404 protein-coding genes, 1 tRNA gene, 1 other RNA gene, 12 pseudogenes and 1 riboswitch (1 of these 419 only partly in view) are annotated in these 461,373 nt (G+C 72.9%); of the genes and pseudogenes, 171 read left to right on the top strand and 247 right to left on the bottom strand.

Going from position 1 to position 461,373, the window contains the following annotated elements; all coding sequences use genetic code 11:
- Positions 1-27: 27 nt before the first annotated feature.
- Positions 28-732 (top strand): LON peptidase substrate-binding domain-containing protein, encoded by a 705-nt coding sequence (locus PVK37_RS28385; RefSeq protein ID WP_275030888.1) that lies wholly within the window; start codon positions 28-30, stop codon positions 730-732.
- On the opposite strand, the gene PVK37_RS31755 is transcribed toward PVK37_RS28385, so the two are convergent.
- The 25 genes and pseudogenes from PVK37_RS31755 to mraZ form a co-directional block, all read right to left on the bottom strand.
- A complete protein-coding gene (locus PVK37_RS31755; RefSeq protein WP_341483401.1) occupies positions 647-1,543 on the bottom strand; it encodes a DUF2567 domain-containing protein in 897 nt (298 codons plus the stop codon). The genes PVK37_RS28385 and PVK37_RS31755 overlap by 86 nt on opposite strands.
- Positions 1,544-1,628: 85 nt before the next feature.
- Positions 1,629-3,428 carry a MinD/ParA family ATP-binding protein gene (locus PVK37_RS28395; protein ID WP_275030889.1) on the bottom strand — a complete coding sequence of 600 codons (1,800 nt, stop codon included), beginning with the start codon at positions 3,426-3,428 and terminating at the stop codon, positions 1,629-1,631.
- Between the two features lie 95 nt (positions 3,429-3,523).
- Entirely contained in the window at positions 3,524-4,570 is a 1,047-nt protein-coding gene (locus PVK37_RS28400; RefSeq protein WP_275030890.1) for a hypothetical protein, read from the bottom strand.
- A gap of 59 nt (positions 4,571-4,629) precedes the next feature.
- Entirely contained in the window at positions 4,630-5,556 is a 927-nt protein-coding gene (locus PVK37_RS28405; protein WP_275030891.1) for an RluA family pseudouridine synthase, read from the bottom strand.
- A gap of 125 nt (positions 5,557-5,681) precedes the next feature.
- Positions 5,682-6,275, bottom strand: a pseudogene (gene lspA, locus PVK37_RS28410) (signal peptidase II); the annotation flags it as partial.
- A gap of 68 nt (positions 6,276-6,343) precedes the next feature.
- Entirely contained in the window at positions 6,344-6,763 is a 420-nt protein-coding gene (locus PVK37_RS28415; RefSeq protein ID WP_275030892.1) for a TraR/DksA family transcriptional regulator, read from the bottom strand.
- A gap of 222 nt (positions 6,764-6,985) precedes the next feature.
- The gene (locus tag PVK37_RS28420; RefSeq protein WP_275030893.1) at positions 6,986-8,488 is read right to left on the bottom strand and encodes a potassium/proton antiporter; all 1,503 of its coding nucleotides are present in this window, start codon (positions 8,486-8,488) and stop codon (positions 6,986-6,988) included.
- 22 nt (positions 8,489-8,510) lie between these two features.
- Positions 8,511-8,816: a DUF167 domain-containing protein gene (locus PVK37_RS28425; protein WP_275030894.1), complete on the bottom strand. Its 306-nt coding sequence runs from the start codon at positions 8,814-8,816 to the stop codon at positions 8,511-8,513.
- 10 nt (positions 8,817-8,826) lie between these two features.
- Complete coding sequence (locus PVK37_RS28430; RefSeq protein WP_275030895.1) at positions 8,827-9,534, bottom strand: hypothetical protein; 708 nt, start codon at positions 9,532-9,534, stop codon at positions 8,827-8,829.
- A gap of 50 nt (positions 9,535-9,584) precedes the next feature.
- Positions 9,585-10,388, bottom strand: coding sequence for a DivIVA domain-containing protein (locus tag PVK37_RS28435; RefSeq protein WP_275030896.1), 804 nt, complete (start codon positions 10,386-10,388; stop codon positions 9,585-9,587).
- A 52-nt stretch (positions 10,389-10,440) separates the two neighbouring features.
- Entirely contained in the window at positions 10,441-10,740 is a 300-nt protein-coding gene (locus tag PVK37_RS28440) for a YggT family protein (RefSeq protein ID WP_275030897.1), read from the bottom strand.
- Between the two features lie 29 nt (positions 10,741-10,769).
- Positions 10,770-11,483 carry a cell division protein SepF gene (locus tag PVK37_RS28445; protein ID WP_275030898.1) on the bottom strand — a complete coding sequence of 238 codons (714 nt, stop codon included), beginning with the start codon at positions 11,481-11,483 and terminating at the stop codon, positions 10,770-10,772.
- A gap of 191 nt (positions 11,484-11,674) precedes the next feature.
- Entirely contained in the window at positions 11,675-12,421 is a 747-nt protein-coding gene (locus PVK37_RS28450; protein WP_275030899.1) for a YggS family pyridoxal phosphate-dependent enzyme, read from the bottom strand.
- Between the two features lie 42 nt (positions 12,422-12,463).
- Entirely contained in the window at positions 12,464-13,576 is a 1,113-nt protein-coding gene (ftsZ, locus tag PVK37_RS28455; protein ID WP_275030900.1) for a cell division protein FtsZ, read from the bottom strand.
- Between the two features lie 239 nt (positions 13,577-13,815).
- On the bottom strand, positions 13,816-14,715 hold the full coding sequence (locus tag PVK37_RS28460; RefSeq protein WP_341483402.1) for a cell division protein FtsQ/DivIB: 900 nt from the start codon (positions 14,713-14,715) through the stop codon (positions 13,816-13,818).
- A complete protein-coding gene (gene murC / locus PVK37_RS28465; RefSeq protein ID WP_275030901.1) occupies positions 14,712-16,325 on the bottom strand; it encodes a UDP-N-acetylmuramate--L-alanine ligase in 1,614 nt (537 codons plus the stop codon). The genes PVK37_RS28460 and murC overlap by 4 nt, the downstream gene beginning before the upstream one ends.
- A gap of 112 nt (positions 16,326-16,437) precedes the next feature.
- A complete protein-coding gene (gene murG / locus PVK37_RS28470) occupies positions 16,438-17,544 on the bottom strand; it encodes an undecaprenyldiphospho-muramoylpentapeptide beta-N-acetylglucosaminyltransferase (protein WP_275030902.1) in 1,107 nt (368 codons plus the stop codon).
- Positions 17,544-18,950 carry an FtsW/RodA/SpoVE family cell cycle protein gene (locus PVK37_RS28475; protein WP_275035258.1) on the bottom strand — a complete coding sequence of 469 codons (1,407 nt, stop codon included), beginning with the start codon at positions 18,948-18,950 and terminating at the stop codon, positions 17,544-17,546. Before PVK37_RS28475 ends, murG begins: the two co-directional genes overlap by 1 nt.
- Positions 18,951-19,260: 310 nt before the next feature.
- Positions 19,261-20,385: a phospho-N-acetylmuramoyl-pentapeptide-transferase gene (gene mraY, locus PVK37_RS28480; protein WP_275030903.1), complete on the bottom strand. Its 1,125-nt coding sequence runs from the start codon at positions 20,383-20,385 to the stop codon at positions 19,261-19,263.
- On the bottom strand, positions 20,382-21,797 hold the full coding sequence (locus PVK37_RS28485; RefSeq protein ID WP_275030904.1) for a UDP-N-acetylmuramoyl-tripeptide--D-alanyl-D-alanine ligase: 1,416 nt from the start codon (positions 21,795-21,797) through the stop codon (positions 20,382-20,384). Before PVK37_RS28485 ends, mraY begins: the two co-directional genes overlap by 4 nt.
- The gene (locus PVK37_RS28490) at positions 21,794-23,374 is read right to left on the bottom strand and encodes a UDP-N-acetylmuramoyl-L-alanyl-D-glutamate--2,6-diaminopimelate ligase (protein WP_275030905.1); all 1,581 of its coding nucleotides are present in this window, start codon (positions 23,372-23,374) and stop codon (positions 21,794-21,796) included. The genes PVK37_RS28485 and PVK37_RS28490 overlap by 4 nt, the downstream gene beginning before the upstream one ends.
- A gap of 52 nt (positions 23,375-23,426) precedes the next feature.
- Entirely contained in the window at positions 23,427-25,685 is a 2,259-nt protein-coding gene (locus PVK37_RS28495) for a peptidoglycan D,D-transpeptidase FtsI family protein (RefSeq protein WP_275030906.1), read from the bottom strand.
- 3 nt (positions 25,686-25,688) lie between these two features.
- Positions 25,689-26,297 carry a cell division protein FtsL gene (gene ftsL / locus PVK37_RS28500; protein ID WP_275030907.1) on the bottom strand — a complete coding sequence of 203 codons (609 nt, stop codon included), beginning with the start codon at positions 26,295-26,297 and terminating at the stop codon, positions 25,689-25,691.
- A pseudogene (rsmH, locus tag PVK37_RS28505) lies at positions 26,294-27,404 on the bottom strand (16S rRNA (cytosine(1402)-N(4))-methyltransferase RsmH). Before rsmH ends, ftsL begins: the two are co-directional and overlap by 4 nt.
- Positions 27,405-27,606: 202 nt before the next feature.
- On the bottom strand, positions 27,607-28,038 hold the full coding sequence (gene mraZ, locus PVK37_RS28510; RefSeq protein WP_275030908.1) for a division/cell wall cluster transcriptional repressor MraZ: 432 nt from the start codon (positions 28,036-28,038) through the stop codon (positions 27,607-27,609).
- Positions 28,039-28,437: 399 nt separating this feature from the next.
- Here mraZ and PVK37_RS28515 point away from each other — a divergent pair, with 399 nt between their 5' ends.
- Genes PVK37_RS28515 through PVK37_RS28530 form a run of 4 tightly spaced genes read left to right on the top strand, consistent with a single transcriptional unit; the run spans position 28,438 to position 31,889 of the window.
- A complete protein-coding gene (locus PVK37_RS28515; RefSeq protein WP_275035259.1) occupies positions 28,438-29,685 on the top strand; it encodes a MurT ligase domain-containing protein in 1,248 nt (415 codons plus the stop codon).
- Positions 29,675-30,394 (top strand): type 1 glutamine amidotransferase, encoded by a 720-nt coding sequence (locus PVK37_RS28520; protein WP_275030909.1) that lies wholly within the window; start codon positions 29,675-29,677, stop codon positions 30,392-30,394. The genes PVK37_RS28515 and PVK37_RS28520 overlap by 11 nt, the downstream gene beginning before the upstream one ends.
- Positions 30,391-31,101, top strand: coding sequence for a TVP38/TMEM64 family protein (locus tag PVK37_RS28525; protein WP_275030910.1), 711 nt, complete (start codon positions 30,391-30,393; stop codon positions 31,099-31,101). The genes PVK37_RS28520 and PVK37_RS28525 overlap by 4 nt, the downstream gene beginning before the upstream one ends.
- Complete coding sequence (locus PVK37_RS28530) at positions 31,098-31,889, top strand: phosphotransferase (protein ID WP_275030911.1); 792 nt, start codon at positions 31,098-31,100, stop codon at positions 31,887-31,889. The genes PVK37_RS28525 and PVK37_RS28530 overlap by 4 nt, the downstream gene beginning before the upstream one ends.
- Before the next feature lie 47 nt (positions 31,890-31,936).
- Here PVK37_RS28530 and leuS read toward each other — a convergent pair whose 3' ends face one another.
- Positions 31,937-34,771: a leucine--tRNA ligase gene (gene leuS, locus PVK37_RS28535; protein WP_275030912.1), complete on the bottom strand. Its 2,835-nt coding sequence runs from the start codon at positions 34,769-34,771 to the stop codon at positions 31,937-31,939.
- A 558-nt stretch (positions 34,772-35,329) separates the two neighbouring features.
- On the opposite strand from leuS, the gene PVK37_RS28540 reads away from it, so the two are divergent.
- The 3 genes from PVK37_RS28540 to PVK37_RS28550 are packed head-to-tail and all read left to right on the top strand — an operon-like array spanning position 35,330 to position 40,166.
- Positions 35,330-36,379, top strand: coding sequence for an AAA family ATPase (locus tag PVK37_RS28540; protein WP_275030913.1), 1,050 nt, complete (start codon positions 35,330-35,332; stop codon positions 36,377-36,379).
- A 3-nt stretch (positions 36,380-36,382) separates the two neighbouring features.
- A complete protein-coding gene (locus tag PVK37_RS28545; protein ID WP_275030914.1) occupies positions 36,383-37,681 on the top strand; it encodes a DUF58 domain-containing protein in 1,299 nt (432 codons plus the stop codon).
- Positions 37,682-37,691: 10 nt separating this feature from the next.
- Positions 37,692-40,166, top strand: a complete 2,475-nt coding sequence (locus PVK37_RS28550) for a transglutaminase TgpA family protein (RefSeq protein ID WP_275030915.1) — start codon at positions 37,692-37,694, stop codon at positions 40,164-40,166.
- 339 nt (positions 40,167-40,505) lie between these two features.
- On the opposite strand, the gene PVK37_RS28555 is transcribed toward PVK37_RS28550, so the two are convergent.
- The 4 genes from PVK37_RS28555 to PVK37_RS28570 all read right to left on the bottom strand — a co-directional run bounded on the left by PVK37_RS28555 (position 40,506) and on the right by PVK37_RS28570 (position 44,284).
- A complete protein-coding gene (locus tag PVK37_RS28555; RefSeq protein ID WP_275030916.1) occupies positions 40,506-40,928 on the bottom strand; it encodes a DUF3040 domain-containing protein in 423 nt (140 codons plus the stop codon).
- 115 nt (positions 40,929-41,043) lie between these two features.
- Positions 41,044-42,303 carry a DNA polymerase IV gene (locus PVK37_RS28560; RefSeq protein ID WP_275030917.1) on the bottom strand — a complete coding sequence of 420 codons (1,260 nt, stop codon included), beginning with the start codon at positions 42,301-42,303 and terminating at the stop codon, positions 41,044-41,046.
- Positions 42,304-42,332: 29 nt separating this feature from the next.
- Complete coding sequence (locus tag PVK37_RS28565) at positions 42,333-43,484, bottom strand: alkaline phosphatase family protein (protein WP_275030918.1); 1,152 nt, start codon at positions 43,482-43,484, stop codon at positions 42,333-42,335.
- On the bottom strand, positions 43,481-44,284 hold the full coding sequence (locus PVK37_RS28570; protein ID WP_275035260.1) for a methyltransferase domain-containing protein: 804 nt from the start codon (positions 44,282-44,284) through the stop codon (positions 43,481-43,483). Before PVK37_RS28570 ends, PVK37_RS28565 begins: the two co-directional genes overlap by 4 nt.
- 411 nt (positions 44,285-44,695) lie before the next feature.
- Between PVK37_RS28570 and PVK37_RS28575 the strand changes: the two genes are divergently transcribed.
- Positions 44,696-45,415 (top strand): sulfite exporter TauE/SafE family protein, encoded by a 720-nt coding sequence (locus PVK37_RS28575; RefSeq protein ID WP_275030919.1) that lies wholly within the window; start codon positions 44,696-44,698, stop codon positions 45,413-45,415.
- A gap of 100 nt (positions 45,416-45,515) precedes the next feature.
- Here PVK37_RS28575 and PVK37_RS28580 read toward each other — a convergent pair whose 3' ends face one another.
- Positions 45,516-45,890 (bottom strand): DoxX family protein, encoded by a 375-nt coding sequence (locus PVK37_RS28580; protein WP_275030920.1) that lies wholly within the window; start codon positions 45,888-45,890, stop codon positions 45,516-45,518.
- 116 nt (positions 45,891-46,006) lie between these two features.
- Between PVK37_RS28580 and PVK37_RS28585 the strand changes: the two genes are divergently transcribed.
- Positions 46,007-46,501, top strand: coding sequence for a MarR family winged helix-turn-helix transcriptional regulator (locus tag PVK37_RS28585; protein ID WP_275030921.1), 495 nt, complete (start codon positions 46,007-46,009; stop codon positions 46,499-46,501).
- Between the two features lie 74 nt (positions 46,502-46,575).
- Here PVK37_RS28585 and PVK37_RS28590 read toward each other — a convergent pair whose 3' ends face one another.
- The 5 genes from PVK37_RS28590 to PVK37_RS28610 all read right to left on the bottom strand — a co-directional run bounded on the left by PVK37_RS28590 (position 46,576) and on the right by PVK37_RS28610 (position 54,112).
- On the bottom strand, positions 46,576-46,974 hold the full coding sequence (locus tag PVK37_RS28590) for an NUDIX hydrolase (RefSeq protein ID WP_275030922.1): 399 nt from the start codon (positions 46,972-46,974) through the stop codon (positions 46,576-46,578).
- A gap of 121 nt (positions 46,975-47,095) precedes the next feature.
- On the bottom strand, positions 47,096-50,521 hold the full coding sequence (locus tag PVK37_RS28595) for an error-prone DNA polymerase (RefSeq protein WP_275030923.1): 3,426 nt from the start codon (positions 50,519-50,521) through the stop codon (positions 47,096-47,098).
- A gap of 90 nt (positions 50,522-50,611) precedes the next feature.
- Positions 50,612-52,549 carry a Y-family DNA polymerase gene (locus tag PVK37_RS28600; protein WP_275035261.1) on the bottom strand — a complete coding sequence of 646 codons (1,938 nt, stop codon included), beginning with the start codon at positions 52,547-52,549 and terminating at the stop codon, positions 50,612-50,614.
- Between the two features lie 116 nt (positions 52,550-52,665).
- A complete protein-coding gene (locus PVK37_RS28605) occupies positions 52,666-53,400 on the bottom strand; it encodes a hypothetical protein (RefSeq protein WP_275030924.1) in 735 nt (244 codons plus the stop codon).
- A 259-nt stretch (positions 53,401-53,659) separates the two neighbouring features.
- Positions 53,660-54,112: an SAV_6107 family HEPN domain-containing protein gene (locus tag PVK37_RS28610; RefSeq protein WP_275030925.1), complete on the bottom strand. Its 453-nt coding sequence runs from the start codon at positions 54,110-54,112 to the stop codon at positions 53,660-53,662.
- A gap of 417 nt (positions 54,113-54,529) precedes the next feature.
- On the opposite strand from PVK37_RS28610, the gene PVK37_RS28615 reads away from it, so the two are divergent.
- From PVK37_RS28615 to PVK37_RS28645, 7 genes and pseudogenes are all read left to right on the top strand, one after another.
- Positions 54,530-55,588 carry an EamA family transporter gene (locus PVK37_RS28615; RefSeq protein ID WP_275030926.1) on the top strand — a complete coding sequence of 353 codons (1,059 nt, stop codon included), beginning with the start codon at positions 54,530-54,532 and terminating at the stop codon, positions 55,586-55,588.
- Positions 55,589-55,649: 61 nt separating this feature from the next.
- Entirely contained in the window at positions 55,650-56,138 is a 489-nt protein-coding gene (locus PVK37_RS28620; RefSeq protein WP_275030927.1) for a YbaK/EbsC family protein, read from the top strand.
- Complete coding sequence (locus PVK37_RS28625; protein ID WP_275030928.1) at positions 56,135-56,893, top strand: monooxygenase; 759 nt, start codon at positions 56,135-56,137, stop codon at positions 56,891-56,893. Before PVK37_RS28620 ends, PVK37_RS28625 begins: the two co-directional genes overlap by 4 nt.
- Positions 56,890-57,435 (top strand): annotated as a pseudogene (locus PVK37_RS28630) (GNAT family N-acetyltransferase); the annotation flags it as partial. The gene PVK37_RS28625 and the pseudogene PVK37_RS28630, both read left to right, overlap by 4 nt.
- Before the next feature lie 215 nt (positions 57,436-57,650).
- On the top strand, positions 57,651-58,556 hold the full coding sequence (locus tag PVK37_RS28635; protein ID WP_423791118.1) for a carotenoid biosynthesis protein: 906 nt from the start codon (positions 57,651-57,653) through the stop codon (positions 58,554-58,556).
- Positions 58,553-59,695 (top strand): glycosyltransferase family 2 protein, encoded by a 1,143-nt coding sequence (locus tag PVK37_RS28640; protein ID WP_275030929.1) that lies wholly within the window; start codon positions 58,553-58,555, stop codon positions 59,693-59,695. The genes PVK37_RS28635 and PVK37_RS28640 overlap by 4 nt, the downstream gene beginning before the upstream one ends.
- Positions 59,696-59,708: 13 nt before the next feature.
- Positions 59,709-61,214: a phytoene desaturase family protein gene (locus tag PVK37_RS28645; protein ID WP_275030930.1), complete on the top strand. Its 1,506-nt coding sequence runs from the start codon at positions 59,709-59,711 to the stop codon at positions 61,212-61,214.
- 158 nt (positions 61,215-61,372) lie between these two features.
- Here the strand turns inward: PVK37_RS28645 and PVK37_RS28650 are convergent, their stop codons facing one another.
- Together PVK37_RS28650 and metF are read right to left on the bottom strand one after the other, a co-directional pair.
- On the bottom strand, positions 61,373-62,062 hold the full coding sequence (locus PVK37_RS28650) for a CDP-alcohol phosphatidyltransferase family protein (RefSeq protein WP_275030931.1): 690 nt from the start codon (positions 62,060-62,062) through the stop codon (positions 61,373-61,375).
- Positions 62,063-62,106: 44 nt separating this feature from the next.
- Positions 62,107-63,024, bottom strand: a complete 918-nt coding sequence (gene metF, locus PVK37_RS28655; RefSeq protein ID WP_275030932.1) for a methylenetetrahydrofolate reductase [NAD(P)H] — start codon at positions 63,022-63,024, stop codon at positions 62,107-62,109.
- A 264-nt stretch (positions 63,025-63,288) separates the two neighbouring features.
- Here metF and PVK37_RS28660 point away from each other — a divergent pair, with 264 nt between their 5' ends.
- Together PVK37_RS28660 and PVK37_RS28665 are read left to right on the top strand one after the other, a co-directional pair.
- Positions 63,289-64,824, top strand: a complete 1,536-nt coding sequence (locus tag PVK37_RS28660; protein ID WP_275030933.1) for a helix-turn-helix domain-containing protein — start codon at positions 63,289-63,291, stop codon at positions 64,822-64,824.
- The gene (locus PVK37_RS28665; RefSeq protein ID WP_275030934.1) at positions 64,821-65,903 is read left to right on the top strand and encodes a polyprenyl synthetase family protein; all 1,083 of its coding nucleotides are present in this window, start codon (positions 64,821-64,823) and stop codon (positions 65,901-65,903) included. The genes PVK37_RS28660 and PVK37_RS28665 overlap by 4 nt, the downstream gene beginning before the upstream one ends.
- 216 nt (positions 65,904-66,119) lie before the next feature.
- On the opposite strand, the gene PVK37_RS28670 is transcribed toward PVK37_RS28665, so the two are convergent.
- From PVK37_RS28670 to PVK37_RS28680, 3 genes are read right to left on the bottom strand one after another with little or no spacing between them, the layout of a single operon-like run.
- Complete coding sequence (locus PVK37_RS28670) at positions 66,120-66,491, bottom strand: lycopene cyclase domain-containing protein (RefSeq protein WP_275030935.1); 372 nt, start codon at positions 66,489-66,491, stop codon at positions 66,120-66,122.
- Complete coding sequence (locus PVK37_RS28675) at positions 66,488-67,126, bottom strand: lycopene cyclase domain-containing protein (RefSeq protein WP_275030936.1); 639 nt, start codon at positions 67,124-67,126, stop codon at positions 66,488-66,490. Before PVK37_RS28675 ends, PVK37_RS28670 begins: the two co-directional genes overlap by 4 nt.
- Before the next feature lie 2 nt (positions 67,127-67,128).
- On the bottom strand, positions 67,129-67,509 hold the full coding sequence (locus tag PVK37_RS28680) for an Rv2175c family DNA-binding protein (RefSeq protein WP_341483403.1): 381 nt from the start codon (positions 67,507-67,509) through the stop codon (positions 67,129-67,131).
- A gap of 269 nt (positions 67,510-67,778) precedes the next feature.
- Here PVK37_RS28680 and pknB point away from each other — a divergent pair, with 269 nt between their 5' ends.
- Entirely contained in the window at positions 67,779-69,779 is a 2,001-nt protein-coding gene (gene pknB, locus PVK37_RS28685) for a Stk1 family PASTA domain-containing Ser/Thr kinase (protein ID WP_275030937.1), read from the top strand.
- The gene (locus PVK37_RS28690) at positions 69,779-70,657 is read left to right on the top strand and encodes a deoxyribonuclease IV (protein ID WP_275035263.1); all 879 of its coding nucleotides are present in this window, start codon (positions 69,779-69,781) and stop codon (positions 70,655-70,657) included. Before pknB ends, PVK37_RS28690 begins: the two co-directional genes overlap by 1 nt.
- 141 nt (positions 70,658-70,798) lie before the next feature.
- Here PVK37_RS28690 and PVK37_RS28695 read toward each other — a convergent pair whose 3' ends face one another.
- The 5 genes from PVK37_RS28695 to PVK37_RS28715 all read right to left on the bottom strand — a co-directional run bounded on the left by PVK37_RS28695 (position 70,799) and on the right by PVK37_RS28715 (position 76,821).
- Positions 70,799-71,692: a hypothetical protein gene (locus PVK37_RS28695; RefSeq protein ID WP_275030938.1), complete on the bottom strand. Its 894-nt coding sequence runs from the start codon at positions 71,690-71,692 to the stop codon at positions 70,799-70,801.
- A gap of 116 nt (positions 71,693-71,808) precedes the next feature.
- A complete protein-coding gene (locus PVK37_RS28700; RefSeq protein WP_275035264.1) occupies positions 71,809-72,828 on the bottom strand; it encodes a threonine aldolase family protein in 1,020 nt (339 codons plus the stop codon).
- Between the two features lie 158 nt (positions 72,829-72,986).
- Positions 72,987-74,393, bottom strand: coding sequence for a class II 3-deoxy-7-phosphoheptulonate synthase (locus tag PVK37_RS28705; protein ID WP_275030939.1), 1,407 nt, complete (start codon positions 74,391-74,393; stop codon positions 72,987-72,989).
- A 93-nt stretch (positions 74,394-74,486) separates the two neighbouring features.
- Positions 74,487-74,987 carry a hypothetical protein gene (locus PVK37_RS28710; RefSeq protein WP_275030940.1) on the bottom strand — a complete coding sequence of 167 codons (501 nt, stop codon included), beginning with the start codon at positions 74,985-74,987 and terminating at the stop codon, positions 74,487-74,489.
- A gap of 214 nt (positions 74,988-75,201) precedes the next feature.
- Complete coding sequence (locus tag PVK37_RS28715) at positions 75,202-76,821, bottom strand: glycosyl hydrolase family 18 protein (protein ID WP_275030941.1); 1,620 nt, start codon at positions 76,819-76,821, stop codon at positions 75,202-75,204.
- 217 nt (positions 76,822-77,038) lie between these two features.
- On the opposite strand from PVK37_RS28715, the gene PVK37_RS28720 reads away from it, so the two are divergent.
- Positions 77,039-77,533: a glutathione peroxidase gene (locus PVK37_RS28720; RefSeq protein ID WP_275030942.1), complete on the top strand. Its 495-nt coding sequence runs from the start codon at positions 77,039-77,041 to the stop codon at positions 77,531-77,533.
- Positions 77,534-77,707: 174 nt separating this feature from the next.
- Here PVK37_RS28720 and PVK37_RS28725 read toward each other — a convergent pair whose 3' ends face one another.
- Positions 77,708-80,029: a glycoside hydrolase family 44 protein gene (locus tag PVK37_RS28725; protein WP_275030943.1), complete on the bottom strand. Its 2,322-nt coding sequence runs from the start codon at positions 80,027-80,029 to the stop codon at positions 77,708-77,710.
- A 276-nt stretch (positions 80,030-80,305) separates the two neighbouring features.
- On the opposite strand from PVK37_RS28725, the gene PVK37_RS28730 reads away from it, so the two are divergent.
- Positions 80,306-80,725 carry a MarR family winged helix-turn-helix transcriptional regulator gene (locus PVK37_RS28730; protein ID WP_275030944.1) on the top strand — a complete coding sequence of 140 codons (420 nt, stop codon included), beginning with the start codon at positions 80,306-80,308 and terminating at the stop codon, positions 80,723-80,725.
- A gap of 115 nt (positions 80,726-80,840) precedes the next feature.
- Here PVK37_RS28730 and PVK37_RS28735 read toward each other — a convergent pair whose 3' ends face one another.
- Complete coding sequence (locus tag PVK37_RS28735; RefSeq protein WP_275030945.1) at positions 80,841-81,644, bottom strand: SGNH/GDSL hydrolase family protein; 804 nt, start codon at positions 81,642-81,644, stop codon at positions 80,841-80,843.
- A 194-nt stretch (positions 81,645-81,838) separates the two neighbouring features.
- On the opposite strand from PVK37_RS28735, the gene PVK37_RS28740 reads away from it, so the two are divergent.
- The gene (locus PVK37_RS28740; RefSeq protein WP_275030946.1) at positions 81,839-82,525 is read left to right on the top strand and encodes an NADPH-dependent F420 reductase; all 687 of its coding nucleotides are present in this window, start codon (positions 81,839-81,841) and stop codon (positions 82,523-82,525) included.
- A 61-nt stretch (positions 82,526-82,586) separates the two neighbouring features.
- Here PVK37_RS28740 and PVK37_RS28745 read toward each other — a convergent pair whose 3' ends face one another.
- From PVK37_RS28745 to PVK37_RS28785, 9 genes are all read right to left on the bottom strand, one after another.
- The gene (locus tag PVK37_RS28745; protein WP_275030947.1) at positions 82,587-83,093 is read right to left on the bottom strand and encodes a flavin reductase family protein; all 507 of its coding nucleotides are present in this window, start codon (positions 83,091-83,093) and stop codon (positions 82,587-82,589) included.
- Positions 83,090-83,557 carry an OsmC family protein gene (locus tag PVK37_RS28750; RefSeq protein ID WP_275030948.1) on the bottom strand — a complete coding sequence of 156 codons (468 nt, stop codon included), beginning with the start codon at positions 83,555-83,557 and terminating at the stop codon, positions 83,090-83,092. The genes PVK37_RS28745 and PVK37_RS28750 overlap by 4 nt, the downstream gene beginning before the upstream one ends.
- Positions 83,554-84,945, bottom strand: coding sequence for an NtaA/DmoA family FMN-dependent monooxygenase (locus tag PVK37_RS28755; RefSeq protein ID WP_275030949.1), 1,392 nt, complete (start codon positions 84,943-84,945; stop codon positions 83,554-83,556). The genes PVK37_RS28750 and PVK37_RS28755 overlap by 4 nt, the downstream gene beginning before the upstream one ends.
- A 105-nt stretch (positions 84,946-85,050) precedes the next feature.
- A complete protein-coding gene (locus PVK37_RS28760) occupies positions 85,051-85,797 on the bottom strand; it encodes an ABC transporter ATP-binding protein (protein ID WP_275030950.1) in 747 nt (248 codons plus the stop codon).
- A gap of 1 nt (position 85,798) precedes the next feature.
- Entirely contained in the window at positions 85,799-86,824 is a 1,026-nt protein-coding gene (locus tag PVK37_RS28765) for an NrtA/SsuA/CpmA family ABC transporter substrate-binding protein (RefSeq protein WP_275030951.1), read from the bottom strand.
- 96 nt (positions 86,825-86,920) lie between these two features.
- Positions 86,921-87,721, bottom strand: a complete 801-nt coding sequence (locus PVK37_RS28770) for an ABC transporter permease subunit (RefSeq protein ID WP_275030952.1) — start codon at positions 87,719-87,721, stop codon at positions 86,921-86,923.
- A 336-nt stretch (positions 87,722-88,057) separates the two neighbouring features.
- Positions 88,058-89,593, bottom strand: a complete 1,536-nt coding sequence (locus tag PVK37_RS28775) for a fibronectin type III domain-containing protein (RefSeq protein ID WP_275030953.1) — start codon at positions 89,591-89,593, stop codon at positions 88,058-88,060.
- Positions 89,594-89,755: 162 nt separating this feature from the next.
- Positions 89,756-93,235 (bottom strand): hypothetical protein, encoded by a 3,480-nt coding sequence (locus PVK37_RS28780; protein WP_275030954.1) that lies wholly within the window; start codon positions 93,233-93,235, stop codon positions 89,756-89,758.
- Between the two features lie 334 nt (positions 93,236-93,569).
- The gene (locus tag PVK37_RS28785; RefSeq protein ID WP_275030955.1) at positions 93,570-94,664 is read right to left on the bottom strand and encodes an FAD-binding oxidoreductase; all 1,095 of its coding nucleotides are present in this window, start codon (positions 94,662-94,664) and stop codon (positions 93,570-93,572) included.
- A gap of 334 nt (positions 94,665-94,998) precedes the next feature.
- Here PVK37_RS28785 and PVK37_RS28790 point away from each other — a divergent pair, with 334 nt between their 5' ends.
- Positions 94,999-96,489: an NsdA family TPR-like regulatory protein gene (locus PVK37_RS28790; protein ID WP_275030956.1), complete on the top strand. Its 1,491-nt coding sequence runs from the start codon at positions 94,999-95,001 to the stop codon at positions 96,487-96,489.
- Positions 96,486-97,019 (top strand): GNAT family N-acetyltransferase, encoded by a 534-nt coding sequence (locus PVK37_RS28795; RefSeq protein ID WP_275030957.1) that lies wholly within the window; start codon positions 96,486-96,488, stop codon positions 97,017-97,019. Before PVK37_RS28790 ends, PVK37_RS28795 begins: the two co-directional genes overlap by 4 nt.
- 93 nt (positions 97,020-97,112) lie before the next feature.
- Here PVK37_RS28795 and PVK37_RS28800 read toward each other — a convergent pair whose 3' ends face one another.
- From PVK37_RS28800 to PVK37_RS28825, 6 genes are all read right to left on the bottom strand, one after another.
- Positions 97,113-97,364, bottom strand: a complete 252-nt coding sequence (locus PVK37_RS28800; protein ID WP_275030958.1) for a hypothetical protein — start codon at positions 97,362-97,364, stop codon at positions 97,113-97,115.
- A 104-nt stretch (positions 97,365-97,468) separates the two neighbouring features.
- Positions 97,469-97,906, bottom strand: a complete 438-nt coding sequence (locus PVK37_RS28805; RefSeq protein WP_423790965.1) for a DoxX family protein — start codon at positions 97,904-97,906, stop codon at positions 97,469-97,471.
- Positions 97,907-98,275: 369 nt separating this feature from the next.
- Positions 98,276-99,094 (bottom strand): pyrroline-5-carboxylate reductase, encoded by an 819-nt coding sequence (gene proC / locus PVK37_RS28810; RefSeq protein WP_275030960.1) that lies wholly within the window; start codon positions 99,092-99,094, stop codon positions 98,276-98,278.
- Positions 99,095-99,169: 75 nt separating this feature from the next.
- Positions 99,170-100,198, bottom strand: a complete 1,029-nt coding sequence (locus PVK37_RS28815) for a 6-phosphofructokinase (protein ID WP_275030961.1) — start codon at positions 100,196-100,198, stop codon at positions 99,170-99,172.
- A gap of 155 nt (positions 100,199-100,353) precedes the next feature.
- Positions 100,354-100,875: a pyridoxamine 5'-phosphate oxidase family protein gene (locus PVK37_RS28820; protein ID WP_275030962.1), complete on the bottom strand. Its 522-nt coding sequence runs from the start codon at positions 100,873-100,875 to the stop codon at positions 100,354-100,356.
- Between the two features lie 128 nt (positions 100,876-101,003).
- Positions 101,004-101,501, bottom strand: a complete 498-nt coding sequence (locus tag PVK37_RS28825; protein WP_275035265.1) for a polyadenylate-specific 3'-exoribonuclease AS — start codon at positions 101,499-101,501, stop codon at positions 101,004-101,006.
- Positions 101,502-101,806: 305 nt separating this feature from the next.
- Between PVK37_RS28825 and PVK37_RS28830 the strand changes: the two genes are divergently transcribed.
- Entirely contained in the window at positions 101,807-102,499 is a 693-nt protein-coding gene (locus PVK37_RS28830; protein ID WP_091459794.1) for a Crp/Fnr family transcriptional regulator, read from the top strand.
- A gap of 122 nt (positions 102,500-102,621) precedes the next feature.
- On the opposite strand, the gene PVK37_RS28835 is transcribed toward PVK37_RS28830, so the two are convergent.
- Positions 102,622-102,804: a hypothetical protein gene (locus PVK37_RS28835; protein ID WP_275030963.1), complete on the bottom strand. Its 183-nt coding sequence runs from the start codon at positions 102,802-102,804 to the stop codon at positions 102,622-102,624.
- 223 nt (positions 102,805-103,027) lie between these two features.
- Here PVK37_RS28835 and PVK37_RS28840 point away from each other — a divergent pair, with 223 nt between their 5' ends.
- Positions 103,028-106,636: an adenylate/guanylate cyclase domain-containing protein gene (locus PVK37_RS28840; protein ID WP_275035266.1), complete on the top strand. Its 3,609-nt coding sequence runs from the start codon at positions 103,028-103,030 to the stop codon at positions 106,634-106,636.
- Between the two features lie 92 nt (positions 106,637-106,728).
- Here PVK37_RS28840 and PVK37_RS28845 read toward each other — a convergent pair whose 3' ends face one another.
- The gene (locus PVK37_RS28845; protein WP_275030964.1) at positions 106,729-107,421 is read right to left on the bottom strand and encodes a lysophospholipid acyltransferase family protein; all 693 of its coding nucleotides are present in this window, start codon (positions 107,419-107,421) and stop codon (positions 106,729-106,731) included.
- A 482-nt stretch (positions 107,422-107,903) separates the two neighbouring features.
- Between PVK37_RS28845 and PVK37_RS28850 the strand changes: the two genes are divergently transcribed.
- The gene (locus PVK37_RS28850) at positions 107,904-108,734 is read left to right on the top strand and encodes a DUF308 domain-containing protein (protein WP_275030965.1); all 831 of its coding nucleotides are present in this window, start codon (positions 107,904-107,906) and stop codon (positions 108,732-108,734) included.
- A 223-nt stretch (positions 108,735-108,957) separates the two neighbouring features.
- Entirely contained in the window at positions 108,958-110,373 is a 1,416-nt protein-coding gene (locus PVK37_RS28855; protein ID WP_275030966.1) for an alpha,alpha-trehalose-phosphate synthase (UDP-forming), read from the top strand.
- 36 nt (positions 110,374-110,409) lie between these two features.
- Here PVK37_RS28855 and PVK37_RS28860 read toward each other — a convergent pair whose 3' ends face one another.
- The 6 genes from PVK37_RS28860 to PVK37_RS28885 all read right to left on the bottom strand — a co-directional run bounded on the left by PVK37_RS28860 (position 110,410) and on the right by PVK37_RS28885 (position 115,736).
- On the bottom strand, positions 110,410-111,246 hold the full coding sequence (locus tag PVK37_RS28860; protein WP_275030967.1) for an alpha/beta hydrolase: 837 nt from the start codon (positions 111,244-111,246) through the stop codon (positions 110,410-110,412).
- Positions 111,243-112,652, bottom strand: a complete 1,410-nt coding sequence (locus PVK37_RS28865) for a flavin-containing monooxygenase (RefSeq protein ID WP_275030968.1) — start codon at positions 112,650-112,652, stop codon at positions 111,243-111,245. The genes PVK37_RS28860 and PVK37_RS28865 overlap by 4 nt, the downstream gene beginning before the upstream one ends.
- A gap of 99 nt (positions 112,653-112,751) precedes the next feature.
- Positions 112,752-113,453: an endonuclease/exonuclease/phosphatase family protein gene (locus PVK37_RS28870; RefSeq protein ID WP_275030969.1), complete on the bottom strand. Its 702-nt coding sequence runs from the start codon at positions 113,451-113,453 to the stop codon at positions 112,752-112,754.
- Positions 113,454-113,573: 120 nt separating this feature from the next.
- Positions 113,574-114,530 (bottom strand): ROK family glucokinase, encoded by a 957-nt coding sequence (locus tag PVK37_RS28875; RefSeq protein WP_275030970.1) that lies wholly within the window; start codon positions 114,528-114,530, stop codon positions 113,574-113,576.
- Between the two features lie 65 nt (positions 114,531-114,595).
- Positions 114,596-115,240: a hypothetical protein gene (locus PVK37_RS28880; protein ID WP_275030971.1), complete on the bottom strand. Its 645-nt coding sequence runs from the start codon at positions 115,238-115,240 to the stop codon at positions 114,596-114,598.
- Between the two features lie 40 nt (positions 115,241-115,280).
- A complete protein-coding gene (locus PVK37_RS28885; protein WP_275030972.1) occupies positions 115,281-115,736 on the bottom strand; it encodes an SRPBCC family protein in 456 nt (151 codons plus the stop codon).
- 154 nt (positions 115,737-115,890) lie between these two features.
- Here PVK37_RS28885 and PVK37_RS28890 point away from each other — a divergent pair, with 154 nt between their 5' ends.
- From PVK37_RS28890 to PVK37_RS28910, 5 genes are all read left to right on the top strand, one after another.
- Positions 115,891-117,702, top strand: coding sequence for an AMP-dependent synthetase/ligase (locus tag PVK37_RS28890; RefSeq protein ID WP_275030973.1), 1,812 nt, complete (start codon positions 115,891-115,893; stop codon positions 117,700-117,702).
- A 14-nt stretch (positions 117,703-117,716) separates the two neighbouring features.
- Entirely contained in the window at positions 117,717-119,405 is a 1,689-nt protein-coding gene (locus PVK37_RS28895; RefSeq protein ID WP_275030974.1) for a sensor histidine kinase, read from the top strand.
- Positions 119,406-119,412: 7 nt separating this feature from the next.
- Positions 119,413-120,081, top strand: coding sequence for a response regulator transcription factor (locus tag PVK37_RS28900; protein ID WP_030337723.1), 669 nt, complete (start codon positions 119,413-119,415; stop codon positions 120,079-120,081).
- A gap of 214 nt (positions 120,082-120,295) precedes the next feature.
- Complete coding sequence (locus PVK37_RS28905; RefSeq protein WP_275030975.1) at positions 120,296-121,105, top strand: SAM-dependent methyltransferase; 810 nt, start codon at positions 120,296-120,298, stop codon at positions 121,103-121,105.
- Positions 121,098-122,900: a putative bifunctional diguanylate cyclase/phosphodiesterase gene (locus PVK37_RS28910; RefSeq protein WP_275030976.1), complete on the top strand. Its 1,803-nt coding sequence runs from the start codon at positions 121,098-121,100 to the stop codon at positions 122,898-122,900. The genes PVK37_RS28905 and PVK37_RS28910 overlap by 8 nt, the downstream gene beginning before the upstream one ends.
- 31 nt (positions 122,901-122,931) lie before the next feature.
- Here the strand turns inward: PVK37_RS28910 and PVK37_RS28915 are convergent, their stop codons facing one another.
- Both PVK37_RS28915 and PVK37_RS28920 read right to left on the bottom strand, forming a co-directional pair.
- Positions 122,932-124,059, bottom strand: coding sequence for a glycosyltransferase family 4 protein (locus PVK37_RS28915; protein ID WP_275030977.1), 1,128 nt, complete (start codon positions 124,057-124,059; stop codon positions 122,932-122,934).
- Positions 124,056-125,315 (bottom strand): M48 family metallopeptidase, encoded by a 1,260-nt coding sequence (locus PVK37_RS28920; protein ID WP_275030978.1) that lies wholly within the window; start codon positions 125,313-125,315, stop codon positions 124,056-124,058. The genes PVK37_RS28915 and PVK37_RS28920 overlap by 4 nt, the downstream gene beginning before the upstream one ends.
- 164 nt (positions 125,316-125,479) lie before the next feature.
- Between PVK37_RS28920 and PVK37_RS28925 the strand changes: the two genes are divergently transcribed.
- Both PVK37_RS28925 and PVK37_RS28930 read left to right on the top strand, forming a co-directional pair.
- The gene (locus PVK37_RS28925) at positions 125,480-125,974 is read left to right on the top strand and encodes a toxin-antitoxin system HicB family antitoxin (RefSeq protein WP_275030979.1); all 495 of its coding nucleotides are present in this window, start codon (positions 125,480-125,482) and stop codon (positions 125,972-125,974) included.
- A gap of 101 nt (positions 125,975-126,075) precedes the next feature.
- Positions 126,076-126,921: a DUF4097 family beta strand repeat-containing protein gene (locus PVK37_RS28930; RefSeq protein ID WP_275030980.1), complete on the top strand. Its 846-nt coding sequence runs from the start codon at positions 126,076-126,078 to the stop codon at positions 126,919-126,921.
- Between the two features lie 72 nt (positions 126,922-126,993).
- Here PVK37_RS28930 and PVK37_RS28935 read toward each other — a convergent pair whose 3' ends face one another.
- Both PVK37_RS28935 and PVK37_RS28940 read right to left on the bottom strand, forming a co-directional pair.
- Positions 126,994-127,206 carry a hypothetical protein gene (locus tag PVK37_RS28935; protein WP_275030981.1) on the bottom strand — a complete coding sequence of 71 codons (213 nt, stop codon included), beginning with the start codon at positions 127,204-127,206 and terminating at the stop codon, positions 126,994-126,996.
- A 138-nt stretch (positions 127,207-127,344) separates the two neighbouring features.
- A complete protein-coding gene (locus PVK37_RS28940; RefSeq protein WP_275030982.1) occupies positions 127,345-128,916 on the bottom strand; it encodes an NYN domain-containing protein in 1,572 nt (523 codons plus the stop codon).
- Positions 128,917-129,051: 135 nt separating this feature from the next.
- Here PVK37_RS28940 and PVK37_RS28945 point away from each other — a divergent pair, with 135 nt between their 5' ends.
- The 5 genes from PVK37_RS28945 to PVK37_RS28965 all read left to right on the top strand — a co-directional run bounded on the left by PVK37_RS28945 (position 129,052) and on the right by PVK37_RS28965 (position 134,551).
- Positions 129,052-130,806 (top strand): DEDD exonuclease domain-containing protein, encoded by a 1,755-nt coding sequence (locus PVK37_RS28945; RefSeq protein ID WP_275030983.1) that lies wholly within the window; start codon positions 129,052-129,054, stop codon positions 130,804-130,806.
- 128 nt (positions 130,807-130,934) lie between these two features.
- Positions 130,935-132,719 carry a RelA/SpoT family protein gene (locus PVK37_RS28950; RefSeq protein ID WP_275035267.1) on the top strand — a complete coding sequence of 595 codons (1,785 nt, stop codon included), beginning with the start codon at positions 130,935-130,937 and terminating at the stop codon, positions 132,717-132,719.
- 55 nt (positions 132,720-132,774) lie between these two features.
- A complete protein-coding gene (locus PVK37_RS28955; protein ID WP_275030984.1) occupies positions 132,775-133,296 on the top strand; it encodes an NUDIX hydrolase in 522 nt (173 codons plus the stop codon).
- The gene (locus tag PVK37_RS28960) at positions 133,293-134,138 is read left to right on the top strand and encodes a nucleotidyltransferase family protein (RefSeq protein ID WP_275030985.1); all 846 of its coding nucleotides are present in this window, start codon (positions 133,293-133,295) and stop codon (positions 134,136-134,138) included. The genes PVK37_RS28955 and PVK37_RS28960 overlap by 4 nt, the downstream gene beginning before the upstream one ends.
- Before the next feature lie 125 nt (positions 134,139-134,263).
- Positions 134,264-134,551, top strand: coding sequence for an Lrp/AsnC family transcriptional regulator (locus PVK37_RS28965; protein WP_275030986.1), 288 nt, complete (start codon positions 134,264-134,266; stop codon positions 134,549-134,551).
- 106 nt (positions 134,552-134,657) lie between these two features.
- On the opposite strand, the gene PVK37_RS28970 is transcribed toward PVK37_RS28965, so the two are convergent.
- The 5 genes from PVK37_RS28970 to ctaE all read right to left on the bottom strand — a co-directional run bounded on the left by PVK37_RS28970 (position 134,658) and on the right by ctaE (position 139,908).
- Complete coding sequence (locus tag PVK37_RS28970; RefSeq protein ID WP_275030987.1) at positions 134,658-135,359, bottom strand: DUF4142 domain-containing protein; 702 nt, start codon at positions 135,357-135,359, stop codon at positions 134,658-134,660.
- A gap of 277 nt (positions 135,360-135,636) precedes the next feature.
- On the bottom strand, positions 135,637-137,265 hold the full coding sequence (qcrB, locus tag PVK37_RS28975; RefSeq protein ID WP_275030988.1) for a cytochrome bc1 complex cytochrome b subunit: 1,629 nt from the start codon (positions 137,263-137,265) through the stop codon (positions 135,637-135,639).
- Entirely contained in the window at positions 137,262-138,341 is a 1,080-nt protein-coding gene (gene qcrA / locus PVK37_RS28980; RefSeq protein ID WP_275030989.1) for a cytochrome bc1 complex Rieske iron-sulfur subunit, read from the bottom strand. Before qcrA ends, qcrB begins: the two co-directional genes overlap by 4 nt.
- Positions 138,342-138,408: 67 nt before the next feature.
- On the bottom strand, positions 138,409-139,245 hold the full coding sequence (gene qcrC / locus PVK37_RS28985) for a cytochrome bc1 complex diheme cytochrome c subunit (protein ID WP_275030990.1): 837 nt from the start codon (positions 139,243-139,245) through the stop codon (positions 138,409-138,411).
- A 63-nt stretch (positions 139,246-139,308) separates the two neighbouring features.
- The gene (ctaE, locus tag PVK37_RS28990; RefSeq protein ID WP_275030991.1) at positions 139,309-139,908 is read right to left on the bottom strand and encodes an aa3-type cytochrome oxidase subunit III; all 600 of its coding nucleotides are present in this window, start codon (positions 139,906-139,908) and stop codon (positions 139,309-139,311) included.
- 108 nt (positions 139,909-140,016) lie between these two features.
- On the opposite strand from ctaE, the gene PVK37_RS28995 reads away from it, so the two are divergent.
- The 4 genes from PVK37_RS28995 to PVK37_RS29010 all read left to right on the top strand — a co-directional run bounded on the left by PVK37_RS28995 (position 140,017) and on the right by PVK37_RS29010 (position 143,090).
- Positions 140,017-140,976, top strand: a complete 960-nt coding sequence (locus PVK37_RS28995) for a cytochrome c oxidase assembly protein (protein WP_275030992.1) — start codon at positions 140,017-140,019, stop codon at positions 140,974-140,976.
- Positions 140,977-141,083: 107 nt separating this feature from the next.
- Positions 141,084-141,488 carry a hypothetical protein gene (locus PVK37_RS29000; RefSeq protein WP_275030993.1) on the top strand — a complete coding sequence of 135 codons (405 nt, stop codon included), beginning with the start codon at positions 141,084-141,086 and terminating at the stop codon, positions 141,486-141,488.
- 116 nt (positions 141,489-141,604) lie between these two features.
- Positions 141,605-142,651 carry an anthranilate phosphoribosyltransferase gene (gene trpD / locus PVK37_RS29005; RefSeq protein WP_275030994.1) on the top strand — a complete coding sequence of 349 codons (1,047 nt, stop codon included), beginning with the start codon at positions 141,605-141,607 and terminating at the stop codon, positions 142,649-142,651.
- Between the two features lie 226 nt (positions 142,652-142,877).
- Positions 142,878-143,090, top strand: coding sequence for a hypothetical protein (locus PVK37_RS29010; RefSeq protein WP_275030995.1), 213 nt, complete (start codon positions 142,878-142,880; stop codon positions 143,088-143,090).
- Between the two features lie 177 nt (positions 143,091-143,267).
- Here the strand turns inward: PVK37_RS29010 and PVK37_RS29015 are convergent, their stop codons facing one another.
- Positions 143,268-143,693: a cytochrome c oxidase subunit 4 gene (locus PVK37_RS29015; RefSeq protein WP_275030996.1), complete on the bottom strand. Its 426-nt coding sequence runs from the start codon at positions 143,691-143,693 to the stop codon at positions 143,268-143,270.
- 10 nt (positions 143,694-143,703) lie between these two features.
- The gene (gene ctaC, locus PVK37_RS29020) at positions 143,704-144,678 is read right to left on the bottom strand and encodes an aa3-type cytochrome oxidase subunit II (RefSeq protein WP_275030997.1); all 975 of its coding nucleotides are present in this window, start codon (positions 144,676-144,678) and stop codon (positions 143,704-143,706) included.
- 193 nt (positions 144,679-144,871) lie between these two features.
- Between ctaC and PVK37_RS29025 the strand changes: the two genes are divergently transcribed.
- Both PVK37_RS29025 and PVK37_RS29030 read left to right on the top strand, forming a co-directional pair.
- Positions 144,872-146,023, top strand: coding sequence for a cysteine desulfurase family protein (locus tag PVK37_RS29025; protein WP_275030998.1), 1,152 nt, complete (start codon positions 144,872-144,874; stop codon positions 146,021-146,023).
- A gap of 188 nt (positions 146,024-146,211) precedes the next feature.
- Positions 146,212-146,418 carry a sulfurtransferase TusA family protein gene (locus PVK37_RS29030; protein WP_275035268.1) on the top strand — a complete coding sequence of 69 codons (207 nt, stop codon included), beginning with the start codon at positions 146,212-146,214 and terminating at the stop codon, positions 146,416-146,418.
- Between the two features lie 175 nt (positions 146,419-146,593).
- Here PVK37_RS29030 and PVK37_RS29035 read toward each other — a convergent pair whose 3' ends face one another.
- Positions 146,594-146,893, bottom strand: coding sequence for a hypothetical protein (locus PVK37_RS29035; RefSeq protein ID WP_275030999.1), 300 nt, complete (start codon positions 146,891-146,893; stop codon positions 146,594-146,596).
- A 110-nt stretch (positions 146,894-147,003) separates the two neighbouring features.
- On the opposite strand from PVK37_RS29035, the gene PVK37_RS29040 reads away from it, so the two are divergent.
- On the top strand, positions 147,004-147,852 hold the full coding sequence (locus PVK37_RS29040; protein ID WP_275031000.1) for a helix-turn-helix domain-containing protein: 849 nt from the start codon (positions 147,004-147,006) through the stop codon (positions 147,850-147,852).
- A gap of 14 nt (positions 147,853-147,866) precedes the next feature.
- The gene (locus PVK37_RS29045; RefSeq protein ID WP_275031001.1) at positions 147,867-148,064 is read left to right on the top strand and encodes a DUF397 domain-containing protein; all 198 of its coding nucleotides are present in this window, start codon (positions 147,867-147,869) and stop codon (positions 148,062-148,064) included.
- A gap of 149 nt (positions 148,065-148,213) precedes the next feature.
- Here the strand turns inward: PVK37_RS29045 and PVK37_RS29050 are convergent, their stop codons facing one another.
- From PVK37_RS29050 to PVK37_RS29060, 3 genes are all read right to left on the bottom strand, one after another.
- Positions 148,214-149,194 (bottom strand): carbohydrate kinase family protein, encoded by a 981-nt coding sequence (locus tag PVK37_RS29050; RefSeq protein WP_275031002.1) that lies wholly within the window; start codon positions 149,192-149,194, stop codon positions 148,214-148,216.
- A gap of 250 nt (positions 149,195-149,444) precedes the next feature.
- Entirely contained in the window at positions 149,445-149,813 is a 369-nt protein-coding gene (gene erpA / locus PVK37_RS29055; protein ID WP_275031003.1) for an iron-sulfur cluster insertion protein ErpA, read from the bottom strand.
- Positions 149,814-150,094: 281 nt separating this feature from the next.
- Positions 150,095-151,255, bottom strand: a complete 1,161-nt coding sequence (locus tag PVK37_RS29060) for a glycerate kinase family protein (protein WP_275031004.1) — start codon at positions 151,253-151,255, stop codon at positions 150,095-150,097.
- A gap of 44 nt (positions 151,256-151,299) precedes the next feature.
- Here PVK37_RS29060 and nadA point away from each other — a divergent pair, with 44 nt between their 5' ends.
- The 3 genes from nadA to PVK37_RS29075 all read left to right on the top strand — a co-directional run bounded on the left by nadA (position 151,300) and on the right by PVK37_RS29075 (position 154,821).
- Positions 151,300-152,475 (top strand): quinolinate synthase NadA, encoded by a 1,176-nt coding sequence (nadA, locus tag PVK37_RS29065; RefSeq protein ID WP_275031005.1) that lies wholly within the window; start codon positions 151,300-151,302, stop codon positions 152,473-152,475.
- Between the two features lie 224 nt (positions 152,476-152,699).
- Positions 152,700-154,055: a UDP-N-acetylglucosamine 1-carboxyvinyltransferase gene (murA, locus tag PVK37_RS29070; RefSeq protein WP_341483404.1), complete on the top strand. Its 1,356-nt coding sequence runs from the start codon at positions 152,700-152,702 to the stop codon at positions 154,053-154,055.
- A 133-nt stretch (positions 154,056-154,188) separates the two neighbouring features.
- Entirely contained in the window at positions 154,189-154,821 is a 633-nt protein-coding gene (locus tag PVK37_RS29075) for a DUF3043 domain-containing protein (protein ID WP_275031006.1), read from the top strand.
- Positions 154,822-154,831: 10 nt separating this feature from the next.
- Here PVK37_RS29075 and PVK37_RS29080 read toward each other — a convergent pair whose 3' ends face one another.
- From PVK37_RS29080 to PVK37_RS29090, 3 genes are read right to left on the bottom strand one after another with little or no spacing between them, the layout of a single operon-like run.
- Complete coding sequence (locus PVK37_RS29080; RefSeq protein WP_275031007.1) at positions 154,832-155,842, bottom strand: ABC transporter ATP-binding protein; 1,011 nt, start codon at positions 155,840-155,842, stop codon at positions 154,832-154,834.
- A complete protein-coding gene (locus tag PVK37_RS29085; protein ID WP_275031008.1) occupies positions 155,839-156,654 on the bottom strand; it encodes an ABC transporter permease in 816 nt (271 codons plus the stop codon). Before PVK37_RS29085 ends, PVK37_RS29080 begins: the two co-directional genes overlap by 4 nt.
- Positions 156,647-157,498, bottom strand: a complete 852-nt coding sequence (locus PVK37_RS29090; RefSeq protein ID WP_423790966.1) for an ABC transporter permease — start codon at positions 157,496-157,498, stop codon at positions 156,647-156,649. Before PVK37_RS29090 ends, PVK37_RS29085 begins: the two co-directional genes overlap by 8 nt.
- Before the next feature lie 161 nt (positions 157,499-157,659).
- Here PVK37_RS29090 and PVK37_RS29095 point away from each other — a divergent pair, with 161 nt between their 5' ends.
- Complete coding sequence (locus PVK37_RS29095; RefSeq protein WP_275031010.1) at positions 157,660-162,960, top strand: WG repeat-containing protein; 5,301 nt, start codon at positions 157,660-157,662, stop codon at positions 162,958-162,960.
- Between the two features lie 110 nt (positions 162,961-163,070).
- The gene (locus PVK37_RS29100) at positions 163,071-164,069 is read left to right on the top strand and encodes an aldo/keto reductase family protein (protein ID WP_275031011.1); all 999 of its coding nucleotides are present in this window, start codon (positions 163,071-163,073) and stop codon (positions 164,067-164,069) included.
- A gap of 58 nt (positions 164,070-164,127) precedes the next feature.
- Here the strand turns inward: PVK37_RS29100 and PVK37_RS29105 are convergent, their stop codons facing one another.
- Both PVK37_RS29105 and PVK37_RS29110 read right to left on the bottom strand, forming a co-directional pair.
- Positions 164,128-164,919: a site-2 protease family protein gene (locus PVK37_RS29105; RefSeq protein WP_275031012.1), complete on the bottom strand. Its 792-nt coding sequence runs from the start codon at positions 164,917-164,919 to the stop codon at positions 164,128-164,130.
- Entirely contained in the window at positions 164,919-165,119 is a 201-nt protein-coding gene (locus PVK37_RS29110; protein ID WP_275031013.1) for a hypothetical protein, read from the bottom strand. Before PVK37_RS29110 ends, PVK37_RS29105 begins: the two co-directional genes overlap by 1 nt.
- 369 nt (positions 165,120-165,488) lie before the next feature.
- Here PVK37_RS29110 and PVK37_RS29115 point away from each other — a divergent pair, with 369 nt between their 5' ends.
- From PVK37_RS29115 to PVK37_RS29130, 4 genes are all read left to right on the top strand, one after another.
- On the top strand, positions 165,489-167,324 hold the full coding sequence (locus PVK37_RS29115) for an AMP-dependent synthetase/ligase (protein ID WP_275035270.1): 1,836 nt from the start codon (positions 165,489-165,491) through the stop codon (positions 167,322-167,324).
- An 89-nt stretch (positions 167,325-167,413) separates the two neighbouring features.
- A complete protein-coding gene (cobU, locus tag PVK37_RS29120; protein ID WP_275031014.1) occupies positions 167,414-169,498 on the top strand; it encodes a bifunctional adenosylcobinamide kinase/adenosylcobinamide-phosphate guanylyltransferase in 2,085 nt (694 codons plus the stop codon).
- Positions 169,488-170,261, top strand: coding sequence for an adenosylcobinamide-GDP ribazoletransferase (locus tag PVK37_RS29125; RefSeq protein ID WP_275031015.1), 774 nt, complete (start codon positions 169,488-169,490; stop codon positions 170,259-170,261). Before cobU ends, PVK37_RS29125 begins: the two co-directional genes overlap by 11 nt.
- Before the next feature lie 88 nt (positions 170,262-170,349).
- Entirely contained in the window at positions 170,350-171,648 is a 1,299-nt protein-coding gene (locus PVK37_RS29130; protein ID WP_275031016.1) for a DUF2314 domain-containing protein, read from the top strand.
- A 171-nt stretch (positions 171,649-171,819) separates the two neighbouring features.
- Here the strand turns inward: PVK37_RS29130 and gcvT are convergent, their stop codons facing one another.
- Entirely contained in the window at positions 171,820-172,944 is a 1,125-nt protein-coding gene (gene gcvT / locus PVK37_RS29135) for a glycine cleavage system aminomethyltransferase GcvT (RefSeq protein WP_275031017.1), read from the bottom strand.
- Positions 172,945-173,110: 166 nt separating this feature from the next.
- Between gcvT and PVK37_RS29140 the strand changes: the two genes are divergently transcribed.
- On the top strand, positions 173,111-174,304 hold the full coding sequence (locus PVK37_RS29140; protein WP_275031018.1) for an RNA-guided endonuclease InsQ/TnpB family protein: 1,194 nt from the start codon (positions 173,111-173,113) through the stop codon (positions 174,302-174,304).
- Positions 174,305-174,482: 178 nt separating this feature from the next.
- Positions 174,483-176,054, top strand: a complete 1,572-nt coding sequence (locus tag PVK37_RS29145; RefSeq protein ID WP_275031019.1) for a leucyl aminopeptidase — start codon at positions 174,483-174,485, stop codon at positions 176,052-176,054.
- Between the two features lie 85 nt (positions 176,055-176,139).
- Here PVK37_RS29145 and PVK37_RS29150 read toward each other — a convergent pair whose 3' ends face one another.
- The gene (locus PVK37_RS29150; protein WP_275031020.1) at positions 176,140-176,469 is read right to left on the bottom strand and encodes a hypothetical protein; all 330 of its coding nucleotides are present in this window, start codon (positions 176,467-176,469) and stop codon (positions 176,140-176,142) included.
- 121 nt (positions 176,470-176,590) lie between these two features.
- Between PVK37_RS29150 and lpdA the strand changes: the two genes are divergently transcribed.
- The 3 genes from lpdA to PVK37_RS29165 all read left to right on the top strand — a co-directional run bounded on the left by lpdA (position 176,591) and on the right by PVK37_RS29165 (position 180,650).
- Positions 176,591-178,036 (top strand): dihydrolipoyl dehydrogenase, encoded by a 1,446-nt coding sequence (gene lpdA, locus PVK37_RS29155; RefSeq protein ID WP_275035271.1) that lies wholly within the window; start codon positions 176,591-176,593, stop codon positions 178,034-178,036.
- Between the two features lie 72 nt (positions 178,037-178,108).
- Complete coding sequence (gene sucB, locus PVK37_RS29160) at positions 178,109-179,971, top strand: 2-oxoglutarate dehydrogenase, E2 component, dihydrolipoamide succinyltransferase (RefSeq protein ID WP_275031021.1); 1,863 nt, start codon at positions 178,109-178,111, stop codon at positions 179,969-179,971.
- Positions 179,972-180,305: 334 nt separating this feature from the next.
- Positions 180,306-180,650, top strand: coding sequence for an antibiotic biosynthesis monooxygenase family protein (locus tag PVK37_RS29165; RefSeq protein WP_275031022.1), 345 nt, complete (start codon positions 180,306-180,308; stop codon positions 180,648-180,650).
- 3 nt (positions 180,651-180,653) lie between these two features.
- Here PVK37_RS29165 and PVK37_RS29170 read toward each other — a convergent pair whose 3' ends face one another.
- Positions 180,654-180,890: a GntR family transcriptional regulator gene (locus PVK37_RS29170; RefSeq protein ID WP_275031023.1), complete on the bottom strand. Its 237-nt coding sequence runs from the start codon at positions 180,888-180,890 to the stop codon at positions 180,654-180,656.
- 400 nt (positions 180,891-181,290) lie between these two features.
- Between PVK37_RS29170 and PVK37_RS29175 the strand changes: the two genes are divergently transcribed.
- Entirely contained in the window at positions 181,291-181,572 is a 282-nt protein-coding gene (locus tag PVK37_RS29175; RefSeq protein WP_423790967.1) for a hypothetical protein, read from the top strand.
- Positions 181,573-181,610: 38 nt separating this feature from the next.
- Entirely contained in the window at positions 181,611-182,510 is a 900-nt protein-coding gene (locus PVK37_RS29180; RefSeq protein WP_275031024.1) for a TIGR01777 family oxidoreductase, read from the top strand.
- 58 nt (positions 182,511-182,568) lie between these two features.
- On the opposite strand, the gene PVK37_RS29185 is transcribed toward PVK37_RS29180, so the two are convergent.
- On the bottom strand, positions 182,569-183,798 hold the full coding sequence (locus PVK37_RS29185) for an extracellular catalytic domain type 1 short-chain-length polyhydroxyalkanoate depolymerase (RefSeq protein ID WP_275031025.1): 1,230 nt from the start codon (positions 183,796-183,798) through the stop codon (positions 182,569-182,571).
- 226 nt (positions 183,799-184,024) lie between these two features.
- Here PVK37_RS29185 and PVK37_RS29190 point away from each other — a divergent pair, with 226 nt between their 5' ends.
- Both PVK37_RS29190 and lipB read left to right on the top strand, forming a co-directional pair.
- Positions 184,025-185,836, top strand: coding sequence for a DUF6311 domain-containing protein (locus PVK37_RS29190; RefSeq protein ID WP_275031026.1), 1,812 nt, complete (start codon positions 184,025-184,027; stop codon positions 185,834-185,836).
- Between the two features lie 151 nt (positions 185,837-185,987).
- Positions 185,988-186,626, top strand: a complete 639-nt coding sequence (lipB, locus tag PVK37_RS29195; protein WP_275031027.1) for a lipoyl(octanoyl) transferase LipB — start codon at positions 185,988-185,990, stop codon at positions 186,624-186,626.
- 9 nt (positions 186,627-186,635) lie between these two features.
- Here lipB and aspS read toward each other — a convergent pair whose 3' ends face one another.
- Entirely contained in the window at positions 186,636-187,922 is a 1,287-nt protein-coding gene (gene aspS / locus PVK37_RS29200; RefSeq protein WP_275031028.1) for an aspartate--tRNA(Asn) ligase, read from the bottom strand.
- 460 nt (positions 187,923-188,382) lie between these two features.
- Between aspS and lipA the strand changes: the two genes are divergently transcribed.
- The 3 genes from lipA (at position 188,383) to PVK37_RS29215 (ending at position 191,866) form a co-directional block, all read left to right on the top strand.
- Entirely contained in the window at positions 188,383-189,369 is a 987-nt protein-coding gene (gene lipA / locus PVK37_RS29205; protein WP_275031029.1) for a lipoyl synthase, read from the top strand.
- A gap of 274 nt (positions 189,370-189,643) precedes the next feature.
- The gene (locus PVK37_RS29210; protein WP_275031030.1) at positions 189,644-191,110 is read left to right on the top strand and encodes an NAD(P)/FAD-dependent oxidoreductase; all 1,467 of its coding nucleotides are present in this window, start codon (positions 189,644-189,646) and stop codon (positions 191,108-191,110) included.
- Positions 191,111-191,176: 66 nt separating this feature from the next.
- Positions 191,177-191,866, top strand: a complete 690-nt coding sequence (locus PVK37_RS29215; RefSeq protein ID WP_275031031.1) for a DUF4191 domain-containing protein — start codon at positions 191,177-191,179, stop codon at positions 191,864-191,866.
- Positions 191,867-191,989: 123 nt separating this feature from the next.
- On the opposite strand, the gene PVK37_RS29220 is transcribed toward PVK37_RS29215, so the two are convergent.
- The gene (locus tag PVK37_RS29220; protein WP_275035273.1) at positions 191,990-192,382 is read right to left on the bottom strand and encodes an RDD family protein; all 393 of its coding nucleotides are present in this window, start codon (positions 192,380-192,382) and stop codon (positions 191,990-191,992) included.
- 335 nt (positions 192,383-192,717) lie between these two features.
- On the opposite strand from PVK37_RS29220, the gene glnA (PVK37_RS29225) reads away from it, so the two are divergent.
- Positions 192,718-194,142: a type I glutamate--ammonia ligase gene (gene glnA / locus PVK37_RS29225; protein ID WP_275031032.1), complete on the top strand. Its 1,425-nt coding sequence runs from the start codon at positions 192,718-192,720 to the stop codon at positions 194,140-194,142.
- A 225-nt stretch (positions 194,143-194,367) separates the two neighbouring features.
- On the opposite strand, the gene PVK37_RS29230 is transcribed toward glnA (PVK37_RS29225), so the two are convergent.
- The 3 genes from PVK37_RS29230 to mptB (PVK37_RS29240) form a co-directional block, all read right to left on the bottom strand.
- Complete coding sequence (locus PVK37_RS29230) at positions 194,368-194,523, bottom strand: hypothetical protein (RefSeq protein ID WP_275031033.1); 156 nt, start codon at positions 194,521-194,523, stop codon at positions 194,368-194,370.
- Positions 194,524-194,789: 266 nt separating this feature from the next.
- Positions 194,790-196,280, bottom strand: a complete 1,491-nt coding sequence (gene mptB, locus PVK37_RS29235; RefSeq protein WP_275031034.1) for a polyprenol phosphomannose-dependent alpha 1,6 mannosyltransferase MptB — start codon at positions 196,278-196,280, stop codon at positions 194,790-194,792.
- Between the two features lie 27 nt (positions 196,281-196,307).
- Positions 196,308-197,726, bottom strand: coding sequence for a polyprenol phosphomannose-dependent alpha 1,6 mannosyltransferase MptB (mptB, locus tag PVK37_RS29240; RefSeq protein ID WP_275031035.1), 1,419 nt, complete (start codon positions 197,724-197,726; stop codon positions 196,308-196,310).
- A 44-nt stretch (positions 197,727-197,770) separates the two neighbouring features.
- Here mptB (PVK37_RS29240) and PVK37_RS29245 point away from each other — a divergent pair, with 44 nt between their 5' ends.
- Positions 197,771-199,504, top strand: coding sequence for a hypothetical protein (locus tag PVK37_RS29245; RefSeq protein ID WP_275031036.1), 1,734 nt, complete (start codon positions 197,771-197,773; stop codon positions 199,502-199,504).
- Positions 199,505-199,552: 48 nt separating this feature from the next.
- Here the strand turns inward: PVK37_RS29245 and PVK37_RS29250 are convergent, their stop codons facing one another.
- On the bottom strand, positions 199,553-202,534 hold the full coding sequence (locus tag PVK37_RS29250; protein WP_275031037.1) for a bifunctional [glutamine synthetase] adenylyltransferase/[glutamine synthetase]-adenylyl-L-tyrosine phosphorylase: 2,982 nt from the start codon (positions 202,532-202,534) through the stop codon (positions 199,553-199,555).
- Positions 202,535-202,539: 5 nt separating this feature from the next.
- Entirely contained in the window at positions 202,540-203,310 is a 771-nt protein-coding gene (locus PVK37_RS29255; RefSeq protein ID WP_275031038.1) for a type 1 glutamine amidotransferase, read from the bottom strand.
- Positions 203,311-203,586: 276 nt separating this feature from the next.
- On the opposite strand from PVK37_RS29255, the gene PVK37_RS29260 reads away from it, so the two are divergent.
- Entirely contained in the window at positions 203,587-204,462 is an 876-nt protein-coding gene (locus PVK37_RS29260) for a S66 peptidase family protein (RefSeq protein ID WP_275035274.1), read from the top strand.
- A gap of 208 nt (positions 204,463-204,670) precedes the next feature.
- Positions 204,671-205,102 carry a hypothetical protein gene (locus tag PVK37_RS29265; RefSeq protein ID WP_275031039.1) on the top strand — a complete coding sequence of 144 codons (432 nt, stop codon included), beginning with the start codon at positions 204,671-204,673 and terminating at the stop codon, positions 205,100-205,102.
- A 40-nt stretch (positions 205,103-205,142) separates the two neighbouring features.
- Here the strand turns inward: PVK37_RS29265 and PVK37_RS29270 are convergent, their stop codons facing one another.
- The 3 genes from PVK37_RS29270 to glnA (PVK37_RS29280) form a co-directional block, all read right to left on the bottom strand.
- Positions 205,143-208,460, bottom strand: a complete 3,318-nt coding sequence (locus PVK37_RS29270) for an NACHT domain-containing protein (RefSeq protein WP_275031040.1) — start codon at positions 208,458-208,460, stop codon at positions 205,143-205,145.
- Positions 208,461-208,612: 152 nt separating this feature from the next.
- On the bottom strand, positions 208,613-209,038 hold the full coding sequence (locus tag PVK37_RS29275; RefSeq protein WP_275031041.1) for a DUF350 domain-containing protein: 426 nt from the start codon (positions 209,036-209,038) through the stop codon (positions 208,613-208,615).
- A gap of 81 nt (positions 209,039-209,119) precedes the next feature.
- A complete protein-coding gene (glnA, locus tag PVK37_RS29280) occupies positions 209,120-210,469 on the bottom strand; it encodes a type I glutamate--ammonia ligase (RefSeq protein ID WP_275035275.1) in 1,350 nt (449 codons plus the stop codon).
- Between the two features lie 347 nt (positions 210,470-210,816).
- Here glnA (PVK37_RS29280) and PVK37_RS29285 point away from each other — a divergent pair, with 347 nt between their 5' ends.
- From PVK37_RS29285 to PVK37_RS29295, 3 genes are all read left to right on the top strand, one after another.
- The gene (locus tag PVK37_RS29285) at positions 210,817-212,577 is read left to right on the top strand and encodes an NAD+ synthase (protein ID WP_275031042.1); all 1,761 of its coding nucleotides are present in this window, start codon (positions 210,817-210,819) and stop codon (positions 212,575-212,577) included.
- A gap of 121 nt (positions 212,578-212,698) precedes the next feature.
- The gene (gene panB, locus PVK37_RS29290) at positions 212,699-213,592 is read left to right on the top strand and encodes a 3-methyl-2-oxobutanoate hydroxymethyltransferase (protein ID WP_275031043.1); all 894 of its coding nucleotides are present in this window, start codon (positions 212,699-212,701) and stop codon (positions 213,590-213,592) included.
- A gap of 63 nt (positions 213,593-213,655) precedes the next feature.
- Positions 213,656-214,045 carry a hypothetical protein gene (locus tag PVK37_RS29295; RefSeq protein ID WP_275031044.1) on the top strand — a complete coding sequence of 130 codons (390 nt, stop codon included), beginning with the start codon at positions 213,656-213,658 and terminating at the stop codon, positions 214,043-214,045.
- Positions 214,046-214,081: 36 nt separating this feature from the next.
- On the opposite strand, the gene npdG is transcribed toward PVK37_RS29295, so the two are convergent.
- From npdG to PVK37_RS29315, 4 genes are all read right to left on the bottom strand, one after another.
- On the bottom strand, positions 214,082-214,780 hold the full coding sequence (npdG, locus tag PVK37_RS29300) for an NADPH-dependent F420 reductase (protein WP_275031045.1): 699 nt from the start codon (positions 214,778-214,780) through the stop codon (positions 214,082-214,084).
- Between the two features lie 44 nt (positions 214,781-214,824).
- Positions 214,825-216,249 (bottom strand): RNB domain-containing ribonuclease, encoded by a 1,425-nt coding sequence (locus PVK37_RS29305; protein WP_275031046.1) that lies wholly within the window; start codon positions 216,247-216,249, stop codon positions 214,825-214,827.
- 228 nt (positions 216,250-216,477) lie between these two features.
- Positions 216,478-217,656: a hypothetical protein gene (locus PVK37_RS29310; RefSeq protein WP_275031047.1), complete on the bottom strand. Its 1,179-nt coding sequence runs from the start codon at positions 217,654-217,656 to the stop codon at positions 216,478-216,480.
- Positions 217,657-217,739: 83 nt separating this feature from the next.
- Positions 217,740-217,943: a hypothetical protein gene (locus PVK37_RS29315; RefSeq protein ID WP_275031048.1), complete on the bottom strand. Its 204-nt coding sequence runs from the start codon at positions 217,941-217,943 to the stop codon at positions 217,740-217,742.
- 391 nt (positions 217,944-218,334) lie between these two features.
- Between PVK37_RS29315 and PVK37_RS29320 the strand changes: the two genes are divergently transcribed.
- The 4 genes from PVK37_RS29320 (at position 218,335) to PVK37_RS29335 (ending at position 220,835) form a co-directional block, all read left to right on the top strand.
- Complete coding sequence (locus PVK37_RS29320; protein ID WP_423790968.1) at positions 218,335-218,712, top strand: hypothetical protein; 378 nt, start codon at positions 218,335-218,337, stop codon at positions 218,710-218,712.
- Entirely contained in the window at positions 218,709-219,191 is a 483-nt protein-coding gene (locus tag PVK37_RS29325; protein ID WP_275031050.1) for a roadblock/LC7 domain-containing protein, read from the top strand. The genes PVK37_RS29320 and PVK37_RS29325 overlap by 4 nt, the downstream gene beginning before the upstream one ends.
- Before the next feature lie 202 nt (positions 219,192-219,393).
- Positions 219,394-220,344: a TauD/TfdA family dioxygenase gene (locus PVK37_RS29330; protein ID WP_275031051.1), complete on the top strand. Its 951-nt coding sequence runs from the start codon at positions 219,394-219,396 to the stop codon at positions 220,342-220,344.
- On the top strand, positions 220,341-220,835 hold the full coding sequence (locus PVK37_RS29335) for an OsmC family protein (RefSeq protein WP_275031052.1): 495 nt from the start codon (positions 220,341-220,343) through the stop codon (positions 220,833-220,835). The genes PVK37_RS29330 and PVK37_RS29335 overlap by 4 nt, the downstream gene beginning before the upstream one ends.
- A 35-nt stretch (positions 220,836-220,870) precedes the next feature.
- Here the strand turns inward: PVK37_RS29335 and PVK37_RS29340 are convergent, their stop codons facing one another.
- The 5 genes from PVK37_RS29340 to PVK37_RS29360 all read right to left on the bottom strand — a co-directional run bounded on the left by PVK37_RS29340 (position 220,871) and on the right by PVK37_RS29360 (position 224,201).
- Positions 220,871-221,407, bottom strand: coding sequence for a hypothetical protein (locus PVK37_RS29340; protein WP_275031053.1), 537 nt, complete (start codon positions 221,405-221,407; stop codon positions 220,871-220,873).
- A gap of 197 nt (positions 221,408-221,604) precedes the next feature.
- Positions 221,605-222,669 carry a LacI family DNA-binding transcriptional regulator gene (locus PVK37_RS29345; protein WP_275031054.1) on the bottom strand — a complete coding sequence of 355 codons (1,065 nt, stop codon included), beginning with the start codon at positions 222,667-222,669 and terminating at the stop codon, positions 221,605-221,607.
- Positions 222,670-222,805: 136 nt separating this feature from the next.
- The gene (locus PVK37_RS29350) at positions 222,806-222,994 is read right to left on the bottom strand and encodes a hypothetical protein (protein WP_275031055.1); all 189 of its coding nucleotides are present in this window, start codon (positions 222,992-222,994) and stop codon (positions 222,806-222,808) included.
- A 157-nt stretch (positions 222,995-223,151) separates the two neighbouring features.
- Positions 223,152-223,790, bottom strand: a complete 639-nt coding sequence (locus PVK37_RS29355) for an SRPBCC family protein (protein WP_275031056.1) — start codon at positions 223,788-223,790, stop codon at positions 223,152-223,154.
- A 3-nt stretch (positions 223,791-223,793) separates the two neighbouring features.
- Positions 223,794-224,201 (bottom strand): ArsR/SmtB family transcription factor, encoded by a 408-nt coding sequence (locus tag PVK37_RS29360; protein ID WP_275031057.1) that lies wholly within the window; start codon positions 224,199-224,201, stop codon positions 223,794-223,796.
- A 234-nt stretch (positions 224,202-224,435) separates the two neighbouring features.
- On the opposite strand from PVK37_RS29360, the gene PVK37_RS29365 reads away from it, so the two are divergent.
- From PVK37_RS29365 to PVK37_RS29400, 8 genes are all read left to right on the top strand, one after another.
- On the top strand, positions 224,436-225,623 hold the full coding sequence (locus PVK37_RS29365) for an ROK family transcriptional regulator (RefSeq protein WP_275031058.1): 1,188 nt from the start codon (positions 224,436-224,438) through the stop codon (positions 225,621-225,623).
- 82 nt (positions 225,624-225,705) lie between these two features.
- Complete coding sequence (locus PVK37_RS29370) at positions 225,706-227,226, top strand: ABC transporter substrate-binding protein (protein WP_275031059.1); 1,521 nt, start codon at positions 225,706-225,708, stop codon at positions 227,224-227,226.
- 75 nt (positions 227,227-227,301) lie between these two features.
- Complete coding sequence (locus PVK37_RS29375) at positions 227,302-228,243, top strand: ABC transporter permease (protein ID WP_275031060.1); 942 nt, start codon at positions 227,302-227,304, stop codon at positions 228,241-228,243.
- Positions 228,240-230,126 (top strand): dipeptide/oligopeptide/nickel ABC transporter permease/ATP-binding protein, encoded by a 1,887-nt coding sequence (locus PVK37_RS29380; protein WP_275031061.1) that lies wholly within the window; start codon positions 228,240-228,242, stop codon positions 230,124-230,126. The genes PVK37_RS29375 and PVK37_RS29380 overlap by 4 nt, the downstream gene beginning before the upstream one ends.
- Positions 230,123-231,016 (top strand): ATP-binding cassette domain-containing protein, encoded by an 894-nt coding sequence (locus tag PVK37_RS29385; protein WP_275031062.1) that lies wholly within the window; start codon positions 230,123-230,125, stop codon positions 231,014-231,016. The genes PVK37_RS29380 and PVK37_RS29385 overlap by 4 nt, the downstream gene beginning before the upstream one ends.
- Before the next feature lie 29 nt (positions 231,017-231,045).
- Positions 231,046-232,011, top strand: a complete 966-nt coding sequence (locus PVK37_RS29390; RefSeq protein WP_275031063.1) for a sugar phosphate isomerase/epimerase family protein — start codon at positions 231,046-231,048, stop codon at positions 232,009-232,011.
- Complete coding sequence (locus PVK37_RS29395) at positions 232,008-233,069, top strand: Gfo/Idh/MocA family protein (RefSeq protein WP_275031064.1); 1,062 nt, start codon at positions 232,008-232,010, stop codon at positions 233,067-233,069. The genes PVK37_RS29390 and PVK37_RS29395 overlap by 4 nt, the downstream gene beginning before the upstream one ends.
- Position 233,070: 1 nt before the next feature.
- On the top strand, positions 233,071-234,210 hold the full coding sequence (locus tag PVK37_RS29400) for a Gfo/Idh/MocA family protein (RefSeq protein ID WP_275031065.1): 1,140 nt from the start codon (positions 233,071-233,073) through the stop codon (positions 234,208-234,210).
- A 50-nt stretch (positions 234,211-234,260) separates the two neighbouring features.
- Here PVK37_RS29400 and PVK37_RS29405 read toward each other — a convergent pair whose 3' ends face one another.
- The 3 genes from PVK37_RS29405 to PVK37_RS29415 form a co-directional block, all read right to left on the bottom strand.
- Positions 234,261-235,532 (bottom strand): MFS transporter, encoded by a 1,272-nt coding sequence (locus PVK37_RS29405; protein ID WP_275031066.1) that lies wholly within the window; start codon positions 235,530-235,532, stop codon positions 234,261-234,263.
- 217 nt (positions 235,533-235,749) lie between these two features.
- Positions 235,750-236,376, bottom strand: a complete 627-nt coding sequence (locus PVK37_RS29410) for a class I SAM-dependent methyltransferase (protein ID WP_275031067.1) — start codon at positions 236,374-236,376, stop codon at positions 235,750-235,752.
- Between the two features lie 52 nt (positions 236,377-236,428).
- On the bottom strand, positions 236,429-236,977 hold the full coding sequence (locus PVK37_RS29415; protein ID WP_275031068.1) for a TetR/AcrR family transcriptional regulator: 549 nt from the start codon (positions 236,975-236,977) through the stop codon (positions 236,429-236,431).
- A 108-nt stretch (positions 236,978-237,085) separates the two neighbouring features.
- Here PVK37_RS29415 and PVK37_RS29420 point away from each other — a divergent pair, with 108 nt between their 5' ends.
- Positions 237,086-237,502: a nuclear transport factor 2 family protein gene (locus PVK37_RS29420; RefSeq protein WP_275031069.1), complete on the top strand. Its 417-nt coding sequence runs from the start codon at positions 237,086-237,088 to the stop codon at positions 237,500-237,502.
- A gap of 620 nt (positions 237,503-238,122) precedes the next feature.
- Positions 238,123-238,233: pseudogene (locus tag PVK37_RS31945) on the top strand (ergot alkaloid biosynthesis protein); the annotation flags it as partial.
- Positions 238,234-238,449: 216 nt separating this feature from the next.
- Here the strand turns inward: PVK37_RS31945 and PVK37_RS29430 are convergent.
- Positions 238,450-239,742, bottom strand: coding sequence for a serpin family protein (locus PVK37_RS29430; protein ID WP_275031071.1), 1,293 nt, complete (start codon positions 239,740-239,742; stop codon positions 238,450-238,452).
- A gap of 161 nt (positions 239,743-239,903) precedes the next feature.
- Between PVK37_RS29430 and PVK37_RS29435 the strand changes: the two genes are divergently transcribed.
- The 5 genes from PVK37_RS29435 (at position 239,904) to PVK37_RS29455 (ending at position 244,399) form a co-directional block, all read left to right on the top strand.
- On the top strand, positions 239,904-240,647 hold the full coding sequence (locus PVK37_RS29435; RefSeq protein ID WP_275031073.1) for an SHOCT domain-containing protein: 744 nt from the start codon (positions 239,904-239,906) through the stop codon (positions 240,645-240,647).
- A 64-nt stretch (positions 240,648-240,711) separates the two neighbouring features.
- Positions 240,712-241,209 (top strand): YcxB family protein, encoded by a 498-nt coding sequence (locus PVK37_RS29440; RefSeq protein WP_275031074.1) that lies wholly within the window; start codon positions 240,712-240,714, stop codon positions 241,207-241,209.
- A gap of 160 nt (positions 241,210-241,369) precedes the next feature.
- The gene (locus PVK37_RS29445; protein ID WP_275031076.1) at positions 241,370-241,909 is read left to right on the top strand and encodes a PadR family transcriptional regulator; all 540 of its coding nucleotides are present in this window, start codon (positions 241,370-241,372) and stop codon (positions 241,907-241,909) included.
- Entirely contained in the window at positions 241,906-242,634 is a 729-nt protein-coding gene (locus PVK37_RS29450) for an ABC transporter ATP-binding protein (RefSeq protein WP_275031077.1), read from the top strand. Before PVK37_RS29445 ends, PVK37_RS29450 begins: the two co-directional genes overlap by 4 nt.
- Position 242,635: 1 nt before the next feature.
- Positions 242,636-244,399 (top strand): ABC transporter permease, encoded by a 1,764-nt coding sequence (locus PVK37_RS29455; protein ID WP_275031078.1) that lies wholly within the window; start codon positions 242,636-242,638, stop codon positions 244,397-244,399.
- 74 nt (positions 244,400-244,473) lie between these two features.
- Here the strand turns inward: PVK37_RS29455 and PVK37_RS29460 are convergent, their stop codons facing one another.
- A complete protein-coding gene (locus PVK37_RS29460) occupies positions 244,474-244,845 on the bottom strand; it encodes a hypothetical protein (RefSeq protein WP_275031079.1) in 372 nt (123 codons plus the stop codon).
- 90 nt (positions 244,846-244,935) lie between these two features.
- Here PVK37_RS29460 and PVK37_RS29465 point away from each other — a divergent pair, with 90 nt between their 5' ends.
- A complete protein-coding gene (locus tag PVK37_RS29465; protein WP_275031080.1) occupies positions 244,936-245,280 on the top strand; it encodes a hypothetical protein in 345 nt (114 codons plus the stop codon).
- 173 nt (positions 245,281-245,453) lie between these two features.
- Here the strand turns inward: PVK37_RS29465 and PVK37_RS29470 are convergent, their stop codons facing one another.
- From PVK37_RS29470 to PVK37_RS29480, 3 genes are all read right to left on the bottom strand, one after another.
- Entirely contained in the window at positions 245,454-245,861 is a 408-nt protein-coding gene (locus PVK37_RS29470; protein WP_275031081.1) for a PIN domain-containing protein, read from the bottom strand.
- Positions 245,858-246,148: a hypothetical protein gene (locus tag PVK37_RS29475; protein ID WP_275031082.1), complete on the bottom strand. Its 291-nt coding sequence runs from the start codon at positions 246,146-246,148 to the stop codon at positions 245,858-245,860. Before PVK37_RS29475 ends, PVK37_RS29470 begins: the two co-directional genes overlap by 4 nt.
- 83 nt (positions 246,149-246,231) lie before the next feature.
- Positions 246,232-246,618, bottom strand: a complete 387-nt coding sequence (locus PVK37_RS29480; RefSeq protein WP_275031083.1) for a type II toxin-antitoxin system Phd/YefM family antitoxin — start codon at positions 246,616-246,618, stop codon at positions 246,232-246,234.
- 370 nt (positions 246,619-246,988) lie between these two features.
- Here PVK37_RS29480 and PVK37_RS29485 point away from each other — a divergent pair, with 370 nt between their 5' ends.
- Positions 246,989-247,342 carry a hypothetical protein gene (locus PVK37_RS29485; RefSeq protein WP_275031084.1) on the top strand — a complete coding sequence of 118 codons (354 nt, stop codon included), beginning with the start codon at positions 246,989-246,991 and terminating at the stop codon, positions 247,340-247,342.
- A gap of 102 nt (positions 247,343-247,444) precedes the next feature.
- Here the strand turns inward: PVK37_RS29485 and PVK37_RS29490 are convergent, their stop codons facing one another.
- Complete coding sequence (locus PVK37_RS29490) at positions 247,445-248,686, bottom strand: helix-turn-helix domain-containing protein (protein ID WP_275031085.1); 1,242 nt, start codon at positions 248,684-248,686, stop codon at positions 247,445-247,447.
- Positions 248,683-248,835, bottom strand: coding sequence for a hypothetical protein (locus PVK37_RS29495; protein WP_275031086.1), 153 nt, complete (start codon positions 248,833-248,835; stop codon positions 248,683-248,685). Before PVK37_RS29495 ends, PVK37_RS29490 begins: the two co-directional genes overlap by 4 nt.
- Positions 248,836-249,229: 394 nt before the next feature.
- Between PVK37_RS29495 and PVK37_RS29500 the strand changes: the two genes are divergently transcribed.
- A complete protein-coding gene (locus tag PVK37_RS29500; protein ID WP_275031087.1) occupies positions 249,230-249,412 on the top strand; it encodes a hypothetical protein in 183 nt (60 codons plus the stop codon).
- A gap of 478 nt (positions 249,413-249,890) precedes the next feature.
- On the opposite strand, the gene PVK37_RS29505 is transcribed toward PVK37_RS29500, so the two are convergent.
- The 9 genes from PVK37_RS29505 to PVK37_RS29545 all read right to left on the bottom strand — a co-directional run bounded on the left by PVK37_RS29505 (position 249,891) and on the right by PVK37_RS29545 (position 257,283).
- Positions 249,891-250,697 carry an RNA-binding protein gene (locus PVK37_RS29505; RefSeq protein ID WP_275031088.1) on the bottom strand — a complete coding sequence of 269 codons (807 nt, stop codon included), beginning with the start codon at positions 250,695-250,697 and terminating at the stop codon, positions 249,891-249,893.
- 130 nt (positions 250,698-250,827) lie between these two features.
- On the bottom strand, positions 250,828-252,030 hold the full coding sequence (locus PVK37_RS29510; protein ID WP_275031090.1) for a tyrosine-type recombinase/integrase: 1,203 nt from the start codon (positions 252,028-252,030) through the stop codon (positions 250,828-250,830).
- The gene (locus PVK37_RS29515) at positions 252,030-252,212 is read right to left on the bottom strand and encodes a helix-turn-helix domain-containing protein (RefSeq protein ID WP_275031091.1); all 183 of its coding nucleotides are present in this window, start codon (positions 252,210-252,212) and stop codon (positions 252,030-252,032) included. The genes PVK37_RS29510 and PVK37_RS29515 overlap by 1 nt, the downstream gene beginning before the upstream one ends.
- Complete coding sequence (locus PVK37_RS29520; RefSeq protein ID WP_275031092.1) at positions 252,212-253,963, bottom strand: replication initiator; 1,752 nt, start codon at positions 253,961-253,963, stop codon at positions 252,212-252,214. Before PVK37_RS29520 ends, PVK37_RS29515 begins: the two co-directional genes overlap by 1 nt.
- On the bottom strand, positions 253,960-254,490 hold the full coding sequence (locus tag PVK37_RS29525) for a DUF2637 domain-containing protein (RefSeq protein WP_423791119.1): 531 nt from the start codon (positions 254,488-254,490) through the stop codon (positions 253,960-253,962). The genes PVK37_RS29520 and PVK37_RS29525 overlap by 4 nt, the downstream gene beginning before the upstream one ends.
- A gap of 53 nt (positions 254,491-254,543) precedes the next feature.
- The gene (locus tag PVK37_RS29530; protein ID WP_275035276.1) at positions 254,544-254,723 is read right to left on the bottom strand and encodes a hypothetical protein; all 180 of its coding nucleotides are present in this window, start codon (positions 254,721-254,723) and stop codon (positions 254,544-254,546) included.
- Positions 254,724-254,736: 13 nt separating this feature from the next.
- A complete protein-coding gene (locus PVK37_RS29535) occupies positions 254,737-254,991 on the bottom strand; it encodes a hypothetical protein (protein ID WP_275031094.1) in 255 nt (84 codons plus the stop codon).
- The gene (locus tag PVK37_RS29540) at positions 254,988-256,580 is read right to left on the bottom strand and encodes an FtsK/SpoIIIE domain-containing protein (RefSeq protein ID WP_275031095.1); all 1,593 of its coding nucleotides are present in this window, start codon (positions 256,578-256,580) and stop codon (positions 254,988-254,990) included. The genes PVK37_RS29535 and PVK37_RS29540 overlap by 4 nt, the downstream gene beginning before the upstream one ends.
- A gap of 301 nt (positions 256,581-256,881) precedes the next feature.
- Positions 256,882-257,283, bottom strand: coding sequence for a transcriptional regulator (locus PVK37_RS29545; protein WP_275031096.1), 402 nt, complete (start codon positions 257,281-257,283; stop codon positions 256,882-256,884).
- 136 nt (positions 257,284-257,419) lie between these two features.
- Between PVK37_RS29545 and PVK37_RS29550 the strand changes: the two genes are divergently transcribed.
- The gene (locus PVK37_RS29550) at positions 257,420-258,262 is read left to right on the top strand and encodes a GntR family transcriptional regulator (protein WP_275031097.1); all 843 of its coding nucleotides are present in this window, start codon (positions 257,420-257,422) and stop codon (positions 258,260-258,262) included.
- Complete coding sequence (locus tag PVK37_RS29555; RefSeq protein ID WP_275031099.1) at positions 258,259-258,948, top strand: HAD family hydrolase; 690 nt, start codon at positions 258,259-258,261, stop codon at positions 258,946-258,948. The genes PVK37_RS29550 and PVK37_RS29555 overlap by 4 nt, the downstream gene beginning before the upstream one ends.
- Positions 258,949-259,006: 58 nt before the next feature.
- Here PVK37_RS29555 and PVK37_RS29560 read toward each other — a convergent pair whose 3' ends face one another.
- The 3 genes from PVK37_RS29560 to PVK37_RS29570 form a co-directional block, all read right to left on the bottom strand.
- Positions 259,007-259,465 (bottom strand): NUDIX domain-containing protein, encoded by a 459-nt coding sequence (locus tag PVK37_RS29560; RefSeq protein WP_275031100.1) that lies wholly within the window; start codon positions 259,463-259,465, stop codon positions 259,007-259,009.
- A gap of 11 nt (positions 259,466-259,476) precedes the next feature.
- Positions 259,477-260,232 carry an XRE family transcriptional regulator gene (locus tag PVK37_RS29565; RefSeq protein WP_275031101.1) on the bottom strand — a complete coding sequence of 252 codons (756 nt, stop codon included), beginning with the start codon at positions 260,230-260,232 and terminating at the stop codon, positions 259,477-259,479.
- A 575-nt stretch (positions 260,233-260,807) separates the two neighbouring features.
- Positions 260,808-262,580, bottom strand: coding sequence for an ATP-dependent nuclease (locus PVK37_RS29570; protein ID WP_275031102.1), 1,773 nt, complete (start codon positions 262,578-262,580; stop codon positions 260,808-260,810).
- Between the two features lie 183 nt (positions 262,581-262,763).
- Between PVK37_RS29570 and PVK37_RS29575 the strand changes: the two genes are divergently transcribed.
- Positions 262,764-263,573 (top strand): hypothetical protein, encoded by an 810-nt coding sequence (locus tag PVK37_RS29575; RefSeq protein ID WP_275031103.1) that lies wholly within the window; start codon positions 262,764-262,766, stop codon positions 263,571-263,573.
- On the opposite strand, the gene PVK37_RS29580 is transcribed toward PVK37_RS29575, so the two are convergent.
- A complete protein-coding gene (locus PVK37_RS29580; RefSeq protein WP_275031104.1) occupies positions 263,555-264,757 on the bottom strand; it encodes a DNA cytosine methyltransferase in 1,203 nt (400 codons plus the stop codon). The two genes, PVK37_RS29575 and PVK37_RS29580, sit on opposite strands and share 19 nt — an antisense overlap.
- Positions 264,758-265,411: 654 nt before the next feature.
- On the opposite strand from PVK37_RS29580, the gene PVK37_RS29585 reads away from it, so the two are divergent.
- Complete coding sequence (locus PVK37_RS29585) at positions 265,412-265,795, top strand: very short patch repair endonuclease (protein WP_275031105.1); 384 nt, start codon at positions 265,412-265,414, stop codon at positions 265,793-265,795.
- Between the two features lie 605 nt (positions 265,796-266,400).
- Here PVK37_RS29585 and rnpB read toward each other — a convergent pair.
- An RNA gene (gene rnpB, locus PVK37_RS29590) (RNase P RNA component class A) lies at positions 266,401-266,821 on the bottom strand.
- Between the two features lie 408 nt (positions 266,822-267,229).
- Between rnpB and PVK37_RS29595 the strand changes: the two genes are divergently transcribed.
- Positions 267,230-267,454 (top strand): hypothetical protein, encoded by a 225-nt coding sequence (locus tag PVK37_RS29595; protein ID WP_275031106.1) that lies wholly within the window; start codon positions 267,230-267,232, stop codon positions 267,452-267,454.
- Between the two features lie 381 nt (positions 267,455-267,835).
- Complete coding sequence (locus PVK37_RS29600) at positions 267,836-270,292, top strand: glycoside hydrolase family 9 protein (RefSeq protein WP_275031107.1); 2,457 nt, start codon at positions 267,836-267,838, stop codon at positions 270,290-270,292.
- 6 nt (positions 270,293-270,298) lie between these two features.
- Here the strand turns inward: PVK37_RS29600 and PVK37_RS29605 are convergent, their stop codons facing one another.
- Together PVK37_RS29605 and PVK37_RS29610 are read right to left on the bottom strand one after the other, a co-directional pair.
- A complete protein-coding gene (locus tag PVK37_RS29605; RefSeq protein WP_275031108.1) occupies positions 270,299-271,417 on the bottom strand; it encodes a LacI family DNA-binding transcriptional regulator in 1,119 nt (372 codons plus the stop codon).
- A 154-nt stretch (positions 271,418-271,571) separates the two neighbouring features.
- The gene (locus PVK37_RS29610) at positions 271,572-271,949 is read right to left on the bottom strand and encodes a hypothetical protein (RefSeq protein WP_275031109.1); all 378 of its coding nucleotides are present in this window, start codon (positions 271,947-271,949) and stop codon (positions 271,572-271,574) included.
- 188 nt (positions 271,950-272,137) lie between these two features.
- Between PVK37_RS29610 and PVK37_RS29615 the strand changes: the two genes are divergently transcribed.
- On the top strand, positions 272,138-272,899 hold the full coding sequence (locus PVK37_RS29615; RefSeq protein WP_275031110.1) for a sulfite exporter TauE/SafE family protein: 762 nt from the start codon (positions 272,138-272,140) through the stop codon (positions 272,897-272,899).
- Positions 272,900-272,954: 55 nt separating this feature from the next.
- Here the strand turns inward: PVK37_RS29615 and mctP are convergent, their stop codons facing one another.
- The 9 genes from mctP to PVK37_RS29655 all read right to left on the bottom strand — a co-directional run bounded on the left by mctP (position 272,955) and on the right by PVK37_RS29655 (position 282,824).
- Positions 272,955-274,610: a monocarboxylate uptake permease MctP gene (mctP, locus tag PVK37_RS29620; RefSeq protein ID WP_275031112.1), complete on the bottom strand. Its 1,656-nt coding sequence runs from the start codon at positions 274,608-274,610 to the stop codon at positions 272,955-272,957.
- 58 nt (positions 274,611-274,668) lie between these two features.
- On the bottom strand, positions 274,669-274,974 hold the full coding sequence (locus PVK37_RS31950) for a DUF3311 domain-containing protein (RefSeq protein WP_423790969.1): 306 nt from the start codon (positions 274,972-274,974) through the stop codon (positions 274,669-274,671).
- 193 nt (positions 274,975-275,167) lie between these two features.
- The gene (locus tag PVK37_RS29630; protein WP_275031114.1) at positions 275,168-277,624 is read right to left on the bottom strand and encodes a M14 family zinc carboxypeptidase; all 2,457 of its coding nucleotides are present in this window, start codon (positions 277,622-277,624) and stop codon (positions 275,168-275,170) included.
- A 121-nt stretch (positions 277,625-277,745) separates the two neighbouring features.
- Positions 277,746-277,826 (bottom strand): putative leader peptide, encoded by an 81-nt coding sequence (locus tag PVK37_RS31955; RefSeq protein ID WP_423791120.1) that lies wholly within the window; start codon positions 277,824-277,826, stop codon positions 277,746-277,748.
- A 91-nt stretch (positions 277,827-277,917) separates the two neighbouring features.
- Positions 277,918-279,255: a bifunctional RNase H/acid phosphatase gene (locus PVK37_RS29635; protein WP_275031115.1), complete on the bottom strand. Its 1,338-nt coding sequence runs from the start codon at positions 279,253-279,255 to the stop codon at positions 277,918-277,920.
- Positions 279,252-279,989 carry a zinc ribbon domain-containing protein gene (locus tag PVK37_RS29640; RefSeq protein ID WP_275031116.1) on the bottom strand — a complete coding sequence of 246 codons (738 nt, stop codon included), beginning with the start codon at positions 279,987-279,989 and terminating at the stop codon, positions 279,252-279,254. Before PVK37_RS29640 ends, PVK37_RS29635 begins: the two co-directional genes overlap by 4 nt.
- On the bottom strand, positions 279,986-280,888 hold the full coding sequence (locus PVK37_RS29645; protein ID WP_275031117.1) for a Nif3-like dinuclear metal center hexameric protein: 903 nt from the start codon (positions 280,886-280,888) through the stop codon (positions 279,986-279,988). Before PVK37_RS29645 ends, PVK37_RS29640 begins: the two co-directional genes overlap by 4 nt.
- Before the next feature lie 140 nt (positions 280,889-281,028).
- Positions 281,029-281,598 (bottom strand): flavoprotein, encoded by a 570-nt coding sequence (locus tag PVK37_RS29650; RefSeq protein ID WP_275031118.1) that lies wholly within the window; start codon positions 281,596-281,598, stop codon positions 281,029-281,031.
- Positions 281,595-282,824 (bottom strand): helix-turn-helix domain-containing protein, encoded by a 1,230-nt coding sequence (locus tag PVK37_RS29655; RefSeq protein WP_275031120.1) that lies wholly within the window; start codon positions 282,822-282,824, stop codon positions 281,595-281,597. Before PVK37_RS29655 ends, PVK37_RS29650 begins: the two co-directional genes overlap by 4 nt.
- Before the next feature lie 230 nt (positions 282,825-283,054).
- On the opposite strand from PVK37_RS29655, the gene PVK37_RS29660 reads away from it, so the two are divergent.
- Positions 283,055-283,723: a bifunctional DNA primase/polymerase gene (locus tag PVK37_RS29660; RefSeq protein ID WP_275031121.1), complete on the top strand. Its 669-nt coding sequence runs from the start codon at positions 283,055-283,057 to the stop codon at positions 283,721-283,723.
- A 505-nt stretch (positions 283,724-284,228) separates the two neighbouring features.
- Here the strand turns inward: PVK37_RS29660 and PVK37_RS29665 are convergent.
- From PVK37_RS29665 to PVK37_RS29685, 5 genes are read right to left on the bottom strand one after another with little or no spacing between them, the layout of a single operon-like run.
- Positions 284,229-284,948, bottom strand: coding sequence for an FAD:protein FMN transferase (locus PVK37_RS29665; RefSeq protein WP_275035278.1), 720 nt, complete (start codon positions 284,946-284,948; stop codon positions 284,229-284,231).
- A 43-nt stretch (positions 284,949-284,991) separates the two neighbouring features.
- Positions 284,992-285,588 carry an FMN-binding protein gene (locus PVK37_RS29670; RefSeq protein WP_275031122.1) on the bottom strand — a complete coding sequence of 199 codons (597 nt, stop codon included), beginning with the start codon at positions 285,586-285,588 and terminating at the stop codon, positions 284,992-284,994.
- Between the two features lie 13 nt (positions 285,589-285,601).
- Positions 285,602-287,020 carry a ferredoxin reductase family protein gene (locus PVK37_RS29675; RefSeq protein ID WP_275031123.1) on the bottom strand — a complete coding sequence of 473 codons (1,419 nt, stop codon included), beginning with the start codon at positions 287,018-287,020 and terminating at the stop codon, positions 285,602-285,604.
- Positions 287,017-288,384, bottom strand: coding sequence for a DUF1501 domain-containing protein (locus tag PVK37_RS29680; protein WP_275031125.1), 1,368 nt, complete (start codon positions 288,382-288,384; stop codon positions 287,017-287,019). Before PVK37_RS29680 ends, PVK37_RS29675 begins: the two co-directional genes overlap by 4 nt.
- Positions 288,385-288,404: 20 nt before the next feature.
- The gene (locus PVK37_RS29685; protein ID WP_275031127.1) at positions 288,405-290,636 is read right to left on the bottom strand and encodes a DUF1800 domain-containing protein; all 2,232 of its coding nucleotides are present in this window, start codon (positions 290,634-290,636) and stop codon (positions 288,405-288,407) included.
- Positions 290,637-291,110: 474 nt separating this feature from the next.
- On the opposite strand from PVK37_RS29685, the gene PVK37_RS29690 reads away from it, so the two are divergent.
- A complete protein-coding gene (locus tag PVK37_RS29690) occupies positions 291,111-291,368 on the top strand; it encodes a DUF3040 domain-containing protein (protein ID WP_275031130.1) in 258 nt (85 codons plus the stop codon).
- An 83-nt stretch (positions 291,369-291,451) separates the two neighbouring features.
- Here PVK37_RS29690 and PVK37_RS29695 read toward each other — a convergent pair whose 3' ends face one another.
- Positions 291,452-292,528: an SWIM zinc finger family protein gene (locus tag PVK37_RS29695; protein ID WP_275031133.1), complete on the bottom strand. Its 1,077-nt coding sequence runs from the start codon at positions 292,526-292,528 to the stop codon at positions 291,452-291,454.
- On the bottom strand, positions 292,525-295,596 hold the full coding sequence (locus tag PVK37_RS29700; RefSeq protein ID WP_275031134.1) for a DEAD/DEAH box helicase: 3,072 nt from the start codon (positions 295,594-295,596) through the stop codon (positions 292,525-292,527). The genes PVK37_RS29695 and PVK37_RS29700 overlap by 4 nt, the downstream gene beginning before the upstream one ends.
- A 64-nt stretch (positions 295,597-295,660) precedes the next feature.
- Here PVK37_RS29700 and PVK37_RS29705 point away from each other — a divergent pair, with 64 nt between their 5' ends.
- A complete protein-coding gene (locus tag PVK37_RS29705; protein ID WP_275031135.1) occupies positions 295,661-296,536 on the top strand; it encodes a carbohydrate kinase family protein in 876 nt (291 codons plus the stop codon).
- An 89-nt stretch (positions 296,537-296,625) separates the two neighbouring features.
- Here the strand turns inward: PVK37_RS29705 and PVK37_RS29710 are convergent, their stop codons facing one another.
- Positions 296,626-297,111 carry a DinB family protein gene (locus PVK37_RS29710; protein ID WP_275035279.1) on the bottom strand — a complete coding sequence of 162 codons (486 nt, stop codon included), beginning with the start codon at positions 297,109-297,111 and terminating at the stop codon, positions 296,626-296,628.
- Between the two features lie 227 nt (positions 297,112-297,338).
- Between PVK37_RS29710 and PVK37_RS29715 the strand changes: the two genes are divergently transcribed.
- Positions 297,339-297,542, top strand: a complete 204-nt coding sequence (locus tag PVK37_RS29715) for a hypothetical protein (RefSeq protein ID WP_275031137.1) — start codon at positions 297,339-297,341, stop codon at positions 297,540-297,542.
- Between the two features lie 45 nt (positions 297,543-297,587).
- Here the strand turns inward: PVK37_RS29715 and PVK37_RS29720 are convergent, their stop codons facing one another.
- Entirely contained in the window at positions 297,588-298,727 is a 1,140-nt protein-coding gene (locus PVK37_RS29720) for a polysaccharide pyruvyl transferase family protein (RefSeq protein ID WP_275031138.1), read from the bottom strand.
- A gap of 97 nt (positions 298,728-298,824) precedes the next feature.
- Between PVK37_RS29720 and PVK37_RS29725 the strand changes: the two genes are divergently transcribed.
- A complete protein-coding gene (locus tag PVK37_RS29725) occupies positions 298,825-299,394 on the top strand; it encodes a dihydrofolate reductase family protein (protein WP_275031140.1) in 570 nt (189 codons plus the stop codon).
- A gap of 261 nt (positions 299,395-299,655) precedes the next feature.
- Here PVK37_RS29725 and PVK37_RS29730 read toward each other — a convergent pair whose 3' ends face one another.
- A complete protein-coding gene (locus PVK37_RS29730) occupies positions 299,656-300,093 on the bottom strand; it encodes a hypothetical protein (RefSeq protein WP_275031142.1) in 438 nt (145 codons plus the stop codon).
- Between the two features lie 255 nt (positions 300,094-300,348).
- Here PVK37_RS29730 and PVK37_RS29735 point away from each other — a divergent pair, with 255 nt between their 5' ends.
- Complete coding sequence (locus tag PVK37_RS29735; RefSeq protein WP_275031143.1) at positions 300,349-301,284, top strand: phosphotransferase family protein; 936 nt, start codon at positions 300,349-300,351, stop codon at positions 301,282-301,284.
- A gap of 31 nt (positions 301,285-301,315) precedes the next feature.
- Here PVK37_RS29735 and PVK37_RS29740 read toward each other — a convergent pair whose 3' ends face one another.
- From PVK37_RS29740 to PVK37_RS29750, 3 genes are all read right to left on the bottom strand, one after another.
- On the bottom strand, positions 301,316-302,113 hold the full coding sequence (locus tag PVK37_RS29740; protein ID WP_275031144.1) for an alpha/beta fold hydrolase: 798 nt from the start codon (positions 302,111-302,113) through the stop codon (positions 301,316-301,318).
- Between the two features lie 248 nt (positions 302,114-302,361).
- Positions 302,362-303,597 carry an RCC1 domain-containing protein gene (locus tag PVK37_RS29745; protein ID WP_275031145.1) on the bottom strand — a complete coding sequence of 412 codons (1,236 nt, stop codon included), beginning with the start codon at positions 303,595-303,597 and terminating at the stop codon, positions 302,362-302,364.
- Between the two features lie 762 nt (positions 303,598-304,359).
- Positions 304,360-305,307, bottom strand: coding sequence for an acyltransferase domain-containing protein (locus PVK37_RS29750; RefSeq protein WP_275031146.1), 948 nt, complete (start codon positions 305,305-305,307; stop codon positions 304,360-304,362).
- 114 nt (positions 305,308-305,421) lie between these two features.
- Between PVK37_RS29750 and PVK37_RS29755 the strand changes: the two genes are divergently transcribed.
- Positions 305,422-305,982 (top strand): sugar O-acetyltransferase, encoded by a 561-nt coding sequence (locus PVK37_RS29755; RefSeq protein WP_275031147.1) that lies wholly within the window; start codon positions 305,422-305,424, stop codon positions 305,980-305,982.
- Positions 305,983-306,080: 98 nt separating this feature from the next.
- Here the strand turns inward: PVK37_RS29755 and PVK37_RS29760 are convergent, their stop codons facing one another.
- Both PVK37_RS29760 and PVK37_RS29765 read right to left on the bottom strand, forming a co-directional pair.
- A complete protein-coding gene (locus tag PVK37_RS29760; protein ID WP_275031148.1) occupies positions 306,081-306,599 on the bottom strand; it encodes an NUDIX domain-containing protein in 519 nt (172 codons plus the stop codon).
- Positions 306,600-306,637: 38 nt separating this feature from the next.
- Positions 306,638-307,969, bottom strand: a complete 1,332-nt coding sequence (locus tag PVK37_RS29765) for a helix-turn-helix domain-containing protein (RefSeq protein WP_275031149.1) — start codon at positions 307,967-307,969, stop codon at positions 306,638-306,640.
- A gap of 319 nt (positions 307,970-308,288) precedes the next feature.
- Here PVK37_RS29765 and PVK37_RS29770 point away from each other — a divergent pair, with 319 nt between their 5' ends.
- Together PVK37_RS29770 and PVK37_RS29775 are read left to right on the top strand one after the other, a co-directional pair.
- Positions 308,289-308,579 carry a hypothetical protein gene (locus PVK37_RS29770; RefSeq protein ID WP_275031150.1) on the top strand — a complete coding sequence of 97 codons (291 nt, stop codon included), beginning with the start codon at positions 308,289-308,291 and terminating at the stop codon, positions 308,577-308,579.
- Positions 308,572-309,801 carry a helix-turn-helix domain-containing protein gene (locus PVK37_RS29775; RefSeq protein ID WP_275031151.1) on the top strand — a complete coding sequence of 410 codons (1,230 nt, stop codon included), beginning with the start codon at positions 308,572-308,574 and terminating at the stop codon, positions 309,799-309,801. Before PVK37_RS29770 ends, PVK37_RS29775 begins: the two co-directional genes overlap by 8 nt.
- Before the next feature lie 110 nt (positions 309,802-309,911).
- Here the strand turns inward: PVK37_RS29775 and PVK37_RS29780 are convergent, their stop codons facing one another.
- The 3 genes from PVK37_RS29780 to PVK37_RS29790 form a co-directional block, all read right to left on the bottom strand.
- A complete protein-coding gene (locus tag PVK37_RS29780) occupies positions 309,912-310,652 on the bottom strand; it encodes a hypothetical protein (RefSeq protein WP_275031152.1) in 741 nt (246 codons plus the stop codon).
- Positions 310,653-310,824: 172 nt separating this feature from the next.
- Entirely contained in the window at positions 310,825-311,367 is a 543-nt protein-coding gene (locus tag PVK37_RS29785; RefSeq protein WP_275031153.1) for an AAA family ATPase, read from the bottom strand.
- 61 nt (positions 311,368-311,428) lie between these two features.
- Positions 311,429-311,665, bottom strand: coding sequence for a hypothetical protein (locus tag PVK37_RS29790; protein ID WP_275031154.1), 237 nt, complete (start codon positions 311,663-311,665; stop codon positions 311,429-311,431).
- A 196-nt stretch (positions 311,666-311,861) separates the two neighbouring features.
- Between PVK37_RS29790 and PVK37_RS29795 the strand changes: the two genes are divergently transcribed.
- The gene (locus PVK37_RS29795; protein ID WP_275031155.1) at positions 311,862-312,356 is read left to right on the top strand and encodes a hypothetical protein; all 495 of its coding nucleotides are present in this window, start codon (positions 311,862-311,864) and stop codon (positions 312,354-312,356) included.
- Between the two features lie 215 nt (positions 312,357-312,571).
- Positions 312,572-313,009, top strand: coding sequence for a hypothetical protein (locus PVK37_RS29800; protein WP_275031156.1), 438 nt, complete (start codon positions 312,572-312,574; stop codon positions 313,007-313,009).
- A 282-nt stretch (positions 313,010-313,291) separates the two neighbouring features.
- Here the strand turns inward: PVK37_RS29800 and PVK37_RS29805 are convergent.
- The 5 genes from PVK37_RS29805 to PVK37_RS29825 all read right to left on the bottom strand — a co-directional run bounded on the left by PVK37_RS29805 (position 313,292) and on the right by PVK37_RS29825 (position 317,540).
- Positions 313,292-313,366: transfer RNA gene (locus PVK37_RS29805), tRNA-Val, on the bottom strand.
- Positions 313,367-313,448: 82 nt separating this feature from the next.
- On the bottom strand, positions 313,449-313,916 hold the full coding sequence (locus PVK37_RS29810) for a peroxiredoxin (RefSeq protein ID WP_275031157.1): 468 nt from the start codon (positions 313,914-313,916) through the stop codon (positions 313,449-313,451).
- Between the two features lie 62 nt (positions 313,917-313,978).
- Positions 313,979-314,416 (bottom strand): DUF3052 domain-containing protein, encoded by a 438-nt coding sequence (locus tag PVK37_RS29815; RefSeq protein WP_275031158.1) that lies wholly within the window; start codon positions 314,414-314,416, stop codon positions 313,979-313,981.
- Between the two features lie 115 nt (positions 314,417-314,531).
- Positions 314,532-316,928 (bottom strand): thiamine pyrophosphate-dependent enzyme, encoded by a 2,397-nt coding sequence (locus tag PVK37_RS29820; RefSeq protein ID WP_423791121.1) that lies wholly within the window; start codon positions 316,926-316,928, stop codon positions 314,532-314,534.
- Between the two features lie 147 nt (positions 316,929-317,075).
- Positions 317,076-317,540: a MarR family winged helix-turn-helix transcriptional regulator gene (locus tag PVK37_RS29825; RefSeq protein ID WP_275031160.1), complete on the bottom strand. Its 465-nt coding sequence runs from the start codon at positions 317,538-317,540 to the stop codon at positions 317,076-317,078.
- Positions 317,541-317,638: 98 nt separating this feature from the next.
- On the opposite strand from PVK37_RS29825, the gene PVK37_RS29830 reads away from it, so the two are divergent.
- From PVK37_RS29830 to PVK37_RS29840, 3 genes are read left to right on the top strand one after another with little or no spacing between them, the layout of a single operon-like run.
- The gene (locus PVK37_RS29830; RefSeq protein ID WP_275031161.1) at positions 317,639-318,157 is read left to right on the top strand and encodes a GbsR/MarR family transcriptional regulator; all 519 of its coding nucleotides are present in this window, start codon (positions 317,639-317,641) and stop codon (positions 318,155-318,157) included.
- On the top strand, positions 318,150-319,064 hold the full coding sequence (locus PVK37_RS29835; protein ID WP_275031162.1) for an ABC transporter ATP-binding protein: 915 nt from the start codon (positions 318,150-318,152) through the stop codon (positions 319,062-319,064). Before PVK37_RS29830 ends, PVK37_RS29835 begins: the two co-directional genes overlap by 8 nt.
- Positions 319,051-319,848 carry an ABC transporter permease subunit gene (locus PVK37_RS29840; RefSeq protein ID WP_275031163.1) on the top strand — a complete coding sequence of 266 codons (798 nt, stop codon included), beginning with the start codon at positions 319,051-319,053 and terminating at the stop codon, positions 319,846-319,848. The genes PVK37_RS29835 and PVK37_RS29840 overlap by 14 nt, the downstream gene beginning before the upstream one ends.
- A 54-nt stretch (positions 319,849-319,902) precedes the next feature.
- On the opposite strand, the gene PVK37_RS29845 is transcribed toward PVK37_RS29840, so the two are convergent.
- The 3 genes from PVK37_RS29845 to PVK37_RS29855 all read right to left on the bottom strand — a co-directional run bounded on the left by PVK37_RS29845 (position 319,903) and on the right by PVK37_RS29855 (position 322,634).
- Positions 319,903-321,564 (bottom strand): DUF4139 domain-containing protein, encoded by a 1,662-nt coding sequence (locus PVK37_RS29845; protein WP_341483405.1) that lies wholly within the window; start codon positions 321,562-321,564, stop codon positions 319,903-319,905.
- A gap of 63 nt (positions 321,565-321,627) precedes the next feature.
- Positions 321,628-322,032: a secondary thiamine-phosphate synthase enzyme YjbQ gene (locus tag PVK37_RS29850; RefSeq protein ID WP_275031164.1), complete on the bottom strand. Its 405-nt coding sequence runs from the start codon at positions 322,030-322,032 to the stop codon at positions 321,628-321,630.
- A gap of 140 nt (positions 322,033-322,172) precedes the next feature.
- Positions 322,173-322,634 (bottom strand): hypothetical protein, encoded by a 462-nt coding sequence (locus tag PVK37_RS29855; RefSeq protein WP_275031165.1) that lies wholly within the window; start codon positions 322,632-322,634, stop codon positions 322,173-322,175.
- 200 nt (positions 322,635-322,834) lie between these two features.
- On the opposite strand from PVK37_RS29855, the gene aceE reads away from it, so the two are divergent.
- Positions 322,835-325,585 (top strand): pyruvate dehydrogenase (acetyl-transferring), homodimeric type, encoded by a 2,751-nt coding sequence (aceE, locus tag PVK37_RS29860; RefSeq protein ID WP_341483406.1) that lies wholly within the window; start codon positions 322,835-322,837, stop codon positions 325,583-325,585.
- Between the two features lie 144 nt (positions 325,586-325,729).
- On the opposite strand, the gene PVK37_RS29865 is transcribed toward aceE, so the two are convergent.
- The 5 genes from PVK37_RS29865 to PVK37_RS29885 form a co-directional block, all read right to left on the bottom strand.
- A complete protein-coding gene (locus PVK37_RS29865) occupies positions 325,730-326,182 on the bottom strand; it encodes a lasso peptide biosynthesis B2 protein (RefSeq protein WP_275031166.1) in 453 nt (150 codons plus the stop codon).
- Positions 326,169-326,429 carry a PqqD family protein gene (locus PVK37_RS29870; RefSeq protein WP_275031167.1) on the bottom strand — a complete coding sequence of 87 codons (261 nt, stop codon included), beginning with the start codon at positions 326,427-326,429 and terminating at the stop codon, positions 326,169-326,171. The genes PVK37_RS29865 and PVK37_RS29870 overlap by 14 nt, the downstream gene beginning before the upstream one ends.
- Positions 326,408-328,285, bottom strand: a complete 1,878-nt coding sequence (locus PVK37_RS29875; protein ID WP_275031168.1) for an asparagine synthase-related protein — start codon at positions 328,283-328,285, stop codon at positions 326,408-326,410. The genes PVK37_RS29870 and PVK37_RS29875 overlap by 22 nt, the downstream gene beginning before the upstream one ends.
- An 86-nt stretch (positions 328,286-328,371) precedes the next feature.
- A complete protein-coding gene (locus PVK37_RS29880) occupies positions 328,372-328,512 on the bottom strand; it encodes a hypothetical protein (protein ID WP_275031169.1) in 141 nt (46 codons plus the stop codon).
- Between the two features lie 302 nt (positions 328,513-328,814).
- A complete protein-coding gene (locus PVK37_RS29885; protein WP_275031170.1) occupies positions 328,815-329,267 on the bottom strand; it encodes an SRPBCC family protein in 453 nt (150 codons plus the stop codon).
- 194 nt (positions 329,268-329,461) lie between these two features.
- Here PVK37_RS29885 and PVK37_RS29890 point away from each other — a divergent pair, with 194 nt between their 5' ends.
- From PVK37_RS29890 to gltX, 3 genes are read left to right on the top strand one after another with little or no spacing between them, the layout of a single operon-like run.
- Positions 329,462-330,790 (top strand): GH1 family beta-glucosidase, encoded by a 1,329-nt coding sequence (locus PVK37_RS29890; protein WP_275031171.1) that lies wholly within the window; start codon positions 329,462-329,464, stop codon positions 330,788-330,790.
- Positions 330,787-332,064 carry an MFS transporter gene (locus PVK37_RS29895; RefSeq protein ID WP_275031172.1) on the top strand — a complete coding sequence of 426 codons (1,278 nt, stop codon included), beginning with the start codon at positions 330,787-330,789 and terminating at the stop codon, positions 332,062-332,064. The genes PVK37_RS29890 and PVK37_RS29895 overlap by 4 nt, the downstream gene beginning before the upstream one ends.
- A gap of 49 nt (positions 332,065-332,113) precedes the next feature.
- Positions 332,114-333,523 carry a glutamate--tRNA ligase gene (gene gltX / locus PVK37_RS29900; RefSeq protein WP_275031173.1) on the top strand — a complete coding sequence of 470 codons (1,410 nt, stop codon included), beginning with the start codon at positions 332,114-332,116 and terminating at the stop codon, positions 333,521-333,523.
- A 138-nt stretch (positions 333,524-333,661) separates the two neighbouring features.
- On the opposite strand, the gene PVK37_RS29905 is transcribed toward gltX, so the two are convergent.
- The gene (locus tag PVK37_RS29905) at positions 333,662-334,279 is read right to left on the bottom strand and encodes a copper resistance CopC family protein (protein WP_275031175.1); all 618 of its coding nucleotides are present in this window, start codon (positions 334,277-334,279) and stop codon (positions 333,662-333,664) included.
- 225 nt (positions 334,280-334,504) lie between these two features.
- Between PVK37_RS29905 and PVK37_RS29910 the strand changes: the two genes are divergently transcribed.
- On the top strand, positions 334,505-335,146 hold the full coding sequence (locus tag PVK37_RS29910; RefSeq protein WP_423790970.1) for a hypothetical protein: 642 nt from the start codon (positions 334,505-334,507) through the stop codon (positions 335,144-335,146).
- 53 nt (positions 335,147-335,199) lie between these two features.
- On the opposite strand, the gene PVK37_RS29915 is transcribed toward PVK37_RS29910, so the two are convergent.
- Together PVK37_RS29915 and PVK37_RS29920 are read right to left on the bottom strand one after the other, a co-directional pair.
- Positions 335,200-335,526 carry a hypothetical protein gene (locus PVK37_RS29915; RefSeq protein ID WP_275031177.1) on the bottom strand — a complete coding sequence of 109 codons (327 nt, stop codon included), beginning with the start codon at positions 335,524-335,526 and terminating at the stop codon, positions 335,200-335,202.
- A 264-nt stretch (positions 335,527-335,790) separates the two neighbouring features.
- Entirely contained in the window at positions 335,791-336,450 is a 660-nt protein-coding gene (locus PVK37_RS29920) for a phosphatase PAP2 family protein (protein ID WP_275031179.1), read from the bottom strand.
- A 26-nt stretch (positions 336,451-336,476) separates the two neighbouring features.
- Between PVK37_RS29920 and PVK37_RS29925 the strand changes: the two genes are divergently transcribed.
- The 6 genes and pseudogenes from PVK37_RS29925 (at position 336,477) to PVK37_RS29950 (ending at position 343,017) form a co-directional block, all read left to right on the top strand.
- Positions 336,477-337,742, top strand: coding sequence for a PucR family transcriptional regulator (locus PVK37_RS29925; protein ID WP_423791122.1), 1,266 nt, complete (start codon positions 336,477-336,479; stop codon positions 337,740-337,742).
- Between the two features lie 97 nt (positions 337,743-337,839).
- A pseudogene (locus PVK37_RS29930) lies at positions 337,840-338,760 on the top strand (ACP S-malonyltransferase); the annotation flags it as partial.
- Between the two features lie 8 nt (positions 338,761-338,768).
- Positions 338,769-339,713 carry a beta-ketoacyl-ACP synthase III gene (locus PVK37_RS29935; protein ID WP_275031180.1) on the top strand — a complete coding sequence of 315 codons (945 nt, stop codon included), beginning with the start codon at positions 338,769-338,771 and terminating at the stop codon, positions 339,711-339,713.
- 88 nt (positions 339,714-339,801) lie between these two features.
- Entirely contained in the window at positions 339,802-340,041 is a 240-nt protein-coding gene (locus tag PVK37_RS29940; RefSeq protein WP_275031181.1) for an acyl carrier protein, read from the top strand.
- A gap of 2 nt (positions 340,042-340,043) precedes the next feature.
- Positions 340,044-341,270 carry a beta-ketoacyl-ACP synthase II gene (gene fabF, locus PVK37_RS29945; protein ID WP_275031182.1) on the top strand — a complete coding sequence of 409 codons (1,227 nt, stop codon included), beginning with the start codon at positions 340,044-340,046 and terminating at the stop codon, positions 341,268-341,270.
- 181 nt (positions 341,271-341,451) lie between these two features.
- Complete coding sequence (locus tag PVK37_RS29950) at positions 341,452-343,017, top strand: amidohydrolase family protein (RefSeq protein WP_275031183.1); 1,566 nt, start codon at positions 341,452-341,454, stop codon at positions 343,015-343,017.
- A 130-nt stretch (positions 343,018-343,147) separates the two neighbouring features.
- Here PVK37_RS29950 and PVK37_RS29955 read toward each other — a convergent pair whose 3' ends face one another.
- Positions 343,148-343,336, bottom strand: coding sequence for a DUF397 domain-containing protein (locus PVK37_RS29955; RefSeq protein WP_275031184.1), 189 nt, complete (start codon positions 343,334-343,336; stop codon positions 343,148-343,150).
- A complete protein-coding gene (locus PVK37_RS29960; RefSeq protein ID WP_275031185.1) occupies positions 343,333-344,106 on the bottom strand; it encodes a helix-turn-helix domain-containing protein in 774 nt (257 codons plus the stop codon). The genes PVK37_RS29955 and PVK37_RS29960 overlap by 4 nt, the downstream gene beginning before the upstream one ends.
- A gap of 345 nt (positions 344,107-344,451) precedes the next feature.
- Between PVK37_RS29960 and PVK37_RS29965 the strand changes: the two genes are divergently transcribed.
- Together PVK37_RS29965 and PVK37_RS29970 are read left to right on the top strand one after the other, a co-directional pair.
- Positions 344,452-344,721, top strand: coding sequence for a hypothetical protein (locus PVK37_RS29965; protein ID WP_275031186.1), 270 nt, complete (start codon positions 344,452-344,454; stop codon positions 344,719-344,721).
- A gap of 52 nt (positions 344,722-344,773) precedes the next feature.
- Positions 344,774-345,484: a class I SAM-dependent methyltransferase gene (locus PVK37_RS29970; RefSeq protein ID WP_275031187.1), complete on the top strand. Its 711-nt coding sequence runs from the start codon at positions 344,774-344,776 to the stop codon at positions 345,482-345,484.
- A gap of 109 nt (positions 345,485-345,593) precedes the next feature.
- Here the strand turns inward: PVK37_RS29970 and PVK37_RS29975 are convergent, their stop codons facing one another.
- Positions 345,594-346,259, bottom strand: coding sequence for an NAD(P)-dependent oxidoreductase (locus PVK37_RS29975; protein WP_275031188.1), 666 nt, complete (start codon positions 346,257-346,259; stop codon positions 345,594-345,596).
- 90 nt (positions 346,260-346,349) lie between these two features.
- Between PVK37_RS29975 and PVK37_RS29980 the strand changes: the two genes are divergently transcribed.
- Together PVK37_RS29980 and PVK37_RS29985 are read left to right on the top strand one after the other, a co-directional pair.
- Positions 346,350-346,715, top strand: coding sequence for a winged helix-turn-helix transcriptional regulator (locus PVK37_RS29980; RefSeq protein WP_275031189.1), 366 nt, complete (start codon positions 346,350-346,352; stop codon positions 346,713-346,715).
- Positions 346,716-346,756: 41 nt separating this feature from the next.
- A complete protein-coding gene (locus tag PVK37_RS29985; RefSeq protein WP_275031191.1) occupies positions 346,757-347,689 on the top strand; it encodes a MerR family transcriptional regulator in 933 nt (310 codons plus the stop codon).
- 164 nt (positions 347,690-347,853) lie between these two features.
- Here PVK37_RS29985 and PVK37_RS29990 read toward each other — a convergent pair whose 3' ends face one another.
- The 8 genes from PVK37_RS29990 to PVK37_RS30025 all read right to left on the bottom strand — a co-directional run bounded on the left by PVK37_RS29990 (position 347,854) and on the right by PVK37_RS30025 (position 357,649).
- Entirely contained in the window at positions 347,854-348,861 is a 1,008-nt protein-coding gene (locus PVK37_RS29990; protein WP_275031193.1) for an ROK family protein, read from the bottom strand.
- A 119-nt stretch (positions 348,862-348,980) separates the two neighbouring features.
- Positions 348,981-350,495 (bottom strand): argininosuccinate lyase, encoded by a 1,515-nt coding sequence (locus PVK37_RS29995; RefSeq protein ID WP_275031195.1) that lies wholly within the window; start codon positions 350,493-350,495, stop codon positions 348,981-348,983.
- A 67-nt stretch (positions 350,496-350,562) separates the two neighbouring features.
- Positions 350,563-351,516: an amidohydrolase family protein gene (locus tag PVK37_RS30000; RefSeq protein WP_275031196.1), complete on the bottom strand. Its 954-nt coding sequence runs from the start codon at positions 351,514-351,516 to the stop codon at positions 350,563-350,565.
- Entirely contained in the window at positions 351,513-352,463 is a 951-nt protein-coding gene (locus PVK37_RS30005; protein ID WP_275031198.1) for a creatininase family protein, read from the bottom strand. Before PVK37_RS30005 ends, PVK37_RS30000 begins: the two co-directional genes overlap by 4 nt.
- A complete protein-coding gene (locus PVK37_RS30010; protein WP_275031199.1) occupies positions 352,460-354,253 on the bottom strand; it encodes an ABC transporter permease in 1,794 nt (597 codons plus the stop codon). The genes PVK37_RS30005 and PVK37_RS30010 overlap by 4 nt, the downstream gene beginning before the upstream one ends.
- Positions 354,250-355,323: an ABC transporter ATP-binding protein gene (locus PVK37_RS30015; protein WP_275031201.1), complete on the bottom strand. Its 1,074-nt coding sequence runs from the start codon at positions 355,321-355,323 to the stop codon at positions 354,250-354,252. The genes PVK37_RS30010 and PVK37_RS30015 overlap by 4 nt, the downstream gene beginning before the upstream one ends.
- Before the next feature lie 74 nt (positions 355,324-355,397).
- Positions 355,398-356,453 (bottom strand): extracellular solute-binding protein, encoded by a 1,056-nt coding sequence (locus PVK37_RS30020; RefSeq protein WP_275031202.1) that lies wholly within the window; start codon positions 356,451-356,453, stop codon positions 355,398-355,400.
- 32 nt (positions 356,454-356,485) lie between these two features.
- Positions 356,486-357,649 (bottom strand): ROK family protein, encoded by a 1,164-nt coding sequence (locus PVK37_RS30025; protein WP_275031203.1) that lies wholly within the window; start codon positions 357,647-357,649, stop codon positions 356,486-356,488.
- A 399-nt stretch (positions 357,650-358,048) separates the two neighbouring features.
- Between PVK37_RS30025 and PVK37_RS30030 the strand changes: the two genes are divergently transcribed.
- Positions 358,049-360,772 (top strand): sugar-binding protein, encoded by a 2,724-nt coding sequence (locus PVK37_RS30030; protein WP_275031204.1) that lies wholly within the window; start codon positions 358,049-358,051, stop codon positions 360,770-360,772.
- Between the two features lie 55 nt (positions 360,773-360,827).
- On the opposite strand, the gene PVK37_RS30035 is transcribed toward PVK37_RS30030, so the two are convergent.
- The 4 genes from PVK37_RS30035 to PVK37_RS30050 form a co-directional block, all read right to left on the bottom strand.
- Complete coding sequence (locus PVK37_RS30035; RefSeq protein WP_275031205.1) at positions 360,828-363,257, bottom strand: hypothetical protein; 2,430 nt, start codon at positions 363,255-363,257, stop codon at positions 360,828-360,830.
- Positions 363,254-364,294: a glycosyltransferase family 2 protein gene (locus PVK37_RS30040; RefSeq protein ID WP_275031206.1), complete on the bottom strand. Its 1,041-nt coding sequence runs from the start codon at positions 364,292-364,294 to the stop codon at positions 363,254-363,256. Before PVK37_RS30040 ends, PVK37_RS30035 begins: the two co-directional genes overlap by 4 nt.
- 225 nt (positions 364,295-364,519) lie before the next feature.
- Positions 364,520-366,256: a glycoside hydrolase family 3 protein gene (locus PVK37_RS30045; RefSeq protein ID WP_275031207.1), complete on the bottom strand. Its 1,737-nt coding sequence runs from the start codon at positions 366,254-366,256 to the stop codon at positions 364,520-364,522.
- Between the two features lie 252 nt (positions 366,257-366,508).
- The gene (locus tag PVK37_RS30050; protein ID WP_275031208.1) at positions 366,509-367,000 is read right to left on the bottom strand and encodes a DUF3145 domain-containing protein; all 492 of its coding nucleotides are present in this window, start codon (positions 366,998-367,000) and stop codon (positions 366,509-366,511) included.
- 462 nt (positions 367,001-367,462) lie between these two features.
- On the opposite strand from PVK37_RS30050, the gene PVK37_RS30055 reads away from it, so the two are divergent.
- From PVK37_RS30055 to surE, 6 genes are all read left to right on the top strand, one after another.
- Positions 367,463-367,792, top strand: coding sequence for a hypothetical protein (locus PVK37_RS30055; protein ID WP_121655853.1), 330 nt, complete (start codon positions 367,463-367,465; stop codon positions 367,790-367,792).
- A gap of 238 nt (positions 367,793-368,030) precedes the next feature.
- Complete coding sequence (locus tag PVK37_RS30060; RefSeq protein ID WP_275031209.1) at positions 368,031-368,954, top strand: alpha/beta fold hydrolase; 924 nt, start codon at positions 368,031-368,033, stop codon at positions 368,952-368,954.
- Positions 368,955-369,225: 271 nt separating this feature from the next.
- Positions 369,226-371,343 (top strand): HelD family protein, encoded by a 2,118-nt coding sequence (locus PVK37_RS30065; RefSeq protein ID WP_275031210.1) that lies wholly within the window; start codon positions 369,226-369,228, stop codon positions 371,341-371,343.
- Positions 371,344-371,510: 167 nt separating this feature from the next.
- A complete protein-coding gene (locus PVK37_RS30070; protein WP_423790971.1) occupies positions 371,511-372,431 on the top strand; it encodes a cation diffusion facilitator family transporter in 921 nt (306 codons plus the stop codon).
- Positions 372,432-372,584: 153 nt separating this feature from the next.
- Positions 372,585-372,718: riboswitch (cyclic di-AMP (ydaO/yuaA leader) on the top strand.
- Positions 372,719-372,722: 4 nt separating this feature from the next.
- A complete protein-coding gene (locus tag PVK37_RS30075; RefSeq protein ID WP_275031212.1) occupies positions 372,723-373,814 on the top strand; it encodes a coiled-coil domain-containing protein in 1,092 nt (363 codons plus the stop codon).
- Between the two features lie 225 nt (positions 373,815-374,039).
- On the top strand, positions 374,040-374,999 hold the full coding sequence (gene surE, locus PVK37_RS30080; protein ID WP_275031213.1) for a 5'/3'-nucleotidase SurE: 960 nt from the start codon (positions 374,040-374,042) through the stop codon (positions 374,997-374,999).
- Between the two features lie 74 nt (positions 375,000-375,073).
- Here surE and PVK37_RS30085 read toward each other — a convergent pair whose 3' ends face one another.
- Positions 375,074-375,445, bottom strand: a complete 372-nt coding sequence (locus PVK37_RS30085; protein WP_275031214.1) for an STAS domain-containing protein — start codon at positions 375,443-375,445, stop codon at positions 375,074-375,076.
- A gap of 386 nt (positions 375,446-375,831) precedes the next feature.
- On the opposite strand from PVK37_RS30085, the gene PVK37_RS30090 reads away from it, so the two are divergent.
- Complete coding sequence (locus PVK37_RS30090) at positions 375,832-375,975, top strand: hypothetical protein (protein ID WP_275031215.1); 144 nt, start codon at positions 375,832-375,834, stop codon at positions 375,973-375,975.
- Positions 375,976-376,166: 191 nt separating this feature from the next.
- Positions 376,167-376,574: a hypothetical protein gene (locus tag PVK37_RS30095; protein WP_275031216.1), complete on the top strand. Its 408-nt coding sequence runs from the start codon at positions 376,167-376,169 to the stop codon at positions 376,572-376,574.
- 157 nt (positions 376,575-376,731) lie between these two features.
- Here the strand turns inward: PVK37_RS30095 and PVK37_RS30100 are convergent, their stop codons facing one another.
- The 3 genes from PVK37_RS30100 to PVK37_RS30110 all read right to left on the bottom strand — a co-directional run bounded on the left by PVK37_RS30100 (position 376,732) and on the right by PVK37_RS30110 (position 382,440).
- Positions 376,732-377,367 carry a maleylpyruvate isomerase N-terminal domain-containing protein gene (locus PVK37_RS30100; RefSeq protein WP_275031217.1) on the bottom strand — a complete coding sequence of 212 codons (636 nt, stop codon included), beginning with the start codon at positions 377,365-377,367 and terminating at the stop codon, positions 376,732-376,734.
- Positions 377,368-377,460: 93 nt separating this feature from the next.
- A complete protein-coding gene (locus PVK37_RS30105) occupies positions 377,461-380,220 on the bottom strand; it encodes a cellulose binding domain-containing protein (protein WP_275031218.1) in 2,760 nt (919 codons plus the stop codon).
- 219 nt (positions 380,221-380,439) lie between these two features.
- Complete coding sequence (locus PVK37_RS30110) at positions 380,440-382,440, bottom strand: hypothetical protein (RefSeq protein ID WP_275031219.1); 2,001 nt, start codon at positions 382,438-382,440, stop codon at positions 380,440-380,442.
- Between the two features lie 307 nt (positions 382,441-382,747).
- Between PVK37_RS30110 and PVK37_RS30115 the strand changes: the two are divergent.
- Positions 382,748-383,236, top strand: a pseudogene (locus PVK37_RS30115) (BON domain-containing protein); the annotation flags it as partial.
- Positions 383,237-383,453: 217 nt separating this feature from the next.
- Complete coding sequence (locus PVK37_RS30120) at positions 383,454-384,005, top strand: DsbA family protein (RefSeq protein WP_275031221.1); 552 nt, start codon at positions 383,454-383,456, stop codon at positions 384,003-384,005.
- Positions 384,006-384,034: 29 nt separating this feature from the next.
- On the opposite strand, the gene PVK37_RS30125 is transcribed toward PVK37_RS30120, so the two are convergent.
- Positions 384,035-386,971 (bottom strand): winged helix-turn-helix domain-containing protein, encoded by a 2,937-nt coding sequence (locus PVK37_RS30125; RefSeq protein ID WP_275031222.1) that lies wholly within the window; start codon positions 386,969-386,971, stop codon positions 384,035-384,037.
- A gap of 282 nt (positions 386,972-387,253) precedes the next feature.
- Here PVK37_RS30125 and PVK37_RS30130 point away from each other — a divergent pair.
- From PVK37_RS30130 to serS, 5 genes and pseudogenes are all read left to right on the top strand, one after another.
- Positions 387,254-387,586: pseudogene (locus PVK37_RS30130) on the top strand (hypothetical protein); the annotation flags it as partial.
- Between the two features lie 155 nt (positions 387,587-387,741).
- A complete protein-coding gene (locus tag PVK37_RS30135) occupies positions 387,742-388,899 on the top strand; it encodes an alcohol dehydrogenase catalytic domain-containing protein (RefSeq protein WP_275031223.1) in 1,158 nt (385 codons plus the stop codon).
- Between the two features lie 150 nt (positions 388,900-389,049).
- Positions 389,050-390,306 (top strand): saccharopine dehydrogenase family protein, encoded by a 1,257-nt coding sequence (locus PVK37_RS30140; RefSeq protein WP_275031224.1) that lies wholly within the window; start codon positions 389,050-389,052, stop codon positions 390,304-390,306.
- 35 nt (positions 390,307-390,341) lie between these two features.
- On the top strand, positions 390,342-391,403 hold the full coding sequence (locus PVK37_RS30145; RefSeq protein WP_275031225.1) for a DNA polymerase III subunit beta family protein: 1,062 nt from the start codon (positions 390,342-390,344) through the stop codon (positions 391,401-391,403).
- Positions 391,404-391,552: 149 nt separating this feature from the next.
- Positions 391,553-392,842 (top strand): serine--tRNA ligase, encoded by a 1,290-nt coding sequence (gene serS, locus PVK37_RS30150; RefSeq protein ID WP_275031226.1) that lies wholly within the window; start codon positions 391,553-391,555, stop codon positions 392,840-392,842.
- Between the two features lie 267 nt (positions 392,843-393,109).
- Here serS and PVK37_RS30155 read toward each other — a convergent pair whose 3' ends face one another.
- A complete protein-coding gene (locus PVK37_RS30155) occupies positions 393,110-394,570 on the bottom strand; it encodes an NADH-quinone oxidoreductase subunit NuoF family protein (protein WP_275031227.1) in 1,461 nt (486 codons plus the stop codon).
- A complete protein-coding gene (locus PVK37_RS30160; RefSeq protein WP_275031228.1) occupies positions 394,567-396,261 on the bottom strand; it encodes a hypothetical protein in 1,695 nt (564 codons plus the stop codon). Before PVK37_RS30160 ends, PVK37_RS30155 begins: the two co-directional genes overlap by 4 nt.
- A 350-nt stretch (positions 396,262-396,611) precedes the next feature.
- Between PVK37_RS30160 and PVK37_RS30165 the strand changes: the two genes are divergently transcribed.
- The 5 genes from PVK37_RS30165 to PVK37_RS30185 all read left to right on the top strand — a co-directional run bounded on the left by PVK37_RS30165 (position 396,612) and on the right by PVK37_RS30185 (position 402,119).
- Positions 396,612-398,057, top strand: coding sequence for an alpha-amylase (locus tag PVK37_RS30165; protein ID WP_275031229.1), 1,446 nt, complete (start codon positions 396,612-396,614; stop codon positions 398,055-398,057).
- A 77-nt stretch (positions 398,058-398,134) separates the two neighbouring features.
- Positions 398,135-399,175: a L,D-transpeptidase gene (locus PVK37_RS30170; protein WP_275031230.1), complete on the top strand. Its 1,041-nt coding sequence runs from the start codon at positions 398,135-398,137 to the stop codon at positions 399,173-399,175.
- A gap of 81 nt (positions 399,176-399,256) precedes the next feature.
- On the top strand, positions 399,257-400,111 hold the full coding sequence (locus tag PVK37_RS30175) for an alpha/beta hydrolase (RefSeq protein ID WP_275031231.1): 855 nt from the start codon (positions 399,257-399,259) through the stop codon (positions 400,109-400,111).
- 98 nt (positions 400,112-400,209) lie between these two features.
- Positions 400,210-400,905: a proteasome protein gene (locus PVK37_RS30180; protein ID WP_275031232.1), complete on the top strand. Its 696-nt coding sequence runs from the start codon at positions 400,210-400,212 to the stop codon at positions 400,903-400,905.
- A gap of 74 nt (positions 400,906-400,979) precedes the next feature.
- On the top strand, positions 400,980-402,119 hold the full coding sequence (locus PVK37_RS30185; RefSeq protein WP_275031233.1) for a site-2 protease family protein: 1,140 nt from the start codon (positions 400,980-400,982) through the stop codon (positions 402,117-402,119).
- Here PVK37_RS30185 and PVK37_RS30190 read toward each other — a convergent pair.
- From PVK37_RS30190 to PVK37_RS30260, 15 genes are all read right to left on the bottom strand, one after another.
- On the bottom strand, positions 402,103-402,852 hold the full coding sequence (locus PVK37_RS30190; RefSeq protein WP_275031234.1) for a DUF2306 domain-containing protein: 750 nt from the start codon (positions 402,850-402,852) through the stop codon (positions 402,103-402,105). The genes PVK37_RS30185 and PVK37_RS30190 overlap by 17 nt on opposite strands.
- A 139-nt stretch (positions 402,853-402,991) precedes the next feature.
- A complete protein-coding gene (locus PVK37_RS30195) occupies positions 402,992-406,405 on the bottom strand; it encodes an AfsR/SARP family transcriptional regulator (protein WP_275031235.1) in 3,414 nt (1,137 codons plus the stop codon).
- Between the two features lie 70 nt (positions 406,406-406,475).
- Complete coding sequence (locus tag PVK37_RS30200; protein ID WP_275031236.1) at positions 406,476-407,726, bottom strand: FAD-binding protein; 1,251 nt, start codon at positions 407,724-407,726, stop codon at positions 406,476-406,478.
- A 67-nt stretch (positions 407,727-407,793) separates the two neighbouring features.
- Positions 407,794-408,723, bottom strand: coding sequence for an LLM class F420-dependent oxidoreductase (locus PVK37_RS30205; protein ID WP_275031237.1), 930 nt, complete (start codon positions 408,721-408,723; stop codon positions 407,794-407,796).
- 100 nt (positions 408,724-408,823) lie between these two features.
- Positions 408,824-409,717: a methyltransferase domain-containing protein gene (locus PVK37_RS30210; protein WP_275031238.1), complete on the bottom strand. Its 894-nt coding sequence runs from the start codon at positions 409,715-409,717 to the stop codon at positions 408,824-408,826.
- A 30-nt stretch (positions 409,718-409,747) separates the two neighbouring features.
- On the bottom strand, positions 409,748-410,332 hold the full coding sequence (locus PVK37_RS30215) for an NADPH-dependent FMN reductase (RefSeq protein ID WP_275031239.1): 585 nt from the start codon (positions 410,330-410,332) through the stop codon (positions 409,748-409,750).
- A gap of 5 nt (positions 410,333-410,337) precedes the next feature.
- On the bottom strand, positions 410,338-412,095 hold the full coding sequence (locus tag PVK37_RS30220; protein WP_275031240.1) for an AMP-binding protein: 1,758 nt from the start codon (positions 412,093-412,095) through the stop codon (positions 410,338-410,340).
- 12 nt (positions 412,096-412,107) lie between these two features.
- Positions 412,108-413,586, bottom strand: coding sequence for an aminotransferase class III-fold pyridoxal phosphate-dependent enzyme (locus PVK37_RS30225; protein ID WP_275031241.1), 1,479 nt, complete (start codon positions 413,584-413,586; stop codon positions 412,108-412,110).
- Between the two features lie 37 nt (positions 413,587-413,623).
- Entirely contained in the window at positions 413,624-415,093 is a 1,470-nt protein-coding gene (locus PVK37_RS30230; protein WP_275031242.1) for an aminotransferase class III-fold pyridoxal phosphate-dependent enzyme, read from the bottom strand.
- A gap of 118 nt (positions 415,094-415,211) precedes the next feature.
- Positions 415,212-416,285 (bottom strand): type III polyketide synthase, encoded by a 1,074-nt coding sequence (locus tag PVK37_RS30235; RefSeq protein WP_275031243.1) that lies wholly within the window; start codon positions 416,283-416,285, stop codon positions 415,212-415,214.
- Entirely contained in the window at positions 416,282-416,758 is a 477-nt protein-coding gene (locus PVK37_RS30240; RefSeq protein WP_275031244.1) for a hypothetical protein, read from the bottom strand. Before PVK37_RS30240 ends, PVK37_RS30235 begins: the two co-directional genes overlap by 4 nt.
- Before the next feature lie 3 nt (positions 416,759-416,761).
- Entirely contained in the window at positions 416,762-417,550 is a 789-nt protein-coding gene (gene ubiG, locus PVK37_RS30245) for a bifunctional 2-polyprenyl-6-hydroxyphenol methylase/3-demethylubiquinol 3-O-methyltransferase UbiG (RefSeq protein WP_275031245.1), read from the bottom strand.
- Complete coding sequence (locus tag PVK37_RS30250) at positions 417,550-418,407, bottom strand: hypothetical protein (RefSeq protein WP_275031246.1); 858 nt, start codon at positions 418,405-418,407, stop codon at positions 417,550-417,552. The genes ubiG and PVK37_RS30250 overlap by 1 nt, the downstream gene beginning before the upstream one ends.
- 5 nt (positions 418,408-418,412) lie before the next feature.
- On the bottom strand, positions 418,413-419,585 hold the full coding sequence (locus tag PVK37_RS30255; RefSeq protein WP_275031247.1) for an acyl-CoA dehydrogenase family protein: 1,173 nt from the start codon (positions 419,583-419,585) through the stop codon (positions 418,413-418,415).
- A complete protein-coding gene (locus PVK37_RS30260) occupies positions 419,582-419,863 on the bottom strand; it encodes an acyl carrier protein (protein ID WP_275031248.1) in 282 nt (93 codons plus the stop codon). The genes PVK37_RS30255 and PVK37_RS30260 overlap by 4 nt, the downstream gene beginning before the upstream one ends.
- A 420-nt stretch (positions 419,864-420,283) precedes the next feature.
- Here PVK37_RS30260 and PVK37_RS30265 point away from each other — a divergent pair, with 420 nt between their 5' ends.
- Together PVK37_RS30265 and PVK37_RS30270 are read left to right on the top strand one after the other, a co-directional pair.
- Positions 420,284-422,494, top strand: a complete 2,211-nt coding sequence (locus tag PVK37_RS30265) for an MMPL family transporter (RefSeq protein WP_275031249.1) — start codon at positions 420,284-420,286, stop codon at positions 422,492-422,494.
- A gap of 298 nt (positions 422,495-422,792) precedes the next feature.
- Positions 422,793-423,725 (top strand): hypothetical protein, encoded by a 933-nt coding sequence (locus tag PVK37_RS30270; protein WP_275031250.1) that lies wholly within the window; start codon positions 422,793-422,795, stop codon positions 423,723-423,725.
- Positions 423,726-423,799: 74 nt separating this feature from the next.
- Here PVK37_RS30270 and PVK37_RS30275 read toward each other — a convergent pair whose 3' ends face one another.
- Positions 423,800-426,337 (bottom strand): FtsX-like permease family protein, encoded by a 2,538-nt coding sequence (locus PVK37_RS30275; RefSeq protein ID WP_275031251.1) that lies wholly within the window; start codon positions 426,335-426,337, stop codon positions 423,800-423,802.
- Positions 426,334-427,083 (bottom strand): ABC transporter ATP-binding protein, encoded by a 750-nt coding sequence (locus PVK37_RS30280; protein WP_275031252.1) that lies wholly within the window; start codon positions 427,081-427,083, stop codon positions 426,334-426,336. Before PVK37_RS30280 ends, PVK37_RS30275 begins: the two co-directional genes overlap by 4 nt.
- 142 nt (positions 427,084-427,225) lie before the next feature.
- On the opposite strand from PVK37_RS30280, the gene PVK37_RS30285 reads away from it, so the two are divergent.
- On the top strand, positions 427,226-428,452 hold the full coding sequence (locus PVK37_RS30285) for a sensor histidine kinase (RefSeq protein WP_275031253.1): 1,227 nt from the start codon (positions 427,226-427,228) through the stop codon (positions 428,450-428,452).
- A 64-nt stretch (positions 428,453-428,516) separates the two neighbouring features.
- On the top strand, positions 428,517-429,158 hold the full coding sequence (locus tag PVK37_RS30290; protein WP_275031254.1) for a response regulator: 642 nt from the start codon (positions 428,517-428,519) through the stop codon (positions 429,156-429,158).
- A gap of 473 nt (positions 429,159-429,631) precedes the next feature.
- On the opposite strand, the gene PVK37_RS30295 is transcribed toward PVK37_RS30290, so the two are convergent.
- From PVK37_RS30295 to PVK37_RS30320, 6 genes are all read right to left on the bottom strand, one after another.
- The gene (locus tag PVK37_RS30295; RefSeq protein WP_275031255.1) at positions 429,632-430,363 is read right to left on the bottom strand and encodes a DUF7873 family protein; all 732 of its coding nucleotides are present in this window, start codon (positions 430,361-430,363) and stop codon (positions 429,632-429,634) included.
- 340 nt (positions 430,364-430,703) lie between these two features.
- Positions 430,704-431,882 (bottom strand): acyl-CoA dehydrogenase family protein, encoded by a 1,179-nt coding sequence (locus tag PVK37_RS30300; RefSeq protein WP_275031256.1) that lies wholly within the window; start codon positions 431,880-431,882, stop codon positions 430,704-430,706.
- The gene (locus PVK37_RS30305) at positions 431,879-432,832 is read right to left on the bottom strand and encodes an NAD(P)-dependent oxidoreductase (protein WP_275031257.1); all 954 of its coding nucleotides are present in this window, start codon (positions 432,830-432,832) and stop codon (positions 431,879-431,881) included. Before PVK37_RS30305 ends, PVK37_RS30300 begins: the two co-directional genes overlap by 4 nt.
- A gap of 5 nt (positions 432,833-432,837) precedes the next feature.
- Complete coding sequence (locus PVK37_RS30310; protein ID WP_275031258.1) at positions 432,838-434,280, bottom strand: aldehyde dehydrogenase family protein; 1,443 nt, start codon at positions 434,278-434,280, stop codon at positions 432,838-432,840.
- Positions 434,277-435,308, bottom strand: coding sequence for an ABC transporter ATP-binding protein (locus PVK37_RS30315; RefSeq protein ID WP_275031259.1), 1,032 nt, complete (start codon positions 435,306-435,308; stop codon positions 434,277-434,279). The genes PVK37_RS30310 and PVK37_RS30315 overlap by 4 nt, the downstream gene beginning before the upstream one ends.
- Positions 435,305-436,351 carry an ABC transporter ATP-binding protein gene (locus PVK37_RS30320; RefSeq protein WP_275031260.1) on the bottom strand — a complete coding sequence of 349 codons (1,047 nt, stop codon included), beginning with the start codon at positions 436,349-436,351 and terminating at the stop codon, positions 435,305-435,307. The genes PVK37_RS30315 and PVK37_RS30320 overlap by 4 nt, the downstream gene beginning before the upstream one ends.
- A gap of 122 nt (positions 436,352-436,473) precedes the next feature.
- Between PVK37_RS30320 and PVK37_RS30325 the strand changes: the two genes are divergently transcribed.
- The 4 genes from PVK37_RS30325 to PVK37_RS30340 all read left to right on the top strand — a co-directional run bounded on the left by PVK37_RS30325 (position 436,474) and on the right by PVK37_RS30340 (position 441,204).
- A complete protein-coding gene (locus PVK37_RS30325) occupies positions 436,474-436,998 on the top strand; it encodes an Lrp/AsnC family transcriptional regulator (RefSeq protein ID WP_275031261.1) in 525 nt (174 codons plus the stop codon).
- Positions 436,999-437,019: 21 nt separating this feature from the next.
- The gene (gene nikB / locus PVK37_RS30330) at positions 437,020-437,967 is read left to right on the top strand and encodes a nickel ABC transporter permease (RefSeq protein ID WP_275031262.1); all 948 of its coding nucleotides are present in this window, start codon (positions 437,020-437,022) and stop codon (positions 437,965-437,967) included.
- Entirely contained in the window at positions 437,957-438,859 is a 903-nt protein-coding gene (locus PVK37_RS30335) for an ABC transporter permease (RefSeq protein WP_275031263.1), read from the top strand. The genes nikB and PVK37_RS30335 overlap by 11 nt, the downstream gene beginning before the upstream one ends.
- 152 nt (positions 438,860-439,011) lie before the next feature.
- Positions 439,012-441,204, top strand: coding sequence for a thiamine pyrophosphate-dependent enzyme (locus PVK37_RS30340; RefSeq protein WP_275031264.1), 2,193 nt, complete (start codon positions 439,012-439,014; stop codon positions 441,202-441,204).
- Between the two features lie 63 nt (positions 441,205-441,267).
- Here PVK37_RS30340 and PVK37_RS30345 read toward each other — a convergent pair whose 3' ends face one another.
- From PVK37_RS30345 to PVK37_RS30365, 5 genes are all read right to left on the bottom strand, one after another.
- Entirely contained in the window at positions 441,268-442,248 is a 981-nt protein-coding gene (locus PVK37_RS30345; protein WP_275031265.1) for a D-2-hydroxyacid dehydrogenase, read from the bottom strand.
- Complete coding sequence (locus tag PVK37_RS30350; protein WP_275031266.1) at positions 442,245-442,445, bottom strand: tautomerase family protein; 201 nt, start codon at positions 442,443-442,445, stop codon at positions 442,245-442,247. Before PVK37_RS30350 ends, PVK37_RS30345 begins: the two co-directional genes overlap by 4 nt.
- A gap of 43 nt (positions 442,446-442,488) precedes the next feature.
- Positions 442,489-443,355: a tetratricopeptide repeat protein gene (locus tag PVK37_RS30355; protein ID WP_275031267.1), complete on the bottom strand. Its 867-nt coding sequence runs from the start codon at positions 443,353-443,355 to the stop codon at positions 442,489-442,491.
- A 122-nt stretch (positions 443,356-443,477) separates the two neighbouring features.
- Entirely contained in the window at positions 443,478-445,088 is a 1,611-nt protein-coding gene (locus PVK37_RS30360) for an ABC transporter substrate-binding protein (protein ID WP_275031268.1), read from the bottom strand.
- A 31-nt stretch (positions 445,089-445,119) separates the two neighbouring features.
- A complete protein-coding gene (locus tag PVK37_RS30365) occupies positions 445,120-446,157 on the bottom strand; it encodes a dipeptidase (protein ID WP_275031269.1) in 1,038 nt (345 codons plus the stop codon).
- A gap of 381 nt (positions 446,158-446,538) precedes the next feature.
- On the opposite strand from PVK37_RS30365, the gene PVK37_RS30370 reads away from it, so the two are divergent.
- Entirely contained in the window at positions 446,539-447,195 is a 657-nt protein-coding gene (locus PVK37_RS30370; RefSeq protein ID WP_275031270.1) for a fasciclin domain-containing protein, read from the top strand.
- A gap of 176 nt (positions 447,196-447,371) precedes the next feature.
- Here the strand turns inward: PVK37_RS30370 and PVK37_RS30375 are convergent, their stop codons facing one another.
- Positions 447,372-448,268 carry a Vgb family protein gene (locus tag PVK37_RS30375; RefSeq protein WP_275031271.1) on the bottom strand — a complete coding sequence of 299 codons (897 nt, stop codon included), beginning with the start codon at positions 448,266-448,268 and terminating at the stop codon, positions 447,372-447,374.
- 215 nt (positions 448,269-448,483) lie between these two features.
- Between PVK37_RS30375 and PVK37_RS30380 the strand changes: the two genes are divergently transcribed.
- The gene (locus PVK37_RS30380) at positions 448,484-449,020 is read left to right on the top strand and encodes a TetR/AcrR family transcriptional regulator (RefSeq protein WP_275035283.1); all 537 of its coding nucleotides are present in this window, start codon (positions 448,484-448,486) and stop codon (positions 449,018-449,020) included.
- Between the two features lie 19 nt (positions 449,021-449,039).
- On the opposite strand, the gene PVK37_RS30385 is transcribed toward PVK37_RS30380, so the two are convergent.
- From PVK37_RS30385 to PVK37_RS30415, 7 genes are all read right to left on the bottom strand, one after another.
- Positions 449,040-449,630 (bottom strand): hypothetical protein, encoded by a 591-nt coding sequence (locus PVK37_RS30385; RefSeq protein WP_275031272.1) that lies wholly within the window; start codon positions 449,628-449,630, stop codon positions 449,040-449,042.
- Entirely contained in the window at positions 449,627-450,964 is a 1,338-nt protein-coding gene (locus tag PVK37_RS30390) for a hypothetical protein (RefSeq protein ID WP_275031273.1), read from the bottom strand. Before PVK37_RS30390 ends, PVK37_RS30385 begins: the two co-directional genes overlap by 4 nt.
- Before the next feature lie 83 nt (positions 450,965-451,047).
- A complete protein-coding gene (locus tag PVK37_RS30395; RefSeq protein WP_275031274.1) occupies positions 451,048-451,851 on the bottom strand; it encodes an ABC transporter ATP-binding protein in 804 nt (267 codons plus the stop codon).
- Positions 451,852-451,914: 63 nt separating this feature from the next.
- Complete coding sequence (locus tag PVK37_RS30400) at positions 451,915-452,718, bottom strand: cupin domain-containing protein (RefSeq protein ID WP_275031275.1); 804 nt, start codon at positions 452,716-452,718, stop codon at positions 451,915-451,917.
- Positions 452,715-453,284, bottom strand: coding sequence for an RNA polymerase sigma factor (locus tag PVK37_RS30405; RefSeq protein ID WP_275031276.1), 570 nt, complete (start codon positions 453,282-453,284; stop codon positions 452,715-452,717). Before PVK37_RS30405 ends, PVK37_RS30400 begins: the two co-directional genes overlap by 4 nt.
- A gap of 141 nt (positions 453,285-453,425) precedes the next feature.
- Positions 453,426-454,340 carry a hypothetical protein gene (locus PVK37_RS30410; protein ID WP_275031277.1) on the bottom strand — a complete coding sequence of 305 codons (915 nt, stop codon included), beginning with the start codon at positions 454,338-454,340 and terminating at the stop codon, positions 453,426-453,428.
- Positions 454,341-454,466: 126 nt separating this feature from the next.
- The gene (locus PVK37_RS30415) at positions 454,467-455,306 is read right to left on the bottom strand and encodes a helix-turn-helix transcriptional regulator (RefSeq protein WP_275031278.1); all 840 of its coding nucleotides are present in this window, start codon (positions 455,304-455,306) and stop codon (positions 454,467-454,469) included.
- Positions 455,307-455,504: 198 nt separating this feature from the next.
- On the opposite strand from PVK37_RS30415, the gene PVK37_RS30420 reads away from it, so the two are divergent.
- Together PVK37_RS30420 and PVK37_RS30425 are read left to right on the top strand one after the other, a co-directional pair.
- Entirely contained in the window at positions 455,505-456,203 is a 699-nt protein-coding gene (locus PVK37_RS30420; RefSeq protein ID WP_275031279.1) for an SDR family oxidoreductase, read from the top strand.
- An 8-nt stretch (positions 456,204-456,211) separates the two neighbouring features.
- Entirely contained in the window at positions 456,212-456,448 is a 237-nt protein-coding gene (locus PVK37_RS30425; protein WP_275031280.1) for a Rossmann-fold NAD(P)-binding domain-containing protein, read from the top strand.
- Positions 456,449-456,637: 189 nt separating this feature from the next.
- On the opposite strand, the pseudogene PVK37_RS30430 reads toward PVK37_RS30425, so the two are convergent.
- Positions 456,638-457,072: pseudogene (locus PVK37_RS30430) on the bottom strand (transposase); the annotation flags it as partial.
- A gap of 51 nt (positions 457,073-457,123) precedes the next feature.
- On the opposite strand from PVK37_RS30430, the pseudogene PVK37_RS30435 reads away from it, so the two are divergent.
- Positions 457,124-457,901 (top strand): annotated as a pseudogene (locus PVK37_RS30435) (transposase family protein).
- Between the two features lie 54 nt (positions 457,902-457,955).
- Here the strand turns inward: PVK37_RS30435 and PVK37_RS30440 are convergent.
- The 3 pseudogenes from PVK37_RS30440 to PVK37_RS30450 all read right to left on the bottom strand — a co-directional run.
- Positions 457,956-458,138, bottom strand: a pseudogene (locus tag PVK37_RS30440) (IS110 family transposase); the annotation flags it as partial.
- A 22-nt stretch (positions 458,139-458,160) separates the two neighbouring features.
- Positions 458,161-458,873 (bottom strand): annotated as a pseudogene (locus tag PVK37_RS30445) (transposase).
- A 114-nt stretch (positions 458,874-458,987) separates the two neighbouring features.
- A pseudogene (locus PVK37_RS30450) lies at positions 458,988-459,449 on the bottom strand (IS110 family transposase); the annotation flags it as partial.
- Here PVK37_RS30450 and PVK37_RS30455 point away from each other — a divergent pair.
- Positions 459,396-459,593 carry a hypothetical protein gene (locus PVK37_RS30455; RefSeq protein WP_275031281.1) on the top strand — a complete coding sequence of 66 codons (198 nt, stop codon included), beginning with the start codon at positions 459,396-459,398 and terminating at the stop codon, positions 459,591-459,593. The pseudogene PVK37_RS30450 and the gene PVK37_RS30455 sit on opposite strands and share 54 nt — an antisense overlap.
- Before the next feature lie 125 nt (positions 459,594-459,718).
- On the opposite strand, the gene dbpB is transcribed toward PVK37_RS30455, so the two are convergent.
- On the bottom strand, positions 459,719-460,870 hold the full coding sequence (gene dbpB / locus PVK37_RS30460; protein ID WP_275031282.1) for a DGQHR domain-containing protein DpdB: 1,152 nt from the start codon (positions 460,868-460,870) through the stop codon (positions 459,719-459,721).
- Positions 460,867-461,373, bottom strand: partial view of a tRNA-guanine transglycosylase DpdA gene (gene dpdA / locus PVK37_RS30465; protein ID WP_275031283.1) — the end only. It continues 735 nt past the right edge of the window; the window shows 507 of its 1,242 coding nt (coding positions 736-1,242); its start codon lies beyond the right edge, outside the window — the gene reads right to left on this strand; the stop codon is at positions 460,867-460,869. Before dpdA ends, dbpB begins: the two co-directional genes overlap by 4 nt.

Genomic DNA, 461,373 nt, shown 5'->3' on the forward strand with positions numbered 1-461,373 from the left:
GGGCCCGATCGGGCTACCCTCGACGGCGTGACTGCGCGGCTGCCGGTGTTTCCGCTCGGAACAGTCCTCTTCCCCGGGTTGGTGCTGCCCCTGCACATCTTCGAGGAGCGCTACCGGGCGCTGGTCCGGCACCTGGTCGGGCTGCCCGAGGGTGCCCCCCGGGAGTTCGGGGTGGTGGCGATCCGGCGGGGCTCGGAGGTGTCCCCGCCCGCTCCGGCCGACGGGTCACCGGTCGGCCTGGCCGGGGTGACCCTGTACGAGGTGGGCTGCACGGCGGAGCTCCGGCAGGTCACCGAGCTGGCCGACGGCGGCTTCGACGTGGTGACGGTGGGTCGACGCCGGTTCCGGCTCACCGGGGTCGACGAGCGGTCCGCGCCGTACCTGACCGCCGAGGTGGAGTGGCTGCCCGAACCGGACGAGCCGGACGAGATCACCGGCCTGCTCGCCGCCCGGGTGATCGCGGTGTTCCGGCAGTACCTGGGCCTGATCCGGCCCGACCCGGAGGCGATCGCCGAGCAGTTGCCGGAGGACCCGACCGTGCTGTCGCACCTGGTCGCGGCGACCGCCGCGCTGACCGTCGCCGACCGGCAGCGGCTGCTCGCCGTGGACGACACCGCCGGTCGGCTCCGCGCCGAGCTGCGGCTGCTCAACCGCGAGGCGGCGCTGCTGCGTCAGGTCCGGGCGGTTCCGGTGCCGTTGCGGGAGCTGACGGGACCGCCGGCACCCAACTGACCTCGACCGGCTCGGGCCGCAGCGACGGCCAGCGGGACCAGCCGGCCAGCAGGGTGTACGTGACGGCGGCGGCGAACGCCGGCAGGAGCAGGTCGCCGTACGGCACGGGCAACAGACCGAAGTACACGTCCACGCCGCCGGCGCGCAGGTCGACCGGCTTGTCGAACCGCTCCCCGACGGGGGCGCTGGTCAGCAGCCGCTCGTACGTGCCCAGGCCGATGGTGCGGCCCAGCCGCCACGCCACCACCGCCGCGCCGAGGCAGCCGACGGTGGCGGCGAACAGGCCGAGCGGCCCCCGGTGCCGGCGGAGCAGGAACCACAGCCCGAGCGCGGCCAGTGCCCCGAAGCCGAGCCCGAGCAGGCTGAACCAGCCGTCGGCGGCGATCGGCTGTTCGGGTTGCGGCTCGGCGTAGACCGCCCCGTCGGCGGTCCGGACCACCGGGGTACCGGGGGCCAGCGCCACCCAGAGCAGCCCGAGCAGGATCCCCGACGCGGTCAGGGTGAGCACCACACCGGCGGCCAGGGCCATCCGACGGCGTACCGGCCCGGCCGGTTCGTCGTCCGGGGACGTGGTGAGCGCGCTGGGGTCGACGGATGCCGGGTCCTGGTCGGCGGGGTACGCCGGCCCGGCCGCCGGGTCCGCCGCCGCACCCGCCGGGTCCGGGTCGCCGGGTCCCGGGTCCACCGGTACGGCCGCCGGTACGTCGGTGGGGTGACCGGGGCGCGCCGCCGGCCGGGGGCCGGGGAGCGGCGGACCGGGCCGGTCAGCGGGACGGTCGGCGCGGTCGGGATCGGGGATTGCCGGGCTCACCGGGTGATCCTCTCAGGCGGCACGTCGACGCGGGCCGGCGGTGGCCCGCAGCCGCACGGGTGGCGGAGTGGTCGCCGACCGCCGGTCAGCGACCGAACGGTTCCAGCATCACCCCGGCGGCCCGCAGCCACGCCTGCCGGGTCTCCGGTTGAAGCTGGTGGTACTCGATGGACGAGCCGGTCTCCAGGGCCGGGTCGTAGGGCACCACGGTGACCGCCCGGGTCCGGGTGGCGAAGTGCCGTTGGAAGTCGTCCAGCAGCGACGAGCGCTCCGGATTGGGGCAGGACAGCAGGGTGACCGCGTTGTCGGCCAGCTCACCCATGCCGACCTCGTGCAGCCAGTCGAGCATCCAGTCCGCGCTGAACGCCGCGTCCTCCCGGGGCACGGTGGTGAGCACGAGCTGGTCGGCGGCCTGCATGACGGTCCGCCAGTTGGCGCTCTCCACGTTGTTGCCGGTGTCCACGCAGATCACGTCGTGGGTGCGGCGGAGCAGGTCGAGCACCCGCTGGACGGTGTACTTGTCGAGCTTCTGGGCGAAGCGGGGGCTCTCCTCGCCGGCCAGCACGTCGTACGAGCCGTCCGAGGCGTGCCGCAGGTAGTCGTCGAGCACCTCGGTCAGGTCGGCGCCCTGGGCGATCTCGATGGTGGCCAGGTCGTTGATCAGGTGCCGGATGGTCCGGGCGTGCCGGGCGCTGCCCGCCCGCAACCCGAGGGTGCCGCGCAGCTCGTTGTCGTCCCAGGCCAGCACGCCCCGCCCCCGGACGCTGCCGACGGTCGCGGCAGCCAGCACGGTGGCGGTGGTCTTGTGCACCCCGCCCTTGGGGTTGGCGAAGGCCAGCACCCGGGGGGTGCCGAAGTCGCGGCGCAGGATCGCCGCCGCCCGGTCCTGCTCGGACTCGGCGGCGGCCTGCGGACGCCACTCCAACCGGGCCGGGTAGCTCCGGTCGACGACGGCCGGCACCGCCGCCCGCGCCGCCACCGGTGGCGGCGGCGGATAGTTCTGCTCCGGGCGGTAGCCCTCCTCCACCGCCGGGTAGCGGCCCTCGGCGGGGTAGCCACCGGCCGGGTTGTGCCGGTACTGCTCCAGCAGCGCGTACCGGGACGGCACCGGCGGCGGGTCCGGCTCGGTCCGGTACGCCGGCTCGACCTGGTACGCCCGCTCGGGCTGGTAGCTGGGCTCGGGCTGGTAGGCCCGCTCGACCTGGTAGCCCGGCTCGGGCTGGTAGGCCGGCTCAGGCTGATAGCTCGGCTCAGGCTGGTACGCCCGCTCCGGCTGGTAGCTCGGCTCGGGCTGGTACGCCCGCTCCGGCTGGTAGCTCGGCTCGGGTTGGTACGCCGGGTCGGGTTGGTACGCGGGCTCGCGCGGGTAGCCGGGTTCCGACCGGTACCCGGCTCCGGCACCGGCCCGGTAGCCGGGCTCGGCGCGGTAGGCCGGCTCCGCCGGATAGGTGTCCCCGCTCGGGTAGGCCGGGTCCGCGCGATAACCGGATTCCTCTGCCCGGTAGCCGGTGTCACCCCGGTAACCCGGGTCGGCGCGGTAACCGGCGTCCGACCGGTGCACCGGTTCGGCCGGATAACCGGGCTCAGCCGGATAGCCGGGCTCAGCCGGATAGCCGGGCTCAGCCGGATACCCCGGCTCCGTCCGGTAACCGGAATCCGCGCCGTACGCCGGCTCGATCGCCCGCGCCCGCCCGGCGTACCCGTTGCCACCGCCCCGTCGGGGCAGCGGGTCCGGGGCCACCGGCAGGAACGGTTCGTCCCCCCGCCGGTCGGCCTCCAGCTGCTCCCCGCCGCCGCGGCCACCGAGCCGGGCCCGGTCGAGCAGCGCACGCCAACGCGGTGCTGGTTCGGCCGACCGACCCCAACCGGTCTCGGTGCCGTCCAAGGCTCGCCCTCCCAGCGCCATCGATCTCCGCCCGACAGGCTACGAAGTCAACCCTATTCGGAGCACACCGGTACGCGCACCTCCCGCCGCCGGTCTCACGGCGACGGTTCGGACTCGCTTCCCTCGATCGGCGCGGACGAGGCCGCGCCGGTCGGAGGTGGTGGGGCCGTCGACGCGTCCCCGGGACCGGTGGTGGCCGACGGCACGGGGGCCGGGGTCGACGGCGTGGCAGGTGGCGTGGTGCTCGTCACGGGAGCGCTCGGCGAGCCGGTCACCGTCGGGGCCGAGCTGGGCCGGGCCGGGGCCGACGTGCCCGGTGTGCTCGACGGGCTCGGCGGCTCCTCGTCGGCCGGCGGACGGACGGTGTCCCGCTGCTCCGGCAGCGGTGGGGTGAAGACCGTCCGGTCCAACCGGTCGACCTCGGGTGCCGGGTCCACCGCCCGGACCCCGGGCCGGTTCGCCACCGTCCGCAGGGTGGCCGGTTCGGCCCGGACCACCGCCGCGTACACGCAGGAACACCCGGACCGGTACGCCGCCGCCTCGGCCGCGGCCACCTGGGCGCTGCTGTCGTACCACTGGCGCAGTTCCCGCTGCTGGGGGTCGCCGCCGGACAGTTCCGCGGCGCGGGCCCGGTAGTCGGCCGCCTCGCGGTCCTTCCGGTCGGCCAGGCCGGCCATGCCGGCGAGCACGTCGTCCGGCACGCGCAACGCCGGGATCCGGACGATCTCGGTCTGCCGGCCGGGCAGCGGCACCCGGCCGAAGACCGCGGACACCCCGACGTCGCCCAGCACCGGCGCGAGCCGGGCCGGTGGCAGGTACTCGGTCAGCGAGACCAGGGCCCAGGTCGACCCGCCGGACGCGGCCGGGTCGGGCAGGGCCGCGAGTTCGTCGTCGGCGGAGCGGAGGTAGCCGGGGATGGAGTCACCCTCGGCCACCCCGACCCGGGTGACCTCGCCCACGGTCCGGTCGCCGGCGGGCGGTCGACCGGTGGCCCAGACGGCGGTGAGCAGGACCGCGCCCACCGAGGCGAGCGCGACCCAGGCCAGCAGGCCGGGCCGGGGATCGGACCGCCCGGCCAGGGCGCGGACCAGCGGCGGCAGGAGCCGCTGGTCCAGCCGGCGCAACAGTTCACCGGTACGCACGCGACCGTCTCCCTTGCGTCGGTTCGGTGATCGGTGGATCGCCGCCGGCGGTCGTCGGTTCAGTCACGCAGGCGTTGCAGCGCGCGATCCAGGTCGTCAGGGTAGTCGCTGACGAAGCGGACCTCGTCCCCCGTTCGGGGGTGCAGGAAGCTCAACGCGCGGGCGTGCAGCCACTGTCTGGACAGGCCGAGCCGGGCCGACAGGGTGGGGTCGGCACCGTAGGTGAGGTCACCGACGCACGGGTGGCGCAGCGTGGAGAAGTGCACCCGGATCTGGTGGGTCCGGCCGGTCTCCAGCCGGACGTCGACCAGGCTCGCCGCCGGGAACGCCTCCAGGGTGTCGTAGTGGGTGATGCTCGGCTTCCCGCCGGAGACCACCGCCCAGCGGTAGTCGTGGTTGGGGTGCCGGTCGATCGGGGCGTCGACGGTGCCGCGCAGCGGATCCAGGTGCCCCTGGACGACGGCGTGGTACTGCTTGTCGACCTCCCGGTACTTGAACGCCCGCTTCAGCGCGGTGTACGCCTGCTCGCTCTTGGCGACCGCCATGATCCCGGTGGTGCCGACGTCGAGCCGGTGCACCACCCCCTGCCGCTCGGCGGCGCCGCTGGTGGAGATCCGGTGCCCGATCGCGGCCAGCCCACCGATCACGGTGGGGCCGGTCCAGCCGGGGCTGGGGTGGGCCGCCACCCCGACCGGCTTGTCCACCACCACGATGTCGTCGTCGGCGTAGACGACCCGCAGCCCGGGTACCGCCTGCGGCACCACGGTGGGCGGGGCGGCCGGCGCGGGCAGGGTGACCTCCAGCCACGAGCCGGCCTTCACCTTGTACGAGTTGGCCCGGACCACCCCGTCGACCAGCGCGTCACCTGCGTCGACCAGGGCCGCGGCGGTGGTGCGGGAGAGCCCGAAGAGCCGGGCCACGGCCTGGTCGAGCCGCATCCCGTCGAGGCCGTCGGGGACCGGTAGGGACCGGTTGTCGCCGCTCATGCCCGCTCCTTCTGCTCGGTCCCGGCCGGGGCGTCAGCCTGACCGGTACCGACGTCGCTCTGCCCGGTCCCGGCGTCGGACCGCCCGGCGTCGGCCGGCCCGGCGTCGGACCGCCCGGTCCCGGCGTCGGTCGGCTGCCGGTCCCCGGTCGGCTCCCGGTCGGCGGACCGGAGCCGGCTGCCGTCGCGCTGCCGGCCGGTGAGTTCCAGGACGATGGCCAGGGTCACCCCGGAGACCAGGGCGCTGTCGGCGAGGTTGAACACCGGCCAGACCCGGCCGTACGCGTCGAACAGGCTGACCATGTCGACCACGTGCCCGACGAAGTGCCCGGGGGCCCGGAAGATCCGGTCCGCGAGGTTGCCCAGCGCGCCCCCGAGCACCAGCCCGAGCGAGACCCCCCAGGGCACCGAGCGCAGCCGCAGCGCCATCCAGCCGATCCACCCGATCACCCCGAAGGTGATCACCGAGAAGACCCAGGTGTGGTCGGAGCCGAGGCTGAAGGCGGCCCCGCTGTTGCGGGTCAGGGTGAGGTAGACCGCCCCACCGAGCAGCCGGACCGGCTCGCGGTCGTCGAGCGTGGCCAGCGCGAGATGCTTGGTGGAGAGGTCGGCCAGGAAGGCGAGCGCGCCGGTGAGGGCGAGGACCACGATCGCGCGGCGCCGGGGCTTGACGCCGCCCGGCTCAGCGGTTCCGGGCCCGGTCGGCCCTGCTGCCGTCATGTGCTCCCCATCGACGCTCCGCGGTGATCACTCACCGGCCTCCGATCCCGGAGCGGGGGAGCGACTCCTCAGCGTCGCTCCTCCAACTGCTTGCAGGTCACGCAGAGGGTGGCCGACGGGAAGGCGGCGAGCCGCTCCACCGGGATGGGGTTGCCGCACCGCTCGCACCAGCCGTAGCCACCCTCGTCGAGCCGTTCCAGGGCCCGCTCGACCTGCGTGATCCGCTCCAGGATGCTGTTGGCGAGGGAGATCTCCTGCTCCCGCTCGAAGGTCCGGGAACCGGTGTCGGCCGGGTCGTCGCCGGCCGAGTCGGTCAACCGGTCGCGCTGAAGCTCGGTGATCTCGCTCAGGGTCTGATCGTACTCGGCACGCAACTCGTCCCGCCGCGCCGCCAGGGCGGCCCGGATCTTGTCGGTCTCCGCGGTGCTGCGGGTGGCCTTCGCCGCCGGCTTGCGGCCGGCGGTCCTGGTCTCGGCTGGCTTCGCCATGGTGCCTCCCTCAACCGCGGCACCCGCGCCGGTCGCCGGTGCCTGGACGGGGTCCGCCCGGCAGGGCGTCCCCCCACGAACAAAAGGGGCGCGCGGCAGCCGCCGCGCACTCCGGAGAATCGCAAGAATACGGAACGTACAGGCGTCCGACAACGTGCCGCACCGGGATCCCGTATTTCAGCCCCGAACAATGACCAATCGGAGTAAAGGGACAATAGCCTGTCAACCGCCGCTATCGCCGCCGTTTTCCCCGAACCAGCGGGCCAGCCGACCACGCCGGCTGACCGCCCGCAGGCGACGCTCAGCCTCGTCCCGCACCTCGGCCGTCGCCACGATCAACAGGCTGTCCCCGACCTTCAGCCGGGTGTCCGGCCCCGGCACGAAACCGCTGCCGTCCCGCAGCACCAGGGTCACCGACGCGCCCAGCGGCAGGCGCAACTCATCGACGTGCACCCCGGCCAGCCGCGATCCCGCCGGCACCTCCAGTTGCAGCAGGTCCGCCCGCATCCGGTCCAGCGGCGCGGTCTCCACCCGGATCTCCGCCGCCTCCGCCGGCGCGGTCACCCGCAGCCAGCGGGCCGCCGGCGCCAACGTCCCGGCCTGCACCACCGTGAAGATCACCACCAGCACGAAGACCGAGTCGAAGAGCCGGTCCGCGCCGGGCACCCGTTCGGAGAGCGGGATGGTGGCGAGCACGATCGGCACCGCGCCGCGCAGCCCCGCCCAGGACAGGAACGCCTGCTCCCGCAGGCCGAACCGGAACGGCAGCGCCGACGCGGCCACGCTCACCGGCCGAGCCAGGAAGAGCAGCGCCGACCCCGCCACCAGGGCCGGCAGGATCGCCTCGCCCAGCCGGGCCGGGGTGACCAGCAGGCCGAGCAGCACGAACAGCCCGATCTGGGCCAGCCAGGCCAGCCCGTCGGCGAAACCCAGGATGGCCTGGCGGTGCGGCAGCCGGGCGTTACCGAGCAGCACCCCGGTCACGTACACGGCCAGGAACCCGGAGGCGTGCACGACCGCCCCGGCCGCGTACGCCAGCACGGTGAACCCGACCACCGCGATCGGGTACAGCCCCGCCGACGGCAACGCGGCCCGGCGCAACGCCAACCGCCCGAGGTACCCGGCGGCGAAACCCACCAGGGCCCCGACCACCAGTTCGTACCCGACCAGCAGCAGCTCGTACCACCACGGGTGCGGCAGCGGGAAGCCACGGGACAGCAGCACCACCAGCAGCACCACCGGGGCGTCGTTCATCCCCGACTCGGCCTCCAGGGTCGCCACCAGCCGGGGTGGCAGCCGCAGCCGGCGCAGGGTGGCGAAGACCGCGGCGGCGTCGGTGGAGGAGAGCACCGCGCCGTACAGCAGGGCCAGCCGCCAGTCCAACCCGAGCAGCAGGTGCACCGCCAGCCCGACCACCAGGATGCTCACCAGCACACCCGCCGTGGACAGCGCGGTGGCCAGGCCGAGCACCGGCCGCAGCGTGCTCCACCGGGCGGTCAGCCCGCCCTCCGCGATGATCACGATGAGCGCGCAGAAGCCGAGGGTACGGGTCAGCTCGGCGTCGTCGAAGTCGATGCCCAGACCGGACCGGCCGATCGCCATGCCCAGCGCCAGGTAGACCAGCAGGCTCGGCAGCCCCAGCCGGCTGGAGAACCGGACCGCGCCGACCGCCACCAGCAGCACCGCCGCCCCGACCAGCAGCGCCACGTCCAGTTCGGGCGTCACGGACGCCGCCCGTGCGCGTCGGTCACCCGGCCGGTCCGTCGCGCAGCCGGGACAGCAGCGCGACCACCGCCGGTTCGGCCCGCGCCACCAGGAACAACTTGTCGCGGCTGGCCGCTCCGGCCCGCAGCGACACCACGGCCGGGCGTACCCCGAGCGCCTGGGCCAGCGCCCGGCGGGCCGCCTCGGTGGCCCGCCCGTCCACCGCGGGCGCGTTCACCGCGATGACCAGGGCCGGCCCGTGCGGACCGTCGAACCGGCCGCCGACCCGGGCCCGGGACGCCCCCGGTTTGACCCGGACCGCGACGGTCAGCGTGTCGTCCCCGGCCACGGCGCCGCGGTCAGTACGACGGACGCGCGTCGGCGAGCAGGGCGGTGTCGGGCGCGCAGTCCGCGCAGGGGGTGAAGCCGAGTTCCACCGCCTCCGACACGGGCAGTGGCTCGGGGTTCCGGCCGAGCAGGTGGACGCAGTCGGCGAGGTGGTAGCGGGGGCGGCCGTCGATCACCAGCACCTCGCTGCCGAGCCGGGCCACCCGGGCGGCGTCGTCCGGGGCGACGTGCTGCACGCCCGGCTCGTCGTCCACCGGCCCGGCGTCAGCGCCCGGCGACCCACCCGGGGAGGTCGCCGCCCCCGGGGTGGACGGGGTCGTCCCGGCGTTGGGGGTGGCCGGCGGATCGGGCACGGTCGCCGACGGCCCGGATGGTTGCCGCCATCCGCTGTCGTCGGCGTCGACCGTCGTGGGAACGAACTGGACCGGGATGGTCGGCTCGGCCGGCTCCGGACCTTCCGGTCCGACCGGCTGCCGGTCCCGGGTCACCCGGGTGCCGGTCGCCGGCGCCCGGTCGCGGGCACGCCACCCCGCCGGACCGGTGGTCTGGTCCGCCGCCGCCCGGGCGGTGGCTGCCTGGCGGGCACCCACCACGAGGGCCACGGCGGCCAGCAGACTGGCCGCGATGGAGGCGATCAGCAGGAAGCTGGAACCGCCGACCAGACCGGCCACCAGAAGCACAACGGCGACGAGGATGAGCAGCAGACTTCCGACTATCACGGCTCACCCCCGACGCGTCGTTGACGGACCGGTTCCAGTGCTGACCGGACTCAGTGCCCGGCTTCCAGGGCGTTGGAGCGACCGGCCCCACCGAACGAGCCACCGAGGCCCGCGGTGGCCAGGCCACCACTGCCCACGCTGCGCCCGCCCTCGCCGCGGCTGGTGTCGGCCTCGATCTCCTGACCCCGGGCACCGAGGTCACGGAGCTGGCTCTCCAGGTACGCCTTGAGGCGGGTACGGTACTCCCGCTCGAACTGCTTCAGCTCCTCGATGTGCTTCGAGAGCGCGGTGCGCTTGGCGTCCAGGCCGCCCATGGCCTCCTGGTGCCGCTGGCGGGCGTCCCGCTCCAGCGCGTCCGCCTTGGCGCGGGCCTCGCGGGTGACCTCCTCGGCCTTCGAACGGGCCTCGGAGAGCAGCTGGTCGGCCTCGCGACGGGCGTCGGAGAGGTGGTCGTCGGCGGTCCGCTGCGCCATCATCAGCACCCGCAGCGCCTGCTGCTCACCGTCACCGGCGGCGGCCGGGCCGCCCTGCGAACGGACCTGCTCCAGCTCGGCCTGCATCGCGCGGGCGGCCTGCTCGGCGGCGGCCTTGTCGCGCTGCACCCGGTCGAGCTGGGCTTTGACGTCGTTCAGCTCGGCGGCGAGGCGGGCGTCGCCGCCGGGGCCGGCCGGAGCGCCGCCGCGGCCGCCACGCTCCACCTGGGCGCGGAGCTCGTTGTTCTCCTCTATCAGACGGGCCAGCTCGCGCTCGACCTCGTCCAGGAAGGCGTCAACCTCCTCCTCGTCATACCCCCGCTTGCCGATCGGCGGCTTTTTGAAGGCGACGTTGTGGACGTCGGCCGGGGTCAGCGGCATCGAAACTCCTCGGGTCAGTTGCGGCCGCGTAGCGGGCTGGGTCACCGGGTTCTCACCCGAGGATCAGCCGCCTTAACACGAACTCCATCAGCACGAACAGGATAACCAGGAGCACAAGGGAAGCCAGGTCGATGCTCACGGTACCAATTCGCAGCGGAGGGATCACTCGCCTCAACGCCTTGAGAGGCGGATCAGTGACGCTCCACACGGACTCCAGTCCCACCGACGCCCCCCGTCCCGGCTGCCAGCGACGACCGTACTGGAGGACGGCGCTGAGCACGAACCTGGACAGCAGGAGGAGCAGGAAGACGTAGAGGATCAGGTACAGCACTTGCAGCAGGATCGACAACACGACAGGCGACGTCCCTCGGTCCGGGGGTGTTAACCCAGGCTGAAAAAGCCGCCCTCGGCGATCTTGGCCTTGTCCTCCGCGGTGACCTGGACATTGGCCGGCGAGAGCAGGAACACCCGGTTGGTCACGCGCTCGATCGTACCCCGCAGCCCGAACGCCAGTCCGGCGGCGAAGTCGACCAGACGGCGGGCGTCCGCCTCGTCCATCTCGGTGAGGTTGATGATCACCGGCACGCCGTCGCGGAAGTGCTCGCCGATCGTCCGGGCCTCCCGGTAGGTGGTCGGGTGCAGCGTGGTGATCTGGTACCGCTGCTCCTCCTCGGCGACCACGGCCCGCTCCCGCTCCCGGGGCTGCGCCTGCGGTGCGAGGGCGAGATTGTCCCGGGTGTGGTAGCTCAACGCGCCGGAGCCGTCCCCGCCGGACCGGGTGATGGACCGGACGCTGGCCCGCTCCACCCGCTCCGCCCGGTCGGCACGCTCCGGACGGTCGGTGTCGGCCCGGTCGCTCTCCGCCCGCGAGGTGGCCCGCTCGGAGAGCCGGCTCCGCTCCGAGGCGCGGGGCCGAGGTGCCGGCGGCTCGTCGTCCTCGTCGTCGGAGTCGTCGGCGAACTCCTCGGCGTACCGGCTCTGCCGGTACCGCGACTCGCGGTAGCCGCCCTTGTCGTAGCCACCGTCGTCGTAGCCCCGCTCGTCGTCCTCCTCGACGAGACCGAGCCAGACCCCCGCCTTGCGCAGTGCACCCATCGCCGCGCCCTTCCCGTCCGCCGTGCGGCACGCGCCCCCGTGCCCGTGTCGCGTGTCGCGGGTGGGACATTCCGTGCCCACCGGACCGGACCGGCAACCCCGGCGCGCGATTCGCGGTCGCCCGCCCGACCCCCGACGTGGGGACGCCGGCCCAAACAACACTGATGTAATTTGCTCTTTCCCGGGCCAGGCTACCGCAGCGTGGGACGCATTCCGAGCAACGCGCTGCCGACACGGACATGTGTCGCGCCGTACGCGATGGCGGCTTCCAGGTCGCCACTCATCCCGGCGGAGAGCGCGACGGCCTGCGGGTGGGCCGCCCGGAAGCCCTCCGCCACCCCGGCGAGGGTGGCGAAGGCGCGCTCCGGCTCCCAGCCCAGCGGGGCCACCGCCATCAGGCCGGCCAGCCGGAGCGGACCGGCGGCGGCGACCGCCTCGGCCACCCGGTCCAGCCCTCGCTCCGGGTCGGCCGAACCCGGCAGCGCCCCACCCCGGGCCGGGTCGCCGTCGATGCTGACCTGGACCAGCACCTCCAACGGACGGTCCCGGCCCCGTTCCGCCGCCACGCCGAGCGCCCCGGCCAGCCGGACACTGTCCACCGAGTGGACCACGTCGGCGTAACGGACCACCGACCGGCACTTGTTGCGCTGGAGCTGGCCGATGAAGTGCCACCGGGGGTGCGCCCCGGCCGCGGCCACCTCGGCGGCCTTGGGGGCGGCCTCCTGGTCGCGGTTCTCCCCCATGTCGGGTACGCCGAGACCGGCCAGCGCGACCACGTCGCTGGCCGGGTACGTCTTGGTCACCGCGATCATGGTCACCTCGGTGTGGTCCCGCCCGGCGGCGGCGCACGCGTCGGCGATCCTGGCCCGCACCCGGGCCAGCCCGGCGGCGAGTTCGGCACGGCGGTCGGGTGGTACCGGGGTGGCTCGGTCGGTCATCGGCGCGGCTCAGGACCCGTTCGTGCGGACGTCGGGCACGGCTCAGGACCCGTTCTTGAGGAAGTCGGGCACGTCCACGTCGTCGAAGAGGACGCGGCGCGGCGACTGGGTGGGCGGGGGCATGGTCTGCGGGGGCGCCGGAGCCGGCGGGGTGGTCGGCTGGTTCTGGTTGCTCTTGCGCGCCGGCTCGACCGACTTGTACGCCGGGGTGCCCCCGTCGAACCCGGCGGCGATCACGGTGACCCGCACCTCGTCGCCGAGCGCGTCGTCGATGACCGCGCCGAAGATGATGTTGGCGTCCGGGTGGGCCGCGTCGGTGACCAGCTGGGCCGCGTCGTTGATCTCGAACAGGCCCAGGTCGGAGCCGCCGGCGATGGAGAGCAGCACGCCCCGCGCGCCGTCCATGCTCTGCTCCAGCAGCGGGCTGGAGATGGCCGCCTCGGCCGCCTCGACCGCGCGGTTCTCGCCCCGGGCGCTGCCGATGCCCATCAGCGCGCTGCCCGCGCCGCTCATCACGCTCTTGACGTCGGCGAAGTCCAGGTTGATCAGACCCGGGGTGGTGATCAGGTCGGTGATGCCCTGCACACCGGAGAGCAGCACCTGGTCGGCGGTACGGAACGCGTCCATCATGCTGATGCCCCGGTCGCCGAGGGCCAGCAGCCGGTCGTTCGGGATGACGATGAGCGTGTCGCACTGGTTGCGCAGCTCGTCTATCCCGGCCTCGGCCTGCACCTGGCGGCGCTTGCCCTCGAAGGAGAACGGCCGGGTGACCACACCGATGGTCAGCGCGCCGAGCTTGCGGGCGATGTTGGCCACCACGGGCGCGCCGCCGGTGCCGGTGCCGCCGCCCTCGCCGCAGGTCACGAAGACCATGTCGGCGCCCTTGAGCACCTCCTCGATCTCGTCGCGGTGGTCCTCGGCGGCGTTCTTGCCCACGTCCGGGTTGGCGCCCGCGCCGAGACCCCGGGTCAGCTCGCGGCCGACGTCGAGCTTGACGTCGGCGTCGCTCATCAGCAACGCCTGCGCATCGGTGTTGATCGCGATGAACTCGACGCCCTTGAGCCCAACCTCGATCATGCGGTTGACGGCGTTGACGCCGCCGCCACCGATGCCGACGACCTTGATGACCGCCAGGTAGTTGTGCGGAGGTGTCATCTCCGGTCCTTTCCCTTCGAGATTGGCCACGTCGACCGGCGGCCGCCCCGGATCGCCGCCGACGTCAACTATCACCCGCGAGGAGAAGGGCTAACCCTTACCCTCTACTAGAGGCTTACAGTTATGTCAACTATTGATCCTCTTCGGGGCAAGGTAAGCGCCACCGCGCGATGAGCCAAGGACCTGGCCGGCGTGTCGTCCCGGAGAGGGGAATGCCTCACCTCTCCCCCCCGTCCCGGTCACCGGAAGGTGACCACGTCGGGCGCGCTCACGTCGATGGTGTCGACATCCCGACCGAGCAGACTGGTCGCCACCCGGGCCTTGTCCGCCCCCCGGGTCGCGTCCCCCCAGACGACGGTCCGCTCCCCGGTCAGCCGCACCTTGATCCGGGCCAGCCCCTCCACGGTCACGTCCACCAGGGCCGCCCGCAACTGCGGGGTCAACGCGGCCAGCACCTGCAACGCGGCCCGGGTCTCCGGATCGGCCGGGCCGGGCCGGGCCACCCGGGCCAGCGGCAGGTCCGCCGGCCGGCTGGGTTCGGTCCGGAACGCCACCCCGGACCGGTCCACCACCACGAACCGGTCGCCCTGCGGGACCACCGCCACCGGCGTCCGCTCCACCAGGGTCACCACCAGGGTGTCCGGCCAGTCCCGGGTCACCGTCACCCGCTCCACCGGGGGCAGCTTCCCGATCCGGCGGGCGGTGGCGGCCAGGTCCACCCGGGCCAGCGGCACCCCGTCCGGGACCGCCGCCGCCTCGCGTACCTGCACCGGGGTGACCAGCTCGGCCCCGGTCACCCGGACCTCGCGGACGCCGAACAGGCCGGTGCCGAGCAGTGTCCAGGCGACCAGACCGGCCAGCGCCAGCATCCCGCCGGCGACCGCCCACGGCAGGGCCGCCCGCATCCGCCGCTGCCGGGCCCGCTGCATGAACCGGCGGGTCGACGGCGGCACCGCGTCGCTGCCCGCCCGGACCAGTTGCCACCGCCGGGCCGGGCCGCGCCGGCCGGCACCGCCGTCCGGACCACGCCGGGCGGCACCGGCGTCCGGGCCCCGCCGGGCGGTACCGGTACCGGAGCCCCGCCGACCGCCACCGGCGTCCGGGCCGGTCGTCCGGCCACGCGTCCGGCCGGAACTCATCCGGCCGTGGGTGCCGCGCCGTCCGTACCGCCGGGGCTGCCGGCGGTCGGCACGGTGCCGGCGGCCTCGGTGACCGGCGCGACCGTCGTGCCCACCGGGCCGATCGGGGCGGCGGTGGCCGCTGTGCCGTCCGGGGCCGGCGTGCCGGCAACGCCATCGAGGGCCGGCGTGCCGGCCGCGCCCGGGTCGCCGGTCCGGGCCAGCAGGGCGTCGAGGAGCTGGTCACCCATCAGCGAGATCGGCGGCGCGCCCATGGTCACCACCACGTCGCCGGGACGGGCCCGGCGGGCCACCTCCACCGGCGCGGCCTCCCAGGAGTCCACGAAGACCTTCCGCCCGGCGGGCAGGTCGATCGCCTCGATCAACGCCGCCGAGCCCTCCCCCGGCTGGCGCAGCTCACCCGGACCGAAGACCTCCAGCAGCACCACCTCGTCGGCGATCGCCAGCCCCTCGGCGATCTCGGCCTGCAGGTCCCGGGTCCGGTAGAGCCGGTACGGCTGGAACACCACGATCAGCCGGCCGTCCCCGGCCACCTCGCGCAGCGTCCGCAGCGCCAGCGTGATCGAGGTCGGGTGGTACGCGTACTCGTCGTAGACCAGCACCCCGTCGGCGACGCCCTTGCGCTCGAACCGCCGCCGTACCCCGGGGAAGGCCGCCAGCGCGTCCGTCGTCGCCGTCAGCGGCAGGTCCAGCAGGTACGCGGTGAGCACCGCGGCGGCGGTGTTCAGTCCCATGTGCCGCCCCGGCACCGGCAACCGGATCTCGCCGAGCGACCGGCCGTCCACCTCGGCCAGGTAGTGCACGCCCCGGGCCGAGGAGGCCATCTCGGACAGTCGCAGGTCGGCGTCGGACGACTCGCCGTACGTGTACACCCGCCGGCCCTCGGCACGCAGGATCGCGGCCAGTTCCCGGGTACCCGGGTCGTCGGCGCAGGTGACGATGAAGCCGTCCGGGTCGGTCAGCCGGGCGAAGTCGGCGAACGCCGCCTTCAGGTTGGCCAGGTCGCCGTAGGTGTTGAGGTGGTCCGGCTCGATGTTGGTGATCACCGACACGAACGGGCGGTAGATGAGGAAGGACCGGTCGCTCTCGTCCGCCTCGACTACGAAGTACTGCCCGGTGCCGTGGTGCGCGCCCGAACCGACCTCGGAGATCTCCCCGCCGATCACGAAGGACGGATCCTCGCCGGCCCGCTGCAACACCATGGTGACCATCGAGGTGGTGGTGGTCTTGCCGTGGGTGCCGGCGACCGCGATCGCCCGCCGGCCGGTCATCGCCGCCGCCAGGGCCTCGGAGCGGTGCAGCACCCGCAGGCCGCGCCGCCGGGCCTCGACCAGCTCCAGGTGGTCCCGGGGGATCGCCGTGGAGTAGACGACCGTGTCGACCCCGTCCAGGTTGGCCGCCTCGTGGGTCATGTGGATGGTCCCGCCGAGCGCCCGCAGACCGGCCAGCGAGGGCCACTCCCGCAGCTCGCTGCCGGTGGTGCGGATACCCCGGGTGAGCAGCAGCCGGGCCAGGCCGACCATGCCGACCCCGCCCACCCCGATCAGGTGGACGGTGCCCAGGTCCTCGGCGGTCAGCGTGCCGGCCGGAGAGAACTGCGCGGTGTTCATGTCGAAGACCTTCCCGTCGTACTCGCCCGGGTCACCGGGCCGGTGGTACTCGCCCGGATCAGCGGGCCGGCGCTGTCCACCCGGGTCACCGGGCCCATGCCGCCCGCCCGGGTCACCGGGTCACCGCCTCGTAGACGAAGCGCAGCAGCGCCTCGTCGCCGTCGCGCCGGCCGTAGTTGGCGGCGGCGGCGCCCATCGCGGCGAGTCGCTGCGGATCCCGGATCAGCGGGATCACCGTACGCTCCAGCCAGGCCGGGGTGAGTTCGGCGTCGTCGACGAGCAGCCCGCCGCCGGCCTCCACCACGGGCAGCGCGTTGCGCTTCTGCTCCTGGTTGCTGTGCGGGTACGGCACGTAGATGGTGGGCAGCCCGATCGCGGCCACCTCGGCGCAGGTCATCGCGCCACCCCGGCCCAGCATCAGGTCGGCGGCCGCGTACCCCAGCTCCATCTCGGACAGGTAGGGCAGGGTGACGTACGGCACCGGCAGGTCGGACGGGACCGGCACCGGCTCGTTGCGCGCGCCGATCACGTGCAGGACCTGGATGCCGTGCCGGGCCAGTTCCTTGGCCGCCCCGGAGACCGCCAGGTTGATCGAACGGGCGCCCTGCGAGCCACCGGCGACGAACAGCACCGGCAGGTCGGGGCGGAGTCCGAGCCGGGCCCGCGCGGCGTGCCGGTGGGCGGCCCGGTCCAGCCCGGCGATGCCCCGGCGCAGCGGCACCCCGACGACGCGGGCGTCCCGCAGCACCTCGGACTGCACCGGCTGGTGCGGGAAGCCGGCCGCCACGTGCCGGGTGAACTTCATGCCCAGCCGGTTCGCCACCCCCGGCGGCACGTTCACCTCGTGGATCACGATGGGCAGTTCCCGCCGCCAGGCGGCCAGGTAGCCGGGGACGGAGACGTACCCGCCGAAGCCGACGACCACGTCGGCGCGGACCTCGTCGATCACCTTGCCGGCGGCGCGGGCCGCCGTCCACATCCGGGTCGGGGTCTTCACCAGGTTCAGGTTGACCGAGCGCGGCAGCTGGTAGGCGGGGATGGTCCGCAGGTCGTAGCCGTGCGGCGGGATCAGCTCGTTCTCCAGGCCCTTCGGTGTGCCCAGGCAGGTGATCCGGACGCCCGGGTCGTGCCGGCGCAGGCAGTCGGCGAAGGCGAGCAGCGGGTAGATGTGTCCTCCCGTGCCACCTCCGCAGAGCACCACCGAACGCAGCGGACCCATCAGCGTCTCCTCTCACTCGCCGTCCCGGCGCGGCCCCGGTCGGCCCGGGTGCCGCGCGGCGCGGTCTCGTCGTCGTCCTCCCGCCGCGCACGCGACCGGGGTACGGACCCACGGGCAGCCGGGGGCGTCGCCGGCCGGCGACGCCGGCCGGGAAGCGGCGGCAACGGGGCCCAGACTAGTCGGACCCATCGGGCCGGCGGACGGGCGTGCAGGGCCCGGGCCGCGTCCGGTTCGGCCCGGGCGAACGAGGCGAGCATCCCGATCGCGGCGAGCGTGACCACCAGCGCGCTGCCGCCGTCGGAGATGAACGGCAGCGGCAGGCCGGTGATGGGCAGCAGCCCGACCACCCCACCGATGTTGATCACGGCCTGGCTGACCAGCCAGGTGGTGACGGCGGCGGCGGCCAGCCGGCGGAACGGGTCCTCGACCCGGCGGGCGATCCGCAGCCCGGTGTAGGCGAGCACCGCGAACAGCGCCAGCACCACCGCGCAGCCGACCACCCCGAGTTCCTCGGCGATGACCGCGAAGATGAAGTCGTTGTTGGCGGCGGGGAGCCAGTCCCACTTGAGTTTGCCCTGGCCCAGCCCGGCCCCGAACCAGCCGCCGTAGTCGATCGCGGTCCGCGCCTGGTCGGCCTGGTAGCAGTCCTTCAGGTCGCAGTCCTCGGGCCGGCTGATGAACATGGTCAGCCGGGCCAGCCGGTAGTTCTGCTCGCCCTTCTCGCCGGAACCGGCCCCCAGCGAGGCGACCGCGACCAGCAGGCCGACCCCGATCAGGCCGAGCACCGACAGCGCGGCGAAGACCCGCATCCGTACCCCGGCCGCCCAGAGCAGCCCGACCACCAGGGCCAGCAGGCAGAGCATGGTGCCCAGGTCGTTGTAGCCGACCAGGACGAACAGCAGGCCGACCGCCGGGAACAGCGGGGTGGCCAGTTCCCGCCACCAGCCCAGCTTCGCGCCCTTGCGGGCGATCACGTCGGCTCCCCAGAGCACCAGGCCGAACTTCGCCAGCTCGGAGGGCTGCACCTGGATCGGGCCGAGGTAGAGCCAGAGCAGGTTCGCCTCCAGCGGCCCGATCTTCGACGCGGTGTTCGCCAGCGACCCGTACGCCAGCAGCAGGTTCAGCAGCAACAGCAGCACCACCGACAGGCCGAGCACCGGCAGGCCGAGCACCCGGAAGGTCCGGGCCGGCAGCCGCTGGCAGGCCCAGAACGCGACGATGCCGATGACGGCGAAGATGGCCTGCTTGGTGAGCGCGGCGAAGGCGTTGCCCTCCCGGGCGTACGCCTGGACGCTGGTCGCGGAGAAGACCATCGTCAGGCCGATGACCAGCAGCAGCCCGGCGCTGGAGATCAGCAGGTAGTAGGAGGCCAGCGGGCGGGCGAGCAGTCCGCGTAGCGCGGCCAGACCGCCCACCGCGTCCAGGCCGCGCAGCGGCGCCGGCGGGTCGGCGGTACGCCCCGCGCCGGTGGCCCGCTGGGCCGCGGCCGGGCCCGGGGTACGCGGTGACGCGCCCGTGGCACGCTGCGGCCCGTCGGTCGACTTGCTGGTTCCTCGGTCCTCCCCCACCCGCTCATCATGGCCGCTGGCCCGGCCCGGTTCGCGCCGAACCCCCGACTCTCGGCGTGTCGGGGGTGCGGAAGGGCTTCCTGCGGGGCACCTCGTGGTACCAGGAAGCCCTTCCGCACCCGGGCGACGGGCGCGCAGCGCGGCCGGATCAGCCGACGTTGGCGAGGAACTCGCTGTAGAACAGGCCGAGGGCGATGGCGACGCCGATCCCGGCGATGATCCAGAACCGGACCACGATGTTGACCTCGCTCCAGCCGGCCAGCTCGAAGTGGTGCTGCAACGGGGACATCCGGAACACCCGCTTGCCGGTGGTCTTGAAGGAGATGATCTGGATGACCACCGACATCGTGATGATCACGAAGAGCCCGCCGATGATCGGCAGCAGCAGCACGGTACGGGTGGACATCGCCATGCCGGCGATCAGCCCGCCCAGACCGAGCGCGCCGGTGTCACCCATGAAGATCCGGGCCGGCGAGGTGTTCCACCAGAGGAACCCGACACAGGCCCCGGCCGCCGCGCCCGCGATCAGCGCGATCTCCAGCGGGTCCCGGACGGTGTAGCAGTACTCCTCGGTGTAGTTCGGGTCGGCGCACCAGTGCCGGTACTGCCAGAACGCGATCAGCGCGTACGCGGCCAGCACCATCACCGACGCGCCGGTGGCCAGGCCGTCCAGACCGTCGGTGAGGTTCACGCCGTTGGTGGCCGCCATCACCACGAAGATGAAGATGACCACCGAGGCGACCTTGCCGACCTCCAGCGCCGGGATGTCCCGGATGAAGCTCAGCGTGGTGCTGCCCACCGTCTCCACGTTGGTGGCCGCCCCGGAGACGTCCGTCATGGTGCTCGGGAACCAGAGCGCCACCACGCCGAAGACCGCGCCGACCAGGATCTGGCCGATCAGCTTTGCCCGCGCGCTGATGCCGCCGCTGTTGCGCTTGCGGACCTTGACGAAGTCGTCGATGAAGCCGACCGCGCCGGAGAAGACCATCAGCCCCAGCAGCACCAGCGCCGTGATGGTCGGCTCGACCTGGGCGATCTGCGCGTCGGGCAGGGTGGTCAGGGCGAGGTGCCCGGCCACGTACGCGATGACCGTGGCGATGATGAACACCACCCCGCCCATGGTGGGGGTGCCCTTCTTGCCCTGGTTGCTGGCGAGGCCGATGGACCGGATCGGCTGACCGGCCTTGAGCCGGGTGAACACCTTGATCGCGATCGGGGTGGTGAGCAGCGAGATCAGGAAGGCCACCCCGATGGCCACGATGACCGCCCTCACCGGGCGGCCTCCCCCGCCGGGGCTGACCCGCCCGAGGCGTCGACGCGCAGCGCGTCGGCGACCTCCCAGGTGCGGTACCGGGAGCCCTTCACCAGGACCACGTCCCCTGGCCGTAGCTCACTTCGCAGCACCTCGACGGCCGCCGCCTGATCGGTGAGCAGCACCGATTCTCCTCCCCAGTTGCCTACCGCTGTCGCGCCTGCACAGATCGGGGCCGCCGCCTCGCCCACCACGAGCAGGCGGTCGACACCCAGTTCGGCGGCCAGTTGGCCGACCTCCCGGTGTCCGTCGACCTCGAAGGGCCCCAGCTCGGCCATGTAGCCGAGCACCGCGATCGTCCGCCCGTCCCGGCGCAGGCCGGCCAGGGCGCGCAGGGCGACCGCCATCGACGCCGGGTTGGCGTTGTACGAGTCGTCGATCACCGTGACCCCGTCGGGCCGGTCGAAGACGTCCATCCGCCGGGTGGAGACCAGCCCCAGCCCACCGAGCGCCTCGGCCAGCTCGGCCAGCGGCATGCCCAGCTCACGGGCCACCGCGGCGGCGGCGAGGGTGTTCGAGACCTGGTGGCGGCCGGTCAGGCCGAGCCGTACCGGGGCGCTCCCCTCCGGCGTCACCAGCGTGTACGACGGACGGCCCCGGTCGTCCAGGGTCACCTCGGCGGCCCGCACGTCGGCGTCGACCGCCTCGCCGAAGCGGACCACCCGGCCCCGGGTCCGGGTCGCCATCGCGGCCACCAGCGGGTCGTCGGCGTTGAGCACGGCCAGCCCGTCGGTCGGCAGCGACTCGACCAGCTCGCCCTTGGCCAGGGCGATCGCCTCGCGGGAGCCGAACTCGCCCAGGTGGGCCACCCCGACGTTGAGCACCACGGAGATCCGGGGCGGCACCACCTCGCACAGGTACCGCACGTGTCCCACCCCCCGGGCGCCCTTCTCCAGCACCAGGAACCGGGTCTCCGGCCCGGCCTGCAACGCCGTGTACGGGTGCCCCAGCTCGTTGTTGAACGACCCGGGCGGGGCCACCGTCGGGCCGAGCCGGGCGGTGAGCTGGGCGATCAGGTCCTTGGTGCTGGTCTTGCCGGAGGAGCCGGTGATCCCGACGACGGTCAGCTCGGGCAGCCGGTCCACCACCGCGCGGGCCAGCCGCCCCAGCGCGGTGAGCGCGTCGTCGACCAGCACCATCGGCACCCCGGACAGTTCCCGGGTACCGAGCACGGCGACCGCGCCGTCGGTCACCGCGCCGGCCGCGTAGTCGTGCCCGTCGACCTGCTCACCGGGGAACGCCACGAACAGCCCGCCGGGGCGTACCTTGCGGGAGTCGAACTCGACCGGGCCGGTCACGGTGGCCTGCGGGTCGGCCCCGACCAGCCGCCCGTCGACGGCGGCGGCCAGCTCGGCCAGGGTCAGCGCGATCACGGCTGACCCACCCGGTGTCCGAAGCGGGCCCGCAGCGCGGCGGCCAGCTCGGTCCGGTCGTCGAACGGGAGCACCGCGCCGCCGACCTCCTGCCCGCGTTCGTGCCCCTTGCCGAGCACGGCGATCACGTCTCCCGGCCCGGCCAGCCGGACCGCCTCGTCGATGGCGGCCCGCCGGCCGGCCACGTCCAGCACCGTCACCGGCGTACCGGCACGCCGCACCGCGGTCTCCGCGCCGGACCGGACCTCGGCCCGGATCGCGGCCGGGTCCTCCGTCCGGGGGTTGTCGTCGGTCACCAGCACCACGTCGGCTCCCTCCGCGGCGGCGGCCCCCATCACCGGGCGTTTACCCCGGTCGCGGTCGCCGCCGGCACCGATCACACAGATCAGCCGGCCGCCGTCGACGGTCAGGTCACGCAGCGCGGCCAGCGCCGCCACGATCGCGTCCGGCTTGTGCGCGTAGTCGACCACGCCCCGCACCGGGCCGGGCGCGCCGACCAGTTCCAGCCGCCCCGGCACGCCGGCGCAGTCGGCCACCCCGGCGGCGGCGGTACCGGCGTCCACCCCGACGGCGACCAGGCTGGCGATGGCCAGCAGGGCGTTGGCGACGTTGTGCCGCCCGGGCAGCGCCACCCCGGCGGCCACGGTGAGCCCGTCCGGGCCGTGCGCGGTGAACCGCTGGGCGTACCCGGCGTCGTCGACGTCGGAGGCCCACCAGGTGGCGGTGGGGTTCCCGGCGGCCGAGTAGCTGACCGTGGCCGGCTTGAACAGCGGGCGCAGCGCCGGGTCGTCGAGGTTGAGCACCTCGGTGGCGCACCGCCCGTCGAACAGCTTCGCCTTGGCCGCGAAGTACTCGGCGCTGTCGGCGTGGAAGTCGAGGTGGTCGGAGCCGAAGTTGGTGTAGCCGCCGACGGCGAACCGGACGCCACCCACCCGGCCCATCGCCAGCGCGTGGCTGGAGACCTCCATGACCACCGCGGTCACCCCGCGTTCCTTGGCGGCGGCGAGCATGGCGTGCAGGTCGGTGGCCTCCGGGGTGGTCCGCACGCTGTCGATCACCAGGTCACCGAGGCGGGTCTCCACCGTGCCGATCAGGCCGGTGACGTGACCGGCGGCCCGCAGACCGGACTCGACCAGGTACGCGGTGGAGGTCTTGCCGGCGGTGCCGGTCACCCCGATCACGGTCAGGCCCTCGGTGGGGTCGCCGTACACGGCGGAGGCGAGCGGGCCGAGCGCGGCCCGCGGGTCGGCGACCACCAGGGCGGGCAGCCCGGTCGCGGCCACCGCCGGCAGGCCGGCGGAATCGGTCAGCACGGCCACCGCGCCGGCCTCGGCGGCGGCGGCGGCGAACTCCGCGCCGTGCCGGCGCGCGCCGGGCAGCGCGGCGTACAGGTCGCCGGGGCGGACCTCCTGGCTGGCGTGGGTCACCCCGCTCACCGGTACGTCCATGGCGTCGGCCGGGGGCGCGACGCCGAGCCGGGCGGCGAGGTCGCCGAGCCGGATTTCGGTCACCGTCTCAGGGCGTGGATTGCCGGGCACGGCGTCAGACCCTACCCGGTCGGTCGCTTCGGGCCGCACAGCCGCCCCGGTGGTTCGTCCCCACCAACCGATGATGTCGCGGTACCGCTGGTCAGCGGGGATAGACGACGAAGTCCGGGGCCTTGGTGCTGCTCGGAGGCACCTTGTAGTGGCTCAGCGTGAACCCCATCATGTCGCGGAAGGCCGGGCCGGCGATCGCCCCGCCGCCCCCGCCGGGGGTGTCCGCGAAGACGGCGATCACGTAGCGCGGGTTCTCCGCCGGGGCCATCCCGATGAACGAGGCCACCTCACCGGGCTGCACCTTCCCGTTGACCAGCCGCGAGCCGGTGCCGGTCTTGCCGGCGATCCGGTACCCGTCGACCCGGGCGGTGGTCCCGGTGGCCCCCTCGACCGTGGTGACCGCCTCCAGGATGGTGCGCAGCGCCTTGGCGTTCTCCGGGCTGAGCACCGACCGGGTGACCGGTGGCTTGGCCGGGGTGCGCTTGCCCTCCGGGTCGATGGTCTCCTTGATCAGGCGGGGCTGGACCCAGGTGCCGTTGTTGGCGATGGCGGCGTACACGGCGGCCATCTGCAACGGGGTGGCGTCCACGCTGTGCCCGATCGGCACCGACCCGGCCGACGACCCGCTCCACTCCGACGGCGGCAGCAGCCGGCCGGACGCCTCGCCGTCCATCCCCACGTCGGTACGTTTACCCAGGCCGAAGCGGCGCTGGTAGTCGTAGAGCCGCTCCTTGCCGAGCTGGTCGGCGATCTTGATGGTGCCCACGTTCGACGAGTACGCCATCATCCCGGCCAGGCTCATCCGCTGCCCGTTCGCCTTGTGCGTGTCGGAGAACGGGGTGTCGCCCTTGACGATGGTGTTCTCCACCGGGAAGGACGTGTCCGGGGTGATCACGCCCTCCTGGAGCGCCGCGCCGAAGGTGATCGCCTTGTGCACCGAGCCGGGGTCGACCACGAAACTGGTGGCGGCGTCCTCCCGGTCGGTGGGTTTGCTCTTGCGCGGGTCGGCGGCGTTGTAGGTGGGGTGGCTGGCCTGGGCGAGGATCTCGCCGGTCCCGACCTCGATGATGACCGCCGCGCCGGTGGTGCCGCCGACCTGGGCCATCCGGTCGGAGAGGATCTCCTGGCACCGGTACTGCAGGTCCCGGTCGATGGTGAGCTTCAGCGAGCTGCCCGGCTGCGCCGGGGTGGTCTCGCTGCGGCCACCGGGGATGGGGGCGTTCAGCGTGCCCGCGCCGACCTCGAAGGTACGCCGGCCGTCCTCGCCGTCGAGCAGGTCGTTGTAGCGGGCCTCCAGCCCCTCCACGCCGGCCATGTCCGGGCTGGTGAAGCCGATCAGGTTGGCGGCCAGGTCACCGCCGGGCACCTCGCGCCGCTCGTCGCGGTGCGCGCCGATGCCGGGCAGGTCCAACGCCATGATCTTCCGCGCGGTGCCGATGTCGACGCCCCGGGCCAGGTACTCGAACTGGGACGCCACTCCGTCCTCGCGGATCCGGGGCTTCATCTTCTGGGCCAGTTCGGAGGAGGGGATGCCGAGCAGCCCGGAGAGGGCCTGCGCGGTGGCCGGGGCGTCCTGGATCCGGGTCGGGTCGGCGAAGATGTACCGGGCCTCGACGCTGCGGGCCAGCGGGTTGCCGTCGCGGTCGTAGATCGCCCCCCGGGGGGCGGGCAGGTCCACCGTGGCGATGCCGGTGCCGGCGTACGCGGGTGCCTCGACGGCCTGGAGGACGACCAGCCGGATGCCGATGACCGTGAACAGGGTGAGGGTGAGCAGGGTGCCGAGCCGTAGCCGGCGGCCCGGGTCGGCGAGCTTCGGCGGACGGCGCGGTTTACGGCCGGGTCGCCGGGCGGGACGGCCGGCCGCCGGCCGGGCCGGACGACGCCGGGGCGGGGGTGTCTCCTCCGCCCACTCGTCGGCGGCGCGCGGGTCGACGGTGCGGATCACCGCGGACCGGCCGGCCGCCGGGGCGGACCGGCGACCGGTGCGCTCGGCGGCGGTACGGCCACCGTCGAGCACCTGCAACGCGGGGCGGAACGGGTCGGTGGACCGGGTGCCGCGCGGAGTACGCCGCTGGTCGCCGCCGGCGGTGCGGCGGGCGGCGGCGGTCCGTTCCTCGCGTTCGGTCCGGCCGGTACCCGGCTCGCGTGCGCCGGCCCGTTCGTCCCGGCCGGCGGTGTGTTCGCCCCGGGTCTCCCGGATCGTGCGGCCCCGGGGCGTGTACGCGCGGGCGTCGGAGATCCGCCCGACGCCCGGCTCACGCGGCTCGGCGCCCCGTTCGGCGGCGCCACGCGACGAGCCGCGCCGGGAGCCTGTGGCGTCCCGGCGCGGTTCCTCCGACCTCGGGGCCACGGGTCAGCCGCCCGCGCCCTGCTGGCTGGTGATCGCCGGCTGCCCGTCCGCCGGACGGGGCACCCCGATCACCTTGCCGTCGGGCAGCTGGATGAAGGCCGGCTGGTCCGACTCGACCAGGCCCAGCTTGCGGGCGTTGGCGGTGAGGTTGCCCGGCGCCTCGTGCTCGGCGATCCGCTTCTCGAGCTGCTGCTGGTCGACGTCGAGCTTGGCCTGCTGCTGCTGGAGCTTCTCCAGCCGGAAGGAGTTCTCGTTGATCTTGGTGTTGACCAGCAGGATGCCGAGCACCCCACCGACCACCAGGACCAGGATCAGGCCGACGAACGGCGCGCGGGGCACCGAGACCGGCGGCGGCGGGGCCACCCGCAGCCGCGGCCCGGCCGGGCGGGCGTCGGTGGCGGGCCGCTGCGCCGGCCGCAGCGCGGCGCTGCCCTGGGTCGGGAACTCACGCGCCCCCCGGGCCCGGGTGTCACCCTGCCGCTGGGCCCGGTCCGGCCCGGTGCTGCCGGCCCCGACCGTCGTGGTGCGCGCCGCCGCGGTCCGGCCCCCCGACCGCGGTGTACGCTGCCCCGCGCCGGCGAAGTCCCGGCGGTCGCGCTTGTTGACGTTCATGATCCCTCCCCCTCTTCGTCGTCCGTCGCCGTGCCGTCGTCCGGGGTCGGCCGGGGTCCACTGTGGAACCCCCGGTCAACCCCACCCCCTGGTGCGTCGCCCTCACCGGCGGCGGTACCGTTCGCGTCCGGCCCGCCCCGGCTGTTCCGCGTCCGGGTCGATCCGCTCCGCGGCACGTAGCCGCACCGACGCGGCCCGTGGGTTCGCCGTGACCTCCGCCTCCCCGGGCAGCTCCGCGCCCCGGCTGAGCAGCCGGAACGTCGGGCCGGTACCGGGCAGTTCGACCGGGAGGTCGATCGGGCCCCTACTGCGGACCCGGTCGGCGAGCGCCGCCTTGGTCAGCCTGTCCTCCAGCGAGTGGTAGGACAGGACGACCATGCGGCCACCCACGGTGAGCTTGTCGAGCGCGGCCGGCAGCGCTGTCTCCAGCACTGCCAGTTCCCTGTTTACCTCGATCCGTAAAGCCTGAAACGTTCTCTTTGCCGGGTGTCCGCCCGTTCGTCGGGCCGGGGCCGGGATCGCCTCCCGGACCAGCTCGGCGAGCCGGGCCGACGAGGTGATCCGGACCCGCTCCCGCTCCCGGATGATCGCCGAGGCGACCCGGCCGGCGAACTTCTCCTCGCCGTACACCCGCAACAGCCGGGTGAGGTCCGGATGGGGGTAGGTGTTGACCACCTCCTCGGCGGTCACCCCCCGGGTCTGGTCCATCCGCATGTCCAGCGGGGCGTCCTGCGCGTAGGCGAACCCGCGGTCGGGTTCGTCCAGTTGCAGCGAGGAGACCCCCAGGTCGAACAGGACCCCGTCGACCGCCGGATAGCCCAGCCGCGCCAGCACCTCGGGCAGTTCGTCGTAGACGGCGTGCTCGAGGTGGATCCGGTCGGCGAACCGGGCCAGCCGGACCCGGGCGTGCGCCAGGGCCTCGGTGTCCCGGTCGAGGCCGATCAGGACGGTGCGCGGATGTGTCTCGAGGACCGCCTCGGCGTGCCCGCCCAGCCCCAGCGTGGCGTCGACGTGGACCGTGCGTTCCCCCCGGCCCAGCGCGGGGGCCAGCAACTCGAGACACCGCTCGAGCAGCACCGGCACGTGCGTGCCGCGTAGCTCCCCCATGTCGACCCCCACTGGATGAACCTTCTCTCTCATGTTGTCTGTCGCCGCACGACGCCCCGTCGTACCGCCAGATCCCCATCCGCTCCCGCCCGCTCCCCGACCGCGGCTCGGAGAGACCGGATCGTGCCCCTGGCACCGGGGAAGGGGTGCCAGGAACGCGAAGCGGCTGGAGATCTCGCAGTACGTCGGGCGTCGGCACGCCCTACAGACCGCCGGGCAGCACCCCCTCGGAGATGTCCGCGAACTCCTCCTCGCTCTCCGCGAGGTAGGCGTCCCAGGCCGTCCGGTCCCAGATCTCCACCCGGGTGCTCGCGCCGATCACCACGAGATCGCGGTCGAGCGCGGCGTAGGCACGCAGGTGGGCCGGGATGGTGACGCGGCCCTGCTTGTCGGGGACCTCGTCGTGGGCACTGGCGAAGAAGACCCGGCTGTACGCCCGCGCGGCCTTGTGCGTCATCGGTTGCTGACGCAGCTGGTCGGCGATCCGCTCGAACTCCGGCGTCGGGAAGACGTACAGGCAGCGCTCCTGCCCTTTGGTGATCACGACACCCCCCGCCAGTCCGTCCCGGAACTTCGCCGGAAGGATCAACCGGCCTTTGTCGTCCAGGCGTGGGGTGTGGGTGCCGAGGAACACGGCCCAACCCCCTCGCCCTTGAGCGGCGTTCGCGGCACCGCTGACCCCCCGGGCCGGTGGGGCCCTCCCGGCCTCACCATTGGGCCCCACTCTACTCCACTTCCCTCCACCTGCAACCAGAATCGCCCGCGCGGCGCGCCATTCTGGACAGCAAAACCGCACGTCAGACGGGGTGGAGCGAAGTGGAGGGCGACAGCGACCCGCCACCCGCGTCCGTTTTCCGACATAGATCGACTCCATCCGGGTGATCATGAATCGACCGCCCGGCGCGGCATCCCACGCCGGGCGGCGGCCGGCCCGCCGCCGGCCGGCGGACGCACCCGCCCGAACGGTTCGCCGTCGGCGGCGGTCTGACCGACCGACCGGTCCGGTAACCTCGCTCGCGTGACGGACGCGAAGATGCCCTTACGGGCAAAGGTGGCCAGCTCCGTGTCCCGTACGGCCGCGGCACTGTCGCGGGCCGCGGGCCGCGGGGACGGTTCGGTGATCGGCGGATGGATCGGCCTGAAGATCGACCCGGACCTGCTGGCCCACCTCTCGGCCGGGCGCGCCATCGCCCTGATCTCCGGCACCAACGGCAAGACCACCACCACCCGGCTCGCCGCCGCGGCGGTCGGCGTGCTCGGCACCGTCGCCACCAACTCGTTCGGCGCGAACATGCCGACCGGCCACACCTCGGCGCTGGCCAAGGCCGGCAGCACCCCGTACGCGGTGCTGGAGGTCGACGAGCACTACCTGGCCCAGGTCATGGAGGCCACCGACCCGCACGTGGTGGCGCTGCTCAACCTCTCCCGCGACCAGCTCGACCGGGCCAAGGAGGTCGCCATGATGGCCCAGCTCTGGCGGGCCGCCCTGGTGCGGCACCCGGAGCTGCGGGTGGTCGCCAACGCCGACGACCCGATGGTGGTCTGGGCGGCCACCCCACCCGCCTCGCACGACCACCGGATCACCCCGCCCCACGTGACCTGGTTCAGCGCCGGGCAGCGGTGGCACGACGACTCCTGGGTCTGCCCGGAGTGCGGCTCGGCGATCCAGCGCTCCGGTGAGCAGTGGTGGTGCTCCGGCTGCCCGCTGCGCCGGCCGCAGCCGCACTGGGTGGTCGAGGACGACGGCGTGGTGGACCCGACCGGCGCCTGGCACAAGATCGTGCTCCAGCTGCCCGGCAAGGTGAACATCGGCAACGCCGCCACCGCCCTGGCGGTGGCCGCCGAGTTCGGCGTCCGCCCGGTCGACGCGGTGTCCCGGCTCGGCTCGGTCACCTCGGTCGCCGGCCGGTACGCCCAGGTCGACCGGGAGGGCCGCAACATCCGGCTGCTGCTGGCGAAGAACCCCGCCAGCTGGCTGGAGGCGTTCGACATGGCCGACCTGGCCCCCACACTGCTCTCCATCAACGCCCGCGACCCCGACGGGCTGGACACCTCCTGGCTGTTCGACGTCGACTTCGCCCCGCTGCGCGGCCGGCAGGTGCTGATCACCGGCGACCGGGCCTACGACCTGGCCGTCCGGCTCGACGTCAACGACGTGCCGTTCCAGCACGTCCGGTCGTTCGGCGAGGCGGTCCGCAACGTGCCCCCGGGCCGGCTGGAGGTCATCGCCAATTACACCGCCTTCCAGGACATCCGAGCGGAGTTGGACCGTGTCAACTGAGAGCCTGCGTATCGTCTGGATCTACCCCGACCTGCTCTCCACCTACGGCGACCGGGGCAACCTGCTGATCCTGGCCCGCCGGGCGATGCAGCGCGGGATGCCGGTCGAGGTGCTCGAGGTCCGCTCCGACCAGCGGCTGCCCACCGCCGCCGACATCTACCTCATCGGCGGCGGCGAGGACGGCCCGCAGGCGCTCGGCGCGCAGCGGCTGCTCGCCGACGGCGGCCTGCACCGCGCGGTCGCCCAGGGCTCGGTGGTCTTCGGCGTCTGCGCCGGATACCAGCTGCTCGGCCGGTCGTTCTTCGCCAAGGGCACCATGTGCCAGGGCCTCGAACTGCTCGACCTGCACTCCGACCGGGGGCCGTCCCGGGCCGTCGGCGAGCTGGCCGGGGACATCGACCCGCGGCTGGGGGTGCCGGCGCTGAGCGGGTTCGAGAACCACGGCGGCCGTACCCACCTGGGGCCGGGCGTCGCGCCGCTGGCCCGGGTCACCGCCGGGGTCGGCAACGACGGGCAGACCGAGGGGGCCTGGCGGGGCAAGCTGCTCGGCACGTACTCGCACGGCCCGGCGCTGGCCCGCAACCCGGCCCTGGCCGACCTGCTGCTGCGGTGGGCGACCGGGGCGCACCAGCTTCCCCCGCTGGACGACACCTGGCCGGACCGGCTGCGCGCCGAACGCCGGGCCGCGGTGGCCGCCGCCCGGGCATGATCGCGGCGGTCCGGCGGCTGCTCGCGCAGCGGTCGGCCGTCCGCTTCGCGTCCCTGCTGCTCCTGCTCGGCGGGCTCAGCCTGGTGGTGCTCCTGGTGCCCCGCCCGGAGCTGGCCGAGCTGCCGCAGCGGGCCGACCGGCTCGGCGCGCTGGCCCCGGTGGCCGGTGTCGTCGGCGGGGCGGTGCTGCTGGTCGCCCTGGTGCCCCGAACCTTCGTCACCCTCGCCTCGGGCGCGCTGTTCGGCGCGCTCGAAGGGGCCGCGTACGCGCTCGGCGCGGCCCTGCTCGCGGCGGCGCTCGGCTTCGCCGTCGGGCGGGTGCTGGGCCGGGAGTTCGTCGCCGAACGGACCCGGGGGCGGCTGGCCCGGCTGGACAGCTGGTTCGCCCGGCAGAGCGTGTTCGGGGTGATGACCGTCCGGCTGCTGCCGATCGCCGGGTTCGGCCTGGTCAGCTACGGCTACGGCACCACCGGCGCGCGGCTGCTGCCGTTCCTGACCGGCAGCCTGCTCGCCTCCGCCCCCACCGCGTTCGGCTACGCGGCGGTCGGCGCGGCGGCCAGCAGCCCCGGCGAGGTGAACTGGCTCGCCACCGCCCCGGCCGCGCTCGGGCTGATCGCCAGCGCGGTGCTGATCCGGTCCTGGTGGCGGGCCGAACGGCAACGACGCCGGGACCGGCGTACCGGCCCCGGCGAGCAGGCGGCCGGATGACCGACGGGCCGGGTGGCGGCAGCGGCACCGGGGAGGGCCGGATGACCGACGGGGAACGGCTCGACGGCGGGTTCGTCACCGAGGTGCGCCGGGTCGGTGACACCGTCCGCCGGGTCCGACCGCCCCGGGCGGCGTACGTCGAGGCGCTGCTGGAACACCTCGAGCGGGTCGGGTACCCGGGCGCGCCCCGGTTCCTCGGCACCGACGGGCGGGGCCGGCAGGTGCTGGGCTTCCTCGCCGGGCACGTGCCGTGGCGGGAACCGGCCGACCCGGCGACCCGCGCGGACCCGGCGCTGACCGCGTTGGCCCGGCTGCTGCGCGGGCTGCACGACGCCTGCGCCGGCACCGGGCTGGCCGGCGACGCGGAGACCGTCTGCCACCGCGACCTGTCCCCGAAGAACACCGTCTACCGGGACACCGGTACCGGCCTGCTTCCGGTGGCGTTCCTGGACTGGGACCTCGCCGGTCCGGGCCGCCGGATCGAGGACGTCGCCTTCGCCGCCTGGCACTGGGCCGACCTGGGTGCCGGAGCCGACCCGGCGGAACTGGGCCGACGGGCCCGGGTGCTCTGCGACGGGTACGCGGCACCACTGCCCCGTACCGAACTGGTCGACGTGATGCTGGCGCAGCTCGACGGCACCTGGCGGGGCATCGACGCCGGGGCGGACCGGGGCGAGCCGGCGATGCTGCGGCTGCGCGCCCTCGGCGTGGTCGACACCGTCCGGGCCTGGCACGCCTGGCTGGGCACCCACCGCCACGCCACCGAAACCGCCCTGCTCGGCGGCTGACGGCGGTACACCGGGGCACCCGGCCAGCGGGTGCCCCGGCGTACCGGTCAGGCGACGACGGAGACCATCCGTCCCTTCACCACGATCACCTTGCGCGGCTCCTTGCCGGCCAGTACGCCGGCGACCGCCTCCAGCGCGGCGGCGCGTACGGTCTCCTCGGCGGCGTCGGCGGGCACCTCGATCCGGCCCTTCACCTTGCCGTTGACCTGCACCGGGTAGGTGACCGTCTCGGCGACCAGCAGGGCCGGGTCGGCGACCGGGAAGTCCGCGTACGCCAGCGAGCCGGGGTGGCCCAGCCGCTGCCACAGTTCCTCGGCGACGTGCGGGGCGAACGGGGCCAGCATCAGCACCAGCGGCTCGGCCACCTCACGTGGGGTGGCGGCCAGCCGGGTCAGCCCGTTGGTCAGCTCGATCAGCTTGGCGATGGCGGTGTTGAACCGGATCGCCTCCATGTCGGCGCGGACCCCGTCGATCACCTTGTGCAGCAGCCGGCGGGTGGCCTCGTCGGCCGGGTCGTCGGTGACCCGCAGCGCGCCGGTGGTCTCGTCGACCACGGTGCGCCAGACCCGTTGCAGGAAGCGGTACGAGCCGACGACCGCCCGGGTCTCCCAGGGGCGGGACACCTCCAGCGGGCCCATCGACATCTCGTACACCCGGAAGGTGTCCGCGCCGTACGTCGCGCACATCTCGTCCGGGGTGACCACGTTCTTGAGCGACTTGCCCATCTTGCCGTACTCGCGGCGCACCTCGGCCTCGCCGTGGAAGTACCGGCCGTCGCGCTCGACGACCTCCTCCGCCGGCACCGGCGTGCCCCGGGAGTCGCGGTAGGCGTACGCCTGGATGTAGCCCTGGTTGAACAGCTTCCGGAACGGCTCGAACGACGACACGTGCCCCAGGTCGTACAGCACCTTGTGCCAGAACCGGGCGTACAGCAGGTGCAGCACGGCGTGCTCGGCGCCGCCGACGTACAGGTCGGTGCCGCCGCAGTCGCCCTCGCCGCGCGGCCCCATCCAGTACGCCTCGTTGGCCGGGTCGACGAACCGGTCGGTGTTGGTCGGGTCCAGGTAGCGCAGCTCGTACCAGCAGGAGCCGGCCCACTGCGGCATCACGTTGGTCTCCCGGGTGTACCGCTTGGGGCCGTCACCCAGGTCCAGTTCGACCTCCACCCAGTCCCGGCGGCGCGACAGCGGGGTCTCCGGGTTGCTGTCGGCGTCGTCCGGGTCGAACGTCTTCGGGGCGAAGTCGGCCACCTCGGGCAGTTCGACCGGCAGCATCGACTCGGGCAGCGCGATCGCGGTCCCGTGCTCGTCGTAGACGATCGGGAACGGCTCGCCCCAGTACCGCTGCCGGCTGAACAGCCAGTCCCGCAGCCGGTAGGTGGTCGCGCCGGTGCCGTGGCCGTTGGCCTCCAGCCAGGCGATGATCGCCGCCTTGGCGTCGGCGACCCCCAGGCCGTCCAGGTCCAGGCCGCGGTCGGGCGCGGCGCTGTTGATCGCCGGGCCGTCCCCGGTGTACGCCTTCCCGTCGAAGCCGTCGGCCGGCTGCACGGTGCGGACGATGGGCAGGTCGAACGCCTCGGCGAAGGCCCAGTCCCGCTCGTCCTGGGCCGGCACCGCCATGATCGCGCCGGTGCCGTAGCCGGCCAGCACGTAGTCGGCGATGAAGATCGGGATCTGCGCGTCGGTGACCGGGTTGGTGGCGTACGCGCCGACGAAGACGCCGGTCTTCTCCTTCGCGTCGGCCTGCCGTTCCACGTCGGTCTTGGCCGCCGCCGCCTTCCGGTACGCCTCGACGGCGGCGCGCGGGCTGGCGTGCCCGCCGGTCCAGGCGTCCTTCGTGCCGGCCGGCCAGGCGGCCGGGACCAGCGCGTCGACCAGCTCGTGCTCGGGGGCCAGCACCATGTAGGTGGCGCCGAAGATGGTGTCCGGTCGGGTGGTGAAGACCCGGATCGGTTCCCGGTCGGTGGCGAAGTCGATGTGCGCCCCGGTGGACCGGCCGATCCAGTTGCGCTGCATCAGCTTGATCGGCTCGGGCCAGTCCAGGGTGTCCAGGTCGTCGACCAGCCGGTCGGCGTACGCGGTGATCCGCATCATCCACTGCTTCAGGTTGCGCTTGAAGACCGGGAAGTTGCCGCGCTCGGAGCGGCCGTCGGCGGTGACCTCCTCGTTCGCCAGCACGGTGCCCAGGCCGGGGCACCAGTTCACCGGGGCCTGCGAGACGTACGCCAGCCGCTGGTCGTCGACGGCGGCGCGCTGCTCGGCAGCGGTCAGCTCGGCCCAGGGGCGGCCGTCCGGGGTGGGCCGGGTGCCGGCGGCGTACTCGGCGACCAGCTCGGCGACCGGCCGGGCCCTACCCGCCTGCGGGTCGTACCAGGAGTTGAAGACCTGCAGGAAGATCCACTGGGTCCAGCGGTAGAAGTCGGTGTCGATGGTCGCCACCGAGCGGCGGTCGTCGTGGGCCAGCCCCAGCCGGCTCAGCTGGGCCTTGTACCGCTCGATGTTCGCCTCGGTGGTGGTACGCGGGTGGGTGCCGGTCTGCACCGCGTACTGCTCGGCGGGCAGGCCGAACGCGTCGAAGCCCATCGCGTGCAGCACGTTGCGCCCGGCCATCCGCTGGTACCGGGCGAAGCAGTCGGTGCCGATGTAGCCCAGCGGGTGCCCGACGTGCAGGCCCGCCCCGGACGGGTACGGGAACATGTCCAGCACGTACAGCTTCTCCGCGCCCGAGCGCGGGTGCGTCGGGTCGGCCAGCGGCCCGGTCGGGTTGGGCGCGTGGAAGGTGCCCTCCCGGGCCCAGGTGTCCTGCCAGCGTTGTTCGATCTCGCCGGCCAGGGCCGCGGTGTACCGGTACGGGGGGATGTCGCTGGCGGCTGCCTCAGTCATGGCGTCTCCTCGCTTCGCTCGTGGCCGCCGTGGTCCCGGCGGGCGGCGCCAGGCGCGCCGGGTGGGCCGACGCCTCGGCCGTGCTGGTGACGTCGCCCGCGGTGGGCGCGTCAGGTCCGGAAAACAGCTGTGGTCCTGCTCAGGGCACAAAAAAGCCCCTCGCGCAGGAGGGGCCGCCGTGCTGTCGCGCGTCAGCGCATCAGCACGGCCCGGTAAGGAGCAGGAAGAATCCGGCCATGACCGGCAGTGTACCGCCTCGGGCCGGGCCCGGCGCTCGCAGTATTGCCGCCCCGGGCCCCACGGCCCCCGGCCGGCATCCGGGCACGGCCCGGGGGTGGCCGGGAGTCGCGCCGGGCCGAACCCCCCAGATCACCCAGCAGACGGTTATTCGGTGCGTAACCGACCGTCTACCTGCGGCGTTCGGCGTTGCCGGGAAACATGGTTAGCCTGAGATACCAGTTATTTCCTGCGGCATACGAGGCTCGACGTCGCGAACCCAACGGCGGGTCCAGGTGCTCTTCTACAGAGCTGCCGTCCAGGCGACGAGGAGGAGGCCCGTTGACACAACAGACCTGGGACGAGGTGGGCGGCGTGCTGCCGCACGACGAGTTCCGCGCCGCCAGCGAGGCCATCGTGGCCAACATCGAGCAGGTCATCGAGGGCAAGAAGGCCACCGTACGGCTGGCCCTGGCGGTCCTGCTCGCCGAGGGGCACCTGCTCATCGAGGACGTCCCCGGGGTCGGCAAGACCAAGCTCGCCAAGGCCATGGCCCGCTCGATCGACTGCTCGGTACGCCGCATCCAGTTCACTCCTGACCTGCTGCCCAGTGACGTGACCGGGGTCAGCGTCTACAACCAGGAGACCCACGACTTCGAGTTCCGGCCGGGCGCGGTCTTCGCCAACCTGGTCGTCGGTGACGAGATCAACCGGGCCTCGCCGAAGACCCAGTCCGCGCTGCTGGAGTGCATGGAGGAGCGGCAGGTCACCGTCGACGGCGTCACGTACCAGCTCCAGACGCCGTTCATGGTGATCGCCACCCAGAACCCGATCGAGATGGAGGGGACGTACCCCCTGCCGGAGGCGCAGCGCGACCGGTTCACCGCGCGGATCGCGATGGGCTACCCCGGCCCGGAGGCCGAGCTGGCCATGCTGGACGGACACGGCGCCGTCGACCCGCTGCACGAGCTGCGGCCGGTCTCCGACGCGGCGATCGTCCGGCAGCTCATCGCCACGGTCCGCGAGGTGCACGTCGCCGACGCCGTCAAGCAGTACGCGATCGACCTGGTCACCGCCACCCGCGAGGCCCCCGACCTGCGGCTGGGCGCGTCCCCCCGGGCCACCCTGCAACTGCTGCGCACCGCCCGCGCGGTGGCCGCCCTGGAGGGCCGGGACTACGTCCTCCCCGACGACCTCCAGGCGCTCGCGGTGCCGGTGCTCGCGCACCGGATCATCCCGACCGCCGACGCGCAGCTGGCCCGGCGGACCACCGACGCGATCGTCTCCGACCTGGTGCACCGGCTCCCGGTGCCGAACGAACGCAAACGCTCCCCCTACGACACCCGCCCGACCGGCGAGAACGGCCGCTCCGCGTACGAGCCCCGGCGGTGAGGCGTGCGTGACGGGCTGCGCGGGCTGACCACCCGGGGCCGGTCGTTCCTGGCCGCCGCGGTGGCCGCGGCGATCTCGGCCCTGATCCTCGGCGAGCGGGACCTGCTCCGGGTGGCGGTGCTGCTGGCCGTGCTGCCGCTGCTCGCCGCCGCCTACGTCGGCCGCAGCCGCTACAAGCTGGCCTGCGTACGCTCGCTGGACCCGCACCGCGCGCCGGTCGGGGCCAGTTCCCGGGTGGTGCTGCGGTTGCAGAACATGTCCCGGCTGCCCACCGGCACGCTGCTGCTGGAGGACCGGCTGCCGTACGCGCTGGGCAGCCGACCCCGGGTGGTGCTGGAACGCCTCGGCGGGTACCAGGCCAGTTCGGTGGCGTACACGGTCCGCGCCGACGTGCGCGGCCGGTACGACGTGGGCCCGCTCGGGGTGCGGATGACCGACCCGTTCGGGCTCTGCGAGCTGAGCCGGGCCTTCCCCAGCACCGACCGGCTCACCGTCATCCCGCAGGTCACGCCGCTGCCGTCGATCCGGCTCCCCGGCGAGTACGCCGGCAGCGGCGACAGCCGGGCCCGCTCGGTGGCGGTGCACGGCGAGGACGACGCGGCGACCCGGGAGTACCGGATGGGTGACGACCTGCGCCGGGTGCACTGGAAGTCCACCGCCCGCACCGGGGAGCTGATGGTGCGCCGGGAGGAGCAGCCGTGGGAGAGCCGGGCCACGGTGGTGCTGGACACCCGCGCGTACGGGCACCGGGGTGACGGGCCGACGGCGAGCTTCGAGTGGGCGGTGTCGGCCGCCGCGAGCATCACCGTGCACCTGCGGCAGGCCGGCTACAAGCTGCGCCTGGTCACCGGCTCCGGGGCGGACGTGGACGCGGCCGAGGCCGCCGGGGACGGCGTGGTCCTCGACCATCTCGCCGAGGTCCGGCTGGAGCAGCGGGGCGAGCTGGCCTCGCTGGTGGAGCGGGTACGCCAGCGCGCCGACGGCGGTCTGATCATCGCGCTGCTCGGCTCGTTGAGCACCGCCGAGGCCGAGTTGCTGGCCGCGCTGCGTGGCAACGGGGCCACCTGTGTGGCCTTCCTGCTGGACAGTTCGACCTGGTTGAGCCTGCCCGACCGGGCGCGGGCCGAGGCGGAGCAGGCGCACGCCGCCGCCGCGCTCGCCCTGTTGCAGGGCGGCTGGCGGGTGATCGGGGTCGACCACGGCAGCCAGCTTCCGGCGCTCTGGCCGCAGGCGGCCCGGGGTTCGCAGGGCTTCGCCATGCGGGCCGCGTTGGCCGAGACGGTGGCCGGTGGCGTGAAGTGAGGGGGGACGAGTGATCGCGAACCGGGGTCTCGGCCTGGTGGCGGCGGTGGCCACGCTGCTCGCCGCCGCGCCGCTGTCGGCCATCTTCCAACGCTGGACGTGGCTGGTGCAGGCGACCATCGCGGTGGCGGTGGTGGCCGGGGTGGCCGCGCTGCTGCGGATGGTGCGGGCCCCGCTGTGGGGTCAGGTGCTCGGCATGGTGGCCGGGCTGCTGCTCGCGTTGACCTGGATGTTCCCCAGCGGCGGCGAACTGGCCGCCGTCCTGCCCACCCCGGCCACCATCGCGCACTTCGGCGAGCTGACCAGCGGCTCGGTGCAGGACATGCGGTCGTACGGGGTGAAGGTGCCCGACACCGACCCGCTGCTGTTCATCACGGTGCTGGGCGTCGGCTCGGTGGCGGTGGTGGTCGACGTGCTCGCGGTGGGGCTGCGCCGGCCGGCCCTGGCCGGGCTGCCGATGCTCGCCATCTACTCGGTCCCGGTGGCCGTCTACGTCGACAGCGTCCCCCCGGTGCCGTTCGTGATCGGCGCGGCCGGTTACCTCTGGCTGCTGGTCAGCGACAACATCGACCGGGTACGCCGGTTCGGCCGCCGGTTCACCGGTGACGGCCGCGACGTCGACGTGTGGGAGTCGTCCCCGCTGGCCAGCGCCGGCCGCCGGCTGGCGGTGGTCGGGGTGGTGGCCGCGGTACTGCTGCCGTTGGCCGTGCCCGGCATGACCGGTGGCCTGCTGGACCGGCTGCAATCGTCGGGTGGCACCGGCAGCGGAGGCAACGGCATCGGTGGCGGTCCCGGCCGGGTGGACCTGTTCGCCGGGCTGAAGGGCCAGCTCAACCAGAACGAGGTGGCCGACCTGGTCAAGGTGACCACCAACGAGCCGGACCCGTTCTACCTGCGCTTCGGGGTCGCCGACGTCCTGCGGGAGAACGGCTTCGGGGTACGCGGCCCGGCCGGCCGGTCGGTCACCCGGGACCTGCCCGACCCGACCGAGGGGATCCCCGCCGGCGTCCGGCAGCAGCAGTACCGGGCCACCGTGGAGGTCACCCGCACCCTCGACATGCCGCTGATGCCGGTCTACGCCGATCCGGTCCGCATCCAGGGGTTGGGTGGCGGCTGGCTCTACGACTCGAACCAGCAGGTCGTCTTCTCCAACCGGGACAACTCGCGGGGCAAGCGCTACGAGTTCGACTACGTGCGGTCCCTCTACACCCCGGAGCTGCTGCGCCGGGCCGACCCGCTGTCCGCCACCGACCCGATGGTGCAGCAGTTCACCGACACCCCGGCGGCCCCCGAGGTGGACGCGTTGGTCGAGGAGCTGATCAGCGGCCGGGACACCGACTACGACCGGGTCCGGGCGATCTACGAGCACTTCTCGGTGAAGAACGGGTTCAGCTACTCGCTGCGGACCGAGGGCGGCACCAGCGGCAAGGACATCGTCGACTTCCTCACCAACAAGGTCGGCTTCTGCCAGCAGTACGCCGCCGCGATGGCCTGGCTGGTCCGGGCGGCCGGCATCCCGGCCCGGGTGGCGTTCGGCTTCACCAACGGCACCAGCCAGGACGAGGGCAGCTACGTGCTGACCAACCGGAACCTGCACGCCTGGACCGAGGTGTACTTCGACGACATCGGCTGGGTGCCCTTCGACGCCACCCCGGCGTACGGGGTGCCGGGCAACGCCCGCCCGGACTGGGCGCCGGACAACGACGCGCCGGACCCGGTCACCCCGGTGCCCGGCACCAGCACGGCACCGGACGCGACCGACCCGTCGGCCGGGCCGGCCGGGCCGGACGACCCGAACCGCAACATCGACGAGGGCGTGCTCCCGCAGACCGGTGGCCCGGTGGAGCAGGCTCCGGTCTGGCCGTGGTGGACGGTGGGCGGGCTGGCCCTGCTGGTACTGCTCGCGGTGCCGGCGCTGCGCCGGTTGGCGCTGCGCCGCCGGCGGGGCACCCCGGTGGCCGCCGCACCGGTCACCCCGGCGGTGGTCGGTCCGGCCGGTCCGGCCGGGGCGGCCGGCCGGATGACGGTGGTCGGCGCGGACGCCGACCGGGCCCGCGCGCAGGCGCACGCCGCCTGGGACGAGCTGCTCGACACCCTGCTGGACTACCGGGTACGGGTGGACCGGACGGAAACCCCCCGGGCGACCGCGGACCGGCTGGTCCGGGAGACCCTGACCGGGGACGATCCGGCCGCCACGGCGGTCCGGCTGCTCGGCCGGGCGGAGGAGCGGGCCCGGTACGCCCGGGACCCGATGGCCGGCGGGGAGCTGTATCCGGCGCTCGGGGCCATCCGACGGGCCCTGGGGGCGCGGGCCGACCGGCGGACCCGGATCATCGCGGCCACGCTGCCACCGTCGGTCCTGCTGCGGTGGCGGAACACCGTCACCGACACCTCGACCCGACTGGTGACGGCCACCGGCCGGGTCCGGAGCCGGCTGCTGCGCTGGAACCCCCGACGGTTGCTGGCGGGTCGCCCGGCCCGCTGATCCGTACGCCCGGGACGACGCCCGGTCGATCCACCCGCCTGGACGGGTCGGTCGGCCGGGCGTCCTCGCTTCTCGGCTGCCCCGGGACTGGTGCCGCGCCGGGAGGCGGGGCCGGCCGGAGCGGCGAACCGGCGGCGTCAGATCACGGACAGCACCCGGCCCGGCGGCCGCTGAACGGTACCCGCAGGGCGCAGGCGCGCGCCGACGCGGGACGTCGGGCAGCGGGCAGCGGGCAGCGGGCAGCGGGCAGCGGGCAGCGGGAAAACGCGACCGGCCGCCGGTCCCCGCCCGAGGGCCGGGACCGGCGGCACCGGGCGCGTCGCCCGCGTCAGTGGCTGGTCAGCGGTGCCCTTCCGGGCGTTGCCGCCAGCGGTCCTCCAGCCGGTCGAACAGCGACGACTTCCGGCCGCTGCGCCCCCCACCACCACGGGGACGACGGCGACCGCCGCCGCCACCACTGGCGGTGGTGCCACCGACCACGTGCAGGTCGGGTGACTGCGCCCGGCGGTGCGACTGCACCGCGAAGGCCGCCGAGGCCAGCATCACGACGAAACCCGCCACCGCGAGCGGCGGAGTCTTGATCACCGCACCGTAGACCAACAGGGCCAGGCCAGCGATGATCACGCCGGCAGCGACGAGCAGACGACGCCGCGCATGGAAACGCGGGTCGCTGGCGCGCACGGCCGAGGCGAATTTGGGGTCCTCGGCAAGCGACCGCTCGATCTGCTCGAACAGCCGCTGCTCGTGCTCCGAGAGCGGCACGGCACTCCTCCCCGGTCACGTTGGTCGGCCCGCTCGGACCGACAGACCGTGGCAGCCAACCGGCTGCTTACCCGCCAGTCTACGAGGGGCCTCGCGCGTCGGAAAGCGGGACGACCTATGGCCGGGGTGGATTTTCGGGTCGACGGCCGTCACGGCACTCCAGAAGACTTGCCGGACCTATGACGGACCGCCCGAATCGGGCAGCCGCGGCGTCCGCGGCGGCCTCCGCCTCCCGCCAACCGTGCTCCGGCGCGCCCAGGGCCAACTGCCGGGGTGTCGCGCCGGCGTCGCTGAGCCCCTCGGCGCGTACCCCGACCAGACGGACGGGTTGCCCGGGGGCGAGCGCGGCGTAGAGCGCCCAGACGGTGTCGAACATCTCCCGGGCCACGTCGGTGGGGTTACCCAGGGTGCGGGACCGGCTGAGCGTGGTGAAGTCGGCCAGCCGGACCTTCAGCGACACCGTACGGCCGACCTGACCGGCCCGGCGCAACCGGACGCCGACCTTGTCGGCCAGGGCGAGCAGGGCCCGGCGGATCTGCTGCGGGTCGGCGACGTCGGTGTCGAAGGTGACCTCCGCCCCGATCGACTTCTCCACCTGCTCGGGGCTGACCCGGCGGGGGTCCCGCCCGTGGGCCAGTTCGCGCAGGTGCGCGGCGGCGGCCTCGCCCACCGCCCGGCGGAGCATGCCCGGCGGCGCCTCGGCGAGGTCACCGATGGTGGTCAGGCCCAGCCGGCGCAGGGTCTCGGCGGAGCGCTCGCCGACCCCCCACAGGGCGTCCACCGGCAGCGGGTGCAGGAACTCCAGCACCCGGGTGGCGGGGACCACCAGCAGGCCGTCCGGTTTGGCCCGGGTGGAGCCCAGCTTCGCCACGAACTTGGTCGGGGCCACCCCCACCGAGCAGGTCAGCTGCTGTTCCCGCACGATCCGCTCGCGGATCGTGCGGGCGATCTCGGCGGGCCGGCCGAACAGCCGCCGGGCCCCCGCCACGTCGAGGAACGCCTCGTCCAGCGAGAGCGGCTCGACCAGCGGAGTGACGTCCCGGAAGATCCGCATCACCGCCTCGGACGCGGCCCGGTAGGCGGCCGGGTCCGGGGGAAGGAAGACCGCGTGCGGGCACAGGGCGCGGGCCCGTGCCGTCGGCATCGCGCTGCGGACGCCGTACCGGCGGGCGGGGTAGCTGGCCGAGGAGACCACCCCGCGCGGCCCGACGCCGCCGACCACCACCGGCCTGCCGCGCAGCTCGGGCCGGCGGCGCACCTCGACGGAGGCGTAGAACGCGTCCATGTCGACGTGCAGGATCGGGCAGTCGGTGTCGTCGGCGTCGGGGCCGAAGCGCGGGTCACCGCCGCGCGGCAACGACTGGCTGCGTCCCACCCCGGCAGGCTATCCCCCGGGTACGACGGTCAGCCCCGCACCACCAGCAGTGGGATGGTCATCTCGGTGGCGGTGTCCGCACCGTGGTAGGCCACCAGCCGCGACTCGATGGGCCGCTCCGATCGGGTCGCCACCACCGCCCAGTCGGCCCGGCAGACCACCACCACGTCCCCGATGCGGGCCAGGTGGTCCTCGGGCACCGGCCCGAACCAGCCGGTCGCCACCGCCTCCTCCCGGGTGAGCACCCGGGCCGCGTCGCCGAGCACCGCCGACCAGGCCGCCACCACGTCGTCGCGGGCACCCGGCGCGACGTGCAGGTACCGGACCCGGGGTTCGCCGGCCACCACCCGTACCCCGGCCCGCAGCCGCGCGTCGGCGTCCAGGTCGATGCGGTGGTCGTCGGGGACGTTGAGCTGCCCGTGGTCGGCGGTGACCAGCAGGGCGGCGTCGCCGGGCAGCCCGTCGACCAGGCGGGCCAGCAGCCCGTCCACCTCGGTCGCGGCGACCCGCCACGGGTCCGAGTCGACCCCGTGCAGGTGGCCCTGCCGGTCCAGGTCGGGGTGGTACCCGGAGACCAGGGTGGGGCCGTCCCCGGCGGCGAGCGCGGCGAGCAGCTCGGTGGCGACCGCGTCGCCGCTGGCCGCGCCCCGGTAGTCGCCGCCCCGGTTCGCGGCCACGGTCAGGCCGCTGCCGGCGTACTCGGGCCGGCTCACCACGGTCACCGTCACGCCGGCCGCGCGGGCCCGTTCGAGCTGGGTGGGGACCGGCTGCCAGCGCAGCGGCTCCGGGTCGGCGGACCACTCGATGTGGCTGAGCACCCGGTCGGTCTCCGGCACCCGCACCTTGAAGCCGAGCACCCCGTGCGCGCCCGGCGCGACCCCGGTGCCCAGACTGACCAGGCTGGTCGGGGTGGTGGACGGGAAACCGGCGGTGAGCCGCCGGCCGAGCAGGCTGGTCAGCCCGAACAGCGTCGGCGCGTACGGCCGGGCGGTGGGGATCTGATACCAGCCGAGGCCGTCGACGAGCAGCACCGCGACCCGGCGGATCCCGTCCAGCTCGGCGGTGAGACCGAGCGGGTCGGGGCTGCCGGGCACCCCGAGCACGGCCAGCGCGCTGGGCAGCACGTCGGCCAGGCTGCCGCCGCCGTACCGGGGGGCGACCGGTTCCAGCGGGCCGGTCATACCGACGGCGGGACGGGTCCGGCCCCCTGGTTCCCCGTCGGGCGGCGGGCGAACAGGTGCAGTTGGGCGGCGAGGTCCCGGTACGGCGGCTGGGCGGCGAGGGCCCGTTCCAGCTCCAGCAGGGCGGCCGGTGCCCCGTCGGCGACGGCCGCCGGGAGCAGGTCGGCGAGGACGCGTACCCCGTGGATCTCCTCGACGGTGAGCCCGGCGGCGCGCAGCAGCGTGGCGGCGCGCTCGGCGTCGTACCGGCGGCGCAGGGTGTCCCGGGGGCCGGTGCTGCCGGCCGGGTCGGCGGCGAGGGTGGCGGCGGAGCCGAGGTTGCCGTTCATCGCCCGGCCGAGCACGGCGGCGGCCCGCCCGGCGACCAGCACGCTCGCCGCACCGCCGGGACGCAGCGCGGTGACCAGGGCCTCGACCACCGGCGTGGGGTCGTCCACCACCTCCAGTACGGCGTGGCAGAGCACCAGGTCGACGCTGCCCGGCTCGACCAGGCCGGCGAGCGCGTCCCCGTCGCCCTGCACCGCGTGCACCCGGTCGCCGACCCCGGCCTCGGCGGCGCGGCGGGTCAGCGCGGCGAGCGCGTCCGGGCTGGCGTCGACCACGGTCACCCGGTGCCCGGCCTGCGCGAGCGGTACGGCGAACCCGCCGGTGCCGCCGCCGACGTCCAGTACGGTCAGCTCCGCGTCGCCGCGGCGGTCCAGCTCGGCGCGGAGCACCGACCAGATCACGGCGGTACGGGGGGTCAGCGGCGGCCCGGTGAACCGGCTTCGTGTCTGCTCCACCCGGTCGAGCCTAGTCACGCCCACGCCGCCGGTGGTGTGAGGAGGGCCCCTTCCGGTATCCCTGGCGTCAGGAAGCCCGCCGCCTCGCACGCGGACGGGGCGGCGGGGGTCACGAATCCCCGGCCGCCGGTCCTTCCTCCTCCACCTGCGCCCGTCGCGCGTTAGCCACCGACCCCTCGGTGACCTGGTATTCGCGCGGTTCGACGTGGTGGCTCGGCACCCAGCCGGCACCCAGCCGGGTCCGTCGGTCGTTCGCGAGCCCGCCATGGCGGATCGTCACTGGTCCCCCTCGTGGTAGCCGAAACGGTTCTGAATCTCTCCGGTCCTGCCGGATTTCAAACTCTTCGGTCGGATGCTATCCCTACCTTTTCGGCTGACTTTTCCCACAAGGCATTGCTCGATCACTGTCGATGCCGTCAGGCTCGGCGGGTGCTGTTGACGATCGTCGCGTTCGGCATCGTGCTGCTCGGCGCGTTCGCCCAGACGGTGAGCGGGTTCGGGTACGCGCTGGTCACCGTCCCGCTGTTCACCATGGCGACGGACCCCCGGACGGCGGTCGTGGTGACGGCGCTGACCGACATCGGGCTGACCGTGACCGCCGCCCTCCGGGACCGCGCCCACGTCCGGTGGCGGGTGGCCGGCTCACTGACCGGCACCGCCCTGCTCGGCCTCCCGGTCGGCCTGCTCGTCCTCGCCACCGTCGCGGAGGACGTGCTCAGCGTGCTGATCGCGGTCGTGGTGCTGGGCTGTGTCGCGCTGGTGGCGTCCGGGGCGCGGCTGCGTACCGGGCCGCTCGGCATCGGCGCGGTCGGGGTGCTGGTCGGCGTGCTCACCGCCGCCACCGGCACCAACGGTCCGCCGCTGGTCGCCGCCTTCCACTCCCTCGGGTACGACCCGCGCACCTTCCGGGCCACCCTGGCGGCGATCTTCAGCGGGATCGGCCTGGTCGGGCTGGCCGGCTTCGCCGCCATCGGCCGGATCGACGCCGAGGTGCTGTGGCTGAGCCTGGTGGCGCTGCCGGCCGTACCGCTCGGCTGGTGGCTGGGGAACCTGGTCTTCGACCGGATCCGTCCGCTGGTGTTCCGGCGGATCGTGCTGGTCGGGCTGATCGGCAGCGCCGGCGTCGCCCTGGCCGCCGCCGCCGGCTGACCCGGTCCGGGGCAGCCCGCCGGGACCTACGGCGCGGCCCGGTCCGGGGCGTCCCGCCGGACCTCCGGCGCGGCGCGGTCCGGACCGGGTGCCGGGACGGTCAGAAGGCGTACGGGCCGAACCTGCCCCAGGCCACGACGGCCGCGAGGAGCAGCAGGACGACGTTGATGCCGATGGCCTGGGTCTCCCGGCGGCGGGCGTGCACCACGATCGCGCCGATCATGACGAGGACCAGGCCGAGCGCGGCGAGCGGGACCAGCACCGGCACGATGTCCAGCACGGCGGGCAGGACGAGCCCGATCGCGGCGAGCACCTCCAGCGCGCCGATCAGCTTGATCGTGCCCGCGCCGAAGTCCTCGGTCCAGGCCATCCCGGAGGCGGCCAGCTTCTCCTTGGACTGCGACAGCTTCATGATCCCGGCACCGAGGAAGGCGAGTGCCAGCAGAGCAGCGATGATCCACAAAACGATGTCCACAGGGCCCTCCGGCCACTAGATGACTTCAAGCGTTGAGTGAAGCTAGCTCGGTTTTACTTCAAGACGCAAGTAAAACGAGAACGGCGTCACTTCATCGGTGAAGTTATGCTCGACGGATGGAGGACACCCGGGAGCCGCACTGGCTGGACGAGGAACAGCAACAGACCTGGATAGCCCTGGTCGGCGTGATGATCCGGCTGCCCGGCGCGCTCGACGCCCAACTGCGGGGCGACGCGGGAATCAGCCACTTCGAGTACCAGGTGCTGTCCGGGCTGTCGATGGCCCCCGAGCGGACACTGCGGATGAGCCGGCTGGCCGCCTTCACCGAGGGCTCGCTGTCCCGGCTGTCGCAGGTCGTCGCCAAGCTGGAGAAGCGCGACTACGTACGGCGCACACCCGATCCCGCCGACGGGCGCTACACCCTCGCCACCCTCACCGACGCCGGCTGGGACAAGGTCGTCGCCACCGCACCCGGCCACGTCGCCGAGGTCCGCCGCCTGGTCTTCGACCCGCTCACCAAGGCCCAGCAGCGACAACTGCGCGACATCGGCCAGCGGATCATGGGAGCCGTCGACCCGGGCGGCCGCTGCCCCGGCGACCACACCCGCTGACCACCGGACGGTAACCGGCTCCGGTGCGCGGCGGTCGCCGTCGGCCAGCGGGCCTGCTCCACCGTTGACGTTTCTCAGCGCATGCGCGCGGTCTCGTGTAGGTGATCGAAGATGATCTGGTCGACCGGGGAGACCCGGTGGCGGTCGGCGTGGGTGAGCCAGGCCATCTCCTCGATCTCGCTGCTGGGCTGCAGGACGCCTTGGTAGTCGGCGGTGTAGCAGGTCATGCGAACCATCGTCCCGTTGGGGTGACCATGGGCTTGGGCGTGGAAGGTTCCGACGTGCTCGACGGTGTCGGGAGCGATGGCCACGCTGAGTTCTTCCTGGATCTCGCGGACGAGGGTGTCGAGGTCGCCTTCGCCTGGTTCGCGCTTGCCGCCCGGGATGTAGTAGACGTCCTTGCCGCGCGACCGGGAGCTGAGGATCGCGCCGTTCTCCAGGTGGATCCACGCGATCTTGTCGATGATGGTCATGCTTGACGCTCCCTGGGGCTTGTCGGGGTGGCTACCGGCCACACCGGCTGGACGCTCGACCAGTTGGCCGTTGATGAAGGTAGCGCCAGGGCGGGGCCTGGGTCGATGGACGCACCAGCGGTCAGCGGAAGTCCCGGGAGGCCGGGGTGACCGGCGGGGTGATCGCGTCCAACCGGTCGGCGGTCAGGCTGGTCACCCCCTCGTGCCGGTGCAGGATGCCCCGCACCACCAGGGCACTGCTGGTCCGCGCCACCCGCCGGTAGCGCTGCCACAACCCCGGTGAACAGGTCACGTTGAGCATGCCGGTCTCGTCCTCCAGGTTCAGGAAGGTCACCCCGCCGGCCGTCGCCGGTCGCTGCCGGTGGGTGACGATCCCGCCGACCCGGACCCGCTGCCCCGGCTCGACCCGCCCCAGCCGGGCGATCGGTACCGCGCCGAACGCGTCCAACCGGTCCCGCAGGAACCGGGCCGGGTGGCTCTCCGGGGACAGCCCGGTGGCCCACACGTCGGCGACCAGGCGGTCCACCGCGTCCATCCCGGGCAGGGTGGGGGCGGACGCGCCGGTCACCGTGCCGGGCAGCCGGCCGGGCCGGTCCTGGGCCGCCGCGCCGGCCGCCCACAGCGCCTGCCGCCGGCTCAGCCCGAAACAGGCGAAGGCGTCCGCGGTGGCCAGCGCCTCGAGCTGGGCGGCGGTCAGACCGACCCGCCGGGCCAGGTCCGACATGTCCCGGTACGCCCCGTGGGCCACCCGCTCGGCCTCGATCCGCTCGGCCAGCCCGTCGCCGAGGGTACGCACCCCCGACAGTCCGAGCCGAACCGCCGGACCGCCCAGCCCCCAGGCGTGCGGCGGCTCCCCCGGCGCGCTCCCCCACCGGGTGGCCGGGGTGGACTCCAGGGTGGCCTTCGCGCCGCTGGCGTTGACGTCCGGCCGGCGCACCTCGACCCCGTGCCGGCGGGCGTCCTCGACCAGGGTCTGCGGCGAGTAGAACCCCATCGGCTGGGCGTTGAGCAGGGCGGCCAGGAACGGGCCGGGGTGGTAACGCTTCAACCAGGAACTGGCGTACACCAGGTAGGCGAAGCTCATCGCGTGGCTCTCCGGGAAGCCGTAGCTGGCGAACGCGGAGAGCTTGCGGTAGACGTCGTCGGCCAGCTCACCGGTGATGCCCCGTTCGGCCATCCCGGCGTACAGCCGCTCGGCGATCCGGGCCATCCGCTCCGCCGACCGTTTCGCCCCCATCGCCCGGCGCAACTGGTCCGCCCCGGCCGCGTCGAACCCGGCCAGGTCGATGGCGAGCTGCATCAACTGCTCCTGGAACAGCGGCACGCCGAGGGTCTTCTCCAACGCGTTACGCATCAACGGGTGCGGGTACGTCACCGGCTCCTGGCCGTTGCGCCGCCGGATGTACGGGTGCACCGAGCCGCCCTGGATCGGGCCGGGCCGGATCAGCGCCACCTCCACCACCAGGTCGTAGAACTCGCGGGGCTTCAGCCTCGGCAGGGTGGCCATCTGGGCGCGGCTCTCCACCTGGAACACCCCCACCGAGTCGGCCCGGCAGAGCATGTCGTACACCTCGGGGTCGTCCAGCGACATGTCGCCCAGGTCCAGGCTCTCCCCGATCAGGTCGTACCCGTAGTGCAGGGCCGACAGCATGCCCAGCCCGAGCAGGTCGAACTTGACCAGACCGACCGCGGCGCAGTCGTCCTTGTCCCACTGGAGCACGCTGCGGCCGGGCATCCGGCCCCACTCCACCGGGCACACCTCGATCACCGGGCGGTCGCAGATCACCATGCCACCGGAGTGGATGCCCAGGTGCCGGGGGAAGGTCTGGAGTTCGTTGGCGTACGCCACCACCTGCTCGGGGATGCCCTCGACGTCCACCGTGGCGACCGTGCCCCAGCGGTCGATCTGCTTGCTCCAGGCGTCCTGCTGACCGGGTGAGAAACCGAACGCCTTCGCCACGTCCCGCACCGCCGACCGGGGCCGGTACGAGATGACGTTGGCGACCTGGGCGGTGTGCTCCCGGCCGTACCGGGCGTAGACGTGCTGGATGACCTCCTCGCGCCGGTCCGACTCGATGTCCACGTCGATGTCGGGTGGGCCGTCGCGTTCCGGGGCGAGGAACCGTTCGAACAGCAGCCGGTGCCGGACGGCGTCCACGTTGGTGATCCGCAGCGCGTAGCAGACCGCCGAGTTGGCCGCCGAACCCCGCCCCTGGCAGTAGATGTCCTGCTGGCGGCAGAACGTGACGATGTCGTAGACCACCAGGAAGTAGCCGGGGAACCCGAGCGTCTCGATCATGTCCAGCTCGTGGTCGAGCTGCGCGTACGCCTCGGGATGCGCCTCGGGCGGGCCGTAGCGGTCCCGCGCGCCCTGCGCGGTCAGGTGCCGCAGCCAGCTCATCTCGGTGTGCCCGGCCGGCACCGGGTACGCCGGCAGTCGCGGCGCGACCAGTTGCAGGTCGAACGCCAGTTCCCGGCCGAACTCGGCGGCCCGCGCCACCGCGCCCGGGTAGGCGGCGAACCGGGCGGCCATCTCCGCCCCGCTGCGCAGGTGCGCGGTGCCGGCGGCGGGCAGCCAGCCGTCGATCTCGTCCAGGCTGCGCCGGGCCCGGACGGCGGCCAGCGCGGTCGCCAGTCGACGCCGCCCCGGCGTGGCGTAGTGCACGTTGTTGGTGGCGACGGTGGGCAGGCCGGCGGCGGCGGCCAGCTCGGTCAGGGCGTCGTTGCGGTCGGCGTCGACCGGATGGCCGTGGTCGGTCAGTTCCACCGCCACCGTCTCCGCCCCGAACAGGGCGGTCAACCGGTCCAGCTCCCGGGCGGCGGCGTCCACCCCATCGGTGAGCAGCGCCGCCGGCACGTGCCCCTTGCGGCAGCCGGTGAGCACCAGCACGTGGTCACGCAGTTCCTCGGCGACCTGTTCCAGCTCGCCGTAGACCGGGCGGCCCTTCTCGCCGCCGCGCAACTGGGCGCGGGAGATGGTGGTGGCGAGCCGGGCGTACCCCTCGGGGCCGTGCGCGAGCAGCAGCAGGTGCCGCCCGTACGGGTCCGGTTCGCCGTTCTGCGGGCCGGGCAGGTCGAGGGAGAGTTCCGCGCCGACCACGGTGGGCAGCCGCAGGGCGCGGGCCGCCTCGGCGAACCGGACCACCCCGTAGAAGCCGTCGTGGTCGGTGACGGCGAGCGCGGTGAGCCCGAGCCGGGCCGCCTCCTCGGCCAACTCCTCGGGGTGGCTGGCCCCGTCGAGGAAACTGAAGTTGCTGTGCGCGTGCAACTCGGCGTAGGGCACCACGTCGTCGGGGCGGGGCAGGTCGGGGGCGGTGTAGTGCTGACGGCTGCGGCTCCACGCCGGGGAGTCACCGCCGTCGGCGTCGACCGCCAGGGGATCCACCACGTACGGATCCCCCGTGGACGGCTCCACCACGTGCAGGTGCCGCCGCTCCCCCGCCCGTCCGTCGTCGGTCCGGCCGTCCCCCGGCCGACCGTTCGCCGGCCGGCCGGAGAGCACCCGTTCCAGCTCCCCCCAGGGCACCCCCGGATTGTGGAAACTCACCGGGCCATCCCGCCACCCATGACGATCGTGGTGGGCTCGTGCCCCGGGAGGGGCCGGAATCCACCACGGTCCGTCCGACGGTCCCGGGGCTCAGTCATAGATCGCCTCCACCAGCCAGCAGCCGGACTCGACGGCCAGCAGTACGGCGGTACCGTCGGCCAGCCGCATCTGGAACCGGGCCCGCCGACGGGCCTCGGCCGGCGCCCACCAGCGCTCGTCGACCGGCCACGGCCCGGCCCAGCCGACGATCTCCACCGGCCGGGCGGTGTCGACGGTCAACCGGGCCGGTGGCGCGGTGAGCTGGAGCCGGGCGCTCACCCCGACCGGCTCACCGGCCGCGTCGTGCACGGTCGCCGCCAAGGGCTCCGGCAGCACCACGGCCGGCGCGGGCGGCGGCAGCCGCCCGGGCCACGGCGGCACCACCGACGCCCCCGCCCGCCCGCCGGCACCGACCCGCGTCGACCGACCGGAACCCGTCCGTACCGGACCACCGGGCCCTGCCCCGGACCACGCCGGACCGCCGGCCCCGGCCCGCGCCGGACCGCCGTCCCCGGCCACCGCCGGACCGCCGGCCCCGGCCCGCGCCGGACCGCCGTCCCGCGCCACCGCTGGACCGGACGCGGACCACGCCGGACCGCCGGATCCGGAGCCGGCCACCGCCGGACCGCCAGACCCGGGCAACGCCGGACCACCGGAGCCGGCCACCGCCGGACCGCCCGGGCCGGACCGCAGCCGGTCGTCCGGGTGGGATGCGGCGGTGCCCTGCGGAGCCGTCTCGGCAGGCGGCGGGACGGCGGCGGGCCAGTGCGGGTCGCCGGGACGGTCGGGGGTGCGCTCGTCACCCCACGGCACCAGGCGTACCTGGTCGGCGGGGGACCGGCCGCCACCGAGCACCGCGGTCACCACCGACTCCGGCCCGAGGATGCCCTGCACCCGGCTCAACGCCCGGTGCGCCCGTTCCCGCTCCTCCCCGGTGGCCCCCCAGAGCCCGGGTTGCAGGCCGACCTGGGCGAGCACCCCGTCCGGGACCAGCCGTAGCCGGACGATGCCGGCGGTCGGCCGGCTCGGCCAGGCGCGCCCACCGGGACGGCCGGTGCCACCGGTGAGCCAACCGTCGAGCTGCCAGCGGAGCCGGTCGGCGATGGCGGTGGCGGTGAGCAACCCGTCGTGCCGCCAGACCCGGTGCAGTTCCTGGCCGTGCGCGGTGACCGCCTCGATCCCGAGCCGGGTGCAGGCCAGGCCGTACCCGGTCAGCCGGTCGTGCAGCCGCCCGGCCAGCGTGCGGGCGGCGAACGCGGCGGCGTCGACACGGTCGATCGGCTCGTCGTAGTCGGCGGTGACGGTCAGGTCGGCCGGGGGTCGGCGGACGGCGAGCGGCCGATGGTCCCGTCCGGCGGCCAACCGGTGGGCCAGGGCCGCGTCGAACCCGAAGCGGGCCAGTACGTCCCCGGCGGGGAGCGCGGCGAAGTCGCCCAGCGTACGGATGCCGAGCCGACGTAGCAGGTCGGCCAGGGCGGGCCGGCCGAGCGCCTCGACCGGCAGGTCGGCGAGGAATCCCGGCGTGCCACCCGGGGCCACCACCTGACCGGTGCGGGCGGCGAGCCCGGCGGCGAACACGCCGTCCGCGATGCCGACCTGGCTCTCCACCGCGCACGCCTGGGCGACGTGTTCGATGATCTGCTCGGCTGCCGCCTCCTCGCCGCCCAGGTACCGGGCCGGCCCCCGGGCGGCCATCGCGCAGGCCCCGGGCCGGACCACCTCCACCCCGGCGACGAGCTGCTCGACCGCGGCGACCACCGGCTCGAAGGCCCGGGTGTCCCGGGCGGGGTCGTACTCGACCACGGTCAACCGGGGGCAGCGTCCCTGCGCCTCCCGTTTGCGCAGACCCCGGCGGATCCCGTCGGCCCGGGCTCGTTCCGAGCAGGCGACCACCCGGTTGGCGTGCAGGACGGCGACCGGCCCGGTGGCGGGCACCCCGTCGACGATCTCGGCGGCGATCACCGGCCAGTCCGGGCACCAGAGCAGCAGGGTCCGGGTGGCGCGGGACGGACCGGTCGGCCCCGCACCGGCACCGGCGTCCGCCCCCGGGCCGGGACGCCGGGGGGACGGCCCTGCCGGGGTGGCGGGGGTGTCGGCGGCTGGTGTCACGCCGAACCCACCAGGGTCAACACCCGCCCCGGGGACGCCCCGGACGTGACCGGGCGATGCGCCGTCCGGGGGATGACCCGGGTGAGGTCGTCACCGGGGAGCCATACCTTGATCTCCTTCGGTCGGCTGGCCGCGCCGCGTCCCCGCGCGGAGACGGTGACCTCGCGTCGGCGGAGCCGCCCCCGCCCCGGCCCGAGCCCCTCCCATCCGCCCCGGACCACCTGCAACGTGACGTCGGCCCCATCCCAGCGGCCGTACGGGACGAGCACGCAGCCACGCTGCCGGGCCCGGGCGGCCAACCGGCTGGCGACCGAGGCGGTGACCGCGGCCGGAACCGCGGTGACCACCACGTCCACCCCGTCGATCAGGGCGGCGACGACGGTCGCCCATTCCGGGCCGGGTCGGGGCACCAGGGCGAGCCGGTCCAGTGCGATACCGGCCTCGGCAGCCGCGACCGCGCCGAAGGCCGGCACCCCGACCACGGCGCACCACGAACCGGCCCGGGACGCCTCGGCGAGCAGCGCCAGCAGCAGGGACGTCCCACCGCTGCGCCGGGGCTGACCGGTGCTGACCGAGATCGTGCTGCCCCGACGCAGCCCCCGGTCAGGTAGCAGGCCGGTGAGTTCGGGCCGCAGCGGCAGCACCCGGTGGGCACCCGCCGGATCGGGTGCGCTGGCCGGCCGGACCAGGTCGGCCAGCGCGGCGGAACCGACCACCATTCGGCCCGCCATGGACAAGCCCCCCCGTCGTGTCGTGTCGTACCGGATCAAGCGCGGTGTGCAGTCGGCCGACCCGGCCGTGGCGTGGCCGGGTCGGTGGGTGGTGTGGCCAGGCCGACGTGGCCGGAGCCGGCATGGTCGGGCCGGGTGGACGGAGTGGCCACGCCGGGTCGTCGCGGCTGGCGTACGGGTGGGAGGGCCCGGCCCGGCCGGTCAGCGCGCCGGCATGGCCGGCGGGGTCGACGGGCTGACCGGTCAGCTGGTGGGTCGGTCAGGCGGCGGCGAGTCCGTCGAGGACCGGTTGGTGTGCCACACCGAGCGTCACCTCCACCACCGCCACGAACTGTTCGGCGGCACGGAGCAGATCGTCGGCCTCACGGGCGGTCACCACCCGGGGGATGCCCGCCTCGGCGGCAGCCCGCTTGCTGGCCCCGACGGCGAAGAAGCTGGCCCACTCGCCCAGCTCGGGGGCGACCCCGGCGAGCAGGACCCAGACGCTGGTGATCCGGTTGCGCCGGGTGGGCGCGGGGCGGGCGCGGGCGGCCAGCAGAGCCGCCGCCGCACGCAGCGCCGCGAGGTGCGCGGCGGCGTAGCGCAGGCCGTCGGGACGGGTCTGCGCGGCTTCGGCCAGCCCGCGTCGGGCCACGGCGAGCAGCTGGGCCGGGGTGCGGTGCGGCAGCACGTGCGCGGGCACCGTGGGTGCCGGTGCCGGATGGGACGGCATGGACTGTCTCCTCCGCGTCGCCGGGACGGCCGGGCCACCGACGGCGGACGTGGAGCCCGCCCGGCGGCACGGCCGGGGTCGAGGTGGTGCGGAGGAAGACGCACCCGGTGCGGCCGGCCGGGTGTGGACGCTTCCCCACACCACACCCGGCCGGCTTGACCGGCGGGTTCGTCGTCCGCCGCCCGGGGGTCGTGGGCGGCGGACGACGATCCTGCCTGACGGGACCGGGCTCGCGACTGCCCGGTGCCCGGTGCGGTCCGCGGAACCGCACCTCCCCGGGAGTGGAGCCGCGAAACACCCCTCCCGGGCCGGTGGGAACCGGCGCCCGACTCAATCGAACACCCGTTCTAACCACTGCTGACAGTACACCCTGCCGCCGGCGAAAACGCAACGTGTGACACGACGTAGCCTCGCAGGGTGATCCCGCCCCGCCCTGCCCTCGGTGTCGTCATGGTGCTCGCCTCCGGAGCACTGTTCGCGGTCAACGGCACCGTCTCCAAACTGGTGCTCCGCGCCGGCATCGACGCGCCGCAACTGACCCTGCTGCGCGCGGCCGGCGCGTTCACCGCGCTGCTGGTGCTGAGCGCGCTGCTACGGCCCGGACCGCGTCGGCTGCGGGCCACCGCCGGGCAGATTCCGCTGCTGGTCGGGTACGGACTGACCGGGTTCTTCCTGGTCCCGATGCTCTACTTCGTCGCCATCTCGCGGCTGCCGGTCGGCATCGGCCTGCTGTTCGAGTACTCCGCCCCGCTGCTGGTCGCCCTCTGGGCCCGGTTCGGCCAGCGGCAGCCGGTCCGGTCCCGGCTCTGGGCCGGCCTGGCGCTGAGCCTCGCCGGGCTGGCCTGCGTCGCCGAGGTCTGGGGCGAGCCGAAGCTCGACGGCCTGGGGGTGCTGGCCGGGCTCGGGGCCGCCTTCTTCCTCGCCTGCTACTACGTGCTCGGCGCGCGCGGGGTCGAGGGACGGGACACCATCTCGCTCTGCACCTGGGCGTTCGGCGCCGCCGCCGTGGCCGGCCTGCTCACCCGGGCGTTCATCGGGGTCGGTGACTGGACGCCGCTGGCCGGTACCAGCCAGGGCGTGCCGGTCGCGCTGCTGCTCGGGTACGTGGTGCTGCTCGGCTCGGTCGTGCCGTACCTGCTGGTGGCCGGGGCGATGCGGCACCTGCCGGCGACCAGCGTCGGGATCGTCGGCATGGTGGAGCCGGTGCTCGCCTCGGCGGTCGCCTGGGTGGTCATCGGCGCGGGCGAGGCACTCAACGTCGCCCAGCTCGGCGGGGGTGCGCTGGTACTGCTCGGGGTCGCGCTGGCCGAGACGGCCCGGGTCGCCCCCACCCGGCCCTCCCCGGACGGGCCCGGCGGCTCACCGGACGGGCCCGACGGCCGGTCCGGCCCCGCCACCGTCGGGCAGCCCGGTCCGCCCGACGCGATCGCCGTGATCCCCACCGGACGACCCGACGCCGCCGGGCCGCTCCCCTGACCGACCTGCGGCGGTACGGCCGGCTGAACGGGGTCGGCGCGGACCGGGGAGAATGGTCCGCATGCAGCCACACCCCAACGTGCAGGCGGTACAGGACGCGCTCGACGCCGCCAAGGCCCGGGACGGTTCCGGTGGGCCGTCCGGTGTCCATCTGCTCCCGGACGCGGTGCACACCGCCGCGGCGGCGGCCGAGGCGCTCGGCGTGCCGGTGGGAGCGATCGCCAACTCGCTGGTCTTCGACGCCGACGGCGCGCCGCTGCTGGTGCTCACCTCCGGCGCGCACCGGGTGGACACCGCCGGGCTGGCCGCCACGCTCGGTGTCACCCGGCTACGCCGGGCCAGCCCGGAGTTCGTCCGCACCCACACCGGCCAGGTGATCGGCGGGGTCGCCCCGCTCGGCCACCCCACGCCGCTGCGCACCCTGGTGGACACCGCGCTGGCCGGGTACGCCGAGGTCTGGGCGGCCGGCGGGGTGCCCCGGGCGGTCTTCCCGAGCACGTACGCGGAGCTGCTGCGGATCACCGCCGGCACCCCGGCCGAGGTGGCGTGACCGGCCCGACCGCCGGCTCGGCGCCCGTACCCGAGCTGGTCACCCTGCACGTGTGGCGGGTCGGCCGGGCCGACCTGCCCCGGGTGCTGCCCCGGATGGCGGTCGGCCCACGTCGGCTGCGGGCCACCGCCGGGGTGCGCTTCGCCAAGCTGCTCGGCACCGGTACCGGCACCGGATTCGGCCCGGACGACGTCGACGTGACCCGCTGGGCGGCGCTGACCGTGTGGGATTCCGCCGACGCGGCGGCCGGGTTCGACGGCTCCCCGGTCGGCCGGTCCTGGGCCCGGATCGCCCGGTCCACCTGCCGGCTGGACCTGCGGCCGGTGACCAGCCGGGGCGAATGGTCCGGCCGACGGCCGTTCGGCGACCCGACCGGCGGCCGGGTGGACGGTCCGGTGCTGGCGTTGACCCGGGCCCGGTTGCGGACCCGCCGGGCGGTCACCTTCTGGCGGGCGGTCCCCCCGGTGGCCGCCGCGCTGCACGACGCGCCCGGCCTGCTCGCCCGGTTCGGGGTGGGCGAGGCCCCGCTCGGCTGGCAGGGCACGGTCAGTGTGTGGCGCGACCCGGCGAGCCTGGTCGGGTTCGCGTACCGTCACCCGGAGCACCGGGCCGCGATCGCCCGTACCCCCACCGAGGGCTGGTACGCGGAGGAGCTGTTCGCCCGGTTCGAGGTGCGCGCCGTGGTCGGCGACCGAACGGTGCTGGGCTGGACCGGTGACCACGACACGGAGACGGTGGAGGGCGGACGCGCATGAGGTTGGTGCGATGGACCCCGGACGATCTGGTCCGGCGGCTGGACGACGTGGTCGCCGTCTACGGCGAGGCGATGGGGTACCGTCCGGACCTGCTGGAGTCCCGGCGCGGCTACATCGCCACCCACGTCCGCCGGCCGGGGTTCCGGGCGGTCGCCAGCCTGACCAGCGAGGGTCACCTGGCCGGCTTCGGGTACGGCTACCTGGGCGCGCCCGGCCAGTGGTGGCACGACCAGGTCAACCGGGCGCTGGATGCGGCCCAGCGGCGGATCTGGCTGACCCACTGCTTCGAGGTGGTGGAGCTGCACGTCCGGCCGACCGCCCAGGGGCACGGTCTCGGCGCGGGGCAGCTGCGGGTGCTGCTCGCCATGGCCGAGGGGAGCACCACCCTGCTGTCCACGCCGGAGGCCGACGAGCAGCGGTCCCGGGCCTGGCGGCTGTACCGCCGGTTCGGCTTCGTCGACATCCTGCGCGACTTCCACTTTCCCGGTGACGAACGCGCGTTCGGGGTGCTCGGTCGGAGCCTTCCGCTGCCGCCGCCCGCTGGCCCCACCGGCCCGGCCGCCTCCTCCCCGACAGCGTCCACCGGGCCAGCCGTGTCCGCCGGCCCGGCCGCCTCCTCCGGGTCAGCGGCGGCCACCAGACCGGCGGCGTCCACCGGCCCGGCCGTCTCCGGCCCGCAACCGTCGTGACCGGCGCACCGTACGCCCCGGCCGGCACCGCCACGCGTCGCCCCGCCGGGGGAACGCTCGTCCGCCGGCTGCCCTGGGCACTGCTCGGGGTGCTGGTGCTGGCGCAGATCGGCTACCCGCTGACCGGCGGGAGCACCCGGGCCGGGCTGACCGTGGCGACGGTCGTCCTCGGGTACCTGCTCTCGGTGTGCCATGCCCTGCTCACCCGGGGTCCCCGGACGGCGGCGGCGCTGGTCGCGGTCGCCACCGGCGGCGGTTTCGCCATCGAGGCGCTCGGCGTCGCCACCGGTTTCCCGTTCGGCAGCTACGACTACTCCGGCGAACTCGGGCCGAAGCTCGCCGGGGTACCACTGATCATCCCGCTGGCCTGGACCTGGATGGCCTGGCCGGCGTGGCTCGCCGCGGTCCGGCTCGTCCGGCCCGGAGTCGGGCGGATCGCGTTGGCCGCCGTCGGCCTGGCCGCCTGGGATCTCTTCCTCGACCCGCAGATGGTGGCCGAGGGGTACTGGCTCTGGCGGGACGCCGAACCGGCGCTGCCGGGGCTGCCCGGCATCCCGGTCACCAACTACCTCGGTTGGCTGCTGTTCGGGGTGCTGATGATGACCCTGCTGCGCCCGCTGGCCGGGCCGGCCGCCGCCGGGACGGGGCCCGCCGACCACCCCATGTACGCGCTCTACCTGTGGACGTACTTCTCCAGCGTGCTCGCCCACGCGGTCTTCCTCGACCTGCCCGCCTCGGCGGTGTGGGGCGCGGTCGGCATGTCGGTGGCGGCGGTGCCGCTGGCGGTCACCCTCGGCCGGTCCCGCCGGACCCACCGGCCCCACCAACGGTCCGACGGCCGTGACCACCCGGCCGGCCCGGACGACGGCCCGGACGAGGACCGTGACAAGCCGGCCGGTACGGGCGACGGTCGTGACCACCGGGCCGGTACGGGCGACGGCCCCGACCATCGCCCGGTGGACGCCCCCGCATGACGGCGGCGGTCGCCGGCACGGTGGGGGTGCTCGTCGTCCTGGCCGCGCTGGGCGGGCACACCCTGGTCAACGCCGGCCGGTGGCTGCGTCGACCGGACGACCGGCCGGCCGAGGTCACCGAGACGGTGGCGGTGCTGCTGCCACTGCGCGACGAGGCCACCCGGGTCACCCCGTGCCTGCGGTCGCTGCTCGCCCAGCGGGGTGTGCCGGGCCTGCGGATCGTGGTGCTCGACGACGGTTCCACCGACGGTACCGCCGACGTGGTACGCGCGGTGGCCGGCGACGACCCCCGGGTCACCCTGCTGACCGGGGCGGGGCTGCCACCGGGCTGGCTGGGCAAGCCGCACGCCTGCCACCAGCTCGCCCGGCGGGCCGACCCGGCGGCCACCGTGCTGGCCTTCGTCGACGCCGACGTGGTGCTCACCACCCCGTACGCGCTGGCCGCGGCCGTCGGTGAACTGCGCGCCGCTCGGGTGACGCTGCTGTCGCCGTACCCGAGGATCCTGGTGGCGACGGCGGCCGACCGGCTGGTGCAGCCGCTGTTGCAGTGGTTGTGGCTGACCTTCCTGCCGCTGCGGGCGATGGAACGCTCGGCGCGGCCGTCGCTGGCCGCGGCGGGCGGGCAGTTCCTGGTGGTGGACCGGGCCGGCTACGACGCGGCCGGCGGGCACGCGACGGTCCGCGACAAGGTCCTGGAGGACGTCGAACTGGCCCGTACGGTCAAGCGGGCCGGCGGCCGGATCGCCCTGGCCGACGGTTCCCGGCTGGCCGCCTGCCGGATGTACGACACCTGGCCGGAACTGCGCGACGGCTACACCAAGTCGCTGTGGTCGACGTTCGGTCATCCGGGCGCGGCGGCGGTCGTGCTGGCGCTGCTCGGTCTGCTCTACGTCGCGCCGCCGCTGGTGGCGGTGATCGCCCTGGCCGCCGGCGCGCCGACGGTCGCCGCCCTGGCCGGGACCGGTTACCTGCTGGGCGTGGCCGGTCGGGTGGTCAGCGCCCGGGCGACCGGCGGCCGGTGGTGGCCCGACGCGCTGGCCCACCCCGTGTCGGTCGTGGTCCTCGGTTGGCTGACCGTCCGGTCGTACCATCTGCGGAAGCGGCACCGCCTGTCCTGGCGGGGTCGTCCGGTCGGCTAGGAGGGCGCGACACATGGCGCGGGTTGTGGTCGTCGGGGCCGGGGTGGGCGGGCTGGCCGCCGCCGCCCGGCTGGCTGTCGCGGGACACGAGGTCACCGTCTTCGAACGGGCCGAGACGGTCGGCGGCAAGCTCGGCCGGTACGTGCACGACACCCCGGCCGGGCCGTTCCACTTCGACACCGGCCCCAGCCTGCTGACCCTCCCCGAGGTGTTCACCGAGCTGTTCGAGGCGACCGGGGCGAAACTCGACGAGTACCTGGACCTGGTTCCGCTGGACCCGATCGTCCGGCACGTCTTCCCGGACGGCGTCGCGGGCGGAACCGGTGGCGCGGCGGCCCTGGACTCCTGCGCCGACCCGGTGGTGTTCACCGAGCGGATCGGCGCGGCGTTCGGGGAACGCGCGGCGGCGGACTGGCGGGGGCTGTGGCGGCGGGCCGGGCGGGTCTGGGACGCGTCCTGGCGGGACATCCTGCGCCGCCCGATCGACTCGCCCCGGGACCTGGCGTCGCTGGCCTGGCGGCTCGGCGACCTGGCCGCGATCGCCCCCGGCCGGACCCTGCGCGGGCTGGGCCGCCGGCACCTGGGCGACCCCCGGATGCGGATGCTGCTCGACCGGTACGCCACGTACACCGGAGCCGACCCGCGGCGCGCGCCGGCCGCGCTGGTCGCCGTCCCGTACGCGGAACTGGCCTTCGGCGGCTGGTACCTGCGCGGCGGGCTGGGCACCCTCGCCGACGCGCTGCTGTCCCGCTGCCTGGACCTGGGCGTGGTGGTGCAGACCGGCACCACGGTCACCCGGATCGACGCGACCGGCGGCCGGGTGCACGGGGTACGCCTGCACGGGGCCGGCGCGCCGGTCCCCGCCGACGTGGTGGTGGCCAACGTCGACGCGCTGACCGTCTACCGGGAGCTGCTGCCCAGCCCGGCCCGGCTGGCCGGGCTCGCCGACCGCAGCCTCGCCGGGTTCGTGCTGCTGCTCGGGGTACGCGGCCCGACCGGCCTGGCCCACCACAACGTGTTCTTCCCGCGCGACTACGACGCCGAGTTCGACGCGGTCTTCGGCGACCCGGGACGGGGGGTACGGGCCCGGCCGGCGACCGACCCGACGGTCTTCGTCACGGTGGCCGACGACCCGAGGGTCCGCCCGGCCGACCACGAGGCTTGGTTCGTGCTGGTCAACGCGGCCCGCCACGGCACCGCCACGACGGCGGTGGACTGGCGGCGGCCGGGGCTCGCCGAGGCGTACGCGGACCGGATCCTGGACGTGCTCGCCGAGCGGGGCGTGGACGTACGGGACCGGCTGCTGTTCCGCGAGATCCGTACCCCGGCCGACCTGGACGCCGCCACCGGCGCTCCGGGCGGCGCGATCTACGGCACCGCGGGCGGGCTGCTCCGGCCGGCGAACCGCGCCCCGGCGCACGGGGTGCACCTGGTCGGCGGCTCCACCCACCCGGGCGGCGGCCTGCCCATGGTCACCCTCTCCGCCCGGATCGTCGCCGACCGGATCGGCCCGGCCTGACCCTCCCGCCGGCAGCGGGCCCGACCGCCCGGCCCGGTGTGCCGGGCCCGGGGCGCCGTCCCGGCCGACCCGACCTGAGCGGCCCGGCCAGCCGGCGCGACCAGCCAGCCCGGCCAGGCCGACGTCTCGGCCCGGCCCGGCCAGGTCGGAGGCGCGGCTCAGTCGGCGTGCAGCAGGCCCCGGCGGACGGCGGAGAGGAGCTGACCCAGGCCGAAGCCGGCCAGCAGCACCCACACGGCGGTGGCCAGGGTGATGGTGCCGGCGGCCAGTTCGGGCCGGATCAGGCCGGCCAGCCCGGCCACCAGCAGCCCGACCAGCGCCACACTCACCCGGGTCGGCCGCTCCCCCACCGTCACCGCGCCGATCTCCCGCATCCCGGCGGAGACCGCCCGGGCCCGCACGTACTCGTGCAACCAGGACAGTGCCCCGCCGGCCACCACCAGCGCCCCCGGGGCTCCCAGCAGCCAGAACGCCAGCAGCCACGCGATCTCACCGAGCCGGTCGGCCACCGAGTCGTAGACGTAGCCGAGCCGGGTGGTCCGCCCGGTGGCGACCGCCACCGCGCCGTCCACGCTGTCGGCCACCGAGGCGAGCAGGACGAACAGCGCGCCGAGGAACGGGCCGTCGGCGGGACGTACCGCGAGCAGCGGCACGCAGAAGCAGAGCAGCACCCCGACGACGGTCACCGCCGTCGGGCCGACGCGTAGCCGCCCCAGCAGGAAACCCACGTGGTACGCGAACCGCAGCCAGCCGCGCACCACCGGGGCGGCTGCCCGGGGATCGAAGCCACCGTGCAGCCGGGCCCAGGCGGTCGCGTAGTCGTCCCAGTTCAGCTGTGTGCCCACCACGGATCAACCGTAGGAGGCCGGCTCGGGTGTCGCCCCACGCACCCCTACACCCGCGCGCCGACCTGGAGGTTCTGCCAGACCTCCCGGGTGGCGGTGGACCGGTTGAGGGTGATGAAGTGGATCCCCGGCACCCCCTCGTCGAGCAGTCGACGGCACATCTCACTGGCCTGCTCGATGCCGAGTTGGCGGACCGCCTCCGGATCGTCGGCGACCCGCTCGAACCGCTCGGCCAGCGCCGACGGGAAGGGCGCGCCGGAGAGCTGCTCCGACCGGGCGATGGTGGCGAGCTGGGTCACCGGCATCACCCCGGGCAGGATCGGGGTGTCGCAGCCCACGGCGGCCACCCGGTCCCGCAGGCGAAGGTACTCGTCGGCGTCGAAGAACATCTGGGTGATCGCGAAGTCGGCCCCGGCCCGGCACTTCCGGACGAAGTACTCGGTGTCGGAGGCGACGTCCGGCGAACGGGGGTGCCGGTACGGGAAGGCGGCCACCCCCACGCTGAAGTCGCCGGCCTCGCGGATCAACCGGACCAGTTCCTCGGCGTACCGGACGCCCTCCGGGTGCGGAATCCACTCGCCGGTGGGGTCGCCGGGCGGGTCGCCCCGCACCGCGAGGACGTTACGCACCCCCGCGCCGGCCAGCCGGCCGATCACCTGCCGCAGCTCGGCGACGGAGTGGTTGACCGCGGTGAGGTGCGCCATCGGCAGCAGGGTGGTCTCGGTGGCGACCCGCTCGGTGACCGCCACGGTGGTGTCCCGGGTGGTGCCACCGGCCCCGTAGGTGATCGACACGAACGAGGGCCGCAGCGACTCCAGCTCGCGGATCGCCTGCCAGAGCAGGGTCTCGCCCTGGGGTGTCTTGGGCGGGAAGAACTCGAACGAGAAGGTCGGCCGGGAGTCACGGATCAGCTCCCCGATCGCCGGCCGCGGATCGGGGAGGACCGAGGGAAGACCGAGCGCCACGCCTCGACTCTACCGGTCCGGCCCCGGCCCACCAGCCCGCTGTCGTGCGCATGCTGGAATCCCGCTGGAGGCCCGGACGAGCCGGGAACGACCCGACTGCGGCCAGAATCGTCGTACCTCTCCGGTAGGCAGGGGGTCAGCGCGGCACGCCGGTGGGGGTCGGCTCAGGGCCGCGCGGGGGTCACGCGGTTCCGACCGCGGCGCACCGGCGACGGGCACGCCCGGCCACCGGTTCGCGTCGCGCCGACCTTCCGGAGGCCCCCTGTGATCCCGTACCCCCCACCGCCCGACCCGGAGCCCCTCGCCCCACCGCCCGACCCGCTCGGTCCCCGCCCGGAGCCCCTCAAACCCGCCCCGGAGCCCCTCGGACCCGACCCCGAACTGTTCGACCACACCCCCGAACTGCTCGGACCACTGCTCGCCCGGCTGCGACTGGCCCGTGGCTGGAGTCAGCAGCACCTCGCCGACCGGCTCTGCGCCGCCGCCGGGGTGCCGACCCTGAGCCGGCACGAGGTGTCCCGCTGGGAGCGGCAGGCACGTGTCCCGGGGGATTTCTGGCTCACCTGGCTCGCCGTCGTGCTGGCGGTACCCCGGCGACGGTTGGTCGAGGCGGCCGGGGCGAGCCGCCGTACGGCCGGCTACCCGCTGGTGGAGGCGTCCCGGCCCCGGCGCGCGCTGCTGGCCCTGGCGCAACGGTGGCTGGCCGACCCGCACGCGTCCCTGCTGCCACCCGGCGGCCCGCCACTGACCGGCACCACGCCCCCGAACACCGACGCCGACCTCGGCGGCGGACCTCCAGTGTCCGCCCCCGGCCTCCCGGCTCCCGGTGCCGGCACCGGCCTGCCCGTACCCGGCACCGGCCGCGGGCTCCAGGACACCGGATGGCTGGACGGACTACGCCGGCTCGACGACCTGACCGGCGGCGCGGACCTGACCGGGCTGGGGGCGTACCGGCTGCGCCGGGTGGCCGCCGCGGTCTCGCTGGCCGGCCCGGCCCGGCGGCGTGGACTGCTGCCGGTGCTGGCCGAGGCGGCCCAGCTCGCCGGCTGGCTCGCCGCCGACGCGGGTGACGCGGCGGGCGCGCTGACGGCGTACCGCCTGGGGTTGCGGGCCGCGTCGGCGGCCGGCGACCGGGCCCTCGCCGGGCACGTGCTCGGTTCGGCGAGCCACCTGCTGGCCGGGGCCGGTGACCCGCACGGGGCGGCGCTGCTGGCCCGGACGGCGTACGCCGGGGCGGGCCCGGTCGCCTCGGCCGGCCTGCGCGCGTTGCTGCTGCACCGGACGGCGTTCGCCGCCGCGTCCGGCGGTCAGCACCGGGCGGCCCGGGCTGCGCTCACCGCCGCCGGGCGCGCGGCCGGACGGCACGACCCGCTCCGCGAACCACCCTGGCTCTACTGGCTGGACGGGGCGGAGTTCGCCGCGATGACCGGCCGGACGCTGACCGCGCTGGGCCGGCCGTTGCCCGCCGTACCGCTGCTGGCTGCCGGTTGCCGGCCCGGCCAACCCCGCAGCGTGGCCCTCTACGGGGCCTGGCTGGCCCGCGCCTGGCTCCAGCTCGGCGAGGTGGAACGGGCCGGTGAACTGGCCGGCGAGGCCCTGCTGGCCGCCGTCCGGGCCGGCTCACCCCGGGCGGCCGGTGCGCTGGCGGAGGTGGGTCGCCGGCTGGCCGCGCATCCGACAGAACCGGCGGTACGCCGACACGCCGTGCTGGTCGCGGCCGTCCGCGGGTACCTTCCCCGGCGCGTCACACCCCCGGCGGTGCGACACCGTCGACGGCGACCGGCTAGCGTCGTGGCGTGACCCACGCAGCTCCCGTCTCCCCCGTCGACCGCGCCGGCCTGCGGCAACGCGTCGACAAGGCCCTCACCGGATTCCTCGCCCAGCAGCGCGGCTGGTTGACCGGGGTCGACGAAGCGCTGACGCCGGTCGCCGATGCGCTGGAGGCGTTCGTGCTGCGGGGCGGCAAACGGCTACGGCCGGCGTTCGCGTACTGGGGTTACCGGGGGGCCGGCGGGGCCGACTCCGATCCCCTGGTCGCCACCCTGGCGGCGTTGGAGTTCGTGCAGGCCAGCGCCCTGATCCACGACGACCTGATGGACCGTTCGGACACCCGGCGCGGCGAGCCGGCGGTGCACCGGCGGTTCGCCACCCGGCACCGGGCCGCCGGGTGGGCCGGCAACGCGGAGGGCTTCGGGGACGCCGCGGCGATCCTCCTCGGTGACCTCTGCCTGGTCTGGTCCGACGAGTTGCTGCACGGCGCGGGGCTGGACGCCCGGACGATCGCCCGGGCCCGGCCGGTCTTCGACGAGATGCGCACCGAGGTCACCGTCGGCCAGTACCTGGACGTGCTGACCCAGGCCACCGGGGACACCTCGCTGGAGCGGGCCGGCAAGGTGGCCCGCTACAAGTCGGCCAAGTACACCGTCGAGCGCCCGCTGCTGCTCGGGGCGGCGCTGGCCGACGCCCCGGCGGAGATCCGGGCGGCCTACTCGGCGTACGGGTTGCCGCTGGGCGAGGCGTTCCAGCTCCGCGACGACGTGCTGGGGGTGTTCGGGGACCCGGCGCAGACCGGCAAGCCGGCCGGGGACGACCTGCGGGAGGGCAAGCGGACGTACCTGGTGGCCGCGGCCGTGGCCGGCACCGACGAGGCGGGCCGGGAGCTGGTCACCCGGCTGCTCGGCGATCCCGACCTGGACGGGGACGGGGTGACCCGGCTCCGTGAGGTGATCACCTCGAGCGGGGCGCTGGCCCGGACCGAGCAGCGGATCGCCGCCCTCACCGACACCGCGCTGGCCGCGCTCGGCACCGTGGACCTGGAGACCGAGGCCCGCCAGGCCCTGGTCGACCTGGCCATAGCCGCCACCCGCCGCACCGACTAACCCCCCTCCCCACCCCCTCGCTCCCCCCACCCTCCGCGCCCTCGCCCCCGCGCACCCGCCCACCCGCGCACCCGCGCACCCGCCCACCGGCGGTTGATCATGAAGTTACTACCCGCGACACGCCGAGCGGACGACAACAACTTCATGATCAACGCGGAGTCGGGGTGGGTGGGAGGGAGGGAGGGAACGGAGGGAGGGGAGAGTGGGTGGGGTGGGTTAGGGGTGGGGGGTGCGGGTGCGGCGGCGGAGGAGGCGGAGGAGAAGGCTGTTCTCGCCGGCGCGGGGGGTGGGTTGGACGCCCCGGCGGCCCAGCCAGACCCACACCGACAGGGTCAGCAGCACCAGCGCGAAACCGAAGACCAGATCCTCCACCGGTGCGTACACCAGCCGTACGCCGATGATCGCCGCCGGGTCGTACCGGACGATGTCCCGACCGGTGAGGATCCCGTTGGAGATCAACTGGAAGAAGACGATGATCGGGTAGGTGGCCCAGAAGACCGGGCGGAGCAGCAGCCGGGTACGCAGCACGAACAGGTCGATTCCGGCCACGCAGACGACGCCGAGCAGCGCGGCGGCGGTGTAGGTCATGCCCGGTCCCCCGCCCGGTCGGCTCCGTCGGCCGTCCCCCCGGCCACCCGTGGCGGTTCCGGCGGACCGGCGATCCGTGGCGGTTCCGGCGGACCGGCGGCCACCCGTGGCGGTTCCGGCGGACCGGCGGCCAGCGGCGTGGACCGCTCGGCCGGACCGACGAGAGACCCGTCAGCGCGGCCAGCAGCAGCCTCACCCGGCAGGCCAGCGGCAGACCCGGCAGCCGGAGCGGCGGCGGGTTCGTCAGGCCGACCAGCGGGAGATTCACCAGTCGGACCGACGGTCAGTCGGTCGACGGATGCGGCGGCGGGTTCGTCCCCCGCCGGCCAGCGGTTGACCGCGCGGACCGCCTCGAAGCCGAGGATCGTGCAGACCGGTACGACGACGAAGAAGAGCAGTTCGTCCACGGGCAGGTTTCCGGGGAGGAGTACGCCGGTGGTCTGCTCCGGGTCGAAGGTCCAGTGCCCGGCGGCGATCGCCGCGATGTCCCAGAGCACGAAGACCACCAGCACCGGCAGCAGGGTCAGCAGCAGGCGACGCCAGCGGCGCAGCACGTTGACCCGCAGTACCGGCTCCAGCCAGAGCGCGCAGACCAGGCAACCGAGCAGCACCCCGAGGTAGGCGAACTGCCGCACGGTCAGAACCCCAACGCCTGGGCGCGACGTTTGACCTCCCGGGCCCGGTCGCCGCCGAGGGCGACGGCCGGGGTGCCGGGCAGGCTGTCGTCCGGTTCGTACAGCCAGCGCAGCGCCGCGTCGTCGTCGTAACCGGCGTCGGCGAGCAGGGTGAGCACGCCCGGTAGGTGCTTGAGCACCGTCTTGTTGGCGACCAGGTCGGTCGGGATCCGGCGGACGCCGTTGCGGCGGACCGCGATCAGCTCCCGGTCGCGGATCATCTGGTGGACCTTGCTGATCGACAGGTCGAGACGCTCGGCGACGTCGGGGAGGGTCAGCCAGGCCTCGTCGTCGGCGGGCCCTGGGCCGGGAACGGCCCGGTCGGCGGGTACGGAATCGCTCACCCGATCACCCTGCCACGTTCCGCCCGGTCACGGCCAACGGGAGGTGCCGCACGGGCCGGCCGGTCACGACCGACGGAAGGTGCCGCACGGCCACCCGCCGACGGAACATGCCGCACGAGCCGCACGGCCACCCGCCGACGGAAGGTGCCGCACGGGCCGGCCGGTCACCACCGACGGAAGGTGCCGTACGGGCCGCTCGGAGTGAGGTTCCGGCCCGGCTGTGGCATCCTGTTCTGCCGCCGGCCCCGGGAGACATAGACTGCCCCCCGATGGACACACAGGTCGCCGACACGTTGCTGGGCTCGCTGATCGACGGGCGCTACCGCATTCGCGGTCGCGTGGCCCGGGGCGGCATGGCGACCGTGTACACCGCCACGGACGAGCGCCTCGAACGCACCGTCGCCGTGAAGATCATTCATCCCACCCAGGCGCCGGACCTGCGGGCCCGGGTCGCCGGCTTCGTCGAGCGGTTCACCGACGAGGCCAAGACCATCGCCCGGCTCACCCACCCCAACGTGGTCGCGGTCTACGACCAGGGCACCCACCAGGGTCTGCCGTACCTGGTCATGGAGTACGTGCGCGGTCGCACCCTCCGGGACGTGCTGGCCGAGCGACGGCGGCTCAACCCGGACGAGGCGCTGGCCATCGCCGAGCAGATGCTCGCCGCGATCGGTGCCGCGCACCGGGCCGGCCTGGTGCACCGGGACGTCAAACCGGAGAACGTACTGGTCGCCGAGGCACCCACCGGCGGCGCGGCGAACCTGGTCGACAGCGTGGTGAAGGTGGCTGACTTCGGTCTGGCCCGCGCGGTCGAGGCCGCCGAGGAGGACCAGGGCAACCAGCTCATGGCGACGGTCGCGTACGTCGCCCCGGAGCTGGTCACCGACGGGCACGCCGACCCGCGCACCGACGTCTACTCGGCCGGGATCGTGCTGTTCGAGATGCTCACCGGCCGGGTGCCGTACGACGGGAACCGGCCGATCGACGTCGCCTGGCAGCACGTCGACCGGGACGTGCCGGCCCCGTCCACGCTGGTGCCGGGGCTGCCGAAGGCGCTGGACGAGCTGGTCGCCCGGGCCACCCGACGTGACCCGGGTGCCCGCCCCACCGACGCCGGCGCGCTACTGGCCGAGGTGCAGGTCGCCCGGGAGGACCTGGGCAACAACGCGCACACCGCCGTGCTGCGCCGGATCACCGACGCTCCCGCCCCGGCCGTCGCCGGGCCGACCATGGCCGTCGCGGCGGTACGCCCCGCCGAGCGTCCCGCCTGGGCCCGGCTGCCCGAGCCCAAGGGCCGGGACCGGTCACGGGGTACCGAACCGAACCGGCCGCACCGGCGTCGGGCCGTACCCGAGGGCAACGGCCTGGTGGCCCGGTGGCGCCGGCAGTTGTCGGAGGCCCCGCCGGGTCGGTTGGCGGTGGTGGCCGGCGTGCTGGTGGTGGCCCTGCTGCTCGTCGGCGGCGGCTGGTGGTTCGGGGTGGGCCGGTACACGGTGGCCCCGGAGCTGGTCAGCCTGACCAAGGCGGAGGCCGAGTCGCAGGCGTCGCGGGCCGGCCTCACCCTGGTCTACGCCGAGCCTCGGTACGACCAGAAGGTGCCCCGGGACAGCGTCCTGGCCCAGGATCCCGGCTCCGCCGACCGGATCGTCAAGGGCGGCACGATCACCCTGACCCTCTCCCTCGGCCCGGAGCAGTTCCCGGTGCCGGACGTGGTCGGCAAGGAGTACGAGCTGGCCGAGGCGGACCTGCGGGCCGCCAACCTGGAGGCGGTCAAGGGCAAGGCCCGCTACGACGACAACCTGCCGGCCGGGGTGGTGCTGGACACCGACCCGAAGCCGGGTGCCGAGGTGAAGCCGGGTACGAAGGTCAACGTGATCGTCAGCCGGGGCCGCGCCCCGATCACCGTGCCGAACCTGGTCGGCAAGAACGTCAACGAGGCGCGGGGCGCCCTCCAGCAGCTCGGGCTGGTACCGACGGAGACGTACCGGGACTCGGACAAGCCGAAGGACGAGGTGATCGGGCAGTCCCCCGCCGACGGCTCCGGCGTGGAGAAGGGCGCCGAGGTCAAACTGGAGGTCAGCAAGGGTCCGGCTCCGGTGACCGTACCCCGGGTGGTCGACCTGCCCTGCCCGCAGGGCAAGCAGGTGCTGGAGAGCCAGGGCTTCCCGGTGGTGGTGCAGTTCAACCCGAACGGGGTGGTCCGCTTCCAGAACCCGGGCGAGAACTCGCAGGTGGCTCCGGGCACCCCGGTCACCATCGGATGCTTCTAGTGACGGCCGTGGACCGGCCGGTCGGCTCGCACACCCCGACCGCGGGCGGGCTGGCGAAGGCGGCCCTGCCGTACCTGGACGCGACCGGTTCCGAGGTGGCGCAGGTGTACGTCTCCAACTCGCGGGGCTGGGCGCTGCCGCCCGGCGACCCGGCCCAGGACGCCCTGTTCCGGGACGGCTGCGCGGCCCGCGGGATCGCGGTGTACATCCACGCGGCGCTGCTGGTGAACCTCGGTTCGCCCACCCCGGAGACGGTGACCCGGTCGGCGCAGACCCTGGAGCACGCGCTGCGCCGGGGCCGGGCGATCGGCGCGCGCGGGGTGGTGTTCCACGCCGGCAGCTCGGTGGACGCGGCACACGACGGGGCCGCGCTGCGGCAGGTACGCGAGGCGCTGCTGCCGCTGCTGGACGCGACGGCGGCGGACGACGGGCCGATGCTGCTGGTCGAGCCGACCGCCGGGGGCGGGCGGTCGCTGGCGTCCCGGGTGGAGCAGCTCGGGCCGTACCTGGACGCGGTGGACCGGCATCCCGGGCTCGGGGTCTGCTTCGACACCTGTCACGCCTGGGCGGCCGGGCACGACCTGGCCGTCGAGGGTGGGATGACCGCGACGTTGGACACGCTGGTCGCGACGATCGGGGCGGACCGGCTGCGGCTGGTGCACGCCAACGACTCGAAGGACCTCTGCGGATCGACGCGGGACCGGCACGAGAACATCGGCAAGGGCACCATCGGCGAGCCGGCGTTCGCGGAGCTGATGACCCATCCGGCCACCGTCGGCGTTCCGGTGGTGGTGGAGACCCCGACCGAGCGGCACGTCGGGCACGACGCCGACATCGCCGTCCTCAAGCGGTTGCGTCAGCCGGGGGAAGCGGGATAGCCCGGGCTGCGGCGACCGTCCGGCCCCCGGACACACCGCAACAGCCTCAGCGGCGAGAGGCCTCGCTCCTCCGGCCGAAGCGCGACGTTCCTGGCCGAGATCGGCCTGCTGGCCGAAGCGCGACCGCCTCGGCCGAGAGCGTCAGCCTGCCGGCTGGTCACCACAGGCGGGGCAGCCGCAGCCGACACCGGGGCCGCCGGGCAGCTCCCAGAGGAGTTCGGCCTCGCCCAGTTCCAGCGCGGTCAGCGCGACACCCGCCTCGGTCGCGGTCCGGCAGCCCGGGTACCGGCGCGCGAACCCGGCCACCCGGTCGCGTACCGCCGGGGAGCAGAGCCAGCCGGTGGCCAGCCCGACCGGGTCGCCGGGCGGGTCGTACCAGTGCGGCGGGGTGCCGTCGAGCAGCTCGACCGCCCAGTGGGCGACCAGCCGCACCAGACCGGCCTCGACCACCGGACCAGCACCGGCGGCCACGCCGACCTTGACGACCGAACCGGTGCCGGGGGCCGGGGTGGTCGGCGGGTCGCCGGCCAGCGGGTCGATCCTGGCGAACCAGGCGGCGATGTCGTCGAGCCGGACCAGCGGGCCGAGCAGCTCGACCACGTCCCCGGACGGCCAGTCGACCAGAGCGACGGCCAGCAGCGCCGCGTACGCCCCGGTCACCGCGTCCCGGTGCGCCGGCGGCCACCGGCCGAACCCGGCCGACGGGGAACCCGGACCACGCAGCGCCCACGGCACGACCAGCTCGTCCCGGTGGTACGCGACGGTCCGCAGGACGCGTGGGGCGAAGCGACGCCAGAGCAGTCCGTACTGGTCGGCGGACCAGTGGTCGGCGCCCTCGTGGGCGAAGCTGCGCAGCAGGTCGTCGGGGACCTCGTCCGGGTCCCCACCGAGTCGGACCAGGTCGTCGGCGGAGTAGCACCAGGTGCACCCGTCCACCGGCCCGGGTCGGGGCAGACCGGCGAAGACCCGGTCCACCTCGGCGAGGGCGGCGGCGAGCCGGCGGTCGGGTCGGTCGGGGTCGGCTCCGGCGGGCATGGCCCGGAAGCGTACGCGACGCCCCGCACCGGGGCAGCCGGGTTCCGACCGCCCGACACTCCGGGGCCGGGCGGCGGTCCCGGCCGCTCCGGAGCGAGGGTCCCGGGGGACGGAACCTAGCCGCGCAGTACCCGGGGCAGCACCTCGACGGCCCGGTCGATGTCGGCGTCGGTGAGATCCAGGTGGGTGACCAGCCTGGCCAACCGGGGACCGAGCACCGAGACCAGCACCCCGTCGGCCCGGGCGGCGGCGGCCAGCGCGTGCGCGTCGAACGGGCACTTGGTCAGGTCCAGCGGGACGATGTTGGTGCGGACCGGACCGGCGAGCACCCCGTACGGGGCGACCGCCTCGGCGAGCCGGGCGGCGCGGGCGTGGTCGGTGGCGAGCCGGTCGAGGTGGTGGCGCAGCGCGTACCGGCCGGCGGCGGCGAGCACGCCGGCCTGCCGCATCCCGCCGCCCATCCGCTTGCGGACCACCCGAGCCTGGGCGATCTTCTCGGCGCTGCCCACCACCAGCGAGCCGACCGGCGCGCCGAGGCCCTTGGAGAGACAGACCGACAGGGTGTCGAACAGCGCGCCGTACTCGGCCAGCGGCACCCCGTCGGCGACGTACGCGTGCCAGATCCGGGCTCCGTCGCAGTGCAGCGCCACGCCCGCCTCGTCGGCGATCCGCCGTAGCTCCCGCAGGACGGGCAGCGGGATCACCCCACCCCCACCCCGGTTGTGGGTCTGCTCGACGGCGATCGCCCTGGTGGGCACCGCGTGGTAGCCCGCCGGACGGATCATCGCCGCCACGACCTCCGGGTCGAGATCGGCGCCGACCGGGGACCAGGTCCGGGTGGAGATACCGCCGTACGCCCCGGCTGCGCCCACCTCGTACGTGACCACGTGCGCGTCGGCGTCGCAGAGCAGTTCCTCGCCCGGCGGCACCAGCAGTTGCAGGGCGATCTGGTTGGTCATCGAGCCGGTCGGGGCGAACAGTGCCGCCTCGTGCCCGAACAGCGCGGCGACCTCCCGCTCCAGCGCGTTGATCGTCGGGTCCTCGCCGTACACGTCGTCGCCGACCTCGGCCTCGGCCATCGCCTGACGCATCCCGGCGCCGGGGCGGGTGACGGTGTCCGACCGCAGGTCGACCAGCCGCTCAGCGTCGACCAGCCGCTCAGCCACGACGGTCCCTCCGGCCGCCGACCGCGGGGCTCGCAAGCTCACTCCTCGCGTCAGCCATCGTGCCCACCTTCCGGCCGCCGACTGCGGGGCTCGCAAGCTCACTCCTCGCGTCGGCCATCGTGCCCACCTCAGCCACGGAGCATCTCGGCGACGAGGAAGGCCAACTCCAGCGACTGCTGGGTGTTGAGCCGGGGGTCGCAGGCGGTCTCGTACCGGCCGGGCAGGTCGAGGTCGGCGATGTTCTGCGCGCCACCGAGGCACTCGGTGACGTCCTCACCGGTCAGTTCGACGTGCAGGCCGCCGGGGTGGGTACCCAGGCCCCGGTGCACCTCGAAGTAGCCGAGCACCTCGTCGACGATCCGGTCGAAGTGCCGGGTCTTGTAGCCGTTGGAGGACTCGTGGGTGTTGCCGTGCATGGGGTCGCACTGCCAGACCACCTTCGCCCCGGCCGCGTCGACCTTCGCGACCAGCGGCGGGAGGGCGTCCCGGACCTTGTGGTTGCCCATCCGGCTGATCAACGTGAGTCGACCGGGGATGTTGTCCGGGTTGAGCTTCTCGCAGAGTTCGAGGGCCTGGTCCGGGGTGGTGGTCGGGCCGAGTTTCACGCCGATCGGGTTGGCGATGCGGGAGATGAAGTCGATGTGTGCGCCGTCGATCTGCCGGGTCCGCTCGCCGATCCAGAGGAAGTGCCCGGACAGGCCGTACGCCTGGTTGCCGGAGACCCGGGTCAGCGCGCGGTCGTACTCCAGCGCGAGCGCCTCGTGCGAGCAGTAGAGCGTGACGGTGCGGAGCGCTTCCTCGTCGGTCATCCCGCAGGCGCGGATGAAGGCCAACGCCCGGTCGATCTCCCGGGCGATGGCTTCGTACCGTTCGCCGGCCGGGGAGTGCTTGACGAAGTCCTTGTTCCAGTCGTGCACCGCGTGCAGGTCGGCCAGTCCGCCGGCCAGGTACGCGCGGAGCATGTTCATCGCGGCGGCGGAGTTGGCGTACGCCCGGATCATGCGCTGCGGGTCGGCGATCCGGGCCTCCGGGGTGGCCTCCAGCGAATTGATCATGTCGCCGCGGTAGGCGGGCAGGCCCCGCGCGTCGGTCGGCAGCGAGCGGGGTTTGGTGTACTGCCCGGCGACCCGGGCCACCTTGACCACCGGCAGCGACGCCCCGTACGTCAGCACGATGGCCATCTGGAGCAGCGTGCGGGCGTTGGCGAGCAGGTGGTGCTCGGTGTTGTCGACGAAGGTCTCCGCGCAGTCACCGCCCTGGAGCAGGAAGGCCCGCCCCTCGCAGACCAGCGCCAGCCGCCGCCGGAGCTGGTCGACCTCGTACGGGGCGACGATCGAGGGGGCGGTGTCGAGCACCTGACAGACCTCGGCGACGGCGGCCGGGTCCGGCCACGGCGGGGTCTGGGTGCGCGGCAGGTTCCGCCAGTTGTCCAGGCCGAGCGCGGCGTCCTCGGCGGAGTCGACGGTCGGGCGGCTGGTCTGCAGGGCGGGGCTGCCCACACTGGGGTAGCTCAACTGATGCCACTCTTGGCGCATGTCCAGCAGCCTACGGCGGCCGGGTGGACCGGACATCGCCGAGGGTGCCGGGTTCCGGTAGCTGGGAGGTTACCGAGAGGTCGGGTGCCGGGTTCAGGGGGTGATCGCCGGGGCGGGTGAGCCGCTCGCCGGGGCCGGGGTGTTGCCGCCCGGGGCCTCGCTGGCGATGCACCAGTCCGCACCGCTGCGAGTCACCGTGAACAGCAGGCCGCGGGTCACGTTCTGCTTACCCGCGGTCACCGTGACCGAGGTGCTCACCTCCTGGCCGGCAGGGCCGGGGCGGACGTCGGTGATGGTGGCCGTGGGCACGGTGAAGTGGTCGGCGAAGTCGCCGTTCGGGCCGGTCGCGGCGGCGTCGAAGGCGGCGTGCGCGGCGGCGCAGAACTGGGCGCGGCCGGTGGCGACGTCCTTGGCGACCATCGCGTCCAGGTACGCCTGCACCCGCTCGCGCGCCTTGCCGGCGGCCTCCTCGGCGGGGGCCGTGTCCGGCTCCCGGGCCGGCTCGTCGTCCCCGCCGAACCCGCAGCCGGCCAGCGGGAACGCCAGCGCCGCCAATGCCACGACCAGGGCGGCCTTCCCCTGGTTCACACCCATCGGAGCCTCCACACGCGGATGTCGGGCCGGTGCCGGAGACGGCACCCTGCGGTCGCCTCGTGTATAGCAGGGTGTGCCCGGCAGCCGTCGGGCCGGGCGTCCGACGCGACCGGGCGGGGAGGGATACGCTCCCCTCCCCGCCCGGTGGCGGTGGTGCGACGGACGGTGCTCAGCCGCGCCCGACGGCACCGCCCGGATCAGGCCGGCGGCACGGTCAGCCGAGGCCGCCCTTGATCGCGCCGATCAGCTCGCCGTTGCTGGTGTCACCGGAGAGCTCCCAGAAGAACGCGCCGCCGAGGCCCTGGTTCTTCGCGTACGTCATCTTGCCACCGATGGTGGCCGGGGTGTCGTAGCTCCACCAGTTGCTGCCGCACTTGGCGTACGCGGTGCCGGCGACGGTGCCGGTGGCCGGGCAGGTGTTCTTGAGCACCTTGTAGTCCTCGATGCCCTGCTCGTAGGTGCCCGGGGCGGGGCCGGTGGCGGTACCGCCCGGAGCCGTCTGGGTCACGCCGGTCCAGCCCCGGCCGTAGAAGCCGATGCCGAGCAGCAGCTTGTTGGCCGGGATGCCCTTGCTCTTGAGCTTCTGGATCGCCGCGTCGGACCAGAAGCCCTGCTGCGGGATGCCGGTGTACGAGTACAGCGGCGAGTGCGGGGCGGTGGGGCCCTGGGCGTTGAACGCGCCGAAGTAGTCGTAGGTCATCGGCATGATCCAGTTGAGGTGGGTGGCCGCCCCGGCGTAGTCGGTGGCGTCGATCTTGCCGCCGTTGCTGCCGTCGGCGGTGATCGCGGCGGTGACCAGCGCCGACGAGCCGAACTTGGTGCGCAGCGCGCTCACCACGTTCTTGAACGCGTTCGGGCCGCTGCTGTCGCAGGTCAGGCCGCAGGCGTTCGGGTACTCCCAGTCGACGTCGATGCCGTCGAAGACGTCCGCCCAGCGCGGGTCCTCGACCATGTTGTAGCAGCTCTCGGCGAAGGCGGTCGGGTTCTGCGCGGCCTGGGTGAAGCCGCCGGACCAGGTCCAGCCGCCGATGGAGTAGATGACCTTGAGGTGCGGGTACATCTTCTTCAGCTTGCGGAGCTGGTTGAAGCTGCCGCGCAGCGGCTGGTCCCAGGTGTCGGCGACGCCGTCCACGCTGTCCGCCGCGGTGTACGCCTTCTCGTAGTCGGCGTAGCTGTCACCGATGCTGCACCGGCCGCCGGTGGTGTTGCCGAAGGCGTACAGGATGTGGGTGAGCTTGGCGGCCGAGCCGCTGGTGTGGATGTTCTTGACGTGGTAGTTCCGGCCGTAGACGCCCCACTCGGCGAAGTATCCGACGACCTTCTTGTCCCCGCTGGGCGGCGGGGTGGTCGGCGGGGGTGTGGTGGGCGGCGGCGTGGTCGGCGGGGGTGTGGTGGCCGGCGGGGTGGTGGTCGGCGGCGTGGTCGGGGTGGTGCCGCCGCCGCACGGCGCGCCGTTGACGGTGCAGTTCAGCGGGGCCTTGTACGCGCCGGTGCCGTTGTAGCCCCAGCTGAACGCCGCTCCCGGCGCGAGCCCGCCGGCCCAGCTCTTCTTGACCGCCACGTAGTGGTTGCCGCTGCTGGTGACGTCGGCGTCCCAGGAGCTGCTGATGGTGGTACCGGCCGGGAGGTCGAACTCGATACGCCAGGTGGAGACGGTGGCGTCCGAGCCGTTGGTGATGGTCACCCGGGTCTCGTGACCGGTCCCCCAGTCCTGGGCCTTGGTGAAGGTGGTGGTCACGCTGCCGGCGCCGAAGGCCGAGGTCATCGGGACCGCGGCGACGGTCACGGCGACCACGGCGCTGGCCCAGAGGGCCCGGCGGAGTGATCTTCTCATGCGGCGTCTCCCTAAACAGTTAGGAAACTTTCCAGAAGGTGGTTGAGACGCTACTCACGCTGTCGTTACTTCGTCAAGATGGGCATGTGTCGATTTCTTGAACACGCCCGCGCCGGTCAGCGCGGTGCGACCGGACCGGAACGCCCGGTGACCGACGCGCCCCGCCACGGCGGTCGCACGCACCGGATCGTCGGCGGGCGGCGGTAATCTCGCCGGCATGAGCGTCTTCGACATCGGGATCAACGCCCTCGCGGGCGGTCCGCTCGACCTCGCCGCCCACCGGGGGCGCGCGCTCCTCGTGGTGAACGTGGCCTCCCGCTGCGGCCTCACCCCGCAGTACGCCGGCCTGCAGAAGCTGTACGACGCGTACGCCGGACGCGGTCTGGTCGTGCTCGGCGTGCCGTGCAACCAGTTCGCCGGCCAGGAGCCCGGCACAGCCGACGAGATCGGCGAGTTCTGCCGGGTCGACTACGGGGTGACCTTCCCGCTGACGGAGAAGGTGGAGGTCAACGGGCCGGGCCGGCATCCGCTCTACGCGGCGCTGACCCCGGCGGCGGACGCCACCGGACACACCGGCGACGTCCGGTGGAACTTCGAGAAGTTCCTCGTCGCGCCGGACGGCACGGTGGCCGCCCGGTTCGCCCCGACCGTCGAGCCGGACGCGCCGGAGCTGCACGCGGCGATCCAGCGGGTGCTGCCACCGGTCGCCTGACCCCCGGGCCGCGCCGGACGTCGACGCACCGGCCGGCGCACCGGAACGGCCGGCGGGTGCTCGAAGTAGCCGGCGGGTGCCCGGAGCAGCCGGACGGACGCGAACGGGCGGTGCCATCCGCTGGCACCGCCCGCCTCCCGGTCGTGCCGGTGGCCCGGCCCGGGTCGTCGTGGCTCAGTTACCGCACGCCTGGCCGTTGAGGGTGAAGCGCTCGGGCGACGGGTTCTGGCCGGTCTGCACGCCGTTGAAGCCGATGCTGGTGGAGGTGCCGGGTGCCAGCCTGCCGTTCCAGCTCAGGTTCCGGGCGGTCACCGTCGCGCCGCTCTGCGACCAGGTGGCCGACCAGCCCTGGCCGACCCGCTGCCCGGCGGCCGGGAAGTCGAACGCCAGCGTCCAGCCGTCGATCGGGACGGCGCTGCCGTTGGTGATGGTGACGGTCGCGGTGAAGCCGCCGGGCCAGCTGTTCGCCACCGTGTAGGCCACCCGGCAGCCGCCGTCGGGCCGCACCGCCGTCCGCACGGTCAGCGCCGGAGAGGCCGCCGAGACGTTGCCCGCCGCGTCGCGGGCGGTCACCTGGAAGGTGTACGAGGTGTCCGGGGTCAGCCCGGTCACCGTGTACGACGTACCGGTGGCGCTGCCCACCTGCACCGTCGTGTCGCCGTTCACCCGGTGCACGTCGTACCCGGTCACGCCGGTGTCGTCGGTGGAGGCCGCCCAGCTCAGCGCGATGCTGTCGCCGGTGACCCCGCCGGCGACCGGCTTGCCCGGCGCGGTCGGGGCCTCGGTGTCGGCCGGCGGTTCGCCGTCGCCCTTCGGCAGCACCAGGTGGGTGATCGAGTTGGCCGGGAAGGTGGCGGTGAAGCCGGTCGCCGAGACGGGCTGGTCGGCCGCCCGGACGATGCCGGCGAGGTTCGCCGCGCTGTAGCGGTAGACCTGGGCGGTGCCGGCCGACGCCCCGGTGAGGGCGACCGGGCTGGTCAGCTCGCTGCCGGTCTTGTTCACCACGACCAGGGTGAGTGCCTCGTCGCTGCTCCGCTCGGCCGCGTAGATCGCCAGTTTGCCCTGGTCGGCGCTGGTGGCCTTGACCGAGGTCTCGCCGAACGCCCCACCCTGTCCATCGTAGTTGCGGTAGATCCGGAAGGCGTGTGCCACCGGCTGGTCGGCCGTCGGCGCGGTCCAGAGGTTGGCCAGGTCCAGCCCTTCCCGGCCGAAGATGCCGAGGATGTCGGCCTGGGCCAGCGCCCCGTTGATGTGGCCGTACGCGCCCCAGTTGTACTCGGTGATGGCGAGTTTCGTGCCCGGGTAGTGCTGGTCGACCAGGCCCCGCATCCGGGGGATCATCTGGACCGGCTTGTCGATCCAGCTCTCGTCCACATAGGTCGGGTCCCAGAGCTGCCGGGTGGACCGCAGCCGCCGCTCCTGGGTGGCCGCGTCGCCGGGCTCGGAGTTGTGCACGCCGGACTGCTGCGGGTAGATGTGGATGTCGAAGTAGTCCAGGATGCGCTTGCCGTGCTGCTGCTCGTAGGCGCGCATCTGGTCGAGGTACCACGGGCCGAGTTCCTGGCCGCCGTGCGCGGCCCGGTCCGGCGGGTTCGACCAGCACCCGGTACGCGAGCAGACGTCCTGGTCGAGACCGGAGTAGTGGATGGAGTTCAGGCCCCAGCCGACCGGCCCGAGGGTCTTCGCTCCGGGGTCGGCCGCCTTGACCGCCGCCCCGTACGCGTACGTGCGGTCGCGCAGTTCGTCGTAGCCGAGCCCGGCCGGCCGGACGTCGCGGTGGGTGGAGTGCCACAGGTCCGGCTCGTTGTCCAGGTTGTAGAACCGCACGCCCCCGTCGGCCGCGCCGCCGAACTCGGTCTTCAGGTGGGTGACGAAGTCGGCGGCGTACTCCGGGCCGACGGCGACGCTGGTGTCGGTCGGGTCGTTGCCGGTGATCAGGGTGCCGTCCGGCTTCTTGCCGTTGCCGCAGTCCGGGGCCCACTGGTCGGTGGACTCCTGCGGGCCGTACTTGGCGACGCTGAACCCGCAGGCGCGGGCGCGTTCCTTGGCGACCCAGCCGATCATCGGCAGGGTCATCACCGTGTCGGTGCCGGTGGCCTCGTTGGCCGCGACGAACCGGTCGCTCTCGGAGCCCTTCGGCAGGCTGCCCGGGTCCGGGTTGTCGTTCGGGATGTTCTCGAAGTACCAGTCCGAGGCCCGGTTGGTGGTGTCGTTACGGAAGTTGTAGCGGGTGGTGGCGTTGCCGCCGTACCGGTTCAGCGGCAGCCGGATGTCGCGGGCCAGCGCCTCGTCGGCGAAGTTCATCCCGTAGACGTACGGGCTGATCGCGTGCCGGCCGCTGGTGGTGTCGACGGCCAGCGCCGGACCGGCGACGGCCGGGGCCGGTCCGAGGGCAGCCGGGGCCGGGCCGGCGGCGACCCCGGGCGGTGGCGGCAGGGCGAGGCCGCCCAGGGCCACGGCCAGCGTGACGGGAAGTAACGCGGTGGTGGGACGCACGAGATTCCTCTCCATAAAGGGAGCGAGATTCATCGATGGGAGCGCTTCCACAGGATTGCGCTTTCCGGCACCCTGGTCAATCCCGTGCGGCCAGTTGCGGATCTTGTCGATCCGCTTCGATTCACCCTGTTCAGGGCATCAGTGCCCGAAAAAAGTTGGCGCCCGGGACCGACCGTCGGCCGTCGGCCGCCAGGGGCGGGCTCGAGCGGGGCAAGGCCGGCACGGACCAGACTGTCCATCGTCCGCCACGCACCGACACCGACCCCCGGGAGCGTCATGAAACCGACCAGCCGCCCGATCGGCTACTGGCTACGCCATCTGCACAACCTGATCGAAGCCCGGTTCGAGGCGGCGCTCGCCGAGGACCGGCTGGGCCGGCGGCACTGGCAGACGCTCACCCTGCTGCACGAGGAGCCACGCACCGACGCGCAGGTACGCGAGGCGCTGCTCCCGTTCGGCGCGGACCAGGGGGCCACCCTGGACGATCTCACCGGACGCGGCTGGGTGGCCCGCGACGCCGACGGTCGGCTCGCCCTGACCGGGGCGGGGCGCGACGCGTACCCCCGGGTCGCCGCCCGGGTCCAGGCCGCCCGTGACCTGCTGATGACCGGCCTCACCACCGAGCAGTACGTGTCCACCGTCGAGGTGCTGGCGACGATGGCCGGCAACCTCGAGGCACGCCCACCCAACGAGTGACCCGGCCGGCGGCACCGGCCGGCGGGTCCGACACACGCACCCGCCGGCCGGTCGGCACGCGCGCCGGACCCGCCGCGGGTCAGCCGCGGCGGGTCCGGGCGCAGGAGCGTACGGTTCAGCCCGCGACCGAGCGGAACACCGGGTAGTAGCCGCCGGACTGACCGGCCGCCGTCGGGTGGTACGAGACACCGATGTCGAGGACGTTCAACGCGTGCAGCCACTTCTCGCCGTAGCTGCACAGCTGGTGGCCGACGAAGGCCGAACGCACGTCGGCGAACCGGAAGCCGTACGAGGTGGCCTGGCTCCGGATGATGTCGTTCACCAGGCTGATACCCTCGTTGATCTTGGCCCGCGAGGTGTCGCTGAGCCCGGCGCAGAGCGTGTCGATCTGGTAGAAGACCGGGTAGCCGACGACCACCACCCGGGCCGAGGCGGCCCGGCTCTTGATGCCGCTGTAGACGGTGCCGAGCAGCCGGGGCAGGTCGTTGCGGGCCTTGACCATCGCGCCGTCCACCGCGGACACACACTGCGACGTGCCGTAGAGCACGCAGGTGGTCATGATGCTGGCGAAGCCGACGTCGTTGCCGCCGACAGTGACGCTGACCAGCGAGGTGGTCGAGCTGAGCGCGGAGAGCTGGGTGTTGACCACGCTCGTGGTGGTGGCCCCGGAGCAGGCGACCGACGTGTACGAGGCCGGCCTGACGTTGGCGGCGTACAGCGCGGGGTAGGCGTTGGTGCTGCGCTTGCAGGAGCCGCTCTCGCTGGTGTAGCTGCCGGCGCCGACACCGGAGGCGTACGAGTCACCGAGGGCGACGTACCGGTCGGTGGCCGCCGCCTGGGCGGGTACGGCTGTCGCGAGGGTGGCGCCGAGAGCCGCTGTCAGGCTCAGGGCGAGGGTCATCAGGCGGGATCTCCGCACGTCGCACACTCCCGGGGGCTAGGAGAAAGATCAGTAGGAGATAGATATCACTAAATATGCCCATGGGGAAGTAGCGTCGGCGATCGATGCAGGATTTGTGCACATCCTGTCACCCTGATGAAGGTCCCTGTCAACCGTCGCGCTCCCCCGCCGACGGCGGGAATGCCGCACCGGTGACCGTGGTTCGTGCCGACATGACGACACTCGGACTGATCGGCAGCGGCAACATCGGCGGTACGCTGGCCCGGCTCGCGGTGGCCGCCGGCCACGACGTGGTCCTGAGCAACTCGCGGGGACCGGAGACCCTCAAGGACCTGGTCGACGAGTTGGGGCCGAACGCCCGCGCGGCGACCGCGCAGGAGGCCGCGGAAGCCGGCGAGATCGTGGTGGTCACGATCCCGCTGCGGGTCTACCGCGAGGTGCCGGTGGAGCCGCTGGCCGGCAAGGTCGTGATCGACACCAACAACTACTACCCGGAGCGGGACGGCCGCTTCCCGGAGCTGGACGACGAGTCGACCACCACCAGTGAGCTGCTCCAGCGGCATCTGCCGGCGGCCAAGGTGGTCAAGGCGTTCAACAACATCTACTTCCAGCACCTGCTCGACCTGGCCCGCCCGGCCGGCGCGGCGGACCGCAGCGCACTGGCCATCGCCGGGGACGACACCGGAGCCAAGGCGGCGGTCACCGACCTGCTCGACACGCTCGGCTACGACACCGTCGACGCCGGTCCGCTCGCCGAGGGTTGGCGCTTCCAGCGGGACACCGCCGCGTACGGCCTGCCGTACCTGGCCGCCCCGCCGAGCTGGGAGGCATCCAAGCCGGCCGACGCCGCCACGGTACGCGCCGCCCTGGCCGCCGCCCGCCGGTACGCCGACGCCTGACACGTAAACGGCGCAGCCTCAGGTACCCGGCCCGCCGAGCCGGGTACCGGGGGCCGCCCGGTCAGGACACGGCAGTCACCCTGTCCCCGGCGTCCTCCTGCCCCGGGGACAGGGCGGCGTACCCACCCATGTGGTACAGCAGGGGTGCGCCCTCCCCGTGCCGGCCGAGCAGCGGCTCGGCCAGCACGATCGCATGGTCCCCGGCGGACACCCGCCCGGTGACCCGGCACAGCAGCCAGGCGACCGGCCCGTGCAGCAGCGGCACCCCGTACGGGCCGTACCGCCATCCCGGGTACGCGGCGAACCGGTCGATGCCGCTGGTGGCGAACGTTCGCGCCGCGTCCTGCTGGTCGGCGCCGAGCAGGTGCACCGCCACATGCCCCGCCACGGCCACGGTCGGCCAACTCGACGACGACCGGGCCAGACAGAACGACACCAGCGGCGGACGCAGCGACACCGACGTGAACGAGGTGGCGGTGAACCCGACCGGCGGGCTGCCCGGGGCGGTGACCACCGCGACCGACGCGGCCTGCCGGCGCAGCAGGGAACGGAACGTGTCCGGGGTCAACTGTCCACCTGGACCTCGATGGTGATCGGTGTACCGCCGCGCACGAGGGTGTTGTAGATCGGGCAGCGGGCGGTGAAGTCGTCCACGTACCGCCGGCTCTGCTCGGCCGGGGTGGCGGTGAACCGGAAGCGCAGCCCGATCCGCTCGAACCGGGTGCTGTCGTCCGCGTCGACCAGATAGGACGCGTCCAGCTCCAGCCGTGGGTACGGCAGCTCCCACTCCACCGACCGGGCCGCGATGATGTTCAGCGCACAGCCCGCGAGGCTCGCCAGGAAGTACTCCGCCGTTCCCGGGTGTTCGGGTTTCTCCAGCAGCTTGCTGTTGTCGATGGTGAACGTCGTGTCGGCACCGGTCGCCGTAAAGCGCCCCACCACCTCGGTGGTCCGCAGCGCCAGCACGTACGGCTTCCGCTCGGTGCCGGAGTCGGGCGTGTTCCGCGCGGTGCCGGAGTCGGGGGTGGTCATGCCGCACCGCCCTGCCCGGCGAGCGCGGCCCGCTCGGCCAACCCGTTCGGCGCGGGCTTGATCCCGAGGTGGTCCCGCAGCGTCGACGTGGTGTACTCGGTACGGAAGACGCCCCGACGCTGGAGTTCCGGCACCACCAGGTCGACGAACGCGGCGGCCGGTCCGGGCCAGTAGGGCTGGCAGATGGCCAGCCCGTCGAAGGCGTTCTCCCGGAAGTTGGACTCCACGAAGTCGGCGAGCTGCTTCGCGTCCCCCACGACCGCGGGCTGCGACATGGGGTTGTTGCCCAGGTAGTGGGTCAGGTCCTCGAGGGTGATGTCCTCGTCGTCGAAGCTCGCGATCGCGTTGTCCACGATCCACGCCTTCTCCGGGATGAGCGTACGGTCGATCGCGGCCAGCACCCGGTCCGTGCCGGTACGGCCGGTCAGGTCGATGCCGAACTGCTCGGAGAGCACCTCCGGGACGAAGACGTTGGTGTTCAGGTCCTGCACCTGACGGAACTTGGCGTGCGCGTCCCGCGCGTTCTCCGCCACGTACGGGGTGATCCCCGCGATGAGCAGGTGGTCCTCGGGCGGCCGTCCGTGCCGGACGACCCGGGACTTGATGTCGGCGTAGTACGCCTTGTTCCACTCGGCGTGCCGCCACTGGATGAACCGCATCTCGGCGTACTTCGCGGCGAACTCCAGCGAGCGTTCCGAGTAGCCGGGGTGCATGAACGGCACGTGCCCCTGCGGCGGCCGGGGGAAGTTCAGCGGGCCACGGATCGAGAAGTGCTTGCCGGTGTGGTCGACCCGCCGCGCCTTGCTGACGTCGTGGTAGATCCCCCGCTCCTTGTCGGCGACCAGCCAGCCGTCCTCCCAGCTGTCCCACAGGTCGCGCAGCACCTGGACGAACTCCTCGACCCGGTCGTACCGGTCGGCGTTGTCCAGGTGGCGTTCCCGACCGAAGTTGTGGGCGGCGGAGAGGTCCGAGCCGGTCACGATGTTGAGGCCGAGCCGACCGCCGGAGAGGTGGTCGAGGGTCGCGGTGACGCGGGCGATGTGGAAGGGGTCGTGGTACGTCGCGTTGAAGGTCACCACCAGGCCGACCTTCTGGCTGAACGCCGCCGCGTAGGCCATCAGGGTGAAGCCCTCGATGGCGAAGAGGTGGTCGTGCGAGGCCTGGACGTTCCTACCGGTGTACGCGAAGTTTCCCCGGTGGGCGGAGCTGGTCAGCGAGTTGCCGACGAAGAAGAAGTCGAACAGGCCCCGCTCGGCGATCTTGACACCCTCGGAGACCAGGGTCGGGTCGGTGTATCCGTCCGCGTCGGCCTCGGGCAGTCGCCAGGCGCTGGAGTGGCGGCCGATGCCACTGTAGACAAGGCCGAGTTTGACGTGCTGTCGGGTCATGTCGCGAACCTTTCGGGGCGGGGGCGGGGCGGGGGCGGAGGCGGGGCGAGGACGGGGCGGCGGCGAGACGAGGGTGGAGCCGGTGGCGGTGGCGGAGGTACGGCGTCAGACGGTGGTGGCGGTGTCGACGGACCGGGCGGCCCGGGGCGTTCGGCGTAGGGTGCCGTGCTGCTCGACCCCGAGCAGGGTCAGGAGATCGGCCCGCCGGGCGAGCAGTTCGGGGCCCGGGACAGCGCCGTCGGCGTCCCGGGTGATCTCGATGGCGTGCGCGATCCGTCCGGCGTCGAGCACGAGCACCCGGTCCGCCAGCAGCACCGCCTCGTCGACGTCGTGTGTGACCAGCACCACGGTCGCCGCGTGCCGTTCCCAGAGCCGGACGACGAGTTGGTGCATGGCGATGCGGGTGAGGGCGTCGAGCGCGCCGAACGGCTCGTCGAAAAGCATCAGCCGGGGCTGCCGGACCAGCGCGCGGGCCAGCGCGACCCGCTGCGCCTCCCCGCCGGAGAGGGTCAGCGGCCAGGCGTGGCTCTTGTCAGCGAGCCCGACCTCGGCGAGCGCGTCGAGGCCCGCCGCGCTCGACGTGTCGGGCAGGCCGATCGTGACGTTGTCGAGGACGCTGAGCCAGGGGAACAGCCGCGGTTCCTGGAAGACGACCGCGACCGCGTCCGGCACGGCGACCCGGCCGGCGTCCGGCTCGTCCAGTTTGGCGAGCAGGCGCAGGAGGGTGGACTTCCCGGAGCCGGACCGGCCGAGGAGGGCGACGACCTCGCCCTCCCCGACGGTCAGGTCCAGTCCGTCGAGTACCCGCTGGTCGCCGAAGCGGCGGGAGACGTTGCTGGCCAGTTCGAGCATGTCAGCTGCCCAGGGTGGTGACGTCCACGTAGTTCTTGGACAGGTCGGGGACGCTGGCGCGGAAACCGAAGCGCACGGTCTGCTCGCCGACCTCCCGGATCTGCGCCAGGACCTCGTCGTTGATCGCGACCACCTCGCCCGGGTCGAAACCGACCACCAGGTCGACCAGGTTGGCCGGCTGCCCGTCGGCCAGACGCGCCTTCTTCTCCACGTCGCGGTCGGTGCGGATCCGGTTCGCCTGGTCGACCAGCCCGTCGAACACCGCCCTGACGGTGGCGGGGTGCTCGTCGAGGAAGCTCCGGGTGACCACGAACAGGCTCCAGTTGCGTGCCCCGGTCTGCGCGTTGGTGGTCAACACCGAGGTGTCCTTGACCAGTTGCGCGGACGCGAAGAAGTTGTCCCAGGTGGCGAGGGCGTCGACATCGCCGCTGGCCAGCGCGGAGACCCCGTCGGCCGGATTGGCGATGTACACGATCTTGACGGCGTCTGCCTTCAGGCCGGCCGACTCCAGTGCGGCGAGCAGCACGTACTCACCGGTCGAACCCTTCGTGCTCACCGCGACCCGCTTGCCGGCCAGGTCGGCGACGGACCCGATGCCGGCCTGGTCACGGACCACGATGCCCTGGTTGTCACCGGAGTTGCGGATCAGCGCGAAGGCCACCAGGCTGGACGCGGAGTCCGCCTCGTTGAAGAAGGTCGCCACCGAGTTCGACGTGAAGTCGATCCGGCCGGCCTTGGCCGCCTCGGACGCCTCGACCGGCGCGAGCGGCCCGTTCCACTGGACGGATCCGCCGATCTTCTTGAGGGCGTCCGACACGGCGTTGCTGTCCTCGGCGAGGGTCCACAGGTTGGTGCCGCCGAAGTACCCGACCCGGGCGACGGCCGGGTCGTCCTGGCCGGTCGGGGCGGCGGCCTCGACCGGGGAGGTGGCCGGGTCACCGCCGCAGGCACTCAGCACGAGGGCCGCGGCGAGCACGAGGGCGCTGATTCCGCGACGTCGACGGTGGTGGTGGGGCAGGGTACTCATTGCGGTTGTCCTTTGGTTGTCACGTTGTTCCATGGTTTGGGTGCGGTCGGTCCGGCGGGTGGCGTGCCTGGCGACGAGGAACTGCCCGGTCGGGGGTCAGACCCCGCGGTGGGCCTGTCGCCAGCGGAAGAGGCGGCGCTCCAGTAGCGCGACGAGCGCGTCGGTGACCAGGCCGAGCACCGCGTACAGAACGACGCAGAGGATGACGACGTCGCCCTGCCCGTACTGGCGGGCGTTGGTCAGGAGGAAGCCGATGCCGGTCACCGCGTTGAGGCTCTCGGCGAGGACGAGCACCGCCCAGGTGATGCCGAGCGCGTACCGGATGCCGATGAACACCGACGGCAGGGATCCGCGCAGCAGCACCCGGGTGGCGAGCTGGTACGCGGTGAGCCCGTAGACCCTGCCCGCCTCGACCAGTTTCCGGTCGACGTTGCGGATACCGCCGAAGGTGTTGAAGTACACCGGGACGGCGGTGGCCAGGGCCACCAGCAGCACCTTGGTCTGCTCGCCGATGCCGACCCAGAGGATGAGCAGCGGGAGCATCGCGGTGAACGGGACGGCCCGGATGATCTGGACCGGTTTGTCGAGCACGAACTCCGCCCAGCGGGCGAACCCGGCGAGCACCCCCAGCAGGATGCCGGCGGTGATGCCGATGGTGGCCCCGAGCAGCCCACGGGTGATCGTCACGCCGATGGAGGACCACAGCAGCCCCACCTCGACCAGTTCCGCCGCCGAGCCGACGACCTCGGTCGGGGACGGCAGGAACTGGTCCGACACCGAACCGGTCGCCGTGGTGCCGATCCAGAGCCCGACGACCGCGAGCACGCTCAGCCAGGGCGCGATCCGCAACCCCAGTCGTGCCCATGAGAAGCCGGGGCGAGCGGCGATGGAAGTCATCACTACCTCTCCGTACGGACTGCCGGCCGGCTGCCGGCGACGCCGCAGGCCATCCGTAAAGTCCTATAATTCATATCGGGTTGGTAGGGATAGTAGCCACCGGGTGGTCTCGGGCCTAGTGGTCAGCGTTGTGACCGGCACGACATCGCAGCTCAACGGGGGTGCGGAACGAGCGATACCGCTCCGCCCGCGCACGTGACGGAGCGGGGGCGTGACGGAGCGGGGGCGCACCGGGCGGGAGATGACCGGATCCGCTAACGGATCTGCCTCCATCGCCCCCGGTGCGCCCCCGCCCACCCGGCCCGGCCACCTTCCGGGTCGGGCCGCCGGTTCAGGTCAGTCCCGGGCCCGCCGGGCAGACCGGCGCCCCATCACCGCAGCCGCCATGACCAGCAGGCTGCCGCCACCGAACAGGACGGCTCCGAGTGCGCCGATGGTCGGCAGGTCGTCGGTACCGGTGACCGGGAGTTGCGAGTGTGAGTGGGTCGGTCTGGGGCCGGGCCAGTGGGTCGGCTTCGGACCGGGTCCGTGAGTCGGCTTGGGGCCGGGCGAGTGGGTCGGCTTGGGGCCGGGCGAGTGGGTCGGCTTGGGTGATTCCGTGGGTTTGACGGCCTGCGGGGTGCCCGGGGTCGGCGGTGACCAGGCACTCTGGCCGGCACCGGGAACATCCACCGCGGCCACCTCCACCTCGTACGTCACCCCGTTGGTCAAGCCGCTGATCACGGCCCGCCGGTTGGCGGCATCGACGCTGCCGGCGGGGACGACCACCCAGTCACCGGTGCTGTCGACGCGGTACCTGACCTGGTAGCCGGCCGGCGACACCCCGGCCGGCGCGTCCCAGGTCACCACCAGTTCCCGGTCGCCCGGGGTGACCCGGGGTGCCGGCATCTCCAGCGGCTGGTGGTCGACGGTCAGGAACACCGGTACCTGTCCGCCGCTCTCGCTCCCGGCGAGCGCGGTCACCGTGTAGGTGACAGCGGTTCCGTTGGGCACCGGGGCCAGGCCGGTGTCGACTATCCGCCGCGCGTCGGCCCCGACGGTCCCGACCGGCACCTCGACGCCGCCGATCGTCCTGGTGATCCGGTAGCCGGTGACGAGGTCGGCGTTCTGGTCCGGTGGCCCCCAGGTGATCACCGCCGAGTTGCCGTCGAAGCCCATCCGGGCAGCGGGGTCGGTCGGATAGCTGGGTACGCCGACGAAGACCTCCACCACCGGCTCGTTGACCCCGCCGTCGTTGCCGCCGGCGAGGCTGACCAGCCGGTAGTAGATGGTGGAGATGCCGGTCGGCAGTCCGGGGATGGTGTCGACATAGGTCCGGGCCGTGGTGCTCGGCGTGAGGACGGTGTACGGCCCGCTCGCACCGACGCGCCGCTCGACGCGGTAACCGGTCAGCAGGGCCGCGTTGATCGTCGGTGGGGTCCAGGACAGGGTGACCCGGGTACCGGCCGTCGTGATGTCGACGGTTGCCGGCCCGCTCGGCACGTCCTTGTAGATCGCTGGCGGGTAGGTGGTGATGGAGTCGACCGGTGTCGTCCCGGCGAGCGCGGTCACCTCGTAGCCGACCAGGTGCACCCCGGTCGACAGGCCGGCCAGCAGGTCCGTTGCCGAGGTCACGGTCGGCGGGGTGGTCGTGACCGTCGTCGGGGTGCCGTTCTCGATCCGGTCCACGCGGAATCCGGTGAGTTCGGGGGCGCTGCCCTCGGTGGTCCACTGGACGACGACCGGACCGGTCGCCTGCTGGACGGCGCTGGCGCTGACGAAGCCGAACGCCGGCTGGGCCTGCGCCGGCACGGCAACACCCAGCAGCGTCAGCAGACCGCCGGTCGCGATCCAACGTAACGCGCCGGCCAGGCGCGGATGGTGCCGTGACATGTCTTCCCCCGCAGGATCTCTCGTACCGTTCCTGGAGCTGATCTTTCGAATCAGCAGTGATGAGAATCCTGGCAGAGATGCGGGGGATATGTCCTGTTTTCGTAGGTTATCGCCCGGTCAGGCATCCCCGGCGGGCGGCCTGACCGGGCGTCCGCCCGCCGCTCAGGGAGTGGAGACGGCGATGGGGTTGCTGTAGGCCGAGCTGCCGGCCGTGTTGAAGGCGAGGATGCGGTAGTAGTAGATGCGGCCCCGGACCAGCCCGGTGTCGCTGTAGCTGCGCGCGCCGGCGGGCAGGGTGAAGGTGGCGACACCGGTGGTGAAGGTGGCGTTCGTGGCGCGTTGCAGGGTGAACCCGCCCAGCGCGACGGACGTGCTCGCCGCCCAGGTGAGGTTGACCGTGGCGGTGGAGCCGGTGGCCACACCGACGCCGGCCAGGTTGGTGGGTGTCGCCGGGACGGCCGTGGACACCGACGCGACGTTGGACCACGGCGACACGGCACCGAGGTACGTGGTGCGGACCCGGTAGTAGTACGTCGTACCGGCGACCACGGTCGTGTCGGTGTAACTGCTGCTCACCGGCAGGTTCAGGGTGACCAGCCCGGTGGTGAAGGCGGCGTTCGTGGCCCGTTGCAGGGTCACCCCCGTCGCGTAGGAGTGGTTCACCCAGGTCAGCGTTACCCGTAGGGGCGCGGTCGCGGTGAGGGTGGCCACCAGGTTGGTCGGTGCCGCGAGGGCGACGCTGGCCGACGCCGTGTTCGACCAGGCGGAGTAGCTGACCGCGTTCTCGGCCCGGACCCGGTAGTAGTACGTGACCCCGGGCACGACCGTGGAGTCGGTGTAGGTCCGGGCGGTGGCCGGCACGGTGAACGTGGTCAGGCCGGTCGTGAAGCCCGGGTCGGTCGCACGCTGGACGAGGTTGTTCGTCGCGGGCGGCCGGGTGGCGTTGTTGGTCCAGTTCACCACGATCGCGGGTGGCACCGTCGTCGAGCCTGGTGCCGCGGTGGCGGTGAGCGAGGTCGGCGACGCGGGGGTGAAGCGCAGCACCATCGGCCGCATCATGTCGAAGTCCTCGTGGCCGAGGAGGTGACAGTGCCAGACGTACTCCCAGTCGAAGTCGTACGGCTGGTTGGTCACCACCATCGGGTCACCGGTCTGGGGGTCGATCTGGGCGAACCCGTTCGTGGTGCCCGGCACCTGCGTCGGGTCGAGCAACCGGATGCTCTCGCCGACCTTGAACGGCAGCGGTACGGGCAGCCTCGGCCGCAGGGCGACGATGGTGTCCTCCAGCGGGTTCATCCGGACCGTCTCCTTCCAGCCCAGCTCGTTGGCGGGCGGCGGCTTGATCGCCCCGTCCCAGCCCACCCGGTTGATCAACTGCACGTTGAAGTAGTGGAAGTGGATGGCATGGGTGTCCACGCCGTTGTGGGTGACCTTCCACACCTGGGTGCCGTCGCCCGGGGAGCCCACCGGGGTCGCCAGGTCCGACGGATAGACGATCTCCGTCGGCGGGTTGATGTACGGCAGCGGGATCGTCGTCTGGGTGAAGGCGGTGGTCTTCGGCAGCTCCACCCCGAGGTTGGCGTTCATCCGTCCGTACACCTGGTCGAAGTCCTCGACGATCGCCTTCGGTTCGAGATCCAGCGTGACCGGGCGGGTTCCGCCGATCGGGGTGAAGGTGATCGTGGTGTCCTGGATCGGCACGTAGGTGTTCGTCGGGGCCGTCGTGTGGAACGCCGGGTCGTAGGCCTTCTCGGGCACGATCGGCTCCGGCTGGCTCGCCCCGTACGCCTGCGGCAGCCGGGCCTGCAACCGGGCCAGGTTGAAGGGGGCCGCCGGGGTGCCCGCGACGCGGATCTGCATCACCGTGCGGGTGTTCGGCCCGTAACCGGGCAGGGTGGTGGGCGCGCCGCCGGTGTCGGTCTGGTCCGGGTCGCCGGTGTAGTAGTCGTAGCGGGTATCGAAGCCGGGCATCGGCGCCGGGCAGTCGTTGTAGAGGATCAAATTGGTACCCGGCGGCACCGACGAGAAGTCGATGACCACGTCGGCGCGCTCCGCCGGACCGAGCAGCAGGGTGTAGTTCTTGACGTTCAGCACGGTGATGTCGCGGCGGTTGTACTCGTAGTTGATGGGCTGGTTGTGCAGCACCGCGACGCCGGGCAGCAGGCCGCCCTCGGTGCCGATCTGGTACCAGTCCGGGCCGCGGGCGTCGGGGTTGGGCACCCCGCCGGCCCGGCCGTCCGTCGGCCAGTCCGGTGGGAAGGTCGGGTTGGGGCACGCCTCCACCATCGGCACCTCGCCGGCCGCGCCGTCGCGCAGGGTGCCGTTCGGGTTCCACATCGTGCCGTTCGACGCCGCGTAGTAGAGCTGGAGGTTGAGCGAGCGGTCGCTGCACGCGTTCAGGATCCGGAACCGGTACGCCTTTGGTTCCACCTCGAGGTAGGGGTACGGGCAGCCGTTGACGATCGGGGTGTCCTGGAACGCCTCGGGCACCACCGAGGGGGTCGGGGTGCCGGGCTGGAGCGGCGGCTCCCAGGGACGCCGCACGGGGTCGTAGTACGGATTGGGCACCGGCCCCTGCTCGATGCCCGTGAACGGCGGCCAGAACCAGGGGCCGTAGTCCCAGCGGCCCATCGGGTTGGCCCCGGTCTCGTTGTACGGATTCTGGTTGGGCATGTAGACGTGCGGGAACCACAGGCTGCCCTTGCCACCCCAGTTCGCGGTGTCCCAGGTCGGATCCTCGGCGGCCAACTGGGCCGGGTCGGGGACGAACGTCTTGTCCTGCACGACGAGGGTGATCTGCTCGGCGGGAACCACCCCGTCGGTGACCAGTTGCTGCTGCACCGGGTCGTCCAGCATGTAGAGCCCCAACTGCCCGGAGTAGACGGTGAGCCGGGTGATGCCGAGCGAGTGGTCGTGCATCCACATCATCCGGCCGCTCTGCTGGTTGGGGTAGTAGAGCGTGACCGCCCCGGCACCGGGGTTGGGCATGTCCGGGACGGCGGCGTAACTCGCCCCACGGGGGTAGGAGGTCACCTCGCCCGCCGGCACGAACCACTGCAACGGGGTCCCGTCACTGATCCACGGTGTCTCCGAGCCGTGCAGGTGCAGCACCACCCGGTTCTGGGTGTACAGCTCGGTGGGGCTCAGCGGGCCGGTGCCGGCACCGCCGACGGTGGTGTCCACCGGGAGGAAGAGCTTGCCTGCGGCACCGGTCGGCAGTTGGTTGACCAGCTTCACCCGGACCGGGCGGCCCTGCCGGGCGAGGATCACCGGACCGGTGTAGAACGGCCGTGGCGGTGGCGCGACGGTGTTGTGGCCGCTGCCGTCCGTACCGTTGTTGAGCTGCTTGTAGCCCCGGAGCCGGGTGGCCGGCAGATCCGGGTGCAGCTGCTGCTGGTACTGCTGCACGCCGATCTCGTAGTAGTCCGAACCGGGGTACGTAACGGTGTCCGGCACCGCGACCGGGAGATAGTTGCCGAGTTGGTTCGCCTTGGTGGCACCCACCCCGGGCAGGCGGGTGACGAACTTCCGGACGCCGGTACCAGGCCGCACCGCACCGTTGACCACCACGGGCAGTGGACTGTTCGCGAAGTTCGGCGTGAAGCCGAAGTAGTCGGGTGGATCGTTCGGTCCGATCGCCACGACCGGGTCCCCGGCGGCTTGGCGCGGCACTACCGTCGGCGACGACGGGGCTGTCGTGGGGGCATCTTCCGGCACGGTGGTGACACCGCCCTGATCGCGCGATCGTCCTCTCTGACCAGCCATGTCCGCTCCCTCCATTGCACGGTGAAGCCGTCGGACGGGAAGACGGTGCAGTCTGATCCACCCGACCCCTTCCGTTACCTTCGGTAACCAGTCAATCGACTGAATCCCCTTCGCAAAGCCGGCCACCTCCATCGCGGTCGATGTCCGCGCCAAATACGACAAAATGCTGGTGGCCCACGTCGTAGGTGATCTGCCGCCGACCAGGAACGGGTCAACCGGCGAAGGTGTCCGCCAAATGGATCCGGTGGTCGGGCACCCCGGCGGCCCGCAACCGCAGTCGGGAACCGGCGATCATCGCGGGCGGGCCGCAGACGTACACCTCCTGGTCGTCGCGGAGGTACCGCAGGGCGACGGTGAGCGCGTCGCCGACCTCGGCCGGCTCGGCGGTCGGGTCGTGGGAGAACGCCGGCACGACGGTCAGCCACTCGTGGCCGCACTGGAGCTTGTCCAGGCTGGTGGCGTCGTACAGGTCGGTGAAGGTACGCGAGCCCACGACCAGGGTGACCCGCCGTCCGCCGGCCTCGACGAGCTGCTCGACCAGGGCGCGTAGCGGAGCCAGCCCGGTGCCCCCGGCGACCAGCAGCAGCTCCGCGTGGGTCGGCGGGTCGGGCAGCAGCAGCCCGGCCCCGGCGGGCGGGCCGAACCACAGCCGCTCCCCCGGCCTCGTCCCGTCGACCAGCAGCCCGGACAGCCTGCCCCCGGACAGACCCTCGGATACGGCGCGGACGTGCAGTTCGATCGTGCCGTCGGGGCGGGGCGCGTTGGCCGGGGAGTACCACCGCCACCGGCCGGGCAGCCGCGCCGACGACACCGGCACCGCCTGGCCGGGCCGGTACGGCAGCCGGTACTCGGGCCGTACGGTCAGGATGGCGACGCCGTCGCACGGCCGCTGGTGGCCGACCACCGTGCCCGGCACCCAGGTCATGCCCTCGCCGGCCCGGCGGACGGGCCGGACCATGGCGGTCGTCGCCCGGTCCCGGGCCGCCGACCAGGCCACCGCCACCCGCGGCGTCCACGGTTCGGCGCTGGCCCGCGCCAGCACGGCGGTCAGCGCGTCGAGCACCGGCTCCTGCCGGGCCGGAAGCAGCCCGAACCGGTGGTACGCGCGCCCGAGCACGGTCAGCAGCGCGGCCCGCCCGGCCGGATCGTCGTGACGACCACCGCAGACCAGCCAGCCGAGGGCGGCGAACAGCGGCTCCGCCTCCCGGCGCGGCACCAGCCCCGGGCAGCGTTCCTCCACCAGCGACCAGAACCGCCCGGCGGCCCGCTCCACATCGGTCGCCGCCCACACCCGTACCAGCTCCACCCGCACCTCCACACGTAACGGCCCACACTCAGGGGCACCCGACGAACAGGAACGGCACCGGGGCGGGCGGGGACGACGGGAGCGCGACAGGTCGGGGGAAGACCGTTCCCGCCGGAGCCCAGCACCCGCCCCGGGCCATGCGAGGAATCGTGCCGGCCACACTGAACAGCGAACATGACTCCGAGTAGCTGATCGGTATGCGTAGCGCAGGTCCAGAATGATCTCGACCTGCACCGAGCAGCATGATCAACATGCGTGATGCGTATACCGATGCGTCACGGAGTGCAGTTGAATGGAGTGTGGACGAGGTACCCCACGGACGGAGCCACCCCGCATGGCGAGGTCGTCGGCGCAGCGCACCCCCACCTGTCCCCGCTGCGGCGGGCGGCTGGCCCGGGACAACAGCAGCGGACGCTGCAACCCCTGCCAGGCGGCCGAACGCGACCGGCTGACCACCCCGCCGGCCCTGCCACCGTCCTTCTGGGACCACGAACCGCTCCGCCGGGCGTTCCGGGACCGGCACCTCGGCCTGGTGATCCGCGCCTACCGCAACCACCCGTACCACGGCCGCCGGCCGCTGCCGCAGCACGTGGTGGCCCGCTGGCTCGGCATCACCCAGGCCCAGCTCAGTCGGGTCGAGGGCGGCCCGCCGATGGTCCACCTCGACCGCCTCACCCACTGGGCCCAACTCCTCACCATTCCCGCCGGACACCTGTGGTTCAAGCTCCCCGACACCCCCGGAGAGCCCGCCGCCGACCGCGCAGGGGTCCAGGTCGACCCCGCCACAGGTACGGAGGGAAGCGACCCCGATTGCGAGGGTGACACCATGAAACGTCGCAGCCTGGTCATCGCCGCCGGCCTCGCCAGCCTCGGCGTCACCGAGCCGTTCGGCCCGGTGCTCGCCGCCGCCGACTCCCCACCCCGGATCGGCGCGGAACACATCGACTCGGTCCAGTCGGTCATCGACGGCTTCGAACGCGCCGACGCCGCGATGGGCGGCAACGAGCTGTGCACCTTCGCGATGACCCTGCACCAGCGGGTCAGCCGATGGGAACGCGACTGCGCGTACGACCGTCAGGTGGGTCACGCCCTGCACAGCGTCCTAGGAGAGTTGGAGTGCTGGATCGGCTGGTTCGCCCTGGACGCGGAACGCCGTCCGGAGTCCCGCCGCTACCTGCACGAGGCCATCCTCCGCGCCCGGCTCCAGGACGATCCGAGACTCGAGGTCCGCGCCATGGCGACCATGGCCCTTCTGGTACGCCCCAACCACCCCCAGGAATCCCTGCACTGCGCCGAGGCAGCACGACGGATGGCGACTGGATGGGCCACCCCGAAGCTGGCGACACTGTTGAATCTCAGGGCAGCCCGTGCCAGCGCTGCGCTGGGTGATGCCGGCGGTTTCAATCGGGAGATGGCGAACGCCCTCCGAGCCTTCGATCGCGGTACCCACGAGAACGACCCGCACTACATCAGCTTCGTCACGCCCATCGAGGTCGGCGGTACGGAGGCTCAGTCCCAGGTCGACCTCGGGCACCCCGATCGGGCAGCCAGCACCTACGAGAACCTGGCCGCCAATCCGGATGCCGCCTACCGCCGCAACCAGGTGCTCTGCTCGGTCGACCGCGCCAAGGCCCTGCTTCTGCAAGCCGATGTCGACACGTCGAGCCGACTCGCACTCGAGATCCTTCCTGCAGTGGCAACCCTGCAATCGAAGCGGACCACGACGCGCTTCGCCGCACTGCGGCAGGATCTTCAGCAGCAGACGACCCGATCCACGGCAGCCCGCGAGTTCGTCGTGGCCTACGACGAGGCGGTGCGGGCATGACGGTGCAGCTCCGGACCTACGACTCCGAGCAGGCGCAGAAGATCCTGGAGGACCTGGTCCGGGTCTACCTGGAGATCCACGCGACGCCGCCGACCCCGTTCCAGAACGAGGACCGCTACCGTCGTCAGCTCGCCGGGCACCTGACCAACCCCGGTTGGAAACTAGTCACCGCCACCGAGAACGGCGAGCTGATCGGCTACGCCTACGGCTTCCCCCTCCCACCGCACACCCGCTGGTGGGAGGGCCTGCAAACCCCTGTACCAGATGGCTTTACGGCTGAGGACGGCCGACGCACCTTCGCGATCAGCGAGATCATGGTCCGGCTCCCCTGGCGACGACAGGGGGTTGCCCGGATGCTGCACGAAGCCCTCGTATCCGATGTGGAAGGGAGGCGGATGACGCTGCTGGTCGAGCCGGACAACCTGCCTGCCCGGACCGCCTACACCCGCTGGGGCTACCGGGAGGTGGCGGACCTGCGTCCCGGCTGGGAGAACGCACCGACCTTCACAGCCCTCGTGCTGCCCAGATGAGCACTCGTGCTGCCGAGATGACGGAGCGGGTGTCGTCGGAAGACCAGGAGCAGGCGGCGAGTAGGTCCACGCGCCCGTACCGGTTGCGAGACCTCACGCCTTCCGACGGACTACCAGGGTGATGCCGCAGAAGATCGCCATGCAGCCCGACAGGACACCGACGATGATCTCCAAGGGACGGTCGAACCCCGACAGAACTTGGGAAGTGAACGTACAGAGCGTGGACACCAACAGCCACCAGTACACCCAGCGGGGCGTTCCGCGCCCACGGACATCGCTCATGTCGACGTTAGGTTGCCGGCCAGAAGCGAACTGAAACACCGTCCATGTCGTCGCGGCGGCCATCGCTGTCAGGTCCGCTCGGCGACCTCGATCCGTCCGAGGGGCCACGTCCTGGCCGAACTGGAGAACGGTACGGGGGTGGTCAGGCCGCCCCCGTACCGCGCCGGTCAGGAGGCGGTGGCCAGCGCCGGGCTACGCTCCTCTTCCCGTCGCCGGCTCATCAGCGACTCCACGGCCCACTTCCCCGGCCCCAGGATGGCGACGAGGAGGAACGACCAGCAGAACAGGGCGGCGAGTTCGCCGCCGTTCTGCTGGGGCAGCAGCGCCTCCGGCTGGTGGACGACGAAGTAGGCGTACGCCATCGAGCCGGAGCAGACGATGGCGGCGATCCGGGTGCCCAGGCCGACGAGCACCAGCAGGCCGCCGACGAGTTGGATCAGAGCGGCCCACCAGGTGGGCCAGACGGCGAACTCGACGGCCTGTCCGCTGCCCCGGTGTCCACCGAGGACACCGAAGATGGACGCGATGCCGCGTAACGTGAACAGCAGTCCGATCACGATTCGGAAGATGCTGGTCACCGGGTCGGCGAGGCGATGGAGAGCCACGATCATCCCTTTCACGGGGGTGGTTGCTGGACTGATCGGTGCCGTCGCCTCTCCATGGCACCGGGGATCCTCTCCCGCCCGGGTGAACGCCGCCTTCGTGACACCTAGTGACGAGGCCGACACGCTCAGGGAGTAAAGCTTGACTACGCAAGGAATCCGTAAGAACTATTCTATTGACCATCGGTGAAGTTAAGTCAATAGATGTCTCAGGATCTTGGTGGACCGAAAGTACCGCCGGGCCGCCCGGAGGGAACCGTCAGGCAAGCCGGGGCGCGCCGCCAGGCACGCGCCGACGCGCGTCATCGGACCGATCGGCAAGCGCCGTCGGGCAGGCCGGGAAGCAACCTCAGGCAGGCTGGGAAGCGCCGGTCAGGTGGCCTGGGCGGCCAGCTCGCGGGCCCGGTCCCGGGCCGCCTCCAGGGCCGCGAGGAGCGCCGCCCGTACGCCGTGCTTCTCCAGCTCGCGGACGGCGGAGATGGTGGTACCGGCGGGCGAGGTGACCGCCTCGCGGAGCTTGACCGGGTGCTCGCCGGAGTCACGCAGCATCACCGCCGACCCGATGGCGGTCTGCACGATCAGCTCGTGGGCCACCTGGCGGGGCAGGCCGAGCAGGATCCCCGCGTCGATCATGGCCTCGACCAGCAGGTAGAAGTAGGCCGGCCCGGAGCCGGACAGGGCGGTCACCGCGTCCTGCTGCGACTCGGGCACCCGGATCGTCGCACCCAGCGGCTTGAACATCTCCTCGGCCAGGGTGAGGTGCTCCCCGGTGGCGTGCGCGCCGGCCGAGATGGCGGTCATCGCCTGGTCGACCAGGGCCGGGGTGTTGGTCATCACCCGGACGACCGGGGTGCCCGGCGGCAGCCGCCGGCTGAAGAAACTGGTGGGCAGGCCGGCGCAGAGCGAGATCACCAGCTTGTCGGCGGGCACCTTGGGGCCGATCTCGTCCAGCAGCACGCCGGCGTCCTGCGGCTTCACCGAGACGGCCAGCACCTCCGCCTCCTGCACGGCGGTGACGTTGTCGACCACGCGCACGCCGTACCGGGTGGCGATCTCCACGGCCCGCTCCCGGCGGCGCGCGGTGGCGAGCAGCCGGTCCACCGGCCAGCCCGACCGGAGCAGCCCGGAGAGCATCAGCTCACCGATCTTGCCGGCCCCGATCACCGCGACCGTGTGCACCTCGCCCGCCATTACGCCGTACCTTTCGTTGCGGTCTGTCCGGTGGCGCGGCGGACCGGACGGGTCGCCGCGCCACCGGGCACCGGATCAGCTACCGAAGAAGACCTCGGCCTCGGCGTACCGCTCCAGCGGCACGGTCTTCAGCTCGCGGGTGGCCTCGGCCAGCGGGACGCGGACGATGTCCGTGCTCTGCATGGCGACCATCTTGCCCCAGTCGCCCTCGTGCGCGGCGTCGATCGCCTGGAGGCCGAGGCGGGTGGCGAGCACCCGGTCGAACGCGGTCGGGGTGCCGCCGCGCTGGATGTGGCCGAGGACGACGGTCCGGGCCTCCTTGCCGGTCTTCGCCTCGAGCTGCTCGGCCAGCCACTGGCCGATGCCACCGAGCCGGACGTGCCCGAAGGCGTCCAGCTCCTGGTTGTGCAGGACCATCTGGCCGTCCAGCGGCTGCGCGCCCTCGGCGACCACCACGATCGGGGCGTACTGGTGCTGGAAGCGCTTCTCGACGTAGCCGGCGACCTGCTCGACGTCGAACTGCCGCTCCGGCAGCAGGATCACGTTGGCGCCACCGGCCAGGCCGGCGTGCAGGGCGATCCAGCCGGCGTGCCGGCCCATCACCTCGACGACCAGGGTGCGGTGGTGGCTCTCCGCGGTGGTGTGCAGCCGGTCGATCGCCTCCATGGCGATGTTGACGGCGGTGTCGAAGCCGAAGGTGTAGTCGGTGGCACCCAGGTCGTTGTCGATGGTCTTCGGTACGCCGACGACCTTGACGTCCAGCTCGTGCAGCTTGGTGGCGACCCCGAGGGTGTCCTCGCCGCCGATCGCGATCAGCGCGTCCACGCCCTGGTCGGCGAGGTTCTGCTTGATCCGCTCGACGCCGTTCTCGATCTTGAACGGGTTGGTGCGGGACGAACCGAGGATGGTGCCGCCCCGGGGCAGGATGCCGCGGACCTCCGCGATGCCCAGCGGACGGGACAGGCCCTCCAGCGGGCCCTTCCAGCCGTCCCGGAAGCCCACGAACTCGTGGCCGTAGCTGGCGACGCCCTTGCGGACCACCGCCCGGATCACCGCGTTGAGACCGGGGCAGTCGCCACCGCCGGTGAGCACGCCGATACGCATGATCTGCTCATCCTCCTGGAGCCTCGGGTAGCCCAACTAAAGCCCCAGGATATGGGTCGGATCAGACCGTCGGCGCCGTTGCCGGCCCGGGGCGGGCCGTCACAGCGCACTGTAGTCGCCCACGGTCCCGCCCCGACAGCGCGCCCCGGTGCCGTTCACGTACCGGACGGCCGCTGGTAACTGACCGCCCGGTTCTCGCCGGGAGCCGGCGGACGCCCGGTCACCGCCGCCCGCGCCAACCCGATCAGGGTGACCACGGTGCTGCTGGGCGAGTCCCAGTACTCGGCCGAGCTGGCGTGCACCCGCAGCAGGGTCAGCCCGGGGGTGTCCAGCCCGTCCGGGAACCAGGTCCGCAGCAGCGGGTGCCAGAGCCGCTCGGCCCGGTCCCGGTCCCAGCCCTCCCGGGCGGTGCCGGAGACCGAGACCCAGGAGTGCCGGCGCTGGTCGCTGAAGGCGACGTTGACCTCCGGGTTGACCCGGATCTGCCGGATCTTCGCGGAGTCGGCGTAGGCGAAGAACCACAGGTCGCCGTCGAAGTCGGCCTCCTGCAGGGCCATCGGACGGCTGAGCTGACGGCCGTCGACCCCGATCGTGGTCAGCATGCAGATCCGCGCGTCGCGGACGAGGTCGGTGACCCGGCGCCGCGCGTCGGCGTCCGTGGTCGACTCACCACTCATGACGGAAACTCCCTCGCGTCGGTTGACGCCGAACCGGGAGCCCCCCACCCTGCCTCGGTCCGACGCCGAACCGGTGCCCCGGACAGAACCGGTCAAACCTCGACGTCGGCACGAGGGTCCGGGGACGGTCAGTCGCCGGTCATCGCCCGCCACCGGGCGAGATTGTGCCGGGCGTCGACCAGCGCGTCGTGCCGGGCGGCCTCGGCGGTCGGCAGCGCCGGACGGCCCCGGTCGTCCCAGAGCTGACGCAGCTCCTTGGTGAACCGGGGGATCTCCCGGGGCAGGGTGATCATCGAACCCCAGAGCTGGGCCAGCACCACGTGGTCGTAGGCGGCGTACCAGGCCCAGAGTTCGATCTGCTCGTCCGGCCGGCCCCGCACCGGCTCGACCAGGAACTCCAGCAGGTCGTCGCGGATCCGCTCCCGGGAGCGCCAGGCCCGGTCGGCGGGCGAGGGCAGCTTGTCGAGGACGTTGCGGCGTACCCAGGGCACCGCCCGGGAGTCGTCGAACTCGGTGGAGACCGCGTAGAACTCGCGGCCGTACTCGTCGACGACGCCGATCGACACCAGATCGATGGTGCGGCCGTCCTCGATGAACTCGCAGTCGTAGAAGTAGCGGTAGACCATCCCGGTCATCCTCGCCTACCACCCCGACCCGTCGACGGGCGGGGCGACGGACAACCGGTCCGACACGTACGGTGACGGGCCGGGGCCGACCGCGACACGGATCCGCACGTCAACCACGCGATCCGCCGCAGCTCAGGATTGTCACGGAAGTGTTTTCAGGGGTGTACAGCAAGCGACCGGGGCGTCATGATCTGATGTGTACCGCTACCGGACGCCGAACCGGTGTCAGTTCACCTCGCAGACCGGGGGCTGTCAGGTTCACCCGGCTGCGAGTTGTGGTCCTTGACCGGGGAGGGGTTGCGCCCGTGGAAATGCGCCTGCCGGAGCCGGGTGACGCGCTCACGGGAGTCGAGATGTTCGCCGGCCTCGAGCCGGAGGTCCGGCAACGGGTCATCGCCGCGGCGGTGCCCCGCACCTACCGCAAGGGGCAGCTGCTCTTCGTCGAGAACGACCCCGGCGAGTCCCTGATCGTGCTGCGGCGCGGCGCGGTGGCCGTCTTCCGGACCGCCCCCACCGGGGAACGCGCCGTCCTGTCGGTGATCCGACCGCCGGACGTGCTCGGCGAGGTCTCGCTGCTGGACGCCTCCACCCGGTCCGCGTCGGCCGAGGCGATCGAGGACTGCAGCGCCCTGGCGCTGTCCCGACCGGCCTTCATGGAGCTGGTGCACTCCAACCCGCGCATCCTCGACGCGGTGATGCGCTCGCTCGGCGCGTTGATCCGCCGGCTGACCGAGCAGAACGCCGACCACGTTTTTTTGGACCTGCCGGGCCGGGTGGCGAAGACGCTGGTCCGGCTGGCCGGCGAGAGCCAGGCCCCGATGATCACCATTGAGCTGAACCAGTCCCAGTTGGCGGAGATGGCCGGCGGTTCGCGGCAGAGCGTCAACCAGGCGATCGGCTCGTTCGCCAGCCGGGGCTGGCTGCGGACCGAGGGACGCCGGATCGTGGTCACCGACGTGGCGGCGCTGCGCCGCCGGGCCGGCATGGCCGACCGCTGACCCTCCGGCACCGGGCCCGGCCGACCGCCGGGCCCGCAGTCGACCGGCGCGGCCGGCCCACCACCCCGGTACGACGACGGCCCGCGCACCGGGGTGCGGTGCGCGGGACCCGGGTGCGTCGATCAGGGCTTGTCGCTGGTCGGACCCACCCACTCGGTACCGGCGTCGGACTTGGTGGGGTCGGTCACGATGCCCTGGGCCTGGAGGTCGGCCAGGGTCACCGCGTCCACGTCGACAGTGTCCCCCGCGTCGTGGACCACGCCGTCGCCGTCGGTCCACTCCGCGTTCAGCCGGACGTACACCATGGAATTCTCCCCCTGTGTGATCGAATCTGGGCTGACTGAATGTAGCGGTTACCGGCTACAAAGAGGCTGTCCGTAAGCCAACAGGCGGGTACCCGACAGCAGCCAGTTACCGGGATACTGACCGTGACGGCCCACGGGACCGTCGACGGCCACATTCGGTCACCGCCGTGCCGGCGCGCCGCCGGCCGGTTCGTCAGCTCGGAATCGTCTCCGGGAGGTTGGCATCGCCGCCCACTGTGTCCAGTGCGGCCGACCCACCGCGCCCGACGACCGCTTCTGCGGCGGCTGCGGCGCGGAACTGGCCCCCACCTGCGCACACTGCGACCGGCAGCTCGCCGCGGACGCGGCCTTCTGCACCGGCTGCGGCCGGGCCCGTGGACCGGGTACGGTCACCGCGCCCACGCCCCCGCCCCGGCAGGAGGACCGCCGCCGGGTCAGCGTGCTCTTCGTCGACCTGATCGACTTCACCCCGTACGTGGAACGGGCCGACCCGGAACTGGTCCGGGGCCTGCAGACCGGCTTCTTCTCCGCCGCCCGCCGGGTGATCGGCCAGTACGGCGGCGTGGTGGAGAAGTACATCGGGGACGCGGTGATGGCGCTGTTCGGCGCGCCGGTGGCGACCGAGACGGACGCGCTGCGCTGCGTCCGGGCCGGCCTGGAACTGCAACGGGTACTCACCCGGTTCGCCCCGGACGGCACCGACGACCTGCGCTTCCGGGTCGGGGTGGCGACCGGCGAGGCGCTGGTCGACGTGGCCGCCGCCCACCACGGCGGGCAGGCCATCGTCGCCGGGGACGTGGTCAACACCGCGTCCCGGATGCAGTCGGTGGCCCCACCGGGCGGCGTCCTGGTCTGCGGCACCACGTACGCGCTCACCCGGGGCGCGATCCGCTACGAACCGCAGCCCGCGGTCACCCTGAAGGGCCGCTCCGCCCCCAGCGAGGTGTGGTTGGCCGTCGGCACGACCCGGCAGCGCCCACCCGACCGGGAACCCGACACCACCCCGCTGATCGACCGGGAACACGAGCTGGGTCTGCTGGTCACCGCCCTCGACCGGGCCACCCGGGACCGGACGCCGCAACTGGTGACCGTCTTCGGGCGGGCCGGCATCGGCAAGAGCCGCCTGGTGCGGGAGCTGTACCGGCACACCCGCACCAGCGCCGCCACCGACGCCGCGCTGACCTGGCGTACCGGCCGGTGCCCGCCGTTCGGCGAGAACGTCACCTTCGCCGCGCTGGCGGACATCGTCAAGGGCGAGGCCGGCATCCTGGACACCGATCCGGCCACCGCCGCCGCGCCCCGGCTCCAGGCCGCCGTGGCCGACCTGGTCGGGCCGGGCGAGGCGGACCGGCTGGTCGACGCGCTGCGGCCGCTGGTGGGCCTGCCCGGGCCGACGCTGCCGGCCGAGGAGACCCAGTCGGCCTGGCGGCGGTTCCTGCTCGCCCTCGCCGTCCGCCGGCCCACCGTGCTGGTCTTCGAGGACCTGCACTGGGCCGACGAGAAGATGCTGCGGCTGATCGAACTGCTCGGCGCGTCCGCGCGGGACGTGCCGCTGCTGGTGCTCTGCACCGCCCGGCCCGAGCTGATCAACCGTGACCCCACCTGGGCGGGGACGATAGCCGGCTCGTTGACCGTCACCCTGCCCCCGTTGCGGCCCAGCGGGATCACCTCGCTGTACGCGCACCTGTTCGGCCAGTCGGCCTTCTCCCCCGACCTGCTCAACCCGCTGGTGGAGGTCGCCGACGGCAACCCGCTCTACGCCCACGAGTACGTCCGGATGCTGATCGAGCAGGGTTTCCTGCGCCAGTCCGGTCGGGGCTGGTCGTTGCAGAAGCAGGGCGCGCTACCGATCCCGGACAACGTCCACGCGGTGATCGCCAACCGGGTGGACCTGCTCGACCCGGCCGACCGGGCGGTGCTGCTCGCCGCCGCGGTGGTCGGCACCCAGTTCTGGCCGGGGGCGGTGGCCGCCGCGCTGGGGCAGCCGGTGGAGGCGGTCGAGCGGGCGCTGCGCCGGCTCGGGCAGCGGGACTTCGTCGTCGAGCAGCCCGGCTCCACCATGGCCGGTCAGGCCGAGTACCAGTTCCGGCACGTCCTGGTCCGGGACGTCTGCTACCAGCGGCTGCCCCGCACCGAACGGGTCGCCCGGCACGAGCGGACCGCCGACTGGATCGACGCGCTGTCCCGGGGTCGGGACACCGACCTGGCCGAGGTGCTCGCCAACCACCGCTGGGCGGCGCACGAGATCGCCCGGACCCTCAACCTGGACACCCGCCGGTACGCTCCGGCGGCCCGGACGGCGCTGCACCGGGCGGCCCGGCGGGCGTACGCGCTGCACGCCCTGGACGCGGCGGCCCACCACGCGGGCCGGGCGCTCGGGCTGGCCGGTGACGCCGACCCGGCGGACCGGCTCCGGTTGGAGCTGCTCGACGCGGAGATCAGGTTCTTCCGGGACGGTACGGTGTTCCTCGACGCCGGGGGCACGGCGACGCTGACCACGCTGGCCGACCGGCTCCACACCCACGGCGACGTCGGGCGCGCCGCACGGGCCTGGACGCTGCTGGGCCGGGCCGCGTGGATGCAGGCCGACCGGGACACCGCGTTGGGGCGGCTGGCGCGGGCGGTGCAACTGTTCGAAGGGTTGCCGGACAGCGAGCAGAAGGCCGACGCGTACGCCGAGCTGGGCCGGCTGCACATGCTCGCCAACGAGAGCGCCGAGGCGGTCGCGGCGGCCGGCACCGCCGCCGGGATCGCCGAACGGCTGGGGCTGGCCGAGGCCCGGGTCGGCGCGCAGATCACCGTCGCCACCGCCCGCTACCAGGCCGGGGACCGGACCGGGGTGGACGAGCTGCACGCCGCGTTCGAGGTGGCCCGCGCCGGCCGGATGCTGGCCCTGCCCCGGGCGATGCAGAACCTCGCATACGTGGTCTGCGAGGAGGGCGACTGGGTGCGGTCCCACGAGTTGCAGATTCAGTCGGCGAAGCTGTCCGGTTCCCCCGGGCTGACCACCGGCTACTCCGGGGAGGCGATGCGGGCCTACTTCGAGGGCGACTTCGGTGCCCTGCTGGCCGCCGCCGACGCGTTCGTGGACACTCCGACCGGCCGGTGGGACATCCAGGTCCGGGGGTTGCGTGCCTGCCTGCGGATCCTGCGGGACGAGCCGGTGCCGGGCGACCGGAGCGGCCGGTCACCCGGGCCGCCGCCGGTGCTGACCGCGGTGGGGGCGGGTGGCCGTGCAGAGTCCCGGTCGACCGACGACGTCAGCGACGCGTTGGACACCGCCCGGCGCAGCGGGTTCCGGCGGCTGCACTGGACCACGCTGGGCATCAGCGCGCTCTGCCGGGCCCTCCAGGGGCGTACCGGTGAGGCGGGCGAGCTGCTGGCCGAGCTGGACGAGTCGTGGTCGGCGGTGCCGGCGCTGGTCAGCGGCGAGTGGATCGCCGCGGCGGCGTACGCGGCGGTGCTCACCAGCCGGGACGCGGCCGTTCGGGTACGCGGCATCCTGGACCGCGCACCGCACCGCACCCCGTGGACCGAGGCCGCGGTGCAGACCGTCACCGCCGCGCTGGCCGCGACCGACGGCGACCATGGCCGGGCCGGGCAGCTCTACGGTGCCGCCGCCGAGCTGTACGGGCGGATCCCGGCGGTGACCGACCGGATGGTGGCGCTGGCGTTGGCCGGGCGGGAGCTGGAGCGGGCCGACGATCCGGCCGGCGCGGCGACCGTGCTGGCCGAGGTACGCGCGTTCGCCCTGCGTAACCGGGCGCCGGGGCTGCTCCGCCTCGGTGACCCGGCGCGGTCCGCCCGCTCCTGGCCCACCCTGGCCTCGTGAGGTTCTCCCCGGCCCTGACCTCGTGACGTTCTCCCCGGCCCTGACCTCGTGACGTTCTCCTCGGTCGTCTGGACCCGCCCGGCCCGGTGGGTTCAGGCGGCCAGTGGGGCCGGCTGCTGGTTCTTCACCTTCTGGGCGTAGATGTCGACGTACTCCCGGCCGGACAGCTCCATCAGCTCGTACATGATCTCGTCGGTGATGGCCCGCTCGACGAACCGGTCACCGCCCAGACCGGTGTACCGGGAGAAGTCCAGGGGCGCGCCGAAGCGGATCCGCACCTGGGCGACCCGGGGGACGAGCTTGCCCGGGGGCTGGATCTCGTCGAGGTTGAGCATCACCACCGGCACGACCGGTGCCCCGCTCTCCAGGGCCAGTCGGGCCACCCCGGTCTTGCCCCGGTAGAGCCGGCCGTCGGGCGACCGGGTGCCCTCCGGGTAGATGCCCGCCACGCCGCCGGCCCGCAGTACCGCCAGTTGCGCGTCCAGGGCCGCCTGGGCGGCCCGCCCGCCGGACCGGTCGATCGGCAGGGTGCCGGTGCCGACGAAGAACATCCGGGTCAGCCACCCCTTGATCCCCGTGCCGCTGAAGTACTCGGCCTTGGCGACGAAGGTGACCTTCCGGGGCACGATCAGCGGCAGGAAGATCGAGTCCGAGAAGGAGAGGTGGTTGCTGGCCAGGATCACCGGCCCGGTGGGGGGCAGGTGCGCGAACCCCTCGACCCGCGGTCGGAAGATCAGCCTCAGCCAGGGTCCGAGGATGACGTACTTCATCAGCCAGTACAGCACCGCTGTCCTTCCCGAGGGGTCCGCGACGGCGCCGCCGGGCGGCCGGTGCGGACGGAAGCGTCGGCCCGGTGTGGCCCACGACCTGTCGGCTGTGAGCCTACGAACCGGAAGCCACGCGTCACAACGCCCGCCCCGGTACGGACGGGGACGGTTGGGTCACACCACCGGCCGACCCGGCCGCATGCTGGCACCGGACCGCGCCGCCGGCTGACCCGACCGGGCCGCCGGCCGCACCGTCGGCACCCCGGCTGCGCCGCCGGCCGGCCCGGCCACGCCGCCGGCTGCCCCGGCCGCATGCTGGCACTTTCCGCAAGAACGGACAAACGGTCCGGGCTGCGACCTGCGGGAGCGGGGTCGACTTTGGGCAACGCGCCACAACGCACTCCCGGAACCGGGTGTGGACGTGTCACGATTCAGGACACGGCGTGCGGGCGGGGGCGCCGGAGGACCTGCACCGTCGAGGTGCGCGGAGGAGGACGCCGGTGTCAGCGGGTGGGGCACGCCGGGGACGGCGGGACAACGGGCTCGATGCGAGCGAGTACGCCGTCGCGGGCGACGTGGATCCACGCGTCGGTGAGCACCTGCTCGACGTGCTCGCCGCCGGCGGCATCGCCGCCTACCTCCAGCCGTCGGCCGACCTGAATCCGGTGACCCGGACGACCACCGTGCCGTCCCGGCCGGTCGACCGGCTCTACGTGGACCGCTCCCATCTGACCACCGCCCGGGACTACCTCACCCAGCTCTCCGACGAGGGCGTCAGTGGGCCGACCCGGCCCGGCGAGCCCGACGTCGAGGCCGAGTGGGCCCGGATCGTGGCCGGTTTCCACCGTGGCCCGACCGCCGGCCCCAACCCCTGGCCGGCCGCCGAGGAGGTCGACGACCCGCCGGAGCCGTCCGGTGCCGCGCTCGGCCGCCCGGACGAGGGCGGCGGCCCCACCGCGACCGGGGTACGCCCGCTCACCTCGGCCACCGACGTCTCGGGTGTCTCGCTCGGTCGGCGCACCGACGAGCCCTCGCTCCTGGACGGGCTGGACACCTTCGGCGCGCACCTGCCCGACGGCCCCGACGAGGAGGGCTACACCCCGCCGCCACCGCCGCCGCTGCCGCCGGTCTCCAAGTACGCCGTGGCCGGTGTGCTGGCGATCGTGGTCGGGTTCGTGCTGTTCCTCTTCCCGTCGGTGCTGCCGGTGGACCGCGCGGTGGTGACCCTGCTCGGCTTCACCGGCATCCTGGCCGGGTTCGTCACGCTGATCTGGCGGCTGCGGCCCGGCGACCCGGAGGACCACGACCCGGACGACGGCGCGGTGGTCTGAACCGGCCGGCACTCCTGGGTCGGACCGGCCCCGACCGGCTGGCCCTCCCGGGCCGGACATCGAGCCGTCCGGATGTCGGGACGCTCACCACCCCACGCGGGAGAAGTAACAGTGGTGTAACTTACTGTCAGTAGGAATACCGCTGTAACGTCACTTCCCTCGCTGACTGCCCGGTTCGTTCCTGCGCGGGGTGGTCATGCCTCTGCAGATCGGAATGACCGAGATGCGACAGAGCTCTCTCGTGGTGGTGGCCAACCGCCTGCCCATCGACGACAGCGTGGCACCCGACGGCGCATGCGAGTGGCGCCGCAGCCCCGGCGGACTGATGAGCGCCCTGCACCCGTTGCTGCAACACACCCCGGCGACCTGGGTGGGCTGGGCCGGCGGGACCGGCCCCGCCCCCGACCTGCCCGACGTCGACGGGGTACGGATGCACACCGTTCCGCTGACCCCCGAGGACTTCCGGGACCACTACGAGGGCTTCGCGAACGCGACCCTCTGGCCGCTGTACCACGACGCGGTCGAGCAACCCGAACACCACCGGCGCTGGTGGGAGGCGTACCAGCGGGTCAACCGACGGTTCGCCGAGGCCGCCGCCGAGGTGACCGACCACGGCGGCGTGGTCTGGGTGCAGGACTACCACCTGCAACTGGTACCCGCCCTGCTCCGGGAACTCCGGCCCGACCTGCGGATCGGGTTCTTCCTGCACGTGCCGTTCCCGCCGCCGGAGCTGTTCATGCAGCTCCCCCGCCGGGCCGAACTGCTGCGCGGCATGCTCGGCGCGGACCTGATCGGCTTCCAGCGGGCCCAGGCCGCGCACAACTTCGCCCAACTGGTGTCGAAGCTGTTCGGGATCCCCGCCACCGACCGGCAGGTCGAGGTGGACGGCCGGACGGTACGGGTCGGGGCGTTCCCGGTCGCCATCGACACCGCCGAGATGGCCGCGCTGGCCGCCCGGCCGGACGTGGCGGCCCGCGCCGACCGGCTCCGCCACGACCTCGGCGACCCGGACCACGTGATCCTCAGCGTGGACCGGATGGACTACACCAAGGGCATCGAGCAGCGGCTCAAGGCGTACAGCGAACTGATCGCCGACGGGCACGTGAAGGTACGCGACACGGTGCTGGTGCAGGTCGCCGTGCCCAGCCGGGAACGGGTCGGGCAGTACCAGATCCTCCGGGACCGGGTCGAACGCGAGGTCGGCCGGATCAACGGCGAGTTCGGGCGGGTCGGCGAACCCGCCATCCACTACCTCACCCAACCCTTCGACCGGGCCGAACTGGCCGCGCTGTACCGGATCGCCGACGTGATGGCGGTGACCCCGCTGCGCGACGGGATGAACCTGGTCGCCAAGGAGTACGTCGCCGCCCGGGTCGACGACACCGGGGCCCTGCTGCTCAGCGAGTTCGCCGGGGCGGCGGCCGAGCTGTCCCAGGCGTACCTGGTCAACCCGCACGACCTGGAAGGGCTCAAGCAGATGCTGCTGACCGCCCTGGAGGCCGACCCACGGGACACCACGGCCCGGATGCGGGCCATGCGTGAACACCTGCACCGCTACGACATCCGCTCCTGGGTGCGCTCCTACCTCGGCGCGCTGGACGACAGCGGATCCCTGCTCCGCAGCATGATCAGCGACTGATCGTGACGCGGCGCGGTGTGCTGCGGCGCGGCCTGATCAGCGGCTGAGTGCCGCGACGGCGGGAGCCGGTTCCTTGACCAGCCAGTCGAGCAGCGCGTCGACCGGCTCCCGCCACCGCGCGTCGAGCATCACGTCGTGCCCCATGCCGGGAAAGAGCAGCGGGGCCGAACCGTACCGCCGGGCCACCCGGGTCAGCGCCGCCGCCGGCACCACCCGGTCGTCCGGGCTGCCCAGCACCAGCACCGGCGGCCGACCCACCGCCGGCTCCAGGCCACCCGGAAAGAGCAGCCGCCACTGGGCGCGCCGCCCGGCCCGGCCGAGCCGGGCCAGATGGGCCCGCGCGGCGGCGTCCGGCAGCTCGGCGCTGAACAACTGCCGCCGGTTCAACCGCAGCCGGCCACCCCACAGCGCCGGGAGCGTGCCCACCGGGTTGCGGCGCACCGCAGCACCGAGCGCCGACCAGCCACCGAACACCGGGGCCACCAGCACCGCGGCCCGCGCCGGGTAACGGGCCAGGGCGTGCGCCACCACCAGCGCCCCCGCGCCGTGCCCCACCAGCACCGCCTGCCGGGGCAGCTCCGCCGCCACCTGGGTCACGTCGTGCACGTACGCGCGCAGCGACGCGTCCGGCGCCGGTTCGCTGCCGCCGTGCCCGCGCAGACTGACCGCGTACGCCGGGAAGCCCCGGGACGCCGCGTGTTCCAGCCAGTGCTCGGCGAACGCCCACGCCCCGTGCCCGAAGCCGGGCACGAACAGCAGCGGTGGACGCCCCTGCTCCAGCTCCGGCAGGACGCTGAGCACCTCCCGCCGGGCCGGCCGGACCGGTCGGGCCCACTCCCGCCCCCGCATGATCCGCAGCCGTCCCGCCGTCATTTGGTGGCCTCCAGGTCGTTCAGGGCGCGTTGCACAGCGCGCAGGTAGTCGACGTGCCCCACCTCGAACCAGTGCCGGCTGCTGTCCTTCACCCGCCCCGAGTAGCGTTCCCCGGCGGCCGAGGCGACCTTCGCGGCGAACGCCGCCGCCCGCTCCGGACGGTCCTGCCGCAGCGTCAGCAGCCGGGCGACCAGCACCGACTGCCAGTGCGAGATGGGGAACAGGCCCGAGTCCGGCTGGACCAGGCCGACCACCGCGAGCGTCGGGTACCCCTTCGGGAAGGCGTTCAGGTAGAGGGTGGGTCGGCCCTCCCCGGCGTCGTCGCCGACCAGTCGCGGGTCCAGGAACTCGAACCGGGGCAGGTAGCCGGTGGCGAACACCACCAGGTCTGGTTCGATCTCCCGGCCGTCGGTCAGCTCCACCCCGTACGGGTGGAAGCGTCGCACGTCCGGCACCGGGGTGATCGCGCCGTGCCCGACGTAGTAGACGAGCTGGCTGTTGGCGATCGGGTGCGTCTCGTAGACCCGGTGGTCCGGTGCCGGCAGCCCGAACCGGGTCAGGTCGCCGACGGTCAGCCGCATCGTCCGGTGGTAGAGCCACTGCCGGACCCGCCGGGGCACCCGCAGCCACAGCAGCAGGTCGTTGACCTGGTCGGCGGGGCGGCCCAGCACATACTTCGGGGCGTACCAGTAGCCACGCCGGGTGGAGTGCCAGCACGCCGCCGCCTGCTGGGCGGCCTCCACCGCGATGTCGCAGCCGGTGTTGCCGGCCCCCACCACCAGCACCCGCTTGCCGCGCAACTGCGCCGGGTCCTGGTACGCGGAGGCGTGGATGGTCTCGCCCCGGAACCCGTCCAGCCCCTCGTACCCGGGCAGCTTCGGGGACCAGTTGTGCCCGTTGGCGACGACCACCGCGGCGTACCGGGAGGTGCGTTCCGGGCCGTACCCGCCGGTGCTGCGGGTGGTGACGTCCCAGCGGTCCCCCTCGACCGGCTCGACCCGGACCACCTCGGTGCCGAACCAGATGTGCTGGCGCAGGTCGAAGTGGTCGGCGTACCGCTCGAAGTACGACAGGAGCTGGCTGTGGTGCGGGTAGTCCGGCCAGGAGTCGGGCATGGGGAAGTCCGGGAACTGGGTGAACGGCCGGGACGAGATCAGGTGGGTGCTGGCGTAGACCGGGCTGCGGTCGTGCCGCCAGTTCCACGCCCCGCCGACGCCGGTCTCCCGTTCGTAGCAGTCGACGCCGAAGCCGTGCTCCCGGAGGTTCTTCACCGCGGTCAGCCCGCTCGCCCCGGCGCCGATCACGCAGACCGTGTCACCCCGGTCGGAGACCGGGCGGCCGTCGGAGCCGAGAGCGGACGTGGCCGGCGCGTCGTCGGGGCCGCCGTGGTCGGTGGAGATGGACACCGGGTATCTCTCCTTGGGGGGGTACGCGCACGCGTGCCGGGTCGCCGCCGCATCCTCTCCACTTCGGAGAGTGTTTGTCCAGTCCGACCCGGCGTCCGGTCAGTCGGTCACCGGTAGCAGCAGGTCGACCAGGACCGGGAAGTGGTCGCTGGCCCGCCGGGTCTGCGGGGTGTCCACCACGTCGTAGTCGACCACGGTGATCCGGGGATCGACGAAGATGGCGTCGATCCGGCGGCTCGGGTTGGCGCACGAGTAGGTGAGCCGGTCGGCCCGGTCGGCGGCGACCGCGGTGTCGGTGAGCCCGTCCGCGATGGTCCGCCAGGCCGCCCCGCCCGGCCCCTCGTTGAGGTCCGCGCCGACGATCACCGGCCAGCGGGCCGACTCGATCTCCTTGCGGAGCAGCTCCGCCTGCCCGGGACGTTCGGTCGGGTCGGTGGCGAGGTGCGAGCCGGCCACCACGAACCGGGCCCCGCCGACCACGCACTCGGCGAACGCCGCGCCGCGCAGGTGCCGGCCGGGGGTGAGCGGGAACCGTTCGCAGTACGTGTCCGCCACCCGCACCCGCAGATTGGTGAGGATCAGGTTGCCCAGCGCGGGCAGCCCGCCGGCCCCGACCACCAGCCCGAACGACTCGGCCAGCGCGGCGCACCTGGCCCGCCAGCGGAACCGGCGCGGCCCTTCCTGCACGATCACCACGTCGGGGCGGGCGGCCCGGACCACCTCGGCCAGCGTGGCCGTGTCGTCCCGCTGGGCGTGGACGTTGTACGACACCACCCGCAGCGGCACACCCCCGATGCTCACAGTGTCACCTTCCGTTCGCGACTGCGGGGCTCCGCTGCGCTGCACTCCTCGCGCTTCACCACGCCACCTTCCGTTCGCGACTGCGGGGCTCCGCTGCGCTGCACTCCTCGCGCTTCACCACTAGATCCGCCGGGCCAGGTCGGCGGCACCGATGACGCCGGCGGTGTTGCCCAGTTCGGCGGGGCGTACCTCGGCCACCGGGAGCCGGCCGCGCTGGGCCAGCGCGTCGGCGAACGACCGGCGGGTGGGGCCGAGGAGCAGGTCCCCGGCCTCGATCACACCCCCGCCGACGACGAGGACCTGCGGGTCGAGGATCTGCGCCATGTCGGCGAGGCTGGTGCCGAGCCAGCGGCCGATCTGGGCGAACGCCTCGGAGGAGACCGGGTCGCCGCTCTGGGCGGCGGCGGTGACCATCGGACCGGTGATCGCCTCGGCGTCCCCGCCGGCCAGCCGGAGCAGTTCGGTGGCCCGCTGCGGCTCCTGCCGGGCCCCGGCGCGGGCGAACCGGACCAGGGCGTTGCCACTGGCGTACTGCTCGATGCAGCCGAGCCGGCCGCAGCCGCACTGGTGGCCGTCCGGGACGGTGAGCATGTGGCCGAGTTCGGCGGCGATGCCGTGCGCGCCCCGGACCAGGGCCCCGCCGAGGACGATGCCGCCGCCGACCCCGGTGCCGATGGTGAACATGACCATCGAGTCGTCGGCGTGCCGGGCCGCGCCGTAGCGGAACTCCGCCCAGGCGGCCACGTTCCCGTCGTTCTCCACGATCACCGGCAGCCCGACGGCGGCGCTGACGTACGCCCGCAGCGGCTCGTCCCGCCAGGCGAGGTTGGGGGCGAACAGCACGGTGGAGCGGGTGGCGTCGATCCAGCCGGCCGCGCCGATGCCGACCGCGTCGATCCGGTGGCCGGCGGCCAGCTCGGTGACCACCTCGATGATGACGTCCCGGGTCTTGCCCACGTCCTCGGCGGGGGTGTCCCGTCGGGCCTGCACGAGTACCTGGCCGGTGTCGTCGACCACACCGCCGGCCACCTTGGTGCCACCGACGTCGACTCCGATGGTCAGCGTCACCGCTGCCACTCCCCTCTGCTGTGCTCCCCCGGCGCCGCCGGCCCGGTGGCCGGTGGGTGTCGGGATGTCGTGGGTCAGGCCCCGTCGCCTGGCGCGTCCCCGTCCGCGCCGTCGGGCGTACGCGACGCCGGCACCACGCCACGCGCGGCCGGTGGCCGGACCGCGGCGTCCGACCCGGCCGACCCGGCGACGTCGACGGGTGGCTCGCCGACGGACGCGGTCGCCGCGTCCGCCTGCCGGGTCGCGGCGGACCAGACGTCCCGCTCGGGTACCGGCTGAGAATCATGCCCGGTACGGGTGGCCTCGCGCCACACCTGATCATCAGCGGCGGGTGGCGGGGTGGGTGTGGGGGTGGGTGCGGTGGGGGTCGTCGGGTCGGGCGCGAAGGCCCGCAGCAGGCTCGCCACCCCGGCGGCGAGGTCACCGGCGCCGGTCGCCAGCCGTTCGGCGAACTCGGGACTGGGGTCGCGTAGCGCGACCATGGCCCGGCAGATGGGGCAGACGCAGCATTCGGGCGTACCGGTGGCGAAACCGCCCCCGGCGGGTCCGGTGGCACCGCCGGACGGGGTGCTGTGACCGAGGACACCCGCGACGATCCCACCGAGCGGACCCCACGGCCCGGCCGACGGGCCGCCGGCGGCGAGCCGCGCGGTGGCCAGCACGGTGGCGACCAACCGTTCCGCCTCCTCCCGGGCCGAACCCGGATCGGTACCTCCCATGGTGGGCTCCTCTACCGTGGCGACACCGCGACCGGTCGGGTCAGCGCGCCGCACCGGGTGCTTCTACCCGGTGCTTGAGCTGCTTCAACGCGGTGTCCATGATCATCTTCTCGGCCTTGCGGCGGAACATCCCGAGCATCCCGACGGAGAGTTCCACCTCCAGGGTGTAGGTCACCGTGGAGGTGCCGTCCGGGTGGCCCACCACGTCGTACGAGCCACGCTGGGCGCGCTGCATCCGCGACGGGGCGACCAGGTGCCACTCGATCCGGGAGAGGTCCTCGGCGTAGGCGTACTCCAGCACGTACTCGTCGGCCATCACCCCGGCGTCGATGGTGAACCGGACCTGACTGGCGTAGCCGTCCTCGTACTCCTCGAGCACCTCCACCCGGCGCACCGCCTCGGTCCACTCCGGGTAACGGGGGAAGTCGCAGATGACCGCGACCACCCGCTCCGGGGGCGCGCCGACAGTGATCGACTGGGTGGAGGAGTCCGCCATGGGGGGAGGCTACCCGGCCGTGCCCCGTCCCGCCCCGCTCCACCCCCGGCCAACCCGGTCCATGTGATCAGCAGGGGATGCGGGTAGGTTTCGACGAGGCCGTCCGTCTGCGCCGACGGCCCCGGCCAGGCCAGTGCGAGCACGAGGAGTGCAGGTGCGCGAGTTCTCCGTCCCGCCTGTCGTCACCGTCGGTGACGCGGCGAACCTCACCGACCCGGTCTGGGAGAACGCCGAGAAGGCGCCCGACGCGGTGCAGTTCGCCCGCCCGGTCCCGGCTGCCGGTGACGCGGTCCGGGCCTGGACGGACGTCACCTGCGTCCAGTTCCGTGACGAGGTGGTCGCGGTGGCCCGCGGCCTGATCGCGGCCGGTGTCACCCGGGGTTCCCGGGTCGGGCTGATGAGCCGGACCCGCTACGAGTGGACCCTGTTCGACTACGCCATCTGGTCGGTCGGCGCGGTGACCGTGCCGATCTACGAGACCTCCAGCGCCGAGCAGGCCGCCTGGATCCTCTCCGACTCCGGGGCGGTCGCCTGCGTGGTGGAGACCAACGCGCACGCCACCCTGGTCGCCGGGGTCACCGACCGGCTGCCCGAGCTGGACCGGGTCTGGCAGATCGACCTCGGCGCGGTGGACGAACTCGTCGCCCTCGGCGCGCCGGTCGACCCGCGGGAGGTCGAGCGCCGCCGGCAGGAGATCCGCGCCGACGACGTCGCCACCATCATCTACACCAGCGGCACCACCGGCCGCCCCAAGGGCTGCGTGCTGACCCACCGCAACATGTACGCCGACATCGCCAACGCGGTGCCGGTGCTGCCGAACCTCTTCCGCCCCGGCGCGTCGACCCTGCTGTTCCTGCCGCTGGCGCACTCCTTCGCCCGGCTCATCCAGATCGGCGTGGTGCACGCCCGGGCCACCATGGCGCACTGCGCCGACACGAAGAACCTGGTCGCCGAGTTGCAGGAGTTCCGGCCGACCTTCGTGCTCTCCGTACCCCGGGTCTTCGAGAAGGTCTACAACGGGGCCCGGCAGAAGGCCGAGGCCGACGGCAAGGGCCGGATCTTCGACCGGGCCGAGGCGGTCGCGGTGGCCTGGAGCGAGGCCCAGGACACCCCCGGCGGGCCGGGGCTGCGGCTACGGGCGCAGCACGCGGTCTTCGACCGGCTGGTCTACCGCAAGCTGCGGGCCGCCCTCGGCGGCCGGTGCCGGGACGCGATCTCCGGCGGCGCGCCGCTGGGCGCCCGGCTCGGGCACTTCTTCCGGGGCATCGGCGTGACCATCCTGGAGGGGTACGGGCTCACCGAGACCTCCCCGGCCGCCGCCGCCAACCTGCCGGACGCGATCCGGATCGGCACGGTCGGCCGGCCGCTGCCCGGGGTGACCATCCGGATCGCCGACGACGGGGAGATCCTCATCGCCGGTGACCTGGTCTTCCAGGAGTACTGGCACAACGAGCAGGCCACCGCCGAGGTGCTGGAGGACGGCTGGTTCCGCACCGGTGACCTGGGCCGGCTGGACAGCGACGGCTTCCTGAGCATCACCGGCCGGAAGAAGGAGATCATCGTGACCGCGGGCGGCAAGAACGTCGCCCCGGCGGTGCTGGAGGACCAGGTCCGGGCGCACCCGCTGGTCAGCCAGTGCGTGGTGGTCGGCGACCGGCAGCCGTTCATCGCCGCGCTGGTCACCCTGGACGAGGAGGCCCTGCCGAAGTGGCGGGAGGCGGCCGGGCTGCCGGCCACCGCCACCCTCGACGAGCTGCGGGAGAACGAGGCGCTGCGGGCCGAGATCCAGCGTGCGGTGGACACCGCCAACCAGGCGGTGTCGAAGGCCGAGGCGATCAAGGTGTTCCGGATCCTGCCCCGCGACTTCACCGAGGCCAGCGGTGAGCTGACCCCCTCGCTCAAGGTCAAACGCAACGTGGTGCACGGCAACTACGCGGCCGAGATCGCCGCCATCTACGAGCGCTGACTACGATCCGTCACGTGTCCGCCTCCACCGCCCGGCCCCGGCCCCGCCCGCTGGCCGCCACCGCCCGCGTGGTCATGCTCGCGCTGGTCGCCGTCCTCATCCTGATCCGTACCCGGGACGTCGACCAGCTCTGCTGGGTCGCCCTGCTGGCGATGGCCGGGTTGCCGACCCTGCTCGCCCCGGCCGACCGGCTGCTCGGCCCGCTCGGCCGGACCGCCGAGGTGGTGGTCCTGGGGTTGGCCGCCAGCCAGGTCGCCGCGGCCGGCAGCAGCGCGGCGATGGCCGGGATGGGCGCGTCGGCGGTGCTGCCGTACCTGGCCGTACCGGTCACCGTGACCGCGCTGCGCCGCCGGTTCGCCGAGGGCGCGGCGCTGCTCGGGGTCACCGCGGCCACCCTGCTGGTCAGCGGGGCGCTCACCCAGGTCGACGGGGAGCGGCAGATCACCCAGCTCGGCTACCTCGTGGTCTGCGCCCAGTGGCTGATCCTGGCCGGGCTCGGGCTGTACGCGGCCAGCACCCTGCACCGGGTGATGGCGGTCCGCCCCGAGAGCAAGCCCCAGCCGTACGCCGAGGCGACCCGGCTGCTCACCCAGCTGCGCGGGGTGGCCCGGCAACTGCCCGGGGCGACCCTGGACCCGGGCGGCATCTCCGAGCACCTGCTGGAGGAGCTGCGTACGGTCACCCGCGCCGACCGGGCGGCGGTGCTGTCGGCCAGCGGCGGCGGCCGGCTGGTGGTGCTCGCCCAGGTGGGCGTGGACCGGGTCGACTGGGAGACCACCCTCGACGCCGACTCGGCGATCGCCGACGCGTGGGCCAGCCAGCAGCCGCAGACCGCGAACCGTTCGCAGGCCCGCTCGCACCGGGGCGGCGACGTCTCGGCGCTGATCGTCCCGCTGGTCGCCGGGGTCCGCACCGTCGGGCTGGTGGCCCTGGAGGCGGACGTGGCGCAGGCGTACCCGGCCCCGGTGGTGGAGCGGGTGACCGCGCTGACCCGTCCGGCGGCGCTGCGGTTGGAGGCCGCGCTGCTCTTCGACGAGGTGCGCTCGCTGGCCACCAACGAGGAACGGCAGCGGCTGGCCCGGGAGATCCACGACGGGGTGGCCCAGGAGTTGGTGATGGTCGGTTACGGCATCGACAACGCCCTGGCCACCGTGCACGACGACGCCGAGGAGACCGCCGAGAGCCTGCGCACGTTGCGCGGCGAGGTGACCCGGGTGATCCAGGAGCTGCGGCTGAGCCTGTTCGAGCTGCGCAGCGAGGTGGACCGGCACGGCGGGCTGGCCGCGGCGATCGCCGAGTACGCCCGCACCGTCGGGGCGTCCGGCGGGCTGCGGGTGCACCTGTCGCTGGACGAGTCGACCGCCCGGCTGCCGGCCGCCACCGAGGCGGAACTGCTGCGCATCGCGCAGGAGGCGGTGACCAACGCCCGCAAGCACGCCGGCGCGGCGAACCTCTGGGTCACCTGCGAGGTGGACCCCCCGTACGCCCAGATCGAAGTGTCGGATGATGGTCAGGGCATCGCTGACCAGCGGCCCGACGGTCGGTACGGCCTTGCGATCATGGCGGAGAGGGCGGAACGTATCCGGGGCCGGTTGGAGATCCGTCCGCGCCAACCGAGCGGGACGACGGTGGCCGTGGTTCTCGGCACCTCGCCCCGACGCGATAACGTGCGCGGTAGCGTGAGCGCAGGAGAAGGGGAGTAACCCGAGGATGACCACAAGTCCGATACCGGCCACCCGTACCAAGGTCCTCCTTGTGGACGATCATGACCTGATCCGTAAGGGTCTGCGGCACGCCTTCGAGCGGGACCGGCAGTTCGAGGTCGTCGGCGAGGCCGCCACCGCCGCCGAGGGGGTGCGTCAGGCCGGCGCGCTCCAGCCCGACGTGGTGATCATGGATCTGCGCCTGCCGGACGGCAGCGGCCTGGAGGCCACCCGGGCGCTGCGCAAGTCCAGCGCCTCGATGGGCATCGTCGTGCTCACCATGTACGCCGGCGACGACCAGCTGTTCGGGGCGCTGGAGGCCGGCGCGAGCGCGTTCGTGCCGAAGACCGCGCCGGCCGACGAGGTGGTGGCCGCCGCCCGGCACGCCGCCTCCTCCCCCAGCGCGTTCACCGCCGCCGACCTGGCCGAGGCGATGAAGCGCCGGCTGGCCCCGTCCGGCCCGCAGCTCTCCCCCCGCGAGGGCCAGGTGCTGCGGCTGCTCGCCGACGGGATGAGCGTGGCCGGCATCGCCAAGCAGCTCTTCGTCAGCGAGTCCACCGCCAAGACGCACATCTCGAAGCTGTACGAGAAGCTCGGCGCGGCCAACCGGGCCCAGGCCCTGATGACCGCCCTGCGGTTGGGTCTGCTGGAGGCCCCGGACGCCCCCAAGTTCTGATCCGTCCGCACCGTCGACCTGGAGGTTCGCGTCCCGCCCGGCTGCCGGCCGGGACGCGAACCTCCGGCGTTCCGTACCGCGCCGGATTTCTTCCAGACGGCGCAGCAGATGAATCCGATTTGGCGCGGTCTGGTCACTCGGGCGACCAAGGGGCAGAATACGCGGGTAGCCCACGGGGCGACCGTTCTCGCGTACTTGTCAAAGGGGTAGGGCAATGCGACCGGACTGGGCACCCGACATCATCGACGTCGAGCGCCCCAGCGTGGCCCGCATGTACGACTACTACCTCGGCGGCTCGCACAACTTCGCCGCCGACCGGGCCGCCGCCGCGGCGATGATGGCCGCCGTGCCGGAGGCCCCGCTGATGGCCCAGGCGAACCGGGCCTTCATGCGGCGGGCGGTGCACTTCCTCGCCGAGGCGGGCGTCCGGCAGTTCCTGGACATCGGCTCGGGGATTCCCACCGTCGGCAACGTGCACGAGATCGCCCGGCAGGTCGCGCCGGACTCCCGGGTGGTCTACGTGGACGTCGACCCGGTCGCGGTCGCGCACAGCCGGGAGATCCTCGCCCACCAGGACGGCGCCACCGTCCTCCAGGAGGACTTCCGCCGCCCGGAGCACATCCTGGCGCATCCCGACCTGCGTGCCCTGCTCGACCTCTCCCAGCCGGTCGCCCTGATGATCGTGGCGGTGCTGCACTTCGTCCCCGACCACGACCGTCCCGTCGAGATGCTGCGCACCCTGCGCGAGGCCCTCGCGCCCGGCAGCTACCTGGTGCTCTCCCAGGCCAGCGACGACGGCCAGTTCGGCGGCGACGCCCGGGGCGACGCCGAACGGGTCTACCGCAACACCGACAATCCGCTCGTGCTGCGCGACCGGGCCGAGTTGTCCGCGCTGTTCGCCGGCTTCGAGCTGGTCGAGCCGGGCCTGGTGTGGGTGCCGCAGTGGCGACCGGACGCGCCGGACCAGGCCGAGGACGCCGCCCGGTCGGGCTTCCTGGGCGGGGTGGGGCGGCTCGGTGGATGATCCGCCCCCGGTGACGGGGTCCCGGCCCGGCCCCGGCTCCTTCGCCCGCGCCTGGGCCAAGGCGGTCTCCGGCACCAGCTACCTGCCGGTGACCCAGGAGCAGCTGGAGATGTTCCTCCAGGGGCTCACCGAGCGGCTCGCCGCGGCGCTGCGGGCCGAGCCGTTCGACCCCCGGGTCGGGCACCAGGTGGGCATCGACCTGGTCACCGCGCACATCGCCTCGGCCGAGGGGCTCGGCCGGACCATCGAGGTCATCCAGCTCCGGCTGCTGCACGACCTCGGGCTGGTCGCCGAGGAGGTCGAGGACCGGATGGCCCGGCTGCTGGCGACGGTCGCCACCGGGTACGCCCGCGCGCTGCGGGACCGCACCCTGGACGCGCAGGAGTCGCTGCGCCGGGCCGCGATGGTGGCCCGCGCCCAGGCGGAACGCGCGCTGCGGGACAGCGAGGCCCGCTTCCGCCACCAGGCCACCCACGATCCGCTCACCGACCTGCCGAACCGCACCCTGTTCACCGAGCGGCTGGCCGCGGCGATCCACGGGCCGGGCCACGCCGACCACCGGGTCGGCCTCTGCTTCCTCGACCTGGACAGGTTCAAGGTGGTCAACGACTCGCTCGGCCACCACGTCGGCGACCTGCTGCTGGTCTCGGTCGCCCGACGGCTGCGCGAGGCCGTCGGCGGTCACCTGGTGGCCCGGCTCGGCGGCGACGAGTTCGTGATCCTGGTCGAGCGGACCCGCTGCACCGACGACGTGGTCCGGGTCGCCGAGGCGGCGCTGCGGGCGATCGACCGGCCGGCCCTGGTGGACGGGCACGAGCTGACCGTGTCGGCCAGTGTCGGCATCGTGGAACGGCCGGTCGCCGGCACCACCCCGAGCGACCTGATGCGGGCCGCCGACAGCACCCTGCACTGGGCGAAGGCCGCCGGCGGGGCCCGCTGGGAGCTGTTCGACGCCGACCGCAACCAGCAGGAACTGGCCCGGTACGCGCTCTCCGCGGCCATCCCGACGGCGTTGGAGCGGGGCGAGTTCTACCTCGACTACCAGCCGCTGACCTCGCTGCGCGACGGCACCATGGTCGGGGTGGAGGCGCTGGTCCGGTGGCGGCACCCCGAGCTGGGTGAGCTGCGGCCGGACCGGTTCATCGGCCTCGCCGAGGAGACCGGCCTGATCGTGCCGCTCGGCGGCTGGGTGCTGGCCGACGCGGCCCGGGAGGCGGAGAACTGGCCGGCCGGCGGGCGGCCGGCCGCGCCGTTCGTCAGCGTCAACCTGGCCGTCCGTCAGGTGCACCGGCCGGGCCTGGTCCGGCAGGTGCTCCAGGTGCTGGAGCGCACCGGGCTGCCGCCCGAACGGCTCCAGTTGGAGATCACCGAGAGCGCCATGATGAGCACCACCGGGGAACCGGTGCACGCGCTGCGCGCCCTGGCCGACATGGGCGTCCGGATCGCCATCGACGACTTCGGCACCGGCTACTCCAACCTGGCCTACCTGCGGGACCTGCCGGTGACCGAGCTGAAGATCGCCGGGAACTTCGTCGCCGGGCTACGGGGCTGCCCGTCCGACCCGAAGACCCGCACCGACGAGCGGATCCTCGCCTCGCTGGTCTCCCTGGCGCACGCGCTGGACCTGACCGTCACCGTCGAGGGGGTGGAGACGGCCGCCCAGGCCGACCGGCTGCGGGCGATCGGCTGTGACGCCGCGCAGGGCTGGCACTTCGGCCGGCCTGGCCCGACCGGGCAGATCCTCGACCGGCTGGACCGGGAACGGCAGGCCGCCCCACTGTTCATCCCCCGCTGAGCCGGCACGGCTGCACGCGGGGCCGCCGGCTTCACACTCCGTCGAGCAGGGCCGCCATCCGCTGGGCCTGGGTCTCCCAGCGCCACTCCCGCTCCACCCAGGCCCGACCCGCCGCGCCGAGCCGGCGGGCCAGCGCCGGCTCGGCGAGCAGGGTGCCCACCCGGTCGGCCAGCTGCGCCAGGTCCCGCCCGGACACCACGTGCCCGGTCTCGCCCTCCCGGACGGCGTCGGGCGCGCCGCCGGAGTCCCCGGCCACCACGGGCAGCCCGGTCGCGGACGCCTCCAGGTAGACGATGCCGAGCCCCTCCACGTCCAGCCCACGGTTACGGGTACGGCACGGCATCGCGTAGACGTCACCGGCGGCGTAGTGGGCGGGCAGCTCGGCGGCGGGGACGGTGCCGGTGAAGACCACGTCCCGCGCCACCCCGGTCTGCCGGGCCAGCTTCTCCAGGGTGCCCCGGTACGGTCCACCGCCGACGACCAGCAGGGCCGCGTCCGGCACCCGACGGCGGATCGCCGGCAGGGCCCGGATCAGCGCGTCCTGCCCCTTGCGGGGCACCAGCCGGGACACGCAGACCACCACCGGGCGGTCGGTCAGCCCCCACCGGGCCCGGACCGCCGTGCCGTCCACGTCCGGGTGGTACGCGTCGACGTCCACGCCGGGGGCGAGCCGGCGCAGCTCGGTCAGCCCGTGCAGCGCCCTCTCCAGGCGTACCCGGGTGTAGTCGCCGAGGTAGGTGACCACGTCGGCGCCCCGGCCGATGCGGCGCAGCGCGGTCCGGGCGGCGGGCAGCGCGGCCCAGCCGACCTCGTGCCCGTGGGTCAGGGCCACCACCCGCCGGATCCCGGCCCGGCGGCGCAGCCCGGCGGCGAGCAACCCGAGCGGGGCCGCCGCGCCGAACCAGACCGTGTCACAGTCGTACCGGCGGGCCAGCGCGGCGGCCCGGCGGGCCACCAGCGGGGTCGGCAGCAGCACCCTGGTCCGTTCCCGGACCACCTCGAACGGCTGGTCGGCGTCGAACTTGGCGTCGTCGCGCCAGCTCGACGCGTAGACCACCACGGAGCCGGTGGGCTGGCGGACCGCCAGGTTGTGCACGAACGACTGGATGCCGCCGGGGCGGGGCGGGAAGTCGTTCGTGATCAGCAGGGTGCGGCTCATCGGGGGGCCTTCCTGGCGTGTGCGCGGGCGGCGGCGACGCGTTCCACCATGGACGGATGGGTCGCCGAGTAGAGGTACTCCCAGCGGGGCGGGTCGGGGTCGGCGAGGTTGGCGGTGGCGAGCCGACGCTGCATGGCCTCGAAGGTCGCCGGGTCACCGGTGAGCGCCAGCGCGTGCGCGTCGGCCCGTGCCTCGACCAGCCGCGACACGGCCGCCTGGGCCGGCGTGGCCACCAGGCCGACCAGGGTGACCAACGCCAGCAGCAGCGGGAACGCGGTGGGTTCCCGGATCGACTCGACGCCGGCCAGGCGCAGCAGCGGCGGCCACGAGCCGACCAGGTAGAGGCCGACCACGGCCGCCGCCGCGCCCAGCGCCCCGGTGACCGTGCCGACCAGCACGTCGTGGTGTTTGGCGTGGGACAGCTCGTGGGCGACCACGCTGGTCACCTCGGCCGGCGTCGCCTCGTGCAGCAGGGTGTCGTAGACGACCACCCGGCGGGTGGGGCCGAACCCGGAGACGTAGGCGTTGACCGCGCGGGTCCGCCGGGAGGCGTCGGCGACCAGCACGTCCCGCACCGGTACGCCGTCGCGGGCGGCCAGCTCCATCACCTCGGTCCGCAGCGGCCCGTCCGCCAGCGGGGTGAACCGGTTGAAGACCGGCTCGACCAGCACCGGCAGCACGAACGAGAGCAGCACCACCAGCCCGGCCGCGCCGGCCGCGCCGAACGCCCACCACCAGCGCGGGGCGAGCCGCAGCACGGTGTAGAAGCCGAGCAGGGCGACCGCGCCGACGATCGCGCTGAGCGCGTACGACTTGACCAGGTCGAGGGTCCAGTCGCTCCAGGTGTCGGTGCGCAGCCCGTAACGGGTGAGGACGGTCCGCCGCCAGACGGCGAACGGGAGGGTGACCAGCTCGGCGACGAGGACCACGGCCAGCCCGCCGAGCAGGGCCTGGGCGATCCAGTGCCCGCCGAAGGGGCGACCGGCCAGCTCGACCAGGCGCGCGCCCAGCGGGGTGAGGCCGAGCAGCAGCGCCACCAGCAGGCCGAGCAGCAGGGCGCTCCAGCTACCGGGGCGCAGCGCGCCGCGGAACTCCCGGGCCCGGGCGACCTGCTCGGGTGGCAGGTCCCGGAGGGCGGCGAGCTGGTCGGCGCGGGGGGCGGGCGGGCGGTGCCACGGCACCAGCAGGACGAGCGTGACCAACCCGGCGACGACCAGGACGGCGAGGGTGAGCGCCGCCCAGCCGCGCGGGCTCACCCGACCACCACGCGGTGCCGTACCCGGATCATGCCCTCACTCCCCTCGCCGTGCGCGCCCATCCTATTGCCGGGGTGACCGGCACCGGACGGCACGCCACAGTGGCGCGTACGTGACACCACCAAGGGTTGTTCATGGCACCATAGTGATGCCATCATGGCACCATGAACCTCACGTCGTACGTGCAGCAGCTCCGGGACGACCTGCTCTCGGCCGCCGAACTCGGCGGCGACGAGACGCGGGCCCTGGCCGAACGGTTGACCGGGCCGCTGGAGTCGGCGTTCCGCCTGGCGCTGCTGGACGCCCTCGCCGTGGCCGCCGAGGAGATCAGCCGGGAGCTGACCCCCGGCGCGGTCGAGCTGCGGCTACGCGGACGCGAACCCGAGTTCGTGGTGACGCCACCCGCCACCGCTCCACTGCCCCCCGACGGACCGAGCGTCCCCCCGCCCGACGCCGAGGAGGGTTCGACCGCCCGGATCAACTTCCGCCTCCCCGAGCAGCTGAAGAGCCGGATCGAGCAGGCCGCCGGCCGGGAGGGGGTGTCGGTCAACGCCTGGTTGGTGCGGACCACCACCGCGGCCGTCGGCGGCACCACCCGTCCGGAAAGCCGGCGGGCCGCCCCGCCGGGCGGACAGCGCTACACCGGCTGGGCCCGCTGACCACCGTCCGCCCGCGGCCCACCCGGTCCCGTCCGTTCCCACCCGGGGCGGTCCGCCCACGCCGTCCGCTGATCGTCATCCACCCGTCAGGAGGTACCACCGTGCCCACGTTCGACACTCCCAGCCCGCTCACCGTCACCGTCGACCTGGTCGTCGGCCACGCCCGGCTCACCGCGACCGAGCGCACCGACACCGTCGTCGAGGTCCGGCCGAGCAACACCGCCGCCGAGGCCGACGTCCGTGCCGCCGAGCAGACCCGCGTCGAGTACGCCGACGGCCACCTGCTGGTCCGCGCACCCCGGTCGCGTGGACTGGGCCTGTTCAACAAGAGCGGCTCGGTCGACGTGGTGATCGCCCTGCCGTCCGGCGCGGCGCTGACGGCCACCGGCTCGGCGGCCACGTTCCACGGCACCGGCGTGTTCGGCAGTTGCCGGCTGCGCTCCGGCGCCGGCGACATCCAGCTGGACACGTCGGCCGACCTCGACCTGCACACCGCCGCCGGTGACGTCCTGGTGGAGCGGGTCGCCGGGGACGCCCGGATCAGCACCGGGTCCGGCGACGTACGCCTGGGGGACGTCACCGGTGACGCGGTGGTGAAGAACTCCAACGGCGACAGCCGGTTGGGCGCGGTCGACGGCGAGGTACGGGTCACCTCGGCCAACGGCGACATCACGGTGGACCGGGCAGCGGGCGCGGTCACCGCCACCACCAGCAACGGCGACGTACGGATCGGTCAGGTGGCCCGCAGCACGGTGTCGGTCAGGACCGCGCGCGGCGGAATCGACGTCGGCGTGTCCACCGGCGTCCCGGCCCTGCTCGACCTGCACACCGGGCACGGCACCGTGGACAACCAACTGGAGGCGTGCGACCAGCCCGAGCAGCCCGGCCAGGCGGTCCACCTCACCGCGCGTACGTCGTACGGCGACATCGTCGTCCGGCGCCGCTGACCCGCCGCACGCCAGACCGACAGCCCTCCCGTCAGGCCCGACAGCCGCACGGTCAGGCGGACAGCCCCCACGTCAGGCGGCCCGGCGGCGGGTGTCGCGGCGGCGGGTGGGCCGGGTCGGGGCGAGCACCTCCACCTCGAACCCGGCCCGGGTGAGGACCTCGATCGCGTGCTGCTCGGCACCGCCCAGCCCGGCCACCTGCGCCGGAGTGTCGAGCAGCACGGTGACCAGGCAGTCGGCACAACCCTCACCCCTGATCCGGCAACTGCTGCAGTCGATGAGCACGGCTTCCTCCCGAAGCGATGCGGCGCGGCCCCGGATCACCAGCCCGCAGCGAACCCGGCACCGTCGGTCATCACGACGGTAGGTCAGGGGTACGACAGATTCGCCCGTCCGGGGAGGATCCGGCCCCACCCGGCGTGCTCAGGACCGGGCGAGCCGCCGCAGCAGCGAGTCCGCGCCGAGCGGGTACGCGCCGTGCCGGCGTACCCCGTCCGCGACCTCACGGTCGGAGGAGATCACCACCACCGGCCGGCCCGGCGGTTCGGCCCGGACCAGGCGGCGGATCAGCTCGTCGGCGGTCTCCCCCTTGCGGGAGAAGAGCACCCGGACCCCGCGCGGGGCCGGCGGCAGCCCGTGCATCCGTTCCGCGCCGTCGAAGACCACGGTGACCTCGTCGCCGGTCTGTGCGGCGATCCCGCCGAGACCGGTGATCAGGCGCTTGCGCTGCTGCTCCAGGGACATGTCACCGAAGCCGCGCTTGGTCACGTTGTAGCCGTCCACCACCAGGTGCGCGCGGGGCAGCGCGAGCAGCTGGTCCAACCGGGCCGGATCGTCGGTGTCCCGGGCCCGGGCGGCCGGACCGGCCGGGGCCGTGGTCGGCTGGTCGGCGAAGGTGTCGGCGACGAAGTCGGCGGGCAGCCGGTCCACCGGGTCCAGGGCCAGCTCGCGGCGGAGCCCGACGGCCGCCTGGCCGATCGTCTCCAGCAGCAGCCACAGCCGGGCGTCGTCGACCGACCGGGCCTCCTTCGCGCTGGCCCGGGCCACTCCGGCGGCGGCTTCCGCCTCGGCCAGCCGGGCCCGGGCCCGACGCAGCTCGGCGTCCAGGTCGGCGGCGGCCCGGGTGGCCCGGCCCCGTTCGGTGGCGAGCAGCTCGTTGGCGCGGCGTTCCCGGGCCTGGGTCTCCCGCAGCGTCCGGGCGAGCACCCGGTGCTCCTCGCGGAGCTGCCCCAACTCGTCGCGGACCCGGGCCAGCTCGTCGCGGAGTTTCTCGGCCTCCACCCGGGCCACCGCCCGGTCGTGTTCGGCCCGGGTGGCCCGCTGCTCGGCCTCCCGGACCAGCTCGGCGACGACCGCGCTGTCCGCCTCGGCGCGTACCGCCGCGCCGCTGGCCTCGATCAGGCTCCGCCAACCGGTGGGCCGGACGAGGTACGCCAACGCGGCCACCTCGACCGGGTCGGCGGCGGCCGGCGCGGTGCCCTCGACCACCGCGGTGCCCAGGTCACCGGCGTCGGCCAGCACCCGGGCGGTGACCCGCTGCCGGAACAGCGGGTCGGCGGTCAGCTGCGTGGCGATGGCCGGCGCGCCGAGCCGGGCCCGCCGGTTGGGGGCGAACTTGGCGACCCGGCGCAGCGGCACCGGCACCTCGTCGCCGGGGAGGCCGGGCAGCACGGCGGCGGTGAGCGCCACGATCCGCTGCCGGACCGGTTCGGGCAGCACCGGCTCGGGCTCCAGCGCCTCCGTCCCGCCGGTCGCCGCCGCAGCGGGAGGCACCTCCGGGCCGGTGGTCGCCTCCGGGCCGGTCGCCGCCTCCGGAGCGGTGCTCGCCTCCGGGACGGTCGTCGCCTCCGGAACGCTGACCGTCTCCGGGACGGTGGTCGCCTCCCGACCGGTCGTCGCGTCCGGAGGGACCGTCGCCTCCGGACCGGCACCGAGCCCAGCGTCGACCGCCCCCTGGTCGGGGAGGGGGTCGTCGGACGGCGCGGTGAGGGGCATGTGGCAAGTCTCCCACCGGGACCGGGCCCACCGCCCGGTGAGTGAGCCGATCTCTCATCCTAAGCCCGTGGTAACGGCTGGGACGGTTGATACGGGAGTGCCGGAGTGTCGCACCCGGCAACTAGCGTGCCGCCCGTGACCGCAGCGGAGTACGTGCAGGAGACGCTGGCCGGGCTGGGGCCGGTCGGCTCGGGCGTGGACCCGGCGCTCCCGCTGCACGCGGTCACCTTCGTGGTGGTCGACCTGGAGACCACCGGCGGCGCGCCGGACGGCGGCGGGATCACCGAGATCGGCGCGGTCAAGGTACGCGGTGGCGAGGAGCTGGGCGTGCTGGGCACCCTGGTCAACCCCGGTCAGCCGGTCCCGCCGTTCATCACCGTGCTGACCGGCATCACCGAGGCGATGCTGCTGCCGGCGCCGCCGATCGAGCAGGTGCTGCCGAGTTTCCTGGAGTTCATCACCGACGCGGTGCTGGTGGCCCACAACGCCCCGTACGACGTGGGTTTCCTCAAGGCCGCCTGCGCGAAGCACGGCTACCGCTGGCCAAACCCGCGGGTGCTGGACACGGCGGCGCTGGCCCGCCGGGTGCTCACCGCCGACGAGGTGCCCAACCGCAAGCTCGGCACCCTCGCCGCGTACTTCCGGACCGCCACCCGGCCCACCCACCGGGCGCTGGACGACGCCCGGGCCACCGTCGACGTGCTGCACGGGTTGATCGGCCGGCTGGGCGGGCACCGGGTGCACACCCTGGGCGACGCGATCGAGTTCGCCCGGGCGGTCTCCCCCACCCAGCGTCGCAAGCGGTACCTCGCCGAGGGGCTGCCGAAGGCGCCCGGGGTGTACATCTTCCGGGCCGCCGACGACCGGCCGCTCTACGTCGGCACCTCCGGGGACATCGCGACCCGGGTCCGCAGCTACTTCACCGCCGCCGAGAAGCGGGCCCGGATCTCCGAGATGCTGGCCGCCGCCGAGCGGGTGGAGGCGGTCGAGTGCGCCCACTCCCTGGAGGCGGAGGTACGGGAGCTGCGGTTGATCGCGGCGCACGCCCCGCCGTACAACCGGCGGTCGAAGTTCCCCGAGCGGGTGGTCTGGCTGAAGCTCACCGGCGGGCCGTACCCGCGGCTGTCGGTGGTCCGGGAGGTCGGGCCGGCCGACGACGCGTACCTGGGGCCGTTCGGGTCGCGGCGGGCGGCGGAGCTGGCGGCGGCGGCGTTCCACGACGCGCTGCCGCTGCGCCAGTGCACGCACCGCCTGTCGCTGCGGGTGGTGACGCCGGCCTGCGCGCTGGCCGAGCTGGGTCGCTGCCCGGCGCCCTGCGAACACCGGATCACCCCCGAGGAGTACGACCACCGCGCGGCGCTGCCGTTCCGCACCGCCACCGTGAGCGATCCGCAGCCGGTGGTGGACGCGCTGCTGGCCCGGATCGACGCGCTCGCCGCCGACCAGCGGTACGAGGAGGCGGCGGTGGTCCGGTCCCGGCTGGCGGCGGTGCTGCGGGCCACGGTACGGATGCAACGACTGGCCGGGCTGACCCGGATCGCCGAGCTGGCCGCCGCCCGGCCGGCCGCCGGTGGCGGCTGGGAGCTGGCGCTGGTGCGGCACGGCCGGCTCGCCGGAGCCGGGGTCTCCCCACCGAGGGTCCACCCTCGACCGACGTTGCAGCTGATCCGGGCCACCGCCGAGACGGTCTCACCCGGGCACGGGCCGGTCCCGGCGGCCACCGCCGAGGAGACCGAACGGATCCTGTCCTGGTTGGAGCGACCGGAGACCCGGCTGGTCGAGATGTCGTCCGGTTGGTCCTCTCCGGTCGGCGGCGCGGCCCGGTTCCGGAGCCTGCTGGCGAAAGCGGAAGACGCGGTGTCGGCCCAACTATCGACCGAACGCTCATGAGCAACTGACCAAACGGATGACGGGACCTCACATAGGCTGTTAGAGAAGTGCAGTCCTGCCCGTTTCGTGGGCCTGCTCCCGGTTATCGGAGAAGGTGACCGTGGAGCCAGGGTGAGGAGGTGTCCCAGGTGGACGTCGACGCCGGACACGGCGCCGCCCTGGGGGGCGCCCTTCCCACACCGGCCGGCGACCTGCCGCTGGCCCGCCGCCTGCGGTCGCTGCTGTCCTGGCCGGCCGCCGACAACGACCCGGTCACCCAGCTGGTCCGCGCCCACCGGGGCATCCATCCGAGCGCCGACGCGGCGGTGCTGCGCAAGGCGTACTCCATCGCGGAGAACATGCACCGCGGCCAGTTCCGCAAGAGCGGTGAGCCGTACATCACCCACCCGTTCGCGGTCGCGCAGATCTGCGCGGACCTGGGCATGGACACCACCACCCTGGTCGCCGCGCTGCTGCACGACACGGTGGAGGACACCCGCTACACCCTCCAGGCGCTGGCCGGGGACTTCGGCCACGAGGTGGCCCACCTGGTCGACGGGGTGACCAAGTTCGACAAGGCGTTCTACGGCAAGGCCGCCGAGGCGGAGACCATCCGGAAGATGATCATCGCGGCGGGCAAGGACGTCCGGGTCCTGATCATCAAGCTGGCCGACCGGCTGCACAACATGCGGACCCTCGGCGTCCGCTCGGCGGCCTCCCGCAACCGGATCGCCACCAAGACCCTCGACGTGCTGGTGCCGCTCTGCGACCGGCTCGGCATCCAGGCCCTCAAACGCGAGCTGGACGACGTGGTGCTGCTGCACCTCCAGCCGGAGGAGTACACCCGCATCCAGCGGTTCGTGCACGACCGGCCGGGCTGGGACGCGTACCTGCGGGAGGTCACCGCCCGGACCCGGGTGGCGCTGCGCCGCAGCCGGGTGGACGCGACCGTGGACCCCCGGCCCCGGCACCTCTACTCGATCTGGAAGGACACCGTCGCCGGCAACCACGCCATGCCGTTCGACCTGCCCCGGATCGCGATCGTGGTGGACGGTCCGGCCACCGACTGTTACGCCGCCCTCGGCGCGGTGCACGGGCTGTGGCGGCCGGTGCCGGGCCGGTTCAAGGACTTCATTGCCTCCCCGAAGAACAACCTCTACCGCTCGCTGCACACCACCGTGATCGGCCCGCAGGACCGTACCGTCGAGGTGCTGATCCGCACCCAGGAGATGCACCGCAGCGCCGAGTACGGCGTCGCCGCCGACTTCCGCTTCCCCCGCCCGGAAGGCTCGGCCCGCGCCCAGCAACTCGACTGGCTGCGCCGGGTGCTGGACTGGGAGCAGGACGCCCCCGACCCGAACCAGTTCCTCCGGTCGCTGCGCTGCGACCTGTCCGAGGCGCAGATCCAGGTGTTCGCCGAGGGCCGGCAGGTCCTGCTGCCCGCCGGGGCCACCCCGGTCGACCTGGCGTACGAGCTGGGCACCGAGCGGGGCGACCGGTGCCTCGCCGCCAAGATCAACGGCCGGCTGGCGCCGCTGTCCTCGCAGCTCGACGAGGGCGACGTGGTGGAGATCTTCACCGAGACCGACACCGACAACGGCCTCGACCCGCTCGGCGTGCCCCGGGGGCCCCGCCGGGAATGGCTGGACTTCGTCAAGTCGCCGCACGCCCAGATGCAGATCAACCGGTGGTTCGCCGACCACACCGAGCCGGGCATCTCGATCGCCGACAAGGTCCGGCTGGGCCGGGCCACCATCGGCTTGGCGCTGCGCAAGCACGACCGGGGCCTGGCCAGCGACCTGCCGCTGCTGCGGCTGTCCGAGGAGCTCGGCTACCCCGACCTGGAGACCATGCTGGTGGCCGTCTTCGACCGGGCCCTCGAACCGGACACCGTGGTCACCCAGCTCATCGACCTGGTCGACCACCGGCAGTGACGGTTTCCCGCACCCGGTGGCCCGACCGGTACGCCCCGGCCACTAGCCTGAGGGCATGATCCCCCGTTCCCGCGCCACCGCTCGGGCCGTCGTCTACCGGACCTTCTACCGCCTGCCGGTGTCGATGCGCCGACGGCTGGTCCGGCTGACCGTCCCGAAGTACATCGTCGGCGCGGTGACCCTGGTCCGGGACAGCGAGGCGGCCCCACCCGGCCGGCTGCTGCTGCTGCGCCAGCCCCCCGGCCACAGCTGGAGCCTCCCCGCCGGTCTGCTGAAGCGCGGTGAGGACCCGGTGGTGGGCGCGGCCCGTGAGCTGGCCGAGGAGTCCGGCCTCCGGCTCTCCCCCGACCGGTTGCGCCCGGCCGTGCCGAACGCCGTGGTGCACGCCAAGGGCTGGGTGGACGTGGTCTTCGAGGCGGACGTGCCGGCGGCACAGGCCGAGCTGGTGGTCGACGGCGCAGAGGTCTTCGAGGCCGCCTGGCACCGGCTGGACGACCTGCCCCGGCTGAGCCGGGCCACCGCCCGGCTGCTCGCCTACTACGGCATCGGCCCGCTCGCCACCGGGACGGACGCGTGAGCGACGCGGTGCAGGTCTGCGCGGTGGTGCTCGCCGCCGGGGAGGGCACCCGGCTGCGCCCGCTGACCGAACGGCTGCCCAAGGCGCTCTGCCCGGTGGGCAACGTCCCGCTGCTGGACCTGGCCCTGGAGCGGGTCGCCGGGCTCGGCCTGACCGGCCCCGGCCAGGTCGCGGTGAACGCCTGCTACCTGGGTGACCAGGTGGTCCGGCACGTCGGCTCCCGGGCGCACCTCTCGGTCGAGCCGGGTGACCCGCTGGGTACCGCCGGCGGGATCGGCAACCTGCGGGACTGGATCGCCGGCCGGGGCGTACTGGTCGGCAACGCCGACGCCTACCTGGCCCATCCGGACGCCGCGCCCGGCCCGGACGTCGCCGCTCTGCTCGACGGTTGGGACGGGGAGACGGTACGCCTGCTCGGCCAGCCCGCGCCGGACCCGGCCGAGCCGGGCACCTTCGACGGCCACCGGTTCGTCGGCTTCTCGCTGCTGCCCTGGCGACTGGTCCGTGACCTGCCGCCGACCTTCGGTGACCTGGTACGCGCGGTCTGGCGGCCGGCGGAGGCGGCCGGGGCGCTGGAGGTGGTGCCGTTCACCGGCACCTTCTACGACACCGGTACCCCCGGCGACTACCTCGCGGCGAACCTGCACGCCGCCGGGGGCGGGTGCCTGCTCGATCCGGGTGCCACGGTGACCGGCCAGTGCCGGCAGGCGGTGGTCGGGGCGGGCGCGACGGTGGCCGGCACGGCCATCCGCGCGGTGGTCTGGCCGGGCGCGACGGTACGCCGGGACGAGTTCCTCCGCGACGCGATCCGGGCCGGCGTAGACCTCACCGTCCCTGCCTGACCCGCAGCGCGGGCACCCACCGCTCTCCGCCCGGCTCGTGCCGGCCTGGCCGGCAGCGCCTGGCCGCACCGGGACCGACCGACCCACTAGCATGGGCTCGACGTCGACGAACGGAGAACTCTCCCGTGATCACCGCCATCGTGCTGATCGACTGCGCCACCGACTCGATTCCCGAGGTGGCCGAGGCGTTGGCCGCTCTGCCCGGGGTCAGCGAGGTCTACTCGGTAGCCGGTCACGTGGATCTGATCGCCATGGTCCGGGTCCGGGAGTTCGAGCAGATCGCCCAGGTGATCGCCGGCAGCATCTCCAAGGTGCCCGGGGTGATCAACACCGAGTCGCACATCGCCTTCCGGGCGTACTCGCAGCACGACCTGGAGGAGGCGTTCGCGATCGGCCTCGCCAACGCCGACTGACCGCCGACGCCCCGCTTCCCCCAGCGCCCGACGGCCGTGGGGCCACCGCCGGACACACCCGTGCGCCGGTCCACCCCGTGGTGGACCGGCGCACCGGGTTCGGTCGTCAGCTACCCGTGGGGGCCGGCGTGACCCCGCCCTGCCCCGGAGCGCTGCGGCTCGGGGCCGGCGTGCTCGCCGGGCCACCCGAGGTGGGCGGCGACGCGGGCCGGCTCACCGACGGGGCCGGAGCGGGCGTACCGCTGGCCCCCGGGCTGGCCGTACCGCTGGCGCTGGCCTGCGGGACCGGGACGCCCAGCTCCTCCGCCAGGGCCACCAGCGAGTCGTAGTGCATCTGGAGGACCGGCAGGGCGTCCTGGGCGAGCTGTACCACGGACTGCTCGGAGCCCTGCGAGATCTCGGTCTGGGTGGCCTGGATGGCCTGGACGTGGCCGGCCAGTTCGGCGGTCACCCACTGCTTGTCGAACTGGGCGCCACTGACGTTGTTGAGCTGGTTCACCACCGCCTGCTGGTCGGCGGTGGGCTCACCCGGCAGGTTGACGTTCAGCTGCTTCGCGATCTGCTGCACCTGCTGGTCGAGCTGCGTGTGGTCGGTGACGAACTGCCCACCGAGCTGCTTGACCTGCTCGTTCTGCCCCTTCTGCTGGGCCAGCTTGCCGGTGACGATCTCGGCCAGGTTCACCTGGTGGATCGCCTGCAGGTACTGGCGGTCCTGGGTCGACGGCTGCGCCGCCTGCGCGGCGGCGGCGGGGGCCAGCCCGGCCAGCGTCAGGGCGACCAGCACCCCGAGCCGTTTCATACCCCTCATGTTTCCCTCCCCGTGGTCGTTGGACCGCACGGATACCCCACTGGCCGGGTTTAACCCCCCGCCGGTGCCGCCGCGCCGAGGGTCGGGTGACGGAGCCACCGACCCGGCACCGACGGCCGGCTACGGCCGGGCCGGAAACGGCCGCGACAGGGTCGGGACCGGCCAGGTCGGCCCGGGAACGGCCAAGGTCGGGGTCCGCGTACCCAACAGGGGCCGGAAACGACGTGACGCCCGCCGGATTCCGGCGGGCGTCACGTGCGGTGTGTCAGTCGGGTGATCAGTGCCGGCTGGGGCCGCTGCCGATCTCCTCACGCTCCGGTCGGGGCTCGACCGGGGGGTGTCCCGGCGAGACCGGGGCCTCGACCGGCTTCTCGATCGGGTAGAAGAAGCCCTTGATGGCCGGGCCGAGCGCGCCGAGCCGGTTCATCTTCTTGGGCACCACCCAGCCGACGTACTCCAGCTCACCGTGGCCGTCGTGGCCGTCACCGGCGCTGAGCGGCTGGTGCACCTCGACGAACCGGCCGTCCGGCAGCCGCCGGATGATGCCGGTCTCCACGCCGTGCGCCAGGACCTCGCGGTCGTGCTGCTGGAGCCCGAGGCAGATCCGGTGCGTGACGTAGTAGGCCAGCGGCGGCAGGATCAGCAGACCGATCCGGCCGGCCCAGGTCATCGCGTTCAGGCTGATCTGGAACTTGTCCGCGATCACGTCGTTCGCGCCGGAGAGCGTCAGGACCAGCCAGAAGGCGATGGCCATCGCGCCGAGGGCGGTCCGGTGCGGAACGTCCCGGGGACGCTGGAGCAGGTTGTGCGCCCGGTAGTCCTTCCGCTGCCGTGCCTCGATGAACGGATACAGCATCGGTAGCACGGTCAGGAAGCCCGGTAGCACCACGGTCGGCCAGAACAGCGGCGGTATGACGTACCCGTCGCCGATCGGGATGGTGACCTCCCAGGCCGGCATGAGTCGGGTCGAACCGTCGAGCATCATGACGTAGAAGTCGGGCTGGCTGGCCGCCGACACCACCCACGCCTCGTACGGGCCGAACAGCCAGATCGGGTTGATCTGGAACAGACCGCCCATCAGCGCGATGACGCCGAAGACGACCATGAAGAAGCCGCCCTGCTTGAGCACGTAGCGCGGGAACATCCGCTCGCCGACCACGTTGTCGTTGGTCCGGCCGGGGCCGGGCCACTGGGTGTGCTTCTGCTTGAAGACCAGGCCGACGTGGGCCCCGATCAGCGCCAGCAGGAGACCCGGGATGAGCAGCACGTGGGCGATGTAGAACCGGCTGATGATGATCTCGCCCGGGAACTCGCCGCCGAAGATCGACGAGGTGACCCACGAGCCGATCACCGGGATGGAGAGCATGATCGCCGAGGCGATCCGCAGGCCGGTGCCGGAGAGGCCGTCGTCCGGGAGCGAGTAGCCGGTGAAGCCGGCCAGGAAGCCGATCCAGAACAGCAGCGAACCGATGATCCAGTTGGTCTCGCGCGGCTTGCGGAACGCGCCGGTGAAGAACACCCGCATCATGTGCACCACGATGGCGGCCATGAACATCAGGGCCGACCAGTGGTGCATCTGCCGCATGATCAGGCCACCACGGACGTCGAACGAGATGTCCAGGCTGGAGGCGTACGCGGCGGACATCGGGGTGCCCCGCAGCGGGGCGTAGCTGCCGTTGTAGATGACCTCGGTCATCGTGGGCTCGAAGAAGAAGGTCAGGAAGACACCGGTCAACAGCAGGACGATGAACGAGAACAGCGCGATCTCGCCCAGCAGGAAGGACCAGTGGTCGGGGAAGACCTTGTTGAGCACCCGGCGCAGCGGGGTCGACACGGCGAACCGGTCGTCCACCCCGGCGGCGGCCTTGCCGGGGACTGCTGCTACGTCAAACTTACGGCGCTTCATGGCCGCTCCCAGAAGTCGGGCCCGACGGTCTCGGTGTAGTCGGACTTTGCCACGAAGAAGCCCTCGGCGTCCACCTCGATCGGCAGCTGCGGCAGACGCCGGCTGGCCGGACCGAAGATGGGCCGGGCGTTGTCGGTGATCAGGAACTGCGACTGGTGGCAGGGGCAGAGCAGCCGGTTGGTCTGCTGCTCGTACAGGCTGGCCGGGCAACCCGCGTGGGTGCAGATCTTCGAGTAGGCGGCGTAGTTGCCCCACATGTAGTCGCCGTGCCCGACCCGGTCGTTGGCCTCGCGGGCCGCCACCGCGTCGGACTCCCGCAGGTGGATCAGCAGCGTCACCGAGTCGGCGTGCTTGTTGCTGACGCCGTTCTCGATACCGGGGAAGACGGTGATCTGACCACCGGCGCTGACGTCGGCCGGGCGGACCGGACGACCGTCCTCGCGGACCAGCCGGATCTTCTCGCCGTTCTCGCCCGGCTTGAAGCCGGTGGTGAACATCTGGTTGTTCTCGTGCGGCTGCTTGAGCAGACCACCGACCAGCGGCGCGGCGGCCACCGCGCCGACCGGGGCCAGCCCGGCCAGCAGCGAGATGCCGAGCAGCGGACGACGCTTCACGCCCAGCTCGTCGGCGACGTACAGCATGGTCTGGCCGGTGATCCGGCGGCCCTCGGCGTCCACCTCGCCCTCGTGCCGGTCCTGGATGGCGACCTCCTTGGGCAGCAACTTCTTGCCCCAGGTGAGGATGCCGAAACCGATGCCGAGCAGGGCCACGCCGAGCGTCAGGCCGAGCAGCGGAGTGTAGTAGTTGTAGCCGCTGCTGCCCGGCTTGTACTCCCAGGGCCACCAGATGTAGACGACCAGGAAGGCGGTCGCGGCGAGGCCGGTCAGCAGGAAGAACGAGGCCACCAGCCGGGTGGTCCGCCGCTCGGCCTTGCTGCCGGGGACGAACTGCGGCTCGTAGTGGACGATCTCGATGTCGTCCCGGCGCAGACCCTCGCGGACGATGTCGAACCGGGTCAGCTCGGGGTCGTCGAAGTCGAGGGGCTCCCGGGCCGGGTTCTCGGTGTGCGTGCTCATGCCGTCACCTCGCTACGGGCGGTGCCGAGCGCGGGCACCACGGCGCTGAATCGAATGATTCGCTCGGTCACGACTTGCCCGCAATCCACAGGGCAGCGAAGACGAGCGCGACGATGCCGACCAGGAAGATGGCCAGGCCCTCGGTCGAGGGGCCGTACCGCCCCAGGTTGAACCCGCCCGGGTCCTGGTCGGTCTTCAGGGTCTCCTGGATGTAGGCGATGATGTCCGCCTTCTGCTCCGGAGTGATCTGGTTGTCGCCGAACACCGGCATGTTCTGCGGGCCGCTGAGCATCGCGGCGTAGATCTGCCGGTCGCTGGCGGGCGCGAGGCTCGGCGCGTACTTGCCGGAGGAGAGGGCGCCACCGCCACCGCCGAAGGCGTGGCACTGCGAGCAGTTGATGCGGAACAGCTCGCCGCCGGTGGAGACGTTGGCGTCCGCGCGCAGGTCACCCTCGGGGACCTGCGGGCCACCGCCGAGTTCCTGGATGTACTGGGCGAGCTGACGGGTCTGCTCGTCGGTGAAGACCGGGGTCTTCCGCTCGGCCTGCGCCTCCTGCCGGGCCATCGGCATCCGACCGGAGCTGACCTGGAACTCGACCGACGCCGCGCCGACGCCGATGAGGCTCGGCCCGCGCCCCTCGACCCCCTGCGCGTTCCGACCGTGGCAGCTCACGCAGCTCACGTCGAACAGCGCCTTGCCCTCGGCGGCGGCTCCGGTGAGCGGCGGGTTGTCCTGCGCCTGCGCGCCCGGGGCGAAGACGGCGTAGGCACCGCCGGCCAGCATGAGCGCGGCGATCAGCCGGACCGCGGCACCCAGCCGGCGGCGGCCCCTGCTGGGCACCACGGACCGCTGGCGGCGCAGCCGCGCGAGCAGGCCGCGTCGGCGGTCGTTGTCAGAAGTCATGACCTGTGTCCTTAACCGGTTGGACCTTGTGTCTCGGGACGGTGCGGCGCCGCGGCGCCAAGATCACTGGAGCCAGTAGATCATGGCGTAGAGCCCGATCCACACCACGTCGACGAAGTGCCAGTAGTAGGACACGACGATGGCCGACGTGGCCTGGGCGGGCGTGAACCGGCCCATGGTGGTGCGGATCATGAAGATGACGAAGGCGATCAGACCACCGGTCACGTGCAGGCCGTGGAACCCGGTGGTCAGGTAGAACATCGACCCGTACCCGTCCGAGTTGATCTTGATGCCCTCGTGGACCAGCTCGCGGTACTCGTTGAGCTGACCGAGAACGAAGATCAGGCCCATCACGAAGGTGATGGTGAACCAGCGCCGCAGCGCGTGCACGTCACCCTTCTCGGCGGCGAACACCCCGAGCTGGCAGGTCACCGAGGACATCACCAGGATCACCGTGAAGGTGGTCGCGTACGGGATGTTGAGTGCCTCGGTGTGCTCCGCCCACTGCTCCGGCGCCGCCGCGCGGATGGAGAAGTACATCGCGAACAGGGCCGCGAAGAACATGAGTTCGCTGGAGAGCCAGACGATCGTCCCGACGCTGACCATGTTGGGGCGCGTCAGGGAATGGATCCGGCTCTTATCAATGGCTGGGGCCGCAGTCACGGGCTCATTATTGCTGCCGATCAGGCACCGCGAGCAGCGGGGTGGCATACCCGTCGTTCAGGTGGCCCGACGGAGGGCGTCCGGTTCGCCTGGCCTAGCCTGAAAAGCGTGCTGCACGTCGATCCGATCTTGACAACCGCCACCGCGGCCGGAGCGGGGCGACCGCTCGCCGCCGAGGCGCCGCCGCCGTTCGAGATCACCCGGGTCTTCACCGAGATCCAGTTGGACTCCTGGCTGGCCGTCGGCCTGGTGCTGGCCGCCGGACTCTACCTGTACGGGGTGCACCGGCTGCGGGTACGCGGGGACCGCTGGCCGATCGCCCGGACGGTGTTCTTCCTCGGTCCCGGGCTGGGTGGCATCGCCTCGGTCACGCTCAGCGGCGTCCACGCCTACGACACCGCCCTGCTGTCGGTGCACATGGTCCAGCACATGGTGCTCTCCATGGTCGCGCCGATCTTCCTGGCGCTCGGCGCCCCGGTCACCCTGGCGCTGCGTACCCTGCCGAAGGAGCCCCGGCGGCGGCTGCTGGCCGTCGTGCACAGCCGGATCGTGCGGATCTGGACCTTCCCGCTGGTCGCCTTCACGATCTTCGTGGTCAACCCGTTCGTGCTCTACTTCACCGACCTCTACCGGTACACCCTCGAGCACGTCTGGGCGCACGAGCTGATGCACGCCCACTTCATCATGACCGGCTGCGTGTTCTTCTGGCCGCTACTCGGCCTGGACCCGCTCCCCGGGCGCTGGCCGTACCCGGCCCGGGCGCTGCTGATGGTGCTCTCCGTGCCGTTCCACACCGTGCTCGGCCTGACCGTCATGCAGAGCACCACCCTGTTCGGCGGCGACTGGTACCCGTCGCTCGACCTGTCCTGGTCCGACCCCTGGGACGACCAGGTCGTCGCCGGGGGCATCCTCTGGGCCGGCGGGGAGTTCGTCAGCATCACCATGCTGGCCGTCCTGGTGGTGCAGTGGGTCCGGCAGTCCGAGCGGGAGGCCCGGCGGGTCGACCGCGACCTGGACCGGCAGGAGGCCCAGCAGGCCCGGGAGAGCGCCGCCGGCGCCCCCGCCTGACGGCGCGCGAACGGCACGGCGGCACCGGCCGCGCCGGGCGGGACGTCGGCCGGCCCGGACCGACCGGTACGATCGGCGGCAGCTACGAGGTGGGAGCAAAGCCAGCGATGAGCGATCGTCTTTACACCGTCCTGCTCTACAGCGACGACCCGCAGGTGCGCGACCGGATGCGGCTGGCCGTGGGCACCCGTCCCGCCGCCGACCTGCACGTCGAGTTCGTCGAGGCGGCCAGCTACGCCGAGTGCATCCGGCTGGTCGACGACTACGAGATCCACCTGATGCTGCTCGACGGCGAGGCGACCCCGGCCGGGGGCATCGGCATCGCCCGGCAGATCAAGGACGACCGGGCGGACGCTCCCCCGACCTGCGTGGTGATCGCCCGGGCCGCCGACCGTTGGCTGGCCGCGTACGCCGAGGTCGACGCGACCCTGGTGCACCCGCTCGACCCGGTGACCACCGGCCGTACCATCGCCGAGCTGCTGCGCCGGCAGGCCGTCGACCGGGTCGGCTGACCGACTCCCCCCGACGCGGTCCGGGCCCGCCCGGGTTTCCGTGATCGTCCGGCCCGGCCCGTCACCGTCGACCCCGGGCCCCACCCGCATCCCACGTCTGCTCGGGAGGGCCCACCATGGGCGATCGGACCTGGCCGCACCTGCTCGCCGCGCTGCTGCGCGGCGAGGAACTCCCCACCGCCGACACCGCGTGGGCGATGGGCGAGATCATGGCGGGCGCGGCCACCCCGGTCCAGATCGCCACCTTCGCCGTCGGGCTGCGGGCCAAGGGCGAGACGCCCACCGAGCTGGCCGGCCTGGTCGAGGCGATGCTCGGCAGCGCGGTCCCGGTCACGCTGCCCGAGCAGACCAGGGCCACCGCGCTGGACGTGGTCGGCACCGGCGGTGACCTCGCCCACACGGTCAACATCTCGACCATGGCGGCCCTGGTGGTGGCCGGGGCGGGGGTCCGGGTGGTCAAGCACGGCAACCGGGCCGCCTCCTCCTCGTGCGGCACGGCCGACCTGCTCGAGTTCCTCGGCGTACCGCTGGATCTCGACCCGGACCAGGTGGCCCGGTGCGTGGCCGAGGCCGGCATCGGGTTCTGCTTCGCCGGGCGGTTCCACCCGGGCATGCGGCACGCCGGCCCGGTCCGCCGGGAGATCGGCGTACCCACGTTCTTCAACTTCCTCGGCCCGCTGAGCAACCCGGCCCGCCCCCGGGCCGGCGCGGTCGGCTGCTTCGACCTGCGGATGGCGCCGGTGATGGCCGCGGTCTTCGCCGCCCGGGGCGACTCGGTCCTGGTGATGCGGGGCGAGGACGGGCTGGACGAGTTCAGCACCGCCGCACCGACCCGCTTCTGGGTGGCCCAGTCCGGCACTGTCAGGGAGACGCTGCTGGACTCGACCGACCTCGGGGTACCCCGGGCCACCCTCGCCGACCTACGGGGCGCTGACGCCCCGTACAACGCCGACGTGGCCCGTCGGCTGCTGGCCGGTGAGCGCGGGCCGGTACGCGACGCGGTGCTCGTCAACGCCGCCGCCGCGCTCGCCACCCAGGGCCCGCTCGACGGCGACCTCGGTACCGCGGTCCGCGCCGGCCTGGACCGGGCCGCCGAGTCCATCGACTCCGGTGCGGCGGCCAAGGCCCTGGACCGCTGGGTCGAGGTGGCCCGCTCGGTCTGAGCCCCGGCCCCGTCCGCCGGTGCCCTGGCCCTCCGTCCGCTCCCTGACCCGTCGTCGGCGCCCTGACCTGCCGGCCGCCGGCCGGGTCCGGCCCCGGGCGGGGTTGTCGTACCGGCGTGCCAAACTACGCCCCGAGTAGTTTTCCGCCGCTGCCGATGCCTGCGGAACGCGCCCGGCGCAGTCGTCACCGCCGGTCCCGGCAGCCCCCTGAGGAAAGGAGACGCCCGTGTCGGAGCGCGAGCTGTACTGCGAGAGCTGCCAGGGCGTCCAGCCGTTCGAGGTCCCGCCGTGTGTCGACGGCCACGGGGCCGACTGCCCCGAGCTGGCCTGCACCGGGTGCGGGTCGGCCCTGGTGATCGCCACCTTCACCTTCCGGCCGATCCGGCTGGCCGACCGGCGGCGGGCGGCCCGACGCCCGGCGCACCGCCGGGCCGCCTGACCCTGCATACACCGAAGGCCGCCTCCCGAAGAGGGAGGCGGCCTTCGCCGTGGTCGTCCGAGGCCCGCCGGTGCGGCCGGGCCGTCCTCCAGCACCCGCTCAGTAATCGGCGGTGCGCCGGGGGCTCAGTGCTCGACGATGCGCAGGGTGCTCAATGCTCGACGATGCCGAGGATGCTCAGTGCTCGGCGGTGCGCCGGGTGCCGGTGTAGTACTCGAAGAGCAGCCCCGAGGCGGCCAGGGTGACCGCCACCAGGCCGAGGCCCAGCAGCCAGAACTGCCAGAGCACCAGGCCCATCCCGGCGGTCGCGGCGGCCAGCGCCAGACCGAACGGCCAGTAGCTGCCCGGGCTGAAGAAGCCGATCTCGCCCGCGCCGTCGGCGATCTCACCGTCGGCCCGGTCCTCCGGCCGCAGGTCGATCCGGCGGGCGACGAACCAGAAGAAGCCGCCGCACATGGCGCAGAGCAGGAACGACAGCAGCAGGGCCACCGTGCCGACCCACTCGACCCGACCGGTGTCGCCGTGCGTCCAGAAGCCGTACAGGCCGGTGGCGAAGAGCAGGAACGCCGCGATGACGGAGAAGATCTTCCACTCGGTACGCATGCCCGCCTCCTCAGCGTCCCGCGCCGGCCGACGCGTCGGACGCGTTGTTGAAGTTGCTCCCGGTCCGCCGGGTGTCGAACGGCCGGGTGGTCGTCGCGTACGGCTCCTCACCGATCGCCTCGAGCGCCTCCTGGGTCGACCGGCCGTCCCGCTTGGCGGCGAGGAACTGGTCGTACTCCTGCGGCGACACGACCCGCAGCTCGAAGTTCATGAAGGCGTGGTAGCTGCCGCACAGCTCGGCGCAGCGGCCGACGTACGCGCCCTCGGCCACCAACTCGGAGACCTCGAACTCGTTGCGCACGTTGCCGGGCATGACGTCCCGCTTGAAGAGCAGCTCCGGCACCCAGAACGAGTGGATGACGTCCTTGCTGGTCTCCTCGAACCGGATCGACCGGCCGGTCGGCAGCACCAGCACCGGGATGACCTCGCTGGTGCCGAGCACCGAGGCGACGGTGTTGGCGTCCTTGCCGAGCCCGTCCCGGTAGTTGAACTGCCAGTTCCACTTGAACGCGACGACCTCGACCACCACGTCCGGGTTCGGCGTCCGCCGCTCGACGTCGGTCTGCACGATCGCGGTGTAGTAGAACAGCACGGAGACGACCAGGATCGGCGCGATGGTGTAGAGGAACTCCATCGGCATGTTGAACCGGGTCTGCACGGGCAGCTCGTTACCGCGCTTGCGGTACCGCACGATGCACCAGAAGATCAGGCCCCAGACGAAGACCCCGACCGCGAGCGCCGCGATGCAGGACGCGATCCACAGGTCGTACATCCGCCGGGACTCGGCCGAGATGCCGCCCTCCGGCCAACCGAACCCGCCGAACGCCGCACCGACGTCACACCCCGTCAGCAGGACCAGCGTCGCCGCTGCACCGAGACCGAGCCCGGCGAGCCGACCGGCACTCCGACCCCGGCGCCCACCGGCTCCTGGGGAAGCACTGTGCCGTACGGCCGTCGACCGTACCTCCGAACTCCTTGCGACCACCTGGTCCTGCCTCCCTAGCGCGCCGCGGTGTCTGGTCGGTGACCGCCCGGCCGGGCGGAGTGACAGCACCGGCGGCAAAGGCGTCACCGACGGTCGCAGATTACTCGACCATGACGGACCGGACCGCCCTGGGGTCACGTGTCCACCACGGTAGGGGGATGTCAGCGCCGGTCCGCGCGCTACGTTGGCACCCGTGAGCGCTCCCCCGGTCTACCTGGACGCGGCCACCGCCGCACCGCTGCACCCGGTCGCGCGGCAGGCGCTGTCGGCCGCCCTGGCGGACGGCTGGGCCGACCCCGGGCGGCTCTACAGCCAGGCCCGCCGGGCCCGCCAGCTCCTCGACGCGGCGCGCGCCGCCGCCGCCGAAACCCTCGGGGTACGCCCCGACGAGCTCTCCTTCACCGCGAACGGCACCACCGCGGCGCACGCGGCGGTGCTGGGCGGGCTGGCCGGGCGACGTCGGGCCGGGGCGACCCTGGTGCACTCGGCGATCGAACACTCGGCGGTGCTGCACGCCGCCGAGCGGCACGTCGCCGCCGGCGGGTCGGCGGTGTCCGTGCCGGTGGACCGGCTGGGACGGGTCGACCTGGCCGCCTGGTCGGACGCGGTACGCGCCCCCGGAGTGGCCTGGGCCGCCCTGATCGCCGCCAGCCACGAGGTGGGCACCGTCCAGCCGGTGGCCGAGGCCGCCGCCGCATGCGCCGCCGCCGGGGTACCGCTGGCCGTGGACGCCGCCCAGGTGGTCGGCCGGCTGCCGCTGCCCGGCGGCTGGTCGGTGCTGACCGCCAGCGCGCACAAGTGGGGTGGGCCGGCGGGCGTGGGGCTGCTGGTGGTCCGCAAGGGCACCCGCTGGGAGTCGCCGTGGCCGGCCGACGACCGCGAGTCGGGGCGTACCCCGGGGTCGTTGAACCTGCCGGCGGTGGTGGCGGCAGCGGCGAGCCTGCGCGCGGCGGCAGCCGACGCGGCGGCCGAGGCGGCCCGGCTCGCGCCGCTGGTGGACCGGATCCGGGCCCGGGTGGCCGCCGAGGTGCCGGACGTGGAGGTGGTCGGCGACCCGGCCGACCGGCTCCCCCATCTGGTCACCTTCTCCTGCCTGTACGCGGACGGCGAGGCGCTGCTGCACGCGCTGGACCGGCGCGGGTTCGCGGTGTCGTCCGGGTCCTCGTGCACGTCGTCGACGCTGCAGCCGTCACACGTGCTGGCGGCGATGGGGGTGCTGACGCACGGCAACATCCGGGTCAGCCTGCACCGGGACACCACCGAGGCGGACGTCGAGCGTTTCCTGACCGAACTGCCGGGCATCGTCGCCGACCTGCGCGCCCAGGCCGGCGTGGTGGGCCTGTGACCGCCCCTGAGACAGCCGGCCCGCAGGCTGACGCCCCGCAGGCTGGCGGCCCGGGCACCGGGCCGCAGGCGGCCAGGCCGGGCCGGGACGCGGACACCTCCCCGCGAGCGGCCAGGTCGGGTCGGGCCACGGGCTCCGGCCCACGGGCGGACAACCCGGGCCGGGACCCGGACACCGGACCGGTCGCGGTGCTGGACTGTCTCGGGCAGCGCTGCCCACTGCCGGTGATCGCGCTGGCCCGACGGCTGCCGGAGTTGCCGGTCGGCGCGCTGGTCCGGGTGCTCGCCGACGATCCGGCGGCGGCGGTCGACATCCCGGCCTGGTGCCGGATGCGCGGCCAGGAGTTCGTCGGCCCGGTCGACGGCCCCGGCTACGACGTCCGCCGCACCCACTGACCGCCCCGCCCTCCCCCGGCCCCTCCCGCGCCTCCTGCCGGCCCCGGCCCCTACCGCCCCCGGCCCGTCGCGCACCGCCACCTGCCGACCCTTGCCGCGCTCGTGGCACGACCGCCGCACAGATCTTGGACAGTTACCGTCGAGTTTGGACGGTAACCGTCCAAGATCTCGCCGATCAGTCCGTCGGGTGAGTCGCGGCGTCGAGCCAGATCAGCCGGAGTCGGCGACCGACCCGACCGAAGACGCGGACGGCGCTGTCGGCGCTCGGGAACCGGCCGGTGTAGGCGTGGCCGTCGCCGCAGAGCAGGACGCCGTCCGGGAACGCCATGCCCCAGGCGAAGACGGCACCGTCGACCCGGTCGCCGTACTCCTCGCAGATAGCGAAGCGGCGAGGCGCGTACTCGGTGACAAGGTCGACCAGCATCTGGTGGAACTCCTCGGGTGTGCCCAGTGCCGGTGGGGTGCGGTTCGACATGCCCATTCCTCCGTCCGTTCGGAATCGCTATACGTATAGCTGACGCACTTGCGTAACGGAAGGCTCACGGAGAGGATGTGCCGACAGGTGCACGACGAGGAGGTACGACCATGGGTCCACGCAACGACCCGTCCGCGTTGCGGTGGCTGATCGGTGCCGAACTGGCCCGGTACCGACGCGAAGTGCCGATGTCATTGAGCGAGCTGGCCGCCGCCACCGGCATCGGCAAGCCGAAACTCGGCCACATGGAGAGCGGGCGCTACCAGCAGTTCCCCGAGGACGTGGCGGCGGTCCTGCACGCCTGCGGCGCCGACCAGCCAGCCGTCGACCGGCTCACCTCGCTGCTCGGCCGGGCCGACGCCAAGACCTGGTGGGCACCCTGGGCGAACGTCGTACCGGACTGGTTCCGCACCTATGTCGGCCTCGAAGGGCTGGCCGACACCGCGTTCGTCTTCGAGTCGATGGTGATCCCCGGCCTGTTGCAGACCGAGGAGTACGCGCAGGCGCTCACCCTGGGCACCGGTTTCGTCCGCCCGGACCACGCCGAGCGGTTCGTCTCGTTCCGGCAGACCCGGGCCCGGCGGCTCACCGACGACGAGCCGTTGACCCTGCACGCGGTGATCGGGGAAGCGGCCCTGCGGCTGCGGGTCAACGGCGACGAGACCCGTCGTGCCCAGCTCCGCCACCTCGCCGCCATGGCCGAGCTGCCGCACGTCACGGTGCAGGTGCTCCGGCCGGAGGACGGGCCGCACGCCGCAGGCGCGATCGGCAAGTTTGTGCTGCTGGACTTCCCGCACGTCCGGTCGATCGCCTACACCGAGGTGCTCGACGGCGCGATGTACGTGCAGGACCCGGACGGGGTGCGGACATATACGATGGTCGCTGACAACCTGCGCCAGGTCGCTCTCTCACCCGCCGCGTCGCACGCGTTGATCACGGAGCTGGCCGGTGCCCGATAACCCTGGAGGCAGCCGTGTCCACCCCTGACCTGTCCCGCGCCCGTTGGTTCACCAGCAGCCGGAGCACCAACAACGGCGACTGCGTGGAGTGCGCGCTGCTGCCCGACCTGGTCGCCGTACGCGACAGCAAGGACCCGGCCGGCCCGGTGTTGACGTTCACCGACGCGCAGTGGTCCGCCTTCGTCACCGCCCCACCCCGCCCCACCCCCTGACCCCCGTCCAACCGACCCCCCGCCCAACGCGCCCCCTGACCAGCGCGTTGACCATGAAGTTGTTGTCACCTCACCCGGCGTGTCGGGACAACAACTTCATGATCAACAGGGAAGCCCGGAGGGCTGGGGTAAGGCCGGGGAGGGGATGGTCAGGGGAGCAGGTGGGGGCGGACGTCGGCGGCGGCCTCGTCGCCGTACGACTCGCCGAGGCGCTTGACGAACACGGTCGGGTCGACCGTGTACTCCTGGGCGCCGTAGTTCTCCAGGACCAGCGCGGCGGACAGGCAGCCGACCTGGGCGGACCGCTCCAGGCTGAGCCCCCACGAGAAACCGGCGAAGAAACCGGCACGGAAGCCGTCCCCGACGCCGGTCGGGTCCACCGCGCGGGCGTCGGAGAGCGCCGGTACGTGGATCCGCTCGACGTCCCGGCCGACGATTTCCACGCCGTCCTTGCCGAGGGTGGTGACCCGGATGGTCACCCGGTCCAGGAGCTGGGCGTCGGTCAGCCCGGCCTTGCTCTGCAACAGCGACTTCTCGTACTCGTTGGTGAGCAGGTAGGTCGCGCCGTCGATCAGGCTGGCGACCTCCGTACCCTCCATGAACGCGAGCTGCTGGGACGGGTCGGCGGCGAACGGGTAGCCGCGCTCCCGGCACTCCGCCGAGTGGCGCTGCATCGCCTCCGGGTCGTTCGCGCCGATCAGGACCAGGTCGAGCCGGCCGCCGGCCCGCTGGGCGACCGGGGCCAGCTCGATGTTGCGGGCCTCGCTCATCGCCCCGGCGTAGAAGGAGGCGATCTGGCACATCTCGGTGTCCGTGGTGCAGACGAACCGGGCGGTGTGCGCCACCTCGCTGACGTGCACCGAGTCGCAGTCCACCCCGTGCCGCTCCAGCCAGGAGCGGTAGTCGGCGAAGTCGACACCGACCGCGCCGACCAGCAGCGGGGCCAGCCCGAGCTGCCCCATCCCGAAGGCGATGTTCGCGGCGACGCCGCCGCGCCGGACCACCAGGTCGTCGACGAGGAACGAGAGCGAGACCTTGTCCAACTGGTCGGCGATGAGCTGTTCGGAGAACCGCCCGGGGAAGCTCATCAGGTGGTCGGTCGCGATCGAGCCGGTCACGGCGATCTTCATGTCATCCCTCGCGGTCGGCAGCAGAGCGCCGGTCAGCCTACCGGCCCGGTCATCCTCCCATCGGGCCGTCGGTCGGCACATCTCCCTTCGAGCGCCCTTGGCGGTCGAAACCGGGCGATACTCGAGGACGGGACCGGGCGAGGCTCGAGGGACCCGGACCCGGACCCGGACACGGACCCGGACACGGAACGGCGCGGGTCACCCCCGTCGATCGGGGACGACCCGCGCCGGAAGACCGGGCTGGGACGGCTCAGCTGAACGAGTCGCCGCAGGCGCAGGAGCTACCCGCGTTCGGGTTGTCGATGGTGAAGCCCTGGGCGTCGATCCGGTCGGCGAAGTCGATGGTCGCCCCGGCCAGGTAGGGCGCGCTCATCCGGTCGACGACGACCTCGACACCACCGAAGTCGCTGACGACGTCACCGTCGAGCGAACGCTCGTCGAAGAAGAGCTGGTACCGCAGGCCGGAGCAGCCGCCCGGCTGCACCGCGACCCGGAGCCGCAGGTCGTCGCGGCCCTCCTGCTCGATCAGGGCCTTGACCTTCTGCGCCGCGACGTCGGTGAGGACGACGGACGTGGGGGCCTTGGCCTCGGTCGAGTCGGTCTGCGCTGGCGTGGTCACGTGGAATTCTCCCTGCGCGCGTCGGTGTGGTCGTCTCTGGCCAACTCCTCGCCGGTCCAGTTGATTCCCACTGTGGTCCAGAACCGATTGTAGGCCGCTGCGGCGGGACCGACCCGGCCGGCGGCCGGACCGACCCCGCCGGAGGCCGGGAGGCCGGGCCGAGCACCGGAAGACCGAACCCGACCGCCGGCAGGCCGGGCCGACCGCCGGGAGACCGCGCCCGACCGCCGGGAGGCCGGGCCGAGCACGGAGAGACCGGGCCAGCGGTCCGGGGACGCGGGTCAGCGGCTCCACTGGCGGGCCAGGCGGGCGCCCAGCGCGCGCAGTCCCTCCGCCGGGCGGGTCATCGCCGCCTCCAGCCCGCCGTGTTCCTCGCCACCGTAGTGCTCGACCAGGCTGTACGCGTCGGTCACGCCGGCCGAGGCGGCCTCCCGCCGGCCGGTGCTGACCCGACCGGCCAGCACCACGCACGGCACGCCCCGGTCCCGGGCCGCGCCGGCCACCCCGGCGACGACCTTGCCGCGCAGCGACTGGTGGTCGAAGGAGCCCTCCCCGGTGATCACCAGGTCGGCGGTGTCGAGCGCGGCGTCCAGCCCGATCGCCCGGGTGACCAGGCCGATCCCGGACTCGCACCGGCCGCCGAGGGCGAGGATCGCCGCGCCGAGGCCGCCGGCCGCGCCGCCGCCGGGCAGCGCGGCCAGGTCGGGCGGGCAGCCCGGCAGGTCCTTGACGAGTACGCCGGCGAAGCGCTCCAGGGCGGCGTCGAGCAGCAGCACGTCCGCCCGGCTGGCGCCCTTCTGCGGGCCGTACACGTTGCTGGCCCCGTGCAGGCCGAGCAGCGGGTTGTCCACGTCGGTGGCGGCGACCAGCACCGCGTCGCGCAGTCGGGGCGTACCGTCCAGGCCGGCGACGGCGGCCAGCGCGGCTCCCCCGTACGGCAGGGCGCGGCCGGCCTCGTCCAGCGGGGTCGCGCCGAGCGCGGCGAGCATCCCGGCGCCGGCGTCGTTGGTGCCGGAACCGCCCAGTCCGACCACCACCGTGCGCGCCCCGCTCTCCACGGCGGCGGTGACCAGCAGCCCCAGCCCGTACGAGGTGGTGGTCTTCGGGTCCCGCTCGGTGGCGTCGAGCAGGTGCAGCCCGCACGCCTGGGCGCTCTCCAGGTAGGCGGTCCCGTCGGCGGTGAGCAGGATCTCCCCGGCGGCGGGCCGGCCGAGCGGGTCGACGGTCGGTACCGGCACCCGCCGGCCGCCGAGCGCGTCGGCGAGGACGGCCACGAACCCTGGCCCGCCGTCGGCCAGGGGACGGATGAGGAGTTCGTCACCGTCGGCGACCTCGCGCCAGCCGGCGGCGACCGCGTGGGCCACCTCCTGGGCTGGGAGGGTACCGGCGAACTTGTCCGGACAGAGGAGCACACGCATGCCCAGCAGTGTGCCAGCCCACATCGGGGAAAGCGGTGTCCTGGTCAGCTTGTGGGACCATGGGGGGCGTGACTTCGACCTGGGTGGAACCCTCGAACACCGCGACGGCGCTGCTGCTGCTCGGCCGGGGCAGCGATCCTGCCACCGAGCGTGGCGTGGAGTGTCCGGGTGACCTGCCGGCCCCGAGCGACCCGGATCTGGTGGCCCGCGCGGCGGCGGCCAAGGCGGCGCTGGGCGACAGGGTGTTCGTGCTGGGGCACCACTACCAGCGCGACGAGGTGATCCAGTTCGCCGACGTGACCGGCGACTCGTTCAAGCTGGCCCGGGAAGCGGCGGCCCGCCCGGACGCGGAGTACATCGTCTTCTGCGGTGTGCACTTCATGGCCGAGAGCGCGGACATCCTCACCTCGGACGCGCAGCGGGTGATCCTGCCCGACCTGGCCGCCGGCTGCTCGATGGCCGACATGGCGGTGTTGTCGCAGGTCGAGACCGCCTGGGACGTGCTGACCGAGCTGGGCGTGGCCGCCGGCACCGTCCCGGTGACGTACATGAACTCCTCGGCCGACATCAAGGGCTTCGTCGGCCGTAACGGCGGGGTGGTCTGCACCTCGTCCAACGCCAAGCGGGCCCTGGACTGGGCGTACGAGCAGGGCGAGCGGGTGCTCTTCCTGCCCGACCAGCACCTCGGCCGGAACACGGCCGTGCTGGAGCTGGGCTTCGCGCTGGACGACTGCGTGCTCTACGACCCGCACAAGCCGAACGGCGGGCTCACCCCGGAGCAGCTGCGCGACGCGAAGATGATCCTGTGGCGCGGGCACTGCTCGGTGCACGGCCGGTTCACCCTGGACAGCGTCAACGACGTGCGGGACCGTGTCCCCGGGGTGAACGTGCTGGTGCATCCGGAGTGCCGGCACGAGGTGGTCGTCGCCGCCGACCAGGTCGGCTCCACCGAGTACATCATCAAGACCATCGAGGCGGCCCCGGCCGGGTCGGCCTGGGCGGTCGGCACCGAGCTGAACCTGGTCCGCCGGCTGGCGCTGGCCCACCCGGACAAGCAGATCATGTTCCTCGACAAGGCGGTCTGCTACTGCTCCACGATGAACCGGATCGACCTGCCGCACCTGGTCTGGGCGCTGGAGGAACTGGTCGCCGGCCGAGTGGTGAACCAGATCACGGTCGATGCGGACACCGCCCACCACGCCCGGGTGGCGCTGGACCAGATGCTGGCCCTGCCCGGGGCCTGACCACCTGCCGGTACTCACGGTGACCGATGGGGTACTGATACGTGCCCCGATCACCCTTTCATGACATCCGATCCGGTCTGCCCGGGTCGGATTCGTCACCGAGGGCTATGCTGCCGGAGCGACGACTGATCGTGCCGTCTGGCAACGGCCGCAGTCCGGGTAGCGACGAGTCGCCGGCCCCCTCAATCACCCCACACGGCAGCACCGACGCGCTGGAGGTTGCGTTGACCAACGACGTCCTGGTCGTACACGGAGGATCTCCGCTGCAAGGGCGGATCCGCGTGCGCGGCGCGAAGAACCTGGTCTCCAAGGCGATGGTCGCCGCCCTGCTCGGCGACAGCCCGAGCCGGCTCTTCGACGTTCCGAAGATCCGGGACGTCGAGGTGGTCCGCGGGCTGCTCGGCCTGCACGGCGTGAAGGTCAGCGACGGCCAGGAGAACGGCGAACTCGTCTTCGACCCGGCGAACGTGGAGAGCGCCAGCACCGACCAGATCAACGTGCACGCCGGTTCCAGCCGGATCCCGATCCTGTTCTGCGGGCCGCTGCTGCACCGGCTCGGCCACGCGTTCATCCCGGACCTGGGTGGCTGCCACATCGGTCCCCGGCCGATCGACTTCCACCTCCAGGCGCTGCGCGAGTTCGGCGCCACGGTCGACAAGACCCCGGAGGGGCTGCACCTGTCCGCGCCGAACGGGCTGCACGGCACCAAGTTCGCGCTGCCGTACCCGAGCGTGGGCGCGACCGAGCAGGTGCTGCTGACCGCGGTGATGGCCGAGGGCGTCACCGAGCTGCGCAACGCGGCCGTCGAGCCGGAGATCATCGACCTGATCTGTGTGCTCCAGAAGATGGGCGCGATCATCAAGGTGCACACCGACCGGGTGATCGAGATCCAGGGCGTGCCGAAGCTGCACGGCTACACGCACCGGCCCATCCCGGACCGGATCGAGGCGGCCAGCTGGGCGGCGGCGGCCCTGGCCACCCGGGGGCACGTCGAGGTGCTCGGTGCGCAGCAGGCCGACATGATGACCTTCCTGAACGTGTTCCGGTCGGTCGGCGGCGAGTACGAGGTCACCGACACCCGGCCGCCGCGCCTGGGTGACGCCGGCCAGGAGGGCGGCATCCGGTTCTGGCACCCGGGCGGCGAACTGCACGCCACCGCGCTGGAGACCGACGTGCACCCCGGTTTCATGACCGACTGGCAGCAGCCGCTGGTGGTCGCGTTGACCCAGGCCCGGGGCCTGTCGATCGTCCACGAGACGGTCTACGAGCAGCGGCTCGGCTACACCGAGGCGCTCAACTCGATGGGCGCGAACATCCAGGTCTACCGGGACTGCCTGGGCGGTACCCCGTGCCGGTTCGGCCGGCGGAACTTCAAGCACTCCGCGGTGATCGCCGGCCCGAGCAAGCTGCACGCCGCCGACCTGGTCATCCCGGACCTGCGCGCCGGGTTCAGCCACCTGATCGCGGCGCTCGCCGCCGAGGGCACCTCCCGGGTGTACGGCGTCGACCTGATCAACCGGGGTTACGAGGACTTCGAGGCGAAGCTCGCCGACCTGGGCGCGCACGTCGAGCGTCCCTGAAGGCGGAGGGCGGAAGGATGACGACGGACGGCGCGGGCACCCCTGACGCCGCACGCCGAGCGTCCCTGACGCCCGTCCGGTCACGCCCGTCGGCGTAACCTGGCTCACCCCGTACGGCGGCCGGTGCACCGTGATGTGCACCGGCCGCTCGCGTTTGGCTACCCTTCACCTCGTGCCTTCGCTGTTTCGCCGCAAGTCCACCGCCACCGTCGACGAGCCCGTCACCGAGGTGACGACGGACGAGACGTCCACGCGCCCCCGGGGCTACACGCCGGCCAAGGGGCGCGAGACCCCGAAGCGTCCGGTGGCCGGCCGGCGCCCACCCTCGGCGGTCAAGCCGTTGAGCAAGGAGGAGTCGAAGGAGCGGCGGCGACAGTTGCGCGCCGAGGCTGCGGCGGAGTTCCGCCGGGAGGGCGGCCCCCGGGACCGGGGGCCGGAGCGGCTGCTCGCGCGGAACGTGGTCGACTCCCGGCGTACCGTGGGCACCTGGTTCTTCGGTGGCGCGCTGATCGTGCTGATCGGCTCGTCGGCGGCGATGCCGCCCACCGTCCGGCTGGTGTCCAACCTGCTCTGGGCGGCCCTGGCGATCGGTGTGGTGATCGATTCGGTGCTGATCTCCCGGAAGATCAAGAAGCTGGTCCGGGAGCGTTACCCGAACACCGGCCAGCGGATGGGCTCGCTCTACCTGTACGCGATCATGCGGTCGATCACCTTCCGCCGGATGCGTGCCCCCGCTCCCCGGGTGAACCTGGGCGACCCGGTCTGAGCGCAGCCTTTCAGGCGGTCCGGGCCGCCGGGCCCGGCCTCCTCGGTCCGGGTACGTCCGGCTCGGCCCGGTACATCCGGGCGACCACGTCCTCGATGTCCGGTTCGACGATGGAGATGTCGCGCAGGGTGGCCAGCCCGGCCAGCCCGGCGACCACCTCGGCCGCGCTCGCCGTCTCCAACGCGTAGACCAGCCGGTGCCCGTCGGCCTCGGTGCGCAGCAACGGCGCGCCCGGCGGGGCCGGCGGCTCGGGCAGCGCCACGTCCAGTTCGGCGACGACCAGCCGGCGCGAACCGTACCGGTCGTGCAGGGCGGCGATGGTGCCGTCGTGCACCACCCGACCGTGGTCGATGACCACGAGCCGGGCGCAGAGCCGCTCGATGTCGGCCAGGTCGTGGGTGGTGAGCACCAGGGTGGTGTCGCCGGTACGCCCCAGCTCGGCGAGGAAACCCCGGACGGCCTGCCGGCTCACCACGTCCAGCCCGATGGTCGGCTCGTCCAGGAACAGCACCTGTGGGCCGTGCAGCAGGGCGGCGGTCAGCTCGCCGCGCATCCGCTGCCCGAGCGAGAGCTGGCGGACCGGGATGTCCAGGAAGGCGTCCAGATCGAGCAGGTCGCGGCAGCGGCGCAGCCGGGCCCCGTGGTCGCCGGCCGGCACCCGGTAGACGTGCCGTAGCAGGTCGAACGAGTCGCGCAGCGGAAGATCCCACCACAGTTGCGACCGCTGACCGAACACCACGCCGATGTGCCGGGCCAGCCGGGTCCGTCGGGCCACCGGCGGCAGGCCGCAGACGCGCACCTCGCCGCCGGACGGGGTGAGCACCCCGGTCAGCATCTTCAGGGTGGTGGACTTGCCGGCCCCGTTCGGGCCGATGTAGCCGAGCATCTCGCCGCGCCGCACCACCAGGTCGACGCCGTCGACGGCGGTCACCACCCGCTTGTGCCGGCGCAGCCGGCCGGCCTTCACCCGGATGGTGAACTCCTTGCGCAGCCCGTGCGCCTCGATGACGTTCCCGCTCATGATCCTGTACTCCGGTAGTGTCGGACGCCGGTCCGCCAGGCCACGGCGGCGAGCGCGGCGGCGAGCAGCGCGATGCCCGGTGAGGTCCAGCCCACCCAGGCCGGCAGGCCGAGCGGGTCGGTCCGGCCGAGCAGCGCCAGCGCCGGCTGGTAGCTGACGAAGGCGAAGCCCAGCCCGTACGCGAAGACCGCGCGGAACCAGCCGCCGAAGACCGTCACCGGGTACGAGGTGAAGTCCCGCCCGCCGTAGGTGACCGAGTTCGCCAGCTCGCCCGACTCGACCCAGTAGAACGAGACGGTGGCGGTGGCGACGAAGACCGCGCCGAAGAAGACCACCCCGGCCACCGGGGCGAGCACCACCAGCACCGCCCGGCCCGGCGTCCAGTCCAGGTCGGCGGTGCCGACCGCCACCACCAGCACGACCAGCCCGAACAGCGACCGGGACACCTTGCGCAGCGGCAGGTCCATCAGCAGCAGTTGCGGCAACGCGCCCAGCGGACGCAGCAGCACCGCGTCGAACAGGCCGGTCCGGACGTACCGGGGCAGCCGTTCGATGTTGCCGACCAGCAGGTCGGCGGTGGCGAACGAGCAGGCCGACAGGGCGACCATCACCAGCACCTCACGCAGGGTGAAACCGCCGAGTTCGCGGGTGACGCCGAACAGCACGAACACGGTGAGCACGTCGAAGACCACGGCCCCGACGTTGCCGACCAGGTCCACCACGAACGACACCCGGTACGCGGTCTGCGAGCGGGCCTGCGCGCCGAGCAGCGCCCGGTACGCGCCGAGGGCGGTGCCGGCCGGTTCAGCCACCCTGCACCACCAGCCGGCGCTCGGCGCGGCGCTGCACCACCCGGCATCCCGCCAGCACCACCGCCACCCAGCACGCCTGCCCCCCGACCAGCGCGAACTGCACCGCCGGCGGGTCCACCTCGACCAGTACGTCGAGCGGGGCCTGGAACAGACCCGGGAACGGGGTGAGAATCCACAATGCCTGGTACAGCCCCTCCGGCAGGAAACGCAGCGGGAAGTACAGGCCGGCCAGCACGCCCGAGCTGAGCGTCCACAGGATCATCGGACCACGGACGTCGTGCAGCCAGTAGGCGGTGGCGTTGACCAGGTACCGACAGCCGAAGCAGAGCACCACGGCGAGGACCACCGAGAGCGGGAAGAGCACGGCGGTGGACCAGCGGTGCGGCAGGTACACGTCGAAGAAGACCGGACCGACCAGCACCGGCGGGAGCAGCCGGGCCAGCACCGCGTACCCGGCCCGCCCCAGGTCGGCGGCGAGGTAGCTGGTCACCGGGTGGACCGGGCGGAGCAGGTCACCCACCACGTCGCCGGTGCGGACCCGGTCGGCCAGCTCGGTCCAGCCCCACAGCAGCACCACCGCGAGCAGGCCCTGCCCCATCCAGACGAAGGTGGCCAGCCGGGCCGGGTCGTAGCCGGCGACCGTCCCGGCCCCGGCGGCCACGGCGAGCAGCAGGTAGCACCTGAGGAACCCGAAGACGGTGTTGGTGACCACTCCGGCCACCGCAGCCTGCCGATATGTGGCGTACCGCCGGAAACCCGATCCGGCTATCGCGGCAAATGTCCGAAACCATAGGATAACGTTTGGGTGCGGAGCCGGTCCCACAGTGGCGGTGACGGAGCCCACGCCGTTACCCTCCTTCCGCAGCCACGCAGTGCCGGACCGGGCGACTCTACCGACGCGCCGGGCAGCCAGCGCGAGAATTTCCAACGAGGTGACACCGCCGTGAGCGACCGACGCGATCCGGCCCCCCGGGCGCGGCGCGCGGGCGGCCCAGAGGTCACCACGTGAGCGGGTACGACCGGTGGCGCGACCCCGGCGAACCGTCCTGGATGGTCGAACCGACCACCGAATGGCACCCCCAGTTCCCCGGGCAGCGCTACCCCGGCGACATCGGCATCCAGCAGGTCACGCCCCGCAGTTCCCGGGGCCGGGCCACCGCCACCGGCCGAGCCGAGGTCGTCCCGCTGGTCCCGGTCGACCCGGACGGCACCTACCGGGGCCGGCGCGGCTGGGACGACCACGGCGGCGACCCAGACGACCACGGACACCAGACGTGGTACGACCGCCACGGCGGGTCGGAACAGCAGCACCGCGGCGACGCTCGACACTCCCCCACCGACCCGTACGCCCGGCTGGCCGACCGGACGGACCGGCCACGTGACCCGCGTCCGGCCGGGCCGCCACCGCCGGCCGACCCCTGGCGCGGCGGCGCTCCCGCCCCCGCCGACACCTGGCACACCCCGCCCGGACGGCCGGTCGACCGGGACCCCGGACCGGAGTGGGAGCAGGGCGGCCGGCACGGTGGCCGTCCGCGCCCCGAGACCAGCGGACGTACGTTCCCAGAGACCGGCGGACGTACGTTCCCAGAGACCGGCGGACGTTCACACTCCGAGACCGGTGGACGGACATACCCCGAGGCCGGTGGACGGACCACCCCCGCCGGCCACGGTCGGTCGTACCCGCCGGTGTCACCCGCACCGGCCCCGGGCCGCGGCTGGATCTCCGAGCCGGAGGAGCACCGCCCGGCAGCCGGCCACCACCGGCACGGCGTACCGGAGGAGAGGCCGACCTCCCCGGCGGGCCGGTACGGCCCCCGGCCGCACGAGCCGGCACCCGGCCGCTACCGCGAGGACGACTGGGCCGGGCAGCGGCCCGGCACCGGCTGGGAGGTGCCGCGCGACCCGCACACCCCGGCGGACCGGTACGACCACCCGACCGACAGCCGGCCGCACCGGCCGCAGCAGCCACAGTCACAGTCGCCGAACCGGCCCGGGCCGCAGCCGAACCGGCCCGGGCCGCAGCCGAACCTGCCGTGGCCGGCGACCCGGGACACCGGCCCCGCCACCCAACCCTGGACCGGCCGACGCGACGACCCGCAGTCGGTGACCAGCCGGCACGACGAACCCCAGTCCTGGACCGGGCGACGCGACGAACCCCAGTCCTGGACCGGCCGGCACGACGACCCGCAGTCCTGGACCGGGCGGAGCGCCGATCCGCCCACCCAGCCGAGGCGGCCGGCCGACCCGGCACCGCCGACCCACCCGACGCCGCCGCACCAGCACGTCGACCGGGACGACCGCACCGGCACGTCGCCGTACCAGCGGTGGGCCCCCACCCCTGACAGCGTCCACCGGCAGCCGGGCCAGTGGCAGCCCCGTCCTCCCGAGAGCCAGTGGCCCGCCCAGCCTGCGGAGACCACCGGGCGGGACGCCTACCGCCCCCGGCCGCCCTCGACCCGCGACGACACCACCCACGCCGGTCCCGGCTGGTCCACAGACGCCGACGAGCACCCGCGTACCCACCCGCAGTCAGGGTGGGCCCCGGATCGGGAGGAACCAACCCGGCACGGAACGTACCGGGACCAGCACCCACCGACCGGGCGGACCGGCGTACCGCCCCGGCCGGCCACGGACTGGGAGTTCCGACCGGCGGCGCAGTACCCCGTCGGCCCGCCCCTGCCGGACGAGGACCGCCTGACGGCCGACGACTTCCGACCGGTCGACGACTTCCGACCGCGCGGACCTCGTCCGCCGGCCGAGCCAGCAACGACCGCCCCACCGGTCGAGCCCGCAGCTCCGCCGGTCGAGCCAGAGACGACCCTCGCACCGGCCGAATCCGCAGCCAAACCGGTCGCGCCGGGGACGACCGCCCCACCGGCCGAACCAGCAGCTCCACCGGTCGCGTCCGACGGAGCGGTCCCACCGGCCGTGCCAGAGACGACCGTCCCACCGGCCGCCCAGGCGACCGCCGCCGTACCTCCCGTCCCGGCCGGTCCACCACCGGTCGCCGACGATGTCACCGGGCCGGAGGGTCCCGCCGTCCCCGATGACCAGGGTGTCCACGCCGCTGTCCGCCCCCGTCCCGGGCCGGAGAACCTCGCTCCCCAGGTGCCGGACGTCACCGGCGACGACCGTGCGGGCCAGCGGCACATCTCGCCGGCAGCGGACGACACGGGGCCGGTGGTGGATCTCGACCGCCCCGGAACGGTCCGGGACGACGACCACCCGGGCCCGGGGCCGGACGCGCAGGATGCGTCGCCACCGGATGACCAGAACGCCGATCAGCCACCGGTCGCCGTACCCGTGGATCCGGTCACCGGCCGGGACACCGCGACGTCGCCAGCCCCGGCCGCGCCGGACGGCGACCCGACGGTCAGAGCGCACGGCGACCCGAACGCCGCGTCGGACGGCAACCCGACGGTGACCGTGGTCGCCGAACCGACGACGGATGACGGCCCGGTACCTGGGCCGGACGCCGAACCGACGGCGGCGGCCAGCACGCAGGTGCCGACTACCAAGGCAGACGACGGACCGGTGTCCGACGCGGACGGGTTGCCCCGCGAGAGCGAACAGGCGGCATCCGGCCCGGACGAACGACCGGCGTCCGGCGTGGAGGAACCACCAACGTTCGGCACCGACGGGCCATCGACGTCCGAGGAGCACGGTTCCCTGACGCCCGGTGCGGAGAAGAGCGAGCCGGCACCGATCGTCGCCACCTGGCACGAGGGCCTACCGGTAGCGCGGGTGTCTCCTGACGGGCCCACCCTGGCCGACCCGCCCGAGGTACCCACCCCGGCGGCTGCCAGCCCCTTCAGCGGGACGGTGACGCTCGACTGGATACCCGCCGCCGCAGCGGCGACGGAGCAGGTGCCGCAGCCGGTCACGTCGCCGACGGTTCCTGACGACACCTCGACGGAGCCCGCCGCAGAGCCTGTTCCGGTGGCGGTGTCCGACAGCCTGGACGGGGTAGGTCCCCCCACCGTCGTCGCGGCGCACGGCGAAGCCCCCGGCCCGGGGCCAGCCGCAGCGCCGCCGTCGGCCACCGCACCGTCGACCCCGGCACCTCCGGTTGCCACGCCGCCGACCGAGCAGCCGCCGCCGAGCGACGAGAAGCCCGCGACCGCACAGCCGCCGCCGAGCGACGAGAAGCCCGCGACCGCGCAGCAGCCGTCCACCGACGAGAAGTCGCAAGTCGACGGTAAGCCCTCGGCCGAGGGGGGACCGCAGGCCGACGGTAAGCCCTCGACCGAGCGGGAACCGCAGGCCGGGCAGCCCGCCGCCAGTGAGCAGCCGCCGGGCGACGCGGACGGCCCCGACGTGCCGCCGGCCGGGGAACCGACTCCCGGTGGGGAGTCGGCCGAGAACCTGGCGGTCGGTCCCGTGACGTCCGGGCCCCTGACGTCCGGAGGTGTGGAGGCCGGCCGGTCCGGTCTGGCGGGTACCCGACCGGAGCCGGCTCCGCAGCCCTCCATGGCCGTCACCGCCCAGGTCAGCCCTGCCCCGTCGAAGCCGACCCCGCCCGACCCCACGGCCGTCACCGCCCAGGTCAGCCCCGTCCCGTCGGAGCCGTCACCGCCGGCCCCCACGGCAGCCGGCCGGGTCGTCCCGACGCCCGAGCGGTCCGCCGCCCCGGTGACCATTGCGGCGGACGATCCGGCCGGGGCGGACGCCTGGTTCCGGCCGAAGCAGCGAGCCGTACCGCCCTCGTCCGAGCCGACCCCGGAACAGGACACGAGGGCCTCCGGCACCCCGTCGGAGCCGCTCGCCTCGGCCACGCCGACGCCACCGACCAGCCGGCCCGTCTCGACGCCACCGGCCCCGCCGGACTTCCGGCCCGTCTCGGCACCGCCGGCCTTCCCCGTGTCCGCACCGCCGGCCCGGCCGGTCTCCGGGCCGCCGGGCCAAGAAGCCGGCTCCCACCAGGGCGGACAGGTCCCGGGCGCACCGGTGCCCGGCGCAGACCTCCCGGTACGACCGTGGCCTGGACCCGCCGGCGCCGCGCAGCCGGACCCGGAGCAGTTGCTCACCGCGTACCGCTGGCGGTTGCACCCGCAGACGCTGCGTGAGGTGGTCGACGACCCGGACGGACTGCGGACCGTCCGGGCCGGCCTGACCGACAAGCTGGACAGCGCGGTCGACAACCGGTCCCGGGCCCGGCTGCTCAGCCTGCGGGCGGTGGTCTCCCGGCTGCTCGGTGACCTGGACGACGCTCTCGACGACGGACGGCTCGCCCTCACCTACGCCGAGGCGACGGGTGAACTGCGGCGAACCGCGCTGGTGCAGGCCAGACTGGCCCGGGTGCTCCAGTGGCGCGGCGAGTACGCCGAGGCGGACCGGTTGCTGGCTCGGGCGAACTCGCCGGAGCTACCGGACCGGCTGCGGGCCACCCTGCACGAGCACTTCGCCCGCTCGTGCCACGAGCAGGGCCGGCTCGTCGAGGCCTGCCAGCATTTCGAGCTGGCGCTGAACCTGCGTCGGGGCGAGGACCGGGAACTGATCGCCCGTACCGAGGTGGCGCTGGACGCGGTCCTCGCGAGAATCGAGCGGGACGGTTTCGGGCCGCTCCCCCGGCACCGCGACGAGATCCTCCAGACCGACCGGCCGCCGGTGCCCAGCCTCGACGAGGAAAGCGGACACTGGGGGTACGCCGACGCCGCCGGTGAGCTGGCCGTCGCCGCCCGGTACGCCGAGGTGCAGCCGTTCCGCGAGGGGGTCGCCTGGGTACGCCGCCCGGACGTCGACGGTTGGGAGCTGATCGACGCCACCGGCACGACCCTGATCGAACCGTCCTACCTGGCGGTCCGGTCGTTCTCCGACGGCCTGGCCTGGGTCTCCCGGGACGGGTCCGGTGGCTGGCTGGCGGTCGACACGGCGGACCGGGTGGTCGTCGCGGCGGCCTTCGACGACGTACGCCCGTTCCGGGGCGGTGTGGCGGCGGTGCGGGTGGCCGGCGGCTGGGGTGCGGTGGACCACTCGGGACAGTTGGTGGTGCCGCCCCGGTACGACGGGTTCACCACACCGCTGGCCGACGGCCGGTACGTCGACGGGTTCACCGAGGAGGGGCTGGCGGTGGTGGACCTCGGCGGTCGACGTGGCGTACTGGACCGGTCCGGTCGGATGCTGGTCCCGCCGACCCACTCCGCGCTGGTGATCCATCCGGTGGCGTTCCTGGTCCGGGACGGTGCGGGCCGGTGGGGCGCGTTGGACCGCCGGGGTGACCCGCTGATCGAGCCGGCGCACGGCAGCCGCGCCCGGGTGGCGGCCGAGATCGACCGGCTGCTGGCGGACGCCAACCCGCTGCTCTGACCGCCATCGGCAACACGCCCGGCACCGCCACCGGCGTGCCGCCGGGCGGAGCCGCCGGGCCGGTCGGGGCGTGCCGGGTGGCCGGTCGGCGCGCGGGCTAGGGTCGAGGAATGGAATTCCGACACCTGGGCCGCTCGGGCCTGCTGGTCAGCGAGATCTCGTACGGCAACTGGATCACCCACGGGTCGCAGGTCGAGGAGGACGCGGCGCTGGCCTGCGTCCGGGCCGCCCTCGACGTGGGCATCACCACCTTCGACACCGCCGACGTGTACGCCGGCACCCGGGCCGAGGAGGTCCTCGGCCGGGCGCTCAGCGGCGAACGCCGGGAGGGGCTGGAGATCTTCACGAAGGTCTTCTGGCCGACCGGGCCGGGCCGCAACGACCGGGGTCTGTCCCGCAAGCACATCATGGAGTCGATCAACGGTTCGCTGCGCCGGCTACGGACCGACTACGTGGACCTCTACCAGGCCCACCGGTACGACTACAGCACGCCGCTGGAGGAGACGATGGAGGCGTTCGCCGACATCGTGCACTCCGGCAAGGCGCACTACATCGGCGTCTCCGAGTGGAAGGCGTCGCAGATCCGCGAGGCCCACCAGCTCGCCCGCGAGCTGCGCATCCCGCTGGTCTCCAACCAGCCGCAGTACTCGATGCTGTGGCGGGTGATCGAGGCCGAGGTGGTCCCCACCAGCGAGGAGCTGGGCGTGGGCCAGATCGTCTGGTCGCCGATGGCGCAGGGCGTGCTGTCCGGCAAGTACCTGCCGGGGCAGCCGCCGCCGGCCGGTTCCCGGGCCACCGACGAGAAGTCGGGCGCGACGTTCATCGCCAAGTTCCTCACCGACGAGGTGCTCGGCACCGTGCAGCGGCTCAAGCCGCTCGCCGAGCAGGCCGGGCTGAGCATGGCCCAGCTCTCGATCGCCTGGGTGCTGCAGAACCCGAACGTCTCCTCGGCGATCGTCGGCGCGTCCCGCCCGGAGCAGGTGCACGACAACGTCAAGGCGGCCGGCGTGAAGCTCGAAGCCGACCTGCTCAAGGCCATCGACGAGATCGTCAACCCGATCGTCGAGCGGGACCCGGCCAAGACCGAGAGCCCGGCGCAGCGGCCGTGAGGCGTACCGGCCCGGGGTCTGTCAGCAGGCCCCGGGCCGGGTCACGTCGGAACCCGGGTCAGCCCTGCCAGAAGCGGATCAGGTCGAGGCCGTACGCGTAGAGCGGGGCCGGCAGACCGAGGGCGTCCCCGACGGTGAAGACCGCGCCGAAGAACCATCCGCTGATCCTCGGGTTCCACAGCAGCCCGAAGAGCAGGATGAACCCGAACGGGGCGAAGAGGTCGTACATCCGTCGCCACTGCGGGTTGAGCCACGGCTGGATCATGTTGCCGCCGTCCAGACCGGGCACCGGTAGCAGGTTGAGCGCGCTGGCGGTCAACTGGAGGAAGGCCAGCAACGCCAGGGCCGCCAGGAACTCCAGCGGCGCCGAGCCGATCAGCCGCAACACCACGATCAGTACCAGCGTGAACAGCACGTTGGTGGCCGGCCCGGCCAGGCTGACCAGGGTGTGTCGCAGCCGCCCGGGGATCTCGTGCCGGTCCACCCAGACCGCGCCACCGGGCAGCCCGATCCCGCCGAGGAGCACGACCACCACCGGCAGCACGATCGACAGCAGCGGGTGACTGTACTTCAGCGGGTTCAGGGTCAGGTAGCCACGGTGCGCCACCCCCCGGTCACCGGCCCGGAAGGCGACGATCGCGTGCGCGTACTCGTGCAGGCACAGCGAGACCAGCCAACCGGAGACCACGAACAGGAAGACGTCCACCCGGACGTTGCCGATCCGGTGCCAGGTGAGCACGGCGCTGGTGACGAAGACCGCGACCAGGGCCAGGAAGACCGGGCTGGGCCGGAACGCCGCCCGGGGCACGCCGAGGACCAGCCGCTCGCCGCCCGGACGGTCGTATCCCATCACTCCGCCGCGGGTGCCAGGCTCATCCGGTACTCGACCCGGTCGTCCTCGACCAGTTCGACGGAGGTGACGCCGGAGGAGGCGAGCTCCCGCCAGACCTGACCGATCCAGGATTCGGCGTCCGCCTGGCTGCTGAACGTCTCGGCCGGTCCCTCCGCCGACTCACCGTTCGCGCCCTCGTACCGCCAGCTCCACGGCATGCCGTGTCTCCCCTCGCTGTTGCGTCCCGCCCGGGACGGCCGTTGCCAGCCTAGTCGGCGACGCCCCGGTTCACGGATGCCCGTCCTGCCTCCCGTACCCGGAATCCGACCACCACCCGACGTGCCGGACCGGCGGGCGGCGCGCGACACCGGACCGGCGGGCGGCGTGCCGGGGTCCGCGTGGGACGGGCCGGACCGGCGGGCCGCGCTAGCACCCGGGCGCGCGGCGGCGCAGTGGTTTGCGCGTTCGCCCGCGCGCCGGCCCGCCGGGCGGCGACGATCGACCCGGGCCGTCCCGCCCCGACGACGGGCCGGGAACCCACCGGGCCACCTCCGGCGGGCGGCGGGGCCGGACACGGAGGTGTGGTGGTGCGGGACGAGGCGGTGGCGGCGGTGGTCACCGGCACCGGGTCGGCCGGGCTGGCCGACCCGGTGTGGGAGAACGCCCGCCGGACCCCGGAGGCGGTGCTGTTCGTCCGTCCCGACCCGGACCCCCGGGCCTGGCCGACCGACCGGTCCCCGGTGGGCGGCGCTGCCCGGCCGGTGACCTGCCGGGAGTTCCGCGACGAGGTGCTCGCGGTGGCGCGGGGCCTGGTGGCGGCAGGCGTGAACGCCGGTGACCGGGTCGCGCTGATGAGCCGTACCCGCTACGAATGGACACTGGTCGACTACGCCCTCTGGTCGATCGGCGCGGTGACCGTGCCGATCTACGACACGTCGAGCCCGGACCAGGTGGCCTGGATCCTCGCCGACTCGCAGGCGGTGGCCTGTGTGGTGGAGACGGCGGCCCACGCCGCGACGGTCACCGGCCTGCGGGCCGACCTGCCGGCGCTGCGGCACCTCTGGCAGATCGACGCCGGAGACCTGATCGGGTTGGCCGGGCGGGGCGCTGCCGTCGACCCCGAAGCGGTGGCGGCCCGGCGCTGTACGGTCGGCGGCGACGACACCGCCACCATCGTCTACACCAGCGGCACCACGGGTCGCCCCAAGGGTTGCGTGCTGACCCACCGCAACATCCTGCTCGACGTCGGTAACGCCGTCGCCGTCCTGCCGGATCTGTTCCGGCCCGGTGCGTGCACCGTGCTGTTCCTGCCCCTGGCACACGCCTTCGCCCGGTTGGTGCAGGTGGGGGTGGTGCAGGTCGGCGCGACGATGGTGCACAGCGCCGAGCTGACCGGGGCGCTCGACCAGCTCCGGCGGCACCGTCCCACGTTCGTCCTGGCCGTGCCGAGGGTCTTCGAGAAGCTGCACGACCGGGCCCGGCAACGGGCCGCCGAGCAGGGCCGGGGCAGGCTGTTCGCGCTCGCCGAGCGGGTCGCGGTCCGGTACAGCCGGGAACTGGACACCGACGCCGGCCCCGGGCCGGCGCTGCGGCTGGCCCACCGGCTGCTCGACGTGGTCGTGTACCGGCGGCTGCGGGCGGTGCTCGGTGGCCGCTGCCGGCTGGCCATCATCGGCGGCGCACCGCTCGGTGCCGAGTCGGCGCACTTCTTCCGGGGTGCCGGCATCACCGTCCTGGAGGGGTACGGGCTGACCGAGACCTCGCCCGCGCTGACCGTCAACCGGCCCACGGCGCTGCGGATCGGTACGGTGGGCCGCCCGCTGCCCGGCGTCCGGATCGCGGTCGCCGCCGACGGTGAGGTCCTGGCCCGCGGTGCGGTGGTGTTCCGCGGGTACTGGCGCAACCCGGGGGCGACCCGGGACGCGTTCACCCCGGACGGCTGGCTGCGCACCGGCGACCTGGGCAGCCTCGACGACGACGGCTTCCTGTGGATCACCGGCCGGAAGAAGGAGATCATCGTGACCGCGTCGGGCAAGAACGTGGCCCCGGCGCCGATCGAGGACCAGATCCGTGCCCACCCCCTGGTCAGCCAGTGCGTGCTGGTCGGCGACGGGCGTCCGTACGTGGCCGCGCTGATCACCGTCGACCCGCAGGAGTGGCCCCGGTGGCTGGCCCGGCGCGGACGGCCGCAGGTGCCGGTGGCGGAGCTGCGGGACGACCCCGAGCTGCGCGCCGAGATCCAGACCGCGGTCGACCGGGCCAACCGGTCGGTTTCCCGGGCGGAGGCGGTCAAGACCTTCCGGGTGCTGGCCCGGGACCTCACCGAGGCCGACGGCGAACTCACCCCGACCTTGAAGGTCCGCCGCGAGGTGGTGCTGAACCGGTACGCCGCGGACATCGAGGCCCTCTATTCGGGCCGGTGAGCCACGCCACGGCCGGCACCGGCGGGGTCCGCCGGCCGCAGGCTCCCACCTCCCCGGTCGGGGCGCGGCCGGTGGCCTAAGGTACGGGCATGTCCGTAGACGGGTGGAACACGGTCCTGGTGCTCGGCGGTATCCGGTCCGGCAAGTCCGAGTTCGCCGAATCCCTGGTGGCGGGGGCGGCCACGGTCCGCTACGTGGCCACGGCGACGGGGGCGGACCTCGACGACGCCGAGTGGGCGGCCCGGATCGAGGCGCACCGCAGCCGCCGACCGGAGACCTGGACCACCGAGGAGACCGCCGACGAGCCCCGCCGGTTGGCCGACGTGATCGCATCGGCCCAGCCGCACGAGACGCTGCTCGTCGACGACCTGGGCGGCTGGGTGACGGTACTGCTCGACCCGGTGCACCAGCCGGCGGACGACACGGCCACCATCGCCGAGCTGGCGGCGGCGGTCCGCTCCTGCCCGGCCCGGCTGGTGCTGGTGAGCCCTGAGGTGGGGCTGTCGCTGGTGCCGACCACCCCGCTCGGCCGGGCCTTCACCGACGCGCTCGGCGCGGCCAACCGGGCGGTCGCCGACGCCTGTGACGCGGTCGCGCTGGTGGTCGCCGGGCAGCCGTGCTGGCTCAAGCCCGGTGCCCCGCTGCCTGGCGTACCCGGTCCGGCCCTGGCACCGGCCGCCGAGGGGCAGACCGTTGCCGCCGCCGGCCCGGCCGGTTCCGGTCACCGACCGGCCGGTCCCGCCGACGGCCCGATCGCCCCGGGCGACGGGGTCGCGGCGTCCCACCAGGGCGCGGCGTCCCACGGGGTGGGCGCGTCCGCCGGTTCCCACGGGGCCAGCGTGCCCGCCCAGGCCGGCCCGTCGGGTCCGGACGCGCTGGTCAGCACGACTACGCCGACCACCGGCCCGGCCCGGGTCACCGCCGACATCGCGCCGGGGGCGGTGTTGCCGGACGTGCTGACCCCGTCCGCCCCGTCCGCGCCGGAGCCGGCGGTCGGGTGGGCCGCGCCGACCATGGCCCTGCCGATGGTCGCCACCGGGCTGGTCATCCAGAACGGCATGGAGCTGCCCATGCCCGACGACTACGCCGGCCCGCAGGCCGTCGACCGGCTCGCCACCCTGGACCTGCCCGGTTCGGGGCTCGGGGTGCTGGAACGGGTGGTGGGCTTCGCCGCCGCCACCCAGGCCACCCCCACCCCGAGGCCCTGGAGCCAGGTACGCGTCCTGCTGCTGCACGGCGACCACGAGGGCGGAGCCGCCGCCGGCAGCGTGCCGGGCGAATCGGCCCGTCGGGCCGCGCAGGCCAGGGCCGGAGTCGGGGTACTGGCCCGGCTGGCGGCCGAGAACGGCGCGACCCTCCAGGTGGTGGACGCCCCCACCGCCGCTCCGATGGAGGACGGCCCGACGTTGACCGCCGACCAGGTCGAGTCGGCGCTGCGCTACGGCTGGCGGCTCGCCGAGGAGGCCGCCGACGTGGGCGTACAACTGCTGGTGCTGGCCGCCTGCGGGGCGGGCACCGAGGCGGCCGCGGCGGCGGTGCTGGCCGCGACCGCCGGGGCGGAACCGCCGGCGGTGCTGGGGCGGGTGATCGTGGACGGCGCGGTCGACGACCACGCGTGGATGATCCGCTGCGCGGCGGTCCGCGACGCGCTGCACCGCACCCGGCGCTCGTCCCGGGACGCGAAGGCGGTCCTGGCCGAGCTGGGCGGCGGTGACCTGGCGGTGGCGACCGGCATCCTGCTCGGCGCGACCGCCCGCCGGATCCCGGTGCTGCTCGACGGGCCGGTCGGGGTCGCCGCCGGCATGATCAGCCGGGATCTGGCCGGGCAGGCCCGGCACTGGTGCCTGCTGCCGGACCACGGCGGCCACCCGGCCGTCCGGCTCGCCGCCGACGTGCTGGGGCTGAACCCCCTGCTGGACCTGCGCCTCGACCTCGGCGAGGGCGCGAACGCGTTGGCCGCGTTGCCGCTGTTGCGGTCGGTGCTGGCGATGGCCGCCGTACTCCCCACCCGGGACGGCGACCACACCGACCGGCCGGCGGACAACGGGTTCGGCCCGGCGGACGACGAGGTGGATTTCGCCGAGCCGCAGCCGGCCGGGCCGGGACCGACCAGCACCTCCCCGGACGACGGGGACACGTCCACCACGGATCACCCCGGGCGGCATGGCGAGTGAGTTCCGCCTCGGCGCGGGGCTGCGGCTGGCGGTCACCACCTTCACCACCCTGCCGCTGCCCGCCGGCCGGATCGACCGGGCCGTCGCCGGGACGGCGATGGCGGTCGCCCCGCTGGTGGGTGCCGGGCTCGGCGTACTGCTGGGCGGGGTGCTGCTGGGGCTGGCCCAGGTCGCGCCGCCGCTGGTCGCCGCCGCGCTGACGGTCACCGTCGGCACGCTGGTCACCCGGGGACTGCACCTCGACGGGCTGGCCGACACCGTGGACGCGCTCGGGTCGTACCGGCGGGGACCGGCCGCGCTGGAGATCATGAAGAAGCCGGACGTGGGGCCGTTCGGGGTGGCCGCGCTGGTGCTCGTACTCCTGGTGCAGGCCGCTGTGCTCGCGGAGCTGGCCGCCCGACCGGGGCCGGCGGCGTTCGCGGCCGTGGTCGCGGCCACCGCCGCCGGCCGGTTGGGGGTCACCGTGGCCTGCCGGCGGGGCGTGCCGGCGGCCCGGCCGGACGGGCTCGGTGCACTGGTCGCCGGCACCGTCGGGCCGGTCGCGGTGCTCGCCGGCACGGTCGCCGTCGCGCTGGTGGCGGTCGCCGCGGTGCCGGGCCGCCCCTGGCAGGGGCCGCTCGCCGTACTCGCCGCGCTCACCGCCGTGCTGCTGCTCCTGCGCCACCTGGTACGCCGACTCGGCGGCGTCACCGGTGACGTGCTCGGCGCGGTCGTCGAGGTGACCACCACCGGGGTGTACGTCGGCGTCGTGCTGTCCGGCTGAAGAGTCGTACTGTCCGGCTGAGCCTGCCCCGGCCGGCCGGGTAGCGTTCTCCTCCGACACACCACCGGCGCGGCGACGGGGGACGACATTGCTCATCACGGACGACTTCCTGCCCGTACCGGTGCCGGAGACACTGACCGCGACGTACCTGGTGCCGATGACCGGGTTGCCGAGGGTGGCCCCGCGCACCGCGCTGGCGGCGCTGGCCGGGCGGCTGGCCGAGCCGGTGCACGGGCTGGCCCGGCAGATGCTGGACAGTCCGTTGATGAGCGTGGACACCCGGTCGATCGACGAGTTCCCGGCGCTGCCGCCGGACCTGCTGACCGCGTTCGGGGCGTCCCGGGAGCAGCTCGACCGGCTGGCCGCCGCGACGCACGTGGTGGTGGTCCGGGCCGAGTACCGGCCGGGCTGGCCGCCGGCGCACGAGTGGGCGGCCCGGACGGTGGCCGCCGCCGTCGCCGAGTCGGCCGGCGGGGACGTGGTGGACGTCTTCGCGTTGCAGTTCCTCGACCCGGCGACCGCGCTGCGGTCGCTGCCGGACGCCCAGGGCCGGATCCGCCTGATCGACTGGGTGCTGGTCCCCTACTCCTCGGACACCGACGGGCTGTGGTTCACCACGAAGGGGCTGCGCCGGTTCGGGCTGCTGGAGTTGCAGACCCAGGGTGTGCCGGACCACCTCACCCGGGCGTGGGGCGCGGTGCTGACCGGCACCGCCCGCCGGCTGCTGCGTACCTGGACCGACGGGCTGGCCGGCGAGGAGGTGCCGGCGTTCGTCCAGCTGCCGGTGCTGACCGCGGTGACCGGCCACGACATCGCGGTCGCGTACGGCAACCCGGACCAGCACGGGGCGACCGCTCCGGTGCTGCTGCGGCTGGAACTGGACCCGGCGACGGATCCGGACGCGGACTCGTTCCTCAGCCTGCACCCGCCGGCCGGGCATCCCGGGCCGCCCGGTCGCTACTTCGCCTCGGCGTGCGGGATGCTCTTCTCCGGGATCCAGCCCGACGTGCGGTACGCCCGCCGGGGTGACGCGATGACGAAGGCGGTCGCCACCGCCCGCGAGGCGCTGCCGGACGTCCGGGCCCGGTTCCTGGCCGGCGCGCTACCTGACGAGACGCAGCTGGTGGTGAAGTACGGCATCCCCGGCGACGACGGCCCGGAGTACGTCTGGGCGGCGGTGACCTCCTGGGAGGTGGCGGACCGGATCACCGGCACCAGTTCCAGCGACGCCACCACCGACCCGGAGGTGCGGATCGGCTCCCCGGTCGTGGTGGAGAGCAGCGACGTGGTCGACTGGGCCCTGCTCGGCCCCGCCGGTGTCCTCGAGGGTGGCTGGACCCAGGCCGTCCTGGACTCCGGCGACCCCACCCACCCCCCACCCCCCTAGCTCCCGCCTCCCCCCACCCCGCCGCCCTCCTCCCTCCCGTCCCCCCGCGCTCTCGCTCGCCCTCCTCGTTGATCATGAAGTTATTGCTTCCGGCTCGGCGTGTCCGAGTACCTAACTTCATGATCAACGAGGCGAGCCACCGGGGGGCCGCCGGGGGCGGGGTGGGGTGGGTTAGCGGACGGAGGGGTGGATGAAGGGCGGGCGGGTGACGGTCATGGGTGCGCGGCGGCCCCGGACGTCGACCTCGACCTCGTCGCCGTCGGCCAGGTTCGCCGTCGTGTCGAGCAGCGCCAGGGCGATGCCCTGCTTGCGGGTCGGCGAGAAGGTGCCGCTGGTGACGGTGCCGACCGCCGTGTCGCCGACGTACACGGTCATGCCGGGACGCGGGATGCCCCGGTCCACCGCGACCAGGCCGCGCAGCGTCCGGCGCGGGCCGGCGGCCTTCTCGGCGAGCAGCGCGTCCCGGCCCCAGAAGGCCGGCTTGTCCCAGCCGACCGCCCAGCCGGCGCGGGCCTGCACCGGGGTGATCTCCAGCGACAGGTCCTGCCCGTGCAGCGGGTACCCCATCTCGGTGCGCAGGGTGTCCCGGGCGGCCAGGCCGCAGGCCCGCAGCTCGGGGTCGGCGGCGTGCAGCGCGTCCCACACGGCCACCGCGTCCGCCGCCGGCACCACCAGCTCGTACCCCAGTTCACCGGTGTAGCCGGTCCGGCAGACGGTCAGCTCGACGCCGTTCAGGGCGGCGGTGGAGAAGCTCATGTAGTCGTGGGCGGTGGGCAGGCCGAGGGCCTCGAGCAGGGCCGCCGAGCGGGGACCCTGCACGGCCAGCACCGCGTACGCCTCGTGTTCGTCGCTGACGGTGACCGACGACGGCGCGGCGGCGCGCAGCCGGCGTACCACCTCGGCGGTGTTCGCCGCGTTCGGGATGAGGAACACGTGCTCGTCGGAGTGCAGGTAGGCGATGACGTCGTCGACCACCCCGCCGGTGGCGTCGTCGCAGCACAGCGTGTACTGCGCCCGGCCGGGGCCGATCCGGCGCAGGTCGTTGCTGAGGCAGGCGTTGACGAGGTCGGCCGCGCCGGGGCCGGTCACCCGGGCCTTGCCGAGGTGGGAGACGTCGAAGACGCCGACGGCCTCGCGGACGGCGGTGTGCTCCCGGAGCACCCCGCCCCCGGCGTACTCCAGCGGCATCTCCCAGCCCCCGAAAGGGGCGAACTTCGCACCGAGAGCGGCGTGCCGCTCGTGCAGCGGGGAACGGCGCAGCCGGGGCGCGGCGGCGTCGGGGGTTACGTCGGTCATCAGTTTCCTTCCGTGGATACTGCGGCAGTCAGGCCGGAGAGGAAGCGGAACCCCTGCGCAGCGGTGCCGGCGAATCGATCCGCTGCCAAGGCGGACCGGCGTCCGCCCGCACCCCACCGCGAGGCTCACCGGCTGGCTTGCTAGCTTGTGAGGTGTGTCCAGGACGGTGAAGCGGGCGTTCAGGTACCGCTTCTACCCGAGCGATGCGCAGGCCGCCGAGCTTACCCGGACGTTCGGGTGTGTCCGGCTGGTCTACAACATGGCCTTGGCCGCCCGGACCGAGGCGTGGACGCTCCGTCAGGAACGGGTCACCTACGCCACCACATCGGCGATGCTGACCGCCTGGAAGAAGACCGAGGATCTGGCGTTCCTCAATGAGGTCTCTTCGGTTCCGTTGCAGCAAACGTTGCGACACCTGCAGGCCGCCTTCACCAACTTCTGGGCGAAACGCGCGAAGTACCCGACGTTCAAGAACAAGAAGAAGTCCCGCCGGTCGGCGGAGTACACCACAAGCGCCTTCCGCTACCGCGACGGTTACCTCACCCTCGCGAAGATGACCGAACCCCTCGACATCGTGTGGTCCCGGCCGCTGCCCCAGGATGCGACACCGTCCACGGTGACCGTGTCTCAGGACCCGGCCGGACGCTGGTTCGTGTCCCTGCTCTGCGACGACGTGATCGAACAGGTCTCCGCGTCGGGCATGGTCGGCGTGGACGCCGGACTCGACAGCCTGCTCACCCTCTCAACCGGCGAGAAGATCACCAACCCCCGGTACGAACGCCGGGACCGTGAGCGGCTGGTGCGCGCCCAGCGGAACCTGGCCCGCAAACAGGAAGGCTCCCACAACCGGACCAAAGCCCGCCTCGCGGTCGCCCGGGTGCACGCTCGCATCGTCGACCGTCGCCGTGACCATCTCCACAAACTGACCACTCGACTCGTTCGTGAGAATCAAACGATCGTGATCGAGGACCTGACCGTACGCGGCATGGTCGCCAACCACCGCCTGGCCCGCGCGATCAGCGACGCGGCGTGGCGGCAGTTCCGCACCATGCTCAAGTACAAAGCCCACTGGTACGGCCGGAACCTTGTCGTCGTGGACCGCTGGTTCCCGTCGTCCAAGCTGTGCTCGGCCTGCGGGGCTCTCGCGGAGCGGGTACCTCTACACGTGCGGACGTGGACCTGCCGATGCGGGCACACCCACGACCGCGACGTCAACGCGGCCCGCAACCTTCTCGCGGAGGGGCTCTCCGTGACCGCCTGTGGAGACGGCATAAGACCCCAACGGGCGCACGCCCGCACCGGGCAGCCGTCGACGAAGCAGGAACCCCCTGGGGTGACCCAGGGAACCCCTGTCCTTTAGGGCGGGGAGGATTGTCAAGGGTGGGAACTTACCGAAGATCGTGCTGGTGGTTAGCATCGGCGGGACCCGCCAACACGACCGGCGGGACAGCCCGGTCAGCGGCGGGTAGGTTGCCGCCGTAGACCTCCACCGCCGGTACGCGATCAGCGGCCGGCCCGGCCCGCCCGGAGTAGCTTCAGTGACATCGCCCAGCACCACCCTGAGCCTGGTCGACACCGACCCCGCCGAGCTTGCCGTCGACGCCATCGTGATCGGCGTGCACAGTCAGACCGGAGAGCAGGACGCCACCAGCGGCCCCGCCGGGTCCCTGCTCCTGGGCAGCGGTGCGGAGAGCATCGCCGCGGCGTTCGACGGCAAGCTGACCGAGACGCTCGCGCTCCTCGGCGCGACCGGCGGCGCCGGTGAGGTGATCAAGCTCGCCACGCTGGGTACGATCACCGCCCCGCTCGTCGCCGCGGTCGGGCTCGGTCCCGAACCGACCGGTGCCGCTCCCGCGCCGGAGGTGCTGCGCCGCGCCGCCGGGGCGGTCGTCCGGGCGCTGGCCGGGGCCCGGCGGGTGGCGTTGAGCCTGCCGCTGCCCGACGACGCCGACGCGCCGGCCGCCCTGCGGGCGGTCGCCGAGGGCGCGCTGCTCGGCGGCTACCGGTTCGCCGGTTACAAGACCCGGCCGCAGCCGGCCCGGCGGGAGCCGGTGGCCGAGGTGCTGGTGGCGGTGCCGGACGCCGGGGACGCCGGCGCGCAGGCCGAGATCGTCCGGGCGCAGACGGTGGCCGGGGCGGTACGGCTCAGCCGGGACTGGGTGAACACCGCACCGAACGAGCTGCGCCCGCCGGTGTTCGCCGACGCGGTGGCCGAGGCCGCGCGGGCGGCCGGGCTCGAGGTCGAGGTGCTCGACGAGGCGGCGCTGGCCGCCGGCGGGTACGGCGGCATCATCGCCGTCGGCCAGGGTTCGGAGGCCCCGCCGCGCCTGGTCAAGCTGACCTACACGCCGGAGGGCGGGGCGACCGGCAAGCGGGTCGCGCTGGTCGGCAAGGGCATCACCTTCGACACCGGCGGTATCTCCATCAAGCCGCCGCAGGGCATGTGGGAGATGAAGTCGGACATGGCCGGGGCGGCGGCGGTCGGCGCGGCGATGCTGGCCGTGGCGGCGCTCAAGCCGGCGGTGACGGTGAACGCGTACCTGCCGATGGCGGAGAACATGCCGTCGGGCACGTCGTACCGGCCGGGTGACGTGATCACCATGTTCGACGGCAAGCGGGTCGAGGTGCTCAACACCGACGCCGAGGGCCGGCTGATCCTGGCCGACGCGATGGCGCGGGCCTGCCAGGACGGCTGTGACTACCTGCTGGAGACCTCCACCCTGACCGGCGGTCAGGTGATCTCGCTGGGCAAGCGGGTCGCCGGGGTGATGGGTACGCCCGAGCTGTGCGAGCGGGTCCGGGCGGTCGGCGACAGCGTCGGCGAGCCGGCCTGGCCGATGCCGCTGCCGGACGACGTGCGCAAGGGCATGGACTCCGACGTCGCCGACATCTCGCAGGTCAACGCGGGGATGGACCGGGCCGGCCACATGCTCCAGGGCGGCACGTTCCTGCGCGAGTTCGTCGCCGACGAGGTGCCCTGGGCGCACATCGACATCGCCGGGCCGAGCTACCACTCGGGTGAGGCGACCGGCTACTGGACCAAGGGCGGCACCGGGGTCCCGGTGCGGACCCTCGTCCAGCTCGTCGAGGACATCGCCGCCGAGGGCTGAGGTGTCAGGAAGGGCCCCTGCTGACGCTGCGCGCGTCCAGCGGGGGCCCGCCCGGTACCGGCGCGGGCACCGGCAGACGTGGATCTCAGTACAGCTCGGGGCGGCGCTTGCGGCGCTCGTTGAAGTCGCGCATCCGCTGCGGGTACCCGACCAGCCGCACGTCGTAGATCGGGATGGCGAGCCGGTGGGCGAACCGGCGGGCGTTCTCCGGCGAGTCGATACGCCGGCGGGTCCACTCGCCGTCGTCGGCGATCAGGATGACCGTGGTCTCGGTGACGGTGGTCTGCGGTTCGATGAACGCCTCGACGCCCGGCCGGGTGCGGACGAAGTTCTCCAGATGCTCCAGATCGGCACGGTTGGCGGGGCGTCCGGGGGACGCGCCGCCACTGGTCTTACGTCGTCGGAACAGGGCCACCGGCCATCCCCTCCACCTGCCGTCTCGAGAAGGCACCGCCAAGAGTACGTGTCCTCGACGTGTCATTGAGCACCTCACTACGCGCTCTGATCCGGCAAGTGACAAGATGACCGAGGCGAGTATGCCCGTTTCCTGGCATGACCCTCGTAGCAGCGACGCGACCTGGGAGTTGAGTGTGAGCGAGCCGAACGACGCGACCTTCGACGTTGTCATCCTCGGAGGAGGCAGCGGCGGCTACGCGGCAGCGCTGCGCGCCGCCCAACTCGACCTGTCGGTCGCGCTGATCGAGAAGGGCAAGCTGGGCGGGACGTGCCTGCACAACGGCTGCATTCCGACCAAGGCCCTGCTGCACGCGGCGGAGATCGCCGACAACACCCGCGAGTCGGAGCAGTTCGGGGTCAAGGCCGAGCTGGTCGGCATCGACATGGCCGGGGTCAACTCGTACAAGGACGGCGTGGTCTCCCGCCTGTACAAGGGCCTCCAGGGCCTGGTGGGCGGCGCGAAGAACATCACCTTCGTCGCGGCCGCCGGCAAACTGGTCGGCCCGAACGTGGTCGAGGCCGACGGCAAGCGGTACACCGGCCGTAACGTGATCCTGGCGACCGGCTCGTACGCGCGTAGCCTGCCCGGCCTGGAGGTCGACGGCGAGCGGGTCATCACCAGCGACCACGCGCTCACCCTGGACCGGGTGCCGCAGTCGGCGATCGTGCTCGGCGGCGGCGTGATCGGCGTCGAGTTCGCCAGCGTGTGGAAGTCCTTCGGGGTGGACGTGACCATCATCGAGGCGCTGCCCCGGCTGGTCGCCGCCGAGGACGAGGAGTCGTCGAAGGCCCTGGAGCGGGCGTTCCGCAAGCGGAAGATCAACTTCAAGGTGGGCAAGCCGTTCGAGAAGGTCGAGAAGACCGAGAACGGCGTGAAGGTCACCATCGCCGGCGGCGAGACCGTCGAGGCCGAGCTGCTGCTGGTCGCCGTCGGTCGTGGCCCGGTCACCGCCGACCTCGGGTACGAGGAGCAGGGCGTCAGGCTCGACCGGGGGTACGTGCTGACCGACGAGCGGCTGCGCACCGGCGTGCCGAACCTCTACGCGGTCGGTGACATCGTGCCCGGTCTCCAGCTCGCCCACCGCGGCTTCCAGCAGGGCATCTTCGTCGCCGAGGAGATCGCCGGCCGGAACCCGGCGGTCATCGACGAGGCCGGCATCCCGCGGGTCACCTACTCCGACCCGGAGCTGGCGTCGGTCGGCCTCACCGAGGCCAAGGCCAAGGAGAAGTACGGCGCCGACAAGGTCAAGACGTACAACTACAACCTGGGTGGCAACGGCAAGAGCCAGATCCTCAAGACGACCGGCTTCGTCAAGCTGGTCCGGGTCGAGGACGGTCCGGTGGTCGGCGTGCACATGGTCGGCGCCCGGGTCGGTGAACTGATCGGCGAGGCTCAGCTCATCTACAACTGGGAGGCGTACCCGGCCGAGGTGGCGCAGCTCGTGCACGCCCACCCGACGCAGAACGAGGCGCTCGGCGAGGCGCACCTCGCCCTGGCCGGCAAGCCGCTGCACGCACACGCCTGATCACACCCAATCCGCGACGTCCGGCGGCAAGCGGGCGAGGATCCGCACCAGGCCACGAAGGAGTCTTAGAAGATGCCGGTATCGGTCACCATGCCCCGGCTCGGCGAGAGCGTCACCGAGGGCACCGTCACGCGCTGGCTCAAGCAGGAGGGCGACACCGTCGAGGTCGACGAGCCGCTGCTCGAGGTGTCGACCGACAAGGTCGACACCGAGATCCCGTCCCCGGCGGCGGGTGTGCTGAGCCGGATCGTGGTGGGCGAGGACGAGACCGCCGAGGTCGGCAGCGAGCTGGCGGTGATCGCCGGTGAGGGCGAGGAGACCGGCGGCGGCGCACCCGCGCAGCAGCAGGAGGCTCCGGCCGAGGAGGCCGAGCCCGCCGCCGAGCCGACCGCCGCCGCCGAGGGCACCGGTGCGGAGCCGGAGCAGCCGAAGGCGGAGGCCGCGCCGGCCGCCGAGGAGCCGAAGGCCGCGCCGTCGGGCGAGGGCACCCCGGTGACGCTGCCGGCACTCGGCGAGAGCGTCACCGAGGGTACGGTCACCCGCTGGCTCAAGCAGGTCGGCGACACCGTCGAGGTGGACGAGCCGCTGCTGGAGGTCTCCACCGACAAGGTCGACACCGAGATCCCGTCCCCGGTCGCCGGCACCCTGCTGGAGATCAAGGTCGCCGAGGACGAGACCGCCCCGGTCGGCGCGACCCTGGCCGTGGTCGGCGCGGCCGGTGCCGCCCCCGCCGAGGCCAAGCCGGAGCCGAAGGCCGAGGAGCCCAAGGCCGAGGCGAAGCCGGAGCCGAAGGCGGAGGAGCCGGCCGCCAAGCCGGAGCCGAAGCAGGAGGCGAAGGCCGAGGAGCCCACCCCGGGCATGTCGTACAACGAGCCGGCCGCGGAGGCCGAGACCGCCGCCCAGCCGGCGCAGGCCGAGCAGAAGTCGGCGCCGGCCGCTCCCACGCCGACCCCGCAGCGGCCGTCCGCCCCGGCGGCCGGTGGCGGCGAGGAGGCCGCCGGGTACGTCACCCCGCTGGTCCGCAAGCTCGCCAGCGAGCACGGCGTGGACCTGGCCGCGATCAAGGGCACCGGGGTCGGTGGCCGGATCCGCAAGCAGGACGTGCTGGACGCCGCCGAGAAGGCGAAGGCCGCCAAGGCCCAGCCGGCTCCGGCCGCAGCCGCCCCGGCCGCTCCCGCCGCCGAGGCCAAGCCGAAGCCGCAGCCGAGCGCCAAGCGCGGCAGCACCGAGAAGCTGCCCCGGATCCGCGCGGTCATCGCCAAGCGGATGCAGGAGTCGCTGCACGAGATGGCGCAGCTGACCACGGTGGTCGAGGTGGACGTCACCAAGGTCGCGAAGCTGCGGGCGCGGGCCAAGGACGCCTTCCTGGCCCGGCACGGCGTGAAGCTGTCCTTCCTGCCGTTCTTCGCCCTCGCGGCCGTCGAGGCGCTCCAGGCGTACCCGATCGTCAACGCCAGCATGGACCTCGACGCCGGTACGATCACGTACCCGAAGTCGGAGAACCTGGGCATCGCGGTGGACACCGAGCGGGGCCTGATGGTGCCGGTCATCCACGACGCCGGTGACCTGAACCTGGGTGGCGTCGCCAAGCGGATCGCCGACCTGGCCGAGCGGACCCGGACCAACAAGATCAACCCGGACGAGATCGCCGGGGCGACCTTCACCCTGACCAACACCGGCAGCCGGGGCGCGCTGTTCGACACCCCGATCGTGCCGTCGCCGCAGTCGGCGATGCTCGGTACCGGTGCGGTCGTCAAGCGTCCGGTCGTGGTCAACGACCCGGAGCTGGGCGAGGTGATCGCGGTCCGGTCGATGGTCTACCTGGCCCTGTCGTACGACCACCGGCTGATCGACGGCGCGGACGCGGCCCGCTTCCTGGTCGCGGTCAAGGAGCGCCTGGAGGCCGGCAACTTCGAGGCCGAGCTGGGTCTCTGACCTGTAGCGCACGTCGAAGGGGCACCCCGCCGAGCGGGGTGCCCCTCCGCTGTCCCGTCTGCTCGCACGCCGCACGCCGCACGCCACCCGCCGCCCGCCGCCCGACACAATGTGCGGCATCTTGGCGTCTCGGCACGAGATGACGGCCCGGGATGCCGCATCTCGTGTTGATCATTCGCCCCATCGGGATTCTTCCCTGCCATGAACGGCGATCCAGTGCGGCTGGAGGACGGCTGGAGACGTCGGCCAGGGCGGCAGAGCACCGGCTAGGGTGTCATCAGCGTTGCCGGGCGTCCCGGTCCGAACGACATCCCCGGCCAGACAGGACGCACCCATGTCGACCACCCCGCAGACCGTCATCGACACCGGCGCCGACCTGGTCACGTTGATCAACGTGTTCACGGTGGCCCCGGAACGCCAGGCCGCGCTGGTCGCGGCACTCGACCGTACGACCAGGGAGTTCTTCGCCACCGTGCCGGGCTTCCGGTCGGCGAACGTGCACGCCAGCCAGGACGGCACCCGGGTGGTGAACTACGCCCAGTGGGCCAGCGCCGCACACTTCCAGGCCATGCTCCGGATGCCGGAGGCCCGCCCGCACCTGGCCGCCATCGGCGCGCTGGTCGAGGCCAGCGACCCGAAGCTGTACGAGGTCACCAGCGTCCACCGCCCCGCGCGTTGACCGTTACGTCGACCCGGTCGGCGGGTTGTCGGTGACGAACACCCCGAGCCCGTGCACGCCCTCGACGAGCCCCTGGGTCTGAAGCACGAGGATGGCCTGACGCACGACACCGGCCGACACACCGTGCTCCTGCCGGAGCTGAGCGGTGGACGGCAGCTTGTCGCCGGGGGCGAGTTCTCCGGACGCGATCTGCCCACGGATAAGTTCCGCGAGCTGCGCCCACTTGGGCTTGGCGGGCATGGTGACTCCCTGGTCTGCACCGCCATTTGATCACAACAAACTTTGCGAGACAAGTACGAGGTAGTCCGTTGACTTTGTCAGTCTAGTCTGACAAAGTTCGTGGCGGCTGGCTCCCTGGTCTGCAAACCCGGAGCCGGTCGTCCTGCAGGACGCGCCCGGCCGGTCGACCTCCCCCGTGGACCGGCCGGGTGCCCCGCCGCCCCCCGTACCGGGAGGAACCGATGCCGCCGTCCCGACCACCTGAACCCGTACCGCTGGCTCCCCGGCACCGGCCGACCTGGCGTGGCTGGCGGCGCTGGTGTTCCTGCGGCCTGCGCTGGGCCACCTGCCCGGACCGCCGGCTCCCGGTCCGCACCGAGCCGCCGGCCCGCGCACCCCGGCCCCGTAACGGCGGTCACTGGTGACACCGACCCGACCGCACACTCCGGTACGCCCGATCTGGCTCTGCCGGGCCTGCGCCCGACCGTGGCCGTGCGGGACCGCCCGCCTCACCCTGAACCGCGAGTACGCCGACGACCGGATCGGCCTGTGCCTGTACCTGTCGAGTCAGCTCCACCAGGCGGTGGCCGACCTCTACCGGCTCAACCCGGACCGGGCGCCCGAGCCGCCGCAGCTCTTCGCCCGCTTCCTCGGCTGGGCCCGGCTCCGCCCGACGGTCAGCGCCGACCGGGAACCCGACTGACCTGCATCCGCCGACCCGGTTCTGGGCAAAGATAGGGCATGCGGATCCTGATGGCCGGTGCGTCCGGTTTCCTGGGTACTCGGCTGGCCGCCCGGCTCGCCGCCGACGGCCACCAGCTCACCCGGCTGGTCCGCCGGCCACCGAAGGACCCCGGCGAGGTGCGGTGGAACCCGGCCGCCGGGCAGCTCGACCCGGCGGTGCTGGCCGGGGCGGACGCGGTGGTCAACCTGGCCGGGGCCGGGGTCGGGGACAAACGCTGGAACGACGAGTACAAGGCGCTGATCCGGACCAGCCGGACGGACACCACCGGCACGCTGGCCGTCACCATGGCCGGGCTGCCCGCCGGGGACCGGCCGCAGGTGCTGCTGAACTCCTCGGCGATCGGCTGGTACGGCGACACCGGCGACCGTACGGTGACCGAGGAGGCCCCGGCCGGCGAAGGGTTCCTGGCCGACGTGGCCCGGGTGTGGGAGGCGGCGACCCGACCCGCCGAGGACGCCGGGGTACGCGTGGTCCGGCTGCGGACCGGCCTGCCGCTGCACCGCGACGGCGGGCTGCTCAAGCCGCAGCTCCTGCCGTTCCGGCTGGGTGTCGGCGGGAAGCTGGGCAGCGGCCGGCAGTGGGTGCCGTGGATCTCGATGGTGGACTGGCTGGACGCGGTGGTGTTCCTGCTCGACCGGCCCGACCTGGCCGGCCCGGTGAACCTGGTCGGTCCGAACCCGGTGACGAACGCCGAGTTCACCCGGGAGTTCGCCCGTGCCCTGCACCGCCCGGCGATCATGCCGATCCCGGCGCTGGCGTTGAAGATCGCGCTGGGTGGTTTCGCCCAGGAGGCGTTGACCAGTACCCGGGTGCTGCCGGGGGTGCTGAACCGGGCCGGTTTCGGCTACCGGCACCCCGACCTGCCGGGTGCCCTGCACGCCGCCCTGCACGATTGAGCCACGGGAGAAACGACGGTGCCCCCGCCGCAGAGCAGGGGCACCGTCCTGCCACGTCTCAGCAGCCGATCACCCAGTGGGCGGGGGCGGTCTGCTTGAGGGTGGTGCTGGCGAAGACGTTGTAGAGGCCCATCCGCTGGTTCGAGCCGACCGCGTAGGCGTACCCGCCGGACTGGTAGGCACGGCCGGCGGTGACGTGCGCGTAGTTGCTGGCGGTGACGCAGGTGGGGGCGACCGTCGGCGACGGTCCGGGCGTCGGGCTGGCGGTCGGGGTGGGCCCGGTGGTCGGGGTGGGGCCGGGGGTGGTGGAGCCGCCGTCCAGGCCGAACCAGAGCGCGTCCCGGTACGCCGAGCAGATGGTGTCCAGGAAGTACGCCGCCGCCGTGCCGCACTGGTCGGGGCCGCTGCCCGGGTCGACCGGGGTGCCGTGGCCCATGCCGGAGACCCGGTAGACCCGGACCCGGTCGTTGCCGTACGTCTCCTGGGTGGTGCCGGCGGGCAGGGTGGTGGTGCCGGTCGGGGTCTGCGACACGCCGGCCACGTTGGTCCACTGGTCGCGGGACTCGGTGGCGTTGGCCGTGGCCACCGTGTAGTCGGCGGTGCCGTGCCAGATCGCCACCTTCGGCCGGGTGCCGGCGTACCCGGGGTACGCGTTGCGGACCAGGTCACCCCAGGCGGCCGGGGACTTGTCGACGCCGGGGTTCATGCAGGAGAACGCGCTGACCATGCTGGTGGCGCAGCGGTACGGCACACCGGCGACGATCGAGCCACCGGCGAAGACGTCCGGGTACGCGGCGAGCATGGCGGCGGTCATCGCGCCGCCGGCGGAGAGGCCGCTGACGTACACCCGGGCCGGGTCGGTGCCGAAGTTGGCCCTGGCGTGGTCGACCATCTGCTTGACCGACAGCGCCTCGCCCTGGCCGCGGGCGGTGTCGCCGGTCTCGAACCAGTTGAAGCAGGAGCTGGAGTTGTTGCCGGACTTCTGCTCGGCCAGGATCAGGGTGAACTTCCACTGGTCGGCGTACTTGCGCCAGCCGGAGTTGGTGAAGTAGGCGGTGGCGTTCTGCGCGCAGCCGTGCAGCAGCACCACGGCCGGGGCGTTGCCGGGCAGGCCGTCCGGCCGGTACGCGTACATGCCCAGGTTGCCGGGGTTGGAGCCGAAGCTGGCGACGGGGGTGAGGCTGGCGGCCTGCGCGGGCGCGGCGACCGCGACGGCCGCGGTGACGGCGAGGGTGGCCCCGGCCAGCGCGGCGGCCAGCCGGGTGAGGATGGACGGGGGTCGACGCACGGCGGGCCTCCACATGTGAACTGAGTCACTGGAATTGCCGCGACGTTACGCCGAGATGTCGAAGTCGTGACATGGGCCACGTTCACATATTTGTCACCATCGACGTGTGGCTCCGGGCGGGCGACAAGCGGGCGTAGTGGTGCAGGTCGCCGGTGACGATCAGACGTACCGACCGAGGTGCGGTGTCGAGCCGGTTGCTCCCGTCCCGGTTGGTAACGTCCGCTCCGTGCCGACTTCCCCGTCCCAGGTCACCGCGCCGCCGGCCACCACCACGAACCGTCGGGCCGACGTGCTGATGGCGCTGGCATCACTCGCCCTGGCGGTCTGGGTGACCAGCGGGCTGTGGTGGGACCCGAACGGACGGGCCATCACGGTCAACTCCAGCGACCAGGCGCTGTTCGAATGGCTGCTGGCCTTCGGGGCGCACGCGCTCACCCACGGCGACAACCCGCTGTTCACGTACCTGCTCAACGTCCCCGACGGGGTCAACCTCGCGGTCAACACCTCGGTCACCGTGTACGCCGCGCTGTTCGCCCCGCTGACGTACCTGATCGGGCCGCCGGCCACCTTCGCCGTGATCCTCACCCTCAACCTGGCCGCCACCGCGCTGGCCTGGTACTGGCTGCTCTCCCGGCACCTGGTCAGCTCCCGGCTGGCGGCCGGGGTCGGCGCGCTGGTGATCGCCTTCTCCCCCGGCATGGTGTCGCACGCCAACGCCCACCTGAACTGGACCGCCGGCTGGCTGGTGCCGCTGCTGGTCTGGCGGCTGTTCGCGCTGCGCGAGCCCGGACGCTGGCTGCGCAACGGGGTGATCTTCGGGGTGCTGGTGGCGGTCGCCTTCTCGATCGCCGCCGAAGGGCTGTTCTTCACCGCGCTGGCGCTGGCCGTCTTCCTCGCCGTCTGGGCCGCCCATCCGGCGAACCGGGCGGCGGTACGGGCCGCGCTGCCGTCCTTCCTGCGCGGCGTCGCGGTGACCGCCGTGGTCGCCGGGGTCCTGCTGGCGTACCCGCTGTGGCTGCACTTCGCCGGACCGCAGCGGTTCCACGGCACCGGCTTCGACCCGGTGGTGCACTCCGAGGACCTGGCCGCGTACCTGGCGTACCCGCGCCGCTCGGTGGCCGGCGAGGCGGGACTGGGCACCTCGCTGGCCCCCAACCCGACCGAGGAGAACTCCTTCTTCGGGGTACCGCTGCTGCTGCTCGCCGTGTTCTGCTTCGGCTTCCTGTGGCGGCGGGCCGCCCCGACCCGGCGGGCCACCCTCCTCGCGCTCGGGGTGACCGCCGTGGTGTTCACCGTGCTGTCCTGGGGGCCGCAGGCGGTCGTGGACGGGGAGCGGACCGGGGTCGCCCTGCCGTTCGAGTGGATCGGCCGGCTGCCGGTGATCAACGCGGCGCTGCCGGCCCGGCTGGCGCTGGTGGTCGCCCCGGTGATCGGGCTGCTGCTGGCGTACACCGTCGACCGGTTGCGCGCCGACCCGCCCCGGCACGGCACCACCCGGCTGGCCTGGGCGGTCGGGTACGCGGTGGCGCTGCTCCCGCTGCTGCCCACCCCGCTGCTGACCATCGCCCGCGAACCGGTCCCGGAGTTCATCACCTCCGGGGCGTGGCGGGAGCACGTCTCCCCCGGCGGGGTGCTGACCCCGGTCCCGCTGACCGTGGACGTCACCCCGGACGGGCAGCGCTGGCAGGCGTACGCCCTGGCCCACCGGCAGGGTGAGTTCGCCCTGCCGGCCGGGTTCTTCCTCGGGCCGGGCGGCCCGGACGGGCGGGGCCGGATCGGCCCGGTGCCGCGTACCTTCGACTCGCTGATGGACCAGGCCGGCCGGACCGGACGGGTCCCGATCGTCACCGACGGCACCCGCGAGCTGGTCCGGGCCGACCTGGCGTACTGGCGGGTGGAGGCGGTGGTCCTGGCCGACGAGGTGCACGGCGCGAAGTACGAGATCGACGAGGCCGCCCTGCTGCGGACCGCCACCGAGCTGCTCGGCCCCCCGCAGCGGGTCCGCGACGTGTGGCTGTGGCGGATCCCGCCGGCCTGACCCGCCCGGCCCCGGCCCACCCTGCACACACCCCGGCCCCGAACCGCCCGGCCCTGACCTGCGCCGGCCGTCCCCCGGCCCGGCCCGTGCCGCCGGGTGGTGAGGCGGCTCACCGGCTTCAGGCAGCCCGAACCGGACTAGGCTGGACGGCGTGACCTCGACGACGTCCCGCCTGACCACGGTCCGCGCCGGCCGCATCGACTACCAGGCCGCCTGGGACGAGCAGCGCCGGCTGCACGAGGCGGTGGTGGCCGGCGAAAGCCCGGACACCGTACTGCTGCTGGAGCACCCGAGCGTCTACACCGCCGGCAAGCGCACCGAGCCGTGGGACCGCCCGCTGGACGGTACGCCCGTGGTCGACGTCGACCGGGGCGGCAAGATCACCTGGCACGGTCCGGGGCAGCTCGTCGGGTACCCGATCCTCCGGCTGCCCGACCCGGTGGACGTGGTCGCCTACGTCCGCCGGACCGAGCAGCTCCTGATCGACGTCTGTGCCGAGTTCGGGCTGGTCGCCGACCGGGTGGACGGGCGCAGCGGCGTCTGGGTGCCGGCGGACGACCGGGGGCCGGCCCGCAAGGTCGCCGCGATCGGCATCCGGGTCTCCCGGGGCGTCACCCAGCACGGCTTCTCGCTGAACTGCGACTGCGACCTGACGTACTTCGACCGGATCGTGCCGTGTGGCATCCGGGACGCCGGCGTCACCTCGCTCAGCGCCGAGCTGGGCCGCCCGGTCACCGTCGCCGACGCGCTCCCGGTGGTCGAGCGGCACCTGCCGACCCTGCTCGGCTGACCCCTCCCCTCAGGGGGTGAGGCGGTGCAGGTCGCGGGGGAAGGCCGTCACCTCCCGGACGTTGCTCGCCCCGGTCAGCCGGGCGACGAGGCGTTCCAGGCCGATCGCGAAGCCGCCGTGCGGGGGCAGGCCGTGCCGGAAGGCGGCCAGGTAGTCCGCGTACGGCCCGACCGGCTCGCCCCGGGCGGCCAGCGCGGCCAGGTAGTCGGCGTGCCGGTGCAGCCGCTGCCCGCCGGTGACCAGCTCGACGCCCCGGAACAGCAGGTCGAAGCCGTTGGAGTACCCCGGCCGGGCCGGGTCGGGGTGGGTGTAGAAGGGGCGTTTCGCCATCGGGTACCCGGTGACGTACACGAACTCGGAGCCGTGTTCACGGCGGGCCCACTCCCCCAGCGCGCGCTCGTGGGCCGGGGCGAGGTCAGGTTCGTCCGGCGGGGCGCCGGCGATGCCGAGCGCCTCGGGGAAGGACACGGCGGGGATCTCCGCCGGCACCCCGGGGACGGTCACGCCGAGGGTACGCAGCGCCGGCCCGGCCCGGTCCACGACCGTGCCGAGCAGGCCGGCGAGGGTGTCCCGCAGCACCGCCATCACGTCCCGGTGGTCGGTGACGAAGCCCAGTTCGGCGTCGAGCGAGGTGTACTGGGCCAGGTGGCGGGCGGTGTCGTGCGGCTCGGCCCGGAACACCGGCCCGACCTCGTAGACGCGTTCCAGCGCCCCGACCATGAGCTGCTTGTAGAACTGCGGTGACTGGGCCAGGTACGCCGGACGCCCGAAGTAGTCGAGCGCGAAGACGTTCGCCCCGCTCTCGGTGGCCGAGCCGACGATCTTCGGGGTGTGGATCTCGGTGAAGCCCCGGGCGTCCAGGGTGGCCCGGAACCCGGCGACCGCCGCCGCCGAGACCCGCAGCGCCGCCGACCGGCGCGGGTGGCGCAGCGCGAGCGGGGCATGGTCGAGCTGGGTGGGCAGGGTCGCGGTCAGCTCCGGCCGGAACAGGTCGAACGGGGACGGGACGGCGTTCGGGCCGAGCGGTCGTACCACCGGGCCGGTCAGCTCGACCCCGGCGGGGGCGGACGCGTTCGCGGTGACCGTGCCGGTGACCTCGACCACGGTCTCCTCGGTGAGCGCCTCGACGGTGGCCCGGACGGCCGGGTCGGTGACCACCACCTGCGCCAGGCCGGTGGCGTCCCGGACGACCAGGAACGCCACCGACTTGAGCAGTCGGCGGCGGTGCACCCAGCCGGCGATCCGGACGGTGCGGTCGGTACGGGTGGAAAGCTGGACGGACAGGGTGCGTTGCATGGTGGGACCTCCTCGTCGGCTCGCAACGCCTCCGCCGCCGTCAGGCGGCGAGCATCAGCTCTGCCCCGGGAGGTGTGGGCGAGCGGGTCCTCGCGGTGCCACCACACCTTCGCCCCCGCCGTCGGCGGGTGCCTCGTTCGTCGCCTGGTGACCGGGGCCAGCCGGGCGGGTTCTACTCCGGGCCCGGTCCGGTCATCCGGGGGCCCGTTTCTTCCCGCAGCTCGGGAGGGTCTTCACGCGCCGGGGTCAGACCGCCTCGCAGCAGATCGGCGGCTCTCTGCACTGACCCGGGCGGCGCGCTAATCGGCTCCGTCGTCGCTCGTGGTGGGCACGCTACCGCCGGGTCCGTCGCCCGGACAGCGCTTTTCCGGTACGAAGGTGAGTGGGCTCACGCACTTTGGGCGTGACGCCGGTCGCCTGACGTGCATCGACCGGCACCGACGGGCGTAGGCTCGGTTTCGTGACGATCGAGCAGTCCGCGCCGACCACCGCCCAGGCTCCGCGTAGCACCGCCGTCGCCCCGGAGGGGCGGCGCATGCTGCGGATCGAAGCGCGCAACGCGGAGACCCCGATCGAGCGCAAACCCCCGTGGATCAAGGTCAAGGCCAAGATGGGGCCGGAGTACACCCAGTTGCGCGGGCTGGTCTCGCGGGAGGGGCTGCACACCGTCTGCCAGGAGGCCGGCTGCCCGAACATCTACGAGTGCTGGGAGGACCGGGAGGCCACCTTCCTCATCGGCGGTGACCAGTGCACCCGGCGGTGCGACTTCTGCCAGATCGACACCGGCAAGCCGGCCGAGTTCGACGCCGACGAGCCGCGCCGGGTGGCCGAGTCGGTGGCGGCGATGGGGCTGCGGTACGCGACGATCACCGGGGTGGCCCGCGACGACCTGCCCGACGGCGGCGCGTGGCTGTACGCCGAGACGGTCCGCCAGATCCACGCCCTCCAGGCCGACTGCGGCGTGGAGCTGCTGATCCCCGACTTCAACGCGGTGCCGGAGCAGCTGGCCGAGGTGTTCGGGTCCCGGCCGGAGGTGCTCGCGCACAACGTCGAGACGGTGCCCCGGATCTTCAAGCGGATCCGGCCGGCGTTCCGGTACGACCGCTCGCTGGACGTGATCCGGCAGGCCCGCGCGGCCGGGCTGGTCACCAAGAGCAACCTGATCCTGGGCATGGGCGAGGAGCGGGCCGAGGTGTCCCAGGCGCTGCGGGACCTGCACGGGGCGGGCTGCGAGCTGATCACCATCACCCAGTACCTCCGCCCGACCCCCCGGCACCACCCGGTCGAGCGTTGGGTGAAGCCGGAGGAGTTCGTGGAGCTGCGCGAAGAGGCCGAGGAGATCGGCTTCGCCGGGGTGATGAGCGGGCCGCTGGTGCGTTCGTCGTACCGGGCGGGGCGGCTCTACCGGCAGGCGCTGGAGGCCCGCGAGGCCAGCCCGGTCGGCTGACCCCGAGCCGGCGCGGCACCCGTCGCCGGGCGGCTCGGATCGGCGGGGGTCGGCGGCGGTTCCGCCGGGCCGGGCGGCCCGGCTCGGTCTACCGACCCGCCGCACCCGGCGATCCACCGGCTCCGCCGCTCCCGGCACAGTCCCGCACGTCTGCGTGTCGGGATGCTCACGTTGCGCGACAGTGTTAGATTCCGCGCGTCCCGATCACGCCTGTGCCGTCCCACCCTTCGATTCGACGGTTGCCAGCAGATGTCGAAGGTGATGAATTTATAACATGGCCACGCCGCCGCACACCGTCGTCATCGGAGCCGGACCCGCCGGGCTCACCGCCGCCTACGAGCTGACCAGGCGAAACGCCTCGGTCGACGTGTTCGAGGCCGACGATGTCGTGGGCGGGATCAGTCGAACCGTCGAGCGGGACGGCTGGCGCTTCGACATCGGCGGTCACCGGTTCTTCACGAAGGTGCCCCGGGTCGAGGAGTTCTGGCACGAGATCCTGCCGGACAGCGACTTCCTGCTCCGGCCCCGGATGAGCCGGATCTACTACCGGGGCAAACTCTTCGACTACCCGCTGCGGGCCGGCAACGCGCTGGGCAACCTGGGTGTGGTCGAGGCGGTGCGCTGCGTCGGGTCGTACGTCTGGGGGCGGCTGCGCCCGCCGAAGGACCAGAGCCACTTCGAGGGCTGGGTCTCCGCCCGGTTCGGCACCCGGCTGTACCGGATGTTCTTCAAGACCTACACCGAGAAGGTGTGGGGCATGCCGGCCACCGAGTTGCAGGCCGACTGGGCGGCCCAGCGGATCAAGAACCTGTCGCTGGCCGGGGCGGTCCGCAACGCGCTGCTGCCGAAACGCAACCAGACCGACATCACCAGCCTGATCGAGGAGTTCCAGTACCCGAAGTACGGGCCGGGGATGATGTGGGAACGCTGCGCCGAACTGGTCGCCAAGGGCGGCGGCGTGGTCACCACGAACACCTGGGCCCGTACGGTGCACCGGGCCGACGGCCGGGCGGTGGCGGTGACCGTCGCCGACCCGGACGGCGAGCGCCGGATCGACACCGACCACGTGGTGTCCAGCATGCCGATCGGTGACCTGGTGCGGGCGATGGACCCGCCGGCCCCCGAGCACGTCCGGGCCGCCGCCGACGCGCTGCGGCACCGGGACTTCCTCACCGTGGCGCTGGTGGTGCCGGCCGAGGCCGGCTTCCCGGACAACTGGATCTACGTGCACACCCCGGGGGTACGGGTCGGCCGGATCCAGAACTTCGGCTCCTGGTCGCCGTACCTGGTCCAGGACGGCTCCACCTGCCTGGGCCTGGAGTACTTCGTCAACGTCGGCGACGACCTGTGGGAGTCGAGCGACGACGACCTGGTGGCCCTGGGCACCGCCGAGCTGGAGCGGCTCGGCCTGGTCCGGCCGGGCGCGGTCCGGGCCGGGTACGTGGTCCGGATGCCGAAGGCGTACCCGGTCTACGACGAGGGGTACGAGCAGGCCGTCGAGATCGTCCGAGGCTGGCTGGCCGAGGCGGTGCCGAACGTGCACCCGGTGGGCCGCAACGGCATGCACCGGTACAACAACCAGGACCACTCGATGCTCACCGCGATGCTCGCCGCGGAGAACATCCTCGACGGCACCGGCCACGACGTCTGGGCGGTCAACGTCGAGGAGGAATACCACGAGGAGAAGGGGTCCGGGCAGCACGGGACGGGCCGGGCCGCCCCGGTGGTACCCCGCCGATGATCCTCCGCTGGTCGGGGGCCGGGCGCGGATGATCGGTCGGCGTACCCGACCACTACACTTCGCAGCATGGCGAAGCCCCAGGAGAAGGTCTCGTTCGGCCAGCGGCTGAAGCAGATCGGGATGGTGTTCAAGTTCACCGCCAAGCAGGACCGGTGGTTCGCGCCACTGACCGCCGCGGCAGTGCTGATCCCGCTCGCGCTGACCGTGGTCGCGGTCCTCAACTGGGGTTGGCTCTGGCTGCCGCTGGGCATCCTGTTCACCCTGCTCGCCGTGCTGATCGTGCTCAACCTGCGGTCGAACCGGGCGATGATGAACGCCGCCGAGGGGCAGCCCGGCGCGGCGGCCTCGATCATGGAGAGCATGCGCGGCGACTGGCGGGTCACCCCGGCGGTCAGCTCCACCACCCAGATGGACATGGTGCACCTGGTGATCGGCCGCCCCGGCGTGATCCTGCTCGCCGAGGGCAACCCGCAGCGGGTACGCGGGCTGCTCGGCCAGGAGAAGCGCCGGCTGGCGAAGGTGATCGGCTCGGCTCCGCTCTACGACTACGTGATCGGCACCGACGAGGGTGAACTGCCGGTCCGCAAGCTGCGGATGACCCTGATGCGGCTGCCGCGCAACCTGAGCGGCAAGGACGTCAACGCGCTCGACAAGCGGCTCAAGGCGCTCACCGCCCGCCCGCAGCTGCCCAAGGGCGCCATCCCGAAGAACATGCGCCCGGCCAAGGGCCAGTTCCGCCAGACCCGGGGTCGCTGACCCCGACCCGCCCGCTCCACCGACGGCGTCCCGTCACGAGGTCGACCCTCGCCGGGACGCCGTCGGCGTCTCCGGCCACCGGACCTGGACGGGGCCCAGCGGACCTGGACAGGGACGATCCGGTCAGCGGGCCGGGGCAGGGACGATGACCGCGCCCGCGAGGCGGTCGTGCATGCCCCGGCGGTGCTCGTCCATGATCAGGGCCGGCACGACCAGCGCCAGCAGCAGGCCGCGCAGCAGAGCGCGGGGGACGCCGATCCGGCCGCCGTCGACCCAGGAGAGGCAGCGGATCCGGGTGATGTACATGCCCGGGGTCTGCGAGAACAGGCCGAGGAAGAAGCCGTACTCGATGATCAGGACCAGCACCGGGGCCCAGCCGTCGCGGACCGGGTCGGCGAAGAAGTTCGACACCAGCAGGCAGAGCACCCAGTCGACGACGAGCGCGCCGAACCGGCGGCCCAGGCTCGGCGGTACGAAGGTGGGGTCGGCGGCGGGCGGCACCGGGTCAGGCGGCATGCTCACAGCAGCCAAGGCTAGCCGGGCCTCCGATCGGGCCGGCAGAGGCGGTCGACCGGCCCCGCCCGACCCGGGACGGTACCCTCCGAACGGGCCGGCGGGCGCGGTTGATCAGCGCCGCCCGGCCCGGGGCGGTATCGTCCGAACGGAGACCAGCGGCCGGCCCAACGGCGCGTCCTGTCCGCCGGACCCGACCTGTCCGGCCGTCCTCACCGGCGTGAACAGCCAGCCAGAGCGGGTCGTAACACGGCAGAAACAGTGAGGACATGGCCGAGCAACCGCCCGGCCATAGCGTCGCCAGCAGCCAGCCACCCGTGGACGTGCCAGGAGGACGTGTGTTCGCCAATCCCGAGGAACTCCTGCGATACCTCAAGAACGAGGACGTGAAGTTCGTCGACGTACGGTTCTGTGACCTGCCCGGTGTGATGCAGCACTTCAACCTGCCGGTCGAGTCCGTGGACGACGCCTTCTTCACCGAGGGCCTCGCCTTCGACGGGTCGTCGATCCGGGGCTTCCAGGCGATCCACGAGTCGGACATGCTCCTGCTCCCGGACGTCGCCACCGCCTTCATCGACCCCTTCCGCGCCCAGAAGACCCTCGCGCTGAACTTCTTCATCCACGACCCGTTCACCCGCGAGGCGTACTCCCGGGACCCGCGCAACGTGGCGAAGAAGGCCGAGGCGTACCTGGCGGCGAGCGGCATCGCCGACACCGCCTACTTCGGCGCCGAGGCCGAGTTCTACATCTTCGACTCGATCCGCCACGAGACCTCCGCGCACCAGTCGTTCTACTACATCGACTCGATCGAGGGCGCGTGGAACACCGGGCGTGAGGAGGCCGGCGGCAACCGCGGCTACAAGACCGCCTTCAAGGGCGGCTACTTCCCGGTGCCGCCGGTGGACCACTACGCCGACCTGCGGGACTCGATCGTCCGTCGCCTGGTCGACGCCGGCTTCACCGTGGAGCGTTCGCACCACGAGGTCGGCACCGCCGGCCAGTCGGAGATCAACTACCGGTTCTCGACGCTGCTGCACGCCGCCGACCAGCTCCAGCTCTTCAAGTACATCGTGAAGAACGAGACCTGGGCGAACGGCAAGACCGCGACGTTCATGCCGAAGCCGCTCTTCGGTGACAACGGCTCCGGCATGCACACCCACCAGAGCCTCTGGCTCAACGGCGAGCCGCTGTTCTACGACGAGACCGGCTACGCCGGGCTGTCGGACACCGCCCGCTGGTACATCGGTGGTCTGCTGCACCACGCGCCGTCGCTGCTGGCCTTCACCAACCCGACGGTCAACTCGTACCGCCGGCTGGTGCCGGGCTTCGAGGCGCCGGTCAACCTGGTCTACTCGCAGCGTAACCGCTCCGCCTGCACCCGGATCCCGGTCACCGGCAGCAACCCGAAGGCCAAGCGCGTCGAGTTCCGGGTGCCGGACCCGTCGGCCAACGTCTACCTGGCCTTCTCGGCGATGATGATGGCCGGCCTGGACGGCATCAAGAGCAAGATCGAGCCGCCGGCGCCGATCGACAAGGACCTGTACGACCTGCCGCCGGAGGAGTGGGGCGACGTCAAGCAGGTGCCGGGCTCGCTGCCGGCCGTGCTCGACTCCCTCGAGGCCGACCACGACTACCTGCTCGACGGTGGGGTCTTCACGCCGGACCTGATCTCCACCTGGATCGACTGGAAGCGGGCCAACGAGGTCGACCCGGTGCGCCTGCGCCCGACCCCGCACGAGTTCGCCATGTACTTCGACTGCTGACCGTCGAACCCGACCGAGGGAGCCCCGGAAGCACCGCTTCCGGGGCTTCCCCGTGCTCTCTCCCCCACCCTCCCTCCCCGCGCCCCCGCGTTGATCATGAAGTTGTTGTCCCGACACGCCGAGCCAGGTGACAACAACTTCATGGTCAACACGGGGTAGATGCCGGGGACGGGGGCCGGGTGGGCCGGGTGGGGGTGGGGGTGCATCCCGGGCGGGCGGCGGTCGTCAGTCGGTGGGCAGGGCCGCGAGCAGTTCGCGAAGCACGTCGTGCACCGGCCGGTCGGCCAGCGACGCCAGGTAGGGCCCGGCCGTGTCGTGGACCCGGCGGAGCGCGGCGTCGGCGCTGTCGTCGTGCAACGGATCGAAAATGCAATTAGACATGCATCGCAGCCGATATCCGAACGCGTACGGTCAGCGCATGTCGAAAACTGCTGAGGTAATTGCCGAATCCGAGGGCTGCGGCTGTGGACCGAGCGGATCGGGCCGCCGTCGCCGGAGCCCGTACTGCTGGTCATGGGTACGTCGACCCAGGGCATCGGCTGGCCGGACGAACTGGTCGACGTGCTCGTGGGTGATCCTCGGTATGGGGCACGGGTTCTTCTCCCCCGGCCTGCCCCGCCGCCTCGGTGAGGTCGTCCTCGGGCACCTCAGGGCCGGACGTCGGGCGGAGCCCCCCGCGCCGCCCGGGACACCGTCCTGACCAGCAGCCAGAGGACACCGGCGGTCATCAGGAGCGCGCCGGGGGCCTTGCTGAACCGGGCCAGATTGGTGCCGTCGGGCAGGGTGAGGAACGACGCCACCGCGACGGGTACCCGGAACCAGGTGGTCCGGGTGGCGCAGGTCGCCAGCACGGCGAGGGGCCAGACCGCGTACCAGGGGTGGAAGACCGGGGCCAGGGCGACGGTGGCGGCCAACGCCAGTCCGGCCCCGGTCAGCGCCGCCCGGGGGCGGGCCCCGGCCAGCCGGGCCACCCGCTGCCGGACGCCGCTGAGCCGACGCAGCCCGGACCAGGCCCGCACCCAGAGCACCACCAGCAGGACGGCCAGCAGCAGCACCGCCACCGCCCGGGTCACCGGGACCGCGTTCGGATCCCGGCCGACCAGCCTGCCGAGGTAGTCGACGGTGAACCCGACGGCGGTCGGCGGGGAGGTCCACTGTTCGGAGTCGCCGCTGCGGGTCAGCCCGCCGATCCAGCCCAGGCCGAGCCCGGACAGCGCCGAGGTGGCCAGCAGTCCGGCCGCCGCGCCGGCCAGCACCCAGCCGGCGTCGCGCAGCAGGGCCCGTACCGTGAAGATGCCGGCCACGGCGGCGAGCGCGGCGAACGGCAGCACCACCACGGCGGTGGCCTTCACCGCCACGGCCAGCCCGAGCAGCACCCCGCCGAGCAGCAGCCGGGGGCGCTGGCCGGGGTGGCGGACCACCAGCAGCAGCCCGGCCAGCAGCAGTCCCACCATCACCGCGTCGTTGTGCGCGCCGGCGACCAGGTGCACGCCGACCAGCGGGCAGGCCAGCACCAGCCAGACCGCCCGCCGCGGGGGCACCCCGGCGGCACGGGCCAGGCCGGGCAGGCAGGCGGCGGCGACCAGCACGCCCGCCACGGCGGCCAGTCGCAGCAGCACGAGCGTGCCGACCAGGCCGCCGCCGAGCGCGGCGGCGGCCCCGGCGAGCAGCACGAACACCGGGCCGTACGGGGCGGGGGTGTCCCGCCAGATCGGCGCGACGGCGTCCAGCCACGGGCAGCCGGCCGCCGCCACCCCACCGGCGTACGGGTCGCCGCCGTCGGCGTACACCCAGCCCTGGCAGGCGTACGAGTAGACGTCCCGGCTGCCCAGCGGCACGGTGACCAGCAGCGGCAGTGCCCACAGTCCGGCGGTGAGGTACGCCCAGCGGGTCGACGGCACGGTGTGCCGCAGCGCCCACCAGCCGGCGACCAGGGCGACGGTGCCGGTCAGCCAGGCGGCCAGCAGCAGTGGGCCGTGTTCGCCGCGCCAGATGCCGGCCGGGGTGACGCCGGAGGTGGACCCGGGGAAGACGCCGCCCAACCGGCCGGCCACGGCGAGCAGTACCGCACCGGCCAGACCACCCCACCGGACCGCGCGGAGCCGGGCGACAGGGATCGGCAGGTCGGCGACGGACACGGAAGCGCCCCGGTATCGGTCGGCAGGTCAGTCGGAGCGGTCGGGCACCGCAGCCGGTGCCGGCCGGGTCGACCTGGCCGAACGTACCACGCGCACGGCCACCACGATCACCAACAGCGTCATCAGCGGGGCACCGGGCATCTTGGTGAACCGGGGCAGACCGGTGCCGTCGGGCAGCACCATGAACGCCGACACGAGGGCGACCACCAGGAACCACCGGGTCCGCTGCGCGGTGGCGGCGAGCACCACCAGCGGCCACAGCCAGTACCACGGATGGAAGACCGGGGCGAGCGCGACCGTGGCGGCCAGCGCGAGCCCGGCGTACCGGAGGGCGTCGCGGGTCCTGGCCCGCCACCACAGCCAGACGAGGAGGACGACCAGCACGGCCGCCCCGACCGCACGGGCGGCGGGAAGGGCGTCGACGTGCCAGCCGAACAACCGGGCGAGGTAGCCGATCGTCTGACCGACGGCGGTGGGCGGCGAACTCCAGGCGATCGCGTCGCCGCCCCGGGCCAGGCCACCCACCCAGCCGAAGTCCAACCCGGCGACCAGGGTGGACCCCACGATCCCGAGCAGCGATCCGGCGACCACCGGGCCGCCGTCGCGCAGCAACGCGACGAGGCGGTACCCGCCGACGATGCCGGCGAGCGCGGCGAACGGGACGACGACCAACGCGGTCACCTTGATCGCTGCGGCGAGGCCGAGGAGCAGCCCACCGGCCAGCAGCAGACCGGGTTTGCCGGGGCGGGTGGCGACCACGGCGAGCCCGCCCACCAGCAGCGCGATCATCAGTGCGTCGTTGTGCGCCCCGCTGACCAGGTGGACCGCGACCAGCGGCGAGCCGAGCGCCAACCAGACCGCCCGCCGGGCGGGCACCCCGCACCGGCGGGCCAGCACCGGCAGGCAGGCGGCGGTGGCCACCACCCCGACCACGGCGACCAGCCGGAACAGTGCCACGGTCACGGTCAGTGAGCCGCCGCCCGCCTCGACCACCAGCCCGGAGATCAGCACGAACAGCGGACCGTAGGGGGCCGGGGAGTCCCGCCAGATGTACGAGATGGTGTCCAGCCAGGGGCAGGGCAGCGCGGAGACACCGTACTCGTACGGGTTGATGCCGGCCGCGTAGCTCGCGCCCTGACACGCGTACGCGTACACGTCCCGACTGCCCAACGGCGGCGCGACCAGCAGCGGCAGCAGCCAGAGCCCGACGGTGACCAGCGCCCAACGGGTCGACGGGACGGTGTCCCGCAACCGCCACCAGGCCCACGCCATCAGGCCCGTGCCCACCAGCCAGAGGGTCAGGACCAGGGGGCCGTCGGGGCCCTGCCAGATGCTGACCGGGGTGCTGCGCAGCGGCGACGTGGGAAGGGCGCCGCCGAGCACGGCGGCGCCGGCCAGCATGGCCGCACCCGCCAACCCGGTCCAGCGCTCAAGGTGGTGAGGCACGTCCGACATGGTGCCAGTACGGTGATCGCGGACATGGAGGTGGGATGCGCGGGCTTCGGGTACCGGTCGTCAGTGCTGTCGCCGCGACCGCGCTCGGCGTACTGCTGCTGGCGCTGCCCCCGATGGGTTCGGACCTGTCGGCGCAGACGGCCCGGGCCGACTTCTTCGCCGCCCACGGTCCCGCCCTGGTCGATCTGCGCTGGTACGGGGGAATCCATCCGTTCGGCTACAGCCTGGTCTCGCCACCGGTGATGGCCCTGCTCGGGGTCGGCGTGACCGGGGTGCTCGCGCTGGTCGGGTCGGCCGCCGCGTTCAGCCTGCTGCTGGTCCGGACCGGGGTGCCCCGCCCGTGGCTGGGCAGCCTGGTCGGCGTGGTCTGCATCGCCGGCAATCTCGTCTCCGGCCGGGTGACCTACGCGCTGGGGGTGGCCTTCGGGTTGCTGGCCCTGCTCGCGCTGACCCTGCCGGCACCGCGCGGGCCGCGCACCCTGCCGGCACCGCGCGGGCCGCGCACCCTGCCAGCACCGCGCGGGCCGGGTACCCGGTGGCGGGCCGTGCTGGCGGTGGCCGCGGCGCTGCTCGCGGCGGCGACCAGCCCGGTCGCCGGACTGTTCGTCGGGCTGGTCGGGGCGGCGCTGGTGCTCACCCGCAGACACCTCGACGGCCTGCTGCTCGGGGTGCCCGCCGCGCTCGTTCTCGGGCTGACCGGGCTGCTGTTCGGTGAGGGCGGCTGGATGAACATCAGCCGCACCGACACGATCCACGCGGTGACGACGAGCCTGCTGGTGGCGGCGCTGGCCGGGTACCGGCCGGTCCGGGTGGGCGCGCTGCTGTCGGCGGCGGGGGTGCTCGCGGCGGCGCTCGTGCACACCCCGGTCGGGTTGAACGCGACCCGGCTGGTGGTCATGTTCGGTCTACCGGCGCTGGCCGCCACCGCCCGGCCGCCCCGACAGGTGCTCGGGTGGGCGGCGGCCCTGCGGTCGTCCCGTCCCGGGCGCGACACGTCGTCGCGGCGTGCCGACCGCCCGCAACCGGCGCAGCGCCGGCACCGCGAGCTGCCCCGTCCGGTCGGCGCGGTCGCCCTGGCCGGGCTGCTCGCGGTCGTCTGCTGGTGGCAGCCGCCCGTGGTGACCGCGGACCTGCGCGGGGCGGGGCATCCGACCAGCGACCCGGCCTTCTTCGCCCCGCTGCGCGCCCAGTTGACCCAGCGTGGGCTGACCGGCCGGGTGGAGGTGCCGCCGACCCGGGACTACTGGGAAGCGGCCCACCTCGGTGCGGTGCCACTGGCCCGGGGCTGGCTCCGGCAGGCCGACATCGACCGCAACCCGCTGTTCTTCACCACCGTGCCGGGGGCCACCGGGACCGGGGTACGCCTCGACGCCGACAGCTACCGGAGCTGGCTGACCGAGAACGCGGTGCAGTACGTCGCCGTCCCGGAGACCGAGCTGTCCTGGGTCGGGCGCGCCGAGGCGACCCTGGTCGGCACCGGCCTGCCGTACCTGACCGAGGTCTGGTCGGACGCGCGCTGGCGGCTCTACCAGGTCCGTGACCCGGCACCGCTGGTCGGCGCACCGGCCGAACTGCTGAGTCTCGACGCCACGACGGTCACGTTCCGGTCGGACGCGGCGGGAGACGTCCCCGTGCGGGTGCGGTACTCCCGCTGGCTCGGGGCGACCGGCGGCGCGACCGTCGCCCGGGACGGCGACTGGGCCAGGGTGACCGTCCCGGGACCGGGCCGCTACCAGCTCCGCAGCCGCGACCTGCCCCTGGTCCCGTAGTCGGAGCTTTCGACCCGGCCGGGGCCAGGGTGGTCTGGCAGCGTCGGCTCACCCCTCCATGACGTGTTCCATCGCGGTCCGCGAGTGGCGGGTGACGTGCAGGTACTCGTTGAGGAACTCGCCCGGGTCGTCCGCGCCGAGCAGCCGCACCACCCCGGCCAGCTCCACCCCGTGCCGGGGCAGCTGGTCCCCGGCGCGGCCCCGGACCAGCGTCAACGCGTTGCGGACCTGCGCGGTCAGCGTCCAGCCGGCGGCCATCGCGGCGGCGTCGGCCGGGTCGACCAGCCCGGCGTCGCGGGCCGCCGCCAGCGCGCCGAGGGTCCGGGTACCGCGCAGTTCCGGCAGGTCACCGGCGTGCCGGAGCTGGAGGAGCTGGACCGCCCACTCCACGTCGGCGAGCCCGCCCCGACCGAGTTTGGTGTGGGTGGCCGGGTCCGCGCCCCGGGGCAGCCGTTCGGTCTCCACCCGGGCCTTGATCCGCCGGATCTCGACGACCTGTTCCCGGGTCAGCCCGCCGGCCGGGTAGCGCACCGGCTCGATCATCGCCTCGAACTCGGTGCCCAGGTCGGCGTCGCCGCAGACGAACCGGGCACGCAGCAGCGCCTGCGCCTCCCACACCTTGGACCAGCGGGCGTAGTACTGGGCGTAGGCGGCGAGGCTGCGCACCAGCGGCCCCTGCCGGCCCTCCGGGCGCAGGTCGGCGTCCACCCCGAGCGCCGGGTCGGGGGCCGGCATGCCGAGCAGCCGACGGAGCTCCTCGGCGATGCCGTGCGCGGCGGCACTGGCGGTGCTCTCGTCCGTCCCCGGTGGCGGGTCGTAGACGAACAGCACGTCCGCGTCGGACAGGTAGTTCGACTCGTACCCGCCGAGCCGGCCCATGCCGATCACCGCGAACCGCAGTCCGGGCAGCTCGGGTCGGCTGGCGCGGGCGATGCGCAGCGCGGCGGTGAGGGTGGCGTCGGTGACCCCGGCGAGGGCCGCGCCGACGGTGGCGACGTCCAGCGGGGTGTCCCGGGCGGCCCGTGGGGCGAGCGAGCCGGCCCGGCTGAGCACGTCGGCGCAGGCGATCCGGACCAGTTCCCGGCGGCGCAGCGCCCGGACCGCGTGGGTGGCCTGCACCGGGTCGGTGTGCCGGGCGGCGGCGGCGGTGAAGCCCTCGCAGAGCACGTCCCGTGGCCGGGGGGCCAGCGCGCTCTCCTCGGCGAGCATCCGCAGCGCCTCCGGCTCCCGGGCCAGCAGGTCGGTGGCGTACCGGGACAGCGACAGCACCCGGGCCAGCCGGCGGGCCACCGGCCCCTCGTCCCGCAGCACCCGCAGATACCACGGGGTGCTGCCCAGCTTGTCGGAGACCTGCCGGTAGTTGAGCAGCCCCCGGTCCGGTTCCGGGGCGTCGGCGAACTCGCTGAGCAGCACCGGCAGCAGGGTGCGCTGGATGGCGGCGGTGCGGCTGACCCCGCCGGTGAGGGCCTGGAGGTGCCGCAGCGCCCCGGCCGGGTCGGCGAACCCGAGGATCTCCAGCCGGTTGCGGGCCGCCTCCGGGGTCAGCCGCAGCCCGTCGGCGGGTACCCGGGCGACCGACTCCAGCAGCGGCCGGTACAGGAGTTTGGCGTGCAGCCGGCGTACCTCGGTGGCGTGGGTGACCCACTCGGCGCGGAACGCCTCGACGGCGCTGCGGCCCGGCGTGGCGGTGTAGCCGAGCGCGGCGGCCAGCCAGCGCAGCGCGGCCGGCTCGGTCGGCACGGTGTGGGTGCGGCGCAGGCCCTGAAGCTGGAGGCGGTGCTCGACGCCGCGCAGGAAGCGGTACCCGCGCAGCAGCCCCTCGCCGTCGGCCCGGCCGACGTAGCCGCCGGCGACCAGGGCCCGCAGCGCCGGGATGGTGCCCGGTTCGCGGAGCGTCTCGTCGCCCCGGCCGTGCACCAGTTGCAGCAGCTGCACCGCGAACTCGATGTCGCGCAGCCCGCCGGGACCGCGCTTGATCTCGCGTTCCAGCTCCTTCGGCGGGATGTTCTCGATGATCTTCCGGCGCATCGAGCGGACGTCGTCGACCGCCTCCGGCCGCTCGGCGGCCCGCCACACCAGCGGGGCGAGCTGGTCGATCCACTCCTGCGCCAGCGGCAGGTCCCCGGCGGCCGGACGGGCCTTCAGCAGGGCCTGGAACTCCCAGGTACGGGCCCAGCGGCGGTAGTAGGCGAGGTGACTGGACAGGGTCCGCACCAGCGGCCCCCGGTTGCCCTCGGGGCGCAGCGCGGCGTCCACCGGCCAGGCGACCAGCCCGCAGACGTGGATCAGCCGGGTGGCGATGGTGGTGGCGACCGGCAGGTCGGCCTCGTCGTCGGCCACGAAGATCACGTCCACGTCGGAGACGTAGTTCAGCTCGCCGCCGCCGCACTTGCCCATCGCCACCACGGCCAGCCGGGGCGTCGGGGTGCCCTCGGGCAGCTCACCGACCGCGATGTCGTACGCGGCGGACAGGGTGGCGTCGGCCAGCGCGGACAGCGCGGCCATGGTCTGCTCCAGGCCGCGTCCGCCGGTCAGGTCGGCCGCCGCGATCCCCAGCAGGGCCAGCCGGTACGCGGTGCGCAGCGCCGGGATCGGCTTGCCCGGCCCGAGCGGGCCGAGCCGGCCGTCCGCGGTGGGGGCCAGCCCGTCGGGCGCGGTGGCGAGCACCCGCCAGTGGCCGGGGTTGGCGACCAGGTGGTCGCCGAGCGCCGACGACGCGCCCAGCACCGCCACCACCCGCCGCCGCAGCCCCGGGTCGGCGTGCAGGGCGGGCAGCAGGACCGGCTGCTCGGCGGTACGTCGCTCGGCCTCCACGATGCGGTGCAGTTGCCGCAGCGCCAGGTCCGGGTCGGCGGCCCGGGACAGCGCGGTCAGCAGGTCGGCGGCCGGCTCGTCGGCCGCTTCCTGGGTGTCGGTGCGCCACAGCCCGAGGCCGTCCGGGCCGAGCAGGTCGGCGGCGCGGACCCCGCCGTCGTCGGCGACGCCGAAACCGTACCGGGCCAGCCGGGGTGCCCTCGTCGATCTGGTCATGCCGGTCAGTGCCCGATCAGCGGGAGGGTCGGCCGGGTGGGGGTGGCGTCGTCCAGCTCACCGAGGGCCAGCGCGGCGAACCGGGCGGCGAACGGCTGCCAGACCTCCTCGACGTCGGCCAGTACCGCCGCGCAGGCGGCCACCACCAGCTCCGGGTCGTAGCCCAGCTCGGCCAGGAGCGTCGAGTCGGTGGCCCAGTCGGCGATCATCGCGGCGTCGCACTCGATGTGGAACTGGAGGCCCCAGGCCCGGTCGCCGAGCCGGAACGCCTGGTGCGGATAGCGGGTGGAGGCGGCCAGCAGGGTCGCCCCCCGGGGCAGCTCGGTGATCTCGTCGACGTGCCACTGGAGCACGTCCGGGATCAGCGGCACGTACCGGAACAGCGGGTCGGCGTCGGCGGCGTCCCGCTTGCCGACCACACCCGGGCCTACCTCCGGCCCGGCCGGGCTGCGCTGCACCTCACCGGCGTGCGCGGTGGCGAGGAGCTGACCGCCCAGGCAGACGCCGAGGGTCGGCACCCGGTGCCGGACCGCCTTGCGCAGCAGCCCCTCCAGCGCCGGGAACCAGGGTGCGCCGGGTGTGCCGTCCGGTGTCGGGTAGGCCCGCTGGTCGCCGCCCAGCACCACCAGGGCGGCGTACCCGTCCAGGTCGGCGGGGAGGTCGTCCCCGGCGTGCGGGCGGAGCACCCGCAGCTCCAGCCCGGCCTCGGTCAGCCACTCCCCCAGTCGGCGGGGGTCGTCGGTCGGGTCGTTCTCGATCACCAGCGCGGTTGCCACGGCATCGAGGCTATCGGGTGGCCCGACCGGCACCCGACAGGCTCCGCCCCGGGTGCGTCCCGGGTGCGTCTGCGCCACAGCGGCCCGGCGGCGGCCCGTGGCGGTCGGCAGCGGCCCGTGGCGGTCGGCAGCGGCCCGTGGCGGTCGGCAGCGGCCCGTGGCGGTCGGCAGCGGCCCGGCTCCGGGTGGCGGCCGTTCCGGCTAGGCTCTGCCGCTGTGAAGGTAGCCCCCGTCGACGTGGTCCGGCCGCCGGTGCTGCGCCCGGGTGACACGGTCATGCTGGTCTCGCCGTCCGGGCCGACCCGGCCGGAACGGGTGGCCCGGGGCGTCGATCTGCTCACCGGGTGGGGGCTGCGCCCGGTGCCGGCCCCCAACGCGTACGCCCGGCACGGCTACCTGGCCGGCGCGGACGAGCTGCGGGCCGCCGACCTGAACACCGCGTTCGCCGACCCCGGGGTACGCGGGATCATCTGCACCCGGGGCGGGTACGGCGCGCAGCGGATCGTGGACGCGATCGACCTGGCCGCCGTCCGCCGGGACCCGAAGGTGGTGGCCGGGTTCTCCGACATCACCGCTCTCCAGCTGGCGCTGTGGCGGGGTGCCCGGCTGGCCGGGGTACACGGGCCGGGCGCGGCCTGGCGGGACGACCGCACCCCGCTGCGGTCGGCGGAGTCGCTGCACGCCGCGCTGATGACCACCGAACCGGTCACCGTGATCGCCGACGAGACCGAGGAGACCTTCCCGGTACGGGTACCCGGGCGGGCCACCGGGACGCTGCTCGGCGGGAACCTCTGCCTGCTCGCCGCTTCCGTCGGCACCCCGGACCAGCCCGACCTGACCGGGGCGGTCCTGCTGGTCGAGGACGTGCAGGAACCCCCGTACAAGGTCGACCGGATGCTCACCCAGTTACGCCGGGCCGGGCTGCTCGACGGCGTGGCCGGGGTGGCCGTCGGTCAGTTCACCGACTGCGCCGACGGCTGGGACACCACGGTCGTCGACGTGCTGCTGGACCGCCTCGGTGACCTGGGCGTACCGGTGCTGGGCGGCCTGCCGGTCGGCCACGGACCGGGCCAGCTCACCGTCCCGGTCGGCACCCCCGCCACCCTGGACGCGGACACCGGCACCCTGACCGTCGCCCCCGCCGTCCGCTGACCCGACCCCCCGGCCCCCGGCCGTCGGCCGACCCGACCCTCTGGCCCCCGACCGCCGACCGACCCGACCATCTCTGTCGGCTTTTCGGCTAGTTGTCCGGTTCGGCACTGCGATTCCCAGCGGAATGACAGGCTCACCATGGGTAGCCTCCAGATTCTCCGGCCACCTTCGGTCGAGGCCACCCGCACACCGAGAAGCAGGAGGAACCATGGCCAGGAAGCATCTGATCGCCGGGCTCGTGGCAGCCGGCGTACTCGGCCTGGGGGTCGCCGCGCCGGCGGTCGCCTTCGCCGAGAACAACGACCCCACGCCCAGCCCCAGCGCCAGCAGCAGCGAGGACAGGGGCACCGAGCGGAAGCAGGCGTTCGCCGAGGAACTCGCCAAGGAACTGGGCGTCCCCACCGAGAAGGTGACCGCCGCCCTGGAGAAGGTCCGTGAGCAGCACAAGGGCGACCGGCCGGAGCGGGGCGACTGGCGCGGCGGCGACGCCACCGACCGGCAGGCCGCGCTGAAGGAGCGGCTGGCCCAGGCCGTCGAGGACGGCAAGCTCACCCAGGAGCAGGCCGACGCGATCACCGCGGCGGTCGAGGCCGGGGTCTTCCCCGGCGGCGGCCACTGGGGCGGTCGCCCCGGCCGCTGACCCGACGGTCACGCGCACCGCGCCGCCGTCCGCCCCGATGTCAACGTGGGGCGGACGGCGGTATCCGCCGCCATGGCCGACGATCGGCCAACTCGTCGTCCGGTACCGCCAGTCGCCGCAACCGCTCCACCATGTCGGGGCGGGCCGTGCCGAGCCACGCGGTGAGTCGGGCGATCTCCGAGGCCCGGTACCGGTACCGGGCGCTGTCCAGCTCGGTGAGCCGGACATGCGCCTCGGCCAGCAGAAGTTCGAACTGTGGGTTGGTGTCCACCGGCACCCGCATGGAGTGTGCGTCGAGCAGGTTGGCGAAGGTGGTGTCCACCTGCGGATCCCTGCCCAGGAAGGCGAGGCAGCAGCGGAGGAAAGCGCAAGCGCTCACCATGTCCCAGTGCTTCAGCTGGCCAAGCTCGCCGAGGACCAACGCGGCGCTCAGCGGACGGATCACCGAGTCCGTGGTGAGCCGGTCGAGCAGCAGGGTGACCAACTGGGTCCGCCTCCGGATGGTCACCGAGTCGGACATCGCGCTCTCCAGCACGGACAGATAGCGCCTGGCAACCGTCTCTCCGGCCAACGGGCCGATCCACATGCCGAGCAGGACGTGCAGTTCGGAACGCCAGCCCGCCCTTCCCACACTGATGAACCCAAGGGGCGACAGGACCGCAACTGGCTCCAGCGCGTGCAGGAGCAGGTCCTGTCCCCTTTCCCAACACTCGAAGTTCGCCGACCGGCGGAGGGTCGAGAATCCCCAATCCACCCGCGCCACGCTCCGGGTACCGTACGTCCACCGTAGGTCGACCGCCGCCGGCGGCTGCCACTCGGGGGTGGCGAGATGGAGGCGGACATCGCGGCCGGTGTGGTCGTCCACCCGGTCGAGGGCGACCGCGTTGATCAGTCCCTGGTACTCGGCGGCGAGCTGCGACTGCCAGAGCAGGGTTTGTCCCCGCCAGGGCTGCCGCGGGTCCTCGGCGTCCGGGTAAAGGTCCCGGCCCCGAATCTCGCCGGCCGCGCAGAGCAGCAGCACGAGCAGGTTCGCGCTGTACACGGCGTGCCGGGCCGGCACCGACAGCGCCCGGGGGGCGTACGCCTCGAAGCGCCGGGGCGGCCGTGGGTCGTGCACCGTCCGGAACAGCCGGAGCAGCAGGTCGGTGGCGTCCGCCCGGCGGTCGTTCGCCCACGACCGACACATCTCGGTGAGGAAGGTGACGATCGGGGCGCGATCGGTCAGCGTGGCGAACGACAGCAGCGCGGTCAGCGGGTCGTCGTTGACATCCGGCAACAGGCTGCTGGCGGTGGCCACGGCGGTCAGGTCACGTAGGACCAGGGCGGTGGTCCGGGCGATCAGGTACTCGCCGAACGTGGCGTGCAGGAATTCGTACGTGGCCAACCGCCGGTCGTCGCGGGTCGCCTGGGACCGGTACACGAAGAAGAACCGCCCGAGCACGATCTCGGCCGAACGCAGGGGATCCCGCCGGATGTCCGCACTGCCACGAGTCACCGCCGTCTCGTCGGCCAGGAAGGTCAGCCCGGCCAGGTCCGCCTCCAGATCGTCCTCCGTGATCCACTGGACACCACGGTTGAACATGCCGAACGCCACCACCGCGAGCCGACGCAGTTCGTACTCGGTGGCCCGGGTCCGCTCCCGTCCATCGATCCCCGGCCGGTGCTTCGTCACCTCGCGCTGGGCGAAGCTGAGCAGCAGTCGCTCGTACAGCTCGCTGCGGCCCAGTTCCCCGGCGGCGCGCAGGTCGTGGCCGGCGGCGGCGTAGAGCGCCAGCATCAGCAGCAGCAGTGGCTGCTCGGCCAACTCCGGGTGGGCGAGCACCGCGTCCGGATCCAGCGGGGGTACGCCGGGCCGGCTGAACGGCCCGGTGTTGGCTCGGTTCCAGGTCGCCACCCAGCGGCGTATCCGGGGCTCGTCGAACGGTTCCAGCCGCAGCGCGACCGTCTCCGGCGGCGGGGTGGCCCGGTCGGCGACGCTGGTCCGGCTGGTGACCAGCACCGCCACCGGCCGGTCCTGCTCGGCCTCACGACGCTGGAACCGGGCGACCCGTTGCAGGTAGTCGGTCTGGGTGACGCCGGTGGCCTGGAGCAACTCGTCGAAGCCGTCGAGGAGCACCACCGGCAGCGCGTCCCCGGCGGCGCGGACCAGCGCCGGCCAGTCCAGCCGTTCCCCGGTGTCGTGGCGAACCGCCTGCTCGATCTGGTCCTGGAGGTCCGCCTCGACGCTCACCTCACGCAGCGGCACCCGGACCACCAGGAAGTCAGCGGCGGGGAGCTGGGCGGCGAGCACCCGGGTCAGCACCGACTTACCCGAGCCGGGCTGGCCGAGCACCAGCAGCGGGGCCCGGGTGGCCGTCGGCGCGGTCAGAAGGCCGGCCAGCAGGTCCGCCAGGTCGTCCCGGACCTCCTGGTCGGCCCACCACTGTTCGTCGCTGGGCCGGGCACCCTGTCCGAGGACCGCCACCCGGCACCGGGACGGTACGTACGCCTCGCCGAGCAGGGGGACGAGCAGCCCGTCCGGGGCCTCGGCCGACTCGACGATCGGCCGGTCGAGCTTTATCGCGTGCGCCCGGGCCAGGGCGGCCCGCTGCCGGTCCGGTCCTCGCCCGGTGGACAGGTCGGCGAGGATCCGGTGCAGGTCACTGAGGCCGGCGGCGAGGTGGCGTACCTCGTCCCGGGTGGCCTCATGCTCGTGCAGGCCGGACCAGTAGGCCACCTCGGGGAAGTCCACGGCGAGCGCGGTGAGCAGGTCCCGATGCCGCTCGACCGCCGTGCTCGGCAGGTTGCCCACGAGGTCGCGGAACGCCTGCTGGGCCGTGCCGGGCAGCCGTTCCCAGGCCGCGAGGCCGGTCACGTGCCTGGCCAGTCTCGACCCGATTTCCCGGTAGTAGTCGGCCAGCGATGCGCGGAGCCGGGGGTAGGGCAGGTGCGCGCCGGGTGTCCGGGCGGGCAGCCGGAACATCTGCTCGACGGCCGTCCGCAGCGGGGCGGCCCCGCCGCCGGCCAGGGCGAGTTGCTCGTTCCGGCCGATCTCCAGGTCGGCGAGGGCGAACGGCAGGTCGGCCTCGGCGAGCACTTCGAAGAAGGCGGTCACCGCGATGACCGCTTGGGCCGCCTCCAACCGTTGGGTGCGGCCGTACCGGGACAGGCCGGACCGCTGCTCGGTGAGCTGGCGCAGCAGGTCCCGGCCGAGCCGGACGAACTCGGCCTTGGCGTCGAAGAGGCCGAGCAGCGCCGGTACCGGCACCGAGCCGGCGACCAGCGCCCAGCCGGCAAGCTTGTCGAACGCCTCGACGTACCGGCTGCGTTCGCCGCCGAGCAGCCGTACCGCGTCCGCGTAGCTGACCACGTCCCCCACGCCCGATCACCCCCACGCGCAATCTTGGACAGTTACCGTCCACACACGACGGTAACTGTCCAAGACTTGCCGGCGCGCGGCGCGGCGCGGTGCCGGACCGGCGCGGTGCCGGACCGGCGGGCCGGGGCAGAGCGGCGCAGGCCGGGCCGGGGTCAGGCGATGCAGGCGCAGACGATCAGCGCGGCCCCGAAGTGGGTGGCGGCGCTGACCTTGCCGGCCGGGTGCGGCTCGTCGGCGCAGATGATCTCGCCGAGCTTGCCCGGGGTGAGCAGGTCGAGCACAAGGAACGCCAAGCCCATGATCAACAGGCCGACCAGCCCGAAGACCACCGTCGAGGCGAGTCCCTTGCCGAAGTCGTCGTAGCTGGTGAAGATCGCGGTGAACACGATCCCGGCGATGCCGAGCTGGTTGGCGGCCAGCAGCAGCGCCGCGTTGCCGTTGCGGCGTACCCAGATCAGGTCACGCAGCCGGCCCGGTGTCAGCAGGTCGACCAGCACGAAACCGGCCGCCATCAACCCGACCCCGACGATCCCGAACACGACGCTCTGCCATGCTCCGGCGAACAGGTCCTCCAGCACCGACTACCTCCCACACAGGCTGTGCCGGTCAGGGGACGCCGGCAGCGTGGTCGAGACGATAGCCGCCGGCCGCAACCGGACCTACAGGGAGAGGTACCGCTGCCGCTCGTACGGGGTGACCTCGCGGCGGTACTGCTCCCACTCGGCGCGCTTGTTGCGCAGGAAGAAGTCGAAGACGTGCTCGCCGAGCACCTCGGCGACCAGCTCCGAGCCGGCCATCACGTCGATCGCCTCGGCCAGGTTCTCCGGCAGGGCTTCGTACCCCATCGCCTTGCGCTCGGCGTTGGACAGCGCCCAGACGTCGTCCTCGGCGCCCGGGGGCAGCTCGTAGCCCTCCTCGATGCCCTTCAGGCCCGCCCCGAGCATCACCGCGAAGGCGAGGTACGGGTTGGTCGCCGAGTCCAGCGAGCGGACCTCCACCCGGGCCGAGTTCGGCTTGCCGTACGCCGGGACGCGGACCAGGGCGGAACGGTTCAGGTGACCCCAGCAGACGTACGCCGGGCTCTCGGTGATCCGGTCCGGCAGCGCCTGCGGGAAGAGCCGCTTGTACGAGTTGACCCACTGGTTGGTGACCGCGGTGTACTCGCGGGCGTGCACGAGCAGCCCGGCGATGAACGACTTGGCGACCTTGGACAGCTTCATCGGGTCGTCGGAGTCGTGGAACGCGTTGCGCTCCCCCTCGAACAGCGACAGGTGGGTGTGCATGCCGCTGCCCGGCTGGTCGGTGAACGGCTTCGGCATGAAGCTGGCCTGCACGCCGGTGGAGAGCGCGACCTCCTTGACCACGTGCCGGAAGGTCATGATGTTGTCGGCGGTGGTCAGCGCGTCCGCGTACCGCAGGTCGATCTCCTGCTGGCCGGGGGCGACCTCGTGGTGGCTGAACTCCACCGAGATGCCGATCCGCTCCAGCGACAGCACCGCCTGCCGGCGGAAGTCCCGGGCGACCGCGTGGGTGGTGTGCTCGAAGTACCCGCCGGTGTCGACCGGGACGGGCACCGAGCCGTCCTGCGGGCCGTTCTCCAGCAGGAAGAACTCGATCTCCGGGTGGGTGTAGAAGGTGAAGCCCTTGTCGGCGGCCCGGGACAGCATCCGGCGCAGCACGTGCCGCGGATCGGCCCAGGACGGGGTGCCGTCGGGGAGCAGGATGTCGCAGAACATCCGGGCGCTCTCGCCGCTGACCCCACCCTCGAACGGGAAGACCTGGAAGGTGGTCGGGTCGGGCATGGCCACCATGTCGGACTCGAAGACCCGGGCGAAGCCCTCGATCGCCGAGCCGTCGAACCCGATGCCCTCCTCGAAGGCGGCCTCCAGCTCGGCCGGGGCCACCGACACGCTCTTGAGCGTGCCGAGCACGTCGGTGAACCACAGCCGGACGAAACGGATGTCCCGCTCTTCCAGCGTACGGAGGACGAACTCCTGCTGACGGTCCACTGCCACCCCTCGCACCATCTCCGCCGGTCGTCGGATTGACACCGACCCGGCCTGACCGACCAGTGTTCCCCGGCCTCGTTACGCAGACGTTACGCGACCGGTGACCCGGCCCGCCCAGGTGTCCCACTGTCGGTCCCCTGGTAGCACCGGCTCCTCCCGCAGTGTCGCGCAGCCGGTGCCCACCCCGCCCACCGGGGACCGAAACCGACCGGAACCGGCCGACCGCAACCGGCGCGCCCGGAACCGACCGACCGACCGGAACCGGCGCGCCCGGAACCGGGCCGGCGCGGGCCAGCCGGTACGCCGCCCGCCGCGCCCGCCCGCGCCGACTGCGGCAAGATGAGGACATGCCCACCCTGCGCCTCGCTCTCGCCCAGGTCAACCCGACGGTCGGCGACCTCGCCGGCAACGCCGAGCTGGTCCGCCGCTGGACCCGGCAGGCGGCCGACGCCGGGGCCCAGCTCGTCGCCTTCCCGGAGATGGTGCTGACCGGCTACCCGGTCGAGGACCTGGTCTTCCGGCGGTCCTTCGTGGCCGCGTCGCGGGCCGCCCTGGAGCGGCTCGCCGCCGACCTGGCCGCCGACGGCCTCGGTGACCTGCCGGTGGTGGTCGGCTACCTGGACGCCGACGGGCCGCCGCAGGTCAGCGCGGACGCCGAGCCGGGGCGCGGGGCCCGCAACGCCGCCGCGGTGCTGCACGGCGGGACGGTGGCGGCCCGCTACTTCAAGCACCACCTGCCCAACTACGGGGTCTTCGACGAGGACCGCTACTTCGTGCCCGGTGACACGCTGACCGTGGTGCGGATCGGCGGGGTGGACGTGGCGCTGACCATCTGCGAGGACCTCTGGCAGGCCGGTGGCCCGTTCGCGGTGGCCCGGCAGGCCGGGGTGGGCCTGGTGGTCAACATCAACGGCTCGCCGTACGAGCTGAACAAGGACGACATCCGGAGCCCGCTGGTCAGCCGGCGGGCCGTCGAGGCCGGGGCGGCCATCGCGTACGTGAACATGATCGGCGGCCAGGACGAGCTGGTCTTCGAGGGTGACTCGATGGTGGTGGCCGCCGACGGCACGCTGCTCGCCCGCGCCCCGCAGTTCGTCGAGCACCTGCTGCTGCACGACCTGGACCTGCCGGCCGCGCCGGAGCACGGGCCGGGGTCCGGTGACCTGGCCGACGGCATGCGGGTCACCCGGACCCGGGTCAGCGGCACCGGGCCGGCTCCGGACGGCGCGCCGGCGTCCGGCGGGATCATCGAGCCGGTCGCCGACGAGGCCGAGGTGTGGCAGGCGCTGGTGCTGGGGCTGCGCGACTACGTCGACAAGAACCGGTTCCCGTCGGTGGTGCTGGGGCTGTCCGGTGGCATCGACTCGGCGGTGGTGGCGGCGATCGCGGTCGACGCGCTCGGCCCGCAGCGGGTCGTCGGCGTCTCCCTGCCCAGCCAGCACTCCTCCGAGCACTCCCGGGAGGACGCCGCCGACCTGGCCAAGCGGACCGGCCTGGACTACCGGATCGAGCCGATCCAGCCGATGGTGGACACCTTCCTGGCGAACATGTCGCTGTCCGGGGTGACCGTGGAGAACCTCCAGGCCCGGGTCCGGGGCGTGATCCTGATGGCGTTGTCGAACCAGGAGGGGCACCTGGTCCTCACCACCGGCAACAAGAGCGAACTGGCGGTCGGCTACTCCACCCTCTACGGCGACTCGGTGGGCGGCTACAACCCGATCAAGGACGTGTGGAAGACGCTGGTCTGGCGGCTGGCGCGGTGGCGCAACGCCGACGCGGCCCGGCGGGGCGAGACGCCGCCGATCCCGGAGAACTCGATCGGCAAGCCGCCCAGCGCGGAGCTGAGCCCGGGGCAGCTCGACAGCGACACGCTGCCCGACTACGCGGTGCTCGACCCGGTGCTGATCGGCTACGTCGACGGTGACCTGGGGCGGGACGGTCTGGTCGAGGCGGGCCACGACGCGGCGGTCGTGGACCGGGTCCTGCGGATGGTGGACACCGCCGAGTACAAGCGCCGGCAGTCCGCCCCGGGCACGAAGATCTCCATGAAGGCGTTCGGCCGGGATCGGCGGCTGCCGATCACCAACCGGTGGCGGGAGGACTCCTGACCCACCGCGCCCACGGGCTGTGACATCCTGCACTGCGCCCTGCCCGCTCGACCCACGGCGGTGGGACGATCGCAGGTGACCCGGGGACCGCGTGGGCGGCCTCGAGGTGGAAGGAGCGGACATGTCCGATGCAGCGAGCGGCAGCGTGCCCACCGGTGGCCGCGCCACCGGGGAGACCACAGCCCAGACCGAGGTGACCGCGCTCTACGGTGGTCCGGCCACCCGCCGGGTCCGGGCCCGGGACCTGCTGGCCGCCAAGGAGCGCGGCGAGCGGTGGCCGATGCTGACCGCGTACGACCAGTACACCGCGGGGATCTTCGACCAGGCGGGCATCCCGGTGCTGCTGGTCGGCGACTCGGCGGCGAACAACGTCTTCGGGCACGAGACCACCCTGCCGATCACCGTCGACGAGCTGCTGCCGCTGGTCCGGGCGGTGGTCCGGGCCACCCGGCACGCGCTGGTCGTCGGCGACCTGCCGTTCGGCTCGTACGAGGAGGGGCCGACCCAGGCGCTGCGTACGGCGGTGCGGTTCATGAAGGAGGGCGGCTGCCACGCGGTGAAGCTGGAGGGCGGCCGGCGCTGCGCCGCCCAGATCCGGGCCATCACCGACGCGGGCATCCCGGTGATGGCGCACATCGGGTTCACCCCGCAGTCCGAGCACACCATCGGCGGGTACCGGGTGCAGGGGCGCGGCGGTGCCGCCGAGGACGTCCTCGCCGACGCGCGGGCGGTGGCCGAGGCGGGCGCGTTCGCGGTGGTGCTGGAGATGGTGCCCGGCGAGGTCGCCAAGCGGGTCACCGGTGAGCTGACCATCCCGACCGTGGGCATCGGGGCCGGCCCGGACACCGACGCGCAGGTGCTGGTCTGGCAGGACATGTCCGGCCTGCGGACCGGGAAGGCCCCCCGGTTCGTCAAGCGCTACGCCGACCTGGCCGGGGTGCTGACCGACGCGACCCGCCGGTTCGCCGACGAGGTCCGCGCCGGGGAGTTCCCGGCCGCCGAACACACCTTCTGACCGGTACGCCGGGCGGCGCGGCCCGGGGTCGCGCCGCCGGCCGTGGCGGGCCACACCCATCGGGTGGGTGACTTCGGGATCCCGGGCTACCGGGCCCGGGGGCTGACCGGCCGGACCGCCCTCGCCGGAACCCACGGGGCACGGCTGGCCGGGCTGACCGGCCGGCCGTTGACCCGGGTCTGGCTGGCCTGGGACCTGACCGACGACTCCTGGTGGTCCGACTGTCCGGTGCTGCTGGACTTCGCCGGTGAGCAGGTCGAGGTCAACCACTGGAAGTGCGACGAGGTGGCCGTCTCCTGGAACACCGTCGACCCGTCCCGTGGCGTCCGGTGGCCGGGCCTGGACGACGTCCCGATCGGCTGGCGGGCGGAGCCGCTGCCCGGACTGGCCGGCCTGGTCGGCCTGGTCGGTGACCGGGGTCGACCTGCTGGAGTGGCACGGCGACCCGGGTGACCTGGCCAACGGGACCGTGGCGCCTGCCGGCGACGGTCAGAGGTCGGTGACCCGGATGCCGGCGTGTGCCTTGTACCGCTTGTTGATGGCGATCAGGTTCGCGGTGAACGCCTCGATCTGGTGGGCGTTGCGCAGCCGGCCGGCGTAGATGCCGCGCATGCCGGGGATCCGGGCGGCCAGCGCGGCGACCACCCCGGCGACCTCGCGGTCCTCGGTGCAGATCAGCACGTCCAGGTCGATCCGGTCGATCTCCGGGTCGGCCAGCAGCGGCGCGCTGACGTGGTTGAACGCGGCGCACACCCGGGAGTCGGGCAGCAGCGCGGCGGCCTGCTGGACGGCGCTGCCCTCCTCGACCGGCAGCGCGTACGGGCCCTGCTTGTCGAAACCGAGCGGGTTCACGCAGTCCACGACGATCTTGCCGGCGAGGGGTTCGGCCAGCGCGGCGACGGTGGCGGCGTGTCCGGCCCACGGCACCGCGACGACCACCACGTCGCTGCCCCGGGCCGCTTCCTCGTTGCCGGTACCGGTGACCGTGGCCCCGGCCGCCACGCCGGGCAGGGCGGCGATCTCCCGGGCCGCCTCGTCGGCCCGTTCGGCGGACCGGGACCCGATCAGTACGGTGTGTCCGGCCCGCGCGAACCGGTAGGCGAGCCCCCGTCCCTGGTCGCCGGTGCCCCCGATGATGCCGATGGTCAGCCCGGACACGTCGGGCAGTGCGCTCGCGTCATATCCCATGGAAGCATCCTCGCAAATCCGCTGGCCGCTGCGGCAGGTGCAGGTCAGGCGCGGGTGAAGGCGACCTTCCGGGTGGCCGGGTCGGCGGTGACCAGCCGGACCCGGACCCGCTCGCCCAGCGGCAGCTCGCCGGTGCAGCGGGCCCGTACCGGTGGCTCGTCCAACGCGACGGTGCCGGCGGGTTCGCGTCCGGGACGGGTCGGCGGCGGGTCCACGTCGACCACCGCGGCCTCGAACGTCTCCCCCACCCGGTGCTCCAGCAGCACCGCCTCGGCCAGCTCGATGGCGCCCCGGGTGGCCGCCCCGGCGGTACGGTCGGTGCCCGCCATCGTCTCCGGCAGCCTCGGCAGCGCCGCGCGGGCCCACTCCGGCACCGGCCGGTCCTCGTGCAGGGCGAGGCAGACCTCGGTGGCGTACCGGTCGGCGAGCCGCCGCAGCGGCGCGGTGACGTGCGCGTACGCGGCGGCCACCCCGCCGTGGCCGGGTTCGGCCGGCACCTCGCCGTCGAAGGCGGTGTACGCGGCCCCGCGCATCAGCTCGGCGGCGGCGTCGACGAACGCCGCCGCCCGGGGCTGGGCCGGGTCGAGCCGGGCGATCACCTCGCCGACGCCCGTGCCGTCCGGCCAGTCGACGCCCAGCGGGGCGGCGGCGGCGCGGAGCCGGGCCACCGCCTCCGGCTTCGGGGCGGGCATGGTGCGCAGCAGACCGACCCGTCCGGCCAGCATCAGGTCGGCCGCCGCCATGCCGGTCAGCAGGGAGATCTGCGCGTTGTGGTCCTCCATCGGCACCGGGCCGCGCAGCACCAGCCGCCAGCCGTCGCCGTCGGGTTCGACGTCCTGCTCGGGCAGTGGCAGGTTGACCGCGCCCCGACGCAGCCCGCGCGCGGCCAGCAGGGCGCCCAGTTCGGGCAGCAGCGCGATCGGCTCGGCGAGCCGGCCGGCGTCCGCGTCGGCCTGCACGCCGACGTAGTCGAGCTTGGCGCGGCTGCGCACCACGGCCCGTTCGAGGTGGACGCCGACGGTGGCCGCGTCGGCGTCCAGGTCGATGGTCCAGAGCACGGCCGCCCGGTCGACGTCGGGCAGCAGGCTGGCCGCGCCCTCGCTGAGCGTCTCCGGGTGCAGCGGCACGTTGCCGTCGGGCAGGTAGACGGTCTGCCCGCGCCGCCAGGTCTCCGCCTCCAGCGCACCGCCGGGACGGACGTGGGTGGCGACGTCGGCGATGGCGTACCGCACCCGGTAGCCACCTCCCGCGCGCCGGGTCAGGCACATCGCCTGGTCCAGGTCGCGGGAGGTGGCCGGGTCGAGGGTGACCAGCGGGACGTCGGTACGGTCGGCGAACGCCGGCAGCGGGGTCACCGCCGCCTCGTCCGCCTCCCGCTGCGCGTCGGGCGGGAACCGGTCGGGCAGGCCCAGCTCCGTGCGGAGCGCGCCGAAGTCGATGCGGGGTGCCAGTACGCGTCGGATGACCACGCGGTCAATCTTGGCAGCGCCCCGCCCGTTCCGCCCGCTGCCGGGTGGCCGGGGGCGTCGGCGGCCCGCTCCGGCTCCCCGGACCCGGCTGACCTCGGCGGAGCACCCGGGTTCCCGGACTCGGTCGGCACCGGCGGAGCACCCGCATTCCCGGACCGGGCCGGCGTCAGCAGAGCATCCGGGTTCCGGGGCGCGGCAGGCGTCGACCTGACCGGACCGGGTGCGGACTCAGTCCCGTACCCCCGGTTTCGTGCCGGTGGCCGCGCGGCTCCGGACGGCCGGTGGGGTGACCGTCGACCGGCCGGCGGCCACCTTCCGGCCGGCGGTCTTGCGGGCCGCGGTGGTCCGTTTGGTGGTGGCGGTCGACGCGCTGGTCCGGGTCTCCCGCCGGGCACCGCCGGCCCGCGCCGACGTCGACGTGCCGGCGGACCTGGCGGTCGCCGGCCGGGTCGAGGCGGTCTTCCGGGCGGCCGGGGCCGGCTTGGCCGCGGTCGACTTCCGGGCGGTGGTCGCCTTCCGGGCGGCGGCCCGCTTCGTCGGTGCCGCCTTCTTCGCGGTCGTGGTCTTCTTCGCGGCCGTGGCCCGCTTGGCCGTCGCCGACTTCCCCGTGGTGGTCGCCGTCTTCTTCGCGGTCGTGCCCCGGGCGGTCGCCGGAGCCGTCTTCGTCGTGGTGGCCCGGCGGGTGGTGACGGTGCTCCTCGGCGTGGTGGCCGTGGTCCGCTCCGCCGCCGTGGTCCGCTTCGCGGCCGTGCCGGTCTTCCGGGCCGGGGCCCGCTTCGCCGTGCCGGCCGCCGTCGTCCGCTTCGCGGCGGTCGCCGTGCGGGTGCCGGCTGTCGCGGTCCGCTTCGCGGCGGTCGCCGTCCGGGTGGCACCGGCGGCGGCCCGGCCCGCCGTCCCCGTCGTCGCCTTCCGGGCCGTGCCGGCCTTCGCCGCCACGGTCCTCTTCGCCGCAGCGGTCTTCTTCGCCGCGGTGGTCTTCGTCGCGGTCGTCTTCTTCGCTGTCGTGGCCTTCTTCGCCGGGGCCGTCGTGGTGCGGGTCCCGGCTGCGGTGGCCTTCCGGGCGGCGGGGGCCGCCTTCGCCGTCCCGGTCGCCGCTCGGCGCGCCGCCGTCGTACCGGTCCCGCTGGTGCGGGCGGTGGTGGTGCCGGCCCGGGACGCGCCCGTGGCCGGAGCCTGGCGGGCGACCGCGCCGGTCCGACGGGCGGTGGTCGCCCTGGTCGCCGTCACCCCGCCGGCCGTGCCCGTGCGGGCCGGGCTCCGACCGGCCGGTGCGGTGGACCTGCGGGCCGGGCTGGTCCGGCTGGTGCCCGTGTTCCGCTCCGCCGCCGCGGTCTTCTTCGCGGTGCCACGGGTCGTGGCGGTACGGGCGGGGGCCGGGCGGGTGGTGGCCTGGCGTGCTTCGGCCATCTCGTTTCCCTCCTTGGGGACATGCGCTCGCGGGACTCCTCGGGGGAGCCCGGAGTTCCTCGGCGCGGGCCGTCCCGCGCCGCCTATCTGCCCTCCCCGGCCCAGCGGGCGTCCTCGGCCTCCCACGCCTCGTTCCGCTCCTGCACGGTCTGCAGGGCGTTGGCGGCGTCGGCGGCTGAGGGATAGGGACCGAGCACGAACTTGGCCGGACAGACGTCGGCCTCCGACTCGACCCGGTGGTGTCGGGTGCACCAGTAGTGGTTCGCACCACGTCCGCTGTCGCTCATGGGATCACTGTGCACCGTGTCGGGGCCGGCCGCCACCGGATCACGCAAAGCCGCCGATGCCATCCACAGTAGACGTGCTCCGGCGGGCGCGGGCCGAAACGACCAACCCCGTCGGCGGGCGTCCCGACCGGGGGTACGGGCCGAGGTCACGGGAGTCGACAACCGTCGCTTTACCTAACAGACCGGTCAGCGGGGGGTCCATCCACCGGACGGTACTTTTTTGCTGATCAGCGGTCATCTGCGGACGCTGGTCAGGCACTTGGGCAGCTTCCTGAATGCGCGCCCGCCAGCGGTGTGCAAGCCTCTTCGCAATGTTTCGCGGGTGTTGCCCAGATCGTGACGACCTACGCGCACACCGTGTCGGAGCAGGGTTGTTTCTCTGACTGGGGAGATGTTCGTGGCGAACCTGGACATCGCGCTGAAGAACGCGATGCAGATCGAGGGCACGATCGGGGTGGCGCTGGTGGACTACACCAGCGGCATGACGCTCGGGGTGGCCGGCGGCACCGCCGAGCTGGACCTGACCGTCGCCGCCGCCGGCAACACCGACGTGGTGCGCGCCAAGATGCGCACCATCGAGATGCTCAACCTGAACGACGAGATCGAGGACATGCTCATCACGCTCGGTACGCAGTACCACGTGATCCGACCGCTCACCGGCCGCAACGGCAAGGGCCTCTTCCTCTACCTGATGCTCAGCAAGAACCGGGCGAACCTGGCGCTCGCCCGGCACCAGCTGCGCGGCGTAGAGGAGACCCTGGAGTTGTGAGCGGCGGTGTCCCGAGCGAGATGATCCTGCCGCGGCGTACCCGGCAGACCGGAGCCATGCCTCCGCTGGAGCGTCTCCCGCCGTCGCTGGCCGGGAACCGTTCGTTGCCGTACCGGGCGATCGGCACCGCCCTGGCCGAGCTGCGGTTGCAGATCCCGGGCGTGACCGGCTGCGTCCTGGGCGGGGTGGACGGCCTGCTCATCACCCACACCATGCCGGAGGGGTCGCGCCCCGACGACCTGGCCGCGCTCGCCGCGAGCACCTTCGGCCTGGGCCGGCAGGTCGGCCTCAGCCTCGGCCAGGGGGCGTTCCGGCAGTCCACCGTCCGCAACGCCGACGGCTACCTGAGCGTGTACGCCGTGAACAGTCAGGCCCTGCTCGCCGTGATCGGCCAGGACACCGTCAACGTGGCCCGGCTCCACCTGCACGCCCCCGGCGTGGCCGAACGGCTCGCCGACCTGCTGGCCGGCAGCGGCTGACCCGCCCGGCTTCCCTCGCCACACCACCACCCGGCCGGCCGTCGCGGGCGACCCACCCCCGCCCGCGACGGCCGGCCACCACTGCCCGGAGACGTTCCGTTACGCCCTCGGCAGACCGGGCCCGCGTCCAGGCCAACCGCACGCCGATGATGGGTCCGGGCCCGGTACCCCCGCCGGGTCCGGACCCGGAGGTACGGCGACGATGGCGATCATCACCGAGGTACGGCATCCGGCCGACTGGCGTGGCGACGAACTGGTCCACGACGACGGATGGCGGCTGCCGCTGACCGACGTCCACCGGATGGAACTGCTCGCCGCGGTGGACGCCCTCGACGCGGCCGGTGTGCCGCCGGGAGACGTCTCCGCCGAGGTCTTCCCGCTGCCGACGCTCGGCCCGGCGTTGCGTCGGTTGTCCGCCGAGGTGGCCGACGGGCGCGGCTTCGCACTGGTCACCGGGCTACCGGTCGCCGGGCTGACCGAACGCCGGACCGAACTGTTGGCGCTCGGCGTCGCCGGTCACGTCGGCCGGACCGTGCCGCAGGGACCTGACCGGGTGCCCGTGCTGCACGTACGGGACGAGGGCGCCGATCCGGCCCGCCCGACGACCCGCAGCTACCAGCACCGGCAGGGGTTGGGCTTCCACGCCGACCCGACCGACGTGGTGGCGCTGCTCTGCGTCCGGCCGGCCCGCTCGGGTGGGCTCAGCACCATCGTCAGCGCGGTCGCGGTGCACAACGAGATCGTCCGTACCCGGCCCGACCTGGCCGAGGTGCTCTACCGGCCCTGGTGGTTCGACCGCCGTACCGGTGACGGCCCGGAGAGCTTCCACCAGCGGCCGGTGTACGCGCGTGACGAGGCGGGCGGGCTGGTCGCCCACTACGGACCGGACTACATCCGGTCGGCTCAGCGTGGCCCGCAGGTGCCGCCGCTGCGACCGGACCAGGTGGCGGCCATGGCGGCCCTCGACCGGCTCACCGGGGATCCCCGCTTCACGCTCGGCATGGACCTGCGCCCCGGGGACATGCAGTTCCTGAACAACCGGGTGGTGCTGCACAGCCGCACCGCGTACGAGGACCACGCCGACCCGGCGCTGCGCCGGGATCTGCTCCGGGTCTGGTTGGAGACCGGCCGGGCGGGCAGGATCGCGGCATGACGCGTCTGCACTCGTACGAGACCGTGGTCACCTGGACCGGCGACCGGGGCACCGGCACCAGCGGCTACCGGGAGTACGGCCGGGACCACACGGTGACCGCCGACGGCCCGGCGCCGCTCGCCGGCAGCGCCGACCCGACGTTCCGTGGCGACCCGGACCGGTGGAATCCGGAACAGTTGCTGCTCGCCGCGCTGGCCCAGTGCCACATGCTGTCGTACCTGGCGCTCTGTGCCCGGCACGGGGTGGTGGTCACCGGGTACGTCGACCGGGCCCAGGGCACCATGGCGACGCAGGGCACCGGCGGCCGGTTCACGTCGGCGGTGCTGCGGCCGGTGGTCCGGGTCGCGTCGGCCGCCATGGTGGAGAAGGCCACCGCCCTGCACCGGGATGCGCACGCGGGCTGCTTCATCGCCAGCTCGGTGAACTTCCCGGTCGAGCACGAGCCGACCGTCACCGCCGACGACCGGGCGGGGACGCCGGTGCCCGACTGATCCCCGCCCCGCCACCGAGGCCACGTCCTTTCGGATCAGGCCGGCTTGATGGTGCCCCGGGTGGTGTACCAGCAGTTCGGCTGGTACGCCTGCGCGGAGGCGAGGTACCAGCCCGGCGGGATGCCCCATTCGACGCAGACGGACATCCCGCTGTAGAGGCTGCTGGTGATGAGCAGCCGGTTCTTGCCCCCGCAGCTCGGGACCTCCTGCGCGTTGGTGGCCACCCAGCCGGTGGGCAGCGGCGCGGTGGAGCAGACCGCCATTCCGTTGGAGAGTCTGCTGGTGATGGTGTTGCGGTTGGCGTTGGCGCAGTTCGCCATGCTCTGCGCGTGGGTGACCACCCAGCCGGCCGGCACCAGGCTCTGCGCGCAGATGCTCATGCCGTCGTAGAGGTCGGTGGTGACGGTGTACTTGGCGAAGTACCCGCAGCCGGCCGGGGCCTGCTCGATGTTGGTGATGTAGAAGCCGGCGGGTACGCCCAGGTTGGCGCAGACGGTGGTGGTGGCCGCCTGGGCGGGCACGCCCACGCCGACCACCGTGCCGATCGTGGCGAGGACGACCGCCAGGAGCATGGTGCGAATCTGCCGGAAGCGCATGTACCGGACCTCCCTGCTTCGACCCACTCGTCCGCAGCGTCGGCCGCGAGCCCGGTGGACATCCGGGGTCACCGGACCGACACGGTAACAGTAAATCGATAATCACGGATACATTGGCGCCCCGGATCCGCCGCGTCGACCCGTCGGCGCCCCGGCGTCGCCGGGCCCCGGGGTCAGGCGGCCGGCGGCGGGGCGGTGCTGTCCCGGACGACCAGTTCGGTGGGGAGCAGGACGTGCTCGGCGGTGACCGGCCGCCCGGCGCGACTGTCCGCGATGGCCCGGGTCAGGGCAGCCGCCGCCACCCGACCCTTGGCCTGGACGTCCTGCCGGACCGTGGTCAGGGCGGGGCGGATCTGCGCGGCCAGCGGGTTGTCGTCGAAGCCGACCAGCGACAGTTCGTCGGGGACCCGGATGCCGAGGTCCTCGGCGGCCTGCCGGGCACCGTTGGCGACCGCGTCGGAGAAGCACAGCATCGCGGTGGGCCGGTCCGGCCGGTCCAGCAGCAGCCGGGCACCGTCCCGGGCCTGCTCCAGGGTGGCACCGGCCTGGCGGGCCAGCATCGGGGTGACGCCGGCCGCGTCGAGCGCGTCGCGCCAGCCGAGCAGGCGCTGCCGGGAGGCGTGCCCGTCGACGGTGAGGTCCTCCGGCGTGATCAGGCCGTAGCTGCCGTGCGGGCCGGACAGCAGCAGCCCGATCCGCCGGTGTCCGAGGTCGAGGAGGTGCTGGGCGGCGGCGCGCGCGCCGGACCGGTCGTCCACGTTGACCGCGGGGATCCCCGCCACCGGGTCCTGGTCGATGTAGACCAGGGGCAGCCGGCGACGGGTGAGGTACTCGACGGCGGTGGACGTCGGATCGCACGAGTAGACCAGCGCGCCGTCCATGGCGACGTCCCGGGCGGGGATGACCGCGCCGTCGTCGGACGAGGTCAGCAGGGTGAGCGCCAGCCCGGTGGGGCCGAGTTCCTCGGCGATCGCGCCGAGGAGACTGGTGGCGACCAGGTCGGTGAAGGCGAAGCGGAGCGAGGAGGTCAGCACGATCCCTACGGCACCGGTGGTGCCCTTGGCCAGGGCCCGCGCGGCGGGGTCGGGACCGACGTAGCCGACCTCCCGGGCGGCGGCGAGGATCCGTTCGCGCAGCGCCGCGGAGAGCTGGTCGGGCTTGGAGAACGCGTTCGACACCGTCATCCGACTGACGCCGACCCGGTCGGCGATCGTCTGGAGGGTCACCCGTGGTGCCACGTCACCACCAGCCGTTGGATCCGCGTCCGCCGCCGGTGACCGGGGAACGGTCGCCGACGGCGGAATGGTCTGGGCCCGGTGCGGCGTGGGCCCCGGGAACGCGGGGTCGGACGCCGCACCCGCTGATCGCAGGCTATCAAACGGCGGGTCGGGCCGGCCGGACCACGTCGGCCGCACGGACCAGGCCCCGGGCGAGCGCCTCGCGGACGACCCGGGTGCGCTGCGGCTTCGCCACGTACGGGACGACCGGGGCGTTCGGTCGGGCGCTGTTGAACTCGAAATCGACGTCGTTGACGGCGGTGACGAAGGCGGCGGGCATTTCCATGACGACCTCCTGGCGGTCCCGGTGCTGTCTTCTGTACCGATACAGTAGACCGGCCCTCTGTACCGGTCAAGAGAGTTTCTTGACCGGTACAGAGATTCCGCGAAGGTGGGCGGCCGGACCGTGGCGGCGGTGCCGTCAGCGCCCGCACCGACGGGGGTCAGCCCTGGTCCGGGACGTAGAACTTCGTGGTGGCCTCGACCGCGGCGGCGACCTGCGCCGGGTCACCGCCCGCGGCGAGGTGCGCCTCGCCCCAGGCGGCGGCGCTGCGCCGGCTGGCCTCGCGGGCCTCGGGTGACGACTCGAAGCCGCTCGGGTCACCGAGTTCGCCGCCGGCCAGGTGCACGGCCAGGCTGAACAGGCCCAGGTCCCAGCCGACGCCGGTGGCGCCCGGCCCGTACGTACCGAAGAAGACCTCGTCGACGACCGCCGCGTGGACCAGCTCGAACTCGGTGTCGCCGGCCGGACCCGGGGTCAGCCGCACCCGGACCTCGCTGGTGCCGTCCCGGGCGTCCGGGCCGAAGAGCCAGGACACCCGCAGCAGCCGGGGCGGCTCGCACTGGAGGATCTCGCCGCCCGCGTTGCCCTGCAGCTGGTACCGCCCGCCCAGCCGCAGGTCGCCGCTGACCGGCAGGAACCAGCGGCTCAGCCGCTCGGCGCTGGTGACGGCGTCCCAGACATCCTCGATCTCCGCGTCGTAGCGGCGGCGGAGCACCACCGTGTACGCCTCACCGGCCGGCAGGTCGCCCCGACCCAGTTCGCGGTGCGCGGCCGCCAGCTCCTCCAGTACGTCCTTCATGTCTCAGCCCTTCTCTGGTGGTACGGATGGTTCGTCGTCGGCCGGGCCGTCGCGGTCCGCCGGGTTCGTCGGCCGGCGGGCGGCGGCCCGGCGCGCCCGCCGGCCCCGGGCCAGCTCGGTGGCGAGGGCGTCGAGGCGCTGGGTCCAGAACCGACGGAACGGGTCCAGCCAGGCGTCGACCTCGCGCAGCGGCGCGGCCTCGATCGCGTAGAGCCGGCGGGTGCCCTCGGCCCGCACCGAGGCGAACCCGCTGTCCCGCAACACCCGCAGGTGCTGCGAGACGGCGGGCTGGGAGATCCCGAACTCGGCCCGGATGGCCTCGGTGACCGCCCCGGAGGTCTGTTCACCATCGGCGAGCAGCTCCAGGATGCGCCGCCGCACCGGGTCGCCGAGGACATCGAACGCGTGCACGGCGACGACTGTGCCACCCTCGACTTATATAAGTCAAGCCTACTACTAAGGGAACGCGCCGCCCCGTTCCCGAGGCTCACCGGAGGGCCGCCGGAACAGGCTCCGGCCACATCGACCAGCGCGTACGTCCGTCGATCTCCCGCCGTCGACGCCACTACGAAACAACGTCACGACTCCGTAACAAGCCGAGCCCGACTCTTGTTCGTGGGTTTGTTAGCCCCCTGTACTAACCGGGTGACGTGCACTGATGAGGCGGGAACCAGCCCAGTCGAGCCGCCGGCGAACCCCGATCGTGGCGGTGCTCCCGGCCGGGTCCGGTCCGGCGAGAAGGTGCGCCCGGAACAGGTCCGGGTGCACAACCGGGAACTGCTGCTGCGGACCCTGTACCGGGAGGGCCCGCACAGCCGGGCGGACCTGGCGCGCCGCACCGGGCTGACCCGGGTCTCGGTCTCCGACGTGGTCGGTGAACTCCTCGCCGACGACCTCGTGGTCGAGGTCGGCACCCGCACCGGGACCCGGCCCGGGAAACCGGCCATCATGCTCGAGTTCAACGAGCGGGCCCGGCAGACCATCGCGGTGGACCTCAGCCACTCCACCCTCTACCGCGGGGCCGTGCTCGACCTCGCCGGCACGGTGGTGGCCCGGCAGGACGTCGAGATCGACGGCAGCACCGGCACCGAGGCCCTGACGAAGGTCGTCGGCCTGGTCGCCGCGCTCCGCGACAAGGTGACCGCACCGCTGCTCGGGATCGGCATCGGCACCCCCGGCATCGTGGACGTCACCGGCGTGGTGCTCAGCGCCCCCAACCTGGGCTGGCAGGACCTCGGCCTCCAGTCGACGCTGGTGCAACGCTTCTCCTGCCCGGTGGTCGTCTCCAACGACGCCAACGCCACCGTGCTCGCCGAACGCAGCTACGGACGGAGCGCGGCCGACACCCTGCTCATCCGGGTCGGCGTCGGCGTGGGGGCCGGGCTGCTGCTCGACGGCACACCCGTACTGGGCAGCCGGTTCGCCGCCGGCGAGATCGGCCACGTGGTGGTCGACGTCGCCAGCGACCGCAAGTGCGTCTGCGGCAAGCTCGGGTGCCTGGAGACCTGGCTGTCGACCCGCCGCATCCAGGACGACCTCTCGTACGCCCACACCGACGCGGAGCGGAGCCGGGTGCTGGCCGTGGCCGGCGAGGCGCTCGGAGCCGTCCTCGCGCCGATCGTGGCCGCGCTCAACGTCTCGGAGATCGTGCTCAGCGGACCCCACCGGGTGCTGGAGGGGCCGCTGGCCGCAGCCGTGATGGAGACCATCCGGCAGCGCGCGCTGACCGAGGTGCACGGCGACATCGTCCTGCGGTTGTCCGAACTCGGCGACGACATCGTGCTGCGCGGCGCCGCCGCCATGGTGACGAGCCGGCAACTGGGACTCACCTGACCGATCGAACAGTTCTCGCTGGTTCTCGCTACCAGAGCAGCGCCGACCGGCGGTGGCTTTGCCGTAACAAGAAGGGAAAACGGTGAAACTCACCCGTACGCTGACCGCAGCGTTCGCCGCGGTCGCTCTCGCCCTCGCCGGTTGTAGCGGTGGTGGACAGACGACCGAGGCCAGTTCCTCCCAGCTCGTGCTGGGCAACAACGGTGACGTACTGACCTGGGACCCCGCCGAGATGAAGGAAGGCGCGGTCATCCACTACGCGGAGGCGGTCTACGACCCGCTGCTCCGCAAGACACCCGACTCCACGATCGAACCCAACCTGGCCACCGAGTACGAGTACAACGCCGACCTCACCGAACTCACCCTCAAACTGCGCGACGGCGTGACCTTCAGCGACGACACCGCCTTCGACGCCGACGCGGTGAGGGTCAACCTGGAGGCGCGGAAGAAGGGCGCGGGCAGCGCGTCCGAGGCGGCCCGGGTCATCGAACGCGTCGAGGTGGTGGACAAGTCCACCGTCAAGCTGCACCTCAGCGAGCCGAGCCCCGGCCTGCTCGCCGGCCTGGCCACCTACCTGGGGTACATGGCCAGCCCCAAGGCGCTCGCCGCCGGCGGGATCGCCACCACCCCGGTCGGCTCCGGCCCGTACCTGCTGGACGCCGGCAACTCGGAGAAGGGCGTGCGCTACACGTTCACCTCCCGGGAGGGCTACTGGAACCGGGACGCGTTCCCGTTCGAGACCGTGGTGATCCGGCCGTACGAGGAGTTCACCGCCCGGTACAACGCGCTCACCACCGGCCAGATCCAGTTCATGTACGGCACGCCGGACATGGTGCCGAAGGCGAAGACCGACGGGCTCACCGTCGCGACCGTGCCCGGCGAGTGGCAGGGCATCATCCTCCAGGACCGGGCCGGCAAGGTCTCCCCCGCCCTCGGTGACGTCCGGGTCCGGCAGGCGATCAACCACGCGCTGGACCGCAAGGCCATCCTGGACACCCACTACGGCGGCCTCGGTCAGGTCTCCACGCAGACCTTCAACCCGGCCAGCGAGGCGTGGGTGCCGAGCCTCAACGAGCGGTACCCGTACGACCCGGCCAAGGCGAAGGAACTGCTGACCGCGGCGGGCTACCCGGACGGCTTCACGATCAAGGTGTCGTTCAGCGAGGGCTTCATGTCCCCGCTGGTCCCGATCGTCGCGCAGTACCTCGGCGACGTCGGCATCACCGTCGAGCAGGTGCCGGTCAACGGCTTCGCCAACGGCGGCCTGGAGACCCTGAAGGGCCAGCCGGCGTTCATGCTCTCGTTCTCCACGAACATCCCCGCCTGGACGGACGTGCTGAACAAGCTCACCCCGACGTCGCTGTGGAACAACTTCCAGTACACCGACGCCACCGTCACCCGGCTGCTGAAGGAGATCCCGGCGGCCCAGGGCGACCAGCAGGCCGCGCTCTACAAGGAGCTCAACACCCACCTGGTCGAGCAGGCCTGGTTCGCGCCGATCGTCACGCAGGAGAACGTCTACCTCTCCAAGCCGGAGATCGACGTGACCATGCAGCAGGCGCAGCTCATGCCGAGCCTGCGGTTCTTCGCCCCGGCCAAGTAGCCGGCCCACCCCGGGCGGGTCGGACGCCGACCGACCCGCCCGGTGGTCAACCAGCTCATCTAGGAGGTAGCCGGCATGCTGAGCTTCGTCACTCGGCGACTGGCCATGGGCCTGCTGTTGGCGTTCACCGTCGTGACCGGGATGTTCTTCTTCCTCATGCTCACCGGGTCCGACCCCGCCCGGGGCGCGCTCGGCCTCTACGCCACCGAGGAACAGGTCGCGGTCAAGCGGGAACAGCTCGGCCTGGACCGGCCGGTCGTCGAGCAGTACCTGGACTGGCTGGGCAGCGCGCTCCGGGGTGACCTGGGCCTGTCCTCCGCGCAGAACACCCAGGTGATGGACCTGATCGTGACGCGGCTGCCGGTCACCGTCTCGCTCGCGCTGGGCGCCGTCGTGGTGGCCGCCGTGCTGGGCATCGCCCTCGGCCTGCTCGCGGCGACCCGCCCGGGGACCTTCGACCGGGTGCTCCAGGTGGTCATGGTGCTCGGGTTCAGCCTGCCGAACTTCTGGGTCGCGATCATCCTGGCCCTGGTCTTCGCGGTGAACCTGCGGTGGTTCCCGGCCACCGGGTACGTGCACCTGCAGGACTCGCCCGGCGGCTGGCTGCTCTCCATCACCCTGCCGATCGTCGCGCTGTCCATCGGGTCGATCGCCGCCATCGCCCAGCAGCTACGCAACTCCGTGATCACCGTGACCAACCAGGACTACGTCCGTACGCTGCGCAGCCGCGGCCTGTCGGGGCGGAACATCCTGCTCACCCACGTGCTGCGCAACGCGTCCCCGCCCGCGCTGACCATGTTGTCGTTGCAGTTCATCGCGGCGATGAGCGGCGCGGCCATCGTGGAACGGGTGTTCGGCCTCCAGGGTATCGGCGCGGTCGCCATCAACGCCTCGGGCAACAGCGACATCCCGGTGATCATGGGCGTGCTGCTGTTCACGGTGCTCGTCGTCGTCCTGGTCAACCTCGCGGTCGACATCCTGTACGCCGCCCTCAACCCGAAGGTTCGGAACTCATGAGCGCCGACGTGACCGCCGGGGCGGGCCTGACATTCCGGAGAGCCCGCGCCTTCCTCAGCAACCCGATGGGCGTGGTGGCCGGCGGCGTACTGCTGTCCATCGTCGTCGCGAGCGTCCTCGCGCCTCTTCTCGCTCCCCAGGACCCGAACCTGGTGGTGCTGTCGGAGGCGCTCCGGCCGCCGAGCGCCGACCATCCGCTGGGTACCGACGGCAACGGCCGCGACATCCTGAGCAGGCTGCTGTGGGGTGGCCGGGTCAGCCTCCAGGCCGGCACGATCATGGTCGTCACCGCCCTGCTGTGCGGGGTGCCGGCCGGCCTGCTCGCCGGCTACCACGGCCGGTGGTTCGACGGCCTGTCCAGCTGGTTCTCCAACATGCTGATGTCGCTGCCGGAGATCCTGATCATCATCGTGGTGATCGCCTCGCTCGGTAGCGGCCTCGCCCCGACGATGATCACCCTCGGGGTGCTGGCCTCGCCGGACATCTTCCGGCTGACCCGCAGCGCGGTGATCGGCGTACGCGAGGAGCTCTACTTCGACGCGGCCCGGGTGGCCGGGCTGTCCGACGTCCGGATCATCTTCCGGCACGTGCTGTCGGTCGTGCTGGGGCCGGTCCTGGTGCGGTCCTCGTTCATCTTCGGGATGGCCATCATCGTCCAGTCCGGCCTGGAGTTCCTCGGTTTCGGCGACCCGCAGCGGCCGAGCTGGGGCGGCGAACTCAGCAACGCCTTCCAGAACTTCCAACGCGCGCCCGAGCTGGTCGTCGCCCCCGGTGTCGCCATCGGCCTCACCGTGATGGCGCTGGTGCTCTTCGGGGCGGCGCTGGCCGACTCGCTCGGCACCGGCCGTCGGACGAAGGCCCGGCGACGGGCCGGGCTCTCCCCGGCGAAGGACGACGCCACGGTCACCCCCACCGTCAGCCCCACGGTCACCCCGCACCCCGACCCCGCCACCCCGGCGACCACCGCACCGGCCACCGCGGTCCCGGCCGCCGACCCATCGGCCGCCGACACCTACGGAACCGACGCTCCGGCGGTCGTCCCCGCCCCGCCCGACGCGCTGCTGCGCGTCGAGAACCTCGCCGTGCGGTACGTCGCCGAGGACGGCAACCCCAAGACCGTGGTCCGGGACGTCTCCCTGCACGTCGCCCGGGGCGAGGTGCTCGGCCTGGTCGGCGAGTCCGGGTCGGGCAAGTCCCAGACGTCCTTCGCGGTCCTCGGGCTCCTCCCGCCCGACGCCCACGTCTCCGCGCGGCACCTCTCCCTGGACGGTCGCTCCCTGGTCGGACTCTCCGAGCGGGAGATGCAGAAACTGCGCGGGCAGAAGATGGCCTACGTCCCGCAGGAACCGATGTCGAACCTGGACCCGTCGTTCACGGTCGGCGCGCAACTGACCAAACCGATCCGCCGCAAGCTCGGGCTGTCCCGCCGGGCGGCCACCGACCGGGCGCTGCACCTGCTCGAACGCGTCGGCATCCCCGACCCGGCCCGGACCCTCGCCGCCTACCCGCACCAGCTCAGCGGGGGCATGGCCCAGCGGGTCCTGATCGCCGGCGCGGTCTCCTGCGACCCGGAGCTGCTCATCGCGGACGAACCCACCACCGCGCTCGACGTCACCGTGCAGGCGGAGGTGCTGGAGCTGCTGCGGGACCTGCAACGGGAACGGAACATGGGGCTCGTCCTCGTCACCCACAACCTGGGCGTGGTCGCCGACATCTGCGACCGGGTGGCGGTGATGCGCGACGGCCTGGTGGTGGAACAGCGGCCCGTCGCCGACCTCTTCGCCGACCCCCGGCACGAGTACACCCGCATGCTGCTCGACTCGACCCTGGACGACGCCCCGCCCCGGCGGGCCCGCGACCACCGCCAGGAGGTGTCCTCGTGACCGACGCCGACAACCACCCCGACAGCGGCAACCGCCCCGACACCGACCGCACCGAGACCGGTGACCGCCCCGGCGCCGCGCTGCTCGACGTCCGGGACCTCAACGTCGTCTACCGCGGCTCCGGCTGGCGCAGGCCGTCGTTCCACGCGTTGCACGACGTCTCGATCCGGATCGGGGCCGGCGAGACCGTCGGCCTGGTCGGCGAGTCCGGGTCGGGCAAGACCACCCTGGGCCGGGCGCTGCTGGGCCTCGCCCCGGTCAGCAGCGGCAGCGTCACCTTCGACGGCACCGACATCACCCGGGCCGGCCGGCGCGCCCGGCGCGCGCTGAGCCGCGACATCCAGGTCGTCTTCCAGGACCCGTACTCGTCGCTGAACCCGGCGATGTCCGTCGAGAGCATTCTCGCCGAGCCGCTGCGGGCCCAGGGCACCTCCCGCGCCGAGGCGTCCGTACGCATCGGCGAGCTGCTCCGGCAGATCGGCCTGACCGCCGACGCGGGACGCCGGTACCCGCGGGAGTTCTCCGGCGGTCAACGCCAGCGCATCGCCATCGCGCGGGCGTTGGCCCTGGAGCCCCGGCTGATCGTCTGCGACGAGCCGGTCAGCGCCCTCGACCTGTCCACCCAGGCCCGCATCCTCGACCTGCTCATCGACATCCAGCAGCAGACCGGCGTGGCGTACCTGTTCATCTCGCACGACCTGTCGGTGGTCCGCTACATCTGCCACCGGGTCGCGGTCATGTTCAAGGGCCGGATCGTCGAGACCGGTGACGGCGCCGCCGTCACCTCCGACCCGCACCACCCGTACACGCGGCGGCTGCTCATGGCCTCACCCCTGCCCGATCCGGTACGCCAGGCGGAACGACGCCGCCGCTACGCCGCCCTCGCGTGACGATTCCAACCAGAGAAAAGGACGTATCCGTGCAGTTTGGCTTCAGCTCCTACTCCTTCTACCAGCACCTGCGTACCGGCAGGATGAGCCTGTTCGACGTGATCGACTGGATCGGCGCCAGCGACGCCACGCACATGGAGATCGCGACGGTGTCGCTGTCCCCGGAGATCTCCAACGACACCTCCACGCTCGACCAGGACCCGGCGTTCGTGCAGCAGGTGAAGACCCGCGCCGCCGACCAGGGGGTCACCCTGTCCAACCTGGTCGTCCCGGCCGATCTGCTCGGCGAGGACGCGCCGCGGCACCTGGCCCGGGTCAAGCGGCACCTCGACGTGGCCGCCGAACTGGGCATCACCCTGTTCCGGCACGACGTCACCCGGTGGGCGCACCGGGCGAAGGACATCGCCGAGTTCGAGGCGCTGATGCCCCGCATGGTGGAGGTCTGCCGGGACATCGCCCGGTACGCGGCCCAGTACGGCATCACCACCAGCGTGGAGAACCACGGGCTGCTGATGAACGGCGGTGAGCGGGTACGCCGGCTCATCCACCTGGTCGACGAACCGAACTTCAGGACGACCCTGGACGTCGGCAACTTCATGTCGGTCGACGACAACCCGGTGGTGGCCGTCGCCGAGAACGCCCCGTACGCGAGCATCGTGCACCTGAAGGACTTCTACGTCCGTCGGCAGTACCCGGGTGAGGGCTGGCACCACACGCCCGGCGGGGTGTACCTGCTCGGTTCCATCGTCGGCTACGGCGACCTGGACATGCGGCGGATCGTGCAGGGCATCGTCGCGGCGGATTACGACGGTTTCATCTCCATCGAGTTCGAGGGCATCGAGGAGTGCCTGATGGCGAACCCGATCGGCCTGGCCAACGCCAAGCGCCTGTTCGCCGAGGCCCAGGCCGAAGCCGCCGCCACCGCCGGAGCCGCTGCCGGGACCGGAGTCGCTGCCAGCGCCGGGGCTGTTGCCGGAGCCGGGGCCGCCAAGTGAGCCGGCTCGGCGTCGGCGTGATCGGGGTCGGCAGCATCGCCGACATGCACCTCGGCGCGTACGCCGCGAACCCCCGGGTCCAGCTCGTCGGGGTGTACGACCTCAACCAGGAGCGCAGCGCGCAGAAGGCGGAGACCTTCGGGGTGGAGCGCGTCCACCCGACCCTGGACGGTCTGCTCGCCGATCCCCAGATCGACGCGGTGAGCATCTGCACCTGGAACGACAGCCACGCCGAGATCGCCACGGCGGCCCTGGACGCGGGCAAGCACGTGCTGGTGGAGAAGCCGCTGAGCCGTACCGTCGACGAGGCCGAGGCGCTGGAGGCGGCGGTCGCCCGCAACGACCGGTACCTCCAGGTCGGCTTCGTCCGGCGGTTCGGCGCGAACGCCCGGGTGCTGAAGTCCTTCGTGGACGACGGCATGCTGGGCCACGTCTACCACGCGCGGGCCACGAACATCCGACGCCTCGGCAACCCGGGCGGCTGGTTCGCCGACAGCCGGCGCTCCGGCGGCGGGCCGCTCATCGACATCGGCGTGCACGTGCTCGACCTGTGCTGGTACTTCATGGGCACCCCGAAGGCGGTCACGGTCAGCGCGGTCACCCACTCGCCGCTGGGCAACCGGGCGAACGTGACGTCGCTGTCCCGGTACAAGGTCGCCGACTACGACCCGTCCCGCAGCGACGTCGAGGACTTCGCCGCCGCACTGATCCGGTTCGACAACGGGGCCTCGCTGTCCCTGGAGACCAGCTACTCCCTGCACGCCCTCCAGGACCGGCTCGAGGTGGCGGTGTTCGGGGAGCGGGGCGGGGCGGAACTCGAACCGGAGCTGCGGATCGCCACCGAACTGGCCGACACCGTCCTGAACCTGGCCCCGCAGATCGACCACCTGTCGTTCGACTTCGCCGAGGGGTTCGCCGCCGAGGTCGCCCACTTCGTCGCGCTCTGCCTGGGTGAGGCCGAGGAGGTGGCCCCGGTCTCGCACGGTGCGGAGGTCATGCGGATGCTCGGCGGCGTCTACGAGTCGGCCCGTACCGGCCGAGAGATCAGGCTCGGCTGACATGGGTGACGGCAGTGCCGGGTCCCGGGGTGGGTACGCCGGCCGGGGACCGGTCCGGGTAGGAGTGTTGGGCTGCGGGAACGTGAGTTCCCGGTACGTGGCGAACCTGGCCGGCCAGCCGGAGGTCGACGTCGTCGCGTGCGCCGACGCCGACCCGGTACGGGCGCGGGCGTTGGCCGCCGCCCACGCGCTGCCGGAGATACCGTCGGTGGACGACCTGCTGGCGCATCCGGGGCTCGACCTGGTGCTCAACCTGACCCCGCCGAGGGTGCACGCCGAGCTGACCCTGCGGGCGTTGGCGTACGACAAGCACGTCTACACGGAGAAGCCGCTCGCCACCTCGCTGGCCGACGCCCGGCGCATCCTCGACACCGCGCGGGCCCGGAAGCTGCGGGTGGGCACCGCGCCGGACACGTTCCTGGGGACCGGGCCGCGCACCTGCGCGGACCTGGTCACCCGGGGCGCGATCGGCACCCCGGTCTCGGTGAACGCGGCCATGATGAACGCCGGCCCGGAACGCTTCCACCCCGAACCGGAGTTCCTGTACCAGGAGGGCGCCGGCCCGCTGTTCGACATCGGGCCGTACTACCTGACGGTGCTGACCGCGCTGATGGGGTCGGTCGTCCGGGTGGGTGCCCTCGGGGCGACGGCCCGGCCGGAACGGGTGGTGCTGACCGGCCCCCGCGCCGGCTCGACCTTCCCGGTCCAGACCCCGACGCACGTCAACACCGTGCTGGAGTTCGCCACCGGCGCGCTGGGCATGCTGGTGACCAGCTTCGACGTCACCGCCACCCGCACCCCGCACCTGGAGATCCACGGCACCGGGGGCACGATCGTCGCCGCGCAGGCCAACTCGTGGGGCGGGCCGGTGCTGCTGCGGGGGGCCGGGGACACCGACTTCACCGAGGTGGTGTCCGGTCCGCAGGCGTCCGACGGTTTCATGGGGATGGGCCTGGTCGACCTGGCGCGGGCCATCCTGGCCGACCGGCCCGCGCTGGCCACGGCGGAACGCGGCTTCCACGTGCTGGAGGTGCTCACCGCGATCGCCGACTCGGCCCGGGACGGTGGCCGGTTCGTACCGATGACCTCGACGCTGGAGGATCCCGGCGGTCGACAGCCGGCGGCCCCGGCCGGCCGGTGACGACAGGGGCAGGTCACCGCGCCGGCCCGCCCCTTTTCCCGTCGAGGGGCTCAGTCGCGGCTGTCCGGGACCTCGGCCAGGGCGGCGGGCGTGACCGTACGCAGGAACGGCACGACCAGGGCCAGGGTCGCCACCGCGAACACGGCGAACGCGGCCCGGACACCGAACCACTCGGCGAGCAGGCCCATCAGGCCGGCGCCCACCGGCAGCGCACCCCAGCTGAACAGCCGGGCGGCGGCGTTGTAGCGACCCAGCATGTCCCCGGAGACCAGCCGTTGGCTGATGGTCCGCGAGTTCACCGTCCACAGGGTGCCGCCCATGCCGCCGAGGAACGCGGCCACGGCGACCACCCACATGCTGGTGCTGACCGCCGGTGCCGCCACCATCGCGGCCGTACCGAGGATGTCGGCGAACATGGCCCAGCGGCGGCCGAGCCACCGGTTGATCGGCCCGACGGTCAGCGCGCCGACCAGGCCGCCGACCCCGAGCGCGCTGAGCAGGATCCCGTAGCCCCGCGCGTCCAGATTCATGACCTTGGTCGCGACCAGCGGGATCAGCGCCAGCCAGGCACCCCAGCAGGCGGCCAGCACCGACACCACCATGGTCATCACCCGGAGCAGGCGGTGCCGCCAGAGGGTGCGCAGCCCGGCGGCGATCTGCTGGTTGACGCTGCCGGTCGGACGCTGGTCCTCGGACCGGGGCCGGAACCGGCCGACCAGCAACGCGAGAACCAGCATCGAGATGACGAACGTGACGCCGGTGGCACCGAGCGCCACGCTGACGCCGGCCGCCACCAGCAGACCGCCGACGAACGGGCCGCAGAACTCGTTGCAGACGGTTTCGGCACCGGCCACCCAGGAGTTCGTCCGTTCCCGGTCCCGGGCCGGTACCACCGCCGGCACGATCGCCGCCCCGGCGGTGAGCGCCACCACCGAGGCCACGCCCAGGGTCAGCCCGGACGCGTACAGCAGCGGCAGGCTGACCGCGTCCAGCGCGACGACGACGAACAGCCCGGCGATGGTGGCCAGCCGGACCAGTTCCGCCGCCCACAGCAGTCGACGGCGATCGAACCGGTCGACCAGCACACCGACGTGCAACGCCACCAGCAGCCAGGGCAGGGTGAGCGTGAGCGCCACGCCGGAGATCTGCGCCGGTGATTCGGTGAGCCGGGTGGCCAGCAACGGCAGGATCACCTTGGTGACACCGTCGGCCAGGTTCGTCATCGCGGTGAAGAGCACCAGCACCACCGTGTTCCGGCTGCCGGCGACGGCCGTGCCGGTGACCGGTGGGGACGCCGTCACGCTGGTGCCCCGATCGGTCACCACGCACTCCAAGTCCTCGGCCCCGGGCGGTGTGTCCACATCGTACGGCAGCGTGCGGCTCACCCCGCCCCGCTTATCCGGCGCACTGTGCGGCATGTTGGCCTTTCCGAACAGGAGGAAGCCCCGAGATGCCGCATCTTGTGTTGATCACTCCGCCGGGGCGGGTGCAGCGGCGGGCGGGTGCGGCGGCGGGCGGGTGCGACGGCGGAGGAAGCCGTCAGCGCTCCGGGCGGCGCGCCCAGAAGAGGGTGTGTCCGCTGGTGCCTTCCGGGACGAAGTCCTCGACGGTGACGGTCAGTCCCGCCCGGTGGAGCCACGACCGGTAGGTGGCGGCGTCGGCGTGGCTCCACCACATGGTGGCGGGGCCGCCGAGCCAGTTGTCGTCGGTGCCGGTCCAGGCGTCCCTGCCGACGGTGGTCAGCAGCCAGCCGCCGGGGCGCAGCCAGGTGGCGATGCGCTCGATGAGCTTCGGCTGGTCGGCCAGCGGCATGTGGATCAGGGCGTACAGGCAGACCACCGCGTCGAACGAGGCCGGCGGCAGGTCGAGCCGGGTGGCGTCGGCGCGGAGGAAGGTCGCGGTGGGCACCAGGCGGCGGGCCCGTGCGACCTGTACGTCGCTGATGTCCACGCCGGTGACCTGGTGCCCCGCGTCGGCGAGGAAACGGGCGGCCGGTACGCCACAGCCGCAGCCGAGGTCGAGGACCGCCGCCGGGGCGGGCAGGCGCTGGTGGAGGTCGGCGAGCCAGGGGGCGTACCCGCCGTCGTCGGCGTCGTCGGCCCGGTAGTGGTACGAGAGTGCGTCGTACCCGCGTCGGACCAGGTCCCGCTCGTCGTAGCCGCCCATCCGGGAGACGCTACAAGCGTCGGCGTCCGCTGCCGATCCGTTTACGACCCGGTCACGTCGCATCGCCCAGCACCGACCGGGTCAACGCGGTCAGTCCGGCGTCCCAGCGCTCATCGGACCAGTCGGCCAGATGCTCCACGAGGTCGCTACGGACGGCCGCCAGCAGGACGTGGGCGAGGTAGTCCGCCGACTCCGGGCCCCGCGCCTCGGCGACCAGACCGGCCAACAGGCTGTGCCACTGCCCGTACGACCCGGCGCGGTAGGGGCTGCCGTTGCCCGCGTTCTCCAGGGCCAGCGTCAGCACCCGGTTGTCCCGCTTGAACCGGACCAGTTCGCGGAGCAGGTGCCGGGCACGTTCCGCCGGCGGACCGGCCGGCTGGTCCGCCGCGAGTGCCGCCCGGAGGCGGTCGCCGCGTTCGGCGTGCAGGGCACGGACGAGTCCCAGCCGATCGCCGAAGTGCCGGAACAGGGTGCCCTTGCCCACTCCGGCGGCGACCGCGACGTCGTCCATCGAGACCTGGTCAGGGTCGGTCGCGGCCGCGAACAGCCGGTCCGCCGCGGCCAGCACCGCCCCCCGATTGCGTACCGCGTCGGCGCGCACATCACCCTCCCCTCGCAAACGGACCGACAGTCCGTTAAGCTCTAACCGGACCGACCGTCCGCTTATCGTAGTCCGTGGCGGACGGCCACCGACCAAGAGGGGACGCCTGTGCCGAAGACCACCGTCGACCTGTTCCACCAGGCCATCGACCTGCTGCTCGCCAAGGACATGGCGGGCTTCGTCGCGCTGTTCGCCGACGACGGCGTGCTGGAGTTCCCGTTCGCGCCACCCGGTCAGCCGAGCCGGGTGGCCGGCCGGGCCGCGTTGCACGACTACCTGATCGGCTACCCGGAGATGCTCGACGTCCGTGAGATCACCGAGGTCACCGTGCACCAGACCGTCGACCCGGCGGTGGTCGTCACCGAGTTCACCGCCGGGGGCGTCGTCGTCGCCACCGGGAAGCCGTACCAGATGCGGTACATCGCCGTCCTGACCGCCCGCGACGGGCACCTCGTGCACTACCGCGACTACTGGAATCCGCAGGCCGCGCAGGAACTGCTCGGCGGAGGGCTGGTCCGTTCATGATCCTCGTCATCGGGGGCACCGGCACGACCGGCCGCCTCGTCACCGCGAAACTCGCCGCCACCGCCCACCCGGTCCGCGTCACCAGCCGCCGGGCATCCGCCGGAGACGTCCGTTTCGACTGGTACGACCCCGGCACCCACACCGCCGCACTGGACGGCGTGACCGGCCTGTACCTGATCCCGCCCGTCGGCGACGTCGACCCGGCACCCGTCATGCTGCCCTTCCTGGACCTGGCCCGACGGGCCGGCGTACGGCGGGCCGTCCTGCTCAGCTCCTCGGCGATCGGGGCCGGCGATCCCGGGCTGGGCGAGGTGCAGGCCCGGCTCGGCGGGCTGCTCCCCGAATGGGCGGTGCTGCGACCGTCCTGGTTCATGGAGAACTTCGTGGGCGACCATCCGCACGCGGCGAGCGTCCGGGAGCGCGGCGAGATCGTCAGCGCCACCGGCGACGCAAGGGTGGCGTTCGTCGATCCGGCCGACATCGCCGAGGTGGCCGTCCGCGCCCTCACCGACCCGACGCCACACGACACCGAGCACATCGTCACCGGGCCGGAACGGTTGACTTACGCCGACGTCGCCGCGATCCTCACCGACCTCGGCGGACGCCCGGTCCGGCACCGTGCCGTCGACGAGGACGCGCTCGCGGCGTACCACGAACGGCACGGCCTTCCGCCCGACTTCGCCCGCCTCCTCGCGGGCCTGGACACGGCGGTCGCGGCCGGCGCGGAGGACCGGACCACCAGCACCGTCGCGGACGTGACCGGCCGACCGCCCCGGTCCTTCCGGGACTTCTGCCGCGACCGGCTGCCCGACGGGCTCCCGACCGGGGCCGGACAACCTGCCGCCCCGGACCGGGACCGGGCCTGACCAGCCGGTTCACCCTCCTGCCGGGATGCGTCGCGGCACGTCCGGTGATGCGGATCGACCGACGGTGTCGACCGGTTCCGGTCAGGCCGGGCCGGTGACCAACGGGTCGTGGACCCGGCCGAGGAAGAGGGGCACACCGGTGGACCGGTCGTGGATGACGTACAGGAACGGCCGGTTGACGAAGAACTGCGGCCCCTGCGGGATCGTCGGCGGCCGGACGATGACGGCCGACGCGGCGGCGGCCTCGGTACCCTTCTCGTCCACCGCGATGAACGTCTCGTGCGCCACGTTGTCGATACGCAGGGCCGGTTCGGTGCTCATCGCGGCGAAGTCGGCCCGGGTGGAGAACGCGGTGGGCATGCCGAGGCCGCTCAGCACCGCGCCCAGCTCGGCCGGCAGGCGGAACGTCCAGCGGGGCAGACGTAGCTGGACGTCGGTGGTCCGGAACCCGGTGAGCAGCTCCCCCAGCCACGTCGCGTCGACGCTCGCCTCGACCGTGGCGAGGTCGCCCCGGGTCGGCATGACGATGGCCATGGCGAGTCCGTCGCCCGCGTACGGCACGTCGACCGCACGCCACCCGTCCCCCTCCAGGTAGCCCATCCGGTCGAACGGCCCGCGCATGACCGGGACGCCGACGACGGTACCGTCGTCCCGGGTGAACGGCTCCACCGCCGTGGCCGTCGGGGTGAACGGGTACTTCCAGGCGGCCTTGAGGTAGACCGTGTTGGTCAGCACCAGGCTGGTGTCGGCACCCACCGCGTCGGACGGCAACAACTCCGGGATCTTCGCGTTGGTCCGGTCGGACACCCAGGTGTTGATCTCCTGGCGGGCCGCCTCCGGCGCGCCGCGGAAGTCGACCGGGTGCGGCACGGCACCGTAGTAGCCGGCCAGGGTGTCCCGGAATCCGGGTCGCAGGCCCAGGTCGAGGCGGCTCCACAGGGCGTTGGCCGTGGTCAGGCGGGGCAGCCTGACTCCGTCGCCGTCCTGGTACCGGCCGGCGAGCAGCTGGTCGACGGCGTTGAGCCCACTGTCGAGCGCGCCGGGGCGCGGATACGGCGCGTGGAGCACCGCGTCCATCTCGTCCGCCGAGGTCGAGCCGGCGCCCGCCCTGGTCATCGCGAGCGCGAGCCCGACCGAGTACGGCGCGCACACCACGTTGCCGCCCGCGCGGGTCGACGCCAACGCGCGGTAGAGGTCGGCGGTGAAGCCGCGTACGGCGGTCGCGGCGGGCGGCACGGTGGCCGGGTCGGCGGGTACCCGGTCCGGGTCCGTCGACGTGGACGGCGTGCCCAGCCAACGGGGACGAGCCGGGGCGGCGGTGAGGGCAGCGGCAGCAAGGGGTACCGCCCGCAGGACCGATCGACGCGAGACCATGTGGCGACGGTAGGCCGGTCCGTTGTGGACGCGCCAGGCACCGGCCGCATTTTATCGAAGTCTGACGATGTTTGCCCAGATGACCGGCACCCGCTGCGGTCGTGACGCCCCCTGGTCGACGCTTGCGATCATCAGGGCCTCGACCACTTACAGGAGCGTGGATGAAGACCGTCACACGTGAGATCGCAGGCCTCGTGATCGGCCTGATCGGCATCGTGCTGTTGGGCATCGGGCTGAACGGCGTACTCGACATCGGCAGTTGCGCCTCCGGTGGCCCGTATGCGATCACCCGGCCCTGCCCGGAGGGCTCGGATGCCCTGTTCTGGCTGTCGATGAGCGGTGCGCTCATGTGGGTACTGGGCTTCATCGTCAGCGGGCGGGGCTTCTCCGAACCGGGCACCGGGCAGGTCCTGTGGACGGCCGGCTTCGCCGGAGGCGGCACCGCCCTGCTGGTGAAGGTGCTCACCCAACCGTCGATGCCGCCGGACGCACGGCTCGGCGCGTCCATCGTGGCCGCCGTGTGCATCCCGATGGGCCTGGCCGTCGGGATCGTCGGGATCGTGCAACTCGTCCGCCGACGGGGTCGACGCGGCAGCGGACCGGGACGGACGAAGGACGGTGCCCGGACCGCTGCCGCGCCACGCCGGAGCACCCCGTGGACGCGGCTGAAGGCCCTGCACGATCTGCGGAGTACCGGAGCGCTCACCCGCGAGGAGTTCGACGTCCTCAAGGCCGGTCTGGCCGACCCCGAGCCGGCCGACCGACGGAAGCCGGCGGTCGACCGTGTCGCCCTGATCCGGCAACTGGCCGACCAGCGGGCCTCGGGAGCGTTGAGCACGGAGCAGTTCGAGGCCAGGAAGCGCAAGGTCATGCGCGGCGAGCGGGTCGACCCGGCCGGGCGGTGACGTCGCCGCCGGCCCTCCGACGGTGCCCGCTGCCCGGGGCGGCGGTGGGCACTATCGTGCTGACGTGCACATCCGTTTCGACGTCCCCGCCGATCCCGACTACCCGGGCCGGGTGGCCGCCGCGCTCAGCAGGGTCCGGCTGCGCAGGTACGGCCAGGTCGGCGCGGTGCTGGCGGCCCTCGGGGCGGTCGGGCTCGCCGCCGCGCGCGGACCCGGGTGGGGTGAACAGCTCACACCGCTGTGGATACCCATGCTCGTGGGTGGTCTGCTGGCGATGCTGTACGCGCCATGGGCGCGGTGGCGGGCCCGGCGGCGCTCCGGCCGCTACGCGGTCGAGGGCTCCTACGACATCACCGACGAGAACATCATGATGCGCAGCGGCTCGGAGTCCGGCGGGATCGCCTGGGAGGGCGTCGACCAGGTGCGGGACACCACCGAGTTCTGGATCGTGTACGTCCGCGGGAACCCGGCGACCGTGATCCCCCGCGACCTGATGTCCGCCCAGGACGCCGAGACGTTGCGTGCCTTCCTGGCCGAACGGGGACTGCTCCAGGCTCGGTGAACGCGGCTGCCGCCGAGCGGACGGCGGGGCCATCGAAGCACTGCGCGCAGAACCCTCACTCGGACCGGCAGGGACCACCTCCGTACACCTGCCGCCGGATTTGACAGCCCTATAGCTACCGGCTATCTATTAACGATCCGGAGCGAGGGAGTGTGCCGGGGTGCAGGACGTGGTTCTGGCCATGCTGGCGAAGGAGCCGGCGCACGGGTACGAGTTGCGCGGACGGATGCGGGCCGCGCTCGGTCCGCTGGGCGAGTCGATGAACGCCGGGCAGATCTACGTGGCGCTGGCCCGGCTGGGCAAGGCCGGACTGGTGACGTCGGAGCGGGCCGAGGGTCTGCCGGACCGGCCCGATCGCCGGGTCTACGCGCTGACGCCGGCCGGACAGCAGCGGGTCGCGGGGTGGTTGGCCGAGGTGAACTGGCCGAAGCCGGACCTTACGGAGTTCCACCTGAAGTTGGTGGCCGCCGCGGCCGGACGGCTGGCTGATCCGGTGGAACTGGTCGACGCGCAGCGGCGCGAGGTGCTGCGTCGACTGCGCGACACCCAGCGCGCGGCGCTGGACCGGTCGGTGGATCCGGTCGCCGGGCTGCTGCTGGAGGGCGTCGTGCTGCGGCTGCGGGCCGACCTGGAATGGCTGGAGGCATGCGAACGCATGTGGACCGGACGGGATCGGGCAGGGCGGAGGGCAAAGGCATGACCGGTTCGGTGGCGCTGCGGGCACGTGGGCTCACCAAGTGGTACGGCTCGCACAACGCGCTGGTACGCGCGGTCGACGAGGTCGACCTGGACGTGCCCGTCGGACAGACCTTGGCGATCATGGGCCCGAGCGGCTGCGGCAAGTCCACCCTGCTGCACATGCTCGGCGGGCTGCAACGCCCGACCGACGGGCAGGTGTGGCTGGCCGAGCACCGGATCGACACGATGAGCGAACGGGCCCTGGCCCGGCTGCGGCGCGACGGCGTCGGGTTCGTCTTCCAGTCGTTCCACCTCATGGAGGAACTCACCGCCGTGGAGAACGTGGAACTGGCCGCGCTGCTGGCCGGCCGGCCTCCGGGGCGGGCACGCAAGCGGGCGATGTACCTGCTGGACCGGGTCGGGCTCGCCGACCGCGCCGCACACCTGCCCTCGGCGTTGTCCGGTGGGCAGCGCCAGCGGGTCGCCATCGCCCGCGCGTTGAGCAACGAGCCGCTGGTCGTACTGGCCGACGAACCCACCGGCAACCTGGACAGCGCCGCCACCCTGGAGGTGCTGCGGCTGTTCGAGGAGTTGCACGCCACAGGACAGACCCTCGTGGTGGTCACCCATGACGCCCGCATCGCCGCGGTCGCCGACCGGGTGATCTCCATGCGCGACGGGGCGTTCGCCGACGACAGCCGGTTCGCCACCACCGCAACCGGCACCGGCCTCGGCGGGTGGCGCTGACATGTCCGGCCGTCTCCTGCTGGTCTGCCGGTTGCTGGTGCGCGACCTGCGCCGCCGCCGGACCGAGACCGTCCTGCTTCTGGTCGCCATCACCGCCGCCACCGCCACGCTGACCCTCGGCCTCACCCTCAACGAGGTCGCCGACCGGCCGTACCAGCAGACCCGGACCGCCACCGCCGGCCCGGACGTGATCGTGACACCCCGGGCCACCGGCCAGGCCGCGTTGGACGAGCTCGCATCGTTGGCCACCGCGGCCGGCGTCACCGATCACAGTGGCCCCTTCCCGATCGCCTACCTGACCATGACGACCGGCGGCGTATCCGCGCACGCCGTCGTCGAGGGCAGGGAGACCACACCGGTATCGGTCGACCGGCCCGCCGTGACCGACGGCACCTGGGTACGTCCCGGCGGCGTGGTCGTCGAGCGGGCCTTCGCCGACGCCCTCGGCATCCGCGTGAACGACACGGTCGACCTCGACGGTCATCCGTTACGCGTGGTCGGGACCGCGGTCACCGCCGCGAGAACCACATATCCGTACGCCGGGTGGCACTACCCGGGCAGCATCCTGGTCGAGCGCGGCGGCCTGGTCTGGGTCGACCGCAGCGACATCGCCACGCTGGCGGGCGGCCAGCCGCTGTCCTACACGCTGAACCTCAAGCTCGCCGACCCGGCGGCGAGCACCGCGTACCCGGTCAGCGACCAACTCACCACCTGGCAGGCCATCGACGACCTCAACGGTCGGCTGTACAGCGACGCGCAGATGACGCTGCTCGTCGGCAGCTGGCTGCTCAGCGGCCTCGCGCTGGCCGGCGTCGCCGGCATCGTCGCGGGCCGGATCATCGGCCACCGCCGCCGGGTCGGTCTCCTCAAGGCCGTCGGTGCCGGACCAGCCATGATCGCCGTCGTCCACTTCGCCGAGTACCTCGTGATCGGGCTCACCGCCGCCGCCACCGGCCTGGCCGGGGGCTGGTTCGCCGCCCCCGTACTGATCCGCCCCAGCGCCGGACTCATCGGCTCCGTCAACGCCCAGCCACCCGCGCTCCGCACGGTGGTCGCCGTCACGGTCCTCGCCCTCACGATCGCCGTGGTGGCGACGCTGGTACCCGTGGTACGCGTCGCCACCACCAGCACCGTCCACGCGCTCGCCGACGCCGCGACGCCACCGCAGCGCCGGCGGTGGCGTATCCGGCTGTCACGGCGGCTGCCCACCGCCCTGCTGATCGGGGTACGCATCAACGCCCGCCGGCAGCGCCGCGCCCGGCTGGTCACCATGAACACCCTGATCACCACGACCGCACTCGTTGCCGTACTCATGGTCAACACTCAGGTGGAGCACTTCGACCTCGGCTACACGGAACTCGCCAACCCCCGCCGGGAGCGAATGGAGCAGGCCCTGCTCGTGGTCGTCCTCGTGGTGTGCGTCCTCGCGCTCGTCAACGCCGTCGTGAGCACCTGGACCACAGTCCTCGACGCCCGCCAGCCACTGGCCGTCGCGCGGACACTCGGTGCCACCCCCGCGCAGGCTGCCGTGGGCCTGGCGGTAGCGCAACTGCTCCCCGCCGTTCCCGGCGTCGTGGCGGGGATCCCGGCCGGCATCGGGCTCCTCGCGTTCGTCAGCCGTGCCGAGGTCGAGTACCCACCCGTTCCCTGGCTGCTGGCCACCGCATTCGGAGTCCTGCTCGCCATCGCCGCGTTCACCGCCATCCCCGCCATGGTCGCCACGCGACGCCCGGTGGTGGACGCCCTCCGGTCCGCACCGGCCTGACCGGAGGGCATCCAGCAGCACACCGACAGCCGCCGGGACGCGTACGCCGGGCTGCTGGGGAACGGTCCCCACCCCTAATCCTCGTCGAGGAGACCCAAGCTCTCCGGCAACTCGTTTAGCCACTCGCGCACGACACCCGTCTCGCGAGCCGCCCGAGCCTTGACAAGTCCGATGAGCATCTCGCGCTCACCCGGCCCCAACGTGCCGAAGAGGCCGGCGACCCGGTCTTGGACGGATGCAGCTTCATTCGGATCAACGACGTCGTCATCGCTCAGCTCAAGGAACGTCAGACACTCAAGCAGGGCATCCAGAAGCACGCCGGTCAACATCTGACGATCGTAGGTGTCCGCTGCGGTACGGAAGCCCGGCGTGGCCGGCCGCCGGGCGAGGTAGGGGCTTCCGACGGGCGCGGCAGTCGGGTCGCCGGGTCGCTGCAGCAGGTCCACCGCCTGGACGTGCCCGGTTCTCTCCCCCACGTCGCCCAACACGGAGGAGGACCGGCGCGGCCCCATTGTCTCCCGCCTACCCTGACGCGCATGAGCGACAGCGTCGAGACGAGTTCGCCTGGAAGCACCGGCAGGTGGATCCTCACCGCCAACGTCCGCGCATTGATCGAGTCACTGGCAGCCCTGGTCGACTACGAGGCCGACGACTGGGACTGGGACGCCATCGAGGCAGGGCTCAGCGGTACCGACGCCGAAGACCCGCAAGGGTGGTACAGCTACCCACTCGTCGGAACCATGGCGCTCCGTCTGGAACTGGCGAACGATCCCGGCTCCATCGTCACGACGGTCCGAGTACATCATCCGCCCGACCGACTACTGGCGGCCCGCATCGAGACCGTCATGTCGATGCTCGCCCGCTACCAGGTCGTCGCTTAGCGATCCGGACACCACAAGATCAAAGCGTCAAACGCCGGCCAATGTGGACCATGAACGACCATCGACGTGATGCGCTGTATGACTGGGGCGAGCATCAGGTTTGCCGGCAGAGCGATCCCCACATGGATACAGACATGAGCAGGCGGCTCGGCGCCCAGCACACTATCGGCGCCTCAGCGCAGGTCAGGAGGAATCTGGATCGTGACCACTCCCAGCCCGGCGTAGGCCTTGGGTGACTCGGTCACCACCGGCCGCCCGGCGGGCCACTCCGGGTCGGGACGGGCAACGGTCACCGCGTGGGCAAGTTGCCAGTCCACGCCCTGCTCGACCAGGCGTCCAACCGACAGGGCACCCGCGTAGTCCAGTTCCACGGCCTCAAGGGCAGGCAACCTGCCGACATGTTCCCCGAGCGCGGGGCGGATCGAGGAGGCCGCCGCCAGGCAGACAGCGGGCACGAAGACGTGCCGGCCGGCCTCCCGGTGCGCCTGCACCACCAGGGCGGAGAGCACCGGATGCCCGACGCCGAGGGTCAGCAGGGCGCTGTGGTCGAACACGACACCGGCGGGCAGACCAGGGTTCATGCCGCTCTCGGACGCCGGTCGGGATGCGGCAGGCCCTCGAGGGCCTCCCCTGTCTCGACGGCCCGCCAGACACTTTCCGCGTCGGCGAGATCCTGGTAACTGAGGTCCGGGGCGATCCTGGTTCGCACGTACTCTTCGGCCTGGTCGCCACGGCGTTGCAGCTCGTCACGGGTCAACGTCTCCCAGGCGAGCCGGGTCACCAGCTCGCGCATGGTGATCCCCCGTTCCCGGGCCACCAGGCTGAGCCGGTCCCGGGTCGCGGCGTCCACCTTGATCGTCGTATCCACGCGACGCAGTATACCGTCGGTATACCTTAGCGCTGCGTGACGTGCCTGCGACAAGCCGCCGGATCGACGCATTGCAGAGACAGTCAGCAGCGCTCCTCGTCCCGCATGTCGGCGAGCGTGGCAACCACCTCTACCGTCTCGTCGCCGAGCTTCGGCGGAAGCGGTACGGGACCGCTGCCCGTCGGGGCGGCGGCCCGCCCTGCGACCACCAGCCTGGTCAGCGTCGACCTGTCGTCACCCGCCGGGACGAGCCTGGCGATCGGGTACCCGTGATCGGTGATCTCGACGGTCTCACCGCCGCTGACCGCGCCAGCGTCGACGTCGGCCTTCTCCGGCGCAGCCACGTGAACAACGTCATCGGGTGCATCCTGAAATCCTTCGCGATCTGCTCGACCGGTCACGCCCGCCTCACGGTCACGGGCCACCCGCATGACGTCATCGCGGAACTCTCGGGGGTAAGGCTTGGGCACAACGACATCCTTCCAGCCCATTACAAGCGCAAGCCATCTCAGATGTCACCTACACTTGCAGCAGACCCAGTCGAGGTGCCCGACCGTCGCTAGAACCAGGACACCGGACGGGGCAGCGACGACACCCAACTCGACGATTTCCACCCGAACGAGTCTGGCCTTCAGGTACAGCGCTGTCACGGGCGCGATTCCGGAACCTCAGTGGCAGGCCCAAACAGGCTATCGATGGCGTTGCGGGGCCACCGGTTCAAGACCGGGCAGCGTCGGAGCCGTCATCGGCCCGCCCCCGCACAGCGCCGAATTCAGTGGTGCCGCTGGTCAGCCCATCGGTAGCCTTCGGCCCCACCAGGATTCGGGGGGCGAGGTCGACATGAGCAGCGGTGACGGCACGACGGTGTTGTGGCGTCCCACCGGGCCGGAAGAGTTGGCCCTCGTCCGGGATTCGGGGTGGCGTCGCTGGCCCCCACGCCTGCCGGACCAGCCGATCTTCTACCCGGTCCTCAACGAGGACTACGCGGTCATGATCGCCCGGGACTGGAACGTACCGGCGTCCGGCGTTGGCTACGTCACCCGCTTCCGCGTGGCCTCGGAGTTCGTGAGCCGCTACCCGGTCCAACAGGTCGGCGGCAAGACGATCCTCGAGCTGTGGGTCCCGGCCGAGGAGCTGGACGAGTTCAACGAGCACATTGTGGGACTGATCGAGGTCGTCCACGAGTTCCACTAGCTAGTCCGTGGTCGGGGCTTCCGGCTGCGGCTACGCCTCCCTGGCCTGGGTACGCCGCCGCGCGTCGGCCGGCCGGCGGAGCGTTCCCCCGGCTGGGTCCGGTCAGCTCCGGGGCGGCCGGGTCAGGCCGATGGTGGCGGCGAGGCGGGTCAGGTCGGCGGGGGTACGGCCGGCGCGGACGAGGGTGGTGAGCAGGGCTCGGCCGACAGGTCGGAGGCGTACCTCGGCGGGGGCGGTCTGGTCGGCGGTGAGCAGGGCCCGGCCGGCGGCATGATGGTCGCCGGTGTCGAGGTGGGCGCGGGCCATGTCGATGAGGTGGGCGGCCCGGTGTTCGGCGGGCAGCCGGGGCCAGCCGGCGTCGCGGGTGGCCCGGTGGTGCAGGGCGACGGCGGTGGCGTGATCGCCGAGACGGGCGGCGGCCAGGGCGCGGGCCAGGTCGACGCTGACGGGGGCGAAGCCGTCGTCGTGGTGGTGGCCCCGGGCATCGTGGACGGCGGCGAGGTGGTGCGCGCGGTCGGCGTACTCCTTGCAGGTGGTGGTGTCGCCGCAGGTGGCGGCGGCGATGGCCGCTTCGGCGAGCAGGGTCCCGGTCAGGGCCAGGTCGTCGGCCGGCAGGTGCTCGGGCGGTGTCTGCTGGTACCGGCTCACGGCGAGTCGGCGTACGGCGGTGGTGGCGGCGAGCAGCGCGAGCCGGGGCCGGTCGAGGGCGCGTAGCGCCTGGGCGAGCGCGACGGCGGCGTGCCCGGCCCGGTCGGGGTCGTCGGCGGCGGCGGTCATGGCCCGGTCGGCGGCGAGCCAGGCCAGGTGCGGCTCACCGAGCTTGACCATGGTCTGCGCGGTGAGCCGGTGCACGCGCGCCAGGAGTGGGCCGGTGAGGGTCGGCGTGGTGTGGTGGGCGTGGCGGGTGGCGGTGAGCAGGCCGGGCAGCACCCGGAGCGTCTGCTGGTGGTGGGCGTACCGGTAGGCGGTCTCGGCGTACCGGAGCTGCCGGTCAAGCTCGGTGACGGTCGGCGGCCAGTCCCGGCCGGTGGGGGTGTCATGGTCGGCGAGGGCTTCCCGGACGGCTTCGACGGCGGCGGCGGTGCCACCGGCGGCCGGGGCGCGGCGGGTGGTGCGGCCGAGCAGCACGGCCGGGGTGACGCCGAGCGCGGCGGCCACGGCTTCGATCATCGGAAGCCGGTCGAGGCGGCGGACGCCGCGCTCGACCTTGTCGACCCAGCTCTTCGAGCGGCCGATCCGGTCGGCGAAGACCTGCTGGTTCATGCCCCGGCGGACGCGGAGCTGGGCGATCCGCCGGCCGATGGGCAGCTCGCGGCGGTTGTCACGGGGCGGCGGGACACTCACCGGCGTACCCCCCGGTGCAGGCTCTCGGTGGACTGCCCGCAACGCGGACACCACCGGGACTTGACCCGGAACGCGAGCAGCCCGAGCAGGAAGCCCGGCACCAGCCCACCGAACACGATCGACACGAGCACCTCGGAAACCACGAGCACCCTCACCTTCCGGCCGGGTCGGAGAAGTCGAGGGTGCAGATCTGCGGCGTCCGGGCCGGGGTGTGGACGAGCGTGCACTTGTCGGCGTGAGTCGTTTTCAGCCTCGACGACAGGTAGACATCCGGGCGCAGTCGGTCAGCCGAGGACTCCATGACGGGGAAGAACCGAGCCAATGGGCAGGGCAAGTTGGTCAGACACATACGAGACCGCCAGATTCGACGGATCGGAACGTGCGAGCGGAAGTCCTTGGAGCGCCTGTCCAAGTACGAGCGTTCTCCGTTGTCTGCCATACCGACATCTTGCCGGCCTCCGTAGTCAACCGTCAACGACGCTGGCCCATGTTTTTCGACATTGTCGCTCAACTAGCACACGCCCTCGCCTAGCGTCAAGGTTCATGGACCTTGTCGGCGTGGCGGAGATCCGAGACATGCTCGGTGGCGTCTCCCGCCAGCGCGCCAACGTGATCACCAACGCGAAGGGCTTCCCGGACCCAGTCGCCACCCTTCGGATGGGCAAGGTCTGGCGCCGCCAAGACGTCGAGCAGTGGATAGCCGAGCACCGATCAGCGAAGGACTGACAGCCGCCGCAGGCCGGTCCGCTCAGTAGGTTGGCCAGCGGGTCCGCCGAAGGCAAGGCTGGCCGGCAAGCGCAGGCGAGTCGGTACAGCCAGGTCAAAGCACCTCCGGCGGGGGCCTCAGGCTCCGGGATAGCCGGGGCCGTCGGGCACGTCCGATAGGGCGGTTGGCCGCAGTCACCCACCAACCACGGGACGCCCAAGATCAGGCCGTCTCCAGGGCGTCAGGCCGTCGCGAGGCCGTCAACTGTCGACCAAAGTTGCCCAAAACACCCGTCGACACCCGAACATAGAACCGGCTCAGAGCCTTGATCGAGGCTCTGAGCTGGTGGGCGACGGACGAGTCGACCTGTACGCCGGATTATGAAGGTGAAACGCCCGCTGACCTGGGGCGGAGCCCGCCGACAACCGCTGTGGGCCGTCGTCGGGCCGTCAGGCAGTCGTAAACCCGTCTGCTCGGTGACGACACGGGCAACTGTGGTCACCCGTAGCGCCGGACGTTCATATCCCTCCGATAGTCGATGTACCTCCGCGCAGCAGCCCGAGGAGTTCTCACCCACACGGGTGCACCGACGAGGATCCGATCTACGGGCTCGTCCAGGTCCCACCTCTCCTGATCAAGAACCACGTCACTGTAAATTTCTGCAAACCATTCCGAGTTGGAAGCGTCGCCGAACGTATAGCCACGCTTCCACGGCTGGTCGGGGCTCTCGCGGGACTCCTTCGTAAACCCCTGCTCGAATGCAATCTTCATGGCTTCGACCGAGATTGACTGCGGGTCATCCCACTGCGAGTTGTTCTCGGCACACCTAGTCTTAAGCCACTTGCTGATCGAGAACATGGCGGAAGAACTCCAACCTTCCGCCACAGGATCATTCGGTCCCATGAACCCTGCGACGTTGTCTTTGCTGCCGAAGAGGCAAACGAAGACGCGAGTGCCGTCCGATGCAACAGAGCGCACACCGAGGACGATCCGATCGTCCTCATAGGTTACAAAATGGGAGAACTCGACCCGCCCGACCCCTTTGGCATATTGAACCGGTGGGGGCGTGACGAAATCCTCAACAGCAAGACTCCCGATCGAGCGCTCAATCCTCTCCGCAATCTCGTTCTTGTAGAGCGAACGCGGTTCCCGTCCAAATTCCCACTCGACAGGCAGAAAGGGAAGACTAAGCACAAACTTCGAGCGCCACCGAGCGGCGATACTGATCCCTTCTTCATCCGCAATAGAGCGAACTCGTCGATTAGACCAGTACGCATATCGAGTGGACTCTCCGCGCTCACCCATTCATCAAACCTTCCCGAAGACCTCTGCGGGTAAGCCGTCTTCTGGCCGACGACGCCGCTTCAGTCGACTGTGTACCTCATGCGAGCCACACTCACGCCGCGCCACTCCGACCATGGGAGCTAGGTGATTGTCACGGATTGCCTGTCTTGCGATAGAGATCGTCGATGGCGTTACGGGTGCGTTCCTCGCTGGCCGGCATCAAGTGCGTGTAGACCCGGAGCGTGAAGCCGGGGTCAGCGTGGCCGAGGTACGACGCGAGGGCCTTGATGCTCTCCCCTGCGTCGAGCAGCGACGAGGCGTAGAAGTGGCGCAGCGCGTGCATCCCGGTCGCCCGGGTCGGCGTGATGCCGGCCGCCACGACAGCCGGTCGCCAGCTCTTGTCGTCGAAGGTACGCCGGTTGATCGCGCCGCGCCGGGTGGTGGTGAACAGCAGCGGCACTGTGACCCGTTCGTCGCTGGCCGGGTTCTCCCACGGCAGGGTGAGCGACACCGGGGCGAACTCGTCGACGTGCTGCCGCAGCACCAGGGCGACGGAGTCGGGCAAGGGCACCCGGCGGTCCCGGTCGTTCTTGGGCAGCCCGAAGACCAGCCGGGACCGGACAAGCTTGACCTGACGCGAGACGTGCACCCAGCCCGCATCGAAGTCGATATCGTCGACGCCGAGCCCAAGGATCTCCCCCTGCCGCAGTCCGCACCCCGCGCCGAGGTCGACCATCGGCCGGTACCGCTGGGCGAGGCCGCCGCGGATTGCCGAAACCTGTTCGTACCGCCACGGCACCACCCGACGCTGAACCGGTCGCGGAGGCTTGACCGACTTTGCCGAACACGGGTTCTTCGCGATCCGTTCGTCGTCAACCGCCGCGCCGAGGATCGTTCGCAGGTGCGCGAAGACAACGGCTCTGGTCGCCGGAGCCAGCTTGTCGACCATGTCGGCGTCCCACTCCCGGATGTGGCCCGGCTTGATCGCCGCCAGTTGCCGAGAGCCGAAGAACGGCAGCAGGTGCTTCCGTACCCGGAATTCCGTGCTCTCCCGGGTCGACTCGTCGAACGAGCGCGTCCGGAGCCAGGTTTCGGCGTACTCCATGAAGGTCATCCGGCCGGCAAGCGGGTCGACGTAGGAGCCCCGGAGCTTGTCCGTCTCGGTCGAGACAAGGAACGCCTCAGCGTCCCGCTTGGCTCGGTCGGGGAACGATCGGCTGCGCTCCCGTCCGTCCGGCCCGATGTAGCGGACCCGGTACCGCAGTCCCTTGCCGAACCGTTCAGACTTCACCCGCTCGGAACGGCCGCCAGGGTGCCGAACGACGTTGTACCAGCGATCTTCGACGTGGCCCATCAGGCTGCCGCCGCCTGCTCACGGAACCACTCTCGGACCGCTTCCGGCTCGTACCGCAGGTGTCGACCGACCCGAGCCGCCGGCGGACCGTACTTGACCTTGCGCCAGCGGTACAGCGTCTCCTGTGGCACCCGCAGGTACGCCGACACGTCCCGAACCGTCCAGAGCCCCTCGTTCGCCATCACTGCCCCTCCCCCGTCGTACTTGCCGGCCCGTTCGTCGTCTCGTCCGCGTGTGGTTGTGCCGCCCGGTCCTTGGCGGCGAGGAGTTCGGAGCGCCACCGGACGCGCTCGCTGATCGAGCGCAGGAGTCGGTGTGCCAGCGACGGCACGTCGGCGTCATCGGGGCGCGCCAACTCCCAGGCGTGACGGACCGGTTCGACGGTGGCGCCCTGGTGGTCGACGCCGTCGAGGCCGACCGTGGTGCCGAGCAGTGCCTTCACCCAGGCGCGTACGTCGTGTTTGTGGTCGGAGAGGGTCTTGCCGGACCAGTCGCGGGAGATGAGGATGCGCCGGCCGCCGATGCCGAGGGTGTCGCGTTGGTGGACCTTGCCCTTGCAGCGGCCCGGCTTGAGCTTCGCGTGCGCCTTCTTCGGCTGGACGCCATAGAGCAGCCAGTTCGCACACCGGTCCGTGCACGGGGTCACCTGGAGCTGTTGCCAGAGCCGGTCGAGGTGCGCCCGCTGCCGACCGCTGGTCATCTTGTGGCAGTCGCCGGTCTGCTTGGTGATGTACTTCGTGACGTACCGGATGGTCCGCTCAGCGTCGGCGGTGCCGGGCATGACGCCGCGTGCGTCGACCTGGACGCCGAAGCGAACCACGTGCACCGGTTCGGCGTCCGGGTCGTCGTCGATCTCGTCGAGCGCTTCGTTCCACGTCAACAGCGGTAGGCCGGTGTCCGGGTCGACCCACGTCCCAGCCTGGTCGTCCCACACGGGCAGGCGGTCGAGGGTGTACCGCTGAACGTCGACGGACGGCCACCAGACCTGGTGATACGTGGCCGCCGCCACGGTCCGCAGCACGTCGCGGGGGATGGTTCCTCGGATGGCGAAGTGGGCGTGTGGGGCGAGGCGGCGTTGTGGCTCGACGCAGCCGGCGTACTGGACGTTCCAGCCCTCACAGCGGCGCAGGTTCTGCCAGAACCGGTCGAGGAGCCGGGGGAAGTGGACGGCGTCCCAGGCTGCTCGCCGGTAGTCGTAGCGGTCAGGGTTGACCGGGGTGCCGTCCGGGCGGACCGGCCCGTACGAGTCGAGGGTAAGCGTGAGCCACATCGACGGCCGGTAGGTCGACCCGTCCGGCGCGGTGTACGTCTTGCCGACCGTGCGCCGCTCGACCTTGCGCTGAGGCAGCTCCGGGGCGTCCTGACGCCGCTTGGTGGACCGCTTGCGCCGCCGTCCGGTGTCCTCGTCGCCCTGGTCGTCATCCACGCTGCCGTGAGGAGGAGCTACCCGACCGCGCAGACCTTCCGCCGTGATGGCGTCTTCCACTTCCCGGATCGCCTCGTCGATGTCTTCGACCTGGTCGTACTGGCAGGCACGGGAGGCTTCGTCGCGGGCGAACTCCAGATGCCCGCGCAGCAGGATGAGCGCCTTCTGTTCCTCGGTGGCGGGTGCCGGTGGGGGTAGGGGTTCGTCGTCGCGGTGCCAGCCTTCCCGGATCTGGGCCTGCCGCAGGCGCCGGTTCTTCTTCGCACACGGCGCGCACTTGTCCTCCCGGGTCGCCCCGCACGGCAGGTCGATCACCTCGGTCAGCCCGGTTTCCAGATCGGTCCGCCGCATGGCGAGGGGACGCACGCAGACGCCGTACTCAGCGGCGATCTCCTTGAGCACGTCGACCGAACGAGGAAGCGCCATACGGGCCGCCCGCGACCCCGGCCGAGGAGCAGCAGCCGAGGCCGGGGCGGGTTCGAGACCGGGCAGGGTCGGAGCCGTCATCGGACGATCCCCACGACGGCCGGACGGGACGGGTGCACCACACGCGGCGGCAACACCACCGGAGCCACCGGTTCAGACACCGGAACCGGAGCGGGTACCGGAGCCGGCACAGGCAACGGCTCAGTCGGAGTCAAGACGGGTTCCGCGTCGGCCTGGTCGACGTGGACCGGTTCTGGTGCCGGTTCAGTCAAGGGCCGCTTGACGGCCGCCGGGGTGGCGGGAGCACCGGAGAGGACGACCTTGACCAGGGCGAGGAACGCCAACGACGGCACCGCCGCCACGATCCAGCCCCACACGGACGGCTCAGCCTCAGCGACTTGGGCAGCCAGCGACAGGAGCGCGAACGCCACCAGGAGCGAGGCGACCAGGCCCACGGGGCGACCGGCCCGACGACGGGCACGGAGTTCCAGGCCGAGGTAGATGGCCATCAGCTCGACCGCCACCGCGTTGGCCCAGCCGATCCAGTGCGGCTGACCGTGCGCGACGCTCAGGTCATGGACGTGGGTGAAGGCAGCGGCCCCGGCCATCCCGCCGATGACGAGCAGGATCACGACCCGTACCGCCGATTCGGTCCGGTGGTTCACTGGTCGCCCTCCCGCTTCTCCCGGATGGTCAGGTCGATACGGATGCGCCGGCCGTGCATGTCCCGGCGACGGCGGATCAGCTCAGCGAGCCCGCGCAGCGCGGCGGCGGTCTGGTCGGCCGGGCCGACGAGCTGCACGCGCAGCGGGAACCGGAGCCGGTTGATCAGGTACGTCATGGGGTTCACGGGGTCACCTCCGGACCGGTCGGATGTCGATGCGGATGTGGTCGGGCGGAGCGCCGAGGGAGGCGACCGCTTCGGAGAGGCAGCGCCACAGCGCCCACGCCTCGTCGGGGGTCAGGGACATCCGTCGACGACCGCTCCCGACCGCGAGATAAACCGGGTACGGGTCGGGCCGTTCGGCGTCGACGCGGACGGATACGGCCGTGACCGGTTCAGGGGTACGGAGCCGGTAGAACCGGCGACCGTTCGGGGTGTTGGTCATCGGGCCGCACCCCCGCCGTCCCCGTCGAGCAGGTTGCGCAGCGAGTCGGGCAGCAACGGCCCGAGCGGCTTGCGCGGCAGCGGAGGCCGGACCGGTTCGTCGGCGGTTTCCCGGCCGACCTGGGCGAGGATGTCGGCCGCGTCGGCCGGAGCCGGGTACTGCGCGGCCATGTCCCGGATGTCGCTGTCGCTGACGAAGGAGAACCGGACCCGAACCGGGTCGGGGGTGCCGTCGAGGATCACGTACCCGACGCCCTTCGCCCATCGGGGCATCTGGTCGGCCAGCGCGCCCCGGTTACGGGCACCGTCGCCAAGGACCATGTCCACCTGGGCCGCTTCGGTCAGCCCGAGCGCGATGCGGGTCGGGAACAGGTCCCGGAACGGCAGGACTTCCTTGCGCGGGTCCTGCAACGCCGCCACCACCAGGACGCCGACCCCGGCACCCTGCGACAGCAGCAGCCCCAGCGACGAGGCGATCCGCTTCCGGAGGTCACCGTCTTGCAGGTACGCGGTCAGCGCCGCCATCTCGTCGACGACGACCACGACCAGGGGGTCACCCTCGGTCGGCGTGTGGACGCGAACCGTGCCGGCGAGCCGAGCCTGACGCTCCCGCAACACGTCGACCGCCTCATCGAGCAGGTCAGCCATCGCCTCGAAGGACTTGCAGGCGAACCGCGCGAACATCGGCCGCCCGAGCGCGAACTCCATCCCGCCCTTGGGATCGATCACCCAGAGCCGGACCAGCCCGGAGGCGACGCCACCACTGAGCGCACGGACCAGCGACCAGAGGACGGAGCCCTTGCCGCGCCGGGTGGCCCCGCCCACCAGGACGTGAGTGGCGAGCAGGTGCAGCGACCAGGTACGCAGGTCTTCCCGCCGAGCCAACGGCAGGGCGGTGAAGTCCGGCACCGCCGGCACCGGGAACGGTGGCACGACCGTCCGCAGCGCGTCGGTACGCACCAGCGCCAGGTAGACGACGGTAGGCCGGTCCCGGAAGCGCACCCGATCGACCGCCCGGAGCAGCCAGGCAGCCCAGCCGGTACGGGTCGGCGGATCGTCGGGGCGCTCGGAGTAGACCCGGGCGTGCCGCCGGCCGAAGGCGTAGGCCAGGTTGGCGCTCACCTTCTGGAACTGTTCGGGGGTCTGGCCCCGGACCATCCGGATCGTCAACACGTCGAGCGCCTGATCCGAGCGGACCCGGAGGAGTTCCGGCAGGACCCGCCGATGGTCGTACGTCTCGGCGAGCCCGCAGAGCGTCATGGCCTCACGCCAGACCCGCCGGTACACGAACACGCGACGGACGAAGCCGAGCAGTGGACCCGCCAACCAGGCCCACCAGGACGACTCGTGCCGCCACCACCAGGCCAGCGACACCGCCGCCAGCAGCGCCAGCGGCACCACCAGGCCGGGCCAATCGAACTCGACGTACAGGGTCACCGCCAACGCCGCCGAGGCGGTGGCAACCGGGTGACGCAGGCACCACCACCCCGCCCGCCAGGACCAGCGGAGCAGCAGCCCGAGTACGACCAGCCAGGCCGGCAGCTCGAACCGCTTGGGCCGGATCACCAGGAGGTCACCGGCCGAGGTCATCACCACTTCACCGCGAGGCCGCCGGATCACTTGGCACCTCGCAGCGACACGAACCGCCCCGATGCGTCCCGCACCGGAGGGAACGGAAGGACGAGCTGACCGATGCAGCCGACGCACCGGCCGTCCTCACCGGTCGTGGAGTCGAACGGGTTGCGGCACACCGAGCACCGAGGCCGGCCACGGCCAGCCGGACGCCTACGCTTGGACACGTCACTACCTCTCTCGCCAGAGCAGGGGGAAGACAGAGAGGGGCGGGGCTGCCGTCCGCCAAGACCAGACAGCCCCGCCCTACCTGATGTGGCTACGCCGCCGCCTTCTGCTTGCCGGCCATGCCCGCCGGGGTCCGCAGCCCGGTCGCCCGCAGCGAGTACGCCATCCGGCCGTTGTTCGCCACGTACGGCGTGACGGTCATGCCGTCGAACTCCACCGCCTCGAAGGGCGTGCCCGTCGGCGGAACCGGCTGGTAGTCCGCCGAGATCTTCACCGTCGTCTCACGCGAGCGCTTGCCCAACTCCGGGTCGAGATCCATCACCCGGACCTGCCACACGCGCTGGCCCGTCACCTTGTCCTTGGCCGGCGAACGCCGACCGGTCTTTTCGTCGTAGTCCTCGACCTCACCCAGCGACTCGGGCACCAACGCGCACCCCGCCGGGAACACGTCCTCGAATCGCACGGCGAACCTCGTACCGCCACGCAGAGCCATTGCTCAACCTCCTGACTTCACCTGACTAACCTGACTAGCCAGGTGGTGTGGATCAAAGGTAGGCCGGCTTGGCTAGTCATGTCAACGACAGTGGCGGAACTTTCCTAGCTTGGCTAGTCAGCGGTACTCTCCGCGCATGGCTCTTGACCCAGATGACCCCCGCACCCCGTCGCAGCAGATCGCGGCCACACTGCGCGCCGAGATCAAGACGGGGAAGTTCTCCCCCGGCGAGAAGCTGCCGTCGCAACACGACCTCGTCGAGCGGTTCAGCGTCGCGCGGGAGACGATCAAGGCAGCGTTGCGGAAGCTGCAAGAGGAACGGCTGATCGTCACCCGGCAGGGCAGCGGCACGTTCGTCCGCGCCAACACGGAGCGCCCGGTCGGGCTACGGCCCCACGTAGAGCGCGCTTTCGAGGCCACGAACGTCACGATCGACTTCGCCGGCTTCTCCGGAGAGACGCTGTACAACGCGATCCAGGAGACGTTGGACAAGGTCCGCATCGGCCGACTCACCCCGGAGTCGATCCGGGTACGGGTCCTGATCTCCGACATGACCGCCCCGATGGCGATCCCCTGCCGCGCCGAGGACCAGGCCGACGACCCCGATGTGCGAGCCCGAGCCCGCCGCATCACCGACCGGTCGATCCACGCCGTCACCGACGCCGTACAGGAGCTTGCAGACCTGGGGTTGGTCAAGACCGCGACCACCGAGGTACGGGTTCACAAGGCCGCGCCGCTGTTCAAGCTGTTCATCATCAACGAGCAGGAAGCTTTCTTCGGCTTCTACCCGGTCGTCGAGCACACCGTGAACATCGACGGCAAGCCGGTGGCGATCTACGACGCGATGGGCAAGGACGCGATCCTGTTCCCGTTCACGCCCAGCGACGAGGACACCAGCAATGACGCCCTCTACGTCGAGCAGGCCCGCGCCTGGTTCGACAGCATGTGGGGCACCATCTCGCGGGAGTACACCTCGTGACCGCCGCTGATCTGGCCGCCGTCGTCGACCGCGCCCGCGTGATCCTGCTCGACTTCGACGGCCCGGTGTGCAGCATCTTCGCCCAGCACCCCGCGTCGGTCGTCGCCCACCGGTTACGCAAACTCCTCGTCGACCAGGCCGTGACCCTGCCGACCGAGATCCTGAACGAGCCCGACCCGCTCGCCGTGCTGCGCTTCACCGCCACGCTTGGCCGCCCGGCCGTCGTCCGACTGGTCGACGAGGCCATGACCCGCGAGGAGGTCACCGCGGCCCGCACCGCCGAGCCGACCCCGTACGGGCGGGAAGTCATCGTCGCTGCCCAGCAGACCGGCCGCTTGGTCGCCGTCGTCTCGAACAACTCAGCCCAGTCGGTCCACGCCTACCTGAACGCCCGCCGGCTCACGTCGTACGTTCACCCGGTCATCGGTCGGCCCGAGGCCGCGCCCGAGCGGATGAAGCCGGACCCGTTCCCGGTGCTGGCCGCCGTGCGGGAGCTGGGCGCCGAGCCGAAGGATTGCGTCCTGGTCGGAGACTCGGTCAGCGACATCGAGGCCGCCCAGGCCGCCGGAGTCGCCGCCATCGGGTACGCCAACAAGCCCGGCAAGCACGAACGGTTCGCCGCCGCAGAAGCCGTCATCGACAGCATGGCTGAACTGGTGGCCGCTTTCGCCGTCGACGAGCTATAGCACCACACTCCGCACACGAGCGCCCCGGGAATTCGGCACCGGGGCGTTTCTCGTGTCGTCAGTCGACGTGCGGCATACGGCCCGCAAGGTAGTCCGCGATCTGGCGCCGCATCGTCGGATGGATGTCGAGCCCCGCCAGCTCATCGGGACGGAACCAGCCGACGTGACTCGCCTCGTCGTTCGGAGCACAGGCCCCGCCCACCGGCCGCGCCAGCAACGTGACCTCGTACTCCTGACGAACCTCGCCGTCCGAGTACGCGATGATGTGGCCCGGGTCGGAGTAGACGCCGAGGAGGCCGGTCACCTCGACCTCGACCCCGGTCTCTTCCAGGGTTTCCCGAATGGCGCACTCGGTCGGAGTCTCCCCGATCTCCATCTTCCCCATCGGCAACGCCCACTGACCGGTGTCCCGCCGACGCTGGAGCAGGATCGCGCCCTGGTCGTCGACGGCCAGCACGCCGCAGGCCGGAACCAGGGTGTTCGCCTTGGGCGCATCCGGGACGTTCCAGTACTCCACACGTCCCACCGTCAGACCTCCGCTCCCTGCCACGGCACCGCCGTAGCCCACACCCGGTCGAAGCTGTTCACGTAGTGCTCGAAGAGACCGCCACCGTCGAGCCTACGGAAGTGAAACGTCGGGTTGGCGCTGGCCGCCTCGCCGTATGCGTGAGGGTTCACCAACACCTCGTCGTCGTACCGGAAGAGACTGTTGTAGAGCGTCGTCGGGTGTAGCCGGATCTCGCAGCCGTCGACGCCGGCCAACTCCCGGTAGTACGTCAACGCCGCCCGGATCTTCGCGCCCAGCGTGCCGCCGAGCTGTTCCTCCCGGTCGCGCACCGCCACGGCATCACTCGCCGGATCACCGAAGCAGAGCCGGACCTGAACGCCCACCGACAGTCGGTCGGCCAGCATCCGAGCCACCCGAGGCTGTGTCTGCGCGAAGAAGGTCCCCGAGTACACGAGCACGTCTATCCGTTCCTGCGCCTCAGACAGCAGCCGCAACCACAGCTCACGCGGCACCGACGCCCGATCCGGGTAAACCTCGATCAGCTCAGCCCGACTTGCCTCACCACGCCGGCCGTTGGCAGCCGCCACCACTTCCGGCCACAGGTACGCCTCTTCTGCCCCGAGCCGACGCGCCGCCGACCAACGATGCCGCCGATGCGGAACCCGCCCGAGGTTGATCCACCGTTCCACCGTTTTCGGGTCGACGCCGCATTCATCGGCCAGGTCCTCAACCCTAATACCGCGACGCACCATGACAGTCCGAAGACGTTCATTCATTCTTCTATTGGACCTTTTCGAGGCGGGACGTTTCAACCCCGTCCCAGGACGTTTCGCAAAAGGCGAAGGCGTCTGGCGACAGTCCGACCAGGCGGATGAATCGTGCGGGCAAAACCGGTTGACTCAACATAGCCGCAACCCGAACTCCCTGGTTTCGTGCTCGCCGCAATGGCCGCGAGACGAGGCGAGAAAGCGGCTCGGGCGGGGTGCGGGGAGCAAGCGGTCTACCCCGCACCCCGATCCGGAGAATGGAGGCCAGATGACAGAGGCATCTCTCAGCAAAGGAGTCACTCCCGGAACGCTGCCCCGATACGACCAAGGTAGGAGGTTCGTCGTCCATATTCCGTTCGAGGCTCCGGGCCTCGACGCAGCCCTAGCCTTTGCGGAGCGGCTCGCCGATGCCCTAGCCTTCCTGCCCGCCATCGACCCCGGAGGCACCACAGTAAGTTATGAAGACGACCAGAACGCGCGCCACTTCGTGAAGTGTGATCGGAAAATCCCTGGGAGAAAGCGGTGCCAGCAGCGATCCAACCACGCCGACGATTGCCGATAATTGTCCGCCGAGAAGAGCTAAACTACTGGTCCTCCTGCAGGAACTTATGCACGCGGTCACGAACCCACTGAAGCTGATCACAGTCATCGGGGACAGGCGCGAGCGCCCTTTCCTGCTCACTCAGCACATCCGAGGATGTTACAATTTCCCAATCCTCGCGCCCGAGTGCTTGGCGGGTTCGCTCTAACCACTCGCTTTTCGGGTCCGCCGCCTGAGCTAGACCCTCCATGTCCATAAGAAGCGCCTCGGGCGTACTTCCCGGCATAAAGTCAAGGTTACTGTCACACCACGACAACACCTGCCGCAACTGGCTTTCTTTCTGACCTGGGACAGATGTTCCCGAGGAACCATCCAGAGGAAGCGTAACCTTGCACTGCAGCAGCTCAAATACCGCTTTCTCGAGATCTACGTCTGGAACAGCCGAGGGCGACCCAGGAGCGGTGGCCGGCCGCTGATCGCCGTCCAGAAGAAGGAGACAACGCTTGCGCTCCGTCAAGGCAAAATTCGGAAGAAATTGGGCCTTGATCGAACCTGCGCCCCCGGGAAGAACCCTAACCTCAAGCCGCGAGTTTGCAGCCTGACCCAGCTTCCTCGCCGCTTTCCGGACGATGGCAGCAGCAAGCACGTCCTCGACATACACCGTCCATTTCTCTTTACTGTCAACGCCTAAACGAAAAAATGCTTCAGACTGCTCCGACTCCTGTGCGACCAGATCAACCTTCCCATCCGTCTCGCCCCGTTGGAAAACTTTGATGGCACAGGCAGGAAGGCCCCGAATGATCTGAGGCGAGTGAGTCGAAATGACTACTTGGAGTTTTCTCCGTTTAGCCTGATCCGAGATAAAAGCCATCAGCTTTTGCTGCGCACCCGGATGCAGCGACACCTCCGGCTCATCAAGAAGGATCAGAGAGCTAGGAGGCGCTGCGGCAATGGACTTCACCAGCATCACCACAGCGAACTCTCCGCTACCGGCAAATGCCTCCGAGTACCTCAGGTCAAGCGACCTCATGATAACTGTGGCGCCCTGCACGTCGAAATAGCTGTGCATCAGAATTTGGATCGAGTCGTATTCCCGGCCAAGGATCTCGGATATGGCAGCCGTAAGCTCGCTGTCCAGCGTAACGGCTGGCTGCACGATCCTCTCCGACTGATAAAACGTGTGGCTCTTTCGTCGGGTTAGAAGCGATCTTGCCACGTGGGATGAGCGCTTCCGAATCAATGCCTTCTTTGCTCCAAGCACTGCCGATTTTCTCCGGCTCGGGACATGGAAGAAGTACTTGTCATAGGCAGACAACTCCGACCGGAAATCGAGGTAGACCACACTTTTTGCAATGGCCTTCCATCGAGTAGCGGTTCTCTCCGGCGGCATCGGGTCACCAGGCTTCGAAGGAGGCATCCTCTGCATCCCATCCTGGAGAATCGGCCTTGCAGGTTCCCAGTAGTCCGGATCACCTTCACGGGTTATCCGGGATTTGACCACTTCTACAACCTCACCAACAGACTTCGCCAGATAACCGTAGATAAACCGATGCCTGTCAGCCGTCCGGATAGGGTCAAGATTCGTAGAGAACCAATACTGGCCAAGGTTTGCGTTCTCAGGACTACCCTGTAGCGCCCTCAAAATAGCCGTCTTGTTCGTGCCGTTGGGACCGACCAGAACCGTGACTGGATGCATGAACTCGATGCGCGTTCCATCCCTCAGTCCGCGGAAACGTGGAAATCGGATGTAACGGATGAAAGGTTCAAAGAGGCCAGCAGCGAGCATTTTGGCTAGGTCGGTGTGCACCTTGTCCATGAGCCCTCCACCTTCACCTTCCCCGCACCAGCGGGAAGCCGAGTCAGCGCCGAGCCATCGTACTGGCAGCCGGAGCCACAACCACGACAGTCCTCGGTGGACTCGCCGGCCAGTTCAACGACCGGCACTGGAGCCGATGTCCCTGGGCTCGCTACAACTCACTGTCAAGTACTATCCCCACCCATGCACCGAGCCAACGCATCTACAGCACCACAGCAAGACGTGATCAACGGCCTTAAAACGCTTACCGAGAATCAACACCGAATGGTTGCGTCAGTTGTCCGCGCACTGAGGACACCAACGGAATTTATCGCGAATTCAAGTAGCGACCTTGTCGATGATCCGTTCATCGAAACTATGGCAAATTTCCTTGTCCTGCACCATGCCCTCCATGAAGAGCCACTGAGCAAGAAGCCATTCGAGTACGTTTTCAGGCAATGCCTACTGGCACAAGGAAAGTCGGCAGAACTGAATTCAACTCCAGGAGCTTCCCCTCACGACGTCAGGGGCGGGGGGTATAACTGGTCGCTGAAGACAGAGGCCGCAAAGGGGATATCGCCCCAGCAAGTGAAGATCGAGAAGCTGATGGAAGCCCGATGGATCCGTGAGTGCCTGACGCCCGAGGATTGCGCCAATGCTGTACGCCAGAGGGTACCTCACCACCTGGCCGGATACGACCGGATCCTTGTTCTGCGCGCATTCTCCAAAATGTCCGAAACCATCTACAAGCTCATAGAGGTGCCGACCCGAGCACTTGCAGACCGCTTGTCACAGGCCGTGCCCGAAATGTTTAGCAAGACGAAAGGCTCCCCCAGCTTCGGAGCCGACTTCTATGACAGCAACAGCGGAGCAAGAGTTTTTCGTATCCTCCTCGACTCGAGCGTCGAGAAAATCCGGCTTTCGCACTCGGCCGAATGGTGCACTCATCATGGCACTTGGATCATTCCGAAAGACCAGGAGCTGTCACTTGATTATCAAACCAGCATAGGCTGAGAAGCATTACCTTGGCAGCGCCTGAGGTCTGAAGTGCGAAGGTGCGTACCGTTTAGCAAAAGTCGATCCATCTCGGGCTTATTCCCCGACAGGATCCAGCTTACAAGCCAGGCAAGCTGATAAGAGATAAGGGGCGGAACCGCGTCTCCGATTTGCCTGTAGAGATTCTTACGGCTGGCACCAACGAAGCGGTAAGACCTCGGAAAACCTTGCAGGATCGCCAGTTCACGGACCGTGCACTGGCGATCCTGCACCGGGTGCGAATAGCGACCGTTTCCTACATGAGAACATTCTCGCTTGATTGTAGGCGCAGGTCGGTCCCAAGCCATCCTTCCGTAAACATCGCGGTAAGCATTAGGGCGTCCAATGTTGACCGCCTTCCACATGGAAGGGATGAGGTAGCGTTCCGTACTCGGGTTCCCAAGCAGATCCGGCCAACTTCCTCCATCGTGAGGCATCGCCTTAATGCGTTCCAGTGACTCACCATTCAGCTTGGTGCTGCTGTGGTTCGGATCCTCATGATGAGTCTCTCCAGCCTGAATGGGTGGCAACCAGTCAATCGCTCGGCGCACTGTGACTGCAGCTTCGTCGATGCTCCAACCGTCCCATAGGTCATCGAGACTTCGGATCGGAAGGTCCTTTTCTACTGCTAGAATGAGCGCACGCTCCCGCTGCTGAGGAAGACCGAACCGCGTTAGCACATGCGACGCCGCATGCGTCCTGTAGCCGAGCGCAGCGAACTTAGCACGAAGCGCAGCAAAGTGATGACGAAAATTGCCGTTCAGTAGTTGCGGGACATTCTCCATCAGGATCACGCGCGGCCTGAACTCTGAAGCAAAGTCCGCAACTTTCGCTACGAGCGAATTGCGAGGATCATCTTCGACATAGTTCCGGGAAACCGCTCGAGAAAAGCCCGTACAAGGGGGACAAGCAAGCAAAATGTCAGTTCGGTCGAGGCCTTGAGGCAGGATCTTGACTGCGAGCTCGTCAGGCTCCACGTCGCCGAGATCCACCTGAAGAGGCGCCACTCCGATGTTCGCCTCGTAGGTGGCGTTGCAGCCGATGGCACCGTGGCCAGTGCTCGGCTTCCCGACCTCCACGTCTGCGGCTCCGACCAATCTGAAGTCCTGGTGGGCATGGAAGCCAAAGCTCATCCCCCCGCCGCCGGAGAAGAGATCAACCACAGCGCTAACTGGCAACACGTCCTCCTGGATGACCTGCTTACCGTACCCGGCTCGCGTCCGAGGCCCGGGGGGAGCCTCGCCGGCGAGGCGTCAGGGCAGCCTAGCCCGAAGCGAAAGTCAAGTCAAGTCAAGTCAAGTTCGAGGAGTTCCGTGAGGAGCCCCTGGAGACACTGGTAGGTTCAAGCGCGTGGCGAGCCCAACGGATGTCGAGGCCCTTCGAGCCCGCCTGCTAGAGGTTCGCTCCGAGATTGCTGCCGCGTCTCAGCACTTGGAACGCCTGCGGGACGAAGAGTTTGGAATCGCTCTCGCTATTGCTCGGTTGACAGACAGCCCTCTGCCCACTCGCCAGGGAAATTCGCGGCCCTCGGGTGAAGTCCGCTATCGCATCACGCCACTCGTTCGCTCCATCCTTGGTGCAGCCTCTGGGCCGCTTACCCGCCACGAGATCTGCGAAGAAGTGGCAAAACTCGGCTCTCCGGCGTCTGCAGACATCGTGAGTGCAAGTCTGTCGTACCTAAGACGGAAGGGCTTCGTACTCAATACCGGCGGCGCGTGGGTTGCTGCCCCATTGGACGCGGACAAATCGGAATGAGGTCTGAGAGCCTACCAGCAGCGCGTGTTCCTACCCCTACGTCTCTAGGCGTTTCGAGCCGGATGAAGAAGCAGCGGAGCAAGAACACCCAGTCGGAGTTGAGGGTCCGTCAAGCGCTGCACCGAGCCGGCTTTCGGTATCGGCTCCATATTCCAGTCCCAGGGAAACCACGTCGCTCCATCGATATAGCCTTCCCTAGGACCAAGATCGCGGTTTTCGTCGATGGATGCTTCTGGCACGGATGCCCTGAACATGGAGGCGAGGCACTCAATAACAAGGACTGGTGGCGCAATAAGATTGCCCAGAACAAAGCTAGAGACGAGGATACTTCCCGACATCTAGTGGCCGCGGGCTGGACCGTATTGCGGTTTTGGGAGCACGAGAATCCAGTCGAGGTAGCAGCGGCAATCGGGCGACAATTAGAGTTGGCACGCTTTCGACACTAGACCAGCCGGTTCTACTCATTCGACTTGCACGCTGGCGCCCGAGCGTGCCGCTGACAGTCCTTGCCGAATTGCTCTGTTTTGGATCAAGGCACCGCGCTCCGCGCGGTGCGGGGCGGCAAGCCCGGCCGGCGGCAAGCCGCCCCGGCCGCCTACGGCGCCGGGGCGGGAAGCCACCGACAGCCGCCGGGACACCCGCCCTCACCCCACCCAGGAACAGCCCCACCGAGGCCGTGACGGAAGCCGGCGACTCGGCCTGGTCGCTGGTCGGGGCTTCCGGCTGCCGCGCCAGTCCAACCCCGGGACTGGCTTGCCACCGGATCACCGGGTCGCGGCACCAGCTCCACCGCCAGGACGTACCCGACCTCTCCCCCACGTCGCCCGCCGCCGATGAGGACCAGGGCGCCGCAGAGCCCCACCAAGGCCACCGCAGACGAGATCAACTGATCGGGGAGTCAGCGTCTCCTGGGCCGTCTCTGGGCCGTCTCTGGGCCGTCTGGGCCGTCACCGGGCCGTCAGACGCCGCCCAACGCTGACCAATGTCAACCAGCGGCACCGAACAAAAGACCAGCTCAGAGCCTTCATCGAGGCTCTGAGCTGGTGGGCGACGGACGAGTCGACCTGTACGCCGGATTCTGTGCCCGACGCGTACCCAGGATGCGTGGGTCCGCGTCGGCGGCGGCCATCCATCTCGGCCTGCCGTCGCCGACAGGCTCATGCGGCCTACCCGCAGACTCGGGCGGGCCGCCCTCGAACGTCTGCGCAGGTCGTCGGCCTCTCGGCCGGCGGCCCTTCTTGGCCTTGCTCCGGGTGGGGTTTACCGAGCCATCCCGGTCACCCGGGATGCTGGTGGGCTCTTACCCCACCGTTTCACCCTTACCGCACCCGAGGGGCGCGGCGGTCTGTTTTCTGTGGCACTGTCCCGCGGGTCGCCCCGGGTTGCCGTTAACAACCACCCTGCCCTGTGGAGTCCGGACGTTCCTCGGCGGCGGGCACCTGTCCCGCCGACGCGACCGCCCGGTCGACTCGTCCGTCGCTCCCCCATCCTAACGACGTGATCTCCCCGGCTATTGCCGGCCCGGCCCTACCACGGGGATGCCCGTGGCATGCTGACCGACCCGGACACGGTACGTGTCCCGATCATGGTGACCGGGCGGCAGCGGAACGACCCGCACCCGGGACCGGCCGAAAGGTGTTCACGTGTCCAGGCGGTTCTTCTCCCGTTTCCTCGTCGTCGGCGCGCTGTGCGCCCTCGTGCCCGGAGGATGCACTGCGGCGGGCGACAGGTCGGGGGGCACTGCGGGTACGGCGGACAGCACTGTCGTACCGGGTTCCTCCCCCCGCCCCACGCCTCGGTCGGAGCCCGTCGTCGGGACACCGCCCGCCGAGCACGGCCCGACGCTTCTGGTCGTCGCTGCCACCAGGGGCTCACGCACGGTGGGCGAAGCCAGGGTCGCTGCGGGTGATCTGTGGCTGACCGGCCGATGCGCGCACGGAACGTTGAAGCTGCATGTCGAGCCGCTGACCGTGCTGACCGTGCCCTGTGACGATCTCGCGGGCGTGCCGTTCGCCAATCAGATCGTTGTCGATTCGTCGGGGTCGTGCCGGATCCGGGTGGAAGCCCCGCCCGGCCTGACCTGGAACCTACGGGTGGCGCAGTAGTGCCGAAGCTCGTGGGCCGGTAGGCGCCCGGCCCAGCCTCCAGCGTCCCGCCGCAGTGGTCGACGGCCTTGCGGACCGCTTCCCGGGTGGCCGGCGCGACGGAAAGGTTTCGGGCCAAGGAAAGACATATTGACGGGTATACCCGGGGCTGGCAGGATGCTCATCGGATCTGGTTCCGGGCCATAATCCGAGCACCGGGCGATTGGGCGAGGCCGGGCACCTCGCTACCGGCTGGGGCGTGCCGCCAGCTGTCCAGATCCGCCGCTGCGGGTTCCGCAGGAAACTTTCTTCCCCTTGGCTTTCAGGCTTCGGCCGCCGGCTGCTGCCGTGCCGGCCGCTCCGCGCCGTCCCGCACCCCCACCAGCCTTCTCAGGAGGAACCGTGTCCCGTCCACCCGGCAGACGCCGCGCTGCGGTCCGTACCGCAGCGGCGGCGGCCGTCGTCGCGCTCGCCGCCACGGCCGTCCTCGCTCCGGCCGCCCACGCCGCTCCCGACCCCGGGTCGATCGTGAAGGTCAACCAGGTGGCCTACGTGCCGGGGCTGCCGAAGCAGGCCACCATCGTCAGCGGTTCCGGGTCCCCGATCGCCTGGACGTTGCGGAACGCGGCGGGCAGCACGGTCGCCTCCGGGCAGACCACGGTACGCGGCGCGGACTCGCTCTCCGGCGACTCCGTGCACATCGCCGACTTCTCCGGGTACGACACGGTCGGCACCGGCTACGTCCTGTCGGCCGGTGGGGCGCAGAGCTACCCGTTCGACATCTCGGCGGCGGCGGTCCGCAAGCTGCGGTACGACGCGTTGGCGTTCTTCTACCACCAGCGCAGCGGCACGCCCATCGAGGCGCAGTACGTCGGCAACGCGTACGCCCGGCCCGCCGGTCACCTGAACGTGGCCCCGAACCGGGGCGACAACAACGTGCCCTGCCGGGTGTCCTGCGGGTACACGATGGACGTGCGCGGTGGCTGGTACGACGCCGGTGACCACGGCAAGTACGGCGTCAACACCGGGATCGCCGCCTGGCAGTTGATCAACCAGTACGAGCGTACGCTGCACGTCGCGGGCGCGGACCGGGCCGCGCTGGCGGACGGCACCCTGGCGATCCCGGAGCGCGGCAACGGCGTGCCGGACATCCTCGACGAGGCACGCTGGGGCGTCGAGTTCCTGATGAAGATGCAGATCCCCACCGGCCGCACCGACGCCGGCATGGTGCGGCACAAGGTCAGCGACGAGAACTGGACCGCCCTGCCGACCCGGCCCGAGCAGGACGCGCAGCCCCGGGTGCTGGCCGCGCCGAGCACCGCCGCCACGCTCAACCTGGCCGCGACCGCCGCGCAGGCCGCCCGGGTGTGGAAGACCATCGACCCGACGTTCGCCGACCGCGCGCTGACCGCCGCCACCCGGGCGTACACGGCGGCCAAGGCCAACCCGACCCGGTACGCCGACCCGAACGACACCAACGGCAGCGGCACGTACGCCGACAACAACGTCAGCGACGAGTTCTACTGGGCGGCGGCGGAACTGTACGCGACCACCGGGGCCAGCAACTACCGCACCGACGTGACCGGCTCCCCGCACTTCCGGGGCACCGGCTTCGCCACGCACGGCTTCGAGTGGTGGTGGACCGCCGGCCTCGGTGACGTCACCCTCGCCATGGTGCCCAACGGCCTGGCCTCCTCCGACGTCAGCGCCACCCGTAACGCGATCGCCAGCTACGCCGACCAACTGCTGACGCAGGCCAACCGGCAGGGCTACCCCGTCGCGACCCACAGCCAGCCGCTGTTCGTGTGGGGCTCCAACGGCATCGTCGCCAACGCCGGTAACGTCCTCGCCCTGGCGTACGACTTCACCGGTCAGCAGAAGTACCGGGCCGGCGTGTACCAGACGCTGGACTACCTGTTCGGCCGCAACCCGTACAACCAGTCGTACGTCGCCGGGTACGGCGAGCGGGCCACCCGCAACGTGCACCACCGGTTCTGGGCCAACCAGGTGGACGCGTCGCTGCCGACCGCGCCGGCCGGCTCGCTGGCCGGCGGCCCGAACCACGAGCTTCAGGACCCGTACGCCCAGGCGCAGCTGGCCGGCTGCCGGCCGCAGAAGTGCTACATCGACCACATCGAGGCGTACTCGGTGAACGAGGTCACGATCAACTGGAACTCGGCGCTGGCCTGGCTGGCGAACTGGGCCGCCGAGAAGGCCGGCGACGGCCCGCCGGCCACGCCCGACACCACCGCCCCGTCCACGCCGGGCACCCCCACCGCCTCGAACGTCACCAGCACCGGTGTGACCCTGACCTGGCCCGCGTCGACCGACGCGGAAAGCGGCGTCACCGGCTACGAGGTACGGCGGATCAGCGGCGGCACCGCCACCGTGGTGGCATCCCCCGGCACCGCCTCGGCGACCCTGACCGGGCTCAGCCCGGCCACCACCTACACCTTCGCGGTGGTGGCGAAGAACGGCGCCGGGCTGGTCTCCGCCCAGTCGCCGAGCGTGCAGGTGACCACCGCCAGCGGCAACCCGCCCGGCAACGCCGGCTGCACGGTCGTCTACGCCGCCAACAGCTGGAGCAACGGGTTCACCGCGAACGTCACCGTCACCAACACCGGCAGCGCCGCCTGGACGGGCTGGACCGTCGGCTTCGCGTTCGCCAACGGGCAGACCGTCGGCCAGGCGTGGTCCGGCATCGCCACCCAGTCGGGCAGCCAGGTGACCGTCCGGAACGAGAGCTACAACGGCGCGGTGGCCGCCGGGGCGTCGGTCAGTTTCGGGTTCAACGGCACCCACTCCGGTACCAACACCAACCCGACGGTGTTCACCGTGAACGGTACGACCTGCGCCTGACGCGGGTCACGCCAGCGGTCGCCCCGGCTGTTCCGCCGGGGCGACCGCCGTACCCGGCCCGGTGGTGCTGCTCCGGGGCGGGGCGGTGCTGGCCCGGGGGATCAGGACGGTGGGCAGCTCGATCCGGTCGGAGGCGGGCTCCCGGCCCGCCGCCAGGGTCAGCAGCAGGTCCATCGCGGTCGCGCCCATCCGCAGCAGCGGTTGCCGCACCGTGGTCAGCGCAGGCACCGACCACTGCGCGACCGGCAGGTCGTCGAAGCCGACCACGCTCAGGTCGGCCGGGATCCGCACCCCGGCGCCGTGGGCGGCGGCGTACACCCCGAACGCCTGGAGGTCGTTGGCGGTGAAGATCGCGGTCGGTGGGTCGGCCAGCGCCAGCAGTTCCCGGGCCACCCGTACGCCCTCGTCCGCGATCAGCTCCCCGGTGCGTACCAGGTCCGGGTCGGCCGTGACCCCGGCGGCGTCGAGCCCGGCCCGGAAGCCGTCCAGGCGGGCCCGGCAGCACAGCAGGTCCGCCGGCCCGGTGAGCACTGCGATCCGCCGGTGGCCCAGCTCCAGCAGGTGCCGGGCCGCCGCGAGGCCGCCGTTCCAGTTCATCGCCCCCACGGACGGGGCCTCGTGCTGGGGGTCGCCGGTGGGGTCCAGGGCGACCAGCGGCATCCGGCGGCTGGCCAGTTGGGCCTGCTGGCCGCCGGTGAGCCGGGCGGTGATGGCGATGACCCCGACCGGACGGCGGGCCAGCACGTCCTGCGCCCAGGTACGCGGCGGTACGGTCCGCCCCTGCATCTCGGTGACCGCGACCGCGAGGCCACGGGGGCCGGCGACCTCGGTGACGCCGCGCAGGATCTCCAGCGCCCACGGGGTGTCCAGGGACGGGAAGAGCACCTCCACCACGGGGCTCGGCCCGGCCGCCTCGGGCCGCCGGTAGCCGTTCTCCCGGATGATGTCCTCGACCCGCTGCCGGGTGCTGTCGGCGACCCCGGCCCGTCCGTTGAGGACCTTGGAGACGGTGGGCACCGACACCCCGGCGAGCTGGGCGATCCGGGTGACCGAGATGTCACCCCGCCGACGGTCACCGGCCGCCGCGCCGGAGCCAGTCATCGCACCGGAACCAGCCACCGTCACCAGGGCAGCCTACGACAGTCGATCCTGCGGCCCGGTCGGGAGCGACCGGCGGACCCGCAGTGCGCCACGACACCCGAGCATCCGGTAGCTTTCCGTCGCGCCACGACTACCGGAAAGGCGCTCGTGTCGGCCACGACCAACCAGGCCCGCACGTTCAGCGCAGGACCGGGACGGCGGCCACTGCCACGAACAGGAGTGCCGGCGCGGCGGCGACGGTGCCGAGCACGATGCCCGACGTGATCCGGCTGCTCGTCAGGAGCTTCTTGAGCAGTGTCAGGCCGACCAGCAGGGTGCCGAAAAGCACTGGCGCGCCGATGGTCACCCCGAAGATCCACATGTCTTCCTGCGGCGAGTTGCCATGGTTCACCCGCATTCCGGACTGCCGGTCGACGAGGACAAGGAAGCCGACGACCACCAGGCCGTGCCAGGCGAGCAGGACCAGGTACGCGAAGATCCGGTTCGCGGCCGATCGGCTCCCGGGTGGTGCCGCCGGGCTCCGGTCTGCGGTGTCCCGCTCGCCAGCGTTCCACACGTGGCTGCTCCTCAACCGGCGGTTCGAGCCGACGAAAACCACCCTAGTTGATTCATATCGATCATTAGCCAGAAAACAACAAGTAGCAAACTGCCCATAGACGAACGAGGTGGTTGAACGCCGTTGGTCGTATCCACCATGCGCCGGCCGACCGGGACGGTGGTGGGCGGCGGTAGTCTCGGCACGCCATGGACTTCTCCGACGTCGCGCTGCTGCTCGCGGCCGGTCTCGCCGCGGGTACGGTCAACGCGGTGGCCGGCGGCGGTTCCCTGATCACCTTTCCGGCGTTGCTCGCCGCCGGGCTGCCCCCGGTGCCGGCGAACGTATCCAACTCGATGGCGGTCTCCCCCGGCTACCTGGCGGCCGTGGCCGGCAGCTGGCGGGACCTGCCGCCCCGGCGGGCGGTGGCGACGCTGGTGCCGACCGCCGTGCTGGGCACGGTCGGCGGGACGCTGCTGCTGTTGAACACCCCGGCACGGGCCTTCGAGCTGGTCGTACCGTTCCTGGTGCTGGCGGCGACGGCGGTGCTGGCGTTCCAGGACCCGCTGCGCCGGCTGGTCGGCCACCCGCGCGACCTGGGGCCGCGTCGCGGGACGGTCACCCTCCAGGCGATGGTGCTGCTCGGTTCGGTGTACGGGGGGTACTTCGGCGCGGCGCTGGGGGTGATGCTGGTGGCCGGGCTGGCGCTGGTGCTGGACGAGACCCTGGCCCGGGTGACGGCGCTGAAGAACCTGCTGTCGGCCGTGGTCGGGGTGACCACGGTGGTGATCTTCGCGGTGTTCGGGCCGGTGAACTGGGTGGCGGTGGCGGTGGTCGCGCCGGCCACCCTGGTCGGCGGGTACGCGGGCGCGCGGCTGGTCCGCCGACTGCCGCCGGCGGTGCTGAAGTCCCTGATCGTGGTGTTCGGTACGGCGATCGGCTGTTTCCTGCTCTACCGCGCGCTGCGCTGAGCGGCGACGGGGACCCGTCCCTGACGGGTGTAGGGACGGGTCCCGTACGGGCGGCTCAGGCGACCGGCTCGCGGGCGGAGTCGGCGTCCCGGTCCGGGCCGGGGGTGACCCGGGCGTCGCCCTCGTCGGCGAAGTAGTCGTCCGGTTCGGTGCCGTCGGCGCCGTCGGCCACCTTCGCGGCCCGCAGGACGAGCGTGACGACGGCGGCGACGACCAGGTTGACCAGGACCGCGACGATCCCGACGTAGATGGTCTTCCTGGTGTCGACGCCGAACTCGGCGAGCGGGAAGGCGGAGCCGCCGAAGTGCTTCCGGCCGTTCGCGGGGTTGGGAATCTGGTAGAGCATCCACATGCCCAGCCCCATGCCGGCGGCCCAGCCGGCGATCAGCGCGCCCCGGTGGAACCAGCGGGTGTAGAGGCCGAGCGCTACCGCCGGCAGGGTCTGGAGGATGATCACACCGCCGATGAGTTGCAGGTCGATGGAGAACTGCGGGTCGAGGAAGACGATGCAGGCGACCGCGCCGACCTTCACCACCAGTGACGTGATCTTGGAGACGTTGGCCTCCTGGGCGGGGGTGGCGTCCCGCTTCAGGTACTCCTTGTAGATGTTGCGGGTGAACAGGTTCGCCGCCGCGATCGACATGATCGCCGCCGGGACGAGCGCGCCGATACCGATGGCCGCGTACGCCACCCCGGCGAACCAGTCCGGGAACTGCTGGTCGAACAGGACCGGGACCACGGTGTTGCTGTCGACCGTGCCCTCCTTCGCGCCGGGCAGCGGTGCCACGTCGGCCGCGATCGCCATGTAGCCGAGCAGCGCGATCAACCCCAACAGCAGGCTGTACGCGGGCAGCGCGGACATGTTCCGCTTGATCACGTCCCGGTTCCGGCTGGCCAGCACGCCGGTGAGGCTGTGCGGGTACAGGAACAGCGCCAACGCCGAACCGAACGCCAGGGTGACGTACTGGAGCTGGTTGTTGGCGTTCAGCAGGATGCCGTCGTTCGGGTTGGCCGAGGCGGCGAACTTGGCGTCCGCCGCGTCGAAGATCTCCCCCCAGCCGCCCAGCTTGTACGGCAGCCAGAACACCGCCACCAGGATGACGATGTAGATCAGGGTGTCCTTGACGAAGGCGATCAGCGCGGGCGCGCGCAGCCCCGACTGGTACGTGTAGGCGGCGAGGATGGCGAACGCCACGATGATCGGCAGGTGCCGGGCCAGGGCGTTCTCCCCGGTCACCCCCATGGTCTTCAGTACCGCCTCGATGCCGACCAGTTGCAGCGCGATGTACGGCATGGTGGCGACGATCCCGGTGACCGCGATGAGCAGTGCGAGCACCGGCGAGTCGAAGCGCTTGCGGACGAAGTCGGCCGGGGTGACGAAGCCGTGCCGGTGCGACACCGACCAGAGCCGGACCAGCACCAGGAACACCATCGGGTAGATGACGATGGTGTACGGCACGGCGAAGAACCCGGCCGCGCCGGCCCCGAACACCAGCGCCGGCACCGCGACGAAGGTGTACGCGGTGTAGAGGTCACCGCCGACCAGGAACCAGGTGATCCAGCCGCCGAAGCTGCGGCCGCCCAGCCCCCACTCGTCCAGGTGGGCCATGTCCTTCGGGGCGCGCCACCGGGCGGCCACGAAACCCATCCCACTGACCAGCAGGAACAGCACCGTGAAGACGACGATCTCGGTGAGGTGGTCGCGCCACATCAGCACACCACCTGCGTTCGCGACTGCGGGGCTCGCAGGCCCGGCTCGCTCCTCGCGCTCACCGGCTGCCACCCCGTTTCCTGGTCATCCGGTACACCAGCGTGGTGGTGGCGACGCCGAGCAGGATGTACGCCAACTGGAGCCAGTAGAAGCGCGGGAAGCCGAAGATCCGGGGCTGGTCGCTGTTGAACAGCACCGGGATCAGCGGCACCACGATCGGCACGAAGAGCAGCCAGTTCCACGGGCTGTGGTCCTTGGCCCGGGAACGCGGCGCACCGGGCGGTGTCGTGCCTGGTGACGGCGGGTCGGGCGGGGTCGCGCCGGGTGGTGGCGGGGTGGGTGGCTCCGGTTCGGGTGCGGCCATGGGACCACCTCCGGGGACGTCGTAGCGACCAGTGACGGACCGGAGGTTATCGATGTTGTGACCGCCGTCACCCGCTACCGCGAGTCACTGCGCCGAGCGGCGTACCGGGTGCGCCGAGCGGCATCGCCCAGCGGGACGGAAGGGCCCGGACCGGTCGGCGTCCGGGCCCTTCCGTCGGCTCAACCGGTCGGGGTCACCGCCGGGCGGCCCAGAGCACGGCCCGGCCGAGCTGCGGTTGCAGACCCTTGGGGTGCAGGCGGAACGTCGGGTCGGTGCCGAACAGCACCACCCCGTTGCCGGCCGGCGACACGGTCCGCACGATGCTGGCCTGGCCGGCAGCGGCGAGCTGCCCGTTCACGCCGCCGGTGGCCCACCAGCCGGCGAGCAGCGGATCGGCGGCGTACGTCTGCTCGACCTCGACCCCGGCACCCAGGTTGGTGAACCAGACCGGCTGGCTGACGAACGCGTGCGGGATGGCCGAGCCGGTCACCGGCCCGCCCTGGTTGACGATGTTCGCCACTCCGCTGGCCAGGCCGGGTGCGGCGGTGGCGGTCACGCTGAGCAGCCCGGACGCGTTACCGAAGGACGCCCCGGGGGTGCCGAGGCCGACCACACCGCCGCCCCGGGCGAGGAAACGGTCCAGGGCCGCCCGGTTCTCGACGGTCAGGTTCGCCAGGTTGAGGTTACCGGCGACGAGCAGCACGTCCACGTCGTCGGTCAACGTGCCGGCCAGCGTGGCGGCGGTCACCGCCCGGGTGGGGAAGCCGAGTTCGGCGAGGGTGTCCCGTTCCTCGACGGTGCCCAGGTAACCGACGACGACCCGGTCCAGCGGGGTACCCCGCCAGCCGTCCGGGGCATCGGTGAAGGTGACTCCCTGTGCCCGGACCTCGGCACGGGCCAGTTTCCGGTTGGCCGGGGTACCCGGCACCACCACCGACCCGTCCGCGAGCCGGTACACCGCGACGCCGGCGTCCAGCAGCTTGTTGACCGTACGCAGGTCGGCGGCGTCGCGCAGGTCGAGCCGCAGGTCGGCACGGCCTGCCGGCAGGTCGCCCTCGGCCTGGCCGTCCCAGGTCCGCTCCAGCTTCACGTCGGGCAGGGTGTCCCACAGGGTGTCGACGGTGGCCCCCCAGGTCAGTCCCTGGCTCCAGGCCGCCGGGCCGGCGTACAGGTCGTTCACCCGGTCGGTGATGTCGGCTCCCGGTTCGAGCAACGAGTTGACCAGGCCCCGCTTGGGTTGGTGCAGGTCGATCACGTACGAACCGGCCGGGTAGCGCTTCCCGTCAGCGGTGAACGCCTGCTTGGCCCGCCACACCCGGCCACCACTGTCGATCAACAGGTCGACCAGCCGGGCGGCGGCGGGACCGGACCGCTGGCCGGCACCGGTCGGGATCACGTACGCCCGGGGGAAGGTGGTGCGGTAGTCGTCCTCCGGTCCCCAGCCGGGCACGAAGCCGTCCGGGACGTCGCGCAGCGGTTCACCGGCCCAGCCCCGGCGGTAGACCTCGGCCTGGTCGTGCAGCACCTCGGTCCGGTGCTCCTGGATGTACCGCAGCGAGGTGCGGATGGCCACCTCGTGCACGTCCGTGTTGATGCCGGAGCGACGGACCCGCTCGGCGGGGGTGAGGTTGCCGCCGCGCGGGTTGAGCGGGGCCTCGATGGTGTACGGGATGCTGCTCTGGAGCAGCGCGAACGACGGTACGTAGATCGGCGGGAAGTCGTCCCACACACCCGGCGCGTCGTCCCGGAACGGGATCCGGGCGCGCTGGGTCTCGGCGTACCCGAGGCCGCGCAGGTCCTGCTCGATGGCCAGGGCGTTCGGCAGGGCGTGCTTGATGAACAGGTCGTACTCGTTGTTGACGTTGTGCGGTGGGGTGCTCGGGTGCAGCAGGGTCGGGCTGACGTACCCGTGCAGATCGAGAGTGATGATCGGCTTGGTGTCGACGATCAGGTCGCGGATCAGGGCGGTCTCGGGCTGCGCGACGATGGTCAGGTCCCGGTTGAGGTCGTACCCGTTGCCGTTGGCCCGGGTGCCGGCGACCCGGCCGTCCGGGTTGGCCGTCACGTTGAACACCAGCCGGTTGCGTTCCAGCAGCTCGGCGACCTCGGGGCTGGTGCTGGTGGCGAGATCCTCGATGACCCGCAGCGCCGCGTCGGTCCCCTCCCACTCGTTGCCGTGGATGTTGGCGTTGACGAACAGCGGGGTCTTGTAGTGGGCGAGCAGGTCGCGGTCCTGTCGGGCCCGGACCGGCTCGTCCTCGATGAGGCGCTTCCAGGCTTCCTGGCGGCGCGCCTCGGTCCGGGTCTCCGGGGCGGTGACGGTGACCGCGTAGAGGTCGTAGCCGCCGGCGGACTTCCCGGCCACCCGCGCCGAGACCCGGTCGCTGGCACGCTGGAGGGCGTTGAGTTTCGGTGCGATCTCGTCGTACGGAAGAACGCCGATCGGGATGGACGCGTCGGCCGGGTTGTCCGGCCAGACCGGCAGCGCGTTCTGCTGCGGCCATTCGCGTACGTGGGCGAGATCGACGGGGCGGGACGGCACCTCGGGCAGCGCGGAGGCGGCGGCCGGCCCGGCCGGGGCCAGGGTGGCGAGGAGCGCCACACTCACCACGGTGGCGGCAAGTCGAGGTAGGTGTCTTCTGGGCAGCACGGAGCGGTCTCCTGTCAGGGGAGATGGGCGCGCAGGCGGACACGCCACGGGGCCGGAGACCCGTGGCGGGGCAGAGGTGTCGGCGATGGTCGCGCGAGAGAAGGTGCGGAAGGACCCGGCGTCAGAGGGAGCGTCGACAGGCGGCGCTGGCGACGCGCAGGAGGTCGATGTGACCCCGCTTCGTCAGGTGGATGCTACGCACGAATCTGATCTTCGGCCTGGTCAGGTGCGGCTGTCAACGGTTCGGCCCGCCCCCCGCACGGAAATCCCAAATCCCTCCCGCCAGGTGGGAATTACCCGATCTTGGCGAGGTGGGCGGTGTCGTTGACCGAGCGGACGGCGACCCCACCGTCGGCCCAGACGTCGAGCACCGAGATCCCGGCCGGGTCGAGGTAGAGCCGGTGCAGGAGGGCGTCCCCGGCGGCCAGCGCGTCCCGGAGCAGAATCTTGATCGGGGAGACGTGCGAGACCACCACCACGGTCTGGCCCGGGTACCGGTCGAGCAGCCCGGCCCGGGCCCGGTCGACCCGGGCGGACACGTCGACGAAGGACTCGCCGTCCGGCGGGGCCACCGCCGTGGAGGCCAGCCAGGCGTCCAGCTCGCCCGGCCACTCCTGGCGTACCTCGGCGAACGTGCGTCCCTCCCAGGCACCGAAGTCACACTCGACCAGGTCGTCGAGAGTCCGCACCGGGACACCGCCCAGCGCGACGGCGATCGGCCGGGCGGTGGCCGTACAGCGGGACAGCGGTGAGCTGACCACGGCCGCGACCTCCGGCGCGAGGGCGGCCACCCGCGCGGCGGTGGCCCGCGCCTGCTCCCGGCCGACCACCGACAACGGCACGTCACCCCGGCCGGAGTAGCGGCGCTGCGCGGTCCACTCGGTCTGGCCGTGCCGGACCAGCACCAGCCGGGTCGCCTCGGTGGTGCCGCGCGGCTCCCAGGAGGCGGGCGCGGTCGCCGGGTCGGTACCGACAGCGGCCGGGCCGGCCTGCCCGCCGTCGGCGGGCAGGCCGGTCGTCCCGCCGCCGGCGGAGGCCGGAGCAGGAGCGGCGGCGGGACGGGTCTGGGCGCGGGCGGCGGCCTCGCGGGCGGCGGCGCGGGCCGGCGAGTCGGGGGCGGCCACCTCACGCGAAGGCTCGCCGGTACGTGAAGGCCCGGCGGTACGCGAAGGCTCGCCGGCCCGGGACGGCGCGGCGGGGGTGCCCTTCGGGGCGCGGCCGGCGGCGACGTCCATCGCGGCGTTGGCGAGCGCGTCGGCGTGCCGGTTGCGTTCCCGGGGGATCCAGGTGAACGTCACCGCGTCGAACCGGCGCACCAGCGCGGCGGCCTCGGCGGCCAGCGGACGCAGCCCCGGGTGCTTGATCTGCCACCGGCCGCACATCTGCTCGACGACCAGCTTGGAGTCCATCCGGGCCTCGACCCGGGACGCGCCCAGCTCGGCGGCGGCGGCCAGCCCGGCGATCAGACCCCGGTACTCGGCGACGTTGTTGGTGGCGGTGCCGATCGCCTCGGACCGCTCGAGCAGCACCTCGCCGCTGGCCGCCTCGCGGACCACCGCGCCGTAGCCGGCCGGGCCGGGGTTGCCCCGGGAGCCCCCGTCGGCCTCGACGACCACCTCGTCCAGGCTCACAGGCCGGATTCGTTCGTGCGGACCATGATCCGGCGGCACTCCTCGCAGCGCACCACCTCGTCCGGGGCGGCCTTGGCGATCCGGGCCCGGTCGGCCCCGGACAGGTCGAGCCGGCAGCCGCCGCAGCGTCCGCCGCGCAGCAGCGCCGCGCCCAGCCCGGTCGACTCGCGGATCTTGTCGTACAGGGTGACCAGGTCGGCCGGGAGGTCGGCGGCGAGCGGCTGCCGGCTGGTCCGCTTGAACTCCTCCTCCTTGGCGATCTCGGCCAGGGTGGCGTCGCGCCGCTGCTCGACCCCGGTACGCCGGTCGCGGGCCTCGGCCAGCCGCTGCGCGATCCCGTCGAGGACGGACTGCGCGGTCTCCCGCTGCTCCATCAGCTCCAGTTCGGCGTCCTCCAGGTCGCTCTGCCGACGGTTCAGCGAGGTCAGCTCGTGCTGGAGCGCCTCCAGCTCGCGGGCCGGGCCGCTGCCGGCGGCGAGCCGGTCCTCGTTGCGGCGCTTGCGGGTCCGGACCTGGTCGACGTCCTTCTCGATCCGGGCGATGTCGCGGTCCAGGTCGTCCACCGCCACCTGGGCGCGGACCCGCTGGTCCTCCAGGGTGGACAGCTCCCGGGCCAGGGCGTCGAGTTCGGCGTGCTCGGGCAGGGTCCGGCGGCGGTGGGCGAGCTGGGCCAGGGAGGTGTCGATGGCCTGGAGGTCGAGCAGGCGGCGTTGGACTGCCGGTTCAGCCTTCACGGTCGGGGCTCCTTGTCGTCGTCCGCGGCGGGGGGCGGGATGCTGCGGTCCACCGGCGGGGTGGGGCTGTCGGCGTGCACGGTCCACGGGTCGGTGTCCAGGTCGGAGACGTACGTCTCGACGCCCGCCGCCCGCAGGTGCCCGGCCAGGTCGTCCAGCCAGGGTCGTTCAGTGGCCCAGTGGGCGGCGTCCAGCAGGGCCGGGCCGCCCTCGGCGAGGTGCTCGCCGGCCGGGTGGTGCCGCAGGTCGGCGGTGAGGAAGGCGTCCACCCCGGCGGCCGTGGCGGCGGTGAGGAACCCGTCGCCCGAGCCACCGCTCACCGCGATGGTACGCACCTCGCGGTCCGGGTCGCCGGCGGCGCGTACCCCCCAGGCGGTCGGCGGGAGCACGGCGGCGGCGTGCCGGGTCAGCTCGGCCAGGGTCATCGGCCGGGGCAGCTCGCCGATCCGGCCGATGCCGCGCCCCTGTCCGTGGGCCGGGCTGCCCGGGGCGGCCGGGTGCAGCGGACGGAGCCCGGTCAGGCCGAGCCGGGCGGCGAGCGCGTCGGAGACCCCCGGGTTCGCCACGTCGGCGTTGGTGTGCGCCACGTACAGCGCCACGTCCCGCTTGATGAGCTGGTGCACGATGCGCCCCTTGAAGGTGGTCGGGGCGACCGAGGACACTCCGCGCAGCAGCAGCGGGTGGTGCGCGACGATCAGGTCGGCACCGACGGCGAGCGCTTCGGCGACCGTCTCCGGGACCACGTCCACCACGCAGGCGACCCGGCGGACGACGGCGGTGGGCTCGCCGAGCACCAGCCCCACCCGGTCCCACGGTTCGGCCCAGGACGGCGGGTACCGCCGCTCCAGCACGGCCACCACGTCGGCCACCGTCGGTGGCGGGGATCCGGTTGTGCTCACGGCGGGCCAGCTTACCGGCGTCGGGGCGTCGACCCGGTGCCACCCGGCGTACCGGCCGGTCGTTGCGCGCGCCGCCGCAGGAGTTGGCAGGGGTGCCCGGCCGCACGTGCAGCGGCGGCCGGGCACCCCCGTGCACCGGATCAGGGGGCGGGGCAGAGCCGGGCGCGCAGCGCGCCCACCGGCAGGTGCCAGGGGAAGGTGTGCAGGTGCCGGTCACCGGTGCCGGGCGGATGCAGCCGGTACACGTCGTCACCGAAGAGCACCGTCACCCCCCACTCGCGGAGCCGGTCGAGCGCGGCCCGGAAGGCCGGGTGGACGGCCATCGCGTCGTTGGTGAACGGCACCGCCACGATCGGCAACCCTCTGCCCTGCGCCTCGACCAGCAGGCCCAGGGCGAGCGTGTCGGTGATCCCGGCGGCCCACTTGTTGACCGAGTTGACCGTGGCCGGGCAGACCACCAGCGCGTCCGGCGGGGGCAGGACGTCCGGGTCGCCCGGGTTCTTGTAGCTGGTGCGTACCGGATGACCGGTCTGCCGGGCCAGCGCCGCCGCGTCGACGAACTTCGCCCCGTCGGGCGTGGCGACGACGCAGACCTGCCAACCGTCGCGCTGGGCCAGCTCGACCAGCCGGTCGACCCGCCCGGCCAGCGGCGAACCGCAGACGATCACGTACAGCACCTGGTGGCGGTCGTTCACTCCGACCGCGTTCATATTCCGACTCCCATGTGCTCAGCCAACTCCGCGATCGGCGCGGACGGCGCACCCCGTGTGCGACGCAGGATGTCCGACATCACCTCGTGGGCGATCGGCCGGCACCGGATCTCCGACGGGGCGAGCCGGTCGCCCCGGACGAGCATCTCCCCGGCGGCGGAGACGTCGCCGATCTGGGCGAAGCCCCGGGCGATGTCGAGCATGTGGTGGGCCCGCCGCTCCGGCAGCAGCCCGTTGAACGACGGCGGGTCGATGGCGAGGTGGGTTTCCACGGCCCGGCCGCCGTCGCCCAGCTCGACGGCGGCGGCGGCCCGGTGCAGCTTCAGGTTGGTCGGCCCGAAGCAGGTCCAGTAGTGGTTGTGGTCGCCGCCGAGCCGGTGCGCGGCCTCCTGCGCGCCGTCGAGCAGGTCGTCCACGGTGGCCGAGTCACCGGTACGGGCGGCGGCCATCGCGGCCTGGAGCAGCAGCAGCCCGTACACCGAGAGGCGCTCCGGGGACGCGTCGTTGCCGCCACCGGGCGCGAGCCGGTTGGCGATCCGCAGGTTCAGCTCCAGCGCCGAGCGGGCCCGGCCCATGGCGAGCAGCGCGTTGCCGACCCGGGTGGTGGCGATGCCGGCGAGGAGTTGGTCGTCGGCGCGCTGGGAGACCGCCATCGCCCGGTCGGCGGCGAGCCAGGCCAGCTCGGAGTCGCCGAGCTTGCGCAGCACCGAGGAGGCGATCTGGTACACCTGGCCGAGCAGGTGGGCCGCCTCCCGGCTCTGGTCGTCCGCGCCGTACGCGGCGTCGGCCGCCTGGGCGTCGCGCAGCAGCTTCGGCAGCGCCCGGGTCAGCATCCCGTACCGGCCGTACTGGTAGGTGAGCCAGGCGTGGTTCACCGCCTTGCGCATGTCGCTGAGCATCGGCGGGTACGGCGCGGCGTCGAAGTAGGCGCTGAGCGCGTCGTACCGCTCCAGGGCCGCCCGGATCTGGTCGACCTCAAGCTGGTCGATGCAGTTCAGCGCGTCGCTGCGACGGTCCGGGTCCTTGCCGAGCAGCAACTGCACGTCGAGCTGGAGGATGTCGGCGATCTCGTAGAGCACCGAGAACTTGTCGAGCCGGCGTACCCCGCGTTCGATCTTGTCGACCCAGCTCTTGGACTTGCCCAGCCGGTCGGCGAACACCTGCTGGGACATCTTCCGCCGTCCCCGCCAGTAGGCCACCCGCCGCCCGATGGGTAGTTCGTCCATGTCGCTGCTCCTCCCCTACCCGACAGCATTCCGGCAGCAGACCACAGGATCGGTTGTCCGTCAGTGTCGGGTTTTCGCTGGTCGCACAGCTAGTGCGGCCCCCTTTCGGCGGAACCTCATAGCTTTCGTGCAACTTGCATCGGTCGTGTTGTCACGAGAAACGATCGCCGATGACGGCGGTGACGGAGCCTGCGGCCCGACGTGACACACCAGACGCTGAGAGGAGCGATATGTGGGGAACCGTCGGACCGCGCGTCGTCCATCTGTCACCCCTGGAACGGGTGCGGCTACGCCGGATCGCGGTCCGGTACGCGCTGCACGGCTGGGAGGTCACCCCCGGTGCCTGCCTGGCCCGCAGCCGGTTCGTCTGCGGGCGGGCCGGCTGCCCGACCGTGGGCTGCCACCCCGCGCTGGAGAACTGGGACCTCGCGGCCACCACCGACCCGGCCCGGGTGGCCATGTGGTGGCACACCCGCCCGCACGGGGTGCTCCTCCCCACCGGTCGCGCCTTCGACGTGCTGGAGGTGCCGGCGTACCTGGGACGGCAGGTGTTCGAATCGATCCGCGCCCACCCGGCGGACCGGGCCCGCGGCCCGATCGCGGCCACCCCGACCGGGCGCTGGATGTTCCTGGTCCGCCCCGGTGACCCGCTGCGGCCGGAACTGGACCACTGCTTCCACGTCGTCCGGCATGGCGTCGGCTCGTGGATTCCCGCCCCGCCCACCCGGCTGCCGGAGGGGCCGGTGCGCTGGGCGCTCGCCCCCGAACAGGCCCGCTGGCGGCTCCCCGACTCGTACCTGGTGCAGAACGTGCTGGTCGACGCGTTGCGTGCCACCGGGATCGCGCTGCCCGCCGAGGCGCTCCCCGGCAAGCTCCCGCTGCCCCGCCGCGGCTACTGAGCTTCCCCGCCAGGTCGTCCCCTGGCCCGGCGCGGCCGCTGCGCCCCGGCCCCGCACGGCCGCTGCCACCTGGCCCGGCGCGGCCGCTGCGGCCCGGCTCCGCTGGCCCCGGCCGGCTATCGGCCACCCCGGCCGGCTACTGCCTACCGGGTCCCGGTCCGGGTCGCCACGTCCCCGCCGGTCGCGGACTCGTTGATCCGGGCGACGGCGCGGTCGGCACCGGCCCGGTGACACACCGACCGCCGCGCGCCACGATCGGGGGAACGACGCTCATGGACGATCCGGCCCGCCGCCCCGACGGGGCCGGCCCACCACCGCACCACCGGCGACCGTACCGCCGGCCGGGAAGCAGACCGACCGGTTCCCGGCCGGGCCGGCCACGCCCGCTGGGCGTCCGACCCGTCGGCAGCCGCCCGCCCCGCTGACGTAAGCCCATCTGACGTAAGCCCAGCTGACGTACGCGCAGGTCGGCGCGGACGGCGCGGCGGACCGCGCCAACGTGCCGTCAGGCCAGCGGCAGGTCGGGCGAGCAGCGGCAGCGACCGGCGTCGGTGACCACCGCGTACCCGTACCCGGCCAGCGCGTCGAGCCAGGCCGGCCCGGCCGGACCCATCGCCATCGCGGCGGTGGCGTACGCGTCGGCGACCCCCAGGTCCGGGCCGGCCACGGTCACCGACCGCAGCCCCCGGGCGGGGGTCCGCTGCCGGGGGTCGAGCACGTGGTGACCGCGTTCGTACACCCCGGAGGTGGCCACCGCCAGGTCGGTGCCGGTGACCACCAGGCAGGTGGCGGTACGGTCCCAGGGGTGCTGGACGCCGATCCGCCACGGCCGCCCGGTCGCCGAGTGCCCACGTACCCGGACGTCGCCACCGGCGTTCAGGCAGTGGTTGGCCGCGCCGGCGGCGAGCAGCCGGTCCGAGGCGACCTGGGCCGCCCAGCCCTTGACGTACCCGGACGGGTCGAGCGGCCCGGTGGCGTACACGTCGAAGAACCCGTCGGTGGCCCGCCACAGGTCGGCGCAGCGCTCCAGCACCAGCCGCAGGTCCGCAGACGCGGCGGCGAGCGGCAGCTCGCCCCGGTCGAGGCGGCACACCTCGCTGTCGGCCCGGTACGTGCTGAACCGGGCGTCGACCTCGCGCAGCCAGCCGAACACCTCGTCGGCCAGCGCGTCGAGGGTGGCCCGGGACAGGTCGTCGGCCAGGTCCAGACTGATCGGCGTACCCATGACCTGCTCGACCCGGCGCAGCCCGGGACGGGCCGACGGCATGTCAGCGACGGGCGGCGTCGATGGCGGCCTGCAACGACTGCTGGTACGCGTCGCTGGTCGCGGTGGCCCCGGAGACGGTGTCCAGGTCGGCGTCCTGCCGCTGGACCACCTCCCCGTCCGGGCCGCTGTACCGCTTGTTCACCGAGGAGCTGCGCCGGTCGGACTCGGCGGTCTCCTCGGGCAGCTCCAACGCCTTCACGTCGACGATCCGGGTGCCGACCAGGGTGATCTGCACCTGGACGTTGCCGTACTCGTTGCCGACCACCGGGCCGGTCACCGTCCGCCGGCCGGTCGACGGTGGCGCGGTACTGCGGCGGGGCGCCGGCGCGGTGGTGGTGGTACGGGCGGCGGGGGTCCGGGTGCTCCGGCTCGGCGTGGGCCGGGCCGACGCGTCGTCGTCGCTGCCGGTGGCGGTGGCCCGGGGCGCGGTGGCCGTCGGGCGCGGCACCGGCGCGGACCCGGACGGCGCGGGCACCACCGGTGGGCGCTCCGGGGCGGCCAGCCCGGCGACCGGGGTGGTCTCCGGGGCGCCCTTGAGCACGACCAGTAGGGTCGTGCCGGCCGCCAGGCCGGTGACGGCGAGCAACGCGCGACGCATGCGGGGCACCTTCCTACAGCTCGAACGTGGCGAGGTGGATCTGCCGGCGCGGCACACCGGCCCGGCGCAGCGCCCGGACCGTCGCCTCGACCAGGCCGGGCGGACCGCACAGCCAGACGTCCCGTTCGGTCAGGTCCGGCACCAGTTGGCGCAACCCCTCGGGGCTCATCATCTGCCGGGGCCCGGGGTCGTGCCGGGAACCGATCACGTACCAGACGTCGGTCTGCCGGGCCTCCGCCAGCCAGTCCAGCTCACGGTGCAGCAGCACGTCGTCGGGGGTACGGGCGCGGTAGATCAGGGCCGCGCCCGGCGGCAGTTCCTCCAGCAGCGCCCGGATCGGGGTGATGCCGCTGCCGCCGGCGATCAGCAGCGCCCGGTCGCGGGTGCGGTGCGCGGCGGTGAACGTGCCGGACGGCCCTTCCGCCCAGACCCGGGTGCCCGGGGCGAGGTTACGCAGGTCGGCGGTGTGCCGGCCGACCACCTTGACGGTCAGCCGCAGCCAGCGCCCGTTGCCGGCCGCCGACGGGGAGAACGGGTGCGCCTGCCACCAGCGGCCCGCGGTGAGGAACCGCCAGCGCAGGAACTGCCCGCCGGCCAGGTCGAGCCGGTCCAGCCGACGGCCGGTCAGGTAGATGGAGACGGTGTCCCGGCTCTCCGCCACCACGTCCGCGACCCGCAGGTCGTGCCGCAGGTTGAACCGCAGCGGCAGCACCAGCCGGCCCCACACCAGGGCGGCTGCCACCAGCAGGTACGCCACGATCCAGCCGGTGCGGACCGGGCCGGGCCGGAACAGTTGCTGGCCGTGCGCGAACTGGTGGCCGAAGCCGAGCAGCAGCACCAGGTAGCTGCTCAGGTGCAGGTGGTGCCACAGCTCGTAGGGCAGGGCGGTGCGGATCGCCCGGACGCCGGTGAAGCCGAGCAGCGCCAGGATGCCGGCGGCGACGAACGCGCCCACCATGTCCTCGTAGTCGCGCAGCAGGATGCCGGCCTCCGCCAGCACCGACTGACGCTGGAGCCGGGCGTACCCGGTGAGGGTGAACGAGACGTGCGCGAGCACCGCGACCAGCAGGGTCACCCCGATGTCGCGGTGCCAGCGGGTGATCTGCTCGGTGCCGAGCCGGCGTTCCAGCACCGGCAGCCGGCTCATCAGCAGCACCTGGACCAGCAGCAGGTAGCCGGCGACCAGGCCGGTGATCCGGCCGGCGGCGGTCAGCGTCGCGGTGGTGGTGCGCAGCGACTCGTCCGGCGTCTGCAACCACCAGGGCAGCACGGCCAGGACCAGCCCGGCCCAGAGCACCGCGAGCACCGCGCGCCGGCCGGCGGGGCCGCGCCGGGCCGGCACCCGCGGGGGTACGACGGCAGCCGACCGGCCGCCGGACCGGGACGGGGTCCCGCTGCGGCGGCCGGCGGCGTGGGTGCCGGGGTACGTCACGCGTACAGCTTGATCGGGGTGTACTTCATCCGGGGGAAGATCTTGTCCACCTCCGCGTTGGTCAGGCCGAAGCGGCCCTGCGCGACGGAACCGTACACGTTGAACATGTTGTTGTACTCGGGCACGTCCCCGCTGTCCAGGTCGTCCAGTCCGTTCCAGGTGCCGAGCAGCGAACCGGCGAGCTTGCGGCCGGACAGCACGGTGACCACGCCGCCGTGGCCGTGGTCGGTGCCGCCGCCGTTGGAGGCGACCCGCCGGCCGAACTCGCTGGACACCACGATGGTCACGTCGTCGGCCTTGTCGCCCAGGTCGGTGAAGAAGTCGGCCATCGCCTGGGCCAGCTCGTTGAGCCGCCGCCAGAGCTGGCCGCCCTCCCGGGTGCCCTGGTTCTCGTGGGTGTCGTAGCCGCCCATGCCGACGGTGGCGACCCGGACGTTCGCCCCACCCTTGATGAGCTGGGCGAGCTGCTTGAACGCGTTGCCGACGCCCCGGTACTCGATCCCCTCGGCGGCCTGGTACGGCTGCGCGGCGAGCTTCTGCGCGGTGGCGAGCGCGCCGAGCCCGTCCTGGACGGCCTCCTCGACCGGGTGGTTGATCCCGGTGAACAGCCCCTTGATCGCCTTCTCGGTGGCGGCCCGGAACTTCTCGTCGCCGTTGAGCCGCAGCGAGCCCACACTGTTCAGCGACAGCGCGCCGTTCGTGCCGACCAGCGAGCGGGGCAGCGTGCTGCCGATCCCGACGCTGCGGAACGCGGTGCCCTTGCCGAGCGCGTCCACCAGGCTGTCCAGCCAGCCCCGGCCGCCGGTCTCGCCGGGCAGGCCGCCCAGGTTGCAGGCGTCGGCGGCCTGGAAGTGGCTGCGGGACAGCCGCTCGTCGGAGACCGCCGGGACGAAACCGAGCTGCCCGGCCTTGAGCCACTTCTCCAGCGGGGAGAAGGCGCTGGTCAGTTTGAAGCCCCTGGCCAGGGCCAGGGAGTCCTCGCCGAGGGTCAGGTCGGGGCGGGCCTTGGTGAGCACCGGGTCGGACGCCGGGGCGACCAGGCTCAGCCCGTCCAGTCCGCCGTAGAGGAAGACGTGGATCAGGGTGCCGGTCTTGGTGGCGGCGAACGACGCCGAGGTGGTGACGAACTGCGCGGTGGCCAGCGCGGTGGCGGTGGCGGCGGCCCCGGCGACGAAGGTCCGCCGGGTCACCCCGCGACCGTCCTGCTGGGCCTCCTCCGCCGCCTCCAGGCGCAGGTAGCGGTCCCGCTCGGCGGCGTTCTCGGCGGCCACCACGTCGGCCTCGGCCCGCAGCAGCGCCTCCGCCGGGTCGTCCGCCAGCCGGCGCAGGTCCGGGCATTCGGGGTGCAGGGGGTACGTGTGCACAGTCTTCTCCATCGGGTGCCTCACCGGAGGTGGTGCTGGGGGGACGCGAGGATCGCCCGCGCGACGGCGGTGACGGCCCCGTTGAACGTGGCGTCGACCTTCGTACCGGCCGACACCCCGGCGACGCCGAGGATCAGCGCCTTCTCCTTCGCGGTCAGCTTCTGGTGCACCAGCCGCAGGGCGAGCGCGTCCACGTACGCCCCGGCGGTGGCCGGCGGTTTGGCGACCAGCTTCTCCGGCTTCACGTACGAGAACGCCTTGCGGTAGCCGTTGACGATGTCGCCGACCTCGTTCCAGCCGTTGACCATGGTGCCGGCCGACGTCCAGGCCAGGTAGACGTCCGGGTAGCCGTCCGGGGTGGGCTGCCCCATCGGGTACTGCCCCAGTTCGCGCAGCTTGTCGTGGATCTGCCGCAGCCCCCGGGCGTACGCGGTGCGCTTGTTGTCGTCGGCCTTGTAGTCCGGGGACGCCTCGGGCGAGACCCCGAGCACCCGGTAGCTGGCGATCAGGTACTCCATCGGGCGGCGTACCTTCTGCCCCACCGACGCCCAGAACTCCGACGAGCTGAACAGGGTCATCAGCACCGGCTTGATCAGGCCCTTGTTCGCCGTGTACGTCTTGGCGAGCCGGTCCACCAGGGTCTTCGGCGGGGTGTCCGAGACGAACCGGGTGGCCAGGCTCTGCGCGATGTACTTCGCGGTGGACGGGTGCAGCGCGATGTACCGGATGTAGGAGTCGATCACCGCGTCGGCCTGCTCCGGGTCCTTCGACGCGTTGGCGTGGCTGAAGCCGAGGATCTTCACCTTGCCGACGTAGTGCCGGTCGGCGCGGAACACGTACTCGCCGTCGGCGACGCCGCGTCCGGTCTGGAGCATCGCCGCCTGCCGGACGTCCTTCTCGGTGTAGCCGCCGTCGACCCCGACCGAGTACAGCTCCAGGTTCTCCCGGGCCAGGTTCTCGTTGACCGCGTCGGCGCGGGAGTCGTTCTGGTTCAGGTACAGCAGCAGGGCGGGGTGCTTGTTCGCGGCGACCAGCATCTCCGGGTAGCTGGCCAGCGCGTACTTGCGGACCACCTCGAGGTCGAACGAGTGCCGGTACACCTCACCGCCGTCGAAGTCGGCGGCGACGTGCAGGAAGTCGTTCCAGAAGTCGACCATCACCTCGAAGAGCTGCCGGTCCGACCAGATCTGCCGGGCGATGGTGGCGTCCACCATCTCCTTCTCCGGCTGCGCGCCCTTCTCGTTGAGCATGTCACGCTGCTCGCGCAGCTGCTTCGAGGTCATCCGCAGGGTGGGCAGCTCGCTGAGCTTCAGTTCCGCCTTGGTGGGGGCGATCTTCTCCGGGTCGAGCTGCCAGCGCAGCCAGGCGTCGATACCCATCCGCTTGATGTCGGCGAGCACCTTGGGCGTCGCGCCGAAGGTGGTCCGGGTGGCAAGGTGCCGGACCGGGTCCTTGGCGAGCACCGTCTTGACCGTCACCTCGGTCGCCTCGGCGGCGGCGGCCGGGCCGGCGAAGATCCGTCCGGTGGTCGGGGTGTTCTTCTTCAACGCCGCACCGGCCCGGGAGCCCATGTAGCTCTCGTTCTGCTCGGTGTAGGTACGCACCGTGCTGGGCTGCTGGCCGCTCGGGCGGGCCGCGTTGCCGTCGGTGACCTTCGTGCCGGTGGCGTCCCCGGCGACCGCCGCGTCCTCACCGAACAGGCCCCGGAACTGCGGGGTCATCGCCAGCGCCGCGCCTCCGGCGACCACCGCGGCGGTGCCGCCGAGCGCGGCCAACGCCTTGCGGCGGCTACCCCGCCGGCCGTGGTCGTCGTCATCGTCCAGGTTGGGCAGTCCCCGGTCGCTGCCGCCCGGGTACCCCTGCGGGCCGAGGCCCGCCGGGCCGACCCACTGCGGTCCGCGACGCGCCGGCTCGGCCACGCCCGGCCACGGGGCCTGCTGCGCCGACGGCTGCGGCTGCCCCGGCCAGGGCGCGTGGGCCGGCTGCGGTGCGGGGGCCGGCTGCTGCGGATATCCCGACTGGTACGGGTGTCCGGCCTGCTGGGGGTGGCCGGGCCAGGACGCGTACGGCGTCCGGGGATCGCCCTGCGGTCCGTCCTGTCCCCGGTGGTACGGATCGGCCGGCGGGTGACCGGCCGCGTGGTACGGCTGCGCCGGGTGCGGCTGGTGGTAGCCGTCCGAGGTGGGGTGCGGTCGCCCGTCCCAGCGGCCCTCGTCCCGAGGCCGGTGTGGAGGCACGTTCTGGTCGGCCATGTACCAATCCCGTTTTCTGCTTCAGGCGCCGCCGTGACCGGGCCCGGTCGATGGCACGGAGGTGGGCGGCTACTACCGAGTGGTTGCTCGTCGCCGAGCGGGTGCTACGGCAAGGTAACCAAGCGGTAGACACCCTTCAAGCAGGGCGGAAGGCATCCGGTGGGCCACTTAAGACACCGCTGAGCAGACCCGGCCGGGCCGGCTTTCCCGCCCTTACCGTGGCCGGCGTCCCCAGCAGGGCAGACACGCCCGTCGACGTCCCGAACGTGACGTTCGGCCGGTCCGGGGCGCTGTCCACCCCGGTCACCGGGCACAGTGAAACTTAAGGTTTCACTAAGCCGACACTGGGGCGGGCCGATCTCCCTGCTCTCCGGCCGCCCTCCACCCGGGAAAGAAGCAGCAGCAGGGGCGTGAGCCGCCACCGCAGCGGGTATGCCGCCGAACCGCTGAACCGCGTGAGGGGAAGGCACCGCCATGCTCAGCAAAGAGGATCAGCGCAGGTTCGAACAGATCACCCGACACCTGCGGGAGAGCGACCCGCAGTTCTTCGCCCGGCTCGACCAGCGGGCGCGGGCGCGTCGTGGCCGCTACCTGATGCTGTTGACGATCGTGCTGTGGGCCTCGTTGCCGGCGATGACCGTACTCGCCGGACGGGTCGCCGGGGCGGTCTGCGCCGTGGTGCTCCTGGTCAACTCCGGGCTCATGTGGCGCTACCGGCGCCGCTGGCTCTGACGCACCAGCCCCACCAGCACCAGCACCAGCACGGTTGCCGGCACCGTCGATCCCGCCCAGCACCGTCAGGACGGACCGTCGGGTCACGGACCCTCGTCGGGCCACGGGCCGTCGGCGGGCCACGGGCCGTCGGACGGGCTGTCGGCGGCGGTGCCGAGGCGACGGTAGGCGCGGCGAAGCCGCTCGGTCAGGCCGGGTCCACCGAGGGCGCTGCCGGGCGGTCCGAGTTGGCGGAGCAGCAGCTCCGGGCCGGTCGCCAGGGTCGGTGGCCGCTCGGGCAGCGGCACCGGTGGCACCCAGAACCGGTCCAGCAGGTCGGCCACCGGTACGGCGGGCAGGTCGGCCAGCACCCGGGCGGTGCCGGCGGCCCGTGGCCCTGCGCCCGGCCCACCGCCCGGGGTCGGCCCGACGGCGGCCCCCGTCCCCGCAGCGGCCGCCGTACCGGCAGCATCCGCCGGCCCGACGGACGACGACGGCCCGGCAGTGGTCGGGCCGGGGGTGGTCGACGGGCCGGGGGTGGTCGACGGGCCGGGGGTGGTCGACGGGCCAGGGGTGGTCGGGCGGGCGGCACGCAGGGCCCGGAGGCGGTCGAGCAACTCGGCCCGTTCCCGGCCGCGCCAGTGCAGCAGCCGGAACGGGTCGGCGTCGAACGCCTCGGCGAGCAGGTAGAAGGTGGCCGCCAGGTGTTTGCAGGGCACCGCGAAGTCGGGGCAGGAGCAGGTCTGGGTCAGCTCGTGCACGCCGGCCGGGAACAGCGGCGCGCCCGAGGCGGCGAAGAGTTCCTCCAGCTCACCCGGAAGGTCACCGGCGAGCAGCCGGGCGCTGAAGAACGCCTGCGCGGCCAGCGCCTCCTCCAGCCGGTCCCACAGCGGCTCCGGAAAGCAGGCCAGCTCGATCCGGACCTGGTACGGCTGCGCCCGGGACCCCTGCACCACGGCGGTCACCGTGCCGGGCGCGACCTCCAGGGTGAGCACCTGCCCGGCGCGCGCGTACGCCCGGCCCCTGGTCAGTCGGGTGCCGAGCGCGAAGGACTCCAGCACCTCCAGGAACCGGCGGGACCACCAGGACCGGCCGATCGCGCCCCGGGTGCTGCGCGCCCGCAGGCCGCCGGACACCCGACGGGGCGGCCCGTAGTCGGCGAACGGGTTGTCGCCGCTCACTCGACCACCGCCCCGGGGTCGAGGACGAACAGGTCCCGCAGCTGGTCGGTGGACAGCTCGGTGAGCCACTGCTCACCACTGCCGACCACCTTCGCGGCCAGGCCGCGCTTCTCGGTGATCATCGTGGCCACCTTCTCCTCGACCGTGCCCGCGCAGACGAACTTGCGGACCTGGACCCGCCGGCGCTGCCCGATCCGGAACGCCCGGTCGGTGGCCTGGTCCTCCACCGCCGGATTCCACCACCGGTCGACGTGCACCACGTGGTTGGCGGCGGTCAGGGTCAGCCCGGTGCCGCCGGCCTTGAGCGACAGGACGAACACCGACGGGCCGCCCGGGGCCTGGAAGCCGGTCACCATCTCGTCCCGTTCGGCCTTGCCCACCCCACCGTGCAGGAACAGCACCTCCCGGCCGAACCGGGCCGACAGGTGCCCGCGCAGCATCCCGCCGAACTCGGCGTACTGGCTGAACAGCAGGGCCTTCTCCCCCGCCGCCAGGACCTCGTCGAGGATCTCCTCCAGCCGGGCCAGCTTGCCGGAGCGGCCGGGCAGCGCCGAGCCGTCCCGCAGCAGGTGGGCGGGGTGGTTGCAGACCTGCTTGAGCTTGGTCATGGTCGCCAGCACCAGACCACGACGCTCGATCCCGTCGGCCGACTCGATCTTCGCGAGCATGTCGTCCACCACCGCCCGGTAGAGCCCGGCCTGCTCGGCGGTGAGGTTGCAGAGCACCTCCATCTCCAGCTTCTCGGGCAGGTCGGAGATGATCGAGCGGTCGGTCTTGAGCCGGCGCAGCACGAACGGACCGGTGATCCGGCGCAGCCGGGCGGCGGCGGCCTCGTCGCCGTGCCGCTCGACCGGTTCGGCGTACTTCTTGCGGAACGTGGCCGCCGGCCCGAGCAGGCCCGGATTGGCGAACTGCATGATCGACCAGAGGTCGGCGAGCCGGTTCTCCACCGGCGTGCCGGTGACCGCGATCCGGTGCCGCGCCGGCAGCAGCCGGACCGCCTCGGCCTGCCGGGTCGCCGCGTTCTTGATCGCCTGCGCCTCGTCGACCACCACCCGGTGCCAGGCCACGCCGGCCAACGCCACCGCGTCCCGGGCCGCCACCGAGTACGTGGTGATCATCAGGTCGGTGTCGTGCACCGCCTCGGCGAACCGCTCGCCCCGGGCCCGGTCCGCGCCGTGGTGCACGTGTACCCGCAGTTTCGGGGTGAACCGGGCCGCCTCCCGCTGCCAGTTGCCGACCAGCGACATCGGGCAGACCAGCAGGGTCGGCCCGGTCTCCGGCGGGTCGGCGGCGAGCAGGGCGAGCAGTTGCACGGTCTTGCCCAGCCCCATGTCGTCGGCGAGGATGCCGCCGAGCCCCAGCGACTGGAGGAACGCCAGCCAGGCCAGCCCCCGCCGCTGGTACGGCCGCAGCGTCCCGGTGAAGGTCGGCGGCGGGTCCAGTGGGGTGAGCCGCCGTTCGGCCTGGCCGGAGAGCAGGTCACCGAGGGCCCCGTCGGCGCTGATCTCCACGACCGGCAGCCCGTCCGGGGCGTCACCGTCGGCGAGACCGAGCCGCAGCAGGTCGGCGACGGTCAGCTCGCCGGAGGACCGGAGCAGCCGCAGACCGGCGGCGAGCCGTCTGGGGTCCAACTCGACCCACTGGCCACGCAGCCGGACCAGCGGGGTCTTCCGGCGCGCCAGTTCGGTCAGCTCGTCGGCGGTCAGCGGCTGGTCGCCGAGGGCCAACTCCCACCGGTAGTCGACCAGCGCGTCCAGGCCGACCCCGCCGGCGGTCGCGACGGTGCCCGGGGCGGTCCGGCTGCGGGCGGTCAGCCGCGCGCCGAGCCGGGCCGTCGGCCGCTGCCACCAGGTCGGCAGCAGTACCCCGAACCCGGCGGCGTGCAGCACCGGCGCGCCCTCCCGGAGGAACCGGTGCGCGCCCTCGATGTCCAGCGTCAACGTCTCCGGGGTGGCGGTGCGCAGCGCGTCGTCCAGGGCCGGCCAGAGCCGGCTGGCCCGGCCCAGCTCGGCCAGGAGGGTCTCCTGCGGGTCGTCGACCCGGTCCCCGAACACGGCCGCCCCGGCCGGGTCCCGCCACACCGTCGCGGCGTCGACCATCAGGTTCGGCTCGTCGGCGGCCTGTAGACCGAACTCGACCCGCCAGCTGTCCGGATCACCGCCCGGCAGGTCGGCGTCCGTGGGCAGGTCGGGGACGGGCGGCGGTGCGGCCAGGCGGAAGCTGGCCCGGACCGGGCTACCGACCGCGTCGCGCTGCCAGGCGTCCAGTTCGGCGCGGAGAGCGTCCCGCTCGGCAGGCTCGGCGCGGAAGCCACCCCGGGGGCCGATCAGCGCACGGAGCCAGCCGGCGACCGCGTCGCCCCGACCGGTCCCGGGCAGGCGCAGGTCACCCAGGGCGGCCCGGGCGGCGGCGTCGGTGAGCGCGTCCAACGCGTCGGCGACCACCTCACCCGGCCCGGCTGCCCCGTCGGCGCGGACCGACGGGGGCAGGGCCAGGGTGAGCGCCCGCGCCCAGCCGGCGTCCGCGCCGGTGAGCAGGGGATGCCAGGCGGCGACGCCGTGGTCCGGGTCGGCGCGGTCCGGGTACGCCGCCCGCTCGTCGTCCAGGACGACCGGAAGGACCCGCCCCCGGGCCACCAGGTCGGTGGCGAACCCGGCCAGCGCGGCGAGGTGCCGCAGGCCGGCCCCGGGCACCCCGGCGAGGGCGTCGATCCAGCGGAGCAGGGTGAGGGCGTCCGCCGGGGCGTACGTCAGGGTGGGCACCTGCCAGCGGGCCGGGGTGACCGCACCCCGCAGCGGGTCCACGGCGGCGGTGCGGACCAGTTCCGGCGAGTCGAGCGGTACGCCACCGCGGGTGGGCAGCACGAGCGGCGTGCTGCCGGCGGTGGCCGCCGTGGCGGCCGGCCCGAGCGCGGCGGTCAACGTGGCGTGGTCGGCGGCGAAGGGGTGCGGCCGTTCCCGGGGCGGGCGGCCGGGCCGGCGTGCTGGCCGGGCCGGCGCCGAGCTGGACTCCCCCCAGACGGCGAGCCCCACGCCCACCAGCCACGACCCGTGGACGACCAGCACCGTGCTCCCCTCGTCGACCCCTGGCGACAGGATAGTGAGGCGGCGGCCCGATATCGTCGGCGCCATGTTCGACCTGTTGGTGATCGGCGGTCTGGGCGTGGACGTCCGGGTACGCGTGCCCACGTTCCCGTTGCCGGTGGTCGACTCGCTCCTGGTCGATCCGATCGACCTGCGGATCGGCAACACCGGTGCCGGGGTGGCGCTGGCCGCCCACGCGCTCGGCCTGCGGGTGGCGCTGGTCGACGTGCTGGGTGACGACCCGCCCGCCGACGTGGTCCGGGCGGCGCTGGCGCGGACCGGCGTGCACCCGCTGCTGCGTACCGATCCGGGTGGTACCCGGCGGTCGGTGAACCTGGTCGACCCGACCGGCCGACGGATGTCGCTGCACGATCCCCGCCCGTGGCGCGGGCCGGCCCCGTTCACCGTCGACGAGCTGGCCGGGCTGGCCGGGCAGGCGGCCCACGTGCATTTGTCGATCATGGATTGGACGCGGGAGCTGCTGCCGGCCCTGCGCACCGCCCTCCCGGCCGGCATCGGGCTCTCCACCGACCTGCACGACTGGGACGGCGGGAACGACTACCACCGGCCGTTCGCCGACCTGGCCGAGCTGGTCTTCGTCAGCGGGGTCCGGCTGGGCGCGTCGGCGGGCCGGGTGGCCGCCGCGCTGGCCCCCCGTACCGTGCTGGTCACCCACGGCGCGGACGGCTCGGTGCTGCACCGGCCGGGCCACGGTCCGGCGCGGATCCCGGCCGCCGTGCCACCCGCTGCCGTGGTGGACAGCAACGGGGCCGGTGACGCCTTCGCGGCCGGGTTCGTGGCCGGGCGGCTGCGGGGGGCCGACCCGGAGTCGGCGGCCCGGTACGCGGCCGAGGTCGCGGCGGCGGCCTGCACGCACGACGGCATGGAGTACCCGCCCGGCCTGCTCCCACCACCCGGCTGACGCCGGGGCAGACCCACCCCGCTGACGCCGGGGCGGCCCAATCGGCTGAGGCCGGGGGGGGCGACGCGGAGCCGCAGGTGGCCGGCGGGTCAGACCGCCCCGGTCTGCCCGTCGGTCAGCTCGCGCAGGATGTCGGCGTGCCCGACGTGCCGGGCGGTCTCCTCGATCATGTGGACGTAGATCCACCGCAGGTTCACCTCGCCGAGCTGGGGCTGCGGCACGACGTGGTCCAGCGGGAAACGGGCGGCGACCTCGCGGGAGCGGGCGCAGGCCGCCTCGTACCCGGCGGCCAGCCGCTCGACGGTGTCCCCGGCGCGGATCGTCCAGCTCGCCCGGCCCGATTCCGCCGAGGTCAGGTGCTCGTCGCCGGGTCGGGGGGCGAGCAGCCGGGGAAACCAGTTCGCCTCGACCATGGTGAGGTGTTTGACCACCCCGGCGACGGTGGTGTCGGACGGCACCAGCCGGCGGGCCGCCTCGCTGTCGGCCAGGCCGCGCAGCTTCTTGAGCACCACGCCACGGTGCAGGTCGAGGAAAGCCTCCAGGACGGCACGTTCGTCGCCGGTGCGGGCGATCACCGGGGCGAGCGTCGGGTCGATGGGCGGGTCGATGGTGGTTTCGGCCATGCGTCGAACCGTAGTGGTGCCGGACCTCGGCGCGCTGCCCGGTTTCCGCCCGGGACGCCGGTTCGTCCCACCGCCCGGCCCACGGTCAGCGGGGTGCCGGGCCGTGCTGCGGCGGGGTGGCAGGGCCCCGCGCGGCGCATCGCCGTGCGGGTGGACCTTGGCCGGGGCAGGATGGGGCCATGGCATCCTCGGCAGAGATTCCCCTGGTGGGCGGCACCTTCGACGGCGAGACTGTCACCGTCGAGCTGGACCCGAACGGGCGGCCCCCACTGACCCACCACCATCTCGGCAGCACCGGGCTGGCGGGCGCGGAGATCTACGAGCTTGAGTCTGCCGAGGGCGAACCCGCCTGGCGCTACTGCTGGCGTGGCCCGGCCACCTGATCGCGGCGGCCACCGGTGGTGGCGTCGGGGCGAGCCGGGCGGGGCTCAGGCGCTGACCCGGGCCCGGTTGCGGGAACGGAGGCCGTCCAGCACCGCACGGGTGACCCGGGAGGTGCCCCGGGCCTGCTCGCAGAGTTCGGCCACCCGCTGCGCCACCGCCTCGGAGCGCGTGTCGCGCTCGTCCCAGAGCCGGTCCACCTCGGCCAGCAGCGGGCCCTCCACCTCCCGGGCCACCCCCTTGAGCGCCGGCACCCCCAGCCGTTGGGCCAGGTCGAAGACCTTGCCGGCGTACGGCAACGGGAGGAACGGCGTGTCCGCCATCGCCGCGAAGATCAGGAAGTGCAGCCGCATGCCGACGGCCAGGTCGAAGTGGCGCATCAGTCCGAGCACCTGCGGCGGCGAGTAGTCGCCGTGCAGGATGCGTCCCCGCTCGGCGGCGGTCATGTGGGACAGCACCCCGTGCGCGTGCCGGATGTCGTCCCGTTCCATCGGGACGAAGACCACGTCGGCGTCGATCCGGTGCACCAGGAAGTCACCGACCTGGGCGAGCAGCCGGTGGTACGCGTCGACGTCCAGCCGTTCGGCGGCCCGTCCCGGCTCCCGGACGCTCATCCCGACCAGCCGTTTGCCGTCCGGTACGCCCTCCTCGCGCAGCAGTCGCGCCGGGAACTCCTCCGGTTCGAGCAGGAACGCCGGGTCGGCGGTGACCGTGATCGGGGTGAGCAGCCCCGCCTCTTCCAGGACCACCCGGGACTCCTCGTCCCGGACGGTCACCTCGGTCGCGCCGGTCAGCGTCTCGCGGACCATGCCGCAGTCCACCGCCTCGGTGAGCGGCCCGACCCCCACGGCGTAGGTGAGCAGCGGCAGGCCGCGTTCCTGCGCGACCCGGACCACCCGCAGGTAGCGGCGGGCCTCCCGGTCGTAGAGGATGCCGCCGCCGCCGAGGATCAGCAGGTCCAGCCGGTCCAGTACGGCCGCCGAGTCGACCCGGCTGACGCCCTCCCAGGGCACCGCCTCCACGTCGGGATGGTGGGTGCGGGTGTGGTCGGGGTTACGGGAGAACACGACGATCCGGGCGTTCGGCTCCTGGGAGCGCAGGTCCGTCAGGAGGCCGGTGAGGATGGCCTCGTCCCCGAGGTTCCGGCCCCCGTACGACCCGAGCACACCGATCGTCAGCTCGCCCATTGCCACCCTCCCCTCGGCGGTCCCCCACGGCTACCCGCCGCCGGGCCGGACATTCCCGAGGATCTTGGCTGGTACGGTCCGAGCCCGGAGGTCACTCATGCGTTCGCTCGTGTACTACGTCGCCAGCACCCTCGACGGTTTCATCGCCGCGCCCGACGGGTCGTACGATTTCTTCCCCCTGGAACCGGACGTGGCGGCCCATCTGGCCGGGGCCTGGCCGCAGACGCTGCCCACCGCCGCGCACCCGGCGTTCGGGATCGACCGGCCGACGGGCCGGTTCGACGCGGTGGTGATGGGACGCGGCACCTACGAGCCGGCCCTGCGGGTCGGCATCACCAACCCGTACGCCCATCTGGCCCAGTACGTCTTCTCGCGGACCCTGCCGCCGGCCGACTACCCGGACGTCACGGTCGTCGCCGACGACCCGGTCGGCTACCTGCGGGACCTGAAGAGCCGGCCGGGCGGTGACATCTGGCTCTGCGGTGGCGGGCAGCTCGCCGGGCTGCTGCTGCCGGAGGTGGACGAGCTGGTCGTGAAGCTGCACCCGATCGTCGCCGGGGAGGGCGTACCGCTCGCCGCCCGACGGTTCGACCCGGCGCGGTTCACCCTGGTGGACACCCGGCCGTTCGACAGCGGGCTGGTCATGCTGCACTACCGACGAAGCTGAACCGGCCCGGCTCGCCGCAGCCCCGCCCCGGCCGGTCCGCCGGCGCACCCGGCCCGGCCGGCGTGGCCCGGCTGGTCCGCCGGCGTGGCCCCGAGCCGGCTAGGTTCTGTCTGGCGCGGACTCGCCACCCGATACGACAGGGTGGCCGCCAACGTCCAGGCCACCCTGGACCTGGTCGAAACCCTCGACTGGCTACGCGCCGTCCCCGGCAACCACGATCCGCGATACAGAACCCAGCCGCACCGACCCGATGGCTTCGGGTCAGGTCCGCTTGCGGCTCGCGATCTCTTCAGAGAGCTGCTGCACACGGGCGGGGTCCGCGTCCCGGGCGAGGGCGACGTAGTGGTCCATGACGGCCGGCCGGTAGCGCACGGGCAACGTCTGTCCCGGGGCGAGTCGGGTGAGCTCGGTGATCGTGAGGTCTTCGTCTGCGATACCGCGGAACGAGATGCCGTCGGCGGTCTCCACGTCGAACATCAGGACCACGCGCGGGTTGCTGTTGACCTCCCGCCAGTCGACGAGAACGCCGAGCGCAAGCGCCCCCGTACGCAGTTCCGCATTGCGCTTCCGTGCAGCACTGCTCAGGAGCGGGTTCGGGGCGACACCCGGAAAGTCGGGCCCGACGCCGAGCGATTCCCGACTCAGGTCGGGCCTGAGCTGCGCCATCAGATCGTTGAGGTTCTTCTTCCAACCGAACATCCTGCCCCCTCAGACCGGTGCCGGAATCTCGGCCTGGCGCCTCGCCCGCACCGCGACTATACGTCGCCGGCCATTCCCATCCGGCCCGGTCGTCCCGTCGGTCTCGGGAGCATTCCCTCGGTCAACGACCATTGGGCATCCGAGAGCAACCGAGAGCGCGACACGGGACCAGAGTTCCAGCCAGAACGCTCGGCCTTGGTCGGACACGCCCTAATCCGCTTGCCGCGGCCGGGGCGGGGCGGCCACCGTGGACGGATGGACGCCGCCACGAACCGCCGGATCGGCTGGGCCGACCTGCCCGCGTCGGTCCGGTCCGGGGTCGGACGGATTCTCGGGGGCGAGGTGGTCGCGGCGGTGTCCCAGCCGGGCGGTTTCTCCCCCGGTACCGCCGACCGGGTCCGCACCGCCGACGGGCGGCGGGCCTTCGTCAAGGCGGCCAGTCCCGCCGTGGACGAACGCTGTGCCCGACTGCACCGCAGGGAGGCCCGCAACGCGGCCGTCCTGCCGCCGGGCGCGCCGGTGTCCCGGCTGCTCGGCTGCCACGACGACGGTGACTGGGTGGCGCTGGTCTACGCCGACGTCGACGGCCGGCATCCGGTGACGCCGTGGCGCGCGGACGAGTTGGCCGCCGTCCAGGACACCCTGGAGACGATGGCCCGGGTGCTCACCCCCGCGCCGGCCGGCCCGGTGCGCACCGCGGCCCGCTCGCTCGGGCCGGACTTCGCCGGCTGGCACCGGATCGCCGCCGACCCGCCCGCCGACCTGGACCCGTGGGTACGGGCACACCTCGACGAGCTGCGCGCCGCCGCCGACGCGGGGCTGGCCGCGCTGACCGGCGACACCCTGTGCCACCTGGACGTACGCGCCGACAACCTGCTGATCGACGGGGCCGGCACGGTCACCGTGGTCGACTGGCCGTGGGCCTGCCGGGGGCCGGCCTGGCTGGACAGCATCCTCCTGCTGATCAACGTCCAGCTGTACGGCGGGCACGACACCGAGGCGCTGCTGCGGGCCCGACCGTGCACCGCCGGGGTGGATCCGGCGGCGGTGACCGGGGTGCTGGCCGGGATGGCCGGCTTCTTCCTCGACGGGGCCCGCCAGCCGCCCCCGCCGGCGGTGCCGACCGTGCGGGCGTTCCAGCGCGCCCAGGCGGACGCCCTGCTGCCCTGGTTGGCCCGGCGGCTGCCCTGAAGCCGGGCGCTCAGACAGCCGGGCGGGCCGGTCAGCCGGGCCGGTGGACCGGGTGGGTGAGGAAGCCGACGACGGCCGCCGCGAGGGCCGGCGAGCCGACGATGTCGTAGTGGGTCAGGCCGGGCAGCACGGCCAGCCGGGCGGTGGGCCGGCCGCTGCCGTCCCAGCCGGCGTCCCGGTGCCCGCCGCCGAGCAGCCCGAAGAACTCCACCACGTGGGCCGTGCGGACCGCGTCGGCGTCGGCGAAGACCAGCAGCGTGGGCAGGGTCAACCGGGCCACCTCGGCGGACCAGTCGTAGTCCCGCCGCAGCAGCGCGCCGAGCTTGGTCCAGAGCACCGGCCAGTCCTGTGGGCGCGGCGCGACCCGCGCGTAGTGCTCGTACGTGGGTGAGGCGCGGGTCTGTTCGGCGGTCTCCGGCCCCATCCGGGCCATCCCGTCGCGCACCTCCGGGTACCAGCCGTCGCGGCGGCACGGGACGGAGACGCAGACCAGCCGGCGCACCAGGCCCGGATGTTGGATCGCGGTACGCAGGGCCACCGCACCGCCCAGCGAGTACCCGAGCAGGTCCGCCCCGGCCAGGCCGAGGTGGCCGAGCAGGGCGGCCACGTCGTCGGCGAGCCACTCGTGGCGCAGCGGCCGGTCCACGTCCGGGGTACGACCGTGCGCCTGGAGGTCGACGGTGACCACCCGGCGGTGCGCGGTGAGCGCCGGCAGCAGCGGCGCGAACATCTCCCCGGAGCCGATACCACCGTGCAGCAGCACCAGCGGCGGGCCGGCGCCGTGGCTGGTGTGCCACAGGCGTACCCCGTTGACGTGGGCGTAGCTCACGGCCCCTCCGGTTCCGGTACGGCGGTCTCTTCCGGCGGGGGTTCCCGTTCCGCCGGGAAGCGCACCTGTCCGCCCGGCCGGCCGCCACCGCGCCGCGCGCCCCGCGACGGTGGTGACGACCGACGGGCGGGTCGGCGCGTTCCGGGCCGACCGTTGCGTGGCTGGCGCGTTCCGGGCCGGCGGTCGCGTGGCCGGCCCGGAACGGGCGCGGTGTGCGATCCGGTTTCCGTCGCGGAGGCGCGCAGGTCCTAGGTCGCGGGTGCCAGGACCTGCACCGGGGTGAGCCGGTTCTCGGTGGTGCCGTCCCCGAGCTGGCCGAAGGAGTTCCCGCCCCAGGTGGCGACGGTGTAGTTGGGCTGCAACGCCATGCTGTGGAAGGTGCCGGCCGCGATGCCCCTGATCAGGATCAGGAACCGGGTACACGGCGCGACCTCGCCCACCGCGCACACCCGTACCGGGACGGAACGTGACGTGGTGGTGCCGTCACCGAGCTGGCCCTCCGCGTTGTAGCCCCAGGTGATCACGCCGCCACTGCTCAGCTGCGCCATGCTGTGGTCGGCACCGGCGGCGATGATCCGCACCTGGTACAGGAACCGGGTACAGGGTGCGGTCTCCCCCACCGCGCAGACCCTTACCGGGGTGAGGCGTGTCGTGGTGGTGCCGTCACCGAGCTGGCCGAGGGCGTTGTAGCCCCAGCTGACGACGCTGCCGTCGCCCAGCCGGGCCAGGCTGTGGTTGGCACCGGCGGAGACGGCGTTGACGGCGGTCAGGAAGCGGCTACAGGGCGCGACCTGCCCCACCGCGCACACCCGCACCGGGGTGGAGCGTGACGTGGTGGTGCCGTCACCGAGTTCCCCCTCGCCGTTGTAACCCCAGCCGACGGCGTCGGCGTTGCCCACCACCGCCAGGCTGTGCCAGTAACCCCCGGCGAGGGTCCGGGCGGTGGTGAGGAACTGGCTACAGGGCGCGACCTGCCCCACCGCACACACCCGCACCGGGACCGGGCTCTCCGTGGTGGTGCCGTTGCCGAGCTGACCGTCGGCGTTCCAGCCCCAGGAGACGACGGCCGAACTGGCACCCAACCGGGCAAGGCTGTGCAGACCGCCGGCGGCGATGCCCGAGACCCCGCTGAGGAACTGGCCGCAGGGCGCGACCTGGCCCACCGCACACACCTGCACGGGGACGAGACGCTGGTCGAAGGTGCCGTCGCCGAGTTGCCCCTCACCGTTCCAGCCCCAGGAGACGACGGTGCCGTTGCGGAGGATGGCGAGGCTGTGGAAGCCGCCGGCGGCGATGGCGGTGACCCCGCTCAGGAACCGGCCGCAGGGCGCGACCTCCCCCACCGCACACACCTGCACCGGAACGAGGCTGGTGGTGTCGGTGCCGTCACCGAGCTGGTGGTAGGTGTTGTCGCCCCAGGCCACGACGGTGCCGTTGGAACGCAACGCGATACTGTGCCCGAAGCCGGCGGCGATGGCGATCACACTGCCGAGTTCGGCCGGGGCTTGCTGGGCCCCGGGTGCGCGGAGGGTCTCGGGTGCGCGGAGGGTCTCGGGTGCGCGGAGGGTCTCGGGTGCGCGGGAGGGCGCGGGTGCGGGTCCGGGTCTGGATGCGCGGAGGGTCGCTGGCGCGGTTGCGGGTGCAGGTGCAGGGGCGTGGAGGGTCGCCGGCGCGGGCGCGGCGGACCGGCTGTCCGGGGTGCCGTGCGCGTAGCCGACGGAGGCGTCACCGATCACCAGGACCATCGCCAGCGCCGCCAGTACGGCGCCGGCAGCCGATCGACGGAAACGACCGGCCGGTACGGCGAACACGTCGCCGGACACCTCTCGGGGCGGGCATCTGCCCATTTTTCTCTCCGATCTGTGGAAAGGTTCGACTACCGGCCGCGCGGTGACTGACCCGAACGGCCGGCCCGTAGCCGTGGACAGTCGTTGATCCGTCTCTTCTACCGAGACAGGAATCAAATTCGAGCCGAACCGGTCGCCGACGAGCGTTCAGGCATACGGCAGACAGGAGGTGAGCACCTCTTCTGTCGAGCGCCGAACGATTCTCGGCAATGGTGACGGCAGGAGCGGATGGAACGCGGCCTGATTTCTCCCCGACCCCGGACGCGCCCGACGGCAGGTTATGTCAAAAAATATAAGTCAATACAGCATGATCAATGAATAGGCGCGTCGAACGAGTTAATTCCTCGTGATTAGCCGCAGTTGCCCGGCAGGGCTCGGGGAGCGGCGACCGGCGGGTGGTCACATCGGGAAGCTGCCGCGCCGCCAGTGCCAGTGGCCGCCGGCCCGCAGGTGGTCGACGATCGCGCGCTGGAGCGCGGTACGGCGCGGCAGGCGGTCGAGCGGTGTGGTCAGGGTACGGAACACGAACCGCAGCGCCTCGACGTCGGCGTCCAGCCCTTCCTCCGGCCCCGCGTAGGGCTCCAGCTCGAACCGACGCTGGAACCGGACGATGTTGGAATCGTCGGGGAGGTACTCCCGTAGCTGCGGGTCGAGCAGCCACGAGCCGCAGGAGAACGCCGGGTAGCGCTCGTCCGGAAAGTGGCGCGGGAAGAACGCGCGGGCCGCGTCCAGCGACGCGTCGACCGCCTCCGGGGTCAGCGGCCCCGACTCGGGGATGTGCAGGGACAGGGCGCTGTCGCCGCGATGGTGCTGGAGCCGGCCCAGCTCGTAGAGGCCGCCGCGCACGTGCAGGGTCAGCCAGCTCTGCATGACCGGCCAGCCCTCCCGGTTCATCCGCCGGTCGATCGCCAGGTTGCGGCCCAGGTCCGCGAGGGTCACCCAGGACACGGCGTCGGGGATACCGTGCTCGCGGTGGTACCCCCGGGCCACGTCGACCAGGCCCAGGTACGTGTACGCGTAGAGGTGCCGCCAGGCGGGGCCCCGGTCGCGGGGCAGCGCCGGGCCGGGCGGTAGCCAGCCGTGGCCGCCGAGATCGGCGCGGACCAGGGCGATCGAGCGGTCGAGCAGCCAGCGCAGCTCCGGGGTCCACAGCGGAGAATCCGGGTCGGGCCAGCCGGCCATGATCTCGGCGGCGTCGTCCGGCCGTACCGCGAGCCGGTCGAGGATCGCGGGCGCGTCGGCCCGGTCGGGCAGCGGAGCCGACGGCAGGTCACCGGCCAGCCGGTGCACGCGGTCGACCTCCTCGACGGGCACCCCGAGCCGGGCGGCGATGTCGTCCAGATCCACGCCGACGACCCTACCGGCCGGGCGGCGTCCGCCCGGCCCCTGCCGGCATCACCTCGCCCGCCCCGGCCTTTCCCCGCATCACCTCATGCCCCGCCCCTGTGCCAGCATCGCGTGGTGCGCAACGAGCGACGCCTACCGACCCGGACGCCCGAGTCACGAGCCTTCGCGGAGCGCGTACCGCTCGTCATGGGCCTGAGCGCCCGCCTCAACGCGCTGCCGTTCGACGACCTCGACGCGCGCAGGACGCTGCTCACCGAGATCTTCGGCGGACCGGTCCCCGATTCGCTGACCGTCCTGCCCCCGTTCCACTGCGACTACGGGCTCGGCGCGTCGTTCGGCGAGCGGGTGTTCATCAACCAGGGCTGCTTCTTCCTCGACTACGGCGGTATCACCATCGGCGACCGGGTCCTGATCGGCCCCCGGGTGACGCTGAGTACGGCCGGCCACCCCGTCGAACTGGACGAACGCTACGACTTCATCACGCACGCGCCCATCGTCATCGAGGACGACGTGTGGATCGGTGCCGCGGCCACGGTCACCCCCGGGGTGACGATCGGTCGCGGATCCGTGGTCGGCGCGGGTGCCGTCGTCGCGAGGGACGTACCCCCGCTGAGCGTGGTGACGGCGACGAGCATCGTCGAGCGCAAACGCCTCAAGCCGCCGTCCGCCTCCTGACACCTGCGGCAACGCGTACGTCGTGGGCGGCCCGGTGCTGGTGCAGGTGCCGACCGCCGCTGACAGCGAGACGCTGACAGCGGGCAGGGATGCGGTATCTACTGCTTCCGACCGAACTCGGTGTAGCACGGTTGGTTCTCATCGAGCGCGTCGAGAGCCGCCCTGATCCTGCGTGCCATGGACGGGCGCAGAAGAGGCACGGCATCGTCAAAGGCCAGGAACCGTAGACCTCTGAGTTCAGGATCGGTCGGCTGGAGAGCTGCGGCCGACCGCTCATCGAGTTGTCCGCCGTCGAAGACGAACATCACACCGTCGGGCCACACACCGTGAGCTGGCACCCAGTCGACCACCAGCAAGCGTCCGATGTCCAGGTCCAGGCCGATCTCCTCCTGCACTTCCCGGCGGCATGCGGCAAGCGGCGACTCGTCGGCCTCGGCCATTCCTCCAGGGATGTCGAGGAGAGGTTTGTAACCGGGCACCACGAACAGCACCCGGCCGGCATGATCTCGGATGAGCGCCCCGCCGGCTACCCGCTTGCGGGGCAGTCGTCCGGCGATGCCCGGGTCGAACTCCCGTTCGGGCTCGCCCTCGGCGAACAGGTCCTCAGCCAACGTCACGGCCCTACGGTACTGAACCTGGCTGGGAACACCGCCAGTCAGCCGGCCAGCAGCAGATCGGCACGCTGTTGGAAGTCCCTGACAGCGGCCTGCTGTCCATGCGTCGCGAGCTGCTGACTGATTCGCACCAGATGTTCGTGAGATCGACGGGAGGCCAATCCAGCGGCGGACTCAAGCGCCCTCGTCGCAAAGGCGCAAGATTGCTCCACATCGCCCTCAAGCAGCGCCACCCGTGCCAGTTGAACCGCGCCATAGATGCGGCGGCGAGCCTGGCCCTTGGTGTCATCCCTGATCAGGGCAAACATCCGGCGGGCTTGCTGCGTTTTACCCAGATCGACCCAGCAGGTGCCCGCGTGGCTGACGAAGAGGGCTTCTCCCCAGTGCCCGCTCCAGGCTGGCCGATCCCCGCCGTCGATCTGGTGAAAAGTTCGCTCGGCTCGCAGCAGAGCGGCGGTACAACCCGCTTCGTCGCCCTGCGCGGCAAATGCGCGCGCTTCGAAAACACATGCCTCGGTGATTGCCACCGCTACGCCGGTTCGACTGCTTGCCTCGCGAGCCACCTGCGCGAGCCTGAGCGCGTGATCGGGTCGTCGCAGATGAAGCGCCTGGTCGGCCATGCTGGTCAGAACGTAGGCGGCGTAGGCACGGTCACCTGCCGCCTCAGCGAAACGCAGCGCCTGGACGAAGTACCTTTGTGCCAGGGAATGCCGCGAGGTGTCGTAAGCCATCCAGCCGACAAGCTCACACAGGATCGCCGTCGCGCTGAAAAGGTCGCGTTCGACACGGGCGGGCTTCACAGCGTAGATCTTCGGAAGGACCCGGTCCCTCAGATACCTCACAGCCATCAGTCGGCAGTGATCTCCGCCGAACTTCCGGTCCAGCCCGTCAAAGGTGCTGGTCATCGTTCGCATCTCCTCGATGTCGTGCCCGGTCACCGCTCCCCCGCGATTCGGCAGGTCGGTCACCGATGAACCGAAGAGCCAGTCGAGACAAGCCGCACTCAACGCATCAGGAATGTACCTGCCACGGGTCACGGCGGTGTGTCCCATGTCGTCGAACCGAGTCAGGTCATCAAGGGACGAGGCGGCCCGGTTCAAGGATGCCTGGTAGGCGAGGCCCGCGTCGGAGCGAACCCGGTCGACCGAACCGCTGAGCCCCAGCTCGACAGCTTCGAGCCCGTACGCCTCACAAAGCAGTGATCGGTAGGGATCAGAGGCGTCCCGCTCGCCGCTTTCCCATGCGGAGATCATTCGCAGCAGGCTCGCTCGCGTCGCCAGCGCGTGTCGCCCCTGCGCCAGGCGCTCCAGTTCGTGAGCCAGCCTGGACTTCGACCAACCCTTGTCGTTTCGCGCTTGCCGCAGTGGCGTCATAGACGTACCCCGATTGACGTTCAGGCGATAGTCGACCGGTCCACGATGCACGATTCCTTGGCGTGGACGCAAGGGACGCGTCACCCCCAGTCACTACCCCTCATCTCCCGCCCTACCGCGTCAGGCCCTCCCACTCTGCTGAATTTCGGGGCGGCAGGGTCTGCTAGAGGCAGTAAGCAACTCCAGCACCTGCCGGGAATCGATTTCTGCTCGGACAATCGTGAACATCCATCGACGCTTCAGGTGCCGTGACGGAACTACTAGGGAATGGGATTCCCGCACGACACAAGCCCGCGCATCCCTCTCGGAAGGAAAGACCATGAAGAACAAGCCAGCCGGTCTGGGCTCCCGTATCGGCTCGACGGTCCGCCGGATCTGGCGGACGGTACGCCGCGAAGCGACCCGGCAGTATGACGGTCAGGCCATCCAGGATGCGGAGTTCCGGGCCGCCCAACAGCGGATCGTGGCGGAGGCCGAACGGCAACGGGGCACCCCCGAGGGCGGACGGCACCGCTGGTACGACGGGCCGACCCGGCTCGTACCCCTCGCCCAGCGGCCCGCTCCCCTGCTCACGTACGGGCAGCGATGCGGGTACCGGTGCCGTGGATAGGCTGCCGGTGGGCCGGCGGGTGGCGTACTGGCGGGCCCGGCGTGGCATGTCCCAGCAGGCGCTCGCCGACGCGCTCGGCAAGTCGAAGAGCTGGGTGGACAAGGTCGAACGGAGCGTCCGCCGGCTCGACAAGCTCTCCAATCTCCAGGAGATCGCCCGCGCTCTCCGCATCGACGTCCAACTCCTGCTCGGCACTGAGCCGTCCCCCACCGACCCGGACGACGCGACGGACACCCGGGTGTCCGACCGGGACGTCGACGCGGTCCGGGTGGCCCTGTTCCGGTACGACGCGACCCTCCCCCGCCCCGACCACACCGGCCCCATGTCCCGCCGCGACCTGCGTCGGGCCGTCGAGCACGGCTGGCTGGCGTTCCAACACACCGACTACCGGCAACTGCTGCGCGGCCTGCCGGGCCTGTTACGCGACACCCAGCGGCTCAGGCTCGCGCACCCGGACGACCCGACGGCGTACCACCTGCTCGGGCAGGCGCACCAGCTCACCTCGGCGCTGCTCGGCAAGCTGGGCGAGACGGGCATGGCCTGGCTGACCGCCGACCGGGCCCTGACCAACTGCCAACACGCCGACGACGCGGTGCTCACCGCGTCGGCCGCCGGGCAACTGGCCCGCGTGCTGCACGCCATGGGCCGCCCCCGGCACAGCTTGGAGGTCGCCATCGCCGTCGCGCACCGGCTCGCCCCCGCCGACCCGCTCACCGCCGCACCGGCACCGCACCTTCCCGGGTGCGGCTCCCTGCTGCTCCACGCCGCACTGGGGGCCGCCGGCTGCGGCGACCGGCCCGGCGTACGCGACCTTCTCGACCAGGCCGACGAGGTTGCCGCGATCGTCGGCGAGAGCCCCGGCCGGTACGGGACGAGCTGCGCACCGGTGCTGGTGGAGCTGACCCGGGTCACCGCCGCGCTCGACCTCGGCGACCACACCGACGCGCTCAACCGGCACCGGGCACTCCTCGGCACGCCCGCCTTCCAGCGGCTGCCGGTCGAGCAGCGGGCGGCCCACCTGGTCGACGTGGCCGGCCGCTGCGTCCGCCTGGGGGACCTGGCCGAGGCGGGTCGGGCGCTGCTGCTCGCGTACCGGACCGCGCCCGCCGAGGTACGTCACCGGCCTGCCGCCCGCAACACCCTGCGCACCCTGGTCCGCCGGGCCACCCGGCCCGCCCCCGAGATCACCCACCTCGCCGAGTCCCTCCGGGTCGCCGTCTGAACCGGCCCGGACCGGATCCGAGCCACCCGGACTACGGGGGAAGCAGCGCGCCCTCCGTCGGGAGATGCGGCGATGGATCCAGCCAGCCCTCGCAGGTACTGCCGGGCCGATCAGAACAGTGCAGGGCCCAGGTCCGGGTTCGTGCCGGACGAACCGACGTTGACCTGAGAAGGACGCCAACCGGCCTGAGTCGCCAGTAGGCGCGCATCCTCCCTTGCCTGGAACAACGCCTGAAGCAGCGAATCCACCTGCGCGTCCGTGAGTGAAACCCGATAGGAGAAAGTCGGACCGTCATGACCCACGGTGGCCCCGAGGTCGAGCCGGACAACCGGATGGACCGGGGCACCGTCGTGACGAGCCGAGGCACCCTCGAACGTCAACTGCGTCCCACCCCACGGATCAATGTTCACCCGATGCGGCAGGCACCACCCCGGCTCCTCCCGCTCGCTTTCCTCGTCTGACTCTTCCTCGGCAGGGAGGGTGAGCTGATAGTCCATCAGCTCCCCGTTGCTGCGCATTGCCAACAGGCCAGCGTTCACCAACTCAAGCATCAGCTCCGACAGCGGCAGCGCCACGAGCTCGTCCCACGTCATCGGCCAATCCCACACATCAGCCTTCGTGGGCGCCGCATCCGACAATGGGCCCGCATGGAATTCGTCGCGCCGGAACTCCAGGATCAGCCCGTCGTCGTCGGCGGCGAGAGTCAGCCCCTCCAGCAGCGGTTCGAGATGCGATTGCTCGTCGGAGATGTACTCCCGTGACTCTTCCGCCCACTCGTACGGGCCGACGAAGCGGGCACCGATCAGGAAGCTCCATCCGTCGGTGCCGGTGATGATCTGGTCCGAGGTCATGGGTGAGGAGCGTAAGACCAGCGCCACGGATCCATCATGCGGCGTAGTGGTCGTCCTCCCACGACACGCCGCTCGTTGCCGGCAACCCGCCACAGCACCAGGCCAGCCAGCGATCCTCGACGATCCCGTCTCCGCTCGTGAAACCGCAGCCGCCGGGGAAACGACCCGTACACTACTCGAAGCCGGTGCGTTGCTCGATGAACGTGACGCGAGAGGCGACATCGCCGCGTGGCAGGGTGATCGGCTCGTAGCCGTGGCGAGTGTAGGCGGCAATCATGGCGTCGTGGGTACGGACGGCCTCGGCATGGTCCTGGTGCCGTTCGCTGTCGGTGGTGTAGATCTGCGGCCAGGGCGGGGCGACGAACACCCGCCGGTGGTAGCGGAACATCTGCGCCGCCGCCGTCACGTGCGCCGGCACTGGCTGACCGAGCAGGAAATGGTAGCCGACCAGATCCGGGATCCCCCGATCGAAGAAGACCAACCCGGCATGCTGGCTGGCCTGACGGTAGGAACGGATCTCCCAGCTGAGCATGACCTCGGCGAACAGTCGTGAGTCCCCGGTGTGCAGCGCCCGGCCGCCGATCGCCAGCTGGTCCTGGATGATCTGTCGTCCCGCTTCGTCGACACAGGCGTGGCCGGCATCCCGCAGCCCGTCGATCAAAGTGGTCTTGCCGGCTCCGGGTCCGCCGGTGATGACGATGTACTGGTTGCTCACTTCATCCCTCCTGACGGAGTCTCCCGGTGGGGTAAGGGCGCAGCCAGCTCGACGCGCCCGGTCACCAGGCGATCTGGATCCATTCGACGGGCTCGCCTACCTCCTGCTCCACCTGGTACGCGACCGAAGCGACGAAGCGCTCCGCCGTCTCCTGGGTCATGGGGCCCTCGAAGGAGAGCTGCCAACCGACCGGCTCCCCGGAGAAGGCCACCTCGGTCTCGTCACAGCGAACCCGGTGATCTCCCCAGCCAGCGGTGACGACGCAGTCCCAGCCGTCCGGCGTGAGCACGACCGCCATCCGGTCACGGCAGACTCCTGGCCACTCGTGGGTGGCCCTGATCCGGATCAGAAACTCCAGCACCGGAGGATCATCGCCTGTGCGCTGTGGTACATGGTGGGCGCTCTCCTCGTCCCGCCCGGTTGCTGTCGACAGCCACCCTCGGTGTGATCCGGTCGGCTGGTACGGCGTCGTGCCGTTGGTAGCCTCGGGGCTGATGACACGCTGCTTCGGCGACCGGGCCACCATCGCGGTGGAGGTGGGCGAGGTCCAGCCGCCCTCACTTCGCATTGTCGACCTGTGGGTGGCTGGGAAAAGGCTGACCATCGATGACAACTCAGTCTTTGTTCCGTTCTTCTCTCGCGCCATGCGATCGAGCGCGGCGCAGGTGCGCCGAGGCAACGTCAAGCCCTGTCCGTTCCCCGGCCACGCCCCTGAGGAGATTTTCCGGCTGCTCCAAGCCGATGAGACAGGGTACCGGGAGCAGTTCTGGTTCATGCAGTGGGGCGAGACCGTCGACAACGTGTCCGCGTACGCCTACCTCGAAGACGAACTGGTGATCCTCTTCGCGTTCTGGCGGGCAAGCCATCCCTTCCCCGAGGATCTGGGCAAGGTCTTCGTCGCCAGAATCCCGCCGAACGAGTTTGCGGCCACCATCGAGGAATCAGCCGATCTGCTGGACGCCGAGTTCGCTATCGTCGATCCCCGTTGAAACGGAATGAATTGTGCCCGGGGCGTGCCAGCACGAGGCAGACTCCTTACCCCCCCAGGCAACCACCACAGCCGCTTAACCTGCTTCCCCACCATCGGTGAGCTGCAAGAACAGTCCTGCTGTGTCCACACCCGTCCACCGAAGTCCGCCCCGATGTCTCAAGCGCTACATTTCTCGCGAAACCTTCGCTCTGCTCAGCGTGCTAGGAGCTGACCATGCCCGTCAGGAAGACCGCTGGCCCGTGGCAGGGTGACGACTTCGACGACCTCGCCACCTACATCCGGCACCACCAAGCGGGCGGCTATCCGGTCCAACACGTCAAAGACGTCGGCTGCCGGCACTGCGACGGAAAGACGTTCCACGTCACGGTCGACGACGAGGAAGGTTGCGCCCTGATCACCTGCCACGACTGCCAGACCGGAACACCCATCGCCGACAGCGCCGACTACCTCGAAGACGCGGATCTGGAGGAATGCGCCTGTCCCTGCGGAGGCGAGACCTTCACCGTCGGCGTCGGCTACGCCATGAACACCGACAACGAGGTTCGCTGGATCAGCCTCGGTCTGCGCTGCCTCACCGACGGCACCCTCGGCGTCTACACCGACTGGAAGATCGACTACGCCCCCACCGCACACCTACTTTCAAACGCCTGAACCCACCTACTTGACGGAAACAGGAGCGTCCTCATCGCCGGCTGCCGGCCTGTCGTGTCCCTGCAGATGGAGCTGGGTGTGCCGCCGCACGTCGTCCAGGCCATCGCCCGACACGCCGATGTGAAGATCACGCTCAAGGTCTACCCGCACGAGAACCTTGACGTGATGCGTCAGGCGCTCGGCAAGCTCGACGGGCGGCCTGTCGTGACCCCGGTTGCTGTCACCGTTGCTGTCAACGGCCGGGGACCGGATCTTCGGAAGCGCCTCCGCGCTGGTGGTACGTGGTGGGCGCGGCAGGTTTCGAACCTGCGACCCCTCGCTTGTAAGGCGAGTGCTCTCCCACTGAGCTACGCGCCCGGACGCCCCGTACGGCGGGCCGGTGGCTGGCAGCTTACCTGCCGGCCACCGGCCCGGTCGAACCGTATGCCCGGTGGGTGGATCAGGCGGCGGCGGTCTCCGCCAGCGCCTTGCGCCAGTCCTGCTGGTCGCGCGCCTCGCCGGGCATGTTCATCTCGGCGAAGCGGACCACGCCCGCCTTGTCGATGATGAAGGTGCCCCGGTTGGCGATGCCGGCGACGTCGTTGAAGACGCCGTACGCCTGGGCGACCGCGCCGTGCGGCCAGAAGTCCGCCAGGAGGGGGAACTGGTACCCCTCCTTCTCGGCCCAGATCTTGTGGGCGTACACCGAGTCGACGCTCACGGTGAGGACCTGGACGTCATCGTTGACGTACTCGTTGAGGTTGTCCCGCACCTCGCACAGCTCACCCTGGCAGATGCCGGTGAAGGCGAGCGGGTAGAACACGAGCAGGACAGTGCGCTTGCCGCGGAAGTCCGACAGCCGGACCTCCTGGTTGTTCTGGTCCTTGAGTACGAAGTCCGGCGCCTCGGCGCCAACCCCGATCGGCATGCAAGCTCCTTGGTTAGTCACGGTGGGGACCAGCCTGCCACACCCGGTACGGGCGCTGGCTGCTACTTCTTGCCCTTGGTCCCCCGCCGGAGGACGAGGCGGGCCCCGCTCCAGTCCCGGCCGGCGTTGACCGTGGACGTCTGCTGGAGCCCGGCGGTCGGCGCGGACTCGGCGACCTCGCTCGGCTCGACGTGCCCCTCCCGCCCGGCCTTGGGCGTCAGCAGCCAGACGACGCCGTTGTCGGCCAGCGGGCCGAGGGCGTCGACGAGCAGCTCGAAGAGGTCACCGTCGCCGTCCCGGTACCAGACCAGCACCGCGTCGACCACCTCGTCGGTGTCCTCGTCGACCAGCTCTCCACAGCGGTCGGTAAGGGCGTCGCGGAGATCCTGGTCGACGTCGTCGTCGTACCCCATCTCCATGACGACCATCCCCGGCTCGATCCCGAACCGGTCCGCCAGGCTGCGTACCCCGTCGGCGGCCTGACCAGCGGTCGCGCTCACTGTCGCGTGCCTCCTCATCTCACATCGCTGCTCCCGGCATCTCCTCCGACACCGTTAGGCAAAGTCCACACATTCCAGCCCCCCGGCGCAAGTGGCGCACCGGGTGGAACGGAATTTACCGTGCCAGCAGCGTACGGGCACCCTGGGTAATGGCATCTTCCGAGACCAGGACCTGTCGCGCCGCCGGCCCCAACGGTACAAACGAGTCGACGGCGGCCACCCGGCGGGCCGCTCCGACGTACCCGCCGTCGACCAGCGCCGCGATCACCCCTTCGCCGACGCCACCGGATCGCCTGGTCTCGTCCACGACCAGCACCCGACCGGTCGCCGACGCCTCCCGGATGATGTCGGGGACCGGCAGCGGCGCGAGCCACCGCAGGTCCACCACCCGGGTACCGACGCCCTCGGCGGCCAGGTGCGCCGCCGCGCGCAGGGACATCCGTACCCCGTTACCGAACGTGATGATGGTGATGTCCTCGGCGGAGCCGACGCCGTACACCCGGGCCCGGCCGATGGGCACGTGCGCGCCCACCCAGCCGCCCGGCCCCTGGTACGGGTCGAGCCACTCGCCGTCGCCGTCGGCGTACAGGTCACGGGTGTGGTAGAGGGCGATCGGCTCCAGGAAGACGCAGACGCTGCCGTCCACCGCCGCGCTGGCCAGGCAGGAACGCAGCATCGGCGCGGCGTCGTCGGCCCGTGCCGGCACCGCGACCACCAGGCCGGGCACGTCCCGCAGTACGGCAACCGAGTTGTCGTTGTGGAAGTGTCCGCCGAGCCCTTCCTGGTACGCCAGCCCCGGCACCCGGACCACCATCGGGTTGCGGAACGCCCCCTTGGAGAAGAACTGGGTGGTGGCCGCCTCGCCGCGCAGCTGGTCCTCGGCGTTGTGCAGGTACGCCAGGTACTGGATCTCCGGTACCGGCAGCATGCCGGCCGCTCCCGCGCCGAGCCCCAGCCCGAGCACGGACGTCTCGTCCAGCAGGGTGTCGAAGACCCGGGACACGCCGAACCGGTCGCGCAGGCCCCGGGTGACCCCGTACACCCCGCCCTTGGCCGCGACGTCCTGGCCGAAGACCACCATGCCGGGGTGGTCGAGCATCCCGTCGGCGAGCGCGGCGTTGACGCTCTCGGCGAGGGTGAGCGGGCCGGCCAGTTCGGGCAGCGTCCCGTCGAAGGCGGCGGACCGGGCCGCCGCGGCGGGGCCGCTGGCGCGGGCGGCGGCGTCGGCGACCGCGCGGGCCACCCGGACCGGCCGGCGGGGGGCGAGCGGGGCGACGATGTCGGCCACGGTGGTGAGCTTCGGCTCGGCGATCGCCTCCTCGGCGATCTTGCGGATCTCCCAGCCGACCTCGTCGTACCGGGCGAGCAGCTCGGCCGGCTCGGCGAGGCCGGCGTCGACCAGCAGCCGCGCGGTGGTCAGCAGCGGGTCCCGCTCCAGGTCGGCGGTGATCTCCTCGGCGCTGCGGTAGGTGGCCTCCGCGTCCGCCCCGGCGTGCCCCATCAGCCGTACCGTGCTGAGGTGCAGCACGGCCGGCCGCCGGTGCCGGCGCACCCAGGCCGCCGCCTCGGTCGCGCCCTGGTACGCGTCGACCAGGTCGCTGCCGTCGGCGTCGAAGTAGCGGATGCCGGGCCGGGACCGGAGCATCGCCGCCACCCAGCCCTTCGGGGAGCGGACGCTGAGGCCGAGGCCGTTGTCCTCGCAGACGAACAGCACCGGCACCCGCAGCCCGGTGTGGTCGCACCAGCCGGCGGTGTTGAGCGCGGCGGTGGCGCTGGCGTGGTTGATCGAGGCGTCGCCGAACGAGCAGACCACCACGGCGTCCGACGGCCAGGGGGTGCGGGCCGCGCCGGCCCCGCTGCCGACCCGCCCGCCGGGCCGCCGGCCGGTGCCGTCGGCGAGCCGGCGCAGCCGTTCCACCGCCAGTCCCATGCCGACCGCCCGGGGCAGGTGGGAGGCGACGGTGGAGGTGGTGGGGACGACGGCCAGGTCGGCCCGGCCGAAGACCTTGTGCCGGCCGCCGGCGATCGGGTCGTACGCCGAGGCGACCAGGCCGCGCAGGACGTCCCGGGCGGCCCCCAGGTGCGGGTCCTCCGGGCCGGTGTCGTCGTCGCCGGCCGGGTCGGTGGTGCGGCCCGGTTCACCGGTACGGCCGGTTTCGGCGGTGCGGGCGGTGGACGCCGGCTCGGTGCCCGGTCCACCGGGGGCCGCTCCCGCTGCCGGGCCGGGCGCGGCGGCCTGGGCGGCGCGGGCGCAGTAGAACGCTCCGGAGCGGTAGTGCAGCAGGGCCGGGTCGGTGGGCCGCAGGGCGGCGGCCACCGCCGCGTTGCCCTCGTGTCCGGCGGAGCCCACCGTGTGGTAGCCCTCGCCGAAGCTGCGCAGCCAGCGTGCCGCCAGGTCGAGCTGCCGGCTGGTGACCTGCGCGTCGAAGAGGTCCAGCGCCTGCGTCCCGGTCAGCGTGGCACCGTCCCGGACCGGCTGGTCCGGGTCACGTCGCTGCGCCGGTACGGCCAGGGCGGCCAGGCTCTCCCGGAACCGGTCGTCGAGATCTTGCGGGGTGGTCACGTCCGACAGCATTACCGACGCGGGCCAGACCTGCCCACTCAGACACGTCCCGGACCATCGGCCGGTGACCGGCCCGGACGGGCGGGACGGGGCCGGTCAGCCCTTGTCGCAGTCGGAGATCTTGCGGACCAACCGGCGCAGGGCGGCCAGTTCGTCGACGCCGAGCGCGGCGAGCAGTCGGGAGTCCGACAGCACCTGGTGCACCCGGGCCCGGACCTCGCGGCCCGCCTCGGTCACCACCAGGGTCTTGAGCCGCCGGTCGGCGGGGTCGACCCGGCGTTCCACCAGGCCGGCGCGTTCCAGTTTGTCGACCAGGGCGGTCACGTTGGACCGGTCGCACCGGAGCTGGTCGGCGAGGTGCCGGGCCGGCATCGGCCGGTCGGGGTCGAGTTCGTGCAGCGCCCGGGCGACCGCCGGGGTGAGACCCAGGTCGGCGATGTCGACGTCCTGGTAGTGCCGGATCGCGGCGGCGAGGTGCATGATCCGGCGCACGGTGTCCCCGGCGAGCCCCGCGCGGTCCTGCGAGCCGGGAGCGGAGGCGGTCAACGTGACCTGCGTCATGTCTTACATCCTACGTACGGATCATCTGTCGGCGTCCACTCGTCGTTACAATTCGTTCAGAAGTCTTTGAACGTTTGAAACGGATGGTTCTACCCCCGATGACCGACCTCGCACCCCACCGCCGGTACGCCGAGGACGCCGCCGTGGTCCTCAGTGGCCTGGGCCTCCCCCCGGCGTACGGGAAACTGCTCGGCTGGCTGCTCGTCTGCGACCCGCCGCAGCAGACCAGCGGGCAGCTCGCCACCGCCCTCGGGCTGTCCAAGGGATCGGTCAGCACGGGCATGCGGATGCTGGAGAGCAGCGGTTTCGCCCGCCGGGCGCCGGTGCCGGGCCACCGGGGTCACGCGTACGAGGTCACCCCGGACGCGATCATCCGGATCACCGCCGAACCCACCAAGTTCCGCCTGTTCCGCGAACTGATGGACCGCGGCCTCGAGATCGTCGGCGGCCCGGACGCGCCGGGCGCGGAGCGGCTGCGCGTCATGCGCGACTTCTACGCCTTCGTCGAGCGCGAGCTGCCCACGCTGGTCGCCCGCTTCGAGGCCGAACAGCTCCGGGCCGGCCGGCCCGGCACAGAATCCACCCCGCTCCGGAGGAAGGGAGAGGCCGATGGATGAGTCGGCCATCAGCACCGAGGCCCTGGTCAAGACGTACGGCCGCAACCGTGGCCTGACCGGGCTGGACCTGCGGGTCGAACGCGGCGAGGTGTACGGCTTCCTCGGCCCCAACGGGGCCGGCAAGTCCACCACCATCCGGCTGCTGCTCGACCTGATCCGGCCCACCAGCGGCCGGATCAGCGTGCTCGGCGTGGACCCACGACACGCCGGGGTGGCCCTGCGCCGCCGGATCGGCTACCTGGCCGGCGACTTCGTGGTCGACGGCCGGCAGACCGCCCGGGAGCTGCTGACCTACCTGGGCCGGCTGCGCGGCGGCGTGCCGACGGCCCGGATCACCGAGCTGGCCGACCGGCTCGACCTGGACCTGGACCGGCGGATCCGGGCGCTGAGCAAGGGCAACCGGCAGAAGGTGGGCGTGGTGCAGGCGTTCATGCACGCCCCCGAGCTGCTGATCCTCGACGAGCCGACCAGTGGGCTGGACCCGTTCCTCCAGCACGAGTTCCTGGCCCTGGTCCGCGAGGCGCGGGCCGCCGGGCACACCGTCTTCATGTCGTCGCACGTGATGAGCGAGGTGCAGCAGACCGCCGACCGGGTCGGCATCGTCCGGGAGGGTCGGCTGGTCACCGTCGAACGCGTCGAGGAGCTGCGGGAACGCGCGGTCCGCCGGGTCGAGGTGCAGTTCGCCGACCCGGTACGCGTCGAGGAGTTCGCCGCGCTGCCCGGGGTCAGCGCGGCCACCGTCACCGGCACCACCCTGCGCTGCCGGCTCGACGGCCGGGCCGACGCGCTGGTCAAGGCCGCCGCCGCGCACACCGTGGTGGGCCTGCTGTCCGAGGAACCGGACCTGGAGGAGCTGTTCTTCGGTTACTACGCCGACCAGGGGGAGGTCGGCCGTGTCGCCGCGTGACCCGTTCACCAAGGCGCTGTACGACGCGCGCCGCTCACTGGCCGGCTGGGCGCTGGCGATCGTCGCGGTGGGCACCCTGTACGCGTCGTTCTGGCCGACCATGCAGACCCCGGAGATGGCCCGGGCCATGCAGGCGTACCCGCAGGAACTGCTGGCCGCGTTCAACTACCGGGACCTGACCAGCGCCGCCGGCTACCTGGGCAGCGCGGTGTACGGCCTGCTGGTGCCGCTGCTGGTGGCGGTGCTGGCGATCGCCGCCGGCACCCGCGCGGTCGCCGGGGACGAGGAGGCCGGCACCCTCGACCTGGTCCTCGCCCACCCGGTCGGTCGGGTCCGCCTCGCCCTGCACCGCTTCGCCGCGGTCGCCGTCGGCGTCGTGGGGGTGGCCGTCCTGCTCGGGGCGGCGATGGTCGCGCTCGGTGGCGCGGTCGACTTCGCCGGCGTCACCGTCGGCGGGTTCGCCGCGATGACCGTCCACCTGGCGCTGTTCGGGGTGGTGTTCGCGGCGCTCGCCTTCGCGGTCGGCGCGGCCACCGGGCGGCGGGCCGCGGCCCTCGGCGCGGGGGCCGGCGTGGCGGTGCTCGGCTACCTGGCGAACTCGGTGTTCCCGCAGGTGCAGGCGCTGTCCTGGACGCGGGACGGGTCCCCGTTCCACTGGTACCTGGGCGGTGATCCGCTGGTGCACGGGGTGCAGCCAGGCGGCCTGCTCGCCCTGCTCGCCACCACCGGCGTGCTGGTCGCCGCCGGCACCTGGTGGTTCACCCGCCGGGACCTGGGCACCTGACGGCGGCCGGCGCGGCCCTGCCCGCCGAGGGCGGTGGGCAGGGCCCCGGGCCGGTCAGTCGCGCCAGCCGGCCAGGTCGACGCCCTTGGCGACCTCGACCCGGAAGCCGAGGGTGACCTCGCCGGTGGCACCCGGGGCGAGCCATAGCCGCCAGGTCAGCTCGCCCAGCTCGGTACGCTCCGCCGGGGCCGGGTCGAGCCGGGTCTCCCGGACCACCACGCCCTCGTCCCGGGACACCGGGAGCTGGTCGAGCACGGTCACCGTCGCCGCCCGGGGCGTGTGGTTGGCGACCGTGACCGCGTACTCCACCTCGCGGCGGCGGGTCGAGCCGAGGGTGGCCCGGGTGTCGCTGCGCCGGGTCAGTTTCCGCTCCACCCGGACCCGGTCGTCCAGGCCGAGCGCCAGTTCGGTCTCCTCGCCGGGGGCCCAGGTCTTCAGCCGGGTGCTGCCGACGAAGTCCGACCCGTGGAAGATCGCCGCCGGGCCGGGCAGCAGGGTGTGCGTGGAGGTGTTGCGCACGGTGGCCCGCAGGTGGGCCACCGGCTCGCGGACCGGCGCGGTCACGTGGTCCAGGCTGGCCGGCAGTTCCAGCACGGCGACGGTGGCCCGGTGCGCGGTACCGTCCGCCGGCACCGCGACCGGCCGGGCCGGGCGGTACGTGGCGGCGGCGATCCCCTGCTCCACCTCGGCGACGGTCTCCCGGACCGGGGCGGACTTGGCGGCCCGGGACCGTTCCGCACCGCCGAAGGCGGCGGCCGGGGCGACCGGCTTCGGCAGGTTGCCCGGCGCACCGGACGCCATCGCCATCGGCATCGGTGCCGGCACCGGCGGGGGCAGCGGCCGGACCCGGTCCAGGTACCACGGCGACAGTTCCGGCACCGACGCGGTGACCGCCGGCCGGGCGGTGGACAGCTCCAGCCGGCACTCCGGCCAGTCCTCCCCGGTCTGCTGGGTGACCAGCCCGAACCAGGTCAGGGTGACGGCCTCGTCGACCAGCCGCAGGTCGTACGAGGGCTCCCAGCGGGCCCCGTCCACCACGTACGTCAGTTCCAGCTCCAGCTCGCCGGTGGCCGGACCGGTCTCACCGGCGGGCGGCGCGTCCGGGGTCACCTGGACGGTCACCTCGGCGACCAGCCGGTCCGGGGCGCGCTTGCCGCCGAGTTCGTGCAGCTGCCGGTCGACGGCGGCCAACGCCTCGGTCACGTCGGTACGGCGGCGGGCCAGTTCCCGCTGCCGCTCGTGGCCGGCGGTGAGCTGGTCGGCGACCGTGTCGGCGAAGGCGGCCACGTCACCCGGGGCCGCGTCCCCGGCGGCGAGCGCCCGGGCGTACGTGCCGCCGGCACGCTGGGTCAGCAGGGTGAGGAACTCGGCCCGCTGGGCCTCGACGGCGTCCGCGCCGTCCAGCGCGGTCACCTCCTCGGCCAGCGTCCGGCGACGCTGTTCCAGCTCGGCGGCCTGCGCGTCGGTGCTGCGGGCCTGCCGCCGGGTGGCCAGGTCGACGCCGAGCACGGTGGCCGGTCCCCGACCGCCGACCCGCAGCGAGTCGCGGCGCAGGCCGAGCGGGAGCGGACCGATGCTCAGCCGGTGTTCACCGGCGGGCAGGGCGACGGTGGCGCGGCGGGTGACCCGCGCCCGGTCGGCGTAGACGGTCACCGCGACGATCGGCGCGTCGAGATCTTCCATGGTCGTCGGTGTCACCGGGTTCTCTGGGTTCACCGGCGCGAGGGTAGTGCGGTCGCGCATCCCGGAGCGCGGGCAGTCGACGGCGGCCCGGACGGGTCAGCCGGGGAGGAAGGAGAAGCGGACCTTGCGGGTGGGATTGTCCCCGTTGGTGTCGACCAGGCAGATCGACTGCCAGGTGCCCAGGGCGAGCCGGCCGGCGATCACCGGCACCGTCGCGTACGGCGGGACGAACGCCGGCAGCACATGGTCCCGCCCGTGCCCGCGCGACCCGTGCCGGTGCCGCCAGCGGTCGTCGGTGGGCAGCAGCTCGTCGAGGGCGGTGAGCAGGTCGTCGTCGGAACCCGAGCCGGTCTCGATGATCGCCAGCCCGGCGGTGGCGTGCGGCACGAACACGTGCAGCAGGCCGTCGCCCTGCCCGGAGACGAACCGCTCGGCCTCGGCGGTGATGTCCCGGACGGTGGGTCGGGAGCCGGTCTGGACGGTGATCACCTCACTGCGCATACGCGGCATTCTGCCGCACCGCCCGGTCGTCCACCGGCAACGGCGACGCGCGGACCGGCAATCCACCGGCTCCGGCGACGCGGCCCGGCCGTCCACCGGCAACGGCGACGCGCGGACCGGGTCAGTCCCGCCGCCGCGCGTCAGTCCCCGCCACCACCACCGCCACCACCGCCGCCCCCGCTGTCGCCACCGGAGGAACCGCCCCCGCTGTCCCCGCCCGACCAGCCGGACGAGCCGCCGCTGTCGGTGGACCAGCCGCTGTCCCACCCGCCGGAGGAGCCCCGGCCGGAGTCGTCGTCGTACCTCGGCGGGTCGGACGGCTGCCAGCCGCCGCCGTGGTGCTGGTGGTGGGGGTGCGGGTGGTACGTGGCACCGGCGGCCGGGACGTACCCGCCACCGCCGGGCCGGTGGGGGTGGCCGGGCCGGCGGCGGGCGGCAGCACCGGAGGCGATCAGCACGGTGCCCACGAAGAACAGCACGCAGCCGAACATCCCGAACGGCAGCAGCGCGAACGTCTCGGCCACCAGGCCGAAGAAGGCCAGCGCGACGCCGAGGCCGCCGAAAACCACCAGTACGGTTCCACCCACCTGTCGGGTTGTCATGGCGGTCACGGTAGGGGGACCGGGCAACCGGGAAAGCGTGCGTCCGGCGACGGCGGGGGACGGCTGGTGTCCGGGTCGAAAGTTACTGGTCGGTACCTGTGTTGAGCGTCGCGTCTAGGGGACGCAGAGGTGACGAGAAGTGCCACCAGAGGGCAGGATGGCGCTAGAGACCTGTCCCACACACAACCGAGGGAACGCCTGTGGCCACGGAACGCAAGCGCCCGGTGATCACCGCCGGTCTGCCGAGCCAGCTTCCGGACATCGACCCTGAAGAAACCAGCGAATGGGTCGAGTCGCTGGACGGTGTCATCGACGAGCGCGGAACCAAGCGCGCGCGTTACGTGATGCTGCGCCTGCTGGAGCGGGCCCGCGAGCGGCAGGTCGGGGTGCCGTCGCTGACCACCACCGACTACATCAACACCATCCCGCCGGAGCGCGAGCCGTGGTTCCCCGGTGACGAGCACATCGAACGGCGGATCCGGGCGTACATCCGGTGGAACGCGGCGATGCTGGTGCACCGGGCGCAGCGCCCGGAGATCGGCGTGGGTGGGCACATCTCCACGTTCGCCAGTTCGGCGTCCCTGTACGAGGTGGGCTTCAACCACTTCTTCCGGGGCAAGGACCACCCCGGCGGCGGCGACCACATCTTCTACCAGGGGCACGCCTCCCCCGGCATGTACGCGCGCGCGTACCTGGAGGGTCGGCTCAGCGAGGACCAGCTCGACGGGTTCCGGCAGGAGCTGTCGCACCCGGGCGGCGGGCTGCCGTCGTACCCGCACCCGCGGCTGATGCCGGACTTCTGGGAGTTCCCGACGGTCTCCATGGGTCTCGGCCCGCTGAACGCGATCTACCAGGCCCGGTTCAACCGGTACCTGCAGCACCGGGGCATCAAGGACACCAGCCAGCAGCACGTCTGGGCGTTCCTCGGTGACGGTGAGATGGACGAGGTCGAGTCGCTCGGCGCGATCGGGGTGGCCGCCCGCGAGGAGCTGGACAACCTCACCTTCGTGATCAACTGCAACCTCCAGCGGCTCGACGGTCCGGTGCGCGGCAACGGCAAGATCATGCAGGAGCTGGAGGCGTTCTTCCGGGGGGCCGGCTGGAACGTGATCAAGGTGGTCTGGGGCCGGGAGTGGGACCCGCTGCTCGCCGCCGACACCGACGGCGCGCTGGTCAACCTGATGAACACCACCCCGGACGGCGACTACCAGACCTACAAGGCGGAGTCCGGGGCGTACGTCCGGGAGCACTTCTTCGGCCGGGACGCGCGGACCCGCAAGATGGTCGAGCACCTCTCCGACGACGAGATCTGGAACCTCAAGCGGGGCGGCCACGACTACCGCAAGCTCTACGCGGCGTACAAGGCGGCGATGGAGCACACCGGCCAGCCGACGGTGATCCTGGCGAAGACGATCAAGGGCTGGACGCTCGGGTCGCACTTCGAGGGCCGCAACGCCACCCACCAGATGAAGAAGCTGACGCTGGACGACCTGAAGTCGTTCCGCGACCGGCTCTACCTGGACATCCCGGACAAGCAGCTGGAGGACAACCCGTACCTCCCGCCGTACTTCTCCCCCGGCGAGAAGTCCGACGAGATTGCGTACCTGCGGGAGCGGCGGCAGCAGCTCGGCGGGTACCTCCCCTCCCGGCGGACCAAGCAGCCGACGCTGGCCATCCCGGGCAGCGAGCGGTTCTCCGACGTCAAGCGCGGCTCGGGCAAGCAGAAGGTCGCCACCACGATGGCCTTCGTCCGGCTGCTCAAGGACATCATGAAGGACAAGGAGTTCGGCAAGCGCTGGGTGCCGATCATCCCGGACGAGGCCCGCACGTTCGGCATGGACTCCCTCTTCCCGACCCAGAAGATCTACTCCCCGCACGGGCAGCGGTACACCTCGGTCGACCGGGAGCTGTTCCTGTCGTACAAGGAGGCGACCACCGGGCAGATCCTGCACGAGGGGATCAACGAGGCCGGTTCGGTGGCCTCGTTCACCGCGGCCGGTTCGGCGTACGCCACGCACGGCGAGCCGATGATCCCGCTGTACATCTTCTACTCGATGTTCGGTTTCCAGCGCACCGGCGACGGGTTCTGGGCGGCGGCCGACCAGATGACCCGGGGCTTCGTGCTCGGCGCGACCGCCGGCCGGACCACGCTCAACGGTGAGGGCCTCCAGCACGAGGACGGCCACTCGCACCTGATCGCCGCCACCAACCCGGCGGTGGTCGCGTACGACCCGGCGTTCGCGTTCGAGATCGCGCACATCGTCGAGAACGGCCTGCACCGGATGTACGGCGACGCGCAGGAGAACATCTTCTACTACCTGACCGTCTACAACGAGCCGATCCTCCAGCCGGCCGAGCCGGCCGGGGTGGACGTCGAGGGGCTGCTCCGGGGGATCTACCGCTACTCCCCCGCGCCGTCGGTCAACTCGCCCGGCGACGCGCCGAAGGCGCAGATCCTGGCCTCCGGCACCGGCATGCAGTGGGCGCTGAAGGCGCAGCAGCTGCTCGCCCAGGACTGGGGGGTGGCCGCCGACGTCTGGTCGGTGACCTCCTGGACGGAGCTGCGCCGGGACGCGGTGCAGTGCGAGGAGCACAACCTGCTCAACCCGGGTGGCGAGCAGCGGGTGCCGTACATCCAGCAGAAGCTGGCCGACGCCGACGGGCCGAAGGTCGCGGTCAGCGACTGGATGCGCGCGGTACCGGACCTGATCTCCCGCTGGGTACCGGGCGACTACACCTCGCTCGGTACGGACGGTTTCGGCCTGTCGGACACCCGGCACGCGCTGCGCCGGCACTTCCACGTCGACGCCGAGTCGGTGGCGGTGGCGACGCTGCGGCAGCTCGCGCTGCGCGGGGTGGTGCCGGCCGAGGTGCCGGCCGAGGCGGCCCGCAAGTACGCCATCGAGGACGTCAACGCCGCCCCGGTCGGGGAGACCGGCGGCGACTCCTAGTCCCGACGGTACGTCCGAGGGGTCGGCGGGGGGAACGTCCCCGCCGGCCCCTCGCCGTCGGCGGGCCCGGCGGCCCGTGGCCCGCCGACGGCGTCGCACCCGCCGTCGCCGGCCGCACGGTGGACCGACGTTCCCGGCCGGCGCTCAGGTGCCGGGCCGGACGCGGTCCGGTGGTGGCCCGGGGGCGACGGTGAGCATGGTGGCGACCACGTCCGGGGAGACGACCTCGCCGACCGCCCGCCCCTGCGCCTCGCACCAGGCGTGTGCCCGGAACGGCGACTCGTGCTGGACGCCGAGGCACCAGGTGGGCATGGTCCCGTGCAGTCGGCAGGAGACCACCAGCGCCAGGGAACGCCGGAGGCAGGCGTCGGAGCGACCGACCGCGATGTTCGCGGCCAGCAGGCGGCGGTGCAGCTCGGTGGCGCGGGCGTGGTCGACCGGGCGGGCTCCCCGGGCCAGGGTGCGCAGCACCGGCAGGAGCCGGACCGGGCGCAGCCGGGCGAGCAGCTTCCCGACGAGCAGGCTCAGCAGGGCGGTGCACCGCTGGCCGACGCTGATCGCCACGTCGCTGCGGGAACGCGCGTCAACCCTGTCCATCGACGAGCAGGCCCTTCCGCTCCAGATCCCGCACGAACGCCTCGATGTCCCGCGCCGCGTCCGCCGGCGACAGCCCGTACCTGCGGGCGAGCCCGTCGGCGATGCCGGTCCGGTCCAGCCCGCTGCGGGCCAGGTCCAGGATGGCCGCGCCGGTCCGGTTGAACCGCCAGAACCGGCCCGTGCCCGGGTCCAGCAGGGTCTCGCCGCTTCCGGTCTTGGCGCCGATCAGGCCGGCTTTGAGTCGCATGGCAGCTCCGTCGGTCGCAGGAACGGGGTGGTGGGTCGGTCGTCGGACCGCAGGCGTCGCAGCCACACCTCGACGCTGACGGTGGCCGGCAGGTGGAGGGCGAGGGCACCGCGTACCGTCTGATGCTCGAACTGGGCCCGGAGGGCGCCCTCGTCGACCAGGCCGAGGCCGTGCAGGGCCGATCCGTGCAGCAGGTCGAGCAGCGCGGCCCGGTGCCGGCGGGCGGTGCCGACCCGGACGTCGCCGGGCACCACGGTCTTGGTCCTGCGGTCGAGGACGTGGTCCGGGACGATCCCGCGCATCGTCCGGCGTAGCAGCGCCTTGAACGTCCACGGGTCGAACCGCTGTGCGGGCCGGACGGCGAGCGCGGCGGCGAAGACCCGGTCGTCGGTGAACGGCGCGGCGACCCGCACCCCGGCCGCCTCGGTGACCTGGTCCATGTGCCGGATGATCCCCGTGGTCAGGTGGATGGCGTGCCGCTCGACGTGCCGGGAGCGGCTCGCCGACAGCGGTGCACAGGTGCCGGCCGCCTGCTCCAGCGCCCGTACGGCGGTCTCCCGGGTGGCCCCGCCGGCCCAGGGCGGCAACGTCGGCTGGACGCCCCAGCCGAAGTCCGGACGACCGTGGTCGTGGTCGTGGTGGTCGAGACGGCGTGCGGTGTCGGCGAGCCACGCGCCGTACGGGCGGTCGTCGCGCAGGGCGGTGGCGATGTCGGTGAGCGACCACCGTGCGGTGTGTCGCAGGGCGCGGAGGTGACCGACGGCCCGCAGCGGGTCGGTGCGGATCAGGTCGTGGCAGTAGCTGTGACCGGGGCGGGTGAGGTTGTCGCCTCCGTCACCGCACAGGTGCACGGCCGGACCCGGGTGTCCGAGCGCGGCGACGGTGTCGTGCAGCCGGCGGTGGGAGAGGAAGACCTGAGCGGGTTCCTCGGCCCAGGGCCGGCCGTCGGTCAGGTGCGCGTACTCGTCGGAGAGGTCCCGGACGTGCTGCCACACGCTGGTGACCTGGGGCAGGTCGGCCGAGGCGGCCCTGGCCAGGACGTGGTCGTCGCTGCGCTCGTCGTCGTGGACGGTGTAGGTGGTGAATCGGCGTCCCGACCCGGCGGCGAGGAAGCAGAGCGAGGTCGAGTCGACGCCGCCGGAGAGGTCGGCGGAGAGGGCCCGGCTCGAACCGGTCCGCACGCCGACGGCCCGGCGCAGCTCCGTCAGGAGTTCGACGGCGCCGTCGTCGAGGTTCCGGGTCGCCGGAGGTGGCTCCCACCAGACCCGCTCGACCGGGTGGGCCGGGTCGTGGTGCCGTACCGTGACGGCGCTGCCCGGCGGGACCGGCTCGACGTACCGCCAGACCCCACGCCGGTCGACCGGGTACGGGGCGTTCATCAGCAGCCGCAGCGCCACGCCCTCCTCGTCGATCCGGTGGTCGTGCAGCGCCGCGAGCACGTCGGCCCGGCTGGACAGGAAGGTCCGCCCGCCGCTGCGGGTACGGTGCACGCGGCGGGAGCCGGTCGCGGTCCCGGCCACCGTCACCCCGTCGGGGTCCCGGACGACGACGTGGAAGCTGCCCGCGCCGATGTCGTCCCGCAGTCGGGCGAGGTCCGGCCGGGCGGCGTACCGGGACACCGCCGTGTGCACCGCGTCGCGGCCGACGGCGAACTCACCGACGACGGCCACCCGGACGTCCCCGCACCGGACGTCGAGGAGATCGTCGTTGGTGAACCGGCCGACGATCCACGCCCGGCCGGACGGGTGGTCGAGCCGGGTGAGGGCGGCGGTCCGGATCGGGTGCAGCCGGGCCGTCACCGCGTCGTCGTCGGTGAGGACCACGAAGAACGACCGGTTCGTATCCTGTTCACGCACGTCACCACTCCCACGGGCGGGTTCGGGTGGTGCCCGCCGACCGGCAGGGACGCCGGAGGGCGGGCACCATGGTCACGTCGGCACGGTCAGAACGGCTTCCAGTCCCAGCGGTACGGGGAGCTGAGGTTGTCGCCGGCACCGTAGACGCCCCAGCCCTCGGTGTCCTCGGTGAAGGTGCCGACGAGTTCGCAGGTGGGCTTCTCGTACTGTTCCTCGACTTCTTCCACGGCGGTTCCTCGCTTTCCGGAGGTCGGCCGCGCCCCGGTGACGCGGCTGTGACCGACGGTAGCTTGATCCAACTTGATCGATCAAAGTCCGTGCTCGAGAACCACTCGAGAACCACTCGAGAAGCCGCCTCGACCTGGGGCGCAGGCGCGGAGAAAGAAGTCGGCCCGCGCGGCGGGCGCGGGCCGGACGGGCACAGAGGTTCACCGGATGTTCACCGGGGGGCGGTGGCCGGACGCCGGTGGCCCGGGGTCCCTGGCGGGAACTCCGGGCCACCGCGGGTGACGCCTGGACCGCGCGCGGCTCAGCCGACGGCGGCCAGGTCGGTCAGCCGGGCGAGCGAGTCCTCCAGGTCGGCGCCGACCCGCCGCAGGCCCAGCCGGAGCAGGGCCGCCTTGACCGGCCCGGCCGGCCAGCGTACGACGATGAGCCGCACGATGGTGCCGCCGGTCTCGTCGTCCTCGTTCGGGGTGAGCTGGACGTAGATCTCGGTGCGCGCCTCGGCCCGGGCACCGGCCCCCCTGGCCCGTTCCCGCCAGCCGATCAGGTGGGGTTCCTGGTAGGCGATCACCTCGGCCTCGTGCGCCGCGCCCCGCCCGGCCTGGACCCGTTGCCGGCGGCCGTAGCCTTCCCCGGAGAGCACTTCGGCCGCGCGTACGCCGGCCAGCCAGGCCGGCAACTGCTCGGCCCGCTGCACCACGTCCCAGACCACTTCCACCGGCGCCGCCACGTGCGCGCTGCGTTCCACGAGGATCATTTCTGTCTTTCCCCCACTGAGGACATCCCACGATATTCGGCACTCTATGCGCCAAATCGGACTTAAAGGGACGCATTCGGAAAAGACACGCCGACAACCCTTGCCAGATTCCCGCCGCCCACCTATGGCGCATCCCCCGACGCGGGGCCTAGAGTCCCGAACACCTTTCACGTTCGCCCTGGGGGAGAGAGCGCATGACCACGCCGATGCCCGCGTTCCCGGCCGGATTCCGCTGGGGAGTGTCCACCTCGGCCTACCAGATCGAGGGGGCCGCCGACGCCGACGGGCGGGGCCGGTCGGTCTGGGACACCTTCGCCCACCAGCCGGGCCGGATCGCCGACGGCAGCACCGGCGACGTCGCCTGCGACCACTACCACCGGTACGCCGAGGACGTCGCGCTGATGGCCGACCTCGGCGTCTCGGCGTACCGGTTCTCGGTCGCCTGGCCCCGGGTGCAGCCGGCCGGGTCCGGTCCGGCCGAGCCGCGCGGCCTGGACTTCTACGACCGGCTGACCGACGCGCTGCTGGCCCGGGACATCGACCCGGTCGCCACCCTGTTCCACTGGGACCTGCCGCAGCCGCTGGAGGACGCCGGCGGCTGGCTGGCCCGGGACACCGCGCACCGGTTCGCCGAGTACGCCGACCTGGTCGCCGCCCGGCTCGGCGACCGGGTGAAACTGTGGATCACGCTGAACGAGCCGTTCGTGCACATGAGCTTCGGGTACGGCATCGGCAGCCACGCCCCCGGGCGGCAGCTCCTCTTCGACGCCGTGCCGGTCGCCCACCACCAGTTGCTCGGACACGGGCTGGCCGTCGCCGCGCTGCGCGCCCGGAGCGGCAGCCCGGTCGCCATCGCCAACAACTACTCCCCGGTCCGGCTGTACGGCGACACCGACGCCGACCGGGCCGCCGGGGCGGCGTACGAGGCGCTGCACAACCGGCTCTTCACCGACCCGCTGCTCGGCCTCGGCTACCCGGCCGGCCTGGAACCCGGGCCGGACGTGCTGCGCGACGGGGACCTGGCGACCATCGCCGCGCCGCTCGACGTGCTCGGCGTCAACTACTACAACCCGAGCGGCATCCGGGCCCCCGAGGAGGGCTCCCCGCTGCCGTTCGAGCTGGTCGAGCTGGACGGCTACCCGCGTACCGCGTTCGACTGGCCGGTGGTCCCGGACGGGCTGCGCGAACTGCTGGTCGGCCTGCGCGACCGGTACGGCGACGCGCTGCCCCCGATCGAGGTCACCGAGGGCGGCTGCGCGTACGACGACACCCCGGACGCCGACGGCCGGGTCGCCGACCCGGAGCGGATCGCCTACCTGGACGGACACCTGCGGGCGGTGCGGGCCGCGATCGACGAGGGCGTGGACGTGCGCGGCTACTTCGTCTGGTCGCTGCTGGACAACTGGGAGTGGGCGGAGGGCTTCACCAAACGGTTCGGCCTGGTGCACGTGGACTTCCCCACCGGCACGCGGACCCCGAAGTCGTCGTACCACTGGTACCGGGACCTGATCGACCGGCGATGACCACCGTCGACCCCACCCCCGGCTCGCTGCCGGCCGCGCTCGCCGAGCCGACCGTACCGGTGCGGCGCGGCTGGATCGCCCTGCTCGTGGCGGCCAACCTCGGCGTGTGGATGGCCTTCTTCACCCCCATCCAGGTGCTGCTGCCGCAGCAGATCGAGCTGATCGACCCGGACCGCAAGGAGACCATGCTGGCCGTGGTGACCGGGGTCGGGGCGCTCGCCGCCGTCCTGGCGAACCCGCTGGTGGGGGCGCTGTCGGACCGTACCGTGCTGCGGGTCGGCGGCCGGGAACTCGGTCGCCGGCACCTGTGGACGGCCGGTGGCGCGCTGCTCGGCGCGGCGGCCCTGGCGCTGCTGGCCGGGCAGCGCAGCGTCCTCGGCGTGACGGTCGGCTGGGTGGCCGCGCAGGTCTGCTTCAACGCGATGCTGGCCAGCCTGACCGCGGCGGTGCCGGACCGGGTGCCGGTGGCCCAGCGCGGCGCGGTCTCCGGCTGGGTCGGTATCCCGCAGGCGCTCGGGCTGGTGCTGGGGGTGGTGCTGGTGACCGCCGTGGTCACCGGGAACGCCGCCGGCTACCTGGCGGTCGCCGCCGTGGTGCTGCTGTCGGCGCTGCCGTTCGCGCTGCTCACCCCGGACGACCCGCTGCCCCGGACACACCGGCCGGCACTGCGGTTGCGCGCCCTGCTGGCCGGGCTGTGGATCGACCCGCGCCGGTACCCGGACTTCGGCTGGGCCTGGATCACCCGGTTCCTGGTGCAGCTCGGCAACGCGCTGGGCACCCTGTACCTGCTGTACTTCCTCACCGACGAGGTACGCCACCCCGACCCGGAGGGCGGGCTGCTGGTGCTGATCGGGCTCTACACGCTGGGGCTGACGGTGACCACCGTGCTGGCCGGCTGGCTCTCCGACCGGACCGGCCGGCGGAAGGTGTTCGTGGTGGCGTCCGGGGTGGTGATGGCGGTGGCGGCGGTGCTGCTCGCGGTCGCCCCGGTCTGGTCCACCGCGGTCGGCGCGGCGCTGCTGCTGGGCGCGGGCTACGGCGTCTACCTGTCGGTGGACGCCGCGCTGATCACCCAGGTGCTGCCGGCCGCCGCCGACCGGGCCCGGGACCTCGGGGTGATCAACATTGCGAACTCGGCCCCGCAGGTGCTCGGGCCGGCGCTCTCCGCGCCGATCGTGGTCCACCTGGGCGGCTACCCGGCGCTGTATCTGGTGACCGCCGTGGTGACCCTGCTCGGCGGCGTCCTGGTGTGGAAGATCCGCGCCGTGCGCTGAGGGCCGACCCCGTCCTGACGGTCGGGCCGACCGGCCGTACCCTGGGGACGTGACGGTACGTGTGCGATTCGCCCCCTCTCCGACCGGTATGTTCCACGTCGGCGGTGCCCGCTCGGCACTCCAGAACTGGATCTACGCCAAGCAGCAGGGCGGGGTGTTCGTGCTGCGCGTCGAGGACACCGACGCCGCCCGGAACCGCCCGGAGTGGACCGAGGGCATCCTGTCCGCGCTGGACTGGATCGGCATCGAACGCGGCACCTACGAGGGGCCGTACTTCCAGTCGCAGAACGCCGGTGAGCACCGGGCCGCCGCCCAGCGGCTGCACGACTCCGGCCGGGCGTACTACTGCGACTGCACCCGCGAGGCGGTGCAGGCCCGCAGCGGCTCGCAGTACGCCGGCTACGACGGCTTCTGCCGGGACCGGGGCCTGCCGCCGGGCGAGGGACGGGCGCTGCGCTTCCGTACCCCCGACGAGGGCACCACCGTGGTGGTCGACCTGATCCGGGGCGAGCCGACCTTCGAGAACCGGCTGATCGAGGACTTCGTCATCGCCCGGGGCGACGGCTCCCCGGTGTTCCTGCTCGCCAACGTGGTCGACGACATGACCATGGGGATCACCCACGTGATCCGGGCCGAGGAGCACCTGCCCAACACCCCGAAGCAGCAGCTCCTCTGGGACGCCCTCGGCGTCAAGCCGCCGGTCTGGGCGCACGTGCCGGTGGTGGTCAACGAGAAGCGGCAGAAGCTCTCCAAGCGGCGCGACAAGGTAGCCCTGGAGGCGTACCGGGACGAGGGCTACCTCGCCGACGCGATGCGCAACTACCTGATGCTGCTCGGCTGGGCCCCGTCCGGCGACCGGGAGATCGTCCCGTGGTCGGTGATCGAGGAGGAGTTCCGGCTGGCGGAGGTCAACCCGTCCCCGGCGTTCTTCGACGAGAAGAAGCTGCGCGCGTTCAACGGCGAGTACATCCGGGCCCTGCCGGTGCCGGAGTTCGTCGCCGCCTGCCAGCCCTGGCTGACCGGCACCGCGACGATCGCCCCGCCGCCGTGGCAGCCGGAGCAGTTCGACGCGGACGCGTTCGCGGCGGTCGCCCCGCTGGCGCAGACCCGGATCGCGGTGCTCAGCGAGATCGTGCCGAACGTGGACTTCCTCTTCCTCGACTCGCCGCTGATCGACGAGGCGGCCTGGGCGAAGGCCATGAAGGAGGGCGCGGGCGAACTGCTGGACGCCGCCACCGCCGCCTACACGGCGCTGGAGTCGTGGGACGCGGAGTCGCTCAAGTCGACCCTGGAGGCGGTCGGCGCGGAGCGCGGGCTCAAGCTCGGCAAGGCGCAGGCGCCGGTCCGGGTGGCGGTCACCGGTCGCAGCGTCGGCCTGCCGCTGTTCGAGTCGCTGGAGGTGCTCGGTCGGGAGCGCACCCTGGCCCGGTTGCGCGCCGCCCGGGTCCGCCTCCCCTGATCCCGGTACGGCCCGTCGGCACCCCCGTGCCGGCGGGCCGGAGCACCGGCGGCGGGGCGGTGAGCGGGGCCGACGGGTCGGACCCGTCGATGGCACGTTATGCCCGGCGGGCCGGGGGGGCGCTGGCGGGTCGCCGCGCTACCGGGTGGTGGAGCGGCGGCGACGGAGCAGCAGCCCGAGCCCGAGCGCGGTGAGCACGGTCACCCCGCCGATCAGCCAGGCCCAGGCCGGCACCCCACTGTCGTCCGTGGAGCCGGCGGCCGGGTCGGCCGCCGGCGGGCTGGCCGCCGGTGAGGTGGGCGCGGCGCTCGGCGACGGCGGGGTGGGCGACGCCACGGTCGGCTCCGGGGACGGCGTCGGGTCGGCCGGCGTACCGGTGGTCATGGTGAACCGGACCTCGCCCTTGATCGGGTGCCCGTCGGACGAGGCGACCTGGTAGGCGACGGTGTAGAGACCCGCCGCGCCCGGAACGAACGCCACCCGCACCCGGGACCCGTCGAAGGTCGGGGTACCCCGGGACGCCGGCACATTGTCCGGTCCGGTTACTGTGATCTTCGTCGTGTTCGGATCGACCTTGGCGAGAAATCGCAGCTCGATCCGGGTCGGCGCCTGCGCCAACCGGGCGCCGTCACGCGGATCGCTGCCGGTCAGCGAGTTGTGCGCGGCGGCCGGGGTCGCCGACCACACCGACACGCCGAGCACCACGCCGATCGTGACCAACCAACCAGCCACCATCCGTAGGACCCTGCCCCCCATGCACCCCTCCGTAAAGGTACGATCCGCCCACCGGTCAACCGTCCAGACATTAGTCGGGCGGAGATCGCAGATAGTTCCAAATACTGTTCTGAAAGCTGCAACCGAGCGACGTTCAGCGGAGTCTTTGAGATGGAGGCCCGTCCCTGCGGGACATGGTCGTGCCGTCCTCAGCCAGCGCGTGACCTGCAGCAAGGCCATCCATCGAAACGGGGCGAGGAGGCGGCGATGGTCCGGAGGGTGAGGCGGCTGCTGGTCGCGACGGTCGGCGCGATGCTGGTCGCGGCGTTGTCGGGCAGCATCGCCCAGGCGGCGCCGAAGCCGGCTCCGGCCGGGGTGGAGATCACCGGGGAGGGGCTGGCCGAGGCGCTGCGGCTGCGGGCCGAGAACGACCCGGAGCACGTGACCGCCATCATCGACCAGGTCAACTGGTTCGGTGCCACCGGCGCTCCGTCCGGCCCGAAGGCCGCCGACCTCGGTCCCAAGTACACGGTCGTGGTGCTGGCCGGCGACGAGCCCCGGCAGACCTTCGACCTGTACCCGCTCGCCAAGGGCGGGCCGCGGGCCTTCCGCCCGGCGAAGCAGCCGGACGAGCGGAAGACCCGGGCCGGCTGGTTCCTCGGCCGGCTGAACATGTCCGAGACGCTGCGTACGGCCGGTGTGCCGTTGCCCCGCCAGGTCGAGACGGTCAGCGGCGGGGTCGGCGGCGGCGAGCGGATGCTCCCGGACGAGGCCCTCGACCCGGGGCGTGACCTCGACAAGGCGGTCGACGAGTTGCAGCGGCTGCTGCTGCTCAACGCCGGCGTGGTGGTCGCCATCACCCTCGGGCTGGCCGGCATCGCCCTGCTGATCCGGCGGCGCACCCGCTGACCAGCCCACCTGGTGGGCGTCCACGGTGCGCGCCGACCGGCTGGTGCCGGCGGTCAGCACCAGCGGCGTGGTGGGCGTTCCCGACGGTTGGCGCGCTGGGTCGGCCGGACCGGCCCGTGCCGGTGCGCGCCGGCCCAGCCGGGAAGTTCGCTCCGGCAGGCCGGTTGCCGCACCGGTTCCGGGTCGATGCAGTCGGCGACCCGCTGCCGGGGCACCACCGGCTCCTCCTCGACGGGACGACCCGCCGGCTCGGTCAGGTGCGGTGTGCCCAGGGGCGACCGGCGGTGGCCGTGGGGCTTGCCGGCAGCCTGCTGGTCGTGATGACCCAGCCGGCCGGGTTCCCCCTGGGCGCAGCCGTGTTCGGCCTCCCCGTGCGCCATTGCGGTCTCCTCACGTTCGCCTTCGCCCATGGGCGATCCACCTGGGGCCCGCCGTCGGATCGATCACGACGACGACGCGCGACCGCGTTCCATGGAAGTTCCACGAACCGTGCCGTGCCCTGTCACCGTACTGGCCGTCGGCGGCGCGCGGTACGTCGCATGCGTAAACTCCAGGCCACGGTCACGGCCGGGCGGGTCGCCGCCGGGACCGGGTCGGCGCGCCGGGATCGCTGCCCGACCGGGCCGCCCCGGGTCGACGCCGGCTCAGGACGCCGGGGTGCGCTCCGGCGGGCCGGAGGCGGTGACGCCGGTGCCGGGCCGGACGGCGTACGCGGCCAACGGGACGACCACCAGCGCCAGCAGCCAGCCACCGAGCACGTCGGCGGGCCAGTGGGCCAACAGGGCGACCCGGGTCAGGCTGACGAACAGCGCGAACCCGGCCGCCACCAGGACCGTCACGATCCGACCGGTCCGGGCCAGCCAGGGCCAGAGCAACAGTGCGGCGGCGAGCGCGGCGGCGGTGGCGTTGCTGGTGTGTCCGCTCGGGAACCCGTTGCTCTGCACCGTGACGAAACCGTCCACCGGGCGCGGGTGGGACAGCGCCCAGTGACCGAGGCCCCACAGCACCGGCACGACCGTGGTGACGGTGGCGCAGAACACCGCGGCCGGCCGGCGGCCCCGCAGCAGCAGGGTGAGCGCCGCGACCAGGCCGGTGACCAGGAACGGGACGGTGGCGGCCACGTCGGTGAGGATCCGCAGCGCCGAGATCAGCCCGGGGTGCCGGTCACCGTAGGCACGGAAGACCTCGCTCACCGCGCGGTCGGCGCGTTCCAGCGGCGGCCAGTCGGTCAGCACCATGATCGTCAACAGCAGGAATCCGACCAGGGCGGACAGCGGGACGAGCAGCGGCGGGCGGGCGATCACCGCCGCATGATGGCACGACCCGGGGGCTGGCGCGCGGTGACCTGCGGGGGGCGTGTCAGGCTAGGGCCGTGGTGACCGAGCCGAAGGGTGCCGGGCTGGCGGCCACGCTGCGCCGGATCGAACGCGCCGCGGGCGCGCTGGCCACGGCGAGCGTGGTCCGGATGGACGAGACCCTGCCCTGGTTCCGGGCGCTCCCGGCCGACCAGCGGTCCTGGGTGATGCTGGTCGCGCAGGCCGGCGTCCGGTCCCTGGTGCAGTGGCTGCGCGACGGCGGCGGCCGGGCGGACAGCACCCAGGAGGTCTCCGACGAGGTGTTCGCCACCGCACCGCAGGCCCTCGCCCGGTCGATCAGCCTCCAGCACACCGTCGCCCTGATCAAGGTGACCATCGACGTGGTCGAGGAGCAGGTCCCGGAGCTGGCCGCCGACGGCGAGGAGCAGCAGCTCCGCGAGGTGGTGCTGCGCTTCTCCCGGGAGATCGCCTTCGCCGCCGCCCGGGCGTACGCGCGGGCCGCCGAGACCCGGGGCGCGTGGGACGCCCGGCTCCAGGCCCTGCTGGTGGACGCGCTGCTGCGCGGCGACTCGTCGGACGTGCTGGCCAGCCGGGCCGCCGCGCTGGGCTGGGCGGACGCGCCCCCGGTGGCGGTGGCGGTGGGCCGTTCCCCGGGCGGGGAGGTGGCCGCCGTGCTGCACACCGTCTACCGGCTGGCCCGGCGGATCCGGGTCGGGGTGATCGGCGGGGTGCACGGCGACCGGCTGGTGGTGGTGCTCGGTGGGGCCGCCGATCCGCTGGCCGCCGCCGAGAAGCTGCTGCCGGCGTTCGGTGAGGGGCCGGTGGTGGTCGGGCCGTCGGTGCTCAGCCTGGACGAGGCGACCGAGTCGGCGCGCTCCGCGCTGGCCGGCTACCGGGCCGCCCCGGCGTGGCCGGCCGCGCCCCGGCCGGTGCCGGCCAGCGAGCTGCTGCCGGAGCGGGCGCTGGCCGGTGACGCGGAGGCCCGGCGGCGGCTGCGGCAGGACTTCTACGCGACCCTGGTCCGGGCCGGCGGGGAGCTGCTGGAGACCCTGGACGCGTTCTTCGCCGCCGGTGGGGTGCTGGAGAGCGCGGCCCGCGCCCTGTTCGTGCACCCGAACACGGTCCGTTACCGGTTGCGTCGGATCGCCGATGTGACCGGGTTGTCGCCGTTGGCGCCCCGGGAGGCGTTCGCGCTCCAGGTGGCGCTGACCGTGGGCCGGCTCGATCCGGTGCCGCCCACCGCGCCACCAGGGGCGGGCGGACGCGCCGAGGTACGCTGACCAGCAGGCAGCCTTGTAGGATCCCTCCAAAGGTTCTAGTGTGGTTTGGTACCTCCCGACAACGCGCGACCGGCGAGTATCAAGGAGAGTCATAGGCGTGCTCGCCGTACTCTCTCCCGGCCAGGGTTCGCAGAAACCCGGCTTCCTGACCCCATGGCTCGATCTGGCCGGTTCTGAGGCACGGTTGCGGTGGTGGTCGGCGCTCGCCGGCGTCGACCTGGTCCATCTCGGCACCGCCGCCGACGCGGAGGAGATCAAGGACACCGCCCGCACCCAGCCGCTGCTGGTCGCGGCGTCGCTGCTGGCCGCCGCGCACCTGCCGATGTCCGACGTCGGACTGGTCGCCGGCCACAGCGTCGGTGAGCTGGGCGCATCCGCGCTGGCCGGGGTGCTGTCACCCGAGGCGGCGGTCGCGTTCGCCGGGGTACGCGGCCGGGAGATGGCGGCGGCCTGCGCGCTGGAGCCGACCGGGATGGCGGCCGTGCTGGGCGGCGACGCCGACGAGGTGCTCACCGTGATCGAGAAGCACGGGCTGTACCCGGCCAACCGCAACGCCACCGGCCAGGTCGTCGCGGCCGGGTCGACGGAGGCCATCGACCGGCTCGCCGCCGAGCCGCCGACCGGGGCCCGGATCATGCGGCTGAAGGTGGCCGGCGCGTTCCACACCCCGTACATGGCCCCGGCCGAGGCGGCCCTGACCGCCCTCGCGGAGGGTGTCACCGCCGCCGATCCGGCCCGGATCCTGCTGTCGAACCTCGACGGCACCGCCGTCCCGGACGGGCGGGAGCTGGTGCGGCGGCTGGTCCGCCAGGTCACCGCCCCGGTCCGCTGGGACCTCTGCATGACGAGCCTGATCGACCTCGGGGTGACCGGGGTGATCGAGCTGCCCCCGGCCGGCACCCTCGCCGGGCTGATCAAGCGGGAGTACAAGGGCTCCGACGCGCTGCCGGAGATCGTCACCCTGAACACCCCGGACGACCTGCCGGCCGCCCGGGACCTGATCGCCCGCATCGGAGGACAGCAGCAATGAGCGGAAGCCGCATTCTCTCCATGGGGCACTACCAGCCGTCCCGGGTGGTGACCAACGACGAGCTGGCCCAGATCGTCGAGACCAACGACGAGTGGATCCGCGACCGGGTGGGCATCGTCAGCCGGCGGATCGCCGACGGCGAGACGGTGGCCGACATGGCCGCCGCCGCCGCCGACAAGGCCCTGGCGAACTCCGGGCTCACCGCCGCCGACATCGACCTGGTGGTCGTCGCCACCTGCACCTCGATCGACCGCAGCCCGAACGTCGCCTGCCGGGTCGCCGCCAAGCTGGGCATCACCGCGCCGGGCGCGTTCGACCTGAACACCGCCTGCTCCGGTTTCGCGTACGCGCTCGGCACGGTCGACCACGCCATCCGGGCCGGGGCCTCGCGTAACGCGCTGGTCATCGGCGCGGAGAAGCTCTCCGACTTCATCGACTGGACCGACCGCTCGACCTGCATCATCTTCGCCGACGGGGCGGGCGCGGCGGTGGTCACCGCCACCGCCGAGGGCGAACCGGCCGGGGTCGGCCCGGTGGTCTGGGGTTCGGTGCCGGAGCGCGGCGACGCGGTCCGGATCGAGGGTTGGCGGCCGTACGTGCAGCAGGAGGGGCAGGCCGTGTTCCGGTGGGCGACCACCGAGCTGGCCCCGATCGCCCTCCAGGCGTGCGAGCGGGCCGGGGTACGCCCCGAGGAGTTGGCCGCGTTCGTGCCGCACCAGGCCAACACCCGGATCATCGACGGCATCGCCAAGCGGCTGGGCATCCCGGACGCGGTGATCGCCAAGGACATCGTCGAGTCCGGCAACACCTCGGCGGCGAGCGTGCCGCTGGCCCTGTCCAAGCTGGTCGAGCGGCGGGAGGTGCCCTCGGGCGCACCGGTACTGCTCTTCGGCTTCGGCGGCGGGCTGACCTACGCCGGTCAGGTCGTCCGCTGCCCCTGATGTCCGGCGCGGTCTCCCACCGCGCCGTTCCCACCGGACGGCACCGCCGTCCGGTGAGTTCACACCATATGAGAGGAACCACATCGCAATGACCCGTGACGAGATCACCACCGGCCTCGCCGAGATCCTCGAAGAGGTGGCCGGGGTGAACCCGGACGAGGTGGCCGAGGGGAAGTCCTTCACCGACGACCTCGACGTCGACTCGCTCTCCATGGTGGAGGTCGTGGTGGCGGCGGAGGAGAAGTTCGGCGTCAAGATCCCGGACAACGAGGTGCAGAACCTCAAGACCGTCGGTGACGCCGTCAGCTTCATCGAGGCGCAGTCCTGATCATGAGTCGTACCGACGTCGTCGTCACCGGGCTCGGCGCGACGACCCCGTTGGGCGGGGACGTCACGTCGACCTGGGACGCCATGCTCGCCGGCCGCTCCGGGGTGAGTGCGCTCACCCAGGAGTGGGCCGAGCAGATGCCCGTCCGGATCGCCGCGCAGCTCGCGGTCGACCCGGCCGGGCTGATCGACAGGGTGAAGCTGCGCCGGCTCGACCGGTCCGAGGCGATCGCCCTGATCGCCGCGCACCAGGCCTGGGCGGACGCCGGCCTGGCCGACTCCGGGCTCGACCCGGAGCGGCTGGGCGTGAGCATCGGCTCCGGCATCGGTGGCGCGGTGACCCTGCTCAACCAGGACGACATCCTGGAGAAGTCCGGCCCGCGCCGGGTCTCCCCGCACACCGTGCCGATGCTGATGCCGAACGGCCCCGCCGCCTGGGTGGGGCTGGAGCTGGGCGCGCAGGCCGGCGTACACGCGGTGGCCAGCGCCTGCGCCACCGGCGCGGAGGCGATCTCCCTCGGCCTGGACCTGATCCGCGCCGGCCGGGCCGACGTGGTGGTGGCCGGCGGCACCGAGGCGGTCATCCACCCGCTGCCGATGGCCGGGTTCGCCTCGATGCGGGCCATGTCCACCCGCAACGACGAGCCGGAGCTGGCGTCCCGGCCGTGGGACAAGGGCCGGGACGGCTTCGTCCTCGGCGAGGGCGCCGGGATCGTGGTGCTGGAACGTGCCGACCACGCCGCCGCCCGGGGCGCGCGGGTGTACGCCCGGCTCGCCGGGGCGGGCATCACCTCCGACGGGTACGACATCGTGCAGCCGCACCCGGAGGGCGCGGGCGCGGTCCGGGCCATCGCGAAGGCCATCGCCGACGCCGGCGTGGCGAAGAGCGACATCGTGCACGTCAACGCGCACGCCACCTCCACGCCGGTCGGTGACCTGGCGGAGGTGGTGGCCCTGCACCGGGCGCTCGGTGACCACCCGGTGCTGACCGCGACCAAGTCGATGACCGGGCACCTGCTCGGTGCGGCCGGCGCGCTGGAGTCGATCGCCACGGTGCTGTCGATCCGGGACGGCGTGATCCCGCCGACGATCAACCTGGACGACCCGGACGACGCGCTCGACCTGGAGGTGGCCGCCAACAAGGCCCGCCACATGGAGATCCCGGCCGCGTTGAACAACTCCTTCGGCTTCGGCGGGCACAACGTGGCGCTGGTCTTCACCCGGCCCTGAGCCCAGCCCGCCTGCTACGGACGGCGTCCCCGTTTGTGATCAGCCGTTCGGTCGGACCTCGGCCCCGCTGTCGTGCGATACGACAGCGGGGCCTTCCCGCGATGTGGGCCTGACCTGCGGGTTAATCCGCTGTTCCTCGGCCGGTGACGAGTGGGAAATGGCCCGTTCCTAGCTTTCCCGCATGCCCCCAACCCAGTCACCGTCCCCGTCGGAGAACGACGGAATCGACGGAACAGCAATTGTCGACGACTGCGGCCGGCCCGTTCCGGCGCACACCCTCGGCCGCCGCGCGCTGCTCGCCGCGGCCGGTGCCACCGCCATCGCGCCGCTGTTCACCGGCGCACCCGCGGTCGCGGCCTCCCCCGGCCCGCACCAGCCCGGCACGAAGTCCGGCAGGAAGCCGGACCGCGGCCACTACCTGATCAAAGGGGCCGCGCTGGTCTCGGTGGACCCCACCATCGGCACCCGGGCCAGGGCCGACATCGAGGTACGCGACGGCGTCATCGTCCAGGTCGGCCCCGACCTGAAGGTACGCGGCGCGAAAACCATCGACGCGTCACGCATGATTGCGATGCCCGGTTTCGTGGAAACCCACTACCACATGTGGAGTGCGCTGGGCCGCAATTTCGTCTCCACCGGATTCGAGTACTTCGCGGCGAAGTCGGCGACCGTGGCCGCGTACCAGCCGGACGATTTCTACCACAGCGTGCTGCTCGGTCTGGTCGAGTGCGCCAGCGCCGGCATCACCACCGTCAACAACTGGTCGCACAACACCCGGGGACCCGAGTACGCCGACGCCGAGTTGCACGCGCACGCCGACGGGCTGGTCCGGGCCCGCTACTCGTACGGGCACCGGGACGGGCAGCCGGCCACCCAGCCGATCGACTTCGCCGACATCGACCGGGTCAGCAGGACCTGGTTCGGCCCGAAGTCCCCGTTCGACGGGCTGGTACACCTCGGGGTGAACCTGCGCGGGCCGGGCCAGCTGGCGAACTTCCTGGTCGAGATGGCCGAGGTGCAGAAGCGGAAGCTGCCGATCTCGGTGCACTCCGGGCAGGGCCCGACCACCGCCGTCCGGGCCGCCGCGCTGGAACAGATGGGTTTCCTCGGGCCGGACTTCCTGCTCTGCCACGCGCTGCCGTTCGACGAGGCGGACCGGCAGGCGATGGTCCGCACCGGCGCGCCGGTCAGCTTCTCCGTCCACTCGGAGCTGCGGCTCGGCACCGCCGGCGGCTTCCACGGGCAGCTGCTGCGGATGCTGGCCGCCGGGATCACCGTCTCGCTGTCGTTCGACGCCAGCTCGCTCGCGCCGATCAACATGTTCGAGTCGATGAACGTGGCCTGGAACCTGGGCATCCCGTGGCTGGGCAGCGACACCGCCGACCTGCCCGCCGTGGTGTTCAAGCAGGCCATCGAGATGGCCACCATCAACGGCGCGAAGGCCCTCGGCCTGGAGAAGGTCACCGGCTCGATCACCCCCGGCAAGCGGGCCGACATCGTCCTGATCCGGGCCGACGACCTGAACATCGCCCCGATCGGGGACCTGGAGTCGACCGTGGTCCGCTCGGCCACCCCGGCCAACATCGACACGGTGCTGATCGACGGCCGGATCGTCAAGCGGGACCGGAAGATGGTCAGCCACGACGCCGACACGGTGGTCCGCAACGCGGCGGCGGCGGCCCACGCGGTGCGTACCCGGGCCGGCGGCATCCTCACCCCGGCCAGCACGAAGCCGCCGACGTTCTGAGCCTGCCGGTGCCCGCCGGGCCGTCCGTGGTCACCCACGGGTGACACCCGGCGGGCACCTTCACGGTGACCCGGTCGGTACCCGCGCCGTGACCCCGGCGGGCATGCTCAGCGTGACCCGGCGGGCATGCTCAGGTGGTGCGGGTGGCGGTGACGAAGGCCCGCCAGGCGTGCCGGTCGAAGGCCAGGGTGCCGCCGGCCCGGTCCTTGCTGTCCCGGACCAGCACCACCCCGGGCAGGTTGTCGGCGACCTCCACGCACTCGCCGCCGTTGGTGTTGCTCCGGGTGGCCGTCCGCCAGACGGGTTCCATGCTGCTCACAGCGCGTTCACCTGCTTCAGGATCAGGTCTCTCGACTGGTCTCGGGGCAGGGCCACGGCGCGGACCGCGTCCCACGCCCGCTCCAGGGTGGCGACCTGCTTGGGGTCGGCCACCACCCGCCCCTCCAACTGGTCCTCCAGGAAGGCCAGGTGTTCGCCGCCGCCGGTCGCGGCGATGGTGAACGGCCCGGACTGCCCGACGTACGGACCGGAACCGAACGGCACCACGTGCACCAGCACCCGGGGCCGCAGCCCGATCTCCACGAGGTGCAGCAGTTGCTCCTTCAGCACGGTCGGCTCGCCCCGGCGCAGCGCCGCCTCGTCCACCACGAACGTGGTCAGCGGCGGGTCGTCCCGGTCCAGCAGCGCCTGCCGCTCCATCCGGAACGCGACGTGCTCCTCCACCTTGCCGGGCACGTGCAGGCCGCTGGCGAGCGCCGCGCGGGCGTACTCCTCGGTCTGCAGCAGGCCCGGGACGATGGCCTGCTGGTAGCAGCGCAGCGAGGTGGCCTCCCGTTCGACCTCCGCCCACGGACGGAACCAGCGGGGCTGGGCGTCCCGGCGGGCCTCGGCCGCCATCTTGGCGATCAGGTCACCGGTCCCCAGCAGGTCGTCGAGCCGCCGGGCGGTGTCCGGGTGCGGAATCCGCCGGCCCGTCTCGAACATCGCGATCAGCGAACTGGAGACGTGCACCCGCTCGGCGGTCTGCTCCTGGGTCAGCTCCCGGTTGCCCCGGGCGTGCTTCATCACCAGGGCGAGATACGTGCTCACCCCTCACCACCTCTCACTCCTGGCATCCTTCCGGTCACCGACAGCTGCGTACGTCTGGTCATCCTCCATTCCCGGGCCGCCGGAGTCCAGGGTGGAGGGCACGCGTTCGGCTGGTGGAGGCGACGCCCGGCGGCCGGACCAGCGCGGGGGCCGCCCCGACCCGGCGACCGCCCGGCCCTCCCCCGGCCGTGGCCCACCCCGGGTCTTTCCCGGGGGCGGCCCCCGACCGGACCACCGGACCACCAGACCACCGCACCACCGCACCGGGCCGGCGCACCATCGCCGGACCGCCACAACGCCGCACCGCCAGGCCGCCGCACCGCCGGAGAAGACGAGGAGTAAACCGTGGACCACGACGCCGCCCGACCGCACCCGCCGCTGCGTCCGCTCTGGCTGTGCCGGGCCTGCCTGGCCCCCTGGCCCTGCCCGGCCGCGCGGGCCGCGCTGCTGCTGGCGTACGCCGGGGACCGGATCGGCCTCTGCACGTACCTCGCTCCGCTGATGCACGACGCCGACGCCGACCTGCGGGCCCTGCACCCGGCGGACCCGCCGTCCCCGACCGAGCTGTTCCGCCGGTTCCTGCGCTGGGCGCGGACGCCGACCGTCCCCGGCTGAGACTCCTGCGCACACGCCGTCGGCAGGATGCCCTTCCTCTAGGGTGAGCAGCGTGGAAGCGACCGAGATCCGCAAGCTCGCCACGCTCGAGGACACCCACTGGTGGTACCGGGAGCGGCGGGCGCTGCTGGGTCGGGCGCTGCGCCGGCTGGCCGCCTCGGGTGAACGGCCCGGCCGGGCGCTGGACATCGGGGCGGCCGGCGGCGGCAACACCCGGGTGCTCCGGTCACACGGCTGGCGGCCGGTGGCGCTGGAGTACAGCGCGGAGGGCGCCGGGGTGGCCCGGGAACGTGGCCTGGACGTGATCCGGGCCGACGCCCGGCACCTGCCGATCGGCTCGGCCGGGCTGGACCTGGTGGTCGCCTTCGACATCCTCGAACACGTCGACGACGACCGGCTCGCCGCCGCCGAGATCCGGCGTACCCTGCGGCCGGGCGGGACCGCGCTGATCGCCGTACCGTGCGACATGCGGTTGTGGTCGGCGCACGACGTGGCGGTCGGGCACGTCCGGCGGTACGACCGGGAGTCGCTGCGGGCGGTGGTGGAGCGGTCCGGGCTGGTGGTCGACGAGCTGTGGAGCTGGAACGTGCTGCTCCGCCCGGTGGCCGCCTGGCGGCGGCGCACCTCCACCGGTAGCGACCTGGACGCCCTGCCCGGCGTGGTCAACCTGGGGCTACGGGCGATCATCACCACCGAGCGGTACCTGCCGGTCGGGCGGCTGCCCGGGGTGTCGCTGATGCTGCGCGCCCACCGCCCCGCCTGAACGGTCACCGCACGCCCGCCGCCCGGCGTGACGGACGCGACCACCGCGCCGCCCGCGCTGTCCTCGCCGACATCCGGTCGCCGCACGCCCGCCGCCCCGCCTGAGCCGGTCAGGCGTAGACGGCGACCCGCGTGCGGTGCCGGGTGGGCGACTCGATCTCGTCGAGGGTGGCGACGGCCAGGTCGGCGTAGGACAGCGGACCGGACCCGTCGGTGGGGACGGTGTCGCCCCCGACACGGTACCGCCCGGTGCGCGGGCCGGCCGGATCGAGCATGGCGGGCGGGGTGAGCACCAGCCAGTCGACCGGGGTGCGGGCGGCCCGGAGCCGGTCCAGGCCGGCGTCGTGGGCGAGGGCGAACGCCCGCAGCGACGCGGGAAAGACCGCCGGGTCGTCCAGCACCCGCCGGCCGGTGCCGTCAAGCAGGGTCGCGAAGAGGCCGATCAGCACCACCCTGGGCACGCCCGCCCCGGCGAGCAGCGCGTCGACGGCCCGGACGTAGAACCCGTCGTCGAACCGGTCGAGCGCGGCCAGCGCCCCCGGGTCGGACGCCGGCGTGACCGCCGCGACCGCGCCGAGGTGACCGGGCACGATGCGGGCGGTGGCCGCCGGATCGGTGACGTCCCCGGCGAGCAGCGTCACCCCGGGCGCGGCCAGCCCGGGGTACCGGTTCGGGTCACGGACCACGGCGGTGACCGGGTGGCCCCGCCGTACCGCCTCGCCGGTGACCGCCCGGCCGGCCCGACCACCGGCCCCGAACACCACGATGCCGTCCATGTCGTTCTCCCTCGTCTCGGCGCGTCGACCGGCGGACCGTACGGCACCGGGTGCCGGTAACCGCAACGGAACCGGCGGTACGCTCGGACGATGGCCGATCCGCTGCCGCCGGACCTGTTCCATCCCGACTGCCCCGGCGTCGCGGTGCCGCTACAGGTCGGGGACCGGTGGACCGGCATGGTGGTGCGCTGCCTGGCGTTCGGCCCGCGCCGCTTCACCGAACTGCGGGCGGCGCTGCGCGGGGTCACCGCGAAGGTCCTCGCCGAGACGCTGCGGGCGATGCGGCGCGACGGCCTGGTCACCCGGACGGCGTACCCGGAGAACCCACCCCGCGTCGAGTACGCGCTCACCCCGCTCGGCCGGACCCTGATCGACCTGCTGGACGCGGCCCGCCGGTGGACCGACGACCACCTGGCCGAGGTGCTCGCCGCCCGCCGGGCACACCTCGACGACTGACGGCTTGAGTCTCCAGTGGCTGGAGGGTGCACGCTGTGGCGGTGGACGACCGTACCGAGCTGTTCACCGACGACCGTAGCGAGCTGTTCACCATCGGGCAGCTCGCGCAGCGCACCGGCCTGACCGTACGCACCATCCGGTTCTGGTCGGACCAGGGGCTGCTGCCCCCGACCGGCCGCTCCGGCGGCGGGTACCGGCTGTACGACGCGGCGGCGGTGGCCCGGCTGGACCTGCTGCGGACGCTGCGGGACCTCGGCATCGGACTGGACGACGCGCGGCGCATCCTGGACCGGCAGTCCGGGGTCGCGGAGGTGGCGCGGGCGCACGTCCGGGCGTTGGACGCCGAGATCCGGACGCTGCGGCTGCGCCGGGCGGTGCTGCGGTCGGTCGCCCGAGGTGGCACTACGACCGAGGAGTTGAGACTCGTGCACGACCTGGCCCGGCTCTCCGCCCGTGAGCGGCAGCAGATCATCGACGACTTCGTGGCCGAGGTGTTCGCCGGCATCGACCCCGACGCCCCCGGTGCGGGGCTCGCCGGGGCGATGCGGGCGCTTCCGGCGGACCTGCCCGACGAGCCCACCGACGCGGAGGTGTCCGCCTGGGTGGAGCTGGCCGAACTGGTCGCCGATCCCGGTTTCCGGCAGCGGGCCCGGGAGATGGCGATGGCCGGTACCGCCGGGGATGCCGCACCCGCACCGATGCCCGACGTCACCCCGGCGCGGGACGCCCTCGCCGCCGGCATCCGCCCGGACTCCCCCGAAGCCCGGGAGGTGGTGGACCGGATCGTCGGCCCGGCCATGTCCGCCGGGGAGCGGGCCGCGCTGGCGGACCGGATGGCGACCTTCACCGACCGACGGGTGGAGCGGTACTGGGCGCTGGTCGGCGTGCTCAACCAGCGGCCGCCGTTCCCGCCGATGGTGCCGGCGGTGGAGTGGCTGATCGAGGCGCTGCGCGTGCCGTCACCCGCACACTGACCGGCGCGCGGGGCGCGGGGCGCGGGGCCGGGTGCGCGGGGCGCGGGGCGCGGGGCCGGGTGCGCGGGGCGCGCGTCGGAGCGCCACCCGCCGGCACGCTGACCGGTCGGTGGGGGCCCCGGGTGCCGGCCGCACCCGCGCCGGTACTCCCGGCACCCGGGGGGTCAACGGGACGCCGGCACCGCCTCGGCGGCGAGCAGCACCGCGCCGTGCAGGGCCGCGTCGTCGGCGAACCGGGACAACACGACCTCCGGCCGGTACGGCAGCACCGCGCCGAGCCGGTCGACCAGCAGTCCCCGGATCAGGTCGCTGCCGGCCACCCCGCCGACCAGCACCACCCGCTGCGGGTCGAGCAGCAGGCAGCAGGTGACCAGGTGGCGGGCCAGTTCGTCGACCCGGGCGGTGAGCGCGTCCCGGGCCGGGCCGGCGACCTCGGCGGCGGCGGCCAGCCCGGCCGCGCCGTCGGGCAGCCCCAGCTCGGCGGCGAGCCGGTCCAGCGCCCGGCCGGAGAAGTCCAGCTCCAGCATCGTGCCGGGCCAGGGCGCGCCGGCCACCGCGTACCCGATCTCGCCGGCCGCGCCCCGGTGCCCGGCCAGCACCGCGCCGCGTACCGTGACGGCCGCCGCGACGCCGGTGCCCAGCCCGACCACCAGGCCGGGGTCGGCGTCGCGCAGCGCGCCGACCCGCAGCTCGGCCAGGGCGGCGGCGTTCAGGTCGTTGTCGACCGCCACCGCCGGCTGGCCGAACCGGTCCCGGACCGCGTCGGCCAGCCGCAGCCGGTCCCAGCCCGGCACGTTCGGGGCCAGGTCGATGCCGTCCGGCCGGACCACACCGGGTGAGGCGATCCCGGCCGCCGTGACCACGCCGCCGACCTTCCCCACCAGGCTCGCGGCCAGGTCCAGGGCACGGTCCAGGGCCTGCGGGGCACCCTGTTCGGCGTGCGTGGGAACGCGTTCGCGCACCAGCAGCCGACCGTCGGCGTCGGCCACCCCGACCGCCATCTTGGTACCGCCGAAGTCGATACCGAGCAGCACCGGCCGCCCCCCGGTCACGTCGTTGAGCGCCGGGTCGGCACCGGCAGCGGCGGCGGCCGGCTGGCCGTCCGGGCCGGTACCGGTCACCGGCTGTTCGGGCGCGACGGCCTGGTCGGGCACGACAGCCTGGTCAGGCACGACGGCCTGGTCGGGCACGACAGCCTGGTCAGGCACGACAGCCTGGTCAGGCACGACGGCCTGGTCGGGCACGACGGCCGGCGGACGGTGGTCCGTGCCGCGCCGCTCACTGCGCACGCTCACCGGCCCGCCCGCTCGGCGTCAGCGACCGCGTCCGGGGTCGCGTCGGCGACCGCGTCCTGGCCCGCCCGCTCGGCGGCGACCGCGTCGAGGGCCGCGTCGGCGTCGGCGAGCCGGGACCGGACCGTACCGAGCCGCCCGGCGACCGTGTCGAAGACGGTCCGCAGCGCCGTCACCTGGGCCCGCACCGCGTCCGCGCCGGGGCCGTCGACCTGGGCCCGGTCCAGCACCCGCTCCGGGCGTACCGCGGCGGTGATCAGGTCGTCGACCGCGGCGTCGGTGAGGCCGTCGGCGACCCCGGCGGCCGCCGCGCGGACCGTCTCCGGGGTCCAGGTGTCCGGTGCGCCGCCCCGAACCAGCCGGCCCACCACCGAGTGGGCGGCCCGGAACGGCACCCCGTGCCGGGTCAGCGCGTCCGCCGCCGCGGTGGTGGTGGCCCCGGAGGCGACGATCTCCCCGGCCGACGGCGGCTCCAGCGGCTCGATCTCGGCGAGGAAGCCACCGAGCAGGGCGAAGAACCGGTCGGTCCGGTCGTTGCTCTCCCAGAGCCGGACCTGCACGTCGGTGGTGGCGTTGTTGGAGTCCTCCCACCAGGCCGCGCCGACGTTGTTCAGCACGCTGGCGGCGTCGGCGGCCGCCTGGCCGGCGTACGACACCAGGTGCTCCAGCACCACCGGGTTGCGCTTCTGCGGCATGATGCTGCTGCCCTGGGTGAAGTCGCCCGGTGTACTCACCCAGCGCCAGCTCAGCCAGTCCATCAGGGTGCGGGCCAGCCGCGCGCCGGTGGCCAGGGACTGCGCGTTGAGGGTGCCCACCCGGACCAGGTGGTCGGCGCCGGCCACCGCCTCGTACGAGTTGGTGACCAGGCCGGCGAAGCCGAGCAGTTCGGCCACCCGGGCCGGGGCGATGTCCAGGTCGGTGCCGGCGAACGCGCACGAGCCCAACGGCGAGACGTTGAGCTGGTCGATCAGGTCGGCGTACGCGACCGCCTCACCGGCCAGCGCCTCGGCGTACCCGGCGAGGGCGTGCCCGATGGTGGTCGGCTGGGCGGGCCGCCGGTGGGTGTAGCCGGTGATCACCACGTCGGCGTACCGGTGCGCGGCGTCCAGGGTGGTCGCGGCGGTGGCGAGCACCCGGTCGAGCACCCCGAGCAACTGGTCGCGCAGCAGCATCCGGAACACCCCGGCGTCGAGGTCGTTGCGACTGCGGGCCAGCTGTACGTCCAGCTCGGCGGCGGGGATGCCGCAGGCCTCCGCGAGCCGCTTCTCCAGCAGGTAGTACGTGTCCTCGAAGGTGCCGTCGAAGGCCGGCGCGGGCGCGTGGTCGGCGCGCAGCTCGGCGAGCCCGCGCAGCAACCGGGCACCCCGGTCGGCGGGGATGAGCCCCTGCTCGGTCAGCATCACCACGTGCGCCTGGCTGGCCCGCACCATCGCCGGGAAGAGGTACCCGACGTGGTGGTCGTACGTGGGCCGCAGGTGGTGCCGCTGGTAGGTGGTCAGCGGGGGTGTGCTCATGAGGGTCTCTACTTCCTTCCTGGCCGGGTACTCGGACGCACCCGACGTCGGCCGGTCGGTCGTCCGGTCAGCCGGGCAGCCCGAGCAGGCGCTCGGCGTTACCGGCGAAGATCGCGCGCAGGTGGTCGTCGGGCAGGCCCAGTTCGTGGCAGATCCGGAGCTGGTCGTCGAGGTAGCGGGTGACGTAGCCGCGCGGGAACCACGACGAGTCGCTGCCGTACACGATCCGGTGCGGGCCGATGGTCTCGTAGCAGCGGCGGAACAGGTCCTCCAGGGTGAGCCGGTACGGCATCCAGCGCACCCACTGGTTGGAGCCGGAGGTGTCCACGTGGATGTTCGGGCAGCCCCACGCGGCGAAGAGCAGGTCCTGGACGTGCTGGACGCCGAAGTGCGGCACCACCACGGCCAGCTCGGGGAAGCGGCGGGCCATCCGGGCCAGCTCGTCCGGGCCGCCGTACCGGCCGTGGGAGAGGCCGCCGGCGCTGCCGTAGTGCCCGATGTGGATCAGCACCGGCACGCCGAGCCGCTGGGCGGTGCCCCAGAGCGGGTCCAGGTCGGTGTGGTCGAGCGGGCCGCGCAGCAGCGGCGCGAACAGCTTCAGCCCGCGCAGGCCACGTTCGGTGACGGCCCGCTCCAGTTCGGCGGCGGCGTCCGGGGCGTACGGGTCGTGGTGGGCGAGACCGAGCAGCAGGTCCGGGTGACGGTCGACCACGTCGGCGAGGGTGTCGTTGCCGCCGCCGGTGACGAAGACCGCCCGCCGGACGTGCACCCGACGCAGCTCCTCGGCCCACCGGTCCGCCTCGTCCTGCCAGCGGGGCGCGGACGGTTCCGGGTCGGGGAACGCCCAGGCCCGCCGCCACCGCTGCGCGTACGGTGCGGAGCCGGCGGCCCGGACGGCCCGTTCGTGTTCCCCGCCGGGGTGCATGCCGGCGGCGTCCTCGCAGGCCCGGATGGTCTCGTCGGCCCCGATCCGGAAGTGCAGGTGGAAGTCGACGACGTCGAGTCCCCGGTCGACGGTCACGAGTCGTCCCCCACCAGCGGGTCGGCGGTGGGTGGGGCCGGCGGGTCGGCGGCCACCCAGGCGGCTACCAGATCGCGCAGCCGCGTCCCGGCCAGCTCCCGGACCCGTCGACCGATCGGCTCGTCGGCCAGCGAGATGTGCCCGGACCAGCCCTGCCACGGGTCGGGGCGGGATTCCACCAGCACGTACGGGTGGGTCACCGGCAGTTTCGGCTTCGGCGGCAGGTCGTCGACCGCGTCCAGCCGGACCGCGTCCGGGTCGAAGCCGAGCACCCCGGAGGTCTCGTACGCGCCGCCGTGGCCCCGGGACGGCAGCGGCCCGTACAGCTCGGTGGTCTCCGCCGGGGTGACCAGTTGGAACCAGTTGACCAGCAGCAGGCTGGCGGTGCGCCGGCCGGAGACCCACTCCATCGCGGCCCGGACGGTGGACATGTTGGCGTCGTGCCCGTTGACGATCAGCAGCCGGGGGAAGCCGGCAGCCACGATGCCCTCGATCACGTCGGCGAGGTACCCGACCGCGATCTCCGGCCGGATCGCCACCGTGCCCGGCCACGGCCGGGTCTGCCCCGGACAGGCCGCGTACGGCACCGCCGGGAACACCACCCCGCGCGGCCCGGGTTCCGGCGCGTCCACCGCGCTCTCGGCCGCGAAGCCCTCGGCGAGGATGAGGTCGGTGCCGAGCGGCAGGTGCGGGCCGTGCCACTCCACCGCGCCGACCGGCAGCACCGCGAAGTCGGCGGCCCCGGCCACGGCGGCCAGTTCGCCGCCGGGGATCCGGGTGGCCGGGATCAGCCCGCCCCCGACCGGCCAGGCCGCCGCCGCCTGGTTCGTCGCCGCGACGCGACCCGTCCCCCCGGCACGGTCCGTCTGTGCGGGGCGGTGCGTCGCCGCAGCACGGTCCGTCCCTGCGGGGCGGTCCGTCGGCCCGGCGGGGCCGGGTGTCGTCACGCCGTCCACTTGGCCGCCTCCCGGGTGGACCGCCGGCCGCCCTCCAGGCGACCGGAGACCACCATCACCACGAAGATCAGCACCACCTGGAGCATGCCGTACGCGGCGGCGGTGCCGACCTCGAACGAGTACATCCGGTTGTTGATCTCCACCGAGATGGGCGCGGTCTCCGAGGTGTAGATGAGCACCGAGGCGACGAACTCGCCGACGCCGTGCACGAAGGCCAGCAGCGCGCCGGCCAGCACACCGGGCAGCATCAGCCGCAGGGTGACCGTGCCGAACGCCCGCCACCAGGACGCGCCGAGGTTGCGGGCGGCCTCCTCCAGCGACGGGTCGAGCTGGGCCAGCGCGGCCGAGCTGGACCGGAACACCAGCGGCAGGAACCGCACGAAGTACGCCAACGGCATGATCCAGAAGGTGCCGATCAGCACCTGCCCGAAGCTGAACGCGTTGCCGGTGCTGAACGCCGAGATCAGGTTGATCGCGACCACCGTGCCGGGCAGCGCCCAGGCCAGCATGACCGCCACGTCCAGCAGGCCCCGGCCCCGGAAGTCCAGCCGGCGCACCACGTACGCGATCAGCACGCCGACCACGATGCAGCCGACGGTGGCGAGCAGGCTCATCTGGAGCGAGTTGAGGATGGGCTGGAAGGCGTCCGGGTCGGAGAAGATCGTCACGAAGTTGGCGGTGGTGTACTCGGCCGGGATGACCTCGGTGGTCCACGAGCCGTCGGCGGAGAACGCCACCAGGGCGATGGTCGCCACCGGGGCGAGCAGCACGGCGGTGGCCAGCAGCGAGGCGAGCAGCGCCGCCCACCGGCCGAACGGGTTGGTGATCTCCCGGCGGTGGCTGGCCACGCCCTTGGACTGCGAGCGGTAGCTGCGCCGCCCCTCGTACCAGCGCATGGCGAGCAGGAACAGCACCGACACCACACCCAGCACCGAGGCGTACGTGGAGGCCATCGGCAGGTCGCCGTTGGTGCGGTTGATGTAGATCTGCATGGTCATGGTGCGGTCCACCCCGAACAGCAGCGGGGCGGTGTACGACGCCAGCGAGGTCATGAACACCAGCAGCGACGCCGACACCAGGGCCGGGGTGAGCATCGGCAGCAGCACGGTCCGCCAGACCCGGACCCGGCCGGCGCCCAGGTTGTACGCCGCCTCCTCCACCGACGGGTCCATCCCGCTCAGCGCGGCCGAGGTGGCCAGGTAGAAGTACGGGTACATGGTGAAGGTGTGCACCACCAGCACGCCGGCGATGCCGCTGAACGGCAGCACCGGGCTCTCGGTGCCGAACAGTTGCTGGAGGCCGCGCGGCAGGATGCCGGTCTCGCTGTAGAGCAGCTGGAACGAGATCGCCCCGATCAGCGGCGGCAGCGCCGCCGGCACCAGGATGATCGCCTCGATCAGCCGGCGGCCGGGGAAGGAGAACCGCTTGAGCAGGAACGCCATCGCCACGCCGACCACACCGCAGAGCAGCACGCTGGCCGCCGAGATGATCAGCGAGGTGACCAGGGCGGACCGGGCCACCCCGTCGCCGCTGAGGAAGGCGGTGTAGTTCGCCACCCCGTTCACGCCGACGCTCTCGGCGAAGGTGGCGAACATCGGCTGGACGACGTACCCGAACAGGATCAGCGCCAGCGGGAACACCAGCACGTACGGGAACCAGCGCGAGCCGGCGCCACCGGAGAACCGGTCGGCGAGCCGGCGGCGCGGGGCGCGCGGCGGCGTCGGGTCGGCGGTGACCGGCGGTACGGTCGCCGCGCTGGGGGTGGCGGGGATGGTGCTCACGGACGCACCACCCACATCCGGTCCCGGTTGAGCCGCAGCCCGACCTGGTCGCCGACGCCGGCCCCGGCGGGCACCTCGACCGCGGCCACCTGCACCGGGGTGCCGGCGACGTCCACCACCAGGTTGGTCGCCATGCCGGTGAACTCCAGCTCGGTGATCCGGCCGGGCAGCGCGCCCGGCTCGGTGGTGCTGGTCAGCGTGATGTGCTCGGGGCGGACCGACACCAGGGCGGTGTCCCCGGTGCCCAGCCCGTGGTCGGCGGGCGCGCCGACGGCGACCTCCCCGCCGTCGGGCAGCCGGACCGTGACGGTCTGCCCGGCGGCGGTGACCACCGGCAGTTCCAGCACGTTGCTGCGGCCGATGAACCGGGCCACGAAGCTGGTGGCCGGGCGGTGGTAGATCTCCCGGGGCGCGCCGATCTGCTGCACCCGGCCGGACTGCATGACCGCGATCCGGTCCGACATGGCCATCGCCTCGGCCTGGTCGTGGGTGACGTAGATGGCGGTGGTGCCGCTCTCCTGCTGGATCCGGCGGATCTCGGTGCGGGTCTCCTCGCGCAGTTTCGCGTCGAGGTTGGACAGCGGCTCGTCGAGCAGCAGGGTACGCGGCCGGATGACCAGGGCGCGGGCCAGCGCGACCCGCTGCTGCTGGCCGCCGGAGAGTTCGTCGATGCGCCGGTCGCCGTACCCGGAGAGGTGCACCTCGCCGAGGGCCTCGTCGATGCGGCGGCGGGCGTCGGCCCGGCCGACCTTGCGGATCTTCAGCCCGTACCCGACGTTCTGCGCGACGCTCAGGTGCGGGAAGAGCGCGTAGTTCTGGAACACCATGCCGGTGTCCCGTTTGTTGGGCGGGCGGCGGGTGACGTCCTCGTCGCCGAAGCGGATCCGCCCGGAGGTGGGGAAGTAGAACCCGGCCACCATGCGCAGCGTGGTGGTCTTGCCGCAGCCGCTCGGGCCGAGCAGGGTGAAGAACTCCCCGGCGGCGATGGTGATGTCGACGTCGTCCACGGCCGCGGTGTCGCCACCGCGCGCGAAGCGCTTGCTCACCGACTCCAGCGTGACATCGATCATGAGGCTCTCTCCTTCGTGCGGTACGCCTCGGCCGTCCGCCGGACCGGGGCGGGCCCGGTCCGGCGGCGGAGTGGTCAGCCCTTGTTCTTGATCTGGCTGTTCCAGTGGTTGATCCACTCGGTCTCGTTCTTGCCGATGACGTCCCAGTCGACGTTCAGCGGCTTGAGGTCGAGCTGGGCCAGCCACTCCGGCTGCTCGGCGATCTCCACGGCCGGGATCTGGAAGTAGTCCTTGGCGAGGTCGGCGCGGAGCTTGTCGTCGAAGAGGAACTCGAGGAACTTCTGCGCGCCCTCGCTGTTGCCGCCCTTGACCGCGGCGAGGCCGTCGACCAGCACCGGCGCGCCGGAGGCCGGCATCACGTAGCCGAACGGCATGTTCGACTGGTTGGCCTGGAGCAGCACGTCCTGGAGGTTCCAGGCGCTGAGCACGCCCTGCTGGCGGGAGAGCTTCAGGTAGAGGTCGGCCGGGTTGGCCGCGTACGCGCCGGTGTTGGCGTCGAGCTTCTTGAGCCAGTCGTACCCGGGCTGCGGGTTGCTGCCGTCGGGCGACTGCCGGACGATCATCGCCGAGTAGATGGACCGCATGGTGCCGGACGCGGCCACGTCCCGGATGATGATCTTGTCCTTCCACTCCGGCTTGAGCAGGTCGTCCCAGTCCTTCGGGGCCTGTTCCGGGGTGAGCGCCTTGTTGTTGTACATGATCACCTCGGGCAGCAGGATCTCCCCGAACCAGCGGCCCTGGGCGTCCTTGTACCGGGCGTCCATCTTGCCGGCGAAGGCCGGCTGGATCGGGGCCAGCAGATCCTCGGCGGCACCGGCGGACAGCCCCTGCTGGGTGCCGCCCCACCAGACGTCGGCCTGCGGGTTGGCCTTCTCCGCCCGGACCCGCTCCAGGATCTCCTGCGCGCCCAGGTTCAGGATCTCGACCTTGCCCTGGTACTCCGGGTACTTGGCGGTGAACTGCTCCACCACGTAGTCGGAGACCTTCTTGTCGCGGGCGGTGTAGATGGTCAGCTTCTCGACCGACGTGCCGCCGCTGGCGGCGTCGTCACCGCTGGAACCGCCGCCGCAGGCGGTGCCGGCGGCGAGCACGGTGGCGAGGGCTCCGGCGAGGAGCAGGCGACGTCTCATGGGGTACCTCCGAGGGGGTGGAATTGGGGTAGTCAGGGACTGGAGATCAGGTAGGGCAGACCGGCGGCGGCCGCGGAGAGCGCGTAGCTGACCGCGCCGTGCAGCACGGCCCGGTCGCCGAGCACCGCCCGGCGTACCTCGGTCGCGCTCGGCGCGGCGGTGGTGACCAGCGTCTGGAGCCGGTCGACGGCGGCGTCGTCGAGCTGGGCGGCGGCCCCGCTGAGCAGCACCCGGCCGGGGTCGATGACGCAGACGCAGGAGACGATCAGGCGGGACCAGGCGGTGAGCACCTCGTCCAGGTAGCCGGCGGCGCGCGGGTCGGTGCCGGCCAGCTCGACCAGGGCGGCCACCGGGGCGTCCGGTCGGCGGCCGGGGGCGAGCGCGACCATCCGTTCGGCGATGGCGTTCTCCGACCAGCGGGCCTCGAACGGGCCGACCCCGTCGTGGCCCCGGTCGGCCGGGTCCAGCGGCAGGAAGCCCACCTCGCCGGCCGCCCCGCCGGCACCCCGGCGGACCTGCCCGTCGAGGACCAGGCCGGCGCCGATGCCGTCGGCCACGTGCAGCAGCAGCAGGTCGGCGACGTCGCTGCCGGCCCCGGCGGCGTGTTCACCGGCGGCCATCAGGTTGACGTCGTTGTCCACCACCACCGGCACGCCGAGGTGCCGCTGCACGGACTCCCCTATCGGGCGGCCCTCGACCAGACCGACCGAGGGGGCCAGGCGCACCGCGCCGCCGGAGGAGACGCCGGGCGCGGCGATGGCGACCCCGCGCAGCGCCGGCAGTCCGTCCCCGGCCAGCTCGGGCACGGACCGGCAGATGGTGTCGACGATGTCGCCGCTGAGCCGGACCGTCCGGTGCGCGATCACGGTACCGTCACTGTCGGCGATCTCGCAGCTGAGCCGGGACGGCTCCAGCGACACCGCGGCGACCAGCTCGGCGCGCGGGTTGAACTCCAGCATCGCCCGGGGGCGGCCGGCACGGGACGCCCCCGGCCCCCGTTCGATGAGGTACCCCTCGGCGATCAACTCCCGGACCAACGGGGTGAGCGTGGCCGGGCTCAGCCCGGTGAGCTCGGTCAGCTCGGCCCGGGACAGCACCCGGACCTGGCGGGCGGTGGAGATCACGGACAACCGCTTGATCTCCTTCGACCGCTCCCGGCTCACCGGGCTCGTTGGTGGCGTCACCACGTCAGTCACACTTCCTTCCTACGGCGAACGAACTATCGAGTCAAGTAACGAAAGCGTCTCGGGCCCCGATCAGACCCCTTGAGAGCAGGCAAAACGCTCGGCCGCTGGACGGAGGCGGCCGAGGCCGCGGCACCGTGTCGAGCCGACTACGCAGCGACTTTATTTCTTCTGCAAACAAAGAAAACCGGGCGAAGGATTGACGGGACCCCGCACCGGTCCCTAGCGTCACCGGGCGAAGGCCTTCCAGTGTGTACGGACACCCGTGCCGCTGTCGTACCCGGTGAGGTGGCGCCCGCGCCCGCCCCGCACCGTCCCCGTCCACGGTCCGCAGCAGACCCCGCGTCGACACCACCGGTGTCCGACGCCGACGGTCGCTGCCCCGACCCCGCGCTCCGCGGAAGGATCTGCATGCGATTCAAGGCGTTCCTGCTACCCACCGCGCTCGCCCTGGCGCTGTCCGGGGCACCCGCCGCCCTCGCCGCCCCCGCCGACACCACCGATGCCCGGTCGGGCGACACCGCCGGTTCCCGGCCGACCGACGCGGTCGACCTCGACGTGCTGTTCGTCAGCGCGCACCCCGACGACGAGGCCAGCAGCCTCGCCACCCTCGGCCAGTGGAAGGAGAACTTCGGCGTCCGCTCCGGCGTCGTCACCATCACCCGGGGCGAGGGCGGCGGCAACGCCGTCGGCCTCGAGGAGGGCCCGCCGCTGGGCATCATCCGGGAGCGCGAGGAGCGCACCGCCATCGGCCGGGCCGGGGTGGAGAACCTCTACAACCTCGACCGGGTCGACTTCTGGTACACCGCCTCCGCGCCGCTGTCCGAGCAGATCTGGGGCCACGACGACACCCTCGCCCAGATCGTCCGGGTCATCCGGACCACCCGGCCCGAGATCGTCATGACCATGAACCCGTCCCCCACCCCGGGCAACCACGGCAACCACCAGCAGGCCGCCCGGTTCGCCGCCGAGGCGTTCCACGCCGCCGCCGACCCGAAGGCGTTCCCCGAGCAGCTCAGCCGGGAGGGCCTCAAGCCGTTCCGGGCGGCGAAGTTCCTGCGTACCGGCGGCACCGGCAGCTCGTCCACCGGCCCCGCCTGCGCGACCAGCTTCACCCCGACCGTCCCCACCGACCAGGTCTTCGGGGTCTGGGAAGGCACCGTGAGCCGCACCGGCAAGACCTGGGGCGAGATCGAGGTGGACGCCCGCCGCGACTACGTCACCCAGGGCTGGGCGAACACCGCCGCCGCCCCCACCGACCCGGCCCGGATGCGCTGCGACTTCTACACCCTCGTCGACAGCCGGGTGCCGTACGACCCGGCGGACACCTCACCCGAGGCCATCCTGCGCGGCTCGGTGCTGCCCGCCGCCCCGGGCGGTCTCCCCGAGGACAGCGAGTTCTACCTGACCACCGACCGGTTCGACCTCGCCCCCGGGCAGACCGTCGAGGTCACCGCGCACGTCCGGGCCGCCAAGCGGGCGCTCACCAGGCCGACCGTGTCGCTGCGGCTGCCCGACGGCTGGACCGCCAAGGGTTCCGGCGTGCTGCGCGGCGCGGTCGCGCCGGGCAAGGAGAAGACCACCACCTTCACCGTCACCGTCCCCGCCGACGCCGACACCAACCAGCAGTCGCTGCTCGGCGCGACCCTGACCACCGGGCAGGGCACCGGGCGCACCGACCGGGCCGTCCGGGTGGTCGCCGACGTCCGGGGCACCCTCGAACCGCTGCCCGAGGTCGGCATCTTCCGCGACTGGGCCGGCGCGGAGGGCTACCCGCAGCTCGACACGCTGATCAAGCCGGTACTCACCCTCGGCTCCGGCCAGAGCCGCGAGGTGCGCGTCGACCTGCGCAACCACGGCACCACCGCGCAGAGCGGCAGCGTCACCCTCGGCCTGCCGGCCGGCTTCACCGCCGACGCGGCGACCAAGAGCTACCCCAGCCTGGCCGCCGGGGCCACCGGCGCGGTCACCTTCACCGTCACCAACAGCGACCCGTCGCTGCCCACCGCCAACGAAGGTGGCGAGAACGGCGACTACGGCATCACCATCACCACCACCAGCGGCTCCGGCACCAACGTGGAGACCGGCGCGCTGGAGATCGTGCCTACCAGCGAGGTCCCGCACGCCGGGCACGACCACGCCGTCGACGGCGAGGCCACACCGGGCGAGTACCCGGGCGAGGAGCTGGACTTCTCCCGGATCTGGGAGGGGCAGGCCACCACTCCGCAGGACGCCTCGGCGGTCGGCCGGATCGCGTACACCGAGGACGCGCTGAAGGTGTTCGTGCGGGTCACCGACGACGTGCTCGGTAAGAAGGTCGTGCCGCAGGACTGCAAGCGGCAGCGCCGCACCGACAGCGTGGAGATCATCGTCGACCCGAAGGGGAACTCGACCGACACCTCCACCGTGTTCAAGGCCGGCATCTTCCCGATCACCGACGACCCGGCGGGCGGCAACCCGCCGTGCTGGCAGCGTGACGCCGACAACCGGCAGGGGCCGGGCGCGACCACCGCGCCGGGGATGACCGTGGTCAGCAAGGTCAGCGAGCCGTACACCGGCTACACCATCGAGGCGAGCATCCCGTTCGCGGTGCTGCCGGACGCGGTCGACCCGCGCCGGATGGGCTTCAACGTGCTGGTCTACGACTCGGACACCCAGGACCTCAGCTCGCAGTCCCGGCTCGGCTGGTCCACCTTCACCGGCGTCCGCGCCGACCCGTACCGGTACGGGCTGGTCACCCTGCCCGGGTACAACCCGCCCGCCCGGCAGGCCAGTGAGCCGGTCTTCCCGGACACCGCCGCCCGCAGCGTGCACAGCCCGCAGACCATCGCACAGTCCGCGGTGGACGGGGTGGCCCCGGCCTCCGTCGCCAAGCTGCCCGAGCGGGCGTTGCGGATCACCGGCACCCGGGTCACCACCGACGGGGTACGCGTCACCGTACGCGCCGACCGCACCGGCACCGCCTACCTGTACGCCTGGGACGGTGACCGTTCCCTCGGCGACCGTACGGTGCAGCTGACCGCCGGCCGGACGGTGACCGTGACGGTGCCCGTCGCGGACGGCACGCCCACCAGCCTGCTGGCCGCGTACGAGTCCGGCGGCGCGGCCCTGGCCCACCAGGTGCCGCTGCGCTGAGCACACCAGGAACACGGGCACCCCGGCCAGCACGCCTGGTCGGGGTGCCCTTCCGCTACCGCAGCCGGTAGACGCTCACCCGGTCGTTACGGAACCGCAGGTCGGCCAGGTCGGCGAGGGCAGGCGGCTCGGCGGTGACCTCCCGGTCGAGCACCAGCCAACGCACCGCATACCGGTCGCGCAGCACGGCCAGCCCGGCGGCGGTGGGCGCGGTGAACGCGGCGTCGTTGACCCGCAGCCGCTCCGGATCCCAGAACGGGGCGTACGCCCCACCGGGCAGACCCACCATCCGGGGCGCGAACGCCCACCCCTCCACCAGCACCGCGCGCTCGGCGTACCCGCTGAGCCAGAACGACCGGGCGTCACACCAGCCGTCGTCGGTCACCACCCGGCAGTGCACGTTGGTGGCGAGCACGTCGTCCGGGGCGCTGTGCTCCGCCACCCAGCGGGCCGCCTCCACCCGGGACGCCGGCATCGGCACCACCGCGTACGCCCCGCCGTTGGGGTACGTCCGCGCGGCAGCCGCGTCCAGCACCAGCCCCGGGGCACCGGCCACCAGCGCACCGGTGAGCAGCACCACCGCGCCCCGCCCGGCCAGCGCCGGCCAGCCGCCGACCAACGCCGGCCAGAGCAGCCCCAGCACGGTCGCCAGCACCGCCAACGCCACCACCCAACGCAGCAACGGCAGCACCGGCCCGTACGCCGGGCCGGGCCCGACGGCGGCCGGATGGTGCAGCTGGATCAGGGTGATCAGCAGGGCGAACCCGGCCGCCCCGGCGGCCAGCAAAGCGCGCCCCCGGGCCGGCAGCGCCGCCCGGTCCAACAGCTCGGCGTAACCCCAGGCGGACAGGATCACCCCGAACGCGAAACCGGCCCGGACGAAGTACTGGTTGCTGCTGCCCGGATGACCGACCAGCAGGTAGATCGCCGGCCCGGCCAGGGCCCCGCCGAGCAGCAGCAGCTGCACCGGTTCCAGCCGGCCCCGGCGCAGCCCGACCAGGGCCACCACGCCGGCCAGCCGGAGCTGGAGGTTGAGCAGGAACGCCACCGACACCGCCAGCCAGAGCCAGAAGCCGTGCGTCCCCACGTACGGTCGCAGCCCGGAGAACGGGTCGACGGTGACCCCGTGGCTCTCGAACCGGAACAGCACGGCGGTGGCGAAAAGCTGGGCGGCCAGCGCCAACCCCACCGCACCGAACACCCGCGGCAGCACCTCGGCCGGCCGACGGAGGACCGCAGCCGACCGACGCAGCACCGCAGCCGACCGACGGAGGACCGCGCCCGGCCGCCGGCCCCCCGGCCACCGGGTATCGGCCGCACCGGCCACCGGCCGGGCCTCGGCCGCGCCGGCCACCTGCCGGGCATCGGCCGCACCGGCCGTCCGCCGACCGGTCACCAGCAGGATGAACGCGGTGAAGGCGAGCGCGGCCAACGCCACCGGCACCGAGCTGGCCTTCGCCCCGGTGGAGGCGGTCAGGAACAGCGCGGCGAGCAGCCACCCGCCCCGGCCGAGCGGAGGCACCGTACTCCCCCGGGCCCGGCCGACGATCTCACCGAGCGCGGCGATCAGCGGCAGCAGCAGCACCCAGGAGTACGTCATCGACGGGCTGCCCCAGACGATGAAGGTGGCCTGGGTGCCGAACAGTTGCCGGATGCCGTTCTCGTAACCGAACTCGCCGATAGTGAACATCAGCGCCGCCGCGCCCACCCCGGCGTGCGCCCGGCCGGTGACCCGCCAGCCGACCACCGCCACCAGCACGGCGGCCAGCGCGCACAACGCCGGAACCCCCAGCCGGAAGAAGACGGTCGGCAGGTCGACGCCACTGACCAGGCTGGCCGCCGCCAGGTGGGCGAAACCGAACCAGTGGTAGTGCAGCGGCTCCCCGGCGACCTGCGGCACGTCCAGCGGCATCTGGTGGGTGGCCGCACCGGCCAACGAGAGCTGGAACGCCAGGTCGATGTACTGCGCCTGGCCCTCGTCGGTGGGCAGCACCGGGTTGGGCCGCAGGAACGACTCGGCCAGGTAGAGGGTGAACCCGGCGACCACCCCGACCAGCGACCAGGCCCAGCCGGCCGGAACCGGGGTGTACCCGGTGACCCGCCAGTGCCGGCGCAGCCGGGGCACCACCAGGAACGGCCCGACCACCGCCAGCGGCCACAGCCACAGCCAGCCCGGTACGCCGAGCCCGACGAACACCGCCCAGCCGGCCAGCTCCAGCACCAGCCCGACCGCCGCGCCCACCGCGAGGTCCTCGACCAGGGTGTGCGGGCGGGACCGCAGCGCCCGGTACACCAGCGTGCCCGGCAGCAGGACGGCCAGCGACGCGTACCCGGTGAAACGGGCCAGGTCGACGGCGGGCGTGCCGGTGGCGAGCAGGGTGACCGCGACGAACGCGAACCCGACAGCCAGCGGGGCGAAGCGGACGGCGACCGGACGGCGGGTCGGCGCGACACCCGACGGGGCGGCCGTGGCGAGCGCGGTCACCGCAGGCTGTCGGCCAGCGCGGCCGGTCCCGGAACCTGGCCGACCGGGCCACCGTCACCGGTCCGTTCCCCGCCGACGACCGGGTCGCGGTCCCCGGCGTCGTCGGCACTGTCGGCGGCGACGACGTACGCCGGGCGGCCCTGCACGGCGGTGTAGATCCGGGCCACGTACTCGCCGAGCAGGCCCAGGCAGAGCAGTTGCACCGCGCCGAGGAAGAGGATCGCCATGTACAGCGACGGCCAGCCGGTGACCGTGGCCCCGGCGAACCAGGCGACCACCGCGACGACCACCAGCAACGCGCAGACCACCACCCCGGCCAGACCGAGCCAGGTGGCGAAGCGCAGCGGCGCGGCGGAGAAGCTGGTGACGCTCTCCGCCGCCAGCCCGGCCATCCGGGACAGCGGGTACTTGGTCCGCCCGGCGGCCCGCTCCGCCCGCTGGTAGGTCACCTCGCCGCTCGGAAAGCCCAGCCAGGGCACCACCAGGCGGAGCACCGGCGCGCGTTCGGGCAGCTCCCGCAGCGCCTCCACGACGGCCCGGCTGAGCAGCCGGAAGTCACCGGCCTGAGCGGGCACCTGCTTGCCGACCAGCCGACGCATCAGCCGGTAGTAGCCGGCGGCGGTCCACCGCTTGAAGGTGCCGTCGGTGCTCCGGTCGGCCCGCACACCGTAGACGACGTCCAGCCCCTCGGCACGGGCCAGCCGGAGCATCGCCACGATCGTCTCGGGCGGGTCCTGGAGGTCGGCGTCGATGCTCACCACGTACCGGCCCCGGGCCCGGAGCACCCCGGCGACCAGCGCCGCCTGGTGTCCGCTGTTACGCCGCAACCGCAGCACCCGCAGCTGCGGCCAGGACGCCCGCAGGGCCGCCAGGCCGGCCGCGGTGCCGTCGACGCTGCCGTCGTCGACCGCCACCACCTCGTACGGCTCGGCCAGGTCGTCGAGGACCGGTCGCAGCCGCGCGGCGAGCAGCGGCAGCACGCTCTCCTCGTTGTACATCGGCACCACCACGGAGAGCAGGGGCCCGGTCCGTGTCATGCCACTCGCCCCCGTCCACCCTCGCCGGCCCACCGGACGAGGCGAACCTACCAGCCGTGATCCGGCCGGACGGTCGTCAGACGCAGGGCGTCCACCGACCGGGCCAGCCTCCCCCGGCTCGGACCCGCGCACGTCCCCCGGCTCGGGCCAACGTCCCCCCGGCTCGGACCCGCGCGCGCCCCCCGGCTCGGACCAACGGGCAGCGGGCACGGTGAGCCGACAGGGTCAGCGGGCACAGGCTCCGGCGGACAGGCCCGGCACCGGCACCGGGGCGCGGCCGGTCGGCCGGGCCTTCCCGGCGAGCACGTCGGCCAGCCCGGCCATCGACACCCGGCTCGACGAGTACGTCGCCAGCAGGATCGGCGACTTCGCCTTCGCCAGCACGTACGGCGTGTCCATCGCCACCGTGACGGCGGCGGTGGCGTTCAGGTCGGCGGCGGTGTCGCCGTACCCGACCAGGTGCACCACCGTGCCACCGGAGGGCACCACCCGGACCCCGGCGGCGGTCAGCGCCTCGGCCAACGCGGCCCGGGTCCGCTCCCGGCCGCCCGAGGCGGTGACGGTGACCGGCCCGGTCACCGCCGCCTTCGCGCAGGAGCCGCGCAGCATGGTCACCGCGGCGGTCGCCAGGTCCCGGGCGGCCCGGCTGTGCGCCTCGCTCCCGATGGTGGACCGGTCCGGGACGGGCTTGTCAGCCAACCGGAACTTGAGGGTCAGCACCCGGGTGACCGCCTCGACCAGCCGGGTACGGGGCAGCGAACCGTCCCGCAGCGCGGCGAGCAGCCCGTCGTACGCCTGGGTCACGTTCGGCGGCATGAGGATCAGGTCGTTGCCGGCGTTGAGCGCCCGGACCGCCGCCTCGCCCGGCGGGTACCGCTTGGCCGGGGCCATGTTCATCCCGTCGGTGATCAGCACACCCTGGAAGCCGAGCTGTCCCCGGAGCACGTCGGTGAGGAGCTTGCGGGAGAAGGTGCCGGGAACCCCGGGGTCGACGGCCCGGACGTCGAGGTGGGCGGACATGACCGCCCAGGCCCCGGCGTCGATGCCGGCGTCGAACGGGGGCAGCGCCCCGGCGTCGAGGACCTTCCGGGGCTGGGTGAGCACCGGCAGCTCGGAGTGCGAGTCGGCGGCGCTGTGCCCGTGTCCGGGGAAGTGCTTGAGGGTGGCCGCCACGCCCGCCCCCTGGAGGCCGCGTACCGCCCCGCCGACCTGGGCGGCGACCCGCTCCGGATCGGCCCCGAAGGACCGGGAGCCGATCACCGTGCTGCGGGTGGCGAGCACGTCGGCGACCGGGGCGAAGTCCAGGTTGATCCCGAGGGCGGCGAGTTCGGTGCCGGCGGCCCGCCAGGCGGCCTCGGTCCGGGCCGGGTCGTCGGCCGCCCCGGCGGCGAGGGCGCTGGGCAACTGGGTCACACCGTCGGTGATCCGGGTCACCACGCCGTACTCCTGGTCGGTGCCGATCAGGAACGGCGCGGTGCCGGCGGGCAGCTTCCCGGCGGCGGTACGCAGCCCGGTGGTCAGCCCGTGCACCTGCTCGGGGCTGTCGACGTTGGTGGTCTCCTGGTTGCCGGAGGTCGGGTCGTCGGCGGAGAAGCCGACCAGGATCAGCCCGCCGAGGCGGTACCTGGTGACCATCTCGGCCGGCGTGGACACCCCGGCGAGGGCCTGGTTGCCGCGCGCGGAGCCGGGTGACACGTCGGTGGCCGAGCTGCCGTACGCGTACGGCATCAGCACCTGCCCGACCAGGTCCTCGTCGCCGAGTCGGGCGACCAGCTCGGCCGCCCGCGCGGCCGGATCGCCGGCCGGGGTGGCGCTGGCCGCCGGGGTGGGGCTGGTGGTCGGGGTGCCGCTCGGCCCGCCCGGTCCCCCGGGTGTCTCTCCCCTGCTCTGCGCGCACCCCGAGGAGGTCAGGACGGCCAGCAGGACGGAGGCGACGCCGACGCGCCGGAGGAGGGACGACACGCCCCCATCCCATCAGCCCCCCACCACCCCCCGCAAATCCCCCACACCCCACCCACTCCCCCACCCCACCCCGCCCCCCAGCGGTTGATCATGAAGTTGTTGTCACCCCACCCGGCGTGTCGTGTCACCAACTTCATGGTCAACGGGGGATAGCGGGCCGGGGACCGGGCGGGGCGGGGAGCCGGGGGGGGCGGGGAGCCGGGGGGGGCGGGGAGCCGGGGGGGGCGGGGAGCCGGGGGGGGGGAGTGGGGGTTAGCCGACTCGGGTTAGGAGGGTTACGGGGGCGCCGTCGCCGGCGTAGCGGTAGGGCTCGAGTTCGGCGTCCCAGGCGGTGCCGAGGGCCTTGTCGAGGGCGTGGGCGAGAGCCTCCGGGCCCCGGGCGGCGGCCATGATGGCACGCAGCCGGTCCTCGCCGAGCTGGATGTCGCCGGCCGCGCCGACCGTGGCCCGGAACAGCCCCCGGCCGGGGACGTACATGAAGCGTTCGCCGTCCACGCCGGGACTCGCTTCCTCGGTCACCTCGAAACGGATCATGGGCCACTGCCGCAGGGCAGCGGCCAGCTCGGCGCCGGTCCCTGGACGACCGGTCCACCCGCACTCGGCCCGGCGGGCGCCGGGATCGACGGGCTGGGCCGTCCACTGCAGGTTGACCGGCGCGACGAGGACGCGCGCGATCGCCCACTCGACGTGTGGACACACGGCGAGCGGGGTCGAGTGGACGTATACGACGCCACGCGTTGGCACGGTGGACCTCCCGGAGAGCGAGGTGCGTCTTCCCCTACGACCTCGATCGCCAAGTGGTACCAGGTAACACATGATGACTGCTGTGACGGATGATGCGCCAGGGAATCGGAAAACTCGCCGGATGGAATAGCCGCGCAGGTGGGCGCGGTTGTCGCTGGGGACGGTCGCGACCGGCCGGACGGGAGGCGACACGCCGACCGACCGGGTGTCGGGATCGTGTACAGTTCACTCGGCGGTCTGTGCCGCCGACAGCAACATCAGCACCACCCGACGGCCTCCACCGTCACGCACCACCCCGGCGGTTCCGCCGCCGGAACGGCACCACCCGGCGGTTCCGCCGCCACCAGCAGCACCTCGCGGCCTCGCCGCCGCACCTGACTGCGGGCTCGCCTCCTAGCGGGGGTGTCCGCACAAGCCCCCGGACGTTCCCGTCCTCCCGTACGTCTTGCAAGGAGTACCTCCGTGGCGAGCAACACCTCTAAGACCGCGCGCGCGTCAGTCCGGGCCGGCCAGGCTGGCCAGGGTGGCGCCCTCAGCGTGCTGGGCGAGTTCAAGTACCTCATCCCGCTCAACGGCGGCAAGCACGCCTACGTGCGGAACCTGACCAACGGCAAGACCGCGCACCTGCGCACCGACTCCGAGGCCTTCGTCGAGGAGATCCGGGTGCTGGCCGCCGCCGGGCACGCCGCCAAGATCCGGGCGGAGATCAACAACCTGAACGCCACCCACCCGGGTGACGGCTGGGACGCCACCGAGAAGCGGCTGGTCGAGGCCGGCGTCTTCGAGGGCTGAGCCAGCACCGCGCCGGGTCACCACCCACGCGACACCACGAGAGCCGTCCAGCCGGGAGTCCGGCGGGCGGCTCTCGTCGTCGTGGACGGGATTCGCGTCGATGGATTTTCCGGCCGGTGAAACACCGGCCCGGGAATCTTCTCGCCGACACGGTTGGCGTGGTCTCATGGCGGGTAGCCGGAAGGTTACCGCCGGGTACCCGGCGGTGGAGTTCGTCCGGTTCCCTGGGGAGGTGGCCATGCCGGAGCAGTTCGAGGTGCGGCTTCCCGACGACGTACGGCTGCACGTGGAGACGACCGGGCCGGCCGACGCCGAGCTGACGGTGGTCCTGCTGCACGGCTGGACGCTGGACGGGCGCAGTTGGCACCGGCAGCTCGCCGGGCTCGAGGAGCTGACCGCCGGGCGGGTCCGGGTGGTCGCCTACGACGCCCGGGGCCACGGCCGGTCGAGCTGCATGGCCCTGCGTACGGCCACCCTGGCGCAGCTCGGCGACGATCTGGCGGCCGTGCTGGACGAGGTCGCGCCGACCGGTCCGGTGGTGCTGGTCGGGCACTCCATGGGCGGTATGACGATCATGGAGTACGCACACCGCCACCCCGGGCACTTCACCGCCCGTACCGCCGGTCTGGTCTTCGTGTCCACCACCGCCGAGGGGCACACCCACACCGCGTACGGGCTCTCGCCCCGGATCGCCCGGCTGATCCGCCTGGCCGAGACCACCGGGGCCGGGGTGCTGGCCCGGTGCGGCGCGTGGCGTCCCCCACGGGCCCTGCTGCGGGCGCTGCGGCCGTCGCTGCGCTGGCTGCTCTTCGGCGACCGGTGCGACCCGACGGACATCCGGCTGGTCACCTCGGCGGTGGCCCGGGCCACGCTCCGCTCGATCGGCGGCTTCCGGGCCTCGATCGGCACCCAGCACCGGCTGGACACCCTGACCGAGCTGGGCAACGTCCCGGCGGCGGCGCTGGTCGGCGACCGGGACCGGCTCACCCCGCCGCCGTGCGCGGAGTCGATCGCCGGGGCGCTGCCGACCACCGACCTGACGGTCTGCCCCGGCGCCGGGCACATGTTGATGATGGAGCGACCGGACGAGGTCAACGCCGCCCTGCTCGGCGTCGTCCGGCAGGCCCTCGACGACACCGCCGCCCTGGAACCACTGGGCTGACCGTCCCTGTCGCTGCTCGGCACCGCGTTCCTCGGCGGAGGCGAGCAGTTCCCGGCCCGCGGTGGTGGCGGTGGCCGGTCTGGGCGGGGAACGACACCGACCCGACCCGGCGGACCGACGGCGGGAATCCGACATAGTGGGCGCAACCGCGCCGACTTCGGGATGGCCCGACCGCTGGTCGAGCTGCTGCCCGTACCCTCACCCGGTCAGGCTGGCGCACGTCGGCGCCTGTCCGGCACCATTGGCCGCCGACCGTTCCAGGAGCACCTGCGTGACCGACCAGAGCACCCTCGAGCAGGAGATCGCCGTCGAGCAGCGGCATCTCGACCGGGTGTACGCCCGGCTGGCCGAGCTGCGGCGGTCGGCCGCCCGCGCGGAACGGGAGGGGTACCAGCTGGCCCGTGTGGGCACCTTCGGGGCGCTGGTCGAGCGGGACGCGATGGTCTTCCACGCCGCGCAGCGACGGCACCTGCTGGACGCCGAGCACGAGGGGCTGGTGTTCGGCCGGCTCGACCTGCGGGACCGGTCGGTGCTGCACGTGGGCCGGCTGGGCGTACGCGGGGAGAACGCCGAGACGCTGGTGGTGGACTGGCGGGCCCCGGCCGCCGCCGCGTTCTACCGGGCCACCCCGGCGCAGCCGCTGAACGTGGTCCGCCGCCGCACCATCGGGTCCTCGGCGGAGCGGGTGACCCGGATCGAGGACGACCTGCTCGACCCGGCCGCCGCCCCGCCGGAGATGCCGGTGGTCGGGGACGGCGCGCTGCTGGCCACCCTGTCCCGGGCCACCGGGCGGGGCATGCGGGACATCGTCGCCACCATCCAGCGGGAGCAGGACGAGGCGATCCGCTCCCCCGGCTCGGGGGTGACGATCGTCTCCGGCGGTCCGGGGACCGGCAAGACGGCGGTGGCCCTGCACCGGGCGGCGTACCTGCTCTACTCCGACCGCAGCCGGTACGCCGGGGGCGGCATCCTGGTGGTCGGCCCGTCGACGGTGTTCGTCGAGTACATCGCCTCGGTGCTGCCCTCGCTCGGCGAGGAGACCGCCACCCTGCGCTCGCTCGGCTCGCTCTTTCCCGGCCTGTCGGCGACCCGGACCGATCCGCCGGAGGTGGCGGCGGTGAAGGGTTCGCTGCGGATGCGTCGGGTGCTGGAGCGGGCGGCCCGGGACGCGGTGCCGGACGGCCCGGAGGAGCTGCGGCTGCTGTACCGGGGGCAGTTGCTCCGGTTGGGCCGCGACGAGTTGGACGCGATCCGGACCCGGGCGGTGCCCCGGGGCGCGCGGCGCAACGAGGTCCGCCGGGCCGGGTTCGACGGGATCTTCGCCGCGCTCTGGGCGCAGGCCCGCAAGCTGGGCATCCGGGGGCTGCCGGAGCAGCGTGCCTTCGAGGACGAGCTGGCCGAGCGGACCGAGTTCCGGGAGTTCCTCAAGGCGTGGTGGCCGCGCCTGCACCCGCGCCACGTGCTCGGCTGGCTGGCCCGGCCGGAGCGGCTGCGCCGGTACGCCGGGGGGATCCTGTCCGGCGCGGAGATCCGTACGCTGTCGGCGGCCTGGCGGACGCTGGACCGCGACGGCCTGACCATCGCCGACATCGCCCTGTTGGACGAGCTGGACGCGCTGCTCGGCCAGCCGATGAAGCCGGCCCGCCGCCGGCGTGACCCGTTCCAGTTGGCCGGCGGGGTGCGCGAGCTGAGCACGTTCGCCGACCGGCAGCGGGCGGAGCGGGCGGCGGCCCGGGAGCGGCCGGCGGACTACCGTGACTACGCGCACGTGGTGGTGGACGAGGCGCAGGACGTCTCGCCGATGCAGTGGCGGATGCTGGGCCGGCGGGGCAGGTTGGCGTCCTGGACGGTGGTCGGCGACCCGGCGCAGACGGCGTGGACCGGGGACCCGGTGGAGCTGTCCCGGGCCCGGGAGCAGGCGCTCGGCCGGCGGAAGCGGCACGAGTTCACGTTGACCACCAACTACCGCAACTCGGCGGAGATCTTCGCGGTGGCGGCGGCCGAGATCCGGACGGTGCACCCGGACCTGCCGCTGCCGACCGCGGTCCGGTCGACCGGGGTGCCCCCGGTGGAGCTGCGGGTGCCGGCGGCGGAGCTGGCCGCCCGTACCGTCGAGGCGGTCGCCGCGCTGCTGGACGAGGTGGCCGGCACGGTGGGCGTGATCACGCCGGTGCCGCGCCGGGACGAGGTGGCCGGCTGGCTGGGCGGGCTGGACTCGCCCCGGCTCCAGGTGGTGACCAGCCTCCAGGCCAAGGGCATGGAGTACGACGGGGTGGCGCTGGTCGCGCCGGGTGAGATCCGGGCCGAGTCCGGTTCGGGGGTACGCACCCTGTACGTCGCGTTGTCCCGGGCCACCCAGCGGTTGACCACCCTCGACCCGGTGGCCTGAGCGGGCTCCGCCCCGGTTCCCGGGGTGCACGGTGATCCCGCAGGGCCGCCCCCGCGCACCCGGCCGACGCACGCAGCGTGCTGCCCGCGTCGGTCGCCGCGCCCGTTACTTGCATACATAGCGATGTGAACATACATTGGATCCGGTCCGGCACGGGGACGGAGGGTGTGGGCGTGGGCGCAGGTCATGACCACCACGGCGGCATTGCGGGTGCCGCGCAACGGCACGTGGGCCGGCTCTGGGCGGCGTTCGCCCTGCTCGCCACCCTGATGGTGGTGGAGGCGGTGACCGCCCTCGCCACCGGTTCGCTCGCGCTGCTCTCCGACGCCGGGCACATGTTCACCGACGTGCTCGGCATCGGCATGGCGCTCGCCGCGATCACCGCGGCCCGGCGCGGCGGGCGGGACGCCCAGCGCACCTTCGGGCTGTACCGGCTGGAGGTGCTCGCCGCCCTGGCCAACGCGCTGCTGCTGTCCGGGGTCGCGGTCTACGTGCTGGTCGAGGCGGTCCGCCGGTTCGGTGACCCGCACGAGGTGACCACCGGGCCGATGCTGGTGGTGGCGGTGCTCGGCCTGCTGGCCAACCTGGTCGCGTTCGGGCTGCTGCGCGAGGGCGCCAAGGAGAGCATCAACCTGCGCGGGGCGTACCTGGAGGTGCTGGCCGACCTGCTCGGCTCGGTCGGCGTGATCGCCGCCGCGCTGCTCATCATGACCACCGGCTGGTGGTGGGCCGACCCGCTGGTGGCGGTGGCGATCGGCGTGTTCATCCTGCCGCGCACCTGGCGGCTGGCCCGCGCCGCGCTGCGCATCCTGGTGCAGGCCGCCCCCGAGCACCTGCAGGTGGACGCGGTCCGGGACCGGCTCAGCGCGGTGCCCGGGGTGGCCGAGGTGCACGACCTGCACCTGTGGACGCTCACCTCCGGGATGGAGGTGGCCTCCGCCCACCTGACCATGGAACCGGCGGCCGAGGTCGGCAGTGTGCTGGCCGCCGCGCGTACCGCCCTGCACGACGACTTCCACATCGAGCACGCCACGTTGCAGGTCGAACCCGGCGAGTCACCCGGGGCCTGCGGCCGGATCGAGTGGTAATTAGGGCAGTCTTAAATCTAGGCGTGTATTGTCCGCCTATGCCAGATTTGCCGTTGTCGTCTCCCGGGACGGCTGTGACGAACGCTGCGGCTGATGCGTCGGCTTCGGTAGTCTCGGACCCGGTCATCGCCGGGCGGCGCCCACCGGCGCCTGCGGTGACCGTCGCCTAATCGCCCAGCTGGGCGAGCCGGGGAACCATGTTCTTGGGGTGCATCCGCGTCCGCGCGGTAGGGATCTTCCGTCCCGAACCCGTCAGCTAACCCGGTCGGCGGCTGACGGAAGGACATGTCCATGCCAGGAGTGGCACCCGTACGACGTATCACCGGCCGGATGGCGGCGCTGATCGCCGCGACACTCGCCCTCGGTGTCGCCGCCGCACCGGCCGCCGTGGTTCCCGCCGCGGCGGCACCCCCGCTGACGGCCAGGGCCCCCGGGGACGACCCGGAGGGCGGCACCCCGGCGCTGCGCGCCCAGTTGGAGGCGGCCAGCAAAGGCTGGCTGGAAGCCAAGGACGCGCTGGCCAAGTCGGTCGCCCGACAGAAGACGATCAACACACAGCTCAGCACGATCGAGGCCGACCTGGTGGTCCGCGACCAGAAGGTCGGCGCGATCGCCGGAGTCGCGTACCGGACCGGACGGCTCGGTCCGGTCTCCGCGCTGCTCAGCGCCGACTCCCCGGAGGGCTTCCTGGACCGGGCCGCCGCACTGGACGCGGTGGCCGCCAACGAGGACCGGGAACTGCGCGGCCTGCTCGCCACCCGGGACAAGGCCAACCAGACCAAGGCGGCGCTGGCCAAGGAGATCGTCGAGCAGCGGAAACAGGTCGAGGTGATGGCCAAGCGCAAGCAGCAGGCCGAACGGGCCCTGGTCGTCGCCGCGCGGAACAACGCCGCGCCGAAGGCCAGCAGCAGCGGAAGCGGAAGCGGCAACAGGTCGTCGGGCACCGTCGCCACCGCCAAGCCGGCCCCGCGCAACTCCGACGGCTCCTGGCCGTCCGAGTCGTGCAGCGTGAACGACCCGACCCCGGCCAACGGCTGCATCACCCCACGTACGCTGCACGCGCTCAACCAGGCCAAGGCGGCCGGCTTCACCCGGTACGTCTCCTGCTACCGGTCCGGCGGGTCCGGTGAGCACCCCAAGGGGCGGGCCTGCGACTTCGCCGCGCAGAAGGGCGGCTTCGGCGGGGACGCCACCGGCGGCGACCGGACCTACGGCAACAACCTGGCCGCGTTCTTCATCAAGAACGCCGACCGGCTCGCCGTGCTGTACGTGATCTGGTACAGGCAGATCTGGCTGCCCAGCAGCGGATGGAAGTCGTACAGCGGGGCCAACGGCGACCCGTCCAGCGACCACACCAACCACGTACACCTGTCGGTCTACTGACCGCGTGCGCCCGGCCCGTCACCCCCACGCCCGGGGGTGGCGGGCCGTCGCCGTCCGGGCGTGGCCCCCCGAAAGGGGTCGCATGACCGGCCCTGGCCGGGGAACCCGCCCCGCGCGAGCGGACGAGAGGCGGGCGACCATGGACGACCCGGACGGGTACCCGCGGGCGAGGCGGCAGGTGAGCACCGGCAACCTCCCCGCCCCCGCCGGCGTGACGGCCGGACGATGACCCTGCGGGTGCTGGTCACCAACGACGACGGGGTGGCCGCCCCGGGGCTGGCCCGGCTCGCCGGGGCGGCGGTCCGCCGAGGGCTGGAGGTGGTGGTCGCCGCCCCGTTGACCGAGGCGGCCGGCACCAGCGCCGCGCTGACGGCGGTGGAACGCGAGGGGCACGTGGTGGTCCGGGACCATCCCCTCCCCGAGCTGCCCGGCGTACCCGTGTACGGGGTCGGCGGCTCACCCGGCCTGGTCACGCTGATCGCCCTGCACGGCGCGTTCGGCCCACCGCCGGCGGTGGTGCTCTCCGGCGTCAACCGGGGCGCCAACGTCGGTCGGGCCGTGCTGCACTCCGGCACGGTCGGCGCGGCCCTCACCGCAGCCGCGAACGGGTGCCGGGCGATGGCCGTCTCACTGGACGTCCCCCCGGCCAGCGTCGTCACCGCCGGCGAGGGTGGGCTGATCGGCAGCCCCACCGGCAGCGGCAGCCCGGCCGGTCACACCGCCGGCAGCGGCGGACCGGCCGGTCACACCGTCGGCGACGACGAACCGGTCGGTAGCGCCGTCGGTGACGACGGTCCGGCCGGGCCCGCCGGCATCCGGGTGCCCGAGGCCGAGTGGCACTGGTCGACCGCCGCCCGGGTGGCGCTGGACCTGCTCCCCCGGTTGACCGCCGGGCCGGTGCAGAGCGTGCTCAACGTCAACGCCCCGAACCTGCCGTACGAGCGGCTGCGCGGGGTACGCCGGGCCACCCTGGCCGACTTCGGTCAGGTTCACCTGACGGTCACCGAGGTCGGCCACGGGTACGTCCGTACCTCGCTGGTGGAGCCGGGGCCGGCCGTCCAGCCGGGCAGCGACCTGTTCTGGCTGGCCGAAGGGTACGCCTCGGCCACCGCGATCCGGGCGGTCACCGAGGCCACGGACATCGACCTGTCCGGACTCAGTGGCGAGGACTGGCGGCCCACCTGACCCTCTGGACCCGCCGACGGATCACGGCGGCAGCGCTGTCCGGCGCGAGCGGGTCACCCCGCCCGCCGCGACGGTCAGCCGCCCGGGAGCACCTCGGGCTCGGGCGTGGCGGCGGCACCGGCGAAGTACGGCTCCGGCGCGCCGAAGAGGCCGAGCAGGCCGGTCACCCAGAGCTGCCGGTGCACGAAGCGGCTCGGCTCGGTGACGGCGAGCTTCACCCCGCTCACCTCGGCGGTCTGGAAGCCGGCGACCATCGCGCTGATGCCGACGGAGTCGATGAAGGTGACCAGCCTCATGTTGAGCTCGATCCGCGTCGGGCGGCCCTTGGCCAGCACCTCGACAACGGCTTCGCGTACCTCGTACGCGGTGTCGACGTCGATCTCACCGCGCGGGGCGATCTCGATGACGCCACCGGGCAGGACGGACTTCACAATCGACAGGCTCACGCGAGCACCTCCACTCGCCCGTCTCCGGGCGCCTCATCAGTACGCGGGCCGCGACCGAGAGTATTCCTCCGACAGCCTCGGTCGCCACCCCCGGGGATGAGCAATTCGCGGACCAGGGCGCGGTAAGTCGCCTTTGTCCGGACTTTCTCCTCGCAAATGCCGAACGTCCGATCCCGGTTTCGGTGCGCTCCGCGGACCAAGGGTAGCTGGCGTCGACCGACGGGGTGTGCACCCGTCGATCCGGGCGCGCCCCGACCGGGGTGGCACAGCGGCCAGCCGGCCGTCGACCAGCGGGCTCAGCACCGTTGACCTGCGGTCCTGGCACCGTTGACCAGCGGGCCTAGCATCAGCCGGAGGACTGCTGGCGGCGACGAAAGGACCTATCGATGATCAAGAGGCTTCTCGGGCTGGCCGGCGTCGGCGCCCTGCTCGCCATGGTGCTGGCCTGCGGCTTCGGCGGCGCGGGGGACGACGACGATGACGATGACGACGACTTCGCCCGTGGTACCGCCGTGGTGACCCTGCGCTGATTTCGGGCCGTCCGGCCCAGAGGTTCCACCCCGCCCGGTGACGGTGCCGGCCCGATCGGCCGGTGATCGACGTCACCGGGCGGGTTTGCGTCCCCATCCGGTTGGGCACCTGGTGGGGACGGGCGGACCGCAGCCCCCGACCTGACACCGTGGTCCGATGTGGCCGCCGGTACCCGAGGGAGGTAACCAGGATGTTCGGATCCACACTGCTGGAACGCCGGAGCAGGCCCGAGCGGATCGCCGACCAGGCGTGGCGGCACCTGACATCCGCGGTCGACTCCGCCGGCACCAGCGTCCGCGACACCGCCCGGACCGCCCGCCACAGCGGCCTCACCTTGGCCGACGAGGCCGGTGACCTGGTCGGCTCGGCCGCCGAGGAGGCCCGCCGCCGAGCGGTACGCGCCTTCGACGCGCTCGCCGGACGCCGGCCCGCGCTGCCCTGGACGCTGCTCGTCGGGGCCGCCCTGGCCGGCGCGGCGATCGGCTGGGCGGCCGGAACGGCGGCCCGGGCCGTGGGCAGCCGGGGCGATCGGAACGTGGACGACATCGAGTTCGTCGACGTCGACAAGCCCAGCTCGCCGGCCGGCCTGGACGGCTGAGCCCGCCTCCCCCACCGAAGACGTCGAGCCCCCGGTCAACGGTGACCGGGGGCTCGAACGATTCCGGAGGCCGGCCCGTCCAGGGGCCGGCAGCCGGCAGGACCATCCCGCAGGCCGACAGCCGGCAGGACCTTCCGCCGGGCCGGCGGCTTGCCGGTCAGAAGGCGGTGATGTCGGCCGGGGCCCGCTCGGACCGGGACAACGCCCGCAGCACCGCCGGCTGCCCGTGCCGACGGGCCGACAGCCGGGCCAGCAGGGTGAACACCGGATCGATCACCTCGGCCGGCAACTCGGGGGTGTCCAGGCCGACGCTGACCGCCAGGTCGTCGGAGTGCACGGCGATCTCCAGCAGCCGGGTGACCAGGAAGTCGTCCAGGGTCAGCGACCAGCCCCCGGGCACCACCACCAACCGGTCGACCGGTGCCTCGGCCAGCACCCCGGCCACCTTCTCCAGCGTCTCCCCGGCCCGGGACAGCAGCGCGGCCGGGCCGGGCCCGGCCAGCTCGCCACCGATCCGGCGGACGACCACGCTGACCTCGTCGTCCAGCCCGGCGTCCAACCACGGCACCCGACCGAAGTGCTCCGCCAGACCGACCGGCGCGCCCGCCGGGACCGGCTGGTCGAGCATCGTCGGTACCCGGAGGATCTGGGCGGCCAGGTGACCGGCCAGCCCGCCCACCCGGAACTCGGCGAGCGCGCTCGGCTCGGCCCACCGCCGCGCCACGGCCGGCTCGCCGAGCAGGGCCAGCGCCGAGCGCGCCGCGGTGAGGTACGCCGTCCTGGTCTCGTTCATGCCCGCTCCTCCACCCGATGGAGATCACATCCTATCGATCCCCTCCGGTGCCCCCGGCCCCGCCGGTCGAGGCGGGGCCGGGGGCAGGCGGACTCAGCGGGAGTAGGAACAGGTGGGAGTGGGAGTGCCGGTGGCGCCGGGCACGCTCGCCAGGAAGCCGAAGGTGGTGCTCTGGCCGGTGGCGAGGAAGCCGTTGTAGTCGGCGTTGCGCACGGTCACGGCGCTCCCGGTCTGGGTGAGCTTGCCGCCCCAGATCTGGGTAAGCTTCTCACCGTTCGCGTACGTCCAGGTCACCGTCCAGCCGGTGATCGGAATGTCCTCGTAGTTACGTACGGTCACCTCGCCCTGGAACCCACCGGACCAGGAGCCGACCACCGTGTACGTGGCCCGGCAGCCGAGGATCGGGCCGGGGGTGGTGGGCGGCGGCGGACCGGTCGGGGTCGACGTCGGGGTCGGCGTGGGCGCGGTGGGGGTCGGGGTCGGGGTGGTGGGCGTCGGGGTGGGCGTGGTCGGGCTCGGCGTCGGGGTGGTCGGCGTGGGGGTCGGGTTGCCGCCCAGCCGGTCGGCGACCAGGATGCCCCGGCCGTTGGTGCCCAGGTACACCCGGCCGTAGACGCGCGGGTCACCGGTGATCGCGTCACCCGCGTTGCCGTACTGGTGCTGGTCGTCGTTGATCCGGACCCAGCTCGCGCCGACGTTGTCGGACCGGTGCACGCCGGGCTGGCCGCCGACCGTGCCGAACAGGTACAACGCCGGGTACGTCTGCCCGGGGGCGGCCTTGCCGAAGCCGACGCTGCCGGCGGCGCTCACCCCGGCCAGCTTGGTGAAGCTCGCCCCGGAGTCGGTGGAGCGCCACAGCCCGCCCTCACCGGCCAGCCACAGGTGGCCCTTCTGGCCGGGTACCGCCTTGAACCGGACGTTCCCGGTGGCCGGCAGGCCGGTCGCGGCCGAGGCGGTGAAGCTGACCCCGCCGTTGGTACTGACGTAGAGCCGGCCGCCGCTGAAGCCGTAGAAGACGTTCGGGTCGACCCGGTCGGACTCGACGGTCGCGTTGGCCGGGATGCCGGTCGAGGCGGTCCACGTGTTGCCGAAGCCGACCGAGTGGACGACCCGCTGGCCGGCGTCGCCCGGGGCCCAGACGAAGCGGCTGCCGTCGGCCGCCGCGGCGACCGTACCGCCGTTGTTGATCCCGCCGGGCTCGGTGCCCTGGAACCAGTTCGCGCCGCCGTCGGTGGAGAACGCGACGTGGCTGTCGTTGGGGCGGTCGGCATCGGTGAAGTTACCCGCCCGCACCATCACCGACGGGTTGGTCTCGGCGTAGTCCAGGCTGGTGGTGCTGGTGAAGACCGGCTGGGTGAACATCTTCGCCGGTACCGCGTTCAGGTCGGTGTGCCGGAACCCGCCGATGTCGCCCAGGGCGCTGATCAGCGGCGCGCCGGTCGGCGGGCTGACCAGGTCGAGCACGGCGGTCTCCTCCAGCCCCTTGACCATCGGCTTGATGGTGAACGTGCCGCCGGTGTCCCACTTCGTCAGCTCGGTGCTGCCGTAGATGGTCGCGCCGGTGCCGTACATGAACCGGTTCGAGTCGTGCGGGTCGATCTCCACCGACTCGTTCATCCAGCCCAGCTTCGGGGACTCCTCCGGCGGGGACGGGTTCACGCCGAAGTCCAGCCAGGGGGCCGAGCTGATGTCCATGGTGTACTTCTTGCTGCGGTTCGGGTAGCTGGTGAACTCCCAGATCCGGCTCCAGGTCGCCCCGCCGTCGGTGCTGCGCCAGAAGATCGCGTCCGGCCACCAGGAGATCTGGGTGGCGACCATCAGGGTGTTCGGGTTCTTCCGGTCGATGGTGAGTCCGCTGTAGCCGAAGTACGCGTCGGTGCTGCTGGACGGGATCGGGCTGATCTGCGTCCACGCCCCGGTGGCCCGGTTGAACTTCCAGACGTCGCCCTTCGCCCCGTCGTACGGGCCGCCGGTGTCGCTGGTGGCGATGTAGAGGTACCCGCCGACGTGGTCCACCACGCCCTTGTGGGCCAGGTAGCCGGTGGGCTGGCCGGGGATCCGCTCCCAGGTGGTGCCGCCGTTGGTGCTCCGGTACACCGGGTTCTGCTTGTCCGCCACACCGACGTAGACGGTCTGCGTGGCGCTGCCCGCCGTACCGGTGCTCTTGTCGAAGCTGACCCAGGTCAGGCCCTGGTTCTGGCTCTGGTAGCCGCTGGAGTCGTTGGGGTCGGCGACGTAGTTGCCGACGTTCGGGAAGGTGGTCACCTTGGCCCAGGTGACCCCGAAGTCGGTGCTGCGCCACAGGCCGTTGCCGCCCTCGGCGGCGTAGTAGACGATGCTGTTGCGGTTCGGGTCGACGGCCAGCCGCTCCCCCATGCCCCGGCCGGGCATGTTGCCGCCGTTCTTGAACGGCAGCTCGGTGGCCTGCCAGGTGGCGCCCTTGTCGGTGGAGCGCAGGATCGCGCCGTTGTTCGGGTCCCAGTCGTTGGTGTACATGCCGACCGCCGCGTAGAGCCGGTTGGTCTGCACCGGGTCGGTGGCGAGGCTGACCACGCCGTTCCAGCCCCACTTGTCGGCGCCCACCCAGTCCAGCAGCGGCGTCCAGGACTGGGTGGCCTGTTCCCAGCGGTACGCCCCGCCGATGTCGGTACGCGCGTAGATCAGGTTCTTCTCGGTGGGGTTGAAGACGATGCCGGGGACGAAGCCGCCACCGTCGATCCGGACGTTCTTCCAGGAGTACGGGTCGGCCGCGGCGGCGGTCGCCGTACCGGACGGGGCGGTGATCTGGACGGCCAGCAGGGCCGTGGTGGCGGCGAGCACGGCCACGGCCGCGCCGGCGATACTTCTCCGCATCACGCGGTTCCTCTCGGGGGTGACCCGGGCAGGGTCCGGGACGCCCGGCACACGGCGGCGAACGGCCGTGTCGGGCGGACGACGTGATCCGGGGAGCTGCCCTGGCTCCCCCCACCGGCGCGCTGGCTCCCGCTGCCGTGGAAGAACCTCACAGTATCCGTTCGGACCCCGAGTTCGGAAGGACTCCCAACTAAGTCGATGCTGAGCAGCCCTCTTCGATCAGCCCAGGTGGTACACGAAGCCGTCGCCGACCGGCTCCCGTCGGATACCCAGCCCGTCGATCGGCCGGGCCGCCACGTCCTGCCAGGGGGTGCCGACCGCGTACCCCGGCAGCACCACGACCGTCCGGATGCCGCGCTGCCGCAGGTACGCCACCGAGCCGGCGTCCGGGAAACTCAGGCTGGCCGCGCGGATCTCCGCCTGACTGGCCGGGACGAACGAGGCGAGCCCGTTGACCACCTGCGGGAAGCCGTCGGTGGACCAGAGCATCACGTGCAGCTCGCGGATGCCGTCGCTGGGCAGCACCAGCAGCGGACCGGAGACCCCGCGCAACGCCGCCGGCTGCTCCGGCACCGGCACGTGCGGGGTGCGGTTGACCCCCTCCAACAGCACCAGCAGCAACGGCAGCACCAGCAACGCCCGTCCCCACCGGGCGAAGCCCCGACCCTCGGTCGCCGCACCGTCCCCTTGCGTCGACGGGCCGTCCCCGGTCAGCGGCGCGCCGTCCCCGGTCGCCGTACCGTCCCCTTGCGACGCCGGGCCGTCCCCGGTGGCCGGCTGGTCGTCGGACGGCGTGGGCCCGGCCCCGGAGGGTGGCGTCGGCTCGGCCACCGATGACGGAGCCGGATCGGCCCCGGAGGGCTGAGCCGGATCGGCCCCGGAGGGCGGGGTACCGGGCCCGGTGGCGGGCTGGTCGCCGGTCGTGCGGGTCAGCGCGCCGGCGGCCAGCAGACCGAGCAGCAGGGTGGTCCAGAGCACCAGCCGACCGGGAGTACGGATGCCGTCCCAGCCCGGAGCGTGCTCGACCAGGGTGACGTAGCCCGGGTCACCGTCGCCGAGGAACCGGGTGCCCATGGCGAGCGCCCCGGTCACCAGCACCCCGGCCAGCAGCAGCAGCCGGTGCCGCAGCCGCCAGGCCGAGAAGGCCAGCCCGGCGCAGGCCAGCCCGAGCAGCACCACCCCCGGCAGCAGGGTCATCTCGTTCGGGAAGCCGAGCAGTTCCCGGGCGGCCGCGTGCCGCTCGCCCCACAGCCAGTTCTCCGGCGGCGCGGTCAGGAAGCCGCGCAACGGCGGGGAGAACATCTCGATGTGGGCCACCGTCCGCCGACCTTCGGGGTGACGTTCCACCACCTCGAAGTAGGGAGCGGCCATGAACAACGCCACCCCGGCGAAGAAGACCCCACCGGCCAGGTCGGCCAGGAGCAGCCCGCGCGGGAACGGCGGCCGGGACCGCCGCCGCCAGGTCGACCAGACGTAGCCGCCCGCCGCGGTCAGGCAGACCAACGCCAGCACGTACGCGAAGGGCAGGCCGACGCCGAAACCCAGGCTGATCTGCCAGGCGGCGACCAGCCAACCCGCCACCGCCCAGCCGGGACGGGCCCGCTCCGGGCGGTACCCGTACCGCAGCGACCAGCCGTGCCCCCGCGCCAGCATCGCCAGCGCCAGGGCGATCCCACCGATGCTGAGCACGTGCAGGTGCCCGGCCTGGGCCAGCTTCCACGGGGCGTACGCGAAGGCCGCCCCGGCCACCGCCGAGCCGGCCCGGCCCGCCCCCAACTGCCGGGCCAGCACGTACGCCCCGACGAACGCCAGGGCGTGCACCAGCACGTACAGCAGGTTGTAGCGGACCACGGCGGCCACCGGCCCGTCCCCGACCAGGCCCGTCGGGGCGTAGCCCAGCAGCGTGTCCGAGTAGGCGTAGGTGTACGGCTCGGGGTAGAACGTGTTCGAGTGCCACAGGCTGGTGGGGTCGGTGAGCAGCGCGTGGCCGCCCCAGGCCACCTGCCACGCCTGCAACGTCGGGTCACCGGTGTCCTGCGGGATGGTGCCGGTCAGGTCGGCCAGGGTGGGCCAGGTCAGCACCGCCGCCAACAGCAGCGACCCGAGCACCACCAGGGTCCACTCGTGCCGTGCCAGCCGCAGCAGCAGCAGCGTCCACCCGGGCCCGGTCCGCTCCGGGGTGCCCGGAGTGGGGGCCGCGGTCTCCGTCTCGGTGCTCATCGCCCGCCCTCGTCGCCGTCGGTGACGCGATCGATCCAGATCGTGCCGCACGGCGGGCCGGCTGTCACCCCCGTCCCATCCGGGTGAGGTCGGTTCACCCCCTCTGCCGGCAGCGTCGTTCCCGACGACGGCGGCGGTCCCTGGCCCCGGCGGTGCCTTCCCGCCCTGCTGAGGCGGCATCGCAACGCCACGAAGCGAAGGGTCGCAGCACTACGGGCCGCCGGTGCCGCAGCACTACGGGCCGACGGTGCCGTAGCACTACGAACCGGCGGTGCCGCAGCACCACGACGAGCCTTCGGGAGGAGCCGTGCGCAGTACGACGATCGTCCGTACCGACCGGGACGTCCGGGCCGACGTGCTGGACGAACTGGCCGCGGAACCCCGGATCCGACCGGCCGGGGTCGACGTGACCGTGGACGAGGGCGTGGTGGCCCTGCGCGGCCGGGTGGCGGACCACCCGGCCCGGTGGGCCGCCGAACGGGCCGCCCACCGGGTCCCCCGGGTCCGGGCGGTCGCCAACGATCTCGTGGTCCGGCCGCCCGGTCGGCCCGCCACCGGGCCGGTCGACCCGCCCCGGCCGGCCGGACCCACCGATCCGGAACTCGCCGCCGCCGTCGTACACGCCCTGGAGTGGGAGGCGTTCGTGCCGCCGGGCCGGTTGGCGGTGACCGTCAGCGGAGGCTGGGTGGCCCTGCGCGGTCGGGTCGAGTGGGAGTACCAGCGGCGGGCCGCCGGGTGGGCGGTGGGTCGGCTGCCGGGCGTACGCGGGGTCAGCGACCGGATCATGGTGCGACCCTGACCAGCCGGAGCGGGCACCACCCGGGCGGGAAACCACCGCGCGGAAGACCACCGTGCGGGAGACCACCCGGGCGGGAAACCACCCGGGCCGGGTGAGCCGGCCTCACCCCGACCGGCGACACGCTGGGCCCATTGACCGGGCCACCGTTGCGGCGTACCGACCGGTGCGCCGGGCACGGTGGCCCGGTCCGAGCCGGGAGGGGGTGAGCGGCCGGATGAGCACGCCGCTCCAGGTCACCGTGGCCCGCCTGCGGGTGCCGGTCACCGAGGCCGACCACGTTCGCGGGCCGGTGGACGCGCCGGTGACCCTGGTCGAGTACGCCGACTTCCAGTGCGCCCACTGCGGCGCGGCGTACCGGAACCTGCGCGAGGTGCTGCGTCAGCGGGCCGAGCTGGTCCGGCTGGTCTACCGGCACTTCCCGATCACCAACGTGCACCCGTACGCGGAGGCCGCCGCCCAGATCGCCGAGGCGGCCGGCCGGCGGGGCCGGTTCTGGGACATGCACGACTGGCTGTACGAGCACCAGGACCAGCTGGATCCGGTGCACCTGTCGGTCGGGGTGGAGCAGCTCGGTCTCTCCGCCGACGACGTGGGCACCGAGGTCGAGGGGGAGGTGCACGCCGACCGGGTCCGGCAGGACTTCGTCGGCGGGATCCGCAGCGGGGTGACCGGGGTGCCCGCGCTCTTCGTCGACGAGGTCTGCCACGAGGGCGGGTACGCCCTGGCGGACCTGCTCGCCGCCGTCGACCAGGCCGCCGACACCTGACCCCGGGCCGCCGACACCCGACCCCGCTGTCAGAGCAGGTGGAGTTCCCGGGCCCGCCGGACGGCCTCCCGGCGGCGGGTGGCGTCGAGCTTGCGGTAGATGTTCCGCACGTGCGTCTTGACGGTGTTCACCGACAGGGACAGCTCGCTGGCGATCTCCACGTTGGACAGGATGCTCTGGAGGTACCGCAGCACGGTCAGCTCCCGTTCGGTGAGCGGCTCGGTGAGCTGCCCGGCGAACCGGTCGCCCGGTCCGTGGTCCGCCCCACCGGCCGACCGCCCGCCACCGGCACCGTGCCCCGGGTCGGTGTCGTGCAGCAGTTCCGCCACGAACGGCCAGTACGCGGTGCCGGAGTCCAGGTGTTCGGCGAGCACCTCCCGGACGGCCGGTTCGGCGTGGGTGAAGACCCGGCGGTGCCCCTCCGGGCCGGCCAGCTCCAGTACCCGTTCCAGCAGCCGCCCGGCCCGGCGCGGGTCGCCGGCCTGCCGGGCGAGCAGGACGTCCAGCAGGCCGGCGTCGAGGCGTACCGGCAGCGGCCAGGACCCGGCGGTGGGCGCGTCCCAGGCGGGCAGGGCGGCAGCGGCGGCGCGCGGGTCGCCGGCCCGCAGCTCCACCCGGGCGTACGCCACGGCCGGTTCGGGCCGGTCGACGGACGGACGCAGCAGGTCCCGCGCGGTGGTCAGGTCGCCGTGGGCGGCGTCCAGCTCCGCCTCGGCGGCCAGCAGGCGGTCGGTCACCTCGGGCCCACCGGCCCCCGGGTGGGACGGCTCGGTCGCCTCGTGCCGACGGGCACCGGCATGGGACGGCTCGGTCGTCTCCTGCCGACCGGCACCGGCATGGGACGGCTCGGTCGTCTCCTGCCGACCGGCACCGACGGTGGTCGGCGAGCTGGGTGACTGCCCGGCGTGGGACGGGGACGCGCCGGGGATCAGCGGCCGGCTCTCCCGTGCCTGCGCCAGCAGCCGGTGCGCGCCGGCCAGGTCACCCCGCTCCCGCAGCAGGTGGGCCCGGCAGTACGCGGCCATCGCCACCGGCACCGGGCCCGCCCCGGGAAGATCCACCCGCGACAGGTACGCCTCGGCCTCCCCGGGCCGGTCGCGGTACAGCGCCACCAGCGCCAACGCCAGGTACGCATGGCCCCGGTCGCCGGGTGCGGCGGCCCCGCCGAGGGTCTCCCCGGCGGCCAGCTCGGCGTCCCGCAGGTCGCCCCACCACGCCGCCGCCAGCGCGGCCCGGCTCCGGCAGACCAGCTCGGTACCTGACCGGCCGGCCTCCCGGGCCGTCCCGGCCAGCCGGCGGAGCTGGCTGCCGGCCCGGTACGGGTGCCCCTCGGCCAGGTCGGCGAGCGCCTCGGCGGTGTCGGCGACGAGGTGCACGTCGGCGCGGTCCCGGGCGCTGGAGCGGGGATCGTCGGCGGGGCCGACGGGTGGGGTGCCCGGGGTGTCCCGGAGGCGGGCGACGGCAGCGGGCGGGCCGTCCAGGGTGGCCCGGAGGCGGGCCACGGCGGCGCGTACCCCGGTGTGGTCGCCGGCGAGCCGGGCCAGCGTGATCTCCAGCGCGGTGGCGAGCCGGCGGAACCGGTCCCGCCGGGGCACGGGCAGCGGGCGGGCCGCGGCGACCGCGTGCCGCAGGTGGCCGGTGGCCGTCCCGTGGTCCCCGGCGGCGGCCCGTTCGACGGCGAGCGCGAGCCCCAGTTCCGGGTCCCGGGCCAGCCGCTCCGCCGGCGGGCCGGCCGGCGGTGGGCCGGGTTCGCGGCCGGCCGGACCCGGGCCCGGGTCGTACGGGACCAGTTCCGGCCACTCGGTCAGGACCAGCCCGGTCGCCCGGTCCCATTCACCGGCGGCGAGCGCGTGCCGTAGCGCCTCGGCGGGACGACCGTGGTCGGCGTACCAGCCGGCGGCCCGGCGGTGCAGCTCCCGCAGCTCGTCGGCGGGCTGCCGGGCGAGGTCGGCCCGGAGCAGGTCGGTCAGCATCCGCTGGCAGCGGTACCAGCCCGGACGCAGGTCGTCGGGACGGACGAACCCGCAGCCCCGCACCAGCCCGGCAAGTACGCCGTCGGCACCGGGCCGCCCGGTCAGCGCGTCGGCCAGTTCCCCGCAGACCGCCTCGGTGACGGCGCTGCGGCGCAGCAGGTCCGTCTCCTCGTCGGTCAGCGCGGCGAGCACCTCGTCCCGCAGGTAGTCGGCGACGTCCGGCTCGTCCCCGGCGTACCGCTCGACGAGCCGGGCCGGGTCGGTGGCGGCGCGCGCGGCCAACGCGGCGAACCGCAGGCCGGCCGGCCAGCCACCGGTGCGGGCCCGCAGCGCCGGCACCGCCGCCGGGGGCACGGCCACCCCGTGCGCGGTCAGCAGGTCGGCCACCTCGTCGGTGGTGAAGGCGAGGTCGTCGGCGTCCAGCCCGGTCAGTTCACCGCGCAGCCGCCAGTGGTGCAGGGGCAGCGCCGGGTCGGTACGCGCCGCGACAACCAGCCGCAGGCGTCCGCCACCGTGCCGGAGCAGGAACTCCAGACCGGCCAGGTCCGCCGGGTCGGTGATCCGGTGCAGGTCGTCGAGGACCAGCACCACCGGCCGGTCCCGGTCGGCGAGCGTGGCGGCCAGCCGTTCCAGCCGCTCGGCCGGCCGGTCCGGTGCGATCGGGGGCATATGGCCGCTTTCGTCGGTATCATCCGGCGGGACGAGCGCGGCGGCCAGGTACGACCAGAGCCGCTCCCCGGTGTCGCCCACCTCGACCGACAGCCAGGCCGGGTCGCCGGCCCGCCCGGCGGCGCGGACCCACGCGGCGAGCAGGGTGGTCTTGCCCCAGCCGGCCGGGGCACGGACCAGGGTGACCGGTCCCCCGACGCCCTCGTCCAGCAGGTGCAGGAGCCGGGGGCGCAGCACCAACGGCTCGGGCGGACCGGGCACGGTCAACCGGGACGCCAGCAGCGGCGGCCCGCCGGACCGCGTCCCGTTCGACCCCTGCGCCATCCGTCCGTCCTCCCCCACGTCCCAGGTCCGCCGACCCACGTCCAGGTCTGCCGCTCCCCGTCTGCTGGGTCCGGGCGCCGTGACCCCTCGCCGTCGCGGCGGGCGGTTACCCGGCCCGACGCCGTTCACCCCTTCCGGGGGAACCGGGGTCACCCGGGATTCGCCGACAGTCGTTCGCGGGGGCTCCGGCCGACGGGCCCCGGTAGAGCGGGGCTCCGGCCGACTGGTCCCCGCAGAGCGGGAACTCCGGCCGACGGGTCCGGAGCGCACGCCGGGAGGCAGGTGGTGGAGGTGGTACGCGGGAGACGGGCGGTGCGGACGGGGCGCTGGCAGGTGGTCACCGTGGACCGGCCGCCGGACGTGGTGCTGCCCGACGGTCGGCTGCCGGAGCCACTGGCCCGGCTCGGTGCCGGCGTCCAGGTGGACCTGCGTCCGGCCCCGGGCGGCCGGGGCACCGAGCTGGCCGCCCGCGCCCCGGACGGGGTGTTCGCCGGGATGGCGGCCCACCTGGTCGGCGACGATCCCGACCTGCTGCTGCGCCGGGTGCTGCGGGAGGTACGGCAGGTGATCGAGACCGGTGAGGCGCTCCGCCCCGACCGCCCCGACCGGGAACGATCCGCCCCGGACCGGCCCGCCCCGGAGCGGCTGGAGCTGGCGCGGCCGGAGCCGGCGGGGCCGGAGCGACCGGGCCTGGCGGGGCCGGGGCTGGCGGGGCCGGAGCCAGGGCGACCGGACGCGGCCACCGGGCGGTGGTGGGAGGAGGTGCCGGATTGAGGGCGCTCTGCGCGACCGGTGACGGCGGGCTGGCCGTCCGGGAGGTACCCGACCCGGAGCTGCGCAACGGCCACGACGTGATCGTGCGGGTACGGCAGAGCGTCACCTGCGGCGGCGACCTGCACCTGCTCGACAGCGGGGCGCTGCGCCCGGGGGACGTGCTCGGCCACGAGTTCCTCGGCGAGGTGGTGGAGGTGGGGCCGCGGGTACGCCGGCACCGGGTCGGCGACCGGGTGGTGGTCGCCTCGGTGGTGGCCTGCGGCCGGTGCTGGCACTGCCGGCAGGGGTGGTACTCCTGCTGCGACAACGGCACCGTCGAGCCTCCGGTGGACGAGGCGGCCTGGGGGCAGACGCCGGCCGGCTGCTACGGCCACCCGTCGGCCAGCGGCGGGTTCGCCGGCAGCCACGCCGAGTACGTGCGGGTGCCGTACGCCGACGTGGGCGCGTTCCGGGTGCCGGACGGAGTCGACGACGACCGGGCGGTGTTCGCCTCGGACGCCGTACCGACCGCCTGGGCCGGGGTGGAGCTGGGCGGCGTACGCCCGGGGGACGTGGTGGCGGTCTGGGGCGCGGGGGCGGTCGGGCAGCTCACCGCGCGGGCGGCGGTGCTGCACGGCGCGGCCCGGGTGGTGGTGGTCGACCGGTACGACGACCGGCTGGACATGGTGGCCCGGCACGTCGGCGTGGACACGCTCAACTACCGGCGGGCCGACGTGCCGGCCGAACTGGTCGAACGCAGCGGCGGACGCGGCCCGGACGTGTGCGTCGAGGCGGCCGGGAGCCTCGACGGCTCCCGCTGGCTCGCCGACCGGCTGCCCGACCGGCTGCGCGGCACGCCCCGCACCCCGCTGGCGCTGCGCGAGGCGGTGCACGCCTGCCGCAAGGGCGGGACGGTGGTGGTGCTGGGTGAGGTGACCGGGTTCGTGGACACCTTCCCGGCCGGCGCGGTGGTGCGGAAGGGGCTGAGCGTGCGCGGTGGGCGACCGCACGGCCCCCGGTACATTCCGGCGCTGTTGGACCGGATGGCCCGCGACGAACTACGCACCGAGCACCTCGCCACGCACCGGTTCCCGCTCCGGGAGGGGGCCGCCGGGTACGCGCTGTTCCGGAACCGGGCCGACGGCTGCGTCCGGGTGGTGCTCACGCCCGACTGAGCGGGCCGCGCACAACCCGACGCAACGGCTGGCGCACACCCCGACTCCGCGGCTGGCGCCAACCCCGACGGCGCGGGTGGCGCGCACCCCATCCGCGCCCGCTGGGCCGCCGGCCCGGTGCGGCGGCGGTCCGGGTGGCAGACTCGTCGGATGCCCGACCATCGCGCGTACGACCTCGTCCTGTTCGGCGCGACCGGCTTCACCGGCGCGCTGACCGCCGACTACCTCGCCCGGCACGCCCCGGCCGGGCTCCGCTGGGCGCTCGCCGGCCGCAACCCGGAGAAGCTGGCGAAGGTACGCGACCGGCTCGCCGCCGTCGACCCGGCGCTGGCCGGGCTGCCGCTGCTGACCGCCGATGCCACCGACCCGGAGTCGCTGCGCGCGGTCGCCGAGGGCAGCCGGGTGGTGGTCAGCACCGTCGGCCCCTACCTGCGGTACGGGGAGCCGTTGGTCGCCGCCTGCGCCCGCGCCGGCACCGACTACCTGGACATCACCGGGGAACCGGAGTTCGTGGACCTGATGTACCTGCGGCACCACGCCGAGGCGGCCCGTACCGGGGCCCGGCTGGTGCACACCTGCGGTTTCGACTCGGTCCCGTACGACCTGGGGGTGTGGTTCACACTCAAGCACCTGCCCACCGACGGTCCGGTGACCGTGGACGGGTACGTGCGGGCCGGTGGGCGGTTCTCCGCGGGGACGTACCACTCGGCGCTGACCGCGTTCGAACGGTCGGGTCAGATGAGCCGGGTGGCCCGGGAGCGTCGGGCCGCCGAGCCCCGGCCGGCGGGTCGCCGGGTCCGGGCCGTACCGGGCCGGGTCGGTCGCTCGGCGGAGCTGGGCATGTGGGTGGCCCCGCTGGCCACCGTCGACCCGCAGGTGGTCCGCCGGTCGGCGCTGGCCCGCCCGGAGTACGGCCCGGACTTCACCTACCGGCATTTCGCGGCGGTCAAGCGGCTGCCGACGATGCTGGCGGCCGGGGCCGGGTTGACCGCCCTGATCGGGCTGGCGAAGGTCCCGCCGGCCCGACGATGGTTGTACGGGCGGCTCACCGCCGGGCAGGGGCCGACCGCCGAGCAGCGCGCGAAGGGCTGGTTCCGGGTCCGGTTCGTCGGCACCGGCGGCGGCCGGCGGGTGGTCACCGAGGTCTCCGGCGGCGACCCCGGCTACGACGAGACCGCGAAGATGCTCGCCGAGGCGGCGCTCTGCCTGGTGTACGACGACCTGCCGGCCACCTCCGGGCAGGTCACCCCGGTCACCGCGATGGGTGACGCGCTGCTGGACCGGCTGGTCCGGGCCGGCATCACCTTCCGGGTGGTGGACGGCGCCGGAGGGGACCCGGACCGGGCCGGAGGGGACCCGGACGGCGCCGGCCGGGAGCGGCCGGGACCGCCGCCGGTGGCGGCTTGACCCTCGACCAGGTCGAGCCACCAGCATCGGTACCCGTGGAGAGGGAACCGCTCAGCATCGGCGAACTGGCCCGGATCAGTGGCCTGACGGTCAGCGCGCTGCGCTTCTACGACCGGAACCGGATCCTGGTGCCGGCGTGGGTGGACGCGCACACCGGCTACCGCTGGTACACCGCCGACCAGGTGCGGGCCGCCCGACTGGTGGCCGGGCTGCGCCGGGTGGGGATGCCGCTGGCCGGCATCACCGCCGCGGTCCGCGCCGAGCCGGCGGTGGTGCGGGCGCTGCTCGACGCGCACCTGCGTCGACTGGAGGACGGGCTCGCCGACGCCCGCCGTGAACTCTCCCGGATCCGTGCCCTGCTCGATCACGAGGAGACCGTCATGACCACCCGTATCTCCCTGCCCCGCACCGACCTGGCCGCCGCGTTCGGGGCGGTCCGGTTCGCCGTCGGGGCCGACCCGGAGCTGCCACAGCTCGCCACCGTCCTGATCGACGTGGACGTGGACACGGTGACCCTGGTCGCCACCGACCGGCACCGGATGGCGGTGGCCGGGGCCGCCGCCACCGTCACCGGCCCGCCGGTGCGGGTGCCGGTGCCGGTGGAGCTGGCCGACCGGCTCCGGGAACTGCTCACCTCGGCGACGGCCGGGGCCGCGACGCTGACCGTGTCGGCCGACGGGCTCACCCTCGCCGTCGGCGACGCCGAGGTCACCGGCCGGACGGTCGAGGTGGACTACCCGGACCACCGCCGGCTGGTCGGGGCCGTCACCACCAGCCGCTCGGCCACCGTACGGGTGGACGCGCTGCGGGCCGCGCTGACCGGCGCGCCCACCGTGGTCCGTGAGCACGACGGCGTCCGGTACGACGTCACGGTGCTCAGCGTGGACGACCGGGGTGCCGTCGCGGTGGTCGGCGACGAGCCGGCCGACGGGGCGGCCCTGCGGGTCGGGGTCAACCGGGAGTTCCTGCTCGACGCGCTGGACGCCGGTGACCGGGGCCAGTTGGTGCTGGAACTGGACGGCCCGATCACCCCGCTGCTGGTGCGCCGCCCCGACGACGAGCGCACCTTCTCCCTGCTGATGCCGATCAAGCTGTAGGCCGGCGCGGTGCCGGGCGGGCGGTCCGCTGTCCGCCCGTCCGTCCGCCCCGTCCCGCGCCGGTCCCGGGGCGCGCCGGTCCGGTACGGCGTGCGACGGTAGGATTCGCTGGATCTAGCCGACTTCCCGGACGGAGCGTACGGAGCAGCATGCTCGACATGGACTTGATCCGGAAGGATCGGGAGACGGTGGCGGCCGCGCTCGCCAAGCGACTCGATCCGGCCGAGGTCACCCGCGCCCTCGACGAGATCCAGCAGCTCGACCAGGCCCGACGTGCCCTGATCAGTGAGATCGACGCCGACCGGCAACGCCGCAAGGCCGAGGCGCGGGCGTACGCGGCAGCCAAGCGTGCCGGCACCGAGCCCGAGGTGGCCGCGCCCGAGCCGGGCCGCAAGCAGCTCGCCGAGCTGGAGGCCGAGCTGGACGAGGTGCAGTCCCGGCTGCGTACCCGGATGAGCGAGCTGCCCAACCTGCCCGCCGACGACGTGGTGGCCGGCGGCAAGGAGGCCAACCGGGTGGTGCGGGTCTTCGGTGAGCAGCCGAAGATCGAGCAGGTCCGCGACCACGTGGAGCTGTCCCGGGCGCTCGGTCTGGTCGACCACGAGCGCGGGGTGAAGCTCGGCGGCTCCGGCTTCTGGATGTACACCGGCCTGGGCGCCCGGCTGGAGTGGGCGCTGGTCAACTGGCTGATCGAGCGCAACATCGAGGCCGGGTACGAATTCCTCCTCCCGCCGCACCTGCTGCTGGACACCGCCGGTTTCGCCGCCGGTCAGTTCCCGAAGTTCTACGACGACGTCTACCACCTCGACCGGCAGTCCGCCCCGCGCGGGCAGTTCCTGCTGCCCACGGCGGAGACGGCGATCCTCGGGGCGTACCAGGACGAGATCCTGGACCCGGCGAAGCTGCCCCTGAAGGCGTTCGCGTACACCCCCTGCTACCGGCGCGAGGCGGCCGGCTCGCACTCCGACGAGCGCGGCACCGTCCGGGGCCACCAGTTCAACAAGGTGGAGATCTTCCAGTTCACCCTGCCCGAGCAGGCCGACGCGGCGCTGACCGCGATGGTCGCGCACGTGGAGGGCCTGGTCGAGGCGCTGGGTCTGCACCACCAGACCAGCCTGCTCGCCGCCGGGGACGCCAGCGCGTCGATGCGCAAGACCCTCGACATCGAGGTGTGGATGCCGAGCACCGGCAAGTACAAGGAGGTCTCGTCGGTCTCCTGGGCCGGTGACTACCAGGCCCGCCGGGCCGCCATCCGGTACAAGGAGCCCGGCGGCAAGCAGACCCGGTTCGTGCACACGCTCAACGGGTCGGCGCTGGCCACCAGCCGGCTGTTCCCGGCGATCCTGGAGCAGTTCCAGCAGTCGGACGGTTCGGTGCTGGTGCCCGAGGTGCTCCAGGCCAAGCTCGGCACCGACCGCCTGGTCCCGCCCGGCCGCTGACCCGTACCGTTCGGTCGACGGGCCCCTGCCTCGGCAGGGGCCCGTCGACGTAGGCGGCCCGGCTGGGCGTGTGCCAACTCGAGCCTGTCGGGTCGGTAGTCGGCGTTCGGGCTGGCGGGGCCGACGCCCGGCTCGCTCCAGAACCGGGTGCTACCGCCTACGGTGTGGATCGCGCTCCCGCTTTCTGGGCGGATCAGCTACCCGACACGCCGAGCCGATCACACCTCAGGCAGCCAAACAGTCGCGTCCGGCCCCTTTCGCCTCGCCTCACGCCTTGAGGCGGAGGGCGAGTTCCGGGCAGACCTTGACCGCCTTGCGCGCGCCGTCCTGCAACCAGGTGGGCACGGGCGTTACCGGGAACACCGGGAAGCCGTTGCCGTCCAGCCGGATGAACTCCGGTACGACGTGGGCGCAGAGGCCGTGCCCGTCGCAGCGCGACCAGTCGACGGTGAGGGTGCGCGGGGCCGGGTCCGGGTCTCCGGGCAGGCCCAGCACACCTCTGACCCGGCGTCCGCACCCCTCGCCGGTGGCGTGTCGGGTGAGGTCGTCGGCGAACACCTCCAGCGCCGAGACGGCGAACCGGGCCGTACCGTCGGGGTGGCTGCACGCGCCGCGTCCCTTGACCACCCCGGCGGCGGCCCGGACGACGTCCGGCGCGGCGCTGCCGGCGACCGCGAGGTCGACGGCGCGGGCCAGGTCGGGCAGGCCCATCCGGCACGGGCCGCACTGGCCGGCGGACTCCCCGGCCAGGTAGCGGACCACCTGGGCGGCCTCGCCGAGCGGGCAGGTGTCCGTGCCGAGCGGGACGATGATGCCCGCGCCGAGGGTGCCGCCGACCGCGTCGAGCCCGGCGCGGGAGACCTCGGCCCGGTCCGCCGCCGCCGCGCTGATCCACCTGCCGTGGTAGCCGCCGGTCAGCACGCCCGGCCCGGTGGGCACCTCGCACAGGTCGAGGATGTCGCGCAGCGGGGTGCCGGCGGCACACTCCACCACGGCCGGGCGGGCCGCCGCGCCGGTCACCGTGAGCAGTACGGTGCCGGGCTCGTCGGCGGTGCCGAGTTCGGCGTACCCGTACGGGCCGAGCCGGGCGGCCACGGCGAGCTGCGCGTACGTCTCCGCGTTGGACAGCAGGGTGGGCAGGCCGTGCACGCCTGCGTCACTGGAGCGGCGCTTCTGCCCGGGTGGGATGTGCGGCAGCCCGTTGATGCCCTGCACCAGCGCACCGCCCTCGCCGGAGATGAACCGGTGCGGTACGGCCACCACGCTGGTCGGTACCGGCATCCGCCGTTCGGCGAGCGCGTCGGTGAGCGACTCCTCGCCGACCCCGTCGTCGGCGATCCCGAGGACGATCTCGTCGGCGTCCAGCGCGTACGCGGCCAGCGCCGCACCGTCCAGCACCAGGTGGGGTGCCCGGGTGAGCAGCACCTTGTCCTTCCAGCTCGCCGGTTCACCCTCGGTGGCGTTGACCACCACCACGGCCGGCAGGTCCTGCCGTTCGCTGGATTCGAGCACCGCACGCAGTTTGCGGGCGAACGGGAAACCCGCGCCGCCCCGGCCCCGCAGGATGATCTCCTCGGCCAGCCGCAGGAGCTGGTCGGCCTCCATCGGGGCGAGTGGTCCGTGTACGTCGTCGTGGGCGTCCCGGTCGAGGCGACCGTACTCGGCGAAGCCGGCGGTGAGTCGGGGTTCGCCGAGGCAGGCGACCGGGGGCACGGTCCGCCGGGTCACTTCGCCTCACCCCGCAGTCCCGCCCAGTACGCCCCGTCGACGGCGTCGGCGTGGGCCCGCCGTCGCCGTGCCGACCGGCTCTCGCCGGCGGCCCGGCGGGCCCGGCGGGCGGCCAGGTCGACCAGGGTGGGGGTGTCGTCGGGCGGCAGTGGCGTGTCGTCGGGGACGTACCGGGCGGGCGGTCGCCAGTAGTCGGTGACCAGGTCGGGCGCGTCCTCGTCGGCGCTGTGCCGGCCACCGACGGAAAAGCTGCCAGCGGCGGAAAGGCTGCCGGCGGCGGGAACGCCGTCGCCGGCGAAGCCGCTGGTGCCGGCGGAGGCATTGCCACCGATGGAGACACTGCCGGTGCCGGTGCTGTCGCGCCCGGCCCAGCGGGTGGGGCTGTCCCAGGGGGCCTCGGCTTCGCTCACCCGATCCGGCCGGCCGTGCTCCGGTACCGCGTGCCGTGCGGCGGCCGGGGGCGACGCTACCCGGCGGCGACGGCCGACCGCCTCCCGCGCCGGTTCCGGCACCGGTTCGAAGGTCGGGGTCCGCAACGGGCCGTCGGTCGCCTCCTCGGCGCGCCGGCGACGACGGCCGACTGCGCCCATGCCGGCCACCGTGCCGGGCGGCGGGACGACGGGGACGGCGAACCGCCTGGACCGACGGTCCGCGCGGTCCGTGGACCGGTCGTCCCCGGCGACCCGCTCCGACCGGCCACGGTCCGCGGTGACCCGCTCCGACCGGCCACGCTCGGTGGTGACGCGCTCCGCGCGGCGGCCGGACACCGGGTCGCGGTCGGCGGGTCGGCCGGACGCGGTGACGCGTCCCGCGCGGCGACCGGAGGCCGGGGCGGGATGCTCGGTCCAGTCGGCGGTACGGCGGACCGACCGGCCCCGGGCCGGGGCGGTGGCCGGGTCCGCGCCGCGACGGCGGGTGAGCCGGACGCGCAGGGAGGCCCGTTCGTCGGCGCGGCCGGCGACGGCCCGGGTCGGCGCGGTGTGCTGGGCCCGCTCCCGGCGGCGGCGTCCCAGGCTGACCGAGAGGCGTACCAGCAGGGCCACCACCACCAGCAGCACGCAGGCGAGGTAGCTCACGGTCACCCAGGTGGCCGGTGGGCGGCCGGCACCCAGGCCGTGCAGTAGGGAGAACGGCCAGGACAGGTAGGCGGTGGCATGCAACGAACGCCACAGCCACTTCGGGCCCACCCCGGCGAACCGGGCCCGGACCAGGCCGGTCCAGAGCACACTGACCATGAGCAGGGCGGCGACCGTGCCGAGTCCGACGTAGAGTCCCCGGCCGCCGAGGAACGGTACGGCCGCGTCGGTGGCCGCGGCCCGCCCGGTGGCGATCTTGGTGAGCACGTGCAGGACCAGCCCGGAGACCCCGATGATGCCGGTGGTGCGGTGCGCGGACTGCATCAGCACCCGGTGCGGGACGAGCAGCACCAACCGGTCGGTGGCGAGCAGTCCGAGCAGCACGGTGAGGCTCAGCGCCACCAGGGTGACGACGCCGGCGTAGAACTCGGTGAAGAAGAAGAGGTACGTGTACGCCGTCCGGCCGGCCCCGGTGAGCATGCCACCGGCCCAGGCGGCGGCGAGCACCGAGGCCGCCAACAGGGTCAGGGCCGGGCCGGACCGGTTCGGCGTGCCCCGGCTGGTACGCCTGATCCGGACGTTGTCGGCGCGCCGCTTCTGCTCTGCCCGGGCCATACGCTCCTCGATCGTCTCGCGGCGGTGCCCGCCGGCCGACCTGCTCCCCCATCGAGTACGGCTGGGCACGCCGATCGGATCAGCGCGATCCGGAATTTTCTTCGTGGTCGTACCGGAGGGCACGACGGGCACGGACGGCACGGCGCGTTCGTTCGGGGTCTGGCGGGGCCGGAAGTCCTTGCACGGTGCGCATCCATCCCCACCAGCAGTGACGTATTTCTATCCGTTGACAGTCGCTGCAACGCGCTTGTAACCTTTCAGCAACTTTCAGGACCTCCTGCAAGAAGGCGGCACCCTGGGGTTTCCCTGGCGCACCTGTCCGTCCCCCGAACCCCCCGTCAGGAGTACAGATGCTTCGACGTCGAAACCGTTCGGCGATGCTGGCCGTGGGCCTGCTCGCCGGTCTGCTCGCACCGGTGACCGTGGCGACACCCCCCGCCACCGCCGCCCCCGCCGGCACCAAGAAGGTCATCGCCAACCTCTTCGAGTGGAACTGGCCCTCCGTCGCCAGCGAGTGCACCAACGTGCTGGGCCCGAAGGGCTACGGCTACGTCCAGGTCTCCCCGCCCCAGGAGCACGTCCGGGGCAACCAGTGGTGGCTGGCCTACCAGCCGGTCAGCTACCGGATCGAGTCACGCAAGGGCACCCGCGCGCAGTTCCAGTCCATGGTGAACACCTGCCACGCCGCCGGGGTCAAGGTGATCGTGGACGCGGTGGTCAACCACATGTCCGGCCAGGACGCCGGAGGCACCGGCTGGGCCGGTTCGTCGTACGGGCACTACAACTACCCGGGCATCTACCAGTCGCAGGACTTCCACTACTGCGGCACCTCCGGCAACGAGATCCAGAGCTACAACGACCGGTGGCAGGTGCAGAACTGCGAACTGGTCAACCTCGCCGACCTGAAGACCGAGTCGGACTACGTCCGGACCCGGCTCGCCACGTACCTGAACGACCTGCTCTCCCTCGGCGTGGACGGCTTCCGGATGGACGCCAGCAAGCACATGCCGGCCGCCGACATCGCCGCCATCAAGGGCAAGCTCTCCCGCTCGGCGTACATCGTGCAGGAGGTCATCTACGGCGCGGGTGAGCCGATCGGGCCGGGCGAGTACACCGGCAACGGCGACGTGCACGAGTTCCGGTACGGCAAGGACCTGGCCCGGGTGTTCCGCTCGGAGCGGCTGGCGTACCTGAAGAACTTCGGCGAGGGCTGGGGGCACCTGCCCAGCGGCGTGTCGTCGGTCTTCGTGGACAACCACGACACCCAGCGGGACGTCGGCGGGGTGCTCACCTACAAGGACCGGGGCATCTACGCGCTCGCCAACGCCTTCATGCTGGCCTGGCCGTACGGGTCGCCGTCGGTGATGTCCAGCTTCACCTTCAGCAACCGGGACGCCGGCCCGCCGTCGGACGGCAACAACAAGACCCTCGACACCACCTGCTACTCCGGCTGGGAGTGCGAGCACCGCTGGCCGGTGATCGCCAACATGGTGGGCTTCCGCAACGCCACCGAGGGCGCGGGCGTCACCAACTGGTACGACAACGGCAACAACCACATCGCCTTCAGCCGTACCGGCAAGGGGTTCGTCACGATCAACGACGAGGACTCCGCGGTCAACGGCCGCTCGTACTACACCGGCCTGCCGGCGGGCCGGTACTGCGACGTCATCCACGGCACGTACAGCAACGGCTCGTGCAGCGGGCCGGTGATCACGGTCGACTCCGGCGGCTGGTTCGCGGCAAACGTGCCGGCGCACGACGCGATCGCCATCCACGTCGGTGCGCGCCTGTCGTAGCACCATCCGAAAACCCCCTCCCCGGTGCCACGGCGCGGGGAGGGGGTTTTCACGTATTGCCGGCATATCGTCCGTTTGTGTGGTATGACCGCCGGACCCGGCACCCCCGCTGCTCCCCGATCGTCGCCGTCGCGCTGTTCGTCGCGACGGCACTCGCCGCCGGCCTGGCGCTGATCCCCCGGGCGGTGCCGCTGGCCGACGCGACGGCGTCCGCTCCGACTCCGGCATGGGGTCCGGCTCCGGCGTCCGCTCCGCCTGCGGCGTCGGGGCCGGGTCCGGGTCGGGCGTCGGGTCCGGCATCACCGCCCGCCGTCCCCGCGCCGGCCGGTACGCCCCCGCCGGCCACCGCGGTCCCGTCCGTCCCTGGCTCGCCGGTCCCGTCCCAGGGTCCGCCGTCGCCGGCCGCGCCGGCCCCGGTGGTCCGGCCGGCACCGGACGACCTGCCGGTGATCACCTACCGACCCGCGCCCGGGGGCTTCCCCGCCGACCCGGACCCGCTGGACACCACCCCGCTGACCGAGGGACTCCGGCCACTGCGCCGGATCGCCGCCCACACCGCCCCGGGCGGCCGGCCGCTGGCCTTCCTCGCCCCCACCATCAGCGGGTACGACCTGGTCATGCCGATCACGCAGCGGCACGCCGGCTGGGCGGCCGTGCTGCTGCCGTCGGCGAACCGGCGGATCGCCTGGGTGCCGCCGGGCGGTTGGCGGACGGTCCCGCTCACCCACCAGCTCGTCGTGGAACGCCGGACCCACCGGCTGACCTGGCTGCGACACGGTCGACCGGTACGCTCCTGGCCGGTCACCCTCGGCAAACCGGGGCAGAGCACCCCGCTCGGGCGTACCTTCGTGCTGGCCCGGTCCGCCCCGGCCGAGTCCACCTTCGGCGGCGTGGACGTCCTCGCCCTCGGGTCCGTACCGGAGGAACCGGCCAACCTGCCGGCCCGGCTGCGCGGCGCGCACATCGGCATCCACGCCTGGTACCACGACCGGGACCTGGGCCGGAACACCAGCAACGGCTGTGTCCGGCTGACCCGCGACGCCCAGCGGCACCTGGTGACGACGGTCCCGCACGGCACCCCCGTGGTGGTGGTCGACCGGCTGCCGGTGTCCCGCTGACCCTTCCGTCGCCCGGCCAGGCATCCCGCCCGGGAACCCGGGTAACCGCCGGACGGCACCGCTACCTGGGGAGGGAACGTCATGGACACCGGGTCCGGAAAGGGGCAGGTCGACACGGTCGTACTGATCCACGGCCTGTGGCTCACCCCGCGCAGTTTCCAGCCGTGGGTCGACCGGTACGTCCGCCAGGGCTTCCGGGTCCTCGCCCCGGCCTGGCCCGGTCTGGAGGGCGAGGTGGAGCAGCTCCGGACGGACCCCACCCCGATCGCCCGACTGACCATGAGCCGGATCGTGGCGCACTACGAACGCATCGTCCGGGACCTGGCCCGACCACCGATCATCATGGGGCACGGCCACGGCGGCACCGTCACGCAGATCCTGCTCGACCACGGGTACGGCGCGGCCGGGGTGGGCATCGGTTCCGCGCCGGTGAAGGGCCTGATCCGGATGCCGTGGAGCATGCTGCGGGCCACCGGACCGGTGCTGCGCAACCCCGCCAACCGGCACCGGGCCGTCCCCATCGACCCCGACCGGTTCCACCGGCTGCTCGCCAACACCACCGACCGGGCCACCTCGGAGCGGCTGCGTCGCCAGTACGCCGTACCGGCCGCCGGGCACGTCGTGTTCGAGACCGCGTTGGCCGGGTACCAGCCCCGGTCGGTGGTCCGGGTCGACAACGGCCGCTCCGACCGGGCCCCGTTGCTGCTGCTCGCCGGGGGTGCCGACCGGGTGGTACCGCCGGTGGTGGTGAAGGCCAACGCCGGCCTGTACCAGCGGTCCCGCGCGGTGACCGCCTACCACGGGTTCCCCGACCGGCCGTACCTGATGATCGGCGCGCCGGGCTGGGAGGAGGTGGCCGACCACGCGCTGCGTTGGGCGGTCGAGAAGGCCACCACCGTCTCCCCCGCCGTGGTCGGCGACGCCCCGCGCTGGTGAGCGTCCTCCGCTGCTGGACGCCCACCGGGCGGGTGTAGGCGCACGCGGCGTCGGGTACCTCGCACCCGACCCCTCGCCCCCTGCCCAGGAGGACCCCCATGACCGTCGTGCTCGCCATCGTCTGCAACGACGGGGTGGTGATCGGCTCGGACTCCCAGATCACGGAGAGCGACCGGGGCCTCAGCTTCCCGGCCCAGAAGCTGCACCCGCTGGGCCCGTGCGCCGCCTGGGGCGGCAGCGGCGCGCGGGGCGTGCTCAACGACCTGCGTCCCATCCTCGAGGACTCGGCCACCGCCATCCTCGAGTCACCCGACATCGGCGACGAACTCCAGGAACGCGTCCTGCCGATCCTGAAGAAGCACTACGGGAACTACATCCCGGACGTGCCCGGCGAGGGCAGCGGCGGCGGTGTGTCGGCGTACCTGCTGGCGGCGGGCTACAGCCAGGGCGGGCCGTGGATCGTGGAGATCAACCCCAACGGCCTCATCGGCCGCTACGAGGACGTCGGCTTCCACGCCATCGGCTCCGGCGCGCCCATGGCCCAGCAGGCCGGCGCGCTGCTGTCCCACTTCCGGATGACCGAGCGGCCCGTCGAGTACGGCGTGGTGGGTGTCCTGCGGGTGCTGGAGGCGCTGTCGCAGACCTCGCCGTCGGTCGGCGGGCCGTTCAGCGTCGCGGCCATCCGCGAGGAGGGCGCCCACCACCTCGACGAGAAGGAGATCGCGAAGGCGTTGAAGGACGTCCAGCGCTGGCGGGACCTCGAGCAGGAGTCCCTGGACCGGCTGTTCGACTGAGCCTGCGGGCGTACCGCGCGCGGTCCCGGCCGGCCAGCCGGCATGGTGCCGGCCGGCCGGGGTATGACCCGCCCATGAAGGCGAGTTTCCGGCTCGGCCGGATCGCCGGCGTACCCGTCGGCGTCAACTGGAGTGTCCTGGTCATCTTCGCGCTGATCGCCTGGGCGCTCGCCGCCCGCCAGTTCCCGCGCGCCTACCCCGGCGAGCCCACCTGGGCGTACGTGGTCTCCGGGCTGGCCGCCGCGGTGGTGTTCTTCGGCGGTCTGCTCGCCCACGAGGTCGCCCACGCGGTGGTGGCGAAACGCAACGGGCTGGGCGTCGAGGGGATCACCCTGTGGCTGTTCGGTGGGGTGTCCGAGCTGCGCGGCGACGCCCCGAACCCGGGCGCCGAACTGCGCATCGCCGGGATCGGCCCGCTGGTCAGCCTGATCGTCGCGGTGTTCTTCGGTGGCGTCGCGGCGGTGCTCGCCCTGGCCGGCGTACGCGGGCTGCCGGTGGGCGCGCTGTCCTGGCTGGCCGGGATCAACCTGCTGCTCGCCGTGTTCAACGTGCTGCCGGCCGCCCCGCTCGACGGCGGTCGGCTGCTACGCGCGGCGGTGTGGAAGGCCACCGGCGACCGGACCCGCGCCTCGGTGGTGGCGGCCCGCGCCGGCTGGGTGCTCGGGGTGATCCTGATCGGGCTGGGCCTGTGGCAGTTCCTCCTCGGGGCCGGCATCGGCGGACTCTGGCTGGTGCTGATCGGCTGGTTCCTGATCGGGGCGGCCAGCATGGAGGAACGGCAGGCCCGGGTGGGTTCCGCGCTGCGCGGGGTACGCGTCGCGGACGTGATGACGGCCCAGCCGCAGACCGCCTCGGCGGAGCTGACCGTCGGCGACTTCGTCGACAACTACCTCTTCGCGTACCGGCACTCCGCGCTGCCGCTGACCGAGGACGGTCGGCCGATCGGCCTGGTCACCCTGGACCGGGTCCGGCACGTGCCGGCCGACCGGCGGGCCGGCACCACCCTCGCCGAGGTGGCCTGCCGGGCCGACGAGCTGGTGCTGGCCCGGCCGGAGGAGCAGCTGACCGATCTGCTCCCCCGGCTCAGCGCGTGCGCGGACGGCCGGGCGCTGGTGGTGACCGACGGACGCCTGGTCGGGATCGTCTCGCCCAGCGACATCAGCCGGGCCGTGCAGCGCAGCGCCATGCGCGACCAGCTCACCGCCGGGCGCTGACCGGCCGGCGGGGCGTCCGGTCCAGCCACCACTGGGCGGCCAGCAACGGCAGCGTCCAGCCCAGCCAGGTGCCGGCCCCGGCGATCGTCCAGGTCAGCAGCTTCTCGTCGCCGTGGAACGTGGTCTCCAGCTGCGGAGAGAGCAGCAGGAACAACGCCACGCCCCAGATCCGGTTGGTGATGATCGACAGGGTCAGAACGAAGCTGCGGACCATCCACCGCCGGTGTTCGGCGTACCGGCGCTGCCGGGCCCGCCGCCAGCCGGTCACCGTGCAGGCCAGCCAGAGCGTCGCCATCACCAGATTGCTGGCCCGCGCCACCGGCCCGAACGGGGTGACCGCGCCGAGGTACAACCCGGCCAGCCCGGCCGGGAGCACACCGGCGAACACGTACAGCCGGCCGGCCCGGCGGTGGACGGCCGGGTAGCGCCGCCGGAACCACGGCCACACCTGCAACCAGCAGGTCAGGATCGCCACCGAGGCGAACAACACGTGCGCGACCAGCAGCGGATGGTAGAGCACCGCCCCGTCCGGGGGCTCGATCCGGGACCGGGCCGGGTCGAGGGTCAGGTAGGGCGGCACGGAGAACCCCACGAACAGCACCACCAGCGCCGCCAGCGGCACCACCCACGGCCGACGCCACCAGCGTCGGGGCGGCTCCGCACCGGCCCGGCGGTCCGGTGTCGGCGGGCCGGGCACGGTCGGTGGGCGGTCGGGCGTACGGACGTCGGTCACGTCTCTGCTCCCTCGTCGGTGGAACGGATCTCCTGCCGACGAGGTTCACCCAGTCCGCTGACCGGCCCCGCACCGTCGGCTGACCGGTCCCCGCATCCCACGTTGACCGGACCGCACCGTCGGTTGACCGCCGGCGCGGTCAGTGCTCGAGCAGGTCGCGTAGCCGGACCCGCGCCTCCTCGTGGCCGAGCCGTCCACCTGCGGCGTACGCGGCGGCGTAGCCGGCCGCGCCGAGGACCGCCCGCGCGCCGTCGACCACCGCCGTCACCTCCCGGTCGGCGGTCACCGGGCCACCGCGCAGCCGGGCGGTGAGCCCCAGCAACCAGGCCGCCCGCTCCGCCGCGCCGTCGTACAGCATCACCCCGGCCAGGCCCTCGGTCGCCTCCGCGAGGTCCAACCAGTTGCGCTGGTCCAGGGCGATCTCGACGGCCTGCCGGTGGTACCCCCGGGCGGCGACCGGATCCCCCTCGGCCTGCGCGGTCCGTCCCAGACCGGTGAGCACCGTGATCCGGGTGCCGAGATCGGCCCAGCCGGCCGGTGTCCGGGCCAACGCCTCGGTCTGGTGCCGCCGTGCCCCGGCCAGGTCACCGGTACGCCGGGCCACTTCGCCGAGGCCCCAGGCGACCCGGGCCAGCGCGGTCGACAGTCCGCCCCGGCGGGCCAGCTCGGCCGCCCGGTCGAACTCGGCGCGGGCCGCGTCGGCGTCACCGAGCCGCAGCAGCCGTTCGGCCCGCCGGCAGCGCAGCTCCACCACCTCCTCGTCCGCGCCGAGTTGCCGCACCAGGTCGAGGGCCTCGTCCCGCAGGTCGAGGCTCTCCCGGTCCCGGCCCCGGCAGGCGGCCACGGTGGCCAACCCGTCCAGCGCCTGCGAGGTGCCCCACCGGTCCCCCACCGACCGGAAGCCGGCCGACGCCTGCCGCAGCGGCACCTCGGCCGCGCCGAGGTCACCCCGGAACATCGCCAGCAGTCCGACGCCGAGGTGGCTCAGCGCCCGCGACCACGGGTCCGGGCCGATCAGCGTCAGCCGCTGTCCCAGTCCGTCCCGGGGTGGACCGGCGACCTGTGCCCACAGGACGGGCAGGAACGGCTGTCGGGGCGGCCCGTCCAGCGAGTCCACCAGCGCGGTCGTCCGGGCCAGGTGGTCGGCATGGTCGTCGACCTGCCCGCCGGACACCGCGTGCACCGCGCAGAGCACGTACTCCTCGACCAGTCCGTCCGGTGGCGCGGGGCCGACCGCCCGGAGCAGGTCGGCGGCGAGTGGGGCCACCTCACCCCGCAGGCCGCGCAGGTACCAGTAGCCGGTGAGCGCACCGACCAGCCGCAACGCCAGCCGTGGGTCGGCGTCCACCGCCCACCGCAGCGCGGCGTGCAGGTTGCGGTGCTCGGCCCGGAGGCGGTGCAGCAAGTCGACCTGTTCGGCCCGCCGCAGGTACGGGTCGGCCGTGGTGGCGAGCCGCAGGACGTACTCGGCGTGCGCCCGCCGGAACCGCTGCTCCTCACCGGCCTCGGCGAGCCGTTCCGCGCCGAAGTCACGCACCGTCTCCAACATCCGGTACCGGCCGGCGGTGTGTTCCAGCAGGGACCGGTCGACCAGCGCGGCCAGCAGGTCGGCGGTGTCGGCCGGACGGTCCGGCCCGGGGTCCGGGACGTCGGGAACCGCGCAGACCTGGTCGGCGGCGGCACCGGTGGCCCCGCCGACGAACACGGTCAGCCGGCGCAGCAGCCGCCGTTCGGCCTCGTCGAGCAGATCCCAGCTCCACCGCACCACCGCGTACAGGGTGCGGTGGCGGGGCGCGGCGGTCCGGTCGCCCCGCGACAGCAGCCGGAAACGGTCGTCGAGCCGGGCGGCGATCTCGTCCAGTGGCAGCGCCCGGACCCGGACCGCCGCCAGCTCGATGGCCAGGGGCAGGCCGTCCAGGGCGGCACAGATCCGCCGTACCGGCTCGACGGTGCCGGCGTCGAGCGTGAAGTCCGGACGTACCGCGGTGGCCCGGTCGGCGAAGAGCCGGACCGCCGGGGCGGTGACGGCGGTCTCCGGCGGTTCCTGGGCGGCCGGAACCGGCAGCGGGGGCAGCGGGCAGAGCAGTTCCCCGGTGATGCCGAGCGGTTCCCGACCGGTCGCCAGGACGCGGAGCCCGGGACAGTCCGCCAGCAGCCGGCGGACGATCGGGGCGGCGTCGGCGACCACGTGCTCGCAGTTGTCCAGCACCAGCAGGACCGGTCGGGCCGCCAGCGCGCCGACCAGCCGCTGCACCGTACGGTCCGGTGCGGTGAACGGTCCGGACCGGCCGCCCGGCGTACCGTCGAGGGCAGTGGACGGTCCGCCGGTCGTCGCCTGGTCCGGGGCGGTGAAGCCGCCGGTGAACACGGTGAGGGTGGTCTCCCGCAGGCCGAGCGCGTCGAGCAGGGCCGGAGCCACCCCGGCCCCGGGTGGCAGCGGAGCGAGGTCGGCGAAGCACACCTCGTCGGGCCGCCGGCCGGCCACCTCGACCGCGAGGCGGGTCTTGCCCACCCCACCCGGCCCGGTGACCGTGACCAGTCGTCCGGCGTCGAGCAGGCCCGCCACCCGGGCCAGTTCCGCGTCCCGCCCGACGAAGCTGCTCACCTGCGCCGGCAGCCGACCGGCCACCCCGGAACCGGACAGCGGCGCTAACGGCGGCCCGGACGGCGGCGCAGACGCCGGGTCGGACGGCAGCGCAGACGCCGGCCCGGAGGGCAGCGCAGCGGGTGCATCGGGCGGCGGGTCGGACGGCGGTGCTGGGGCGACCGGCCGGGCGGTGGGCGGGTAGGGCCGACCGGGAACGGTGCCGGCCACCGGATCGCCGCGCAGCACCGCGAGATGCAGGGCAGCCAGCTCGGCCGAGGGCTCGGCCCCGAGCTCGTCGGCCAGGGCGCGGCGCAGGTCGGCGTAGACCGCCAGCGCCTCGGCGGACCGGCCGGTGGCGTACAGGGCCCGCATCAGCAGTCCGTGCGGGCGTTCCCGCAGCGGGTGCGCGGCGGTCACCGCACGCAGCCCGGCGATCGGCGCGTCCGGATCACCGGCGGCCAGGGCCGCCGCGGCATGCTCCTCGACCACCGACAGCCGCAGCTCGACCAGCCGGGTCACCTGCGCCGCCGCGAACGGTACGTCGGTCACGTCGGCGAGGGGGTCGCCCCGCCAGAGGGCCAGGGCCGCGCCGAGGAGGTCCACCGCCCGGTCCGGTCGGCCGGCGGCCGACGCCCGCCCGCCGTCGCGACGCAGCCGGGCGGCCCGGTGCACGTCGACCGTCTCCGGGTCGACGGCCAGCCGGTACCCGGCCGGGTCGGCCAGCACCGGCACGCCGACCGGCCGCAGGGCCCGGCGCAGCCGGGACACCTGGGACTGCAACGCGTTCGCCGCGCCGGCCGGGGGCCGCCCGCCGTGCAGCCCGTCGATCAGCCGGTCGGTGCCGACCATCCGGCCCGCGTCCAGCAGCAGCAACGCGAGCAGGGCCCGCAACTGGCGTCCGCCCAGCGGCAGCGCCGTCCCGTCGGCGGTACGCGCCTCGACCGGGCCCAGGATGCCGAAGAACACGGGCCGATTCTCGCCTACCGTGCCCACGTCGGCGGTCCACCGTGGACCGGTCGGCTCGACGGGGGCCGGCTCAGCGGGGCAGGTAGCGGTCCAGCAGCTCGTTGCGGAACTTCCCGGCCGGGTCGGTCGCGGTGGCCAGCGCGACCGCGTCGGCGTACCGGGGGTAGCGGGCCGCCACCGTCTCCGGTGGCACGCCGAAGACCTTTCCCCAGTGCGGGCGCGGATCGAACGGGGCCAGCCGGTCCTCCACGGCGGCCACCACCGGGGCGACCGCCGCCGCGTCGGCGATCCAGGTGAAGTGGATCGACAGGGTGTCCCGCTCGTACTGCGGACTCAGCCAGAGCCGGTCGGCGGCGACGGTCCGCAGTTCGCAGATCTGGAGCACCGGGGCGATCCGGCCGGCCAGCGCGTCCAGCGCGGCCAGCGCCGCACCCCCGGCCGGGCGTGGCACGTGGTACTCGGACTGCAACTCGGCCCCGCTGCTCGGGGTGAAGCCGAGCCGGAAGTGCGGCAGCCGTTCGTGCCACGGGCCGGGCACCCCGAGCTGGGCGGTGCAGACGTCACCGGGCTGGCCGGGCACCGGATGCTGGGCGGTGTCGGCGGCGGTGGTGCCGAGCCAACCGGGTGGCGGCGGGGCCTCGTCGGCCCGCTGTTTGCGCCACACCTGGTTGATCCGCGGCCCCCGCCAGTCGGTGAACAGGCTGACGCTGTACGCCGAGTGGAGCGCCTCGTCCACCGCCTCCCGGGGCAGGTCCAGGTGCACGTACTGGCGGACCTCGAAGGTCGGCACCAGGGCCAGGGTGACCCGGGTGACCACCCCGTACGCGCCGAGCCCGACGACCAGGCCGGGGAAGCGCGGATCGGTGCGGTCGACGGTCACCAGGTCACCGTCGGCGGTGACCAGTTCCAGGGCGACGACCGAGGTGGCCAGGTTGCCGTTGCCGACGCCGGAGCCGTGGGTGGCGGTGGCGACCGCCCCGGCCACCGAGATGTGCGGCAGCGAGGCCAGGTTCGGCAGCGCCCACCCCTGCTCGTGCAGCCGGGTCGCCACCTCGCCGTAGCGCAGCCCGGCCGCCACGGTGGCGGTGCGCCGGACCGGGTCGACGTCGACGGTGGCCGGTAGGCCGTCCACCGCGACCAGGTCACCGGTGGTGTCGGCGATCCGGTTGAAGGAGTGCCGGGTGCCGACCGCCCGGACCCGGTCGCTGCCGGCGACCAGGGCACGCAGCTCGTCGACCGAGCCCGGCCGGTGCCGGCGGGCCGCCGACCAGGTGACGTTCCCCGCCCAGTTCCGGTCCGGTACGCCCGGCTCGGCTGCCATGACCTCTCCCCTCGGTCTGCCCCCGCTCCGGCCAGCGTGGTCGCCGGGCCGGTTGTCGCGGTGCCGGTCAGAGCTGCGGCATGACCTCGGCGGCGACCAGCTCGACGTGGTCGAGGTCGGCCAGGTCGAGCACCTGGAGGTAGATCCGCTGGCTGCCCACGGCGGCGTACCGGCCGATCGCGTCGACGATCTCGGCGGGCGTGCCGGCGAGCCCGTTCTCGCGCAGCTCGTCGATGTCCCGGCCGATCGCGTCGGCGCGTCGCCGGATCTCGTCCTCGGTCCGCCCGGCGCACAGCACCAGGGCGTTCGACCAGTGCAGCTCGGCCGGGTCGCGCCCGATCGCGGCGCAGGCGGCCCGGACCCGCTGGAACTGCCGCGCCGACTCGTCGACGCCGACGAACGGCAGGTTGAACTCGTCGGCGTACCGGGCGGCCAGGCGGGGCGTACGCTTCGGGCCCATCCCGCCGAGCAGCACCGGCGGGCCGGGGTGCTGCGCCGGCTTCGGCAGGGCCGGCGAGCCGGTCAGGGTGTAGTACTTGCCGGCGAAGTCGAAGGTCCGCCCGGCCGGGGTACGCCACAGGCCGGTGATCACCTCCAACTGCTCCTCGAGACGGTCGAAGCGTTCGGCGAGCGGCGGGAACGGGATGCCGTACGCCAGGTGCTCCTCCTCGTACCAGCCGGTGCCGACGCCGAACTCGACCCGGCCGCCGCTCATCGCGTCGACCTGGGCGACGGTGATGGCGAGCGGGCCGGGCAGCCGGAAGGTGGCCGCGGTCATCAGGGTGCCGAGCCGGATCCGGCTGGTCTCGCGGGCCAGCCCGGCCAGCGTGGTCCAGGCGTCGGTGGGCCCGGGTTCCCCGCTGACCGACCCCATCTTCAGGTAGTGGTCGGAACGGAAGAACGCACCGTAGCCGGCGTCCTCCGCGCACCGGGCCAGCCTGAGCAGGTCGTCGTAGCTGGCGCCCTGCTGGGGTTCGGTGAAGATCCGCAGTTCCATGCCGTCGAGCATAGGCCGTGCCGGGCGGGGACCGCGGTCGACGCGTGGTGCCCCGCCCGGCACCCGGCCAGGCCAGCCGCCGGCCGGTGCCGGTCAGCCGTCAGCCGGGCTTGACGGCGGTGTAGACGCCGTAGTGCATGACGTCCCTGTCGTACGCCTGCTTCATCAGCGGGACGGAGTTGAGGAACCGGAAGATGTCCGCGCCCTTGGCCCGGACCAGCTTCCACACGTACGACGGGTCGCGCATCAGCGGCTTGACGATGTCCGCCGACAGCGCCCAGGTGGCCTTGACGTTGTCGGTCCAGTCGGCGGTACGCACGTCGGTGTAGCCGAGTTCGCCGCAGAGCTTGGCGTAGTGGTCCAGCGGCAGCACGTGCGAGATGGCGAAGTCCCGGTAGAGCCGGCGCAGCAGCTTGACCTCCTTCGGGTCGAGCTGGTCGTCCCGGCTGGTCCAGGTGGCGACGACGAGCCGGCCGCCCGGCTTGAGGATGCGCAGGTTCTCCGCGAGGTACGCCCGCTTGTCCGGCATCAGCTCGCAGCTCTCCATCGACCAGACCACGTCGAAGGTGTCGTCGGGGTAGTCGGTGTGCATGGCGTCCAGCACCCGGAACGAGGTGCGGTCGCCGACGCCGGCCTCGGCGGCCTTCTCGGTGGCCCGTTTCACCTGCTCGTGGCTGAGGGTGATGCCCTCGACGGTGCAGTCCAGGTCGGCGGCGAGCATCACCGCGGACGCGCCGATGCCGCAGCCCGAGTCGAGCACCTTCGCGCCGCGCGGGATGCCGCCGAAGCGGGTGAGTTCCTGGGTGGTGCGCCGCTGCGCCACGTCCCGGGACACGTTCGGGGCGTCCAGGTCCCAGTACCCGTGGTGGATGTGTTCGCCCCACAGGTCCTCGTACAGGTCGACGAGCTTGTCGTAGTGGTCGCGCACCGCCCGGTGCAGGTCCTCGATCGAGCCCTCCTGGCTCAGGCCGGTGTCGGTGGTCTGGGTGCTCACGTGGACGCTCTCCTCGGTTCGGGGTGAAGTTCAGACGCTGGGGACCAGGCGGGCGGCGGAGCCCCGGCCGGCGAAGTCGGTGACCTGGCCGACCAGGATCGTCAGCCGACGCATCAGCCGGGCGTCGGCGCGGATCGCGGCGTCCACGTCCGGCAGGGCGGCCAGTTCGATCGAGTTGACGCCGACCGCCATCGGGGTGACCCAGCCGCGCAGCGAGGTGACGGTGGTGCGCAGCGCGGCGACGGCGGTGGCCGCGCCGTGTTCGCTCCAGCCCACCGCCACCGACCCGACGACCCGGCCGTCGAGGTAGGCGGGCCGGTCACCGGCCAGGTCCTCCAGGTGGTCCAGGGCGTTCTTCAGCAGGCCGGACATCCCGCCGTGGTAGGTGGGGGTGGCGACGATCAGCCCGTCGGCGCGGCGGACCGCCGCCAGCAGGTCGGCGGCCGGTCCCCGGTGGTGGCCGGCGCCGGGCCGGTACAGCGGCAGGTCCAGTTCCGCCGCGGTGAGCACCGTGCAGCGGGCGCCACGGGCGGTGGCGAGGTCGGCGCAGGCGCGCAGCACCCGCTCGCTCACCGACCCCGGCCGCAGCGACCCGCCGAGCAGTGCCAGCTCCACCCCGGTCACCCCAACGATCCGGCGGCCACCATCGCGGCCACCTGGGGGCGCTGGAGCTTCCCGCTGGAGGTCTTGGGCAGGGTACGGGGTGGCACCACGATCACCTGCGCCGGTCGTACGCCGGTCTGGTCGCTGACCGCGCGTTCGACGGCGCGGGCGGTGTCGGCGGCCCGGTCGGGGTCCCGGTGGTTGCGGCTCTCCACCACCACGACCATCCGTTCGGTGCCGCTACGCGGGTCGGGTACGCCGACCGCCACCGCGCCGCCGGGTTTGACCCCGTCGGCGGTCTCCGCGGCCCGTTCGAAGGTCTGCGGCTGGTGGTTCCGACCGGCCAGGATGATCAGGTCCTTGCTGCGGCCGGTGACGAAGAGTTCGCCGTCGAGCAGGAAGCCCAGGTCACCGGTGTCCAGCCAGCCGTCGCGCAGTTCCAGCAGCGGGTCGGCGGGGCCGTTCAGGTAGCCGGTCATCATCGACTCGCTGGCCACCAGCACCCGGCCGACGTGCCGCTCGGGCAGGTCCAGGTCGGCGGGGTCGGCGACCCGGATCTTGGTGCCGGGCACCGGGACGCCGGACGACACGTAGTGGTGGGTGTCCTGCTCGGACGTCGGCGGCAGCGCCTGCCCCCGCTCGGCCATCGCGGTCCGGGAGACCGGCTCGGTGCGGGGCGGGGTGCCCAGCGGCGAGAAGGTGGCGGCCAGCCCGAGTTCGGCCATGCCGTAGCAGGGCCGCAGGTGTTCGGGGCGGAACCCGAGCGGCTCGGCCACCGCCAGGAAGTCCCGCAGGGTGCCGGCGTCGACCACCTCCGCCCCGTTGAACGCCTTCCGCCAGCAGCTCAGGTCCACCCCGGTCAGGTCGACCTTCCGTCCGATCGCGGCGACCAGCCGGTACGCGAAGTTCGGTGCCGGTGAGATGGTGGCCCGGTACTGGTGGATCAGCCGCAGCCAGCGGTCCGGGCGGGTGCCGAAGGCCAGCGGCCGGATCAGCACCGACGGCAGGGAGAGCAGGAACGGGGTCATGGTCGCTCCGACCATGCCCATGTCGTGGTGCAGCGGCAGCCAGCTGGCCAGCAGGTCACCCTCGTAGAACGGGCCGCCCAGGCCGATCGCGGCGGCCGCCGCGAGCACCGCCCGGTGGCTGAGCACGATGCCCTTCGCCGCCGAGGTGGTGCCGGAGGTGAACTGGATGAACGCCGGTTCCTCCGGGTCGGCGGCCAGTACCGGCTCGGCCACCGATCCGGGGCGGAACGGCGGGCTGAGCACGGTGACGTCCAGGCCGGCGAGGGCCTCGACGGTGGCCTCGCGCAGTTCCTCGTCGCAGACCACCACCTGCGGTTGGGCGACCGTCACGATGTGCCGGACCCGGTCCAGCCAGAGCTGCTTGCGGCCGGCGCTCAGCGGTGGCTCCAGCACCGACGGGACCGCGCCGAGCAGCGCCGCCCCGAACAGCCCGGACAGCAGGTCCGCCGAGGTGTCCAGGCAGAGGCACACCCGGCCGCCCCGGCGTAGCCCGGCCACGGCCAGCGCCGCGCCGGCGGCGTGCGCCCGCTCCAGCAGCCCGGCCACCGTGATCCGCCGGTCGTCGGCCGGCTCGTCGGGCAGGTAGAAGGCGACCGCGTCGGGGTCCCGGCGGGCCCGGTCCAGCAGCGCGCCGGCCACCGTACCGGCCGGGGTCAGCCGGGCGATCCGGGCCGCCGGGTCCGGGACGAAGCCCCGCCGGTCGGGGTGCACCGCGAGGTCGGCGTTGGTACCGCTGTCGATGCTCATGGCGGGCTCCGATCAGGGGATGACGAACGGGAAGTCGTACCGGCCCATCTCCCGGGCCGAGTCGATCACCGCGTCGCAGATGGCGTCCACGTCGGCGTCGGAGTGCGCGTCGCCGGTGTAGAACATCGGCATGCTGAGCGTGTAGACGCCCCGCTTGCGCAGCATCAGGGTGAGCACGGCCGGGCCGAGCGGGTTGGCCGCCGCGCCGAACTCCCGGTAGGTGTCGTAGGAGTCCCGCGCGGTGAACCCGAAGGTGCCGGCGAACGCGCCGAAGCCGAGCAACCGCAGCGGGATGCCGGTCTCGGCCCGGAAGTCGGCCAGCCGCTGCTGCACCCGGGCCACCTTGGCCTCGGTCCGCTGGTAGAACGCCGGGCCGGCGTCGCGGAGCAGGCTCAGTGACGCGTACGAGGCGGCGATCGACAGGTGGTTGCCGGAGTGGGTGTTCACCACGAACGTCTTGCTGCCGATGTCGGTCAGCGGCATCCCGGAGGTGTGCGCCGCCTCGAACAGTTCCGCCTTCCCGCCGATGGCGGCCAGCGGCAGCCCCAGCCCGGAGACGACCTTGCCGTAGCAGTGCAGGTCGGCGGGGATGTCGAAGTGTCCGGCCGCGCCGGCGGTGCCGAACCGGAAACCGGTGAGCACCTCGTCCAGGATGAACGGCACGTCGAGGTCCCGGCAGCGCTGGGCGACCTCGCGCAGCTCCGGGATGGTCTGGTCGGTGAACGGCCAGGACTGGCAGGCCGGGTCGGCGATGACGCAGGCCAGCTCGTCGGCGTACGTCTCGATGAGCTTGCTCGCGGCGGCCGCGTCGTGCGGCAGGATCAGCATGTCCAGGTGCGGTACGCCGGTGAACGCGGTCAGCGGCGCGACGCCCTCCGGGCCGATCTCCGGGAACGGGTTGACCTTCGGGTGGCCGTGCGCGAAGAACGAGGTGTTGTGCGCGGCCACGTCGCCGGTGCCGTGCCAGCAGCCCTCGAACTTGGCGACCAGCCGCCGGCCGGTGTACGCGCGGGCCAGCCGGGTGGCGATGGCGATGGCGTCGGTACCGGAGTTGAGCAGGGCGAACTTCTCGCAGTGCGGGATCAGCTCCTTGAGCAGTTCGCCCAGCTTCAGTTCCAGCGGGTTGAGGTAGCCGTTGCCGGTGCCGCGCAGCGCCTGCTCGCGGACGAACTCGACCACCTGCGGCGGGTTGTGCCCCCACAGCGACTGCCCGCCGAAGCCCAGGTGCGAGTCGATGTAGGTGTTGCCGTCCACGTCGGTGAGGCGGCTGCCCTGCGCCTCGGCGACACCGAGCGGGAACATCGGCGCGTGGAAGGGCAGGAACACGTGGTTGGTGACCACGTGTTCGCGTACCTCCTCGGCCAGCGCCATGGAGTTCTGCTGCCGTTCGGCCAGTTCGGCGAAGAGGTCGCCCACCCAGGGCTGGCTCATCACGTCGGCGAGGATCTCGGCGGGGGTGCGGGTGTCCGGGGCGGGTTCGGTGATCGTCATGTGGGTTGGCCCATCCGGGTTTCGAGGGGTTGACTGGTCAGGCCGGCAGCACGAACGGGAAGCCGTGCTTGTCCAGCTCGCGGGCCGAGTCGAGGACGGCGGAGAGCAGTTCCTCCACGTCGGCGTCGGAGTGCGCGTCACCGGTGAAGAACATCGGCAGGCTCAGCGTGTAGATGCCCCGACGGCGCAGCATCAGGGTCAGCAGGAACAGCCCGATCGGGTTCACCGCGGCGGCGAACTCGCGGTAGTCGTCGTACGACTCGCCGGCGACGAACCCGAACGAGCCGATGAAGTCACCGAAGCCGAGCAGCCGCAGCGGGATGCCGGTCTCGGTGCGGAACTCGGCCAGCCGGCCCTGCACGGAGTCCACCTTGGCCCGGGTGCGCTGGTAGTAGGCGTCCCCGGCGTCGCGGAGCAGGCTCAGCGAGGCGTACGAGGCGGCCAGCGACAGGTGGTTGCCGGCGTGCGTGGTCTGCACGCAGGTCTTGCGGCCCAGGTCGGTCAGGGGCAGACCGGTGGTCTGCATGTTGTCGATGATGTCGGCCCGACCGGCCACGATCGACAGCGGCAGACCCAGCCCGGTGACCACCTTGCCGTAGCAGTACAGGTCGGCCGGGATGTCGAAGTGGCCGGCCGCGCCGGTGGGGCCGTACCGGAAGCCGGTGAGCACCTCGTCCAGCACGAACGGCACCCGCAGCTGCTTGCAGCGGTCCGCGACCGCCTTGATCAGCGGCACGGTGTGCTCGGCGTACGGGAACGACGAGGAGACCGCCTCGCCGAGCACGCAGGCCAGTTCGTCGCGGTGCTTCTCGATCAGGGCCAGCGCCACGGCCGGGTCGTTGGGCAGGATCAGCAGTTCGGTCTTCGCGGCCGGGGCGACCCCGGTGAGGGCCGGCAGCGGCGCGATGCCGTCCGCGGTGACCTCGGGGAACGGCTGGGTCGGGTGACCGTGGTACCAGAACGCGGTGTTGTGCGCGGCCAGGTCGTGCACGCCGTGCAGCGCGCCCTCGAACTTGGCGACCAGCCGGCGGCCGGTGTGCGCCCGGCAGAGCCGGATGGCCGCGTTGGTGGCGTCGGTGCCGGAGTTCAGGAAGGCGAACTTCTGGCAGTGTGGCAGCATCTCCTCCAGCAGGTCGACCAGCTGGAGTTCGGTGAGGTTGAGGTAGCCGTTGCCGGTGGACCGGCCCAGGTGCTCGCGGAGGTGCTCGACCACGGCCGGCGGGTTGTGCCCGAACAGCGCCTGCGCGCCGAAGCCCAGGTGCGAGTCGAGGTAGGTGTTGCCGTCGATGTCGGTGATCCGGCTGCCGGACGCCTCGGCGACCACCAGCGGGAACTGCGGGGCGTGGAACGGCCAGAAGACGTGGTTGGACGCGGCGCGCTCCCGGACCTGGCCGGAGACCTCGATCGACTGGCGCTGACGCTCCCCGATCTCGGTGAACATGTCGATCACCCAGGACTGGGTGAGCAGTTCGGCGACCAGGTTCTCGGTCGGGTTGGGGGTGGCCATGGGCCGACTCCGTTTCTCGTGGTTGTGCCAGGGTTGCGGGCCGGGCCCGGCACACCGGCCGGGCCTCGGAAGCGGGCCGGGCTGCACACCCGGCCGGGCCTCGGAAGCGGGCCGGTCGCTAGAACCGGACCAGGGCGGACTCCATGGTCAGGCCGGGGCCGAAGGCCATCAGGACGGCGTACTCGCCCGGCTTCGGTTGGGCGGTGCGCAGAATGTGTTCGAGGATCAGCAGCACCGTCGGCGAGGAGCAGTTGCCCCAGGACCGCAGGATCTCCAGGGACGGGCGCAGCGCGGCGACCGGCAGTTCGAGCCGTTCCCCGACGAAGTCGATGATCTTGGGGCCGCCGGGGTGGATGCCCCAGTGCCCGATGTCGCCGACGGTCAGCCCGTGCGGTTCCAACAGCCGGGTGACGAACGGCCGGATCGACTCGGCGAGGTAGAGCGGCACGTACGGCGACAGGGTCATCCGGAACGCGTCGTCCATCACCTTCCAGGTCATCGCCGCCGAGGTCTCCGGGTGGGTCTCGGTGTGCGTACCGAGCACCACCGGGCCGGGCGCGGCGTCGACGTCGTCCACCGATTCGAGCAGCAGGGTGGCGGCGGCGTCGCCGAACAGGCCGGTGACCACGACCTGCTCCTTGGTGGCCTCGGGCCGCAGGTGCACCGAGCAGACCTCGGCGCAGGTGACCAGGGCCAGTTCGTCGGGTCGGCCGGCGAGCGAGTCGAGGGCGACCTTGAGTCCGTTGAAGGCCGCGTAGCAGCCCATGTGGCCGACGAAGGTGCGGCGCAGGTTCTTCCGCAGGCCGAACTCCTTGGCCAGCAGCATCTCCGGGGTGGGGCCGGCGTACCCGGTGCAGCTCACGAAGGTGTAGCTGCCGATCCGGTCGTGGTCGACGCCGTCGAGCACCCCGCCGACGGTCTCCCGGCCCATCGCGAGAACGCCCTGCTCCCACGCCTCGATCCGGGCCCGCATGCCGGGCCAGGCCGTACCGTAGTGCTCCGCCGGCGGCCAGAGCAGCCGGCGCTGCTCGACCTGGGTGCTCATGAAGAGCTTCTCGGCGTCCGGCACGTCGGCGTAGAGCCCCCGGTAGAAGGAGTCGAACATGTGCCGCTGGGAGATGGCCGGGCCGGCCTGTGCGGTGCGCAGGCCGACGATCCGCGCCGGACGTACCGGATCTGTGGCGCTGATCATCCGGACACGCTCGCCGATTCGACCGCCTTCTTGATCGCGGTCACGAAGCCCCCGGTGACCTCGTCGCTCTCCTTCTGGGCGAACGGCTCGATCAGCACGACCACCACCCGGGCCACGTCGACGGACGCCTCGGAGCGGGTGTCGATCTCCAGGACCTGCTCGTCGGGGGTGGGCCCGTCGCTGATCCGGAAGGTGCCCCAGGACCGGAAGTTCGACTCGCCGACCGGCTCCCAGGTGATCGCGTCCGGGTCGGAGGTGTCGAACCGCGCGGTGTACTCCGGGGTGAACCGGACGACGCCGTTGGAGACCTCGGCCAGCCGGTAGTGGTACAGGTCGTCGCCGACCTGGGCGAGTTCCTCGACGCCCGGCATCAGCTTGCCGGTGGTGACGATGTCGAGCATCGTCTTGCGCAGGTCGTCACGGCTGGTACGGATGACGGCGTCACGCTTGGTCTTGGTCCTGATCCAAACCATGTGTCAGCTCTCCTGGGACTTGACGGCCTGGCCGATGTAGCTCACGGCGGTGGACGGGGTGAGGTGGAACGGGCCGACCGGCCGGCCGCGCAGCGTGGCGGGGACGAGCTTGTGCGGCGGTGCCACGGGTTCGAGGCCCCTGGTCTCGGTGAGGGTCAGCCCGTGCTGCGCGAAGACGGCCCGCAGCTCGTCCGGGCGGATGAACATCTTCCAGTTGTGCGTACCCGGATAGATGATCTTGAGGATCTTCTCGGACAGGACGATCGCCTTGAGCCAGCTCGCCACCGTCCGGTTGATCGTGTCGAACACGACGATCCCGCCAGGCCGCAGCACCCGGGCCATCTCGGCGACCGCGCCGGGCAGGTCGTGCAGGTGTTCCAGCACGTCCGAGATCACCACCAGGTCGACCGAGCCGTCCGGCTTCGGCAGCTCGTACGCCGAGCCGACCCGGTAGTCGACGGTCACGCCGGTGGCGGCGGCGTGCCGGCGGGCGGTCTCGATCGAACCGGCGGACAGGTCCACCCCGGTGACCGGGTAGCCGAGCGCCGCCATCCGCTCCGAGACCAGCCCGCCGCCGCAGCCGATGTCCAGCACCCGTACCGCCGAGCGGTCCGGGCCGAACGCCCGCCGGGCGGTCTCGTCGAAGTACGCCACCCGCGCCGGGTTCATGTCGTGCAGCGCGCGCAGCGGCCCGCTGGCGTCCCACCAGTCGTCGCCGACCTCGTGGTAGTACTCGTTGTCGATCGCCACCGCGTTCGGGTCGAGCGCGGCGAGGTGCCGGTCGCCGGCCATCACACCCACCTCGGGGTCTCGTCCGGGTCGATGCCGAACGCGGCCTTGCCGACCAGTTCCCGGGCCAGCGAGCCGGAGACCGGGGCCGGGGTGGCCTTCAGGTCGTGCCAGATCTGGCCGATCCGGGCCGCGCCGTCGGGGTCGGCGGCGACCAGGTCGTAGCCGGCCGACACCACGGTCTCGGCCTCGCCGGCCAGGTACAGCCCGGCGGTGCACGCCTCGGCCAACGCGCCGGCGTCGTCGCCGTCGTCCCGGCCGGCGGCACCCGCGTCGACGACCCGGGCCGCCTGTCGGTCGAGCAGCGCGGTCATGGTGTCCAGCGAGCCGCGCATCCGGGCCACCGCGAACTGCGGGCCGGGCTGGCGGGCCAGGTCACCGGCGTGCCGGACCCGGTCCACCGCAACCGCGTACGCCCGCTCGGCCAGGCCGAACTGCACGGCCGCGTGGTACAGCACCGCCTCGGCCCGGCCGGCACCTGCCGGCGTACTGCCGGAGCCCGCGTCGGCGGTGCCGGTGTCGGTGTCGGTCGCGGTCGCGGTCGCGGTCGCGGTCGCGGCGAAGGTCGCGGCGAGCGCGAAGGCCGTCGCCCCGCAGCCACCCGCCACGGTCCGCAGCACCCGCCGGCGGACGGCGGCGTCGGTGACGGCGGCCGGGGTGATCCCGGCGGCGGCCAGCGCGGCCAGGTTCTCGCCGACCAGGTCACCGGCGTCCACCCGGCCGGCCCGGCGCTTCTCGAAGTCCGCGGCCAGGTCGGTGGCGACCGGCCGGACGTCCGCGTCCGACACCGTGGTCCCGGCGTCCGACACCGTGCTCCCCGTGCTCGACATCGTGGCCTCCTCGTTGGTCGTCGTGGTCACCCGGCTCACCCGACCCAGCGCGGCTCGGCGAAGATCGGCACGTCCAGGGCCTGCTTGCCGGCCCACTCCAGGACCACGTCGGTGGCCGGCGGCACCAGCAGGCCGGCGACGACGTCCCGGTACATCCGCTGGAGCGGGTCGCTGGAGGACAGGCCGGAACCCCCCTGCACCTGCATGCCGAGGGTCACCACCTCGTGCGCCAGCCGGGTGACGGTGGTCTTCATGACGCTCATGTCGATGTAGTGCCGCAGCGGGTCCACCCCGTCGTGCTCGGCGTGGATCGCCGCCTCCAGGTGGGCGCGGGCGGCGGCCACCTTGGCGGCCATCTCGGCGACCTTGAACTGGATGCCGGGCAGGTGCGCGTTCGGCTTGCCGATCACGCTGAGCACCCGCTGCTTCTGGGTGCGGACCACGTGGTCCAGGGCGGCGCGGGCGATGCCGACGAAGCAGGAGGCGAAGCTGCACCAGGCCCAGTGCACGCCCAGCATGAACAGCATCGGCAGGTTGCCGCGTTCGCCGACCATCCACTTCTGGTCGACGAAGAGGTTCTCCAGGGCCAGCGAGTGGCTGCCGGTGGCGCGCATCCCGGCCGCGTCCCACTCGGCGGTGACCCGGACGCCCTGCTCCGGCTTGGGGATCAGGAAGGCCAGCGGCTGCGGCAGGTCCCGGTCGTCGAGGGTGGCGGCGGAGAGGAACAGGTGCGTCGCGCCCGGGAAGCCGGTGAAGAAGCCCTTGCGGCCGTTGAGGACGTACCCGCCCTCGACCTCCTCGGCCCGGGTGGTCGGGTGCCACCAGTTGCCGCCGACGCCCGGCTCACTGAAGCCGCCGGAGATCACCGCGCCGTCGAGCACCGCCCGGCAGGCCCACTCGGCGCTCGGGCCGCCGAGCCGGGCGATCATCGCCAGGCCGTGTACGTGCATGTTGACCGCGAACGCGGTGGACGCGCAGCCGCCGGCCAGGATCTGCTGCGCCTCGCAGAGTTCGGCCAGGCTCGCCCCGTCGCCGCCGAACTCCGGCGGCACGGTCATCGCGGTGTAGCCGGTGCGGACCAGCTCGGCCATGTTCTCGTGCGGGAAGGTGAGGTCCCGGTCGTGCCTCGCCGCGTGCTCGGCGAACCTCGGGGCCAGTTCGTGGGCCAGGGCCACGTAGTCGGTACGGGCCGGAGCCGCCGTCGTCATCGCTTCTCCTCCTGTGCGGTACCGGAGCGGGCCAGCAGCTCCGCCATCGAGCCGACGCTGTCCACCTCGGACGACATGGCGTCCTCCAGCCAGCGCAGCAGGTCGAAGTCGGGGTGGTTGTCCCGGATCCGGGCGGCCAGCTCGACCAGGTCCAGCGAGTCGAAGCCGAGGTCCCGGGTGATCGAGGACTCGGTGCGGACGTCCTCCGGGCGCAGCGTGGGTTTCACGGCGACCAGGTCGTCGACCAGGGTCCGCACGTGTTCATCGAGGCCGATCATCGGTTCCCCCGGTCAAAAGTGGTAAGGTCGCAACGAAAACGCTGAATCCCGCAAAGTCTGCCGAGCACGTGGATGTCTCCGATCCGCTGCGAAGGGACGTACTCCGGAGTTCTTTCGGCGGCTGGCGCAGCCTCGGTGCCATCCGTACCGCCCGGGGTCCGACGCCCCCCGGCCCACCGGCTCCGCCAACGGCGGTTGAATGCTTCGGCGGCTCGCTCGTGAACCACTCGAGAGTCACTCAAGGAATGCTCGACACACACTCAGCGTGAACACGGTCCTGGATATGTAGTAACGCTACGTGTAGCTTGAGTGAGGCTCCAGCGATTCTCGAGCGGTTCCCCAGCCGTCTCCGAGAACCTGCGGGCCGGCGAACGGGGACGTCCGTCGCCTTCACTTTGAGCGACTGGGAGCACAACGTCCGTGAACGCCGTCGTCCGGTTCTCCACAGCCCGCCCCAAGACCGTCATCGCGATCTGGATCGTGCTCATCGCGATCTGCGTACCCCTGATGATCGCGCTCACCGGCGCGCTGAAGGCCGGCGGCTTCGACAACCCGCGCGGCGAGGCCGCCGCCGGCCAGAAGGTCATCGAACGGGCCTTCGACGAGGCGCCCGAGAGCCTCCAGGTGGTCCTCACCAAACCGGACGGCGACGTCACCGCCGAACTGGCCGAGGCGACCCGGATCGCCGAGCAGACCCCGCACGTGGCGTCGGTGCAGGACTACACGCAGGATCCGCAGTGGCTCTCGCCGGACCGGCACACCACCTTCCTCCAGCTCGGCTTCACCACCGACAAGTCGACCATCCAGCACGAGATCGAGGGTCTCCGCGAACGGATGACCGGGGCGCTGCAGGACCGGGGCGTCCAGGTCCACGTCACCGGGGCCCAGGCCCTCGACTACGACCTGAGCGTGCAGTCCGAGTCCGACGCGATCACCGCCGAGATGATCGCGTTCCCGCTGCTGATCGTCGTCCTGCTGGTGGTGTTCCGCTCGGTCGGGGCGATGCTGCTGCCGATCGTGCTGGCCGGCGTGGCGCTGGTGGTCGCCTCCGCGATCGGGTACGGCATCACCTTCCTGACCGACCTGTCCACCCTCTACACCAACGCGGTGTCGCTGATCGGCATCGCCGTCGCGGTGGACTACTCGCTCTTCATCATCAAGCGGTACCGGGACGAACTCGCCGCCGGTGACACGTACGTGCCGGCGCTGCGCACCGCGATGCGGACCGCCGGGCACGCGGTGCTGTTCAGCGGCCTGGCCGTGGTGGTGGCGCTGCTGGCCCTGTTCATCCCCCGGATCATGGTGTTCACCAGCATGGCCATCGCCGGCGTGGTGGTCACCCTGGTCGCCCTGGCCATGTCGATGACCCTGCTGCCGGCCGCGCTGACCGTGCTGGGCCGGCGGATCAACTGGCTGTCGCTGAAGCCGCGCGCCGCGCGGGAAGGGCGGACCGGTCCGGGCGCGCTCACCAAGCTCCAGCGCAAGCCGGCGCTGACCCTGGCCGTGCTGGTGGCGCTGTTCGGGGTGCTGGCCTGGCCGATGACCGACATCCGGCTCCAGTCGCCGGTGGCGAGCGCGACCATCCTGCCCGAGGAGACCGACTCCCGGCAGGGCATCGAACGGCTCCAGGCGGCCCTGGAGTTCCGCAACCTGTTCCCGGTGCAGATCGTGGTCGACGCGCCGGAGAGCACCCCGGCCGACACCCTGCTCGACGCCGTACGGGCCGTCTCGACCACCGTGAAGGAGCAGCCGGGCATCGACTCGGTCACCGACGTGACCAGCATCGGGCTGCCCGCCGAGGCGGTCGACCTCGCCGTCGGGGGCCAGGCCGGCCAGTTGCCGGCCGAGGCGCAGGCCGGGTTCGCCCAGTTGTGGAACACCGACGGCGACCGCCGGGTCGCCCGGGTCGTGGTGATCCCCAGCTCCGACCCGGACAGCGACGCCGCCCACGACCTCATCCACGACCTGCGCGCCGACCTGCCCGGCGCGGTCCCGGACGGGGTACGGGTGCAGGTCACCGGCGCGACCGCGACCGGCGTCGACTTCGACGAGGTGCTGATCGACACTCTGCCGGCCATCCTGATCGCGGTCGCGCTGATCACCATCGCCCTGCTGGCGCGGGCGTTCCGCTCGTGGCTGCTGCCGCTGCTGGCGCTGGCGCTCAACGCGCTGGTGGTGGCGGCCAGCCTGGGGCTGCTCACCCTGATCAGCCAGACCTGGCTCGGCCAGCGGATCGACAGCACCACCCCGGCCCTGGTGTTCGCCATCATGTTCGGGCTGAGCATGGACTACATGGTCATCATGATCTCCCGGATGCGGGAGCACTTCACCGCGCACGGCGACCACCACCGGGCGGTCACCGAGGGCCTACGGGACACCGCCGGCCTGGTCAACGGCGCGGCGCTGATCATGGTGGCGGTGTTCGCGTCGTTCCTGGTGGCGAAGGTGAGCGTGGTCCAGCAGCTCGGCCTGGGCCTGGCCATCGCGGTCATCCTGGACGCCGTGGTCATCCGGTTGCTGGTGATGCCCGCCGCCCTCAACCTGATCGGCCCCCGGGTCTGGGGCCGTACCGCGCACCGGGCGGCCGACGCGGAGCCGACGGTCGACCCGCAGCCGGTGCCGACCGCCTGACCGGCTCCGGAGGGCAGCCGGTCGCCGCCGAGGCACCGGACCCGCCACCATCTCCCGCTGTCGGGTTCCCGTCAGCGACCACCAGCAGCCCGGCCGCAACCGGCCGGGCTGCTGCCGCGTCAGGCGTAATGGGACGGCACGGGTGACCCGGTACTGGCATCATCGACCGGGCTCCACCCGGCCGGCCGAACAGGACAATCGGGTTCCGGCCCGGCCCGGCGGTCGTCCAGGCCGGGGCCGACCGGTACGTCGAGCCACGCAAAGGGCGGGAAACCGCCAGAAGACCACGGGGAGAAACATGCGCGTACGTCCACTGTCCACCATGGCCGGTGCCCTGCTGGGTATCGTCCTCGGGCTGACCACAGCCCTGCCCGCCGCGCAGGCCGCGCCGGACACCACCAGCGGATCGACCGCGACCGTCGGCCGGCTGGTGCTGGAACCGACCGTCGACCGGGGATACCGGGGAACCCTGCCGATCGAGGTCACCCACCAGGGCACCGAACCGGCACAGGTCCGTTTCGTCATCACCGAACCGATCCGCCACACCTACAAGAACCCGGCCACCGGGCTGAACTGCTACAGCTCCGAGCTGCTGCCCGACGGCCGGTCCCGGCTGGAGTGCGCGGTGCCGGGTGAGCCCTGGCAGCCGGGTGAGACCCGGTCCTTCGAGCTGGACTTCGAGGTCCTCACCGCACCGCAGGCCCAGGCGATGAAGGCGGCCGGCGGCCGCGTCGCGGTGAAGGTCGACGGCACGGTGATCACCGAGACCCGCTTCCGGACCCTGTTCCGGTCGACCACCGGGTCCCTGCGCGACCCGGTGCCGTACGTCCGGGACCTGGTGCCCGACGCCTCGATCACCGTCGGGGACGCCACCATGGTCCGTCAGCCCGACGGCAGCTGGCTCGGGCGGATGCCGGTCACGGTCCGGTACGCCAGCGACGCCGCGCACACCGGCAACTACCTGGTCGAGCAGAACCTCCCGGCGGGGGTGTGGCTGTCGCAGACCGACCCGTTCGACGGCTGCGCGCACTTCTGCGTGCCCGGCGGCGAGATGATGGAGGGCGAGGTGCGTACCTTCGACGCGCTGCTGGTGGCATCGGCGGAGACCACTCCGACGCCACCCACCCAGGCCACCCTCGCCGTGGAGACCTACTACTACAGTCTCGTCGCGGACGCCGTCCCGTCCGACAACAGCGACCCGTTCACCGTCACCTTCGCCGACGCGTCGTAACCGCGACCTCCGTTCAGATCGTGGTGGGAAACGACCCTTCCGGGGGCCGGTTCCCACCACGATCGTCGTCGGGGTCAGTCGCTGAGGGCGGTCACCGGGGACACCCGGGCGGCGCGGCGGGCCGGGAGGAGGCCGGCCAGGGCGGTCGCCACGGCCAGCGCCACCACCACCAGCGCGAGCTGCCCGGCCGGGAACTCGACCGGCACGTCGCCGCCGAGCGCGGCCACCATCAACCACGAGTACGGCACGGCCAGCAGCAGACCGGTGACCGCGCCGAGGACGCCGTACAGGCCCGCCTCGACGGTCAGCATGGCCCGCAGCCGGGCCCGGGACATCCCGACCGCGCGGAGCAGACCGGACTCCCGGATCCGTTCGACCACGGACAGCCCGGTGGTGGTGCCCACCCCGACCACCGCGACGACCACGGTCAGCCCGAGCATCGACAACACCACCCCGAAGATCGACTTCAGGTCACCGTCGACCTCGTCCCGGGCGTCGGCGAGCATCGCCACGGCCACGGCCGCGCCACCGAGGGCCCGTAGCGCCTTCACCGTCTCGGTGCGTGCCTGCTCGCCGTCGTCGGTGAGGTCGGCGACCAGCCCGGTGGGGGCCGCCGGCACGCCCAGCCGGTCCAGGTCGGCCGGGTCGAGGAGGATGCCGGCGTCGACCGGCGTGTTGTCCAGGGTGCCGACCACCCGCAGGGACACCGAACGGTCGTCCCGGGTCAGCGTGACGGTGTCCCCCGGCACCACCCCGGCCTCCCGCGCGTAGAACGACAGCAGCACCACCCGCCCCGGCCCCAGGTCGGTGAGCGAACCGGTGGTGGCGGCGAAGTCCGGCCAGGTGGACAGGGCCCGCAGGTTCAGGTCCACGGCGGCCAGCCCCTCGATGTCCGTGCCGGCGACCCGCACCTGCGGGCTGCTGCGGTACGGCAGCACCCCGGTCAGCGTCCGGTCGGCCCGGACCCGGTCCACGAAACCGGCGGGCAGCACCCCGTTCCCCGCCTCGGTGGCCGTGACGGCCAGGTCGGCGGGGGCCATCCCGGCCAGTTCCCGGGTGGTCAGCTCCCGGATCGAGGCGCTGCCCACCAGCGCGCCCGCGATCAGGGTGACGCCCAGGGCGACCACCACGCTGACCGCCGCCGCCCGACGGGGTGCCCCGCCGACCCCACCGACGGCGAGCCGGCCGACCGGGCCGAGCCGGCGCAGCGGCCAGCCCACCCCGGCCAGCAGCGGCCGGACCAGTACCGGCCCGAGGGCCACCAGGGCGACGAACGCCAGGGTGCCGGAGAGCACGATCAGCAGCAGTGGGCCCAGCGGGTCGTAGTTCTCCGGGGCCGGTCCGGGCAGTTGGCCGACCACCAGCAGGGCCACCAGCGCCGCGCCCACGGCGAACAGGAGGCCGGTGGCGGTCCGCAGCCGGTTCACCCCGCGCTGGCCGGCGGAGACACTGGCGGTCCGGAGTGCCTCCAGCGGGGCCACCCGGGCGGCGGTGACCGCCGGGGCGAGCACGGCCAGCACGGCGACCAGTGCGGTACCGAGCACCACGGCGACGGCCGCGCCGACCGGCGTGCCGGGCGCGGAGACGGCGTACCCGAAGCCGTCCAGCAGCGGTGGCAGCAGGTGTCCGGCACCGTACGCGGCCAGCACCCCGACCGTGCCGGCGAGCAGCCCGGTCACCGTGCCCTCGACGACCAGCGCCCGCAGCAGCGTCCCCCGGTCCGCACCGACCGCCCGGAGCAGGGCGAGCTGCCGCATCCGCTGGGCGAAGACGATCCGGAAGGTGGAGGTGGCGACCAGCGCGGCGGCCACCACGGCGGTCGCCACGAACATGCTGATCAGGGCGAAGAGGTCGCTGACCCGGTCGCTGACCGCCTCGGCCTCGGCGCGCCGGGTGTCCGCGCCGGTACCGAGCACCGGCGTGCCGCCCTCGTCCCCGGTGCCGGCGACGGCCTGTTCCAGGGCGGTCCAGGTGGCGGCCGGGTCGGCGTCGCCGGCCAGCCGGACGTCGATCTGGTTGAGGTGGTCGTGTCCGACGAGCCGGCTGAGGAAGGCGTCCCGGGTGTACCCGACCTCCCCGGCGTCGTCGGGCGCGGCCACCACCCCGCTGACCGTCAGCGTGAGCGGCTGCCCCGGCTCGGGTCCGCCCACCCGGACCGTGCCGCCGACCGGCAGGCCGAGCCGGTCCACGGTCCGCTCGCTGACCGCGATCTCGCCGGGCGCGTCCGGGTACTCGCCCCGGACCAGGCGGACGGTGGCGAGCGGGCCGCTGCCCGGGTCGGCGTACAGGCTGAAGCCGGTGCCCGGCTGGTCGACGATCCCGACGTACCCGTCGACCCGGCCGACGGCCTCGGCCACCCCCGGGACCCGGCGGACCGCGTCCAGCGCCCGGGTGGTGGCGCCCTCGTCGCCGGGGCCGACGACGACGTCCGCCGCCGCCGGGGTGCCGCTGAGCCCGGCCAGCATGGTCCGTTCGGCGATCTCCTCGGCCAGGACCGTCCCGTACGCGACGAACGCCGCGACGATCATGGCGAGTCCCATCAGCAGCAGCCGGGCCGGGCGGCGGGTGGCGTCGCCGAGCTGGGTCCGCAGCACGGTGGTGCGGCGGCTCACCGGGCACCGGCCAGCTCGTGCAGGGCGTGGCTGATCGTCGTGGCGTCCGGCCGGTCCAGGTCACCGGCGATCCGGCCGTCGGCGAGCAGCACCACCCGGTCGGCGTACCCGGCGGCGACCGGGTCGTGGGTCACCATCACCACGGTCTGCCCGAGGGTCCGCACGCAGTCGGTCAGGAAGCCGAGCACCTCGGCCCCGGCCCGGGAGTCCAGGTTGCCGGTGGGCTCGTCGGCGAACACCACCTCGGGGCGGGTGACCAGGGCACGGGCCAGCGCGACCCGCTGCTGCTGCCCGCCGGAGAGTTCACTGGGCCGGTGGGCCAGCCGGTCGGCGAGACCGAGCACCCGCACCAGGTGGTCGAAGAGTTCCCGGTCGACCGGCCGACCGGCCAGGTCCAGCGGCAGGGTGATGTTCTGCGCGGCGGTGAGCTGGGGCAGCAGGTTGAACGACTGGAACACGAAGCCGATCCGTTCCCGCCGGACCCGGGTGAGCACCTTGTCCGACTGCCGGGTCAGGTCGGTGCCGCCGAGCAGCACCTGACCCGAGGTGGCCGTGTCCAGGCCGGCCAGGCAGTGCATCAGGGTCGACTTGCCGGACCCGGACGGCCCCATGATCGCGGTGAACCGGGCCCGGCCGAAGCCCACCGACACACCGTCGAGGGCCCGTACCGCCGTCTCGCCCCTGCCGTACACCTTGACCACGTCGACGGCCGCGACGGCGGCCGGCTGGGCGGGGTGTTTCGTCATTCTTCCTCCAGTGCTGCGTTGACCGGCCCAGCGTCGCGGCACCGGCCCCGCCGGCACATCCGTCCCCGGGCGGGGAGCGGGGCGGGCCGGGTCTGCCTTTCGGCAGATCCGCGGCCGGTCGGGCGGGGATACCGTGGTGGCGATGACGGAGCGGGTGCACGCCTGGGGACGCCGGGCCGGTCAGGCGGTGGCGCTGGCCGGGATGGCGCTGCTCGGCATGGTCGACGTCCTGCAGAGCGGCATCTTCGTACTCAGCGGCGACGTCGGTCTGCTGGTCGCGCTCTGGCACGTGGCGCTGGCCGTCGCCACCGCGGCGGTGTGGCTGCCCGCCCACCGGCAGGGCTCGCGCCGGCTGGTGGTCGCCGCGTCCGTGGTGGTGGTCTGGTCGCTGGTCACCACCGCCGGCCGGTTCCTGATCGCCGAGCAGCCCGACCTCGTCAGCCGGTGGGAGCCGCGTGGCTCCCCGAGCTTCTGGGGGCTCGCCGAGTCGGTCGGCCTGCTCGGCATGATCTTCGTGCTGGCCCGCCGGGCCGCTCCGGTGCCCGCGCTGGTGCTGGTCGCCGCGACCGGCCTGGCCGTGGCGGTGCTACCGATGCGCGCCGGCACCCTCGGTGTGTACCAGGTCATCGGGATGTCGTACGCGCTGCTCGCGGCGGGCAGCGCCACCGCCGGCATGTACTTCCGGATGGCGGCCACCGCCCGGGACCGGCAGCTCGCCACGGTACGCGCGCAGCAGCGCGCCGAGTTCGCCCGTGACCTGCACGACTTCATCGCCCACCATGTCACCGGCATCGTGGTCCAGGCCCAGGGCGCCCGGTACGTGGCCGAGCGGGACCCGGCGCGGGCGGCGGTCGCCCTGGAGCAGATCGAACGGGCCGGCGCGGAGACCATGACGGCGATGCGCCGGATGGTGGGCGTGCTGCGCGGGCAGGACGGCGCACCGGACGCGCCGCTGGCACCGCTGGTGGGGCTGGCGGACCTGCCGGAGCTGGTCGGGAACTTCTCCGCCGCCGGTCCGGTCGAGGCAGTCCTGCACACCGAGGGACGCCTCGACGACCTGCCCGTCGAGGTGACCTCGTCGGCGTACCGGGTGGTGATGGAGGCGCTGACCAACGTCCGCCAGCACGCCACCGGCGCGACCCGGGTGGGGGTGTGGGTGACCCGTACCCCGGACTGGCTGTTGGTCCGGGTGACCGACGACGGACGCGGTCAGCACGGCGGGCGGTCCCGGCAGCGGCCGGGTTTCGGCCTGGTCGGGCTGACCGAGCGGGTCGGGGCGCTCGGCGGCCGGCTGACCGCCGGCCCGGGGGTCGACGGCGGCTGGGTGCTGGACATGGCGCTGCCGGTGGACGAGCGGGCCACCCGGTGAGCCGGGTGCTGATGGACGGGCAACGGCCGATGATCCGGGTGCTGCGGGACGGGGGTGACGGCCGGTGATCCGGGTGCTGGTGGCCGACGACCAGGCCATGGTGCGGACCGGCTTCGGCATGATCATCGACGCGCAGCCGGACATGACGCTGGTCGGTGAGGCCGCCGACGGCGTCGAGGCGGTCGAGCTGGCCCGCCGGTTACGCCCCGACGTCGCGCTGCTGGACATCCGGATGCCCCGGATGGACGGGCTGGAGGCGCTGCGGCTGCTCGCCGGCCCGGGGGTCGCCGACCCGGTCCGGGTGGTCGTGGTCACCACCTTCGACCTGGACGAGTACGTGCACCGGGCGCTGCGGGGCGGCGCGTGCGGGTTCCTGCTGAAGGACTCCGGCCCGGCGCTGCTGGTGGAGGCGCTGCGGGCGGCCGTCGCCGGGGACGCCCTGATCAGCCCGTCGATCACGGTACGGCTGCTGCGGCACCTGAACCCGTCGGCGACGCCCCGCCCGGTCGAGACCGGCCTGTCTCCCCGGGAGCTGGAGGTGGTGCGGCTGGTGGCGCGGGGCGCGACGAACGCCGAGATCGCCGCCCGGCTGTTCATCACCGTCGGCACCGTCAAGACGCACCTGGCCAGCGTCCAGTCCAAACTGGACGCCCGTAACCGGGTGGAGATCGCCGCCTGGGCCTGGGAACGCCGCCTGGTCGGCTGACCCGGGGCGGGAAAGCGGGCTGTGGGGCGAAAAGCGGCTGATGAACCGGGAAAGCGGCGGGCCACGGGCGGGAGAAGCGGAACCCCCGGCCTACCCAAGCCGGGGGTTCCAGGTGTCCGCCCATCTACGCACGCCGGTGGCGTTTAAAGCCGTGGCTCAGTCTGATCGTTCGTCGCGCTCTACCATTGGGCCACCGCGCCACGAAGAGGCGCGGGCAGGATTCGAACCTGCACTTCGACGAGCCCATTCCACGGCTGGTCGATCCGGCGATCGGCGGGAATGCTGAGGCTGGAGCGAGAGTCTGAGCTTGAGGGACGGCCGCCTCTACCAGTTGGGCCACCCCAGCGCGGGTGCTGGGGGCGGGGATCGAACCCGCAACCGACACACGTCCCGGTTCAGTCTGACGTTCAGTCTCAGTTTCGTGCTGCGCTTGCGCGCATCCCTCCGCGCTCCGACGGAGGGAGTCTCGAACGCTACCCGAACAGGTAGCCGAACACCCGCTCGCCGGCCTTCACGTCCTCCACCTCGGCCATGTTGGCCTGCTCGCGGGCGAACTTCACCGCCTGCTGGAGCTTCGCCACCCGCTCCCGCAGCTCCTTGACCCGGGTGGCGGGCAGCGCACCGGAGAGCTTCACCGTCGTCCAGTAACCGACCGCGACGTCCTCGGTGTAGACCTCCACCTGGGCGGGGTGCTTCTCGGTGGCCTCGGCCTTGACGTGGTTGCGCATCACCTTCTTGCTGCGCACCGTCCGGACCGGGTCCGAGGCGTACGCCCCGGCGGCGTCGTTGAACGTCCAGGTCTCGGCCGGGTCGAGGACGGGCAGCTTGTCGACGAAGGTGTGCAGGTCGACAAGCTGCTTCTCGAGGAACAGCAGGTAGGTGACCGGGACGTCGGCGAGAATGGTCCGCCCGTCCACCACCACGTCGGCCTTCGCCCGGGTGTTCGCCACGTCCTGGGTGAGCACCAGGTCGAACATCCGGGTCAGCGACGCCGACACGTCGGTGAGCACGTCGGTGGCCGACACCTGGACCCGGGTGGACTCCGGCGGAAGCTGCTCGCCCTCCTCGTCCTTGGGCTGGTAACTGCGGGAGATGCCGGACAGCAGCGGCGCCTTCTGCACGTTGCGGTGCGCGTCGGTGAACTCGCGCGTGGTCTGGGCCTTGACGCCCTTGGTGACCGCGATGATCTGGTTGAGCTTCGCCATGCCGATCTTCCCTTCAGCCGCCGGGAACGCTATCAAGCAAGGTCCACATCCGACGATCGACTTTCGTCCGTCGCGGCGACGACGCGATATGCGGCAACTGGGCCACACCGCGCGGCATGAACGGCCGAGATGCCGCAACCGGAGTCGATCATCGGCCCCGACATCGGTCGGAGGAAGACGTGGGCCGGGGCGGGGCACCCGGCCGGCCGGCGGGCGGCGTGGCCGGATCGGAGGTCGCCGGCCCGACCAGAGGGCGGCGTGGCTGGACCGGCGGTGGACGTGGGCCGGGGCGGGGGCGACCGGACCGGTCGGAGGGCGGCGGGGCAGTAGCCGGGGGCGGTCAGCGGAAGGCGGCGTGGCCGGTCAGCACCTGGCCGATGATCAACTGGTGCACCTCGGACGTGCCCTCGTAGGTGAGCACCGACTCCAGGTTCGCGGCGTGCCGCAGCACCGGGTAGTCGAGGGTGATGCCGGCCGCGCCGAGGATGCTCCGGCACTCGCGGGCGATGGCGATGGCCTCCCGGACGCTGTTCAGCTTGCCCAGGCTGATCTGCCGGTGGTCGAGGGTGCCGGCGTCCTTGAGCCGGCCGATCTGCAACGCCAGCAGCATCCCCTTGCCCAGTTCCAGGCCCATGTCGGCGAGCTTGAGCTGGGTGGCCTGGTACGCGGCGAGCGGCTTGTCGAAGATCTGCCGGCTGCGGGCGTACCCGACGGTGGTCTGCAGGCAGTCGTGGGCCGCGCCGAGCGCCCCGAAGACGATGCCGAAGCGGGCCTCGTTCAGGCAGGACAGCGGCCCGGACAGCCCGGCCGCCTCGGGCAGCATCGCGTCGGCGGGCAGCCGGACGTCGTCCAGGACGAGTTCCGAGGTGACCGAGGCGCGCAACGAGAGCTTGCGGGTGATCTCCGGGGCGGTGAAGCCGGGGGTGCCGGCGGGCACCAGGAAGCCCCGTACGCCCTCGTCGGTGCGGGCCCACACCACGGCCACGTCGGCGACCGACCCGTTGGTGATCCACATCTTGGTGCCGGTGAGCACCCAGTCACCGCCGTCGCGGCGGGCCCGGGTACGCATGCCGGACGGGTCGGAGCCGAAGTCGGGTTCGGTCAGCCCGAAACAGCCGATCGCCTCACCGGCCGCCATCCGGGGCAGCCAGCGCTGCTTCTGCTCTTCCGAGCCGAACCGCCAGATCGCGTACATGGCCAGTGAGCCCTGCACCGACACCAGCGAGCGCAGCCCGGAGTCGCCGGCCTCCAGCTCGAAGCAGGCCAGCCCGTACGCGACGGCGGAGGTGCCGGCGCAGCCGTACCCGTCCAGGTGCATGCCGAGCACGCCGAGCTGGCCGAGTTCGCGGGCCAGGTCCCGGACCGGCAGGTGGCCCTCTTCGTACCAGATGGCGACGTGCGGGCGGATCCGCCGGTCGACGAAGGCGCGGACGGCGGCCTGGAGGTCCCGGGTGTCGTCGTCGACGAGGGTGTCGACGCCGACGTACTCGAGTGCGGTGGCGGGGACGGGCAGGGTCACGGTGCGGTTCCTTCCGGGGCGGGCAGGTGCGCGAGCACGCCGCGCGCGACGGCGACGGCCATCGCGTCCAACGCGTCGTGGGTCATCGCCGCCAGGTGCGGGGTGGCGAAGACCCGGGGGTGGTGCAGCAGCGGTTCGCCGGGGTCGGGGGGTTCGGGCGCGTAGACGTCCACCGCGTAGCCGCGCAGCCGGCCGGTGTCGAGCGCGGCGAGCACGGCGGTGCGGTCCACCACGCCGGCCCGCGCGGTGTTGACCAGCAGGGCGTCGGGTCGCATCCGGGCCAGCGCGGCGGCGTCGACGAGTCCGGTGGTCTGCGGGGTCTGCGGCACGTGCAGGCTCACCACGTCGGCGGTACGCAGCAGCTCGTCCAGCCCGACCAGGCGTACCCCGGCGGGTGGCGTGGTGACCGCGACGTCGTACCCGACGACGGTCATGCCGAGGCCCTGCGCGCGCGCCGCGACGCCCCGGCCGATCGCGCCGAGGCCGACCAGGCCGAGGGTGCGGCCGGCGAGCATGGTGCCGGTCAGTCCGGCGGCGACCACCGCCGACGGCAGTGACCGGCCGGCCGGGAAGTCGCCCCGGGCCAGCGCGGCGACCGCCGCCGGGGTCTGCCGGGCGAGGGTGAGGGCGGCCAGGATGACGAACTCGGCCACCGATTCGGCGTTGGCGCCCGGGGTGCCGACCACGGTGATGCCCAGCCGCTCGGCGGCGGCCAGGTCGATGCCGTCCAGTCCGGCGCCGTGCCGGCCGACCACCCGCAGCCGGGGCGCGGCCTCCAGCATGGCGGCGGTGACCGGCGAGGAGCGCACCACCAGGGCGTCGGCGGTGGCGAGCGGCCCGGCCAGGGTGGCCGGGTCGGTGGCGTGGGCGATGTGCACGTCACCGCCGGCGCGCAGCAGCGCCAGCCCGGCCGCCGCGATGGGTTCGGTGAGCAGGATCGTGGGGGGCATCGCGGTCACCAGCCGGTGTAGCAGGTCACGGGTACGGAGTAGAAGTCCCGGGCGTAGCCGCCCTGCTCGCGGGGGCCGTGGTTGGAGGCCCCGGTACCGCCGAAGGGCAGGTGCAGTTCGGTGCCGGCGGTGGGCAGGTTGACGTTGACGATGCCGGCCCGTGCGTCGCGCTTGAACCGTTCGGCCGCCGCCAGGGAGGTGGTGACGATGCCGGCGGAGAGCCCGTACTCGGTGTCGTTGGCGACGTGGAGGGCCTCGTCGAGGTCGTCGACCCGGATCACGCAGGACACCGGGCCGAAGATCTCCTCCCGGGCCAGCCGCATGTCGTTGCGTGCGCCGACGAAGAGGGTGGGTCGCATGAACTGCCCGTCGTCGGGGCGGTGGCCGCCGCCGGAGACCACGGTCGCGCCCTCGTCCCGGCCGATCCGGACGTAGTCGAGGTTCTGGGTGAGCTGGTCGGGGCTGACCACCGGGCCCAGGTCGCTGGCCGGGTCGAGCGGGTCGCCGACGGTCAGCGCGTCGGCGGCGGTGGCGAGGGCCTCGACGAACCGGTCGTGGATGCCGGCCTGCACGATCAGCCGGCTGGACGCGGTGCAGCGTTGGCCGGTGCTGAAGAAGCTGCCGTCCAGGGCGCAGCGTACCGCCGTCGCCAGGTCGGCGTCGTCCAGCACGACGAGCGGGTTCTTGCCGCCCATCTCCAGTTGGAACCGCTTGTTGCCGTACGTGATGCAGCGCTGGGCGACGTGGGTGCCGGTGCTGGTGCCGCCGGTGAACGAGATGCCGTCGAGTCCGGTGGAGGTGAGCAGTTCCTCGCCGACCACCCGGCCCGACCCCATCACCAGGTTGAACACGCCGGGTGGCAGGCCGGCGTCGGTGACGATCCGGGCGAGTTCGCCGGCCGAGGCGGTGACCAGCTCGGCGGGCTTGAGCACCACCGTGTTGCCGTACGCGAGCGCGGGGGCGACCTTCCACGCCGGGATCGCGAGGGGGTAGTTCCACGGGGTGATGACGCCGACCACGCCGAGCGGCCGACGCCGGACCTCGGCGTGCACGTTGGGCCGGGTGGAGGCGTACACCTCGCCGTGCGGTTGCAGGAGCTGGTGGGCGTAGTACCGGAAGGTCTGGCCGGCCCGGGTGACCTCGCCGCGCGCCTCGGCGAGCAGCTTGCCCTCCTCCCGGGCGAGCAACTGCGCGAGTTCCTCGGTACGGGCCAGGATGGTGCCGCCGATCCGGTCCAGGATCTCCATCCGGTGTCCGACGGGTCGGCGGGCCCAGTCGGGCTGGGCGCGGCGGGCCGCCTCGACGGCCGCGCGGGCGGTGTCCGCGCCGGCCTGCGCGTACTCGCTGACGACCTCGCCGGGGCGGGCCGGGTTGTGGTTGGGGCGGCGGTCGCCGTCGACCCATTCGCCGTCGACCAGGTTGCGGTGGTACGGCACCGGCGCGGTCACCGGCCACCGGCCACGGCGGCGACGGGTTCGGTACGCGGGTCGGTGTCCTCCGGGAAGTGGCAGGCCACCTGGTGGCCGGTGCCGGTGGTGGTGAGCGTCGGTTCCCGGGTGGCGCACACCTCCTGGGCCTTCCAGCAGCGGGTCCGGAACCGGCAGCCGCTGGGCGGGCTGAGCGGGCTGGGCACGTCCCCGGTGAGGATGACCCGTTTGCGCTGGGTCTCGACCAGCGGGTCGGGGATCGGCACCGCCGACAGCAGGGCCTTGGTGTACGGGTGCTGCGGCCGGCGGTACATGTCCTCGCACTCGCCGACCTCGACGACCGCGCCGAGGTACATCACGGCGATGCGGTCACAGAGGTGCCGGACCACGGCCAGGTCGTGCGCGATGAACATCATGGTCAGGCCGAGTTCCTCCTGGAGCTGTTCCAGCAGGTTGACGATCTGCGCCTGGACGGAGACGTCCAGCGCGGAGACCGGCTCGTCGGCGACGACGAACTCCGGGTTGCTGACCAGGGCCCGCGCGATGCCGACCCGCTGCCGTTGGCCGCCGGAGAACTCGTGCGGGTAGCGGTCGTGCCAGCTGGCGCTGAGCCCGACCAGGTTCATGGTCTCGACGGCTTTGGCGCGGCGGCCGGCGGCGTTCAGGTCGGAGTGCACCAGCAGTGGTTCCTCGATGAGTTCGCCGATGCTCATGCGCGGGTTCAGCGAGGCGTACGGGTCCTGGAAGATCATCTGCATCCGGCGGCGCATGGCCCGCATCCGGCCCCGGTTGAGGGTGGTCAGTTCGGTGCCGTCGAAGGTGACCGTGCCCCGGCTGGGCTTGAGGAGTTGGAGGATGGCGCGTCCGGTGGTGGACTTGCCGCAGCCGGACTCCCCCACCACGCCGATGATCTCGCCCCGCCGGATGTCCAGGTCGACGCCGGAGACCGCGCGCAGGCGGGCCGGCAGCAGCGAGCCGCGTACCGGCACCTTGAAGTCGACGGCCAGGTCGCGTACCCGCAGCAGGGTCGCATCCGGGGTCTCGGTCATCGGGTCTCCTCCGTCGACAGTTCGGCGTACCGGTCCTGGTTGGACAGCCAGCCGCCCTGGCTGACCGGGCGCATGCCCCAGCACCGGGTCAGTTGGCCCCGGTCGGGGCTCTCCCGGGTGCCAATGAGGTCGGGGGCGTGGTCGTGGCAGGTGTCGCGGGCGAACACGCAGCGGGGCGCGAACCGGCAGCCGGCCGGGATCTCCGACAGCTCGGGTGGGCGGCCGGCGATGGGGCGCAGTTTGCCGCCCTTGACGAGGTCCAGCCGGGGCACCGAGCCGAGCAGCCCCCAGGTGTAGGGCATCTGGGGGCGGTGGAACAGGTCGACGGTCTCGGCGCGTTCGACGATCTGCCCGGCGTACATGACGTTGACCCGTTCGGCCATGCCGGCGACGACGCCGAGGTCGTGGGTGATGAACAGGACGGCGGTGCGGGTCTCCAGGGCGAGATCACGCAGGAGTTCCAGGATCTGCGCCTGGATGGTGACGTCGAGCGCGGTGGTGATCTCGTCGGCGAGGATCAGCCGGGGCTCGCAGGAGAGCGCCATCGCGATCATCACGCGTTGCCGCATGCCGCCGGAGAGCTGGTGCGGGTAGGAGCTGAGCCGGGTGGCGGCGGCCGGGATGCGGACCATCTCCAGCAGTTCGACGGCGCGGGCGCGGGCGGCCCGGCGGTTGAGCCCCAGATGCAGCCGGAGCGACTCGGTGAGCTGCCGGCCCACGGTGAGCACCGGGTTCAGCGAGGTCATCGGGTCCTGGAAGATCATCGAGATGCCCTTGCCCCGGACGGCGCGCAGCTCGCGCGGGCGCAGCCGGAGCAGGTCCCGGCCCTCGAAGATCACCTGCCCCCCGGTGACCTGACCGGCCGGCGGGACGATCAGGCCCATGATGGACTGCGCGGTGGCGGACTTGCCGCAGCCGGACTCGCCCACCAACGCGACCATCTCGCCCGCGTCCACGGTGAACGAGACACCGTCCACAGCGGTCACCGAGCCGCGCGCCGCGCGGAACTCGGTGCGCAGATCCCGCACCTCCAGCAAAGCCATCGATCCCCCTGACGCTAGACTGCCGATCGCCAGCATTCGTCAAAGGGGAGTGTTGCACAGACGATGTTCGTCGTCTAGGCTCCCGTCAGCGACGAATTACGTCACTATCGAGTTGGAGCACGATGGCATCGAAAAGCTCGATCGAGAAGGATCGCAGCATCATCCGAGAACTCGTCCAGGACCCGAGGCAGACAAACGTCGCGTTGGCGGCGAAGGTCGGCCTCTCCGAGGGATCTGTGCGACGACGGATGGAGCGGCTGATCAGCGAGGGGCAGCTGCAGTTCGCGGTCATCCCCAGCGCTGCCTTCATGGGTCGACCGGTGCACACACTCTTCGAGATCCAGAGCGCGCCGGGTGCCACCGAGCAACTCATCGAGAAGCTCGCCGGCATGCCGGAGATCGCGTACGTCTACCACGTGACCGGGCAGTTCGACATCATCGCCGTCGGCTACTTCTCCTCCAGCAACGACATGCGGACCTTCTGGACCGAGCGGCTGGGCCACCTCGACGGGGTGATGGAGAGCCGGTCGGTGATGGTGCTGCGGGTCGCCAAGCGGGCCCACGAATGGGCCCGGGACATCGCCGGCGACGAGGAATCCGCCTGGGACACCGGCCCGGAACCCGGTACACCCGGCACAGAGGTCTGACCGGACCAGGAGAGACGAACCATGCTGCGCATCACGCTGATCCGTGTGTTATCGGTTATTCCGGTGCTGTTCGGGATCTCGGTGATCTCGTTCCTGGTGATCCGCATGATCCCCGGTGACGTGATCAGCTCGATCATGGGACAGGACTTCGGCGACCCCGCGATCGAGGCGGAGATGCGCCGCTACTTCGGGCTCGACATGCCCGTCTACGAGCAGTTCCTGCGCTGGTTGGGTGCCCTGGTCCAGGGGGACCTGGGCACCTCCATGCGGACCGGCCAGCCGGTGCTGGAGGAGATCGGACAGCGCTTCCCGTCCACCCTGCTGCTGGCGCTGTCGTCGCTGCTGGTGTCGATCCTCATCTCGATCCCGCTCGGGGTGCTCAGCGCCACCAAGCGCAACGGCATCCTGGACGCCAGCACCCGGGTCGCCTCGCTGATCGGGCTCTCGCTGCCCAACTTCTGGCTGGGCATCCTGCTGGTGTACGTCTTCTCGGTCTCGCTGGGCTGGCTGCCGTCGCAGGGCGCGGGCGAGGGTGAGGGCTTCCTGGGCAGCCTGAAGTACCTCATCCTCCCGTCCGTCACCCTCGGCGCCAGCCTGGCGGCGATCAGCATGCGGATGACCCGGTCCAGCATGCTGGAGGTGCTCAACCAGGACTACGTCCGGACCGCCCGCGCCAAGGGGCTCGCCGAACGCGCGGTGCTGGTCCGGCACGCCCTGCGCAACTCGCTCATCCCGGTGGTGACCGTGCTCGGCATCCAGGCCGGCGCGCTGCTGGGCGGCACCGTCATCGTCGAGCAGGTCTTCGCCTGGCCGGGGCTGGGCACCATGGTCATCCGGGGCATCAGCCAGCGCGACTACCCGGTCGTCCAGGGCACCCTGCTCTTCCTCGCCTTCTTCTACGTCGTGGTCAACCTCCTCGTCGACCTCCTCTACACCTACCTGGATCCGAGGTTGCGCAGTGGTCACTGAAGTCCTCCCCGTACCCGGGCCGCAGACACCACCGGTCCGGACCGGACGCCGTGGCGGCCAACTGCTGCGGCTGATCACCCGGGACCGGGTCGGCGCGATCGGGCTGGTCATCGTGGTGCTGATGACCGCCGCCGCCGCGCTCGCCCCGCTGATCGCCCCGTACGACCCGACCGCGATGTCCAACCAGCGGCTCGCCCCGCCCGGCGGGGACTTCCTGCTCGGCGCGGACGAGGCCGGCCGGGACCTGCTCAGCCGGGCGCTGTACGGCGCACGCACCTCACTCACGGTCAGCCTGATCGTGGTGGTCTGCGCCGGGACCATCGGCGTCCTGCTGGGGCTGCTCGCCGGCTTCTACCGGGGTGTCCTCGACGCGATCATCACCCCGGCCACCGACATCATGTTCTCCTTCCCCACCCTGCTGCTGGCGCTGGCCGTGGTGGCCGCCCGGGGCCCCGGCACGGAGAACCTGATCCTCGCCCTGGTCATCGTCTTCATCCCCAGCTTCGCCCGGATCGTGCGCGGCACCGCCATGTCGGTGCGCCGCGAGCCGTACGTGGAGTCGGGGCAGGCGGTCGGGCTGAGCAACACCCGGCTCATCCTCAAGTACATCCTGCCCAACTCGGTGGCCCCGATCGCGGTGCAGTTCACCACCAGCCTCGCCTACGCGATCCTGATCGAGGCGTCCCTGGGGTACCTCGGGCTGGGCGTGCAGCCGCCGCAGCCGTCCTGGGGCTCGATGCTGTCCAGCGGCAAGTCCTTCATGGAGATCTCGATCTGGCCGTCGGTGGTCCCCGGGGTCTGCATCATGATCGCCGTACTCGGGTTCAACCTGCTGGGTGACACCCTCCGCGACGTGCTGGACCCCCGACTGCGCGGCCGGTCCAGCCGCTGAGCCGGGCGGTCCGCCAGCGGTCGGCCGCTCCCCCGCCGACCAGCCGACCAGCCGACGCGCGACCCGCGAGCCGCGACCCGCCAGCCGCCGACCAGCCAGCCGCCGGCCGTCCCGAAGCCGACCCGCTGACCCCCGCCGCAAGGAGCCCCGGCATGGAAACCATCGACGAACACCTGGTACGCCGGCTGACCGGGTGGTCGGCCGGCGCACCGCTGCCCGCCGACCCCTCCCCCGACGTCGCGGTCGACCCCGCACTGCTGCTGGCCTACCTGGACGCCCAGGTGCAGAGCCGCCACCTCGACCTGGCGCTGCGCTGGTTGCAGTCCAAGCGGGAGGGCTTCTACACCATCGGGTCCAGCGGTCACGAGAGCAACGCCGCCGTGGCGCTGGCGCTGCGCCCGACCGACCCGGCTCTGCTGCACTACCGCTCCGGTGGCTTCTACGCCGCCCGCGCCGGCCAGGTCCCCGGGTCCACCCCGGTCGCGGACGTGCTGCACTCCGCCGCCGCCAGCCGGCAGGACCCGATCTCCGGCGGCCGGCACAAGGTCTTCGGCCACCGGGCGTTGAACGTCATCCCGCAGACCTCGACGATCGCCTCGCACCTGCCGCGTGCCATGGGCCTGGCGTTCGCCCTGGACCGGGGCACCGCCGCCGACACCGGGTACCCGGCCGACGCGGTGGTGGTGTGCAGCTTCGGCGACGCCTCCGCCAACCACTCCACCGCCGCCGGCGCGCTGAACGCCGTCGGCTACACCGCCCACCAGGGCCTCCCGGTGCCGCTGCTGTTCGTCTGCGAGGACAACGGCATCGGCATCAGCACCCGCTCGCCGCGCGGCTGGGTCCGCCGGATGCTGTCCGCGCTGCCCGGCCTCGACTACGCGTACGCCGACGGCACCGACCCGGCCGGTCTGCTGGCCACCGCGACCGAGGTGGTCCGCCAGGTGCGGACCGGCCGCCGGCCCGCCGTCCTGCACCTGGGCACCGTACGGTTCATGGGCCACGCCGGCTCGGACGCCGAACTCGCCTACCGCAGTCAGGCGGAGATCCTCGCCGACTACGCCCGCGACCCGATCCTGGCCACCGCGGCCGTGCTGGCCCGACGCGGCATCCTCGACCCGGCCGGGACCCTGGAACGCTACGAGCACGCCCGCAAGCTGGTGATGGAGCAGGCCGAGTCGCTGCTGGGCCGGGTCGGGCGGCTGGACAGCCCGGCGGCGGTGACCGAGCCGCTGACCGCCCGGCGGGTGACCGAGGTGAGCGGTGCCGCCGCCCGCCGACCGGGCACCGGCCGGGAGCGGGTGTACGGCGACCGGCCGCCGGAGTCCCGGGGACCGCTCACCCTCGCCCAGTCGATCAACGCGGCCCTGCACGACGCGCTGCTCACCTGGCCGCAGGCCCAGGTGTTCGGCGAGGACGTGGCCCGCAAGGGCGGCGTCTACGGCGTCACCCGGGGGCTGCGCAAGGCGTTCGGGGCCGGCCGGGTCTTCGACACCCTCCTCGACGAGCAGACCATCCTCGGGGTGGCGCTCGGCGGGGCGCTGGCCGGCACGCTGCCGATCCCGGAGATCCAGTACCTCGCGTACCTGCACAACGCCGAGGACCAGCTGCGCGGCGAGGCCGCGTCGCTGCGGTTCTTCTCCGCCGGGCAGTACGCCAACGGCATGGTGGTGCGGATCGCCGGCCTGGCGTACCAGAAGGGGTTCGGCGGGCACTTCCACAACGACAACTCGGTGGCCGTGCTGCGGGACATCCCCGGCCTGGTGCTGGCGGTGGCGTCGCACCCGGCCACCGCCCCGGCGCTGCTGCGGCAGTGCCTGGCCCTGGCCGAGCAGGAGGGCCGGGTCTGCGTGTTCCTCGAACCGATCGCCCTGTACCACACCCGTGACCTGCACACCGACGGCGACGGCCGGTGGCTGGCCCGGTACCCGGAACCGGCCGACTGGGCGTCCGCCGAGACCCCGCTGGGCCAGGTCCGGACCGTCCGCGCGGGCACCGACCTGGCGCTGGTCACCTTCGGCAACGGCGTACCGATGAGCCTGCGGGTGGCCGACACCCTGGCCCGGGAGGGCGTCGAGGCGCGGGTCATCGACCTCCAGTGGCTCGCCCCGCTGCCCGCCGCCGGCCTGCGCGCCGCCCTCGACGGGATCTCCCGGGTCCTGGTCGTGGACGAGACCCGGGTCAGCGGCGGCGTCGCCGAGGCCGTGGTGGCGGCCCTGGTGGACGCCGGTTTCCCCGGCCGGATCGCCCGGGTGAACAGCGTCGACAGCTACGTCCCGCTGGGTCCGGCCGCCGACCAGGTGCTGCTGGGTGAACCCGACATCCTGGCCGCCGCCCGCCGGGTGTGAGAGGGCGGACGACGGAACGGCCCACCCGCGGGTGCGGGTGGGCCGTCGCCGTTTCCGGATGGGTCAGTAGCCGAGGTCGGGCTGACGCTTGGTGCCGAGCAGTTCCTCGCCGGCCAGGTACCGGTCGAAGTTGGCGCAGAAGTCGGCGCCGAGCCGTTGCAGGTTGCCGTCGCCCCGGAACGACGTGTGCGGGGTGATCGTGGTGCGGGGCAGCCCCCACAGCCGGTGCTCCGGCGGCAGCGGCTCCTGCTCGAACACGTCGAGCACGGCGGCGGCGATCCGGCCCTGCCGCATGGCGTCGACCAGGGCGTCCTCCACGATCAGCGCGCCCCGGCCCACGTTCACCAGCACCGCGCTCTCCTTCATCGCCGCGAAGTGCGCGGCGTCGAAGAAGTACCGGTTCTCCGTGGTCAGCGGCATGGCCAGCACCACCGCGTCGGCGTCGGGCAGCAGCGCCAGGTGCTCCCCGTACGCGACCACCCGGTCGAAGCCCTCGGTGGGCGTGCCGGCCCGGTTCACCCCGACCACGGTGGCCCCGAGCGCCCGCGCCCGCCAGGCCACCTCACCGCCGATGCCCCCGGTACCGAAGACCAGCATGGTGCTGCCGATGACGTCCCGGGCGACGACCCGGACCCACTCCCGGCGTTCCTGCGCCGCGCGCAGCTCGGGGAACGCCCGCGAGTGCATGAGCACCGCGCCGACGACGTACTCGGCGATCGGCACGTTGTACGAGTTCGGCGACCGGGTGTAGATCAGCCCCTCGTCGAGGCGGCGGCGCATGATGTCGCCACCGACCCAGTCGAAGCCGGCGGCGGTGATCTGCACCCAGCGCAGCCGGTCGCACTTGCTGAGCAGCGTGTCGAAGGTGTCCTCGTTCATCGCGCTGCGCAGGATCACCTCGGCGTCGAGCCACTCCTCACGGACCGGCTCGTCGTCCGGGACCGCCGTGAACCGGCAGTGCGGGTACCGTTCGCGCAGCTGCGGCAGCAGGTCGGCCAGGTTCGGGGTGAGCAGTACGTGCGGTCCCCCGCCGTCGACGGTCATGACTTCTCCTGCGCACGCTTCCGGTTGTTGTAGGTCACCCCGCCCTTGGCCCAGTTGTCGTAGGAGACCTCATAGAGCAGGACGTGGGTGTTCTCGCGGGGCGAGCCGTACTTGACCAGCACGTCGGTCAGCTCGGCGATGATCGCCTCCTTGGTCTCCTGGTCACGCTTGCCGATCTCGGCACGGATGATCGCCATCTCGCTCAGTTCTCCTCTGTCCTCGTCCGGTTTCTCGCGCTGGTCAGCTTGTCGTCGTCGCGCCGACGAAGTCCGGGTTGCGGGCGTACTCGGCCTTGACCGCCAGGTAGGCGAAGGCGTGCGTGACGCCGGTGGCCAGGACCCCGTCGAACACCTCACGGGCCTTGTCGACGTCGCCGTTGTAGTAGTGCCAGTTGCCCAGGCCGTAGCCCTGGGTGACGGTGCGCAGGCCGTTGCCGTCGCACATCGCCCAGAGCTGGTCCGGGGTGATCTCGCCGGTGTAGAGCCGCATCCGGCCCTCGTACCCGACCAGGTGGTCGTCGGGGACCAGGGCGACGGCGCGGAACCGGTCGAGCACCTCCTCGGCCTCCGCCGCCCGGCCGAGCCGGCGCAGCGCCATGTACTGCCAGTCCTGCGACGCCACCAGCCCCTCCTGGTGCCGGGAGGCCAGCTCGGCGGCCCGGAAGCTCGGCAGGCAGCCCTCGAAGTCACCGGCGAGGTACTGGGCGACGCCGAGGTGGTACCAGACGGACGCGTGCAGGGTGGTGTTGTAGCGGGCCAGGACCGACGGGTCCTGCGCGGCCGCGGTGTCGCTGAGGTGCTGCGGCCGGACCTCGTCGTCACGGCCGAGGATCAGGTGGACGACGTCCTTCTCCACCTCGGGCTGGTACATCTCGTACTCGTCCTCGACGCCGTCGAGCTGGTCGGCGGCGGTCCGCAGGTCCTCGATCGCCCCCGGGTAGTCGCCGATCGAGATCCGCCGGTGTCCCCGGAACCGCAGCAGCCGCGGGCTGTTCGGCTCCAGTTCCAGCGCCTCGGTGAGCAGGGCCACCGACTCGGCGTGCCGGTTCAGGTAGCCCTTGAGCCGGGCGGCGATGACATAGCGGTGGGTCAGCGGTACGGACGTCATGGGCTGCCTTTCGTCACGGTGGTGGCGCAGGGCCGGAGGCGGCGGCGGGAACAGTGCCGGGGCCCGGTGGTGGCGGACGGTGGTGGCGGGGGCGCCCGCGGGATCGGCGCCCCCGCCACGGCTCACCGGTCCAGCCAGATGTTCTTGTAGAACCGGTACGTCGGCGTCGGGTCGCCCCGGTAGCCCATGACGTCCTTCTGCACCACGTCGAAGTCGGCGTTCAGGAAGGTCATGGCGACCGGACCACGCTCGGCCAGGATCTTCTCGGCCTGCTGGTACAGCGCCGCGCGCTTGTCCTTGTCCATTTCCGAGCGGGCCTGCACGACCAGGTTCTCGTACTCCGGGTCGGTCCAGCCGCCGTAGTTCAGCCCGCCGCCCTTGAGGAAGCTGGCGGTGAACCGCTCGTCCGGGTCGTAGGTCAGGCCGAAGCCGGACTGGTACATGTCGAAGTCGGCGGACTTGGTCTTGGTGTCGGCGATGGTCGACTCCACCGACTCGATGGTCACCTTGATGCCGATCTTGGCGAGCTGCTGCTGTTCCACCTCGGCCGAGCGCACCTGGAACGCCGAGGTGGCGATCACCATCAGCTTCGCCTCGAAGCCGTTCGGGAAGCCCGCCTCGGCCAGCAGCGCCTTGGCCTTCTCGATGTCCGGCTTGCCGTACACCGGCTCCTTCAGCGCGCCGAACCGGTCCGGCGGCAGGTAACCGGCGTTGAGCGCGGTCCCGAAGCCGGAGTTGGCCACGTTGAGGATCTCCTGACGGTCCAGCGCCAGGAAGATCGCCTGCCGGACCTTCACGTTGTCGTACGGGGCCTTGGAGGTGTTCAGCCGCAGGTGCAGCGAGAGCGAACCGGAGCCGCCGTACCACTTGAGCTTCTCGTCGCGCTTGAGCGCGTCGATGAACTCGGGGGCCGGCCGCCAGAGGAAGTCGACCGTGCCGCTGCGGATCGCGGCGGCGCGCGCGTTGTCGTCCGGGTTGAAGGTGAAGTCGACCCCGTCGAGGTAGGGGACGCCCTGCTCCCAGTACTTGTCGTGCTTGTCGAGCTTGATCGCCTGGCCGGCGACCCGGGAGGTCAGCTTGAACGGGCCGCTGCCGCCGTCGACGCTGCCGTTGAGGCCGCCGGCCTCGGCGACGTCCTTGTCCACGATGGAGGAGGCGGCGGTGGAGAGCAGGGTCAGGATGGCCGCGTTCGGCTTCGACAGCGTCATCTCGACGGTCCGCTCGTCGGGCGCCGCGACCGAGGCGATGCCCTCGTAGCTGCGGGCCCGCGGGGCCCGGGTCTCCGGGTTCTGGATCCGCTCGATCGAGTACTTGACGTCGGCCGCGGTCACCTTGCGTCCGCTGTGGAAGTAGGCGTTGTCCCGGAGCTTGAAGGTGACCTTCAGCCCGTCGGCGCTCTGCTCCCAGGACTCGGCGATGGCCGGCTTGATCTCGCCCCGGTACGACTGCACCAGCGACTCGTAGATCTGCTCGTTGATGACGAAGGCCGAGGTCTCCGACATCTTGTGCGGGTCCAGTTCGTTGGCGTCCAGCCGGATCATGATCCGCAACCGTCCGCCGGACTTCGGGGAACCCGCCGGCTGCGCCTCGTCCTCCAGACGGACGTTGCTGGTCAGACCGTCGTTGCCGGTCCCGCCGGCGTCGTTGGACGGTGGCTCACCGCCCCCGCAGCCGGCCGCGAGCGCCGACACGACGCCCACCGCCAGCAATGTGCTCAAAAATCGGGTACGCATGGGTCTCCTTGGCTGGTGTCACGATCAGCGCTTAGCGGGCGGTTGGCTTCCACGCCTCCCCATAGACTCGAAGCCAGTTGCCACCGAGAATCTTGATCACGTCTTCGGGCGAGAAGCCGCCGGCGAGGAGCGCCTCGGTGAAGTTCGGGAACTGCGCGGCGTCGTCCATGCCGATCGCCCGACGCTCGTTCCAGCCGAAGTCACCGAGGAGGTTGTCCTGCTCCTTGTCCTTCAACTGCGCGGCCCGCATCGCCTCGGTCCACGTCTCGTCGTAGTCGGTGGCGATGGCGACGTGGTCGACGCCCACCACCTCCACGACGCGGCTGACGTGTTCCACGAAACGGGTCAGGTCAGGACGCCGGGTCGGGGCGTCCGGGTAGTAGAGGAACCCTGACAGAGTGGTGATGCCCATGACGCCGCCCTGCGCGCCGAGGCGACGCAGGAAGTCGTCGGACTTGGCCCGGATGTGCGGCGACAGCACGTCGCAGAACGAGTGGGTGACGACCACCGGTTTGTCGGAGGCGTCCATGGCGTCCAGGCCGGTGCGCTCGCCACAGTGCGAGACGTCGACCAGGATGCCCAACTCGTTCATCGCCCGGACGAAGGTGCGGCCCTTGCGGGTCAGACCCGGATCGGTCTTCTCCCCGCAGCCGGCGCCCAGCAGGTTCTGCCGCTGGTAGGTGAGTTGCAGGATGCGGACGCCGAGGTCGTGGAAGGTGCCGAGCAGGTCGAGGTCGACGCCGATCATCTCGGTGTCCTGCGGACCGAAGATGACGGCTTCCCGGCCCTCGGCCTTGGCGCGCTCGATGTCGGCGACGGTGAGCGCGAGCACGACGTCGTCGGCGTGCGCGTCGATCCACCGGCGGCAGCGGTTCACCTCCCGCAGGGCGGTGACCGTGTCGGCGTACGGCCTGGTGACCGTGTGGTTGACGGCGGTGACACCCCCGCGCCGGATCCGGTCGAGGTGGGCGGCGCTGAGCTCGATGACCGTGCTTCCGTCCACCACGGTGGCGGCGGCGTGCAGCGCGGTCGCCGAGGGGACGGGGCGTTCCGTGGCGGCAGTGTTCACGTCATCTCCAGGATCATCGGAAGATGCTCGGACTCTACGAGGAACGCCAGTTCCTGTCCATAGATCTTACGAACTCGTCGCATAGACGTTCGATAACGACGAAATTCGACGGTTCCTGGGAGAGTAACCCGCCGACTGCGGCCCGCAGACGACGAACCGGGGCAAAGCAGATGGGGTGTCCGGAACATCGCGGCGGGGCGGGCCGGACCACCCCGGGCCCCGCACACCCGCCGCAACCGGCCCGCGCGCCAGCCGGCCACCGCGCCGGCCGCGTCCGCGAGATTCTCCGGCACCGGCGCATCCGGACCACAGCGGACGGACGAAGCATGGAGCGTGACGACCAGTCACGGATCGAGTCGTCTCGACCGAAAGGGGTCATCCATGAAGATCGCTCGTCTCGCCGCCCGGGTTGCGGCGGGCGTGGCCGCCACCGCCCTCGTCACCACCGCCGCCGCCGCACCGGCCCAGGCCGGCACCACGAAGCGACTGGGCACGAAGTCCCTGGCCCAGGTGCTGCTCGCCGACAAGTCCGGCTTTGACCACAACCCGCGCGACTTCGACGTACTGACCCGGGCGGTGCTGACCGTACTGGAGGCCAAGCCGAACTCGCCGGTCAAGGTCCTCACCGACGGCACGGTGGCGCTGACCGCGTTCCTTCCGACCGACGCGGCCTTCCAGCAGTTGGTCCGCGATCTCACCGACGCCCGTCGGCTGCCCAGCGAGAGCGCCGCCTTCACCGCCGTCGCCGGCCTCGGCGTCGACACCGTGGAGACCGTGCTGCTCTACCACGTGGTGCCGGGTGCCACGATCGACCGCGGTGCCGCGGTCAAGGCCGACGGCGCGGAGCTGACCACCGCCCTCGGTTCCACCGTCGAGGTCGACGTCCGCACCTACTGGCACCGCTTCAAGATGGTCCGACTGATCGACGCCGACACCGACGACCGCGACCCGCGCGTGGTCGCCTTCGACATCAACAAGGGCAACAGGCAGATCGCGCACACCATCGACCTGGTGCTGCGGCCGGTCGACCTCGACTGACAACCACCTCCGGGTGGCGCCGACGGACCACCGGTCGGCGCCACCCTGTCGTCCGCCGGACATGCCCCCGCACCGCCCGGTGCGGGCAGGGCGGGAACGGGCCGGGGTGGCGGCCAGGTGGGGCGCCACCGGAGCCGTCCAGGCAGCGGAAGGAGCAGGCCACGGCCGTTGGCGGACTACCCCTCGATGGCGCGCCGGATGCGGGCGAGGGAACCGTTCTCCAGGGCGACCCAGACGGCACCGTCGGGCCCGAGCGTGATGCCGTGCGGCTCGCAGCGCGGCGTCGGAAGGTCGTACGTCTCGACCACCCCGCCCGTGGTGATCGAGCCGACCCGGTTGCCGGCCCACTCGGTGAACCACAGCGTGCCCTGGTCGTCAGCGGTGACGGCGTGTGGTCGACCGGCACGGTCGGGCAGCGGAAACTCCACGATCGCGCCGTCGGGTGCGATCCGCCCGAGCTGACCGGCGGCGATCTCGACGAACCAGAGGGCACCGTCCGGGCCGGCGGCGATACCGACCGGCGCGGCGGCCGGGGTCGGCAACGGGTGGACGGCGACCGCGCCGTCCATGCCGATCCGCCCGATCGCGTTCGCCTGGTTCAGGGTGAACCACATCCCACCGTCGGGGCCAGGGGTGATCGCGGACGGGAACGCCCCGGCAACCGGGAGCGGAAACTCGGTGACCCGGCCGTCGGTGGTGATCCGGCCGATGCGGTCGGCGGCGGTCTCGGTGAACCAGAGGGCACCGTCCGGGCCGGCGGCGATACCGAACGGCCCGCACTCCGGGGTGGGCAGCCGGAACTCGTCGACACGTCCCCCGGTCGTGATCCGACCGATCCGGTGCGCCTGGTACTCGGTGAACCAGAGCGCCCGGTCCGGGCCGGCGGTGATGACCGTCGGTCCACACCCCGGATCGAGTTGCCGGCTGCCGGGCTGCCCGCCGGGGACCAGCCGACCGACACGTCCGCTGTGGACCATGGTGAACCACAGCGCGCCGTCCGGGCCGACGGTGACCGCGTACGGGCCGTCGGCGGCGTCGGCCACCGCGTACTCCTGAATGGAGACTGCTGTCACTGGGGTTCCTCCGGTCCGTTCTCCCGGGCGACGCGCTCGATGCAGGTCGGGGCGACACCCGCCGCTTATCGCTACTGATGTAGCGATAGCATCATGCCATGGGCCTGCCACGATCGACAGAGGGTTTCCCCGACGGGCCGCTCCCGTCGCCGGACCGTCGAAGCACCACACCGGCACGCCGACCCGGCGGGCGCAGCGCCCACGTCCGCCGACGGGTGCTCGACGCGGTCCTCGCCCAACTGGTGGAGTACGGCTACGACGCCCTCAGCGTGGACGCCGTGGCGGACCGGTCCGGCGTGCACCGCACCACCGTGTACCGGCGCTGGCGTGATGTCGGCGGACTCCTCGCCGACGTGCTCGCCGAGGCGACCGGCGACGGGTGGCACCCGCCCGACACCGGATCCCTGGACGGGGACCTCGTCGCGGTGAACCGTGAGATCCACGCGGCGCTGACCGCGGACCCGCCCGTCACCGCCGCGCTGATCGCCGCTTCGTTCCGGTCCGGACCGGCGGCGGACGCCCTCCGGGGCTTCTGGGCGGACCGGTACGACCGCTGTGCCGTGATCGTGCGGCGGGCCGCCGAACGGGGCGAGACACCCGCACACACCGACCCGCGCCAGCTGCTCGTCGCCGCCACCGCACCGCTCTACCACGAGATCGTCCTGCTCCGCTCACCTGCCAGCCTCGACCTGGCCGACCAGGCGGCCCGCGCCGCGGCCACCGCGGCGCGGGCGGGCGCCTTCGTCGACTGACGCGGTCGGCGGCTCCGGGCTACTCCGCCGGATCCCGACGGGCCGGGCCGGCGATCGAGTACGCGACCAGGCCGCCGACGGCGAGCACCGCCGCCGTCAGCGCGGCGGCCCGGCTGTCGGTCGGCTGGCCCTGCCACGTCGCGGCCGCTCCCCAGGTGCCCGGCTGCGGGTACAGGGCCGCGACGGCGGTCCAGCCCAGCGGCAGGAACCACGACCGGGCGGCACCGAGCAGCGTCGCGCACAACGCCGTCAGGCCGAGCAGGCCGGCGGCGTCGCGGGCCACCAGCGCGGCCGGTCCGAACCGGGCGCCGGTGTGCCGTGTGGCGAACAGGACCACGAGGACCACCAGCAGGCCGCCGAGCAGGTGCGCGGCCCGCCGCCAGGGCCAGCGCACCGCAGCGGTCCGGTCCAGGTTCTCGTCCGGGCCGGCGAGGGTGGGCGCGAGCGCCGCGACCATCAACAGCACGGTCAGCACGACCACCATCGGGGTGGCGTCCCGCTCCTCGGCGAAGGCCAGGCACAGCGCCCAGACCACGGCCGCGCCGCCGACGGCCGCGGCCAGGGCCAGTGGTACGCGTCGCGAGCGCAGGTACAGCAGCGTCCAGGTCACCTGGTGCTCCCGGACAGGATGCCCGCCGGGTCCGCGCAGGCCAGGGCGGCGTCGCGGACCGCCGCGACCCGGGCCAGCGCCTCGTCGCCGGGCAGGTCACGCAGCCCCTGCCACAGGGCGACCGCCTCGGCGTTGATCTCGGGGTCCTCCTCGATCATCCCGGGCACCACTCCGACGTCGGACCGCGGCTCGCGGCCCAGCAGCCAGTAGCCCGCCGCGCGTTCGACCACCCCGTCGCGGTTCCGGCACTCCCCGTCGTACGGGACGCCCAGGCTGGTGACGATGTCGCGGACCACGGCGGCGGGATGGGCCAGCCGGCCACGTCCGCCGATCCGGATCTCGATCGTGACGACACCGTCCCCGGGTGCCGGCCGGACCTCGTCGAACCCCGTCGTGCGGGTGTCCTCGTACACGGCGGTCGGCGCGTCCGGCAGTTTCGCCAGCGCCGCCAGCCCTTCCCGGGCCAGCGGGGTGACCGTGTCGAGCACGCCGGCGTGCACCCGGCTGACGCACACCTTCGGGGTGTCGTCGGTGCACACCAGTTCCCGCGCGAGCGGGTCGACCGGCCAGTTCAGCACGTCCCGGTCGCGGGGGACGACCGCCAGTGCCGCCGTCAGCCCGAGCAGCACCGGCACCACCGCGACCACCCGGGCCCGCCAGCCACCGGCGACGAACAGCAGCAGACCGGTGACGGCGAGCGCGGTCGTCGACAGCGCGAGCGCCCCGCTGACCCGGTTGTCGATCGTCTGGTAGTCGTGCAGCGGAGTCGTGCCGTGCACCGGAGAGATGGCCGCGGCCACCCAGTCCGGGGGCCCGATGGTGCCGAAGAAGACCAGCAGCACGCCGCCCACCCCGAGTGCCGGTGCGGTCACCAGGGCGGGAAGCAGCCGCCCGAGCCCCAGTCCGAGCCAGGCCGCGGCGACCAGGGACAGCGCACCGACCCCGGTGACGACGACGAAGTTCAGCAGCGGCAGGTGCCGGGCGGTGGTGATGATCCAGGCGACGCCCGCCGCGGTCACCAGCAGGTAGGCGACCGCGAGGGTGACGGCCATCGTGCCGAGCACCGGCAGCATCCGCTGGACGCGTGGCCGGGCGGTGGTGGCGAACAGTTCGCCGACCTTCGCCCGGTGTTCCCGGCGGCCCTGCCAGGCCCCGGCGGCAAGGGCCAGCGGCCACATCAGGAGCAGGTACTCCCGGGTGGTCAGGGCCAGGTCCATCCAGCTCTTCGACCACCGGCCGGTCGCCAGGTAGAGCGTGCCGACCCCGATCACCACCGTGATCAGCGCGGCACCGAGCGCGGCGGAGCGGCGCAGTTCGATCCCCACGATGCTCATGCCGGCACTCCGTTCCGCTTCCCGCTTCGGGCCGTCGTGCGGCACCGTTCCGTCGAGTTCGATGCTCCGCCCGCCACGCCCGCTCATCGGGTGGTCTCCGACCGGTGCTGACGCAGGAGCGCGGAGTAGCCCCGCTCGGCCGGGCTGTCACCGGCGTGGCCCTGGCCGCCCCGCGCGGAGAGTTCCTCGGGCGTGCCCTGCCACACCAGGCGACCCTCGTTCACCAGGACGACGTCGGTGCAGGCCGCCGCCACGTCCTCGACCAGGTGGGTGGAGACCAGTACGCAGCTGTCGGTGCCGAGGTCACGCAGCAGCTCGCGGAAGTCGAGTCGCTGCTCCGGGTCGAGGCCGACGGTGGGCTCGTCGAGCAGCAGGAGCTGCGGGTCGTTGACGATGGCCTGCGCGATGCCGGCCCGGCGCAGCATGCCACCGGAGAGCGTCTTCAACCGGGCGTCGGCCCTGGCGGTGAGCCCGACCCGGTCGACGGCCCGCTGTACCGCCGCCGCGAGGCCGGGCCGGGGCACCTCCTTGAGCCAGGCCATGTACCCGACGAACTCGCGGACCGTGAACCGTGGGTAGTAGCCGAAGTGCTGCGGCAGGTAGCCCAGGGCGCGGCGCACCGGTCGCAGCTCGGAGCGGCCGTCGACCGGGCGACCGAGCAGCGTCAGCCGGCCGCCGGCCGGGGCCAGGACGGTCGCCAGGGCGCGCATCAAGGTGGTCTTTCCCGCGCCGTTCGGGCCGAGCAGCCCGTGCACGCCGGTGGCCAGGGCCAGGTCGAGGCCGTCGACGGCCAGGTGCCGTCCGGCCCGGACCCGTAGGCCCTCCGCGTGGATGGCCCAGGGATGGGTGGTGGCGGCCGTCTCGACCGCACGCACGGAACGCGTCATCGTCATCTCTTTCGGTGATCGTCGATGGGCAGGATGGTGGTACGGCGCGGGACGGCCGTACCGTCAGTCCTGGTGGGAGAGCCGCCGGGAGCCGTCGATCCGCAGCAGGGCCACCACGGTGAGGAGCACCGTGGCCAGCGCCCAACTGCGGACGCTCCCGGCCGACAGCACCACCGGCATCCGGGCGGCGATGACGCTGGGGGCGATCACCACCAGCGTCCAGACCGCGATCAGTCCGATCGCGGCCCGACGCACCCCGACGAGGGAGCCCAGCAGGAGCGTGGCGGCGGTGAACGCCAGGCAGGGCAGCAGCATCAGGGCCAGCGACACCCCGGTGCCGGCACCGAGCAGCGCGAGCGCCGGAACGACGAACGCCAACACCGCGGCCGTACGCCGCAGCAGCATCGTCAGACCGGCGGCCGGGGTGGCGGCGATCAGTTCCCAGGCCGGGTCGGCCCGACGGTGCCAGGCGACCGCCACGCCCGGCAGCGGAGCCAGTGGCGCGATCAGCAGCACCAGCGAGGGCAGCCCGCTCCACAGCGCGCCGAGCAGCGCGGCACACGCGAGCACCGTGACCGTCATCGCCAGCCACGGCAGCAGCGTGCCGACGAACCAGCGGTACCGCAGCACCGACCAGGACCGGCTCCGGCCGGCGGGGGCCGGGCCCGCCGCGATCTCGCGGTCCAGGGCCGTCGCGACCCGATCGATCACGGCACGGCTGGCCACGGTGGTGCTGCCGGCCAGGCGGGCGCGACAGTCGGCGCAGTCCTCGAGGTGTACCTCGATCGCCCAGACACCGGGTTCGTCGAGGCCCGGATCCCCGACGGCGTAGCGGTCGATCTGGGTCAGGCTGGGGTGGGTGGTCATGACAGCGCCTCCCGCAGGGCGACCCGGGCCCGGCGGACCCGGGACTTCACGGTGTTCTCCGGTACGCCGAGCAGCACCGACGCTTCGCGCGGCGAGAGCCCGTCGAGGACGGTGGCCCGCAGGGCGGCCCGGACCTCGGGCGGCAGGACGAGCAGGGCCTGCTCCAGTTCCTGGCCGATCCGGGCGGCCATCACCTCGTCCTCGGCGGCGGGGGCGGTGGTCGGCATCAGCTGCACCTGCGGCACCTGTCCCTTGCGCGCCCGGCGACGAAACGCATCGACCAGGCGGTGGGCTGCGATGGTCCACAGCCAGCCGACGGCACTGCCGGGTGACCCGCCGCCGGCCCGGTCCCGGGCGCCGGCGAAGCTGCCCGCCGCCCGCCAGACCGCCAGGTAGGTGTCCTGGAGCACCTCGGCGACCACGTCGGGGTCGGCGCAGCGGCGCCGCAGCCGTACCTCCAGCCACGGCGCGGTACGCCGGTAGAGCTCGTCGAACGCCCGCCGGTCACCACGGGCGACGCGGCGCACGAGTTCGCCCTCGTCAGCCGCGTCCAGGCCTCTTCTCACACCCGGTAAGACGACGGGCCCACCCGGATCGGGTCCCGATCACGTGTGACCGTCGTCACTCCCGACCCGGCGGATCACCTCAGGTGGGCGGACCCGCTGCGGCCCGGCCGCCGGCCAGCAGCGGGTCCACCGTTGCGTGCGTCAGGGCGCGACGTAACCGTCGAACACGTGGACCCCGTCGGAGCTCTCGGTCGAGCTCTGCCGGTTCGTGTTGAAGTACAGCTTGCCGTCGCTGAGCCCCACGCCTTCGATCTCGAACTTGACCGGATAGGCCGAGGAGGTGATGCGGAAGGAGAGGTCGGGCGCGGCGGGCGCGGTCCCCGTCGTCGCCGGCGACACGTTCCGGTAGACGAGCACGATGCTGCGGTTGTCCTTGGTCAGCGGGTAGTAGAGGACCCGCCTGTTCTCGTCGTAGAAGAACCCCTGGTTGGTGAAGGTGTCCAGGTCCGGCACCACAGCACCGTTGACCAGGGCACCCTCGACCTGCAGGTCGAACGCCTTCGTCACGTCGATGGTCCCCGAGTTGGCGCGCAGCGGGATGCTGCCGTTGTAGATCGTCCTGCCCTTCTTGAACATGAACGTGATCGTGCTGCTGGTGACCGAGACCCGGTTGATGCCGGACACCGTCAACGGGGTCCCGTTGACATGCACCTGGTATGACCCGACGTAGTAGTACGTGGTGCCCTCGTAGCGGAGTTTGACGAGCTGCGCGCCGGTCTCATTCATCGTGACGATGAACATGTGATGCTGTTCGTCGATGTCGACGATCGTGATGTCGTTCCCGTGCCCGAGCCAGGTGTTGGTCGACGTGTTGTTGGTACCGTTCGTCATCTGCACCCGCGCACCGGTGCTCTTGTGTACTCGGTAGATGGCGGAGAGGTCGTTGGCCGTGCGGGCCTTGACCGAGTAGAGGTAGGTTGCTCCGGCGGCGAAGCCCTGCACCCCGGTGGCACCGCTCGTGTCCGGCAGGGTGGCCAGGGTGGTGTAGGTGTTGTAATAGGCCGCCAGGGCCGGCTGCCCGGACAGCACCAGGACGCCGATGATGGCCGCACTCACAACGGATAGACGCCTACCAGATCGCATGCTTTCCCCCGAAGTTTGATGCCCAGCGGCCGAATGCCTCATAGGCCATCGAGGGCAGGCTATTGCTGGATTAGCAGGACGGTCAAGGCGTGACGACGCTCACGGATACGCCCGCCCGCCGATGACGGAGAGCATCTGGAGTTTCTCGTGGCTCTCACTGCCCGGAACGGCGGTGTAGACCATCAGCACGTGGGCTTCACCCGGGTCGACCAGCCGTTGACAGTTCAACTCGAGCGGGCCGATTTCGGGGTGGACGAACTGCTTGACGTCACGGGGGCGTACCCCGATCTCGTGGTCGTCCCACACCCGCCGGAACTCCTCGCTGCGGGCCAGCAGCAGCCCGGTCAGGTGGGCCGCCCGGGACCCCGGGCCCCGGACGGTGACCAGTTCGCGCAGCCCGGAGGCGAACATCCGGGTCAGGAAGGGGTGCTCCGCCGGTGCGTAGAGCTGCCGGGCGGCGGGATCGGTGAACCACCGGTAGCCCGCACTGCGGGCCGGGCCGGTGTACCGGGTGGTGTCCCCGGTGAGCGCGACACCCATCGGGGACTGTCGCAGGGTCTCGCCCAGTTCGGTGACGATCTCGGCGGGGGTGTCGTCCAGCCGGTCGAGCACCCGCAGCAGGCCCGGACTGACGTGGTCGTTGGAGGTCCCCCTGGGTGGCGGGTGCTGGCCGGCCAGGCGGAACAGGTGGTCACGTTCGTCGATCGACAGGTGCAGGCCCTGGGCGATCGAGGCGAGCATCCGGTGAGACGGCTGCGGGCCACGTTCCCGCTCCAGACGGGAGTAGTAGTCGACCGACATGTGACACAGCGCGGCGACCTCCTCACGGCGTAGCCCGTTCGTCCTGCGCCGCTGCCCGCGCGGCAGACCGACGTCTTCCGGTTGCAGTGCCTCCCGCCGCCTGCGGAGGAACTCCGCCAGCCCGGTGCGATCGAGCACGACGCTCCCCCTGTCGAGTGCTGCCTCGTTTCTACCGCCCACCGGAGGAGGTATCCACGGCCTGCCGATCCCCCCGTCCGGTCCCGGGGGGTGACTGGCGATCCTGGGATCGGGAGGTCGTGGTTACCGCAGCGCTTTCGGCGAACGATCGACGGTGTGACCCGAAGATCCGGACAACCAGCAACGGGAGCACACTCCATGCCACGTACCCGCATCGACATCACCGTCCCCGACCTGTCCGGGAAGCGCGCCGTCGTCACCGGCGCGAGTGACGGGATGGGCCTGGGCATCGCCACGCGGCTGGCCGAGGCCGGCGCCGAGGTGATCCTGCCGGTCCGCAACCCGGGCAAGGGCGAGGCCGCGATCACCACGATCAGGCGGACCGTACCCGCGGCGAAGCTCGCGCCGCGCAGCCTGGATCTGTCCTCGCTGGAGTCGGTCGCGGCCCTCGGCGACACGCTGCGCGCGGAGGGCCGCCCGATCCACATCCTGATCAACAACGCGGGCGTGATGCGACCGCCGACCCGGCAGACCACGGCAGACGGGTTCGAGCTGCAGTTCGGCACCAACCACCTGGGGCACTTCGCGCTGGTCGGTCATCTGCTGCCGCTGCTGCGCGCCGGCCGCGCCCGGGTGACCTCGCAGGTCAGCATCGCCGCCCGCAAAGGCACGATCAACTGGGACGACCTGAACTGGGAACGTTCCTACCACGTCATGCGTGCCTACAGTCAGTCGAAGATCGCGTTCGGGTTGTTCGGTCTGGAGTTGGACCGGCGTAGCCGGGCGCACGGTTGGGGCATCAGCAGCAACATCGCCCACCCGGGGGTGGCTCCCCCAGCCTGTTGGCCGCCCGGCCGGAGATCGGCCGAGGTCGGGACATCCCTCAGTACCGTCTGATCCGGGCCATGTCGGCGCGTGGCATCCTCATCGGCACCGTCGAAACCGCGACGCTGCCCGCGCTCATGGCCGCGACCGATCCGAGCGCCAAGCCCGGTGTCCTGTACGGACCCAGCGGCCCGGGGAACCTGGGAGGCCCGCCGGCCGAGCAGCGGACGTACCCGCCGCTGCGGAGCGCCGAGGAGGCCGCACGGGTCTGGCGGGTCTCCGAACAGCTCACCAACACCGTCTTCGCCACAGCCTGACCACCGGCCCGGGGCGTCTCCCGAGAAGCCGCCGGAAGCCTCACGGTTGGGGTGGGCCGGCGGCACCACCATGCGAACCACACCACCACAATCACCGGTGACCCCCTGCCACTGAATTCAGCCAATTCGCAGCGCTGCTATGCCTGCAAAGCAGCCATGCCGTCGGGGGGGATGGCCCTATGGGTTTCGTCAAGCGGGGACGGGCGCGGTTGGGCGGGGTTGGTAGGGGATCTTGTCGCGGAGCATGGCGTAAAGGACGTCGCAACGGCGGCGGGCGAGGCAGATGAGGGCGGCGTTGTGGCGTTCACCTTCGGCGCGTGTGCGGTCGTAGTAGGCACGGCTGACGGGGTCTCCGAGGGACGCGATCGCGGCGAGGATGAGCGCTCGTGTGGGTGATTGTTGCCGCAGCGGGGGTGGGTGTTCGCCGCGGATGCTGGTGCCGGATCATCGGGTGACGGGGGCAAGGCCGGCGTAGACGGCGAGGTGGCCGGGGGCGGGGCAGACGGTGCCGTCGCCGACTTCGAGCAGGATCCGGGCTGCGGTCCTGACGCCGATGCCGGGCATCGAGGTCAGAACCTGGGCGAGAGGGTGAGCATCGAGGCTCCTCTCGACATGGTCGGCGACCTAAAGGACGTCTCGTAACTCCGTGGCCGGTCCATGGTGGATCATGTCCGGGTGCAGGTGATCGCGGCAGCCCGCCCGGAGTGGTTCTTTCCCTTCACTGGGCTGCAGCCCGCCCAGTTCCGCCGCCTCGTTTGGCTGGTCGCCTAGCGTGGCGGTGACGCGATCGCTGACGGTCGGCCGGGCCGGCAGTGGTCTCTCGATCTCGCCGACCGGGTATGCTGGTGGCCGCGTACTGGCGCACGAACCTGACGATGCGGCAGATCGGCCCGCTGTTCGGGGTGTCGCACTCCGCTGCGCATCGGGTCATCGACACCGTCGGCCCCCTGCTCGCTCTGACGCCGGGGCGTCGGCGTCGGGTCGAGCAGATCACCATCGTCGACGGCACGCTCATCCCGACTCGGGACCACCGGCTGGCCGCCCCGAGCAAGAACTACCGCTACAGCACGAACCTGCAGGTCGCCATCGATGCCCACACCCGCCTCGTCGTCGCCCTCGGTGATCCGCAACCCGGCAACCGCAACGACACCATCGTCTACCGCACCAGCGGCATCGACCAGAAGCTGGCCGGACGGCCGGTCATGGCCGACGGCGCCTACCGCGGCAACCCGAGGTGATCATCCCGTACCGCAAGCCCGCCGACGGCAGCGAGCTACCCGAGTGGAAGGCGGACCTGAACAAGCAACACCGCACCGTCCGCGCGCAGGTCGAACACGCCCTGGCCCGCATGAAGACTTTCAAGATCCTGCGCGACTACCGGCGTGCCGCCAGCACATTGACCGACACCGCATCCGGCATCGCTCATCTCCACAACATCATCGTTGCCGGCTGAACGTCGACCGTTGACCGGCCAGGCTTTCACCGAGTGACGAGACATCCTTTAGCCACGTTGTCGCAAGACACCCCGGAGGCTGTCAGCCGGGCGGCGCAGGATCGTCTCGGCTGCATGGGTGCCGGGGACAGTGACGTTCTGCTCGTCGAGTGCGGTCATGATCTGCTCGACGAGGCGTACGCCCATGCGTGGCGCGTGGACGGCGGCGATCGAGAGCAGATTGCGGCGGCCGGCCTTCTAGGGCCTGTGTCGAAGTCCGTCACAGCCACTCGTTGATGGCGGCAAGGTGGATGGTGGCCTCGTAGCGGACGGCGAGCTTGTCGAAGCGAGTGGCCACCGCGCGGTGGCGTTTGAGCCGGTTGATGCCGCACTCCACGGCGTGGCGCTGCTGGTAGATGTGGGGGTCGAAGGCCGGCGTCCGGCCGCCCTTCGACCCCTTCTTACGCCGGTTGGCGTCCTGGTCGGCCTTGCTCGGGATGGTCGCGGCGTTCCCGCGTCGGCGCAGGTAGGCCCGGTTGGCCTTCGACGTGTACGCCTTGTCGGCCAGCACCCGGTCCGGTCGGGTCCGTGGACGGCCGACGCCGAGGCGAGGAACGCGGATGGCGGCCAGGACGGGGATGATCCCCCTTTTCCGCGCCCCGGCAGCATGCTGGTGGAGTCGACGCTGACGTCCCAGGTGACGCGTCCCGCCGAGTCGGCCAGGGCCTGCAACACGGTCAGCATCCGCTTCCAGGTTCCATTGCGCTGCCACCTGCGGAACAGGGCATACACCGCCGACCAGGACCCATAGTGGGCTGGCACGTCCCGCCGCGGAGCGCCGACCCGGATCCGCCACCGGATCCCGTCGATCAACTGCCGCCTACTCCATGATGACGGACGACCGGGCCGCTTCGGTACCGGCAGCAGCGGCTGCAGCACCGCCCACTGCGCGTCGGTCAGGTCGTGCCGCCTCGTCACCGCTAGGGTGTCCACGAGGTCTCCGGTATTCAGGTTCTGCTTGGTCGCTGAACCATCTACCGGAGACCTCGTCACATCTCGACCACCGACACGCGAAGATCCTCAAGCGGGCTCAAGCCATGGCCCCGACTTCGACACAGGCCCTAGCCCGACGGGGCCGCCGCAGCGCGACAGCAACTTCAGGACCGCCTTGTGGTGGACCTTGGGCCTAGGACTCGCTCCAGAGCGGGATGGATCTGCGTCAGCAAGCCACGGATCCGGTTAGATAAGCGGGTGGCTTCGCCTACGAGAGCGTCGTCGAAGCCGAGGAGGACCTCCAGTTCGGCCATGGTCTCGTCGCCGACGTCGACCCGCCGCAGTGTGTGGGGCAAGGTGCGGGCCGCGTCAGCGATGACATAGGCATCCCCCCGGGCGTAGGCCTTCGCCGAAGCGGGGCGTAGGTCAGCGATCCGGCGCATCGCCAGACCGGGCAAATAGGCCACCTGATGACCACACGCCCGAGTGACCGCGACCGGCAGCACCGATCGAGGCCGGCTGATGGACCACTACCAGAATCCGGCCGTGCCGGGCGAGTTTGTCGAACAGGGCTTGCGAAAGCCATCCCGGCCGTTACTGCTCGATCTCCTGGACGCCGTACACGTCGGCGGCGTCAGCTTCAACGATCTTGCCGATTGGTATGAGTACCGGCCGGTCACGACGATCGGCCCAGCCGCGTACCGCTCCATCCACGAGTAGCGTCTGCCGCACCGGTCACTCATGAGGCGGACGCGTCGGCTTTGCGTCGCTGCTGGGGGCAGCGAAAGGTGCCCAAAAACCATAGGCGGGGCCCACGCTGCGTGCACCCCGCCTATTCACGGTTGTCAGCGCAGTTGAGGCACGCGGTAACGGTTCTGCAGCAGGTCCGCCACCCGCTGGATGTCTCGCGGGGTGTTCTGAATATCATTCCACTTGCGGACGGCACCGTCGAGGAAGGTCCATTCACCCTCGGTCCAGTGGCAGTCCTCGGCAACGGTCTTGAGGTCGGCGACGAACTCCTCGGTGCTAACGAGCTCTTGGCCATTGTCTCGGACGTGACTGATTGCGTCCATCAGGTAGCCCATGCTGATGATGCCGGCACCGTGCATGAGGCGGGATTTTCGGGACGGCTTGTTCCAGGCGTCGGGGAAAACCTCCTGCACTGCAGCCCAGAAGTTGTACAGCAGCGATAGCATTTCGCCGGTGCGGGGCAGGCCGTTGTCGTTGCGGTATCGGTACAGCGCGCCGTCGGAAAGGCTGTTTTCCAGCATCCGCAGCATCGAGTTGTCCTTGATGTACCCACCGGGGTTGGTGGGCGTCTGGATCATGCGGTGCAGCGGTGAGCGCAGGCTATCGAAGTTGAGCCGTTCCAGCAGGGTGGCCGGCAACTGCCGGACCCGCAGTGGGGTGGGCAGAGCGCCGGACGCACCCGGCAGCAACTCATGGATCAAGCCCTTGGGCAGCGCCTTCGTCGAGTTGACCAAGATGAACTGAGACCGCTGGTCGGAGGTCTCGCTGGTGATGAACGCGTTGACGCTGACCGGGAAACGGTCGACCCGGGCATCCCGAATTGCCGCGCAGCGCTGCTGGCCGTCCACGATGAAGCCTGGCCGCTCGTGCTCCGGACCATCGATCAGTGGGATAACCAAAGTGCCCGCCCGGACATAACCCGGCGCCTCGGGGACGTCGCCGGGGGCCGACTCAAACCGGACCCGCTCGTCGAACGCGATTACGATGGCGTTGGGCAGCAGAGGGCTTGCATCGGTCTCGATGTAACGCCGGATCGCAGCCACGTGGCTGAGCACCTCGGGCCGTTGATAGCCGTGCAGCTCGGTGTTTCGGTCCCGGCGAATCCGGGAGACCGTGGCGATCTCCGGTACCAACTTGCCGTCGACGGCGAAGGTGAAGAGGCTACGCCCGCGTCCTTGATCGATCTTCAGCGCCGGGAGCCGGAGTTCGTTCACCCTACCGGTGTCACGCTCGGAGGTCTCGGTCACGCGGGGTCCTTCCTTGCTTGTCGTGCTCGGACTTGCTGTTCGAAGACGTACAGGTTGTGGAACCCACGCCGTTTGTTGCGTTCGGATCCGCGAAAGATCGCGATCTCGATTCCGTGTTTCCTGCAGAGGTCGCAGGAGCAGTCTCGCCAGGGGCGGTCTGTGAGTGTCTCGCGGTACTGACTGCTGCGGTCGGACTTGCCGTCCCAGAGGTCGCTGTACTCCCGCAACGCCTCCACGACGGCTTCCACGTCCGTGTCGTCCTTGTCGAAGCGTCGGAGCTGGTCTAGCGCCTTGCGTTCCAACTCGATCGCCTTGCCCTGGCCGATCTCACCGGACCGGATGCGTGCCTTCAGCTTGGCGTTGCCGTCCACCTGAGGTACGCGTAGGGCGACATAGGTACGCGACGGCGTATAGAAGTTGTCCCGGTCGTCCTTGAACGCCTGCCGGAACGGCGAGGTACTGTCGAAGCTGGTGACTCCGCCCTCGGTGAATCTCGGAACGTC

Origin of the sequence: Micromonospora cathayae (genome assembly GCF_028993575.1) — a bacterium.
In the GTDB taxonomy this organism is placed as follows: Bacteria; Actinomycetota; Actinomycetes; order Mycobacteriales; family Micromonosporaceae; genus Micromonospora; species Micromonospora cathayae.

Excerpts from the sequence above, each read along its gene's own strand:
- PVK37_RS28405 (WP_275030891.1), bottom strand. The coding sequence starts at position 5,556 with ATGAGCGGCGACAACCGGTCCCTACCGGTCCCCGACGGCCTCGACGGG.
- PVK37_RS28415 (WP_275030892.1), bottom strand. The coding sequence starts at position 6,763 with ATGGCGAAGCCAGCCGAGACCAGGACCGCCGGCCGCAAGCCGGCGGCG.
- PVK37_RS28435 (WP_275030896.1), bottom strand. The coding sequence starts at position 10,388 with ATGCCGCTGACCCCGGCCGACGTCCACAACGTCGCCTTCAAAAAGCCG.
- PVK37_RS28445 (WP_275030898.1), bottom strand. The coding sequence starts at position 11,483 with ATGGGTGCACTGCGCAAGGCGGGGGTCTGGCTCGGTCTCGTCGAGGAG.
- PVK37_RS28450 (WP_275030899.1), bottom strand. The coding sequence starts at position 12,421 with ATGACCGACCGAGCCACCCCGGTACCACCCGACCGCCGTGCCGAACTC.
- ftsZ (WP_275030900.1), bottom strand. The coding sequence starts at position 13,576 with ATGACACCTCCGCACAACTACCTGGCGGTCATCAAGGTCGTCGGCATC.
- PVK37_RS28460 (WP_341483402.1), bottom strand. The coding sequence starts at position 14,715 with ATGAGTTCCGGCCGGACGCGTGGCCGGACGACCGGCCCGGACGCCGGT.
- murC (WP_275030901.1), bottom strand. The coding sequence starts at position 16,325 with ATGAACACCGCGCAGTTCTCTCCGGCCGGCACGCTGACCGCCGAGGAC.
- murG (WP_275030902.1), bottom strand. The coding sequence starts at position 17,544 with ATGGGTCCGCTGCGTTCGGTGGTGCTCTGCGGAGGTGGCACGGGAGGA.
- ftsL (WP_275030907.1), bottom strand. The coding sequence starts at position 26,297 with ATGAACGTCAACAAGCGCGACCGCCGGGACTTCGCCGGCGCGGGGCAG.
- PVK37_RS28515 (WP_275035259.1), top strand. The coding sequence starts at position 28,438 with ATGCCCTTACGGGCAAAGGTGGCCAGCTCCGTGTCCCGTACGGCCGCG.
- PVK37_RS28525 (WP_275030910.1), top strand. The coding sequence starts at position 30,391 with ATGATCGCGGCGGTCCGGCGGCTGCTCGCGCAGCGGTCGGCCGTCCGC.
- PVK37_RS28530 (WP_275030911.1), top strand. The coding sequence starts at position 31,098 with ATGACCGACGGGCCGGGTGGCGGCAGCGGCACCGGGGAGGGCCGGATG.
- leuS (WP_275030912.1), bottom strand. The coding sequence starts at position 34,771 with ATGACTGAGGCAGCCGCCAGCGACATCCCCCCGTACCGGTACACCGCG.
- PVK37_RS28565 (WP_275030918.1), bottom strand. The coding sequence starts at position 43,484 with ATGACCGGCCCGCTGGAACCGGTCGCCCCCCGGTACGGCGGCGGCAGC.
- PVK37_RS28585 (WP_275030921.1), top strand. The coding sequence starts at position 46,007 with ATGGAGGACACCCGGGAGCCGCACTGGCTGGACGAGGAACAGCAACAG.
- PVK37_RS28590 (WP_275030922.1), bottom strand. The coding sequence starts at position 46,974 with ATGACCATCATCGACAAGATCGCGTGGATCCACCTGGAGAACGGCGCG.
- PVK37_RS28605 (WP_275030924.1), bottom strand. The coding sequence starts at position 53,400 with ATGGCGGGCCGAATGGTGGTCGGTTCCGCCGCGCTGGCCGACCTGGTC.
- PVK37_RS28610 (WP_275030925.1), bottom strand. The coding sequence starts at position 54,112 with ATGCCGTCCCATCCGGCACCGGCACCCACGGTGCCCGCGCACGTGCTG.
- PVK37_RS28620 (WP_275030927.1), top strand. The coding sequence starts at position 55,650 with ATGCAGCCACACCCCAACGTGCAGGCGGTACAGGACGCGCTCGACGCC.
- PVK37_RS28640 (WP_275030929.1), top strand. The coding sequence starts at position 58,553 with ATGACGGCGGCGGTCGCCGGCACGGTGGGGGTGCTCGTCGTCCTGGCC.
- PVK37_RS28645 (WP_275030930.1), top strand. The coding sequence starts at position 59,709 with ATGGCGCGGGTTGTGGTCGTCGGGGCCGGGGTGGGCGGGCTGGCCGCC.
- PVK37_RS28670 (WP_275030935.1), bottom strand. The coding sequence starts at position 66,491 with ATGACCTACACCGCCGCCGCGCTGCTCGGCGTCGTCTGCGTGGCCGGA.
- pknB (WP_275030937.1), top strand. The coding sequence starts at position 67,779 with ATGGACACACAGGTCGCCGACACGTTGCTGGGCTCGCTGATCGACGGG.
- PVK37_RS28695 (WP_275030938.1), bottom strand. The coding sequence starts at position 71,692 with ATGCCCGCCGGAGCCGACCCCGACCGACCCGACCGCCGGCTCGCCGCC.
- PVK37_RS28705 (WP_275030939.1), bottom strand. The coding sequence starts at position 74,393 with ATGCGCCAAGAGTGGCATCAGTTGAGCTACCCCAGTGTGGGCAGCCCC.
- PVK37_RS28710 (WP_275030940.1), bottom strand. The coding sequence starts at position 74,987 with ATGGGTGTGAACCAGGGGAAGGCCGCCCTGGTCGTGGCATTGGCGGCG.
- PVK37_RS28715 (WP_275030941.1), bottom strand. The coding sequence starts at position 76,821 with ATGAGAAGATCACTCCGCCGGGCCCTCTGGGCCAGCGCCGTGGTCGCC.
- PVK37_RS28720 (WP_275030942.1), top strand. The coding sequence starts at position 77,039 with ATGAGCGTCTTCGACATCGGGATCAACGCCCTCGCGGGCGGTCCGCTC.
- PVK37_RS28730 (WP_275030944.1), top strand. The coding sequence starts at position 80,306 with ATGAAACCGACCAGCCGCCCGATCGGCTACTGGCTACGCCATCTGCAC.
- PVK37_RS28740 (WP_275030946.1), top strand. The coding sequence starts at position 81,839 with ATGACGACACTCGGACTGATCGGCAGCGGCAACATCGGCGGTACGCTG.
- PVK37_RS28750 (WP_275030948.1), bottom strand. The coding sequence starts at position 83,557 with ATGACCACCCCCGACTCCGGCACCGCGCGGAACACGCCCGACTCCGGC.
- PVK37_RS28755 (WP_275030949.1), bottom strand. The coding sequence starts at position 84,945 with ATGACCCGACAGCACGTCAAACTCGGCCTTGTCTACAGTGGCATCGGC.
- PVK37_RS28760 (WP_275030950.1), bottom strand. The coding sequence starts at position 85,797 with ATGCTCGAACTGGCCAGCAACGTCTCCCGCCGCTTCGGCGACCAGCGG.
- PVK37_RS28765 (WP_275030951.1), bottom strand. The coding sequence starts at position 86,824 with ATGAGTACCCTGCCCCACCACCACCGTCGACGTCGCGGAATCAGCGCC.
- PVK37_RS28770 (WP_275030952.1), bottom strand. The coding sequence starts at position 87,721 with ATGACTTCCATCGCCGCTCGCCCCGGCTTCTCATGGGCACGACTGGGG.
- PVK37_RS28775 (WP_275030953.1), bottom strand. The coding sequence starts at position 89,593 with ATGTCACGGCACCATCCGCGCCTGGCCGGCGCGTTACGTTGGATCGCG.
- PVK37_RS28790 (WP_275030956.1), top strand. The coding sequence starts at position 94,999 with ATGGCGAGGTCGTCGGCGCAGCGCACCCCCACCTGTCCCCGCTGCGGC.
- PVK37_RS28795 (WP_275030957.1), top strand. The coding sequence starts at position 96,486 with ATGACGGTGCAGCTCCGGACCTACGACTCCGAGCAGGCGCAGAAGATC.
- PVK37_RS28800 (WP_275030958.1), bottom strand. The coding sequence starts at position 97,364 with ATGGCCGCCGCGACGACATGGACGGTGTTTCAGTTCGCTTCTGGCCGG.
- proC (WP_275030960.1), bottom strand. The coding sequence starts at position 99,094 with ATGGCGGGCGAGGTGCACACGGTCGCGGTGATCGGGGCCGGCAAGATC.
- PVK37_RS28815 (WP_275030961.1), bottom strand. The coding sequence starts at position 100,198 with ATGCGTATCGGCGTGCTCACCGGCGGTGGCGACTGCCCCGGTCTCAAC.
- PVK37_RS28820 (WP_275030962.1), bottom strand. The coding sequence starts at position 100,875 with ATGAGTGGTGAGTCGACCACGGACGCCGACGCGCGGCGCCGGGTCACC.
- PVK37_RS28825 (WP_275035265.1), bottom strand. The coding sequence starts at position 101,501 with ATGGTCTACCGCTACTTCTACGACTGCGAGTTCATCGAGGACGGCCGC.
- PVK37_RS28835 (WP_275030963.1), bottom strand. The coding sequence starts at position 102,804 with ATGGTGTACGTCCGGCTGAACGCGGAGTGGACCGACGGCGACGGCGTG.
- PVK37_RS28855 (WP_275030966.1), top strand. The coding sequence starts at position 108,958 with ATGCGACAGAGCTCTCTCGTGGTGGTGGCCAACCGCCTGCCCATCGAC.
- PVK37_RS28860 (WP_275030967.1), bottom strand. The coding sequence starts at position 111,246 with ATGACGGCGGGACGGCTGCGGATCATGCGGGGGCGGGAGTGGGCCCGA.
- PVK37_RS28880 (WP_275030971.1), bottom strand. The coding sequence starts at position 115,240 with ATGGGAGGTACCGATCCGGGTTCGGCCCGGGAGGAGGCGGAACGGTTG.
- PVK37_RS28885 (WP_275030972.1), bottom strand. The coding sequence starts at position 115,736 with ATGGCGGACTCCTCCACCCAGTCGATCACTGTCGGCGCGCCCCCGGAG.
- PVK37_RS28900 (WP_030337723.1), top strand. The coding sequence starts at position 119,413 with ATGACCACAAGTCCGATACCGGCCACCCGTACCAAGGTCCTCCTTGTG.
- PVK37_RS28905 (WP_275030975.1), top strand. The coding sequence starts at position 120,296 with ATGCGACCGGACTGGGCACCCGACATCATCGACGTCGAGCGCCCCAGC.
- PVK37_RS28915 (WP_275030977.1), bottom strand. The coding sequence starts at position 124,059 with ATGAGCCGCACCCTGCTGATCACGAACGACTTCCCGCCCCGCCCCGGC.
- PVK37_RS28925 (WP_275030979.1), top strand. The coding sequence starts at position 125,480 with ATGAACCTCACGTCGTACGTGCAGCAGCTCCGGGACGACCTGCTCTCG.
- PVK37_RS28940 (WP_275030982.1), bottom strand. The coding sequence starts at position 128,916 with ATGCCCCTCACCGCGCCGTCCGACGACCCCCTCCCCGACCAGGGGGCG.
- PVK37_RS28955 (WP_275030984.1), top strand. The coding sequence starts at position 132,775 with ATGATCCCCCGTTCCCGCGCCACCGCTCGGGCCGTCGTCTACCGGACC.
- PVK37_RS28970 (WP_275030987.1), bottom strand. The coding sequence starts at position 135,359 with ATGAGGGGTATGAAACGGCTCGGGGTGCTGGTCGCCCTGACGCTGGCC.
- qcrB (WP_275030988.1), bottom strand. The coding sequence starts at position 137,265 with ATGAAGCGCCGTAAGTTTGACGTAGCAGCAGTCCCCGGCAAGGCCGCC.
- qcrA (WP_275030989.1), bottom strand. The coding sequence starts at position 138,341 with ATGAGCACGCACACCGAGAACCCGGCCCGGGAGCCCCTCGACTTCGAC.
- qcrC (WP_275030990.1), bottom strand. The coding sequence starts at position 139,245 with ATGACTTCTGACAACGACCGCCGACGCGGCCTGCTCGCGCGGCTGCGC.
- PVK37_RS29000 (WP_275030993.1), top strand. The coding sequence starts at position 141,084 with ATGAGCGATCGTCTTTACACCGTCCTGCTCTACAGCGACGACCCGCAG.
- trpD (WP_275030994.1), top strand. The coding sequence starts at position 141,605 with ATGGGCGATCGGACCTGGCCGCACCTGCTCGCCGCGCTGCTGCGCGGC.
- PVK37_RS29015 (WP_275030996.1), bottom strand. The coding sequence starts at position 143,693 with ATGCGTACCGAGTGGAAGATCTTCTCCGTCATCGCGGCGTTCCTGCTC.
- PVK37_RS29035 (WP_275030999.1), bottom strand. The coding sequence starts at position 146,893 with ATGTCGAACCGCACCCCACCGGCACTGGGCACACCCGAGGAGTTCCAC.
- PVK37_RS29040 (WP_275031000.1), top strand. The coding sequence starts at position 147,004 with ATGGGTCCACGCAACGACCCGTCCGCGTTGCGGTGGCTGATCGGTGCC.
- PVK37_RS29050 (WP_275031002.1), bottom strand. The coding sequence starts at position 149,194 with ATGAAGATCGCCGTGACCGGCTCGATCGCGACCGACCACCTGATGAGC.
- PVK37_RS29060 (WP_275031004.1), bottom strand. The coding sequence starts at position 151,255 with ATGTGGGCTGGCACACTGCTGGGCATGCGTGTGCTCCTCTGTCCGGAC.
- PVK37_RS29075 (WP_275031006.1), top strand. The coding sequence starts at position 154,189 with ATGTGCACCGGCCGCTCGCGTTTGGCTACCCTTCACCTCGTGCCTTCG.
- PVK37_RS29080 (WP_275031007.1), bottom strand. The coding sequence starts at position 155,842 with ATGAGCGGGAACGTCATCGAGGCGCACGGGCTGCGCAAGGAGTTCACC.
- PVK37_RS29100 (WP_275031011.1), top strand. The coding sequence starts at position 163,071 with ATGGAATTCCGACACCTGGGCCGCTCGGGCCTGCTGGTCAGCGAGATC.
- PVK37_RS29105 (WP_275031012.1), bottom strand. The coding sequence starts at position 164,919 with ATGGGATACGACCGTCCGGGCGGCGAGCGGCTGGTCCTCGGCGTGCCC.
- PVK37_RS29110 (WP_275031013.1), bottom strand. The coding sequence starts at position 165,119 with ATGCCGTGGAGCTGGCGGTACGAGGGCGCGAACGGTGAGTCGGCGGAG.
- cobU (WP_275031014.1), top strand. The coding sequence starts at position 167,414 with ATGTCCGTAGACGGGTGGAACACGGTCCTGGTGCTCGGCGGTATCCGG.
- PVK37_RS29125 (WP_275031015.1), top strand. The coding sequence starts at position 169,488 with ATGGCGAGTGAGTTCCGCCTCGGCGCGGGGCTGCGGCTGGCGGTCACC.
- gcvT (WP_275031017.1), bottom strand. The coding sequence starts at position 172,944 with ATGACCGACGTAACCCCCGACGCCGCCGCGCCCCGGCTGCGCCGTTCC.
- lpdA (WP_275035271.1), top strand. The coding sequence starts at position 176,591 with ATGCCCGTTTCCTGGCATGACCCTCGTAGCAGCGACGCGACCTGGGAG.
- sucB (WP_275031021.1), top strand. The coding sequence starts at position 178,109 with ATGCCGGTATCGGTCACCATGCCCCGGCTCGGCGAGAGCGTCACCGAG.
- PVK37_RS29165 (WP_275031022.1), top strand. The coding sequence starts at position 180,306 with ATGTCGACCACCCCGCAGACCGTCATCGACACCGGCGCCGACCTGGTC.
- PVK37_RS29170 (WP_275031023.1), bottom strand. The coding sequence starts at position 180,890 with ATGCCCGCCAAGCCCAAGTGGGCGCAGCTCGCGGAACTTATCCGTGGG.
- PVK37_RS29180 (WP_275031024.1), top strand. The coding sequence starts at position 181,611 with ATGCGGATCCTGATGGCCGGTGCGTCCGGTTTCCTGGGTACTCGGCTG.
- aspS (WP_275031028.1), bottom strand. The coding sequence starts at position 187,922 with ATGCAACGCACCCTGTCCGTCCAGCTTTCCACCCGTACCGACCGCACC.
- PVK37_RS29210 (WP_275031030.1), top strand. The coding sequence starts at position 189,644 with ATGGCCACGCCGCCGCACACCGTCGTCATCGGAGCCGGACCCGCCGGG.
- PVK37_RS29215 (WP_275031031.1), top strand. The coding sequence starts at position 191,177 with ATGGCGAAGCCCCAGGAGAAGGTCTCGTTCGGCCAGCGGCTGAAGCAG.
- PVK37_RS29220 (WP_275035273.1), bottom strand. The coding sequence starts at position 192,382 with ATGCCGCCTGACCCGGTGCCGCCCGCCGCCGACCCCACCTTCGTACCG.
- PVK37_RS29230 (WP_275031033.1), bottom strand. The coding sequence starts at position 194,523 with ATGTCTAATTGCATTTTCGATCCGTTGCACGACGACAGCGCCGACGCC.
- PVK37_RS29245 (WP_275031036.1), top strand. The coding sequence starts at position 197,771 with ATGCGCGGGCTTCGGGTACCGGTCGTCAGTGCTGTCGCCGCGACCGCG.
- PVK37_RS29250 (WP_275031037.1), bottom strand. The coding sequence starts at position 202,534 with ATGACCAGATCGACGAGGGCACCCCGGCTGGCCCGGTACGGTTTCGGC.
- PVK37_RS29260 (WP_275035274.1), top strand. The coding sequence starts at position 203,587 with ATGCTGGTCTCGCCGTCCGGGCCGACCCGGCCGGAACGGGTGGCCCGG.
- PVK37_RS29265 (WP_275031039.1), top strand. The coding sequence starts at position 204,671 with ATGGCCAGGAAGCATCTGATCGCCGGGCTCGTGGCAGCCGGCGTACTC.
- PVK37_RS29285 (WP_275031042.1), top strand. The coding sequence starts at position 210,817 with ATGCCCACCCTGCGCCTCGCTCTCGCCCAGGTCAACCCGACGGTCGGC.
- panB (WP_275031043.1), top strand. The coding sequence starts at position 212,699 with ATGTCCGATGCAGCGAGCGGCAGCGTGCCCACCGGTGGCCGCGCCACC.
- npdG (WP_275031045.1), bottom strand. The coding sequence starts at position 214,780 with ATGGGATATGACGCGAGCGCACTGCCCGACGTGTCCGGGCTGACCATC.
- PVK37_RS29310 (WP_275031047.1), bottom strand. The coding sequence starts at position 217,656 with ATGGCCGAAGCACGCCAGGCCACCACCCGCCCGGCCCCCGCCCGTACC.
- PVK37_RS29315 (WP_275031048.1), bottom strand. The coding sequence starts at position 217,943 with ATGAGCGACAGCGGACGTGGTGCGAACCACTACTGGTGCACCCGACAC.
- PVK37_RS29320 (WP_423790968.1), top strand. The coding sequence starts at position 218,335 with ATGTTCGTGGCGAACCTGGACATCGCGCTGAAGAACGCGATGCAGATC.
- PVK37_RS29330 (WP_275031051.1), top strand. The coding sequence starts at position 219,394 with ATGGCGATCATCACCGAGGTACGGCATCCGGCCGACTGGCGTGGCGAC.
- PVK37_RS29335 (WP_275031052.1), top strand. The coding sequence starts at position 220,341 with ATGACGCGTCTGCACTCGTACGAGACCGTGGTCACCTGGACCGGCGAC.
- PVK37_RS29340 (WP_275031053.1), bottom strand. The coding sequence starts at position 221,407 with ATGCTCCTGGCGGTCGTCCTCGCCACGATCGGCACGGTGGTCGGCGTG.
- PVK37_RS29350 (WP_275031055.1), bottom strand. The coding sequence starts at position 222,994 with ATGGAAATGCCCGCCGCCTTCGTCACCGCCGTCAACGACGTCGATTTC.
- PVK37_RS29355 (WP_275031056.1), bottom strand. The coding sequence starts at position 223,790 with ATGAAGGACGTACTGGAGGAGCTGGCGGCCGCGCACCGCGAACTGGGT.
- PVK37_RS29375 (WP_275031060.1), top strand. The coding sequence starts at position 227,302 with ATGCTGAGCTTCGTCACTCGGCGACTGGCCATGGGCCTGCTGTTGGCG.
- PVK37_RS29380 (WP_275031061.1), top strand. The coding sequence starts at position 228,240 with ATGAGCGCCGACGTGACCGCCGGGGCGGGCCTGACATTCCGGAGAGCC.
- PVK37_RS29400 (WP_275031065.1), top strand. The coding sequence starts at position 233,071 with ATGGGTGACGGCAGTGCCGGGTCCCGGGGTGGGTACGCCGGCCGGGGA.
- PVK37_RS29410 (WP_275031067.1), bottom strand. The coding sequence starts at position 236,376 with ATGGGCGGCTACGACGAGCGGGACCTGGTCCGACGCGGGTACGACGCA.
- PVK37_RS29430 (WP_275031071.1), bottom strand. The coding sequence starts at position 239,742 with ATGGTCTCGCGTCGATCGGTCCTGCGGGCGGTACCCCTTGCTGCCGCT.
- PVK37_RS29435 (WP_275031073.1), top strand. The coding sequence starts at position 239,904 with ATGAAGACCGTCACACGTGAGATCGCAGGCCTCGTGATCGGCCTGATC.
- PVK37_RS29450 (WP_275031077.1), top strand. The coding sequence starts at position 241,906 with ATGACCGGTTCGGTGGCGCTGCGGGCACGTGGGCTCACCAAGTGGTAC.
- PVK37_RS29455 (WP_275031078.1), top strand. The coding sequence starts at position 242,636 with ATGTCCGGCCGTCTCCTGCTGGTCTGCCGGTTGCTGGTGCGCGACCTG.
- PVK37_RS29465 (WP_275031080.1), top strand. The coding sequence starts at position 244,936 with ATGAGCGACAGCGTCGAGACGAGTTCGCCTGGAAGCACCGGCAGGTGG.
- PVK37_RS29470 (WP_275031081.1), bottom strand. The coding sequence starts at position 245,861 with ATGAACCCTGGTCTGCCCGCCGGTGTCGTGTTCGACCACAGCGCCCTG.
- PVK37_RS29485 (WP_275031084.1), top strand. The coding sequence starts at position 246,989 with ATGAGCAGCGGTGACGGCACGACGGTGTTGTGGCGTCCCACCGGGCCG.
- PVK37_RS29500 (WP_275031087.1), top strand. The coding sequence starts at position 249,230 with ATGGACCTTGTCGGCGTGGCGGAGATCCGAGACATGCTCGGTGGCGTC.
- PVK37_RS29505 (WP_275031088.1), bottom strand. The coding sequence starts at position 250,697 with ATGGGTGAGCGCGGAGAGTCCACTCGATATGCGTACTGGTCTAATCGA.
- PVK37_RS29510 (WP_275031090.1), bottom strand. The coding sequence starts at position 252,030 with ATGGGCCACGTCGAAGATCGCTGGTACAACGTCGTTCGGCACCCTGGC.
- PVK37_RS29515 (WP_275031091.1), bottom strand. The coding sequence starts at position 252,212 with ATGGCGAACGAGGGGCTCTGGACGGTTCGGGACGTGTCGGCGTACCTG.
- PVK37_RS29520 (WP_275031092.1), bottom strand. The coding sequence starts at position 253,963 with ATGACGGCTCCGACCCTGCCCGGTCTCGAACCCGCCCCGGCCTCGGCT.
- PVK37_RS29525 (WP_423791119.1), bottom strand. The coding sequence starts at position 254,490 with ATGGCCGGGGCCGCTGCCTTCACCCACGTCCATGACCTGAGCGTCGCG.
- PVK37_RS29530 (WP_275035276.1), bottom strand. The coding sequence starts at position 254,723 with ATGACGTACCTGATCAACCGGCTCCGGTTCCCGCTGCGCGTGCAGCTC.
- PVK37_RS29535 (WP_275031094.1), bottom strand. The coding sequence starts at position 254,991 with ATGACCAACACCCCGAACGGTCGCCGGTTCTACCGGCTCCGTACCCCT.
- PVK37_RS29540 (WP_275031095.1), bottom strand. The coding sequence starts at position 256,580 with ATGACCTCGGCCGGTGACCTCCTGGTGATCCGGCCCAAGCGGTTCGAG.
- PVK37_RS29545 (WP_275031096.1), bottom strand. The coding sequence starts at position 257,283 with ATGGCTCTGCGTGGCGGTACGAGGTTCGCCGTGCGATTCGAGGACGTG.
- PVK37_RS29550 (WP_275031097.1), top strand. The coding sequence starts at position 257,420 with ATGGCTCTTGACCCAGATGACCCCCGCACCCCGTCGCAGCAGATCGCG.
- PVK37_RS29565 (WP_275031101.1), bottom strand. The coding sequence starts at position 260,232 with ATGAATGAACGTCTTCGGACTGTCATGGTGCGTCGCGGTATTAGGGTT.
- PVK37_RS29570 (WP_275031102.1), bottom strand. The coding sequence starts at position 262,580 with ATGGACAAGGTGCACACCGACCTAGCCAAAATGCTCGCTGCTGGCCTC.
- PVK37_RS29575 (WP_275031103.1), top strand. The coding sequence starts at position 262,764 with ATGCACCGAGCCAACGCATCTACAGCACCACAGCAAGACGTGATCAAC.
- PVK37_RS29585 (WP_275031105.1), top strand. The coding sequence starts at position 265,412 with ATGAAGAAGCAGCGGAGCAAGAACACCCAGTCGGAGTTGAGGGTCCGT.
- PVK37_RS29615 (WP_275031110.1), top strand. The coding sequence starts at position 272,138 with ATGGACTTCTCCGACGTCGCGCTGCTGCTCGCGGCCGGTCTCGCCGCG.
- mctP (WP_275031112.1), bottom strand. The coding sequence starts at position 274,610 with ATGTGGCGCGACCACCTCACCGAGATCGTCGTCTTCACGGTGCTGTTC.
- PVK37_RS31950 (WP_423790969.1), bottom strand. The coding sequence starts at position 274,974 with ATGGCCGCACCCGAACCGGAGCCACCCACCCCGCCACCACCCGGCGCG.
- PVK37_RS29650 (WP_275031118.1), bottom strand. The coding sequence starts at position 281,598 with ATGAACGCGGTCGGAGTGAACGACCGCCACCAGGTGCTGTACGTGATC.
- PVK37_RS29655 (WP_275031120.1), bottom strand. The coding sequence starts at position 282,824 with ATGGACGAACTACCCATCGGGCGGCGGGTGGCCTACTGGCGGGGACGG.
- PVK37_RS29660 (WP_275031121.1), top strand. The coding sequence starts at position 283,055 with ATGTGGGGAACCGTCGGACCGCGCGTCGTCCATCTGTCACCCCTGGAA.
- PVK37_RS29665 (WP_275035278.1), bottom strand. The coding sequence starts at position 284,948 with ATGGGTACGCCGATCAGTCTGGACCTGGCCGACGACCTGTCCCGGGCC.
- PVK37_RS29670 (WP_275031122.1), bottom strand. The coding sequence starts at position 285,588 with ATGCGTCGCGCGTTGCTCGCCGTCACCGGCCTGGCGGCCGGCACGACC.
- PVK37_RS29685 (WP_275031127.1), bottom strand. The coding sequence starts at position 290,636 with ATGGCCGACCAGAACGTGCCTCCACACCGGCCTCGGGACGAGGGCCGC.
- PVK37_RS29690 (WP_275031130.1), top strand. The coding sequence starts at position 291,111 with ATGCTCAGCAAAGAGGATCAGCGCAGGTTCGAACAGATCACCCGACAC.
- PVK37_RS29705 (WP_275031135.1), top strand. The coding sequence starts at position 295,661 with ATGTTCGACCTGTTGGTGATCGGCGGTCTGGGCGTGGACGTCCGGGTA.
- PVK37_RS29715 (WP_275031137.1), top strand. The coding sequence starts at position 297,339 with ATGGCATCCTCGGCAGAGATTCCCCTGGTGGGCGGCACCTTCGACGGC.
- PVK37_RS29720 (WP_275031138.1), bottom strand. The coding sequence starts at position 298,727 with ATGGGCGAGCTGACGATCGGTGTGCTCGGGTCGTACGGGGGCCGGAAC.
- PVK37_RS29725 (WP_275031140.1), top strand. The coding sequence starts at position 298,825 with ATGCGTTCGCTCGTGTACTACGTCGCCAGCACCCTCGACGGTTTCATC.
- PVK37_RS29730 (WP_275031142.1), bottom strand. The coding sequence starts at position 300,093 with ATGTTCGGTTGGAAGAAGAACCTCAACGATCTGATGGCGCAGCTCAGG.
- PVK37_RS29735 (WP_275031143.1), top strand. The coding sequence starts at position 300,349 with ATGGACGCCGCCACGAACCGCCGGATCGGCTGGGCCGACCTGCCCGCG.
- PVK37_RS29765 (WP_275031149.1), bottom strand. The coding sequence starts at position 307,969 with ATGACGCCACTGCGGCAAGCGCGAAACGACAAGGGTTGGTCGAAGTCC.
- PVK37_RS29770 (WP_275031150.1), top strand. The coding sequence starts at position 308,289 with ATGAAGAACAAGCCAGCCGGTCTGGGCTCCCGTATCGGCTCGACGGTC.
- PVK37_RS29780 (WP_275031152.1), bottom strand. The coding sequence starts at position 310,652 with ATGACCTCGGACCAGATCATCACCGGCACCGACGGATGGAGCTTCCTG.
- PVK37_RS29790 (WP_275031154.1), bottom strand. The coding sequence starts at position 311,665 with ATGGCGGTCGTGCTCACGCCGGACGGCTGGGACTGCGTCGTCACCGCT.
- PVK37_RS29795 (WP_275031155.1), top strand. The coding sequence starts at position 311,862 with ATGACACGCTGCTTCGGCGACCGGGCCACCATCGCGGTGGAGGTGGGC.
- PVK37_RS29800 (WP_275031156.1), top strand. The coding sequence starts at position 312,572 with ATGCCCGTCAGGAAGACCGCTGGCCCGTGGCAGGGTGACGACTTCGAC.
- PVK37_RS29810 (WP_275031157.1), bottom strand. The coding sequence starts at position 313,916 with ATGCCGATCGGGGTTGGCGCCGAGGCGCCGGACTTCGTACTCAAGGAC.
- PVK37_RS29825 (WP_275031160.1), bottom strand. The coding sequence starts at position 317,540 with ATGACGCAGGTCACGTTGACCGCCTCCGCTCCCGGCTCGCAGGACCGC.
- PVK37_RS29830 (WP_275031161.1), top strand. The coding sequence starts at position 317,639 with ATGACCGACCTCGCACCCCACCGCCGGTACGCCGAGGACGCCGCCGTG.
- PVK37_RS29835 (WP_275031162.1), top strand. The coding sequence starts at position 318,150 with ATGGATGAGTCGGCCATCAGCACCGAGGCCCTGGTCAAGACGTACGGC.
- PVK37_RS29850 (WP_275031164.1), bottom strand. The coding sequence starts at position 322,032 with ATGCGCAGTGAGGTGATCACCGTCCAGACCGGCTCCCGACCCACCGTC.
- PVK37_RS29855 (WP_275031165.1), bottom strand. The coding sequence starts at position 322,634 with ATGACAACCCGACAGGTGGGTGGAACCGTACTGGTGGTTTTCGGCGGC.
- PVK37_RS29865 (WP_275031166.1), bottom strand. The coding sequence starts at position 326,182 with ATGGACAGGGTTGACGCGCGTTCCCGCAGCGACGTGGCGATCAGCGTC.
- PVK37_RS29870 (WP_275031167.1), bottom strand. The coding sequence starts at position 326,429 with ATGCGACTCAAAGCCGGCCTGATCGGCGCCAAGACCGGAAGCGGCGAG.
- PVK37_RS29885 (WP_275031170.1), bottom strand. The coding sequence starts at position 329,267 with ATGATCCTCGTGGAACGCAGCGCGCACGTGGCGGCGCCGGTGGAAGTG.
- PVK37_RS29890 (WP_275031171.1), top strand. The coding sequence starts at position 329,462 with ATGACCACGCCGATGCCCGCGTTCCCGGCCGGATTCCGCTGGGGAGTG.
- PVK37_RS29895 (WP_275031172.1), top strand. The coding sequence starts at position 330,787 with ATGACCACCGTCGACCCCACCCCCGGCTCGCTGCCGGCCGCGCTCGCC.
- PVK37_RS29905 (WP_275031175.1), bottom strand. The coding sequence starts at position 334,279 with ATGGGGGGCAGGGTCCTACGGATGGTGGCTGGTTGGTTGGTCACGATC.
- PVK37_RS29910 (WP_423790970.1), top strand. The coding sequence starts at position 334,505 with ATGGTCCGGAGGGTGAGGCGGCTGCTGGTCGCGACGGTCGGCGCGATG.
- PVK37_RS29915 (WP_275031177.1), bottom strand. The coding sequence starts at position 335,526 with ATGGCGCACGGGGAGGCCGAACACGGCTGCGCCCAGGGGGAACCCGGC.
- PVK37_RS29935 (WP_275031180.1), top strand. The coding sequence starts at position 338,769 with ATGAGCGGAAGCCGCATTCTCTCCATGGGGCACTACCAGCCGTCCCGG.
- PVK37_RS29940 (WP_275031181.1), top strand. The coding sequence starts at position 339,802 with ATGACCCGTGACGAGATCACCACCGGCCTCGCCGAGATCCTCGAAGAG.
- fabF (WP_275031182.1), top strand. The coding sequence starts at position 340,044 with ATGAGTCGTACCGACGTCGTCGTCACCGGGCTCGGCGCGACGACCCCG.
- PVK37_RS29950 (WP_275031183.1), top strand. The coding sequence starts at position 341,452 with ATGCCCCCAACCCAGTCACCGTCCCCGTCGGAGAACGACGGAATCGAC.
- PVK37_RS29975 (WP_275031188.1), bottom strand. The coding sequence starts at position 346,259 with ATGGACGGCATCGTGGTGTTCGGGGCCGGTGGTCGGGCCGGCCGGGCG.
- PVK37_RS29980 (WP_275031189.1), top strand. The coding sequence starts at position 346,350 with ATGGCCGATCCGCTGCCGCCGGACCTGTTCCATCCCGACTGCCCCGGC.
- PVK37_RS29995 (WP_275031195.1), bottom strand. The coding sequence starts at position 350,495 with ATGAGCACACCCCCGCTGACCACCTACCAGCGGCACCACCTGCGGCCC.
- PVK37_RS30015 (WP_275031201.1), bottom strand. The coding sequence starts at position 355,323 with ATGATCGATGTCACGCTGGAGTCGGTGAGCAAGCGCTTCGCGCGCGGT.
- PVK37_RS30020 (WP_275031202.1), bottom strand. The coding sequence starts at position 356,453 with ATGAGACGTCGCCTGCTCCTCGCCGGAGCCCTCGCCACCGTGCTCGCC.
- PVK37_RS30030 (WP_275031204.1), top strand. The coding sequence starts at position 358,049 with ATGCGATTCAAGGCGTTCCTGCTACCCACCGCGCTCGCCCTGGCGCTG.
- PVK37_RS30040 (WP_275031206.1), bottom strand. The coding sequence starts at position 364,294 with ATGACACGGACCGGGCCCCTGCTCTCCGTGGTGGTGCCGATGTACAAC.
- PVK37_RS30060 (WP_275031209.1), top strand. The coding sequence starts at position 368,031 with ATGCCGGAGCAGTTCGAGGTGCGGCTTCCCGACGACGTACGGCTGCAC.
- PVK37_RS30075 (WP_275031212.1), top strand. The coding sequence starts at position 372,723 with ATGCCAGGAGTGGCACCCGTACGACGTATCACCGGCCGGATGGCGGCG.
- surE (WP_275031213.1), top strand. The coding sequence starts at position 374,040 with ATGACCCTGCGGGTGCTGGTCACCAACGACGACGGGGTGGCCGCCCCG.
- PVK37_RS30090 (WP_275031215.1), top strand. The coding sequence starts at position 375,832 with ATGATCAAGAGGCTTCTCGGGCTGGCCGGCGTCGGCGCCCTGCTCGCC.
- PVK37_RS30095 (WP_275031216.1), top strand. The coding sequence starts at position 376,167 with ATGTTCGGATCCACACTGCTGGAACGCCGGAGCAGGCCCGAGCGGATC.
- PVK37_RS30100 (WP_275031217.1), bottom strand. The coding sequence starts at position 377,367 with ATGAACGAGACCAGGACGGCGTACCTCACCGCGGCGCGCTCGGCGCTG.
- PVK37_RS30105 (WP_275031218.1), bottom strand. The coding sequence starts at position 380,220 with ATGCGGAGAAGTATCGCCGGCGCGGCCGTGGCCGTGCTCGCCGCCACC.
- PVK37_RS30110 (WP_275031219.1), bottom strand. The coding sequence starts at position 382,440 with ATGAGCACCGAGACGGAGACCGCGGCCCCCACTCCGGGCACCCCGGAG.
- PVK37_RS30120 (WP_275031221.1), top strand. The coding sequence starts at position 383,454 with ATGAGCACGCCGCTCCAGGTCACCGTGGCCCGCCTGCGGGTGCCGGTC.
- PVK37_RS30125 (WP_275031222.1), bottom strand. The coding sequence starts at position 386,971 with ATGGCGCAGGGGTCGAACGGGACGCGGTCCGGCGGGCCGCCGCTGCTG.
- PVK37_RS30140 (WP_275031224.1), top strand. The coding sequence starts at position 389,050 with ATGCCCGACCATCGCGCGTACGACCTCGTCCTGTTCGGCGCGACCGGC.
- serS (WP_275031226.1), top strand. The coding sequence starts at position 391,553 with ATGCTCGACATGGACTTGATCCGGAAGGATCGGGAGACGGTGGCGGCC.
- PVK37_RS30160 (WP_275031228.1), bottom strand. The coding sequence starts at position 396,261 with ATGGCCCGGGCAGAGCAGAAGCGGCGCGCCGACAACGTCCGGATCAGG.
- PVK37_RS30165 (WP_275031229.1), top strand. The coding sequence starts at position 396,612 with ATGCTTCGACGTCGAAACCGTTCGGCGATGCTGGCCGTGGGCCTGCTC.
- PVK37_RS30175 (WP_275031231.1), top strand. The coding sequence starts at position 399,257 with ATGGACACCGGGTCCGGAAAGGGGCAGGTCGACACGGTCGTACTGATC.
- PVK37_RS30180 (WP_275031232.1), top strand. The coding sequence starts at position 400,210 with ATGACCGTCGTGCTCGCCATCGTCTGCAACGACGGGGTGGTGATCGGC.
- PVK37_RS30185 (WP_275031233.1), top strand. The coding sequence starts at position 400,980 with ATGAAGGCGAGTTTCCGGCTCGGCCGGATCGCCGGCGTACCCGTCGGC.
- PVK37_RS30200 (WP_275031236.1), bottom strand. The coding sequence starts at position 407,726 with ATGGCAGCCGAGCCGGGCGTACCGGACCGGAACTGGGCGGGGAACGTC.
- PVK37_RS30205 (WP_275031237.1), bottom strand. The coding sequence starts at position 408,723 with ATGGAACTGCGGATCTTCACCGAACCCCAGCAGGGCGCCAGCTACGAC.
- PVK37_RS30220 (WP_275031240.1), bottom strand. The coding sequence starts at position 412,095 with ATGAGCATCGACAGCGGTACCAACGCCGACCTCGCGGTGCACCCCGAC.
- PVK37_RS30225 (WP_275031241.1), bottom strand. The coding sequence starts at position 413,586 with ATGACGATCACCGAACCCGCCCCGGACACCCGCACCCCCGCCGAGATC.
- PVK37_RS30230 (WP_275031242.1), bottom strand. The coding sequence starts at position 415,093 with ATGGCCACCCCCAACCCGACCGAGAACCTGGTCGCCGAACTGCTCACC.
- PVK37_RS30235 (WP_275031243.1), bottom strand. The coding sequence starts at position 416,285 with ATGATCAGCGCCACAGATCCGGTACGTCCGGCGCGGATCGTCGGCCTG.
- PVK37_RS30240 (WP_275031244.1), bottom strand. The coding sequence starts at position 416,758 with ATGGTTTGGATCAGGACCAAGACCAAGCGTGACGCCGTCATCCGTACC.
- ubiG (WP_275031245.1), bottom strand. The coding sequence starts at position 417,550 with ATGGCCGGCGACCGGCACCTCGCCGCGCTCGACCCGAACGCGGTGGCG.
- PVK37_RS30255 (WP_275031247.1), bottom strand. The coding sequence starts at position 419,585 with ATGACGACGGCGGCTCCGGCCCGTACCGACTACGTGGCCCTGGCCCAC.
- PVK37_RS30260 (WP_275031248.1), bottom strand. The coding sequence starts at position 419,863 with ATGATCGGCCTCGATGAACACGTGCGGACCCTGGTCGACGACCTGGTC.
- PVK37_RS30270 (WP_275031250.1), top strand. The coding sequence starts at position 422,793 with ATGCGCGTACGTCCACTGTCCACCATGGCCGGTGCCCTGCTGGGTATC.
- PVK37_RS30280 (WP_275031252.1), bottom strand. The coding sequence starts at position 427,083 with ATGACGAAACACCCCGCCCAGCCGGCCGCCGTCGCGGCCGTCGACGTG.
- PVK37_RS30285 (WP_275031253.1), top strand. The coding sequence starts at position 427,226 with ATGACGGAGCGGGTGCACGCCTGGGGACGCCGGGCCGGTCAGGCGGTG.
- PVK37_RS30295 (WP_275031255.1), bottom strand. The coding sequence starts at position 430,363 with ATGGCGAAGCTCAACCAGATCATCGCGGTCACCAAGGGCGTCAAGGCC.
- PVK37_RS30305 (WP_275031257.1), bottom strand. The coding sequence starts at position 432,832 with ATGCCCCCCACGATCCTGCTCACCGAACCCATCGCGGCGGCCGGGCTG.
- PVK37_RS30315 (WP_275031259.1), bottom strand. The coding sequence starts at position 435,308 with ATGACCGAGACCCCGGATGCGACCCTGCTGCGGGTACGCGACCTGGCC.
- PVK37_RS30320 (WP_275031260.1), bottom strand. The coding sequence starts at position 436,351 with ATGGCTTTGCTGGAGGTGCGGGATCTGCGCACCGAGTTCCGCGCGGCG.
- PVK37_RS30325 (WP_275031261.1), top strand. The coding sequence starts at position 436,474 with ATGGCATCGAAAAGCTCGATCGAGAAGGATCGCAGCATCATCCGAGAA.
- nikB (WP_275031262.1), top strand. The coding sequence starts at position 437,020 with ATGCTGCGCATCACGCTGATCCGTGTGTTATCGGTTATTCCGGTGCTG.
- PVK37_RS30340 (WP_275031264.1), top strand. The coding sequence starts at position 439,012 with ATGGAAACCATCGACGAACACCTGGTACGCCGGCTGACCGGGTGGTCG.
- PVK37_RS30345 (WP_275031265.1), bottom strand. The coding sequence starts at position 442,248 with ATGACCGTCGACGGCGGGGGACCGCACGTACTGCTCACCCCGAACCTG.
- PVK37_RS30350 (WP_275031266.1), bottom strand. The coding sequence starts at position 442,445 with ATGGCGATCATCCGTGCCGAGATCGGCAAGCGTGACCAGGAGACCAAG.
- PVK37_RS30355 (WP_275031267.1), bottom strand. The coding sequence starts at position 443,355 with ATGACGTCCGTACCGCTGACCCACCGCTATGTCATCGCCGCCCGGCTC.
- PVK37_RS30360 (WP_275031268.1), bottom strand. The coding sequence starts at position 445,088 with ATGCGTACCCGATTTTTGAGCACATTGCTGGCGGTGGGCGTCGTGTCG.
- PVK37_RS30370 (WP_275031270.1), top strand. The coding sequence starts at position 446,539 with ATGAAGATCGCTCGTCTCGCCGCCCGGGTTGCGGCGGGCGTGGCCGCC.
- PVK37_RS30390 (WP_275031273.1), bottom strand. The coding sequence starts at position 450,964 with ATGAGCATCGTGGGGATCGAACTGCGCCGCTCCGCCGCGCTCGGTGCC.
- PVK37_RS30395 (WP_275031274.1), bottom strand. The coding sequence starts at position 451,851 with ATGACGCGTTCCGTGCGTGCGGTCGAGACGGCCGCCACCACCCATCCC.
- PVK37_RS30400 (WP_275031275.1), bottom strand. The coding sequence starts at position 452,718 with ATGACCACCCACCCCAGCCTGACCCAGATCGACCGCTACGCCGTCGGG.
- PVK37_RS30420 (WP_275031279.1), top strand. The coding sequence starts at position 455,505 with ATGCCACGTACCCGCATCGACATCACCGTCCCCGACCTGTCCGGGAAG.
- PVK37_RS30425 (WP_275031280.1), top strand. The coding sequence starts at position 456,212 with ATGTCGGCGCGTGGCATCCTCATCGGCACCGTCGAAACCGCGACGCTG.
- PVK37_RS30455 (WP_275031281.1), top strand. The coding sequence starts at position 459,396 with ATGGACCACTACCAGAATCCGGCCGTGCCGGGCGAGTTTGTCGAACAG.